Source organism: Colwellia sp. Arc7-D (assembly GCF_003061515.1).
Lineage (GTDB): Bacteria > Pseudomonadota > Gammaproteobacteria > Enterobacterales > Alteromonadaceae > Cognaticolwellia.
Genome location: NZ_CP028924.1, coordinates 3,171,930 through 3,633,302, shown reverse-complemented (window position 1 = coordinate 3,633,302; position 461,373 = coordinate 3,171,930). Strand labels below are relative to the sequence as shown.

Here is a 461,373-nt window from a genome sequence, read left to right as displayed (position 1 = left end):
TTGGCTTATTGGTTTTAATGATCATTTATGTCTTCACATTAGATGGTTCAAAAGAAGGCTTTGCAGCTTACTTAAACCCTGATATTTCACGTGTATTTGAACCAGACCTATTGATTAGTGCATTAGGACAAGCCTTCTTTTCATTATCGCTGGGTACCAGTGTTATGGTGATTTACGGCTCCTACATTTCTAAAAAAGAAAACTTAGTATCACTTGGTGCACAAGTCACTTTAATTGATGTCTCAATCGCTTTTTTAGCCGGCTTATTAATTATTCCTTCAATGTACGTTGCCCAAGCTCAAGGTGTTGCGATTTTCGATGCTGATGGAGGTTTAATCTCAGGTCCAAATTTAGTCTTTGATGTGCTGCCAACCTTGTTTGATGGCATGGGAGCAATAGGTTTATTTGTTGGTTTTGGCTTTTTTGTTTTAATGTCAATTGCGGCGCTAACGTCTAGTATTTCAATGTTAGAAGGGCCGGTTTCTTTTGTGGTAGAGCGTCATAATGTTGAGCGGAAAAAAGCTACCACCTTTATTGGTTTAGGTATCTTTATTTTAAGCGCTTTAATTGTCTTAAATTTTGATGCACTGTTTGGTTTGGCAATATCAATATCCACTGTCTATGGTCAACCGCTCATTGCGATGCTGTGTTGTGTATTTGTTGGTTGGATTTGGTTTAGAAATGATATTTTAACTGAGTTAAAGCAAGGTAATGATATGGTTGAGCATTCATTGTTTTGGAAAATCTGGCCTTGGTATACTAAGTTTGTTTGTCCAACGGCAATTGGTATTGTCTTTTGGCATTCATTGTAAAATTATCAACGAGTAACTTTTAGCGTTGAAAAGTAAAAGGGAGCTAATTAGCTCCCTTTCTTGTTTTATATACCGGTAATTTTTAGTGTAACTTAAAGGCTAGGCCAAGAAAGATGCCAAGGAGATGTGATTTTATTAATAGCTTCTACCGTGTTTTCATGGCTGAAAAACGTCCCCGTACTTGGCGGCAGACAATACTGAAACTGTTGATTATTTAAACTAAACTTTAAAGCAAAGGCGTGCAGGTAACCTCGATCAGACACACTATTGGTGTTGTAAAGTGGATCACCCAGTATTGGCACGCCAACGCTATTCAGTGCGACTCTTATTTGGTGGGTTTTACCCGAGTGCGGTTTGATTAAATAAAGTCGTTGTTTTGGTGCTATTGTAAAAGATAAAAATTGACTAATTGCTGGGTTATTATTTGTGCGCAGCAATTTCCACATACCGCGTCGGCTTTTCTCCATATCGCCCTTGATCAATCCTTGTTTTTTCTTCGGTTTGCCTTCGGCGATAGCAAGGTAATATTTTTCTACTTGATGTTGTTCAAACATCTGTTGAAACGCGCTCGCAGCAGCACTATTTTTGGCAACAATAATCAGCCCTGATGTCATTTTGTCTAATCGATGAACAGGATAAAGTTCTGTAAGCGAAAACTGACTGCTAAGTTGTGCTTTTATTTTTGAAAAAAAACCACTACCGATTTGTTCTTCATCATGAAAACCCATACCTTGTGGCTTATTAATAACGAGAAAGTCAGTTTGGTGATCAACAATCGTTATGGGTTTATCTGTCATTAAAAGCTGAGTCCGATGAGTATATAAATTATTAGCGTTAAAACACCGCCAAACAATGCGTAAGGCAGTTGCGTTTTTACATGTTCAAAATGATCACAACCACTGGCAATAGACGCAACAACGGTAGTGTCTGAAATCGGTGAAGCATGGTCGCCAAATATACCACCGCCGAGTACAGCGGCAACTAAAAACTCAATTGGCAAGCCACTTTGTTGAGCAATAGGCACGGCAATAGGAATAAGTATGGCAAACGTACCCCATGATGTGCCTGTAGCAAATGCCATAATCGCCGCAGCTACAAATAAAATGGGCGCCATTAAATATAAGGGTACTTCAACATTGATTAATTGGCTGACATAAACGCCAGTGCCTAAGGCTTTAATAGCATCACCAAATGCAAAAGATAATACTAAAATTGCAACCGCAGGTGACATGTATTTAATGCCAGTAAGTATAGTTTTAAAGATGACTGCAAGTGACATAAGCTTACGGTGCATAATTAATATCACTAAAAAGACTAGGGCTGTGACCACGGACCAAAATACTGAAAAAGAACCTGAGCCTCGGCGAATATCACCATCACCCGTAAACCACAGTAAAATAAAAGTACCTATCAAGAGTGTTAGCATAGGAAGCCACATAATATAGGCTGGAGCAATATGGTCTACAGTTGTTTTTTGTTTATCTTCTATCACGGATTCAGCGTATTTTAATGGTCCAAAAACTTTGCCACTAAACGCGGTGTAATAGGCAAGTGCTACCGCAATGATCGCGTAAAAATTATAGCCTATTGTGCCAATTAAAATCCCCACAGGGTCATCAAATGAATATCCATCCAACAAACCTAAAACATATGCACCCCAACCATTAACTAAAAATAAAATACTAATTGGCGCACAAGTTGAATCTACTAAGTAAGCAAGCCTAGCTCGGCTAATTCCATGATGATCAAATAATTTTTGACTCGCCATGCCAGCGGTAAACATACTTAAGTTTGTATCGGTGAAAATTGATGTACCAATCACGGTTGGTAATATACTGGCTTGTCGGCTATTTTTAACTAAATTTAACGAAGCAAGGTGATTGATAAAACCATTCACCGCGCCTGATTGGTTCATTAAGGTGACTAATGCGCCAATTAATAAGCTGAAACTGACAATGTAAACGTTACCTAAAGAGGAAAAAACACCACCAATACCAAAAACTGTAGCCGTTAAACCTTCGATAGGGTTGCCATTTACGGTCATTAAATAACAAAGTGCTACACCAGATAGCAGGGCGAAAAGAGCGTTTTTTCGCCATATTGCAATAACAATAGCGACAAGTGGTGGGAGTAAGCTAAAAACGCTGTCTTGCATAGTAAACCTTTATTATTATTTTATGTCGGAGAAGTTTAATCGTTTGGCTATAACTTAAAAGCCCCTAACTTTACCGTAAGCTCAGGCAATAATAAACTTAATGCTTGGCTAACCGAGCGATAAAAAAGCTAAAAAAGAAATATAGATCGATAAAGTCGGGTCAATATCTGAGTCGATAAAGATAAAAGTGGTATTATATCGTATATTTGTCAATGTAATGTGCTGAGTTCAGCGATAGTTATCAACTTTTAACTTCTCGCTTACTTATTTTTTGATTCGTTATTATGCAAATTTAGTTAATAATAAATCACGGTAGCCATTGAAAATTAACATTTCACCCTTAAATAACAGTTACTCGCTGGCGTAACGCATCAGGAACTATTTTGACATTATCACTAAACGAATATATCTCGGCTTTTACCGAACCAAAGCATCAATCTTCTTTAAGCCAATTTGGTCGAGGTATAGAACGTGAAGCACTTCGAGTGCTGCCACAAGGACGTTTGTCTGAACGCGGTCACAGTGAACGATTAGGCGCTGCGCTAACACATCCTAATATTACAACAGACTACTCAGAAACACTGATGGAGTTTATTACGCCTGTTAGCCATAAACCTGAAACAGTTATTGCCCAATTAGAAGATGTACAAAAATTTACCTTAAGTCAGCTTGATGGCGAGTTACTGTGGCCGATGAGCATGCCTTGTTTTGTTGATGATGACGATAAAATACCTTTAGCCCAATTTGGTAAATCTAATGTTGGTAAAATGAAAACCGTATATCGCCAAGGCTTGAAAAATCGCTATGGCAGTATGATGCAGGTTATTTCAGGTATACATTTTAACTTTTCATTCCCAAAAAGCTTTTTCCAATCAATGCAAAAAATTGAACAAAATAGTGATGTACTTGATGATTACATCTCTGATAAATATTTTGCATTACTGAGAAACTACAAACGCTTTTGTTGGCTTATTCCATACTTATACGGAAGTTCTCCCGCTATTTGTGGTTCATTTTTAAAAAATAAACCTACAGATTTACCGTTTAAAAAAACCGGTAAAGGCTATTTGTATCTAGAACATGCAACGTCTTTACGTATGAGCGATTTAGGTTATACCAATAGCGAACAATCTTCGTTGCAAATTTGTTATAACAACCTTTCGGGTTATTTAGATGGGGTAAAAAATGCCATTAATTTACCCTCAAAGAAATTCGAAAAAATTGGCATTAAAGTCGATGGCAAATACCAACAACTTAACAGTAATGTTTTACAAATTGAAAATGAATTGTATGCACCTGTTCGACCTAAGTGTGTTGCGAAACCTGGCGAGAAACCATCTGAAGCCTTGAGAAATAGAGGCGTTGAATATATTGAAGTTAGAGCGCTTGATGTTAATCCATTTTCAGCAACAGGTATTACTACTGAACAAGTGAGATTTTTAGATGTTTTTCTTACTTTTTGTATGCTTGAACCTAGCTCGATACTTGATTGTAAATCACAAGAAATTACCGAAGAAAACATGGACGCTATTGTGATACGCGGACGTGATCCAACGTTATTGCTGCGTGACACCTCGGGTGAAAACGCCATAGAAAAATCTGTTAAACAATGGGGCAATGAAATTTTCGCTAAATTAGCGAGTGTAGCAACGTTGTTAGATGAAGCAAATGACAGTCATTTATACACTCAAGTGCTTGCAAATGAAGCGGCTAAAATTAATGACGCTAGTTTAACGCCTTCAGCTCAAATTTTATCTGCTGTTGTTAACGATAATCAATCTTTAACGCAAATGGCACTTAAAAAGGCAACAGATTATCGCCAACAACTTTTAGGTAATGACTACCAAGCATTTAATGAGGAATACTTTATTAAATCAGTCGCAGACTCACTGAATAAACAAGCTGAAATAGAGCAAAGTGATAACGTTGATTTTGATACTTTCCTACAAAATTATTTTTCCTGATTAAGCTTAATTCTATTCAGGTTTGTGCTGATAAAGCAGGAATATCTATTAGATAAATAGCAGGCAAAAAAAAAGCGCGTTAAGGTAACGCGCTGGAAATAATAAGAAAGCAGTCCAGGGAGGTTTCGCTTTCATGTATTATGACCAACCAAATTGGTCGTAGTTCATTATTTATACGAATAATTTTTTTTCTGTTAATTTTCGATGCAATAAACGCCTCCCCATTAAATACTTATCACTCTTCTTTTATATCTAATTTACTGATTTAAAAATAAAATACTTATTTACATTGCTAGGTGTGTTTTTAAAGCCAGACGCTTCAAATAAAAAACATTATCGGTTTAAAAGGCTAACGATAAAGAAAGTGCGACTCAGGAAAATAAAGTAATTAATTTCCAGTCAATGGTGTAACTAAATACTAAAGTTATTGGTGTTGTTAACTGTCCTAAAAAAGTAAGGTAAAAAATCTTGCGATATAAAAGTTGAATATTTGATGACATTATCATGATAAATAACAAATATTCTGGCATGATATTAACAATTCAACACTAAGTAACCGCGTTCATGACTTTTTTCAAAACTTTCATTATTTCTGCGTTAGCCTGTATAACCTTATCGAGTTGTGCGACAAGTCCACCAAAAAATCCTGAAAACCTCTGCGAAATATTTCGAGAACATAGAGGATGGTACTTTGCTGCAAAAGATATGCGCGAGAGATGGGGAGTACCTATTCATGTTCCTATGAGTATGATGTATCAAGAAAGCTCATTTAAAGCGGGTGCTCTGCCTCCTAGAGATTATTTACTCGGGTTTATTCCATGGGGTCGAGTGAGTACCGCCTATGGCTACTCACAGGCAAAAACTATGACTTGGGAAGATTACACCAGAGAAACAGATAACTCAGGTGCGGATCGTGATGATTTTGACGATGCAATGGACTTTATGGGTTGGTTTATTTATAAAACTCAAAAAATTAATAAAGTATCTAAATGGGACGCTTACAGCCAATATTTAAACTATCATGAGGGCTGGGGTGGTTTTAAGCGTAAAACATATAAGAAAAAAGCTTGGTTAACTAAGGTTGCCCGAAAGGTAGATAGCCGTGCTAAACGTTATTCTAGCCAGCTAAAAAGTTGTGAAAAAGAGCTTGATCATGGCTGGTTATGGCGCTTATTCTTTGAGGACTAGCGCTTTATATTTAGCTTTATGAGAGGCATGCCAGTTAATACCTCTCATTTTATATGCTTTCTTAAGCTCCTTACTTTTTGACACTTCCTCGCTGTTGGCTCTTCCTTACAACCTATAATCAATATCTGCTCTTTGGCTAAGTCTTAATTTTCTATATTCTAAATAACTTATCAGTACCACGCATTTATAAATTAATTACTGCACTTATTACTACTTCTGTTGAACCCCTGTTACATATGACATCCAATATGTATCAGCAAATGCAAACTTCAAAGGCAGGCACTTTGATAATCGTTTGACCCAATGGATGTTTCCAAAATCAGTAATTTCTAATGGTAATTTAAAGCCAGTATTAGAGTAATTATTACTGCATAGTTCTTGCCAAAGTTGATAAAAAAAACATTATTTTTTGGGGAATCAACGTGAATAAGGGCTAGCAAATATGCAACATAAATTTAATAAAAAACTTCCTTTTTTTACTAAAAATTGATTGCAAAATACAAAGTCGCTTTCCAATAGGGCTTGCAATTGTTATCCACAGAAATTGTGGAAACTTAATCCCCTGATCTAAAGCTGTGTATAACTTTGTTATTAACTTCCCATCAAATTATTTCTATCCACAATAAAACATTTACTGTTTGACATTATGCTTTCAGTGCCAAGCTTACGATCAGGCTGTACACTGTTTTGAATGCCTTATTAGAGAATAGAGAACTGATACTTTTTAGGCTGTTTTAAGGCAGGCTGCATCACCTTTCGATTAATCATAGGAGTAGTTATACGAATAACCCTAACAAAGCCGCTGCTTTTGTATTGCTAGCAAAAAATATCAGCTAGCTTTATGACTAATCAGGAGCAGTATTAAAACTGTTAGAGATGCTAAGGAGGTGTTTCTGCTGCAGGTGTGAATAAAAAAAAGACAGCGCTGATACTAAATCAGAACTGTCCTTTATAGAGATAAGTAACGCAATATTATTATGAATTAATACCGTCATAGAAATCGGGTAAAATTCTAACTGTTTTGATCATATTGTCTTTAACTTCGATAATCTCAAGCGGATAACCAGATATTCTTACGCTTAGATTCGCCTCAGGAATATCTTCAAGGTATTCTAATATTAAGCCATTTATAGTTTTTGGCCCGTCAGTAGGAAAGCTCCAGGTCATTTCTTTATTCACGTCGCGTACGGTTGCGCTACCATCAACTAAATAACTGCCATCAGGTTGAATGTTAACTTCGTCACTGGTGGTAGGTGTCATAGTGGTAGTAAAGTCACCCACTATCTCTTCCAGTATATCTTCTAAGGTGACTAAACCTTGAATATCACCATATTCATCTACAACTAAACCAAGACGCTCTTTCGCATGTTGAAACTTTAATAGTTGCACATTAAGTGGTGTACCCTCAGGTATAAAGTAAATTTCTCGCACAGCACGCAGTAAGGTTGCTTTGGTAAATTGTTCTTTCGATACGAGACGTAAAGCATCACGCACATGAACATAACCCACAACATCGTCAATGTTGTCACGATATAGTAATACTCGAGTATGATTTGACTGAGTGAGTTGCTTTTGAATACGTTTCCATTCGTTATTGATATCAATGCCGACGAGTTCATTACGAGGGATCATAATATCTTCAACAGTCACATTTTCTAAATCAAGAATACCGACTAACATATCTTGATCTTTTGACTTTAATAACGCGCCAGACTCATTAACCACTGTACGTAATTCTTCAGAGCTCAAGCTGTGTTGCTCTCTTTGCTCAGAGCTTATGCCTAATATGGCTAATATGCCATTGGTGATCCAATTTACCGCAATAACGAAAGGGTAGAGCAGCTTTAGCAGTATCGTTAGAATAAATGAGCTTGGAAAAGCGACTTTTTCTGGATACAAAGCCGCTAAGGTTTTTGGTGTGATTTCGGCAAATATTAATATAACGAGTGTGAGTAATAACCCAGAGTAAAAAACTCCAGCATCGCCATATAAACGTTGTGCAATAATACCCGTGATAAGGGTCGCAAAGATATTGACCAGATTATTACCAATTAATATCAAGCCAATTAATTTATCAGGTTTAGCAAGTAACTTACTTACCCGTTTTGCGCCACGGTGATGTTGTTTTTCTAAGTGTTTTAATCGATATCGGTTGATCGACATCATGCCCGTTTCAGAGCCTGAGAAATAGGCTGATATAAATATGAGAATGCCGAGCACGACAAACAGCATATCGGTAGAGATGTTATCCAAAAGGGATCCTATATATTAATGATAATAAGTATTACAGCGCCAGAGCGGAAAAGTAATACAAAGTTAACTTATACGCTAAAATTTATAATAAGAGAAATTCTTTCACAAATCGGCTACCAAAATAAGCCAATGTAAGTAAAAAGGTCGCAATGACCGTTAATGTTAGAACGCGCTGACCACGCCAGCCTAATTTAAAATGCCCCATAAGGTGACGAAATAAATTACACAGGCGATTAATGATAAAATTGTTTTATGCGCGTTTTCTTTTGAAATCATACCGTCGAGAAATATAAAACCAATAACTTGGCTCAGTAATAAACAAATACTACCCATTAACAAAATAATAAATAACTGTTGTTCTACTTGCATTAAGGGAGGTAAATGATGAACTGCTTGGAAGTTTTTACTCTTTAATTTGGTATTAATATAAGCAACTTGAAAGGCATATAGTGTCGCTATTACAAGGATACAATACGCAATAAGTGCTAGCGTAATGTGGCTTAGCATGGCGATTTTATCTGAAACAATTTCTAAATTACTCACCGGTGAGATAAAAATCATGCTGAGCTGCCAAAGGCCAGCAAAGCCATAAATACCCGGTAATAATAAATTCACCTTAAAACGCAATGCAACAGCTGAAATAACAAGAGTAATAATTAAACTGACTAAAGAGACGACATTAGGCAATGAGAAGTTAAGGTGGTTGTGAGAATTTAAAAACTGAGAACTGCTTAAAACATGAAAAATAATCGCTAAAGAAGCAAAAATTAAGGTAATAATGATATTCGGGCCTTTCGGGTGAAACAAGCGAGATAAAATTGATATCGTCGCTACGCTGTAACAAACAAAGGCAGTAAATGCAGTGATACTTGAAAATTCCACAAAATGCTCCGAAAAAATGAAAAACTGTTTATCCGCTAGTTTACATAGCGATTCTAGCAGAATAGCTATCAGACACCATAACTATTGTTTATTTTATATCAACAGTTTAAGTCGTTGTGTAATCGTTAAGTAGAACAGGTGATATGTGTTCACCGAACCCATAATAGGTAGCCGGAATATCAGCAGTTTATCATAAAATTTTGCAGTGATATTAACCGATATATCTGTTTTATACTTTCTTTATAGCTTAGTGATTACTTTAAAAGCATAACTTCTACTTTCGCTAATTAATTGTACGGGTATAATAGAGCTAATTTTTTGCGCAAAGTTAATATTTGAGTCCTTTATGTTTGAGAATCTTTCCGATCGTTTAACGAAATCACTAAAAAATATCAGTGGCCGTGGTCGTCTAACTGACGACAATATAAAAGACACTTTACGTGAAGTGCGAATGGCATTGCTAGAAGCTGATGTCGCCTTACCGGTTATTCGCGAGTTTGTTGCTAAAGTCAAAGAGAGTGCTGTAGGGCAAGATGTTTCTAAAAGTTTAACGCCAGGGCAAGTTTTCGTAAAAATAGTTCAAAAAGAACTTGAATCGGCAATGGGTGAAGTGAATGAAGCCCTTAACTTAAAAACTGCACCACCAGCTGTTGTCTTGATGGCGGGTTTACAAGGGGCGGGTAAAACTACCTCTGTTGCTAAACTAGCTAAATTTTTAACCGTGCGTGAAAAGAAAAAAGTATTAGTCGTTAGTGCTGACGTTTATCGTCCAGCAGCAATAAAACAACTTGAAATGTTGGCCACTGAAATTAATGTGGGTTTCTTTCCAAGTGATATTAAGCAAAAGCCCATTGATATTGCCAATGCTGCAATTGACCACGCAAAGAAAAACTTTTTTGATGTGGTAATTGTGGATACCGCCGGTCGTTTGCACATTGACGGCGAAATGATGGCTGAAATTCAGCAATTACATGCCGCTATTAACCCAATCGAAACCCTTTTCACGGTTGACGCCATGACAGGACAAGATGCTGCCAATACTGCTAAAGCATTTAATGATGCCTTACCATTAACGGGTATTATCTTAACCAAAACTGATGGTGATGCTCGCGGTGGCGCAGCATTATCTATTCGCCATATTACTGGCAAGCCAATCAAGTTTATGGGTGTTGGTGAGAAAATTGAAGCCCTAGAGCCTTTTCATCCAGACAGAATAGCTTCACGCATATTAGGGATGGGTGATGTACTGTCTTTAATTGAAGAAGTAGAACAAAAAGTTGATCGTAAGCAAGCCGAAAAGCTAGCTAAAAAAGTTAAGAGTGGTAAAGGTTTTGATTTAGAAGACTTTCGTGACCAACTCGTACAAATGAAAAGTATGGGCGGCATGATGGGTTTAATGGATAAGTTACCTGGTATGGGTAATATGTCAGAACAAGTAAAAGGGCAAATGGATGATAAAGTCACTATCCGCATGGAAGCGATGATTAATTCTATGACCAAAGCTGAACGTCAACGTCCTGAACTGATCAAAGGCTCACGTAAACGTCGTATTGCTGCAGGTTCAGGCACGCAAATACAAGATGTAAATAAGTTATTGAAACAATTTACTCAAATGCAAAAAATGATGAAAAAAATGTCAGGTAAAGGCGGCATGCAAAAAATGATGCGCTCAATGAAGGGCATGATGCCACCAGGTGGCGGAATGGGCGGTGGTATGTTTGGCCGTTAATTTAATCGCCATTGATTTTTTTAACATAAAAAAGGTAGCTAATAGCTACCTTTTTACATTCTGTCGGTTTAATTTAATTATTTGAATGCATGTTTATCGGTTTCAGTGCATACCTAAATAATAGCTGATCTAAACGCAATTATTTTTAAACCCTAAATAGTGTTTCACCATGTTTATATTTTTTCTATTCAGTATTCTGTCACCAAGTGCGGTTAACATTGAGCCACAAACAACCAAACCCGCGCCAATATAAGCGAGTATATTTAGATGCTGTGCTTGGAAAGTGTTTGGCCAAACTTGCTCTGCGATAGAAGCAAAAACAACAGTCAGTAGTGGTGTTATGGCTAAAGTCGCGCTGACTTTTGCCGTTGGCAAATATTCTAATGACTTAGCAAAAGTGCCATAGGCTATTAACGTGTTTGCGCAGCAAAATAATAACAAGAGCAAAGCCGTATTATCTAATGACGTTATTTGTGAAGGACTGGCTAACGGTAAAAAGAACACTGAGCTTAATAAGTAAATGCACCACATAATTTGGTTTGAGCTGTAATATCCCAACATCTGCTTTTGAATGATTGCATAAGCAGCCCAAGTGACTGCCGCGCCAAACATGATCATAAAGCCAAATAAAAAGTCACTATTATCAAGGCCCGTATGATTAATAAACTGCTGATTAAAAAACAGCACCAGACCGGAAATAAGCACCAAAGAACCCACCATTTGGCCACGGCTAAAATGTTCTTTCAAGACAACAACACTGCCAAGTAACATGAAGAAAGGGGCCATTTGAATTAGCATTTGTGCGGTTTCTGCTGGTATATAATGCAATGAAATCAGATATAAAATGTAGTTTAAGCTCAGCAGTATGGCTGCAAATAACAGTTGTTTCATTCTACTAACACTTTTTAGCGCTGAGCTGGGGATCTTATTTTTGGCACATAACAATAAGGTGACGAAAAAGGCGGCGAACACAAAACGATACCAAGTAATGGTATAAGCATCCATCAGTAACAAAACAGATTTTAGCGCCAGCGGTAAAATTCCCCACATAATTGCCGTGATCATGGCTAGCGTTAATCCTTTTGCACTATTATTTACGAGTTGAGTCATCGTTTATCCAGTCAGAAAAGACAAATTACAGCGCAAATGATGTGCGCTTAGTTACTAAAGTGTGGGTGTTGAACTATATAGTTATATTGATTGTTACGGTACTAATTTGCGAAATAATTCATCTAATACTCGCTTTAGGTTGCTTTGTCAGCAGAAAAGCGTAAAATACGCGAGCTTTTCTGTCGCTGAGGCGATGGAAATGTCTGGAAAATTCGTTTTAACACTTAAATTATATAGAGGACGATATGGTTACCATTCGTTTAGCTCGTGGCGGCGCAAAGAAGCGTCCATTCTATCAGGTTGTTGTTGCAGATAGCCGTAACTCTCGCGATGGTCGATTCATCGAGAAAGTTGGTTTCTTCAACCCTACAGCGCAAGGTCAAGCGGAAAAATTACGTTTAGACCTAGACCGTGTCAACCATTGGGTTGGTCAAGGTGCAACTGTATCTGATCGTGTGGCCAAATTAGTTAAAGATGCTCAAAAAGCAGCTTAATTAACTTTGGTAGGTTTTAGGAGTTTGTTGTGGAAGTAATAGGTAAAGATGTCACTTTAGGTAAAGTAGGCGCAGTCTACGGTATCAAAGGTTGGTTGAAAATTCATTCATTCACAGATGACCAAGAAGCCATACTAGACTATTTTCCTTGGTCTTTAAAATTAGGAAATAAAGTTCAATCAGTAGAAATTACCGATTGGCGCAAACATAACAATGGTCTTGTTGTTAAAGTTGCAGGTATTGATGATCGTGATATAGCCCAAAAGCTAGTTGGATCAGAAATATTTGTTAGCGAAGATGCGTTATCAGACTTACCCGAGGGTGAGTTTTATTGGCGTGATCTAATCGGCATGGCAGTAGTTACTGACAAAGGCTACGACCTTGGTCATGTTTCCGACATAATGGAAACAGGCGCTAACGACGTACTGGTTGTTAAAGCTAATCTGAAAGATGGCTTTGGGAAGAAAGAAAGGTTAATCCCTTACTTAATGGACCAAGTTATACTTTCGATCAGCGCTGAAGATAAACAAATTTGTGTTGACTGGGACCCAGGTTTCTAACTTGAGTAATAGTGTATCAACAAACAAGCTTAGCAATAAGAAAATCTGGATTGGGGTGATAAGCCTTTTTCCTGAGATGTTTGACGCAATTACTGAGTATGGGGTGACAGGCCGAGCGATTCGTAATGGCTTAATTGAGTTTCACACGTGGAACCCAAGAGAGTTTACACATGATAAACATCGTACTGTGGACGACCGACCTTACGGCGGCGGACCAGGGATGCTTATGATGGTGCAACCATTACGTGATGCTATTCAAGCTGCAAGAAAAGCTGCAGACGAAGATAGCAGCCCTGAACTTATTAAAGCAAAGGGTAAAGCGAAGGTTATTTATTTGTCGCCGCAAGGACGGAAATTGGACCAAGCTGGTGTACGCGAATTAGCACAGCATGACCGACTGATATTTATAGCAGGACGTTATGAAGGCATAGACGAGCGACTAATTGAGTCAGAAATTGACGAAGAATGGTCGGTTGGAGATTACGTATTAAGTGGTGGGGAATTACCTGCTATGAACGTAATTGATGCCGTAGCACGCTTTGTGCCCGGAGTATTAGGACATCAACAATCAGCTGAGCAGGATTCATTTTCTGACGGTTTATTGGATTGTCCACATTACACTAGGCCAGAGGTTATGGACGTTTCGGATAACGAGGCAAAGTCTGTTCCCAAAGTGTTATTAAGTGGTAATCACGAACATATTAGGCAATGGCGCCAATATCAGTCTTTAGAAAGAACGTGGACTAGAAGACCAGAACTTTTAACTAACCTAGCTCTGACAGCAGAGCAGCAAAAAATGTTAACAGCTATAAAAGCTGATAACAATAATGCTACTGATGACTGTGAAACCTAGGAAGAAGGTATTATGAGTAATATTATTAAGCAGCTTGAAGCTGAGCAAATGAAAAAAGATGTACCAGCATATTGCCCGGGCGATACTGTTGTTGTACAAGTAAAAGTTACAGAAGGTGATAAATCACGTCTTCAAGCATTTGAAGGTGTTGTAATTGCTATTAAAAACCGCGGCATCAATTCTGCATTCACTGTTCGTAAAATCTCGAACGGTGTTGGTGTAGAGCGTGTATTCCAGACACATAGCCCAATCGTTGATTCAATTGAAATCAAACGTCGCGGTGATGTACGTCAAGCTAAGCTTTACTATCTTCGTGAGCGTTCAGGTAAATCTGCACGTATCAAAGAGAAATTGGGCAAAAGATAATTCCTCTTTTATTAGAGCAATATCTGCTAATTTTTTAGTAAAGAAAGATGATGAGAAAAACCTGTTTGGGAAACCAAACAGGTTTTTTTGTGACTTTTTTTTGATAACAGTGACTTATCTGACAATAAATAAACACTAGTACCTCTGGTTTTACCAGATGGTAAATCAATGTAACTTATGACTTTTACTTATAAAAAATAGAATAATAATTGCAAGTGTAACTAAATATGTGTAAGTTTGTAACCGAAATGTTAATGGATTAATTTTTTCTAAAAATAACTTAAAATAATAACTTAGGAAATCCATTAATGCGCAGTTTGCAATTATTTAAAAACATCCTTATTACAACTCTATTGATATCTTCTTGGTCATCTTCCGCATCGATTATACAACGTGATTACATTGAGAAAGGTGATGGTGGAATTACTTATGATGATGTTAGTGGCTACGAATGGCTTGATTTAACGTATACGAGAACATTAAGTTTTGAGAAATACCAAGAGGTTTTAGCTCGCACTACAGAAGGGTGGGAGTTTGCTGACACTCAACATGTCGTCGATTTATTTGCGCAGTTTACACTCACGGATGAAGTTAATGATGAATACGGTACAGCAACTCCTGTTCATATAACGCCTAAATCGGTATCAGATCCGTCATACCTAGCTTATTACTATTATAGCCCTCAAACTTCAGCGTTTAATGATCTTGTTGAAGACCTAACAATATTAGGCGAAACTTTGAGTATCGGTACACAAAAAGATGATGTTAAATTTTATGGTGTTAGAGGCTATGTTGATACTGGTATTAAAGGTGAAACTAGTCAATTTATGGCTTACAAAAATGAAAGAGTTGGTGTAGCTTCCTTAGGTGATTTCAGAGGTAAACCCATTGGTAATAGATATGAATCGTTTTTTACATATCGTTTAGCGCAAGCTGAGAATAATTTCGACGTGCTAGGCATACGTGCTGCCAATGTTGATTTTCCTGCCATACCTGTTTCTGAACCGGCTACATTTGGAATGTTTTCCATGATGCTATCTATATTAGTTTTTCGACGTTCTAAACGATAAATCTATAAAAGAGTTAAGGTCTTAATATGAATACTGAGGCCTTAACTATAATTTAACCTCTATTTTTCAGTCCCTCTATTCCTACCATTGCAATTTCTATATTCTTTAGTCTGTTAAAAATATCTGATAGAAAACTCAACAATATCAGACTTTAGTAGGGTATTCTGACGCATAAACTTACGTTATTATGACTGTAAGAGACCTGACAGTCAGTTGATAGCAACTCTAGTTTTATCTGTCAGCAAGTCATCAGATATTTAGTTCAAAAGGATTAATAATGCAAAAACTTAAAAGCCATTATCCAGTATTAGCACAGGCAAAAGCCCATACTTACATTGATGCAGAAAAATACGATGTAATGTATAAGCAGTCAATTGAACAGCCTGATGTTTTTTGGGCAGAACAAGCTGAAGAGTTTCTTGATTGGTATAAACCTTGGGACAGTGTGTCAGATGTAGACTTGAAAACTGCGGATATTAAATGGTTTTCTGGTGGTAAATTAAATGTTAGCTATAACTGTATTGACCGACACTTAGTCAGTAAAGCTGACGAAACTGCCATTATTTGGGAAGGCGACGACCCGAGTGAAGATAAAAAAATAACTTATCAAGAATTGCATGATCATGTGTGTCGCTTTGCTAATTTACTAAAAGCACGCGGCGTGAAAAAAGGTGATCGTGTGTGTATATATATGCCGATGATCCCCGAAATTGGTTATGCCATGTTAGCCTGTGCGCGCATAGGTGCCGTTCATTCTGTGGTATTTGGTGGTTTTTCAACTGAAGCTATTCGTTCTCGTATTATCGATGCTGACTGTAAGGTTGTTGTTACTTCGGATGAAAGCCTCCGTGGTGGTCGTGTTATTCCGTTGAAAGTAAATGTTGATGCGGCCGTTGCCGACTGTCCAAATGTTCATTCCGTGATTGTAGTACAGCGCACTGGCGGAGACGTGGCTTGGAACAACAAAATTGATGTCAATTATCAAGAAGAAGTCGCCAAGCTACCAGCAGCATGTGAACCCGAAATCATGGATGCTGAAGATCCGCTGTTCATCTTATATACCTCAGGTTCAACAGGGACACCTAAAGGTGTTTTGCATACTTGTGGTGGTTATTTACTTTATGCCGCAATGACTCATAAATATGTTTTCGACTACAAAGAAGGTGAAATATATTGGTGTACGGCAGATGCAGGTTGGATAACTGGTCATTCTTATATTTTTTACGGACCATTAGCTAATGGCGCGACAACCTTAGTATTCGAAGGTGTACCTACTTACCCTGATGCTGGCCGATTTTGGCAAGTGTGTGATAAACATCAAGTTAATATATTTTATACCGCCCCAACAGCTATTCGTGCACTGATGAGTGTTGGTGATAGCTTTGTTGAGAAAGCAGATTTGTCATCGTTACGTTTACTGGGCACTGTTGGCGAACCAATTAACCCTGAAGCATGGCATTGGTATTATGAAGTCGTCGGTAAAAATAATTGTCCTATTGTTGATACGTGGTGGCAAACAGAAACTGGCGGCATTTTAATTACATCACTGCCAGGTGCGGTTGATATGAAACCAGGTGCTGCAGGCAAACCATTTTTTGGTGTTAAACCGGCATTATTTGATAAAGACGGCAATACCTTGGAAGGTGCTAACCAAGGTTTATTAATGGTAACCGGAAGTTGGCCGGGGCAATTACGTAGTGTTTATGGCGATCATGAGCGTTTCTATCAAACATACTTAAGCCAATATCCTGGAAATTACTTTACTGGTGATGGTGCAAGAAGAGATGAAGACGGCTTTTATTGGATCACCGGGCGTGTTGATGATGTTTTAAACGTTTCTGGTCATCGATTAGGTACGGCTGAAATTGAAAGTGCATTAGTGCTGCACCCTGCTGTTGCTGAAGCTGCGGTAGTAGGTTATCCGCACGAAATTAAGGGACAAGGCGTTTACGCTTATGTCACCTTAATGAATAACGCGACAGAGTCTGAAGAGTTATTAAAAGAATTGACAGAATTTGTAGCTAAAGAATTAGGTCGCTTTGCTAAACCGGATTACATTCAATATGCACCGGGATTACCTAAAACACGTTCAGGAAAAATTATGCGACGAATTTTGCGTAAAATTGCCGAAAACGATCTTGATACTTTAGGGGATACTTCAACCTTGGCAGATCCTGCAGTAGTGGAGCACTTGGTCAATAATCGCATTGTACATAGCTAGCCACTAATCTTATTTGAGATAAAAGCGCCGAGAGGCGCTTTTTTTTGTTCTATATTTAACAATAGGGCTGTACCCAGATAAATTATAGTGTAATATAAACGGTACGAATTAAGTAAACTTAAATTTACAGCTGAAAGGGTTTGGAAAGTGCACATTCTGCAAGATCTATATTATTACCTCCCATACTTTATCTAGTCGCTTTTATGCGGCCTAGTTATTAGCAGGCAATAGCTGCTAACCGAAAATTTTACTTAACGATTCAACTTAACAACTTACATTTATTGCTACATATTCAGGAAAGAACCATGTCAAACGTAACCGAAATACCTAAAAGCAGATTGAACGATATTCATGTGAATGCCGAAGACGTCTTGATTACTCCTAATGCTTTACGAGAAGAATTACCTTTACCTGAAGCTGGACGGGTTTTCGTTAAAAACGCTCGAAATATTATTGCTAATATCATTCACAAAAAAGATCATCGATTATTAGTTATTTCTGGTCCATGCTCTGTTCATGACTTAGATGGTGCAAAAGCTTATGCAAGAAAATTAAAAGCCTTGCACGATAAATATCAAGACAGTTTATACATAGTAATGCGCGTGTACTTTGAAAAACCACGTACAACTGTTGGTTGGAAAGGGCTGATTAATGATCCGCATATGGATGGCTCATTTGACGTAGAAAGCGGTTTACGAAAAGCCCGAGAGTTACTCATTTATCTTACTGAGCTAGGCTTGCCTTTAGCAACTGAAGCACTAGATCCTATTAGCCCACAATACTTGGCTGAATTGTTCAGCTGGTCGGCAATTGGCGCTAGAACCACAGAATCACAAACTCATCGTGAGATGGCTAGTGGTCTATCAATGCCAATTGGCTTTAAAAATGGTACGTCTGGCGGCTTAGGTGTTGCAATTAATGCTTTACAGTCTGCAGCATCTTCACATCGTTTTATGGGCATAAATCGTTTGGGACAAGTTGCTTTAATTAAAACATCGGGTAACCCAGATGGTCATGTAATTTTACGTGGCGGAAAAAAACCAAATTACGATGCTGAAAATGTAGCCTTGTGTGAAGCTGAGCTTGCAAAGCAGGATTTAGAGCCTGGTATAGTCGTCGATTGTTCTCATGGAAATTCGAATAAAGATTACCGCCGACAACCTATTGTAGCGGATAATGTTTTTGATCAAATTTGTGCTGGCAACAAAACAATTATTGGTATTATGTTAGAGAGTAATATTAACGAAGGTAATCAAAGTTCAGATTTACCATTTAATGAGCTTAAATATGGTGTTTCGGTAACTGATGCTTGCATTGATTTTGAAACCACTGAGCAGCTTATCGCCTCAGCGAGTGCTAAGCTTGAAACTGCTTTAAAGAATCGTATCGTTTAATTATTATTGTATAGGAATAGTCTTGGTAATGAGCAATGAACTTACATTTGAACAGCAACTAGGTGGGTTGCGTGACGAAATTGATGAAATAGATAGTCAACTCGTTGCGTTGCTAGCTAAACGCCGTGCTGTTACCACGAAAGTTGGATTACTTAAAAGCGCGGTAGGTATGCCAATTTTTGCACCTGAGCGTGAAGCCAATTTATTAAAGATTCGTCGTGAGCAAGCTATAGAAGCTGGATTATCACCCGAGTTAATAGAAGATATTCTTCGTCGCTTAATGCAAGATTCTTATATTAGCCAAGATGCCAGTGGCTATCGTTGTGTAAATCCTGATTGCAAAAAAGTGGTTATTATTGGGGGTGAAGGGCAATTAGGACGAATATTTGTCGATTTATTTAAACGCTCTCATTATCAAGTTGAAACTTTAGAACAAGATGACTGGCCAAACAGTGCTCAAATACTAGCAGATGCAGGCTTAGTCATTGTAGCGGTGCCTATTCGATTAACCGCTTCGGTAATTCAAAAGTTAGGCGCTTTACCTAAATCATGTATTTTGGCCGACGTTACCAGTGTTAAAGAAGCGCCATTGTATGAAATGATGAAAGTGCATACCGGTCCTGTAGTTGGCTTACATCCAATGTTTGGACCCGATGTAACCGGTTTAGTAAAACAAACTATTATCGCTTGTGAAGGACGTTTTGAAGATCAATATCATTGGCTTCTCGAGCAATTTAGAGTCTGGGGAGCTAAAATTCACCCAGTCGAAGCACATACGCATGATCAAGCGATGTCTATGGTGCAAGTTATGCGACATTTTTCGACGATTGCTTATGGTTATCACTTAATGGCTGAAGGCGCAGATATCGCTCAATTGGTAGAAATGAGCTCTCCTATTTATCGCTTAGAGTTGATCATGGTTGGGCGTTTATTTGCCCAAAATCCAATACTTTACACAGATATTATTTTTGCTAATCAGGATAATATTGCTATGATGAAACGCTTCGCTTATCGATTTCTAGAGTTGCTGGAAGATGTGCAACTAAATGATAAAGATGCTTTCACTAAAATGTTCTCACAAGTTGCTGATTGGTTTGGCGATTATGCTGATGTTTTTATGCAGGAAAGCAAAGTGATGTTAACAAAAGCAGATCAGCTTAAAAAACACTAAACAAATTATAGGGATGTAGCTGTGATAATAATTACAGCTAGCGTGAGTGAATAGGGAACATATGAACAAACTTTCAGCGATGTTATTCAGTATTATTATGGTAGTAGTTTCTGCATGTGCTAGTAGTGAGTCGGAAAAGGTTAACTTGGCAATAGGTGAAATAAGCCAACAGCAATTATTGAGTGACTATCCATATTTTCAACAGAGTTATCGAATGTATAACTTATCGGATGAAGAAATTATGGCAATAAAACGTTGGCCAACAGATTTGCACGTTGCCGTTTACTTTGGCACCTGGTGTCACGATAGTCAGCGAGAAGTCCCGAGATTTTTAAAGATTTTAAATGAAAATATGAGCATATCATCTCGCTTAATTGGTCTTGATTATAATAAGTCAGAACCAAACGGTACGGCTAAAAACCGTGGTGTTAAGTACACACCTACTTTTATCATTTACCGAAATAACAAAGAGATTGGTCGAATTATTGAACGGCCTAAAGTATCGATAACTGCCGATATTTCAGCCATGCTATAGCTACACTTAACTGCAGTAAACTACAGTAAAATCGCATAGAATTAACATTTTATGCGATTTTTTTATGCTAATTAAATAGCAGTAACGTTAGTCGCTAAATAAAGTGTTTTAGGCAGGTGTTGTAATATAAAAGGTATGTACTATAAATGATTTGAAGTATCGACTGGCAATAAAGTCGAACAGTTTAATTGAATGGCTGTATATAAATAAACTGTTACTTCGAGCAATGTTAAATATTGTTTAAAGTAACAGTTTGAAAATCAGGTTTTTGCTCAAATTAAGCTAAGCTGCGTTAGGCTGAGTTAAGTTAGAACAAGTTACATTTAACTCAAATGTAACTTGTTATAAGAAAAGTTTAATCAGCATACTGCTTAGTAGATTTATTGTTATGGCATTTAAAACTTAATAGCAATACCAACAGCAATAGAGCTGTCTATCCATAAAGAGTTATCAAAATTTGCACTACAGAAATCTTGTTGACAAAACATGGCATCATCTTCATCAATGAGAGTCGCATAAGCTCGTAATTCTGTTACTAACGCCATTTGCTTAGAAAATTCGTAACGAGTGCCAAAAGCAACACTGGCTGAAGGGTAAACTTCATTATTACCTTGTTCAGCATCGAAATGTGCGCCACCAAAGCCTAAGCTTAATGTTGTAACGTAATTTTGCTGGCGAAATAAAGCGACGCCATTAAAGTGTGCATAAGTGATATCAAGTGAGCTCTGCTCTGCGTTTTCGCCAATAAAATCATGGCTAACACGGTTTAATAGAACTTGGCCTTGACCATTCACATTTTCTTGCCAAGCAATACCAATAGCAATATTGCTTCCTGAGTCAGTATTAATATCGCTGCTATCGCTTGCAACCAAGTCAGAACCATACATTTGCCCAGCCATAACGCTGACCTCAAGTTGATTTGCTTGCACCGCATTTGAAATAGATAAAGAGCATAGCATTGCTAATGGTATTAATTGGCTGTTCACTTTCATTACGACATATCCTATGGTTTTTATTTTTATAAACCTAGCTAAAATCAACGGTTGATTTAGCTAGGGTTTACCACTAAAGCATTAAAATTAACCAAATAAGTCGGTCAATTTCTTTTTAGCTTTTTCTTTAAGCTTTTCTTTGGCGTCATCAGTTAGCTTTTTCTTTTGTGTCTCTTTCGCTTGTTGCCAAATTTTAGATAATGCTTGTTTAACTATTTCACTACCTAGTTGGCTTGCAGGTAAACCGGCGTCACCACCAACATTGCTTAGCGTAATATCAGGCAAAGTTGCACTATGTTCTTTATTACCAAAAGCACTTAAATCAATTGTGAGTGCAGTACCTGCAAGTATAATCTTACTGACTTTAATTTTTGGTTCTGCGCCACCCGCTGTATCTTCAGCGTCAGCACCTGCTTTAGGTGTGTTGCGCTCGATTGCATCTAAAAGATCTTGAATGTTAGAGCCACCAGTTTGAGTAAACTGAACAAAAGCTTGAGGTGACTTGATAACAATTGCATCGATGATAATAGGTGTAGAGGTCAGACTCTCTAAATTAATATCAAGGGTAACTTCATCTAAGGCGAAAGCATTGGGTTGGCTATAGCTTTTAGGGTTAGCTAAATTCACACCTAAAATACTACCTGCACCACTTGAGAGTTTTATATCTACAGCTCTTACTTTTACCGTCTGTTCTGTAACTTGTGTACCAACCGTTTCAATTTGATTTTTAATATACTCGTTAAGTGAGCCATTAGCTAAAAACCAAAGTGCTCCACCACCAAGTAACAACAAAACGACAATAATTGAGGCAATAATTTTCACGAATTCAATCCTTAAATGTAAAATATGAAGCAATGGCAAGTACTGCCTATACATCATCATATGTAGGTATAATTAAATTATATCTTAATAATAACAAAGTTAATTGATTTTTTATGATTTGCGACCAAAGCCTTAAATCCTAGGCTAAGTTGTATCGAGCAATACCAGTATCTAGGTTATAGTAATACTACTGTAATTTCCGTAAATTTAGAGATTTTGATTATGTCTGCCGCTTTTAGTCGTCGTATACCCTTGTTTTTGCTAGTTGGAGTTTTAATCGCTTTAGTTATTTATTTGCAATGGCCGGAGCAGGTAACCAATAAAGTTAAACACCAACGTGTAGTGTCGGTAAAAACAACCAAAATTGCTTTAGCAGAATTTAAAGACGCTGTAGAAGCCGTTGGCACTTCACGAGCGAATGAGCAAGTTTACATCACTAGTAAATACTCAGACGTAGTTGAAGAAGTACTATTTCAAGATGGTGAAGCCGTTAAAAAAGGTGAAGTTTTAATTCGATTAAATAGTCGAGAAGAAGCTGCCAAAGTTAAAGAGTTGCAGGCTAACCTTGCAGAGTCAGTATCGCAACTTAATCGTTTTCAAGATTTATATAAACAGAAAGCAACATCTCAATCGCTAGTAGATCAACAAGAAGCACAAACTAAAGCCATTTCAGCACAGTTATTAAGCGCTCAAATAAAGCTGGCAGAATTAACGATTAAAGCACCATTTTCTGGGGTGTTAGGATTTCGTGAGATCAGCCTAGGTGCTTTAATTAATGTTGGTGATGTTATTACCAGTTTAGATGACCTGAGTCTTATCAAAGTAGACTTCTCTATCCCAGAGCGTTACCTAACTACCGTTTCTATAGGTCAGCGTATTGAAGCTACTAATACGGCTTATAATGAAGATGTATTTATTGGCGAGATTACCTCAATAGATTCTCGTGTTGATAGCATGACAAGAACCTTAAAAGTACGGGCGAAAATTCCCAACTCTGATCGTAAATTGCGTGCAGGCATGTTATTAAATTTACAAGTAGTTCGTAAAGTAGAGCAAGTATTGCAAATTCCAGAAAGTGCGGTTATTCCAATTGAAAATGACCACTTTGTATTTGTTATTGAATCAGATAAAGCCGTTAAAAAACAACTAGAAATTGGCCGTCGTTACCACGGTTTTATTGAAGTGATCAGTGGCCTTGATATGGGTGCGGTGGTCGTTATTGAAGGTGCTCTTAAATTACGAGATGGTGTAGCGGTTAATGCTATGGAGAGTAAGTCGTGATTTTATCTGATCTCTCTGTTAAACGCCCCGTTTTTGCTACCGTAATTAATTTACTCATAATCACCTTTGGTATTGTCGCATTTTTAACTTTACCGCTTCGCGAATATCCAGATATTGACCCACCTGTAGTCAGTATTAATACCACATATCCTGGCGCATCCGCAGCGATAGTTGAGAGCAAAATAACGCAAATTCTTGAAGATAGAATTAGCGGTATTGAAGGTGTTAAATCTATTAACTCTAACAGTCGAGTTGGCCGTTCTAATATTTCCATTGAATTTGAACTTGATCGTGATATTGACGCTGCTACAAACGATGTACGAGATCGAATCTCACGTGCGCTTAATAACTTACCTGACCAGGCCGAACCGCCTGAAGTCTTTAAGGCGAATGATGATGAAAGCACCATAGTTTGGTTTGTTTTACAAAGTGAAGCTATGAGTACATTACAACTTACTGACTATGCACAACGTTATATTGTTGACCGATTCTCCGTGGTAGACGGTGTTGCGCGCGTGCAAGTTGGTGGCGGAAGAACTTATGCTATGAACGTGGTGCTCAATCGAAAAGCCATGGCAGCAAGAGGTGTAACCGTTAATGATATCGAGCAAACTTTACGCGCAGAAAATGTAGAATTACCTGCTGGTAAGGTCGAATCAATTGAACGAGATTTTTCAATCAGAGTTGAACGCAGTTATCTAACCGTTGAAGACTTTGCCACTATGGTGGTGGCACGTAATGACACTAAATCGTTAGTTTACCTTGGTGATGTAGCCAAAATAGCTTTATCGGCAGAAGATGAAGAAAACATGTTTCGCGGTAATGGCAAGAACATGGTTGGTTTAGGCATTATCAAACAGTCAAAAGCTAATACTTTAGAGGTTGTTAAAGCCGCAAGAAAAGAAATGATGTCTATTCGTGGTGGCTTACCTATGGGGACAACCATTACCAACAGTTATGACTCTTCAGTATTTATTCAAGGCTCTATAGATGAAGTTTATAGTACCCTCGGCATAGCAATGCTGATGGTGGTGTTGGTTATCTTCTTGTTTTTAGGCAATGTTAGAGCAACGCTTATTCCTGCTGTTACTGTACCTGTAGCGCTTATTGGTTCTATGATGGTGCTCTCGTGGCTTGGTTTTTCTATCAATTTATTAACCTTACTCGCTATGGTCCTAGCCATCGGTTTAGTGGTTGATGATGCCATTGTGGTATTAGAGAATATTTACCGTCGAATCGAACGTGGGCAAACGCCTTTACTTGCTGCTTACGAAGGGGGCCGAGAAGTCGCCTTTGCGGTTATTGCGACTACTTTAGTGTTAGTGGCTGTATTTGTTCCTTTGATCTTTTTATCCGGAAACGTCGGCCGTTTATTTACTGAATTTGCCATTGCCATTGCAGCTGCGGTCATTTTTTCAAGCTTAACTGCACTATCGTTAACACCGATGATGTGTTCAAAAATGTTAAAGCATAAAAAGCGCAGCTCATCATTTGGTCAAAAATTAGATCAAGGCTTTACTAAGTTAGAAGCCGCTTACGGGCGATCGTTAAAGGCCAGTATTCATCAACCTTTTATGATTTTCATTGTTATTGTTTTGTCTTTATTTGCTGTTTACAGTTTATTTAATCAATTACCTTCTGAATATACCCCCAAAGAAGATAGAGGAAATTTCTTTGTTATGATGCGTGGAGCCGAGGGTGCCAGTTATGAAAATAACGTCAGAAACATGCAGCAAATCGAAGAAAAATTATTAGTACATCAACAAAGTGGTGAACTCGACCGTGTTATTGTGCGTGTGCCGGGTTTTGGTGGCGCTGGAGGTATTGCTATTGTTGGTATGCCGGCATGGAAAGATCGAGTGACTGATACTTTTCAATTTATTAATAAAATGAATGGTGAACTATCTAAAGTCACTGACGTTAGAGCGTTTGCCATGATGCGCCGAGGCTTAGGCGGAGGCGGTGGTTCTTCATCACCAGTTGAGTTTGTACTGCAGGGTAACACTTACGAAGAATTAGCAAAATGGCGCGATATTATCATTGCTAAAGCGCAAGAGAACCCAGATTTAAGTGGAATAGACAGCGATTACAAAGAAACCTACCCGCAACTATTAGTTAAAATTGACCATAGCCGAGCATTTGATCTAGGCGTTTCGGTTGGTGATATCGGCCGCACGCTTGAAACTATGTTAGGGCAGCGGCGAGTAACAAACTTTGTTGAACGTGGCGAAGAATATTATGTTGTTGTTAAAGGCGAGAAAACGGATTTCTCTAACCCCAAAGATATCGATAATATTTTTGTTCGCTCAACGGTGAGTCAACAACTGGTCCCTTTATCTAATTTGATCACTATCGAAGAGAATGCAACCTCTTCACAGTTGAATCGATTTAATCGACTACGAAGTGTCACTATTAGCGCTAATTTAGCTGATGGCTATGCACTGGGAGATGCTTTAAATTATCTAAACAATGCGGTTGCAGAGCACTTACCTGAAGAAGCACAAGTAGCCTACAAAGGTCAGTCGCAGTTATTGCAAGAGTCGGGTAACTCTATTGCCTTTATTTTTATACTTGCACTGGTAATAACCTACTTAGTTTTATCTGCTCAGTTTGAAAGTTTCATTCATCCTTTTGTGATCATGTTGACCGTGCCTTTAGCATTAGTGGGCGCGTTAGCAGGACTAAAACTGATGGGCATGAGTCTTAATATATACAGTCAAATTGGTATTGTTATGTTAATTGGTTTAGCGGCTAAAAATGGTATTTTAATCGTTGAGTTTGCTAACCAATTACGTGACAAAGGTATTGCTTTTGAAGAGGCATTAATTACCGCTGCAACTCAACGTTTAAGACCTATTGTAATGACAACATTTACTACCGTGACAACATCTATTCCATTAGTATTAGCCGTAGGGCCAGGTGCTGAAAGCAGAATGGTAATTGGTGTTGTGATCTTTGCAGGTGTTTCCCTAGCCAGTATTTTTACTTTGTTTATTGTCCCTGGGGCATATTACTGGCTTTGTAGAAATACCGGCTCACCGCAAGTTATTACTCAAGAAATTGAGCGTCAGCAAGCACAAATCGCAGACAAAAGCTTGTAGCTAAATCTCTGAGAAAGAAACCCAATTAGCAGCGATGTTAATTGGGTTTTTTCATATTAGAGCGAAAACGTCGTTTTCAGGGGAATGACTCTTTAATTTTCATACAAAGCTAAGCATAAAATTTCATCATCTTGATTAAAAAGTATACATAGGATATAAAAGAGAAAAATAATAATAATAACTTTGGGAAATAGTGATGTTTAACGTTAATAAAAAGCTCTGGTCATTCAACTTTGGTTGTTTGATTGCGGGTTCATTAGTGTGGTTGGTCCATATCGGAAATTTAGCTCCCGTGCCCAGTGTTCTTCACCCTCATACCGACTTTATTCTTGACTATTATCCTGGCTCAGTTACCGCTTTAAGCGCAAGTATTGTTAGCATACTCATGCTGATTTTTATGCATAAAGGTTTTAAATTATGTGCAAGTGAACATACATTTTGGCTATTATTACCAACCTTATCTTTTATGACATTAACCTTGCTCATTGGTCAGTTTATGTTTGCTTCAATTATGTATGCTGCTGTGCCGATATTAATTGTTTTAACTTTTAGCGCTATTGTCTTTAGGTTAAAAAGCAGAAGTCAGACCGTGAGTTAAAATTATTTGTTGTCGGTTTTTCGGTAAAACTCTAGGCAATAAAAAGGGCAGATTAACTGCCCTTAATTATTTTACAATAACGCGTTATATTATTGCGCTGCTTGGCACATTAGTTGGGCTAATATGTTCGATAGGGTAACAGCCTAAAATTTTAATGAAGTTTGTTTGCTCCGTAATTTGGCTGATCGCTTCTTGTAACGCTAAATTTTTCAAATTTGCTTCTACATCAATGTAAAACATTTCTTCCCAAGGACGTCCTTGAATAGGGCGCGACTCAAGCTTACACATATTAATGCCTTTATTTTTTAAGACTAAAAGGCATTCAACTAAAGCACCAGGTTTTTGTCCTGTTGCAATAACTAAGGTAGTTTTAGCCGGTATTTGCTCTGCAACATCAATAGGCTTGCGAGCGACTAGAATAAAACGGCTATGGTTTTCGGCTTGATTAGCAATTGATTTTTCCAAGGCGTGTAATTGATATAAGTTGCCGCCTTCTTCACTGCCAATAACTGCCACAGTATCATCTTGTAACTCGTAAACTTTAGCCATGGCATCAGCTGTACTCTCACAATATTCAATACGAATGTCGCTTTGTTTATCAAGAAAGTTACTGCATTGAGCGAATGGTTGACCATGTGCATAAATAGTTTTTATTTTATTCAATTTTGTATTTACGGCAGTAAGTAAGCAGTGCTCAATAGGCTGCGTTATTTCACCAACAATCGATAAATTAGTATGTTGGAGTACATCATAAACTTCATTAATGCTTCCAGAACTGGTGTTTTCTATTGGCAACATACCATAGTCTACAGAGCCTGATTCTACCTGCTGCATAATTTCAGCAAAGCTTTGACAGCCGCTTTCAATAATTTTTTCTGCGCGGCGAGAAAAGTAACGATGACTTGCTAGGTAACTGTAAGAGCCTTTATCACCTAAAAAGGCAACACTAACGGTAGGCTCTTGCATGTTTGGGTTAGCCAAAGTTTGCAAGTAAGCTTGTTGATTTAATACCGAATCTTCAATAATAGTTTGAAAAACACTGGTTACGTAATGAGCATCTAAACCTAATAACTTACCTTGTGTAATTAAGCGGATCAGCAACTCTTGCTCTCGTTGTTGATCTCTTACAGGGCGAATGAGATGAGCTTTGCTTTTTGCAACATTTAACGTTAGAGCACGGCGCTCAGCAAACAGGCTAAGTAGCTGCTGATCAAGGGTGGTAATCTTTTCACGTATTTTGGTTAAATCTAATGCTTCGTTCACCGTGTTTTCCTAATAAGTTGATATGAATTTAATAACTGCAATTATGATGTTTTAGTAACGGCTATTATTAATAGTTGTTTGTCACGATTACTAAAATTAAAAAACCTCCAAAAGGAGGTTTTTCTTGAATGCCAAAACCTAAAGCGCGCTCAGTAAACTGAGAAAAAGAAAGTATTAAAGAGAAAAAATGGTTTTGTCATTTGCATAGCTTTACTTTAGCCACCATCACGCAAGAGTACAACCGTTTCTTTATGCCAATTTTCAACTAATTCGGTAAAAAAAGCTTATAGCCTAAATTTAACGGTAAGTATTTCAGTCGCGTTAAACTCAAGCTTGGAGTGTTAAGGGGACTTCTGCCTTTCGTTTAACCTAAATACATAAGTAGATAATAGTAAAAGAGCTAATAATACCTATGGCCCAGAGTAAACTGCGAATCACACCAACATTGATTAAATACGCAACGTGATACAACACACGAGCAACAACATGTGTAATCGCTAGTTGTTCAATAAAAATACCGGTGTTTTGTGTTGCTATGGCTAACAATACCGCAGGAGCAAATATAATCAGGGATTCGAAGGCATTTTGATGAGCGGCGAAAGCTCTTGCTCCACAGCCAGTCAGTTTTGCTTGTTGGGCTCGAGGGTGATTATTGTCGTAGCCACCCAGTTTATTCATAGCAATAGCAACAGGAACTTTAGCTATGTAAGGGAGTAAAGCTGCGATAAATAAACAAATGATTAATGTGGTCATAATGCTTCCTAAGTTAGTGAGTTATTTGTTAATAAGTGAGTAAGGTTAGTGTGTATTTGCTAGCACCTGGCAGAAAAGGCGTAGCTTCTCCTTTTATCCAACTTTCATGACCTAAACCATAATATGGACTCCAAGGGTGACCTGACTGGCTGGTAGGCATATGAAAAATACCTGTTTCTTCATGCCCAGGAGAAACAGCCATGCGTTGTGAGGCACCAAAAGATTGGCCTTGTACTCTTGGCATATAGCTATCACCGGGTAATTCAATTTCGGGCATATCAAGCCATTGACCAATAAAGGGCACAGCAAGGCTTAACGGATGTTGGATTTTACTGATATTTTGTTTACCCCAAGTCGCATTTGCGAGTGTGTTTGATTTTGTCATTTCAGCCAGGGTGGTTTCTAGACTTGCTTCAAATAACGCTTCCCAACTGTCAAAACCACGCCAGAGAAAATTCTCGGGTTGCTGGTTAACTAATTGCCATAAAGGAGTTTCTATTTGGTGACGAATCGTATTAAAACTATAGCTTTTGTCAACATTAGTCATATTTTCATTGAAAATATCAAAAAGTTTATCTCTAAGATTTAATCTAAAACTCCTGACCAAACGATAAGCAACAGAGTCTGTGCTGGCAGATAAGTTTTCAATATCAATAATATCTTTAATCTCATGCCATGCCTGATGCTTGGCTAGCATGGTGTCATTGAGAACTTGTGTTAACAGAAAGTCTTGCCACCGTAATAAAAATATTGCGCTATCATCTAAGGCTATATTGAGTAAAGCCTGTTCATCAAAAGAGGTTTTGGCTTCAAGGTTTTGCTTTATTTGCGAAGATCTCGCGCCAATAGCATAGCCTCCATTACCGATTGTTTTTAGCATATTTGCACCAACCACACGGGAATTAGCCGTCCATAAACGTGAATTATTAGGGTTGATGATTTTGGGGTACTTTGCAGGTGGTAATGGTTCAAGCCATTTGTTTTCTCCACTGGCCCATGACGTTGGTATTTCACCAAACGAAGCGCTGCGCTGCGGTATTGGTCCCATAATGGTCCAAGCAATATTACCTTGCTTGTCACCTACCATTAAGTTTTGAGCTGGCATTCCAGAGCGTGCGGCAATAGCCACGGCTTGATTTACATTTTGGGCGGTTTCGAGTTCTGTTATCACCATATTAACTGCCGCATTGTCATGAGCAATCCATTTATATGCTAATAAATCTCCTTGTTCATTTTCACCGATTACAGGGCCCCAAATAGTATCAGACACTGTAATATCAATGGCATCTTGGTCTTTTACCGCGATAATTTGTTTACGTTTTATAAAGCTTTGGTAGCCATCAGGCGTTAAGTATTGGCTTTTATCTGCATTAGTTTCAAGCACAATAACATCGCTCCAATCACCATAGCTATTGGTAAAACCCCAAGCAATATGGCCATTGCTACCAATAATTATGTTTGGAGTGCCGGGTAATGTAGCACCAGTAACTTTTACTTTAATATCATTAAGATCTTGGTACTCAAAAGAAGCCCTAAACCATGTGTTGGGTACTCGAATGCCTAAGTGCATATCGTTAGCAACAATGGCACTGCCAGTGGTACTAAGTTTACCGCTAACCGCCCAGTTATTTGATCCTGGAAACGTTTCGCTTTGTGTTGAGCTTTCGCTGTTTAGCGGTGATGAAATAGCGACAGAAAAAGCTTCGCCATTCAGTTTTTTGTTTATTTGAGCTATATGTTCGCTAGACGCTGAGGGCCAAGGGGCTTTGGGCAATGGTGACGGCGAAAACATAGTGCCATCTATTGCTGCATCCCATTGGCTGCCTTTTGGGTTAAGAAATGCAAATACTTCAGAACTTAATACAGAGTGCAGTAAACCTAAAGTTCTTTCACGTTTACCATCTTGATATTGTAAGTCGATATACATGCTGAACACACTCAGAATAGTATCTTCTTCTTGCCATTCTACTGGCGCTTGGCGTAGCAATAAATATTCAAAAGGTGCCGCTTTAAGAAATTTCAATCCTTGGTTTACGCCGCGAGTATAAGCTTTTAGTAATGCTGAATCAGAGTCGGATAGTTGATTGACTATAACGCTAGCGCGCTCTCTGAAACGGTGGCGACGAATTTCACTATCATAATCGATAGCAGCTGCGCCAAATAAGCTGGAAAGTTCTCCTGCTGAGTTTCTCCGTAATAAATCCATTTGGAAAAAACGTTCTTGGGCGTGAATAAAACCTGTTGCTAAGGCTATATCTAAACGGTTAGCCGCTTTTATCGTCGCAACTCCCTGAATATCTCGCTCAACGACAGCGCTCGCTGATAAGCCATACAATGTTTGTTTACCGTCTAATTGCGGTAGTGCACTGTCAATCTGGCTATATATCCAGGTACCTGAAGTCGCAAGGACTAAAAGAAGAATAAATAGCATACCGATTAATATGTTTTTTAAATGTTTCATTAAGGTAAAATGCCAAAATATAGATAAGTTAGAGTACCTTAAAACAATTGAAGTTTGAATCTTGAACTTCATCCTTTTTCGGTATTTATATTTTAATTCTGTGCTGCATACTATTTTGTTATTAACCTGAGTTATGGCTTATCATTACTACACTGGTTTTATTCGGTATTACAATTTAGACTGGTTACCAATCAAAGAGTTAAGTTGATGAAAGAGAGTCGTTGACGATGATCAATTGTGAAAATAATAATATTGCTATTATAATGTTAGCTGCAGGGCAGTCTTCTCGCTTAGGGCAAATGAAGCAATTAATCACGATTAAAGATAAAAGCTTGTTAGAATGGCAGTTAGAGCAAGCGTTAACAGTGTCTAACAAGGTTTATTGTGTGTTAGGTTTTAATGCCGAAGAGGTTAAATCTCGCATTGATCATTTACCAATACACACGGTAATTAATAAAGCATTCTCAACTGGCATGGCATCATCAATTGCTGCCGGTGTTGAGGCTTTGGCATTAGATATAAAAGCCGTTATGATCGTGTTAGTTGACCAATGGCAATTAACATCGAATGACTTGATCCACCATATATCGTGTTGGAAAAATAGCTCTCATGCTATTGCTATTGCTGTTGCACAAAGTAAAAATTTGATTGGGGTCGATGATAGAGAAAAAATTGGCCCGCCAGTTATATTTCCACAAATTTATTTCAAAGAGTTAACAAAGTTAACCGGTACGCAAGGCGCAAAGCCCTTATTAGAGAAATATCAACACAACTTATTAAAAGTGCCATTAGCTCAGGCTTTTATTGATTTGGATACACCTGAGCAATTAAGTAATATGTATAAAGAACTCGGAATATAAAAACATTTTAGTCGGCATGATAAAGCACGTATTCTGCCTTTCGCTAATGTAAGTGAAGATAAAAAATTAAAGGAAAAGATTACATGATCACCTTAAATATCAACGGTAAAGAGCATCAGTTTAATGATGATGGCAATATGCCATTGTTGTGGGTATTAAGAGATATTTTAAAATATACCGGCACTAAATATGGTTGCGGTAAAGGCTTGTGTGGCGCATGTACTGTCCACGTAGATGGCCAACCTATTCGCTCTTGTGTTATGCCAGTATCTGCACTTGCTAATCAAAAAATCACCACGATTGAAGGATTGTCAGAGCTGGGAGATCATCCGGTTCAACAAGCTTGGCAAGATTTAAATGTGCCTCAGTGTGGTTATTGTCAATCAGGACAAATAATGTCGGCAGTTGCGTTGTTAGAACGTGAACCTAATCCTAATGATGAAGAAATAGAACTTGCCATGAGTGGTAATATTTGTCGTTGTGGGACTTATCAAAGAATCAAACAAGCTATTCATCTTGCCGCTGATTTAGCCACTGAAGTTAAAGGAAGCTAACCATGAAACATATTGAAAATGTTAGCCGTCGTGGCTTCTTAAAAAAACTGGGTATTAGTTCAACGGCATTAGTGTTGGGCGTGCAATTACCGTCAATGCTTACTATTCCAAAAGCGTTAGCCGCTGTTACTGGTTCAGATACATTCTCACCGAGTGTTTATGTGCAAATCGGTGCTGATAACATTGTTAGTGTTGTCGTGCATAGATCTGAAATGGGACAAGGGATCAGAACAAGTATTCCGATGATTGTTGCCGATGAAATAGGCGCTGATTGGCAACAAATAGCGGTTGTACAAGGTTTAGGTGATAAAAAGTATGGGAGCCAAAATACAGACGGTTCGCGTTCTGTAAGACGTTTCTATCAACCGTTGCGTGAAGCTGGCGCGGCAGCCCGTATGATGTTGCAGCAGGCAGCAGCTCAGCAATGGCAAGTAGATGTTAGTGAAACTACTGCAGAAAACAGTACTATTGTGCATAAAAAATCAGGCCGAGTATTACCATTTGGTAGCTTAGTTTCAGCAGCGAGTAAATTAAAACTACCTGAACAGTCGGCATTGATATTAAAAGCCAAGAAAGATTTCAATCTTATTGGTAAGTCTGATGTGGCACTAGTTGATGGTAAGAAAATAGCTACCGGTGCTACCACCTATGGTTTTGATGTTGAACTCGACAACATGCAATATGCCGTTATTGCTAGGCCACCGGTACTAGGCGCTAAAGTTAAGTCGTTTAATAGCGAAGCTGCAAAAGCGATAGCAGGTGTTATTGATGTAGTGCAAATGCCTGATCTTGAAGAGCCTGCGATATTTAAGCCACTAGGTGGCGTTGCGGTGATCGCAAAAAATACCTGGGCAGCAATAAAAGGTCGTGAAGCATTAGACATTAAATGGCATGAGAGTGAGCATCAAAGTTATAACAGCGAAGAATATAAAAAAGCGCTAGCCAACAGTTGTGATAATCCAGCGAAAACTTTACGCAGTAAAGGTAACGTAGATAAAGCACTTGTTGACGCTAAACAAGTGATTACAGCGTCATATTATGTACCAGAATTAATTCATGTGCCGATGGAACCACCAGCCGCAGCCGCACATTTTCATGATGGCATATTCGATATTTGGGCTTGTACACAAACACCACAATCAGCACAAGGCACTGTGGCTCAAATTCTGGGTGTAGCGCCTGAAAAGGTTAATATTAACGTTACTTTGCTCGGTGGAGGCTTTGGTCGTAAATCTAAGCCTGACTTCGTTGTAGAAGCCGCACTATTGTCAAAACAGTTAAATGTGCCAATTAAAGTTATGTGGACACGTGAAGATGAAGTTAAAAATGGCTACTACCATGCGGTTAGTTATCAAAAGTTAGTTGCTGGCATTGATGAGAATAACCAAGTTACTGCTTGGCAACATCATGTTGCTGAGCCACCAATTGGCTCAACATTTAGTAAAGGTGCCGACTTAATTGGCTCAGAAGCAAGTTTAGGCTTTATTGATATGCCTTATGATATTGCTAATGTAAGTTGTGCTATTGGTAAAGCACCAGCACATACTCGGATCGGTTGGATGCGCTCAGTCACCAATATAAACCACGTATTTGCGATTAGTTCATTTATTGATGAACTAGCACAAGCCAAAGGTGTCGACAGTAAGGACAACTTAATAGCCATGCTAGGTGCTGATCGAAAAATCGATTTTGCTAAAGAGAATGCAGACTATAGCAACTACGGTGAAACGCTAGAGAAGTTTCCTGTAGATACTGCTCGCATGAAAGCCGTGATCGAAAGAGTAAGTAAAATGGCGAAATGGGGCAGAAAATTGCCTAAAGGCCATGGTCTTGGCATTGCAATGCACCGAAGTTTTGTTAGCTACGTTGCTTGTATTGTTGAGGTTTCAGAAAACAGTGATGGAAAAATTAAAGTTAATGATGTGTGGATGGCGGTAGATTGTGGTTTAGCCGTAAATCCTGAGCGTATTCGCTCGCAAATGGAAGGCGCGGCTATTTTTGCTTTATCGTTAACCTTCTTCAGTGAATTAACAGCAAAAAATGGTGTTATCGAACAAAATAATTTCGACAGTTATCAAGTGGCTCGTATTGCAGATGCACCCACTACACATGTTGAAATTATTGAAAGTGATGCGCCTCCGGGTGGTGTAGGTGAGCCTGGCGTTCCGCCTATCGCTCCGGCTATTTGTAATGCTATATTTAATGCCACAGGTAAACGTTATAGAGAATTACCTTTGAAAAAATATGGTATTGTTTAATTAAATAGCTAAAAGTTAAGTCAATATAGTTTGGCTTAAGTTTTATTCAACACTTTAAAAAGCAGCAACTTCGCTGCTTTTTTATTGAATGCTGTTAAATAATCAATGAACTGATAAAATAGCACGCATATAAACATTCAATAAGTATTCTAGCGCAGGAAAATAGATGGCTTCTTTACAAGATCAATTGTTAAAAGCAGGTTTAACAACCAAACAAAAAGCACGACAGGCAAATAGTGATAAACGTAAATCAGGCAAGCAAAAGCGCAGTGGCGTAAAAATTGATGCCAGCTTACAAGAGCAAGTAAAACAAGATCTTGAGTTAGCAAAAAAAGAAAAACTTGCCCGTGATATTGCCTTGAATAATGAGAAAAAGTTAGCTTTAGTTGCAAAAGAGCAACAACTAAGAATTCTACAAATTTTAAAGCACCATCAAGTAACCAATGTGAATGGTGAAGCAGAATACAATTACACTTTTAATAGCAAAATTAAGAAGTTATTTGTAGATAATGTAGCCCACAAAGCCCTCGTTAATGGTCGTTTAGCTTTATGTGGTATTGATGATACTACTTACATTGTAACGGCAGAAACGGCAGAAAAAGTGTCGAGTTTAGACCCTAGCGTAATTTTGGTGCAAAACACTAAAAGCACTGAAGACGTTATTGCTGAAGATGACCCTTATGCAGAATTTCAAATCCCAGATGATATGATGTGGTAATTACAGCATTTCATTTTTTTAGTTTATTTACTTAACTGTGAGCACAACCCTATTATGTTTTTAATTCGTTGGCCGATTGGCCGTTTAATTTTGTTATTAAATTTTATATTTTCACCAAGTGCGCCAAAACGCTCGCCACAATTACAAAAAGAAGTCGATGAAAGTACCGCGCACTTAAGCTTGTATCAACTACCTGCGTGTCCATTTTGTGTTAAAACTCGTCGAGCGATTAAGCGATTAGGCTTAAATATTGAATTACGTAATATTAACCAAAATGAGCAATACCGAGAAGAGTTGATTAAAGAAGGCGGAAAAAGAACCGTACCTTGTTTAAAAATAACTCAGGAAGACCAATCAATTATCTGGATGTATGAATCAAGTGACATTATTGCTTATCTAGAGAAGTACGCTCGCTAAGCCAGTTTTTCTAATTGATTTAATTTTATTAAGAATTTTTTTGCCTGTTTCATGGTCTATGTTTACTGACCGGATTAAATAACTTTCGCTTTGTGATCTATTATTTCGTCCGATTAGTATAATTAGATCTACTAGGGGTAAATATGTTAATCAAATCTAAGAAGAGCTATCAGCTGTCTGAGCAGCAAGTAACTGATGAATCAGTTTATCATTCGAGACGTGATCTTTTAAAAAAACTTGGTTATCTTGGGGCGGGTAGCTTACTTGCCCAATCGGCTGCTAGTCATGCTAGCCCAATTGATTTTTTTAGCAGTAAAAAAGAAGTCGTATTTCAGCGCCAAGCTTTAACATATGCCAAAGCTGATGAATCTGCACAAATATTAACGCCCGAAGCCAAAATTACAACACATAATAATTTTTATGAATTTGGTACCAACAAAGGTGACCCCGTAGAAAACGCGCAAGAATTCAACGTTAACCCTTGGCAATTAACTATCTCAGGTGAAGTCGATAAACCTTATACACTGGGTTACGATGACCTCTTTAAACGCTTCCCTTTAGAAGAACGTATATACCGCTTACGCTGCGTAGAAGCGTGGTCTATGGTTATCCCGTGGGTGGGTTTTAGCTTAGCTGAGTTAATTAAAAAAGCAGCCCCAAATTCAAAAGCCAAATATGTCGCATTTGAAACCTTATATGATCCTAAACAAATGCCAGGACAAGACAGTCGTCGTATTGGCGGTGGTGTGCAATATCCTTATGTAGAAGGCTTACGTATTGATGAAGCCATGAACCCATTAGCCTTTATGAGTGTTGGCTTGTATGGAAAAACCCTACCAGCCCAAAACGGCGCACCTATTCGTTTAGTTGTGCCTTGGAAGTATGGTTTTAAAAGTATTAAGTCAATTGTTGGCATAAAATTGGTTGAACATAAGCCACCAACAACTTGGAATATTCTAGCTAACAATGAATATGGATTTTATGCCAATGTAAATCCAGAAGTAGACCACCCTCGTTGGAGTCAAGCAAGTGAAAGACGTATTACTACCGGTGGTCTATTTGCACGTAACCGTATAGCTACATTACCTTTTAATGGCTATGGCGAAGAAGTTGCACAAATGTATAAAGGCATGGATTTAAGGAAAAACTATTAGTGTCAGCCAGTTCAGACACCATGCGTACAGTGACTTTTAAGTCAGTTTTCCTGCGTAATAGGGTATTGCTACTTAAAATAGCGATTCATTTAATGGCTTTTTTACCGCTATTAGGACTTTATTTTTTGGCATTTACTGAACAGCTTGGCGCGGATCCTGTAGAAGAAGTGATTCACTTTACGGGCATTGGCGCTTTTAATTTACTGCTTATTTCCTTATTGATCACACCGGTTGCAAAGAAATATCGTCAAGGCTATTTAGTTCAAACTAGACGGTTGGTAGGTTTATATAGCTTTACCTATGCGGTGTTTCATTTACTTAATTTTTTAGCTTTTGAAGTGCAATTTGACCTGACATTATTTTTTAATGAAATACTTGAACGGCCTTATATTACTGTGGGAATGGGCGCTTTAATTATTCTTCTTTCTTTGGCTGTAACATCAATCACAGCACTGAGACGAAAAATGGGCCCTAAATGGCAAAAGCTACATAATTGGGTTTATGTTGCTGTTTTACTCATAGCCTTACATTTTTTCTGGTCAGTTAAATCTGATATTGTTGAGCCAATGATTTATTTTTCTATCGCAGTCGTACTTTTAATATTACGCAAAGATAAAATAAAGCGTTGGTTTAGATAAAACCTTAACTGATATAAAGCTTAAGATACAAAAAAGCGAAAGTAATAACTTTCGCTTTTAATACTCAAAGAGCAGTGAAAAAACTATCTATCAAACATTACTCGCTACGAGATGTTACTTCAAGTAAGTGATAACCAAATTGAGTTTTAACCGGGCCTTGTACTTCATTCAATGGTGCTGAAAAAACAACCTCATCAAATTCTTGTACCATTTGGCCACGTCCAAAAGAACCCAAAGCTCCACCTTGAGCTTTAGAAGGGCAATTTGAATGCGCTTGTGCAACGGCGGTGAAATCTTCGCCCGCTGAGATTTGTTGCTTTAATGTTAGACATTGCTCTTCAGTATCAACCAATATATGACGTGCTGACGCTCTTAACATTTTATTACCTCCAGTTTTATATATCTAGCAGGACTTTACCGTATTTTTTTTAAAAATAACACAACCATTACAATTAAATACATTTACCATGGTTCGCTAGATGTTGATAAAATCGCTTTGAATATGGCCTTAAATTAGACATTTATTATATTTTTAACCACTATCGTTTTAATTAATTGAAATTAATCTTATTGATAGGTTAAATTAATGGTGCAGGAGTTAATTTATAAATTTTAACACCAATAACCTAATCATTAATGAGCGAATATGTACTTACCAAATTTAAAACATTTACGCTACTTAGTAGCATTGCATCAACATCAACACTTTCATCAAGCGGCTCAGGCTTGCTTTGTTAGCCAGTCAACATTAAGTAGTGCAATTTTGAAGCTTGAACAGCAACTTAATTGTCAATTAATTGAACGAGACAATAAGTCATTTTTATTTACTAGCCAAGGTAATGAGTTTGTTGAAAAAGCACGTAAGTTGTTGGTTGATGCTAATGATCTTGTTAACAGTGCAAAACAACAAGGTCAAACCGATGGTGGGGTATTTAATATTGGTTGTATACCCACAATTGCCCCTTATTTATTGACTGACTTAGTGCCCGCTTGCCAACATGAATTAAAAAATTTACGTATTTATTTTCGAGAAGATACGACTGATAACTTATTAAATATGCTTAAAAACGGTGAGCTTGATGTTGTTATTCTTGCATTACCTATTGCGCAAAGAGGCTTTGAAAGTGAAGTGGTTGGTAAGGACCATTTCTTTGGGGCAGGTGATCCTAAATTAATGGCTAAATTTAGTGCTGAGCAAGATTATCAATGTTTACCTGAACATAGTGTGTTTTTGTTATCAAATGAGCATTGTTTAACTAAGCATGCTTTATCAGCTTGTAAGTTGGCTGACACCAGTCGAATCAACCCTTTTTCAGCCTCAAGTTTAGCAACCTTAGTACAAATGACCGCTTTTCATCAAGGCTTTACTTTTCTCCCTGAAATGGCGATAAAAAAAGGCTTTTCAAAAGCCGAAGGGCTAACGATAGAAAAACTTTCTGGAAATGTTTATCGAGAAATCGCTTTAATGCGACGGTCAACTAGCGCTGTATCACCTATCTACCAAAAACTATCGGCCATATTAGTAGATTTATTAAAATAATTTGAAAACTTTCAAACTTTTTTACTCCTCATCTCTACCTTTAATATAAGAACGTAAAATAATAGGACAATGCGTGTTTGAACGAAGCGACGAAACGCTAGTAAAACAAGCGCTGAAAGGTAAAAAGTCAGCTTGGGTTACCTTGGTAAAACGGTATGAGAAAAACTTATACAACTACACTCTGCGCATGGTGAGTAATCCTGACGACGCCTTAGATTTGATGCAGGATGTTTTTATGGCTGTTTTTCGAAATTTGGCATCATTTCGTGGAGACAGCCCATTTAAAGGTTGGTTGTTTAAAATTGCTCATTACCGTTGTATTGAATTTTACCGTCGAAAAAAGCCAACACAATCTTTAGATGATGCACCCGAGCAACAAGAACAAAGCGATGATACTTGTCCAGAAGCTCATTTTTTTTCAGGTCAGCAAGCAAGTTTATTAAAAAAAGCGATGCAGACATTACCGGTTAATCAAAAGCTAGTGGTGGAGTTGAAATTTTTTCAACACTGTACTTTTGATGATATTTCAAAGCAATTAGGTGTTTCAGTGAACACGGTTAAATCACGCTTATATAGTGCGTTAGATAAACTAAAAGATCATTTGGAGTTAGACCATGTCAAATAAACGGTCGGAACAAGCGGTTAGTAAAAATACGAATAATGCTGAATCAAATCAAGAGCAAGTCTTTGCAGAGTGGCTTGATGGTAAATCAGATGAATGTTCGTTAGATGAAGCGTCGTTATGGCAACAACGTAAAAATACTGTCAATGCTATTGAGCATCAAGTCGAAATGTATGGTGATGAAAAAGTGCCATCATGGGACAGAGCTAGCGGCTTTGAAAGTGATAAAATACCATTTTGGCAATGGCGAGGCTTGCCTGCATTATCGATGGCTTTTTCCATATTCGCTCTGGCATTCGTGGTGTTCAAAGTCGAGTTAGTGATACAAGATAATAGCGTGTTATTAAGTTTTTCCGGAAATAATAACCAGCTACAAGATCAAAAGTTAACTCAGTTAGTTGATCAACGTTTACAGAGCTTTGCGCAAGAGCAGCAAGTGGTATTAGCTAACTATGCCGCGGATATTAAAGTTAAACAGCAAGATAATAATTTACAGCTTGCCAGTTATATCATGGGGGCTTCTCGTCAGGAGCGTAAAGAAGATATAAGTGACTTTATTCAATACATTAATGCTGAACGAAAAGATGAAATTTTAGAGCAAAAAATTAAGTATCAAGCGCTAGAACAAGCGATTAAATATAACAAAGCTTATCAAAGTGAAAGTATTAAAGGCTTTGGGTTAAAGCAAGGCGATGTAAAAAGTAGCCTTGCTAATTGGACAACCGAGGAATAGAGAATGAATAAATATAAAGTATTATCATCAAGTATAGTGTTGCCTTGTATGCTTATGTCGACTGCATTATTGGCTGCAGAGCAAGGTACAGAGCAGTATTCAGGATTGCATAAACAGCTATCTATCATGAGTGATATTATTAAATCATCAGTGACTGATAAATCGGCCAATCAGTTATCAAAAATTAATAGTATTGAAAGTACCTATTTACGTGGCCAAGGTGTTGTTTTTACTATTAGCTCTGCCGCAAATAATAGCCAGTGGGGTAATTACAGCTTTAATTTTTCAATGCCTGAAATGCCTACCTTGCCAGAAATGCCAGCGGCTCCAATAGCGCCTGAGGTTAATCAAAATTTTCATGAGAAATTTGATATTGATATTAATCAAACGGTTAGTCATGCAATGGAGTCTGCAGCTGTGGGTTATGAAAGAATCGTAGAAATTTTTGAACATAATCGTGATAAAACCAGAGAGCTCAGAGAAGAGCAGCGTGAACTTGCATACAATTTAAGGGATGTAGAGCGTGAAAAACGTGATTTAAATTACCAGCTTGCCAGAGCGAGCGATGAACGCAAAGCCGAGATCATAAAAGACTTAAAAAGCCTTGAGAAACAGGAATCAAAATTAAACGAAGATAAAGTAAAAATTACCGACAAGGCGAATGACTTGGCCAAAAAGCAAAAAGCAGAACAGTCGAAAAGGATAGAACATCGTGCGCAGTATTATCAGCAATTAACGGTGAAACTAACCGAAACGCTTTGTTTATATGGTAATGGTTTAAAAGAGTTACCAAAGCAAGAACATGTCAGTGTTATTTTGAAGTCTGCAGGTGAGCAATCTTCAGGTCGTTATAAAGACAGTATTTTGGTGTTTACTAAGGAAGATATTGCAAGTTGTTCAGCAGATAAAATAAGTGCTGCAAAGTTAATGGAAAAAAGCCAAGCTTATCAATTTTAACCACATTTAGAATAAGCATATTAGATTAAGTAAAAACGAGTTAACGCTACATAATAAAAAACCGCTAATAAGCGGTTTTTTATTTAATGACTTAAATACAAAATAGATGAATGACTTAATTTATATTTTTAACTATAAAATTGACTTTTCTTTTATCAACTTTTTCATTGATATTTTCTTTGCTCTTAGCGCTTTTTGATGAAAAGTTGAAGTAAGCGATGACTTGTTGCAACTTGTCATTGAATTTTGCAGCGAACTCAAAGAAGGAATTTTTTTTATCAAACTTACGTGGCACTAAACTGGAAAAGTCAGCAACTTTAATTCCCTGCATAGGTTGCTGGGAAGTTTGATTAGATGAAACTACATTGCTTTGATGGTATTGAGTGAATATTTCACTGGTAATTGCAGGATACGAGAAGTTATTAATATCATCGATAGCAGATGATTGTATTGTAAAAACTACAATATCTTTGGTTAAGTTAGAGTGCAACTTTTGCTTAGTTCTTTTTTCTGCATAAGCTGTTGAGCAATATAGAAAAAAAAGACTGAAAATAGTAAGCAAAGTGGCAACTAAGTTGGGCTTTAATTGAATTGTCATTTTGTATTCCTCATCACATGTCGACCTTAAATCATTCCTTGATATCCCATCGTACCATTATGTTACAAATTAATATAGATAATGACTTGTGTTTACGCGATAGCGATAAGGTAGACGGTTTACTTTATCAGACCAATAGCCTAATTTTTAATAAGTAGAGTTATAAAAATGAAAGTTAGCATTATCACACATGCTTTAGTTTTATTCGTATTAGGCAGCAGTAAGTGCAAGTTGTTGTAGGAAAATATGAAAGCTAATCTGCAGTTAAAATACCAATAGTGTGGAATTTAATAAGGCGTTGTTATCAGTGAAAAAACTATGTGTAGAATATTTGCTGACAATAGATTGGTAGTCATAAATGCAATTATTTATGACTACCGGCAAGAGCTTACTTAAGACGTAACAACTGCAGAGTGCTTTATTTAACTTGTGCTTTATACACAAGCCTATTTTTATGTAATAAAGGCTCAGTATAACCGTTAGGTTGTTCATGGCCTTGCAGTACTAATGCTAATGCAGTTTGAAAAGCAATACTGTTGTCAAAGTTATTCGACATTGCATGATATTGCGTATCATGCTGATTTTGTTTGTCTACAACGGCCGCCATTTTTTTCAAGCTTGTTAACACTTGCTCTTTAGTGCAAATATTATGTTGTAGCCAATTGGCCATATGTTGACTCGAAATACGCAGTGTTGCTCGATCTTCCATTAAGCCAACATTGTTAATGTCGGGTACTTTTGAGCAACCAACACCTTGATCAATCCAGCGAACAACATAACCTAAAATACCTTGCGAATTATTATCCAACTCATCAGAAATTTCTTGTGCAGTCCACTGAGTATTCTCGGCTAAAGGTATGGTTAATATATCGTCTATGTCGGCCGGCGTACGTTTTTTAAGTGTTTGCTGTAATTGCAGCACATTAACTTTATGATAATGCAAAGCATGCAATGTAGCAGCCGTTGGTGAAGGTACCCAAGCCGTATTTGCACCCGCTTTAACATGGTTGATTTTTGTTGCAAGCATGTTCGCCATTTGATCTGGAATCGGCCACATGCCTTTACCTATTTGTGCTTTACCGCTAAAACCACACGCTAAACCCACATCAACATTGTTATCTTCATACGCAGATATCCATTTTGTTAACTTTATATCTGCTTTTCTTGCCATAACGCCCGCTGCCATAGAGGTATGGATTTCGTCACCTGTTCGGTCAAGAAAGCCAGTATTAATAAATACTACGCGCTCTTTTGCCTGATAAATACAGGCTTTAAGGTTTACACTGGTACGACGCTCTTCATCCATTATGCCCATTTTTAAAGTATTACGTGGCAGTGTTAATAAATCTTCAACACGGTCAAATAATTCATTAGCGAAAGCGACTTCTTCTGGACCATGCATTTTAGGTTTAACAATGTAAACAGAGCCTGTTTCACTGTTGCGTAAAGTATTTTCTTTATTGACGTCATAGCTTGAAATTAATGAGGTAATCACGGCGTCCATAATACCTTCAGGTACTTCATTATTGTGCTGGTCAATAATGGCATTGTTAGTCATTAAGTGGCCAACATTTCGCACGAACATTAAACTACGCGCTTTTAAGCTACTTTGCGTACCATCAAGTTTTTGATAAGTTTTATCTGCATGCATTAAGCGAGTTTGCTGCTTGCCAGACTTTTCAAATGTTTCAGATAACGTACCTTGATTTAAGCCTAACCAGTTTTGATAGGCTATTACTTTGTCAGCAGCATCAACCGCGGCTACAGAGTCTTCACAATCCATAATGGTTGTTATTGCTGACTCCATTGCAATGCCACTAACGCCTGCTATATCGCTTTTTGCAATTGTACTGTCTTGATCAAATTCAATAATAAAATGTAAATCATGATGTTTGAAAACCAACTCACTCGGAGATGCTGGTTCGCCATTAAAACCAATAAATAAACCAGGTTGGCCTAGGTAAGTATTCTCATCATTCTTCAGTGTAACGACTAACTTACCATCAACCACTTTATAACACTGTGCGTTATGGTGTGATCCGCTCTCTAGTGGGATAGTTTGATCTAAAAAGTCGCGAGCAAAGTCAATAACCTTAGCACCGCGAGCTGGATTATAAGATTTTGTTTTTTCTGCACCATTGTCTTCACTTATAACGTCTGAGCCATATAAAGCATCGTATAAACTTCCCCAACGAGCATTTACTGCATTTAAAGCAAAGCGGGCGTTCATTACTGGAACTACTAGCTGTGGACCGGCTATAGTGGCTAATTCTGCATCAACATTTTTTGTTGAAATAGTGAAGTCGTCAACAGGTGCTGCTAGGTAACCTATCTCTGTTAAAAAGCCTTTGTAATCAGAAAAATTAAAGTTATCAGCTTGATGACCTTGATGATAAGCGGTTATTTTTTGTTGTAGCGCATCACGTTTTATCAATAAGTCTTTATTTTTTGGTGCTAGCTCCTCAATAAGGTTGGCAAAGCCTGACCAAAAGGTGTCTTGAGGTAGCTTGGTACCCGGAAGCACTTGTTCATTAACAAAGTTATAAAGTTCTTCTGCTACCTGCAAATTTGCGATTGAAATTCTTTTTGTCATGGGACACCTATTGTTGAAAGTTAAGAAGAAAGTATTCTTACTTTAATACATTTACGAAAAACCAATACCTGCAATGTAGGAATATTGTGTAGCTGATGCAATAGCTGCTGGTTAACCACTGCGTGAGTTTGTGTGGTGTTTTTTATGCTGTATTGTTTTTTATATTTATAACTACTTGTTAAATAATATTAAATATTAATTATTTCATGGTTTTAAATATCATTATTCACACTATTGTTTATTATGATTTTTGTTATTTATTTTATGAATTATCTATTTAGAAGGCATGTTCTCACATTATATTGCTTTAGTACCATGGCAATATAATAACTTTAGCTTAGGTTATTTAAAATTTCCGATCAAAATTTCAATTAAATATTGTCATAAAGCAACGGTAATAAAGCGTAGAATTGCTACGGATATTACTAATAAAACGCTACTAATAAAGCGTTACTAAAAAGTTAATAATAAATGGACTAATAGTAGCGGTAATAACCGCGGACACAATTAAGGCTAATGAACTATAAGCGGCATGTTCGTAACTGATATTACTCACGGTAGCCGTACCTATAGCGTGGCTAGCTGCACCAATGGCTAAGCCTTGCGCTTTCGGTGATTTAACTTTTATAAATCTTAACCAAGGAGGACCGACTATGGCACCAAAAAAGCCAGCAAGAATAATAGCAAAAGCTGTAATTGCTGTATTACCGTCCAATTGACCCGCTATGGCAATAGCAATAGGTGTAGTTACTGATTTTAATGACAGAGCAACCGCAATGGTGTGATCGCCAACCAATAACATAGTAACAACAAAGCTACTAACAATGGCAACAAAAGCCCCTATAAATAATACCCATATGATACTTTTCCATTGATTGGCAATGGTTGCTAGATGTTGATAAAGCGGAAATCCCAGGGCTACAACAGCAGGCTCTAGTAAGGCATTTAATAACCAAGAACTAGCAAAGTAACGTTCAAAGCTAATGTCTTGCCACAATAAAATAGCAATAATAACTAAAATACTCACCAGCATAGGCTGTAACCAAATTGCATTGAGTTTGCGTTGAAAAACCGCCGTGATTTGAAATAGTGCAATAGTAGCAGCTATAGCAAAAATTGAAGATAACAAGTGGCTACTTAATAAATTAGAGATCATTAGCTTACTCGTCATCCGCAGCATGGCGCTGATAATGTAAGCCGACAATAGTCAGTAGCAAGAAGGTTGTTACAAAAGTAATCATGACGATGGTGATACCAAACTGCTTGATTAATTCAAAATGGTTCATGATACCCACACCTGCGGGCACAAAGCATACCCCCATATGTTTCAAGCCCCACACGACACTACTTTTAATACGATCGGCATTAAAAACTCGAAGATGTAATGTCAGCGTAAAAATAATCAAGCCGTATAAACTACCCGGTAAAAAAGGAACAAAAAAGGCACATAGTTTTCCCAAAGCAACACAGCTAAATATTGCAAACATACTATATAATGCATTGAATGCTCTTTGTTTGAACGTGTTCAAAATTACTCATAACCTCCACGTGCTTAAAGCTTAGTTAGCCCTCATTTGCAGCTTCGATTACTAACTGCCTAAACCAAATATGACTAGCATCATGATGCAAGAGTGGGCTCCATATCATTTTTAATTCAATGTCAGGAATATCGAAAGGGGGTTTTAGTACCGTGTAATTTGCATCATTTTTGTGAATTAAGGCGGCCCGTGTGGGTAAAGTTGCCACTAATTCATCTTCAAGTGCCAATTGCATCGCTACATGGTAATTTCGGGTAAATACTTTTATGTCACGCTGTTTACCTAAGCGCGCTAAAGCTTCGTCAACCCAACCCAACTTTTGTACATCTTTTGGATCCATACCAACACCAACACCAAAGCCTGTTTTAGATACCCAAACATGCTTGGCACTCAGGTAGGTGTTGAGATTGAATTTTGACACTACTGGATTATCAGCACTTAACAAACAAGAGAAGGAGTCACGCCATATCGTTTTTTGATGAAATGATTGCGGCAGTTCGTCAAAGCGGTTAATCGCCATGTCAATTTTGCCGGCTTCCACGTCATGAAAGTTAACATCACTTGGGGTCATAATATCAATCGTGACATTAGGCGCTATTTGATTAATACGTTTCAATAATTTTGGTAATAAGGTTGAAGCCGCGTAATCACTTGCCATTAATCGAAAAACTCGCTGGCTGTTAAGTTCGTTGAACTCTTCTTCACCTTGCAGTGCTTCTTCTAATTCTAATAAAATTTTACGAATAGCAGGTCCTAAAGCACGTGCACGTTCTGTTGGCACCATACCATCAGAAGTTCTGACTAATATAGGATCATTAAAAAGTGTGCGCAGCCGTTTTAGACCGTTACTCATGGCAGGTTGTGTAATATTTAACTGACCTGCAGCACGCGTAACATTTTTTTCTCTGAGTAATACATCAAGATAAATCAGTAAATTTAAATCAATTTTTGAGATATTCATAAAATTAATAATCTAATACAAAAATATAAGCTAGATTTATGTCATGGCTCAAGAGGATAATCAAGTAAATTTAGAGAAAGAAATAAATTAATTTTAGTGTTTTTACACATGAAAAGCAGAGATAAATAATCTTAATTATTGAATTCATTGGACTATTTTATAATGTTATTTAGAGTTAATACACCAATATTTCCTTTGTGAATGGTAGGTATGTTAATTATATATTTCATTTATTTTAGTTGGTTGGTTTAGTATTTATGTTGTTCGGTGTGACAGCTTACACAAGCGGTTACATCATAAAGTATTTACATACTGTCAGTTATAACTTTTGGAGAAAGTGATATGTCTAATTATCAAAGTGCAATAGAAGCAGTTCAAGCGATTAAAGAAAAAGCTGGCAGTTCTTGGGATGCCATCAATCCTGAGTCAATAGCTCGTATGCGAGCGCAAAATAAATTTAAAACAGGTTTAGACATTGCCCAATATACAGCAGACATTATGCGCCGCGATATGGCTGCTTATGATGCTGATAGCTCTAAGTACACACAATCATTAGGTTGCTGGCATGGTTTTATTGGCCAACAGAAAATGATTTCTATCAAGAAACATTTTGCTGGTCAAACTGACCGACGCTACTTGTACCTTTCTGGTTGGATGGTTGCTGCACTGCGCAGCGAGTTTGGTCCTCTTCCAGATCAATCAATGCATGAGAAAACCTCAGTAGCTTCTTTAGTAGCAGAGCTATACACCTTTTTACGCCAAGCAGATGCGCGCGAATTAGGCGGTCTTTTCCGCGAATTAGACGCTGCAGCAGAAGGCGACAAAGCCGCAATTCAAGATCAAATTGATAATCATGTAACACACGTTGTTCCAATTATTGCTGATATTGATGCTGGTTTTGGTAATGCTGAAGCAACTTACATCATGGCTAAACAAATGATCGAAGCGGGTGCTTGTGCATTACAAATCGAAAACCAAGTAGCTGATGAAAAACAATGTGGACATCAAGATGGTAAAGTAACAGTACCTCATGCAGATTTTCACTCTAAAATTCGTGCATTACGCCATGCTTTCCTAGAACTAGGTATCGACAACGGCATTATCGTTTCACGTACTGACTCTGAAGGTGCTGGCCTTACAAAAGAAATCGCTGTTGTTAAAGAACCTGGCGACCAAGGCGACATATATAATTCATTCCTAGACGTTGAAGAAATTGACGTAGCTGATATGGCTGAAGGCGATGTATGTTTTAACCGCGATGGCAAGCTTGTTCGTCCTAAGCGTTTGCCTTCTGGTTTATACCAATTCCGCCAAGGTACAGGTGAAGAGCGTTGTGTATTTGATAGCATTGAAGCGATTAAAGCGGGCGCAGATTTACTTTGGATTGAAACAGCAACACCTAACGTAGCCGATATCACAGCGATGATGAACGAAGTACGTAAAGAAATTCCAAATGCGAAGCTTGTTTATAACAATAGCCCATCGTTTAACTGGACACTAAACTTCCGTCAACAAGCATACGACAATATGGTTGAAGCTGGTGAAGATGTATCTAGCTACGTACGTGCTGACTTAATGAGTGTTGAATACGATAATACAGAATTAGCGGCATCAGCTGATGATAAAATCCGTAGCTTCCAATCAGACACAGCGCGTGAAGCGGGTATATTCCATCACTTAATTACATTGCCAACTTACCATACGGCTGCGTTATCTACTGATAACCTTGCCAAAGAATATTTTGGTGATGCAGCTATGTTAGGTTATGTAGAAGGTGTACAACGTAAAGAAATTCGTCAAGGTATTGCCTGTGTTAAACATCAAAACATGTCAGGTTCTGACATGGGTGATGATCACAAAGAATACTTTGCTGGTGAAAACGCTCTTAAAGCAGGTGGCGCTAAAAACACCTCTAACCAGTTTTCATAACATACCAACATTATTGTTGATGTGTAAAACAGACCCAACCGAAGTAAAAGTACTGTGTTAGAGCAGTATGATCGATAAGTTAATAATTTTTAACTTGAAAATCGATTGAAACCAAAGTCCGATGAACATGTTCATCGGACTTTTTTTTATCAAAAATAAGTCACCTAGAAGAATAATAAAACTAGCTGATCTTTATTGCGTACCATCAAAAAGTCCGAAGTTATTCGTAGTAAATATATACTGGTTACATAAGTTTACACTTTTGTTAAAGATTCTAAGTGGTTAACCTGTTAAAACTGGACTTGATTTGCTATAAAAATCAACTGACTTTTCTTATTGGACTTATTTAGCTAAATAGTATTTTAGCAAAAAAATACTATTCAAATATTATAAAAAAACAAGTCATTATAAAACATAAAAAGGAAGATAAAATGAAACTCTCAAACAGACGTAAACATACACTCGCCCTCAGCATAGCCGCTGCCTTATTTGCCTCACAAAGCCATGTTGTGGTCGCTGCTGAAAAAGACAGCGTAGAACGCATAGAAGTTACCGGTTCTCACATCAAAAGAACTGATATGGAAGGACCATCGCCATTAACATCACTTAGTGCAGAAGATATCGCTAATAGTGGTGTTACTGACCTAATCGGCCTTTTTACTAAGTTACCTATGGCGGGACAAGGTACATTTTCAACACAAGGGAACAGTAGTGACAATACCAGTAATGGTGGTTCAAGTGTTTCATTACGTGGCTTGGGTGCAGACTCAACGTTAATACTTGTCAATGGTCGTCGCGTTTCTGTTTCACCTTTTGCTAATAATATTGACACTGCATTTGTTGATATTAACAATATTCCATTAGCAGCAATTAAGCGTGTTGATATTCTAAAAGATGGCGCTTCAGCAACATATGGCTCTGATGCTGTTGCGGGTGTAATCAATATCGTACTTCGTGATGATGTTGAGGGCGCTGAAGTTTCCGCAAAACTCGGTGATACCGCAGATGGCGGTGGTAAAGAAAAAAATATAAGTCTTGTTTGGGGTAACTCAACAGAAAAAAGCAGCCATACGTTTGCGTTAGATTACTTCGAGCGTGAAGAAATTCTTTATGCGGATCGCGACTATTCAAAATCGGCGAATCAAGCAGCATTGAGACCTAACGATCCGTTTGCCACTGACTTTAGAAGTTCATCAGGGTTCCCTGGTACTATAGCTTTAGCGGATGATTCAACTATTCGTATGCCAGATACTTTTGGCAATGACGTTTGTGCACCAGAAGACATCATCGGCAACCTTTGTGGTTATGATTACGCACCGGTAATGACTTCAGTACCTGCTACTGAACGAGCTAGCTTTATTTACTTAGGTAAATATGAAATTAATGACAATTTACGTGGTTTTGCTGAATTGAATGGCCAACATTCAAAAACCACTATTCGCGGTGCAGGTAGTCCGAGTTTTAATGAGCTATTTATGTCGGGCGATAATGTAAATCATCCATTTGCAGATTTGCCAGACCATGCTTTTTATCAGCAAGATTTAACTATGCGTCGACGTATGCTCGATATTGGTAACCGTGAAAAGCGTGTCACTTCTGACTATTACCGTTCAATCATCGGCTTACAAGGTGAGATCGAAGATTGGAGCTGGGAAATTGCTTATAACTACATTAAAAGCACATCAACAGAGCGTGGCGTAAACGGTTTCCCTAACTCTCGTCGAACGCAAGAAGCAATTGATAGTGGTTTATGGAATCCGTTTGAACCATCAAGTAACTCGCAAGAATCATTAGATTTTATTGAAACCACTACTACACGTATTGGTAAATCAACCAGTAAGTCTTTCGATGGTAAAATTAGCGGTTCAATCATGGAAATGGAACATGGTGATCTTGGCTTAGCCGTTGGTGTTGAATACAGAGAAGAAAGCATTAGTGATAATCCTGATGATCAATTCTTACGTGGTGAAGTTTTTGGTACTGAAGCAACTCAAGCGAATGGCAAGCGTGATAATACCTCTGTTTTTGCAGAGTTAGCTATTCCAGTGCTAGACACACTTGAAGTGCAAGTTGCTGTTCGTCATGAAGACTATAGTGATTTTGGCACCACAACCGATCCAAAAGTTGCCTTTATTTGGCAACCTACCGATTCTTTATCATTACGTGGCTCATACGGAACAGCGTTTAGAGCACCTTCATTGCATCAAATCGGCTTAGGTAATACTGATGAATCTCCTACTTTAGTTGATTCGGTGCGCTGTGCAGCTGTCGGCATTGATTGTGATCCGAAAGAGTACACCGCGGTATTATCAGGGAATGACGACTTAGGTCCTGAAGAATCGAAAAGCTATAACTTAGGTTTAATCTATGAAGTAGCTGATAATTTAGACTTCTCAATTGATTATTATGATTATGATATTGAAAACGTAATTACAAAAGATACTCAGTTTAAATTTAGTACTTTAGGTAATGATCCTACTGTTGTAGAACGTTTACCGTCATCTCTTGCTGGCGATCCAGGTGAAGTAGTACGTATTTTTGATCAATATGAAAACATTGGTAATATCACAACCTCTGGTTTAGATATTGAAGCCAACTACGGTTTAGACACTGAAATAGGCGAGTTCAAATTTACCTATGTAGTCAATTATGTTTTATCTTATGAAGATGCGCGTCCAAATGCTGATGGCTCTATGCGTATTGACACTCAAGAAGGTGACTTTGAACAACCTGAAGTACGTTGGACATTCAACACGTCTTGGGTACAAGGTGATTGGAACGCAAGTATGGCGATTAACTATATTGGCGAATTTAAACAAGACGCTGCTGTAGCAACTGAAGGCATGAGTGATGTAGACGCATGGACAACGGTTGATACCACGATAAATTATATTGGTATTGAAAACACCACGTTAAGTCTTGGTGCTACAAACTTATTTAATGAAGAGCCACCGTTTGCTTATCATGACTTTATGGGCTTTGTTAGTGGTACGCACAATAGCCAAGGTCGTTTTGTGTATGTTAAAGCAAGCTATAAGTTTTAAATAATGATTAGTATTTAATATCAGCTTAAATCTTGTTAAAACGCTTACTTAGGTAAGCGTTTTTTTTTGCCAAGAATAGGCTGAAATAAGCCGTAATAATCGTTAAGATAATACTTTTTTTGTGTATTTTAGAGTCGTGTATTTTAAGCTGACTTTGCTGTTAACGTGTTGCCTTGGTGTTTAATCATTTGTCTGAATGCTCGAGGCGTTATGCCATATCGGCGTTTAAAGTGCCGATAAAAGTGACTTAAGTTACTAAACCCGGTGGCGAAAGCCACTTCTGTTATATCGGTACTTGAGCTTGCAAGTAAGTTAGCCGCCGCATCGCAGCGAACCTTTAGCAAGTATTCAATAACGCTAAAGCCGGTATGCTGGCGAAATTGTCGAGCGAAATGGCTTCTTGATATATTCACCTGATTAGCTACTATTTCTAAAGTTATATCAAGGGCATAGTTATCATGTATCCAGTTTTGCGCCTTGTTCATTCGCAATGTGGCTAGCTCACTTGTACTTTCCTCATAACCCGCACCGCTCATATGGGTGAATAATAATCTCAGGTATAAGGCTTCTTTTAAACTCGCATGTAAAGGCGAAGAAGAATTAGGACTATTTACGAGTTCTTCGGCTACAGCTAACATTTTTTTTGTGCTGTTATCTGTACTTTGAAACTCATTATTAATCAAAAATTTTCCTGTTGATAACGTATTTAAGAACAGCCGATTGGTTGGTGTTGATAAAGTATCAAAAGAGGGTGGATCAATGCAGGCGAATAGTAGAATAGTTTCAGCTTGTTTAATAATATGAATTGAGTGCGCGTATTGTGCAGGAATAAAAATAGAATGCCCCGATGATAAACTATACTGTTCATCATTGATTTGAATATTCACACAGCCTGTTAAGCAAACCACCATCTCATGAACGTTGTGCTTGTGCTGTTCGATATTTTGTCTGAATAAAACGCTAGAAGTCCAAAGCATTTATATAGTCCGATAGTACAATTATTAGGTTCAATCCTATGCGACACAAATAAATAAAGATACTAAAATAATATCAACGTAGCACTATTGTACTTTTTGTTTTTATTCTTGCCTTCAGTTAGATGAATGAACAGGTGGGTTTTGGCAAGTTAATGGCGATAGTTCAGTTACATACTTTACTGTATTGGAGAAAACTATGATCGTTGTACATCATTTAAATAATTCGAGATCGCAACGCGTGCTTTGGGCATTAGAAGAGTTAGGCGTTCCTTATGAAATAAAGCATTATAAGCGTGATCTAAAAACTAACTTAGCCCCTGCAAGCCTAAAAAAAGTTCATCCTTTGGGTAAATCTCCAGTGATCACTGATGGCGATATAACGATTGCAGAGTCAGGTGCTATTGTTGAGTATCTCGCGCAAACTTATGGTCAAAATAACTTTTTACCTGAGGCTAAAACCGAAGCGCATCGTCAGTATTTATATTGGTTGCACTTTGCTGAAGGTACGTTGATGCAGCAATTGTTGTTAAAGCTTATTTTAGAGAAAGCAGTTCAACGTTCATTACCTATTCTTGTTAAGCCAATCGCGAAAGGCATAATGAAAAAAGTGATGGCTGGCTATGTAGGACCGAATATTACTGCAAATTTAACATTAATTGAAAATCACTTGAAAAATAATGAATGGTTCGCTGGCGACGCACTTTCAGGAGCAGATATTCAAATGAGTTTCCCACTAGAAGCTTGGGCAGCGAGAAAAACCGCTGACCAAAATTATCCTACAATTATTGCCTTCGTAAAACGTTTTCAGGCGCGAGAAGCATATCAAAAAGCTTTAAAAACTGGCGGTACTTACGACTTTGCGTAATGCTTTAAAATTAAAAATGCTTAGGGAAAGTAAGTAGTATAAAGCCTGCATAAGCTAAAATATCGATTTAACAGAAAAATAAGCTTTGTTTTATTTGCTGTAAATGCTGGCAATATTAAGTCTTTAATTCATCAGAGTAAGCAATTATATTGTGAAACGTAGCGGGTTTATCGGTTAGATTACGGTAGCCGTGAGCTACGTTTGCACAAAACCTTACCGTGTCACCTTTTTGTATTGCGTGCCATTTATTATCTAGAAAGTATTCCATATCACCTTCAATAACCAAAATGTGTTCTATCACACCAGTATTGTGTGGTGATGACATTTGTTGGTGAAGAGGCGATAAAGTTAACGAGAAAACTTCAATTTTTGTTACTTCATCAAAAGGGAACAGTGTAGAGATAGCGATTCCTTTTTCGGTCTTTAGCAACCCTTGCTTTAAATCGCTTTTACCAATGATCCCTAAAAAGTAACTTAACGGTAATTGAAAGCCATTTGCCACCTTCCAAAGTTTTGCAACAGTAGGGCTAGATTCTCCTCGTTCAATCTGTCCTAACATGGCTTTTGAAACGCCAGTGTGTCGGCTTGCTGTATCTAAGCTCCAGGCTTTTTTTGTTCGAGCTAGTTTTAACTGATTACCAATTGCGTTATTTATTTTGTCAGTCATGATTTACCTTGTGCGTTATAACATACGGTGATATGTTGTGCGCTATAACGCACTGAAATTTATTATGGGAGCTTTTACTATGGTAGTCAATCGCATTATTAGTTCGGCGGTTGCCGGATTAGCTGCTGTGGTGATAGGCTTTGCTAGCTCTATAGCATTGATATATCAATTAGTTATTAACCTTGGGGGTGATGCAAGCTTAGCATCAAGTTGGTTGTTATCACTAGGGCTAGCTATAGGTATTACCTCAATTGCTTTATCACTTTATTATCGAATACCGATATTAACAGCTTGGTCAACTCCTGGCGCAGCATTGTTAATTGCCGATGCACAAAACTTTAGTCTCAACGAAGCAGTCGCTGGGTTTATGTTTTCAGCGTTGCTAATCTTCTTATCTGGCATTACAGGTTGGTTTGAAAAGTTAATCAACAAAATACCCTTTCAGCTAGCGTCAGCAATGTTAGCGGGCATTTTGGTAAACTTTGGTATCGACGTTTTTAATCATATGAACCAAGAGCCTATTCTTGTTGGTGTGATGTTTTTAACTTATTTAATTGCGAAACAGCTCGCGCCTAAATTCACAATATTATTTGTATTACTACTCAGCGGCGTAATGGCGTGGCAACTTAACTTGATTGATGTAAGTGATTTTTCATGGGAGATCAGTGAGTTCACTTACATCTCTCCAGAATTTAATTTAAAAGCAATATTGGGTGTGGGTGTACCACTTTTTATTGTCACTATGGCAGCGCAAAATTTACCGGGCATTGCAGTATTAAAAGCACATAATTATAAAACGCCGGTATCTTCAATTCTCAGTGTAACAGGGCTAGTAAACTTAATTGCAGCTCCCTTTGGAGGCTACGGGCTCAACTTAGCAGCAATAACCGCTGCTATTTGCATGACAGAAGATGTAGATAAAAAACCAGAAAATCGTTACTGGTCGGCAATTTCAGGCGGTGTTTTTTATATAGTAATGGCGTTATCAGCAAGCTACTTAATGAATGTATTTTCAATACTGCCAACAGCACTAATTTTCGCCTTGGCCGGTATTGCGTTGTTTACAACCATTACCAATAGCATCAAGCAAGCGTTAACAGACAATAAAGTATCTGAAGCTGCAATGATCACATTCTTAGTCACCGCCTCAAACCTAACATTGTTGAACATAAACTCAGTGCTATTAGGATTAATTGCGGGCTGTTTGGTCATGGCTGTTCAGCGTGCGTTCAAAAAAAATGCGGTAATTAAATAGTTTAATAAGCAATAATTTCATTTATTTACAGTAATCGTTATTTTGGATAATAAGCTGAAATATTGTAAATACAGTGAGGACTTTTTTGGTAACACAGTTGGTACATAAAGTTTATGGTACTAAATAGAGTGCTAAAAATAGGAAAGCTAAAGTGTAGAGTGGCTGTAGATCAGACATAAAAAAAGACGCTACAAGGCGTCTTTAATCGTTGAAATGGTGGCCCCTCCCTGACTTGAACAGGGGACCTGCCGATTATGAGTCGGATGCTCTAACCAACTGAGCTAAGGGGCCATCTTTCTACTTTGCTGCAAAAAACGCGAAAGGTTCTTCAAAGCGGCGGGAAGTATAAGCATTTTTTATTTTGTTGTCACCATTATAAAGTTAAAAAAACTGATAAATAAGTTCGATAGTTCAATAGTTGAGCGATTTGTTGTTTCAGTAATCGCTCAACTGAGTTTTTAAGTTACTTCAGTCGATTTCTACTGAGTACAATAATCATAAATAAGATGAAGTATCCTATTGAACCACTGCCTGAAGATTCATTTTCTATTGGTGGTGGTGGCAGTACCACAGGTGCTGCAACAACAGTTAGGGTTAGGGATTTACTAGAAGATAAGCCTTTTGAGTCTGTAGCAGTGAATGACAGTGTTATATCACCTGCACTCGAAGGTGCTACAAAGCTCGCTGTTAAAGCGGTAGCGTTTGTGAGTGTAATGCTAGTTCCCGCTGTTTGCTGCCATAAATAGGTCATTGGGTCATTTTCATTATCGCTGACGGTAGCTGTTACGTTAACGGTTGCACCTGTATTTACTTCACTATTTTCTGCTAACGTTACCGTAGGGGCTGTATTGCTATCGTCATCTGAAATAGTCACGGTGAATTGGGTATTTGCTCCTAATTTACTGCCTGCAACAGGTGAAAGTGTGATGAAGAAACTCTCATTAGCTTCATTTTCTGTATCATCTATAATGATCACTTGAAGGTTTTTTTCTGCTGAATCGCCGTCTGCCCAATTTATTGTGCCCGAAGCCGATTCTACATCTTCCCCAGTAATCGCGGTATCAGAGCTTAATAAATATGAAACCGATATGGCTCCAGCAGAGCTTCCTTGGCGTGCTAGTGCTATATCAAGCATGCCTTGGTTTTCTGCAACGGTAGTTTCTTCTGTAATAAATGATATTGAACCACTGTCGTCGAGGCCGTCAATATTTACTGTTAAGTAGCTATAGTTACCTAGTGTCGCGCTATTGCTTGGTTGGCTTAAACGCACGAAGAATTTTTCTTGTAACTCTGCACTCGTGCTGTCAGTAGATATCGATATATTGAAGCTTTTATCCGTCGTGTCGTTTGCTGGCCAATTTAAAGTACCTGCTGTAGGTGTATAGTCGCTATCTTCTTTTGCGCTTCCGGGTATGAGTTGGTAATTAACACTTATGGCTTGATCTGGGGCCGTAGCATTATTTCGCTGAACATTAACGGTTAATATCTCTCCCTGGCTGGCGCTGATGCTACTATTTGTAAAAGATACTTTGCCCTGATTAGACTCTAATGTTCGGTCTTTTAAAATATATAATCCACTACCAATATCGCTAACTAAAATATTACCTGAAGGTAGGAAAGGGTAGGCACCCCAAGCGCCATTAAAACCGGCGTTATTTGATGGAGTATAAGTGTCGAAAAAGCCTACATCGATAGGGTTTGCAGGGTCAGTAATATCTAATACAGTTAAGCCACGTTCGTAGTTTGACATGTAATAACGGTTACCCCGAACAAAACCATTATGGTCAATGGCACGCGTAGGACCGGTCCACTGTCCAACTTGAGTTGGGTTATTTAAATCTGCGATAGAAAAAATACGCACGGTTGAGTTTAAGCCGCCATCTTTTTCGTCAAACTCATCATGTAAAAATATATGTTGGTTGTCTTCTGTTCCCCAACCTGAGTGTACGTATTGGTTGCTTTTGGATACATCGTTATATTCACCAGTACCTAGCAGTGTTGTTGCTGAAGTATTTGTGATGTTCCAAAGCTTTACTTCTTTTTCATTGAAGTCGATGAAGACTGTACAGCTATCACCACGGGTATCACATTGGCTTTCTTTTCTGCTATCAGTAATGTTTATTGAAGCACCGTCATGGGTATATCCTGAGCCAAAATAATTATTAGCCAAGCCCGTTAACGTTGAAGGTGTTACTAATGAATAACTATGAAATGCACCGCCAAATCGGTTGCTACCAATAAGCTGTAAACTAGGTGTTAAACCAGGTAGTGTGATGTTAAGCGAGTGATCTACATTACTAATGTAAACGTTATGAGCTTTCGTAACTACGGTGTTTTTCTCAACTAAACTTACTGAGTTTGGCAATTGATTTAGGTTAATAATAGTGACGAAGTCAGAGGCGCCATCAATGGTGGCATATGCATACGCTTGCCAAGCATTTATTGATTCATCGAAATGTTGATAAACCTTTATGTCTCGCCATGTGGAGTTTAGTCCGCGAATGGTGCCAACTTCTTGTGGATCTTCAGGGTTGGTAACATTTACGATGGCAACGCCATTACGCAAACCAATCAGTGCATATTCGTCACCGGTATTCAAATCTACATGGCCCCAAATATCATTAGCACTGCTTGGGCGGCTTGAAAAATCATTTAGAGGCATATGAGCAAGTAAATCGATATTGTTACAAGCAAAACTTCCTGCTGCACCGTTAACACAGTCCACGCCAACTTGCTTTTCACTTAAGGTATAGTAACTTGCTAATTTATTTTGAAGTGCTTTACTCTCTGCACTGTCTTTGGCAAAAAGCGATTTACCATCAGCCATTATAACAAAGCCTTGCTGGCGAAGCGGCTCTGCCATATCTAAGGGAATATTTTTTAGCTCTGTTGGGTTTGTGTCTGGGCTTTGGGTTTGAAAGTGGTCAAAGCGATTGTATCCACCGTAAATAGGGACAAGCGCACTTTTCAAATAGAACAATTCATCGCTTGAATTAATGGTGTATTCACCAAAAGAGACTAATATTTTATCGCCTTTATTCGCTTGTTGAACTGCGTAGGCAATCGACTTACAAGGCCTTAATACTTGATCACACTTTCCGGTATCTTTGCCCGTTTCAGCGACAAATCGTGCTTTATCATGTTCTGAATGTGCCAAGATTGCTTGGCTTTGAAATAAGGCGGCGATAACGACGAATACCAATGATATGCGTAACATCAGATAGTCCTTATGTTAATAAAATGTTATAAATGTACTTTACTTTAACGTATTTAGATTATTTATTAAATCATTGTAATAGTAGTTGTTACTTTTAACTATGATGATAAATTTTATATTAACAGCTGTAATAAATACTATGTGGACCTTATGTTAATAAATAGGCGCTATACACACTTACTTATACTCATGATTTTAATAAGTGTAGGAGGCTGTTTTTATTTGGGCAATTCGTCAAATGAACAGAGGATTGATCTAAGTTTATCATGGCGAGATGCTACGCTTGACTGTCAAACAACTTTTCATGCAGGCAAAAACAATAAAACGTGGTTTATTGAGCAGTTTCAATTTTTTATTAGTGATATTGAAATTGGTTCGACAAACGCGGGGTGGCAAAAAGTTAAATTAGCTAAAACTCCTTTCCAAAATCAAAATACCGCTTTGATAGGCACAAACTGTCAAACTGAAAAGTTGCATGCCAAGGATTTAACCAACGTGGCAAATGATGCTAATTGGTCAATTAAGTACACAACTCCCACAGATATAATATTGGATGAAAACAGCGGTATTCGTTTTACGCTAGGCGTGCCGTTTGAGGTAAACCACTTAAATCCTATCAGCCAACAAAGCCCGTTAAATTTACCGTCAATGTTTTGGATTTGGCAAACAGGCCATAAATTTTTGCGTTTAGAGCTTGCCGCTAATCATGAGAAGTGGCTATTTCACTTGGGCTCTACAGGTTGTAAATCAGTTAGTGCAATGCGAGCACCTAAAAGTAATTGCCTTTACCCTAATAGGTTTAATTTCGAACTTCCCCTTGGTATTAATAGTAAAAATGCTAAAGGTAACCTTGCAATAAATGTAGACTTAGCTGAATTGCTAAAGCATGTTGAATTATCAGCATCATCTAGCTGTCAGTCAGAACAAAATAATAAGAGCTGCCAACAACTATTTGATAATTTATTGTTAAATAATCAAATTAAAAGTGCTGAAACTGAACCTGGTGTTTTTAATGCCGTGAATACCAATCATAAAAGTAAGGGAAGTACGGTTGAATAAGCTTTTAACAATAACCATCTTTTTAGCTCTGAGCAGTTTACTTTTTTCGTGTGATAACGCTAAATCGATAACAAGTAGTTATAAGTGGCCTATTATTGAGGGTTTTCCAAAGCCACAAGTACCTGACAGTAACCCAATGACTGTTGAAAAAGTAGCATTGGGAAAAACTCTTTTTTTTGATAAAAACTTATCTGCTAACCAGCAGCAATCGTGTGAAAGCTGTCATCAACAAAAGTATGCATTTGCCGAGCCTTTGACTATTTCTATTGGTTCAACTGGTGAAGTACATCGAAGAAATGCGCCTGCATTGGTTAATATTGCTTACAATAAAACCTTAACATGGGCGCACGATGGCATCACTTCATTGGAACGACAAATTTTACTACCAATGTTTGATGAGTCTCCAATTGAATTGGGTATAACTGGCCACGAAGATGAAGTCATTGAGCGGTTTAAAAGTGAAGCATATCAGCAGGCTTTTCATTTAGCCTTTCCAAAAGAGCCGATAAGTTTTGAGTTAATAGTAAAAGCTTTAGCTAGTTACGTACGTAGCTTAATCTCATTAAATTCTCCTTTCGATAAATATGCCTATTTAGGTGATGATAACGCAATTTCAGCAGCGGCTATTCGTGGTATGAACTTGTTTTTCTCTGAGCGCTTGGAATGTCATCACTGTCATGGAGGCTTTAACTTTACACAATCAACTACTCATGAACAGCAACTTATCGATCGTCGGCCGTTTCATAATACCGGCTTGTATAATGTGGAAGTAAAACCAAAACAAAATGGTTATCCCGCTACAGATATTGGCCTTGCAGAAGTTTCTACCTTAGCAAAAGATAATGGTCGTTTTCGTGCGCCAACGCTGCGAAATATTAGTCATTCAGCACCTTATATGCATGATGGCAGTGTTGCGACACTTGCTGAAGTTATTGATATTTATGCCGCTGGTGGGCGAAATATTGAAAGTGGTCCACTAAAAGGCGATGGACGCACTAACTCGATGAAAAGCCAGTTTATCAAAGGCTTTGTACTTACCGAGGAAGAAAAAAAGGACTTATTAGCCTTTCTTGAGTCGTTGACTGACATGAATTTTTTAACCTCACCAAAACATAGTAAAGTGGAAACACAATAAGTCAGACTATTTGATTTGAGATGAATGCTAATTATGCTTCTATTTAGCCAGTCGTCTGACACTTTAGTTATTCAGAATAAGTATTATGATGTAAGCCTTTCGCTTCAACCTCTTTGGTAAACATCTGAATATCTTTCATTGCTTTAGTGACTTGTTTTTATTTTCTCGCTTGAAGAGCGAATTTTTCACCACTATGCCTTGTACTATTAAATATCTATAAATTAGGTAAAAATATTCCTTCTGTTTTTGGTAATAGGAATTATTTTTCTCATGCTTAAAATAATATCATTTAGATTCAATTAGTTAATTTAGGCATGACTTGTGCAATATATATTGTGATGGGGAAAGTAAAACGAAAACAAATAATATAATTCTTACAACATTCATCACCCAATTAAATTAAAAGCACAATATAAGGGAATAATATGAATACTAAATTTAACTGCATTTTCAGTGCATTGATAATAGCTGCTACAACAGCCGCACCTGCATCGGCAGAAATTGCTACTGAAGGTGAATGGGGAAAAGTGCAATTCTACGGCAGCTTAAGAGCACTTGTTACTAAAGAAAAAGAACAAGAAAGCGATGTTGCCGATGGTATTTCACGTATAGGCATTAAAGGCTATGTTAATCTTTCTGATGAATGGAAGGGGACTTACCAACTTGAGGGGAGAATTGTTTTAGATGATGGTGTTATTAATAGTGATGCCAGCGATTATCATAAGCGTATTACTTTTGTTGGTTTGAAAAATAAAGAGGTTGGTGAAATCAGGTTAGGTAAACAATATTCACCACACTACTTATGGACTGTGTTGCCTATTGATATTACTTTTCATAATCCTAGACACTACAATATTAGATGGAATGCTAGCGAGAACTCGTCAATTCGCGAAGCCAACTCAGTGGCTTACTTTTCACCATCGTATAACGGGTTAAGTATTGGTGTGCTTGCAGAGATAGATGGTAATGATACTCAAAGCTCTGGTGTAGATAGTTACAACATCGCAGCTAAGTATAAAATCGGTGCATGGCAACTGGGCGTATCTTATTTTGATCGTAGTGATGATCTGCGTATTAACGATGCCATCAAACCAGATGCTGACACTCTTGCGGCAGCACTTCAATATAAAGCTGATAACCATAAGGTTGTTTTACGTTATCAAAATGAAGATGTATCAGATGGTACAGAATTTAATACTATCGGGTTTTATTATTCATACACTCTTGAGTCTGGTATAACGCCACAATTTAGAATTTACAATTTAGATAATGGCATTATTAAAGGCAATCAAATAGCGATTGGCGCTACAAAGAAATTTAACAAATATGGCGAGGTTTTTATTGAATACACCGATTACGATGATGAAGCTGCTCAGCTAAAAAATCGCGATGACGACATAACTGTCGGTGTAAAAATATCTTTCTAAGACCTTATCTAATTACTTATTTTAAGTGCAAATATAAGCACATAAGCTTTAATATTTTGGAGAATGACATGAATAAAATTAAATTAGCAGTCACTTGTATATCATTAATAATATTGCCTTTATTAGGACAAGCCGCTGAGAATAAAACACCCAGATCTTACATTTTATCAACCGCGTCAACCGGCGGAACTTTCTATCCAGTAGGTGTTGCAGTAGCGACTTTAGCAAAAATAAAACTAGCCCCTCAAGAAAAACTATCTCTATCTGCTATTACCTCGGCAGGCTCTGGTGATAACTTAAATTTAATGCGTAAAAACGAAGCACAATTTGGCATATTACAAGGTTTATATGGTGCGTGGGCGTGGAATGGTATTGGCCCCTTTGAAAAACAAGGCGCAAATAAAGAATTTCGTTCGGTGAGCATGTTATGGAAAAATGTTGAGCACTTCACGGTTAAAAAAGATGCCGTTAAGGGCAACAACCTAACTGATATGAATGCACTTTATAATGAGTCGTTTTCGATTGGTAAAAGAAACTCAGGAACCGAAGGTTCAGGCAAGTATATTCTTAGCGCTGTAGGTATTAATACGGATAAACTAAACAATGTTCATATGGGATACGGAGCTAGTGCTGGCGCCATGCAAGATGGTCGTATCAAAGGCATGAACACTCCTGCTGGTGTGCCTGTTAGTGCGGTTACACGTGCTTTTTCTAGTGAAGGTGATAATTTGAAAGTATTGAATATTTCAGATGAATCATTGACAAAAATTAACAAAGATTTCCCATTATGGGTTCGTCAAATAATTCCAGCAGAAACTTACCCTAATCAAAAAGAACCAATTAATACTATTGCTCAACCTAACTTTTTAGCCGTAAAAGCTGATTTGCCCGAGCAAGATGTTTACTTAGTTACCAAAGCTATTTATGAAAACTTACCTTTCTTACACAGTATACATTCGGCAACAAAAGTAATGAGTATTGAGAGTGCAATTAGCGGTTTAACCGTACCACTTCATCCTGGAGCAGTTCGTTATTATCGTGAAGTAGGTGTTGAAATTCCGGCACATTTAATCATTGAATAGATAATTTATACCCATTCTACATTAGGGGTTTAGTGTTTTGTAGAATGGGTTTTAAGTGATATAAAAATGCAATGAACACTTCGTCGAAAACGCCAGTAACCTAAATTATCTCATTCAATAGAGCGATAATTATCTTAAAAAAACATCAATTAAAAATATCAATAGTTGGATAAATTATGAATATTAAAAATATAAAAATCCCCATGATATATTGGCTAGCAGTTTTATCAAGCCTCATACATGTCGGCTTAAATTACTTCGCTATTATTCCTGAAAATTGGGCTGCAGCCACTCATTTTGCGTTATTTGGTTGTCTTGGCTCTCTTATACACTTTAAAAAATTATGGCAACAAATAGCTGTTTCAGTTGGTATTATTGCTAGCTCAACATATCTTATATTTGCCGAAGACAGTCTCTATGAAAGAGGACAAACCTTTATTGGTACAGATTTCTTTTTCAGTGCTTTAGCTATTATCTTGGCTTTAGTCTTAATGTTTAAAGCTATTGGTTGGTTCATTCCAACTTTAATTGTTGTTTTTCTAACGTATATAACCGTTTGGGGCCAATACGTAACGGGTGTGTTTAATTTTCCTGGTCTGTCATGGGAAACTATGCTTTTTCGCAGCTATTTCAGTACTGATGGTATGTTCGGTACTATTGCTCAGCTGTCTTGGACCTTCGTTTTTATGTTCGTTTTGTTTGGTGCTTTTTTACAAGTATCAGGTGCGGGCGATTACTTATTAAAAGTTGCAGGTAAACTTGCATCACGATTCAGAGGCGGTTCAGGCTTAGTGTCGGTTTTAGCCTCTGGATTAATGGGCTCAGTTTCAGGTTCTGCCATTGCTAATACAGCGGCGACTGGTGTTATTACTATTCCATCAATGAAAAAGGCAGGCTATTCAGCTGAGTTCGCGGGTGGCGTTGAAGCGGCAGCATCGACTGGCGGGCAACTTATGCCTCCAGTAATGGGCGCAGGTGCTTTTATTATGGCTTCGTATACTCAATTACCTTATTTAACTATTGTTACTGCAGCCTTACTTCCTGCCTTACTTTATTATATTACAGTAGGTTTTTTTGTTCGAGCGTACGCGATTAAACGGGGTATTGATATCCCGAACAAGTTAGCTACTGACTCATCAGAATGTGATGATAATGTTAAAAACGGCTGGAGACACTTAGTTTCTATTGGTATATTGGTCACGTGCTTAATCATTGGTTTTACTCCACTATATGCTGTAGGCATGGCAATAGTTTCTATTATCCTTTTATCTTGGATATCAGAAAAACCCATGAAACTAAAAGAAATTAGTGATGCCCTTGCTGAAGGCTCCAAAGGCATGGTGGTTACTGCAATCCTATTAATTACAATCGGATTAATGGTAAATGCTATTACTACGACAGGCTTAGGAAGTACTTTTTCATTAATGGCAATTGAGTGGGCAGATGGTAGTTTACTGATACTCATCGTATTAATTGCCGTTGCTTCACTTATCTTAGGTGCAGGATTACCTGTAACTGCTTCTTATATTATAGTGGCAACATTATTAGCCCCTGTGCTTAGTGACCTGATTTCATTACAAGTAACAACAGAAGTTATTAATAATGGTTCGTTATCGGTCTCTAAGGATATGATCGCAACTTTATTACCTGCTTTTGCCGATGGCAGTATGCCATTGTCAGATGCTTTATTAGCAGCACCAAGTGAAATTCGTACTATGTTATATGACATGGTGTTATCACCAGAGATTTTAGCGAGTTCTTTATTAGCGGCTCATTTAGTTATATTTTGGTTATCACAAGACAGTAATGTTACTCCACCAGTATGCTTAGTTGCTTACACTGCAGCGGGTATTGCTAAAGGCGATCATACTAAAACAGCCTTTTGTGCTTGGAAGCTTGCTAAAGGGCTATATATTGTACCTATACTAATGGCGTACACTGGATTAGTGATGGGTGATGCTGAAGAACGTATTCTCATTTTTGTATTTTCTGCTATAGGTCTATTTTGTATTATCGCAGCCTGGGAAGGAGTTGTAATGGACGTTATTAATCGAACTAACAGGTTGGTGCTAGGGGTTGTCGGTACTTTATTACTCTGGCCGTTTGACGGAGTTTTACTAAAAATAGTGTTATCTGTAATATTCTTAGCTTATTTACTTTTTTCATTCATTCAATTTAATAAAAAAACTACCTGTGCCCAACTTGTTTAAACAAAAGTACATACCACTTTTATTTGGGCTAACTTTTGTTAGCCTAGTGATTGTGGTGCTTTTAATTTGGATTAAAGATAGTCAAAACGCATCTTTATTTCGATTGTCTCTCATTGAAAAAACGCTCACTAGTACTTTAGAAAAGTATCAATATCTGCCTAAAATATTATCGCATGATACTCGTTTAAGGTTAGCGGTTGAAGATAATGATTATGGTTCTCAACTCAATGAATTATTAAAATCTATGCAGATTTCTGCTGGTGTCGACATTCTTTATTTAATGAATAATAAAGGTATTGTTATTGCCACCAGTAATTATGATCAACCCACCAGCTTTATGAACAATCAGTATGAGTTTAGGCCTTACTTTGAACAAAGTATGCGCGAAGGCAGTGGCTTGTATTATGGTGTTGGCATTACGAGTAAAATCCCTGGTTATTTTATTTCTTCTCGAATCGAAGGCTTTAATTCAGGATTTGGCGTTATTGTTGCTAAAGTTGAGCCTAATAATATTGAGCGTTCTTGGCAACAATTGACAGGTGATGTGTTAGTGGTTGATGACAATGATGTTGTTATTATGTCGGCACAAAAATCATGGAAATATAATAGCCTTACTGCTCTTTCAGCCAACCAATTAGAGAGCATTAATAAGCATCAACAATTTGCAGGTCAAACTCCTAAATTAATCGTTAATAACTCTTTTTACCTTAATTGGGCCTCATTAACGCTTTGGGAAATTGATGATCAGCACTTCTTAATGGAGTCTACTCAATTAGGGAAAAAAGAAAATACGTTATTAAAAAATTGGCGACTTTATTACGCACTACCTTTGAACACTATTATTGAAAAGACCATTTTTAGCAGTTTAATCATAGCGTTCTTATTGTATGGTCTTTATGTTTTTATTAAGCATCTCCGGTTTATTGAATACACACGTAATTTGAAAGAAAAAACAGATCAAAAGCATCGTGCTGAAATGCAGCTGATCATTGATCAAACGAAAGTTGGAATTTTAACACTTGATCAAAAAGGTAATATTCTCAGTAACAATGCCACTTTCCAAGCCTTGTGTAATTATGATGATAGTGATGAAATTAAAGGAAAAAACATAAATAAATTTGTTGGATTACCGAAAAGGTTTGAAGAAGCTATAAACATCAAAGAAACATTTACTGAAGCTTCGTTAACGGACAAAAGTGGTAGCTCGGCATTGCCAATCATGTACATTATTAGTCCTATCAACATTAACGATAGTCTGTATTTAATGACTATTGTGAATATTACTAAACGTAAAAAAGTAGAGGAAGCATTAAGTTTTGCTAACTCTCGTTTAGAAAAGCTCGTTCAAGAAAGAACCTTAGCGCTTAATGCGGCCCAAAAAGAACTCATGCGCCAAGAAAAAATGGTCGTTCTAGGCCGAATGGCTGCGGCAATAGTACATGAATTAAGCCAGCCTTTAGTTGCCTTTAAAAGTGCATTAGCAAGTATTGCTATTAAACAACAAAGAAGTGATTGGGAAGGGGTAAACACCTCGTTGAATAACCTACTCCCACTTTGTCATAATATGCAGGATATACTTATTCAATTAAAATCATTTGCTTATCAAGGTGGTAGCTCAACTAAAGCAGAAAGTGTTGATCTTAATAAATTAATTACACGCTTATTAAGTACTTACCTTGAAAATAATGCTGCGACTATTGATATCACACTCGATGCGCAAACACCGCTAGTGAGTATGAATTCGACTAAACTCGAAATGGCCATTGGCAACTTAGTTAGGAATGCATTAGATGCTGTTGAAAAATCAGAGCAACCTAAAGTCTTTGTTTCAACTCAAGTGATTGATCAACATGCCTTTGTTATTGTTGAAGACAATGGTGGCTTAATGGATGAAAGTGTCGTTGAACATATCTTCGAACCTTTCTTCACAACAAAATCTATTGGTAAAGGGCTTGGTTTAGGCTTAGCGATTACGAATAATATTATTAAAGAATATGATGGGAATATTGAGGTGAAATGTTTGGAGAACTCTACACGTTTTACCATTTCATTGCCTTTATCCTGAAATAATAAGTGCTTTAAATATAAGATCTAACGGTTTAATTAAGGTTAAAATAAATTACACAAGTTCATATAAATCGCTTTATTTCAATTTAAGCACTTATTGATAAAATATACACTGTACTGAAGGACAACATGACCGATATTGATGATCTAACTGCTGAAACTTGTGAGGTCGTCATCGTTGACGATAATAAAGACTTACTGACGAATGTTTCTGACTATTTATCCCTTCATTTTACAAAAGTTCATTCATTTCTAGATCCCGCCGAAGCCATTAAGTTTATTTATAAAGATTTTCCAGGCATTGTGGTTAGTGACATCAAAATGCCTGAAATTACCGGAGTTGAACTGCTTAATCAGGTACTTAGCTGTGATAAAAATATTCCTGTTATATTAATGACTGCGCACGGTGATATATCTCAAGCAGTTCAAGCGGTACAAGAAGGTTGTTATGATTTCATTGAAAAACCTTTTGAGCCTGAGCGACTCTTAGAAAGCATTAATAGAGCCATTGAGAAACGGGTATTAACTTATAACCAAGCCCGTCTGCGCAATGCTTTAAAAAATAAAGATGCCATAGAAACTCGCTTAATGGGCGTTTCACCTAAAATGGCTAAGTTACGCCGAGATATATTGTCCGTTGCCAATTTAGATGTACCTGTACTGATCCACGGTGAAACAGGTGCAGGTAAAGAGGTCGTTGCTAACTGTTTACATGATTTTAGTGACCGTAAAAAAGCCGAATTCGTAGCTTTAAATTGTGCTGCAATCCCCAAAGACTTATTTGAATCAGAGTTGTTTGGCCATGTAAAAGGTGCATTTAGTGGTGCAGATACTACCCGGATGGGAAAATTTGAATTTGCGAATAAAGGAACCGTATTTTTTGATGAAGTAGAGTCTATCCCTTTAAGTGCTCAAGTAAAAATATTACGTGCATTATCCGAAAATAAGGTTGAAGCTTTAGGCTCCAACCTTGCTAAAGATATCGATATTCGTATTATTTCAGCGACAAAAGAAGATCTAAAAGATAACCCAAACTTTAGACAAGATTTATATTTTCGTATGCAAGTTGCGGAGTTATATATCCCACCGCTACGCGAAAGAAAAGAAGATATATTATTGTTGTTCGAACACTTTTCGAGTCAGTTTATGAATCAAAATAACATTGAATGGTCAGGTGCGGGAGTTAACCTTCAACGTCAGTTACTAGAGTATGACTGGCCGGGTAACATTCGTGAATTGATCAATGTTGCTACTCGTTGTGTTATAAAAAATTGTCATGATCTTAATGAACTGCTGAATCCAAACGAGCAAGACAAGCAAGATAAACTCGTACAGTCGTCTTTGAAAGATCTGGTTAATGATTTTGAAGCCAATATGCTTATTAATTCTCTTCAGCGTCACAAGGGCAGTGTTCAAGCGGTTCTTGAAGAGCTTAATATGGAACGACGCACTTTTAACTTAAAGCTAATTAAATATAATATAGATAGCCAGCTTTATAAAAAATAGTGTTCGATTGATCTAGGTGTGAATAGCCGTTACTGAGTATTAGCAGTGGTTTTATCGGACAAATAAAAAGAGCATATTAGTTAAACTAATATGCTCTTTTTTTATGCTTTAAATTACTTTATGTAAATTTATTCGCCGTCTAAGAAACTTTTAAGTTGCTCAGAACGAGAAGGGTGACGCAATTTACGTAATGCTTTAGCTTCAATTTGACGAATACGTTCACGTGTTACGTCAAACTGTTTACCGACTTCTTCCAAGGTATGATCTGTGTTCATATCGATACCAAAACGCATTCTTAATACTTTAGCTTCACGTGCTGTTAAGCCCGCTAATACTTCGTGTGTTGCATCTTTTAAGTTTTCAGACGTTGCTGAGTCAACTGGCAATTCACCGCTACCATCTTCAATAAAATCACCTAAGTGAGAATCTTCATCATCACCAATAGGGGTTTCCATTGAAATTGGCTCTTTGGCGATTTTTAACACTTTACGAATTTTATCTTCTGGCATAATCATGCGTTCAGCTAATTCTTCAGGTGTTGGCTCGCGACCCATTTCTTGTAGCATTTGACGTGAAATACGATTAAGTTTGTTAATCGTTTCAATCATATGTACTGGAATACGGATAGTACGCGCCTGATCGGCAATTGAACGTGTAATTGCTTGACGTATCCACCATGTTGCATAAGTTGAGAACTTATAACCACGACGGTATTCAAACTTATCAACCGCTTTCATCAAACCAATGTTACCTTCTTGAATTAAATCCAAGAATTGTAAACCACGGTTTGTGTATTTTTTAGCAATTGAGATAACCAAACGTAAGTTAGCTTCTACCATTTCTTTTTTCGCACGACGAGCTTTCGCTTCACCGATTGACATACGACGGTTAATGTCTTTTATGCCATGTACGTTAAGATAAGTTTCTTCTTCTAACATGTTTAGTTTGTAAATGCAGCGTTCAACATCAAGTTCAATGTCAGCCATTCTCTTCGAGTGAGGAAGATCAGCAGCTTTTTGCTCTTCAAACCAACTTTTCGAGGTTTCGTTACCTGGAAAAATTTTGATGAAAGTAGTTTTTGGCATACCAGCACCAACCACACAGTGTTTCATGATTAAGCGTTCTTGAACACGTAAACGGTCCATCACACTGCGCATGTTTTTCACTAAGCGATCAAATACTTTTGGTACGATTCTAAATTCTTTAAAGACTTCAGCTAAAGCGTCAATTGCCGCTTGTGCACTAGCATGACCACGGCCTTTAGTCTTGATGACTTTATTGGCATGTTCGTATGCTTCACGCAAAGCAGTGAATTTTTCACGCGCTTCTTCAGGACAAGGACCGGTATCTTCTTCTTCCTCGTCTTCGTCATCATCAGATTTATCTTCTTCTGCTAACTCTTCTTTAGAAAGCTCAGAACCGATATGCGTTGCTGCAGCAGGAATTTCTTCATCTTCAGCGTCAGGGTCTAAAAAGCCAACGATAATATCGCTCAAGCGAACTTCTTCAGCTTCAAAATTATCCCATTGCTCAAGCAAGTAGTTTATTGCTGGCGGGTATTCTGAAACGCTGCGCTGTACTTCTTTGATGCCTTCTTCGATACGCTTGGCGATTACAATTTCGCCTTTACGTGTCAATAGCTCAACTGTACCCATTTCACGCATATACATACGAACGGGATCAGTAGTACGACCGATTTCACTTTCAACGGTAGCAAGTGCTTGCGCCGCAGCTTCAGCTGCATCTTCATCAGTATTGGCTTCACTCATCATTAACGTGTCGTTATCCGGTGCGTTTTCAAACACCTGAATACCCATGTCGTTAATCATTCGAATGATGTCTTCAACTTGATCTGAATCGATAATATCCTGAGGGAGATGATCGTTAACTTCGGCAAAAGTTAAATAACCTTGCTCTTTACCTTTGGTTATTAACTCTTTAAGTCTAGATTGTGGGGCTTGATCCATTGACGAGTGTCCACCTATTTATGGCTATCAAAATTACAACAGTAAGCCGGAAATTATAGCGAAATGTTTACTAAATTACCAGTCGTAACTGTTTTTTGTTGTTAATTTAATGCTGAAATATATTCAGCACGTTATATTATTTTTGCTCACTTAGTAGGCTATGTAATTCGCCTATTTCAGCTTTGGTTAATCCCTCAGTGCGTTGCTTTTCCATTAATTCATTCGAGCGATTTTCTAAAAATTTATTAAGAAACTTTTCAATAATATCAAGAAAAGTATCTTCAGCATGACCTGTTTCAATGTGATGCTCGATACACATTATTTTCGTTAACTGCTTTCCGGCTTCTTGATCTCTAAAATATTCAATAAGCTGTGCACTGTTAACTTTCGGGTTTTGCTTACATAACCTAAGTAACTCGTTAAGTAACGGAATGCCCGGTAAATTTAAATCTGCCAATATATTTGGATCAGGCAGCTTTTCTACTATATGGGGATGCTCGAGTAATAATGCAATAGCGAGTCTCACTGGAGTTATTTTTGGTCGCTTCGGTTTGACTTTATTTTCAGTCGTATTCGCAAAGTTTTTATGCAGTTTTTTTAACTGTAACTCGTTACTTGCGCCAAATTGATTTGCTAGCTTAGTGACTATAGCGTCTTTAAGATTACTTTCTGGCAGTTTAGCTAAATAAGGTTGAAATGCGCCTACAGCAGCGCCTTTTCCTTCTGGTGAACTCATATCAATTTGCGTTAATAAGTGCTCAAATAAAAATCGAGATAAAGGAATGGCATTGTCTAAGATACTTTCAAAAGCGTCTTGGCCTTGCTCTCTGATCATTGAATCGGGATCTTGCCCATCAGGTAAAAAAACAAATTTAAGGCTATAGCCATCTTGAATCATTGGCAGGGCGTTATCCATAGCTCGCCATGCAGCATCACGGCCAGCTCGGTCACCATCGTAACAACAGATAACTTCTTTCACGGTGCGAAATAATGTTTGTAATTGCTCAGGTGTGGTGGCTGTACCAAGCGAAGCTACTGCGTAGTCAACACCATGTTGTGCAAGGGCAACCACATCCATATAGCCTTCAACAACCACTAAACGGGTTAATTGCTTAACGGCTTGTTTAGCTTCAAATAAGCCATATAACTCTTGGCCTTTATGATAAATACGTGTTTCAGGCGAGTTAAGATATTTAGGCGTGCCGTCACTTAATACTCGTCCACCAAAACCAATAACACGACCACGTTTATCACGAATAGGGAATTGAATACGGCCTCTAAATCGGTCGTAAGGTCTATTTTTATCACCTTGTATTGCCATGCCTAAATCAACAAGTTGCTGATTTATTTGGCCGCTGCGACCAAATGTTTTCATCATGCCGTCCCAGGCATCGCTGATATAGCCGATACCAAAACGTTTTACTATTTCGCCACTTAAACCTCGACCTTTTAAATAATTAATGGCGACATCTTTATCGGTGGCAACTTTTAACTGTTGTTGATAAAAACGGCTTATTTGTGCCATTAATTCATAGTCGTCTTGCTTTTGTATATAAGCTTTTTGATCTTGTTTTTGCTGAGCTGGAGAGCGATTATTTTGTTCTCGAGGCACTTCCATATTGTAATGGGAAGCCAGTTCTTCAACAGCATCTGGAAACTCTAAACGATCAAATTCCATTAAAAACGAGATAGCATTACCGTGTTCGCCACAACCAAAGCAGTGATAAAATTGCTTGTCTTGACTAACACTAAAAGAGGGGGATTTTTCGGTATGAAAAGGGCAGCAAGCTTGGTAATTTTTACCTGCTTTTTTTAAAGGTACGCGAGAATCTATTAATTCGACTATATCGGCACGTGCCAATAGGTCATCAATAAATTGTCGAGGGATCATACCAGCCATAAATACCATTACTTCTATTTAAAATACTATTTTTACACAATTAATATTGGGAGAATAGTAACTTTATGTATGCTAGTTAAAATAAAACCGCGAGGCCAAAGCTGTCGCGGTTTATATTCAGAATGAACAGTGAAGTTCAAAATGGAAGATTAACTAACTGTTTAAAACTTTTCGAATTTGACCGCTAACAGCGCCCATATCCGCTTTGCCTTGCATTTGCGGTTTTAACACCGCCATTACTTTACCCATATCAGCCATTGAGGCTGCACCGGTATCGGCAATCGCTTTTGTAATCAGTTGGTTAATTTCATCTGCAGATAATGGTTGAGGTAGAAAATCTTCTAATGCGACGATTTCAGCAGCTTCTTTAGCTGCTAATTCTTCGCGACCACCTTCAGTAAACATTTTGATAGACTCTTTGCGTTGTTTAACCATTTTAGTTAACAAAACAATGATATTGTCGTCGGTTGCTTCTGTATTGTGATCGATTTCTGCCTGCTTTATTGCAGATAGTGCCATACGAATTACGCCAAGACGAAGTTTGTCTTTGGCACGCATGGCATTTTTCATTTCATCTTTAAGTTGGCTAAGTAGACTCATAGTTAGTATACGCTTAAGTTAACTCAGTTGGCTTAGGATTTACTAAGGTATTCTTAGTACATGCGAACGCGACGAGCGTTCTCACGAGAAACTTTTTTAGCTGCACGTTTTACTGCTGCTGCTTTTTTACGCTTACGTTCCCAAGTTGGCTTTTCGTAAGATTCGCGACGGCGAACTTCTGAAAGGATACCTGCTTTTTCACATGAACGTTTGAAACGACGTAGTGCAACGTCAAATGGTTCGTTTTCTCTTACTTTAATTACTGGCATGTACTGTTTTACCTTAGTTAGAATCTATATTAAATCGGTGTCTGATTTCAGCCACATGGCCTCATCTTCACCCACTCTATTAAAAATTGGTGACGTATTCTAATGCGAAGCATGTGGTAATGTAAAGTAGTAATAAATTTTTCACCTATAAATGCTCCTATTGTTGACTTTATATAACTCGTTTTAGGCGATATTCATTATTAAGGTATCTTTTATACGCTATAAATTGAAAGTTGCTAAGTGCATAGGTAAAATCAGCGGCTATATAACGACTGGTTTTTTAATTAACTTTCAGTCGGCTTCTAATGTTGATGAAACAATTCTAGGTAAAGTAAAACTATGCGAATTTTAGGGATTGAAACCTCTTGTGATGAAACCGGTATTGCAATTTATGATGACGGTGAAGGTAACTTACCTGAGGGTATAGTTGCGCATAGGCTTTATAGTCAAATTGCGGTTCATGCAGATTATGGTGGAGTAGTGCCAGAATTAGCATCACGCGATCACGTTCGCAAAACTATTCCATTAATAAAACAAGTATTGGCAGACGCTAATTTAACGCCAGCTGATTTAGATGGTGTTGCTTATACAGCAGGGCCAGGTTTAGTGGGGGCTTTATTAGTTGGCTGTTCAATAGGTCGCAGTTTGGCTTATGGTTGGGATTTACCTGCTGTTCCTGTTCATCATATGGAAGGGCATTTATTAGCGCCGATGTTGGAAGAAAATGTTCCTGAGTTTCCCTTTGTCGCCTTATTAGTGTCGGGCGGTCACACCATGTTAGTGCGTGTTGACGGTATTGGTCATTATGAGTTACTGGGTGAATCTGTGGATGACGCAGCAGGCGAAGCTTTTGATAAAACAGCTAAATTGCTTGGGCTGGATTATCCAGGAGGCCCTGTATTAGCTAAAATGGCAGAAAGTGGACGCAAAGGTCGTTATAAATTTCCACGACCAATGACTGATAGGCCTGGATTAGATTTTAGCTTCAGCGGATTAAAAACTTCAGCAGCAAATACTATTCGCAAAGAAGAAAAAGAACCGTTAACACCTGAGCAAAAAGCGCAAACCCAAGCTGATATTGCTTATGCCTTTCAAGAAGCTGTAGTTGATACGTTAGCCATTAAGTGTAAACGAGCATTAAAACAATGTGATTTAAATCGCTTAGTTATTGCTGGTGGTGTCAGTGCAAATAGCGCTTTAAGAGAAAAGTTGTCAGAGATAACGAAAAAGTTAGGGGGAGAAGTTTTTTACCCTAGACCAGAGTTTTGTACTGATAATGGTGCGATGATCGCTTACGCAGGTTTACAACGTTTAAAATCGGGTGTTGATACTGACTTAACGTTTAAAGCAACTCCGCGTTGGCCGCTCGATACGTTAAAGCCAATTTAATCGGACTGACAATATTATTTTTTAGTAAAAGATATTTTTGATTCTGAACCCTGTATAAGTCTGATTATATTTTCTTTATGTCGAAATATAATCAGCGCAGATAACATTAAAACAGGAAAGACATAAATAGGTTTTAATAACCAAGTGTATAAGGGTGCCATTGATACGGTCACAATGGCAGCTAAGCTTGAATAACGCGTGGTTTTAGCGACAATTAGCCATGTTAATATAAGCAAGCCACCTAAATCCAAACCAATAGGTAACAACACACCAAAGGCAGTCGCCACCGCTTTACCACCTTCGAAATTAAAAAATATCGGATACATGTGCCCTAAGCAAGCGGCAACAGCAATGATTCCCAAATATACAGGATCTAAGCCTAGAAAGTAGCCGCCCCATACCGGTAAAGTTCCTTTTAGTATGTCAAAAATTAGCACAGAGGCCGCGACATACTTATTGCTAATACGTAAAACGTTAGTAGCGCCAGGGTTTTTGGAACCGGAAGTTCGAGGGTCGGGTAAGCTCAAAAGTTTACAAAGTAAAATGGCACTCGAAATTGAACCTACTAGGTAGGCCATAACAACCATTAAAAATGTAACAAGTAAACTAATGATATTCAGTTCCTTTCAAAGTAAGCGGTAAAAATAGCCAACTCTTTTTATCTTTTTGTCATTGTAGCGTGTTGTTTACTAGTTTTTCTAGACCTGCACAGGTAAACTCGCCATTTATTTTGTAAAGTAAGTTATGGCGATTGTTTGTACTATCTCATGAAACGCCATTAGATAAATAAGGTTTGAGTGTGGATAAAGTCTATATTGAAGGGTTAACCTTTCAAACAACCATTGGTTTTTACGCATGGGAAAAAGAAATTAAACAAACACTTGTTATAGATTTAGCGATGGGTTGGAATACGGCTGAAGCTGCAAAAAATGACGAATTATCTAAAACACTTGATTATGCCGCAATCTCTGAAGCAATAGTCGAGTTCGCGAACGCTAATCCGGTTGATTTAATTGAAACGCTTGCCGAACGAATTGCTGAGTTTCTTATCGCTAATTATCAAATTCCTTGGTTACGATTAAAATTAATGAAACCAAATGCCGTGCATAATGCCACTACAGTAGGTGTTGAGATAGAGCGTGTTTCACAGAAACTTGATCAAATAATGTAATGGCTGAAATTTATATTTCACTTGGCAGTAACATTAACCGCCAACATCATATAGAACAAGGGCTTAATGCTCTAAGCGATACTTTTGGTGTACTTACACTGTCTTCTTTATTTGAAAGTGAAGCTGTTGGTTTTGCCGGAAAAGCATTTTACAATATGGTCGTTGGTGTTGAAACACAGTACAGCTTAGATGAGGTTGCCGCGATATTACGCAAAATAGAGTTTGCTAATGGCCGAAGCCAAGACGCTAAAAAATTTAGTCCGCGTACGTTAGATTTAGACTTATTACTTTATGATAATGTTATTGCTAATGCGCCTGCACAAATACCTCGTGAAGAAATCAATAAAAATGCCTTCGTATTATGGCCACTGGCCGAAATCGCAGGGCAGCTAGTTCACCCTATTATTGGGCAGTCTTATCGTGAGTTATGGCAACAATACGATAAAAGTCTTCAACAGTTAAAAGTAGTGCCTTTAGTTTGGGCCGAAAAAAATAAGGGAATATAAGTTTTATGAGTACAGTAGAAGTTTTTATTTTAGCGTTAATCCAAGGTTTAACAGAGTTTCTCCCTATTTCTAGTTCGGCACACTTAATTTTACCGTCAGCTGTTTTAGGCTGGAAAGATCAAGGCTTAGCATTTGATGTTGCCGTACATGTTGGTACTTTATTAGCGGTAGTGCTTTATTTTCGAAAAGAAGTTGGCAGCATGGCTGTTGCTTGGTTTGGTACGTTGAAAGGCGAACGAGATAATTTTGATGGCAAGTTAGCTTGGTGGATTATATTTGCCACTATTCCAGCAGGCTTGTTTGGGTTATTGGGTAAAGACTTCATTGAAGAACACCTGCGCAGTGCTCTTGTGATTGCGGCTACTACATTATTGTTTGGTTTTTTACTTGGTTTTGCAGACTTTAAAGCTAAACAAAATAAAACCATTGAAAATTTAGGTTTTAAAGGCGCTATGCTTATTGGTTTGGCTCAAGCAATCGCTTTAATTCCAGGTACATCTCGCTCGGGTATCACTATGACTATCGGCTTAATGTTAGGCTTAAGCCGTGAAAATGCTGCGCGCTTTTCTTTTCTATTATCAATTCCTGCGATTGCCATGGCAGGTAGCTATTTAACTCTAAAGCTAATTCTAGAAGCTGGTAGTGTTGATTGGGCAGCTATGGGGTTAGGGAGTGCTTTAGCATTTGTGAGTGCATACGCGTGTATTCATTATTTCCTTATCATGGTAAATAAAATAGGCATGATGCCATTTGTAATCTATCGCTTAGTTTTGGGTGCTGGTCTGCTTTGGTTTGTACTGTAAACGTTGTTACAATATGATAAATAAAAAACGCGCTTTGGCGCGTTTTTGCTATAAATCTATAAAGTAGTGCATTAGAACGAATCTAAACTTTGTAGCTATAGCAAACGTATTATTACATTAGTCTTATTAATATTAACGCTAGCTTTAAAAAGTAGAGTCTAATATTAAACTAATAACAAGTGAGAATTTTGATGGATTTGTCTTTAACTGAAGAACAAATAATGATTCAAGATATGGCAAGAAAGTTTGCCGATAGTGAATTAGCACCTGTAGCAGCAAAGCTTGATGAAACAACGGATCAAGCATTGTTTTTGAAAAACTTAGCTAAACTTAATGAGTTAGGTTTTATGGGGCTAAATATCAAAGCTGAATATGGTGGTGTTGAAGCAGGTACCGTCGCTTTTAGCTTAGCCATTACTGAAATAGCACGTGCTTGTGCCTCAACCGCGGTAACAACATCGGTAACCAATATGGTGGCAGAAGTTATTCAAGCGGTAGGTAATGAAGAACAGAAAAATAAATATTTGCCAAAAATTTGTAGCGGTGAATATCGCGCCGGTGGTTTTTGTTTAACTGAAGCTACGGCAGGATCAGACCCTGCGGGCATGAAAACACAAGCGGTTAAAGATGGCGATGACTATATTATTAATGGCAGTAAGCTTTATATAACCAGTGGTTCGTTTGCTGATGTTTTTGTTGTTTGGGCGGTTACCGATCCTGCCGCTAAAAAAGGTAAAGGTATTTCGTGCTTTATCGTTGAAGCGAGCACCGACGGTATCACCATTGGTAAAGCAGAAGAAAAAATGGGACAAAAAGCATCACCGACCAATGAAGTGCACTTTAATAATTGTCGTGTGCCTGCATCGGCCATGATGGGCGCAGAAAATAAAGGTTTTGGCGTCGCGGTTGGAGAGCTTGCAGGTGGTCGAATTGGTATTGGTTCATTAGCATTAGGTGTGGGACTTGCCGCGCTCGATTATGCAAAAGCGTATATTGTTGATCGTAAGCAATTTGGCCAATCACTTTCAAACTTTCAAGGGTTACAGTGGAAGTTAGCAGAGCGTTATACCGAAATGGAAGCTGCGCGATTATTACTGATGCAAGCGGCATATACTAAAGACCAAGGTCAGCCTTTTGGTATGGCAGCGTCAATGGCGAAATTATTTGCCACAGAAAATGCCAATAAAGCCTGTTACGATGCTTTACAGTTAATGGGTGGTGCAGGTTATGTAAAAGAATACCCACTTGAACGGATGGCGCGTGATGTGCGTGTAACTTCGATATATGAAGGTACCAGTGAAATTCAGAAAGTGATTATAGCTCGCGAATTATTGCAAAACGTTTAAATTATTGTCGCTGCTGAATAAAAGTTAAACGCTCTGAACCTACCTACTAACGCTTGAAAACTAAGCGTGGGAAAGAGCGTTAGCTAAAAACTGAATATAAAAATAAATACCAATCTAGATATAAAACTAATATACAAAACTAAGTGTGTAAAAATTATAAGAGCTAAGCGCCGATTTGAGCAATGAGTCGCTTCGCTTTATTTACAAAGCTTGGATCTTGAAATAATTGGCTAATTTTTTCTAGACCTAGCTGTTCTATATTTGTTTGTACATACATGAAATCTACGCTGCTTAATGCATCGATACCATTGCTTTCACCCTGAAAAATATCTCTAATCCCTCCAAACGCAATTAAATCACCTAGTCGACAAGATAAGTAACAAAGCAAAGTGTTTTGAGCTTCTTCAAGCGGCATAACACTGATGAGTTTGTCATTCACTAAAGGGATTAGGCTGTTACCAATTCCTTCAACAATTGACTTGGGCAGTTGCCATTGCTCTGCTAGAGCCTTACCTATCACCGATGAGTTTACATCTAATGATATCTGCTCATTTTGTACTCTTTCAAACAATGACGTTTGACTCAAATAAGAACTGGCTATTGATGGCTTGTAAGAGAGCATTGTCATATCGCCCAAGCTCATTAGTAGACATAAGGTAGATAATTCAGCGGCATTTTCTTTGTCTAAATGTTTAGCAAGTAAAAATACTAAAGAACTTGCGAGATAACTTGATACCCATATTTTCTTATAAGCAGCCGCTTGCGCTTCGTCTTTGAATGACAAGCTTTGTTGTAAAATAAATTGTATAGCGATATTTCTTACTGCGGTTGCGCCCATAAATACAATGGCATGATGAATACTTTCAATGGGTTGTTGCAAAGAAAAAAGTGACGAGTTAACCGTGTTAAGTATTTTGGCTGTCATTTCGGCATCTGATTTGATCAGAGTGATTAACTCTTTAGCTTCAAGTTCGCTTTTGGTCAAACTTAACAATAAGGGGTTTGGCTGACGGCAGCATTGACTCATCTCATTAATTTTTTGTTGCTGCTTACGATTAAGAATATCAAAAGGCAGTAATGTAAAATTCAAAAAGTCATTTGAATTATTCGCTAAGTTATTTATCCCACTATTTGCCTCTGGAATAAGGCGAACTGGCACCTGAATGGGAGATGATATGCTACGTATGTTAGCTGCTGGTGATTGACTACGTTTAGCGACAATATTTTGAGTTCGGCTAATTCTTCTATTACCTTTCCCTCGTTTTAAATACCATAAAAGAGAGGTAATGATGACGATAACGATAACAAATATTTCTAATGACATTTAACGACTTATCTAATAATAAAATTCCTATAAATTATGAGCTTATTAAGCATTAAGGTCAAATGTAATAGGCTTCACTTGTTTGACTCTGTGCTAACCTCGGTAACATTATTAGCTGAGCTGTTTAAATTGGCTTAAGAGCAAGTGTAGAGGCGTGCGTTTAAAATTTATATCCTTGAACTTTTAACCATTCAGCTGTCACGCGCACTGATTTATAGCCAGTGCTTATAAGAAATATTTAGCACATTTGCTTGTATCTTTAGGGTTTGACCCCACTTAAAAATATATGTCTTTATTATTGGAACTGCATTCATGGCAAATTCTATTGCGATTACCTTAGAAAATTTTCAGCAAGTTATTCTCGAAGAATCAAAAACTAAACTTGTACTGGTTGATTTTTGGGCTCAGCAAATACCAGAAAGTGTTGAATTGCGAGATAAATTAGCTATAGCATTAACCAATGTTGGCGATACTATTTTGTATGCAACGGTTGATTGTGAAACTCAAGGGCAAATTGCTCAACAGTTTGGTATTCAAGGTTTACCCACCGCTATTTTAGTACAAGACGGTCAACCGCTTGATGGGTTGACTGGACCACAAACTGACGAAAGTATCAGTGAATTTTTAGCGAAATATTTACCAAAAGAGCAAGACACTTTATTAACACAAGCAAATGAATTAGTAGCAGAAAATAAAATTGCAGAGGCATTGCCTGTTATTAGCCAAGCTTACCAACTCGACAATGAACGCGCTGATATTAAGTTAGTATTAGCCAATGTTTATATTCAAACGGGTAAAGTCGAAGAAGCTGAAGTGTTGCTCAATAGCATAAAAATGATTGATCAAAATAGCGATTATAAATCGTTAGTGGCGAAGTTGGAGCTTGCGAATCAAGCGGCAGACTCTCCTGAAATTCAAGCACTTGAGCAACAATTACAAAACGATCCAGATAATATTGAATTACAACAAAAACTAGCGGCGCAATACAGCCAAGTTAATCGTAATGATGAAGCGTTATCGATACTGTTTTTATTAGTACAAAAAGATGGCGCAGATATGACCAGTAAGGATTTATTGTTAGATGTGCTGAAATCATTACCAGATGGTGATGCCCTAGCAACAAAATACAGACGTAAGCTATATACCTTAATGTATTAACACTCGGATGTTCATTCGAGTTAGGTAAATAAAGTTAATCATGCTCAAAAAAAACGCATAACAATTTATTGTTATGCGTTTTTTTATTCATCATGTTTGCTCAGCAGTGGTTCGCAATTTGTAAAGTCGTTGTTATTAACTCGCTTGTGCTAATAAGTTTTCATCTTTTAAAAGATAAGAGAACTCATGTAAAAATTTTTGTATCTTTTTCGCAACCACTAACTGGCAGTATTTGTTTTCAGGGTTGTTAGTAAAATAGTCTTGATGATAACTTTCTGCACTATAAAAATTATTGGCGGCTTTTACCGTCGTAACTATGGGTTGATCAAAGGCTTTTTCATCAGTTAACTCAGCGATTCGAGCTAATGCGATTTCTTGCTGGACTTGGTTGTGGAATAAAATTGTTGAGCGATATTGACTACCAATGTCATCACCTTGGCGATTGATCGTTGTAGGATTATGTATGGCAAAAAATACCGTTAAAATTTGCTCTACACTCAATAACTCGGGAGAAAATGCAATTTGCACAACTTCTGCGTGATTAGTTGTACCGCTGCAAACCTGCTCATAGCTTGGGTTGATAATGTCGCCATCGGCATAACCACTTGTGACTGAAGTAACGCCTTTTATGCGAGCAAAAATATTTTCAATACACCAAAAACAGCCTGCGCCTAATGTTATTGTTTCGATGCTCATTTATCTAATCCTCGGAAAACTTTCTGGGTGAAACAAATTATTTTCGTTAATACACGAGACGTTTAGACGTCTATGTATTTAACTTTTGTAAAAGATATCACTCAGACGTTTAGATGTCTATATGTTTTATTCGTTAATTTTAAATACTAGCCGCTAAAAAATAGGATAATTGATAAATTACTTAATAAAGTATTTAAGTGAGAGATATTCATAAAAAAATAAGGAGTAATAAGCTTTATGATTAGCATATTAACTCACAAAGTTTCGTTGCGTGTTTTAAGAGGGAATGTGAAAATACTCGGGCAATTTAATGCCTTCGTCACTGATTAAAAAAAGTCTAATTAAAAAGTAAGTCTGGTTTAAAAAACGAGTCAAAGTAAAGTGCTGTTGAAGTTAGCCTAGTGCTTTTTAATAAACAACAGGCTCATTACATACACCACAAAGGGGCTAATCTGAGGTTAAGTTAAAAGCAACATGTTGATGAAAGCGTAAGGTTAATTCGTCTTTTTCAGTGGGAAGCTCTAATTCTGTAGCTAATAGGCGCATGGCTTGCTCTATTTGATTAACAAATTTCGCATAGTTTTGCTCTTCACCATTCTCAGAATGGGCAACAAAGACAAACTGTACATTATCAACCAATTCAGCTGCTTGCCATCGGCTAACTATACCACAAGGACTTTGGTTTGGGTTGTAGCCTAACATTTGTAATTCTCCAACTTTGGATACTAAATCATGCAAACTGTGTCGCACAATAGGGACTAATCCGTTCGCAATCAGGGCGCCATTATTTAAGTTAAAACGTTTTGCGACTAAAGAAAAAGTATCGGTTAAGTAAGTGTATATTGGGTTGTAGGGATCTTTGGCTGTGGGATCAATATCTACCAATTGAGAAATTCTATGATCGAGTGTTAAGTCGATAATGGCATAAGTGATAGACGCTGTATTTTCAGCTAGAGCAACATTTTCACTTGCATACCTTTGGCCGATAGGCCTGAATTTATGTGCCGTACTTGTATTGCAGCCTTTGTTTTTAGCAAAAATGTCATAGGTTAAGTGTTGGTGGTCGCGCATACGTATTTCTTTGAGCGGGAGTTTTATTTGCTGAGCAAATTTTTTCAGTAAAGCTTTTACGCGTTGATGAAAAGCGGCAGCACCAAGCCTGATATCTGTTCCTGACGCTAAAAATACTAAGGTTATTTTTTTTGTTCTAATATTGGCATCAAAGAAGGAGTTTTGTAATACATGCTGATTTGGATCGTAATAGAAGATGATTTGCTGCTTTGTTTGCCATTGATGCATTTCTTGGCTATAACGCACTCTGACCAATTTATTGTTGGCGACCAGTATGCTGTTTTTAATCTCGCTTTCGTTACTTAGGGTAAATAATATTTTCGCTAGCGTTTGATAACAGTCATAATAATTGCTGCTGCCATCTTTAGCTATTTGTATGGGTAACTCTGCAAGCAGTTGATCTGTTAAAGCAAATTCAGCCAAGATATACTGATTGTCGCGCGAACTTGCCGGTATATAAGCTTTTGCTGCAGCGTTACGTTTCCTAACTATTGACATCACAATTCCTTGTCTCAATTTTAGGTACCACATTGATACCGATTCATTAAATATGAGCTGGATTATAAGCCGCAGATGTGACATTTTTATGTCAATGAATCAGCGAAACTGAAATAGTAAATAACATTTGGAGGCTCGGTTGAGCAGACGAAATATATGTCGATAGAGGATAAAGCAGAGCTAGTTGCTGCAATAAATCAGATCATGCCATTCGGAAAGTACAGCGGCCGAAAGTTGCTACAATTACCTGAGCCATACCTGGTTTGGTTTCATGCTAAGGGGTTACCTGAAGGAAAGCTTGGCGAACAGTTGGCACTTATTTATGAAGTAAAACTTAATGGCTTAGAAGATATGTTAAGGCCCTTATTGCGAAGCTAAGTGATTAAATTACAGTAACTTTAAATACAAAAAAATTCGTGGTATTAATTTTTTGTTGAGCAAACAGGGCATTTTTTCTGTTTTGTTAAGGTAAATTGTTGCCATGAATTATTCAAACCATCGAAAATATTTAATTGATTGGTTGCGACCATATGGCCGGTTAAAAACTTAATGGCTTGCAAGGCTTGCATACCGCCGATAATGGCGAGAATTGGTCCTAATATCCCTAAAGTTTGACAATTATTATCAGGTGCTTTTTTGTCGGCTGGAAATAAGCATTGATAACAAGCACTGTCGGGTATGTTTGGATTTACAAACATATGTTGTCCGTCAAAACCGGTTGCTGCGCCAACAATTAACGGCTTTTTATGTTCAATACATTTTTGATTGATTAAATAACGCGTAGTGATGTTATCAGTACAATCAAGCACTAAGTCGACAAGTGGGAAATAGTAGTCGGCTAACTCAGCATCGAGCATTTCATCGAGCACTTCAATGTTGTTACTGCTATTGAGTTGTTGTAGTTTTTCGGCGGCATTGTCGGCTTTATTTTTGCCAATGTCGTTTTCATTAAACAGTATTTGTCGGTGTAAGTTACTCATGTCAATACTGTCACCATCAGCCAGATAAATATTACCAATGCCTGCAGCGTTTAAATAAACACTTACTGGGTTACCCAAACCGCCAACACCAATAATTAAAACACTGGCATTTTTTAGGGCTTGCTGACCTTGCTCGCCAATACCTTTTAACATAGTTTGACGACTAAAACGTAATTGTTCGTTTGCACTAAGCATGGGGAATTGGCCCTGTATAATGATAACTATGTACAGCATTGGCTTTAAACTGAATGTATACCGCCATTTTTTCCGATAGCGCCATTCGAGTTGCTGACCATAAACTAATTTGCGCATAAAAGGCTTGTTCAGCACATTCTAATGTAATTAACGCATTGGTTTTATTGTGTTGAATAGCGGTAATTGTTGCAGGTAAATGATTAACAATTGAACTGTGCTCAGGCGCTGTTAGGCAGATACTAATATCTCTTGCATAGATGATACAGCGCAGTTGCTGGCCTATTAAGCTTTGCTCATTTTTTTGCTCGATACTTTGCTCGATACTTTGCTCGATACTTTGCGCAAGTAGCGGTAAATATATGCTGTGTTTATCGTTCTGTGTTGCGGGTAGTAAAAGGCGAGTTAGGCCGTAATCAGGCAAATGCTCAGCAATAGCTAACGACAAGCTTGTTTTAGGACTAGATTCACCGCGGCTATTTAAGTCGTGGATTGCTTGATGAATAGGGGCTACTTGGCTAATTTTTCCTGCTGACACTACGACTAATTGCTCGGCAATACTCTGTAATTCACTCAAACTGTGACTGACATATAGCATGGGTAATTGAAGTTGTTGTTGAATGTTTTTTAAAAAAGTCAGCATTTGCGATTTAGTCGTTTTATCTAAGGCACTAAACGGTTCGTCTAATAATAGTAATTTAGGCTCTGCTAATAAAGCTCGAGCAATTGACACTCTTTGTTTTTCACCGCCAGAAAGTTGCGTAACACTGTGGTGTTGTAATTGTGTTAACTGGGTTAATGTCAAAACTTCTTCAATGGTTAATTTACGGTTTTTAAGTCGCTTAGCGCCATAAGCTAAGTTCTCATAAACGTTTAAATGTGGAAATAAACGACTGTCTTGAAATACTAAGCCGATGTGTCTTTTTTCTGCTTTAATAAAACAATGTTCGTCACTATTTTGTAACGTCATATTATTTAACGAAACGTGGCCTTTTGCTTGTTTTTCAAGACCAGCAATTACCCGTAATAAAGTCGATTTTCCAGAGCCTGAATCACCATAGATACCGGTAATATTATCGATACTAATCTTTTGCTTAATCACTGTTTCAAAACTGTTAAATGCCAAAGAAAAGTCTACTGTTAGGGTAGAAGTGCTGATCTTATGTTGAGGCGTTCGCTCAGGCGTTAGTATCTTACTCATGACTTAACGACTCGTTGTTTACTGTTCAAGCTTTTACTTAGGTTATTCCCCAGTAAATAAACTAAAGATAACAGTATCAATGAAGCAACTAATAACCCTGAAGAAAGTATATGGGCATTGGTGTAATTAAATGCTTCTACATGGTCAAATAATGCGATGGATAATACCCTTGTTTCGCCTGGAATATTACCGCCAATCATCAATACAACGCCAAATTCGCCTACCGTATGCGCAAAGCCTAAAACGGTTGCGGTAATAAAACTGGCCTTAGTAAGTGGAAAAACAATACTAAAAAATCTGTCTATTGGCCCAGCGCCTAACATAGCGGCAGCTTCAAGGTGATGATCGCCTAATTGTTCAAAAGCTTTTTGTAATGGCTGTACAACAAATGGCAAGGAATATAGCACCGAGCCGATAACAATCGCACTAAAACTGAAAGCAAGTTGGCTGCCCGTAGCGCTTTGCCATAACTCTCCAGGTAATGATGTAGGAGAAAACGCCAACAGTAAATAAAACCCTAATACAGTTGGTGGCAATACTAGCGGCAGAGCAACAACGGCTTCAAAAAATACTTTAAATCGACTTTGCCATTTTGCCAAATACCATGCGAGTGGCGTACCTAAAAGCAGTAGTATAACGGTAGTAACAGCCGCCATTTTTAAGGTGGTGACAAGGGCGAGAATATCAGCTGAAATATCCGTCATGTTATTGCGTGACCTTATTCATTTTGCTTGATGATTCAAGGGCTAAATAACCCAATTTTTGTAATGTTTGTTGACTACTTGCTTGAAGAATAAAAGCACTTATTTGTGTTGCAAGTTCAACTTGAGGACTAGATTTAATAATCACTAATTGCTGAGCAATAGGTTGGTAATAACTCGCAGGAATAATAATACCTTTGTGATCATTCATCACTAATTGGCTATTGGCTACTATACCTAAAGGCACCGCTTGACTGCGAACCTGTTGAAAAGTTTGATTGATGTTAATACCGGTAATTAAGTTACGGCTAACTTTCGACCACAAAGACAAATGCGTGAGCGCTTGTTGTGCTGCCATGCCATAAGGTGCGGTGTCAGGGTTGGCGATAGCTAACTTACCTGAATAGTGCATTAGTTCACTTAAATCACTTATAGGTTGGGTTGCCGACCATAAAGCAATTTGCCCAAAAGCATAAGTTTTTCGGCTATTTGCTACGATCAAATGTGATTGTTCAAGCAGCTCTGGGCGCGTGGTATCGGCAGATAAAAACAAATCAAAAGGAGCGCCGTGCTTTATTTGCAAATATAGCGTGCCAGTCGCCGCGCTGATAATTTGTAAATCAATCTGCTCTCTATGGGGTAAGTCAGCTAAGAGTATTTCAAGTGCTGGCGCAAAATTAGCAGCAACAGCAATACGAAAAGGCCGAGCTTGCTCTTGTGTTGTTACAGCGAATGTTTGCTGGGCACACAAAGTAAAACAAGCCACCAATAGCAGGCGAGTTTTTATTAAAAGCTTAAACGAAAATCTAGATATGAGCTCGGACATGTGTACTTTCTATAAAAATGCGTTACGTAAACTTTAAATGCGGAACAAAGTTACATGGGCGATGACTGGCGTCTAATTGCTCAACTATTAATTTATCCCAAGCTGTTTTACAGGCATTTGTTGACCCCGGTACAGACAATATAACGGTACTATTTGCCATGCCGCCAAAGGCACGAGATTGCACGGTTGAGGTGCCAATTTCGTCAAGCGATATTGCTCTAAATACTTCACCAAAGCCTTCAATGTTTTTATCAAATAAAGGCAGCAGTGCTTCAGGTGTATTGTCTCGTGCAGTAAAACCTGTGCCGCCTGTGGTTAATATCACTTGTATATCGTCACGGGCAATCCATTGAGAAACAATTGAGCGTAATTGGTATACATCGTCTTTTGAAATTTCTTTCGCTGCTAACTTATGACCTGCACCTTGTAAGCGCTCAACCAATGCTTGGCCTGAGGTGTCGTTGTGTTCTTCTCGGGTATCTGAAACGGTTAACACTGCAATATTTAATGGCACGAAACCATCGCCACAATGGATAGGGGAATTACTAGACATGAGATTTCCTTTGTAAAGATAAAAGTTGCTTTGCCTGTTGCCATTGCTCAGGCGTATTGGTGTTGAATAAACATTGGCTATTTTTAGGCGTTATTTCCCTATGCGGAATTTGCGTGAGTAAACTTCGAACTGAAGGCCCAGATAAATTACGTTTATTATTAGCTGATTTTGATACTACTTGCGACTTACCTTGAGAGTACGTTCGAGACAGTGATTGTTGAAAAAACTGTTCAACAAAAGCATTTACTGGCAAGTATAAGGGCAAGTAATTATCAGTAAAGTAACAAGCGCGTTGGCTTAATTCGCCCGCTTGCTTCAATGCTAAAAGTTCATTTGAGGTCATTAACGGTAAATCAACCGGTAAAATTAACAGTGCTTGAGGTTTAAATTGTTCAATAATACTTTGAATGCCACCTAGAGGTCCCATATCAGCTAGAAGATCGTCAACGCCGTGTTCACCGCCACTAACAACGACCTGCGAACTACCAGCAGCGTTAAGCAGCGATTTACTATAACTGAGCATGTCTTGATTATCGCGCAGCAAACCGGCTTTATTTTGCCCCATGCGGGAAGACTTCCCCCCGCTAAAACGACTCCTAAGCATGATTGGAATAAAGTCATTAACCGCCCAACATCGCAAGGTTTTTTGTCGCACCGGTAAGTTTTTCATGTAAAAAGTGAGTTTGTTTTTTGTCGGTTAGCATCTGGGTAATCGCAGCTTTTAACGGCTCAACATCATCGGTTTGTAAATAGTCTTTTAACGATAAACCTTGCTCGGTAAATAAACATAAATGCAATTTACCTAACGAACTTATGCGTAAACGGTTACAAGTATTACAAAAGTCTTTTGAGTAAGGCATGATCAAGCCTATTTTACCGGCATAATCTGGGTGATAAAACTCTTGCGCTGGTCCTGCGGTTTTATCATTAATAACCGGTAACCAACCGTCTAAGATTAAGTTCTGCTTTATGCGCGAACCTTGAACATGTTGTGCATCGAAAAATTCTTTATTATCACCTGTTTGCATTAATTCAATAAAGCGTAATGTGACCGGTTTATCTTTTAACCAAGCTAAGTAACTTGCAATGTCGTAACCATTATATTCACGCATTAAAACCGTGTTTATTTTGATGGCTACATTGCCAGCATCAATCGCCATATCAATACCTTTGAGGATATGATCAAGCTTGTCGTGGCCAGTAATTGCATGGAATTGTCTAGGGTCTAAACTGTCAATACTGATATTTATGGCATCAATACCTGCATCTAACCAAGCAGGTAAATGCTCAGGCAGTTTGTAGCCATTAGTCGTAATGGCTACTTTCTTAATGCCAGGCGTTTGTTTACATTTTGCAATTATTTCAGGCAGGTCTTTACGCAGTGAGGGTTCACCGCCAGTAATTCGAATTTTTTCTGTGCCCATAGCAGAAAATGCTGAAGCTAAACGTGTTATTTCAGGTAGGGTTAAAAATTGTCTGTCGTGATCGCATTTATAACCATCAGGCAAGCAATAGCTACAACGAAAATTACAAACGTCAGTGATCGATAGGCGCAAGTAATAAAACTTGCGGCCGAAGTTGTCTGTTAACATGTCACCTTTCCAAAGTCGGGAGGTAAACAAGTTTCCTTGTTAACCCTGGCAAACTCAAGTTTAGAACTTGGTTTACGGCTAAAATAGCATGCCTGAATAATAATCAGGTGTAGCTAAGAGAGCTCGGCGAATAATAAATGAATGAATATTTTATATCATACAAAGCTAGCATAGTATGATTCTAATCAATATAACAGATAAAGACCTTGGTTATGCTAAATAGCGTTCACTAATATGATTAATATTGTTAACGTGCCGTATTAAATTAGTTTAGGTTAAATTAGATTTATTCTAGTTCGGTTAGTCCATCGCTCATTTTTGTTCGACTAGAAATCGATTTATAAATATTAATAAAATTAAAGAATTGGAAGAGTTTACTATGGTTGATTGTTGTTCTGCACCCGGATTAATGCCTTTTGAGCAAGCACTAGACACTATGCTTGCGGCTATTAAGCCAATAACCGATGTTGAAAATATCACACTTACTGATGCACTAGGTCGAGTTTTATCAAGCAATATCAGCAGCCCAATTAATGTTCCACCGCATAATAACTCTGCGATGGACGGCTATGCATTTGCCCATAAAAGTTTACTTCATGAGCAATGTTTGAAATTGGTTGGTCGTTCGATGGCCGGTCAACCTTTTGAAGGCAAGTGCGGTACAGGTGAGTGCATTCGCATTATGACCGGCGCTAAAATTCCTGTTGATTGCGATACTGTTGAAATGCAAGAAAACTGTCAGGCAGATGCTGAAAATATACTTTTTCTAGCGCCACGTCATATTGGCGACCATGTTCGATTAATGGGTGAAGATATTGACCAAGGGCAGGTTGTTTTTACCAAAGGACGACGCTTATCGGCAATTGATATTGGCGTATTAGCATCACTTGGCATTAATGAACTTAATGTGTTTCGAAAAATTAATGTTGCACTGATTGCTACTGGCGATGAATTAAAAGCTTTAGGACAACCTCTGCAAAGCGGCGACATATTTGAAAGTAATAGCTATGCGTTAGCGGCAATGCTTAAAAATCTCAATGTTAATGTGATTAATTTTGGTGTGATTGGCGATGATGAAAATGCAATTAGAGAGGCTTTTATGCAAGCTGATGCTCAGGCTGATGCTGTTATTTCCTCCGGTGGTGTTTCGGTAGGCGATGCCGATTACACCAAGCTAGTACTTGAACAAATAGGTGAAATAGCTTTTTGGAAAATAGCCATGAAACCCGGCAAGCCTTTTGCTTTTGGTACATTACCCAACAGTATTTTTTTTGGTTTACCGGGCAACCCAGTGTCTGCCATGGTTACTGCCGATTTACTGGCAATGCCAGCGCTAATGAAGCTCCAAAATTACCATGCGGCACCTGCAATTACCTTATTCGCTAAAACGGTTACTGACTTAAGAAAATCACCAGGGCGAATGGATTTTCAACGTGGTGTTTTATCTTATAACCAGCAAGGTGAATTAATGGTAACAAGCACGGGAAATCAAGGGTCAGGCATATTAACCAGTATTGCTTCTGCAAATTGTTATATTGTTTTACCTGCAGATCAAGGTCGGGTGAAAGCGAATGAAACAGTCAACATCCGTTTGTTTGAGCGTTTTTTTAGCTAAATATATACCGACAATAAATTGAAACTTAAGTAGGGTTTAGGTTTGTCAAAAACCATTTATTTTATTCCAGGCACTATGTGCAATCAACAATTGTGGCTGCCTGTATGGCAGTTGCTGCGAGAACAATGTAATGAGGATCTTCAACTCATCCACTTAGTGATCCCAAACTCAGGCACTATGGATGAGGTAGTTGACGCATTAGCTCATAAAATTATTGAAAAAAACGCGATATTAGTCGGGTTTTCGCTCGGCGGTTATATAGCAAGTGCTATAGCGTTAAAGTTGGCTCACAAACTTCAGCACTTATTAATCGTTTCTAATTGTCCGAAAAATCTGCCAGAAGCTGAAATTAAACAACGTAAGCGCACCGTTGACTGGATTAAGCAACGCGGTTACACAGGCATTCCAAATAAACGCATTGATGATCTGCTGCACCCGAAAATTAAGCAATTAAGTTTGCCGCGTTATCAGCATATCAAACAAACGATTGTCGAGATGGATCAAGCGCTTGGTGTAAATGTCTTATTGCATCAAATCAGTGTCTCGCTGCTAAGACCTAATTTATTGTCTTTATTGGCAAATTTAACCTTACCGATAACATTCCTTGTTGGAGATGAAGATAACTTAGTTGAGCTTGTATCGTTTAGAAAAGAATTAGCACAAGTGTTTAAAATTGAAGAAAATGTATTGATACATGAAATCGCTAATACGGGTCATATGCTACCTTTAGAATCGCCTCAAGTTTTAGCAACAAAAATCATCCATATATTGATGAGTTAATGCTACTTTTCATCGTCTTAAATAGCGCCAATAATTTAATTGCGTAAAGCTGTGCTTGCTTGAGTGAAAGCGTGTAAAATAGCGGCAATTATTTTTAAGTTAGGACTTTTACGTTGAGCGACAGCAAATTTTCATCACTTACCTTGCAATCTGCAATTTTAGAAAACCTTTCATCACTGGGTTACCACGAGATGACAGAGATACAAGCTAAGAGCTTGCCGGCTATTTTAGCGGGGCAAGACGTTATTGCTCAAGGTAAAACGGGTTCAGGTAAAACGGCAGCATTTGGTCTTGGTTTATTGAATAAACTACAAGTTAAAAAGTTTAGAATTCAAACCTTAGTGCTTTGCCCTACGCGTGAATTAGCCGACCAAGTAGCAAAAGAAATTAGAAAATTAGCTCGGGCCGTTCATAACATTAAAGTGTTAACGCTTTGTGGTGGTACACCTTTTGGTCCGCAAGTGGGTTCATTGGAACACGGGGCTCACATTATTGTTGGCACGCCCGGCAGAATTGAAGATCACTTAGGTCGAGGCACTTTATCGTTGGACCATGTTGATACACTGGTTTTAGATGAAGCTGATCGTATGCTCGATATGGGCTTTCAAGCAGCATTAGATAACATTATTGATAAAATTCCTCAGCAACGTCAAACCTTATTATTTAGCGCGACGTTTCCAGATCAAATTCAAAAAATTGCTAATAAATATTTGCAAACACCGGCAGTCATAAAAGTAGAGTCGAATCACGAAAATAGCACTATTTCGCAACACTTTTATCAAGTGGAAAACGATGAAGACCGCTTATTAGCTATTCGGTTATTGTTATTAACACACAAGCCTGAGTCGAGTGTAATATTCTGTAATACCAAAATTGAAACCCAGAATGTTGCAAACAAATTGGCCGCTTACGGTTTTGGTGTGGTTGCATTGCATGGCGATTTAGAGCAAAAAGACAGAGATCAAACCTTAGTACGTTTTGCTAACAAAAGTGCTTCAATATTGGTTGCAACCGATGTAGCTGCGCGCGGCTTAGACATTGAAGCGCTTGACGCGGTATTTAATTATAATCTTGCGCATGACACTGAAGTTCATATTCATCGTATTGGTCGTACAGGTAGAGCAGGCAGTACTGGCTATGCCTTTACTTTGTTTAGTAACAAAGACAGATATAAAATTGGCTTACTAGAAGATTATTTAGAGCGCACCATTGAAGGCGAAGAACTACCGAGCAATGAAGTGCTAGAACACAGCGTTTTCACAGCAAAAATGGCGACGATACAGATAGATGGCGGGAAAAAACAAAAAGTTAGACCTGGCGATATTGTTGGCGCACTCACCAGTGAAAATGGTATTACATTTGAGCAAGTCGGTAAAATTCAATTAGGGCCAAACTGGGCTTACGTTGCTGTTGAAAAAATGGTGGCGAGAAAAGCGTTAAACAAGTTAACCCATGGCAAATTAAAAGGCCGCACATTTAGAGTACGCGAATTAAAGTAATTTGAATGTACGTGCGACTTACCTATATAAAGTTGAATTGTCAGATAACATTATCTGGCAATTTTAGAAAATAAAGGTATGATACTGATGATATGTACAGTTGCTGTTGAAGTGTTTGCGCTTACTGCAAATACATTTTAGCAATAACGTGAGTTTGGTAATAAATAGTTAATTAAGGGATAACAATGGCAGTTGAAAGTCGATTTGTCGTCATAAGACAAGGTGTGGAGGTAGAAACGTTCATGGATAAAAAAGCCGCAGATGAATATGATAAAATGCTTGATATGGCAGACAGTTTATCTGAAATGTTTGAACATGCGCCTGTCGAGCTTTCTGAAAGTATCCGTGAAGAGCTTTGTGTGTATTTAGCACAAAATAGAGATGATGTACTCGTTGCCTTACAAGCTAAGAAAGCTAAAGTAGTGTCTAACAAAGCAGCATCAACTAGCTCGAGTAAGCTAAAAGATGAGCCAGTAGAAGAGGTTGTTGAAGCACAAGCAACTGAGACAGTAAAAAAGGCTAAAGCAACAAGTACCAAAGCAAAAGCCAAAGCTAAAACTGCAGCATAATAGGCAAATGGGCGAGCGTCATTAACTGAAGTAAAAACTTGCTTAACCTATGAAGCTTGTTTATTACCTAGCTAAACTAGACTAATGGTGGTGTTTTGGAATATCAGTTAATACGCAGTGAACGTAGAAAAACAATTGCCTTACAAGTTAGAAATGCTCAAATTATTGTTAGAGCACCCAAATTTGTAAAAACAGCCTATGTTGAAAGCTTGATCCAATCGAAGTTGCAGTGGCTAAATGAAAAAGTGGCTGAGCAACAGCAAAACACCCTATTAAACCCTTCATTTAGTGAACAGTTCAGCCGTGATAATACTGACCAAAAGCCATCAATATATATCGATGGTTTACCGCATAGTATTATTATTACCTATGGACGTTCTGATGTTATTCATGATCCGCATGAGCAAAGTTTAACGGTTGTTATTAATGCGCGTTATGATACTTGCGATATGTATTCAGAAGCAGCCGTGTTGAAAATTAAGTCGCAAATAGAAGCTTGGTTTAAAGCTCGAATAGAGGCATATTTAGCACAAAATATTGTCTTGTTTTCAGAAAAAATGTCACTGCATGCATCATCTTTTAAGGTTAGAAAATATAAAGCGCGCTGGGGCAGTTGCAATAGTCGTAGTGAATTGAGTTTTAATTATTTATTGAAAATGCTACCAACTTGGGTAGTTGACTATGTAATTATTCATGAGCTATGTCACATTAAACATATGAATCATTCGACAAAATTTTGGCAATTAGTTGCCGTGTATTGCCCCGAATATAAAAGTGCCAAAAACTGGATGCAAAAAAATCAACCTCATCTGAAGTGGTTGTAGTTGTTTTAATCTTCTAATAACCCTTGCTAGAATCACATCGCTATAACCCCCTTCATCATTTTATGAACTACCGCTTTTAATTAAATTAGTTGGCACAAGATCTGCTAGTTAAAAAGTGCTTCTGGTGATTTAAAAAAATAATAAAAATAATGATTAATATCCAATTACATCAACGTTTGTAAATAACCATTGATAGTATTGGTAACAAGGGGATGAATATGAAATTAACACACTACAGTTGGAAGGCATTATGCATTTATCTAGTGTCTGCTGTTTTGTCAGTTACGTTTATTGAATTAATAATAAACTTGTAAGGAAATAAGTGAGGTTGTTGTGGTCTCTTTCCTACTTTCTAAAAGTGGATTTTTGCATAAGGAAAGCAGCTAAAGCTATGAAATGAAATGTTTAATCTCAATAATCAAACTTGTATAAAATAAGAGCGACAGTTTATATCAGTAACCAATGCGCTAAATTTGGTGAGATAACTTGAGCTACTATTTTGATTTGTTAGCGGTAGGACAGGTTAAGATATGTAGTGGGCGCATACTTTTCAACAAGCAAGTTGAATAAAAATGTCGCCTTTATTCGCATTTTCAATTAACAGCAGAGTAAATTTAATGTAAATTAGGCGTTAATAAAAAAAATAATTAAGGAATCGCGCCAAATGAGTACAAATGTTCTTATTTGTGATGACTCTAACTTAGCCAGAAAGCAAGTACTTAGAAGCCTTCCAGAAAACCTATCTACAGATGTGCAATTAGCCAAAGACGGGCAAGAAGCGCTTGATATTTTACGTAATCAAAATATTGACATTCTTTTTCTCGATTTGACTATGCCAGTTATTGACGGTCTCGGCGTATTACAGGCAATGAAAGATGAAGGGATTAATTTACCGGTTTTTGTGATTTCGGCTGATGTTCAACCTGAAATGCAAAGCCGCGTATTATCGCTAGGTGCAAAAGCATTTTTGCGTAAACCTATAGAATTAGATACATTAAATGAACATTTAAGTAATCACGGTTTCCTATGAATGCATTTGACTTAACTGAGGATCAACACGACTGTTTACAAGAGTTGATTAATGTCGCCATGGGACAAGCGAGCGATCAACTCGCTCGCTATTTAGATACCTTTGTATATTTAAAAGTACCCAGCATTGAGCAAGTTCGATCAGAACACTTATTCGATAGCCTTAATCATGACTTAAAAGCAACGGCAATTGTTAGCCAAGGTTTTTTTGGCTATGAAGGTATTCGTGGTGAAGCATTGCTGATGTATCAACCGCTTGATTCAAATCGGTTAGCTGACTTACTCGGTTATGAAGCTGATGAACTTTCATTTGATGAGCAAATGATTGATTTAAGTTCTATCTTAACTACTACATTTTTGAATGTATTTGCCAGCCAAATAGATAACCAAATGTCGTATAGCGCACCTAGACTCTTATCGACAAACTTAACTAAAGTAAATGAGCACATTCAACAGCAGTCATTTAACTGGGATTTTGCTCTAAAAGTTAAAATTAGTTATCAAGTAACAGACTACTCATTTAATTGTGACATGGTATTACTTATACCTGAAGAAGCTATTAACAATATTAAAGCTGTTATTGACCGTATATTGGCAGACTTTTAACAATGTTGAATGAACTTTGCGGTGATCTTTCAAATCGCTTAAATACCGGGATTTTAATTTTAGATAATAATTTTAAGATCCTTATGTGGAATCGATTTTTAGAAGTGCATGCCAATAAAAGCGACAAGCAAGTTATTGGTAAAAGTATTTTTACTGTTTTTCCTGAACTACCTAAGAAGTGGTTTGAGCGTAAGCTCTCAAGTGTACTACAGTTAAAAAACCAATCTTTTTGTGGTTGGGAACAACGTCATCATCTATTTGAGCTTTCTCATTCTCGTCCGATAACAACCGATAGTGATTTTATGGCGCAAAACTGCACTTTTTTACCTATAGAGGTTAAAGGAGAGGTTGAGCGTATTTGCATTTTAATTGAAGATGTAACTGATGTTTGTCATTACCAAACTCAATTAAACAAAGTATTACAAGAGTTAGCTTTATCTAATCGCATAGACGGGTTGACCCAAGCTTTTAATCGAAAGCATTGGGAAGAATGTTTAGCCGCCGAATTTTCTCGTGCTCAACGTTACAAACAAGATCTCGCTTTGGTAATGTTAGATTTAGATCAGTTTAAACTGTTAAATGATACTTATGGTCATCAAGGTGGTGATAAAGTGTTAATTGATATCGCTGAAGTGATTAATGGATTATTACGCATGGGCGATCTATTTGGCCGTTATGGCGGTGAAGAGTTTGCGGTTATTCTACCTAACACAGGGCTAACCGGCGCAAATGATGTTGCCGAGCGTATACGTAAAGCCATAGCAAGTAATGCTATTGAGTATCAAGACAAAAACATTAATGCCACTGTTAGTATAGGCGTTGCTGTAATGGATGAATACGACACTCGTTATGAAGACATCATCAGTCGTGCAGATATTGCCTTATATAAAGCGAAAAACTCAGGCAGAAACCAAGTTTGTTTGGCTAAAGAACGCATTATTTCCTGAATATTTCCAGCAAATATTCATTCTTCCTAACTTTTATACATATATTAGTTTTTTTTATTCATAAAAAGCAGTTGACAGAAAAAACCATATCAGGCACTTTATACCCATGAATATTTTACTTAGTCGCGATATTATTATTAACACCATTACCACCCTCACCGGGATGGTGGTCATCGGCTGACGTGTAGAATTTAACAATTTTATAAAGCCCGTGACCATTTAGGTTACGGGCTTTTTTGCTTTTAGGGTTTAAAGGGGTAAAAATGCGTGTATTAAAATTTGGTGGTTCGTCTTTGGCTTCAGGCCAGCGCTTTATTGAAGTAGCGAACATCATCAAAAACAAAAGCCAGTCGTCTCGTCTTGCAATAGTTGTTTCTGCGCCACAAGGTGTAACCAATCACTTAGTGGCAATGGCAGAAAACATTTCTAATGAAGAAAAGTTGAAAAGTGACTTATTGCACTTTAAACACGCAATTGAAAACATTATCCAAGATTTATCCGCAACACTACCTAGCTTTTGCCCGCAACACTGTGAGCAAACACTCGCCACTTGGGAACATCAGTTAAGCCGATACTTACATGGCGCAACATTGTTGTCATTTTGTCCTGAGCATGTTCGTGCTCGTATTATTAGTATTGGTGAGCGTTTAAGTGTTGCATTGTTAGAATCAGTGCTCGCAGTTGATGCCATTGACGTTAGTGTCATAGAACCAGAAAAATTCTTGCGCACCAATGATGTTGCGATGAATGCCGTAGCAGATTTAGTGTTATGTAAAGAGAGATTTCAACATAATTATAGCGATCTCAATGCTATTGCGCTTATGCCAGGTTTTATCGGTGTCGACAGTCTTGGTAATGTTACAACATTAGGTCGTAATGGTTCAGACTATTCTGCTGCTGTTCTCGCTGTCTGTAGTGAAGCCGAGTATTGCGAAATATGGACAGATGTTGATGGTGTATATAATGCTGACCCTCGTTTGATAAAAGAAGCGCAATTATTAGATTATTTATCTTATCAAGAAGCCATGGAGTTATCTTACTTTGGCGCAAGTGTTTTACACCCTAAAACTATCGGTCCTATCGCTCAGCACCATATCCCTTGTTTAATTAAAAACACGGGTAACCCTGAAGCACCAGGTACTTTGATTGCAAATGAAAATGATCAACAAAAACGTGTTAAAGCCATTTCAAACCTAGATGACTTAACCATGGTTAATGTTTCGGGTCCTGGTATGAAAGGCATGGTTGGTATGGCAAGCCGCGTTTTTGCTACCATGAGTCGAGAAAATATCTCATTAATTTTAATCAGCCAATCATCAAGTGAGTATTGTATTAGTTTCTGTATTTATTCAGCTGATTCAGATAAAGCCGAACAAAGCCTTCAAGAAGAATTTGAATTAGAATTGCTAAACGGTTTGTTAGAGCCACTCTCACTTACACATGAATTATCTATTGTTTCGTTAGTTGGCGACGGTATGCATCACCAACAAGGCGTTGCAGCTAAATTTTTCGGTTCATTAGCACAAGCACGTGTGAATGTTGTTGCTATCGCACAAGACTCGTCAGAGCGCAGCATTTCGGTCGTTATTGAAAGCAGAAAATGTACCGATGCAATGAAAGTTAGCCACCAAAACTTCTTTTCTCATAAACCAACAATTGATGTGTTTTTAGTTGGTTGTGGTGTTGTTGGCAGCGAGCTATTAGCTCAAATTGCGCGTCAACAAGAAAAACTGATCGCCGATAATATAGCACTTAAGGTTTACGGTTTAGCTAATAGTAAAGGTATGGTGTTTAATAGTGAAGGCATCGACGTTGCGAATTGGCAAGCAAACTTAGGCGCGAAAGCGGTACCTGTTACGGTTGAAAATCTTAAACAGTTTGTACGAGAAAATCATTTAATAAACCCGGTATTAGTTGATTGTACTTCCAACGAAGCGCTTGCTTTGCAATATGTTGATTATTTAGAAGCAGGCTTTAATGTTGTAACACCAAACAAGAAAGCTAATACAGATTCTTGGGCTTATTATCAGGCACTTCGAACAGCCGCTCAAAAAACTAATCGTCGATTCTTATATGAAACAACAGTCGGTGCAGGCTTACCAGTTATCGACACATTACAAAACTTGTTAAAAGCGGGTGATGAACTTGTGCGTTTTGAGGGGGTTTTATCAGGTTCTTTATCTTATATATTTGGTAAGCTTGATGAAGGCATGACATTATCTCAAGCTACAACGTTAGCCAAAGAACAAGGTTTCACGGAACCCGATCCACGAGATGATCTTAGCGGTATGGATGTTGCTCGCAAACTACTGATCATGGCGCGTGAAGCTGGCATGGCTTTAGAGTTATCTGATATTGAAATAGAACCTGTCCTAGCGTCTTCATTTGATGCTAGTGGCGATGTAGCGACCTTTATGAGTAACTTACCATCGTTAGATAAAGCATTTGCCGAGCGTATTGCTGCAGCTAAAGCAGAAGGGAAGGTACTCAGGTATATTGGTAATATTGTCGATGGGAAATGTCAGGTTTCTATCGAAGCTGTTAGCGCAGACCACCCATTATATAGCATAAAAGATGGTGAGAATGCTTTAGCTGTTCATAGTCGTTATTATCAGCCGCTACCGTTTGTTTTACGTGGTTATGGTGCCGGCGCTGCAGTAACGGCGGCAGGTGTTTTTGGTGATGTATTAAGAACCTTAGCATGGGAGCAACAGCACTAATGAGTGTTTCTGTATTTGCACCCGCATCCATTGGCAACGTAAATGTCGGTTTTGATGTTTTAGGGTTAGCGGTTAAACCTGTTGATGGTACATTACTTGGTGATGTTGTAACGGTTACACATAGTAATGACGGCGATCAAATTGAAGTTATAGGTGCCTTTGCTAATAAACTGCCTAGCGACGTAAAGCAAAATATAGTTTGGCATTGTTTGCTTTTGTTTAACAAAGAATTGTTAGTTAATGAACAAACCATTGCCGAAGTAAAAATTACGTTAGATAAGCGCATGCCTGTAGGTAGCGGGTTAGGCTCTAGTGCATGCTCTGTAGTAGCGGCTATTGCTGGTTTAAATGCCTTTTATGAAAAATACCATCAGTTCAGTTTTTCAGAGCAAGCTTTGTTAAAAATGATGGGTCAAATGGAAGCGCAAATTAGTGGTAGTCTACACTATGACAATGTAGCCCCTTGTTTTTTAGGGGGGATGCAGTTAATGGTGCCAAACCCAGATATAATTACTCGCAACTTACCGCAATTTGATGATTGTTACTTTGTGATGGCATATCCAGGCATTGAAGTTTCAACAAAGGCAGCCAGAGAGATTTTACCCGCATCATACTCTCGTGCCGACTTAATTAGTTTTGGACAGAATTTAGCAACATTTGTTGATGCTTGTCATCGTGGTGATAAAAACCAAGCATTTTCTGTGTTAACTGACATTGTTGCAGAACCTTATCGTAAATCAATTTTGCCAGGCTATAGCGATGCGGCAAGTTATTTAACACAAGAAGGTTGTTTAGCTGTGGGTATTTCTGGTTCAGGCCCAACACTTTTTTGCGTAACTGACGATGAAGAGAAAGCGAAAGAGTTTGCAAACTGGTTAAACGAAAATTATTTACAAACATCAGCATCGGGCAAAAGTGAAGGATTTGTTCATATTTGCCAAGCTGATACTCAAGGTGCAGTGAGTTTACCTGAGTGAGTTATTAGTTCATCTTGTTAGTCATAAACAAGGTGAAGAAACCCGATATAGGAATTTAGTGTGAAATTTTATAATTTAAAAGAGAGTGATGAAAAAGTCAGTTTTGCTGGAGCGGTAAAACAAGGTTTAGGGCGCAATCAAGGCTTGTTTTTTCCAGAAGAAATACCTCGTCTTGATAATATTGAGGCCATACTCGCGTTACCTATGGTAGAGCGCAGTGTTAAGGTACTTTATCCGTTTGTCAGTGAAGATTTAACTGAAGCGCAGCTGACTGAGATTGTAACCGATGCCTTTAACTTTCCAGCGCAAATACAACCTATTAGCGAAAAGCGCGCAATATTAGAGCTTTTCCACGGACCAACGCTAGCTTTTAAAGATTTTGGTGCGCGCTTTATGGCTAAATGTTTACAAGCGTTTAGTGAGAATAAAAAAGTAACAATTTTAACCGCAACTTCTGGCGATACAGGTGCTGCGGTAGCTCATGCATTTCATGGTATTGATAACATTGAAGTCGTTATTCTATACCCAAAAGGTAAAATCAGTTTATTGCAGGAAAAAATGTTCACTACCTTAGGTGGCAACATTCGAACTATTGCTGTTGAGGGCACGTTTGACGATTGTCAGTCACTGGTAAAACAGTCATTTGAAGACAAAGAGCTTAAAGAAACTATCGGGTTAAATTCAGCTAACTCTATTAATATTAGTCGTTTATTGGCTCAAATTTGTTATTACTTTGAAGCCGTAGCACAACTTTATCGTCAAAAAGGAAATGAAGCATTAAAAGATATCGTAGTTTCAATTCCAAGCGGTAATTTTGGTAACCTAACTGCAGGACTTTTTGCTAAAGCTTTAGGTTTACCAATTAAGCGCTTTATAGCAGCAACAAATGCCAACGATACGGTGCCGCGCTATCTTCAAACAGGCGAGTGGACTCCTAATGATACGGTCGCTACTATTTCTAACGCTATGGATGTAAGTAACCCAAATAACTGGCCACGCGTTGAGCATATGTTAAAAGCAGGGCTAGTTGAGCAAGATTGTGTCAGCTCAGTATCAATTGATGAAGAGCAAACTCAAATGGCGATGATCCAGTTAGCCAAACTTGGCTACATTAGCGAACCTCATGCAGCAGTTGCTTATAGAGCATTACAATATAATGCCACTGACACTGAGTTTGGTGTGTTTTTAGGTACTGCTCATCCAGCGAAGTTCAAAGAGATTGTCGAAAGTACTTTAGGTCAGCCTATTGGCTTACCAAAAGAGCTTGCCGATTGTGCGAGTGAAACTATTCTTTCAACAACAAGTTCCACTGATTTCTCAGAACTTAGAGCTTATTTATTAGCATAACTTCATGACGCTTTAGCGTATATCAAGTTTATTAAAGGCAGTGATTACTGCCTTTTTTGTCTCTGGTTGTTTATTTTTAGTGGTGAAAGGGAGTAACTATCTACTAATTTTATACTTTGTAATTAATCCTTTTGCATTTAAAGAAGTAGAACACTTAATTAATCAACTGGGTTATTGATCAGCATACTCTTTGAACAAGCAGCTGGTACTAGCTGCTTGTGCGAACTATCTTCAAATTGAGCTGTCGATCACTGGGAAAAAATAAAACTGCCTATATTTTGATGGTTAGGTAAATCACCATATCTATCATTCATTTTATAGGGCTGATTTTAAGGCACTAAAATAGCTATCAGAAATTGAATATCACTAACTGAGAGTAAATATTCTGACCACTTTAAGTTTTATGACTCGTCAATAGGCAAGGTTTTATCCATCGAAGATTTAGAGCTTATTTGATTGAGGAATAAAGCAGCCAAAATAATCCCGGCACCAATGCTTAATCTCATTATGTTGGCCTCTGTGTTCCATATCAATACGTTAACAACAATACCTGCAGGGATGAGGAGATTATTCATTGCAGCTAACGCACCTACATTGACTAAAGTCGCGCCTTTATTCCAGCCAAAATAGCCTAAGCCCGAAGCAAAGATGCCTAAGTATATGAGTACTCCCCATTGAGTTGGTGTACTGGGTAACTTATCTGCATTGCCAAATAAAACATAACACACACTCGCAACTATTAATGCGCCAATAAAAAACCAACCAAAAACAGTTTTATGATCTAGCTTGCTGTCGCTCATTAAGTGCTTGTACGTAACCTGCCCTGTGGCAAAGCATATATTGGCGGCTTGCACTAATAATAAGCCGATTAAAAAGTTACTATTAATATCTTCATAGCGAATAGCTAATGCACCAAACACGGCAACTATGGCGATAACAAAAAAACGCGGGTTAAAATGCTTTTCAAGCGCATCGTTTAGTAGGGTGATATAAATGGGCGTCATGACCGTAAATAACAATACTTCGGGCACAGTTAAATATAAAAACGAGTGATAGTAAAAGCTGTACATAACGCCAAGCTGTATCGCGCCAATCAACATGAGCTTTATGGCTAGTGGCTTTGGTGTTTTTTTGAACTTTAAAAACGGTAAAAATACTAACGTCGCCAGCGCAATGCGCATTAAAACGCTAAACCATGCATCAACTTGGCCTGCCAAATAAACCCCAATTAAACTAAATGAAAATGCCCATAGCAAGGTCACTGCAAATAAATAGCTCATAAATATAATCGTTAATTAATTAATGGCGCCAGTTTATCTCTTATAACAAATTAAATCTCTTAAGTGAGTGTTGATAAAAATGACTTTATCGACGATTTAAGAAAATTTGTTTCACTCGATGACATACCGACAGTGAATGCCGCATAATAGCGTTATGATATAAAATAACTAATGTGCTAAAAATTATGATCAAGTTAAAACCTCACTGGCAAAAAATAATTGCTAACGAACAGCAACAAGATTACTTTCAAAAATTATCGACAGAAGTTAGTCAACAACGATCAGATGGCGAAGTTATACTGCCGCTTGAAGCCGATGTTTTTTCTGCCTTTTCTAGTATTGATTTGGCTGATGTAAAAGTGGTTATACTTGGGCAAGACCCATATCATGGTTTGGGTAAAAATGGAGAGTCACAAGCACATGGTTTAGCATTTTCAGTACGTAAGGGAATTAAGGTACCGCCATCATTAGTCAATATTTACAAAGAGCTTGCACAAGATATAACTGATTTTAAAACACCGGGTCATGGCTACCTAGTAGAATGGGCTGAACAAGGTGTATTGATGCTTAATACTGTTCTTACCGTTAAGCAAGGGCAGGCGCACTCTCATGCTAAGTTAGGCTGGGAAATATTTACCGATAATATTATTGCTGAACTCAACAAGCACAATGCGGGTTGTGTATTTTTACTTTGGGGTAGCCATGCACAAAAAAAAGGTAAAAATATAGACCAAGACAAGCATTATGTACTTAACGGTCCTCATCCATCACCACTTTCAGCTTATCGAGGATTCTTCGGCTGCCAACACTTCTCAAAAGCTAATCAGTGGCTGAAATCGCAAAATAAAAGCATGATCAACTGGCAAGTTAGTGATTAACAAAACTGTTATTTTTAAGGTGAAATAAGAAAATTATTCTATTTAACTAAGATTCATAAAATTTATTTTCAGATAACACTAAAAAACGAACCTTTTAGGTTAATTAGTTTAGTTTAATCTTATGTTTTAAATTTAATTTGCTACTTTTAGTGTTTGTTTGATTTTTATTGCTCCATTTATCTCTGCTGTTAGTATGTTTATATTAGTGTGGATTTAGAGCAAAGCGAATGTCATTGGAAAATTACTTTTTACCTTTTCGACAACAAGTCATAGGACAAAATTTACAACATAAAATTAATGGTAAAACTCTTGATATCATTTATGCCGATTGGACTGCCAGCGGGCGTTTATATCAACCCATTGAAAACTACCTTACCAACGAATTAGGCCCTTATGTTGCTAACACTCATACTGAAACTAACTTAACTGGCAGTGCTATGACACATGCTTATCATAATGCTCAGCATATTATTAAGCGCCATGTAAATGCCTGTGAGAACGATGTTTTGATCACTGCGGGTGCCGGTATGACAGCCGTGGTAAATAAATTTCAACGCATTTTAGGCTTACGTATACCTGAGCGCATGCAAGCACAAGTGAGTTTTCTAGAAAATGATAGGCCAGTGGTATTCATTACTCATATGGAACATCACTCAAATCAAACATCTTGGTATGAGTGCGATGTAACACTTGAGATTATTGACCCAGATAGCAGTGGGTTACCTTCTATTGAACACCTAACCCAATTGTTAGAGAAATACCAAAATCGCACCGTTAAAATAGGCTCATTTACCGCCTGTTCGAATGTTACCGGTATTAAAACACCTTATTACGCGTTAGCAGAAATAATGCATCAACATGGTGGTTTATGTTTCGTTGATTTTGCCGCCTCTGCACCTTATGTTGATATTGACATGCATCCGAGCAATCCAAAGCAAGCATTAGACGCTATTTATTTTTCGCCGCATAAATTTTTAGGTGGTCCTGGTAGTTCAGGAGTACTGGTGTTTAATAAAGCACTTTATAAAAACAAAGTGCCAGATCACCCCGGTGGTGGAACAGTTACTTGGACTAACCCTTGGGGTAAACATAGCTTTTTTAATAATATTGAAATGCGTGAAGATGGCGGCACACCAGGATTTTTACAATGCATTAAAACCGCGCTAGCGATAAAAGTAAAAGATGCTATGGGCGTTGAAAATATTGCACAACGTGAAGCTGAAATTACCCAATATGTGATGGAAAATTTAGCCAAAAATGAACTTGTAGTGATGCTTGAACCCAATATTCGTGAACGCTTAGCGATTGTTTCTTTTTATATCCCAGGCGCGCATTATAATTTAGTTGTGCGATTACTGAATGATAAATTTGGCGTTCAAACGCGAGGTGGTTGTTCTTGTGCTGGTACTTATGGACATATTTTATTGAATGTTGATCAGGATACATCGTCAAAAATTACTCAGCAAATAGACTTAGGCGACTATGGAGAAAAGCCCGGTTGGATCCGAGCATCATTTCACCCAACAACTTCAGATAAAGAGGTGGCTTTTGTCGTAGAAGCGATTAATCAAGTGTCACAAAATTTAGTTGAGTGGAGTAAAGCGTATCGCTTTAATCCAGCTACAGGTGATTATGAACATTGCACACTAGACGTTGAATTTCCAAATTTATCTAGCTTTAACGCTTTGCCGGTTAAATCGGTAGCGATTAAAGAGCAATTGCCAGAAAGGTCATCCATTTTACATAAAATATTTGGCTAGTTGCTTTTAATCAAAAGTAACCATCATTTCAGCCGCTTCACAATGGCAATTATTATTGCAAATAGGGCATTCGTAACCTGCTAAGCTGAGTTCATGCCATCTATCAGGATGATCTTTAATGAGAATGCCGCCACACTTGGTGAAATACTTTACAGCACTATTACCGGGGCTTTGTTTCCATAAGTGACTTACGCCAGCGGTAGCACCTTGCTGTTTTGCCGCAGCGACTGAGCGCTTTAATAACTCGCCACCAATACCATGGCCGCGATAGCTCTCATCAACGGTGTTACATTTGAAGTAGCACACTTGCTCTACAGGCACAGGCCAAAGCTCAGTAGAGCACCATTTGTCTATCTGCCATTGCTGGGCAGCATAAGTAATTCTAAAGCCAACTAACTTTTGATCATGATAAACAACAAAGCCAGCATTTATGCCATTTTTAAGACCTTTTTCATACCAATCTAGCATACTCTTTTGGTCAAGGTAGCCAGTGCCATGAACCTCAGTTGCCAGTTGAATAATAAGGTCAAAGTCAGCAGGAGTTAAATGTTGATAGTTAAGCGTTATGCTCATAGAATTATTTTAATTTAGTTAGTTATTACAGCATTATACTGTTTTATCTGAGATACTTTAAGCGCACTTGTAGTTAAAAATAATATTAAATTTTGGAAGTGAAAATGTACGATCCATTACATGATTTATCACCGGGCTGTAATGAAGCCTATCCCGCAAGTTATTGGGCGAATGTATCCGGCGTAGCACCAGCGCATGATGGTGCAATAATCGCAGATATTGATGTTGATGTTGCTATTATAGGTGCTGGCTATACTGGTTTGTCTTGCGCATTACACTTGGCACGCGAGCATGGTATTAAAGCGCATGTATTAGAGGCTAACCAAACCGCATGGGGCTGTAGTGGTCGTAATGCAGGCTTTATTTTGAAATCGTCTGGTCGCAAGTCCTATGGTCAAATGGCCAAGCAATGGGGCGAAGAGGTTATGCGTGGTATTTATCAAGAAATGGCCGAGGGTGTAGATACGGTTAATAGCTTAATAGCAGAAGGCATTGACTGCGATAAGCAAAGTGCTGGTTATATAAAAGTTGCGCATAAACCTAACAAATTAAAAGAGTTGGTTGAGCTGGCAAAGCTGCAACAGAATATGTTTGGCTATGACGTAGAAATTCTTTCACAAAACCAATTGCGCGAACAGTACATGGACGATCGTAATGCCTATGGCGCTATTCGTTATCAAGATGGTTTTGGTTTAAATCCGTTAAAGCTCGCATGGGGCTATCAAAAGTTGGCGCGTGAAGCTGGTGCAAAAGTTCACTGTTCATCGCCTGTTATCCACTGGCAAACTCAACAGAATAAACAGCTACTGCATACCCCTAATGGTATTGTTAGCGCACAAAAAGTTGTCATAGCCACCAACGGCTATACCCCGAAAAACTTTCACTCGCTAACAACAGATAGAACCTTACCAGTACTTTCACAAATTATTGTTACTGAGCCTTTAAGTGACGAACAAATTGCTGCTTGTAACTTTTTAACTTCAAATGTAGTGATGGATACTCGAGCCCTTAAATATTATTACCGAAAATTACCCGATAACAGAATATTGTTTGGTGGTCGAGGCGCCATTACCGGTAAAAGTGCTGACGATCCTTATTATGCTCAACGTTTACTTTCAGTGCTTAAAACCAGTTTCCCTGCGCTGGCAAACATAAAATATAGTTACGCTTGGTCTGGCTGGATTTGTATGGCGTTAGACGACTTACCGCATATTTATCAAAATGATGAACAGTCAGTTTTTTACAGTATGGGTTATTGTGGCAGTGGTGTAGCTTTCTCGGTGCAAGCTGGAAAACGCCTAGCTGAGAAAGTGGCTGAAAAACCCGTACCCGATTTGCCTTTATATAATAAAGCGCTACCTAAGTTTCCCTTTGCGCCATTAAGGCGCGTAGGACAGTGGGGCTATTTTCATTACGGTAAAATTAAAGATCAATGGTTTTAAGCTCGCGCTTTGTAGATGCCATTGTCGAGTTAAACGCATTAATCGATACGATTAGTGCGCTTGTTTTGCTGAAAGGCTGAAATATTATCAGCAACTAAGTTAAGTAAGGATTGTTGTGCTTGTTGGCTTGCCCAAGCTATATGGGCGGTAATTTTTAACTTTGGTGATTGTGCCGCTAAAAGTATATGATCTTTTGGTGGCGGCTCTTGTTCTAATACATCTAAAATAGCACACGCTAATTGGTTATCATTTAAAGCACTAAGTAAGTCATGATTATTAATTAACGCACCTCTAGCGGTGTTAATTAATAAGGCACTATTTTTCATTTGTTTAAATGTTTCTGCGTTGAATAAATTTTCAGTTTCAACCGACTGAGGACAGTGCAAGCTTATAATGTCGGCTTGAGCTATAAGTTCTTTAAACGCTATTCTGCCGGTACGTATTGTTGTTGCATTAGGTCGTTCAGCGATTAACACTTGCATATCAAAAGCGCGGGCAATAGTCGCCACTTTACTTCCTAGCGCCCCATAACCAATAATACCGATTGATTTCCCCGCTAATTCATTGCTGCCTTTACCATGCAGACAAAAGGTTTCGCTTTTTTGCCATTGTCCGTTACGTGTGTTGTTATTGTGATCTTCAATTTGGCTGTAATAGGCAAGCAGTTGAGCAAATACATATTGTGCGACAGAGCTTTTTGCATATTCACTTACATTAGTAACCGCAATGCCAAGATCGCGCGCTGCTGCAATATCAACATTATTATAGCCAGTGGCGGTTATGCAAATGAGTTTTAAGTGCGGTAACTGCTGCAGTGTTGAGCTATCAAGAACGACTTTATTGCTCAATATAATTTCGGCGTTTGAACAGTGCTGTAACACTTGTTCAGGTGTCGTTGTTGGGTGTAAGTCGAGTTTACTCACCACTTGATTAAGCGCCGATAAATCTAGCGAAGGACTAAAAGTTTGAGAGTCTAAAAATACCGCGTGCATGTTACGTTCTCAGAATAAAAATTTTGCCAAGTTTATATCACTTTATGCCTTCAAGCGACTCAAGAAGTGATGATATTTTAACTATACAGCTTATCCTGGTCGGCCATCTACACGAGGCTTTAAAAGCATAGGTCCATAAAAAATAACAAATAACGCAAAGCTTACGATCCAAAGTAAACCGCTAATATCAATAAATAGCAGCGTTTTTTCTGGCATCAGCCAAGGGCCAAAACTACGCAATATACTCGCTATAACGAGCGCAGAAAAAGCCAGTGACATCAACTTAGGCGCTTGCAATGCTCGACCTGTATGGCCTAAAGAAACTCGTGAAATCATAGCGAGTATAATGCCGCCGATGCCACCTATAGTGAGTAAGTGCCAACTATGATTAGTTGGGATTTCAGGGAATAAGTAACTCAAGCCAAGTAATATTAAGCCAAACGCTAATGCTTTAATACCAAGGTGTAAAGACCAAAGTAATGGCACGGTAAAAGTGATCCAAGGTCGCCACCTAAGCCAACGGATTGCTTGAAAAGTACCCGCAAAAATAAACATAATGCCGATATAAATATTGTTTATAGAAATAACAGGATGAAGTAGCAGCAAAATTGTGATCAACGCTATTGAGCCGTTGGTTATTTTATCAAGCCAAGGTAATGCCAGAACTTTAGCTGTTTTTGTGCCATTGGCAGTAAACATAGGCACTACGCGACCTGCCATAACAGAAATAAATAAAGTTATTAACATGACACCAGCATAACCTGAGTATTGGGCAGATATGGCGTTTGGATAATATATACTGGCATGCATTTGGGTATTTGCGAGCGTTAAAATAAGCAATAAAGGCACAAAAAATAAATTTCGATATTGTTTAACTGCCAGAATTGGCTTTGCCAACACTAGAGCAACAGCAGGTAAAAAAGCTAAATCTATTAACGTTGATAATGTTGTTCCCAACAAATCAGGAAATATTAAAGCAATTCGAGCGAGTAACCATAAACTAAATAAAGCGCTAAGCTTTTTCCCCTGTAAACCCGACTGTCCAGTCCAAGTTTGCACTGCAGTTAATAAAAACCCCGCAATGATTGCACAACCAAAACCAAAAATAACCTCATGAATATGCCACCAATAACCTCCACCTAGAGGCTGAATATTAATGACACCACTATAGAGTAAAAGCCATAGTGATAACGTGATAACACTAAACACGGCACCACCAAGAAAAAAAGCTCTAAAGCCCAATTGCCAAAGAGGGGCTGCTTTCCGCTCTTGCTCTAGGTCGGTTATTTGCATCATTTTAAAACCTTTAGGGTGTCGTTATCATTGCTACTTTCATTATAATAAAGAAATTAGGGATAATAACTTTGTTGTAAATCAAGTAATTGATATTTTTAAAAAACTACTTGAGAAGCTTTACGATACTGGTAACTCTAATTCAACAATTTGCTCTGAAATTAACTCAAGTTTTTCTGCCATTAATGCTTGAGCGTCAAATAAACCTCGGTTGTAATAAATAGCGCCTAATTCTGTGGTAAAAAAATCGAGTAAAAAATCTGCATCAAATTGTCCTAGTTCTTGATCCAACTCTTTAATAAAATAACGTTGTAGTTTGTCGATTAACAATGATTTTTCAGCGGGCGAGAATTGTATTGGAGACATAAATACTTTACCTATTATAAAGTTTAGTGAAGGGATAAATGTTAATTGCTATTATACTCGTGATACTGAAACTAATTTAAGTAATATGTTGTGAATAAATCAACTTTTAAGCAATGGTGGCAAACTGATTGTCAGTTTTGCAAAAAATCAAGAATGATTGTGTTTTGGCTAATATTGATGTTAGTTGTAGACGGTCTTTGGTTTGGTTTAATTATTCACTAAATCACATAAAAAAAGGTAATATTATGACTTATCGCTGGACAGATTCACTAGAAATCGCACTTGATTTAATAGAAGAGCATCCGGATGTAGATCCGATGAAATTACATTTTCCAGAATTGATGAAATGGGTAATAGCCTTAGAAAATTTTGATGACGACCCAAAACACTGTGGTGAACGTGTGCTTGAGGCAATTCAATTAGCTTGGATATCTGAGAACGATTAAAAGCAAAAATTTTAGCTAAATTATAGAATATTAACTTTTAAATAAGTAATTATAACTTTTTAAAAGTTGATATTTGATTATAATGCACACCAATATTTCCATGATGAATTTTCGTTATTCATCCAAAGCATAAAGAAAGATTCAACTATGACATCTGAAAAAAATCAACGTCCGTTATATATCCCCTATGCAGGTCCAAGCTTATTAGAAACGCCACTGTTGAATAAAGGCAGTGCATTTAGCGAGGAAGAGCGTTCACATTTTAATTTAACCGGGTTATTGCCACCACGATTTGAAAGCATTGATGAACAAGTTGAACGCGCTTATATGCAATATCGTAGCTTTGATACCAACTTAAATAAGCACATCTACTTACGTGCTATTCATGACAATAATGAAACGTTATTCTTTAAGCTAGTTCAAGCGCATTTAGCTGAAATGATGCCTATTATATATACGCCAACAGTTGGCGATGCCTGTGAGCAGTTTTCAGATATATATCGCAGTTCGCGCGGGTTGTTTGTTTCTTATGATCAACGTCATCAACTTGACGACATTTTACGTAATGCTACAAAAAACAAAGTTAAAGTTATTGTGGTTACCGACGGCGAGCGTATTCTTGGTTTAGGTGATCAAGGTATTGGTGGTATGGGTATTCCTATTGGAAAACTGTCACTCTATACCGCCTGTGGTGGTATTAGCCCTGCTTACACGTTACCTGTAATGCTTGACGTGGGTACCAATAATGAAAAACTATTAAACGATCCTATGTATATGGGTTGGCGTCACCCTCGTATTGAGCAAGATAAATACGATGAATTTTTGGATATGTTTATTAATGCAGTAAAACGCCGTTGGCCACATGTATTATTACAATTTGAAGATTTTGCTCAACCTAATGCCACGCCACTGTTAAATCGCTATCGTGACGAAATCTGTTGTTTTAACGACGATATTCAAGGGACCGCATCAGTAACCGTAGGCACCTTGTTAGCCGCATGTAGAACTAAAAACGTTCCACTGTCTGCACAGCGAGTATCTTTTGTTGGGGCAGGCTCGGCAGGTTGTGGTATTGCAGAGCAAATAATCTCGCAAATGGTCAGCGAAGGAATTACAGAGCAACAAGCGCGTAGCCAAATATTTATGGTCGACCGTTTGGGGTTATTAACCGAAGGTATGTTGGGTTTACGCGACTTTCAAGCACAACTAGTTCAACAAAAGTCCGCCATAGCGCCATGGAATATTCAAGGCGACTTTGCATCTTTACTTGATGTAATGCATGGCGCACAACCCACCATTTTAATTGGTGTGTCAGGTGTACCAGGCTTGTTCACTGAAACCGTAATCAAAGCGATGAAATTATATTGTGATTTGCCCGTGATTTTTCCATTGAGCAATCCAAGTCGCCAAGTAGAAGCGACACCTGAGCAAGTGATTAATTGGACTGATGGTGAAGTTATCATCGCTACGGGTAGCCCATTTGACCCGGTCGAATACAAAGGCGAGCTTTACCCTATTGCCCAATGTAACAATAGTTATGTTTTCCCGGGTATTGGTTTAGGTGTTATTTCAGCCAACATTAATCGTATTACTGATGAAATGTTAATGGCAGCCAGTGCGATGTTGGCGCAAGCATCACCATTAGCAAATACCGGTAAAGGTGAGCTATTACCACCGTTAGTCGAAATTGCCGATTTAAGTAAAAAAATTGCTTTCGCCGTTGCTAAAGTAGCTTTTGATCAAGAGTTAGCATTACCGTTGTCTGATGAACAATTGATAGAAAATATAGAGCGTAATTTTTGGACGCCTCAATATCGTCAATATCGACGTGTCAGCATTTAAGGTTTTTTCTCCTTCGTTATTTATCACTGATAATGACAACTGAATCTTATTGAAACAGCGCTCACCAGATGAGCGTTTTTTTTATCTCGAGATAAAGCCAGTAAACTAAAACTAAAGACTCAGCTAATGATGACCTTATGTTAAATAATAGTTGAGCAGAGCGCCAAGACGAAAAATGATAACCCTAGGCATTTGCTTTTAATTCGTCTATAATCGCGCCAAAATTTATACCGTATTTTAATTCTAATTTTATTGAGAGGGCTATCATGGCTATCGAACGTACTTTTTCTATCGTAAAACCAGACGCAGTTGCTAAAAACTTTATTGGTCAAATCTACAACCGTTTTGAAACAGCTGGTTTAAAAATCGTTGCTTCTAAAATGGTACATTTATCACAAGAGAAAGCTGAAGGTTTTTACGCTGAACACAGCGAACGTCCTTTCTTTGGTGCTTTAGTTGCATTCATGACTTCTGGCCCAGTAATGGTTCAAGTTTTAGAAGGCGAAAACGCTGTACTTAAAAACCGTGAAATCATGGGTGCTACTAACCCTGCTGAAGCACTTGCTGGTACTATTCGTGCTGACCTTGCTGATTCAATTGACGAAAATGCTGCTCACGGTTCTGATGCTTTAGAATCAGCTGCACGTGAAATTGCATACTTCTTCTCTGACGAAGAAATTTGTCCACGTACTCGTTAATTTTAAATTTTACATAATTTGCTGAGCTATTTATAGACAGCTTGATGTAGGTTGAAAATTGATTTGAAGGATTTTACTGATGAATCGGTAAAATCCTTTTGTCTATTCTAAGACCATATAAAATTGAATGTTTTTAATCGTGAGTACAACACTGAGAACATTGACTTTTATTTAATTTAAATCCGGTTGAGATTTAAAATAGAACCACAAATTGTTTGTTTTGCACAAAAAGCGTACAATTTAATCTGTAATTTTTGTAGTTTTGAGAAGCTTTTATCATGAGTGATGTAACCGAAGTAGTAACCCCAGTGAAGAAAAAAATTAACTTACTTAATCTTGATCATCAAGGTATGCGAGAGTATTTTGCTTCAATCGGCGAAAAGCCATTTCGTGCTGACCAAATTATGAAGTGGATGTATCATTTCGGCTATGATGATTTTGAGTTAATGACTAACTTAAATAAAAAGCTACGTGAGAAATTACAACGTGATACCGAAATTAAAGCCCCAGAAATATCTGAAAAACAAGTATCAAGCGACGGCACAATAAAGTACGCGTTAAGTCTTGAGGGTGGTCAAGAAATTGAAACCGTTTGGATCCCTGAAAATGGCCGAGCTACACTTTGTGTTTCATCCCAAGTAGGTTGTGCTTTGGAATGTACTTTTTGCTCAACAGCGCAGCAAGGCTTTAACCGTAACCTTTCTATGGCAGAAATTATTGGTCAGGTATGGCGCGTAGCAAATGATATTGGCGCCACACGCATCGCTGGTACACGTCCCATTACTAATATTGTAATGATGGGCATGGGCGAACCATTGCTTAATATGAAAAATTTGATACCCGCTTTAGACACCATGCTTAATGATCTAGGTTACGGGTTGTCAAAACGTCGTGTTACGGTTAGTACTTCAGGCGTAGTACCGGCTTTAGATATGTTAAAAGAAAAAATTGATTGTGCTTTGGCGATATCTATTCATGCGGGCAATAACACCTTGCGTGATGAATTAGTGCCGATTAACAAAAAGTACCCATTGGAAGAATTTATTGCCGCAGCCGGTCGTTATATAGATGGTTCAAAAGCCAATAAACAAGCAACGATAGAATATGTAATGCTTGATCATGTTAATGACAGCACAGATCAAGCACATGAATTAGCACATGCTTTGAAAGATTTACCTAGTAAAATTAATCTTATTCCATTTAATCCTTACCCAGGTTCGCCTTATAAACGTTCAAGTAATTCTCGTATTGATCGCTTCGATAAAGTGCTACAAAGCTATGGTCTGACAGTGATCACGCGTCGAACGCGTGGTGACGATATTGACGCTGCATGTGGGCAATTAGCAGGTGAGGTTTTAGACAGAACTAAGCGAACAGGAAAAAAAGAGGTGAAAGCTGACTCAATTTCAGTAAAGATGGTTTAATTGCTCTTTATTAATACTGACTAAGTGACTTCATTTTTATTATGAAAAAATTATTACCGTTTTTTATCGCGTTGCTATCGACAAGTACTCTTACGGCTTGTGTGACGCAAAATTATGGCAATGATAAAGACACGCCATTAATTGAAAATGAATCCAGTAACAACGAAATAGCGATGACTAGAATCTCGCTGGGCTTAGGCTATTTAAAAATGGGCAATACCCAGCAGGCTAAGCTTAATTTAGAAAAAGCAAAACGTTTCTCACCCAACTTGGTGCAAGTTCATACGGCATTTGCACACTATTACGATACAGTGGGCGAACCTGATTTAGCAACCCAAGCTTATGAGCATGCATTGAGTATTAATAGCCAAGACGCTGATACGCTCAATAATTATGGTGTGTTCTTGTGTAGAAACGAGAAGTACGCAGCTGCCGAAAAACAAATGTTAAAAGCGATATCAATACCTAGCTATATATTAGTCGCGCAAAGTTATGAAAATTTAGCCTTTTGCCAATTAAAAGCTGAGCAATTTGATAAAGCGCAAACATACCTTGAAAAAGCTATTGCTCACAGTCCAAATAGAGCAAGTTCGTTATTACAAATGATGCGTTTACAATACGCTAAAAGCAACTATAAGTTAGCGCAAACTTACCTTTATCGATATGAAAAATCAACACGTCGTTTTAGTGCTGATGCTTTAGCTTTGGCTTTTAAAATTTTTCAAAAGCAAGGGAATAAACGTATTTCATCTAATTACGCCAATATGTTAGTTAAAATGTTTCCAAACTCTTTTGAAGCTAAACAATACATATTAAATGAACTTTATCAGATTGATGCAGACAAACTAGCAGAAGTATATCGCGCTACCCTGATGGAGGGCAGTAGCGAAAAAAGTAAAAAGCGTGTTGTGGTATTGTCACCTAAAAATGACTCAACGGTTACCGACTCGAGTTTAAGTCGATATGGTTTAAAGCCTATTATGGCAAACTCTGTGATGCCAACAACTCAGCAAGAAGCTGAGACGAAGGCAGAAAAAGCAAGCAATACTGAGCAATCGAGTAATTCTGTTCAATCAGAGTCTGTTAATAATAAAAAGGCAGAAGCGAAGACAGAAGAAAAACTAGCAAATAAAACGCTTAAGTCGCAAACTAACGAACAAGTAAATACCCAAGATATAGCGCCAGTAATTGAAGTTAAAGATGAAAAAGTCAGAACGGCTATGGTGTCATTACCCATACATATAGTAAGCAAAGGCGATAGTTTGTTTGCCATTTCTAAGCAATATAATATTGTGATGAAAAGTTTAGAACGTTGGAATAAGCTGCGTCGTCCATATCTTTTAAAAATTGGTGATGTTATCTATCTGGCAGATCCAAAATCAGCGATGAAACGCTAAGAGAAACGCTTGATGAAGCAAGAAGTAAATATATTGAAAAATGAAGATGATAAATCAGTCGACGTTGCTGATGAAGCCAACCTAGCTGTTGGTCCTGGGCATATACTCAAAGAAGCGCGTGAATTACGTGGTTTAAGTGAGCAACAAGTTGCTAATAAACTTAATTTTAGAATACGTTTAGTGCAAGACATTGAGATCAATGTTTTTGATCGTAGTTTGCCAGAAGCTTTTAATCGTGGGTACCTGAAAAATTACGCTCAATTAGTTCATGTTTCAGAAGTCGTTGTACTCAATAGTTATGATCAATTAGCTGAAGCACAAAGTCAGTGTGCAGGAATGCAAAGTTTTTCTAAAGGCACGGAAAAACAGGCTGAGCATAAAATGTTAATGTGGATAACCTATCTCATTTTAGCAATATTGTTTACTGCAACCGTAGTTTGGTGGCTTCAAACACCTTCAGAGCAACCTGAGCCTTTAATAACTGATAGCGTTGAAACAGTGACTGAACAAAATAGTACAGTTCAGAGTGGTACTTTAGTTAATGAAAATAACTTGGCAGATTCAGTTATTGACCAGAATGTTTTAACTTCTCCCCAATTACCTAACGATGTTAATGATGAAATAGATACAGCACCAGAAAATGTTGCTAATAGAGCGCTTGTTAACGCTGAAGTTATGCCATTAATTGCCGATTCAGCTTCGACTAAAGTCAACGAAACGGTTGCGGTCAACGTTGAAAATAAGCTTGATGAAAATGCCACTTCGTTAGTGGCTAATGTCGTTTTTACTTTTTCAGGTGACTGTTGGGTTAACATATATGATGCGACCGGCGAAAGAATTGCTTGGGGTGTTAAAAAGTCTGGCTATGTTATGCAAATTTCTGGTCAAGCTCCTTTTTCTATCACATTAGGTAAACCTGAGTTAGTGCAAATAGATTATAATGACGTACCGGTTGATATGACGGCATTTAATGCAGGAAATATTGCCAAGTTCTCACTCCCTATGGTGCCTTAATTCGGTCATTTTTTGTTTAATTAATATAACAAGATTGAAATTTTATTATGTTTAAAGAATCTCCTATTATTCGTCGAAAGTCCCGCCAAATTATGGTCGGCAATGTGCCCGTTGGTGGTGATGCACCTATTACGGTTCAGTCTATGACCAATACACTGACGACCGACGTTGCAGCAACGGTAGCACAAATCAATGCTCTTGAAGCGGTTGGTGCAGACATTGTCAGAGTTAGTGTACCTACTATGGATGCGGCTGAAGCATTTCGAGAAATTAAGCTACAAACTAATATTCCATTAGTTGCAGATATTCATTTTGACTATCGAATTGCTTTGAAAGTAGCTGAATACGGTGTCGACTGTTTGCGTATCAATCCAGGTAATATTGGTCGAGAAGACAGAGTTCGCTCTGTAGTTGAATGTGCTCGCGACAATAACATTCCAATTCGTATTGGTGTCAATGGCGGCTCGTTAGAAAAAGATATACAAGAAAGATATAAAGAACCAACGCCTGAGGCATTGCTAGAATCGGCTATGCGTCATGTTGACATTCTTGACCGCTTAAATTTTCATGAATTTAAAGTCAGTGTAAAAGCTTCAGACGTTTTTCTTGCCGTAGGTGCGTATCGTTTATTAGCCAAGCAAATTGATAATCCATTACACCTAGGTATTACAGAGGCTGGTGGTTTGCGCTCAGGCTCTGTTAAATCATCAGTAGGACTAGGTTTATTGCTCGCTGAGGGTATCGGCGATACATTGCGAGTATCATTAGCCGCTGATCCTATCGAAGAAATTAAAGTGGGTTTTGATATTTTAAAATCTTTAAAGCTGCGTAGTCGTGGTATCAACTTTATCGCTTGTCCAAGTTGTTCACGCCAAGAGTTTGATGTTATTTCAACGGTAAATGCTTTGGAGCAACGCGTTGAAGATATCATGACACCAATGGATGTTTCGATTATTGGTTGTATTGTTAATGGCCCAGGTGAAGCTTTAGTGTCTGACTTAGGTTTAACCGGCAGTAGCAAGAAGAGTGGATATTACCTTGATGGTATACGACAAAAAGCGCGCTTTGATAACAATAACCTTGTTGACCAGCTTGAACAAAGAATTCGCGCAAAAGCTAAGATGCTGGATGCGAGTAATCAAATAGCAATACAAGAACTAGATTAATTAAGCTTAATTCATTACGCTAGCGGCTGTTATTTACGTTTGATAGCAAACTGCCTATACTATGCACGATAAATAATGGCGCTCGACAAAAGTATAATTTGTATAAGCGAATGAATTAATAACTGAACAAATAAACATTAGCGAGAAAATGATACGTGAGTAAAGCATTACAAGCCATTAGAGGTATGAACGACTGTTTGCCTGCAGAAACAGGTGTTTGGCAAATGGTAGAAACAGTATTACGCCGAGTTGCCAGTAATTACGGCTTTGCAGAAATACGTATGCCTATTGTAGAGTCAACGGCATTATTCAAACGCTCTATTGGTGAAGTTACCGATATTGTTGAGAAAGAAATGTATACCTTTGACGATCGTAATGGCGACAGCTTAACATTGCGACCTGAAGGCACAGCTAGTTGTGTTCGAGCAGCTAATCAACATGGTTTACTGTATAACCAAGAGCAACGCTTATGGTATATGGGGCCGATGTTTCGCCATGAACGTCCACAAAAAGGGCGTTATCGTCAATTTCATCAGTTTGGCCTAGAAGCCTTTGGTATAGCTACACCGGATATTGACGCTGAAATTATTATGTTAACGTCACGATTGTGGCGGGAACTTGGTATCAATGAGTTTGTCACACTAGAGTTAAACTCTTTAGGATCGAACGAAGAGCGTGGCAAATATCGAGATGCACTTGTAGAATTTTTATCTGAAAAAGAACACCTTTTAGATGAAGACAGTAAACGTCGAATGCACACTAATCCATTGCGTGTTTTAGACAGTAAGAACCCAGACGTACAAGCGGCATTAACGGGTGCACCTAAATTAGCCGATTACTTTGGTGAAGAGTCTAGTGCACATTTTGCCTCAGTTTGTCAGCGCTTAGATGCTGCAGGCATCAAGTATGTAATAAATGATCGCTTAGTTCGTGGTTTAGATTATTATAATCGTACTGTTTTTGAGTGGGTTACATCTAGCTTAGGCGCTCAAGGTACTATTTGTGCTGGTGGGCGTTATGACGGTTTAGTAGAACAATTAGGTGGTAAATCGACACCAGGTGTTGGTTTTGCACTAGGTATTGAACGATTAGTACTCATGTTAACCAGTTTAGAAAAAGCGAATAATGTAAGAGCCCAAGTTGACGCTTACGTTATTATGTTAGGCAATGACGCTGAAATAGCAGGTAACGGCTTAGCAGAACAATGGCGAGATCAAGTACCAGATATAAGATTACAATGTCACTGTGGTGGTGGCAATATGAAAAAACAAATGAAGCGTGCGGATAAGTCAGGTGCCCAAATAGCATTGATTCTTGGTGAAGATGAAGTAGCTCAAAAAACGGTAACTGTAAAATATTTGCGCGGACAACAAGAACAACAAAGTTTGTCACTTGAACAAGTGTCAGACCTTTTAACAAATTTACTTTAAGGGTTAGTTTTGGATATACATCAAACAGAAGAACAACAAGTAGAAGCAATCAAAACGTTTTGGAGTGAAAACGGAAACGCAATTATTGCTGGTTTAGTTATTGGTTTTTCAGGATTTATTGGCCTTAATTACTATAACGACTATAAATTACAACAAGAGCTTAATACTTCAGAAGCTTATCAAGCAATGATGGAAGCATCGACTGAAGAGGGTGCCAACTTTGAAGCTGCTGGTAATGCTTTCATTGCTGAAAACGATGCCTCTAGTTATGCCATGCTAACGTCAATTGCTTTAGCTAAAGAAGCAGCTGAAAACCAAAACTGGGAAAAAGCTGAAACATATTTATCGACAGCGATTGAAAAGTCAGTTGATGACGGTATTAAAGCTATTGCTACTGTGCGTTTAGCGCGAGTGCAATTACAGTTAGAAAAATACGAAGCAGCGTTGGCAACATTAGCGCCTGAATTACCTGAGTCATTCGACGCTAGTGTTGAAGAAATCAAAGGTGATATTTACTTTAAACAAGGTAAATCAGAATTAGCACGTACAGCTTACCAAGCGGCTATTGATGGTGCTAGCGATAGCAGCAACCCTGCTTTACAAATGAAATTAGATAACCTAGCGCAAGTTATTAACTTAAACAAATAGAGAGTGATATAAGCATGTTTATGAGTAAACGCTTTAATAAAAACCTCCTTGTTATTTGTTTTCTAGCACTTGGCATTTCTGCGTGTTCTTCAACAGATGATGAAGACGAAGATCTTAAGGTTGCAGAGTTAACAGAAATAAAGGCATTGTTTGAACCTGCTGTAAAGTGGGACACAAGTGTTGGCGATGGTGTTGGTGATTACTTTTCTCGTATTCAACCTGTAGTCGCTTACGGTAAAGTTTTTAGCACAAGTCGTGACGGTGAAGCTTACGCTTTTGATGAAAAAACCGGTAAGCAAGTTTGGTATGCTGACTTAAGTGATATTGAAAACAAACGTGGTTTTTTTGATGATAAAGAACCTGCGCTTATTAGCGGTGGTGTTGTTGCTGGCATAAACAAAGTCTTTTTCGGTAGTGAAAATGGTGAAGTTATTGCGCTTGACGCTGAAAAGGGCAAGCTATCTTGGAAAGGTAAAGTTAAAGGTGAGGTCATAGCAGCACCAGCTTTAGATTCTGGGAAACTTGTGGTAAATACTGCTTCGGGTGTGATGAAAGCATTCAATGCTTCAAATGGTCAAGACGACTGGCAAATTGAACAAGATGTTCCACCATTAACATTGCGTGGCATCAGCGCACCGGTAATTGCGGGTGGTGGTGTAATTGTTGGCTCAGCTGACGGTTCATTATCTGTTTATTTACTTGAGCAAGGTCGCCAAGGTTGGACAGTAGATATTGGTGAAGCGGCAGGCTCAACTGAATTAGAACGTGTAATTGATGTTGACTCAACGCCATTAATATACGGTGATAACATTTATACTGTTTCGTCACGTGGTAATTTAAGTGCAGTAGAGTTACGTTCAGGCCGTGTATTATGGCAACGTCAATACTCTTCTTACCGTGAAGTTTCTATCAGTGGTAACAGCCTATTTTTAACCGACGTTAAAGGTCATGTATATGCCATCGATCGTAATAATGGTTTAGAGCTTTGGAGCCAACTATTATTCACTAATCGCGGCCTCACAGGACCTGTTCCTCAAGGTAACTATGTAGTGGTCGGTGATTTTGAAGGTTATTTGCATTGGTTAGATCAAACTACGGGTGAAGTAGTTGCTCGCCATCATGTTGATGGTAGTGGAATTCATGCAACTCCTACGGTTGAAAATAATGTTTTGTATAGCCAAGCACGTAATGGTGATTTAGAAGCGATTACTATTCCAAAATAAGATATTCATTTAGCCGGTTAAAAAAAATGGGCTAGTTAAATATTTAGGCTAAAATTATAAACGGCTCCAGTGCAAAATGTGCTGGAGCCGTTGTTTATTAATAACACTAATATCAAATTAGTGTAAAAAGAAATTTGAGGTGAACATGCTTCCTGTAGTAGCACTTGTTGGGCGACCTAATGTCGGTAAATCAACACTATTTAATAGATTAACGCGCAGTAGAGATGCTTTAGTTGCCGATTATCCTGGTTTAACTCGCGATCGCCAATACGGAAAAGCGGAAGTTGAAGAACATCCTTTTATCGTTATTGATACCGGTGGTATTGAAGGCAACGAGAAAGGTATCGATGCGCTAATGGCAGAGCAATCATTGATCGCTATTGATGAAGCTGATGCTGTGTTGTTTATGGTTGATGCAAGAGCGGGTTTAACTTCTGCTGACCAAGGTATTGCGAGTCATTTACGTAAGCAAGATAAAAAAGTCTTTTTAGTGGCCAATAAAGTAGACGGTATAGATGCCGACTCTGCCGTTGCTGACTTTTATTCTCTAGGTTTAGGCGATGTAGTTCATCAAATTGCGGCCGCACATGGCCGTGGGGTTACACAGTTATTAACCTTAGCACTAACGCCTCATATCGAAGAACTTGGTAAACCAAAAGCTCAAGAAAATGATGAGTTTGACGGTGAATATGACGAAAATATCGATCATGAAGCACTAGACCAAAAAAATATTGATGATGCGCCTGAAGAAACAGACACCATAAAGTTAGCCATAATTGGTAAGCCTAACGTAGGCAAATCAACATTAACTAACCGTATTTTAGGTGAAGACAGAGTTGTGGTATTTGACATGCCAGGGACAACACGTGATAGCGTGTACATCCCAATGGAGCATAATGGCCGACCGTACACGCTTATAGATACCGCAGGTATTCGTCGCCGTAAAAATGTTACCGATATTGTTGAAAAGTTTTCTGTGATTAAAACCTTACGAGCAATTGAAGATGCGAACGTTTGTTTGTTGATCATCGATGCTCAAGAGGGAATTAGCGACCAAGATTTAAGCTTACTTGGCTTTATTTTAGAAGCGGGTCGTTCATTAGTACTAGCGGTAAATAAATGGGATGGCTTAGATGATCATGTTAAAGATCGTATAAAATCTGAATTAGATCGCCGTTTAGGCTTTATTGATTTTGCCCGTATTCATTTTATTTCAGCACTACATGGTACAGGTGTAGGTCATTTATACGAATCAGTAGAAGAAGCGTTTGTTTCAGCGACTAAACGTATATCTACTTCTATGGTGACTAAGATTTTAGATATGGCAGTGTTTGACCATCAGCCACCTATGCATCAAGGCCGTCGTATAAAACTAAAATATGCTCATGCTGGTGGTTATAACCCACCTATTATTGTCATTCATGGCAATTTAGCAAAAAATTTACCACTTTCTTATAAACGGTATTTAATGAATTACTATCGTAAGTCATTGAAAATTATGGGTACGCCGATTAGAATTGAGTTTAGAGAAACGTCTAATCCGTTTGCAGGTAAGAAAAAACTAACCTACACGGAACAGAAGAAAATGGCACGTGCAACTCAAGGTTATAAAAAAGACTAAGAGTTATTTTTTAGTTATAGAAAACTGACTTATTAAGGTCAGTTTTTTTATCACTAAATTTTGTATAAAATTACAGCAAAGTATATTGCGTTAGCGACTATATTCCGCTAATGTAAACTCTCTAAGCATCTTATTTAACAGTATTATTTTGTTTCATTAAGAATAAAATTTTTGGAAATTTATGCCTGATACTTCAGCGAGAATTGAAACGGTAGCACGGTTAAATAATAATTTAGCTTTATTACATCCCGGCGCTGTTGTGACACTAGATATGTCGACTCCTGCGGGACAACGTGGAAAGTTTCGTTCAACTTTTATTGGTTATTTGCAGAAACACTATGTCTTAGTTCAATACCCTGACAGCTCAAAAATGGGTACTTTCGCTCAATACATTGCTCCTGGCATGGGTGTAACGGTACGCGGTTTAATTGAAGGGCATGAAGGAGCTGTGGTTGCCTTTATTTCTAATTTGAAACAGTCAATTCAAATACCATCACGTATTTTAGTCTTAGAGTTTCCACGCGAAGTAAGTTTACAAAACTTACGGTCTTCTATGCGCATTGAAACCTATATTAAAGCTAAAACTAAAATTAAAGATGAGTATTGGGGATCAATAATTTCTGATATTTCTGTTTCTGGCTGTAAGCTCATGATCACTAATGGAGAAAAGCTTACATTAACTGATGATAAGCCAGTAGAAATTATTATCGAAGATTTTCAGAGCTTAAAAAACCTTAAGCTTGAAGCTGAAATTTGTAATAGTAAAATTCAAGCGGGGGGCGTATTACTCGGTGTTAAATTTAGCGACTCAAGCAAGTCAGAAGTGACTAAACTATTACAAGAAGCGGTAATCTTATCCGGTTAATTTGCTTTCACCGCTATTACTTTAGCGTCTATTACACCATCTGAAACTTCCACTTTAATATTACTTTCAATCGTAATATCTTTGATACTTTTAATCATGTCACCCTGTTCAGTGCGAGTTATGCTGTAACCCCGAGCAATCGTTGCTAGCGGGCTAACAATATGTAGCTGTTCGCATTGATGAGCAAAAGACTCTCTTTTAAGCATTAATAGTCGTTGTTGTGCACTACTAAGTTGTGTTATTAGTTGCTCACAATACAGTAAATTACGTTTTATCTTGTTAGCCGGGCTTGCATTTAAAAGACGTTGCTGGAGATAGCTAGGCTGGTGCTTAACTTGATTAAGTTTTCGAGATATAAACCCTTGCAAACGTAAAGTGAGTTCATCCGATTTTTGTTGTTTATTTTGTAATTGATGTTCAGGGTGAACTTGGCCTAATCGGTGGTTTAAATTTACCACAGAGAATCTTGAACGTTGTAATTGTTGTTTGATCGCTAATTGAGCACGGCTGAGAAGAACCTTAACGCTATTGATCCGTTCATCAACATCAGCAGAAACAAGTTCGGCTGCAGCAGAGGGGGTTGGGGCCCTTAAATCAGCCACATAATCAGATAATGTAGTATCTATTTCATGACCCACGCCACTGATAGTCGGTAATATGGATTGAAAAATAGCACGTGCCACTATTTCTTCATTAAAAGCCCATAAATCTTCTAGAGAACCACCGCCACGTGATATTAATAATACGTCTACCTCGTTGCGTTGATTTGCCAAAGCTATTGCCTGAGCAATATCATATTTAGCCTGCTCGCCTTGCACTAACACGGGGTAAATAATAACTTTTAATAAAGGGTTTCTACGGTTGAGTACTGTGATGATATCTTTTACCGCAGCACCGGTAGGGGAGGTAATTATACCTACCGTTTGAATTAACTTAGGGATGACTTGCTTGTGATGAAGTTCGAATAAGCCTTCGTTATGTAGTTTATCTTTTAATAATTGATATTGTTGTCGTAATAGCCCTTCACCGGCAGACTCCATTTGTTCGATAATAAGTTGGAAGTCGCCTCTAGGTTCGTACAATGATACTTTGGCCCGCACTAAAACCTGCTGACCATTTTGCGGTTGTATTCTTACTCTGCGATTATTGCCTTTAAACATGGCACAACGAACTTGTGACTTTTGATCTTTAAGTGATAAATACCAATGCCCTGAACCGGCGGCAATAAAATTAGAAATTTCACCACATAACCAGACCGTATTTAACTCACTTTCTAGAATAAAACGTACTTTTTTGGTGAGTTCACTTACTTGAAGAATATGCTGTTGAGCCATAAATACGTTACTTTTTTAATATTAAGAGGAAATGAAGGTGTCATTATTAAGTATTATATATTTGTTTAGCCAAGCATCGACAGTTTATTTTCGATTAATTGCAATTATAAGTTTACCTTAGCAGGGAAAGCGGTTAAAATTCTGCCGCAATATTTCCTCCCTAACCACTCATTTTAGAGAGATGTTGCGATGTTAAGAATTGCCCAAGAAGCGTTAACTTTTGACGATGTTTTACTGGTACCTGCTCATTCTACGGTACTGCCTCATACTGCCGATTTAAAAACCAAATTAACTCGAAAGATCAATTTAAATGTTCCTATGATCTCTGCGTCGATGGACACAGTGACCGAAGCGCGTTTAGCCATTACCTTAGCACAAGAAGGTGGCATAGGTTTTATTCATAAAAATATGACCATTGCTGAACAAGCCAAAAATGTTTCTCAAGTAAAGAAATTTGAAAGTGGTATTGTTTCAGATCCAGTAACCGTTAACCCTAGTGCAAGTATCCTAGATACTATGCGTTTAGCGGATGAGCTTGGTTTTTCTGGTTTCCCTGTTGTTGATGAAAAAAATAAATTGGTCGGTATTATTACTGGTCGTGATTTACGTTTTGAAACTGACTTAGAAAAGCCGGTTTCAGCATTGATGACCAAAAAAGATAAATTAGTCACCGTTAAAGAAGGTGCTTCGCGTGAAGAAATTTTATGTTTGATGCATGAGCATCGCATTGAAAAAATTCTCATGATCGATGATGCCTTTACTTTGAAGGGCTTAATTACCGTTAAAGATTACCAAAAAGCTGAAAGCAAACCTAACGCATGTAAAGACGAGTTAGGTCGTTTACGTGTTGGTGCTGCTGTTGGTGTTGGTGCAGGTACAGACGAACGTATTGACGCGCTTGTTGCTGCTGGTGTAGATGTACTATTAATTGATACTTCACACGGTCATTCGCAAGGTGTTATTGACCGCGTTGCTGAAACACGCACTCGTTATCCTGATTTACAAATTATTGCAGGTAACGTTGCTACAGGTGCTGGTGCTAAAGCACTGGCAGATGTTGGTGTTGACGCGGTAAAAGTTGGTATAGGTCCAGGTTCTATTTGTACTACTCGTATCGTTACGGGTGTAGGTGTACCGCAATTAACCGCTATTTCGAATGCTGTTGAAGCCTTAAAAGGTACAGGTATTCCGGTTATTGCTGATGGCGGCATTCGCTTTTCGGGCGATATTGCCAAGGCACTAGTTGCTGGCGCACATTGTGTAATGGTGGGGAGCATGCTTGCAGGTACTGAAGAAGCACCTGGTGAAGTCGAGCTTTATCAAGGTCGTTACTATAAGTCATATCGCGGCATGGGTTCTTTAGGCGCGATGAGCCAAAAAGAAGGTTCAAGTGATCGTTACTTCCAAAAGTCAGATGGTGAAGCAGACAAGTTAGTACCTGAAGGTATTGAAGGTCGTGTTGCTTATAAAGGTCCTGTTGCAGCAATTATTCATCAACAAATGGGTGGCTTGCGTTCATCAATGGGCTTAACTGGTTCAGCAACGATTGAAATTATGCGTACTAAACCAGAATTTATGAAAATCACTTCTGCAGGTATGGGTGAGTCGCACGTGCATGATGTTGCCATAACAAAAGAAGCACCTAACTACAGAACAGGTTAGGCTTTGTTGAATTATTGTCGTCAATTTTAAGGTTGTGAGTACTCAACCAGTAAACTAAGCATCAAGCTACTGACGTTTATATGACGGCAATATTTTCGATTGAATGTTGACAGAAATTATAGAAATAGATGATTGAAAATGTCATCTAAAAATTCAAATAGGCTGAGCGCTAACTCATATTGAGCAAGCTCAGCCTATTCATTTTATTGTTAAATAAAAGTAGGAAAACAACATGAGTAAAGACATTCATGATCACCGCATACTGATATTAGATTTTGGTTCGCAATACACTCAACTTATTGCTCGTCGTGTACGAGAAATAGGCGTTTACTGTGAATTATGGGCTTGGGATGTTACTCAAGAACAAATTGAAGGCTTTAACCCTACAGGTATTATATTAGCTGGCGGACCTGAGTCAGTTACTGAGCACAACTCTCCTCGTGCACCTGAATATGTTTTTAATGCCGGTGTACCTGTATTAGGCATTTGCTATGGCATGCAGACAATGGCTGAGCAATTGGGCGGTGCTGTTGAAGGCTCTGAGCATAAAGAGTTTGGTTATGCCGCTGTTGAAGTTATCGCTAAATCGGCGCTTTTTAATGCTATAGAAGATAACGTCAGTGCAAACGGTAATGCGTTATTAGATGTTTGGATGAGTCACGGCGATAAAGTATCAGCAATTCCTGATGGCTTTGTCACCGTAGCACAAACACCAAGTTGTAAATATGCAGCAATGGCCAATGAAGAAAAGCAATTTTACGGTGTGCAATTTCATCCTGAAGTAACACATACTAAACAAGGTTTGCGTATTTTAGAGCACTTTGTCGTTGATATTTGTCAATGTGAAAAATTGTGGACCCCAGCGTCAATTATTGAAGACGCCATTGAAAAAATGAAAGCACAAATTGGCGATGACGAAGTAATTCTTGGTTTATCAGGTGGTGTTGATTCATCAGTTGTTGCTATGCTTTTACATCGCGCGATTGGTGACAAGTTAACATGTGTGTTTGTTGATAACGGTTTATTACGTTTAAACGAAGGTCAGCAAGTGATGGATATGTTCGGTGACCATTTTGGTCTAAAGATTATTCATGTTAATGCTGAAAACCGTTTCTTAGATCGCTTAGCGACTGAGAGCGAGCCAGAAGCCAAACGTAAAATTATTGGCAATGTTTTTGTTGAAATTTTTGATGAAGAAGCGAATAAACTCAGCAACGCTAAATGGTTAGCGCAAGGCACTATTTACCCTGATGTTATAGAGTCAGCGGCATCTGCTACTGGTAAAGCCCATGTGATTAAATCTCATCATAATGTTGGTGGTTTACCTGATCATATGAAGCTTGGTTTAGTTGAGCCTTTACGTGAATTATTTAAAGATGAAGTACGTAAAATCGGACTCGAGTTAGGGCTACCTTACGATATGTTATATCGTCATCCGTTCCCTGGACCAGGTTTAGGTGTGCGTATTTTAGGTGAAGTGAAAAAAGAATATGCTGACTTATTACGTCGTGCGGATCATATTTTCATTGAAGAATTACACAAGCATGACTTATACAAAAAAGTAAGCCAAGCATTTACCGTGTTTTTACCTGTACGCTCTGTTGGTGTGATGGGTGATGCGCGTAAATATGATTGGGTAGTAAGTTTGCGCTGTGTGGAAACTATCGACTTTATGACGGCTCGTTGGTCACATTTACCTTACGACTTTTTAGGTCTGGTATCTAACCGTATTATCAATGAGATTGATGGTATATCTCGTGTGGTTTATGATATATCAGGCAAGCCACCTGCCACTATCGAGTGGGAATAATTTTTCTTTTATATCTTCATTAACGAAGTAAATGAATCAAATAAATTTAAAAAACCTGCTAAGAAGCAGGTTTTTTTTTGCCTTAAATACAATAGGTAAACTATGTTTTTTGATTCAATTTTGACAGTAAAATCGATAGTAGTGTTTATAGTTAATTATTGAATATGAAGAAAAAAATATGTACATTGTGCTCGTTAACTTTAGTTAACAAAATAATAACAAGTAATAAACAATAATAAATTGAAAGGGATCCTCAGTGAAAATATATATTCAAAGCATTATAGTGCTGCTAGCTCTACTCGTTACAGGCTGTGCGCACCAAATTGAAATAAACCCAGATATGGCAAATATTAACCAAGCAGAAAATAAGAGTGAAAAAATTGTTGGTTATTACATCTCTGATGAAAACAAAAAGAAAAAAGTAACCTCGCCAGGTGGCGGTGGCGATAAAATAACCTATCTACCATATAGTGATTTAGAAAGTGCTTTTTATACTGCTTTATCAAGTAAGTACAAAGATGTTTACTCGGTAAAATCATTAGATGAGAGTGACTTTATCAATGAGAAAGGCATTTCCTTAATTTTTGTACCTGAAATAGAAACTAATTCAAGCTCTGATAGTTTAATGACTTGGCCTGCGACAGACTTTTCAATCAAATTGATATGTAAAGCAATCGATGCGAATGGTGAGTTGGTTTGGGAAAAAACAGTCGAGTCGGCTGGTCATGCAGAGTTCGATGAATTTAAAAGTGACTTTTCACTTTCTGCCCGTCGCGCTTCAGAGCAAGCAATTAATCTACTTGTTGAAGAGCTCAACAACATTACTGAATAACACAGGGAGGTCTATATGAAATATTTAGCGATTTTTACGGTGTTGTTTTTATCTGCATGTACTATGGTTGCACCGCCATACAAAAACTCAATGGATAATTTACAGCACTTGAAACGAAGTTCTCTTGAGTTAATGGCTGTTGGCAACATTGAAGATAATAAAAAGCTTAACTCTATTTCACTTCGTGGTTCTAGTTTAGTTTCTCCTAATAATAAGTCTTTTGGCGATTATTTAGAATCAGCCCTACAAAGTGAATTAACGGCAGCAAAGCTTTATTCAGGTGTTTCTTCCATTGTTATTGCCGGCAAACTTATTGAAAATGATATTGATGTATCGGGTTTTTCAGTAGGTGATGGCAAAATGACTGTTGAGTTTGTTGTTACAAACAAGGATAGCGTTATTTTTACAAAATCAATCTCTGTTACCCATGAGTTTGAGTCATCATTTATAGGGAGCATTGCTATTCCAAATGGCCAATTAAATTACCCTGTTTTGGTACAAAAACTTTGTGGCGCTTTATTTAATGATCCAGATTTTATGAAAGCTACTCAACGTTAATTATTAGTGTTAATCACCACAAGCCCTGTTAACATTTAGCAGGGCTTTTTTATATGTGAATGGAAATTAAATGACTATTGAAAGATTAGAAACTAAACCGCGCATGAGTCGTATTGTTAAACACAAGGGTACGGTTTATTTGTGTGGTCAAGTGTGTGCTGACGCGACGCAAGATATTACTCATCAAACACAAACAATGTTAGATAAAGTTGAAGCATTATTAACACAAGCAGGAAGTTCAAAGCAGCATATGCTTTCAGCGACAATATACTTAAAAACAATGGCTGATTTTGCAGCGATGAATGCCGTATGGGATGCTTGGGTTCCTGATGGCTTCGCACCTGCTCGTGCTTGTGTGCAAGCAGCAATGGCAAGAGATGTATTGTTAGTTGAAATAAGTGTAGTCGCGGCTGAAGTATAGTAAGTTAGCGCGATATTAAGAAAATAGGCTATATATGTCGACTTTACATCAATCCTTAAAAACTACCTTTGGCTTTGACGACTTTAGAATCGGGCAAGAACAAACGATATCGCAATTACTTAATGGTGAATCTTCACTTGCCATATTTCCCACAGGCGCAGGAAAGTCGCTTTGTTATCAGTTAGCGGCAATCAATTTACCGCATTTAACCCTAGTGGTGTCGCCATTGTTGGCTTTGATGAAAGATCAGTTAGCATTTTTACATGCCAAGGGTATTGCTGGTGCTAGCATTGATTCAACGTTATCGTTCGAAGAGAGCCAACAAGTCACGCGTGATGTTCGCGACGGTAAAATCAAAATCTTAATGGTGTCGGTTGAACGCTTTAAAAATGAGCGTTTTCGTCAGTTTATTGAGTCAATTGCCATATCGATGTTAGTCGTTGACGAGGCGCACTGTATATCTGAGTGGGGGCATAATTTTCGACCTGATTACTTAAAATTACCACGTTATCGAGAAGAGCTAAATATTCCTTTAGTGTTATTACTGACCGCAACCGCTACTAAACACGTTAAGCAAGATATGGCGAAAAAGTTTAGTATCGATGACAAGCATATAGTACAAACAGGCTTTTATCGCAGTAACTTAGACTTATCGGTTTTGCCAGTCGCGGAAGTTGCAAAAAATCAAACCTTAGTCGATTTAATTCAACATCATCAAGGTTGCGGTATTATTTATGTTACTTTGCAGCAAAGTGCTGAAAAAGTTGCGAATTATTTGCAACAACAAGGTATATCAGCAAAAGCTTATCATGCGGGCTTTAAAGATGATGTACGTCAGAAAATCCAGCAAGACTTTATGCAAGGTAAAACGCCGGTTATCGTAGCCACCATCGCCTTTGGTATGGGAATTGATAAATCAGATATCCGCTTTGTAATACATTACGACTTACCTAAGTCCATTGAAAACTATAGCCAAGAAATAGGTCGAGCAGGGCGAGATAAAGGCAATGCAGCCTGTTATACCTTAGCTAACCTTGATGGAATTCATACGGTAGAAAACTTTGTTTATGCTGACACCCCCGAAAGAAGCAGTATTGAGTATGTGTTAGAAAATATTCGTAACGAAATGCACAGTGGTCAATGGGAACTGCAAGTACTCAGTTTATCAAATGCGAGTAATATTAAACAATTAGCACTAAAAACGCTGTTGGTTCAATTAGAACTATTGGGCGTTATCAACGCTAAGTTCAGTTATTTTGCTGATTTTAAGTTTAAGTTCGTCACACCAAAAGAAAATATTATTCGTAGCTTTAATGCTGAAAGAAATGAGTTTTTAGCACAGGTTTTTAGCGCGGCAAAAATGAAAAAAATCTGGGGAGAGCCAGACTTTGATTTAATGTATTCTCGCTTTCAAGCACCAAGAAAACGTATTGTTGCTGCACTTGAGTATTTAGCCGAACAACAGCACATTGTGTTAGAAACGAAAAAAGCTACCGAAGTGTTTAGTGTGGATATAGCCGCATTAAGCGATGTTACTTTAGTGGACCGACTGTTTCATTATTTTCATGAAAAAGAGCAGTCAGAAATTCAGCGTATTGATAAGTTAGTGGCATTCTTTCAAAGTCAGCATTGTTTAACCCAAGAGCTTTGCCATTACTTTGATGATCAACAAGCACCTAAAAGCTGCGGGCATTGCTCAGTTTGTCGTGGGCAGGTGGCTAAATTACAATATTCAAATAATCATCTACCGGTGAGCATACAAACTATTGAGCTAGCTATTACGCAATTGAAGCAACATTTTTCAACTATGAAAAGCCCTGCAGGTTCAACACCTGCAGGTTTATCTATTGATACGCTATGCCGTTTTTTGTCAGGTATGACGGTGCCATTATTTACCCGCGCAAAAGTTAGACAGTTAAGTTTTTTCGGTGTTTGTCAGGCCATGCGATATGCAGAAATAAAGGCGCAAGTTATTAACTTATCGAAATAAAGTAATAAAGGCACCTGATTGGTGCCTTTATGTTTTGCATTAATTAAAATTTTTTAATGACTGTGACCACAGCCGCCTTCACTATGCACATGGCCATGAGCTAGCTCTTCTTCAGTTGCATCACGTACTTCTAACACCTCAACATCAAATTTTAAGTCAATACCTGCTAGTGGATGGTTACCATCAACCGTTATTTCATCATCTTGTACGTCGATTACGATAACAGTTTGCTCGCCATCGTCAGTAGTTGCACGCAATTGACTGCCCACGGCTAAATCTTCAATACCACCAAACATTGCTTTTGGTACGGTTTGTACAAAGCCATCCTCACGTTGGCCGTAAGCATTATCTGCGCTTACTTCAACTTCAAATTTATCACCGGCTTGGTGATCAACTAAGGCTTCTTCTAAGCCAGAAATAAGATAGTTTGAGCCTTGAATTACCGCTAATGGGCTGTGATCGTATGAACTATCAATTAAGGTGTCTTCGCTATCAGAAACGGCGTAATGTAGTACAACCACTTTGTTATCGGTAATTTTCATATTAAGTCCTATGCTTAGTCTGTATTTGTTTTATAAGGTAATGGGAGTATGGTTAAATTTGAGCTCTGCTCTTTAATTCTTAATTCGGTAGCATCGTCAATATCGTTAGCTAACACACCTTGAATATACGTTTGATGATTACTTGCTTGATAAGATGCTAACACGTCACCGGCTTTACGCCAGTTATCACCGAGCTTTTTCTCGATAATATCACCCACTTTGGCTTGAGTGTTATCGCCTGTTAGTGCAAAAAGTGCGCGCTTATTTTTACCTAGATACTGCATACGGGCAACTGTTTCTTGACCTAAATAACAGCCTTTAGTGAAGCTAATACCATTAATCGCCTGTAAATTAAGCATTTGCGGTACATATTCGGCAATATATTGCTGTGCAATTTGTGGGAAGCCTTCAACAATCTCAAGAAGGTTCCAAACAGAATCGTTATATACAGTGAAGTCTAATGTTGATGAAAAAGTTGATAACTGCGCCGCATTGCCAATAATAAGGTAGCGATCAATATTACCAGCAATATAAGCTAAGGTAGTATCACCTTCATGAATTACGGGTGTTTTTTCATCAGGAACTTGTTTAAACAACGCGGCCATTTTTATGGCAGCTTGTTGGCCTGCGATGGCTAAGTAAGCTTGTTCAACATCTTCAGTTATTTCAACTTTGGCGAATACACCAAACTTTTTCAATTCTGCTAATGATTGCTTAATTGAGCTGATTGGCTGGATAAGAAAAAATTTACTTTGGCGTTCAAGTAAACGAAATGCAGAAAATACTTTACCTTTAGCATTACAGTGAGCCCCGTTAAGTAACTTTGTTTGTTCTAAGCTCGCAACGTCACAAGTTACTTGGCCTTGTAGGTATTTTATTTGTTCTTCACCCGTAAGGGTAATGGCACCAATACTACTTAGGTTAATGGCAAATACTTCGGGTAATTCGTTATAACTGGGTAAGTTATTATTCATTATGATGTTCATCCTGCAAAAGGCTGAAAAAGTCTATTAACTTCTAAAATGAGGACATTTATTCGAATTACAACCACATGTGCTATTTTTCTGCTACTTTGATAATACAACCTTGTCTAATTTAATGATCAATTCGTGGCTATTTTTACCTTGGATTTGCTAGAATACGTAAAAATATTCCCAATTAGAGTTATGTATGACATTAACAGATAATAAACCTCGATTACGATGGGCTTGTCGACGCGGCATGCTAGAGTTAGATGTACTCTTTATGCCTTTTGTTGAAGATGCATACGATGATCTTACGGCAGAAAATAAAGCAATTTTCGAACGTTTATTAGTTTGCCAAGATCCTGAGCTGTTTGCTTGGTTTATGGGACACGAAACTTGTGAAGACAAAGATCTTAACGCCATGGTCCAACTTATATTACAGCGCGTTAAAGTATAACATTCGTGTGTCGCCCTCTAAACACAGGGCGACTTTTATATTTTCATTTTATACGCTTTTCTTTTATCTAACCCTAACAGTACTTGTAGGTTTTCAACTTTGGCTTGGGATTTTATGTACTGTGTTACTTTTATCACACTATTGTCATCCGCATATCGCTGTAATAACCGAACAACTCTTTAAATTAAAACCCTCAATAAAAACCTGCATAGCTAACAACTTTATTCTATCTGATACGGGTGAATGCCAATTTAATCATAAAAATATTTTGCAGCTATCTGCAAACTCACAGATTAATTTGTGGGGATATTGGTTGGTATTTACAAAAAGTGATGTTGCCTTAAAACAATACTTTATTTTTAAAGACAGCTTATCCAGTGAAGATCAGGCGCGTATTGCTCGCACTATTTTGCGAATGAAAAACTCACCTGAGTTAAAGCTTTAAAATGATCGATATTACTCGGGGTAAGTATGGTTATTTTCGCTTCAGACAATAATTCTGGAAAATCAAGGGTATAATGTAAGCCTCTGCTTTCTTTTCGGTCTAAAGCAGAACGTATGATCAATTCAGCCACTTGCACTAAATTACGTAACTCTAACAAGTTATTGCTCACTCTAAAGTTACAATAATATTCTTCAATTTCACTTTGTAATAACTCAACGCGGTGCAAAGCACGCTCTAAACGTTTTGTTGTTCTTACAATACCAACGAAATCCCACATAAATAGACGCAGTTCGTGCCAGTTATGCTGAATAACAACTTCTTCATCAGAGTTAGTGACTCGACTTTCATCCCATGGAGGTAATGTTATGCATGGCTTGGTCAAATCTAATGTTTGTTCAATATCAATGGCTGCTGCACGCGCAAAAACAAGGCATTCTAATAACGAGTTACTTGCTAAACGGTTTGCACCATGTAAACCAGTATAAGCAACTTCACCTATGGCATATAAATGCTCAATATCGGTTTTACCTTGTTGGTTAATCATCACGCCACCACAAGTATAATGGGCTGCGGGTACAACCGGCATAGGTTGTTTGGTTATATCAATACCTAAGGCTAACGTGCGTTCATAAATAGTTGGGAAATGTTGCTTAATAAAGTCACTTGATTGATGACTAATATCCAAATACATACAATCAGCGCCTAAGCGTTTCATTTCAAAATCAATTGCCCGCGCTACAATATCTCGTGGTGCTAACTCTGCTCGCTCGTCAAAGCTAGGCATAAACCGGCTACCATCTGGGCGAAGAAGTACAGCACCTTCACCTCGTAATGCTTCTGTTAACAAAAATGTACCGGCTTCAGGGTGGAACAAGCAAGTGGGGTGAAACTGATTAAACTCCATATTCGCAACACGGCAACCTGCACGCCATGCCATGGCAATGCCGTCGCCACTTGCCACGTCAGGATTAGAGGTATATTGATAAACCTTGCTGGCGCCACCAGTGGCTAAAATGGTTTTTTTGGCAAAAACACGCTCAACATGTTCGTCATTGCGATTCCATACATAAGCACCAATACATTCACGTTTTGCTATCGCTTTATTTTCTTGATAAACCAAGTCAATGGCATTGTAACGTTCAAATATACGAATTCGGCTATGATTTTTTACTTGAGAAACTAAGGTAGTTTGTATCGCTTGACCCGTCGCATCGGCTGAGTGCAAAATTCGACGATGACTATGACCGCCTTCACGCGTTAAATGATAATTAATTTCACCATTAGCGGCTGGCATTTCTTGGTCAAAATGTACGCCCTTATCAATTAACCATTCCAAACACTTTTTAGCATTTTCAGCCGTATATTGCACCGCTGATTCATCACATAAACCAGCACCTGCTATTAAGGTGTCCGCAACATGAGAAGCAACGCTGTCATTTTCATCGAATACAGCAGCAACCCCACCTTGAGCATAAAAGGTTGAGCCATCATTGATTTGCCCTTTACTTAGGATGATAACATCGGCATTTTTTGCTAAATGAAGTGCCAGAGATAATCCAGCGGCGCCACTACCAATAATTAAAACGTCACAATTGTGTTGTTGATTCATATATTCTTGAAATTGGGGTACAATAATTGATAGCTCAATATTAGCTTTTATTGCAGTTACAAAACAGTACTAAACTATTTTTATAAATAAAAATTAGTTTTTTTTTAATATTTATCGAACTTTTTAACACAAGGCTAGTCCTACTTGTAGCGTTTGCCACGATCCAGATGTAAACCAGTTGTAGATAAGTTAAATAATGGTGAGTAGGAGATACGGCTCAAATGAGCGAACAGAACGTTGACCAGAAGTTGGTTGAGCGGGTGCAACGTGGTGATAAAAACGCATTTAACCTGCTGGTAACTAAGTACCAACATAAAGTATCAAATTTGGTTTCACGCTATGTTAAAAACCATAGTGATGTGCCTGATATAGTACAAGAAGCATTTATCAAAGCTTATCGCGCCTTACCAAATTTTCGAGGCGATAGCGCTTTTTATACTTGGCTATACCGCATAGCTGTTAACTGTGCGAAGAATCATTTAGTAGCCGGTGGGCGTAAACCTCCTGGCTCAGATATTGAAATTGAAGATGCAGAAATGTATGACTCAGGTGAAGCTTTACGGGAAAATGCTTCACCAGAAAAATTATTATTAACCGCTGAAATTAAGAGTGTCGTGTTTAAGACCATTGAGCAATTGCCGGAAGATTTGCGCACTGCAATCAACCTAAGAGAGTTAGAAGGTATGAGCTACGAAGAAATAGCAACGGTTATGGATTGTCCTGTTGGTACCGTACGCTCTAGAATATTTAGAGCACGTGACGCAGTAGATAAAAAAATCAGGCCATTACTGCAGGAATAATTACTGCGGCAATAGCAAATATAGTATTACTTAATGATTTTTGTTGAGTAATAAATGAGAAGTTAGATTTTGAAGGTATATTTATGAGTGAAAATAAGTTTGAGAATGTATCGTCGGTTGTTGATAGCTATCAGCAAGCAGATGAATTATTTGACGAAATACTCAATGACTCACACTTGTCAGCAACATGGCAACGTTACCATTTAATGGGTGATGTCATGCGCGGCGAAACTTCTGATGTTATCAATCTTGACCTATCGTCAAATATAGCTTCAGCTATTGCCAATGAACCTACAATTTTAGCACCTCGTCCAAGTAATAATGTTGTTGGCAAGCTAAAAGCGAAAGTAGTTCAGTTTGCTAAACCGTTTGGTCAAATGGCTATTGCGGCTTCTGCTGCCGGTCTTATGGTTATGGGTGTTCAGCAAAACTCTGCAGACAGTGATGTTTTACTGCCAGCTAGTCAGGTTGTAAAAACTATGCCGTTTGGTGGTATTGCAGAACCGGTAAGTTTAAATTTTCAACAAACTAGCCGTACCAGTGAAAAACAAGCTTTTATTGAACAGCAAAGACGTTTTCAAGCACTGTTGTCTGATCATCATCAACAAGTTAAATTAAGCTCAGTTGATGCCACTTCATCAACTCAACAAGATAAGGCTGAAGAATCAGCTAAATGAAATTAATATCAAGTCTGCTGCTATTGGTTACCATTAGCACATCAGTAGCAGCCAATGAAAATGAACAAGCTGAACCATGGCTTGAACGCCTCGCAACGTCCTTACAAACCCTTAACTTTAGCACTTCTTTTGTTGTGGTTAAAAATAATCAAGCTGAGCCTTATCATTGGTTTCATGGCGTGGATGAAAATGGCAATGAATTAGAAGTCTTGTCACTTTTAAATGGCCCACGTCGAGACGTATTACGTAAACACAATACTGTCAGCTATATTGAGCCAGAATCACCTCCATATTCGGTTTCTTCACAGCAAATAACGGGCCCAATACCTGCTGTTTTACGAGAAGGTGTAACTAAACTTGCTCAAACCTATGATTTTATTTCAGTAGGACGTAGTCGAGTTTTAGGACGACCAGCACAATTAATTCGCATTGTATCTAAAGACGAATATCGCTATGGACACTGGCTTTGGTTGGATCAAAAAACTGGTATGTTGCTTAAATTAGCGTTAGCTAATCGTACCGGGCAGCTATTAGAACAAATACAATTTACCCACTTAGATATAACCGATGATTTAAGTGAAAGCTTGATCCAGTTACAGCAGACTACATTACCGACAGTGATCGAAATACCTGAGGGCTATCAAGAGCAAGTTCTGCAATGGCAAGTAAAATGGTTACCTGAAGGTTTTTCGCGATTGAACGCTAATCGTCATCGCATGTCGGCGACTAAAACACCGGTTGAATTTATGCTTTTTAACGATGGCTTAGTCGATGTTTCAGTTTATGTCAGCCAAAGTGAAGAACGGCAGCGAGCAACAGATTACGTAATGGATGGCGCAACCGTTGTGTTAAATCAAGTGGTTAATAATTTTGAAATAAGCGTTGTGGGTAAAATCCCAGCGAAAACGGCAAAAGCGATTGCTGACTCCGTTGTTTTTACACCAAAAGCTGCACCATGATTGAAGAAAAAGCGACTGTTGTCGACATCGACAATGATAATGTAACTGTCACAAGTTTAATTAAGTCAGCCTGTGGCGGTTGTCAGCAAGTTGACAATTGTGGCAGTGGCCAAGTCGCCAAAGCATTTCCACAAAAAAAACTTACCTTAACCCTAAAGTCACCTTTAGCGTTAGAGCTTGGTGACAATGTTATTTTAGGGTTAAATGAAAGTGCATTATTACAATCGGCTTGGCAAGTTTATTTGTGGCCGCTATTAGGCCTAATTATGGCTTCTTGGTTTGGACAGTGGCTTGTGATTAACGCCATATTACCTCATGAAATCTTCGCCATTATATTCGGTATTATTGGTGGCTTTTCGGGTTTCTTATTAGCCAAAAAACAACAAATAAAAATCGCAATGTGTGAAAAACTTGCCCCAAAAATTCTTCGCCGAGAATTTCAAAACATCGCAATTACAGAAATCACCGATTGATTCGCAACAAAAGATAGCCCCAACGCTCTAAATTCGTTAAAATCTCGCCATTATTGAATTAACTACAAGCTTATTTGACTTCCCATTTATGAAACATATTCGAAATTTTTCTATTATCGCCCATATTGATCACGGTAAATCAACGCTATCAGATCGCCTAATACAACATTGTGGTGGTCTACAAGAACGTGAAATGGAAGCGCAAGTACTTGATTCTATGGATATCGAGCGCGAGCGCGGTATTACCATCAAAGCACAAAGTGTTACTTTGGACTATAAAGCTAAAAACGGTGAAACTTATCAACTTAACTTTATCGACACACCGGGTCACGTTGATTTTTCCTATGAAGTATCACGATCTTTAGCTTCTTGTGAAGGTGCTTTGCTTGTTGTTGATGCTGGTCAAGGTGTTGAAGCTCAAACTGTAGCGAATTGTTATACTGCTCTAGAAATGGAATTAGAAGTCATTCCAATTTTGAATAAAATAGATTTACCACAAGCTGACCCTGAACGCGTTAGTGAAGAAATTGAAGATATTATTGGCATTGACGCTACGGGCGCTGTTACCTGCTCCGCTAAAACAGGTGTAGGTATTGAAGATGTTTTAGAAACAATCGTTGAAAATATCCCTCACCCTGAAGGTGATCCTGATGCGCCATTACAAGCACTTATCATTGATTCATGGTTTGATAACTACCAAGGCGTAGTGTCTTTAGTTCGTATCATGAACGGGCAAGTTAAAAAAGGCGATAAAATGGTGGTCATGTCGACTGGACAAAACCATATTATCGACAAAGTTGGTATTTTTACGCCTAAACAAAAAGATACAGGTATATTAAAAGCTGGCGAAGTAGGTTTTATTATCGCAGGTATTAAAGAAATACATGGTGCTCCTGTTGGCGATACCATTACCATTCTTAAAAAAGAAGCTGACAAAGCTTTACCAGGGTTTAAAAAAGTTCAGCCACAAGTTTACGCGGGCATTTTTCCTATCAGTTCAGACGAATATGAAAATTTCCGTGATGCATTGAACAAATTGAGCTTGAATGACGCATCGTTATTTTTTGAACCTGAAAACTCATCTGCACTAGGCTTTGGCTTTCGCATCGGTTTCTTGGGCATGTTGCACATGGAAATTGTTCAAGAGCGATTAGCTCGTGAATATGATCTTGACTTGATCACTACCGCTCCAACCGTGAATTACGAAATTGCCTGTACTAATGGCGACGTTATTTCTATTGATAATCCAAGCGATTTACCTGCGACTAACAATATCGAAGAAATTCGTGAGCCAATTGTACAAGCCAATATTTTAGTCCCGCAGGAACATTTAGGTAATGTTATTACTTTATGTATTGAAAAGCGTGGCGTGCAAAAAGATATTATCTATCACGGTAATCAAGTTGCGGTAACTTATGAATTACCGATGGCAGAAGTGGTGATGGACTTTTTTGATAAGTTAAAATCAACCAGTCGCGGTTATGCTTCTTTAGATTACCACTTTATCCGCTTTCAATCAGCAGACATGGTACGTGTTGATGTCATGATTAACGGTGATAGAGTTGATGCTTTAGCTATGATCACGCATCGCGCTAATTCAGTTCCTCGTGGCCGTATGTTGGTTGAGAAATTAAAAGAATTAATCCATCGACAAATGTTTGATATCGCTATACAGGCAGCAATTGGCAACAATGTTATTGCCCGTACAACAGTTAAGCAGTTGCGTAAAAACGTAACGGCAAAGTGTTATGGTGGTGATATTTCGCGTAAGAAAAAACTATTGCAGAAACAAAAAGACGGTAAAAAACGTATGAAGCAAGTGGGTAACGTAGAAGTACCTCAAGAAGCGTTTTTAGCTGTACTTAAATTGGATAAATAATTTAAGAATATTCATGACTTACTTGACCATTTTTCAAAATAAAAATGTCAAAGTAAGTCATTTACTGAGTTAGTTTGAACTGAGTTTAAAAACTAAAAGATAGGAATAATATGGCAGTTTACTTTTCAATATTTTTAGTCATAGTTACCGTAATTACCGGTATTGTATGGCTAGCAGATAAATTTTATTTTGCTCCACAAAGACAGCTCAACTTAGTCTCTGCTCAAGCCCAGTGCGATGGTGATTTAAGTGATGACGTAGTAAATAAAATTCTTGAAGCGCCTTATTTTATTGATACCCCAGTGCAAATTTTCCCGGTTATTGCCTTTGTTCTTATTTTGCGTTCATTTATTTATGAACCGTTTCAAATTCCGTCTGGCTCTATGATGCCAACTTTACTTGATGGCGATTTTATTTTGGTGAATAAATTTAACTACGGGTTACGTGATCCTGTAGCGCGTAATAAGTTTATTGAAGTTGGTCTGCCGGATCGTGGCGATGTTGTGGTATTCAAATATCCACAAAATCCACAAATTGATTACATTAAACGTGTCGTTGGTTTGCCGGGTGATCGAATAATTTATAAAAATAAAATTTTATATATCAAGCCTTCTTGTTTAGCGACAGATGATAAATGTCCTGATTTTGAACAAATAGTGCAAACATTTAAAAACAAAACCGATTATAACGATCAAGGTATGCCGTTATCGCGCTACACCTCAACCATGGGTGAAAAAACACATGACTTATTAGTGAATGAGCAGATTTTACCGCGTGTTCAACACTACTTTAGACAAAGTGGCACTCAAAATAATGAATTTGTTGTACCTAAAGGTCAATATTTTGTAATGGGTGATAATCGTGATAACAGCTTAGATGGACGTTTTTGGGGTTTTGTTCCTGAGGAAAACTTAGTTGGAGAAGCTGTAGCTATTTGGATGAGTTTTGATTTTGATCGCCCGGCTGATAGCTTTTTACCAAGTTGGATACCAACCAATGTGCGTTTTTCTCGAATTGGTGGAATTGAATAACTGTGCTACATACTCCTGACGCCATTGCGCGGCTATCAAAAAAAATTGGTTACAGTTTTAAAGAGCCAAAATTACTAGTTCAAGCGTTAACACACAGAAGTGCTAAAGGTGCTCATAATGAGCGATTGGAGTTCTTAGGTGACTCGATTTTAGGTTTTGTTATTGCTGAGTCTTTGTTTCAAAAGTTTCCAAAGCAAGCCGAGGGCGATTTAACACGTATGCGCTCAAGCTTAGTAAAAGGAGTCACTTTAGCTGAAGTTGGACGTGCATTCGATTTAGGTCAATACTTGATATTGGGTCCTGGCGAACTTAAAAGTGGTGGTCATAGACGAGACTCTATACTTGAAGATGCTATTGAAGCTATTTTAGGCGCAGTTTACTTAGATTCAGATTTACCAACTTGTCAGGCACTTATTCTTAGTTGGTTTGAACAGCGCTTAGCCGATATAAAACCCGGCAATGAACAAAAAGACCCAAAAACACGTTTACAAGAATACTTGCAGGGACGAAAAATTCCTTTGCCGCAATATGATGTAATTAATACCACAGGGCAATCACACAATCAGCAATTTACGGTGCGCTGCACAACCAGTGTACTTGAAAATGAAGTGATTACTAAAGGCACTAGCCGACGTAAAGCTGAGCAATCAGCTGCTTTGAAGGTGCTAACATTAATCGAAAAAGCTAAGTAGCTTTTTTGACAATAAAGTTGATAATTTAATCATGACTACAGAACAAACCTATTGCGGTCTTATTGCCATTGTTGGCCGCCCAAATGTTGGTAAATCGACATTACTTAACACTTTACTTGGCCAAAAAGTCAGTATTACTTCGCGTAAGCCGCAAACTACACGTCATCGTATATTAGGTATATTAACTGAAGGTAATAACCAAGCGGTTTTAGTTGATACCCCAGGTCTACATTCAGAAGAAAAACGTGCCATTAACCGTTTGATGAACCGTGCGGCAAGTTCTACCTTAGCAGAAGTTGAAACCGTAGTGTTTTTAGTTGAAGGTACGCATTGGACTTCTGATGATGAAATGGTACTAACAAAAATTAAAAACAGTGGTGCGCCTTGTGTATTAGTGGTCAACAAAATTGATAATATTCAAGACAGAGACACTTTACTGCCTCACCTACAAAAACTAGGTGCCATGCATGACTTTGCTGATATTGTGCCTATTTCAGCCAGTAAAGGTGAGAATGTTGATGCTATTAAGAAGATTTGTTTCAAGGCATTACCTGAAGGCGACTTTTGGTTTCCTGAAGACTATATTACCGATCGATCAAGCCGCTTTATGGCTTCAGAAATTGTTCGTGAAAAGCTGATCCGTTTCACCGGTGATGAACTACCTTATTCAACCACGGTTGAAATTGAACAATTTAAGATTGACGATAAAGGTATTTTGCATATCAATGCGTTAATTCTAGTTGAAAGAACAACGCAAAAACGTATGGTTATTGGTAACAAAGGCGAAAAGCTAAAAGTAATAGGCCAAGAATCAAGACGCGATATGGAAAATTTATTTGAACGTAAAGTTTTTCTAGAAACCTGGGTCAAAGTTAAATCAGGTTGGGCAGATGACGAACGCGCTCTTAGAAGTTTAGGTTACGGTGACGATTACTCAGGATAGCTTTTAAACAATTTGGCTTTATATAGTTTTCATTGTCATGAGTTATTATCAACAAATAATAGTTGCTTAGGTTCATTCAGGTACTAAGCAACTTTTGTTTTCAACCTTAAAATTCTCACTGAGTGCTCAGTTCGATACCATTGAACCAACTTGGAATGTAGATGCAAGAAATTACCCAGTCAGCTTTTGTACTTCATACACGCCCTTATCGAGAAAACCAGCTATTAGTTGATTTGTTAACCGAGCACGATGGTAAGTTAGCGGCGCTGAGTTATGTGGGGCATTCAACTAAATCTAGTCGTAAAGCTTTACTACAACCATTTTTGCCAATTAATGTAACCTTAAAAGGGCAACATAACCTTAAAAATTTAATTCGTGTAGAGCCAATAGGAAAGTCTTATTTGTTGAAAAAAAATGCCTTATTCAGTGCATTTTATATTAACGAGTTATTGGTTAAATTACTGGGAGAAAACATTGCTTGTGATGAGCTTTTTCATCAATATAAAGCTAGCCTGCAGGCTCTAGCCCAATCAAGCAATATTGAAGTTTGTTTACGAGAATTTGAATTGATGCTAATGGAAGAGTTAGGTGTTTCTTTTGATTTCTCATTAGTATTTGAACATAGCGCTAAAGGCTTTTATTATTTGCCTGATGAAGGTTTTATTCCAGCTTACACTGCGTTAAAACAACCTTGTTATGATCGTTTACACTTATTAGCTATTGCTCAAAATGACTTATCAAGTCCTGAAATACTAAGTACATTTAAAGGTTTAATGCGACAGGTTATAAATCATTTACTTAACGGTGTGCCCTTAAATAGTCGAAAATTATTTAGTAAAAAAACTTAACAATATGTAAAGTATAGGCATGAAACATTTAGCAATTTCAAATGCTCAAATATAAACCAGAATATAAGAAGAGATTGAATATGAATGATATTTTATTAGGCGTAAATGTAGACCACATTGCCACATTACGACAAGCGCGTGGCACTAACTATCCTGATCCTGTTTATGCGGCTTCAGTTGCTGAACATGCCGGTGCCGATGGAATTACAGTACACTTACGTGAAGACCGTCGCCATATTCAAGACCGTGATATTTATGTATTAAAGCAAACCCTGCATACTCGTATGAATTTTGAAATGGCAGTTACAGATGAAATGCTGGACATTGCCTGTGACGTAAAACCAGTTTTTTGCTGCTTAGTGCCAGAAAAGCGAGAAGAATTAACCACAGAAGGCGGCTTAGATGTTGCTGGACAACAAGATAAAATAAACGCTGCTGTAGCACGTTTGGCCGACGCAGGTATTCAAACGAGTTTATTTATCGATGCAGACAAAGATCAAATTGATGCAGCGCTGCTCAGTAAGGCAACTTATATTGAGATTCATACAGGACAATATGCAGAAGCCGCGACTGAAGCAGAGCAGCAATTAGAGCTTGCGCGTTTAGTTGAAGGCATTGAATACGCTCATGGTTTAGGCTTAAAAGTGAATGCTGGACATGGCCTGAATTATTTTAATGTTAAGCCTATTGCCGCGATACCTGAAATTATTGAACTTAATATAGGTCACGCCATTATTGCTCGAGCTGTCATTGATGGTTTAGACAAAGCTATTCGAGATATGAAAAAATTAATGCTCGAAGCGCGTGGTTTGTCTTAATGTATTACTGTCGAGGTTATTAAGTTGTCAGTAGTTGGGATTGGAACTGACATTGTTGATATTCGTCGCATCGCTAAAATGTCTGGTAATGCACAGCAACGTTTAGCTAAGCGGATTTTAACTGACAAAGAGTATCAGCATTATTTAACCTTAAAACAGCCTGAACGGTTTCTTGCTAAGCGCTGGGCAGGTAAAGAGGCCGCGGCTAAAGCATTGGGGACTGGCATCGCTAATGGCGTATCGTTTCAACACTTTGAAATAGTGTCGTTAGCATCAGGTCAGCCGACTCTTGAACTTACTTTACAAGCCTTATCGTTAGCCAATAAATTAAAGGCAAGCTCTTGGCATATTTCACTTTCAGATGAAGTTAAATATGCTACTGCCTTTGTTGTGTTATCAAAATAGATACCGACCAGAGAGCAACTTTTCAAAGTATTTACTCTATTTGATAATAAATTTAGTCTTAGCAATCATTAATGTTCTATACTTAAATTACGCAGATTGAATTTTTTGAGCAGTGCTGTAAATTCAGGAGTTAAAATGGAGACGCAAAAGTACCCAATTGTAGATAGACGTGAAGAACCACCTGAGCGATCAGTTTGGTGGTCGAAGCTATCTTTAGCACAAAAATTTTCAGCGAGTAGTCTTGGAAAATTTGGATATGAGTTGTGCTTTGTTCGTAATAATGAAGGTCACAGTTTAGCGGTGCTAATGTGTAATTCTGGCGTTGCTGTTATTACTGAAGATGGTGATATTAATACCTCTCCCGATATAAAAATTAGATAATTTATTTACTGTTTTTTTATGTTTTCATCATTGATATAAGCACTATATTTTTTTGATAAAATCTACAGCATCCTCTAAAACCAAATCTATTTGTTCGAAAAATTCAAAAAATTCTGGCTGTAAATCATCTAAGCCAATACCTCGTTTTAATTCTGTTTCAAGTTCATGTGTGACTTTTCCTAAGCTAGGAACACCCGAATAACAACATGCGCCATTAAGTTTATGTATAAGCACTTTCAATTGTTCAATATCTTGAGATATAAGCGCTTCAGATATATTGAGCTTGCTTTCAGGTAAGCTATTAACCAAACCAACAAACATGTCTTTGGCTAGTATTTGTTTTTGTCCTGCTCTTTGTAAGGCGAGTTTCCAGTCGATAATTTTTGGTCTAGCACTGGAGATAGGTTCAAAGGTTGGTATAACCGGCTTTGGACTATTAGCAAGTAGGGTTGAATCACAATACTCATAAATACTATGATGCAACATGGCTTCATCTATTGGTTTGGTGATAAACGAGTTAAAGCCATTGCTGAGTATTTTATCTTTTTCTTCGCCAAATACATGAGCAGTAACCGCTATTATTGGGGTTTGTTCATTAAGCGTTTGCTGACGAATAATGCCTAATGCGGAAATACCATCAAGTACAGGCATTTGTATATCCATGAAGATGAGAGCAAACTTTTCATTTTGGCATAAGGCGACAGCTTCAGCACCATCAATAGCGGTAGTTACATCACTGACTTGTTCAAGTAATAGTTCTTTTATTAGCTTTAAGTTGGCTTCGTTATCATCTACCGCGAGTACTTTGATCGGTACTTTTTGCTCCGACACTTCAATAAGATTATGACCATGAATAATTGCTGTAGGCACCAATGTTTTACTTAAACGTTGAACTGTTATCGGCTTACTAATACAGGTTTTAGCACCACTTGAAACTAGGGCTTCATATAGGCTTGGTGAATTACTATTTATCGCTAAATGGACTGATGGAATAATATCTTTAAGTGCAAATAATAAGCTTTTCGCTTCATTAAGCGCCGCAGGGGTAACATCGTGACCTATTAATGCAAAGTCAAATGAAGAGAGGGCTGTTTTATCTTTTAGTATTTCCTCCAAGTCACTTCGTTGGCTAATCGATTTTGTTTTCATGTGCCAGTTTGCTAATATTTCGGTAGTTGCTAAACGACTTGCTGTATGTGGCTCGTAATATAATATTGACTTACCGATGAGGCTCTCAGGTGCTGATAATTGCATAGTTGGTATAGTGTTTAGCTCACACTGGAAGGTAAACCAAAAGGTAGAACCCTCACTCTCCATGCTTTCAAAACCAATATTGCCTTGCATTTCTGACACTAAACGCTGTGATATAACTAATCCTAAGCCAGTACCACCATAAATTCTTGTAACACTTTTATCACCTTGACCAAACGCTTCAAAAATTGAGTTTTGTTGAGGGCCAGGAATACCGATACCGGTATCTTGAACTGTTACTCTGATCTTATAAAGGTTGTTATCAGTAACGTTACCTTCTAGGTTGATATCAACCGCGCCCTTGTCAGTAAATTTAATAGCATTACTGGCTAAGTTAACCATGACTTGTTTTATTCGCATGGCGTCGCCAATAAGCGAGTCGGGTATTTGTGGACTGACACGCAACGATAATTCTATGTTCTTTTTATGAGCACTAGGCGCAAGTAAGGTCAGTGTTTCTTCAACAGACTCTCGTATTGAAAAAGGAATGTTTTCAATAATCATCTTGCCAGCATCAAGCTTAGAGAAATCTAAAATATCATTGATAATTGAGAGTAAACTAGCCGCAGAACGTTCTATCGTTTGCAAATGATCACGCTGTGTATCGCTTAGTGGTGTTTTTAATACTTGTCGCGTAAAGCCGATTACGCCATTAAGCGGGGTACGTAATTCATGACTCATATTAGCTAAAAATTCAGATTTAACTTTGTTGGCATCTTGAGCTTTGCGTTTGGCAATATCTAACTCGACGTTTTGAATTTCAAACTGCTCTAAACTTTCACGCAAGTCTATCGTGGCTTGATCAATACTACGCTGCATTTCATCTTGATAATCACCAAGTGATTGAGCCATGGCATTAACACCATTTTTTAAAAAGTTTAGCTCTCCCACAAGTTGACCACTGATACGGCTTTCGATCTTACCTTCTCTTATGCGGTCTATGGCTAAAACCATCGATGAAATCGGGCGGGTAACACTGTTAACGAGTTTTAATGCAAACAGGGTACTTATAATAAAACCTACGAGTAAAATAAAGAACACCGTAATTAACAATTGTTGCTGTGCATATTTAATGGTGCTGGTGTCAATTTGAATTGCGATGTAACCAACAATATTCATGTCGGAAGCAGTGGCAAAGTTTTGAGTGGTGAACTCATCAATAATAGGGGCGCGAAAAATCAGATAATTATCGTGGTCGTCATACTGTATTCGTTTGGGTAAACCTTGTCCTGGCTTTACCCGTAAAGTATGCGTATCTCCGTGATATGCACTGGTAACAAAAACTTGGTTGTCGTTTGTAAATATGGCAATGCTTTTGATAATGTCAGATTGGCTACGATGGCTAAAGCCTATTAAAGTTCTTAGGTTATCTCTTTTTTTCTCTCTTAATGCTTCAGCACTGCTAATAGCAAGTGGAGAAATAATGCTGGTAGCACGTTGGTAAATAAACTGGTCAAGTTCGCTATAGCGACTATAAGACAAGTAGCCAGCAATAATTAAACTGAGTATGACCGTCGGAAAGACTGTAAGTAAAATCACCCACTCTTTCAGGCTTATTTTATGCATATTTTTGCTGAACTTTAGTGTGAAATCTTTAAGTTAATAACGCTATAATGGCACAATTGAGACTAATACCAAATAGATAATCGTTCACTATGACAGCTAAAAGCTAATTTATGCTGTTCTTTAATGGCAAACTAAGATCGCTATGGCAAATTTTTTTAAAGCAAGCCCCAAAAAAACAAATATTAAATCACACATAACCTTGAAAGTAAGTCATTTAGATCATCAAGGTTGTGGCGTTGCTTTTTATGATAAAAAACCTATTTTTATTGAAGGTGCTTTACCTCATGAAACGGTTGAAGTGAAAGTTTTTGAGCAAAAAAGTAAGTTTTCTAAAGCGAAGTTATTGAATGTAATTGCCGCGAGTGCAGTTCGCACTGAAGTTAAATGCCGTCATTACTTCCAATGTGGGGGCTGTAACTTGCAACATATGGTTTATCAGCAGCAACTCGCATATAAACAGGACAAAATAACGCAATTATTTTCACGTCAGACACTGAATGATAATTTACCTTGGCAACCTCCTATTGTTAGCGAACCTTGGCATTATCGCCGCAAAGCAAGAATAGGCGTGCAATACAATAAACGCGGAGAGCCTATTATTGGTTTTCGTCAGCGCGAAAGTAGCCATTTAACCGAAATTAAGTCTTGCCCAGTATTGGTTGAAGCTTTTGCTGATATTTTTGTCGAGCTCAAAGCTGTTTTAACCAAAGTGTCAGGTAAGAATGCTGTGGGTCATGTTGAAGTTATTTCAGCCAATGAGAAGGTAGTAGTTGTTCGACAACTTGTTAACATTACCACGGCAGACAAAAAACACTGGGAGAGCTTTGCTCACAAAAATGGCTGGTTAGTATACTTTGATGACGGTAAAGCCGTTTTGCCATTACTCGAAGATAAAGCTTTAAACTACGCTTTGACAGATACCATAAATATTGGTTTTACTGTGAATGACTTTATTCAGGTAAATCATCTCGTTAATCAAAAAATGGTTGAGCAAGCTCAAGCTTGGTTAGCACTTGATGAAAGCGATGTGGTGCTAGACTTATTTTGTGGCTTAGGAAATTTTAGTTTACCGATAGCACAACAAGTTAATAGCGTTGTTGGTATTGAGGGAGTTGAATCTATGGTTGTAAAGGCGCAAGAAAATGCCTTGAAAAACAACCTAACTAATTGTCAATTTTACCAAGCCGATTTAAATAGCGATTGGCAAAACCAGTCATGGGTAAAACAAAAATATACTAAGGTTTTACTCGACCCAGCTCGTGCAGGAGCCTATCAAGCGTTAGTACAATTACTTACTTTTAAAGTCGATAAGATATTGTATGTTAGCTGCGACCCTGCTTCTTTAGCACGTGATGCAAAATTACTTATTGAACACGGTTATAAAATTGAAAAAATTGCCTTAATGGATATGTTTTCACAAACAAAGCATGTTGAAACTATGGTAATGTTTAGCTTATAACGCAAGTATAAAAATTGAATCAGAGGTAGGGAGTTCCATGGTTTCTGTACGTAAGTCGCATCACATGTCAAAAGCTAGTTTTGAACAATGGCTTGATGCGCTTGAATTAGATAATGACAAGAAAGCAGCATTAGAAAAGTTGTATTTGAAAGTCAACGGTTTATTTGATGATACGACTCCCTGTCAAACGAAATCTTTAGAGATGGTTGAAATACTATCGGCGTTAAACCTTGATACAGACTCGCTCTGTGCCGCTTTTATTTGTCCTTTGTATGAATACAACTGTATTAGTCTTGAGTACATCCAAGAAAATTTTTCCAAAAAAATATACTTGCTTTGCAAAGGTGTAAGCCAAATGGAGGCTATTAAAGCCTTACAGCAATCACAGTCAAGCCAAGTTAGCGCTAACCAAATTGATAATGTTCGCCGCATGTTATTGACTATGGTTGAAGATGTTCGTGCTGTTGTTATTAAGTTGGCAGAGCGCTTATGTCACTTACGTTTAGTGAAAAATAGCGACGAAGAAACCCGTGTGTTAGCGGCGAAAGAAACCAGTAATATCTATGCACCCTTAGCTAATCGTTTGGGTATTGGGCAGTTAAAGTGGGAATTAGAAGATCTCTCGTTTCGCTATTTACACCCAACAGTCTATAAAACAATAGCTAAACAGCTTGATGAGAAGAGGCTCGACAGAGAACAGTACATGACTGACTTTGTTAATAATATCTCTGAGCAGCTTAAATCTTCGGGTATTAAAGGTTGTGTTTATGGGCGACCTAAACACATTTATAGTATCTGGAAAAAAATGCAACAAAAGTCGTTGGATTTTGAACAGCTATTTGATGTGAGAGCGGTGCGCATTATTGTTGATGAACTACAGGGTTGCTATGGCGCATTAGGTTTAGTGCATACTAGCTGGAATCACTTATCGAAAGAGTTTGATGACTATGTAGCTACGCCGAAAAGCAATGGTTACCAGTCGATTCATACCGTAGTAATTGGCCCTGAAGGCAAAGCTATAGAAATACAAATTAGAACCCAACAAATGCATGATGATGCCGAGTTAGGTGTTGCTGCACATTGGCGTTACAAAGAAGGCAATGCTAGCGGTAAAACTTCAGGCTTTGACGAAAAAGTGAGTTGGTTAAGAAAAATTTTACAGTGGCAAGAAGATGTCTCAGAAAGTGGCGAGTTACTCGATGAATTACGTAGCCAAGTGTTCGAAGACCGTATTTATGTTTTTACTCCCAGTGGTGACGTAGTCGATTTACCCAGTGGCTCAACACCATTAGATTTTGCTTACTATATTCATTCTAATGTAGGTCATAGCTGTATTGGCGCCAAAGTATTTGGTCGCATAGTGCCCTTTACTCACACTTTACGTACTGGCGATAAAGTCGAAATACTTCGTAGTAAGTCTTTAAATCCAAGTCGTGATTGGCTAAACCCGAGCTTAAAGTATCTTCATACTTCTAGAGCCCGCGCTAAAGTACAACATTTTTTTCGTTTACTCGACCGAGATAAAAACCTCGCCGCAGGTAAAGAAATGTTAGAAACAGCGTTAGGTAAATTACACTTATCATTAGCAAAAGTAGATTTATCAGTCGCAACTGAGCGCTTTAATTTAACTACTAATGATGATCTATTTGCCGCGATAGGATCCGGAAATACCCGCCTGTTGCAAGTGGTTCATTGCTTACAACAGCAAGATGAAAAGTCAAAACCTGAAGTGGAAATTGATCCACAAAGCTTAATTCGTCAACCGCAACAAACAGATACACAAGCAGGCGATAGCAATGGCATTACTGTGTCAGGTGTTGGTAACTTGTTGACTCACATGGCTAAATGCTGCCAGCCAGTTCCAGGCGATGAAATTTTAGGTTTTATCACCCAAGGTCGAGGTATCTCAGTGCATCGGGTTGATTGTGATCAACTTGCCAACTCGCTTAACCAACAACCTGAGCGTGAAGTTGAAGTGCAGTGGGGCGGAAGCAGCAATAAAAGTTATCAAGTTAGCATTAATATTATTGGTGGTGATCGCCAAGGCTTATTGAGAGATATATCAACGATTATTTCTAATGAAAGAGTCAGTATTATTGGTATTGAAAGTAACACTGATAACGCTAAGCAAAGTATGAGCATGACAATTAAAGTTGAAGTGGCTAATAATGAAGCGTTAATGCGATTATTAGCGAAATTGAATCAGTTAGACGACGTTACTGAAGTTAAACGCTTATAGTCAGTTATTAAACTATGAAATAAATGAACGGCTTAATATCGCCCATCTAACTTTATATAAAAGTAAAGATGGGCATGAACTTACAGTAAATTAATTATTTAATATCAATAGGGTGATAACCTATTACGTGATTGCTCCTTTGGATTAAACTATTAAATTCATCTCTAATTTCTTTTGATTTTTCTTTACCTTCTTGTTTGTTAAAAGCTTGCATCCACTTGATTCCATCTGCAGATATTTCCCATTCCATGGATGAATAACCCTCTTCTAACGTCCATGCTGTAACCATATCCCATTCGCCACTTTGTAGCCTGACAATATAAGGTACTGGAGTTCCAGCTGTTTTAGATGCAGGAAAATAATGTTCTTTGATAATTTCCATCGCTCTATCGGCTTTTCCGGGTTTGAAATCAGTATAAGTGATAGATAGATATTCAACGTTTGCTAACTTTTTAGGTTTTTGTTCTTCTGCATCAGCTATAAACGACAATACAGTTAACAAAAAAGCTAAACTAATAATGATAGCTTTATTCATCTTTATATTCCTTTTGTAAAGTTTATGTTTCTACTGCATGTTTAATCACTCCACAAGCTTAGTACAAAAAATACACAATAACGAATTGCCAATATGTAAACGCTAATGAATGTAATATAGTTGCTTATTATGATGAAGTTGGATGCTACGCTAATTACAAAAAGTAATACGTACATACCTTTTAGGTAAATAATCAGGATATTAAATAATGTTGAACGATAAGCCCTCAATACAAAAACTACGCTGGATCATGTCTGAATTGCGTAATCCTGAAACGGGTTGTCCTTGGGACTTAAAGCAAACTTTCGCCTCTATTATTCCGCATACGCTTGAAGAAGCATACGAAGTAGCTGACGCCATTGAGCAAGAAGAATTTACTGAGTTGGAAAAAGAGCTGGGTGACTTATTGTTTCAAGTGGTGTTTTATAGCCAACTTGGCGCGGAAGAAAAGCGTTTTGATTTTGACAGCGTAGTCAGTGCTATTTGTGAAAAGTTAATTCGCCGTCACCCACATGTTTTTGCCAACAGTGACTTTCAATCAGATGTCGAAGTTAAAGCCAATTGGGAAAATGAGAAAACAAAAGAGCGTCAGCAAAAAAACAAAGACACTAATTTAAGTATATTGGCTGATATTCCACGTAATTTACCGGCGTTATCACAAGCAGCAAAAATTCAAAAACGCTGTGCACATGTCGGTTTTGATTGGGACAATATTGATGATGTTTTTGCTAAAGTAGAAGAAGAAGTTTTAGAGGTTAAAGCTGAACTGCATCGAGATGACAACGCTTTAGCGGAAGAGTTAGGTGACTTAATGTTTGCCGTGGTTAATTTATGTCGTCATGCTAAACAAGACCCAGAGGCGTTATTGCGCCAAGCGAATAATAAATTTACTAAGCGCTTTCATGGTGTTGAAGCACAAGTGAATAATGCCGATAAAAGTATAGAGCAACACACGCTAGATGAACTCGAAACGTTTTGGCAGCAAGTCAAAGTGTCTGAAAAATTATAGTACTACAACCATTTATAAAACTGCATCGTGAGGTAAAAATGAATACACACCCTAACTTGGTCGACTGTAAACTAACACTCAGTAATAAAGTGGTTACCTTGACCTTTAATCGTCACGATGTGCGTAATGCATTAACGGGCACTTCAATAGCAGATGATATTGTTAACACGGTTGAGTGGATTAATAAAACCCCTGACATAGCAGTGCTGATCATCACAGGTGCAGGCTCTGCTTTTTCTTCGGGCGGCAATATAAAAGATATGGCTGAGCGCGCTGGCGATTTTGCTGGCGATGTACAAGCACTAGAAAGACGTTATCGAGAAGGTATTCAACGTATACCTTTAGCACTACATAAACTGGAAGTTCCGGTGATTGCAGCTGTAAACGGCCCTGCAATTGGCGCAGGCTTTGATATTGCCAATATGTGCGATATTAGAATTGCCTCAACCAAAGCCAAGTTTGGTGAAACTTTTGTTAATTTAGGTATTATCCCAGGTGATGGTGGTGCATGGTTTATGCAACGCTTAATTGGATATCAAAAAGCCGCAGAGCTAACCTTTACTGGACGTGTTATTGATGCACAAGAAGCCAAAGAAATAGGTGTTGTTTTAGAGGTTGTCGAGCCAGAAAATCTCATCGAAAAAGTGAACCAACTTGCCAATGAAATGGCCGCTAAGCCAGTCGCCTCATTAAGGTTAACAAAGCGTTTAATGAAATTGGCACAACGCACAGAGTTACCCGATTTTCTTGATATGTGCGCTGTATTTCAGGGTATGTGTCATAACAACCCTGAACATTTAACAGCCGTAAATACCATGATTGAGAAACTGACAAAATAAGGTTATATCGGTGAAATTGCAAAAATTAAAGCTAACGCTAAAATCTTGAACAGAAGCTTTCACCGACATTTTTTAATATAAACTCTATCACTCAAAACCAAATAAAATAAATTGACTTTTTTGAGCTGAAATATCTATGCTAAAGCACTTGTTAATTGCTCAATAAAATTATCTATATCTGCTTTATCAATATCTAAATGTGTAACGAGTCGCATTGGGTTGCCAGTGGTTAGTAATATACCATCCATTTTAAGCTGTGCCACTAGGCCTGTTATATCTATTTCTTGAGCAAAGGTTGCAAAAACCATATTAGTTTCCACGTGCTCAAGGTTAACTGAAACATTAGGTAGCTGATTTAAAGCGTTAGCCAAATATTTTGCATTATCATGATCTTGTTGTAACTTTTGTGGATTTTGTTGTAGTGCTATTTTAGCAGCTGCGGCGATAATACCGGCTTGGCGCATACCTCCACCAACTACTTTCCGCCAGCGTTTAGCACTTTTTATTAACGCTTCAGAGCCTAATAATATTGACCCTATTGGAGCACCAAGTCCCTTTGATAAACATATCGACATTGAATCTACATGTTGGCAAATTTCAATAATATCAACATTTAATGCCGTGGCAGCATTATAAACGCGAGCACCATCTAAATGTAATGCTAAGTTATTTTGTTGCGTAAATGTGCGTGCCTTGGCCATATATTCTAAAGGTAGCACTTTGCCATTAATGGTATTTTCAATGCTCAGTAATGTGGTGCGAGCAAAATGAGAATCATCAGGCTTTATTGCTGCCGCCAGTTTTTTAAAACATAGCGTACCGTCTTTTTCATTAGCAATTGGTTGTGGCTGAATTGAGCCTAAAACCGCCGCACCACCACCTTCAAACATATAGTTATGTGCCTGTTGGCCACAAAGATATTCATCACCACGTTGACAATGTGCCATCAAGGCTAATAAATTTGCTTGTGTACCTGAACTGCAAAACATGGCACTGGCAAAACCGTGGCGCTTAGCCGCCCAAGATTCAAGTTCATTAACGGTAGGATCATCACCGTAAACATCATCACCTACTTCTGCGTTTGCCATCGCAGTACGCATTGCTTTGCTGGGCCTTGTTACCGTGTCAGAACGAAAATCAATCATGGTTAGCCTTTTTAATTAATGTGAAATAAACAGAACTTTAATAGGGTGCTGTAATACCATTTATCCTGAATATAAAAAAGGCATCATGTTGATGCCTTTATTTTAGTTATTTATGTTGTGCTTATTCTTCTGGAAGCTCAGCATTGTGATAAATATTTTGTACGTCATCACAATCTTCAAGCATGTTGATGAATTTTTCGAAATTAGCTAAGTCATCTTCACCAGAAATTTCAGTATAAGTTTGAGGTACCCAGGTAATTTCTTCTACTTCAAGTTCAACATCAGCCATGTTTTCTGCAAACTCAGTTTTTAGTTTAAAAAACTCAGTATGCGGTGCATAAACAGTAATAATGCCGTCTTCAAGCTCGACATCTGTAACGTCGATATCTGCCATCATTAAATTTTCTAATATAACTTCGTCATCTTCACCTTTAAAAGCGAAAACAGCTTGATGATCAAACATGTGAGAAACTGTGCCTGATGAACCAATTTTCGAATAAGTTTTGGTAAAACATTGACGAACATCTTTAATAGTTCGGTTACCGTTATCGGTTAAACAATCAATAATTACCATACAATTGCCCGGACCAAAGCCCTCGTAGCGTGATTCAACATAATCTTCGCCGCCAACACCTGTAGCTTTTTCTAATGCTTTTTCAATAACGTGAGTAGGCACTTGATCTTTTTTCGCTTTTTCAATAGTGCGACGCAAAGAAAGGTTACCATCGGGGTCTACACCACCATTTTTCGCTAATACGTAGATTTCTTTGCCGTATTTTGAATAAACTTTAGTTTTTTGGCCTGCAGTTTTAGCCATTGATAATTTACGGTTTTGGTATGCTCTGCCCATCTGAATTCGTCTCGTAGCTGATGATTAAAATTTCTATGCATTAGATTCTAACGGGTAGCGTCTGCTATTTCTAGTGCTGAGCCCATTTGAGCTTTCAAATTGCAAAATAACATGTAAATATTTAGCTAAATTAATACCAGAACTTATTGGAGAGAGTGTTGAATATAATTTTTGTCGCCGATATTTTTGGCGTTACCGAAGAATTCAACCATTTATGTCGACAGGTTACCGCGAATATTGAAAGGTTATTCGACGAAAATCACTCACTAAATGTAAAATATCACCTAATTGGCCCTTATCAACATGACATGAGCAAATTTCTTTGTGAACAAGAGGCTTATCAGTATTTTATTCAACATGTTAACTTGGACGGTTATGTAAATGTGCTTGAACAGCAAGTTTCAGCTATTTCTGGTCCTAAAATATTGATAGGTTTTAGTGTTGGGGGAGTGCTGTTTGGCAATTATGCTCTCAAAGTAATATTGAGCATTGCTTTGGTGCTTATTGTTTTTATAGTAGTCAAATTCGGCATATGACCCAATTAACACCTAAAATCCCCATGAGATTAATTTTTCCTAGCAAAGAATCACACTTTTCGGTTGAGGAATTGGCTTTGCAGTTGCAGGAAAAGCCAACGATTACTATAGATAAAAGTGATTTTTTACATGGTTTTATGAATAAGTTGTCGGATAACTATCATCCAACGGCTTACCAGTACTATTCACAAAAACTTGCTGAGTTAGTGATTGAATCATGGCTAAACAATATAAATACGCCAATTAATGGTAAATAGACAAACCTAACTCTTGGGCTAAACTCGCCACTAAGTTTGTGCCTATAACCGAGTTACCAAAAGAGTTTAAAGGCGGGCTCCAAGTACAAATAACGCCATAGTTAGGTACTACGGCAATAACCCCGCCACCGACACCACTTTTAGCTGGCAAACCGATAGAGAAAGCAAACTGACCCGATTGATCGTACATACCGCTGGTTGATAATATAGCGTTAACACGATGAGCATCTCTTGGGCTGCAAATAACTTTATTAGTTAGCGGATCAACGCCTTTGTTTGCTAGAAAAAGCAAGCTAGTCGCTAGTTGCTCACAGCTCATGGCCACCGAACATTGGGTAAAGTAATGACTTAATAAATCGGGTATTTCAGCCTGAATATTACCAAAACTTTTCATCAAATAAGCCAATGCCGCGTTTCTATTGCCATGCGCCAATTCAGATTGATAAACATGATTGTCGATAAACACGGTGTCGTCATGTGCTAATTTTCGCATAAAACTTAAAAATGCTAATTTACTTGCAGAGAAATGGCTTGTTAGAACATCAGCAACTAATAATGCGCCGGCGTTTATTACTGGATTTCTAGGAATACCTTTTTCCCATTCTAATTGAATAATAGAATTAAAGGGCTGGCCTGAGGGCTCCATATTCACGCGTGTCCATAAGTCATCGCCAATACGTTTCATTGCCATCACCAAACCGAATACCTTCGAGATACTTTGTATCGAAAAAGGTTCTTGATAGTCACCTGCGCCCGCCGTTTTTCCATCAATAGTGGTGACACAAACCCCCATTTTTTTGGCACTTACTTCTGCCAAGGCAGGAATGTAATCAGCGACTTTTCCCTGAGTATAAAAGCCTTTTTGGCCAGCGATTAAGGTTTGTAATTTTACCTGTAAATTAGAAATGTCTTTTATCATATAGCGGACTTGTTGAGCCTTGAGAAACTTGAAAATAAACCTGAAGGGTGTTCATTATGCACAAAAAGCGTTGAATACCCAATGCTTTGTCAGCTTTGATTTTTTAGGCGGAGATATGAATTACTCTTTATATTATTTACTTGTCTTGCCAAGGTGAGGTTTTTACTGTCTTTCTAGCGCTATCAACGTCAGCTAAGCTATCAATTGTGAATTTTACTTAGCTGCGTTGTTAATGAAAGGGTGACATTATTCATTAAACTGCTGATACGTATAGAAGCTATCATAATGAATAATGTCTTTGTGTTATTCAACGTCCCACTGACTAATTGAGATATGTTTTATTTCAATTAAAAAGTTTATGGTTTCGTTGATTGTGCTTGTTATATTAACAATCATGTAAAACTCCTAGTATTTGAAGTGTGAGTATTAATCAGATAACTCTGTTGCAGACTCAACTTGCTCAAGTGGTAAAAGTTGTTTAATTTTTCGTAAGTTACTTACTGTAATTTCGTTGTTATCAATTTTAACAGCAAGTTCGAAGTCGGTTAATGCCGCATCTAATTGATTTTTTCTATATCGAGCTACACCACGGTTACTGTAGTTTAATGCAGTTAAATAGCGCACTTTATTGCTTTGGCGTTTTACTGACTCTAAGCTAGAAATAGCTTCAGTACAGGCTGATTCTGACTTATTGCTATGTGTAAAATCTGATTGCAAGTAAGCCACACATAAATTCATTTTATTGGCATAAAAGTCTTGGCTTTTTTCACTAGCAGTTAACTTCTTTATTCCTGACTCTACTTTACCTTGTGCTAAGTCTGTAGTGCCTATAGCACCTTTAACAATCGCAACTTGAAATATCGAGTCGCTGGCTAAAGTTGAATGGCTAGTGCTTAATAATAAAGTGGCTAATAGTGCGTTTGTTAAAATAGTCTTTTTCATTGTGCTTTCTCTATATTAGTTGCGTATCAAGTTGATACAGCATAAATATAAAGATCTGTTCCCTTACTGACAAACGATTAGAATACATCTATCAAGTGAATATAATTCACTTGTACTTCAATAGTTTAAAATTACAAGTTGAATTCATTGTTCCGATAAAAAATAAAAATTAATTGAGGTAATGAACAGGGAGGGGGCATGGATGATGAGTGAGTCAATAAGGTTGTACAAAAAACAAACCTTATTGACACTACTTTGGTGATGGGCGTAAATGTTAAATTGAAAAGCTTTCTTTTACCCATTTTGCAAATAACGTTAATTCAGCATGGTTATCCATATTTTCATGTTGAATAAGATAATATTTATCATTGGTATTTAATTCTTCGTCAAATAATTTTACCAATAGTTGTTCGCTGAACCAAGCTTTACTCATTGGCAAAGGCACGAGTGCTATGCCCATGCCTTGTTGTGCCGCTCTTGCAACACCAAACATACTATCAAACTGAATGATCTGCTTAGGATCGAAATCATCAATGCTATTTTTATCAGCCCATTGGTGCCAAGACCAAGGGCGAGATCTATGTAAAATTAACGGTGTAGTTTTTAAGGCGGCAAAGCCAGTGTTCTTTAATTTTTTATACAGCCTTTTATTACATGCAGGGGCATATCGAATAGGGAATAACTCTTCGACTATTTTCGCATTGGGTTTGCCATTAGCAAGTACGATTGATAAATCTGCTGACTGTGATGGCTCACTACCTGATTTAACTGTTTCAAGTTGTAAATTAATCGTAGGGTTGTTTTCAGACCATTGTGAGAGACGAGGAATAAATAATTCACTTGCAAAAAATTCAGGCAAACTAATGACAATAGTTTGATTTTGTTGCTTTTGGGTGAATTCAGTTATGGTCGATTCTAATTGGGTAATGATCGGTTGAATCGATTGGTAAAATTGCTTTCCTGCACTGGTAAGCTCGATAGTTCGGGTACCTCGATTGAACAAAACGATACCTAATTGTGTTTCAAGTTGTTTTATTTGATGGCTAACGGCTGAGGGTGTTAAAAATAATTGTGATGCTGCATGTTTAAAGCTTAAACATTTTGAGGCTACGCAAAATGAGCGTAGGCCCCGTATAGGAGTTTGGATAGGCATAGTTTACATTTTATTTATGAAGACAAAGCTTAACTGCAAAACTCAAGCCGATTTTTAAGTTGTTGTATATAAAGGTTTTATTGTATTTATGAGTCTAAATGATGCTTTTGAGTGCACCATAATAGTGTGCTTGCACCAAAATATTGTCATTAATCAAAGGGTAAAAAAAAGGACATCATAAGATGTCCTTGAAATGAAACAAAATTAACTATGTAAAGTACGTTTTGTAGAATCGGGGGAGATCCAAAAACAAGTTCATCTTAGGGGCATTTTTGACTATCGGCAAACGAGATAAATTCATTTAACAGCTGAATTAATTTCATGCATTAGCCGTGTATATTTATATGAAAGGCAATGTTAAGCGAGTGGTATTTTATCTTTTACTTTATTAACTTTTTAAAATGAAAGTCAGTTTCTATTATTCACGGATAATTTAGACAAAATAAGTTAGCTCTAGGGGTTTTCCCCTGTATTCACTAGGGACTGATCCTCATAGTAAGCCATGTTGAAATCGCGTTAAATGAAGGTGTTCATAAAATATACTTTCAGAGATGGGTGGATACAAAAGATGAAAACACTAATTAAAAATATGGCATTAACCATGTCAATCGCAGGTATCAGTCTAAACGCAACAGCTGCGGCAGTTATTGGCTCTCAATTAGAACAACAATTAAAAAATATGACAGCCACTGACAGTGCAATGGTAGTCGTGTCTTATGACCAACTCGATGCACTAACCACATCGCAGTTACAAAACTTACTAAACATAGGTTTAGCGCAAGGCGTTCAATTTCAATCATTACCTATTATTGGTGTGATGGCAAGTCCCGCTCAAATTAATCAATTAGCTGCTATGCCAGGTGTTCGTTCAGTTTTTGCAAACCGTACACTTGAGTATTTTAACGCAGAAGCACGTGAAATAACGGGCGTGGAAAAGTTACAATCAGACAGTTTTGCCGCTAATAATGGTATTAAATTTACTGGTAAGGGCGTTACAGTTATTGTTAACGATTCAGGCATTGATGCAACGTTAGATGACTTAGAATATGGCACTAAAGTGGTTGAAAACGTACAGGGCGTTACTCATGCACAAGCTATTTCATTAACGGGTGTTGATGGTATGTGGATTGAAGGCCAGCTCAATACCGATTTAAATGTAGGTCACGGAACGCATGTTGCGGGGACTGTTGGTGGTTGGGGTTCACACTCTGACGGTAAATACAAAGGTGCTGCTACCGGTGCCGATATAGTTGGTTACGGTTCTGGTGCTGGCCTTTCTATTTTAGATGCGTTGGGTGGTTATGACTATGCAATTAGCAATGTTTGGGATTTTAATTCTCCTATTCGTGTTATGAGTAACTCTTGGGGCTCAAGTGGTAAATATGAACCCGCAGGTCCTATTTCATTAGCGTCTTATAAAGCTCACAAATTAGGTATGATTTCAGTATTTGCTGCTGGTAACAGTGGTGCAGGCGAAGACACACATAATCCTTATGCACAAATTCCATGGGGTATGTCCGTTGGTGCAGGTACTAAAGCCGGTGACTTGATCGATTTTTCATCACGCGGAAAACGTGGTGAAACAGGTGATTTTACTATGCCTGACGGTTCATCTTGGACTTATATAAACGAAGTAACTATTGTTGCTCCGGGTGTAGATATTATTTCGACCCGTGCTAAAACGAACCTAGCCTCTAATGGCGGTGAGGCGGATGTTGGTGTTATCGAGAATGAATACTTACCTTTCTACACCATGATTTCTGGTACTTCTATGGCAACACCTCATGTTGCTGGCATCATTGCACTTATGCTAGAAGCAAACCCGAACTTAACACCTTTACAAATCAAACAAATTATTAAAGAAACTGCCACCAACATGCCAGGTTATGAATCTTGGGAAGTGGGTGCAGGCCATGTAAATGCTTATGCCGCAGTAGCTGGAGCATTAGGTTATGACGAGCAAAATAGTGCTACGGTAAATAACCTTACCGAATTTAATGCTAATGCTATTATTATCGATGATACTGCACCTGAAGCATTTGAAGTGTTATTTACACCAGTAGGCGAACCTGATGTTTATGTATTTAACGTTGCTGAAGATGCTGCTTGGATCAGTGCCTCTTCTGAAACGCTTGCCAATCTAGTTAAACTTAAATTAGAAGCGCCTGATGGCACCGTTTATTTTGGTAACTTAACCACACCAGTACTAAGCAGCACCATGCGAGTTTCTGCTCCTGCACAAGCTGGCGAGTGGAAATTATCTGCCTTCGGTATAACCTCACTTTCAGGTGTACAAGCAGACCCTACAGGCGCATCCAATGGCCCAGGGATTCCTGAGTATGTTAGCGGTGAAATTTCAATCCTGACCTCTGGTGGCTATGAAGGCTTGAACGATATTGCCGGTCATCCAGCTGAAAAAGCGATAGAGTTTGCTGTAAGTGAGCGTTTAGTTGATAGCAAAAATGACCGTGTTTATCGCCCTGATGCTTACTTAAAGCGTAGAGATTTAGCTAAATTTTTAGTGATGGGTATGTCGATTAGACAGCAACGTGATTTATTGAATGAACAAAAAACAGCATTTACTGATGTAAGCAGTCAATACGCTCCTTTTGTTGATGCAGTAACAACGCTTGGCTCTGCGCTAAAAGATAGAGTACAAAACCAATGGCCAGTTATGTTATCTAATGGTAGTGAATTTGCTCCACGAAAAAATGTGAGTAAACAAGAATTAGCTTACTCATTAGTACAAGGCCTAGGATTAGAAACACAAGCATTAAACTTTTCTGGTGAGATAACGGTTGATTACAACGGTGAGCGCATTGCTGTGATGGACTCAAGTTCTGTAACACCTGTCTTAAAAGGTTATGTACAAGCTGCTATCGATATGTCATTAATCGGTGTACGTTTTGCACTTGAGCAAGGACCTTACGACTTATCACCAACAGTAGTTGCTTACTTTGAACCAGCTAATAACATTAAGCGTGGTGATTATGCCGTTATTATTGGTCGAGCATATGATAGCTACTTACGTTAATTGTTAGCTTTATGAAGAGAAAACCAGCCTGATTGTAGGTTGGTTTTCTCGCTACTAAATGCTTGCTAATTTAGTAAATTCAACGTAGTTTCTGTTAATAGAGTCATAAAACAATCTGAGTTAACTAGCAGATTCGTATCTAGAGGAAAAAAGATGTTGAACAACAAAAATATAACGATTAAATTTATGGCCACAATTGCCATTTTTTTTAGTACCTTATCTTTCGCTTCCCAATCATTATCGGTCGACGTGAAGGGTAATAAAGTAGAAGTTATTGTTCATTTACCCGGTGATATTTCAGCAGACCTTACCTTACAATTTGAAAATGCAGTTGGCCTAACTAAAGATAGTTTAGGGTTAAGTGCAGAATTAATCGATGTTACCTCATTAGACATTCTTGACCGCTTACCTAGTGGGCTAAATATTTCCCCTGCAGCGGCCTTCCCAATGATGATCACCATTGAACCTTCAGCGAATACCGGTTTTTCGTTCTCGGGTGTTGCGTCAATAGATCTACATACTCATAACCTAGAATATACAGCGGGCACACCTTTTCGCTTCTTTAAAGCACCATTAAACGGGGATTTTAAAGATATTACGGAGACCTTAGGCTCTGGAAGTTTGCGTACTCGTGGTTCTACAGGTCGATTTTCTCAATTTATTATTGTGGCTGACTTACGTGCACCTCTAGTAGTTGTTCAACAAAAACTTAATGATTTACAAACTGCGCTAAATGAATTTTCTCCGCAAATAAATGCGGCGGTTTATTCCGAATTATTACAAGATGTTAACGATATTAGTCAGTTGATATCTACACAAGATTACAACACTGCAAGTAATAAAGTTAATGAGTTTAATCGTCGTATTAACGACAACCGTGGTATTAATATTCCAGATGTATGGCGTTCAAGCCGAGATATTCGTAATATTGCCGGTGAGTTGATGGCATTCTCAAAAACCTTGCGATTTAGTTTGCGTTTAATTAAGTAACGCAATCATTTTTTTATGTTGAAGGTGTTATTATGCCAGCTAGAATTACCGTTTGTTATCCTAACCAACCAGCAGTAGAAAGTTTTCTTTACGAAGACAGTGGTTACCGTTTAGGGCGCTCAAATGAATGTGAACTTTTATTAGATCATCCTACGGTTTCTCGCCAACATGCTAAAGTTGCGCATACAAATAAAATTTGGCAACTTAATGATGAGCGCAGCCGCAACGGTACAAAAGTCAATGGTATTGCCATTACTCAGTCCACTTTAAATACTGATGCATTAATTTCGATTGGTGAATTAGACTGCTTATTTGAAACGAAATCATCTGAACAGCTTGATGCTATTATTACACATAATCAATGGCGTTTATCCAATAGTCAATCACCAATATCAACCTCTTTAACAGAACACTTACAAGACAATTTATCGGCACAATTACAAAATATCATTATGTTGACGGGCACACAGCGTGGCATTATTTTATTGGGTGATACTCTGCAAACCTTAAGTGTTAGCATTGCTCATGGCATGCAATTAGCTGATTTTAAATTAGCTAATTTCGAAGGCAGTGTCGGCGCTATTACTCGTTGCTTTGAATCTGGGCAAGCAATAATTGCCATGGATGTTACTCGCCATGAACTGTTAAGATCACGTAAGAGTATAGAAACCAAAAAAATATCCGCATTAGCCTGCATCCCCTTGTTCTATGAAGATAAAGTTGTTGGTGTTGTTTACACTGACAGTAAAATATCTGATAAAGTACTCACTGAATTAGATATCGAAATTTTAAGCACCATGAGTCAGCAAATTCAAGCATCAGTTCAAGCAATATTACTGCAACAATCGATTGATTCGTTGCAAGATATTCTCGAAGGTGACTCAATACGGATATCAGGTATAAAAGACGCTAGTTTGCTTAATTTGTGTCATTAAATTTTATTAATAAATAGGCTGTATGAGCACTCCTGAAAAGCCAAAATTAATTAAGCCTGTTGAAGTATCACAACAGACAACACAAATAATTCAACCTGACAATTCACTGGCAATTGGTGAATGTCTTGTCGGTCGTTTTGTGATTAAAAACCTACAAGGTAGAGGTCGTTATGGCTGTGTTTATAGCGCGTATGACCAGCAACTCGATGCCGTTATTGCCATCAAAGTACTTGATAAATCCCTTAGCCAAAATACAAAAAATTTAGCTGATTTTAAAAATGAACTATTATTAGTTCGTCAACTTAGTCATCCCAATATTATTCGTGTCCATGAATATTATCAGCATCAAGATTTACACTTCTTAACCATGGATTGGATAGAAGGGGGGAGCTTAGAAAAAATTATTACTAATCAAACTTTGTCTATCAAGCAAATTCAAAGTTTTATTGAACAATTACTGAGTGGTCTAGCTTTTGCGCAGCAAGCGGGCGTAACGCATAAAGATATTAAGCCCGAAAATATTATGATAGACACGTCGGGTCGGCTCTATATCGCTGACTTTGGCCTTTCGGTGTTGAATAAAGAAAGTGTTGCGGCCAGTGTGATGGGCACGCCGCACTATGCGCCACCTGAATATCTACAGTCAGGTAAAATTAATACCAGTACAGATTTATATGCTGCTGGTATTGTTATATTCCAACTCTGTTGCCATTGCTTACCGTTTAATGGTGATTCAATAGATGAGCTAATAGAAAGCAAGTTACTCAATAAAGCTAAATTTAACCCAAAGCATGCGGAACTTAATACTCTAAAATCCTGGTTGTTATCGTTAATTTCAGCTCATAGTGCATCACGCCCAGTAAATATCGCACTGGCTGAGCAGCAATACATAGCATTAACAACGGACAAAAAAACATTAAGTAAAACCTCAGTGTTTTATGGTGTTTTTGCATTTTTTCTGGTTGGGGTTTTTATTACAATTTGGTTTTATAATTTACCAAAAGTAATCAAGTCGAGTGCCAAAAATCACTACGCTGTAGCTATCTTGCCAACGTTGACCAAAGATGAAGAATTTGATCAAACATTTGCTAATTATTTAAATTATCAATTAAGTGAAATTACAAACTTACGAGTAATCGAGCAATCGAGGCTGAAGCAATTATTAGTGCAACTTGGCATAAAGTTGCCATTAGATGACAACAAAATTGAGTTAGTTACTGATCTACTACAAGTAGATATGCTGATTAGCCCACAAACTTTTATCGCGGGTACGCAAGCGAAAGAAATACAGTTTGAACTAATCTTTGTTGATGGCTTTAAAATCCATCGTGAAACGATACTTCGACAAGATTTTGATGAAAATAACTGGCAAAGTACATCGGTCAATTTTATTGATAATTTTAAAAATCGCTTAGCTTTAAAATCTAACTCTACTCCTGCCTTGTCATATGATCCTAATCCTCTGATTGACTTGTTTGCTATTAAAGCTTTTATTGCACAAGGTGATTTTAAAAGTGCACAACAAGCGTTAAGCCCAATACTGACTAAGAACCCTGAGTCAGCGCAAACTTGGCTACAACAAGGTGAACTTAATCTAGCACAAAATTTAATCATAGAAGCTGAGCAAGCTTACGGTAAGGCTGCTCAGTTTAGTACGGCGAATTCTTTTACGGCAAAACTAGCAAGTGCTCGATTAAATGATTTAGCAGGTAAAGTTGAGCAAGCGCAATCTGACTACTTAACCTTAGTAAATGCCTTTCCCTATAATACTGAACTGAAAGTGATGTTGGCGGAGTTTTATTTTTTAATTGAGCAGCATAAAAAAATGGAATCTCTATTACTCGATGTAGTGAACATTGATGAAAATCACCCAAAGGCATGGTTTATGCTGGGCAGAGCAGCATTTTTACAAGGAAATTTGGAAAAAGCCCAGAATGAATATTTTGTTAAAGCGCTAATCATCGCAAAAAAACTAAAAAATCATTATAAAGTAGCTGAAGCATTAAATGCTTTTGGTGTGGTGTATAACCAGTTAGGAGAAACCAAATTAGCTTTTGATTATTACCAAGAAGCGTTAGCGACAAGAAAAGTAATCGGTGATTTGGTCGGCTCGGCTACGACGATGACCAACCTTGCAGCGATGCATTTGGCGATTGGTGAGTATCAAGAAACTGAGCAATATTTAAAAGAAAGTTTAGAAATTTATCAGCAGTTAAACGATCAAGAAGGTCTCTCAAATACATACAATGAGCTAGGGAAATTGGCGGAAGAACAAGCCTTGTACCAAATTGCTTTAGAAAACTATCGCCATGCCTTAAATATTCGTATCGATTTAGGTAACTTAATGCTGCAAGCAGAGAGTATGAACAATATAGGGTATAGCTACTTTATGTTGCTTGATCCTGAGAATGCATTGGTTTACTGGCGTCAATCAGAGCAGTTATATCAGCAAATCCAATTTCCAATTGGCATTATTCATGTCAGACAAAACTTAGGTCAGTTGGAATTAGCAAAAGGTAATTGGCGTAATGCCTATCATCTTTTTAACAATACATTAGCAGACGCGAATCAACTGAGTAGTACGGAAGAATCGCTGGTATCGCACAGTTACCTCACTAAACTGGCATTTTTACAAGGTAACTTTCAATCGAGTATTATCGAGTTGACAGCGCTATATTCGGAAGCAGAGCAATTGCATGATGTTAGAGCTACAGCGCAACTCGGGCTTTGGTTGGCTGATTGGTCTCTACAATTAGGTGATGTTAAACAAGCTGAAGAACATCTAGCGAAAATTAGCACAATTGTCTCAACTTATGGCAATAAAGAATACAAAACGACTTACCATTTTTTAATTAGTCAGGACCAAAATAATGTCACAAACACGTCGTTTACTGCTAAGTACGTTGTTACTGATCACGCACACCAAACTATTTATATCCGCCAGTTAATACAGCAAGCGAGAGATATTTTACGTGCCGGAAATCAAGATATTAGTGCTAATTTGACGCTATTGGCTGAAATAGATTTTGGACTCTATCAGTATCAGTATATCGAGTATTTAGAGCTATTAGCTGTGCAACAATATTATTCACAGTCGTGGACTGATTTAAAAAGTACTTTACGCGAAGCAGACCTTTTATTAAGAAAAATGGGCGATTATTGGCGAAGCTTTCAATTTGATCGTTTACGGGCTCAATTAGCGATCGCAGAGCAGCAAGATCCAGAAAAATATCACGAGACTGTCAGTAAAAAACTTAAAAATTTAATGACTAATTTACCTACTGAAATGTCGTCAAACTTCTTGAAAAAACAAGATTACTTTCAATTAAATGACTCGCTACAGGAATTACTGCGTTATGAGCAATAATATGGATATGACTAAGTTGGTTGCACAACTTAATGAAAAGCAAAAGCAAATATCCCAGCAATTATATATTGGTAACGAGCAAATGCGCGGCTTAGCTAAGCGGGTATGGCGAGTACAAGAAGATGAACGTAAACATATTGCCCGAGAATTACACGATGGTGTAGGGCAACTTCTAACCGCTTTGATCAATCAATTACAACAAGTACAAAAGGGCGATCCAGCAATAGCATTAAGTGAAAGTATTGATTTAGCGCGCCAAGCCTTGTCTGATACTCGGGTTATTTCTCGTCTAATGCGACCAAGAATTTTAGACGATCTTGGCCTTATCCCCGCTTTAGAATGGTTAGTGAGAATAATGGGTGAGCCAGAAGAGGCAGAAATTGAATTTCATCATCAGATAAATACCGAGATAGATAGCGATACGCAAACCTTAGCTTTTCGTGTCATACAAGAAGCTCTAACTAATGCGATTAAACATGCTCAAGCTAAAACTATTACCCTAAATGTAATAGCAACAAGTAAACTGTTAATGATCAAAATAGCAGATGATGGTGTTGGTATGCCTCTTGGTACAGAAGATAACCCAGATGGCTTCGGCTTGGGCGCTATGCGAGATAGGGTCAGTGCTTTTGGTGGCCAGTTAACCATTAATTCATCACCTAACCAAGGTTGCGAAATCAAGGTTTTAGTGACAGGAAGAGAAATGTCATGATCAGCGTACTTATTGCCGACGACCACACTATTTTACGCCACGGTCTGGTGAGCTTATTAAGCAAAGATGAAAAAATTCGTGTGGTAGCTGAGGCTGCAGATGGCGTGGAAGCGATTAAAAAAGCACTGGAATTAAAGCCAACGGTTATTGTTATTGATATCAGTATGCCTGAGATGAATGGCATGGAAGCCGTTAAACGCTTACATGAACAATTACCTGAAGCTAAAGTGTTAGTGCTTACTATGCATGAAGAGCAAGAGTATGTAATACATATGGTTAGAGCAGGGGCTTCAGGTTATCTATTAAAAGACAGTGCGAGTGATGAATTAATTGATGCGGTAAAAGCATTGGCTGAAGGAAAAACCTATTTCAGCCAGTATGCCGCTAGCGTTTTAGCTACTCAATACAATAAACCAGCAGAAAGTTGGCAAGACCCTTATAAAAATCTAACTAATCGTGAACGTGAAGTGTTTCACTTGATCATTGAAGGTAAAACCACGAAAGAAATCGCTCGTTCTTTAGATATTAGTGTCAAAACCGCGGAAAATCATCGTGGAAAAGTACTCGATAAACTTGATGTCGCTAATGCCGCAGAGCTAGTGCGCTATGCCGCTAAACACCATCTATTAATGTAATTTCAATAAAAAAATTATAGTTAAGTTTTACTACATTAATTAAGTCTTTATCCATCAGGTGTTTTACCCTAATCCTTCTAGGGGTTTATCCTGATTCTTTAATACCTTGTCGTTTGGCATGCTAGTTGTGTCGAAACTACTTAGGTTACTCCCAATGCTTAAAACTAAACTAAAAAATAAATTGCTAATCGCTGGCCTAATGGGGGCTGGCATACTGTCTTCTAGTCTCTCTGCTAAATCTTTCGGACCTGAATTACAAGGCTTGATGTCAACAGCCGCTGTTCATGATGTCTTCGAAGTTATTGTGACATTTGAAGGTGAGGGTGCAATAAATACTGAACGTTTAAATATTATCGAATCTGCTGGTGTCATTGGCGGTGTTAGCTTTAAGCAATTGCCAATTGTTGGTATTACCGCAACAAAAGCGCAAATCGAACAAATATATACTTCAAATAAAGTGCGTTCTGTTTGGTATAACGCGCCACTTTCATTAGAGAATGATGGCGCGACACAAATTACCGGCGTCGACCGTTTACGTGCTGATTCAACAATGAGAAGCCAAGGTACTCCATTTTCTGGTCGCGGTATCGGTGTTGTTGTTAACGACTCAGGCGTTGACGGTACACACAGCGATATTAAATACCCAAATCACGTTGTACAAAACGTATTGGCGCAAACTAACTTACATTCATTATCAGATATTTTACCGATCACATATCAAGAAGATACAGCCAACACCGATATTGCTGGCGGCCATGGTTCACATGTTGCCGGTATTATTGGTGGTAATGGTGCAATGTCGATAGGTAAATACCAAGGTGTAGCTCCTGGCGCAAAAATTATCGGTTACGGCTCAGGTGCAGGTCTATTCATTTTAGACACAATTGGTGGTTTTGATTATGCATTAACCCATCAATATGATTATAACATTCGTGTTATCTCAAATTCTTTTGGCAGTACTAGTGATACAGGAACTGATTTTAATCCGGATCACCCAACCAACGTTGCCACTAAAACTTTATCAGATAACGGTGTTATTGTAGTTTTCTCTGCGGGTAATTCTGGTAGTGGTGAAGCGACTATTACCGGTAACTTTAAAAAAGCACCATGGGTTATTACTGTTGCAGCAGGCGATAAAGAAGGAAAGTTGGCTGACTTTAGTTCACGTGGTGTTAAAGGCAAAGGTGGCGAAGTGATGGTTGGCAATGAAATTTTTCATTGGGAAGATCGTCCAACAATCACAGGACCTGGTGTTGATATTATTTCTACACGTGCATCATTATCAAGCTTAAGTGCTTTAAGTATTAGCGATGACAGTGAAGTAATGGCGCCAAACCATGTACCTTACTACACATCTATGAGCGGCACGTCTATGTCGGCACCACATGTTGCTGGTATTGTTGCCTTGATGCTAGAAGCTAACCCAAACCTATCATGGCGTGCAGTAAAAGCGATTTTACAAGAAACCGCAACTAATATGCCGGGTCGTGAAACGTGGGAAGCCGGTGCAGGTTATGTGAACGCATATGCTGCAGTAAAATCTGTTGTAGATGAAAGCTTAAATTTTGGTAGTACAACAAAAGTTGAGCGAGACTTTAATGCTAAAGCACTAACGTCGGTTCAAGCAGAGTACGCTGATACTGTTACTTTTAGTCCTGTAGGCGAAAGCGAAGGAACTGTTATACCGGTGAAAGCTGATGCTTCTATGGTAATGGTACGTGCAAACATTGATGATAATACGGTTGGCTTATCATTAACTAGCCCAAGTGGTAAACGTTACGGTTCTAGTATTGCTTTACCTGTTTTAGGACAAAATATTGCAGTAACGGCTCCCGCTGAGGCCGGTGACTGGATATTGAAAGCAAATGGTATTGGTGGTATTTCTGGAGTAGCGCTTGACCCAGCGGGTGTTACTAATGGCTACGCTGTACCAGGTGATATTGCAGTATCAATTAAAATTATTAAAACTGACGGTTATACCGGTCTTGGTGATGTGGAAAACCATCCAGCAAAATCATTTATTGAATATGCAGTAAGTGAAGAGTTAGTTGATGCCAATGCCAACGGGTTTGAGCCTGACGAAACGTTGTCACGTCAAGACCTAGCTGACTTTTTAACCTTAGGTGCAGGCATTCGTCAATCTAACCTAGCAACGACAATTGCTTTTAATGATGTTAGCAGAAAATATAGCGCAGCAATTAATGCGGTAAACTCACAAGGTGCAGCTTTACGTAATACCGCACAAAATCAAGCGCCGGTTTTAACAGGTACTGCAAGTAGTTTTAATCCTGAACAGGCGGTTGATCGTACTCAGGTAGCTTACTCTTTGGTGCAATCATTGGCATTACAACCTTTGGCAGAAAGCTTTAGTGGTGATATAACCGCAATTTTTCAAGACCAACGCGTAGTACTAGCGGATCAAGCGCAAATTCCTGCTGAATTTAAAGGTTATGTACAACTGGCATTAGATTTAGGGATATTAAATGCGCACTTTGATATTCAACAAGGTCCTTATGATTTAGAGCCAACTATTATTGCTAACTTTAACGGTAACAATGGTGTAACTCGTGCGGATTATGCAGTAGCAGCAACGCGATTCTTTAATAACTATTAAGCGATGTAAATTTCTGGAAGCAAAGCCCACCATTTTGTATTAGGTGGGCTTTTTATTAACAGCAATAACGTTAAAAATATTTTAATAAAGATTAAGCATTATTTAATCCGATTGGTTTAACAATTAACTGCCCAAGTTATAGGCAAATAAACAAAAGGTATAATCCGATGAAATTTAAATCTATCAATCGTTTACTCATTGGTTCAGTGTTGTCTTTAAGTTGTTTCGTTAGCTCAGCACAGGCTGGCTTGATCACTATTGGCGCGCTAACCAGTAATAATGATGGCTCTACTATCGTAATTACCGATACGCTTAATAGCCTTGAGTGGTTGAGATGGGACCAATTTGCCGATCTTACCTACGCTGAAACTTTAGTCAAAAGTTCCGCTTTAGGTTGGACGATAGCGGGCGTGAAAGAAGCTAATTTGTTTATAGACGCATTATTAAATCGCACAAATCATGAGTGCGCTGATAACGACACAACTTTTCTTTCTTGTGGAGATAGCGGTACCTTCTCAAGTGCACAATACACTGCGCTGCTAGGTGATTCATTTACCCGTGGCATAAGCAGTGTCGATGCAGCATGGTTTTATGATGATTTAATTACCGATGGCAGTGCTGGCGTTTTAAACCTAGAATTAGGCACTAAAAATGAAAAATATAATACTTTTGGCAATATCGCGCTAACGGATACATATGCAACTACGAGTGATGAATCTATTGGCTGGTTAATGTATAGAACAACCACAGTACCTGAGCCCACCACACTAACTATTTTTGCATTAGGCATTATCGCTTTAGCGTTACGTCGATTTAAGAAGCAAGTGTCACTGCAAGAGTAACAGGCTTTGTTGTCTATAGATTTTTATCTCTGTTGATTAATTCAACGTTAATAGTTATTGAATAGTTTTAGTTAAGTTTGATAAAAAAAAAAGGACATCAAAAGATGTCCTTGAAATGAAACAAATTAACTATGTAAAAACATTGTGTCGAATCGGGGAAGATCCAAAAACAAGTTCATCTTAGAGTTATTTATTTCCAGCGGCAAACGAGATAAATTCATTTAACAGGTGAAAAAAATTCATCCCGTAAAAAAAACAAGTGCTACAGGTAAGCTTTTAATATAAATACACTTTATCTTAATTCTCTTCGTAATAATTTTCCGACAGTAGACTTGGGTATTTCATCAATAAATATTACATGTTTTGGTATTTTATAAGCGGTAAGCCCAGTACGACAATAATCAATAATATCTTGCTCAGTAATACTTTGATCTGCCTTCACTACAAAAAGCTTAACAGCTTCGCCTGTTCTATCGTCAGGCACACCTATACAAGCTGATTCTAATACCCCAGGCATTTTGGCAACTTCTGCTTCAATTTCATTAGGGTAAACATTAAAACCAGAAACATTAATCATGTCTTTTTTACGATCTACAATATGGAAGAAACCGTCATCGTCTAGTAAAGCTACATCGCCAGTTTTAAAATAGCCATCAGATGTCATACATTCATCAGTTGCTGAAGCATTATTCCAGTAGCCTTTCATTACTTGTGGACCTTTTGCACACAATTCACCAGACTCGCCATCGGCGACTATATTACCGTAGTCATCTCGAATTGAAATATCAGTATTGGGCAGAGGAACACCAATACCTGAAATATATTCGCTTTGATCACTATTACCAAAATTTAAGGTTAAAACCGGTGATGTTTCTGATAAACCATAGCCTTCATATAATCTAGCACCAGTAACTTCTTGCCATTTATCTGCTACAGCTTGTTGCACTGCTGCACCACCACCTACGCATACTTTCAGCGCTGAAAAGTCAACTTGATCAAATCCTGGGGTATGTAATAAACCGTTAAATAAGGTATTTACCCCTGTGAATGTTGTTGCGCGCGTGTTTTTCCAAACTTCAACAAAGCTTTCCATATCGCGAGGGTTAGTCACTAATACATTTTTAGCGCCAAAACAGAAGTATGCTAGCGTGTTCGCCATCAATGCGAAGATGTGATACATCGGAATTGCCGTAATAACAATGTCATTACCATAGTCGATATGATTTTTAGTAAACTCTTGGTATTGCAAAATGTTGGCAATTAAATTGCCGTGACTCAACATTGCCCCTTTTGATAAACCTGTTGTACCACCGGTGTATTGTAGAAACAATAAGTCATTATGGCTTAGGGTTGGCTCTGTTAATTCAAGTTGTTCACCTTGTGTTAAAGCGTCAGTGAACTTCGTGATATTTGTTAAACGCTCGTCGATAGGTGGACAAGGCAAGCCTTTACCCACTAAGTCGTCTAAATCTACCGTTATAATGTTTTTAATATGGGTTTTATCAAGTACGTCAGCTAGCATTTTACCTGATTGAGAAAATATAATAATAGTCTCAACTTGAGCGTCGTTAAGTTGATGGGTTAATTCTCTAGCGGTGTACAAAGGGTTTACGTTAACTTGGACCGCACCGACGCGTAATATGCCCCACATAGCGATTGGAAAACATAAGGTATTCGGGCACATTAGAGCGACACGCTCACCTTTAGCAACACCCAATTTATTTTGTAAATAAGCAGCAAAATTACGTGATAGTTCGTCGACTTGCTTGTAGGTAAGCTCAGCACCAAAGTTACTAAAAGCAACGTTCTGATTATACTTAGTGGTTGTTTTATGAAATAAATCTATTAAAGAATTGTAGCGAGTTAAATCGACTTCGTGCGCTACGTTTTCTGGATAATTTTTCATCCAAGGTTTAGTCATGTCATTTCCTTTAGCAACTATCTGCATTTTAGATTGAAAGTAAGTTGAACAAGCAAAGTAAGTTAAAACTTAGCACTGAGTAAATAATTTATTACTCATTAAGTCAATTAACGAATGAAAAATTTAAATAAAATTTGATGAATTTTATTACCAAACGGCGGGAATAGTAATGAGCCTAAGCTAATTCTTCCGCGTGATAAAACGGCCTTTCCATGTGAAAAGGTTTTAAAACCTTCATCGCCGTGATATTGACCCATGCCTGAAGCGCCAATGCCACCAAAAGGTAAGTCGTCAACGGCAACATGGAACGCAGCGTCGTTGATACAAACACCACCTGCATGTGTATTCAATAAAACCTGTTGTTGAAATGACTTGTTAAAACTACAAATATATAACGCAAGTGGGCGTGGTTTACTATTTATGTAAGCAATAGCCTCGTTAATATTTTTATAACCAATAATAGGTAATAACGGACCAAAAATTTCCTGCTGCATTACGGTCATATCATCATTAACATCCGTAATAAGCGTTAAAGGCATTTTCCTACAAGTATTGTCATCACTGCCTTTTGATAAAGGTGTTATGGTTGCCCCTTGCGTTTTAGCATCAGCTAATAAGCTATCTAAGCGTGACTTTTGACCATCATTGATTATACAGCTGTAATCGTCATTTTTTTCAATGCTAGGGTACATACTTTGATAAGCAGTTTGAAAAGCTTGAGTTAGTTCAGCTACTTTATTTTCTGGGCAGAAAATATAATCAGGTGCAACACAGGTTTGTCCGGCGTTAAGGGTTTTTCCTAAAATTAGTCGGCTAACAGCGGTTTTTATATCGATATCGTTATCAATAATAGTGGGAGATTTACCCCCTAATTCTAATGTAACAGGGACTAAATTCTCAGCAGCGGCTTTCATCACTAATTTCCCTACGGATGTAGATCCCGTGAAAAATAGATGATCAAAAGTAATACTTGAAAATGCTGCTGCCATATCAGCGTCGCCACAAACAATCGCTACTTTGTTGCGGGGGAAAATATCAGCAATAAATTGAGCTAACAAGGTATTGGTTTTAGGCGTATATTCACTCATCTTGACCATCGCAGTATTACCTGCGGCTAGTGCTGTTGTTAACGGTCCTAAAGTAAGGAATATCGGGTAATTCCACGGTGCAATAATACCGATAACGCCTTTCGGTTGATAAACTACTTGCCCTTTAGCGGGTTGAAATAAAATCCCGATATGTTTCTTGTCAGGTTTCATCCACTTTTTTAATTTTTTTATCGCATAGTTAATACCCATGACGGTAGTGAGAATATCGCCTATTCTTGAATCCGCTGCACTACGATGGCCGAAGTCTTGGCTCATGGCATCAATAAAAGCTTCTTGGTTATCAATGAGCATCGCCTTTAATTTTACTAAGTCGTTTATACGCTCTTGATAGCTTGGATAAGTATTACTGGCAAAGTATTCTTTTTGTTGTAAAAAAGTATCTGCTAATGCTGTTTTTGTTATTATTTCGGTCATTACTTTTTATCCTTTTTGGATCCTATCTTAAGTAGCCATGCAATCGCTGGAATGAGAGTTAATGCACCTAGCATGTTAAAAATAAACATAAAAGTGAGTAGAATACCCATGTCTGCTTGGAATTTTATCGGTGAAAATACCCAGGTAGCTACACCAATAGCTAACGTTATACCGGTAAAAGCAACGGCTTTACCTGTTTGATTTAATGCGTATCGATAGGTCATGTATAACGACTTACCTTGGGTTAGTGCTTCTTTAACCTTACTGAAAATATAGATACCGTAATCAACACCAATACCAACACCTAAAGCAATTACGGGTAAGGTGGCTACTTTTACGCCAATACCTAAAATGCCCATTAAACCTTGACTCATAATGCTGGTTAAGAGCAGTGGCGTGATGATACAAATAACAATGCGGCCACTTCTAAAAGTGATTAAACAAATAATAATTACGATTGAATATACCCAAACCAGCATTTCAGTTTGCGCATCTTCAATTACCATGTTGGTAGCGGACTCTATACCTGCGTTACCTGCAGCCATGAGAAATTCGATATTATCAACTGGGTTTTCAGCTTTAAATTCTTCGACCGCCTTGACAACATTGTCGAGAGTTTGTGCTTTATGATCATTAAGAAACACCAGAACCGGCACCATAGAACAATCTTTGTTCATCAAGCCTTGCGGTGTTTTTGATAATGAAGCGTTGGTCATTAATTGGTTACGATTTAAGCCGTACCATTTTAGTGAACCTTCATTCATACCAAATAGGCCGAATTTAGATACATCAGCAACAGATTTTACCGCTTGAACACCCGGTACGTTGCGTAAATGCCATTGGAATTGATCAACCCACACTAGGTTTTGATACTGAGCACATTGCTCAACCTCAGTTTTTACCATGATGACAAATAGGTCGGTACTGGTGCTGTAATTATCAACAATATAGGCATTGTCTAAGTTATAGCGTGAATCAGGTCTTAGTTCCGGAGCACCTGCGTCTAAATCCCCTATTTGCATGGCTTGAGAGAAGTAAAGTCCCAACCCAAAAAGGATTACGCCAATCGCTATCGCAATTTTTGCTAATGGAGGCTTGGCAAAGTTTTTAAACAAACGTTCAACAATACCTGTTTTATGCGCAGATTTTTCTGCGTATTTTAAACCGGCAGGTGAAACACCGATGTAACTCATGAGGATAGGTAGTGCGATTAAGTTGGTAACAATAATAATAGCAACACCAATACTCGCCGCGATGGCCAATTCTCGTATTACTTCGATATCAATTACCATTAAAGTGGTAAAACCGATAGCGTCGCTCACTAAAGCGGTAATACCGGCAATGTAGAGTGAACGAAAAGCAAGTTTGGCTGAATCAATTTTATTAGCGCCGGTAACGCTATGGTGAATAATTGAATTGATAATTTGTACGCCATGGCTAACACCAATGGCGAAGACTAAAAAGGGCACCAGCATTGAATATGGATTAATACCAAAGCCAAGTAAGTTTAAGATACCGAGTTGGCAACATACGGCAAAAATTGAAAAAACTAATACCGAAACTGTGCTGCGTATACAGCGAGAATAAAACCACAATAATACAAAGGTAATAACCACGGCTAATACAAAGAAAGCGACAACCTGCAAAGCACCATCGATTAGATCGCCCACCACTTTTGCAAAGCCAACAATACGAATAGTGACAGTATCGCTACTATATTTGTCGCGTATTTTTTCTTCTAAAATTGAAGATAGCTCTCGATAATCAAGTGGCAAGCCTGTTTCAGGGTTAATGTCTTGTAAGGGTGCTAAAATAATCGCTGATTGGAAGTTATTAGCCACCAGAACACCAATTTGACCTGATTTAAAAATATTCGCTTTAACGCGTTCAATCATTTCAGCTGAGCCATCGTAACCATCTGGAATAACAGCGCCGCCGACAAAGCCTTCTTCGGTGACTTCTTGCCAACGCACATTAGGGGTCCATAATGATTTGAGGCCGTCACGACTTACGCCGGGGATATAGAAAACTTCGTCAGTGACTTGCTTTAAGGTTTGTTGAAAGTCAGCATTAAAAATATCACCTTGCTTAGCTTCAACCACAATACGAACAACATTACCTAAATCAGCCAGTTCTTTTCGGTAGGTTAAAAAATTATTAACGAACGGATGGTCGCCGGGGATCATTTTCGTAAAGCTAGCTTCGGGCTTAACTTTAACGGCTTGTATGGTTAACAAAGCAATACAAATGACAACGATTGCCATCACTAATGCGCGATGACCAAAAACAAAGTTTTCTATTAGCTGCTCTAATTTGGTCGGTGAATGCACGGTTTTATTCTCTGACATAAGTTTGCCCTTACTTCTTAAGTAACCAAATTGAAATACCGAATTGTCCGGCGAGAACTAATGAATTTTCTTGTACTAACACACTTGAAAGTGCTGCGCCTGAGGGGTGTTTATTGATACGCAATGTTTGTAGACTTTCAGGTGAAAAATCAACAATTAACCCACCGTGGCCCACTAAATAGGCTTGACCCTGTTTAGAAAAATCGCCACCCAGTAAACTGGCGCTAGTCTGCAGTTTTTTGTGTTGCCAATTTTCGCCACCATCAAGTGAGACCATTAAATTGCCTTGCAAACCAAAAGCAACAAGCTGCTCAGGTATTTCAGGGTTAGCAATAATGCCAAAAAGACTGCCATTGTAGGGCATAGCCATCGTAGACCATGTTTCACCTTGGTTATCAGAGTGAAAGCCCATGCCATTTTCGCCAACAATATAAAGCTGTCCATTAGTTGTGGAGATAACCGAGTTGAGGTGGAAATTATCGGGATTGTCGAGTCGTTTACTGATTAAAGTCCAAGTTTCACCTTGGTCTTTACTGGTCAGTAATGTTCCGTATGCCCCACTAGCAAAAATCACATCATTAGCGGTTCGGGCAACAGATAATAGCGGTTTATTTGGTCCAGACTTTAATTCAATTTGGTTGTCTTCAAGTGCAAAAACAAAGTCTTCAAGTTGGAAGGTTAGTTCTTCTAGTACATCTTCATCTTGTGTTTCGCTTATTACTATCTTTAAAGCTGCTTGCTGTTTAGTGAGTTGCGCTATTTTCAGTTTTGTTAACTCTGCGCCTGTAAAGACCTTACGCCATGCGTTGCTGTTATTTTCAGTTTTTAGAATAACGCCATCATGGCCAACAGCTATTTTACTTCCGTCAGATAGAATGGTTACATTGGTGAGAGAAACGCTAACAGGCGATTGCTGCTGCTGCCAATCGTCTTTATTTTTCCAACTTATAATATGTCCACGCTCGCCAACGGCTAACACGGTACCTTTCTCTGGTGTTATTGCCATTAAAACACTTTTGCTTGCTAACGAACTTTGTTTTGCGGGTAGCTCAAGTAGATCTAAGCTGCTATTTGCTACGGCAAGATTAATATGAGTTAGCAAAAACAAATTTATCACGCCGAACGTAATATGGGATAAGCGCATAAAAATCCTAATAAGTTGAATATGTCTACTTACTAGTATTGATGAAAAAAAAATAATTGAGAGGTGTTAAACGTGCCAAATGATTATCTTTGCAACACAGCTATTTTTATCTGATTATTTTTCGAGCATAATTGTGAAAGGGGGGAGAGTAATAAATTAATTTTAATTTATTACCTTCAATGATTTAGCTGTTAGCGATGTGGTCGCTGAGTTAGTCATTTATTGGGTTTTTAAGGAGAGTTACTACCTTGTCGATAGTCACCAGGTGTTTGAGTTGTCCAACGTTTAAAAGCACGATTAAAATTACCGACACTTGAAAAACCCACTAAATAGCCAATCTCACTTAAGCTTAAATGTTTTTGAATAATGTAATTCATCGCTAACTTTTTACGTGTACTTTCTAAAATTTCTTTATAACTTGTGCCTTGATCATGGAGCTTACGTTGTAAATTTCGCAAACTCATACCAAGGTATTCTGCAATTTCAGTTTGTGATGGTGCACCAAGGGGTAATAACTCAAAAATTTTGTTTTTAATTGTATGGCTTAAATCATTTTTATCGACTCTGGCCATAAACTCGTCAAGCATTTTCTCATGGCTATGCGTTATTAAGGGGTTGCCACAAAGTAATTTTTCTTGGGTTTGCTTTAAATCAAATATGATCGAGGTTTGACTACTATCAAATTCAACTTCACAGTTAAAAAAGTCAGTTAAGTATGTTAAATCGTGGTTTGGGGTTGGATACGAGAAACAAACCTTTAATGGTGCAAAATCTGTCGAAACAAGCTCACGCGCAAAGCGAATAATTGTGGCTAAAAATGTCTCTACAGTTGTTTGAGATAAAATAGGGCGGTTAGTTGACTCATAAGTGAAAACGTCCATTTCGAAAATCAACTGTTCATTGCGCTCATGATTAAATAATTGGCATGTATTTGACACGACTCGCTTATAGTGAGCTATACGTTCTAAGGCATCGTAAAGGGTATTTGACGACATCATAGCGTAACCCAGAGCGTGAAACATCCCTGGATGAAATTGTTCTGCCACTAAAACAGAAAAGTCATGACGGCCAAGCGCTTTATTACAGTATTCAAGTAATTGGGAAAGGTTTTCTGCAGCAATACGAGATTCTTGATCTACCATTACGTCTTGTGAAATGCCACATTCTTTTAGAGCTTTGGCAGTATCGATGCCATGCGCAGCCATAACCCTTGAAATGGGGATCATCCAGCCTGTTAATGTAGAGTAATAATCTTGCACTGCATTGCCTAAGTTTTTGAAGGTATCCCATTCTACGAGATTTGCACGAAATGACAATAGGTTGGCACATTTAGCGAAATATTAATTAAATCATTGGCGTAATGTAATTGTAAGACTACTATTACATTATGTTTTACTAGACAATAAATAGGCGAATAATATGCTCAAAAATAACTATAAAATCAAGCCGATAGCTTTGGTAGTTGCCTTGGTTTTGGGGACATCTTCAGCAAATGCTGTTGATTTTAACCTAGGCGAAAATGAAGATATTTTATTGCAAATAAACTCTCAATTAGATATTGGCTCTAGTTGGCGACTTGGCGATGCAGACCCTCGCTTTATTGGTAAAACCAATGGTGGAACTGGTGGTACATCGACGACCGATGACGGTAATTTAAACTATGAAAAAGGTGATGCATACTCGCAAATTATTAAAGGTGTGCATGATATACAATTAAGTAAAGATAATTTTGGTGCTTTTGTTCGGGTGAAATATTGGTATGACTATGCCCTTAAAGACAAAGACGTACCACACGGTAATTCAAACAATGGCTACACACCTAACACACCGCTAAGCGATGATGGTTTTGAAGATAACACTAAATTTTCAGGTATAACTCTATTAGATGCCTACGTATATGCTTCATTTGATATAGGTGACGCTCCAGTAGATGTTCGTTTAGGTAGACAAGTGGTTAGTTGGGGAGAAAGTACATTTATACAAGGTGGCATGAATTCATCAAACCCATTTGATGTTGCTGCTTTAAGACGCCCAGGTGCTGATTTAAAAGAAGGTATTCTTCCGGTTGGCATGTTGTACGTTAACGCCGGTTTAACCGAAAACCTCAGTGTTGAAGCTTTTTATCAATATGAGTGGGAAAAAACTCAAATTGATGGCTGTGGTACTTATTTTTCAGGAGCAGATTTTGCAGCTACAGGCTGTAACTTTGTTTCAGTTGGCCCATTGGGTGATCAAGCAGGTTTAGCCGCTGGTTTAGCTGCAGAGCGACAAGCCGATGTTGAACCTGATGATGGAGGTCAATATGGTTTAGCTGCACGTTATTATTCAGAAGCCTTAAATGATACTGAATTTGGTTTGTATTATATGAACATTCATTCGCGCTTACCGTTAATTAATGCCATACGAACCAGTGTTCCACTTGCTACTGGTGATACTAGCACCGTTTTTGTCCCTAAAGCATTTGACCCTACCGGTGGAGCATTAGCGGCATTAAACCCAGCCTACAATATTGAGTTCCCTGAAGACTTAAAGTTTTATGGTTTAAGTTTCGCTACTAATGTTTCTGGCGTGGCTTTATCAGGTGAGCTTTCTTACAAGCCAGATACACCAGTGCAAATCAGTGGTCCTGAAATTCTCAACGGAGTGTTATCTGAAGCGCCTTTTTTACGTTACACCTCAAGAGTTACGGGTGTAGGCTATGGTCAAGAAGCAAAAGGTTGGGACGAGTTTGATGTTACCCAATTTCAAATGACCGCAATTCAGTTCTTTGATAATGCTATGGGAGCCTCACGTGTTACTGTTATCGCTGAAGTCGGCGTAATTTTAACCGATGGTGTTGAAGATTCAAACCAAAATTATGGCAGAAATTCAGTGTTTGGCTTAGGTGATTTTGATGCCGGTGGTGGTATCAATTGTACTAATTTAGTTGCTGCAGGTAATTTATCTGGCGATTGTCGTAGTGATGGTTATACCACAAATAGTGCATGGGGATATCGTCTGCGTAGTGTTTGGGAATATTCTGATGTGTTTGCTGGCGTTTCGTTAAAACCTACTTTATCTTGGGCACACGATGTTAGCGGTTATTCACCGGATCCGGGCCAACAATTTCATGAAGGTCGTAAAAACTTAGGCTTTTCTTTACAAGCCGCATACCAACAAAAATATACAGTAACTCTGGGTTATAACAATTACTCAGGTGGTAGCCACAATGTTTTAGAAGATAAAGATTTAATCTCGTTGGCTTTCGGCATTTCATACTAATCTAAGCCTTCTATTTATGAAGGTTTGAGAAAAGTTAATAAAAGAGAATTATAATGAAAAAATATATAACTACAGCAAGTTTACTGATGTTAACCATAGCATCAAGCTCAGTTTTAGCAAAAGTTAGCCCAGAAGAAGCAGCTAAGTTAGGCACAACATTAACACCATTAGGTGCTGTAATGTCAGCAAATGCCGCAGGTACTATTCCTGCATGGACCGGTGGGTTAAATAGTAAAAACTCAACGAAAAGTGAAGACTCAGGACGACCTGCACATCCTTTCTCCGCAGATAAGCCTTTGATGGTCATTACGTCTGCAAATTATAGTGATTACAAAAACAATTTGAGCCCTGGCCAAATCGCTATGTTTGAAAAATATGCTGATTATAAAATGCCTATTTATAAATCAAAACGTACAGCGGCATACTCAGATGATTTATATGGTGTAATAAAGAAAAATGCCACTACAGCTGAGTTAGTGCAATCGGGCAATGGTATTATAAATTTCGATACTGCTATCCCTTTTCCAATTGCTAAAAATGGCTCAGAAGTCATTTGGAACCATATAACTCGTTATCGAGGAGGCACAGCTAAACGCTTTTTAACCACGATTCCTGTGCAATCAAATGGTTCATTTGTGCCCGTAAAAATGAATGATCAACTCGTTTGGCCTGAATTTTTAAAAGAGGGTCGTGATGCCGATAAAGATGACAATATTTTATTCTATTATTTACAAGAAATTACTGCTCCTGCACGTTTAACAGGTACAGCATTATTAGTGCATGAAACTATTGATCAAGTTAAAGAAGCACGTAAAGCTTGGGTTTATAATGCAGGTCAACGTCGTGTGCGTCGTGCTCCTAATGTTGCTTATGATGGTCCAGGCGCAGGTACTGATGGTTTAAGAGCTACCGATAACTACGATATGTATAATGGTGCTCCAGATCGTTATGACTGGAAATTAATTGGCAAAAAAGAGCTTTATATTCCATATAACTCTTATAACTTACTTGATACCAACGCAAAATATGAAGACTTGATAGAAGAAGGTCATTTAAATGCTGACTACTTAAGATATGAGTTGCACCGTGTTTGGCAAGTGGAAGCAACATTAAAAGAAGGCGCACGACATATTTATGCTAAACGTACCTTCTTTATTGACGAAGATACTTGGGGTGCGTCAGTGATCGATCATTACGACGGTCGTGGTGAACTTTGGAAGTTGTCAGAAGCACATAACATTCAGTTTTATGATGTAGATACACCTTGGATGGTTGCTGAAACTTTATATGACTTAAATTCAGGACGTTATTTAGTGACTGGTTTAAGTAATGAAGAGCCAACCTTTATGATTTTTGGCGAAAAAGTTAAACGTACTGACTTCTCAACATCGGCATTGAGACGCTTAGGACGATAAACAAATAAAATCTAGCTGATTCTTACTGTTGAATGTATTTTCAATAGTTTTAATCAGCTTTTTTTTTACTTTTTTTCCACTTTTCATTACTTTTTTAAGAGAAATAGCATGTTAAAACCTCGTTTACCCTTGCTTGGGGTTATATATTGTACTTTGTTAGCCGCAATCAGTACGGCCAATGCCAATACAAATACCGAGCTAAAGCCCGCCAGTAAATATACTGTTGCTCACCAAGCCGAGTTATTAAAAAACTTACCTTTTAGCGATAAACTTGATTTTACTTTGGCTGAAAAAGGCTTAATTAAGCGACCTGAAAAACTCATTATTAAAGACCAAGCCGGAAATGTAGTTTGGGAACTGGGCAACTATAAATTTTTACTCGATAACAAGAACATTGACACAGTAAATCCCAGTTTATTGCGCCAAGCTAAGTTAAATATGGCTTATGGTTTGTATCAAGTGACTGACCGTATTTATCAAGTAAGAGGTTACGACTTAGCCAATATTACTTTTATAAAAGGGGATAGTGGTTGGATTATTTTTGATCCTCTTTTAACGGCAGCGACTTCCAGAGCTGCATTGGCTTTAGTAACGCAAGAGTTAGGCGAATTTCCAGTCAAGGCTGTGGTTTACAGCCATGCCCATGCTGATCATTTTGGTGGTGTAAAAGGCGTGGTTAGCCAAGCACAGGTTGACTCAGGTGAAGTTGAAATTATTGCACCTCGTGGCTTTATGGAGCATGCCATTAAAGAAAATGTACTAGCCGGCAATGCCATGACACGTCGCGCCACTTATCAATATGGTAATGCGCTAGCAAAAGGTGCTAAAGGGCAAGTTGATGCGGCCATTGGTAAGGGTTTATCGACGGGTTACATTGGTTTGATTACGCCAACTCGAGAAATTTTGGCTGATGAAGAAACCCTCGTTGTTGATGGTATTGAAATGGTGATGCAAAACACACCGGGTACTGAATCACCTGCTGAAATGAATACTTATTTTCCGCAATTTAAAACTTTGTGGTTGGCTGAAAACGTCACTGGCACATTACATAATGTTTATACTTTACGGGGGCTGAAGTACGAGATTCGCAAGCGTGGAGTAAATTTATCAATAAAGTTATTTACCGTTTTGCTCATGACAGCGATGTCATGTTTGCTTCACATTCTTGGCCTAGATGGGGTAAAGAGTACATTGTTGAAGTGTTGGAAAAACAACGTGATATGTACGGTTTTTTGCATGATAAAACCTTAAATCTTGCCAATAAAGGTATCACTATTAATGAGATACATAACCAACTAGCGGTACCTGATGTGTTAGCGCATCAGTGGTACAACCGTGGTTATCATGGCACTTATTCTCATAATGTTAGAGGCATTATCAATAAGTACTTAGGTTTTTATGATTCTAACCCCGCTAACCTTAATAAACTGAGCCCAACTGAGTCGTCAGTGAAATATGTTGAGTTAATGGGTGGGGCAGAAAATGTATTAACTCAGGCGAAAAAAGCATTTAAAAAAGGTGAATATCGCTGGGTAGCCGAGTTATTAAATCATTTGGTTTTTGCTCAGCCAGACAATACACAAGCAAAAAACTTACAAGCCGACACCTTAGAACAGTTGGGTTATCAGGCTGAAAATGCGGGCTGGCGTAATAGTTATTTAGCTGCAGCTTTTGAATTACGTCACGGTATTCCTAAAACAGCGAAAGCAACGAAAGCGGGTCCCGACATGATCAAAGCCATGAGCAGCGAGCTTATTTTTGATTATCTTGGTGTCCGTTTAAATAGCGATAAAGCCTTGGCTCATCAATTTAAAATTAATGTTATTTTTCCTGACCGTAATGAAAAATTCTTATTAGAACTTAAGAACGCGCATTTAAATAACATTGAAAACGTACAAGACAAAAAAGCAGACTTAACCGTAACGATTAACCGAAAAGACTTAAACTTTTTATTGCTAAAACAAGTGTCATTTCAGCAACTAGTTGAATCAGGAAAAATGCAGCTTGATGGGAATGGTCAAGTCTTTGGGCAACTGTTAATTATGATGGATGAATTTCCATTCTGGTTTAATGTTGTTACACCTTAAGTCGCTAAATTCAGCTGAATAAATAATAGAGGTATTGTTTTGCAAACTCAAACAAAAAACAGGCATGAATTTGATTACATCATTGTTGGCGCTGGCTCAGCAGGTTGTGTATTAGCTAATAGACTAAGTGAAAATGGTCAACACAGTGTGTGTTTATTAGAAGCAGGTAGTAACAACAACAGCATGTTAGTTAATACCCCAGGTGCTTTTGCTGCCTTTATGTTTTTGAAAAAATTCAATTGGAGCTTTAATGCTAAGCCTAAGCGAGATATTCGTAATGGGACAGCCTTGTTTGTTCCGCGTGGGCGTGGCTTAGGCGGTAGCTCTGCAACCAATGCCATGCTTTATCTTCGAGGTCAGAAACAAGATTACGACCATTGGGCTGAATTAGGTAATGCGGGTTGGTCATTTGATGATATTTTGCCTTATTTTAAGAAGTCTGAAACTAATCAACGTGGAGAAAGCGAATTTCATGGCGATAGCGGGCCGTTGCAAGTTACTGACCGACCGGTTTTCTATGATATTAGTAAGCGTTATATTGAGGCGGGTCAACAAGCTGGTTTTAAGTTTAGCGAAGACTTTAATGGTGCTGATCAAGAAGGTGTTGGTTATTACCAGTGTACAATAAAAGATGGCAAGCGTTGTTCTGCTGCTCATGCCTATTTATTGCCGGTACTTGCGAGAGAAAGTTTGACAGTATTAACCGATGCACAAGTAAGCAAAGTGCTAATTAAAGACAAACGAGCCTATGGCGTTAATGTTTTTATTAAAGGTGAACAACGCATCATAACAGCTAAAAAAGAGGTGATTTTAAGTGGTGGTAGTATCGCTTCGCCTCAGTTATTAATGCTCTCTGGTATTGGTGACAAAAATGAACTTACACAGCATGGTATTGAATGTTTACATGAACTTAAAGGGGTTGGAAAAAACCTAAGAGAACATGTCGATGCTTGTGTATTAGTCAAAAGTAAAAAAACAGACGGCTTTACCACATCGGTTTCAGGTTTACTAAAAATGCTGCCAGACGTGATTAAATATATTACAGGTAAAAAAGGTAAACTCGCCAACAGTATTCTTGAAGCGGGGGGCTTTATTAAGTCGACCGAAGATGCCCCAAGTCCTGATATTCAATTACATATGTTGCCTTTGTTATATGACGATAATGGTCGAGATTTTAAGCTGCTATCTCAGCATGGTTTTTCATGTCATGTTTGTGTGCTTCGCCCAGAAAGCACAGGTACGGTATCGCTAAAATCAGCTAATTACAAAGATGCACCCGAGATCGATTTTAACTTTTTTTCTGATGTCGCAGGAAAAGACCAGGCAGTATTAACTAATGGTATGCGTCAGCTACGTAAAATATTAACCGCTCCAGCATTAGCCCAACATTATGATAACGAAGTGCATCCAGGCAACGCTTTTGAAACCGATGAGCAAATTTTTGCTAAAGCAAAAGAGCGTTTAGGTACGGTTTATCATCCGGTTGGTACCTGTAAAATGGGTAATGATGATATGGCAGTGGTCGATAATCAGTTAAAAGTTCATGGTATTGAAAATCTTCGAGTGGTTGACGCTTCCATTATGCCAACCCTTGTTAGTGGTAACACAAACGCGCCAACGATGGCGATTGCCGAAAAAGCTTCGGATATGATTTTGGCGCATTAATTTAGGAAGTTACAGATGTTAAATGCAGTTATATATAGTCTAAAAACTTTACTGACGGGATTATGGATTTTAGCCATATTAGGTCTATTGTCCTTGTCACCACTACCAACAGAAGTTCAATTTTATGTTTCACTACTAGCTTGTATTACTCTTTTGGTGCACTTTGTTGAGTTTTTTGCCATGAAAACTAAATTTAAAAGCCAAAGTGGGTTAGCAATGAACTTTGGACAAACCATGCTTTGGGGGTTTGGTTATTGGCTGCCTATTTTGAAGAACTCTACTGAACAAGTTGATTAAAAAAAATAATTGCAGATTTAAAAGTCATTAGAAAATAACGACCACATTCAGGAAACTGGCTGTGGTTTTTTATTGATTTGTAAATTGCTATTAAAACGCAAAGCAAATGAGGTTACTTAACATAACCTGTAGCTCGGCTTTAGCCCTTTAAATTTAAGGGGTTAATACCAATCTATGATAGAAAACTGTAGTTTTGTTCTTAAGCTTCATTTAACAATTGTCGGCGTAAACACCGATCTACAAAAAGATATCTCCCTAAAGATGGTTCTTATACCTTGAATTTAAATGCTCATCCTGTCTTACTCTTTGGTCAATTATTTAATCCATTTAGTATTATTTTTTAAGTGTACGAATAGCATAATTAACCCATAAAGAAGGGGTTACATAATGAATGTAACCCCTTCTATCAAGCCTAACTTATGACAATAATTTAGAACTATTCAAAATGTCCAAAAGTGATATTGTCAAAGTAGTTCACGGTATCAGACGCTCTGCCATCCATAAAGTCTGGGAAAACTATCACCGAATCAATGTTAATAGTTTCAGCTAAGCCAATGCGGCTAGTGAAATCAAAAGTAAGCTCTTCCCATTCATTAATCTTAGTATTCGCTACTTTAATTTCTGGTTGTGCCGCTGCGCCCACTGAGAACTTTAAGGCCACGTCGCTGATAACTGACTTATACACCATGATTTTAACAATGCTGTTAGTCGCATCCATAGTGAATGGCGTTGTATTAGCCGCTGTAGTCTCAGTTCCTGCCCATGGTTGACCTGCCATTCTAGCGGTGAACATAGCAACAGTTGCTGAGTTATTCGCTGTTGACGACCCTGGATTAGCAACAAACGCTAATGCAGGGTTATCTACATTTTCAAAAACAGCCCATGTAAAGTCACTACCTAAACCCGCAACCTCAAAATCATAAGGCGTGCCTGATGCGACAAAAGTTTGTACTGGAGCCGCTTCAGCCGCAGGGGTAGTAAAATCATCAAAGTAGAAAGTCCAGTTAGCGGCATCAACTTCAGCGTCACCCATGACGCCATTATCAAAAATTAGGGTAAGTCTGGTTTCACTAGTACTCGTAGCACCTGTAAAGTCAAAACTTAACTCTTCCCAACCTGAGCCAGTATGATTGACTGTTCTTTCTGCATTCACATCATCAAATTTAACTAATACTGGCACGACACGTGACGACCAAACTTTCATGGTAACCATGCTGTTTGCTGGAATTGCTACAGGCGTTGCAAATGTTAAGGTAGAGCCGCCCCAAGTTTCGCCGGCAAATTTTTGCATTTGTCCTACTTGAGCGCTGGTATTGATGCCTGTGGCATCGGGGTTAGCAATAACCATTGCTACGCCGCCATTAAAGTCACCAAATGTATACGTTTCAGGTGCGGCTTCAAAGTCATTTACAACGGTAGGGCCGGGGACGATAACCACTTCTGGAGCAGCAGGAGTGGTGAAATCATCAAAGTAGAAAGTCCAGTTAGCGGCATCCACTTCAGCGTCACCCATGATGCCATTATCAAAAATTAGGGTAAGTCTACTTTCACTGGTACTTGTGGCACCTGTGAAGTCAAAGCTTAATTCTTCCCAACCTGTGCCAGAATGAGTAACTGTTCGCTCGGCGTTCATATCGTCAAATTTAACCAATACATCTACCGTACGCGAAGACCAAACTTTCATGGTAACCATGCTGTCGGCGGGGATTGTTACTGGTGTAGCCAATGTTAGGGTAGAACCGCCCCAAGTTTCACCGGCAAACTTCTGCATTTGTCCAACTTGAACGCTGGTATTGATGCCTGTGGCATCGGGGTTAGCAACAACCATTGCTGCCCCACCATTAAAATCACCAAAGGTGTATGTTTCAGGCGCATTTTCAAATGAAATAATATCAACTGAAGGTGCAACATCACCAACGTTAATGTTAAAGGTTTGTGCAGTCTCGTCAGTTCCATCAGTAACAGTTAACGTGATCGCTGTAGTCGCAATATCACCAGATGCTGGTGTTCCTGACAATATACCTGTTGCAGAATCAAAGGTTAACCATGAAAGTGCACTAGGAACAGTTGTTGACATAGTCAGCGTATCATTGTCAGCATCGGTTGCAGTTAAAGTATAAATATAAGCTTCGCCAACAGTCGCGCTAGTCATTGCTGAACTAGTAATAACAGGGGCATTATTTGCCGCTATCGGCATAGTTACCGTAATAGTAAAAGATTGGGTTACCTCGGCAGTGCCATCACTAACGGTTAATGTTATTGCATGGTCGCCCGAGTCGCTTTCTACCGGTGTACCGCTTAATACGCTAGTTGCGCCGTCAAACGAAAGCCACGCTGGTAAATTAGCCGCTGTGGACGTTAATGCGTCACCGTCGGCATCACTTGATACTAACGTATATGAATATAGAGTGCCCGCGACTACCGTATTCATCGCTGTGCTAGAAATTACCGGTGCTGAGTTTACGACTGGTTCCGGATCTTTTTTTGAATCTGAACCACCACAAGCACTAAGAGTTATGCCCAAGCTTAAGGTGATAATTGTTTTAATAAATTTACTCTTTGATTTATTCATTTGTTTTCCCCAAAAATGAATAGAAGCTTTCCGTTATTAAAAAAGTACACACTATAAAACTGTATTTACATGATTAATATAGAAAATCTTGGCTATTGTTAGTGTTGTTATAATTTTAAATAGCGAGGTCAAGTTATTCTCATTGCAAAATCACAACAGTAAAATACTTTAACTAGTGCCAAAATTTACAGTACAGTAATTAACCACTATAACTATGGATATTCGGTGAAGGGGTATATTTATCTAGATGAAAAGGTGAAGCGTTACATAAATAAGCTGAGTGGATAAGTTAGTGATTATAATCTTGTATTACTTGTCGGATTTTAGCGCCAAAATTTAGAAAAGAAGCTAGATTTCAACTTCATTATCGATTTAAGTAGAAAGGTTAGCCTTTTGATAGAGTGAATGTTAGCTGTAAATAATTGGAGCTAATACACCCGTAAATATGGCTAATAGTTATATTTACACTTATCGTTGTTGATTTTTTATTCGTATCAGTGAAATAACACTAACTAAATTATATGGTTAGATTACTGCTAGATTTAATATAGTGGATTAGCTGATTTAGAGATCCCTTTTTATAGGTTTATTAATTTTGCTATTACTGAAAAAACTGACAGTATTTACAATTTTGTTGATGTTCGCTTTTTATCGTCAAGCGAACATTGAATATGAAAATGTCCACATTGTTACTATAACTTAAAAGCGTTATCCGAATATTTTTACTTAGCAGTGAGCCTTGGCACTGACGAAAATTTAGTAATACAACTCAGAGCTGAATTTCCTATATTAGATTTACCCGTGCAGTAAAACCTATCTATTTATAGTTATAACCGAATGGAGTGAGGCACTTATTTATCAGTTATATACTGAAACCTAGCACTAATATCCATTTTAGTACTAGGTTTGTCGGGGTAATTATTATTTACTTCGAGCAAGCTTATTTCAGTAATGCTAAGGTCGAAGTTATTCAATCTTAGCTCATGCTTTGTTCATTAACCTAAAATTTAGCCCCAACCCAGAGCCAAAATTTATCAGTATCAAGGTTACCTGCGGCTGAATCACCTGCTGAATAAGCCGCATACTTTATACCTGCTCTGTAATTTTGTGCAAATTTTTTCGTGTAAACTGCATTAATTTCATTGCCCAAATCGTCGACAGTATCGGTTGATTCATCAGCACTGTAATCATGAAATGTAACAGTCCAACCACCACCGAATACTTTGCCTGAAATTGAGGCATAAAGATCAACCAAGCCTTCTTTTGGTGTGTTTAAAAATTGATCTGCCCAACCATTGAATTTATGCAGTGTTGCGAGTGGTGTTGAAAATCCGTACGTTGCTTCATCACTGCCCAGTACCTCTGCACCTAATTTAAGGGTTAGAGTATCAAAACTGTATCCACCCTGAATGGCCATATAACTTGCAGAATACTCAGTTGTTCCGTGCTCTGAATCTTGAGCAGCAAACTCGGCTGAATATGAAAACTTGTCTTTTTTACCGTTAAAACTTATACCGAAAGTATCTAAGCTATTAGCCGTACCTTCATCAACTTCTAAAAGGTAGCTGTATGCTGTTAGTTTGCCATAACTTGTTTTATAGGCGATGTTAAGTAAATGATCTTTCGAATCAAAATCCTTTTCATCGGAAAAAATACGATTACGCTTATTTATGTAGCTATAGCTCATTTTTATATTGTCTAATGCCGCATAAGTTATGGTTGCTGCATCAAATGTTTGTCTATCTTGACGCCATCCTACATGCCCAACATAACGATGGTTATCTAAGGTGATGACTTGGCGACCAACTTTAGCGGTAACTCCATCTTTTTTATATTGTACAAAAGCTTGGTCTAATTCAGTGGTTTCTGGGTCGGCAATAACTGAATATTCAGTATTATTACCAACAGTATCGTTATAGTCGTTAACACCGGCTATTTGGCGAGAGTCTTCAAATTCAACTACACCTGAGAAACCATTATAATTTGCACTGGTGTAATTTAATCGCGTGCGTAATGTTAAAGCCGAAGCATTTTTACTTGAGTTATCTTGATCAACTGCTTCATAGCGCAAGTTTAAATCGATACTGGTTTTAGCTTTGTTTTCAAGCTCATTATTTGCGTTGGCGTTTACACAGGTGCTGGCTAATAAAATCAGCGCAATTTGCGTTGAAATTTTTACTGCTGGTTGCATGGTTTATCCCTTTAGTTTTCATTTTCAATTTTAGGTTATTAAATTAAATAAATGGTACATAGCAGTGATAGAGCAGCATTCATGCCATTATATAAAAATTATATTTATCAATTACTTATGGTTTTTATGAAGGAGGTTGATTTGTGAGTTGTAATGTTTTGATGCATGGCTGCCCCAATATAAATGCTGGGTTTACTTAGTTTATTTAGCATTTGAAAGGGAAAGTTGTTGTTGCTTGGTAAGGATAAATAGTGAGGTAGCTTTTTTCATTTACTCATTACGATAAAAAAACCTCAACTTAGTCGCCTAAATTGAGGTTTACAAAACAGAATATTTGTTATCTATTTAACCAAAAATCTCTAACTTTCCATCAGATATACGTGTTTCGTAAGTCTGAATAGCGAAGTCATCGTTATCTAAACAAGCGCCAGAATGTAAAACGAAACGCTGTTTTAATAAGGGTGAAGCCACGTAAATATCACCTTTAGTTTCGCCAATTAAACCGCGATATAACACGTTAGCTTTACCAAAAGGGTCAAAGTTAGAAACGGCAAATACTTTGTCATTTCCAACCTGAAATAAAGCGACTTGTTCTTGGTTTGCTAATAACGCACAAACGCCTGAGTTTTTCACTAAATCGCTTGTTGGGCAGATGGTTTGCCAGGTGCTTTCTGTTGTCATGGTATTTTCCTTTCTTATTCGTAAACTTTTATGCAGGCGTTAAGTCAACTGCTTGGATTTTAACACCGTATTTTTTCTCTTCATCCTTAGCGGGACGAATTTGTTCACGCTCAGTAACGAATTCAATATTGCCATCGATAGCATCTGAGTTAACAAACTGACGAAAACGTTTTAATTGTTCTTCACTTTCAATAGTGGTTTTCCATTCACATTGATAGGTGTCTACAACATTTTGCATTTGTTTTTCTAATTCATCATTAATGCCTAAATGGTCATCTTTAACGATTTTTTCCATATAAGGTAAACCACCTTCTAGGTTGTCTAACCAAACGGAAGTACGGGTTAATCTATCTGCTGTACGAACATAGAACATTAAGTAGCGGTCAATATATTTAATGAGTGTTTCATCGTCTAAATCAGTAGCAAATAAATCACCATGGCGAGGTTTCATACCACCATTGCCACTGACATATAAATTCCAGCCATTTTCTGTAGCAATGATGCCGATGTCTTTACTTTGCGCTTCTGCACACTCACGAGTACAACCCGAAACGGCAAACTTAATTTTGTGTGGTGAACGTAAGCCTTTGTAACGATCTTCTAATCGAATCGCCATGGCCATGCTGTCTTGCTGTCCGTATCTGCACCAAGTGCTACCAACACAAGATTTAACCGTACGTAACGATTTACCATAGGCGTGACCTGTTTCCATGCCAGCATCAATCAAGCGTTTCCATATAGCAGGCAATTGGTCGACACGTGCACCAAATAAATCAATACGTTGGCCGCCAGTAACTTTAGTGTAAAGGTTGTATTCTTTCGCCACCTCACCAATAACAATTAACTTATCTGGTGTTACTTCACCACCAGGCATGCGAGGTACAACAGAGTAAGTGCCATCTTTTTGCATGTTACCTAGGAAGATATCGTTGGTGTCTTGCAGCGAAACATGGTCTGGTTTTAAAATGTAGTCGTTCCATACCGAAGCAAGAATAGATGCCGCGGCCGGTTTACATATTTCACAACCCAAACCTGAACCGTGTTTTTCTACTAGCACGTCAAAGTTTTTAATTTGTTCGGCTTGCACAATGTGAAATAGCTCAACACGGCTATAAGCAAAATGTTCACAAAGATCTGTGCTGATTTCAACTCCACGTTTTTCTAGTTCGTGATCGGTAACTTTTTTCAATAATGCAGCACAACCACCACAACCTGTAGCGGCTTGAGTTGATGATTTAACTTGACCAACATCTACTGCTCCACAATCAATCGCCGCAATAATGTCGGCTTTTGTCACGTTTAAACAAGAACAGATAGTGGCGGTATCCGGTAAAGCATCAACGCCTAATGTTGGTTTTTCGCCTGAGCTCGGTAAAATTAAACCGTCTGGATTTTCAGGTAATTCAATACCATTTAAGGCGTATTGTAATAATGAATCGTATTCGCTGGTATCACCGACTAACACCGCACCTATTAATTCTTTACCGTCTGGGCTAACAACAATTTTTTTATAAATTTGGTCAGGTTGGTTTGAGTAAACATAACTTTTACAACCTTCGGTTCGCGCATGAGCATCGCCAATTGAACCTACGTCCATGCCCATTAATTTTAATTTTGTGCTCATATCAGCACCGGTGAATTGTTGTTCACCACCAATAATGTTATCAACAGCAACTTTTGCCATGGTGTAACCTGGGGCAACTAAACCGAAGATAAAGTTATTCCAAAGTGCACATTCACCAATCGCGTAAATACTTTCATCAGAAGTTTTACAGTTATTATCGACAACAATTCCGCCACGTTCGCCAACAGATAAATCAAATTCACGCGCTAGGTTGTCGTATGGACGAATACCAGCAGAAAATAAAATAACGTCAGTTTCTAAATGCGAACCATCAGCAAAATTCATTCGATGAACACATTCTTCGCCATCAACAATCTCATTGGTTGCTTTTTGAGTATGCACTTGCACGCCAATACCTTCGATCATCGAGCGTAACAATGCGCCGCCGTCGGTATCTAATTGCACGCCCATAAGTTGTGGAGCAAATTCAACTACATGAGTTTGTAAACCTAACTCTTTAAGCGCGTTAGCGGCTTCTAAGCCTAATAAACCGCCGCCAACAACAACACCAACTTTGCCGGCTTTAGCTGATGCTTGAATATCGTCTAAATCTTGAATGGTGCGATAAACTAAACAATGATCACGTTCTTTACCTGGAATAGGGGGAACAAATGGATATGAACCTGTAGCCATAACAAGCTTATCGTATGCGTAGGTTTCACCCGATTCAGTGGTTACCTCTTTCGCTGCTTTGTCAATGTGGGTTACTTTTGCGTTGGTGAAAAAATTAACGCCAATTTCGTTGTAATAGGCTGGCGAAGTCATTGCTAAATCTTCAGCCGTTTTACCAGAAAAATACTCTGATAGGTGAACACGGTCATAAGCTAAACGGTCTTCAGCTGATAATACGGTAATTTCATAGCCTTCATGTTTAGCCATTTCATCAACAAAGTGATGACCTACCATGCCATTACCAACGACGACGATTTTTCGTGGTTGTGTGTTCATATTTTACAATCCTATTTCTTTGAATTACCGCTGTATTTGCGGAACTAAATAATGAATGGGTATTTGCAATAAACGAACCAGTTAACTTTTATTAATTAATTCAAAGGGGTAGGTTTTTAACTAGGTGTCAATTGAGAGAGGTTGCACTATCGTGAAGATATTCACGCACCAAGGATGTGCGTGAAATGTATGAACTATAAATTTATAAATAAAGACATTACTGGTTAATAGAGTAATGCGGCAATTAGCCCAATAAACAATATAGCTGATAATGATTGCCAAAATAAAATCGGGTTACGTTTTAATAAAGGCTGACTTTTATATTCTTCTACTGCGTTTGTTTTTGGGTTACTTAAATCAGCAAAGAATTCTGAAAAGGCTTTGTAGCGTAACTTTGGATCCGCCGCTGTAGCTTTTTGTAAGCTTAAATCTAGCCATAAAGGTAGTTCAGGTCGAAACTGTTTAATGCTGCGATATTGCATGCTGTAATAACCTTTAATTGTTACTTCAGCCCGTTGCATGGGTTTATACGGTAGCTCGCCTGACAGCATTTCATAGCAAATAACGCCTAATGAGAATAAGTCGCTTTGATTATCTGCTTTCATATGTAATAGCGTTTCAGGCGCAATATAGTTTAAAGAACCAAACGGTACTTCTTCTTTTATTGTTTCTTGATTCTCATCCAGTGAAGCAACAAATACGGTGCCGTAATCAATCAATTTAATGTGACCATATTGGTCGATCATGATGTTGTCGGGTTTTAAATCACGATGTACTAAATCTAAACGCTGAAACGCTCGCAATGCGCTAATAACTTGTTTCATTATATCGCGAACTAATGCAATGCTCGGTTTAGGATTGTCATGTAACCACTCGCCTAAGGTTTGGCCTTGCAGGTATTCACAAACATGATATAAAAACTGGCTGTTTTTTCTTCCGGGTAGCACGCGCATTACGTTACCGTGCTTAATACGTTCGCCAACCCAAGCTTCACGCATAAAGCCTTGCAAATAAATGGCATCTTCTGAAAAATTGGCTGAAGGTGCTTTTAAAACATAAGGTTTATCTGTTGCTAAATCGACCACCAAATATAAATGTGAACGGATACTCGCGTGGATAACTTTTTTAACTAAGTAGCCGTCCAGCTTCTGGCCAACTTTTAATGCTGGAGGTATCGCCTTTGCACTCAAATCACGTTGAATTTCAGTGAGTTTACGATTTGGTACTGCCTGCACATATACCAATAAACAGGTAACATTGTCATTACTACCTTGTTCAAGAGCGGTGTTAACAATTTTTAATGCAAGGGCTTCCAAATCAGATTTTTTTGGTGAAAGCGGCAAAGAATCAAACAATGATTGAAAAGTGGGCTTGGTAATATAGTCATGAATACCATCACAACTTAGCATGTATAAATCGCCAGATTGTAAGTCAATTTTATGAACATCAACCTCTAAACGATTATCAGCACCTAATGCTCTTGTTAATAAAGCCTGTTGCCCAATTTGCTTACGATTATGATCACGTGTAATAACCTCTAACTGCTGATTGCGATATTTGGTTATGCGAGTATCACCGACATGAAAAATATAACCAGTGGTAGATTTAGCAATTAAGGCTGAAAAAGTGGTCAACCATTGTGGAGAGTTTTCATCGGCTAAGCCTTCAACAAAGCCACCTTGTGAATATAGCCAGTTATTTAAGCTGGTTAATACTTTGGCTGCCGACTTTTGAGTTGACCATGTTTCAGGGGTTACAAGGTATTCTTGAATAAACTGAGTTACAGCAAGTTGAGAAGCATCCGCAGCTTTGTTTGCGCTCGATAGCCCGTCAGCAATCGCCGCAACAGCACCTTTAGCACGTAATTCGTGACTATCAGGCACAATAGCAGCGAAAGCATCTTCGTTTTCGGCTTTTAAACCTTTAGAAGAAAAACCGCCAATACACAATTGCAAATCTGCAGCTGTGCGTTGGTCTTGTTGGGTTTCATTGCTCATAGTTTGTTAATGGCTGACATTAATTAACTCTACCGTACCATCTTCTCGTACTTCAGTAATAGTGCCTTTGGGCTCTTCCATAAAGAGTAAAGTTGTAAACCCAACCACTGCAGTCGCGGCTATCACCATAAAGAAGGTTGAATAATCAACCATGGTTAATACCGTTAAGTAAACTACAGCACCTACGTTACCATAAGCACCTGTCATACCAGCAATTTGACCCGTTAACCTACGCTTTATTAATGGTACTGCCGCAAATACTGCACCTTCACCTGCTTGCACGAAAAATGAACAAGCCATTGCTGTTACTACGGCTAACGCTAAAGGCCATTCACCAGTGATTTCAGACATAGCAAAATAACCAACAGCTAAACCAGCGGTTAAAATTAATAAGGTTTTTTTACGGCCAAATTTATCTGATAACCAGCCGCCACCTGGGCGAGACATTAAATTCATAAAAGCATAAGTTGACGCTAACATGGCAGCATAAACCATACTTAACTCAAAAGTTTCAGCGAAAAATAACGGTAACATTGATACCACGGCTAACTCTGAACCGAATGTAGCAAAATAAAGAACGTTTAATACAGCGACTTGTCTGAATTTATAACGGTGAATTTCTTCTACTGGCTTTGAAAATAAATGACCGTTTACTTTTATGGTTTGTCTTACTTCAATGGCAAATAAAACCACTAAACTCAGATAAGCCAATATAGCACTTTGTTCCGATAATAAACTTACGCCTGCCGGTGATAATTTCCAAGCAAGTAAGGCTAAAGCTGCGTACATTGGAACTTTCATAATTAATAACAAAAAGAAATCACCAGTGGAGGTAACTTCCATTGCACCGGTTTGTTTAGGCTTAAAGTAGGTTGATCCTTTCGGAGTATCAGTTACGTTTTTATACCAAATAACACTGAAAATTAAACTTAATGCTCCGGTAAAGGCAACCGCATATCTCCAGCCGTCTTCACCACCAAACGCTAATGCAAGTGTTGGTAAAGTCATCGCCGCTGCAGCTGAGCCAAAATTACCCCACCCACCATAAATACCTTCCGCCGTTCCTAATTCATTAGCTGGGAACCACTCAGACACCATACGAATACCGATAACAAAACCTGCACCAATAAAGCCTAATAAGAAGCGAGACAATGCCGCTTGTTCAAAGGAGCTTGCAAAAGCAAACATAAAACAAGGGATACTACATACGGCAAGTAAAACAGCGAAAGTTAAACGAGGGCCGTATTTATCGGTCAACATGCCGATAATTACGCGCGCCGGAATAGTTAATGCGACGTTTAATAGCATTAAGGTTTTTATTTCCGCTTTCGATAACCCTAGCGAATCAGCGATAACTGACACTAATGGCGCGAAATTAAACCAAACTGCAAAGGTAATAAAAAATGCTATCCAGCTCATATGTAAGGCTTTCATCTTTCCTTTGAATGAAAAAATATTAAGACTCTCTTGACCGCTCATGCAACAACTCCTAAAAATTAAAATTTGTGTTATTTATTAACGAGAGATGTATTTTCTCTGATAATAATAAAAATGGGCTTGTTATTTATGTAAGCGGGCAGGCTTACTTTAATGCCAATAACGTTATTAAACACTGAGTAGCAAATGTAATGCCACCCAAAGCATTCTTCTTTATGATGTTGTTTCAATTGATATTGTTTTGTTTTTGATAATGGTTTTAAGTTGTGGTTTGGTTATTTATGCACGATACAATAACGTGCACGCACAGATTGAGTGCAGGAAGGTAATAAAAAACGTATGCACTGTGTATAAAAACTTTACACCATGGCCAGTTGAAAATAGATTAATTAATTAGCTTATCTACAGTGACATAAAGCTATAAATTTACTTATAAAAAAGTCGCATCAACCTCGTAAGAAAAAGTTAATTATATTCAGCGAAAAAACACGCAAAACTCGCTTTAATGTAAGAATTTACGCCTCATTTTGATTGGCGTCATATAGGTTGATATTTGAATGATGAAAGACTAGTTTTTTTATAATTAGAGGAAGCAGGCGTGAATTAGTCATACATAAGATGAATGTCAGCATGCCAGCATGTCGGCATGTTGCAAGGTAAAGGATAATATACTCAAAGTAGCAGCGACCAAGCATTCAATTAAGTATTCAATTAAGCATTCAATTAAGGAGTTAAGTGAGTAGTACCATCGTTGATATAATATTGCATGCAAGCACCATATCGGTGCAAACACTGCTTTAAACTATCTGTTTTTTTTCATTCACTTTATTATACTTAACAATTAAATTCTTTGATAACAATGAAATAAAAGTAAATATCTTGCCTAAAGTCACATGGCACACTAACTGCAGTTATCCGTATAGATAACGTTAAGTAACGAGTTGAGTCACAGATTTATATTCGTTAATAATATAACTAGATATACGAGAGCAGTAAAATGGCTATTACCGAAATCCCAACAGCTGATAAGTTAATAACTAAACATGCTGAACCGGTGACTCAAATTAAACCATCAATGGTGATCATTGGTAACGGTATGGCGACTGGTCGGTTGTTAGACGAAATAATTAAGCGCACGCCTCACAAGTATCAAATTACGGTTATCGGTAAAGAGCACTTTGGTAGCTACAATCGTATTATGTTATCTGCAGTATTAGCCGGTGACGCCACGATTGACAGTATTATGCAAAAACCGCTGGCGTGGTACAAAGCGCATAATATTAATTTTTTAAGTGGTTGTGTTGTTACATATATAAATAAAGAAAAAAAGTACGTAGATTTAGCCTCTGATACGCAAATACATTACGACGAACTCATCATCGCTACAGGCTCACGTACTGCTAAAATCCCAGCTAAAAATCAAGAAATTGCTGGTATCTTCAATTTTCGAAATATTGCTGACACTGAAAAAATTCAAGCCTTTGCTAAACAAGCGGGAACAAGCTCGAAACAAGCTGTTGTGATTGGTGGTGGTTTATTAGGGCTAGAGGCGGCTTATGGCTTAGCGCTGAGTGGTGTGGAAGTAACGTTAATCCATCGTAATAAATGGCTGCTTAACCGACAGTTAGATAAAGTTGCAGGTGTTATGTTGCAAAGCATTATGGAACAAAAGAATATTAAGTTTGCTTTAGGCCATGAAGTGGCTGCTTTTGAAAATATAAAGGGGCAAAGTTCAACAACTCAACCTTTAGCTAATTCAGCTGAACAGGCCGAAGAACTGTCTGGTGTTACGTTAACCAATGGTGAGTTTATTAGCGCGCAAATGGCCGTTATTGCTACGGGTATTACGCCGAACAAAGAATTAGCCGAGATCAGTAATATCGACTTCAATCGTGCCATATTAGTCAACGATTATATGCAAACCAGTGACACTGCAATTAGTGCTTTAGGTGAGTGTTGTGAACATAACCAAGCCACTTTTGGTTTAGTTGACCCTATTTGGGCGCAATGTATTACGCTTGCTGAGCGTTTATGTAACAACGTAGAAAAGCCATTTAAAAACGCACCTGTACCAACCAAATTGAAGGTGTCGGGTGTTCAGTTGTTTTCAGCGGGCGATGTTGAAGTATCAGACGATAGCCAATGTTTTACTTTATTAGATAAAAAAGCCCTTATTTACCGAAAGATTATTGTTAAAAAAGGCCAAGTAAGTGGTGTTGTTTTATTTGGCGATGTCAGTTCTGGTATGGCTTACTTTACGTTAATGCAGCAAAAAGTGATCGTTACTCCTATGTTACCAGAGCTCTTAATTGGCGAAGAATTTGTCACCATTGCAGAAGATGAGAAGAAAGTCTGCATCGCTTAGTAATGCTAAGGCTTTACGCTCATCTGCATAGTTTTGGCTTTAGCTTAAAAATAGCAATCTCGATTTTTAAATCAATAAATAGCTTTTATCACATTTTACCAACTAGCACTTTGCTAACGAAAAATAAGCGTTACAAAGGTTAGTTCAAGTATGAGAATTTCATGACCAACATTATTTTTACCGATAAACAGGCTCCGGCTTCAATAAGTAACCAAACCATCAGTAAAACCAATTGCCCATATTGTGGCGTGGGTTGTGGTATTGAAGCCACCGTTGAAAATAATAAAGTTATTGCGGTAAAAGGTAACGCCCTTCATCCAGCAAACTTAGGGCGATTATGTGTAAAAGGCTCTTCTTTGCATGAAACTCAAGGCATAGAAAATCGCATTTTAAGTCCTCGCGTTAACGGGGAGAATGTTAGTTGGGATGAAGCCACGTCTAAGGTTGCCAAGCACTTTCAAGATACAATAGCGCAATATGGTCCTGACTCTGTCGCTTTCTATTTATCAGGCCAACTGCTTACTGAAGATTATTATGTTGCTAATAAGCTAATGAAAGGCTTTATTGGCTCAGCTAATGTTGATACTAACTCTCGCTTATGTATGGCAACGGCAAGCACTGCTCACAAACGAGCTTTTGGCGAAGATGTTGTTGCTGGTTGTTATGATGATTTAAGCGCTGCTGAAGCTATTTTTATTATTGGTGCTAACCCAGCATACGCACACCCTATAGTTTATCAGCGCATGATTAAAGCAAGGGAAGAAAACCCAACACGCAAAATAGTCGTGATTGATCCACGTAAAACCGCTACAGCTAAAGATGCCGATTTATATTTAGCGATAAAACCTGGCAGCGATGCTTATTATTACAATGGTTTGTTAATGTACTTAGCCGAGCAAGGCAAGTTAGATAAAGATTATATCGCCGAGCATTGTCAAGGTTTCGAGCAAACCTTACAAACGGCAAAAAGCCAGTTTGTAGATATTTCAGCCGTAGCAGTCGCTTGTGATATTGAGCTTTCTCTATTGCTTGAAAGTTATCAAATATTTGCTCAAACCGACAAGGTTGTAACATTTTTTTCGCAAGGAATTAACCAGTCTTCAACGGGTGTTGATAAAGGCAACGCGATTATTAACTGCCATTTAGCAACAGGGAAAATAGGGCGAGAAGGCGCAGCTGCTTTCTCAATTACCGGGCAACCTAATGCTATGGGAGGGCGCGAAGTGGGTGGCTTATCAACTCAACTCGCTGCACATTTACATTTTGAAAACCCAAATGAAATAGACTTAGTAAAACGTTTTTGGCAATCCCCCAATATAGCTAGCAAACAAGGTCTAAAGGCAGTTGATTTATTTGACGCAGTAGATTCAGGGCAGATAAAAGCCATTTGGATCATGGCGACTAACCCAGTCGTCAGCATGCCCAATGCTAACCTTGTTAAGCGAGCATTAAAAAAATGCCCTATGGTAGTCGTGAGTGAATGTTATGAAAATACTGACACGTTAGATTATGCTGATGTAATTTTACCCGCGAGTACATGGGGCGAAAAACATGGCTCTGTAACAAACTCTGATCGCACTATTTCTGTGCATAAAAGCATGTTAAAAGCGCCTGGTGAAGCAAAAAATGATTGGCAAATAATTACAGACGTTGCACACAAACTGGGTTTTAAAGAGGCGTTTAATTATCAACATCCTGTCGATATATTTAGAGAGCATGCGGCATTATCTGGCTTTGAAAATAGTCATCCGTATGATGAAAATCGAGCTAAGAATGATATTTATCGCGTTTTTGATATTTCAGCCTTAGCCAATATTTCAGCACCTGATTATGAAAACTTTTTACCGACTAAGTGGCCGATTAATGCGGCGAACCCAAACGGGGTAAAACGTATATTCACTGATGGTGTTTTTGCGACAAAAAATCAAAAAGCGAATTTTGTTCCAATTATTGCTCAGCTACCTAAAATATTACCAGCTAGCCATCAAGTGGTGATGAATTCGGGTCGAATACGTGACCAATGGCACACTATGAACCGAACAGGTCGTGTCGCTAAATTAATGACCCATTCAAACGAGCCTTACATTGCCGTTAACGCAAATGACGCACAGCGTTTTCAATTGGCAGACAAACAACTTGCGGTACTCGCTAACTTAGGCGCTGAATATATTGGAAGAGTAAACATTACAGATGAACAGCGCACGGGTGAAATTTTTGTGCCTATTCATTGGAACGATAACTTTTCAGCTTCTGCGCGTGTTTCAGCACTCGTGAACCCGATTACAGATGAACTGTGCGGACAGCCTGAATTTAAACATAGCCCGGTTAGTATCAAGCCGTTTAATGCGGTATGGTCAGGCTACTTAATTTCTTCACAAACGGTAAATTGTCCAACCAGTTACTGGAGTAAAATTCAGCTTGAGCAAGGGCATAAATATTTATTGTCTGATAAGCAGGAGTTGGGTAACGATGAGACTTTTTTAGCTAATTTATATCCGAAAATTGATGACTGGCTGGTATTAAAAGACGATCAAAAGAATGTATTACGCATTGCGGGCTTTATCGATAACCAACTGCATTGTTTTTTTGCTGCAAGCACTGATTTAAGCCTAAAATTTAATAGCCGATATATTGAAGGGCAATTACATAAAGCACTACCAATAAAAACTCGCTTTGAGTTAATGTCAGGTATTGATAGTGATGGCAAAGATGACGTGGGTGACATGATTTGTTCTTGTTTTCAGGTGGGTGAAAAAACGATACAAGAAGCAATTAAATCTGGGCATTGTAAATCGGTAACAAGTTTAGGTGAAAAGTTAAAATGTGGCACTAACTGTGGCTCATGCATTCCTGAGTTGAAAACATTTTTATTGAAAAACTGATCTTTCAACATCATTAAAATTAGCAAAGAGTAAGCTAGGATTATCAGCGTATCAGCGTCGTATGGCTTATTCTTATCAAAATTTGAGTGTACGGCTACATATTACTGATAACCACTACAATTTGCGTTTATAACAATAAACATAGCTGCATATACAACCAAACAAAAAAATAATACATTTACTTAATTCTTACGCATTTCTTGCACATTTGTTTCTTATCATTACTTATATCATCATCAAAATAACAAATAGAGTATAAGTATGAATAAAGTAATAACCTTAGGTTTTCCTGTGTTAAGCCTGCTAATTTTTACTGGTTGTGGTGGTAGTAACTCAGCGAGTGAAGTCGTTGATGCTGTTGAAGTTGAAGTAGTAAACGACACGAGTAATTACCCTGTTGATACCACAAAGTTTGACTTATCTTCATCGGGTTCAGTTACCGAAGTTGCTTGTACTTTGTCTAATGGTGAAGCCTCTACTTGTTATTCTATTACCGTGAATGGTTTTCCATCAGATAGAACGACCCTCGGACCATTTTGTCCTGAAACTACCAGTACTGAAGCGGCTAACGCTGGAAAGTGGTTTGATGATGGGGTTTTATATGATCTAACGGGTGAGTTTATTACGAATTTAGATTTATTTTATGGTGATAGCAATTGGCAGTTATACAACGCCGAAACGGGTGAAGTTAACATTACCAATACGCAAATAGCCTGTGAAGCTGCAGCAAGACCAGATGTTGATGCTCAGTACAATAATTTTTGTGTGCAATGTGAAATTAGCTATTACAGTGATACTGAAGGTGAGGGAATATCGTCAACATTTTTAATTCCAACAACACCTGTAGCACGTTCACAAGCTGGTCAAGTTGGGCGAGATAGTGTTGGCGTAGCGTTCAACGGTGTTACTTTAGACGCCGCCGCACCAACAGAAGCTATATTGAGTGCTTATACTATTGCCGCATTTGACGATTGTGTGGGTCATGTTAACCCATTTGCTGGCTACCATTACCACGGAGCAAATCACGGAGAAGGTACTTGTCCTGCGATAGCATTTGAACCTGACGGCCATGGCGGTGCATTTGGTTATGCACTTGACGGTTACGCCATTCATAGCATGTTAGATGAAAACAACGCAGAAGAAGATGATTTAGATTCATGTCGAGGCCATACCGATGACGCGCGTGGCTACCATTATCATTCAGCTGGCCCAGGTGAAAACCTATTTATTGGCTGCTTTAGCGGTGAGACAGCACAATAATGAAGCACAATAAATTTTTAATAATTGCGGCAAGTTTAATGCTGCTGAGTAGCTTTGTTGCCAGCGCTCATGACTCTCATACTCATTCTGCGCCTTGGCAAGCTTGTGAAAGCAAGCAAAAGTCAGCGCAATGTTCATACACTAACGGTGAAAATGACCTATTCAAAGGCTCATGCCAAATGTTTAGTGAAACGCTAATGTGTGTTAGAAATCAACCGATTATTCACGCTGATGCGCAGGGTAAAAAGTCTGACAAGCTGGCTGATAAGTCAGTGTATAGTGAGTAAATTTATCTGCAATTTTATAGCTACTTGTATCTATATAATCCCTAAAGATAATTTTTAATAAAAATAGAACCAAGGTGTGTATCCTAAGTTAATTTAAAACTAGATACTCACTTGGTTCTTTTAGTTTATTTACTTCTCTAGTAAGTCATAGCTAGTAAACCATACCGAGCAAGCCATGCCTAGTCAGTCATATCTAATTCAGATAAGCATTTATATATTCTAAAATTGTTATTTAGAAAACACTTTCTTAAGTAATTCGGTGGTTCTTTTTTCTGGATTTTCACGAATAGCCGCTTCTTCTTTGGCTAAATATTCAAATATGCCTGACAAGGCTTGGGTTTTAACTAACTCAATTAAGTCACTACTTATATCAGGAACAAAAGGTAGCGACTGATATTTTGAGATTATATTGTCGTATAGGGTCAATGCACCTACATCAGCTAGACTTTGCTTAATTATAGGGTCCATTGCGTTGGCAATTGGTGCTGACATTTGCTTTTTGAAATATTGCGTAGCAGCGTCATTTTCACCATTATAAATTGATTGTATATCGACTAGTGTTAAGTTATTTATTGCGTTTGATATTATCGGACCTGCGGCTGGAATGGCTTGCTCTGCCGCCTCATTCAACTTCGCTTCAAGTTCATCAGTCCAATGGCCCATACCGACTTTATCTAATATTTTCCCTGCGCTTGCTAAAGCTGGTGGTAAATCAATATGTAAGTTTGGATTATCGGCAAAGGCACCACTTTTTTGTAAGGTATGTATTACTGATTCAGAGCCAACCGACAATGCCTGTTTAAGTGCTTTGGCTATTTGTTCGTCACTTAACGCTATCTGCGAGACCGTGTTTTCTCCTGAGAGTATTTTTTTTGCTTTTTCCCACCAACTATCTTGTGCTGTTGCTGGTGATATAAACAATATTGAACACAGAGCAATGGCAAAGTATTTAGTGTATTGTTTAATGTGTTTTTTAGTGTTTTTCATTATAAATATTTCCAAGTTAAGTCCTAATATCACAGACGTTAAGTGAATTTATTTCCACTACATTAAAAGCTTAAAAGTTCGCGACTTGTCAGTTGTCTTAAGCAACAGGAGATCAGCGATAACACAACGTAAGTTATCGCTGATTATTTCTAACAAGCTAACTTATTATCCGAACAGTCCTTTTAGTTTATCTTTAACTTTATCTTTTACCTTGTCTTTTAGTTTATCTTTAGCTCCTGAGCTCACATCAGGACGTATTTTAATATCATGAAATGGCCCAGTGATTTTTATCGGTATAACAATACCTGAATCAGTGGCTTCTGCTGCTTGCCCTTGAGTTGACGCGACTACTTTTGATTTAATTTGCAGATTAACTTTTGTTTCAGGTAAATTTATATCACCAGTCCCTGATATTCTGATAAAAGGGTTATTCAAAGATAGGTTATCAGTAGTAGCAACACCATTAGTTAGTGTAAATTTACCCGTTAGGGCTGCAAAATCTGTTTTATCTGCGTTACTAAAATCACTGTCTAAACTAACTGCAGATAAGTTACCTTGCATAATATTGCTAGCGCTCTTGGCAATAGCCGCTAGATTTACCCCTTTAACAGCACCATCGATAAAACTAATATCTAGGTGACCATTAAGTTGTTTAATAAATTCACGTTGGCTTATACCTTGGGTTGAAAGATCCCAAGCTAATTGTCCTTTGCCGATAAGTTTGTCAAAGCCAGCCGCATCGGTAAGTAACGGCTCAGCATTAATATTGGCTAAATCAAATTTAGTGTTTATTTGATAAGGTTTTTTATTGGCGTTAAGTTTAATAACGCCACTGCCATTGCCTTCATAACCCTGAAAGCTTTTTAACTGCACATCAGCCACACCTTTGTTTAACACCAAGGCGAGCTCATTTTTACCAAGCTTAATATCTCTGATCAATAGCTGACTGGACTTAATTGAAATATTGGCATTTAGTGACCTTAATACGGATAAATCAAGCTCGGTATTATCCCAGACTATTGGCTGGCTAGCTTGGTCATCCGTTGATGTTGTTTCAGTTTCTGAGCTAGGTTCAGGTAAATAAGGGTTAAGATCGAGTATGCCCAAGTCGATATTACTCGAAATGTTAAGCGGCTCAGATAAGGTAATTGCAGTAGAGCCTTTAAACTCTAATTCGTCTAAACTCACTATTAATTTATTAAGGGTGAGTTTATTGTTAACAAAGCCCATATTGGTACTCAAGGAGAATTTGTTAAAAGCTTCATCTTTAGCAACCAAAGCAATATTCTGCCAGTTTAATAACGCTTTAACCGAATCTCCTGAAAGTGATAATTTACCATTTAACTCTTCGCCTTGTTGTACCACTTCACCTTGATAATTTAATTTTACTAACGCCGATGTTAAGTTCAACTCGACGGTGAAAGGTTGGTTATTAATGGCTTTTGCCGGCGAGGTTATAATTGATTCAAGCTCAAGGGTTTGCGCCATGTACCTTAAACTGCCTGACAAGTTTAAGGCTTGTCTTAAAGACGGCATAGTTATGGCTAAATCTAGCTGATCAATTATTTTTGTTTCTATACTTTGATGATCAATAAAGGTGAGCTTGCCACCATTAATTTCTACTTGACCCAGACTAATATCAAAACCGTCAGGCAAAGTAACGGACTTATCATTAGTCGGTGATTTTGTTGTATCGTTTTCAGCGTCACCGCTTGTATTAGCCAAGGTTGAAAACTGCCAATTAACTGAACCATCAGCATTTTTTTCTAATAGAATATCGGGATCATTAATAACAAATTTTTCAATGGCTAATTCACCAGAAAACACTGAAAACCAAGGGATATGGATCAGTAATTCGTTAATGCTAGCCATATTTGGTTTAGAGCCACCTGCTACATTTGAAAATTGCACATCGTTTAACACTAAAGTTAGCGAAGGAAATACACTTAAACTTTGTTCACCATTAACGGTTAACACTCTGCCTGTTGACTGTTCAACGTTAGTACTTACTTGGTTAACTATGTCCTCGGTTGATATTAATTGTGTGGCAACGACAATTAATAGAACAATGATTAACATAATGATAGCGAAGGATTTTAAGAATATATTCATAGCTGCTCTTAATTAACAAAAGTTATCTTCTACTATAGTAAATATGGAGATTAAATTCATTGATTTGACAAAAAATATGAATGAATGCTTTTTCTATCGTTAAATAATAAAAGCTATTGTTGATAATGGCGCTAACGTTCGTTTTTATTGATTTTAAAGCGGATAAACCCGCAGACTTTAGTATTGAAATTTAAAAAAACGTACACAAATAAACACAAAAAAAGTATTGATTAAATACTATTTAGACATATTATGTCATTGTTGCGATCAATTACTTGGAGTTAAACATGCAGCGTATAGTCTTATTCTTATTAACTAACTTAGCCATAATGGTTGTGTTAAGTATTACCATGAGCATTCTAATGTCAGTATTTGGCATTGATCGCCAAGGTATGGGCGGCTTGCTTGTTATGGCAAGTGTGTTTGGTTTTGGTGGCTCATTTATTTCATTGCTAATGTCGAAGTGGATGGCAAAGCGTTCAGTGGGGGCTTATGTCATTGAACAGCCGAAAAACAACACTGAAAAATGGTTACTTGAAACTGTTAAACGTTATGCCCAACAAGCTAAAATTGGCATGCCTGAAGTGGCTATTTTTGAATCACCCGATATGAATGCCTTTGCAACTGGCGCTAACAAGAATAATGCCTTAGTTGCCGTTAGCACAGGCTTACTAGCACATATGACACAAGAAGAAGCTGAAGCGGTTATTGGGCACGAAATCAGCCATGTGGCTAACGGTGACATGGTAACGCTTACCTTAGTACAAGGTGTGGTGAATACCTTCGTTATTTTCTTAGCACGCGTAATCGCAGGACTTATTGACAATGCCACTCGGAGCAATAATTCAAATGGTTCAGGCTTAGGAGGTTTTGCTTATTTCGGCATTGTTTTCGTGTTAGAAATGCTATTAGGCGTACTTGCCAGTACGATTGTTGCTTGGTTTTCTCGAAAAAGAGAATTCCGCGCGGATATTGGTGGCGCTAAATTAGCAGGCACTGGCGCAATGATCGGTGCTTTAGAGCGACTTAAACGCAGTCAAGAAAGTCATTTGGAAGGTTCTATGATGGCGTTTGGTATCAATACTAAATCATCATTTAGTCAATTGTTTGCGACACATCCGCCATTAGATGATCGTATAAAAGCGTTGAAAGCTATGTAGAACTGTCGGCCGTAAAAAGTAACTCATTAGTTAAAATGGTTTACTTATATGCTGATTATACAAAAAGCGCTAACTTTGGTTAGGGCTTTTTTTATATCACGGCGATAGGAAAAAAGATCGCTTTACCCTTCGTTATTTCTTTTCAAATTTACATCTTAATGGCTAAAAATTGATGAGATGGTCAATCGCCACATATTTTTTAACGCCCACCTTGCAGCTTACCACTTAATTATTTGTTCTAATATTCCTTTTTTTATTATAAGTGGTTGTAAATGCTATCGATTTGTCTTTGTAGATAACATGATTAAATGCATCAATATTTTTTGTTAAGTTGATTAAAAAATTGATATTGAACTTTGAAAATAAAAGCGCAGAATCAGCCGAATTTTTTACTTTGATGAGAATTTCTCTTGTTGCTAGGTAAGGTAAATAAAGAAAAACTTAAGCAGCAGAACCTATTCTAACAATTGCATTTCTAAGTGAAACAATAAACGTTTCATAAATAAAAGGCTTGAAATTAAAGTTAGTTAGGAATGAAAAGTAGAATGAAAAATAATATAAAGGCAATTAATTGAGACAAGCTAATGTAGCTAGTCTTGAAAAATATTCATACAGTGATAACACCGAAATTTAATGAGTACCCATGGAACAAGTAATGAGAGATAACAACATCGAATTTAGTGATAATAAGTTATCTGTTTACAACTTTGGTGATGATTTTTCATCAGCGAATTCGAATATAAACAAACGTTTTTTTGAAGGTGGAACCCGTTATAGAGATGCAGTGCAAATAGTTGTAGCAACTGGAGAGTATTGGTTGTTTGATTATGGCGTAGTGGTATTTTGGGCGGTAGATAAAACTGCGCGCCAAGCTTTAATCAGCAGCCTAAAAAAAGACAATACAACACATTTTGAACAAATCGAAGAACATTTAAGTTTCACTTTTGCTAACGAATTAATGATAAAAAAAGATGTTATTTCGTTGCCAGACCATGATCCTTTAATGCGTTTAGCAATAAGCCATGCTTTAGCGCAATCGAGCAAGCTTATGGAGTACGAAGTTCAAGCGCAAAATTCGATAAAAAACTATTCACATATTCCAGAAGAGTTAGCTAAGTTTGGCAAAATATCTATCAGTCAGAAAGAAATCGCTAAAATTAGAGGGACGTTACTAAGCACGAAAAGCGACATTATTCTCCATTATGGTTTATTAGATACTCCCGATTTTTTTTGGGAATATCCTGAATATGAAGCCATTTATGAACGTATGGCTCGCTACATGGATATACGCCAGCGCGTAGATTTATTGTCTAAAAAACTTTCAACGATTAATGAGTTATTTGAGGTGCTAGCTGAAGAACAAAAACATCAACACTCTTCATTTTTAGAATGGATTATTATCGTATTGATCGGTATTGAAATTGTTTTCTTTCTTGTACAAGAATTCAAAAATTTAATGGCTTAACTTATCATAATACTAGCTTAGCTTAGCTTAGCTTAAACCGAGCTAGTATTGGTGATACATTGATTTATAACGCCTGAGACACTCCATTGGGCGTTTTATATTTTAGAGCCAAATGAAGATGTTGTTAAGTATATAAGTACCGAACTTTAAACTATTTTTATAGCACTATTTCAATCGGTAGGTTTCATCGATAAACCGGCTAACTTCAGCAGAGTCTGTAGTTTAATTTCTTAGTTTATCTTGAGCTTAGAACGCAGGCCTGTAGTGCTCAGGGTGTTTTATTCTAAAATCATTAATAACATGCTTAAATTCATTATTTGAATAAAGTTCTTGTGATAATTGTGTGAAATCTTTAGCTAAATGGGCAATTTTAGATTTTTTTGATAGAGCGATAAATAAGAATGAAGCATCATCTAAAGTGACTGTGATTTCTCTAATTTCATGATTATTAGGAGGGATATATTTATCTAAATCGTTAAAGTCAGTCGATATGACCACATCAACTTTCCCTGCTACTAAAACCCGAAAGGCAGCCGCCATATCATTAACATACACTTTTTCAAAAAAAGTATCAGGCGCATTGTCAAACTTTTCAAACTGCTTTATTTCTTTTAAAACCGCTATTTTTAAACCTTTAAGGTCAGCAAAGCCACTAATGGTTGGTCCGCCTTCTTTTACATAAAAAGATTTTTTATGTAATGAACTATAAACCAGTAAATGAGCGAAATTTCGGCGCTCAGGTGAGTCTAACAGACCCGACATAATATCCACTTTGCCTGCTTTTAACATACCTAAACAACGCCAAATGGTATTATTCTCAGTAAATAGTACTTTATAACCGAGTTTATTAAATAGATAAGTTGTTGCTGCAATGTTTTCGCCGATAGGTGTTTGGCCTGGCAATACTATTTGGTGAGGTGGAAAATGCGAAACACACATGGTAAGAAATTTATCTTCAGCACCATAAGCTATATCAATTTGTGCAATTGACAATACAAATATCAAAGCTGTGATGTACTTCGTTAACAATAGAGTGCTCATTTTTACATTATAAAAACTGTCAATATTATAAGGTATGTAAAAAGATAAGTACAAGCTAGCGCACATATCAAACCAATCATGTCTTTTACGTTTTTATACAGACTGAACTAATCAAGGTGCAATCAGAGGCTTTTTTATTGAGGCAATAAAAAAGCCTCAACATTGCTGTTGAGGCTTCGTTATGAATGGTGCCGACTGCCGGAGTCGAACTGGCGACCTACTGATTACAAGTCAGTTGCTCTACCAACTGAGCTAAGTCGGCACACGAAAACGTGTGCGATAATTATGTTCTATGAACTAACTATCTTGGCACCGAATCAACATCGGAACTTGTTGATTCTACAGTTAACTTAATTAAAAGCTAAAAGTGTAAATGGTGCCTCGACCCGGAATCGAACCAGGGACACGAGGATTTTCAATCCTCTGCTCTACCGACTGAGCTATCGAGGCACATTAACAATCATAATGATTGCTCTGTACATTGTCTTCTTGGCTGTGCCTTGAAGACGGGGCGTATTAAACTGTTTTTCGTTTACCCCGTCAACCCTTTTTTTTAAATAAATGTTTGTTTGCCGTTTTTTTCTACGTATTGTGCTTTTATGGAGCAATATGGCCAAGTTTTTCTATTTATTCGCTGAAAATTTTTCTATTCACTGTGAAAAAGTCATAAGTGATATGTGGGAATTACTCGCCTAATTATTAATAATTTATTAAATTAAAATAACAAAAATTGCGGTAATTGAGCTTTTTCATTGTTTCTTGTTGATGCGGGCAAAAAAAAACGATAAATAATTTACCGTTTTTTTTGTTTTTGAAATTTGCTATTCGAATTTTATTTTTTCTCTGGTGTATAGCCTTCAATGTCAGGTTCTTTACCTTCGAAAAGATAAGCAACCATGGCTGTTTCTAAAAATGCGCGATCGTCAGGGTTCATCATGTTCATTTTCTTTTCGTTAATCAGCATGGTTTGCTTCTTTTGCCAAAGCCCCCAAGCTTCTTTAGAAATGTTATCAAAAATACGTTTGCCAATTTCGCCCGGATAAAGTTGAAAACCAAGGCCTTCGGCTTCTTTTTGTAAATTTTGGCAAAAAACGGTACGGCTCATAATTAATTCTCTTTTTGGCTAATGTATTTGTATGTATAAGTTAGTTAAACAGGTAATTGTTCAAGCTGTTTAATGAGTTTTTGCGTTGATGCGGCTAAGCCCACTGACGCTACTGTGGCTAAATTGTACCATTGCAAAGTGCTATTTTCGCTAATTTCTTTTACCGGTAGCATTTCACAATCTACAACTATAGCTTCTATGTCGAGATGAAAGTGGCTAAAGGTATGTCGAAATTTGTCTAAAGCGAAGGTGGTGGTTTGCTTTAGGTTTAACTTGGTTAACAAGTCAGGCAATTCGCTAATATCTGATAACTCCAAAAAGCACCATAAACCGCCCCATATACCTGCAGGAGGGCGCTTTTCCATTAAAATTTGTTGCTCAATGCGAGGAATAACCATGATGGTGTGCTTTTCAGGAATGGTTTTTTTCGGTTTTTTTTGTGGATAGCTTGCTTGCTCGTTGCTGGCGTTGGCTAAACAGCTAGTATTAATAGGGCAAATATCACATTTAGGTTTAGAGCGCGTACAAACCATCGCGCCTAAGTCCATCATGGCTTGATTAAATTGCGCCACACCAGTCTTGGGCGTTAGTGTTTCAGTGATTGGCCATAAGGTCTTTTCATATATAGCTTGGCCTGCATGGCCTTGTACTTTATAGCAGCGCGCTAGAACGCGTTTTACATTGCCGTCTAAAATCGCGTGGTGTTTATTTAACGCTAAACTTAATATGGCTCCAGCGGTTGAACGGCCAATACCGGCTAGTGCGATAACGTCGTCAATATTTTCAGGAAATTTTCCGTGATAGTCGTCACGTATTATTTTAGCGGTTTTGTGCAGGTTTCGTGCTCGTGCGTAGTAACCCAAACCTGTCCAATGATGAAGTACAGTATCTTCATCAGCATTGGCTAAATCAATAATATTAGGAAAGCTTTCCATAAATCTTAAATAGTAAGGAATAACCGTTGCTACTTGCGTTTGCTGTAACATAATTTCGGAAATCCATACCCGATAAGGGGTTTTATCTTGCTGCCATGGCAAGTGTTTTCTGCCTTGCAACTGAAACCATGATAATACTTGGTCGCTAAATTGTTGCGCAGATTTGGCTGATATAGTGGTTTTATTTGTCATAATGGCGACAGTGTAGCGAATAAAGCTGAGATTTTCATTGCAAAAATTTCTATTGCCACTATCCTCTCGCACAGAGTAAGTGTTAATAAAAATAAGGTTTGGCTTGAGCCAAGTCGTAAGGAATTAAAAATGAAAATAGATGCAAAAAACCGTAGTAATCGTTTACGTAAAAAATTACGTGTTGATGAGTTTCAAGAATTAGGTTTCGATATTGCTTGGAAACTTGATGATGGCACTGACAATGAGTCAGTTGATGCATTTTTAACGAAATTTTTCGACGAAGCTATTGATCCAAACGGTTTAGGTTTCGGTGGTGAAGGTGATACTTTATGGCATGGTCTTATTTGTACTCAACAATTAGGTAAATGTACTGAAGAACACCGCCAATTAGTTGAGAAATGGTTAACAGATAACGGCGCAAGCTCAGTTACTGTTGGTCCATTATACGACGTTTGGTGGGCAGAGTAGCCTTTAGTAAACTCGTTTAAGCCATAAAATATATACGGGTGTTAAATTAGTTCTTGTGAGGCGTTATGCCGAGATTGAATTTCAGTCAGTAAACAAGGATAATATGCGCCCTAATTTCGATGAAGCAACTAAATAATAGATAGCATTATGATAGATAGAAGCCACAAAACCGTTGAACAAGCAGAGCAAGAAGGCAAGTACATTAGAAAGGTACGCAGCTTCGTTAAACGTGAAGGTCGCCTTACTAATGGTCAAGCAAAAGCTTTAGAGCAATTTTGGGACACCATGGGGTTGAACCATGAAAGTGGTTTAATTGATCCTAGTGCTTTGTTTGGCAATAATAACCCGGTTGTACTCGAAATTGGCTTTGGTATGGGTAAGTCGTTAGTTGAAATGGCTAAAAATGCCCCTGAGCTTAACTTTATTGGTGTTGAAGTTCACCGTCCTGGCGTTGGTGCTTGTATTGGCTTAGCGCAAGAAGAAGGTGTTAATAACCTTAAAGTGTATGAGCACGATGCTATTGAAGTGTTAGCCGATTGTATTCCTGCCGAGTGTTTAACAACGGTTCAGTTGTTTTTCCCTGATCCTTGGCATAAAAAGAAGCATCATAAACGTCGTATCGTGCAAGCTAGTTTTGTTGAAGCTATACGTGAAAAGCTTAAAGTTGGTGGTGTGTTCCACATGGCTACTGACTGGGAAAATTACGCAGAATGTATGTTAGAAGACATGACATCTGCGCCAGGCTTTAACAACTTATCTGAAAACAATGATTATGTGCCGCGCCCTGATTCTCGTCCATTAACTAAGTTTGAAGACCGCGGTCAAAACTTAGGCCATGGCGTTTGGGATCTACAGTTCAGTCGTATCAGCTAAATTAAAAAATAATTTATCTATATCAGTAAGGTGGTAAACGCTATGTTAACGCCACCTTTACTTTAATGCTAAATCTAGCAGTTGTTGCCATTGTTGCTGGCCGTTATCGGTGTAATTTATCGCGCTCAATATGGAACAAGTGCTGACTATTACGTAAATTCCCTGTCTCTTTTAACCATTGCTCATCAATAATCTCACGCATCAAGGCAGCTTGTAACGTTCGTGCAGTGCAAGCACTCCAATAGGTAATTGTGGCTTCCTGATGAACTTGAGTATTAGGGAGCTCATCGCAACGAGTTTGTGCCATTTCTTCAATAATACTATCAATAACTTTGGGTGTTAATTCTCGTTTGATTTGCTGTTTAAATTGGGTGAAATGCTTAGCACGCATTAACTGCCAAATTAGCCAAACTAAGAATAAAACTGCGATTACAACAATGATTTCCAAAACAGCGCTCAAATAATTCATAAAATAACGCGATATCATAGCAGTATTTTTTATTCACAGTTAAGGTTTTTAATGGTGATTATTTCATACTGTTTCTAGCACGTTAAACCCGACCTTGAGGCTTTAGATTAGTTGTTAGCATGTTGTTAAAGGTATAAAAAAAGGAAGCATAAAAGCTTCCTTTTTTAATTACACGTTCTTAAACGAAAACTTGTTAATACTCGATGGGTGCAGCAGTAGTGAGTAAACCTAATCCCGATTGCTGATATTGCTGTTTAAACTCGGCAATATCTTGCGCTAAGAAATGGTTAACTTCGTCTATTCCTTTTTTCAATGCAGCTTTACCTTGCGCTAAGTAAAGTTCAGCTGTGGGTGAAGGTTTACCGTAGCGACTGCCAGCATAGCCCCAAGCGATAAATATTTTAGAGCTTACTTTATAGCTTTCATCAACAATGCCATTGGTTTTAGGAATAGAGCGTAAGCTTTTATCTAGCTCTGCAATTTTTTTAATTAAAGCATCTGCACTGGTGCTAAGCATTTTTTCTGTACTTGTTGCTTTGCTTTTATCATCGGCTAATTTTCCTAACGCTTTATCAGCCATCGCTTTGATTAACTCAACATCTTTTTTACTATCCACTAAGGCATGAGCCGCTTTGGTGAGCGTTGAATACATGTCTACGGCTTGATGCTGTAAATTATAACTCGCAGTTAAATCTTGCGTAGAAACATTAAAGCGTGGATCTTTTAATACCTGTGCTGTGGTTTCAAATTCATGATGGTTTAATTTAACCGTGATGCTATAAGTACCGGGTACAACTTCAGGGCCAGCAGCTAAAATATCTTTGTCTTCTTCAGGTTCGTCGCCAGGCATATCTAACGCGCCATCAGACTCTAAACCCCATGCAATACGATTTATACCTTGTTTGATTTTGCTGACAAATGTTCGGACCACTTCACCTTGACTGTTTTTAACCGTAATACGAGCTTTATCTGAAAGTGCAGGTTTCTTATCATCAGCTTTTTTAGCAGCGGAGTTTTTATCTGCTTTGGCTTTTTCTGCTTTTGCTTTCTCCGCTTTATTTAACTGACGCGCTTTTTCTTTATCTTCATCCGGATGTATTAAATGTTCGCCTGATGTCATGATGGTCAGCGTAGCGCCATAGACTTCGTTTTCGCCAACATAAGCGGCGTCACCCCAGAAACGTGATGATGGTGCACGGTTAGTCACATACTGCTGACCATCAGAAACACTTAAAAGCTTTAATGGTGCTTTGAAAGAATCTTCAGATAAGCCACGCAGTGCACTGTAGTCATCAATAACAATAATCGAGCGACCATGTGTTCCCAGTACTAAATCATTCTCACGTTGTTGAATAGCCATGTCCATTACAGAAACCGTTGGTACACCTTGGTCATATTTAAACCAAGAATCACCGGCATCGGTAGAGGCATATAAGCCTAACTCAGTGCCTAAAAATAATAAGTCTTCATCAACATGATCTTGTTGCACGGATAGGGCATAACCTTTGATGTTTTTAGCGGTTAAATTGGTAAATTTACTACCATACTTTGAGGCTTTAAAAATATAAGGGCTCATGTCGCCACGGCGGTGATTATCAAAAACAATAAAAGCTTCGTCAGCATTATAAAGCGACGGTGTTATATGAGGAATAAATGCATTTTTTGGCGCTTTACGTGCTTTTTTCTCGACACTTTTCCAGGTTTCTCCACCGTCTTGTGTGACATGAATTCTACCGTCATCTGTACCAATCCAAATAACCCCTTGTTTGATTGGGCTTGGCGCTATGGTAATAATTGCGGTGTTGTTTTCAGCGGCAGTAACGTCAGGGGTTAAACCACCTGAATCTTTATAGCGTTGAAAGTCTGGATTGTTGGTTGAAAGATCTTTAGAGATCACTTGCCAAGTTTCACCTCGGTCAGTTGATTTATGAACAAATTGACTACCATAATAAATAGTATCTTTGTTAAATGGGTCTTGTGCTAAGCCGGCATTCCAGTTGAAACGCAGTTCAGTTTCTGGGGTTGGTGGTGGTGGCATGATCAGACTTTGCTCACCGGTATTAAGATCCCAACGATTTAAATAACCCCCTTGTGATTGGCTATAGCCTTTTGTTACGTCATCAGGAAATGGCATGGCATCAAAACCGTCGCCAAAGCCAATTTCTTGCCAATGAACGTTACGAATGCCAGCGCTGTGCCAAACTTCCGCTGGGCCGCGCCAAGAACCGTTATCCTGTAAACCGCCATAAATATTGTAGGGTTGAGCATCATCAACGCGAATATGATAAAACTGAGAAATGGCTAGGTTTTGCACGAAACGCCAGCTGTCACCTTTGTCTTGGGTAATCGATACGCCGCCGTCATTACCTAAAATTAAATGTTTTGAGTCATTAGGATTTATCCATAAAGTGTGATTATCAATATGAATATTATTACCTGCAGCACAGCAATCAACTTTTTCAATCTTGTTAAAGGTTTTACCGCCATCAATTGAACGACGAACAAAGGTTGCTATGTTATAAATTACATCGGGATTATTTGGATCAACTTCAATTTCTGAATAGTAAAATGGACGATCAGCAACACCTATTTCATCATTAACTGTTCGCCAGCTATTGCCGCCATCGTCAGAGCGCATAAGTGCACTTTTTTCAGCTTCTATTAATGCGTAAACAGTATTTGGCTGACTTTCGGCAACATCGAGTGTTATACGGCCTAAATCACCTTCAGGTAAGCCATCTGCAGCGGTTTTTTCTTGCCAGGTTTCACCACCATCAAGTGAGACAAATAAGCCTGAACCTGGCCCACCAGATTCAAAACGGTCTGGCCAACGTCTAAATTGCCACATTGAGGCATAAAGCTTATTTGGGTTACTCGGATCCATTTTAATATCTGTTGCACCTGTGGTGTTATCAACAAATAGAATTTTCTGCCAGCTTTTACCACCGTCGATAGTTTTATAGATACCACGGTCTTTATTTTCAGCCCATAAGGTACCTAAAGCGGCAACATAAGCGATGTCTGGATTTGTTGGATGCAATGCAATGCGATTAATGTGCTCAGTATTTGCTAAGCCCATTTTGTTCCAACTTTTACCAGCATCAATTGATTTATAAATACCGCCACCAATAGATACTGAGTTGCGAACATTACCTTCGCCGGTGCCCAACCAAACAATATCAGGGATTGCCTGATTAATAGCGATAGCGCCGGTTGAGGCATATTCTTCATGTTCAAAAATGGGTGTCCATTTCAATCCAGCATTTTCAGACTTCCATACACCACCTGACGCGGCCGAAGCATAGACAATATTAGGGTTTGAGATGACGGCTTCGATATCAGATATGCGTCCGCTTGTGGCTGCTGGACCAATATTTCTCACTTTGATACCTGACAGTAAATCGGTATCTATGGCGGCGGATGCACTGGTGCTAATAGCAGCAGTGAGCATCAAGGAGGTCAGAGATTTTTTCATCGATTTTCCCTATTATTTATCATTGTATGTTTATCGATAGCGTGTGATGAGATAAGGCTTAGATTAAACTGGTTATTTAGCCTTCTTTAATCATCACCACATCAAGCTTGAATTAGATCACTTTAATTAGAATAGATTAGTTGTTAGATAATGTTTTATCACTTTATGATCTGTAATGATTTAGTGATACGCTAAATTGATTGATTTTTACGATATATGGCGAAACATTGTCACCGTGGCGAATCAATACAAATGCTATGAATCCTTGTAGTAAAAAGCGAGCAGTGTACTTAATTCAATATATTTTTATTTAGCAATGTTAAGGCTTAAACTGCGCACCTTCATGTATTAACAGTTTAGCTTTTAAGCCTAAACCACCCGCATAGCCAGTTAATTTACCGTTACTACCAATAACTCGATGGCATGGCACTATAAGGGCGATAGGGTTGGCACCATTTGCTGTACCCACCGCGCGTACGGCTTTTTCGTTATTAATGCTTTTCGCAATCCAACCATAGCTTTTAGTTTCACCGCACGGGATCTCGGTTAACGCTTGCCAAACTTGTTTTTGAAAGTTAGTGCCTGTTGGCGCCAATGGCAGATCAAAGTGTTTTCTTTCACCGCTAAAGTACTCATCTAATTGCTGAATAACCTGAGTGAATTTGCTGTTGTTTTCAGAAAAGCCAGTAAAGGTAATTGGAGATTTTCCTGCTTGAAAGGCTAGGGCACTTAATCCATGGTCATTTGCCGTTAAGGCAATTTCACCTAAGGGGGATTGATAAATACAGTAATACATTTTGTGGTTCCTCAGAAATATGTCTTTGTGTTCACTATTTTTTTATTGTGTTGCTAACGACTGCCACAAATAAATAGCAGCATAAGCTCGCCAAGGTCGCCAACTTTCTGCCAATGCGAGTATATCTTTATTTCTAGGTTTTATTTCATTAAAAGTTAGGGCTTTAATAATACCTAAATCAGCGCTTGGAAACGCGTCTGGGTCGCTTAAACCTCGCATACCAATATAATTTACGGTCCAAGGGCCAATACCTTTGAGTTTTGTTAATGTTGCTTCTAATTCTTCAATGGTTAAACCTTTAGTAAATATACTCTCGTGCTGCTGAAAATAGCTGACCCAGGTTTGCAGTGTGGCAATACGAGAACGAGTTAAGCCAATGTCTTGATAATCTACATTCAATAATGCTGCAATTTTTGGGAAGTACTTTGTAGCATTAATGTTTTCGGGTTGCTCAATATCAACAAGGTCATCGCCATATTTTTCTGCGATGCGTTGTGCCAAGGTTGTTGCGCCTTTTACCGATATTTGTTGGCCGAGAATTGCTCGGATAGAAAATTCAAAAATATCCCAACACCCCGGTAATCGCAGGCCAGAAAATTGTTCAATAATTTTTGCTAATATCGGATGTGACTTTAAATGTTGATGAATAATTTGCATATCGGCGTCTAAATCAAACATTCGCCTAACACGAGCTATAATTTGATTTAGATAACTATAGTCAGTTAACTTAACCGTGAGGTTTAAGGCACTTTTGCTTGAGTGATGAGTGACTTTTATCCAGCCACGACAACTTTCTAGCTCAATGGTACGAAAATAATGTTCTGTAGTAATATCTTCAATGTTACTCATTTTTCTTGAGCGGAAAAAACTCAGCATTAACGGCCAGTCAAAGGGTGCTTTATAAGGTAATAAGATAGTAACTTGGTTTTCAGATGTCATTGTTTTATTGCCTCTGATCTCACTCGGCGACGTTTTGTAGGTTTGTAGAATGACTTCATTGAATCGACGTATGCTATTAAAGCCGGCAGCGAAAGCAACGTTTGTAATACTTAAGTGTGTTGTAGTGAGTAGTTTGTGCGCTAGCAATAATCGTTGCTGATGAAAAAACTCTGAAGGTGCTAATCCATAATACTGCACAAATAAACGACGAATTTGTCTGTCGCTGATTTCAAGTTGCTCAGCACACTTTTGTAAACTGAAACCGTTTTCGTAATAAGCTTGCGTTATTTGATTGATTTTTCTGGGTAATGGAAGGTTTGGCGCAAGTTGTGGAAAGCAGCGTTTACATGGCCTAAACCCTGATTTTTGTGCTAATTCTGCACTTTCATAATAAGTCACGTTTTCTGGCTTTGGAGGTCTAGCAGGGCAAATAGGACGACAAAAAATACCCGTTGTGATCACGGCGGTAAAAAACTTGCCATCAAAACGAGCATCACGACTTAAGCGGGCATTTTCGCAAACCTCTACACTGAACATACTTTTCCTTATGACGTCTTTTTATTTGATAATAGCTTTATTAAAGATTAATTTTATTTTTGACAGATCATACGTTAGACAATGTAAATAACTAGCGACAATCGGACAAGACCTAAAATATAAAGTTAATTGGTTTGTAATGAGTCGACTTATGAGTTTTAGATTAACATTCATAAGACATGGCGTGCTTTATAGGTTAAATTAAAGTGATAGGAAGTATTAACTTTGGTATACAGGTTTTTTTGCCATATCGTTAATACCTGAAATTAAAAGTTGTTGTTTAGCTAGGTTATTAATTTACTTAACAACATGATCGAAAGTGATAAACAAGGTGTGTATTAAGTAATGAGCAATAAGAGTGCTTTTAATAGTAAATTAAGTCGACGTGTCTTTATTTACATTTTTTTGTGCAGTGCTTTATTGTCAGTTGCCTCTACGTTGATTCAATTGTACGTAGATTTTCAAAACGGTGTTAACACTCTTGATGAACGTTTTGACAATATTGAATCAAGTTATAACCAATCAATTTCTACCAGTTTATGGGATTTTAATGAAGGACTGGTTGAGCAACAAATTGCCGGTATTCAACGTCTGCCTGATATTCGCCATGTTCGGTTAACCACTAGTTTTGGGAAAATATACCAAGTGGGCGATATTCTTACCGAAGCTAAAAAAGTGGAAAGCCATCCTATTTCATTTGAAGGTAATGTTATTGGCACTATGATTATTTCTGCTGACTATCAGGATATATATCAGCATTTGTGGCAAAAAGCCGGTTTTATTATTTTTACTGAATTTATCAAAATATTTATAGTCGCACTCTGTACCTTTTTTATTGTTCATTGGTTTATTACCCGTCATTTATATCGTATTACTCTTTATTCTCAAGCAATGAGTGGGGATAGTTTAGATCGACCGTTAATGCTAGAAAATCGTGGCAAAAAAACTGATGAACTTGATGAGCTGGTTTCGGCCATTAATGACATGCGACTAACACTTCAAAACGATATGATTAAATTAGAAGATGCCGAAAATGCCTTGATTAACCTCAATGGCGACTTAGAAATTAAAGTTTATGAGCGCACATCTAAATTATCTGAAAGTAATCAGCAGTTACAAAACTCGCTTGATGCGCTAACCCTAGCTAAAGATCAACTCGTACAGTCAGAAAAAATGGCATCACTAGGGCAATTGGTTGCAGGTGTTGCACACGAAGTAAATACGCCGTTGGGTATCTGTGTAACATCACTTAGCGCTTTAAAAGAAAAATTTCATGAGCTTGAACAGGCACTGAGTGATGAAACACTAACAAGAAAGCAATTAACTTCAATTTTAGACTTATTTGGTGAGTATGAAAAAATTATTGACCGTAGTTTAAATAAAGCGGTTGATTTAATTCGAGGTTTTAAATCAGTTGCGGTTGAATATCATACCGATCCTAAGATAAAAATTAATTTATCTCAGCATGTTCACGACATTGTTAATACAGTGAAAACTTTATTTAAACAGAAAAATTATACGATTAAAATATTAGTCGATGAAGACCTTAATTTAGTAACTTTTCCAAGTGCTTGGAATCAAATATTAACTAACTTTTTGACTAATTCACATTATCACGGTTTTGAAAATATTATAGAAGGTGACATCTCTATAGAGTTTAAGGTGATTGAACAACACCTTGTACTGACATATCAAGATAACGGTAAAGGTTTAGATGATAAGGTTAAAGATAAGATATTCGACCCTTTTGTGACCACAAAAAGAGGCTCAGGTGGTTCAGGGCTTGGAATGAATATTGTTTATAATTTAGTTAATACCAAACTTAGCGGTAGTATAAAAATTCTAACTACTGATCATGGATGTTGCTTTGTTGTTGAGGCGCCTCTTGAAGATGAGTCTGGCGATAATAGTATTAAAGAAGGGCCTGAATTAACATTAATTCCATAATGTTATCAGGCATATTATTTTTCATCATTGGTAGTATTTAAAATACTCACTATTATGATTTCTATAAGTCGTAAGCTCAATCCAAACTAATCCAACTTCACCCAAAAATATATTTAGGTTTTATGGCTTTATATTTTTTTGGGGGGTAGGTTAAGCAAAAAAATAAGCGGTTAACGTCCATAGTACACCAGCAAGAGAAGCTGCCAGAGCTGCGGGTGCAAGCTGAGATTTTACATGGTCCATTAAGTCACAGCCTGTTGTCATCGCGCTAAGAATCGTGGTATCTGAAATAGGCGAACACTGATCTCCGAAAACACTGCCGTTCAGAACCGTTGCGAAACAAAGCATCATAAACAATTCAGGATTTGTTACCCCTTGGCTTTGACAAATAGCCCATGCTAATGGCATTGCTAAAGGAAAGGCTATCGCATAGGTTCCCCAACTGGTACCAGTGGAAAAAGCAATAATCATAGTGATCAGCTGTAAAATTACCGGTAAACACCAAAATGGGAGTTGCTCTCCAAGTAGAGACACTAAAAATAATCCCCCACCAGTTTCTTTACTGATACTGCCAATAATAACCGCTAGCATTAAAATAACTGATGCGAATACCACGCCTTTTAAGCCGTTACCAAAGCCGTCAACTACATTATTTAAAGACATTCCTTTGATCAAAGCAATAACAGCAGAAAGTAATAATGCAGCGCCAAAAGCCCAATTGATTTTAGGTGATCCGAGCATAATAAAACTACCAATAGCAATGGCGGTTAAAGTAACTAAAGGTAAAATAAATTCAAGCACATGAGGCTTATACCCTTGCGGTATATCTGTGCTTTGTAACTCTTTCGCGCTTAACGGCTTAGCTCCTGGAGCATCGAGCTTACTTGTGGTTTCAGCACGAAGCTTTGCTGCTCGTATGCGCTTACCAGAAAAAGTGGTGATATTAAGGCTCAGTAGTAACGTGCCTGTAACAGCAAACATACTGTAAAAGCTAAACGGAATACTTTGGAAGAAAAAACTGATCCGGTCAGCCTCTGTGGCTAAAAAAGAAACACCGGGAATAAATATCAATGCTTGAACATATGCTGGCCAAGCATTAAAAGCCAAAATTGATGCAATAGGGGAAGCTGTTGAATCTACAATGTAGCTCATTTCTTCGTGACTTACCTTTGCTTTGTCTGCCAAAGGCCGCACTGTGGTGCCAACTAAAACGGTGCTCATTGTGCCGCCTTGGAAAAATAACATCCCTAAAAGCCATGAAACTAACTTTGCTGATTTTCTCCCTTTGACAAAATGTTTAGTCATGTAATTAGCAAAAGCTTGCGCTGCACCTGTTTTAGACCATATACCTAATAAACCACCCAGTAACCATAAATACAGCAACAGCAATGCAGCGGTGCCTTCTTTGGCAAGGTTTGGAATAATCACTTTGTCAGTTAAGTCGTAACGTCCGAGCATAATAGAGCCAACAATAACACCGCCAAGTAATGCGGTAAGGGGCTCTCGTGTTAATAAACACAAAATAATAGTGATTAAGGCAGGTAAAAGTGACCATATACCAAAATGAAAGGCTGGTTTTAATAATTTTAATTGTTGTTTTTCGTCGGTAACCCATTGCTGTTTAAGCTTTGGTGGACTGTTTTTATTATTAAGATTTTGCTGATTAAGTGGAGAATCTTCATAATTGACGACAGAATCAATGATGACTTTTTGTTCTTTATAAATATAGCTAGAAACACCTGCTTCATTGGTACTTACATCGTACACATAGCTTTGTTCTACCCAATGAGGTGCGATAAATTGTTTTATGTAAATTGCCGATAATATGGCAAAAATAAAGGTAACTAAAGCGATTCTATTGCTTTTTATTGGCATAAATGTCTCTTTTTTTTATTTGAGATTTATTTGAGATTTATTTGCTCAGTCTTATTGTGTTATATGCCAAGCATAATTTATATCTTTAACGATAACAGAATATTGAAGCGATGAAAGGGGATTAGATCTGAAGTTATAAGTTTTTAAAATACTCGTTTAGCAAGTTTTTTGAACATCATGTGTTTTTATAGCCTTACAGTACGCTATTGTTTTGTGTTTAGCTCGTGGTTCTTTATAATGGTAATAACATTTTTAGGAAGCCTTGTATGAGCATTGTATATAAAACTAGAACTCAATTAGTTGTTGAAACCCTTAGAGAAAAAATATTAAGTGGTGAGATTAAAGCGGGTCAACCTTTGAGACAGGCCGCACTTGCAAGTGAACTTAATGTTAGCCGAATTCCGGTGCGAGAAGCTTTACTGCAACTTGAAGGTGAGGGCTTAGTGGTTTTTGAACCACATAAAGGGGCAACGGCGACTGAACTTAATGCAGAACTAGTTGATGAGTTATTTGAATTGCGCGCTATGCTAGAAGCTGATTTACTGGCTAATTCTTTGCCAAATATTAGCGACGAAAAGTTAGAGGAAGCCACTCAGTTTCTGTTGAAATTAGATAAAGCCCTTGGTCAAGAGAATGCCGCCAATACATGGAGTGAGCTTAATTCAGGCTATCATAACTGTTTATATTCGGGCGCTAATCGACCACAAACATTAGACTTGGTAAATACACTGAATAAAAGCGCAGATCGTTATATTCGCATGCATTTACTTTGGGCTGGTGGAATATCTAAGGCTGAATCTGAGCACAATGAAATTTTAGCCTTAAGTAAAGCGCGTAATATTGATGCGGCTGTAGCATTGCTCAAGCAACATATTTTAGGATCTCGTGATGAAATTAAAGCCTTTTTAGAAGCACGTGAATCAAAAATGAATAGCTAACCATTTCGAAATAAAACTGAAATAAACTCTCCACACAAGTAGCGATTTTCTTACGAATATTACTTGTTTTTCTTGATATTTACCTTGATGTTAATTTGAACAAATATTGACATTTTACTGATATTTCTATAGTATTCCGGCGCCTTCAAACCCCGAATGATAACGTTTTTCGTTTAACTTACTTGGTATAACTTATCATTAAGTTAATTTTTTGGGGGCTATGCCCAATTTAATTAATTCAAGCTAGTTTTATACTGTGCTTGTTTTTTGATGTTCTAATCAAAGTAGAGAAAATAATGTTTGAATTACACGCCAGTAAAGTGGCAAATTTAAAAAATGATGTTTTGTCAGGTTTCACTGTAGCCTTAGCCTTGGTGCCTGAAGCCGTAGCATTTGCTTTTGTTGCTGGTGTTGAGCCCTTAGTTGGTTTATATGCTGCATTTATGGTGGGTTTAATCACATCTATTTTCGGTGGCCGACCAGGTATGATTTCTGGTGCTACAGGCGCCATGGCGGTTGTAATGGTGAGTTTAGTTGCTATTCACGGTGTCGAATACTTATTTGCCACTGTTGTACTGACCGGGTTACTGCAAATACTAGCGGGGCTGTTCAAGCTCGGTAAGTTTATTCGCTTAGTACCTCATCCAGTTATGCTTGGCTTTGTTAATGGCTTAGCTATTGTTATTTTTCTTGCGCAGTTAGGGCAATTTAAGGTGACTAATGAAGATGGCGTATTAGCGTGGATGCAAGGCAGCCAAATGTTAACTATGGTTGGTCTTATCGTGTTAACTATGGGTATTATTCACTTTTTACCTAAGTTAACTAAAGCTGTTCCGTCATCACTTGTTGCCATTGTCGTTGTAACATTACTTGCGCAAAGCCTTGATTTAGATGCGCGCACAGTCGTCGACTTTGTAAGAGATATGACCAATGACCCTATGGCTTCTATTGCCGGCGGTTTACCACAATTTAGTATTCCAAGCGTGCCATTTAGCTTAGAAACACTGCAAGTTATTTTACCTTTTGCTCTGATTTTAGCGGCTATTGGCTTAATCGAATCATTACTGACGTTAACATTAATTGATGAGTTAACTGGCACACGTGGTCATGGTAACAAAGAATGTGTTGCACAGGGTGCAGCAAATACAGTAACAGGTTTCTTTGGTGGCATGGGTGGTTGTGCCATGATTGGACAGTCAATGATCAATGTAAACTCTGGCGGTCGTGGCCGTATGTCGGGTGTTACTGCAGCACTTGCATTACTAGGTTTTATTTTATTTGGTTCTAACCTAATTGAACAAATACCGCTAGCGGCACTTGTTGGTGTTATGTTTATTGTTGTTATTGGGACCTTTGAATGGTCAAGTATTCGTATTCTAGGTAAAGTGCCAAAAGCAGACGCTTTTGTCATTATATTAGTTTCTGCGGTTACGGTAGCTACTGATTTAGCCATAGCCGTTGTGGTTGGTGTTATTGTATCTGCATTAGTATTTGCTTGGGAGCATGCTAAACATGTTGTTGTTCACCGTTCAGTTAATGCTAACGGTTCAACGGTTTATGATGTAAGTGGCCCGTTATTTTTTGGTTCTGTATCGAGCTTTTTAGAACAGTTTGATATGGAAGGCGATAGTGATGATGTTATCGTTGAGTTTAAAAATTCACGCGTTGCTGACCATTCGGCTATTGAAGCCATAGATACTTTAGCAGAGCGTTATATTAGCCGTGGTAAGCAAATGCATTTAAGACATTTAAGTAAAGAATGTACGCAACTGTTAACTAAAGCTGGCAGCTTAGTCGAAATTAATGTTATCGAAGACCCTGATTACCATATTGCTACTGATAAACTCGGTTAACAAATTCTATAAAATATTAATTGGGTATATACTTTAGCGTATCTACCCAATGGTTTAATTCAATTAATAGTAATTGATAGTACGCGATGAATATGAAATGCAATTAGAATTTTTTGATGTGCCTAGCCCATGTGTTGGAATTTGTCAGTCTGATGACAAAGGCCAATGCTCGGGATGTTTTCGTACACGAGACGAACGCTTAAATTGGGTAGCTTTTGATTCTAATGAACGTCAAAAAGTCATTAAACGTTGTCAGCAACGTGAAAAGCGTAAAACTAAACCTACTGGAGTTAAAGTAGCTGAAGTTATTGTTGAAAATAAACAAGCTTCGTTACTTGACCCTCCAAGTAAAAAACGCCTTGATAATAGTAATGAAATCGACTTTGGTGATTTCGAACTGTAAGGCTTATAGCTCAACTCTACCCTTTTATCGCATATAGTTAGCCATTCAACGCAATTGCTTAACTCCCCTCATTGTCTGACTTGTTGTCAGCGACAATTCATAATATTGTAGCTATTAATACTTTGTTAACATAATGCCGTTAACTTCTAACGTTTACGTTAAATAACTTAACTTGAATAATAAGCGCTTACATATCTGCCTGAAAATCACTTTTCTGCATTGTGTTGAGTAAAACAGGAATAAATTTATGCAAAAATTTCTACCATCATTAGTGACAGCAGCACTCGCTGTTGCTTTAACGGGTTGTTTGCAAAGCGAACAGCAAGACGAAAAAGTCGTTATAAACAAAAATCCATATCCAAGTACCTATAAAGTATTACCGCTGGAAACTACACTGATAAAAAATGCCACGGTATTAACCGGTACTGGTAAACGTTTGGATAATGCTGATGTTTTGATGGTAGATGGTAAAATTAGCCAAATTGGTAAAAACTTAGTTGCTGAAGGTGCGGTTGAAGTTGATGCTAATGGTAAATGGATAACGCCTGGTATTATTGACGTACATTCACACTTAGGTGTTTATCCTAGTCCATCTGTTGAATCTCACTCTGACGGCAATGAAATGAGTTCGCCTAATACTTCTGAAGTATGGGCTGAGCATAGTATATGGCCGCAAGATCCAGGTTTTGAAGCCGCTCGTGCTGGTGGTATTACTACACTACAAATCCTACCTGGTTCAGCAAATTTATTTGGTGGTCGAGGTGTAACTTTGCGCAATGTGCCAAGTCATACCATGCAAGGCATGAAATTCCCAGATGCACCTTACGGTTTAAAAATGGCCTGTGGTGAGAACCCTAAACGTGTGTATGGTAGCCGTAAAGTCTTACCTTCAACACGCATGGGTAATATGGCGGGTTATCGCATGGCTTGGGCTGATGCAACCGAATATAAGCGCGCTTGGGAAAAATATGATGCAGATTTTGAAGCAGGTAAAAACCCATTAGCACCAGAGCGTGATATCGAATTAGATACCTTAAAAGGTGTACTTGATGGTGATATTTTAATTCATAACCATTGCTATAAAGCTGAAGAAATGGCGATGATGATCGATCTTGGTAAAGAGTTTAATTACCATTCAGGTACTTTCCATCACGCCGTTGAAGCATACAAAATTGCAGATACATTGGCTGAAAATGGTAACTGTGCAGCTATGTGGCCAGATTGGTGGGGCTTTAAAATGGAAGCTTATGACATGGTTCATGAAAACGTTGCTATTGTTGATGCGATGAAAAATTCATGTGCGGTAGTGCATTCTGATTCTGCCAGTACAATCCAACGCTTAAACCAAGAAGCAGGCAAAGTTATGTATCGTGCAAACGAAAATGGCTTTGAAATAACGCCTGAACTTGCCATAACTTGGATCACCGCTAATGCAGCAAAATCGATTGGTGTAGCTGAAGAAACCGGTAGTTTAGAAAATGGTAAAAAAGCGGATGTCGTTATTTGGAATCAAAACCCATTTAGTGTTTATGCGCAAGCTGAACAGGTGTTTGTAGATGGTGCAAAAGTGTACGATCGATTTGATGAAAAATACCAAGCGAAAAGCGATTTCTTGTTAGGTCAAAGGTAAGGTGAAGATTATGAAACATATTAAATTATTTAAATCATCGCTAATGGTATTGGCACTTGCAAGTTCGACGGCTAGTTTTGCCCAAAGTATTGCAATCACTAATGCGACAGTGCACACAGTAACCGAACAAGGTGTACTAGAAAACGCGACCGTAGTCTTTGAAGATGGGAAAGTTATTGCCATCAACCCTGAAACACTTAATGCTGAGACCATTATTGATGCCAAAGGGAAAATTTTAACACCAGGTTTAATTGGCTCAATGAACCAATTAGGCTTAGTTGAAGTTAGCGCTGTTTCAAAAAGTCGTGATGCTAGCGATAAAAAAGCTGATATTACCTTTGATGCAAGCTTAGCATTTAATTCGCGTTCTTCCGTTATCCCTTATAGTCGTAAGGGCGGTATTACCAGTAATGTTGTCAGCCCTAAAGGTGGTGACGATATGTTTAAAGGTCAAACTTTTGTAGCAGATCTTTCTGGTGAGTTTGGCAGTGTTCGATCAACACATAATAACGTCGTGATTGATTTAGGCGCTAAAAGTAAAGGCTCGCGAGCACTAAGCTTGCAAAATTTACAATTTAAACTCGAAGATGCTGTTAAGGAATTAGCAAAAGCGAAAAAGAAAACTGATGATGAAAAAGACAAAAAAGAAGCAAAAGAACCAAGTCGTGAAGCGCAAGTTATCAACGCACTCCTTAGTGGCGACAAAGCGCTAGTTGCTTACGTTGATCGCGCTACTGATTTACTCGCTTTGTTAAAAATCAAAGAGCAATTTTCTCTTGATTTAGTGTTTGTTGGTGCTGCAGATGCCGTATTGATTGCAGATAAAATTGCTCAGGCTAACGTGCCTGTTGTAATGACTGCTTTAGATAACTTACCTGGTAGTTTTGATTCTCTGCATTCGTCACTTGATAATGCTGCAAAACTAACTAAAGCTGGCGTTAAAGTAGCTCTATCGATTAGTGGTGATACCCATAACCTTTATCAGCTGCGTTATCATGCCGGTAATGCTATCGCTAACGGTTTATCGCCTGATGCAGCACTTGCAGCCGTAACGGTTAACGTAGCTCAAGCATTTAATCTTGATAGTGGCACTATCGCTGTAGGTAAAACGGCAGATTTAGTGTTGTGGAGTGCTGACCCATTTGAACTTAGCACTAAGGTTAGTCAGATGTGGATTAATGGTAAAGAGTATTCGACCATAAGCCGTCAAGATGCTTTGCGTGACCGTTATACAACGTCGAGCGATATGCCTAAAGCTTACGTGAAGTAATGTAAAAAATATGCGTTATCTACGTTTTTAAAACTTCGTGATAATGTTAATGCCCGTCAGTTAATCACTGACGGGTTTCCTCCCTCATTTATCACTGACGGGTTTCCTCCCTCATTTATCACTTACTAACGCCTAAAACCAAATTAATTACCTACCCATCTTTATTGGTAACATAAAGCTTTCTGCATCATAAATTTCATTTAAAGCATAAATAGCGACATTTCATACTGAGTATTTTACTGATAAAAATAACTATCTCGTTAGTCCAATGGATATTAATCGGAAGCTAAGAACGTAAATACTACGATTAATGAGTAAAGTTTACATACTATTGAATTTTAAATAATAATGGATAACTTTTAAGGTGCTGTTTTTATGAGTATTTAATTGTTTTTTTCGTTGGTCTAATATTTGCAAATCTAATATTTAAAATGATTATTTAATTAATATAACCACTATTAAATGCAATAGGGTTTATATTTGAAATAGCACTTATGATTAAATTTCGGTATCAGCAATAAGTAAATTAGCGCTATTAAAATTACCCTAAGGAATTCACTTGAACCGCGAAGCAAAGCCTAAAATCGCCATCACTGGACCGAATAAATCAGGCACCGTAGCTTGGTTTTTTACTGCTTTGAATATTAGAATTTCTGGAGGAGAGCCCGTTAGAGTAACACCTGAGTCTTTTGACGGAACGCTCGATTATGACGGCGTTATTATTGGTGGTGGTTCAGATATCCATCCTGAACACTTCATTAAAGAAGATTCATCTCCAGTAACACGTTCTTTCTGGACCCAGTTAAAAGAATGTTTATTGTATCCTATGGAGCTAATGAATCATTTTAGTTCCCACCAATACGACAAAGACCGTGACGATATGGAGATACAATTCATTCGTTATGCCTTGAACAATAACCTACCACTTTTAGGTATTTGTCGTGGCCATCAACTACTAAACGCAGAGTTGGGTGGTTCAATGTATGAATCTACTCTACCGCTGCTAAAAGAAAGCGCTAGGATCCGCAGTCCTTTCCCGCGTAAAACTGTGCTTTATACGACTAACGATTCATTAATTTCTAGAATAGCCGGAGATGACCCTTTAAAAGTCAATGCAATACATTCCCAAGCAGTAGCTAAGCCAGCAGACACTCTTAAAGTTACAGCTAAAGAGGAAGCGGGTATTAACCAAGTTGTTGAAAGTAAAAATAGTGACAAAGTATTAGGAGTTCAGTGGCATCCAGAATATTTATTTTATATGAAAGCTCACAGAAAAATTTTCAAGTGGCTTTTACGAGAGGCGATAAAATGAAGAAGGCAAATATTATCAAGTTAGGCATATTTATTTGTGTTGTGACTGGGCTTTTAGCTTTGTATTTTCTTACACCTTTTAACGACTACCTTGAAATAGATAAAATTAGCCAGTTAGCTAGCGATGTACCTGAGAATGCCTTGACGGCTTTAATTTTCTTAGGTGTTTTCTTTATTGGAGGATCACTCCTCATTCCAATTCCGTTGATGGCATTTACGGTTAGCTTGGTATTTAATATCTGGATGAGCGTACTAATTTGCATACCTGGTTTTCTTTTAGCAAGTCTGAGTGGTTATGGAATAGGACGTGCCATAGGTAGGGACTCTTTTGGAGAAGGGCTTAAAAAGCATACGAAGACATTAAAAGACAAAATGGATGATAGAGGCGCTTGGGCTATTTTCGCATTGCGCCTAGCTCCCACTCCACCTTTTACCGTAACAAGCATTTTGGCAGGCTCACTTGAGATAAATATTTTCAAATTTATGCTAGGCTCGACAATAGGCATTGCCCCTTTAGGCTTAAGCGCAATATTTTTTGGTAAAGGTGTGCTAGAACTTATAAAGGAGCCATCGGGTTTGGCTGTAACATCGATTGCAGCGGCTATTATTCTGTTTGTTGTTTTTTGGTTATTAAGGAACAAACAACAAACAGAATAAACATTAGGATAGCTATATGTTAAGGCGGTGATTATAAGCACTTACCCTTATCGTTTTTTATCAAAAAAGCATATTTCCTATCTTAAAAGTAGTTTGATTTTTAGTGATGACGAATGAAAACGGACAATAATTTACCTTATAAAATGCCTGATTAAGGCTAGAAGGAGAGTAATGTGACAGTTTCAAATAAACATATATCGACACTAACAGTACAAGGGAAATCCTATCAGTACTTTGACCTATCAAGTTTGCAAATCGATACAAAGCGCTTACCGCTGACAGCAAAAATATTACTTGAAAACTTGCTTCGCCACAGTGATGAAAAGTATGTGCAACTTGAGGATATTCAAAACCTAGCCAAATGGGACACAGCATCTTCTTCTGATACCGAAATAGCATTTGTGCCTTCTAGAGTTATTTTGCAAGATTTTACCGGCGTGCCTGCGGTTGTTGATTTAGCCGCTATGCGTAACGCGATGTTGGACCTAGGTGGCGACCCAAGTAAAATTAACCCACTTAAACCGGTAGATTTAGTTATTGACCATTCAATAATGGTAGATGAATTCGGTAAAGCAGATTCGTTTAAGCGTAATACTGAAATTGAGGTTGAGCGCAATAAAGAACGCTATCAGTTTTTAAAGTGGGGACAAAGTGCATTCGATAACTTCAAAGTAGTACCGCCAGGAAAAGGTATTGTACACCAAGTCAATTTGGAGTACTTAGCGCGTGTAACGTTTGTCGATGAACAGCAAGACACACCGTTACTTTACCCAGATACCTTAGTCGGTACAGATTCACACACCACAATGATCAATGGCTTAGGTGTGCTTGGTTGGGGGGTAGGCGGTATAGAAGCCGAAGCGGCCATGTTAGGTCAACCTGTCACTATGCTAATACCTGAAGTGATTGGAATGGAATTGAAAGGCAAGTTACCGCCAGGGGCAACGGCGACCGACTTAGTGTTAGCGGTTACAGAACAATTGCGTGCATTTGGTGTAGTAGGCAAATTTGTCGAGTTTTTTGGTGCTGGTGTAAAACACTTAACTGTTGCTGATCGAGCAACACTGGCCAATATGTCGCCTGAGTACGGTGCAACCTGTGGCTTATTTCCTATTGATGAACAAACGACAAAATATCTGGCGTTAACTGGTCGAAGTGAACTACAGATAGAGATTATTGAAGCCTATTCAAAAGCACAGGGCATGTGGGGCAGTGAAGCACAAGAACATGCTGAGTATCATGCAACACTCTCCATGGATTTAGACACTGTTGTTCCAGCTATCGCTGGGCCAAAACGTCCGCAAGACAGAATAAATCTTGACCAAGCATCGACTGCGTTTAAGCGTTGGATAACCGAGCAAAATGAGTTGGCTATCGCGCCTAACGAAAAACAGAAAGCGAACTTTGAAAGTGAAGGTGGTGCAGAAAATATTGGTTCCAAAACCTCTGTATCTTATCGTCATAATGAACAAGATTATGATCTTCATGAAGGCGCGGTTGTAATTGCTGCGATTACCAGTTGTACTAATACTTCGAATCCATCTGTGTTGGTTGCTGCTGCGCTGTTGGCAAAAAAAGCCAATGAATTAGGACTTACCGTTAAACCTTGGGTTAAAACCAGTTTTGCCCCTGGCTCACAAGTAGTGACCGAATATCTCAATAAAGCAGGGTTGTCTAAAGAACTGGATAAAATGGGCTTTAACTTGGTAGGTTACGGTTGTACTACCTGTATTGGTAATTCAGGTCCGTTACCCGAAGCTATTACTAAGGCGATTAGGCAAAGTGATTTAACCGTAACATCGGTATTATCAGGTAATCGCAACTTTGAAGGGCGAATACATTCAGATGTTAAAGCAAACTACTTAGCGTCACCACCGCTAGTGGTCGCCTATGCATTGGCAGGTAATATGAAAGTTGATATTACCAAAGATCCGCTGGGTATGAGCAGTGCTGGCAAGCCAGTTTATTTGAAAGACTTATGGCCAAGCCAACAAGAAATACAAGAAATTGTCACTCGTGTGGTCAATAAGTCGATGTTTTCTGAGAAATATGGTTCGGTTTATGACGGTGGCGATATATGGGAAAATCTGGATACTGTGGACGCCGATATTTATGATTGGCCAGATAGTACTTATGTGAAAAAACCGACATTCTTTGAAAATATGCCACGGGAGCCTGAGCCAACTAAAGCGATTGAAAATGCCCGTTGTTTATTGAAATTGGCCGACAGTGTAACCACGGATCATATTTCACCTGCAGGCTCCATTGGCAAAGATACTCCCGCTGCAGATTACCTTCGAGCTAATCACGTTGAACAAAAAGACTTTAACTCTTATGGCTCTAGACGAGGCAACCATGAAGTTATGATGCGTGGTACTTTTGCAAACGTTCGACTTAAAAACCAACTTGCTCCTGGCACTGAAGGGGGCTTCACACGTAAACAACCTAACGGTGAACAGATGACGGTATTTGAGGCCGCGCATCAATATATTGCTGAGAATACTCCAACGATTGTTATTGCTGGCAAAGAGTACGGTACCGGTAGTTCTCGAGATTGGGCCGCCAAAGGGCCGTTATTACTAGGTGTGAAAGCAGTTATTGCTGAGACCTATGAGCGCATCCATCGCTCTAACCTTATCGGCATGGGTATATTACCACTGCAGTTTAAACAAGGTGAAGGTGCAAGTACTTACGATTTAGACGGTACAGAGCAGTTTTCTATTCAAGCAGTTGATGCTGGCCAGAAACAAGTGCAAGTAGCGGTACTAAAATCTGACGGCACTAATATAAGCTTTGAAGCTGATATACGTATCGATACACCTAATGAGTTCGAATACTTCCGCCATGGCGGGATCCTTCAATACGTGATCAGAACACTGCTTTAGAACTCCAGTTTTCCACGACTGTATATAGTCTGTAGGCTAAGCATAATAAAGTCTACAGACTAGTTTTTTAAACAACTTATCTTGACCCGCAGCGGCCATGTCGTATGAACCCCTTAAAGACCTAACCTACTTATCTACTCACCTACTTCAAGTTCAAGGTGGAACTTACTTAAGTTTAAAATAGCTTAAGCTTAAAATAGCTTAAGCTTAAAATAACTTAAGTAAAACTAGCGGTATTGAAGGTTAAAAATATCGCCATATACCGATTTATTGGGAAGGTAACTCACGTTGAAATTGGTAAACTTTACACAGAGTGTGACCAAGGTACTTAATAGTGTGGTTAACCTCGCTTGTGTTTTTCTATGAAATTACAGCTAATTCCTTATCTATCATAAGGTTGTGTTTTTATTGGCAGTCTGGCTCCTTTATTGCTCTATCAACATCTATAAAGATGTTGAATTTAGCTAAGTCTTAGCTTGGAGAGTAAATATGGTCAATTCAGAATTTTTTAGTGCCGACATTGAAGGAAAATTAAAATCATCATTCACCCACAGTCATTGGGAAAAGCAAACCCTTATGATAGTGGATGATTATAAGAGTAATCTAGAGGCGCTAAATGCCTTATTTAGTTCTCAATATACGGTTATTTTAAAAGATAATGCCAAAGATGCGATTAGCTATGCGACGGAGAAAAACGTTGATTTGATCCTTCTAGATCTCGACATGCCAGTAATGAATGGCTACGAAGCTTGCCGTGTACTGAAGTCTAACCCGATGACTGCAGAAATTCCGATTATATTTGTCACCGCCTCACAAAGTGCTGACGAAGAAGAAAAAGGTTTACTGCTTGGTGCTGTCGATTATGTGGTCAAGCCCGTTAATTTAAGTATTTTACGCGCACGAGTGTTAAATCATATGGAGTTGGTTTATTACCGTAAAAAGTTGGAGGTATTATCCTGTATCGATGGGTTAACCGGCACATCTAATCGTAGGCAACTTGATATTATGCTACAGCAGTATTGTGCATCAACTATCCGCTCCGGAAACTGCCTATCCTTGCTTATGATCGATATTGATGATTTCAAATCTTACAATGATACCTATGGACACATTGAAGGCGATGAATGTCTGAAACTGGTGGCTCAAACTATGATGTCAGTGCGACGAAGAGAGACTGACATCATAGGTAGATACGGCGGTGAAGAGTTTGCTGTTATTCTGCCAGAAACCGATGCGAAAGGAGGATTGCTGATTGCAAACGAAATACTTAACCGAATACGTAAGTTGAATATAGAACACACCCATAGTTCGGCCGAAAGCATAGTAACGGTTAGTATAGGTTTAGCCACTTTCATAGCTGAAAACGATAGCCCTCAGGAAATAAACTTTGAAGATTTCATCCATCAAGCTGATTTACAAATGTATAAGGCCAAAGCTAGTGGAAAGAACTGTATTAGCCACGTTAGTCTCAAAACTGAAGTAGCCAAATCAACTTAGGTAGAAAAATAATGGAAAGTAGAGAACCAACACAATTTAAACAATCCCTTCATAGTGCTAGGAACTCTTTAAATAGCATAGTATTGCATGCTGAACTAGGAAAAATGCTAATGGAAAACAACGCAGATGCGGAGCAAATTAAAAATGCATTTACAGTGATTTTACAGCAATGTAAGGGGTGTGAAAAAATATTAACCAGTATTGGAGATAACAGCTCTGATGATACTTTAGATTAAAATTTATAACCGAGAGCAAACTTTATATCTATTGCCATACACTGACATTAGAAGTTCTTTAGTCCTGCATTTTATATTAAGACTTTCATCCAAATTTTTAATTACTTAGAATAACCGTTAATTAAATGGCAATTATAAATTTGAAAAGGCAAGGTCAAATGTTAAACGTACTATTAGAAAATGAATTTGGACGTATTGAGTTATATGAACTTGCTGATGGCTTGCAAGCGTTTCAGTTTTTTCATCAAAAAGGTCAAGGCTCTATAAGCCTGTATGGTGGACAAGTTCTTAGTTGGCAGCCAGAAGGACAACAACCTGTATTTTGGCTTAGTGATACTAGTCATTACAGCACAGGCAAGGCAATTCGTGCTGGTGTTCCGTTATGCTGGCCTTGGTTTGGTGGTGAGGTAAAGTTACCTAATGGCGCGTTAAGTAAGGTTAGTAACCATGGCTTTGCTAGACAAAGCGAGTGGAAAGTTGATGATATTGAAATATCAGCTTCAACGGTTGAAGTTACCTTGTCTTTGACTGGTAAAGATTGCTCACCATATTGGCCAGCAGCGTTCGAATTGAAACAAACACTGATATTTAATGAGTCATTTCAACAAACCTTAATCATGACAAACTTGTCTGAGCAAACGGTTGAGTATACAGGTGCATTACACAGTTACTTTTGCGTTGGTAATCCACAGAAAACTGATATTCCGATGTTAAACGACGTGCTTTATGATGATAAAATCAATGGGTGTAATGATCAAAAATCAACGCTAAAACATTGTATGGGACCTATTGACCGTATCTATCACAATAATGATAATATGTTTATAGTTGATCATGAATGGCAACGTAAAATTGAAGTTATAAGCCAAGGTTGTCAAGACTGGGTGTTATGGAACCCAGGTAAAGGCGCTGAAGATATGCTTGATGTACATGCCCAAGGCGAGCATGAATTTGTGTGCTTAGAAGCTGCCAATACCAATTGGCAGCAGATAACTAGCCAAAGCAGTGTAAGTATTGGCCAAACCATTAAGTTGCACGCCTTATAAGCTTAAAATAACCAAAGTGTTAATTGAATATTACACTTTGGTTTCTGCCATTATGTTTCGCTTGATAAAGGGCTTTGTCAGCGCCTTTTATATAATCTTCTATGGCTTTACTTTTTATCGGTAATTCACAGATCCCAAAACTAATTGTGGTAGTAAATGAGCCGCTAGTCGTTGAAATAGGAAAAGAAATAGCCGCAATGTTTTTTCTAATACGTTCGACAATTATAAGTGCTTGCTCTGCAGAAGTGTCGGGTAATACCATAACAAACTCTTCACCTCCCCATCTTCCAACGACGTCAATTTTACGTAAAGTTTGTGATAATTGTTCAGAAATAATACGTAAAACATCATCACCCACCAAATGTCCATAAGTGTCATTTATATTTTTGAAGTTATCAATATCTGCTAATACAAGACAAAGATTTTCGTTATTTTTTACGATCTCATCAAAGCGCCAATGAACATGGCTTCGGTTAGGTAACTGCGTAAGATGATCGGTTTCAGCATGTTTAATGAGTCGCGATTTCAAATAATTGATAATAGTTAGCAGTGCCATATAAAAAACAATCACAATAATGAAAAATAACATAAAGCGACCAATAAATATTTTCCAATATGCACTTTGTTCAGAGGCTGGTGGAGAAACAATAAACATACGCCAATTAAGCTCTTGTATCGGCATTTGAGAGATCAACAGCCCTTCATCAGTGGTGTACATAACTTCTGAAGTTAAATTATTATCTGCGGCATTGTTTTTGATAAGTGATTGATACCAAGGCAAATCACTCAAACGTGTGATGAGGTCTGTTCGGTGATGACTTTGAGATTTAATCATTTTATTGGAAGATAAAGTAATAATATTATTACTATCAACAAAGTATAACTCAAAACCAAAACGGTCGTTATATTCTTGAAACTTTCGGGCAAAATAGCTTAGCTCAAGTGCTACACCGGTAAAACCGATAAAGTCACCATCCATATTGTGAATTTTATTGTCAAAATATAAATGTGGAGCTTCAGCATTACCTATATCAGTAAACTGCTCACCAGGTAAGTTTTTAAGACGATGAAACCATTCGACATTTTCGCCATCTAATGAAGTTTTTTTACCTGTGGAGTTTAACATTACATCATGTTTTTCTAAGGCAATAAAAGCAACCATATTGTATGACTTAGCGATTTTTTCTAAATAAGAAACTAAATATCCTTTTTCTATTTCTGCTTGCTCTGCATAATCAATAATAAACTGATTTTTCGCCATGAAATTTGCCACATTTAGTGGTCGTAATATTTCACTTGTGACTAGAGAGAACAATGGTGTGACCGCACTTTGCACTTGTTTGTTATGACTATTAATTACATCTTTTAGGGTAAAGTAAGAGGTTAAAATTACCGTAACGATTGTAACGAAAAAAATAACGGCTATGTATCGATCAAATTTATTACCGAGCTTCATTGCGAGATAAGATTCCCTAAAATTGATATTGTTATAACTTATAACGTGGTTAGTAAGTTTTTACTATGTTTTATTATTATATTTAAATATCCACAATGTTAGTCGTAGATATTTATTAATTTATTCGCAAATACTTATTTAATAGTGCTTGCGTAAAAGCCGTTTTTAAATAAAATCCTCGAGGTAAGGTCATAAATGGTTGTCCATGGCGATTAAAAGCTTGAGTTTTTGCATGGCTATTCGCGGCTTTTGGTCGCAGTTGTAATACTTGCCCATGTCTACCATGAATATTTTCCACATTGCCTAAAACAATCATGTCGGTTAATTCTTGCCAATCTAATGCCAACAGGTGTTCTTCTTCTTGCGAAGGTGACCAAATAAAAGCTGTGCCTACAATACGCTCTGCAACCGCGATACTACGCTCTGAAATTACTGGGATCCATAATACACGCGCGAGTTTATTGCGAATATGACTTGTTTGCCATTGCGCACCAACTAAGCCGGTAAGTGGTGCAACACAAACAAAGGTCGTTTCTAATGGTTTTCCTTGATAATTTATTGGCAATGACTTTAGTTCAATGCCTAAATGAGGAAAGTCTGGTTCTGGTCGGGATCCAGCACTGGCACCTAAAACTTGCTCGAGCAATAAGCCTATCCAGCCTTTTTCACGTTTTAAATCTTTGGGTACTTCAACACTAATCTTTGCAGCAATTTCTCCTAGCGTCATACCGGCTAGGTCTTGTGCACGTGTGAGCAACTCTGCTTCGTTTTTAGGGCTTTGTCCGCTAATCAATGTTGGCTCTACATTAGTTTTTATTGTGCTTATTATCATTCAATTCTAAGTCTATGAGCAAGGTAATTCATATTTGTTACTTTTAAAATACTGAATATTTAAACGCTGACAACAGTAAATACCGACATATTGTGATGATTTTTGATAATAAAAGTTTGCCCAAAAGTGCAGAGTATGGAAGAATCAAAGCATTATTTAATGCTGTCAGGAGTTCCTGTGATAGATGCCGAAGGCTATCGAGCCAACGTCGGCATAGTAATAATCAATGACAGGGGCAAGTATTTTGGGCGAGGCGTTTTGGTCAACATTCTTGGCAATATCCACAAGGTGGAGTTGACGAGGGTGAGTCTGCAGAACAAACCATGTACCGGGAATTAGACGAAGAAGTTGGTTTAAAACCAGAACATGTCAAGATTGTAGCGACCACTAAGCATTGGTTAAGATATAAATTACCTAAAAGATTAATTAGACACGAAAGTTTACCGGTATGTATTGGGCAAAAACAGAAATGGTTTTTACTGCAATTAACGGCACCAGAATCAGCGGTTGATTTACTCCATTCAAGTCATCCTGAGTTTGACGACTGGCGTTGGGTTTCATATTGGTATCCGGTTAGACAAGTTGTGTCATTTAAACGCGAGGTTTATCGCAAGGTAATGAAAGAGTTCGCTTTAGCGGCAATGCCCAGCTATCGCCAAGAGCGTCGACGACGTCGTGCTTAGTTGTTTACCTAAGATTATTATTATGCATTATAAAATAGCTCACTTCGGTGAGCTATTTAGTTTAAAATTATTGAATAATCATAGATAATAACTTTAACATCAGTAAATTGTGCAGAGTTAGCACAGATCAATCCAATCATACTAGCTTGTATGGTATCAACATGAATCACCAAAGAACGAACTAAAAGGGACGGTAATGCTTACTATTTTGCGTCGAATAGTTTTAGAGTTTAGTCAAGCATCAGAGCTTGATCAGGCCTTATTACGCTTAGTTAGTCAGGTTAAGTCCGCTCTGCATACTCAATGTTGTTCAGTTTATTTGGCTGACCATCAAAAACAACACTTTATTTTAATGGCGTCAAATGGATTAGCTGAAAATGCTTTTGGCCGCACAAGTGTCGGTTTTACCGAAGGCTTAGTTGGGCTTGTTGGACAACGTGAAGAGCCAATCAATATTGCCAACGCACAACAGCACCCAGACTTTATCCATGCACCGGAAGTGGAAGAAGAAAGCTTTAAAGCTTTTTTGGGTACGCCGATCATTCATCAGCGCAAAGTGCTAGGCATATTAACCGTACAACAAGAGCAAGCACGTGTTTTTACCGAAACCGAAGAAGCATTTTTAGTCACGCTATCTGCGCAATTGGCTAATGCATTAGCCAGTGTTGAAGCTCAGGGCATGATCGAGCTAAGTAATAACGGTCAAGGTATAGGTAAAAATATTACTGGTATCGGCGGATCGCCAGGTATTGCCATTGGAGAAATGGTAGTTGTGCATCCTAAAGCTGATTTAGCAACTATCGCGATAGAAACAGCCGATAAAGTTGAACCACAACTCGCCACATTTAATGATGCCGTGAGTCGAACGGTTGCCGATCTTACTCAAATGAGTGAAAAACTCAAAGCGATCATCACTGATAACAGCCTTGATATTTTTGATGTTTATAAACACTTACTCGAGAGTGATAGTTTTAAAACAGAGGTTATCGCAAAAATACATAAAGGTTTTAACGCTGAGAGCGCTTTGAAACTGGTTGTAGACAGTTATGTTATGCAATTTGAAGCTCTCGATGATGAGTATTTGCGAGAGCGAGCATATGACATTAAAGACCTAGGTAATCGCTTACTGAATAACATCCAAAATCTCAGTGAAGCGGAGCAACTGTTACCCAAAAAATTTATACTGGTTGCTGAAGATGTTAGTGCAACAATGCTCGCAGAATATCAACACCTCGGTTTATTAGGGATTGTTTCAATTACCGGTTCTAACAATTCTCATACTGCTATTTTAGCGAAAGCTTTAAATATCCCTGCAATAATGGGCGTTGACTATTTTACTATTCGGCAGTTACATAAAAAAAAGGCTATTTTAGACGGCTATGGTTATCAGCTTTATGTAACGCCCAATGATGCGTTAATACAAGAATATCGTCATATTTTATTGGCAGAAAGTGCACTTAACGCGCAAGTAAAAGAAGCAGAACATTTACCCGCAACTACAAAAGATGGCTTTTGCGTTAGCCTGTTAATAAATGCAGGTTTATCAGCAGGATTTGAATATTCTCAAAATGTTGGTGCAGATGGTGTAGGCTTGTATCGCACTGAAATACCCTTTATGAATCGCAGTTGCTTCCCTTCAGAGTCTGAGCAAACAGCTTTATATCGAGATGTTCTTGCATCATTTGAAGGTAAGCCAGTTACCATGCGTACTTTGGATGTAGGCGGCGATAAGTCGTTACCATATTTTCCTATTATTGAAGCTAACCCTTTTTTAGGTTGGCGTGGTATTCGAATTACCTTAGATCACCCTGAAATATTCTTAGTTCAAATACGCGCCATGATGAAAGCGAACCATGGTATTGGTAACTTAGCTATAATGTTACCTATGATCTCAAGTATTACCGAAGTCGATGAAGCTATTCGATTAATTAACCAAGCATACTATGAGCTATCTGCAGAATTGTTTTGTAATGACAATGACCCACTTATCCGACCTAAAGTAGGTGTGATGATAGAGGTGCCAGGTATTATTTTTCAGTTAGAAGATTTAGCTAATAAAGTAGATTTTTTCTCTGTGGGCAGTAATGACTTAACACAATATTTGTTAGCTGTTGACCGTAATAATAGCCGTGTAGCGAGTTTATATGACTTTTACCACCCAGCAGTTTTACGTTCATTACATTATATTGCCCAAAAAAGCCAAGCCCAAAATATGCCAATCAGCATTTGTGGCGAGTTGGCTAATGAACCTACAGGTGCCATTTTACTTATCGCTATGGGTTACAAAAACTTAAGTATGAGCGCACACAGTCTTGCGAAAATAAAGTGGGTTATTCGTCATGTTGAATATCGTGAATTAAATCAAATTTTAGAGCGAGTTTTAACGTTAACCAATACCTCAGAAGTGCACAGTTATATGCATGAGCAATTAGTGCAATTAGGTTTAGGAGAATTTATTCATGCCAGATTACAATAACTTCTTATCAAAAGGCTTAATTTACCCATATAACGCAAGTGATGTTGATGTTTACTAGTGTTTTTATTGCCTGTGCTTTTTTGGGCGCTATTGTTGGATTTTTTGCCGGCTTATTAGGTATCGGTGGCGGACTGATCATTGTACCTGTATTAGTTTACTTATTACCGCTTCTAGGAATTAGTGCAGAACTGTCATTTCCAATGGCACTTGCAACGTCTTTAGCTTCAATTATTTTTACCTCTACCTCTGCCGCTTTTGCCCATCACAAAAATGGTAATATTCCTTGGCCGTTAGCAAAAAGCCTGGTGATAACTGTTGCTATTGGCGCGGTACTTGGTGCTGTTCTAGCTGATTTACTGTCATTAAATGCGTTAACAAACATATTTGGTACTGCGGTACTCATTTTAGCCCTCTACATGCTTCTATCGATTAAAGTTGAACGTAGCGTGCCATTGCCATCGAAATGGTTGTTACAGTGCATTGGGCTTTTCACCGGCGTTTTAGCCAGTTTGATGGGGATCGCAGGTGGTGCCATATTAGTACCTATTTTAATGTATTACTCACTTTCTATGCGACAAGCTATAGGTGTTGCAACAGCTTGCGGCATTATTGTCGCGTTATTTGGCACTTTGGGTTACGTGTTTGTAGGCTTGGGACAAAGTGACCTGCCGCCATGGAGTGTTGGGTATATCTATTTACCTGCTTTATTAGGCATAGTGTTAACCTCATCGTTATTCGCCCCGCTAGGGGTCAAAGCAGGGGCAAAACTGTCCTTACCGTATTTGAAAAAAGGCTTCGCAGTATTTTTAATGTTAGTTGCCATTAAAATGATGTGGTATTAGCGAAAAAATACAGCTTTATATGATAATAATTTGTCGACAAATTTGTGCAAAAAAGTACTAAGTGCTGATAAACTGTCATTATTGCAACGCGGTGTTGAACATTTCATTTTACTCTGCATTTTGGCAGTAAATATCTACTGTTATTAATAACATTTAAGGAAAACCTAGTGAAAGCATATCTTGATTTAATGCGTCATGTCAGAGACGAAGGGGTTGAAAAATCTGATCGTACTGGTACAGGTACAAAAAGTATATTTGGTTATCAAATGCGTTTTGATCTTGCCAAGGGTTTTCCGTTAGTTACAACAAAAAAATGCCACCTTAAATCAATAATTCATGAGTTATTATGGTTTATTAAGGGTGAGTCGAATATCGAATACTTAAAGCAAAATGGTGTTAAAATTTGGGATGCTTGGGCAACAAAAGATGGTGAACTTGGCCCTGTATACGGTGTGCAATGGCGAAACTGGCCAGCGCAAAATGGCGAAACTATCGACCAATTAGCGCAATTAATTGACGATTTGAAAAACAATCCAGACTCACGTCGACACATTATTACGGCTTGGAACCCAGCTTTACTTCCTGACACATCGATAAGCCCTGATGCTAATGCTGAAATAGGCAAACAAGCTTTGCCGCCTTGTCACACCTTGTTCCAGTTTTATGTACTTAATGGCAAGTTAAGCTGTCAGCTATATCAACGCAGCGCTGATATTTTTCTGGGCGTACCATTTAATATTGCAAGCTATGCCTTATTTACGATGATGATCGCACAAGTTTGTGATTTGGAGTTAGGCGATTTTGTGCATACATTTGGTGACGCGCATTTGTACTTAAACCATCTTGAGCAAGTAGACGAACAGTTATCTCGCGAGCCTTTGCCTTTACCTAGTATGTGGATTAACCCTGCAGTAAAAAGTATTTTCGATTTTACATTTGAAGATTTTGAACTACAAAATTATCAGTCTCATGCTCATATTAAAGCGGCGATATCGGTATAGTTGATTTCAACATTGGTTGCAAAAAACATTAGAGAAAGAGTGCATTTAAGCACTCTTTTTTATTTTAATATTCCTATCATTATCATCACAATTCATGATGTACAGAGAAGACGTTAGGTTATTTATATTATCTGTATGACTCTCAATGCCATATTTATGATGGCGAACCCATGGTATTTTCCGCTTAAAGTTAGAGGTTAAAAAATATACTTTTAATTGCTTAGTTTTCAATGTACTGTAAATGTATTGTATCAATAGCTGTATATTAACTTTACTCGTAGGTAACCTTTATGGGCGCAGAAAACGCACTTTATATCATACTCATAGAAAAAATAAGACAAGATGCGTTAGTGCTACCAACTTTACCTGAAGTGGCATTGAAAGTAAGACAAGCAGCAGACGACCCCGATATTAGTCTAATGAAAATGAGTGAAATTATCAGCCATGATGCGGCGCTTTCTTTAGGTGTTTTAAAGGTGGCAAATAGTGCTGCTTTTGGGCGAGAAGTTAAAGTGGAGTCCGTAGCTAAAGCCGTTACTCGTATCGGTTTAAGACAAATTAAAAATATTGCTACAGCTATGGCTATTGAGCAAATGTTTGTTTCCAACAACCATTTTATTTCTGACTATATGCAAAAGTCTTGGCGTAAAACTGTTGATGTTGCTTCGGTTGCTATTGCACTGATGACATTGTATTTACAGAAAAATAAACAATCAGAACTCACTCTTGAAACATTAACTTTAGCAGCACTTATTCATAATATTGGTGTGTTGCCAATATTAACTGAAGCAGAAGGGCACCCTGAAGTATTTGCAAACCCTGCTTTTTTGAACAAAGCGATTATTAAGTTCTCTAATGAAATTGCCGCTGAAATGACAAAAGCTTGGGAGTTTTCTGAAGATTACAGTGAATTAGTGATGACCTGGAATGATTTAAGCGTGCTACCCAAAAACGCGCATTATATTGATTTTATTCGAGCAGGTGCTGTTTATCATTCGATATTTAAAAATGAGTCAACACAAGAGTTTTTGCTTAGAAGCTATGTTGATAAAGGTATTTTACCAAACTTGAACTTTATGGCCTCAGAAGATTTTAGTGATAGGTTAGCAAAAGCTAAGTCAATGTTTTAACAATTATATCTCTGCTATATATATTGAAAAAAGGCGCTATTTAGCGCCTTTTTAGTTTGCAGAGTATATCTTTAAAACGTCGCTAATTATGTTTCTAAATAATCACTGGCTTTAAGTGAAAATTCAGCTAATAAATTATCTATAAAGCGGTTTAATTCGCCTGCCATTAAAGCAAAGTCAGCATCAAGTTTAGCGACAACATCGTCACTATCAATATCATCATTTTGCTCTTGAATAACATCATAAAACTTCAGGCGTTTAATCGCTAAGTCATCACATAAGATAAATGACAATGATTCATCCCACTCTAGTGCAACTTTTACAACATACTTATCGGCATCTAAATGTGCTTTGATTTCTTCTGATGTTAAATCTTGATTTTTAACACGAACCACAGCACCGTCATCACCTAAAGCATTAAACTCAGCTTCCATACCTAATTGAAAGTTAGCGCCTAGGTTACTTTCAACTAACCATTCAGTCATAAGTTCATCAGGTGCTTTTTCAGGTGATGGTGTTGTTACTGGCAATGTACCTAGTGATTTACGTAAAAGTGCTAAAAAGTCTTCAGCTTTACCTCTACTACTGGTGTCAATAACAATAAGGTTGTGAACAGGGTTGATATAAGCACGAGTGTCACTGTAGCGAGAAAAAGCGCGGGGTAGTAACTCAAAGATAATATCTTCTTTAAATTGCTCTTTTTCTTTTTTTGTAGCGCCGCGAGATTGTTCTGCTTCTAATTGTGCTATTTTTTGCTCGATCATGTCTTTAACAACAGGAGCAGGGAGAATTTTTTCTTCTTTGCGAGCACATAATAAGTAATTACCATTTACGGCGTGTACTGTTGTGTCACCATGCTTGCCGAGTGCATTAACCCAGCCAAAATGTGATTGCTCAGTTGATGCGCAAGGAGTAAATAAATGCTCAGATAATTGTTTCTCTAAATCTTCTTCAGAACATTCAAAAGGGCGGGTAAAGGCAAAAAAGTAAAGGTTTTTAAACCACATTAAGATAATCCTTGCCCTATTACAGTGGGCGAATAATTGAAAAACGAGGGCTATATTACCGTACTTATTTCGATCACGCACGCCTTAGATTAATCTTGCTGCTCCCTGAGCATTTAGCGCATATTATTAAACTTAATTTCGTAAGTTAAACCTTTGTCAACGACAGAACTAGCATGAATAATGCCACCCAAAGTGTCGGTAACAAGGTTATGAACTATATGTGTGCCTAAGCCTGTACCGCCTTTGCCAGATTCCGTAGTAAAAAATGGGTCAAACAAATGGGCTAATTGATGCTCAGATAAACCGTGACCGTTGTCTTTGTAAACAATATGAATTTGTTCACCATTAAATTGCACCGTTATAGTGATTTCTCCTCGATTGATATTTTTAAAACCATGGAGTACTGAATTAATGATGAGATTAGTAAATATTTGAGAAATAGCACCTGCATGGCAATATATCTCAGCGTCACTTGGACAATTTACCTTAATCGTGTGATTGGTTTTTTTCAACTTAGGATGCAGTGAGTGAATAATTTCATCGAGGTATTTAGCCAAGTTAATTTGACGAATTTTTTCACTAATTTGATCAACGGCAACTTGTTTATAGCTAGTAACTAAATCAGATGCACGCTCGAGATTGTTGAGCAATAAATTTAGGCCTTGCTGTGAGTTGTCGGTGAAATCGTTAAGCTCACGTTTAGATAGTTTATTATTTTCAATGTCAGCTTTAAGTTTAATCAGTAAATCTGCTAAGTAAGTTGTTGAGGTTATACTGACGCCAATTGGCGTATTAATTTCATGAGTAACTTCTGCCGACATCGTGCCTAGAACGGCCATTTTTTCTGCATCAAGTAATCGTTCTTGGGCTTTTTTTAATTCAATTATTGAGCCTTTTAATTCATGATTTGTTTCTAAGAGTGTTTTTTCGGTGATACTTCTGCGACTGTTTTCAGCTTGCAGTTTTTGTTGTTGATCTAACAATTCACGTTGCTGTATTTCCATTTTTAACATGGTAGTGCTAAGTGAAGATGTTTTGCGAGCTACTTCTTGTTCTAACATTAAGTTTTGTTCATCTAACTTACTGTTAGCTGAAATAACTTTACTTTGCGTAACGGCCAGTTTCTCTTTGTAAATCACAAGTTCATCGATGAGGTTGTTATAGGCATTTTGCAGAATACTTAATTCATTATTCTCATAATTAATGACATGCAATTTAGAGGCTTCAGGATCATCGATATCAAATTGGTTGATTTGCTCAGTTAATTCGTTGAGTGGATTAGTTAACAGGCTTGAAAAGGCTAAAGAAAATAACAATACAAGTGCTGCGGTTTTAACCATTGCATTACCAATGAGAAAATAAATACCAACTTGTATGCGATTAAATATCACTTCATTACTGGATAATAAAGTTACTGAGCCAACTTTAGTGGTGCGACCTGAAAATTCAAAAATCAATGGGAAAGTATGCCCAAATAATCCAGTATTATGAGAACTGACATTAAAATATTTTTGATCGTTATCACTTTCCCCTTCGTTTACCGACTCTATAAAGAGGTTATCTTCTCCTGTTGCAACTCCTAATTGGGCAATAATAGAGTTATTTTCATCGGTAACCGTAATGCCTTTAATCATGGGAATAGCGACTAAACCTTCGGCAATCGATACTGCTTGCTGGGTGTTAAGTTCCCATACCGCACGAGTTAAGCTGCCACTGAAGGTTTTTTCTAACGTAAGTAGCTCACTTGCAATGTGATTTTTAGTATTAATATATTCGGCACCAATTTGTACGCAAGTAACGATAAATGTCAGTACAAAGTAAAATGACAATACGCGTGTAAGGAGCTTTCGTGACAAACTGTTTAATTTCATTAAATAATTCTTTTATTAAGTATTTATTGATTTTAACTGCTTTTAAAAGTGTTGCACCTTTTTCATTCAGCTATGTGGTCAATATATTAGGAAGGAAATATTCCCTAATTCCTTATGCTAGATATTTTAATATACGGTATTAGACAGCATATTTCCTAAGAAATATTACATTTTGTTTTAGTTATACGAGTAGTTATCAATAATTTATAATTTTTTTAACAAATTGATGAGAAAATAATTCCTTGTGTCACAATAGTGTCATAAAGGTTTGGCAATATAGCCGCAATTATTTTTTGGCCATACTTAAATTTATAAAGGTACTAACATGAAACACACTTACAACAAAATCGCTGTCGTTTTATTGTCTACTTTATCTATGTCGGCATTTGCAGCTGATGTTGAAGTCTACGGTAAAGCAAATCTTTCTCTTCAATCTTCTGATGAGGGTGAAGGATCGTTTACTGAAGTAAAAAGTAACGCTTCTCGTATTGGCCTTAAAGGCTCACATGACCTAGGTGATGGTTTAACGGTACTTTATAAAGCTGAGTTTCAAGTTGACTTAGATGGTGATAGTGACTCAGGTGACAGCATTACTGACCGTAACCAGTATGTTGGCCTAGCGGGTAGCTTTGGTGAAGTATTATTGGGTAAAAACGATACAATGCTTAAGCAATCACAAGGTAAAGTTGATTTATTTAGTGATTTAAATGGCGATATTAAAAGCTTATGGAAAGGTGAAAACCGCATGGCTGATACGCTTTCTTATAAATCGCCTAAATTTAGTAACTTTCAAGTAGGTGTTACTTATATTGCTGAAGATGCTGTAGATGCTGATGACGGTGTTTCGATTGCCGTATTTTACGGTGATGCTAAACTGAAAAAAACAAATATATTTGCATCTGTTGCCGTTGATTCAGATGTGAAAGGTTATGACATTACACGCGCGACAGTGCAGGGTAAAGTATCTGGTGTGGTATTAGGTGCAATGTTACAGACTCAAGAAGCAATAGACGGCAGCAATGAAATGGACGGTTTCATGGTGTCAGCAAAATATAAAATGGATAAAGTAACCTTTAAGGGCCAATACCAAGCTGCTGACTTTAAAGACGGCGATGATAAATCAGGTATTACTGTTGGTGCTGATTATTCATTAGCAAAAAGCACAAAGCTATACACTTTTTACACTACCTTTGATATGGACAGTGGCGAAGACCAAAATTATTTAGCTGCCGGCATTGAATATAACTTTTAATCTTGATGGTGACTTTCTCATTAAGTTATTAAGTGAACATACTTTTAACTATGTTTCATTGTGATAAAGCCGCATTTAGCGGCTTTTTTCTTGCCTATTTGTTTTGTATCGTTGATCATGATGCTATCCAATTTATCAATTGGGCTAAGGGATTTTAGCTATATTTTTGCCTTTGTCATGAAACTGTCATATTTATTTATCACAATGTTCATTATACGATTAGGCTATTAGGACGGATGCATGAATAGACAAATATTGGTTGTTGAAGACGAAGCAGCAATAAGGGAAATGATAACTTTTGTGTTAGAGCAAAATGGTTTCAATGCCATAGAAGCTGAGACAATAGAACAAGCACAAGCTAAAATTAAAGAGCCATATCCTGATTTAATCTTACTTGATTGGATGCTACCAGGTGGTACAGGTGTTAAGTTAGCCAAGTCATTAAAGCAAAATGAATACACTCGCTCCATTCCTATTATCATGTTAACGGCAAGAGCCGATGAAGATGATAAAGTTAAAGGCTTTGACGCAGGTATTGATGACTATGTTACTAAGCCATTTTCACCGAAAGAATTAATTGCACGGATTAAAGCGGTAATTCGAAGAGTTGCACCAACAGCATTAGAAGAAACCATCGATTTTCATGGCATTACCTTAGACCCTGTGGCTCATCGTGTATCCATTAATGATACAGCCTCGAACTGGGGCCGACAGAGTTTCGTTTGTTACATTTCTTCTTGACCCACACTGAGCGTGTGTATAGTCGAGAACAGTTATTAGACAATGTATGGGGAACTAATGTGTATGTTGAAGATAGAACGGTTGATGTGCATATACGCCGTTTACGCAAAGCAATTACTGGTCATGGGCACGAAGAATTTATTCAGACAGTTAGAGGCTCGGGATATCGCTTCTCTGGCAAAATTAAAACCTCAGGTTAGTTACTAATATATGTATTTTCGCATTACAGCTCGCGCACTTTTAACCCGTATTATTAGTGGGCTTATTGCCAGTGCTATTGTAGGTTATTTAATTGGCCAAACATTTTTGGTTGTCAGCCTGGTAACCATAGGTTTGCTTGCTTGGCATTACAGTCATTTATTTAAATTAATTCAGTGGTTGTGGCAAGGGAAATCAATATCTCCGCCACAAGCTAATGGCGTATGGGGCAGAATATATGATGGTCTTTACCGACGAATTCGTAAGCAACGTCAAAAGCAAAAACAATTAAATGAGCGTATTCGAAAATTTCGTGATGGTGCAGAAGCATTACCCGATGCTGCATTAGTACTGTCACATGAACTCAATATTTTATGGGGAAATAAAAAAGCTTCCCAGCTTTTGGGTGTTCGCTGGCCGGGTGATGTTGGTCAACGTATTGATAACTTGATTCGATTTCCTGAATTTTCAAAATATTTAGAAGATGGCGACTTCGAAAGTCCCTGTTTGATCATTTCACCGATAAACACTGAACTACAGCTTGAATTGCGAATGATGGCCTATGGTAGTGATCAAATTTTATTATTAGCGCGCGATATCAGTAAAATTCAACGACTTGAAGAAATGCGCCGTGACTTTGTCGCTAATGTGTCTCATGAGCTAAAAACACCATTAACCGTAGTACGAGGTTATGTCGAAATGGTGCAAGCAAGTGATAGTGCATTAGAGCCTCATTGGCAAAAAGCTTTTTCAACGATTGAAACACAAGTATCTCGAATGGATCGGTTGGTTGAACAGCTATTGGTATTATCAAGAGTTGAGAATAATGTTGATTCTGATAATCATCATCAAGTTGATTTGTCACGTTTAATCTTAACGATAGTTGAAGATGCGCAATGGTTAAATCAAGAGAAAAATCATGTTATTCACAGTGATATTGCACCAGATATAAGTCTTGAAGGAAATGAGCACGAATTAAAAAGTGCCTGTTTAAATTTACTTTCTAATGCGATTGCCTATACCCCTGAAAATGGCGTTATTGATGTAACACTGCGAATTGATGGTAATAAAATACGTTTTAGTGTTAAAGACAATGGGCCAGGCATTAAACCAGAGCATGTTAATCGGTTAACTGAACGATTTTTCCGCGTTGATAAATCTCGCTCACGAAATACGGGTGGCTCAGGGTTAGGATTAGCAATAGTTAAGCATGTATTGAATCATCACCATGGTGAGCTTTCTATTGAGAGTGATTGGCAACAAGGTAGTGAATTCATTATTTATTTTAAAACCTTATAACATCGTTAATTTTATTTTAGTGGCTAGTGAATTTTCGCTGCTTTTATCAAATATCCCTCAAGCACATAAAAAATACCCACACTAACCTTATTCAATGTTTTGTTTATTTTCTGTAAATCTGCATGTCTGAAAGTTTCTAACACTTTTACAATAATGCTTGTTGCGATGACAAATTATTAAGGCTTGTCATACAAGTGTCATAAACTTTACTTATTATTGTCATATTCACTTTCTATAGTGTTCTCAAATTAATTATATTTCTCTCGGAGAGTAACATGAGTTTAAAGCGTACATTAAGCGTTATTGGTTTATCTACCCTTATCAATTTTTCTGCATTTGCAGTTGATAGTGATTTACCAATCTATAAAAAAGTAAGTGGTGTTTCAGGCAATGTTTCGTCTGTTGGCTCAGATACATTAGCCAATATGATGACCTTTTGGGCGGAAGAGTTTAAACGTACTTATCCTAATGTTAACGTACAAATTCAAGCTGCTGGGTCTTCAACAGCTCCACCAGCATTAACAGAGGCAACATCTAACCTTGGTCCTATGAGCCGTAAGATGAAGTCGCGTGAAATTGAAGCATTTGAGAAACGTTACGGCTACAAACCTACAGCAGTTCGTGTGGCTATTGATGCCTTAGCGGTTTTTGTTCACAAAGATAACCCAATTAAAGGCCTACGTATTGATCAAGTCGATGCCATTTTTTCAAACAATCGTAAATGTGGCGCTCACAAAGATGTCGACCGTTGGGGTGACTTAGGTCTTACCGGCGAATGGACAGGTAAAGATGTTCAATTGTACGGTCGTAACTCAGTGTCAGGCACTTACGGTTACTTCAAAAAGAAAGCCTTATGTAAAGGTGACTTTAAAAATAGTGTTAATGAACAACCGGGTTCAGCATCTGTTGTTCAATCGGTTTCTGCTTCATTGAACGGTATTGGTTACTCAGGTATTGGATATAAAACATCAGGTGTTCGAGCATTACCATTGTCGAAAAAAGGTGAGAACTTTATTGAAGCTAACATGGAAAATGCTATTTCAAAAACATACCCACTTTCACGCTTTTTATATGTGTATGTAAATAAACACCCTAATAAGCCTTTAGCTCCTATGGAAGCTGAGTTTTTGAAAATGGTGTTGTCAAAATCAGGACAGAGCATTGTAGAAAAAGACGGCTATATTCCTTTACCGGCTTCAGTGGTAGAAAAAGAGTTTAAAAAGTTAGGTTTATAGCGATGTAACGCATAAGCAATAACGAGATTAAAAAAGTCCGCAACCTGCAAAGGTTGCGGACTTTTATGTTCAGACCTTTCTAAAATATCCTGATATTCTAGGAACTAGTGCCTTCATACAGGTTAATGTGTTTCAGTTTTTTTGTTCCAGACAAAACTAAGTACCTGCTGTTATGAAAGTAATAAAAACCACTATTAAAAGTGAGTTCAGTCGGTTATTTTTAGCGAGAAATATCTACCATTAAGTCATCGGCGAGGTTTTCAAGCGCATCTATCATGGTATCTATGGTGTTTTTGTTTACAGATATAGTCACTTTTGCTTTGAATAATTCATGCCCAGCATGTGGTGCTATTTCTTGGGTACTGACTAATTTTAGTAAGTTACCACCATGATGGTGAATCGTTGATGAAATTTCTTGTACTATGCCTGATCTATCATTTGCTGTTAATTCTAAAACGAGTATGGTTTCAGGTGCAGAAACTTCTTGCTGTACATGTTCAATTTGCATTTTAAAGCCAGGCAAAATTGCAAGTTTATCTGCTAATTCTGTTGCGTTTTCAGCAGGAACAGCAATTTCTACCACACCAGCAAAAACACCTGAAATTTGATGTAAGCTTGATTTTTCCCAGTTAGCTTTATGTTCAGAAATTAAGTCAGATAAAACTTTAACTATACCGGGACGATCTGCGGTCATAAAAGAAATAATAAGATGGTTCATGGTAAATCCTTTGAAATTTTTTAAGTGTAAAAATAATTAACTTCGGGTCAGTCTTGAGAGTTCTTTGTGTAATTGTTCATCGTCTGCGAGATTAAGTTCAATTAATCGACGTAACGAACTTACGCTGTCTATATCAATACCATTACATTGCACTCGAATATTATTACTCTCTTGATGGACAACAACAACATTCATCATAATTTTGCTATCAGCTTGATTTAATCTAAATGAGAGTAATCCCAATTTTTTTGAGAAAACTATTCCTTGAGTGTCAGCACAAAGTAATGCGCCGTTTAAAGATATATCTTGAATATTGACACGCAACGACTGCTGGTCGATGGCTAGCTCAGCCTGCATAGAGAAAAGTATTCGCGTAAATTGACGTCTATTTTTCATGAGAGGTATTTATGACAAAGTGATTTATTTAGCATAGCTCGCTTTTAGCAAAAAGGCACCTTAATTAATAGATTAAGGTGCCTTTATCTTGTTGTTAACTAATTAGTTAACCAATTTTTTTATATTTTATACGGTGTGGTTGGGTCGCTTCGGCGCCATAGGTTTTTTTCATCCATTCTTCATATTCAGTATAGTTACCTTCATAGAAGTTGATTTGACCTTCATCACGGTAGTCAAGAATATGCGTAGCAATACGATCAAGGAACCAGCGATCATGTGAAATAACCATTGCACAACCTGGAAACTCTAATAACGCTTCTTCAAGCGCACGTAAGGTTTCAACATCCAAGTCATTGGTTGGCTCATCGAGTAATAATACATTACCGCCTGTTTGCACTAATTTGGCTAAATGCACACGATTTCGCTCACCACCAGATAAGTCACCAATAATTTTTTGCTGATCATTACCTTTAAAGTTAAATCGGCTGACATAAGCACGGCTTGGAATTTCAAAGGTACCAATATTTAAAATTTCATGGCCTTGTGATATCTCTTGGTAAACTGTTTTGCTGTTATCCATGTCATCACGGAACTGATCTACGCTGGCAAGTTTTACTGTATCACCAAGTTCTACATTACCTGAATCTGGTTGTTCAGCACCTGACATTATTTTGAATAAAGTTGATTTACCAGCACCGTTTGGCCCGATAATACCGACGATAGCACCTTTAGGAACGCTAAAGCTTAAATCATCAATCAACACTCTGTCGCCAAAAGATTTAGTTAAGTTATTAACATCTAATACTTTATCGCCTAAGCGAGGACCCGGCGGAATGTATAACTCGTTTGTTTCATTACGTTTTTGATGATCTTGGCTGTTAAGCTCTTCAAAACGTGCCATACGGGCTTTGCTTTTTGATTGACGAGCTTTAGGGTTTGAGCGCACCCATTCAAGTTCTTGCTTAATGGTTTTTTGTAGCGCACTTTCACTTTTACTTTCTTGCTCAAGACGCGCATTTTTTTGCTCTAACCATGAAGAGTAATTACCTTCATAAGGAATACCATGGCCTCTATCAAGTTCTAATATCCAGCCTGCAACATTATCTAGGAAATATCTATCATGGGTAATTGCCACAACAGTGCCAGGGTAATCATGTAAAAATCGTTCTAGCCACGCCACAGATTCTGCATCTAAATGGTTGGTTGGCTCATCAAGCAATAACATGTCAGGCTTTTGTAGTAACAAGCGACAAAGGGCAACACGACGACGTTCACCACCACTAAGCACACCAATTTTTTGTTCCCATTCAGGTAAACGTAAAGCATCGGCAGCACGCTCTAGAACATTGTCAATATTATGTCCGTCTTGGCTATTTATAATATCTTCTAATTGACCTTGCTCTTTTGCTAATGCGTCAAAGTCAGCATCAGGTTCTGCATATTCTGCATAAACTTGATCTAAACGAGCCATGGCATTTTTAACTTCAGAAACCGCTTCTTCTACAATTTCACGGACAGTTTTTGCTTCATCTAATATTGGCTCTTGTGGCAAGTAGCCAATGTTAGTGCCTGCAAGTGCTTTTGCTTCACCTTCAAATTCAGTGTCTAGGCCAGCCATAATGCGAAGTAAAGTTGATTTACCCGAACCATTAAGACCAAGTACACCAATTTTTGCACCAGGAAAGAAGGAAAGTGATATGTCTTTTAATATTGTACGTTTAGGAGGAACCACTTTGGAAACGCGGTTCATCGACATAATGAATTTATCTGGTAATGGTTGTGCCATGGAAAGCCTTTTTAAAACAGGATAAGAATGGTAGCTATTCTAGGTTAATAGCTACCTTGTTGGCAATGAGGTTTTATTGACTCACGCATATAGAGTGATAATTGTGCTGTGCTTTAGAGTGGTATGTTAATCCATTAAATAAACATGATTACGACCATGAGACTTGGCTTTATATAATGCCCTATCAGATCGAGAATAAAGGTCTTGAAAGCAAGTGTCGGCTGCCTTTATTACCGAAACGCCAAGGCTGATTTTTATCGGTAACTCTATATCGTTGATGATAATCGCGTTGTCATCTAATAGTTCACGAAGCCTTTCTGCAGCTTGTAAGCTTTCGGTTTTGGTGATGTTAGGAAGTAAAATTGAAAACTCTTCACCACCAATCCGGGCAAATATATCCTCTGACCTTATCGTTTTAGTGATTATTTGCGCAATTTTCACCAGCACTTGATCACCGACTGGGTGACCGTGGTGATCATTTACTGCTTTAAAATGATCAACATCTAGTGAAATAACAACCAGTTCTTGTTGATGTCTTTTAGCTCGATTAAATTCTCGCTTGGCATTTTCAAAGAAATAACGTCGGTTATAAATACCGGTTAATTCGTCAGTATTAGCGAGTTGTTCAAACTTTTCTTTTAATTGATATAGTTCAGTAACATCAGTAGAGAAGGCGATCATGGTTTGTAGATCTCCTTTCAATTGGAAAGGTACTTTTGTACTAAGGTAATGATGAACTTTATTGTCTGAATCTTCTAATGTTTCACTCATCACTACTTTTTGATTCTGCTCGAAAACAGTTTTGTCATTCGTCCAAAAGTGTTCGGCATATTTAGGCGGAACAACTTCAAAATCGAGTTTGCCAATAATTTCTTCTGCGGGTAATCCGATAAGCTCAGCGACACGACTATTGACATACCGGTAGCGCCTATTGGCATCTTTCATATAAATGTAGGCATCAACATTGTTTAATACAACGTCGAGTAAATGCTTTTGATTTTGGTTATCTGCTTCGAGTGTTTTTTGTATTGTAATGTCTGTCGAAATTCCTGAAAGACCTACAACATTACCTGCTGCGTTATGGAGAGGGGTCTTGATGGTTTGATAGGTATTAATTTTACCAGTAGATTTAATGACATTCTCTTCCTCGATGGACAAGGTGACATTTTCATTAATAACTTTTTTATCACTTTCTAATAAGCCGTCAAGTATATCTAAATCAAAAAAATGAGAGTCGTCTTTACCTATAATATCTTTTGCAGGCGTTTGAAATAAAGCCTCTACGTTAGCATTAACGTAGGTATAATTTCCGTCTAAATCTTTGCTATAAACATATGAGCCGATATTATCGAGCACATTAGACATTATTGAAATTTGCTGCAATAACGTCTCTGTATTATTGTTTTTATACGTCATACGTAATTCCACCACTGTTATTTTTAACCCTTTCGATTTTCCCTTCGACACTTAATTTACAGGCTATTAACAATTAGTGACTTGTCATGAAAAAAACACTTCCCCTGAAGTTTTCAGACAGTTAATTAATATCGACTTAATGGTATTAAATTGCAAATTAAATTTATTAAATAAAGCCAAGTAAAATTAGCAGCTGATATTTCAATTGATATAAATCGTATTTAAATGCACAAATTAAGTTATGTAGGTTTTACTTAGCTATCACACAGTTATTAAGCAGGTATGAGACAAACCAAATAGCAACACCACTAACTTTCACCCATGCTATTAATTAAAATTTATAAACTGTAATTAAGCAAGTATCATTTTTTAAGCTTAGAGTTGAATTTGAGAGGTGTAGGGTCGATACTGTCTACCTTGCTTAATAGAGAGTGTTGATCCCTTTGTCCGTTATTACATTTACCTTAGATAATAAATTTACTGCTACTTTTTCCCCTGATGGCATTATACAAAATTACCCACGACAAGTTACGTCGGCTTATTCTTTTGTTGAGCCTAAAAAAACGGCAATGCCGACTTTAATCGCCTACAGTGAAAGTGTTGCACAGCAAATTGGCTTAAATGAGCAACAAATACATTCAACTGATTTTTTACAGTTATTTTCTGGGAATGGTTTGTTAACAGATATGAAACCGTTTGCTATGTGTTATGGCGGTCATCAATTTGGCCATTGGGCGGGGCAGTTAGGTGATGGACGAGCAATTAATCTTACTGAAGTGTTGACGCCAAATAGTGGTCATAAAACTTTGCAGCTTAAAGGTGCAGGGCCTACACCTTATTCACGTACTGCAGATGGTTTTGCTGTTTTACGTTCGTCGGTTCGAGAGTTTCTTTGTTCGGAAGCTATGTTTCATTTAGGGGTTGCTACCACACGAGCGTTAAGTTTATCACTCACGGGTGACAACGTGGTTAGAGATATGTTTTATGACGGTCATGCTAAGGCAGAGCCTGGTGCCGTGGTTTGTCGTGTATCCTCATCGTTTATTCGATTTGGCAGTTTTCAATTACCTTCATCCAGAAAAGATCTAAGCTTGTTAACACAATTAGTTGATTATGTTATCGAACGAGATTTTCCACACTTAGGTGCACCAAGTGCCGAAACTTATCTGGCATGGTTTAATGAAGTATGTGACAGAACATGCAAACTGATGGTTGATTGGATGCGAGTTGGTTTTGTGCACGGCGTAATGAATACGGATAATATGTCGATTATTGGTGAAACCATTGATTATGGGCCTTACGGGTGGATTGATAATTTTGACTTAAATTGGACCCCCAATACTACCGATGCGAATGGCAAGCGCTATCGCTTTGGTGTACAAGCCGAAATAGCACAATGGAATTTGTTTCAATTAGCTAACGCTATATTCCCATTAATAAATGATGCTGAGCCTTTAGAAAATGCCTTAAATAAGTTTTCTGAAAATTACCAACAACAGTGGCAGCAAATGATGGCAGCCAAATTAGGTATTGAACTGTCTTCGGTGAAACCTAGTGAAGGGGCGAATAAGGAAGAATTAAGTTTATTTTTTGATCTTGAAAAAATATTAATGATGATCGAAACCGATATGACTATTTTTTACCGTCGTTTAGCTGATTTACCTGATGATAATTCTTTATGGTTGAGCCACTTAATGGTGTGCTTTTATAATGAGAATGAAATAACGACGGAATATAAAGCAAGCTTAACTTCTTGGTTAGAACGCTACATTCAACTTCGAAATAACGGCGCAAGAACGCGTGTTGACATTAGCGAAGCCATGAATAAGGTTAATCCTAAGTATGTTCTACGAAATTACTTAGCGCAGCAAGCTATTGAGTTAGCTGAAAAGCAAGATTATTCATTATTGCAGCAATTACAAAAAGTGCTAACAAATCCTTATGATGAACAACCTGCGTTTGAAAAATTTGCGGGAAAGCGGCCTGAATGGGCTAGGCATAAGGCCGGTTGTTCAATGTTGTCTTGCAGTTCGTAGTTTTTCAACGGATTGTACTTACAATAACGATTAACTTAGATTGATGAATCGAAGCTTGTTAAACAAACATTGATTAACAAGTTTGCTGCCTGAACAACACTCAACAATGTTAAGGCAGTTAACTCGATTTTAATTTTTGACGATATTGTAGGGCAATAAGCTTAATAATATCTCGCCAAGAAATAATACCAATTGCTTGCTGCTTTTCATCAACTATTGGGAGGCAAGATATTTTATGATCATGGAATAACAACACGGCTTCAGTAAGGCTGGTATCTTGTGTTGCTGTGATCAAATCTCGAGACATGATCAAGTGCACCTTTTTATTCATTAAAAAACTATCTTGTGCGGTTTCGTTGCGGGTGCCAACAGTTGGACTTAAATTTTTCCATAAATCGCGGTCAGTAATAATGCCAGCTAATGTTGATTTGTTTTGGATCATAATGTGATGCATATTATTTTTTTCAAACAACATTTTAGCTGTTTCTAAAGTGTCATCCATATCTAATGTTATTAAATCTCTCTTCATTATTTGACTAATTATCATGCTTTTATCCTCACCACAAATATACAGTTGGAAAAATCACCTTACTTTTATAAATCATACCATAACAAAAAATAACGATGTGCCTGTTTTATTTCAGGCCGCTACTTTGCCAATGGGTAACTAAAAACGCCTTGTCACAAAACTGTCATGTTGGTGTTTTATAATCGCTTCAGTTATAAAAATCATCATAGTTAAAGGTATTTTTAAGTGGCCATTGCTTCTAAATCAGCAAATTATCGCAAAGTGAAAAATTCATTAGCAAAATGGGTGATCACCTTAGGCGGTATCAGTGTTTTATTTACTTTAGTACTAATATTCATGTATTTACTATACGTAATAAAACCTATTTTTGAATCTGCAAAAGTTGAACCTACGGCTCAATTTGTTATTAGTGACCAAAGTCGTATTCTTGCAACCGGGGTTGATGAGTTAAAAGAGGTGGCCTATAGCATTACAGAACAAGGCTTTATCAACTTTTATCAATTAGTTGATAGTGGCGGGTATAAAGCGGGTGATAAAATATTATCAGAGCAACTCACTGATGACGGTATTAGCATCAAGCAACTGGTCAATATTGGTCAAGAGCAAAAGTTATTACTTGATAGTGCTGGAAATGTTCAGCTTGTTGTACCAAACTTTTTTGCTAACTTTGATAGTGGTGAAAGAGTTATTGTTCCAAGTATTCGTTATCCATTAGGTGAAGACTATTTACCTCTTGATGAACAAGGCGGTTCTTTTAGTAAACTATCGTTTGCTATGGATGATGAAAAGGCTGTTTTCGTTGGCTTTACAGCTGATAATCGTCTGATTAAAACTACTTTACTCGCCGAAGATGACTTCAATTATGACACTGCCTTTGATGCGCAATATGAAGAAATTGATTACACCGCCAAGGTGATTAACGATATTTTAGTCTCACCTGATTTAGCAATGGTATTTGTTCGACAAGGTGACCAAGTTGCCGTGTTTTCATTAGATGACGAAGAAGCTGAGCTAAAAGCAACGATTATTCCTCAGCTGTCGCAAAACAAATCGACTCCAAACCATATTACCGCTATGGCGTTATTATCTGGCGGTAGCTCAATTTTATTAGGTGATGATAATGGTTCAGTAAGCCAATGGTTTGAAGTGGCAACAGATCAAGGGCGCGAATTTAAAGAAATTCGACGATTTAATGTCAGCGACAACGAGCCTGTGAGTGCCATTTATACAGAGCAATTTCGCAAAAGTTTTTATACCGAAACACCCTCGGGTGAAATGGGGATGTTTTATACCACCAGTGAAGCTGATTTATGGCGTGGTCAGCTACATCAAGGAAATGCTCAAGCATTTGCTATTGCCCCCCGTGCTGATGGATTAGTGTTGTTTTATGACAACCAATTAGCACTTTACGCGGTTGAAAATGAACACCCAGAAGTTACATGGCAAGCACTTTGGCAAGAAGTTTGGTATGAAGGTTACCCAGAGCCTGAGTTTATTTGGCAATCAACCTCTGGCTCAGATGATTTTGAAGGTAAATTTTCTTTAGTGCCAATTTCTTTCGGTACCATTAAAGCTGCAACGTATGCAATGCTATTTGCCGTACCTATTGCGTTAACCGCTGCTATATATACCGCATATTTTATGACGCCAGGTATGCGCAGAAAAGTTAAACCAACCATTGAAATGATGGAAGCATTACCTACGGTTATATTAGGCTTTTTGGCTGGTCTTTGGTTAGCACCAATTATTGAAATTTATCTTCCTGCTATATTTTTGTTATTAATATTTATTCCCTCATCCGTATTTATAACCGCTTTCGCATGGCATAAATTACCGCGCGAAACGAAAACGCGTATTCCTGAAACATGGGCACCTATTATACTAATACCCGCTATTCTCATTGCCGCTTATGCTGCATTCGCATTATCTCCGGTACTTGAACTGTATATGTTTGGTGGTGATGTTAGGCAGTTTATTACTAATGATTTGGGCATTGATTTTGATCAACGTAATGCTTTAGTTGTTGGTATTGCTATGGGGTTTGCGGTTATACCAACGATATTCTCTATGGCTGAAGATGCCATATTCAGTGTTCCTAAGCACTTAACCAGTGGTTCATTAGCGTTAGGAGCCACACAATGGCAAACCCTGATTAAAGTTGTGTTACTGACGGCAAGTCCAGGCATATTTTCTGCCGTTATGATGGGATTAGGACGCGCTGTTGGTGAAACCATGATTGTATTAATGGCTACAGGAAACACCCCAATTCTCGACTGGAGTATTTTCCAAGGTATGCGAACACTGGCAGCTAATATTGCTGTTGAAATGCCGGAATCTGAAGTCGGTAGCTCCCATTATCGAATTCTATTCTTGGCAGCATTTGTTTTATTTGTATTTACGTTTGTATTTAACACGCTTGCTGAGTTTATACGTCAGCGTTTGCGTGAAAAATATAGCTCAATGTAGGAAGGCTAGAAAGTATGAATAATTGGTTTAAGTCTGGCTCGCCTTGGGTGTGGTTGTCAGCAGGTGGTGTAAGCATAAGCCTGATATCGGTTTTAGGTTTATTGTGGTTAATTGCATCACGGGGTTTAAGTTATTTCTGGCCAGCAGATATTTATCAGTTTGATATGACTGATGAGCAAGGTCAGCCTTTAACGGTTATTGGTGAAATTTACGATAGAGAAAGCATACCGGTTACACAGTTAGTGCATTTAAATCTTGATATAGATAAATCTGCAGAAACCATCGAGCGACTTTTAATTAAGACCGGTAATCGCGAGCTTGTTAGTTTAGATTTTCGCTGGATATTAGTACCTCAAATTAATAAAACCTCTTTACCTGAAGAGCTTGTGGTAATAGAGCGCAGAACTAATGGTAATTTTTATGGCTATATTGAAGACATTATCCTTGATGGTGCACCTGTTGGTCAGAACAAAATGGCTGAGCTTGTTGAGCTTGTTGAGCGAGTTAGTGATTTTCAAGATGAAATTCAGACTCTACAAACCTCAGACATTGGTGCGATTAACTATCAAATTGAACGCATCCGGTTAAAAGAACGTAAACATAATCTTGATGATACGCTGACTACTGAATTAGAACAGGAGTTCAAAGTTAATGTAGCCGAATTAAAAGCAGATTATCAAGTACTTGAAAAACAGTTAATGTCGTTACGTGAAAAAATATCTCGCGACCAAATTGTTATGCGCGCTATGGATGGTCAAAAAGTTATTATTAATTTTGAAGACATACTACACGTTACCTTTAATAATAAACTGAGCCTTTTTGCAAAAGTTAAAATATTTCTCAGCCAAATCGTTGCTTTTGTTAGTGATGACCCACGCGAGGCGAATACCGAAGGTGGTGTATTCCCAGCAATATTTGGTACGGTGTTAATGGTGTTGTTGATGACAGTCATTGTGTCACCTTTAGGTGTGGTAGCGGCTATTTATTTACATGAATATGCGGGTAATAACGCCTTGACCAAACTCTTACGTATAGCGGTAATTAACCTGGCAGGTGTACCTTCAATTGTATACGGCGTGTTTGGTTTGGGGTTCTTTGTTTATATGGTAGGCGGCAGTTTAGACCAATTATTTTATGCTGAAACATTGCCTAGCCCAACATTTGGTACGCCAGGGGTTATGTGGTCAGCACTTACGTTAGCCATTTTAACTTTACCTGTCGTTATTGTATCAACAGAAGAAGGGCTATCACGTATTCCTTCAGCAATGCGGCACGGCAGTTTGGCGTTAGGCGCTACCAAAGCTGAAACGTTATGGCGTATTATTTTACCAATTGCCAGTCCGGCTATTATGACAGGTATTATTTTAGCTATTGCGCGAGCAGCAGGTGAGGTAGCACCACTTATGCTCGTTGGTGTCGTAAAAATGGCACCTAATTTACCACTTGATGGCAATTTTCCGTTCTTACATTTAGATCGTAAGTTTATGCACTTAGGGTTCCATATCTACGATGTTGGCTTCCAAAGCCCGAACGTTGAAGCAGCAAGACCATTGGTTTATGCCACGGCTCTGTTATTGGTGACAATTATTGTAGCTTTGAATATGACAGCAGTGTCTATTCGAAACCGATTACGAGAAAAATATCGTATGTTAGAGCATTAATATTCATTGAAATAAAAGCAAGATTAAGCAAATTGATATAATTAAAAATGAACGGGCATAAATGCCCCTCTATTGAATAAGATTTAAAGAGAACACTATGATTTCTGTTACGCCAAAAAATTTATCAGATCAAAATGTTAAGCTCGATCTTAATAACCTTTCGCCAGAGCAAGTTGCGTTAGAGATTAAGAACCTAGATTTATATTATGGTAACAAACAGGCATTGCAAGATATTTCAATGTCGATCCCTAAAGGCCAAGTAACGGCATTTATTGGACCGAGTGGTTGTGGCAAGTCAACATTACTGCGCTGCATTAATCGCATGAATGATTTGGTTGATATTTGTAAAATTACCGGTCAAATTAACTTACATGGCGAAAATATTTACGACCGCCATACTGATGTAGCAGCATTGCGTCGTAAAGTAGGTATGGTATTTCAACGTCCTAATCCATTTCCTAAATCGATTTATGAAAATGTGGTTTATGGTCTACGTATTATGGGTGAGAACAACCGCCGGGTATTAGATGAGGCTGCGGAAAATGCATTGCGAAGCGCGGCATTATGGAATGAAGTAAAAGACAGGTTACATGAAAGTGCTTTAGGGCTTTCTGGTGGTCAGCAACAACGTTTGGTGATTGCTCGAGCCATAGCGATTAAACCTGAGGTGTTATTGTTAGATGAACCAACATCTGCATTGGATCCTATTTCAACATTAACGATTGAAGAGTTAATAAACGATTTAAAGAAACAATTTACTGTCGTTATCGTGACGCATAATATGCAACAGGCGGCCCGTGTTTCAGACCAAACGGCGTTTATGTATATGGGTGACTTGATTGAATACAGTGATACAAATACCTTATTTACTACACCAACAAAGAAGAAAACAGAAGATTATATTACTGGCCGTTACGGTTAATAAAATAACCGATAAACAGAGGGTTTTACCGTGGATAAATTAAATGTTGGACGTCATATTTCTGGCCAGTTTAACGAAGATCTAGAACGTATTATTAATCATGTTATGCACATGGGTGGTTTAGTCGAGAAGCAATTAGCTGAAGCATTAACGTCGGTATGTGACGCTGATGAAGCATTAGCAAAAAAAGTGCTAAGTAACGACTACCTTATTAATAATGCTGAAGTTAGTATTGATGATGAGTGTACGCGCATTATCGCTAAACGTCAGCCGGCTGCAGGCGATTTACGCTTGGTGATGGCCATTGTTAAAACAATCACGGATCTTGAACGTATTGGTGATGAAGCTGGAAAAATTGCTAATGTTACTTTAGAGAGCTTTTCAGGTAAGCATAAAGATTTATTGTCAAATTTGGATAACTTAGGTCGCCATGTTTTAACTTTTTTACAAGCGACCTTAGATGCATTTACCCGTATGGATTTTGATGCAGCGGTGAAAGTGCATAAAAGTGATGATAAAATAGATCGTGAATACGAAGCACTGATGCGCCAATTGATGACCTATATGATGGAAGATCCTCGTTCTATTCCTCAAATAATGAGTGTTATATGGTCCGCTCGTGCATTAGAGCGAATTGGTGACCGTTGTCAAAATATTTGTGAATACATTATTTATTTTGTTAAAGGTAAATCGGTTCGTCATACAGCTCGGGAAGATTTTGAATCCTTATCTTAAAACAAAATGTTTTGCTTAATTAGTTATTACTTAGCTAATAAGGTATATACTTTTAAGTGAACTGATAATAACTAATCATTCTATCAACAGTCGCTATCTTGTTATAAAGCCTTTGAATTAATTTTCAAATGCTTTAATATCCGCGGCGAATAAAAATAAAGAGCATAAGCTCCTGGAAATTAATTATGGCCAGAAATTCAATTATTGGTATTTTTGCAAAATCGCCAATTAAACCATTAGAAAAACACATTCGAATAGTACACAAATGTTGTAGTCAACTTGTACCTTTCTTCGCAGCAGTTACTGAAGAAGATTGGAGTGCTGCAGGTAAAATGCGTAATAAAATTTCGAAGTTAGAGCGTGATGCTGATGACTTAAAACGTCAAATTCGATTGGAACTTCCGGGTGGTTTATTTATGCCCGTAGATCGTGCTGATTTACTCGAGTTATTATCTCAACAAGACAAAATTGCCAATCGCGCAAAAGATATTGCCGGACGTATCTTTGGTCGCAAATTAACCATTCCTACCGTATTACAAGAACAGTTCATTGCTTATGTAGCACGCAGCATTGACGCTGCTGAAAAAGCTGCTGACGCAATAAATGAACTGGATGACCTACTAGAAACTGGATTTCGTGGTCGTGAAGTTGAATTAGTCACTAAAATGATCAGTCAACTTGACGAAATTGAAGATGAAACAGATGGTATGCAAATTCAACTACGTAAAGAGCTATTAAATATTGAAAAAGATTTAAATTGCGTAGATGTAATGTTTTTATATCAAATCATCGATTGGGTTGGCGACTTAGCTGATCTTGCCGAACGTGTTGGTGCACGTTTAGAAATTCTTTTGGCTAGAAAATAGGGCTAACTCATGGAAATTTTACTATCACATGGCTCTACGTTAGTCATGATCGCCGCTGTCGTAGGTTTTTTTATGGCATGGGGCATAGGCGCTAACGATGTTGCTAATGCAATGGGAACATCGGTTGGGTCAAAAGCATTAACGATTAAGCAAGCCATCATTATTGCAATGATTTTTGAATTTGCTGGCGCATATTTAGCGGGTGGTGAAGTAACATCAACCATTCGAAAGGGCATTATTGACCCGGGCTATTTGTCGATATTCCTGAACTATTAGTTTTTGGTATGATTTCAGCACTCTTAGCTGCAGCTACCTGGTTATTAGTTGCCTCTGTTTTAGGTTGGCCTGTATCTACAACGCATTCTATTGTTGGTGCTATTATTGGCTTTGCTGCCATAGGCATAAGCCCTGATACTGTAGCGTGGGGCAAAGTCGGTGGTATTGTTGGTAGTTGGGTTATTACACCGTTAATTTCAGGTGTTATTGCTTTTATTATATTTAACAGTGCTCAAAAACTGATATTTGATACTGAAAAACCACTAGAACAAGCGAAACGATATGTACCGTTTTATATGTTTTTAGCGGGTTTTGTTTTATCACTAGTTACGATTAAAAAAGGTTTGAAACACATTGGATTAGATAATATCGATGTGGGTTTCTATAACTTTGAAATTGCTGGCGCTGGTGGATATTATCTTGCCATTATAGTGGCTGTTATTGTGGCTATTGTTGGTAAGTTCTTTGTTTCACGTCTTAAGTTTGACGATAAAGCAGATAAGACTACGCATTACGCCAATGTAGAGAAAGTATTCGCTGTATTAATGGTAGTTACGGCTTGTTGTATGGCCTTTGCTCACGGTTCAAATGATGTAGCCAATGCAATAGGGCCGCTAGCGGCGGTTGTAAGTATTGTTGATAACGGTGGTGAAATAGCTAAAAAAGCTAGCCTTGTATGGTGGATATTACCATTGGGTGGTTTTGGTATCGTTGCTGGTTTAGCATTGTTTGGACATCGTGTTATTGCCACTATTGGTAAAGGCATTACGCACTTAACACCAAGTCGTGGTTTTGCTGCTGAGTTAGCAGCAGCGTGTACAGTCGTTATTGCTTCTGGCGCTGGCTTACCAATTTCAACGACACAAACCTTAGTGGGTGCTGTGTTAGGTGTGGGAATGGCCCGCGGTATTGCAGCGATTAACTTAGGTGTTGTTCGTAACATTGTTATTTCTTGGGTAATTACATTACCTATAGGTGCTGGCCTTTCAATTATCTTCTTCTGGATAATGAAAGCGATATTTAGTTAATACAGCAACTAAGCAAACTTTAAATGAAGCCAGTATTGATACTGGCTTTTTTTATGGCCGCAGTTATTCTAATTTTAGCTATTGATACAGAACTTTCTATTATTAACGTTAGTGCTCATAACCCCTATATCTGTTAGTTTTAGTAGAGGCCATTAGATTATCCCCTAGGATATAAACTGATTGAGTAATCACTTGGTCGTTGGTTTTTTATGCTAACTTTATTCAATATCACCGTGAGTTAAGGTTAACTAACAAAATGGCTTGCGAGTGAGGTTAAATCTCGATATTATGTCGCCTCTTTCGAGATAAATTTATTATTACTTAATATTTATTTCATTAAAGACAGTGCCTTGATAGCTCAGTCGGTAGAGCAGAGGATTGAAAATCCTCGTGTCCCTGGTTCGATTCCGGGTCAAGGCACCATATACTTTTAGTAAAAAAATTAAAGCCTTAACAGTTAAATGTTAAGGCTTTTTCTTTTTACGTGTTCGAAAATTTTTTGAACCGTTTTTTAAACAAAAAAATACCCGCTCATTCAGCAGGTATTTTATTTAACGTTTTTAGATACATTAGACGTTTATTTTTTCTGCGCTTGTTTAATCGCGCTTTTAGTTGCTCTTCGCTCGGCAATAACTTGTTTTATTTCGCCACCAATATGAGCTTCACCACGTGCTTTAGCTAGATTTATTTGTTTCTCACGTTCTTGAAAACTACTTTTTTGTTCATCAGTGTATTTATCGAAACATCGTGGGCAGCTTACTCCTTGAATATAATGTTCACTGGTTTTTTCTTCGTCAGTAATTGGGTAGCGACAAGCAAAGCATTGATCATATTTGCCACGTTCTAAGCTATGGTTGACTGCAACGCGGGCGTCAAAAACAAAGCATTCACCTTGCCACTTAGTTTCTTGCTCGGGCACTTCTTCAAGGTATTTTAAAACTCCGCCTTCTAAATGGTAAACCTCATCAAATCCTTGCTCTTTCAAGTAGGCTGTTGATTTTTCGCAGCGTATACCGCCGGTACAAAACATAGCGACTTTTTTATGTTTGTTTTTATCTAAGTTTTTTGCCACATAATCAGGGAATTCTCGAAACGTTTCGGTGTTTGGATTGATCGCATTTTCAAAAGTACCAATTTCTACTTCATAATCATTACGTGTATCTATTAATAAAACTTCTGGATCAGAAATTAGTGCATTCCAATCTTTAGGTTTTACGTAAGTACCTACCGTTAGAGTTGGGTCTATACCTTCAACACCCATGGTAACAATTTCTTTCTTCAATTTAACTTTTGTACGCTGAAAAGGATTTTCTTGATGAAACGAAGACTTCGTTGATACGCCAGATAAGCGATTGTCGCTATTAATAAAAGCTAATACGGTGTCTATGCCGGCTTGTGTCCCCGCTATAGTGCCATTTATGCCTTCTAACGCTAAAAGTAAAGTGCCTTTAACTGCGTTGTTTTCCATTACTTTTTGTAATTGCGGCTTAATTGCTTCAAAATTTTCTAAACGTACAAATTTATATAATGCACAAACAGTGATGTTATTCATGTTTTATTGACCCATTGAGCGAGCCTGATAGTAAGTCAGGAGCTATAGATTGAAAGTAAATTCACCATGCGAACCCTGCAAGGTGAAGTGTTTGTTTATCGTCTGATGATAAAGCGCGAGCATTCTACCAAATGTGGCTCTGGCCTAAAAGTCTTAAGACTAACTTTATTTATGCACAGCGTAATATGGCTGTAAACTGGTGCCTGCAACATATTGTTGACAGTTGTTTATCAAGTATATTCTCTTGGCATAGCCTTTATCAGATCGCTTGTTATAATATTGCACATTGCCTTTTTAATCGTGTGAAAAGCAAACACGTAATTTACCTATTTTTTGGAGTTGTTTAGCCCATGTCTAACACCAATTTACTGAATGAAACACATAACCCAGCCTTAATCAGTTGGGTAGCATCTGCTAATGTTGAAAGTTGCGATTTTCCAATTCAAAATCTACCTTTTGCTAGTTTTAAAATAAAAGGCGGCAACGACGCATTTCGTGCAGGTGTAGCTATTGGTGATCAAGTAATAGATTTAAAAGCGTTATTTGAATTAGCTATTTTTGATGGTGATGCTCAACTAGCGTTAGAGAAATGTTGTGATTCGCAACTAAATGACTTTATGTCAATGGGTAAGCAATTCTGGAGTGCTTTACGCCAAGCTTTATCACAAGCATTAACACAAGGTTCAGCGCTTGAATCGAAGCTTACTTCATGTTTGATTGCTCAGGCTGATGTTGAGTATGCCTTGCCATGTCAAATTGGGGATTACACCGATTTTTATACTTCAATTCATCATGCTACATCGGTTGGTAAAAAATTCAGACCTGATAACCCGTTGTTACCAAATTATAAATGGGTTCCTATTGGCTACCATGGTCGCTCTTCTTCAATTGAAGTTTCAGGTAATGATTTTAAGCGTCCTAAAGGGCAAACAAAAGCGCCGACAGCAACAGAGCCATCTTTTGGTCCATGTAAACGTTTAGATTATGAAATGGAAGTCGGTATATTTATTGGTAACGGTAATGACTTGGGCGCACCTATAAGTATTGAAAATGCTGAAGATCATGTGTTTGGCATGTGTTTATTCAATGATTGGTCTGCTCGTGATATTCAAGGTTGGGAATATCAGCCTTTAGGGCCATTTCTATCAAAAAGTTTTGCTTCAACGGTTTCTCCATGGATTGTTACCTCAGAAGCATTAGCGCCTTATCGTGCCGCTTGGACACGTGATGAAGCTGATCCTCAACCTATGCCTTACTTGGAGTCACAGAAAAACCGAGATTTTGGCTCTTTAGATTTAAGTCTACAGGTTCTAATTGAAACTGAAGCTATGCGTAACGCTGGACAAAAAGCAGTACAGTTATCGCAATCAAACTTTAAAGATTCATACTGGACTGTAGCGCAGATGGTAGCTCATCATACGGTTAACGGTTGTAATTTACGTGCAGGTGATATGTTTGGTAGCGGAACGCAATCAGGAGCTAAACCTGAAGAAGCTGGCTCAATGCTCGAATTATCTAATGCAGGCTCTGAGCCTATTACTTTACCTAACGGTGAAACGCGTACCTTTTTAGAAGATGGTGATGCGATAATCATGAAAGGTTGGTGTAAAAAAGCAGGAGCAGCACGTATTGGTTTTGGTGAAGTAAGTGCAACAATTTTAGCTGCTGATTAAAAAGTAGTTCCTAATAGGAAAACACTTTAATTTTCTATAAAGCTCCATATGCATGGAGCTTTTTTATTGATGAAACATGAATAAAATACTGACTTTTTATTATTACCTTTACGGTTTGTTAGTTTGTTTTTAACAAGCCATTAACCTTTGTAACCTCTATTTATCGGTACCTTACGTTAAGGTAACTCACCTATTTTCAAAAAGTTCATTTTTTCTTACATTTATTTTCATTTTTATTTATTTATTTTTATTGATTAAATATGCAATCTCAAATGACTTTAATACGAATATTTTCGCACTTTAATTGTTTGAATTTTATTCTTTAACTAAGGCTATATGCAGGTTACAGTTTGATTACATATGTTAATCATGTTCTGCATAATTACTGATTACCGTTGCATATCAAATATATTAATACACACATTGTTAAAACACCTTTAAAAACACTACTTGTAAAGCACTTCTAACTATTTTATAAATAATCATTCCATTTATAGTTGTCACCCTACTATTTATTAAGAAATAATTTTGCTGCAATTAAATTAATGGATAAAAATATAACTATAAAAATAGATAACAGACAAAACATAAACACATATTAGGAAGGAAATATCATGTCTACAACATTTCGCACAGGTACTTTAGCTTTAGCTGTTGGCTTAGCACTAGGAACTGCTCCTAGTTTTGCTGCTGGTTTTGCTGAAGAAGCAGCCAAAAAAGAAAGTGTTGAACGTATCGCCGTTATTGGTTCACGTTCAGCACCTCGTTCAGTAGCAGAATCACCAGTACCTATTGATATTATTGGTGGTGATGAGTTAGGTAAAAATGCTTCAAGTGACATGCTAGACATGTTGGTTGGTGCAATTCCCTCGTTAAATGCTCGCGCACAACCTATTAGTGATGCAGCATCACTAATTCGCCCAGTAAACTTACGTGGTTTACCATCTGATTCAACGTTAGTACTTTTAAACGGTAAACGTCGTCACCGTGCATCAGTTATTGCATTCCAAGGTGGTGGTATTAATGATGGTGCACAAGGTCCTGATATTTCAGTAATACCAAGTGTTGCTATCAAGCAAGTTGAAGTATTACGCGATGGTGCTGCAGCACAATATGGTTCAGATGCTATTGCTGGTGTAATGAACTTTGTATTGAAAGATGATGCAGATGGCGGTTCAATCTCTGTAAAACAAGGTTCTTACTACGAAGGTGATGGTGACCAAACGATCGTAGACGGTAACGTCGGTTTACCATTTACTAAAGATGGCTTTGTAAATTTAAGTTTTCAGTTAAAAAATGCTGATGCAACGAGCCGAAGTGTACAACGTCCTGATGCACAAGGCATTGCAGACGCTGGCAATACTTCAATTCAAGACCCTGCCCAAATTTGGGGTAATCCTGAAGTTAAAGATGACATTACTTTATTCGGTAATGTTGGTTTAGATTTAGGTGATGATAAAGAATTCTACATGTTCGGTAACTACTCTGAGCGTGATGTGACCGGTGGTTTCTACTACCGTAACCCACATAACCGTGGCAATGTTTATTCTGTTGATGGTGGTGAAACACTGCTTGTTGGCGATATCGCACAATCACAAGGCGCAGCGCGCACATGTGCTGTAGTTCCTGCAAACGTTCCAAATGTTCTTGATACTACTGAATACCAAGCAATGGTTGCCGATCCTAACTGTTTCTCAATGAACCAAATATTCCCAGGTGGTTACACACCACAATTTGGTGGCAATATTACTGATACATCATTAACTGTTGGTACTAAAGGTGACATTAACAGTGGCATGCTTGAAGGTTGGTATTTTGACGTAAGTGGTTCAGTAGGTCGTAACGAATCTAAATTTAATTTAAAAAACACTTTAAACCCATCACTTGGTTTAGAAACGCCTGTTGATTTTCAAACAGGTAGTTATATCCAAATGGAAAAAACGTTTAACTTTGATTTAGTTAAAGGTTTTGAAATGGGTCTAGAAGAGCCAGTGAATGTTGCTACAGGTCTTGAATGGCGTGAAGAAAGCTTTGAAATCGTTTCTGGTGAAGAAGCATCATGGAAAGCGGGTGCATTTTCTGACCAAGGCTTCAATATCGGTTCACATGGTTTTAAAGGTTTTGGTCCTGAAACTCAAGGTCGTAATGACCGTCGTAACATTGCCGCTTATGTTGATGTTGAAGCACAGTTAACTGAAGACTTTTTACTTGGCGCTGCTGTACGTTATGAAGATTTCACAACCTTCGGTAATACAACTAACTATAAGCTAACAGCACAATACACGCTTAATGATGAATTTTCATTCAGAGCGTCTCATAGTACAGGTTTTAGAGCACCTACTGTTGGTCAAGCTAACGTTGTTAACACGCAAACATCACTAGTAATGGGCGATTTAATTCAAACATTCTTAGCACCACCAACGAACCCACTTTCTGCGTTTTATGGCGGTAAAGAGTTAGCACCTGAAGAATCACGCAGCTTTGCTGGTGGTATGGTTTATCAAGAAGGTGATTTCTTCTTTACACTTGATTACTACAACATTGAAGTTACTGATCGTTTAGCTCAGTCTAGCCAAATTGATGTTGAACCTGCTGATTATGCTGAACTTGAAGCACTTGGTGTTGTTAACCCTGAGTTGATTTCTGCGGTAACTTATTTTGCTAACGACTTCGATACAACTACTCAAGGTGTTGATATTGTTGCAAACTATTCAATGGAGTTATTAGACGGTGATACATTGTTATCATTAGCTTATAACTGGAATGAAACAACTGTTGATAAGTTTAATCCAGATACAACTGATGAAGGTAAAGTACATCGTTTAGAAGAAGGTATGCCTGATCATCGTGCTACTTTCACTATTTCACAAACTTGGGATAGCGTAACGAGTTTTGTACGTGTTAACTACTTTGGTGAGTACTTTGCAACTCATGCAGATGATACATGTGCCATTGGTTGTTGGAATGAAGTTGCTGACTCAGCAATAACTCTTGATGCCGAAGTAAGTTACTTCGTAAATGACAGTATTACATTGTCTGTTGGCGCGAATAACCTTTTCGACCAAGAAGCTCAAAAGTTACCTGAAGAGTCTTACGGTCAGTTAGGTGCAGAGTACTATGAAAGTGGTCCGTTCGATTACAACGGCGGCTTCTACTACGTGAAAGCTACTTATAACTTTTAATTTTAAAGTAAATTAAGTCTAAAAAACCATATCATTTGATATGGTTTTTTTATGTCTGATGTATTAATAAGTAGGATGTTTTAGTCAGATAAGTAGCTATCCTAAAGATATATAGGGCAGCGAGGTTAACTCAGTGATATCAGCCAAGCTATGTATATTTAATTACGTTAACTCCGCTCTATTGAATCAGTGCTGTTAACTCAGTAACCTTAAGCTAAACAATCTTGTTTTGTTGTATATACTCAAGCTTGAATTGCTTCAACACTGCAAGGCGTTGCTCTGCTATAGCAGCTTTAATTTCAAGGCCCTTTAAACCTTGCTCAACAAAAGGTTTTGCCGTGATAAGAACTAATTTTTCAAATGCATGATAAAGAAAATCTTTTTGTGGGTATTCTCGTTTTTCAAAGCCAAGACGACCGGTGAAGTCGGCTTGACAACAAAGTAGAAAATCATAAAAATCTTCTGGTTTACGCCATGCATCAAGCTGGTTATAAAGCTTTAAAATAGTACTGGCTTTTAATTCAAATACTTTATGTGAGTGCAAGTGAAACTGGCACACTTTCAGCGCTAAAGTTTTGTATGCTGTTGGCACTCTTAAACGAGCGCATAATTCCTCGATTAAAGGCAAGCCAGCGGTTTCATGTCCTGGATGAGATGGCAATGTTTTATCTTCAGTTAACGATTTACCTAGGTCATGGCAAACACTAGCGAATCTTATGGTTGTTTTTGTCGATAGCAGCACTGCTTGTTTTAATACCATCATAGTATGTAAACCCGAACAAATTTCAGGATGCCATTTTGCTGGGTTTGGTATGCCCCATAAATTATGTAAATCAGGCCACAGCGACTTTAATGCTTGGCATTGATATAACACTTGAAAAAAAACTTCAGGGTTAGCATCGGCTAAGCTGCGTTGCATTTCTTGCCATACACGTTCGCCAGAAAGACTTAATAATTCGCTACTTTCACTGAGTTGTGTCATTAACGCAAGTGTTTCGGGGGCGATGGTAAAACCGTACTCATGGTAACGAGCGGCAAAACGGGCGACTCGTAAAACCCGCAAAGGGTCTTCAATAAATGCCATTGAAACATGACGTAGAACTCTATTTTTTAGATCTATTTGGCCGTTGTAAGGGTCAACTATTTTACCATTTTCATCCATTGCCATGGCATTGATGGTTAAATCTCTTCGAAGCAGGTCTTCTTCAAGGGTCACGTTTGGTGATGCATTGCAATTAAAGCCAGTATAGCCTTGGCCTGATTTTTTCTCTGTGCGAGCTAAGGCATATTCTTGCTTACTTTTGGGGTGCAAAAATACCGGAAAGTCTTTGCCAACTTGTATAAATCCAAGTTGGCACATTGCCTCGACACTTGAGCCAACAACTACATAGTCGTTATCAACAACGGCGCGATTAAGTAGCGAGTCACGAACTGCACCACCGACTAAAAACGTGTTAAGTTGTTGGGTTATATCTGCCATTTAAGTGCTTTAAACCTCTGAAAATAAATAAGTAAATAATATAGGGTGATTATACCAATAAACTCTAACACAAATGCAGCTGAATTTTGACATATGAACGCGTTCAGGGTAATTTCACAGGGTCGATTCATTAGTTAAGATTTACTATGTATACAAGTTATTTTGGTTTAGAAGAAAAGCCATTTTCAATTGCACCAAACCCAGATTATTTGTTTATGGGTGAACGCCACCGCGAAGCACTTAACCACTTAACTTATGGTTTAGGTGATACGGGCGGTTTTGTCCTACTTACCGGTGAAGTAGGCACAGGTAAAACTACGCTTAGCCGCCGTTTAATGGAAAATTTACCAGAAAACACCCAAGCCGCTTTTATTCTAAACCCAACGCTTTCCAGCCAAGAATTATTGGCAACGCTGTGTGATGAACTAAAAATTCGCTATCGCAAAACGGGTGCTACGTTAAAAACACTAACTGATAAAATTCAACAAAAATTACTGAAAAATCACAGCGACGATATCAATACTTTGTTGATTATTGATGAAGCCCAGCACTTACAGCCTGAAGTGTTAGAGCAACTAAGATTATTAACCAACCTAGAAACGAACACTAAAAAGCTTCTACAAGTCATTTTGATTGGTCAGCCTGAGCTACAACAATTATTGCAACGCCGTGATTTACGCCAGTTAGCACAGAGAATAACGGCCAGATATCATTTATTACCGCTAAACAAACAAGAAGTCGAACAATACCTTAAACACCGTTTGTCAGTGGCAAAATGTTTTCGTAATATTTTCGATAAAAGTGCGGTGAGTGCAATTCATAAAACCTGTAAAGGCATACCTCGCTTAATGAACCTGTTAGCAGAGCGCTCGTTGATGAATGCTTACAACAGTAACAATGCCGTAGTTAATCGTAAAATAGTGCTACAAGCTGCGCATGATGCGTTAGGCGATGAATTTGAAGTGAAACCTTGGTGGCAAAATAGTTTTGTGAAAGTTGGCGGCTTAGTTTCTGCATTAGGCATAGTGTTAGTTATTGGTATTTGGTGGGGAACATACCATCTTAATGGTATTCAACCTGAGCCTAGCTTGGCCAGTGCTGTTGAAAGTAACGTCGAAAGTAACGCAACGCAAACACTTTCAATCAATAACAATGCTACTTTAGTTAATACTAATACTAATACAAATGAAATAGCTCAAAACGCTGGTGCAGATCCTAAGATTGTCGTTCAAGAAAAAGTCATACCAGAGACGGTAGCGAACCGAAATGATGATATTGATAGCAAAAATGAGGTTGCCGCGCTAAATAACAAATTAGCTGAAACTAACGTTGAGTTTATTGATAAAGAAAAGCCATTAGCTGAGCTACAAACAACACAGCAAACACCTGTACAAAATTTAGCGCCAAAAGTAAAAAAAGTAACACCTAATAATTATGTTGTTGAAGCTGAAGAAGGTGTGTCAGACGCATTACTGGCAAGCTTTCAATCTGCTATTGAAGAAACTAAGCAAAGTGACAATACTGTTGAAAAAGTTAAAGTAGATAACAGCGATGTTTTACCGCTTACGCAAATGCCTGCATGGGTGCAAGATGGTGTACCGTCGTTAGCATTTGAAATGCATATTTATGCCAGTGATGGCCAAGGTTGGATTAGAGTTAATGGTCGCGATCGCTACGAAGGCGATTATATTGGTCGTGAGTTACTCTTGAATGAAATACTACCGCAGAAAGTGGTACTGAGTTTTAGAGGTGAAAAATTTACTATGGATGCTTTAACTTCTTGGAATTAGTGTTACCTATAAACGCAGCTTTGTTAGAAAGTATTTGAGCCACCAGAGGTTTAGTCTGATGGCTCTGGTTACTGACTTATTGCCATACCGGCATTTTTGCTTCGTAACTTTCTATTTTATCAATTTTATTTAACGTCCAACCAACACTATCTACACCGTTCTCTAAACAGTACTTGTGAAATGGTGTTAACGTAAAACTATATTCTGCATCTGCTGTTTTAACTTTACTTGCGGTTAAATCAATCGTTAGGTGCTGCAAATCAGCTTTTGATTGCTTGAATAACTCAGCGATTTCAGCTTCTGTTAATGTAATAGGTAAAACACCGATATTGATACAGTTTGCATAGAAAATATCTGCAAAACTTGAAGCAATAATGACTTTAAAACCATACTCTTGCAGAGCCCAAGGCGCATGTTCTCGACTCGAACCACAACCAAAGTTTTCACCTGTTAGCAAAATACTTGCGCCTTGATATTGCGGCTTATTAAGAATAAATTCAGGGTTATCTACTTTGCCTGCGTTATCTAGATAGCGCCAATCATTAAATAGATGTTGACCAAAACCTGTGCGAGTCGTTTTTTGTAAAAACTGTTTTGGGATAATTTGGTCAGTATCAACATTCGCTGCATCTAATGGCAAAACTAAACCATAATGCTGGGTAAAATTTTCCATGTTATGCTCCTTTAGCTTGTGAGTTAATAGCGGTTAAGTCGACAAAATGTCCTGCAATAGCAGAGGCAGCCGCTAACTCAGGGCTAACTAAATGTGTACGACTACCACGGCCTTGTCGGCCTTCAAAGTTACGATTACTCGTTGAAGCACAACGGTCGCCTTCGGTTAACACGTCATCATTCATGCCTAAACACATTGAACAACCGGGTAAGCGCCATTCAAAACCTGCATCAATAAACGTTTGTGCTAAGCCTTCAGCTTCAGCTTGCGCTTTAACACGGTAAGAACCTGGTACTACAATAGCATCAACCGTTGGAGATACTTTTTTACCTTTGGCAACAGCTGCTGCTGCGCGTAAATCTTCTATTCTAGAGTTCGTACATGAGCCAATAAACACTTTGTTGATGGTGATATCGGTAATTTTTGTACCGGCAGTTAAGCCCATGTATTTTAAAGCAGCAATACAAGAGTCGCGCTCTACAGGGTCAGAAAAGTCTTCAGGTGATGGCACAACATTATCAACTTGGGTTACTTGACCCGGTGTTGTTCCCCAAGTCACTTGGGTTTTAATGTCTTTTGCTTCCAGCGTTAAGTAAGTATCGAAAGTCGCATCGGCGTCTGATTTTAACTGTTTCCAATCATTAACCGCTTGTTCCCATACTTCGCCTTTTGGAGAGTAATCTTTGCCTTTTAAGTATTCAAAAGTGGTTTCGTCTGGCGCGATAAGGCCCGCTTTAGCACCAAATTCAATACTCATATTACAAACTGTCATGCGCTCTTCCATGGTTAAGCGCTCAATCGCATCACCACAGTATTCAACCACATAACCCGTTGCGCCTGCGCTGCCAGTTTTGCCAATAATCGCTAAGATAATATCTTTAGCGCTGATGCCAGGAGCGACTTGGCCTTTTACTTCAATTCGCATGGTTTTAGCTTTAGTTTGACGTAAAGTTTGAGTAGCAAATACATGCTCAACTTCAGAGGTACCAATACCAAATGCTAAAGCGCCAAAAGCACCATGTGTAGCCGTATGTGAGTCACCACAAACAATAACTGTACCGGGTAACGTTAAGCCAAGTTCTGGCCCCATTACATGCACAACACCTTGGTTTTTATGGCCCATGCCAAATAATTCAATACCAAACTCTTTACAGTTTTTCTCAAGAGTTCTTAATTGATTTGCTGCGCCTTCACCGGCGGCATTAATTTCAATTGAGCGGGTAGAAATATTATGATCCATAGTCGCGATAGTACGTTCAGGATGGCGTAATACACGGTTATGAAATTTCAAATTAGCAAAAGCTTGTGGTGATGTCACCTCGTGGATCAAATGACGATCAACAAAGATTAACGGCGTTTCATCAGCTTTTTCTTCGATAATATGATTTTGCCATAATTTTTCGTATAAAGTGCTAGCCATGCTATTTTGCTCCTGAAGTTGTTTTATTATCACGAATGTATTGGCAAATAATATCGCCCATTTCGTTGGTAGACTTAGCTTTGTGGCGCTCTTCTGGGCTAAGTAAGTCGCCGGTAAAGTTACCTGCACTCAGCGTTGCCGCTACCGCGTTTTCTATTGCACTTGCCGCTTCAACTTGATTTAAGCTGTGACGTAGCATTAATGCCGCAGAAAGAATTTGTGCTATTGGGTTTGCAATGCCTTTACCTGCAATATCAGGTGCTGTACCACCGGCAGGTTCATACATACCAAAACCTTGCTCATTTAAGCTCGCTGAAGGTAAAAGTCCCATAGAGCCGGTGATCATGGCGCAAATGTCAGATAAAATATCGCCAAATAAGTTTGAACATAGCATGACGTCGAACTGTGCAGGGTCGCGCACTAATTGCATAGCAGCGTTATCAACATACATATGCTCAAGTTCAACCTTAGGGTAGTCTTTTGAAACCTCTATAACCACTTCTCGCCATAATACAGAAGATGCTAATACATTGGCTTTATCAATAGATATAACCTTGTTACGGCGCTTTTGAGCTGACTGAAAGGCTAGGTGTGCTATTCGGCTTATTTCTTTACGCGAATAAATCATAGTATCAAAAGCCGCTTCGTCTTCTTGGCCTTGATTTTTTCGCCCTTTAGGTTCGCCAAAATAAATGCCACCCGTTAGCTCACGTATCACTAAAATGTCAAAACCAGCTTCTGAAATATCAGCACGTAATGGTGAAAGGTGAGACATAGCACTTTGAAGCTGCGCAGGGCGCATATTACAAAATAGTCCAAAATGACCACGTAAACCTAATAAAGAGGCTCTTTCTGGTTGCTCTGTTGGTGGTAAGTTACTCCACTTTGGACCACCGACTGAACCAAATAAAATAGCATCGGCTTGTTCACAGCCTTTAACAGTGCTTTCTGGTAGTGCTTCACCGTGATTATCGATAGCGCAACCACCTACGTCATAGTGTGCTGTACTAATTTCAAAATCATACTGCTGGGCAACTGTTTGTAAAACTTTTTCTGCTTGTGCCATAACTTCTGGCCCGATGCCGTCACCGGCTAATATTGCAATCTTCGACATAATATTGTTTTTTAACCTATAAAATTTACTTAATAAATGAATCTGATTTACAGCTAACTTCGTTGAAGTTAGCCTTAATTTGTTTAACGTTCGCTTATCTAAATTTGGCTTTGGCCATCAATAGCCGCTTCTTTTTTAAAATCGGTTTTAAGCTCAGTTTTTAATTCGGCAATAGTAATCGCACGATGAATACCGTTAAGCGCATTAACCAATGCATGCCCTGATGCTTTAATTACATCGGTATCTAAGCCATAACCATGGAAATTTCTGCCTTGCCAAGATACAACAATGTCAGCTTTGCCTAGGCCGTCTTCACCTTCACCTTTGTTTGAAATTTTGTAATCGCTTACTTCAAATTCAATATCTATGGCTTTTTTAATAGCGCGATAAAGAGCATCAACAGGACCATTACCGGTTGCTGAAACAATTTTACTATCTTCACCTAAGGCAAGCTTGATACTTGACGTTGCAAACTCACTACCGCCACTTTGTACATTAACGGTTTGTAATTGATAAAAGTCTTGTTGATCTTGTTGCTGAATATTAAAAAGTAAGGCTTCTAAATCGTCATCAAAAACTTGGCCTTTTTTATCCGCTAAGGCTAAGAAGTCAGCGTAAAGGGCTTCAATTTCATAATCTGACTCTTGATAGCCCAAGCTTTCCATACGATGCTTAATAACATGACGGCCGCTGCGAGAAGTTAAGTTCAATTTAGTTTTACTGATGCCGACACTTTCTGGTGTCATAATTTCGTAGGTGTTGCTGGCTTTTAACATACCATCTTGGTGTATGCCCGATGAATGACTAAAAGCGTTACCACCGACAATGGCTTTATTTAATTGCACAGGCATATTACAAAGCTGGCTGACTAATTTTGAGGTACGGGCAATTTCTTGATGATTAATACGTGTATGAACACCTAATAATTCTTGGCGAGTTTTCATGATCATGGCTACTTCTTCAAGCGAACAATTGCCAGCGCGCTCGCCAATGCCGTTAATGGTACATTCGATTTGTCTAGCACCGGCTTGCACGGCTGACATTGAGTTAGCAACAGCTAAGCCTAAATCATTATGACAATGCACAGAAATAACCGCTTGATCGATATTAGGTACACGATTAAATAAGGTTTCGATGATGCCACCAAACTCGTTTGGTAATGTGTAGCCCACAGTATCAGGAATATTAACGGTAGTGGCACCCGCAATAATGGCTTGTTCAACCATGCGACATAAATTGTCAATTGGGGTTCTGCCAGCATCTTCACACGAAAACTCAACATCATCTGTGAAACGGCGGGCATATTTAATTGCATGTACGGCCATGGCTTGTACATCAGCAAAGCTTTTTTTCAATTTTTGCTGAACATGCACATCAGAGGTAGATATAAAAGTATGAATACGAAATTGGTCAGCAGGTTTCAACGCATCAGCACAAGCTTTAATGTCGCCTTCAACGGCTCGGGCAAGGGCACAAACTCGAGAATTTTTCACGGTTCTTGCTATTTCTTGTACGGACTGGAAATCACCCGGTGAAGAAACTGGAAACCCCACTTCCATAATGTCGACACCTAAACGCTCAATAGCGTGCGCTATTTGTAATTTCTCGTGTACCGATAAACTCGCGTTTAATGCCTGTTCGCCATCACGTAATGTGGTGTCAAAAATAATTACTTTATCGTTAGAAGTGCCCATGTTTGTCCCTGATTTTAAAAGTTTTTGCGCTAAATAACGAGCATAAAAAAACCCGCGTTGAATAGCGCGGGTTTAGTGTTTTATTATGTTATCTATTTATTTTTCAAGCAATAAAACCTAGCCGCGCGTTGATAATGCGAGGAGGAGGCTAATACGAATCATGTTAGTGAAATTTTTCATTTATGCTTTTGCTTAGTATTTTGGTTTAATAAATAGTTAGTACGTTATTAATAGCGCATTTATCACTGTGCTGTCAATTGTGATTTTGTTATATATTATAAGTTATAAGGTTTTTATTTTGCATATAACCTTATTTTTAATCTCGATTTATCTGTAGCTGATTTTTAACATATAACTTGCTAATATCTACCACTCTCCTATTGCACTATTTTATGAGTCCAAAATGCAAGCAAAAAAGTTTGTTTTAAATATATCTCAAAACTATAGCTTCGCTATTTTAAGACCATTACAAGAAGCCATTCGCAATAGCAACAGAGATGTTTATTGGTTTGTACAGGGTAGTGCGGTTAATTTATCCTATTTTACTGAAGACGAAAAAATATTAAAGAGTGTTGATGACGTTATTAAATATGATCCTGATGCTGTTATTTTCCCTGCCAATATAGCACCAACATTTTTTCCAGGAATTAATGTTGCGGTTTTCCATGGTTTTGATGCAGGAAAAGTAGATAAAAAAGGACATAATGATCATTATAAAGTGCGTAATTGTTTTGATTTATATTGCACGCAGGGGCCAGATTCGACTGCTCAATTTCAACGTTTAGCTGAAAAGCATCAAACGTTTAAAGTCATTGAAACAGGTTGGTGCGCATTAGATCCTTTATTTACCAATAATAACGTCGATAAAACAGTAAAGTCGACAATATTAATGTGTTCAACATTTTCTAAGCAATTAACCTGTGCACCACACCTTTTTGAAACAATAAAATCTTTAAGTGAGACAGGTAAATGGAATTGGTTAATTCAATTTCATCCTAAAATGGATAGAAGCATAGTTGATAAATATAAATCAATTCAAAATGAACACTTAAGCTTTGTTGAAACTGATGATGTTATCCCACTGCTGAAGCGAGCAGATATTATGGTTTGTGATACCTCTTCTGTACTTATCATGTTTTTATTACAAGGTAAGCCAGTTGTTACTTTCAATAATATATCACCAGGTGATTATTTAATTGATATTAATTCAGCTGATAAACTTGAAGAGTCAATTGAGTATGCACTGCAAAAACCTCAATGTTTAATGGATAATATTCAGAAGTATATTGATTGTACGCATCCATACATGGATGGAAGGTCATCTTATCGCCTGCTAGATGCGATTGATAAGACTATTGAAGAGAAATCAAGTCTTAAACCTAAGCCCTTTGATCTATTTAGACAATTTAAAATGCGTAAAAAATTGAAATACTGGAAGCTTTAATCTCATGCGTTAAAAATAATGTTATTAAGCGATTATAACTCTCCTGATAAGTGCGTTTTCCTTAAGTACCATAAGTGTATTCTGTATTTTATATTACGAATGAAATTGGTGCTTTTAGTACCATGAAACCCACCATTCAATAGTGTTATATCACTAGCGAAGTTCTTGTTTTCACTAATCGGATAAGGGCGTAAACCAAATACAGACAAGTCTAGCTCTTGACAAAACTGCATATCAATATCAACAGGGCGATAGAACTTATCTCTTGCAAGCAGCTTTTTAGCACCAGCTAGATTAAGCGTATAACCTGTTGCACAGTTAGGGATTTTTGTAAAATTGATTAATTCAAACTGTTGATCTAATGAACTAATTTGTTTGGGTTCATGGTTTCTATTATCAGCTAATTTAATCAGATCGTATTTGCTTAATGTCTCGGAAAGTGAGAAGAGTTGAATAAAGTTACTTTCAATATTCATGTCATCTTCTAGTATAACCGCAAAGGCTATATTTTCAGCGACCATTTTACGCCAAACATTTCTGTGGCTAATGTAACAGCCAATTTCACCCATGCTTAAATCTGCTCTAAAATACTTCTTATTCAGTATTTTGGAATATTCTTGGTTAATTTCAGTAGTTGTTAAATTGTTACCTTTAACGGCAGGAATTCTTTCAAAGGCGACATTTATCTCTGAAAGTTGTTTGTCCATATTTAATAATCGTTCAGTTGCACAGTCTAAATTAATGACATATACGGGACAGTTATTGATTATGGACATCTTAATTACCTTTTATTGCTCATGATTTTTAAGTCATGAGCTCGCAGTTTAGAAAAAATTTATTTAAGTAATTATATTTTTACCTGTGTTAAAGATTATATTCAACTTTTAAAAATAAGTTTGCTTGTTTTTTATCTTTAATGTCATTTTCAAATGTAGATCGACTGAGGTCTAAACCCAAGGTATATCGCCAGTTTTTATAACTATGCTGAACCTTAGTCGATACCATGATCAAGTCTTCCGCTACTTCTGTAAGCGGATTTCCAATAATATTATTTCCTGGTGCTTTATCATTGTTATCTGTATTCAATTGTAAGTGACGAATTTTGCTCGTTACATTTGTATTTTGATCAATGGTAGAAATAAAGCCTAAAACCACGCTCGTTGCATCATTATCGTATAAGTTACCTAAGGTTCTTTGCTGGTAACGCATACCTGTTTGATAAATATGATGCTCATAGTAGCAGTTACCAATGTTTCTGTTATCTATATCAGCACAGTCTGCGTAGGTGTCGGTATATTCTAAATAAACCTTTGTATGAGCTGAAAAGATCTTTAAGTTAGTATCAATACCTACTTGCACTTTGGGTTCAGTCAAAAAGCTTAATGATGAGCCACTGTTATCACCATCTTCTGCAAAATATTGGCCATACAAACCAATTGGGGTATTTAGCACGTTGAATGAGTAACGTAAATCGTATCCTGCTTGTTGATTACCAGGTTCATTTTCTTTATTTACGCCGCAATCAAGTCCTGAAGCGCCACAATTGTCTTTACCCACGAGTACATTGAAAAAAGTGCTTAAGCTTTGTGAACGGTCTTTACCGCCAAATTGTGCTAAACGAGTAAGACCGACTTCTAAACCGTCGAATGGCTGAAAATTTAACCTGAAGCCCCACAACAAGGTGTCATCAATAACGCGTTTATCGTCCATAACGCCCATAAATGAAGTTACGGTCCAAGGGATTTCAATTTCGGTGAATGGAATTTCTAAAGGTATTGCCGATCTGCGGGATATTGAAAGCGCAGGAATAGGCCTAGCGTTATTAGTTAAGCTTAAGTTGCTATCCCAGCCAGGGCCCCACCATCTATCTTGCTTACCAAGTGATACCACCCAATTACCAATAAAGCCTGCAACATAACTACCATCAAAACGCGTATTGTCATTATCTTCTGGAGAGAACGTATAACTTGTGGAAAGGCCAAAAGCAAAAGATTCTGTCATATGGCTTGTTTGGATTTTTATATTGTTTTTGTCTCTAAAATCCTCGCCAAAACTTGTGAAACGTTTGTCTTTATTGGCAATATTAAGCTCTAATTTTTTACTGTTATTTTTGGCCATTCGAAATTGATGATTTACATAATCAAAGGCTTGTTTTTCCGCGCTATTTAAAGAAGAGTAATCAACATGCTTTAAGTCACGCCCAATATCGAGCCACATTAATGGAAATGTTGTAACGGGTGTTTTTATGTGGCCTGCATCAGCAAGTTGTTGAATACTTGATCTAAGATAAATATTTGATGTATCAATCCAAGGTTCTGCAGACGTGAAAAAGCAAAACAAAAATAGCGTGTAAGATAATTTATGTAATTTCAAAATAAGATTTTCAGTTCTTTAAGTGATATTTAGCCTAACTTTTAAAATTTAATTTTAAAAGTTAGCCCCAGTTTTCCATACTAGATTTACGTTTTGAAAATAAACGCGGTAAGATCAAACCAAATAATAAACCAACACCTAAGACGATTGCGCCATTAAAAAACCATTGCTTTTTAATACTAGTGTCTTGATTTTTCAATTGTGATTTTGTTTGTGTTAAGTCCATGTTGAGTGCAGAAATGCTATTTTGTAGATCACTGCGTTCAGACTTTAATGCGTCAATTTCTAAAGTGGCGTCATTAAGTTGCTGAGTCATATCACTTTTGCCGGATTGAAAACTAGCGAGTTTTTCATTTAAGTCAGCGATAACATAACGCATGCCTGGTTTGGTTGAAACATGCTTGCTTTCGATCCAGCCTATGCGGTCTTTATCAGTAATTATTTCGCTGTAATCATTATTTGAATTACCAGTTAACTCTACTTTTTCACCAGAGTTAACAGTACCTTGTATGCGATAGTTTTTGCCAGCACCTGTATGCATATAAACAATTAAATCTTCAGAGATATAGCCAGCCGTAGTCGTTGAATCGGCCTCTTCGGCGAAAGAAAATAAAGGAGTTAAAAATAGTAGAGTAACGAATGTTTTTTTTATGTTCATCATGAAATAACCAATAGCGCCATTTTAAACAGAGAATGGCAAAGATAGTAGGACTTTGCAGGAGTGATAGCAAGTGATAGCGCCTAGATTTCTAAGATTTTTGCTATAAAATAACAATCATGTAAGATTGAGACTATTATTTATTGTAAATGTGCAAAAATATTGTAACTGCAGTTAATAAGCTTGATTTATAACTACTATTGGAAAAGTATGACAACCGAAATAGAGCTTAAATATTTAGTTTTAGGCGATAATACCCAAGAAAAGATCAGCCAAACTCTTAACCACGAAAATATTCAATTTAGCTATCAGGAAAAGCAATTGGCTAATTGCTACTTTGATACGCCCGATTTGAACTTACGCCATCATGATATGGGCTTAAGAGTTCGTCGTAATAATAATCATATTGAGCAAACAATTAAAACAGCTGGTCAGGTTGTTGGTGGTTTACATAGCCGACCTGAATATAATGTTGATATAGCAAGCGAACGCCCAATATTGTCGCTTTTTCCAAATGAAATTTGGCACGAAGATCAATCTCCCGAACATATTCAACGAGAGTTAGTCGCTTTATTCGATACTAACTTTAAACGCTGCACTTGGCTCATTACCGATAAAAGTGGCAACGTGGTTGAACTGGCTTACGATCAAGGTGAAATTACTAGCTCAGACAAAAAAGAAAGTATTCATGAACTTGAGTTTGAACTGGTTGAAGGTGAAACATCGGCTTTATTTAATTTAGCTACGCTACTTTTTAATGTGTTAGCACTTCGACCTGGTATTAAAAGCAAAGCCGCACGCGGTTATGCGCTTTGGCGAACAGAACCGGCGTTAAATCAATCTCAACAAGCTGGTTATATTTGTGAAAAGCGCAGTGACTCAATTGCTTCAGCTTTTACACACGGCCTAAGTCAAGGGCTTACGCGTTTGCAAAAGAGTATTGAAAGCTACTTAATGGCTCCAAGCTTACAAACCTTGGTTCAGGTTAAAGCTGAATTAGCCACTTTACGTCACGGTTTTTGGTTGTTTGCAGATTATTTATCAGCAGAAGAATTGCTGATCAGAGATGGATTAAGCCATTTTATACATCTATTAGCTTGGGTTGATAACGCAATACATTTGCAAGAACTAACCAACAAAACAGGCAATTACCGTAAAAAACTCGACTTTAGCCAACAACTTATTGAACAGCTTAAAATAGAGAAACGCCGCTTCCCAAATAACGATGATATTTCTCAACTTTTACACAGTAGTAGGTTTAATCAATTACAACTGTCGATACTGAAACTCTTTTTATCTCGAAGTCAGCAACAACTTACAGATCCTAAAGTGAAGGATGACTCACTGATTAAATTTGCTCAAAATAAAATAAAATTTAGTCTACGTGAGCTAAATGAACAGATGAACAATTTGAGCACTTTGCAATGTCATCAATACATCGCCTTGAGTAAACCTCTTTATCGCAGTTCATTAACAGGCACTTGGCTTGCTGGTTTATTCGATAACGAGCTGCGTGATAAATTTCGCCGCCCATGGCTTGATTTAAAACAAGGCATAACAGAGTTACATTCATTGTGGATTATTCAACTGCAATTAGAGAAGCTTGATAACCCACCGAAAAAAATTGTTCAGTGGCAAAATAGTAAAGTGGAAGGTTTATTAATCGCATTGAACAACACTAAATCTATCGCTATTGCTATGCCGCCATATTGGCATGAATAGCTAATTATTCTTCATAGGTAGCCTGTAAAAACCAGTAGTTTTAGCTAGGGTTTATTACAGGTCAATTTTTAACACGGTTTAAACTCTACTAGTGCTTGTTGTTATTTTATGTCAAATTTATTCTCAAATGTGTTTACATTCAAAAAGTTGATTTGTAGTTTTCTCCTTAGCTTTGTTGTATTTGTAAGTGCTGCTAAAACCTATAATTTACCTCCAGAGGGCTCTCGATTGATTGGTGATATGCAATATCATGAAGTGATCAAAGGAGACTACTTTCAACGCATTGCCGAACATTATAATGTTGGCTTTCTCGCCTTAATGGCAGCTAACCCAGGTGTTGACCCATTTCTCCCTACTTTAGGGCATCAGTTGGTTATACCTAGTCAAATGTTGCTACCTTTTGGTAAACGTGAAGGCATTATTATTAATCTACCCGAATTACGGTTGTATTATTTTCCAGAAAATAGTGACAAGGTTCATGTTTTCCCTGTGGGTATTGGTAGGGAAGGGTTAGCAACACCAAAAACAATAAGCTATATAGGTGAAAAGCGTAAAGATCCAGTTTGGCGGCCAACGACTGAAATGAAGGCGCGATATTTTGCTGAACATGGTCGCAAGTTAGCAGATGAAGTACCCGCGGGAACTAATAATCCGTTCGGAAAATATGCTTTGCGTTTAGGTACTAGTGTGTATTTATTGCATGGTTCGAATCAACGTTTTGGTATCGGTATGCGTGCTAGCTCAGGTTGTATTCGTTTATATGACGATGATATTGAGTGGCTATATCAACATGTTGCGATTAACACACCGGTAAAAATTGTTGACCAGGCAATAAAGCTTTCTTACGAGCCAAACAAAAAGTTGATTGAAGTGCATAGCCCATTAACCGGAGATAACGGTGAAATGAGTAAAACCGATATTACATCTGCTGTTAGGGCGTTTGTCGGCGACTTCCCTGAAAATAAAAGCCTGTTATTAAATCAAGTAACAAACCCTAAAGGTTTGGTTACAGAGTTACACGCGAATTAAATATTTCTTCTTTAAAACAATAAAACACTAAAAAAAGTTTAGTGTTTTATTTATTCAAAAGCATTTTATAAGCTAATTACGGGGTATTACTTTTTGTAACTAGCTACTACATTATCAATGCGTTCATTAGTATCTTTTACTGCTTGGTTAGTTTTTTCTTGCGCCATACCTAATTCGTTGACTTCAGCTGATACTGCTTTAGTTTGAGAAGATAGGCTATTAACTTTATCTGTTAAGCTATCCACTTTTTGATTTAGTTGAGAGATATTTGCTTCTAGAGCAGAGTTATTAGCACAACCACTTATAATGGCAATAGCGGCTACTATGGTTAGTTTTTTTAATAGCATGATGGGATCCCTGTGTTTTTATTAAATTCAAATACTCTACGAGTAATAAGTTTTCAGTATGGCACAAAAATATCATGGTTCAAAATAATCAAAGTGCTAAAAGCATTTGTTTGCTAGTCGTTTCATTGCAGTGAGCGCTAACTTTAATTAACATTATGAGAGGTCTAACCGTATAATACTTAAGCGAAAGTATGCACTTGATTTTACTACTAACTATTATAGTATCTATTTATTGAGGGACTTTGTTAGCGCTTCTAGTTTTTCTTCCAACGCTATAAGTTTTTTAGCTGTTTCTGCATTTTGAGCAATAATTTGTGCGTTTTGCATTCTTAGCTCACGGTTTTTAATATTAGTATCGGCAAAGCCAAATATTTTATTTACAAACACCGCGCCCATGCCGCCCAAAATACCAACACCTAGAATGAACATAACAAAAACGCATGCTCGACCTACAAAAGTGATGGGGTAAACATCGCCAAAACCAATGGTAGTTGCAGACATTACCATTAGCCATAGAGCATCGCTGTAGCTATTAACTGGTGAGGCATCAAGCCCAACTTCTGCTTGATAAGTTAGGTAACCTAACGATATATTTAACGTTATAAATAAGATCAAAGATGCTGCGCCGATAAAACCGTAGTTGTAATTTTTTACCCCGAAACCATCGACGCGGTATAAATTGGTTTTTTCCATGGCTTTTTGTACGACTATCATTGCAATCTCGACATTATTTTATCAAATGGAATTAACTGTTGAGTTCAGTGCAGATTTATTCAATCAGGCTCCCATCAACATAATTGATTAAATCATCCATCAATTTTTTCTTAATTTCAAGTTGTTGTTCAGCAGATAGACCATATTTCTCACCCAGTAATGCATAATCTTCAGCTGACAAACTAACCGTTAGTCTTGGGCGTTTAGGGCGTTTATTGGTTGGCAACCCTAAAATATCTCTAATTTGCTCAGAAGGGCTAATGCCGGCTTCTAATGCTTGCTTTCGAATGGAAAGCTGAATTTTTTCATCCATATCAAAGGCAACTTGTACCGCTTTAACTGCTTTGACTGATGATTGCCACTTCTCGGGGATTTTTCTCGACACGGTTAACTCCCTGGGTACATGTCCACAATGTCTGTGGTAGGTCTAAATAAGGTTAAAAATACTTCCGTATCGCCGTCTTGCCATACTTCAATATCGATTCCTTTGTCTTGGTCTTCGTTAAACAGATCGTAAAGTTCAAATTGCTCGCCGCTGTCTTTTCCTTCATAGGCTGAGAGGGCATCGGTTCGGTAGTCTTTACGATGAAAGTAACCGACTTGGGCGTAACTACTTTGTTGGTATATTTCGCTGCTCCAACCTGAAGTGTTGTTACTGTCAGTTATACGCGTTAATTGTGCTTCGCCGGGTTCATCAAAGACTTCAGCGAACTGTTCAAGATCAAATAATGTTTCAACGTCTTGGTGTAATATTTTAAGGGAAAATTTTAGGTAAGTTTTATCGTCTACATCTAAGGTTAAGTATAGTTCAAGGTCGTTATTACCTTTTAGAACCCACTCTGCTTTAGTTTTATGCTCAAACTCATAACTATTTACAGCACTGACTTGAAATTCTTGTGCTCGCAATGCAGCAGGTAAACCAAAACTGTCTGACATGACAATAATATCACCTAAGGTGAGTTCTTTCACATTATTGAGTTTGCGTTCTTGAGTTGGCTTCTTGAATATGTTTTTAAAAAAACTCACGGTGTGCTCCAAATATTATGGCGAACAGTTAGCCTAAATAAAGCTAAAAAACCGCTTTGCATCAAGGATACAAAGCGGTAACTAAAATTTGTTAGTTATTTTTTCTTAGCTTTTAAACGCTCTAGTACTGAATTAGCGTTGTTGTCGTTTGCGCCAATACCTGCTTCTTTAAGCTTAGCTTCTAGTGACGTATCTGAATTCTCAGATTCTAAAACTTCAGCCGCTTTCATACGATCATCAAACTTTTGTTGCTTGGCTTTAATGCGCTCTAAAGAGTCTTTCGCATTTAATAGTTTAGAGTTACTTGATGAAAAGTTATCAGTAATTGCTGATGTCGCTTTCTGTACGCTTTCTGTGGTTTTTACCATAGATAATTGGCGCTTGTATTCAGCAACTTGGCGTTCACTCTTTTTCACTAACTCTTTTAATCGTTCGGCATTACCTTGAAAGCTATCAAGCGCTTGTTGTTGCGTAGTAAGCTCGTTTTCAAGGGTAGAAATTTTTTCTGCAACGGCTAATGCAAGTTCATCGTCACCTTTATCAAGGGCTTGCACGGCATAACCTTCATGTTCTACCACTTCACGTTTAATACGTTCAACGTCACGGCTAGACGACATTTGTTGTGCCATTACACCAGTTAAGTCACGTTTAGCTCTGGTTAAGTGATTTTCAGCATCACGAATTTCTTGCTCAAAAATACGGGTAGCGTTTGAGTCAATAATTGATTCACCCACTTCAGTTGCACCGCCGCGTATAGCGGTCATAATTTTCTTAAATATACTCATAATAATACTCCTAAGGTGGCTGCTTAAATTAAGTAATCACTCATGTCGTCAATAATTTCTAGTGCATTGTTACTCAATACCGCTAGTTCGTGTTCTATATCATCAAAAGTTGAGCTAATCGCGAGTGCGCCAAAAATGACATACTTTTCACCAATTTTTGAAAATGAAGATAATGGCATTGGAATGTTCATCTCTAACATACTGACGTGCATTTCATTGATCTTATCTGTTTTAACTTCTTCTTCACCCCAGAGGTAGGTGATGCAAAGAATTTGATCATCAGTTACCGAAACAAAAATAGGTAGCTCTTCACGGCCAAAAACTGTTATCTGTAATACATCAACTTCACCTGAAATTGGTTGGCAATCAAAAACCATCCCAGTGTCCGAGTCATCGGCTAAAGCATTTAAGTAGTCAGCTATCTTATGAATATTCATGTTTTTCCTCATGTTCTAATAAGTAGCGTAAAATCAGTTAGACTGTTTTTACTAACGACATATTATGTCGTACTGGGTTAATTTAGCATTGTGACATATTATGTCAAGTGCTAATTCATTTTATTTCTTAACTTATTTTAATCATTTTTACTGTAAATGGGCATTATTTAGCCCTTGTTGATCTTGCCATGCTTGCTGATGTAACTGATAAATAGCATGACTACCGAGATAGTTAATGGGGACTGACTCGCTATCTTGATAAAAGTCTCTAGAGAATTCAAAAGCATTAATGGCCATTGGTAATGTGAGCCAATGATGTGGTGTAGGGAATTCTTCCATACTTTTTAACCTTGTCAGTGGCGCTGCTCCCATTTTGCTGGCAATAGTCCAGCCCCACTCGCCAAAACTAGGCACGTTATCATGATACTGTTGAACCGTTGAGTAGCCTGCAGCTTGTACGGTTTTTCCTATGGCAATAAATGCGTTTTTAGCGTGGTAAGGGCTAGCCGATTGAATACCAATTAAGCCATCGCCAGCCAGTAGCTGTTTTAAACGAGCATAAAAGTTTACGGAATAAAGTTTATTAAGATCTGGATGACTAGGGTCGGGTAAATCAACAATAATTGCATCGAATGTCTGCTGGTTTTGCAATAAGGTATCAATCGCTATAAAGGCATCAGCAGAAATAATGTTCACACGTTCATCACGCAAGCTAGCTTCATTCAAACCTTCAACTTTATTGGCGAGTGAGTAAGGCAATTTCTCATGTGGATTTTTAAATAAATCAATTAACTCGGTATCTAAATCAACGAGGGTGACATTTTTAGGTTGCCATTGCAGAACATCTCGTAAAGCTAAGCCATCACCGCCGCCAATAATTAAAATATTATCATGGCGTGCTGAACCAGCTAAAACTGGGTTAACTAGATAGCTGTGGTAAATAAACTCGTCTGATGATGAGAACTGTAAGCGGCCATTTAAATAGAAGTTAATAATGTTGCCATCGTTCGGCCCCATATTTCGTTGGGTAAATGTTAGCTGTTGAAAGCGTGTTTTATCACTATAAACAACTTTATCGAGATAAAGTAAGTTGCTCATCTGGCTCAACCAACCATTGCCAAATTGATATATAGCTAAAATCATGATTAACAAAACACCATGCGCTGTAATTAAGGTTTTTCGCCAGGTCAGTCTTTGCCAGTAATAGAGGATAAAAACGATACCTGCAGTGAGGTTTAATGCCGCCGTTAATGCACTGGCTTTACTGATGTCTATTGATAAGAGAAATATAACCCATATCGCTGCGCCAATACCTGCGCCGATATAATCTGCACCGTAAATAGTACCTAAGTTATTTTTAAGATGCTTTTGGTGTATTTCTTCTCGAATACGCGCAATCAACGGTATTTCCATGCCGATAAAGAAACCTAAAATAAAACCAAAAAAGTAAGGACTATTAAAGGCAATAAAGCTGAGTTGTTTAAATAGACCACCACGCGGGTATGCGTCTGGCGGTAAGTTGAACATTGAGCCTAAAACTTCAGGAAAGGTTTGCGTTAGTGCTATTAGTCCGCCAATGATCAATATTGAACTGCTACCCAAAAATGCAATAGTAAGCTCTAACCAAACAAAACCATTAAAAGCACATTGAATTTTTCGTGCTGCAAATGCCCCTAACCCCATAGCAACGATCATCAAGCCAATCATAGCGTATATAGTGCTTTCCATTATGCCCAAAACACGGCCGGCATAATGCGATAATAGGTATTCGTATATCAGTCCACAACCTGCTAAAACAGCCATCGTTAGAATCAGGAGTGTATCGTCCCATAGCCGATTTCTTTGGATTGTCATTGATATTCCTAGCTTGAATAAATTACGTTTAATGATTAGAAAGCAATCAAGCGCAAAAGTGCGCTTGATGTGGTGTGCATATTTTCGCTGCTATTAAGACATTAAAGCCGTTAGTATTAGCGCAATTGAGATACTGATCGCCATTTCGACTGAAGCGACACCAATATTATGCTGTTGGTCTACTTCTTCAACTAAATTAATACCCATGAGTACTAAACGTTTAGCAATTGAGGTGAGTAGGGCGACCAATAAAGTCATCACCATGCCAAAGACTAACCAACCCACTAAGTTTACCAATAAAGTATCTGGGCTGTAGGTTAAAAAGTGACTGGCAGCGGTTACGGCTAAAGCGGTACTAATTGCCTGGCCCGCATAGCGAATAGCAAGCGCAACATGACCCTCAGCAAAAGCGGTTTGCATGCTGTGATTTTGGTTGTTTTTCGCATATTGACGTTCTTTAAGGCGAGTAACTAACACTAACATGGCTTGTGAAACAATAAAGCCCGCGACAATAGCCGTAAATGTGCTGATGTCTAAACCGTAAACCCAAAGTAAAACTGCGCGAATAACAATCGCTGTGGCAATAGCGCCTGAAGCGTCGACAATGCCTACTGCAATATTACGAGACTTAATCTCTGCGTTTTTGTCTATGTGGTTCAAGGCAAAGCGATCATGAAAAATTCGGCCAATTTTAATTAAAATTAAACCTAATATTCCGTAACTCGCCATGCCAATGATTTCCATCAAGTAACTATCAGCATTTTCGCCTGTTATGGCACCGGTTAATACAATACCTAAGGCGGCTACACTACCAGCAACGCTAATACCAAAAGCAAAGTTATCTTCTTTGGCAAGTTCGTCTGTTGAGTTGACCTTTGCCGATAAACCACTAATAAAGCGCATTGCGCCAAGTAATATAATGGCAATAGTAATATCAATCGCTAAGAAGATTAATAGCTCTAGATTTAGGCCGGTTATTTCAATAAATGTATTCATATTTATCCCTACTTTCCACGTCTAAAACTACGTGACGTTGTACTCTTACTGTTTCTAAAGCTAGCATTTTTGGCACTTTTACTTGATTTTGCATAAGCGCTTTTATTAGCTGTTTTACTAGCAAATCGATTGGCACTGGTTTGTGCACTTTTACTTTGACTAGAGATACTTGAAGCGCCCGTTCTATTTTTGCTGTAAGCGCTAGTGTACTTTTGCCCACGACTTTGAAAAGATTTTTTGGTGCGAGTATCTAAATCAGTTTGTTTACGCAGTTGATCAGGAGAGCTGTATCGCTTGCGACCATAATCATTGTAATAACTATAATTTCTGCCACGGCCCCAATCACTATAACTGGTGCGTCGCGAGCCAAATAAGTCGCCCATCATAGAGTACATACCATACCAAGCCCAAAACGACATGCCGTTAGAGCCTGTCGTCCAACTGCCATAAGATGGATTGCCAATAAGTTGTTCGCCTGTCCCAAAATCTTGTGCCTTATTTGCCGACATACTTTGTGCTTTTGACAGCGCATTAACGCGTGGCAAAGTACCGTCAGACATATCAGCTAAGACATTGAGTGGGTCGCTTAATGCATCGGAATATAAAACCGGATCAGCAGCTTGATATAAGTTTAATAACTCATCATAGATAGCTTGAGAGCTCTCAAACATTTGAGGTTGATTTTTTACCGTGTTTAATCGATCAGTTAATGCTAAAAACATTGGGCCTTTAGTACCCGTATCTTTTAAAAACTCGTCAATTAACGGCTTATAACTTGGCTTACTTTTGAGTAGCCTTTCTCCGTACTGATTTATTAAATTCGCGTTACGAACTTCGCCATTACTAAGTGCTTGAGCAAGTAATTCAATGCGTTGTTCAGTGAGTGGTATTTGCTGGGTGATTTTCTCTTTTACTGGATCTGTACAAGCAAAGAGTAATAACGTCAGCAAAAGTATCATTAATTTTAGCGGCTGCATTCCTGCCATACTGTCCTCAAAAATGCTATGGTTATCATTCATTAGTACCATTTATGACATATTATGTCTATTTTTTTAGGTATATCAATGAAATTAATTTATTATCCAATTTTAACAAATATTCATTTGTCATTGTAACAATTATCGAGGATAACGTGCCTAATTCATCTCCTTTGTCATTTTCACCATTACTTGAAGAGCAAAAAATTAAAAGCTGGCTGCAGTTTTCTCAACAATTTCCTAACGTTACCGATAGCCTTTCGCCAGAACGATTAACATTATTTAAAAACGCGATTGTGTTAAGTGATTTTATATTACGCAGTGCGATACAGGCTCCAACCTTGATTGTTGCACTGTTTAATAGTGAACAGTTACTTACTCAACAAACACCTGATTATAGAGCTATGCTCCTCGAAAGTGTTGAGCAGTGTCAAACCGAAGAACAACTGCAACATTATTTGAGAATGTTCCGTTTAGAGCAAATGGTTCATATTGCTGTTGGTGATTTTTTGTTGGATATATCGCTTGATGAATCACTTAAAAGACTCTCTGCTTTGGCCGATAACTTAATTATTGCCGCCAATAATTGGTTATCAATATTTTGTCAGGAAAAATGGGGTATGCCAGTTAATTCTGCCGGTGATCCTCAACGTTTACTGGTCTATGGCATGGGGAAGTTAGGCGGTAAAGAACTTAACTTTTCATCTGATATCGATTTAATTTTTGTTTATCCTGAGGCTGGTGAAACACAAGGTGTTAGGCGTTCTATCGACAACCAATTATTTTTTACCCGTTTAGGTCAAAAATTAATTACTGCGCTTCATCAACAAACAGCCGATGGTTTTGTGTATCGAGTTGATATGCGTTTGCGACCCTTTGGTGAAAGCGGACCTTTAGTCTTGTCGTTTACTGCCATGGAAAATTACTATCAAGATCAAGGGCGTGACTGGGAACGTTATGCCATGTTAAAAGCGCGATTAATCGGCGAAAGCGACTATCATGGCCAATTATCAGATATGCTTCGCCCATTTGTTTATCGACGCTACATCGACTTTAGTGTTATTGATAGCCTTCGCCGAATGAAAGCCATGATTGCTCAAGAGGTCAGGCGAAAACAGCTTAACAATAATATTAAGTTGGGCGCTGGCGGTATTCGAGAAGTCGAGTTTATTGTACAAGTTTTTCAGATGATCAGAGGCGGTCGTGATAAGGATTTACAACATCGTAATTTATTAACCGTACTGCCTTTATTGGTCACTCACGGTGAACTTACCCCGCAGAGCGCGCAGGTGTTAACTCATAGTTATCGATTTTTACGTCGAGTTGAGAATATTATTCAAGCGCTTAATGACCAACAAACCCAAACCTTACCTGAATGCGAACTAGACCAACAAAGATTAGTGACTATTCTTGCTGATAGCGATTGTATTGATTGGCCAACTTTTCTTGCTCAACTTACCTTTCATATGCAAGGTGTTCATCAACAATTTGGCGAACTTATTGGTGAAGAAAGTCCTAACCGACAAGCTGTTGACCAATACTGGACAACATTATGGGATAGCCAATGGAGCGATGAGGAGTCTATTGCTTGGATTGAGCAGTCACCTCAACTACTTGATAATACCGACGGTATAAGATTCAAACATAGCGAATCTTTATGGCTGACATTAAGAGACTTTCGCCGTGAAATGATCAAACGCAGTATGGGGAGTCGGGGTAGACAAATTCTGGACAAACTAATCCCTACCGTACTTTGGCATTTGGCTGAATTAAAGTTAACCGACCAGACTTTAGCGAGAGTCTTAGGGGTATTAACAACGGTTGCAACACGAACGGCATATCTAGAGTTACTGTTCGAAAATGAAGGCGCTTTAAAGCAGTTAATTCATTTATGTCGCAACAGCAGTTGGGTAGCAGAGCACATAGCTAAGTTTCCAATATTATTAGATGAACTTATTGACCCTAAGCTTTTTCATCAGCCCCCTCTATTGTCTTCATATGCCGCTGAACTTCGAGAAACTATGCTGCGGGTGCCGGAAGACGATCAAGAAGCGCAAATGATCACTTTACGCCAGTTTAAACAAGCTAAACAATTACGCATTGCCGCAGCAGATATCACGGGTATTTTACCCATTACTAAAGTCAGTGATCACTTAACCGCTTTAGCTGAAGCACTTGTAGAAGAAGTTGCCAATTTAGCATGGCAACAAATGGCGCTGCGTTTTGGTGTGCCTAGCAGTAAGTTAGATGGCCAAGATAAAGGCTTTGCTGTTATTGGTTACGGTAAATTAGGCGGGATTGAGCTCGGTTATAGCTCAGATTTAGATTTAGTCTTTGTTCATGATGCTGATATGGCTGAAATGACTTCTGGCGAAAAGTCGATTTCTGCGGGGCAATTTTATTTAAAACTTGCGCAAAGAATGATGCATTTATTCAATACCCGCATGGCAAATGGCATATTATATGAGCTAGATATGCGTTTGAGACCTTCAGGTAATGCGGGCTTGTTAATGGTGCATATAGACACTTTTGCTCATTATCAAAACAGTGATGCTTGGACATGGGAGCATCAAGCATTAGTGCGAACTCGCATTATATATGGTCATGATGCGCTAGCGCTGAGGTTTAAAGAAATTAAGCGCGAGGTTTTAATGAGGAAGCGCGACAAGGCACTATTACTTGAAGATGTGATAAAAATGCGTGATAAAATGCGCTTACATTTAGATAAATCTACATCGGCAGAAGTTGATATTAAGCAAGGTCTTGGGGGCTTAGTTGACATTGAGTTTCTTGTGCAATACTTAGTGCTCGCTTACTCTGCAGAACACCCTAAATTGAGCGATTACTCCGATAATATTAACTTGCTCGAATACTTAGCCAGTATTGATGTTATTACTGTGCAGCAGCAACAAGCTTTAGTGGATAACTACTGCAAGTTGCGTGACTTTAGTCATCAAGCAACCTTACAAAATAGCCCTGCGATGATATCTGAAGCTGAGTTTTCTGCACAACATAACCAAGTGATGAACATTGTTAAATCGTTATTGCATTAACAACAATATCGTAAGGCTAAGTGGGGTTTATACTTTTACCTTTTAGGTAATCTAAGACACTCTTTAGCTAAGTAAGGAATATCGTTCTCTATCAGCACAATGGCGCGTTGTTGATAACAAAAATAGACAGTAAGGCCATTTTCAAAATGGCCTTCGATGGCTTTGCCTATTTGATATGAGGTAGTGATGATGTTTTGGTTAATTCTAAATGGGCCTTTAACCAAAAAGTCGCGATTTAACCACCAAATCAATTCAATATCATTGTTTTTAGTATATTCAGATAACTTTTGATATAAGGTTTCACCAAGGCGAAATGGATGGTTATCAGTGCTACCCGTCCAGCTTCTTCGCAAGGGGCGAGTGATTAAACGCCTTTCTTCTAATATTTGCGCTAAATCACCTTCAGGATCGGGCAAGTAAACAATATTATTTCGAATTTTTGGACCTTTTCCATCCATCTCACCATGCAAGTTGGCATAATAACGGGAAAGTCCATCGGCCGCTGCATTCGTATTTTTTTTTGCGACTTCAGGTTCGTCGGAGCTTTTTTCTTCTACCGACTCAGTTTTGGGCGCTGCTTTATCTTCGTGATGAATATCTACTTTTGTTTCAGTTGTTAGCTCAGTTGCATCTTGGTTGAGTGAAAATAAGTACGCTTTGTTTAACCAAAGCGCTGTGCCTAAAACAATTAAAATAATACCTATAATAATATTTATAAATAATTTCATAAATCACTTAGCGTAGTTTGCTTTCAGCCCTATACATTAAACAACTAATATTAGTTATACAATGAAGGATCGTCTTCGTTTGGTCGAGTTTTAAAGCGACGGTGTAACCACATATATTGTTCAGGCTTAACTAAAATAGCTTTTTCTAACTCTTGATTCACTCTTAATACGTCTGCTGTGTCATCACCAGTTGGAAAGTTTTCGAGCATAGGTTTTATTTCTAAAGTGTAACCGCTGCCATCGTCATTTCTGGTAGGAATGATCATATGTGTTTGCGTGTTTTTTTGTCGAGCAAATATTAATGTGCCTGTCGTTGATGCGGCTTCTGGTACGGCGAAAAAAGGCACGAAGATACTGCGACTGCGTCCGTAATCTTGATCAGGTAAATAAATACAAGCTTCACCATCTTTCAATGCTCTAAGTAAGCCTTTAACATCACGCTTACCTAACATGTATTTGTTAGATCGGCCACGACCACGAAATTGAAAATATTCCATTAGCTGATTATTGTGCGGTCGGTAAAATACCACCATAGGATGACCTGAGCCAATGCCACGACAGTTTATTTCAACACTTAAGTAATGCATGGCAAGTAATAAAACACCTTTACCTTGCTTTTGTGCTTCTTCAATATGCTCTAGACCAATGATGTTTATTTTGTTTTTTACTCGCCAATTTGGCCACCACCAACCCATACCTGTTTCTAATAAGGCAATCCCGGTATTTTCAAAATTTCGTTTGAGCATTATTTGGCGTTCGGCATCTGTCTTATCCGGAAAGCAAAGTTCTAAATTCCGTAAGGCAACTTTTTTTCGGCTAGAGCCTATTTTGTAAAGTAAACGTCCTATCATTTTTCCAAGAAATAATTGGAATCGGTAAGGTAACCAAGATATTGAGTACAGCACTAATACCGCAATCCACGTTAGCCAATACTTAGGTAATAGGAATGATATTTTAAAATTTGGTTGTAAAACTTTGTTTTTACTCACGGGATGATTTCAACTCATTGAATTGCTTGTGTTACAATATTGCTTATTATATCTGTTATAGGGTACAGGATGAAAGTAGATATTCCCGCTTTTGAAAAAGCGCGTGTTTTAGTGGTTGGTGATATCATGCTAGATCGCTATTGGTCTGGGCCAACTCAACGTATTTCTCCAGAGGCACCTGTGCCAATTGTTAAAATACATCAAGACGAAGATCGACCAGGGGGCGCGGCTAACGTAGCCTTGAACATTGCTTCGCTAAATGGTCAAGTAACTTTGCTTGGTATTACTGGTGCCGATGAAGCGTCTAAAACATTGCAAACACAGTTGTCGGCAATGAATATAAATTGTCAATTTATTCAATCTGTAGATCATCCTACGATCACAAAATTGCGTATTTTAAGTCGAAATCAACAATTATTACGTTTAGATTTTGAAGAATCTTTTGCTGAAATTGATAAAACCCCCTTGATTGAGCAAACCAAAGCTTTAGTGGCTCAACATGATTTATTGTTGTTGTCAGATTATGACAAAGGCACATTGTCAGAGGTTCAAGCACTTATTCAAGCGGCAAAATCACAAAATATTCCTGTGTTAGTTGATCCAAAAGGTACTGACTTTTCACGTTATCGTGGTGCAACATTAATTACGCCTAATCTTGCAGAGTTTGAAGCCGTTGTTGGGCCATGTAAAACTGAAGCTGATATCGTCAAAAAAGGGCAAGCTCTGCTAAATGAATTAGAGTTAATCGCTATGCTGGTCACTCGAAGTGAACAAGGCATGACCTTGCTAATGCATGACCAAGAAGAGTTTCATTTACCTACCCAAGCTAAAGAGGTTTATGACGTAACTGGCGCTGGCGATACGGTAATAGCGACATTGGCACTGTCAATTGCGGCAAAAGCTGATTTTGCTCAAGCGAGCGCATTAGCAAATATAGCGGCTGGCATTGTCGTTGGTAAGTTAGGTACGTCAACGGTTAGCGAAGCTGAATTAGGTGCAGAGTTGTTATCTGGCCAAGAAAGTGGTTTTGGTGTGATGACCGAAGATCAACTTAAAATTGCGGTTGAGTTAGCTCAAGCACGCGGCGAGAAAATCGTGATGACCAACGGCTGTTTTGATATTCTCCATGCTGGTCATGTTTCATATTTATCAACGGCTAATACATTAGGTACTCGCCTCATTGTTGCGGTTAACGATGACGCGTCTGTCACGCGATTAAAAGGGCCTGGTCGCCCGGTTAATCCGGTCGATCGTCGTATGGCTGTACTTGCTGGGTTAGGGGCAGTTGATTGGGTAGTGCCATTTAGTGAAGATACGCCACAGCGTTTAATTGCCAACATATTACCTAATACCTTAGTCAAAGGCGGTGATTATAAAGTAGAGGATATCGCAGGCGGTAAAGAGGTTATTGCTGCAGGTGGTGACGTTAAAGTGCTTAATTTTGAAGATGGTATTTCTACGACTAAAATTATTAATGCCATAAAACAAGAAGATTAGCACATAGACATATATCGACTTGCAGGATTCTGAGAGAAGCCTGAACATAAAAAAAGCAGCATTTAATGCTGCTTTTTTAATACTTATTTTTTGCTAATCAAGCGATTACTTAGCAGCGGTTAAACCTTGGTTTATATCGCTTAAGTCTTGTTCTGTAATCGTTCCGCCTGCTCGCTTTAATGCTAATACATTTTGAATGTAATCATAACGAGTAGAAGATAAGTTTCGTTTAGCGTTGTACAAGTTTCTGGTGCTGTTTAACACATCAACAATCGTACGGGTACCTACTTCAAAGCCGGCTTCAGTCGCTTTCAATGCACTTTGCGCACTGATCACAGATTGCTCTAATGACTTTATCGATGAAACGGCTGCTATTACAGTGTTGTATGCGTTACGCGTGTTTTGCACTACATTTCTGTATGCTTGTTCCATATTTTGGCTTGCCGCAACATAATTGCTTTGCGCTTGGCGAACACTACTTGTTATAGCACCACCTGAATAAATAGGTACATATAAAGAGATGCCGATTGAGTGGCTATCTAATGCTGGATTGTTAAAGTTTATATTGTTCACTTCATTATCTTGATCTTGGCTACCGTAACTGCCCGATAAGCTTAAGGTAGGGTAATGACCCGATCTTGCTATATTGATATTTTCTTTTGCGATATCAATACTTATTCTTTCAGCAATTAATTCTAAGTTCTTTGCTTCAGCCGTTTGTTGCCATTCATTGGCACTGTCAGGCGCTGGGCGAGAAGTACTAAAACGTTCCGTATTTAGTATATATAAATCGCGAGGGTAAACATTGGTGATTACACGTAATGCTTCTTCAGCATTAAATACTTGGTTTTCTGATATAATTTCACTGGTAACAGCATTATCAAATTGCGCTTGAGCTTCATGTACATCAGTAACAGCCGTTAAACCAACTGAAAATCTTTGCTTCGTTTGCTCTAGCTGACGCTCAATAGCCGCTTTTTCTGCTTTTGCAAATTCTAAATCATCTTTGGCACTAAGTACTTGAAAGTAAGCTTGTGTCACACGAACAATTAAGTCTTGTTTAGCTAATTGGTATGAAACATCGCTTTGGTGCGCAAGTTTTTTAGCATTATCAAGTTTTAACCAAGTACTGTGGTTATATAATTCCATGTCCAAGTTAATACCGTAGCTAGTCGTATCGCTTTTATTGGTTAGTATTTGACCTGAAGACTGCCCAGTATCTGAGGTTGGAATAAACTCACTTTTGCTTTCAGTGTAGCTTGCAGAACCGTAAATTTGAGGAAGCAACACAGAACGAGCTTGTTCAATACCTTCTTCAGCTGCAAAAAATTGCGCCTGAGCTCTAAGAACAACCGGATCATTTGCTTGTGCTTGTTGGTATACTGATAATAAGTCTTCGGCATTAGCTAAAGAGCTACTTGCAGTAAAAGCAAGGCCAATAAATAGTGCGGTTATTGTTTTTTTCATGTTGGAACGATTCCTGTAATAATGAACATGTTATTATTTTTCTAATTATAACTATCTTATCGCGAATAATGAATTAGCTAAATAGAATAAGTGTATAAGGAGGTACTCTAGTGTAACAAAATGTTAAATGTTAGGGTATCTAAAAAATGTCTAAAAATATGACTATTCAGATAAAAGGTCACTAATATGAGTATCACCGAAGAACCACTCTTACGCTTTGGTTTAGCTGACGTAGAAGTGCGAAGTCGAGTAAGGAAATACCAAGGTTTTTTCGCACTTGATGAGTACCAGTTTCGCCATAAACTCTATGCTGGTGGTTACAGTAAAGTGTTAACAAGAGAAGTTTTTGAGCGCGGTAATGCTGTAGGGTTACTTCCATATGATCCAAAAAATGACACGGTCGTATTGATTGAACAATTTCGTGCCGGCGCTCTACAAAGTAAAACTGGGCCTTGGCAATTAGAATTAATCGCTGGTATGTTTTCAGAAAATGAAGTGCCACAAGATGTCGCTATTCGTGAAGCAAAAGAAGAAGCCAATATAGATTTAGCGCCAGAAAATGTGATTAAAGTCATGGATTACCTTTCAAGTTCTGGCGGGATGACTGAATGCATTCATCTTTATTGTGCTTGTGTTGATAGTGATAATATTTCTGGCATTTTTGGTTTAGCGTCAGAAGATGAAGATATTTTAGTACATGTTATTTCAAGAAAAAATGCTGAGAAGTTGCTTGCAGAGGGAAAGATACTTAATGCGGCCACTATTATTACGCTACAATGGCTAGCCCTAAATATTGATAAATTTAAGTCAAACTGGAAATAAATGTCTGTTGTAGAAAAAAAATACCGTCCCCATTTACCTACGTTAATGACCTTGTGTGAGGTGAATTATATGCTGTTGCTTCGTATACTTGCTGATAAAGAGCAGGTAGGAGAGCAGCGTTGCTTTTTTATCTCAGACTTTTTAAGTTATCGCGTTAAGGTCAATGAAGTAACAAAATACACGACACTAATGACGATTAACCAAGAAGCGAATATTCATGGCTATAACTTAACCGAGCTTTTTCGACCCAAAATGGTGGTACGCTTGTATCATGATGCTCGAATGGCCGAAGTTATTAGTAATCAAGATGTGCAACAAATTAAACCACGTTACGATTACCCTAACGAAAAAATGCACTTACCCAATGAAAAGCAACAAGTGAATTATTTTTTAAAAGAATGGTTACAACTTTGCTTAAAGTTGGGTCAGGTTCACTTAGATATTTCTAGAAATTCATAAGCCAATGCTTCCAAAAACAGTAACAGACAAATTAATGCCAAACGAATTTACCCTTGCACAGTTGAGCGATAGCCATTTATTTGCAGACAAAAGTGGTACACATCATCAGGCTAATGTTTATCAAAACTTAAAGAGAGTATTACTCTCTATAAAGCAGCAACCTTCGATAGATGCTATTGTTTTTACCGGTGATTTAACTCAAGATCATACCGAAGCGTCTTATCAACTTTTTGCCAATGCTTTTGATGACTTAGAAATTAATATACCGGTTTACTTTGTAGCAGGTAATCATGACGAGCCAGCACTGTTAAAACAGTATTTGTCGAAAGCACCATTTTGCCAAAGTAGTGTAATAGAAAATGATTATTGGCAGGTGCTGTTATTAGAAAGTAAAAGTGAGACCCCCGCAGGCGTTATAACAGCAGAAGAATGTAATAAGGCCAGTAGTATAATTAATCCGGCTAAATCACAATTGCTCTTAACACATCATCATGCGACAGATGCTGGTTTTTTTATTGATCGGCATGGTTTACTTAATAAAGAAGAATTTTATCTATGGTTAACAAAATTCCCTTCCATTAAAGCGCTGGGTTGTGGTCATATTCATCAGGCATTAATTTTACCTATAACGCTGGTTGGTCGAACTATTAATTTATACACCTGTCCTGCTACCTCTATTCAATTTGATATAAACTCTGCAACGGTGACATCAAACGGGCAAGGACCAGGTTATCAAGTATTTACGCTGGCAAGTACCGGCGAAATATCTCGAAAAGTCATTTTTGTCTGAAAATAACGAGAAAAATATTTTTATGATTAACATATTATACATCCATGGATTTAACTCTTCGCCTCAGTCGATGAAAGCTGAACTAACGAGAAAATATATGGCGGCAAACCATCCTGAGGTTATTTTTCATTGTCCGCAGATTATTTCATCGCCAAATGGTGCTATTAAACAACTTGAAGATATTATTGCTCTTGAACCTAGCGCTACTTGGTTAATTATGGGCTCATCTTTAGGGGGGTACTTTAGTACTTACTTAGCTGAAAAATATCAAACAAAAGCGGTGTTAATTAATCCTGCTGTTAGACCATTTGAATTAATGGAAAATTACCTCGGTGAGCAGGTAAATCCTTATACACAAGAACGCTATCAAGTACTTGCACAACATATAGTTGAATTAAAATCACTCGAACAGGTAAATATATCTAAAAATAACTACTTGGTCATGGTACAAACAGGTGATGAAGTGTTAGATTACCAACAAGCTGTTGAAAAATACCGTCATTGCGAGTTAGTTATAGAGCAAGATGGCGATCATAGTTTTATTAACTATGAAAACGCCTTGCCTAACATCGCGTTATTTTTTAACTTACCACTAATATCAGCCTAGTGATCAGAACATATAAATGAGCGAACAATATAATTCCGACTCCATTGAGGTCTTAAGTGGCCTTGACCCAGTACGCCATCGTCCTGGCATGTATACCGATACCACGCGCCCTAACCATTTAGGTCAAGAGGTAATCGATAACTCGGTTGATGAAGCCTTAGCCGGTCATGCACAAAACATTACCGTAATTCTTGATAAAGATCAGTCATTAGAGGTTATTGATGATGGTCGTGGTATGCCTATTGATATTCACCCTGAAGAAGGCGTGTCAGGCGTAGAACTTATCTTTTGTAAGTTACATGCTGGCGGCAAATTTTCTAACAAAAACTACCAGTTTTCTGGTGGTTTGCATGGTGTTGGTATTTCAGTGGTAAATGCGTTATCAACTCGTGTAGATGTGTCAGTTAGGCGTGATGGTAAACTCTACGAAATGGCTTTCGAAAGTGGCTATAAGGTTGAAGAATTAAGAGAAACAGGCACCGTAGGTAGACGAAACACTGGCACCCGCGTGAAGTTTTGGCCTGATGCCAGCTATTTTGACTCGGCCAAGTTTTCAGCGCGCAGATTAGTACATTTATTAAAAGCTAAAGCTGTTCTATGCCCAGGCTTAACGATAAAGTTTCATGATAAAAACGAAGACGCTAAATATCAATGGTGTTATGAAGATGGTTTAGTCGATTATTTAAAAGAATCAGTTAAAGGTTATGAAAGCTTACCAGAAGAACCGTTTGTAGGTAGCTTCTCCTCACAACATGAAGCCGCTGACTGGGCTGTAACTTGGTTACCAGAAGGTGGTGAGTCAGTTGGTGAAAGTTATGTAAACTTAATTCCAACGGTGCAAGGTGGTACGCATGTTAACGGTCTTCGCCAAGGCTTGTTAGAATCGATGCGTGAGTTTTGTGAGTTTAGAAACTTGATCCCACGTGGTGTTAAATTAACGCCAGACGATATTTGGGATAAGTGTTCTTACATTCTCTCGGTTAAAATGGAAGACCCGCAATTTGCAGGTCAAACAAAAGAACGACTTTCTTCTCGCCAGTGTGCGGCATTTGTTACGGGCGTTGTTAAAGACTCTTTTAGTTTATGGCTAAATGAACATACTGAAATAGCCGAGTCGTTAGCTGAATTTTGTATCTCAAACGCTCAACGTCGTTTACGTGCAAGTAAAAAAATAATTCGTAAAAAAGTGACTCAAGGGCCTGCATTACCGGGCAAGTTAACTGACTGTGGTAGCCAAGATATTTTACGCACCGAATTATTTTTGGTGGAAGGTGACTCAGCGGGAGGTAGTGCAAAACAAGCTAGAGACCGTGAAATTCAAGCCATTATGCCGTTACGCGGTAAAATATTGAATACATGGGAAGTCGATTCAGGACAAATATTAGCATCGCAAGAGGTGCATGATATTTCTGTCGCCTTAGGCATTGACCCTGACACCGAGGACTTATCTGGATTACGTTACGGTAAAATTTGTATTCTTGCCGATGCCGACTCTGATGGACTGCACATTGCAACATTACTTTGTGCGTTATTTACTCAACATTTTCTGCCATTAGTACAAGCCGGACATGTTTATGTAGCTATGCCGCCACTTTATCGTGTTGATGTAGGTAAAGAAGTGTTTTACGCGCTAGACGAAGCAGAAAAAGACGGTATTTTAGATCGTATTGAAGCAGAAAAAAAACGCGGTAAAGTAAACGTTCAGAGATTCAAAGGGCTAGGTGAAATGAATCCTCTTCAATTGCGTGAAACAACGATGGATCCCAATACCCGTCGTTTAGTGCAATTAACGGTTGATGAACACGCAGAAACGATGGAACTGATGGATATGTTACTTTCGAAAAAGCGTAGTGGTGATCGTAAAATTTGGCTCCAATCTAAAGGTGATTTAGTTGATCTAGACTAATTGCATTAGCATAAGACGTTTAGTTGTTCGTATTACCAATTCAACAATGACTAACGTATTAGTTTAACGGTAATTAATTAAGGTATAGTTTATTAACTATACCTTTTTGCTTTATTAAGGGAAATTATGATCGAGCATCGATTATTGCGTAGCATCTGCCATGCGTCTATTGGCACTAATGATTTAAAGCGAGCTAAAGCCTTTTATACGCCAGTGCTTGCAACATTGACTATAGCCTTGGTCAGTGAATATGAACAGGCTGTTACGTACGGGAAAGGGTACCCTGAATTTTGGTTGCAACAACCTTATGATAAATTGCCGGCAACACCAGGTAATGGCGTTCATTTTGGCTTTGTCGCATTAAATAAACAACAAGTTGATGACTTTTATCAATGCGCTATCGCTTTGGGTGGACGCTGTAATGGCAAACCCGGCGCAAGGCCAGAATATGGAACACCATATTATGGTTGCTTTATTATCGATTTAGATGGCAATAGAATAGAAGCAAGTTATTGGCAAGTCACTGAAAAATAGCCTTAAAGCTATATAGTCGTTAAGTTTTTTAATAACTTTTTCATCTCTCGAAATAATACTTTATCATTTACACAAATTCGTTTTATACTGTATTTGGTACATTATCGCACAAGCTGTTGGAGCGCGAATTTGTTAAGAAGCTTTGTAAAATTAATCTTTCAAAATTGTGCCCCATTTTCTTTGTTTTCTTGTTAATATCTTGTAAATCTAATGCATTGCAATCGTTAACAGATAACGACTTTAATTCTTTTCTATTACGCGCAGAACAACTGAATAATAGTGATCCTAAAGCGGCTTTAATTCTATTAAATTCATATAAAGAAGCGTTGAACACTCAGCCTATATCCAACCAAGTAAATTTTTATCGTATTCAATCAGCGGCCTATTCTGACCAAGCACTTTATAGTTTAAGCGAGGTATCTGCCGACCAAGGACTAATGCTAGCAAAGCAAATGAACAATCCCAGTATATTTATTGCTGAACTTGCTTACACCAAAGGCTTTTCTCTAGAAAGTTTAGGTGACTTTGATAGCGCACTTCAAATTTATCAAAATGGGCTAGACGTTGCTCGTTCCATGAATAATACGGAGTTAACGGCGCGAGGTTTAATTAATATAGGAGCGATATTATATTTACAAAAAAACTATAAACAGTCGTTAATAACTCTGAACCAAGCCTTAAAACTTGCTAATGCTATTGAAGATGAAGCTCTGTTAGGTGATATAAACAGCGAGTTGGGAATTCTATACGGTTATTTAGGCGAAGAAGAACAAGCAAACGACTACTTTGAGCGGTCTTATCATCATTTTAAAAAGGCAGGAAAACATAATTATGCGCTGAATAGTTTGCATAATGTTGCTAATAACCATTCAAACCAAGAGCGTTATGAGCAAGCCCTTGAAGTTTATCGAATATTAGAAAGCGAAATTCTACCGAATACGAGTAATCATTTTATTGCGGGTATCTATCGAAATATAGCTTGGGCGTTGGTAAATCAGAAAGAGCCTGATACCGAAAGTGCCTATCGTTATATTATACTTGCAGGTGAATATGTTAAAGAGGTTGAACAACACGCGGTCAAATTACAATATATTGTAGATAAAGCCTTTGTTTTAGAAAAAATGGAGCGTTATCAGGATGCGCTCGATAATTTGGCGAAAGCGCAGGCACTATTAGCGCTTAAAGATAGTAATATTTATGATACCAGTGAATTAAATATCCTATTTCTCCGTGCTAAATTAGAATATGTTTTAGGTGATTACAGTCAAGCAATTGAAACTCAGTCTACATTTTTCACTAAATCAATAGCCTACAAAAAAGCACGAGAAACCAATGAAGTTGATGAGTTAATTCTCCAATACGAAAGTGAAACGGCTCAGCGACATAAGCATATTTTAGAAAAAAAACAACGACTACAAGATCTACAGCTGCAACAAATGACAGACAACGCTAATAGTCGAGAAATTTTCGTTATCGTATTAGCTGTGTGTACTTTGCTATTGGCTTGGTTTTTACTTCGTGTGATTACGGGGCAAAAAAACTTAGTAAGGGTGACAAGAATTGATAGCTTAACCGGTGTGATTAATCGACGCAGGCTGCTTGAGTTAGGAGATGATTTGTTTTTGCAGGCAAAAAAGGAGCAACAAGCTTTTAGTGTTTATATGATAGATATTGATTTTTTCAAAAAAATTAATGATCAGTTTGGTCACAGTATCGGTGATAAAGCATTACAAGAAGTTGCCGTGTTAGGTCAGAATTTAATGCGTGCCAGCGATGTATTTGGACGATTTGGCGGTGAAGAGTTTATTGCACTTTTACCTAACACTCAAAATAATGAAGCACTTGAAGTTGCTCAGCGATTACGACAGCATATCGAACAAACAAAGTGGCAAACGCTGCAAATAAACCAGTTAACTATCAGTATCGGTGTTGCGACATTTGAGAACGATAATTATGCCGACTTCTCACTTTTGCTAAAAGCTGCAGACGAACAATTATTAAAAGCAAAGCAAGCTGGTCGAAATAAGGTTAGCTCTGATGCGTAAATATTTAATGTTTAAATTTTTTGTATTATTTTTTTGGGCTATATCGAGCAATATGCAAGCCCATGCTGATGAAGTCATTGGTCAACAACAGGCATTTACATCTGCTGATAGTCCTCAAATTAATCAGGTTAATTTAAAGCAAGAATGGCTAATTAGCGGGGCAGTATACTCACTTAAAGTGTTGAGCGAGCATGACAAGGCAGCCGCACAAGTTAAACTTTTGGAATTACAAGCTACAGGGTTAACTTTAAATATTGCAGAGCAATACCTTTTAAATGTCATTAGGGCTAATATCTCAGATATTAAAGGGCAAGAACACAAAGTTATTAACTGGCTTAATAAAGCAATATTACTTGAGCCATCACTCACCAAAAAGCAACTCGACTCACCATTATTTGCCGATTCTTATTTACTTTTGTCTAATGTATATCAAAGACAGGGTGAAGATAAGCTTGCCTTTGATAGTAAGAAAAAATATATAAAAAAATATTTTGCGCACTTGAAACAACAAAAAGAATTACGCGTTAACCGTTTAAATGAAAAATATAATATTGAGAAGAAGCATGAAGAAAATGAATTGCTTACCCAAAATAATGAAATAAAGCAATATGCACTTACGCGGGCAGAGTCAGAACGCACTCAACAGCAGATTAATATCGTTATTTTTATTGTTGCAGTTAGCGTATTTTTCTTACTGCTTGTTAGACAGTTTAAAATTCGTCGAGCATTAAAGTTATTAGCTAAAACCGATAGTTTAACGCAATTACCAAATCGTCGCGCATTCTTCAATAGTGGCGATGCATACATGCATAAAGCATTATCTTCAGATAAAGAACTGAGTATTTTAATGTTAGATATTGATAACTTTAAAATGATAAACGATAACTTAGGTCATGACGTTGGCGACAGTGTAATTTGTAATGTCGCCGCTTTAGCCGCTGAAACAATGCGTTCAAGAGATTTCTTTGCACGTATAGGCGGCGAAGAGTTTGCTGCTATTCTACCTGACGCAACTATTGAGCAAGCACGTGCCATTGCTGAGCATATACGTGAAAAAATTCAAGACAGCATTCAAGACCATAGCAATAAAAACTCAAAGCTTAATAGCTCTGTTACCGTGAGTATTGGCATTGCGAGCATTAGAGATGTAAAAGAAAATTTTGATAGTTTGTTACATGCTGCAGATTTAGCTATGTATCAAGCAAAAATTAATGGCCGTAACCAAGTTTTTAGCTTCACTAATGAAAAGAAATAAAACTAACAATATTCACTATTGTGAGATATTTATCAGCTAAAAGTATACTTTCCTCCAGTATAATCAGCTAAGCTACCCCTAGAACAATAATAATAGAAGTTACGCTTAATAACTCGGCATTAATCGAACTTTTAAGGAACAATTTCATGTCAGATGCGATCGACTTTAGTTTAGACGGTATTGAGCAACGGCCCTTAAGGCAGTTCACCGAAGAAGCTTATTTAAATTACTCCATGTATGTCATTATGGATCGAGCTTTGCCGCATATTGGCGACGGTTTGAAACCTGTGCAACGTCGTATCGTTTATGCAATGTCAGAGCTTGGTTTGTCTGCGTTGGCAAAATATAAAAAATCAGCCCGTACTGTTGGTGATGTATTAGGTAAGTTTCATCCCCATGGTGATTCAGCTTGTTATGAAGCCATGGTGTTAATGGCTCAGCCATTTTCATACCGATACCCGTTAGTTGACGGACAAGGAAACTGGGGCGCGCCTGACGATCCTAAATCCTTTGCTGCTATGCGTTATACCGAAGCGCGTTTATCTCGTTTTAGTGAAGTGCTACTCGCAGAACTTGGCCAAGGAACCGTTGATTGGACGCCTAATTTCGACGGCACCATGAAAGAGCCTAAAACGTTACCGGCAAGATTACCGCATATATTACTTAATGGTATTACCGGTATAGCAGTGGGCATGGCGACAGATATACCGCCACATAATGTCAGAGAAGTGGCTAGCGCATGTATTCATCTTATTGAGCAACCCAAAGCTGAGTTAAGCGATTTACTCGAGATTATCAAAGGACCTGATTACCCGACTGATGCTGAAATTATAACGCTCAAAGCTGACATCGAAAAAATTTATCAAACGGGTCGTGGTAGCATTAAAATGCGTGCTGTATACGAGATATTACATGGTGAAGTTGTAATTACCGCGCTACCGCATCAAGCCTCAGGTGGTAAAATATTAGAACAAATTGCTAATCAAATGCAAGCTAAGAAACTGCCAATGGTGGTTGATTTACGTGATGAGTCTGATCATGAAAATCCAATCCGTTTAGTCGTTGTTCCACGCTCTAATCGTGTTGATATTGAACAACTTATGCAGCACTTATTTGCAACCACAGATTTAGAAAAAAACTTTCGTGTGAACTTAAACATGATTGGTTTGAACAACAAACCTGCGGTTAAAGATATTAGAACAATTTTAAGCGAATGGTTGGAGTATCGACGTGAAACTGTTCGTCGCCGTTTGCAATATAGATTAGATAAAGTATTAGCACGATTACATATTTTAGATGGCTTACTTATCGCTTATCTAAATATTGATGAAGTTATAGAGATCATCAGAGGCTTTGATAATCCAAAAGCTGAGTTAATGTCTCGTTTTGACTTGTCTGATCGTCAAGCTGAATCAATATTAGAAATTAAATTACGTCAACTTGCTAAGCTTGAAGAAATTAAAATTCGAGCTGAACAAGACGAGTTGAATATTGAACGCGAATATCTTGAAAAAACACTGGGTTCTAAAGCGCGCATGAACACGCTCATGAAAAAAGAAATTTTAGAAGCCGCTGAAAAGTATGGTGATGACCGTCGTTCAGTTATTGTTGAGCGAAGTGAAGCAAAAGCCTTGTCAGAAAAAGATTTGATGCCGAGTGAGTCAGTCACTGTTGTTGTCTCTCAAAAAGGTTGGGCACGTTGTGCTAAAGGTCATGACATTGATGCACATGCGTTAAGTTACAAGTCAGGCGATGAATACTTATGCTCAGCTAAGGGGCGTAGTAATCGCCCTGTGGTGTTTATTGACTCCGCTGGTAGAGCATACGCCACTGATGCACATAGTCTGCCTACAGCACGTAGCCAGGGCGAACCACTGACTGGTCGTTTTAACTTAGCCAGTGGCGAATACTTTGAAAAAGTACTGATGGCAGATGACGAAAGTCGATATTTATTAAGTAGTGATGCCGGTTATGGCTTTGTTGGCAGTTTTGCCGATATGGTTAGTCGTAATAAAAATGGTAAAGCACTGCTTAGCTTATCAGCCGCTGCAAAAGTAATGACACCAAGAGTCATTACTGATCTGGAAACAGAGTTGGTACTTTCAATTACCTCAGAAGGGCGTATGTTAGTATTCCCAATCAAAGACTTACCTATTTTGAGTAAAGGTAAGGGTAATAAAATTATTAATATTCCTACAGCAAGAGCTAAGGCTCGCGAAGAGTATGTAACATTGCTTGAAGTGTTACCGCCAGGTAGTGCGGTTACTTTGCATGCTGGTAAGCGAAAACTAACCCTTAAAGCTAGCGATATTGAACATTACAAAGGTGAGCGTGGTCGCCGTGGTAATAAGTTACCTAGAGGCTTACAGCGTGTTGATAATATCGTTGTAGAGCAGCTAGCTAACGATATAGAGCCTGAGATCCCTGAGAGTTAATATTTCAGTTTGAAGCGCTAAGCCATACTCAAATATAATAAGTTCACTAGATAATTCACTGAATAAGTATTTAACGTGACATTATCAACAAAGCCTTAAGGATATATCCTTGAGGCTTTTTTTATGCTCAGTTGATAGCTTAGCCAATTGATACGTTACAAGGGGGATATTACTGAATATCGTTTTAATACAGACTTTACAAAAGCATAATAATAAGCAGGCTTTGAAGATGCTATACAAGTGGCGGAGCATGCTGCTGAATTAACCCCGCTAACTGTGTTATTTTTATATTTGATAACTGTCGATAATCGAAATATGGGCAGATAATAAGACCTAATTTATGATTAATCGCAAAGTCATGGCTAAGCCAGATACTGTCGCTACAAAGGTTAAGGTGTTCAGCATAACCTTTGCCTAAGACTATGTGCAGTTTTTTACGAGGGTTAGTTGATGTGAAATAGGGTGCTTGAGTTGTACTAGCATCAGAAGTTTGATGTGGAATTGATGCTGAGTTAGCCGTTAAGTTAGTCGTTAAATTAGGCGCTGAAAAAAGTAAGCAATGCTCGCTATGTTTTTGTAAAAGAAGCTCATCTCTTAATTTTTGCCAAGTTGAAAACTCATGAGGCGACAACTCAAAGATTAATTTAGCGTAAACATTAAAAATTTTCCGCCAATGATTGCCGGTTTCCTGACAAATATGACTAATTTCTCCAGGCATTAACGGCTTCACAATATTCAGGTTTTGATAGATATCGAGCGGAGGGCGGTTTTTTATATAGAAAATTATACTGGCGGAGCTATTACCTAGACCTACGGCTTTATTTACCATTTGCTTCTTCTTTATAAAGTGCCAATAAAAAACCCGGTAAGTTCCGGGTTTTATTCGTTTTAAATATTTTATTAGCACTACATTGCTTAGTTAAAACTCTTTCAACATGCTTTCTAAAGAATCATCATATGCTTTCAATTCTTTTTCCAGTTGAAATTTTTCTTTCAGTTGTTCGATTTCACGCCACTTTCTTTTTTTATTATTACTCGGACTTGATTTTGGCTGAGCGCCTATTGAGCCCAATACTTGTTGAAATTTATCCATGGTATGCTCCTTGTTTCTACAACTGCAGCTTTTTAATACCACAGTTGCTTATAAAATAGAAACATTATTTTGCAATCTAGTTACAAAATCATACATTCAACTAAGTTATTAATGAAAAAAGTTTAAAGCATTGCCTTCAATTGTTGCTCAAGTTTAACTTGATCAATAGTGAAATTACGAATGCCTTCGGCTAGCTTTTCAGTTGCCATTGCATCTTCATTCATTTCCCATCTAAATTGTGCTTCGCTAAGTGCTGCTTCTTTCTCTAAAGGTGCTTGGTCACTAAACAATTTTTGTTCAACAGTTTCAGTTGAGTTCGCTAACTCGTCCATTAGGTTAGGGCTAATGGTTAAACGGTCACAACCGGCTAGTTCAAGTATCTCACCAATATTTCGGAAACTCGCACCCATTACAACGGTATTGTGACCTTTTGCTTTGTAGTAATTATAAATGCTAGTGACTGAAACTACGCCAGGATCTTCGCTCGCTGAATAATCAGTGCGGCCAGTATCCTTTTTGTACCAATCTAAAATACGGCCTACAAAAGGAGAAATAAGGTAAATGTTAGCTTCAGCACAAGCTTGTGCTTGAGCAAAACTAAACAATAAGGTTAGGTTACAGTTAATGTCTTCACGCTCTAATTGCTCAGCAGCTTTAATACCTTCCCATGTTGAAGCTATTTTGATCAATATACGATCATTAGTAATACCTGCTTCGTTGTACATAGCAATAAGTTTATGTGCTTTATCAATAGACGCTTTAGTATCAAATGAAAGGCGTGCATCAACTTCTGTTGAAATTCTACCCGGTACTATTTTTAAAATTTCTAAACCAATTAATACTGAAAGTTTGTCTGCAGCATCAATCACTTGTTGATCAGGATCAGAAGATTGAGTTTTTGCCCACTCAACAGCTGTTTTAAGCAATTGTTGATAATTAGGTAATGAAGCCGCTTTTAATAGTAAAGACGGGTTTGTCGTCGCATCTTGTGGTTGAAACTTAGCAATAGCTTCAATGTCGCCAGTGTCTGCAACAACCGTTGTCATTGCTTTTAATTGAGATAATTGATCGGTCATAATATGTCCTTGATATAAATAATGGTACGGGTATAAACGTAAAATTTGATGAAATATTACAACGTTTTTCGAGCAAGATAGGATGACATTGCTAGGTATCTGTTTTATTCGCTTCTATTTGTATCAAATTTTCATAATTTATCAAGTATGAGGACGAAATAAATGATATAAAAACGCTATTGGATAGGGTAATAGCTATTCGCTAGATGATTAATTAATAATGCAGGTAATTATATTCGTTTTTTCCTGTGTTATAGTGGCAAAAACTTTTTAAAGTAGAGTAGATATATAATGTTGCTTGTTGTTTCTCCCGCTAAGAATCTTGATTATGAATCCCCGGTTGCTACTGAAAAATTTACGCAGCCTGAACTGTTAGAACACAGCAAAGTGTTAATGAAAAAGTGTAAAACATTAACGCCAGCGGATATCAGTTCATTAATGGGTATCAGCGATAAATTAGCTGGTTTAAATGCAGCGCGCTTTGGTGAGTGGGCAACCCCTTTTACGCCAGAAAATGCACGCCAAGCGATATTAGCTTTTAATGGAGATGTTTATACCGGTATAGACGCTCCATCGTTCAGCGAGAAAGATTTTGCCTTTGCACAGCAGCATTTGCGAATACTATCTGGCTTATACGGGCTATTAAAGCCGCTAGATTTAATGCAAGCCTATCGCTTAGAAATGGGTAAAAAATTAGATAATGATCGCGGCACTAATTTGTATCAATTTTGGGGTGATATTATTACCGAACATTTAAATACAGCGTTAACTGCTCAAGGCGATAATGTTTTAATTAACTTAGCCTCAAATGAATATTTTAAATCGGTTAACAAGAAAGTATTAAAAGCTGAAATTATTACACCCGCATTTAAAGATTGGAAAAATGGTCAATATAAAATGATCAGTTTTTTTGCTAAAAAAGCCCGCGGATTAATGGCGCGCTATATCATTGAAAATCAAATTACAGATGTTGAAAAGTTAAAAGGCTTTGATGTGGCGGGATATCAATATTCTAGTGATTTAAGTAAAGGAAATGACTGGGTGTTTTTGCGCAAAGAAGCCGATTAAGTTAAATCGATTACCTTAAGCCGATTACCTTGAGTCCATTGAACTGAATATAAAAGCTATAAAAGCTATAAAGGCAAAAGTAGCCCTTTATAGCTTTTAGAGAATAGACCGTTGAACGGTTAATTACACCATACCTACTTCATGTTTTTTTAGTGGAAATAGCTTCTTTCAGGATTTTTATTTAACAAAATCAAACAACTATCAGTGCTTAAGCTAATGCTTGTATTTCGCTTAATGCTTTTTCAATTTCCTGCTCATTGTTTATTAGTGACGGAGCAAATCGCGCGTAGCTATTCCTATAAGGGGTGCTACTCATAATAATTCCTTTGCTGTGTAACTTCTTCACTACATTACCCGCGCTCATGCCTGCAACGTCGAAGCACACTAAGCCTGAAGAAAGTTCACTGGATTGTGGCGTGTATAGCGTTACATGGCGCATTTTTGCCAAGCCTTCTTTTGTTTGAGTATTCAATTGGTGAATGCGTTTTTGCACATTGGCTTTGCCCAGTTGCATATGGAGTTTAAAAGCCTCTGGTAAGGCCCAGCGATGTTCAAAAGAGTGAAACCCACCTGGCGACATATGCTCGCCCATAGGGACTTGCTCTTGAACACTATTGCCTAACCACACATCATATGAGGCACTAAAACTAGGAATAACCGGCTCAGTGTTTGCCCAAGCACGATCGTTTCCCCAAATAACCCCGGTCCCACGTGGTCCAAACAGCCATTTGTGTGTGCCAGCGACAAAAAAATCGCATCCTAAAGTGGTAATATCTTCATTTTCAATGCCAAAACCGTGGACTCCGTCGACACAAAATAGTATCTGTTGATCTTTACTTCGGTCTTGGTTAATTAAATTAATAGCATTTGCCATCGCTCTAATGGGCAGTTTTACACCGGTTGACGAATGCACCCATGTCGCTGCAACCACACGAGTATTTTTGTTAATTCCTTCTTTTAATCGTTTAATTACATCGGCTATGCTAACGGTTGATGGGTTTTCGTAAAGTGCTATCCGACGAACTTTCGCACCAGTGCGCCTTGCACGGTATGCTAATGACATATCTGTTGAGTAGTGATCATGGACTGTTTGTAAAATTTCTGTTCCTGGTGCCAACTTTAAACCACTGTAAATCAAGGCAAGCCCCATGGTTGTGCTGTCTGTTAATGCTATATTTTTAGCTTTACCGCCCATATACTCTGCTGCTACCTCAGCGATATCATTATCAATTGTTTCAAATCGATGGTGCCAATAATCAGCAGGATTTTCATCTAAACCACGTCTGTGCATTTCTATAGCATCAGAAACAGGTTTAGGGTGGGACGTTAATAAAAATGTAGATAACTGAATGTATTTTTTGGTTAATGGAAACAAGTCACGTAATGCTGTCCAATCTGCTGGCGCGATAGCATTGCTTTTATTCACCGGCAATTGGGTTTCTGCCAGTAGTTGTTTTGAAGCCAATAAACTTGCACCAACACTGATCCCTAAACCAGCCAAAAATTTCCGTCTTAGCATGTGATTACCCTCTTGTGAGCCATACCAATATGTTTTTTCAATAAGGCACGCAGTTAGTTAAAGTAGTTGAGGTTAGCCAATTCACAGGAGAGAGCCCAATAATCTGGCTGTTTAAAACGTAGTGCATAAATTGGAGATTTTCCAGTTTGGAATACTAGAGTAGGTACTTAAACTTTAAATAATAAAACTTGTCTATGGTGCAGCTAGGTGACTCTTGCTGCCTGAGCTACTTAACGCTCAGTAAGTTATGAAATTTGCACTTATAAATTTGAAGTTAACGATAGCTTTAATAGGGTAGGGGGATTATCTGAAATTATTTTTCAAAAACGTGAACGTAGGAGTTTATACAAGTTAAATGTAAAGAAAAAAATGAAAAGTAAGTGCTTGGCTAACTAAGCACTTACTATTCATTTGAAGGGGGAATTAAGAGCAATTAAGGACAGGGTTACAGCTTGTTATAATCTAATACCCAATTGACATAAAGCTCAGTACCCGTTTTTAATGATTTTTCGTCTGCATAGAAAAACGGTGAATGATTGCTTGGTGCACTTACCGCATTTTCACCTTCTGGTGTTACGCCCAAAAATACAAAGAGCCCTGGAACTTCAAGAGCGAAAAATGAGAAGTCTTCTGCGCCGGTAACTAAGTCGTTAACATGAACTTTGTCTTTACCTGCAACGCGCTCAATAGTGGGCAGCATGTTTCGTGTCAGATCTATATCATTAATGGTAACAGGGTAGCCTTCGTCAATGTGTACATGTGCTTCAGCGCCGGTTGCTTTAGCAGTCATTTCAGCCGTGGTCTTTAAGTTTTTAAATATTTGCGCACGATTGTCCATATCAAAATTACGAATAGTTCCTTCAAGATAAACTTCATCTGGAATAATATTATTACGTACGCCACCTTCTATAATACCAAAGCTAATAACAGCGGGTGCTTTAGTGATATTGACCTGGCGGCTGACAATTGTTTGTGTGCTACCAATGATTTGTCCTGCTGCAACGATAGGGTCAACACCACCCCATGGACGAGAACCATGAGTTTGGCGACCTTTTACGGTAATTTCAAAACGATCTGAGGAGGCCATAAGCGGCCCTTCGCGATAACCAATATGGCCGGTATTCCCAGCAGACCAAACGTGTATACCAAATACAACTTCTGGCTTATGCTTAGTAAATAAACCTTCTTTTAGCATAAGTTCAGCGCCGCCTTCTTCATCATTGGGTGCGCCTTCTTCGGCAGGCTGGAATATAAATACGATAGTACCTGCAACCTCATCTTTCATTGATGTGAGCTTTTCTGCTGCCCCCATTAGCATTGCCATGTGCAAGTCATGACCGCAAGCATGCATTACACCCACCTCTTTGCCTCTATATTCTGATTTCGCAGTGGATTTAAATGGCAGGTCAGTTTGTTCTATAACAGGTAGCGCGTCCATATCGGCGCGCATTGCTATTGTAGGGCCAGGTTTGCCACCAACTAGCACGCCTACAACGCCAGTATGTGCAATGCCGGTTTGCACTTCTAAACCTAAGTCTTTCAGATGTTTAGCTATAACTTTAGCTGTGCGAAATTCGCGATTACTTAGTTCGGGGTGTTGATGTAAATCACGACGCCATTCTATTACCTTTTGCTCAAGTTGGGCTGAAATGGCGACGGGTTGTTGCGCCTGCGCACTGCTGAAAGTAGCAATACCCAGTAGAAAAGCCAAACTCATTGATGAACACTTCATGTGAAACTCCTTAACAGTAAATAGGATAAACGGACATATATCCGTTTTAAGTCGATTGATTTTTACTCATTTTTGATGGTTAGAATGAAAAAAGACAGTACTATAAAATTTATCGTTAACATCATTACTGCTTAAATTTTATGTCATGGGTTAATCCATTTATCCTCATGAAAAAGTAGAACACTTAATTCTTTAAAATTTATAGTAAAGATTCATCTCACCCTATACAAGTAATTATTTCTGCTGACATTAGTCTTGGAATTTACTCATGAACATAATTGAAAATCTCAACAATACTGAATTGATCTAGTGTTTTAAATACAAAAAAACCTAAACGAATCCGTTTAGGTTTTTGGTGTTTAAAGCGTGGTTTATAAGCGAGCTTTAACTTTTTGTTCGTTTAGCCATTTTTTTCGCTTTCGCTTTCTTTTGTGCCACAGTTCTTTTCACTTTGGTCTTTTTGGTGGCAACACGTGCTTCTTTATATTTCGGTCTTAACGTTTCAATCACTCGTCTAGGTAAGCGCTCTTTAATGTAGCGTTCGATTTTACCTATAACAGTCATATCATGTGCTTCAACTAATGAAATAGCGGTGCCTTTGTTGCCAGCACGACCTGTACGGCCAATGCGATGCAAATATATATCAGCAGTGCGTGGCATATCAAAATTTATTACATGGGTTATATCGTCAATATCTAGACCACGTTCAGCTACATCGGTTGCCACTAAAACATTTACCGTACCATTACGTAAACGTTCTACTGAGGTGTTACGTTTGTCTTGTTGCATTTTGCCTTCAAGCCATACGCAAGGCATGTTTTCAGCATAAAGTTTGCCTGAAAGATACTGTACGGTTTCACGTTTATTAGCAAAAACAAGTACACGTTCAACTTCTTCTTGCTGCAATATGTTCATCAATAAGGCGAATTTATGATCTTTGTCGTCAGCTAAGTGCATCCACTGATGTATTTTTGCTTTTTCTTTACGAGAAGGATTTGCTTCTAAAAATACCGGATCGTTTAAAAGTTCGCGAGAAAAACGCACTACCGCAGCACCTTCGAGTGTTGCAGAAAACAGCATGGTTTGTTTACGCCAGCGTGCTTCGCCAACAATGCGATTAATGGTTTCAGCAAAGCCCATTGCAAGCATGCGGTCAGCTTCATCTAAAATCAAAATTTCAATTTCACGGCTATCAAACTGTTCGCTTTCAATGTATTCCATTAAACGGCCAGGTGTAGCAACTAAAATATCGGTGTTACCTGTTAGCACTTCTTTATGGCTGCCATAATTAACACCACCGGTAATAACTGCAGATTTAATGCTAGTTAGCGCGGTTAATTTCTCACATTGTTCATGAGTTTGTATGGCAAGTTCGCGTGTTGGTGACAAAATGAGTACACGCGGAAAACCTGAACCTCGACGTGGATAGTCGAGCAAGTGTTGAGCAGCGGGTAAAAGGAAAGCCGCTGTTTTTCCGGTTCCTGTTGGGGCTGAAGCTAATACGTCTTTGCCTGTCATAGCGACTGGAAGTACTAATTCTTGGATAGACGTTGGCTTTTTAAAGCCTGCATTTTCAACGCCGCCTAATAATGCGGAATCTAGGTCAAACTGCTCAAACATGTAATAATTTTCTTTGGGGATTAATAACGCGGATTATAATGGCAAAATCAAATTTATCCTAAAGATCTTGCCAAATTTGTCTATTTATTATGATATTTAGCTTAATCCGCTAGAATATCTGCAATTTCAAGGTTAATTTGTTGGCACCAAAGTGTAATACGCTCTTCACTGGCATTGTATTGATTGTCTTCATCTAGAGCTAAACCAACAAACTGTTGTTTGTTTTCGGTTAACGCTTTCGATTCTGCAAATTCATAACCTTCATTTGGCCAATAACCGATAACATAACCGCCTTGAGCCAGTACTTGTTCATGTAACATGCCTAATGCATCTTGAAACCAATCGGTGTAGCCAATTTGATCGCCCATGCCATATAAGGCAATTATTTTACCTTCGAGATCTATATTGGCAATTTCAGGCCAGTGTGACTCCCAATCTTCTTGAATTTCACCATAGTCCCAAGTAGAAATACCTAAAATTAAAATATCGTGATTTTCCATTTCAGCTAATGGCGTATCTTTAATATTAAATAAACTGACAATATCAGCACCGAGTTCTGCTTGAATTTTTTCTGCTGCTATTTCGGTATAACACGTGGTTGAGCCGTAAAATAATGCGATGTTCATTGATAAGTTACCGAGTTTTATACAAACCACTTTCGATGGTTGGTGAGCTAATGCCGAGATTTTAACAAAATCTCAGTAAATAAGAAGCTTTGCATGACCAGAGAATTAAAACCTTTATTGTAAATATTCGTTATCGATGGACTTAGTGTTATTGCAATTATGCTGTTTTCACTGTAATTTTAGCGGCATTAGAGCGGTCTTTGTATTTAACTAAAATTGCAATTGTAATTTTCCGCTAGTTTCCGCTTATTCATTAAGGTATGGATTTACTTATGTATCAGAAATTTTTATTGGTTGCAGCACTTGGTGTGCTGAGTTTAACTCACAATGTGGCTGCTTATGCAGAGCCGGCTTCGCCATCAAATAATAGTGTAATGTTAGCTCAGACACAGTCACCAGAGATTGCAGCGGTTAAAGCAAAGCTTACACAATCTTTAGGCTTTAATGTTGCGAGCATTAAGCCATCAAAGATGGCAGGCATGGTAGAAGTGTTAACAGATCAAGGTTTGTTTTATGCAAGCGCTGATGGTAATTTTTTATTGCATGGTAAAATGTATGGCTTAGGCGATACCGTGAGTAATTTAACTGAAGAAAGCTTAGCGCAAGTTCGTGTTGATGGCATGGTTAAATTTACTGACTCTATGATTGTTTACCCGGCAAAAAACGAAAAGCATGTAGTAACAGTATTTACTGATATCACCTGTGGTTACTGTCGAAAAATGCATGAGCAAATGGATGCTTACAACGATAAAGGCATAACCGTACGTTATTTAGCTTATCCTCGTGCTGGTGTTAAAGATAGAAACGGTGGCTATTCACAAGGTTTTAAAGATTTACGCTCAATTTGGTGTCATGAAGATGCTGGGTCAGCATTAACTAAAGCTAAAAGTGGCTCATCAGTTGCTGCACGTATTTGTGAAATGCCTATTGAAGAAGAGTTTAACTTTGGCCGTCAAGTTGGCGTAACGGGTACACCTGCAATTATACTTGAAAATGGCATGATGGTGCCAGGCTATCAAGACCCAGACAAACTATTTACGTTACTAGAAACCACTCAACAAGGTGGTTAATAGCTAAACGATTAAGCAACTTTTTAGTTTGGTCTAACAGTATTTCTATCAGAAAATGGCAAGTAATCACTTGCCATTTTTGTTTCTAGCGTTTCACATAATAAGGTGCATCATGCATAAAGAGATCATACGTCGAGATCAGGTAAACGATGAGCATTTACCTGCTACCTTGCATCCTATTGTTCGACAACTATATGCACGTCGTGGTGTTACCAGCAAAGACCAACTTGAATTAACCGCGTCTCATTTATGTGCTGTTGATTCTTTAAAAGGTTTGCCAGAGGCTTGTGAGCTTTTATATCAAGCGCTCAAAGATAAAAAGAATATTACCGTAATAGGTGACTTTGATGCCGATGGCGCTACCAGTACCGCGCTAATGATGGAAGCATTACGAATGTTAGGTTCCACAAACCATCATTTTTTAGTACCTAATCGGTTTAAATATGGTTATGGCCTAACCCCTGAAATAGTTGATATTGCGGCTTCACAAGGCGCGCAAGTATTAGTCACTGTTGATAATGGCATTAGTTGTATCGCTGGCGTTAAAAGAGCAAAAGAATTAGGGCTACAAGTTGTGGTTACTGATCACCACTTACCCGGAGCAGAAACACCCCCTGCCGATGCCATTGTTAACCCTAACCAACGCGGTTGTAATTTTGCCAGTAAATCGTTAGCCGGAGTGGGTGTGGCGTTCTACTTTATGTTGGCATTAAGAAAATATTTGCGTGAACAAAACTGGTTTGAGCAACAAGGTATTAAAGAACCTAATATAGCGCAATTACTTGATTTAGTTGCCTTAGGCACAGTCGCTGATGTGGTGTCACTTGATGCTAATAATCGCATTCTAGTTGAACAAGGATTAAAACGAATTCGCGCTGGTGCTACTCGACCAGGCATACAGGCGCTAATTGAAATTGCTGGTAAAAATCAGCAAAAATTAGTAGCGAGTGATTTTGGTTTTGCCTTAGGACCGCGAATAAATGCAGCAGGGCGTTTAGATGATATGGCTTTTGGTATTAATTGTTTACTAGCAAATGACTTGTCTACTGCAAGAGTTATGGCAGCCGATTTGGATGATTTAAATAAAGCGCGCAGAGAAATAGAACAAGGTATGCAAATTGAGGCAGAGCAAGTTTTGGCTAGCCTAAAGTTTAGTGAAGACAATTTACCCAATGGTATAAGTTTGTTTCATAGCGATTGGCATCAGGGTGTCATTGGCATTGTTGCCGGGCGGTTAAAAGAAAAATATCATCGTCCTAGTATTGTTTTTGCTAAGGGTAATGATGACCTTGATAGTAATAGCATTGAAACTAACAATACCGAGATTAAGGGCTCTGCACGATCCATTCCTGGCTTACATATACGTGATTTACTAGAGTACATTGACAGTCAGCACCCCGGAATTATTATAAAGTTTGGCGGGCATGCTATGGCTGCGGGCTTATCGATAGAAGCTGATCAATTTCAACAATTTTCAATTCTATTTGAAAAATATGCTCAGCAATGGCTAAGTGAAGAAGCACTTACAGGAATAATCTCTTCAGATGGTGAGCTATTAACCAACGATATGACCCTAGCCTTTGCAGAAATATTACGTGAAGCTGGCCCCTGGGGGCAAAATTTTCCAGAGCCGGTATTTGATGATGTTTTTAACTTAGTTCAACAACGTATTGTTGGCGAAAAACATTTAAAGTTAGTAGTAGAAAAAGATCAACAAATTTTTGATGCTATTGCGTTCAATGTTGATATCAAACGCTGGCCAGACAATCAAGCAAAGCAAGTTAAGTTAGCGTATCGGTTAGATATAAATGAGTTTCGTGGCAAGCAAACAGTACAATTAATGGTAGAGCAATTAGACTGAATTTTGGGCACACAAAGATCAACAAAACCTTATAGAGCATTAGTGACATTATTTGGACACAATAATATAATAAAAATGATATTTCAAAGCATAAGGAAGCGTTTATTTAGTCGTATAATTAAGCTACAATGCGCGACTGTTTTTTTTGTTATATTTAGCAACTATATTCACCCATTATATTCATCCATGACGGCGTATCAGTAAAAAGTATGTTAGAAGTTAACCCAGTACTCAATAAAGTTAAAGAAATTCGCGAACGCACCAATTTGCTTCGGGGGTACCTTTGACTACGATCAAAAGTCAGAACGTTTGGTTGAAGTTTCACGCGAGTTAGAATCAGCAGATGTATGGAATGATCCAGAGCGTGCACAAGCATTGGGTCGTGAGCGCGCGGCATTAGAAGCCGTTGTTGAAACCATTGACGAGATGGATTCAGGTTGTGAAGATATCGAAGGCTTAGTGGAGCTTGCTGTTGAAGCTGAAGACGAAGAAACTTTTAATGATGCCGAAGCGGAAACAAAAGCGTTAGAAACTAGCCTTGAAAAGTTAGAGTTTCGCCGTATGTTCTCTGGCGAGCACGATGCGAATAACTGCTACTTAGATATTCAGTCAGGCTCAGGCGGTACAGAAGCACAAGATTGGGCTGAAATGCTCATGCGTATGTATTTACGCTGGGGTGAAGCCAACGGTTATAAAACCGAAGCGATTGAAGTGACCGGCGGAGATGTCGCCGGCATTAAAGGTTGTACTATTAAATACACCGGCGAATATGCTTTTGGTTGGCTGCGAACAGAAACCGGCGTACATCGTTTAGTACGCAAATCACCGTTTGACTCTAGTGGCCGTCGACATACTTCGTTTGCTTCTGCTTTTATCTACCCAGAAATTGACGACAATATCGAAATTGATATTAACCCAGCAGATCTTCGCATAGATACCTTTCGTGCTTCTGGTGCCGGTGGTCAACATGTTAACAAAACAGATTCTGCCATACGTATTACCCATGAACCAACAGGTGCAGTAGTGGCTTGTCAGGCGGATCGTTCTCAGCATAAAAACCGTGCAACAGCGATGAAGCTTTTAAAAGCTAAGTTGTATGAAATGGAAATGCAAAAACAGAACGAAGGTAAACAAGAGTTAGAAGACGGAAAGTCTGATATCGGATGGGGCAGCCAAATACGCTCTTATGTATTAGATGACAGTCGCATTAAAGATTTACGTACCGGAGTCGAAAATCGAAATACGCAAGCCGTATTGGATGGTGACTTAAACAAATTTCTAGAAGCTAGTTTAAAATCTGGCTTATAATAATTTCATTAATTTAAATAGCAATATTACGTTAAACACGAGAAATAAAATGACTGATCAAGCAAACCAAGACGAAAACAAGTTGATTGCCGAGCGTCGTGGCAAATTAGTAAAAATTCGAGAAAACTGTCCGGCTAATGGCCACCCTAATAAGTTTGACCGAAAACACTATGCTGCTGATTTACAAGCTGAACACGGTGAAAAAGATAAAGAAACGCTTGAAGCTGAAACTGGTCTTTACAGCATTGCTGGTCGTGTTATGGCTAAACGTGGTCCATTCTTAGTATTGCAAGATATGACAGGTCGCATTCAAGCTTATGCCCACAAAACAGTGCAAAAAGATATTAAAGAGCGTTGGGGCACTTTAGATATTGGCGATATTATCGGTGTTACCGGTACTATGCATATGTCGGGTAAAGGTGACTTGTACGTTAATATGGATAAATACGAGCTGTTAACTAAATCGTTACGTCCATTACCAGAAAAATTTCACGGTTTATCAGACGTTGAAACAAAATATCGTCAACGTTACGTTGATTTGATCATCAACGAAGATACCCGTAATACCTTTAAAATTCGCTCAAAAATTGTTGATGGTATTCGTAAATTTTTAACTGACCGTGATTTTATGGAAGTTGAAACACCTATGCTACAAACTATTCCTGGTGGCGCATCAGCTAAGCCTTTTGAAACTTTTCATAATGCCTTAGACATTCAAATGTATATGCGTATCGCACCAGAGCTTTATTTAAAACGTTTGGTTGTAGGTGGGTTTGAAAAAGTATTTGAGATTAACCGTAACTTCCGTAACGAAGGTTTATCAACACGTCATAACCCAGAATTCACTATGATTGAATTCTATCAAGCTTATGCTGATTACCATGACCTTATGAACCTTACTGAAGACATGCTACGTACACTAGCTGAAGACGTAATGGGGTCTTCTGTTATTCGTAATACGGTTAAAAACGCTGATGGTGAAGTAGTAGAAGAGAAGTTCTATGACTTTGGCCAAAAGTTTACTCGTTTATCAATGGTTGATGCGATTTTATTGCACGGTAATGATTTAGACGAAAATGTTTTACGTAACCCTGAAGCTAACTTTGACGCGCTTAAAGCAATGGCAAAAGCTGTTGGCGTGAAAGAAACTGACGCGTCGAAAGTTTGGGGTGCAGGTAAATATATTTGTGAAATATTTGAAGAAGTTGCGGAGCATATGCTTGACCAACCTACGTTTATCACAGAATATCCGTGGGAAGTTTCTCCATTAGCACGTCGTAATGATGACAACCCATTCATAACTGATCGTTTTGAATTCTTCGTTGGTGGACGCGAATTAGCCAATGGTTTCTCAGAGCTTAACGATGCTGAAGACCAAGCTGCACGTTTCCAAAACCAAGTAGCGGGTAAAGACGCGGGTGATGATGAAGCAATGCATTATGACGCAGATTATATTCAAGCGCTTGAATACGGTTTACCACCAACTGCTGGTGAAGGTATTGGTATTGATCGATTAGTGATGTTATTCACAGATTCACCAACGATTAAAGACGTTATATTGTTCCCTCACATGCGTCCATTAGCTGAGTAAATATATTTTTTAGCCAGTATCTATGTCGGTACTGGTTAAAAATATTATTAACACAACAATATTAACAAAATAATATTAACAAAATAATATTAACAAAATATTTATAGCTGCGTTTTAGACTGAGTTAATAGCTCAACTTGGAATCGCAGCTATATAATTATGTTAACAAATTGCTGAAACCTTATTTTGTAGTGTAATATTTATACCAACTCCAACTCCAACTCCCACTCCAACGCTTCGTATTACCTTCCTTGCTATTAATCTTTAATAATTTATTAAATAAAATCGCTGACCTACTTTGAACATTGCTATAGTACATTTTTTGAAAAATGTAATGATTAACAGTTTCGGTCACTTAGATGTGTTCGATTGTTTATTTTATTTGGTATGAATGAGTTAAAGAGGGTAAGTGAGATGAAAATAAAAGTGTGGGATCTGCCTATTCGGATCTGTCACTGGTTGTTGGTCATCATTATTGCTTTTCAATTTATCAGTGTAAAAGTATTAGATGAAGAAATGCTAGCCAATGCTACGCAGTGGCATTTTTATGGCGGTTACGCCTGCCTTGCTATCGTCATTTTTAGAATTTTATGGGGAGTATTAGGTACTTACTACGCTAAGTTTAGTCAGTTTGTCATATCACCTATAAAGACCTTACATTACTTACGCGGTAAAGGCTCACAAGATTACATTGGGCATAACCCAATGGGCGCTTATTCTGTTATAGCCTTGTTGTCACTAATACTAGCTCAGGCGATTAGCGGCTTATTTACCACAGATGACATTTTTAATGATGCTCCATACTACGGTGTACTGAATAATTTTTGGCAAGCTATAGCTAATTTTATACATCACAATATAGTTTATGTGCTACTCGGCTTTATTGTTCTGCATATAGGCGTAATTTTGTTTTATAAAATTAAGCACAAAAAACATTTAACAAGTGCAATGATCACCGGTAAGAAAACAGTAAATGAAGCTGTACATTCTCAAGGATCGTTTCCGTGGTTAGGCTTTATAGTCTGTATTGCTATGACAGCGATAACTTTATATTTCATTATTGAAATATGGCCGCCAGTACCTGTTGATGACTATTTTGGTTACTAATGCGCTAGTTCAAGTAGTTTGAAGTACAGCTATAATTGTATTATGGAATTGGCTTTAGCAGACTGAATTTTTAGGGGAAAAGTGCTTTCATTGATTTTACTCATTGAGAGCACTTTTTTTTATAAGCGTTTAATCTTTTTTAAAATCATCATGACAAGATTTACAGCTTGCGCCAACGGCACCGATAGCTTTTTTAAAACTATCTTTTTCATTCTTTTCTCCAACCATTTTTAAGCCATTAGCCGCAGTAACTAAGTCATCTATTTTATTGCTAAAATCTTTATGGTTTGACCAAATGCTGTCTTTAGCATCAGTTTTTATATTAAATTTACTGGTATCCAGCGAAAAGTAGTCATGCATCATTGGTGCTAAAAAAGCTATACGCTCAGCGTTTTTTGTAATCACATCAGCATTCATAGGAATATTACCTTTAGCCATAGCGCCTAAGGGGCCCATATTACTGCGAATTAACTGCAGAACAGACTTACGGTAGGTAATTGCCGTATCAGCTTGTTTTTCATTACTTGCTTGTCTTACTTCTGTTGCTTGTGCGCTAGTGGTTAAGGTTAAAAAGCTTGCTGTTGATATAGCCGCTGTTAATAATATTAGGCTTGGTAAAGTTTTCATGAATTTTCCTTATAGATAAAAATTGTATTTATAACATGAGATAATAATCAGGTATTTGGTGAACTAACTAACCCGAAACATTAGGTGTAGACTATTTAAAAACGATGAGTTATTTATTTTAGCCATTAAATATATTCTATTTAACTAATTCGTTATAAATAACATTAATACAAAAAATGCGATAATTGTACCGTTAAAAGCAAAAATATAACCGAAGCCTTTTAATCCTTCTTTTAGGGTGTAGTTATTACTTTTTAAATACCAATACCAAATAGCGCACATTAATATAGGTACAAGAAAAAATAGTTTGATCATAGTTACGCTATCTCCTGCGTTGCTTGTTTAGTTGGTTCACGCCATGGCGCAACTTTTAATAGCATTAGCATACCCGGTATCGCTAACGCGGTGCATATGAAGTAAAAATTAGTCCAACCTATCTGTTCGACAATCATGCCTGTGGTGGCATTCGCAAATGTTCTGGGTAATGCCGTTAATGCTGTAAATAATGCAAATTGCGTTGCAGCAAATGCAGGGTTAGTTGCTCTAGCAATAAAAGCTGTAAAGGCCGCTGTACCCAGGCCTACGCCCAAGTATTCAAAACCCATTGCAAAAGCTAAGGCGTAAGTATTGTGACCAATTTCAGCTAAAGCAGCAAAACCTAAAATACTGATTATTTGCACAAAACCAAATAACCAAAGGGCTCGATTAATACTCAGCTTAATCATTACTATACCACCAACCGCCAAACCTATGGTCATAGCAATTAATGACGCGGTTTTAGCAACAACACCAATTTCAGTTTTTGTGAAGCCCAAATCAATGAAAAAAGGTGTTTGTAATGCTGTCGCCATACTATCGCCTAGCTTATATAAAAATAAAAAAGCGAGTATTAGCAAGGCTGATTTTATGCCTTCTCTGTTGATAAAGTCTTTAAAGGGCAAGACAACCGCATCTTGTAAAGTTTTTGGCGCTTGTGCGCTATTGTTAAGCTCTTTTATTGTCAGGCTAAGAAAAATACCAATAAACATAAAAGCCGCAACAATAAGGAATACGGCTTGCCAACTGATGTGATCAGCTAGAATAAATGCTAATGAACCGGGTACTAAGCCAGAAAGTCGATAAGCTTGTACGTGAATAGAATTACCTAAACCCAATTCATGCTCAGGTAGAAGTTCACGCCGGTAAGCGTCGAGTACTATATCTTGGCTAGCACTAAAAAATGCAACAGAGGCAGCTAAATAAGCAACACTCCAAATGTTCATTACAGGGTCAACAAACCCAAAACCAGCAATGGAGAAGAGTAAAAGTACTTGGGTAAGTAACATCCAACTGCGGCGTCGACCAAGAACAGGTAAAGAGTACCTGTCCATTAAAGGTGACCAAATAAACTTCCAAACGTACGGAATACCAATTAATGAGAATAAGCCTATTTCAGTCAGGCTGACTCCTTCAGAGCGTAACCAACCCGGCACGAGTTGGTATAAAATAAACAAAGGTAGCCCAGAGCTAAAGCCAGTGAATATACAAATTAGCATGCGACGATTAAATATTGCTTGCTTAAAGGTTGGAGATTGCATTGCTCAAAGCCTAATGAATGCGAGAAGGTAAGCTAATAGGCTATCAAAATGTATTAGTAAACAGAAGTTTAATCTTTGGTAACAGGTAATTAGTTGTTTCCTATAACCTGCTTTTGTAGGCTTATTTCTAGAGGTTATGGCAGCGGTCGCCAACCTATGCAGTCAATAGGGTAACTGCCTGTACCTGAGAAAAAATCTAAGCAGGTAGATATTTCACTTTTGAAGTATAAATCTCGTTCAAGATCATTAGCACTATGAAGGCATAGTTCATGCATTATATGCCAAAACACACGTTCTCTCGCATTACTGGGGGTTTCGTCACTAACACTGAGTAAGGTCCATTCTGCCATCGTATTTTCGACGAAATGGTCGAGTTCAGTATAATGGATAGAATGATTGATAACCGCGGTAATATAGGCCCTGATTTGTGTGATTTTTTCATTGATAAACTGCTCAATTATCATGACATTCCTTATGTAATATTTAGCCAATAAATAATTTAGCGAAGGAAATAAGTTAGTAATAATTTCCGTGTCTTGTTGTTTGTCATTGTTTAGTTATCGTAGAGAAAACTAAAATTGTCAAAGTTAAGACGTAGTGAAATTGTAACTCATATGCGATTCACTGAACCCAACGAGTATTTAGTACTCGATATTTAAGGGGATTTTATTGGCTGTTAATTTTATTATTATTGTTGTTTTTATTATTATTTTTTATATTTGAAATGTTTTATATATATCATGATAAAGCATTTTATAACGCTGGCAATAAACTGGCTTTAATTAACATTATTGGTTCTAAAGGAACATCCTCCCAGCCCATTACATCACTATAGTCTGTTGTTACTAGTGCCATAGCATCTACAACCTCCTGGCCTTCAGTTATAGCGCCAAAAACAGTGTATCCCCATTTTCTGCCAGGATCTAAACTGGTATTGTCATTAACATTAAAAAAGAACTGTCTGTTGGCTGAGTGAGGATGACGCTCTTTCGCCATGGCGATTGTGCCTATTTCATTTTTTAAGCCGTTACCAGACTCATTTACTATGTTTTCATTTACTTTTTTAAGTTCAAAATTTTCGTTATAACCGCCACCTTGAACAATGAATTCAGACACCACACGATGAAAGATTGTGTCGTCATACTCGCCTGAAACAACATAAGTTAAAAAATTATCTACCGTCAACGGAGCACGAATTCTATCAAGTTCAACAATAATTACTCCCATTGAGGTTTCAAGTTTTACCTGTGGAAATAGATTGTCAGGGTCTATCGCTAAGTTCTTGGCATTACAGGTAACTGAAAATAAAAATAAAAATATAACCGAAAAACTTCTCATGATGAAATTCTCTATTTAAGCAAAAGCAGGAAAGTTAACACATTGAAAGCTATTGCATAAACTGCTGTAATTCTTCATTTTGTACTATTTGTGTTAATAACTTCGCGAGTTGTTGATTAAAATCACGCTCTAGTACCGCTAAATCCGCCTTTAGAGGCCCTTTACTCGTGCCCGTTATTTTAAATGTTTTTGTTAACGTACCTTTACTATTATTTATAACCACACGAATATTCATTTGATTACTTGCGCTATATTTCATCATTGATTGTTGAACACTTACCAAAGCATTATCGATAATGATTTCAACTTGATTGGCAGCTGGCGCTTTAATTTGCAAGCCATTAGCTTTTAATGCTGAGCTAAGTGATTTTTCTACGGTGTCAATAATAGGCTGTTGCGGTGAATATAATATTGCAGCTTCACCTGTACGTAAAATTTGTACGATGTGGGGTGAGGTGCGTAAATCACGCAAACCTAATTGCGCTTGTTTTTGTTGGTAGGCGTTACTACTACCAATATTAAGTTCTGGGCTGACAATTACCTGTTTGATTGGCGTACTGCAAGCGATTAATAAAGCTGTTGTACCTAAAAGCATAAACTTAAATAGTGTTGATTTCATATGGATTTCTTCAAGGTTAAGTGTGTCAAGTTAGCGCTTAATTGCCGAAATAGTAACAAACTTATCATTACTAGCTATAAGTGTTTCATTACCAAAAATACGTTTTAATTTAATATGATAACCAAGCTGACGATTACCAATAATGCGTAATTCACCGCCTTTTTTCAATACCCGATGACTATCTTTAAACATCTGCCAAGCGATGTGATCTGTGGTAGCTGTTTGTTGATGAAAGGGTGGATTACACAATACTAAATCAACACTGCCGCCTTCAACACTCGTTAAACAGTCATTTACTTGAAATTGGCACTGCTCAATAGCTGAGGGTAAGTTTTCAGTGATATTTAGTTTTGCTGAGGCAATAGCCATGTATGATTCATCAATAAAGTGCACTTGCGCTTTTGGTTGTTTTGACAACACATGCAAACCAATGACTCCGTTACCACAACCAAGATCAATAACCTGTTTTTCTGCGGCAATCACAGGTAAATTTTCCATAAAATAGCGGGCACCAATATCGAGCTTTTCTCTTGCATAAACATTAGCGTGGTTATGTAAGGTAAAGTCGGTTTTTTCTAATGGCCATGATGTGGGGAAATTAGCCGTTGTTGGTTTGTCATTATTAAGTTCACAAAAAACCAGTCGGGCTTTTTTCACCGCTAGTGATGTTTTTGTTGTCCCTAAATACTGTTCAAACAATTTTAGTGTTGAACTATGAATTTCTTTAGCACGATCACTGGCAATAAAAATAACATCTTTACTGAGGTGTTGTTTTATCTGACTAAGTTGCTGGCAGAGTAGTCCTTTGCCTTTAGGTATTTTATAAAGCACGATGTCTATATCACTTGGCAGCTCCTCTAAGCTGGTAAGCAAAGTGACATCCTGATTCGATAAACCATTTTGCTCTAAATTAAGTGCTATGCCTTGATGGCTTAAAAAAGAGTCATTTACACAGAACAGTTGATGCTCTGTTAAATTACAGGTTATAGCGCCAAAATTATCGTTAAAAATTAGAATTTTTTGTTTTGAGTCACTTAAAGATTGTTGCTCTAAATAACTAATAATATATTCATCTGCTGCATCCCATGCTTGCAAGCTTCGGTTTACCTGTCCGGTGGGAAAACGATCGAGAAAAAGATTTTTGTCGTTGATAATAAAAGGGCTGATCATAGCGATAAATACTTGGTTGGCGTAAAGGATATTGTGTCAAAAATTATCCCTGCGAGCTAGTTAATTGCAAAAATTATCGAGATAATAAGGTTAAATATTACAAAATATACCTCATAGATTAATTAGGAAGCATTTCATTTGAAAATTTACTGTCCAGATGCTGATATTGAGTACATTGAAAATTTTTATTCGAAGCATGACGCAGAAATAATTTTTCAAGACTTAAAGCAAAACTTAGCTTGGCGTCATGATGATATTAAAATGTTTGGAAAAGTAATGAAAATACCCAGATTACAGGCTTGGTATGGTGACAATTATTTAAGTTACCGCTATTCCAATATCACCTTAGTTGCTGAGCCTTGGTCGGTCAGTTTGTTAGCAATTAAAGAAAAAGTTAGTCGTTATTGCCAGCATGACTTTAACGCGGTATTGGCAAACTTATATCGTGATCAACAGGATAGTGTAGGTTGGCATAGTGATAATGAACCTGAGCTGGGTGCATTACCAATCATTGCTTCGTTATCTTTTGGTGCTGAACGAGAGTTTCAACTAAAGCATATTATAACTAAAGAAAAAAAGAGTATTAGTCTTGCACCGGGTAGTTTGTTAATTATGCGAGGTAACACCCAAAAATACTGGCAACACAGTTTACCTAAAAGAGCCAAATCAATTACTAGCCGAGTTAACCTAACCTTTCGTCATATTTGTTTATAAAGTGATTTCTTCATAAAAATATGGGTCTTACATTTAAATAACAAATTACGATGTTACTCGATTAGATAGATGGCATAATTACCAGTAGCGACTAAAATTAAATTGATCCATTAACCGATCAACTTCAGGGAAAAAATATGACAATCGAAGCCGTTATCGAAGAAAAACTACTTTCTGCTTTCTCACCTCTTCACCTCGACGTTATAAATGAAAGTCATCAACATAATGTTGCACCGGGCAGCGAGTCTCATTTTAAAGTTATTATAGTTTCAGAAGAGTTTGAAGGAGAGCGTTTAATTAAGCGCCATCGTGCTATAAATTCAATTTTAGCTGAAGAGCTTGCAGATAAAATTCATGCTCTTGCCCTCCATACGTATACTGAAAAAGAGTGGAAGAGTTATTACGCTGAAAATACACCTTTATCGCCAAAATGCTTAGGGGGAAGTAAAAAAAGCAGTTAATATAATTACTCATAACTATGTAAAGTCAGCTTTTATGTTTAATATAAAAATTAGATACTTACATCCATGTAAACAATATCAATAATACATGGATGTTTAGCACTGGTGATGCAATGGGTGTACGTTCAGTTTTGATATTACAGACAAAAATAAAATAGATTTATATAAGCGTGTTGAGTTTATATAAATGTGAACGTGCAATGACTTCAAGATACAATGACCACTTATGGTGAACATTGTGCATCAGCACTTACAGAGGTAACTTTAGGTAAACTTTGGCAATTAATTTTCAAATAATAATAAAATAAATGGAAAGCTATGTTGTTAACGCTCGCGAATAAATTTGTGCAAACGATTGATACTATCACCGAACTACTGGGTAAAGCTGTTGCTTGGTTGACCCTCCTAATGGTACTGCTAACTTTTAGTATTGTGGTATTAAGGTATGGCTTTAATCTTGGGTGGATTGGCATGCAAGAGTCGGTGCTCTACTTCCATGGCATTGTTTTTATGCTAGGTGCTGCTTACACGTTGAAACACGATGGTCATGTGCGTGTTGATATATTTTATCAAAAATATTCACCTAAACAAAAAGCGCTATTAAATTTGTTTGGTAGCGTAATCTTGTTATTACCTGTTTGTATTTTTATTTTTTTCATCAGTTTAGATTACGTACTGTCGTCATGGAATATTATGGAAAGTTCGCCAGAAGCCGGTGGCTTGCCTCTCGTTTACCTTAACAAATCTCTAATATTGTTATTAGCCATAACCTTATCTTTACAAGGCTTAGCTGAAATAGTGCGTAATATATTAATGCTTAGTGATAACCTACGCGATACTGAAAATCGTACAGGGGCTAAATAATGGAATATATAGCCTTATTAATGTTTGTTGTTGTTTGTGGTGTTCTATTACTGGGCTACCCAGTAGCATTATCGCTTGCTGGAACCGCTTTGTTATTTGCCGGTATTGGTATAAGTGTTGATGTATTCGAAAGTTCTTTTTTATATGCATTACCAAATCGACTTTACGGAGTGCTTAATAACCAAACCTTATTGGCAGTACCACTTTTTATTTTTATGGGGGCTATGCTTGAGCGTTCAAAAATAGCTGAGAATTTGCTCAATGCGATGGCGATGCTGTTTGGTCGATTCAATGTTGGCTTAGCTATTTCAGTGACCTTGGTCGGTATGCTATTAGCAGCAAGCACCGGCATTGTGGGTGCAACAGTAGTTACCATGGGGTTATTATCGTTACCTACCATGCTAAAACGTGGTTACAGCCCTGCATTTTCCTCTGGTATTATTTGTGCAACGGGGACGCTAGGGCAAATAATACCCCCTTCAATTGCCTTGGTATTACTGGGTGATGTTCTCTCAAGTGCTTATCAAAAAGCTCAATTGAGTATGGGGGTTTTTAGCCCAAAAACTGTGTCGGTTGGTGATTTATTTGCTGGTGCGGTTATCCCTGGTTTTATACTCGTCATTCTTTACATTTTATACTGTATTGCTGTCGCTATTTTTAGACCTGACGTGATCCCAAAACAAGCACCGAAATTGCATGGCGAAGAACAACAATCGTTATCTTTAATGCTATTTATTTCAGCGTTGTTACCCCCTTTATTGTTGATGTTTGCGGTGTTGGGTTCGATACTTTTTGGTTACGCAACACCAACCGAAGCTGCCGGCGTTGGTGCAATGGGCTCATTTTTATTAGCGCTATGGAAAAAGCAATTAACCCGAGTTAACCTAAATGCTGTGATGCAAACCACTGTTAAAATTACTTCAATGGTATTTTTAATTTTAATCGGTGCTAGTTTATTCTCGCTGGTATTTAGAGGCTTTGGCGGTGAAGAGTTAGTCCATGGGTTATTTCAACAAATGCCCGGTGGGGTTGTTGGTGCAACTTTGATTGTGATGCTGATAATTTTCCTGCTTGGGTTTATCTTGGACTTTATAGAAATAACGTTTGTTGTGGTGCCAATTGTTGCACCTGTGCTAATGGCAATGGGCCTAGACCCTATTTGGTTAGGAATTATGATAGCCGTTAATCTACAAACGTCCTTTTTAACGCCACCCTTTGGTTTTGCACTCTTTTATTTGCGTGGTGTCGCAGACCAAGCGGTATCGACCGCGGCAATTTATAAAGGCGTTATTCCTTTTATTATTATACAGTTAATATTACTGTGTGCACTAGCCTACTGGCCGAGTTTGGTAACTTGGCTACCTAACGTAATTTACGGATAAAACTATGATAAAAAATACAGTTCGTTCATCTATTTTAATCTGCATTGCGCTATTTACATTAGCTTCTTGTGGCGATAAGCAAAGTAAAGCGAGTACTGAACAAAGTGTTCAACCACAAGAAAAGTTTGCCTGGAAGCTAGTAACCTCTTGGCCAAAGAACTTTCCTGGTTTAGGTATGGCGCCAGAAAAATTTGCCAATTACGTTAATGCTATGAGTAATGGCCGTTTAACGGTAAAGGTTTACGGCGCTGGTGAGTTAGTGCCGGGTTTTGAAGTTTTTGATGCAGTATCGCAAGGTACAGTGCAAATGGGCCACAGTGGTTCGTATTACTGGAAAGGTAAAATACCTGCTTCGCCTATTTTTAGTGCAATTCCGTTTGGTATGACAGCAACAGAGTTTAATGCTTGGCTGCACTACGGTGGTGGCATGGAACTTTGGCAAGAGCTTTACAAACCTTTTGGTATTAAGCCAATGCCTGGTGGTAACTCAGGTGCACAATTTGGTGGTTGGTTTAAAAAAGAAATTAATTCGGTGGCCGATCTACAAGGTTTAAAAATGCGAATTCCAGGACTCGCTGGCGAAGTGCTAAAAAATGCAGGCGCTATTCCAGTTACATTAACGGGAGGAGAGATTTTTTCGGCGCTACAAAGTGGAGCTATTGACGCAACAGAATGGGTTGGGCCTTATAACGATTTAGCTTTTGGTTTTTATCAGGCGGCGGATTATTATTACGCCTCGGTTTGGCATGAGCCCGGCACTGGTTTAGAGTTTTTAGTTAACCAAGAAGCATTTGATGCCTTGCCTGCTGATTTACAAAGCATAGTTGAGATAGCTGCGAATGCGGCAAACGAGTCTACTTTGGCAGAGTATAATGCCCGAAATAATGCGGCTTTAAAAACGTTGATAGAAGAGCACAATGTGCAATTACGTAAATTTCCAGCTGAAGTTATGCAAGCACTTAAGTACCATACAGATGAATTGATCAAAGAGCAGGTAAAAGCCGATAAAGACTTTGCTCGCGTGTGGTTATCGTATAGTGAGTTTTTAGCGTCAATGAAAGAGTACAACAAATTAACATTACAGGCATATTACGAAAATCGTTAATTTTATGAAATATTAAAAAAATATCGAATATTGCCACTGGTCGCACCTCATCATGGTGCAAGCCAGAGTAAACTAGTCGGCAATTTCATTTTATAAATCAATTTTTCACTCGATAATCTTAGATGTGAGCAGTAAGTGTTAGCTTCAACCCTAGATTATTAACGTGATATTAAGAAGGTATAGTTATGGTTATTAAGCCAAAAATTCGTGGTTTTATTTGTACTAACGCTCATCCTGCCGGTTGTGCAGCACATGTAAACGAGCAAATTGCTTATGTTAAAAGTCAGCCACAAGCTGATGCGAAGCCTAAAAACGTATTAGTTATTGGTGCTTCAACAGGTTATGGCTTGTCTTCTCGAATTACTGCAGCTTTTGGTAATAATGCTAAAACATTAGGTATTTTCTTCGAAAAACCACCAACAGAAAAGAAAACAGCTTCTGCTGGTTGGTATAATACCGCGGCGTTTCAAGCTGCCGCAGATAGCGCTGGTATTTGGTCAAAAAATATTAATGGCGATGCTTTCTCTCATGAAATTAAAGCCAAAGCTATTGAAACGATAAAAGCTGAATTAGGTGAAATTGATCTAATCGTATACAGCTTGGCGTCACCACGCCGCACCGATCCTGATACCGGTGAAGTCTATTCATCAACGTTGAAACCTATTGGGCAAAGTGTAACGACCAAGAACTTAAATACCTCTAAACGTATTATTGATTCAGTGTCAGTTGATGCAGCGTCAGAAGAAGAAATTCAGGGTACTATTGATGTGATGGGTGGCGCTGATTGGGAACTTTGGATCAAAGCGCTTGGCGAAGCTGGTGTTTTAGCTAATGGTTTTAAAACAGTTGCTTACACCTATATTGGTAAAGAATTAACTTGGCCGATATACGGACATGCCACGATTGGCCGTGCGAAAGAAGATTTAGATCGCGCATCAGCAGCAATCAAAACAACAACCGCTAATATTAAAGGTGAAGCTTACGTTACTTCGCTTAATGCGGTAGTAACTCAAGCGAGTTCAGCGATTCCAATTATGCCGTTGTACATTTCAGCGATGTTTAAAGTCATGAAAGCTGATGGCACGTATGAAGGTTGTATTGAGCAAATACAGGCCTTATTTAGAGAAAATATATACGGTAAAAATCCAACTATTGATGAAGCAGGTCGTTTACGCCAAAACAATAAAGAGCTTGAAGACAGCGTACAACAACGTGTAACCGATATTTGGAATACCGTTGATAGTGATACAATTGATGAATTAACCGATTATGTTGGTTATCATCAAGAGTTTTTAAAATTGTTTGGATTTGATGTCTCAGGTGTTGATTATGATGCAGATATTAGTCCTGAACTCGCTATCAATAACTTGCTATAAGTTAACTATAATTCTTTATTTATTATTCAATTATCGAATGTAAATAGTTATAAAAAAAACCGACAATTTGTCGGTTTTTTTATGCCAGATTAAGTTATAAATAACGAATGTATTCAACTTTCTAACGTAGTATAAATAGTCAAAACTTAGCTTTAATTTAACCTGTTTCGTCAATAAATTGGGTTAAAAAAGTATATTTTGTTCTATATTTGTTCGAAATAGAGATTATTCGACTAAATTGTTATCTTTTGTGCTGCTTAAGATAGAATCAAAATGTGGTTTTGTGTTAGAATCGCGCCAGAAATTTTAACTAGAGCCAGTGAACCTTAATTTATTCAAACTAAATTAAGATTTTGCTGAAATACACTGAAATCGGTCTTTTATGTTATTAGCTTGCCATTCTTGTTGTGAAACTTTGCAATAAGTTATGTGAAAAGATAACCAATTAATTGATTTTGATTACTCCCATCAAAAGTAGTGCAAGTGTTTATGATTACGATAAAAAAAGGTCTGGATGTTCCTGTAGTAGGTGCCCCCCAGCAGGTAATCCATGATGGTCCGTCCATCAAAACTGTTGCAACATTAGGTGAAGAGTTTGTGGGTATGCGCCCAACCATGTTTGTTAAGGTTGGAGATAGCGTTAAAAAAGGTCAGGCACTTTTTGAAGATAAAAAGAATCCTGGCGTTATATTCACAGCTCAAGCTTCAGGTGTTGTTAAAGAAATAAATCGTGGTGAAAAGCGCGTATTGCAATCTGTTGTCATCGAAATTGGCGGCAATGAGCAAGAAACGTTTACGCAATATGCCGCTAACGAACTCAACTCAATTGCACGTGAAGATGTTGTTTCAAACCTTGTTAAGTCAGGTTTGTGGACTGCGATACGCACACGTCCATTTAGTAAAGTTCCTGCTGTAGATGCAACGCCTGTTGCTGTATTTGTTAGTGCATTGGATACTAATCCTTTGGCTGCTGATCCAGCGGTTATTATTGCTGAGCAAAGTGAAGCCTTCGTTAATGGCTTAACTGTTCTTGCACGCTTAACCGAAGGTGAAGTATTTGTAAGTAAAGCACCAGGTAGTGATATTGCTGTTAATTCAACGACTAAGGTTAATGAATTTGCCGGTAAACATCCTGCGGGCTTAGTTGGCACACACATGCATTTTTTAAAGCCTGTAAATGCTGATAACGTTGCATGGCATGCGGGTTACCAAGATGTTATTGCTATCGGTAAATTATTTACTACCGGTGAGCTAGATAGCAGTCGTGTTATTTCTTTAGCTGGTCCTGCGGCAAAAAATCCTCGCTTAATTCGTACTACTTTAGGTGCTAGTTCTGCTGAGATTATTGCTGATGACAAAATTGATGGTGAAGTACGTGTAGTTTCAGGTTCATTATTACTTGGTTCTGTTGCTTCGGGTGTTCACGGCTATTTAGGTCGTTATCACACGCAAATTTCTCTTATCCTAGAAGGTAGAGAAAAAGAATTTATTGGCTACATGTACCCAGGTCCTAATAAATTTTCAGTTACGCGTGCTTACATGGGCCACTTCTTCCCTAAGAAGTTGTTCAACATGACCACAACAACAAATGGTAGTGCACGCGCTATGGTGCCTATTGGTAATTTCGAACGCGTTATGCCGTTAGATATTTTACCAACAATGTTATTGCGTGATTTATGTGCCGGCGATACAGACGGTGCGCAACAACTTGGTGCTTTAGAGCTTGATGAAGAAGATTTAGCCTTGTGTACATTTGTTTGCCCAGGCAAAACAGATTACGGCGTGATCCTTCGTGATTGCCTAACCACAATTGAGAAGGAAGGTTAGTCATGGGCTTGAAAAAGTTTTTTGAAGATATCGAACCGCAATTTGAAAAAGGCGGTAAATATGAAACTTGGTATGCGCTTTATGAAGCGGTTGCAACTGGCTTATTTACGCCAGGACAAGTAAACAAAGGTCGTACTCACGTACGTGACAGTATTGATCTTAAACGTATCATGATCACAGTTTGGTTAGCGGTTTTCCCTGCCATGTTCTGGGGTATGTATAACATAGGTTTTCAAGCAACTGACGCATTAGCGGCTGGTTATGCTTTACCTGATACGTGGCAAGTTGGTTTGTTTGAAATGTTAGGCGGAAGCTTATCTACAGAATCTGGTTGGTTCAGTATGATGCTTTACGGCGCAACTTTTTTCTTACCTATCTATGCAACAGTCTTTATTGTTGGTGGTTTCTGGGAAGTATTGTTTGCCTCTGTACGCAAACATGAAGTTAACGAAGGTTTCTTTGTTAGTTCAATACTATTCGCTTTAATCCTTCCGGCAACTATTCCGTTATGGCAAGCTGCTATCGGTATTACTTTTGGTATTGTTATTGCCAAAGAAGTATTTGGTGGTACAGGTAAAAACTTCTTAAACCCAGCATTAGCGGGTCGAGCGTTTTTATTCTTTGCATACCCAAGTGAAATATCTGGTGATGCTGTTTGGGTTGCTGCTGATGGTTTCTCTGGTGCAACTGCGCTAAGTGCTGCGAACCAAGGTTTGCTTGAATATACCATTAATGCTGACTGGTGGAATGCATTCTGGGGTTATATCCCTGGCTCTGTTGGTGAAGTATCAACAGCGATGATTTTACTCGGTGGTGCATACATCCTTTATAAAGGTATTGCTTCATGGCGTATCGTTTTAGGTGTGTTTGCCGGTATGGTTGTTATGTCAATGCTATTGAACGCTATTGGTTCTGATACTAATGCAATGTTTGCTATGCCTTGGTACTGGCACTTAGTTACGGGTGGTTTTGCCTTTGGTATGATGTTTATGGCAACTGATCCTGTATCAGCGTCATTTACTAATACTGGTAAATACTGGTTTGGTGCTTTAGTGGGTATCATGGTGGTATTGGTTCGTGTTGTTAACCCAGCATTCCCAGAAGGTATGATGTTAGCTATTTTATTCGCTAACTTGTTTGCACCTCTTTTCGACTACTTTGTTGTTCAAGGGAATATCAAACGGAGGCTTGATCGCAATGTCTGATACTAAAAAGAAAGAAACTTTCGGCAGAACAGTCGGGTTTGTATTTATTGTTTGTTTAGTTTGTGCTGCTTTAGTATCAACTTCTGCAGTGGTTTTAAAACCATTACAAACAGCTAATAAATTGCTTGATAAGCAAACTAAAATTCTTGAAACTGCGGGTTTATTAGAACTTGCAGGTGACGATATCGTTGCTGTTTATAACCAACGTGTTGAAGCAAAAATGATAAGTCTTGAAACAGGTAAAGTTGTTGAAGGTGATGTTAACTCGTTTGATGAACGTGCTGATGCGCGTGACCCAGCTAAGAGTTTTAAACCTGAAAATGATATTGCTAGTTTAAACCGTGTTGCTAAAAATGCCGTGGTTTATCTTGTGAAAGATGAGCAAGGTAAAGTAACAACAATCGTTTTACCGATTGTTGGTTCTGGCTTGTGGGATCTTATGTACGGTTTTGTCGGTTTAGAGTCTGACCTTAATACCGTTAAAAGCGTAATCTATTCTGACCTTAAAGAAACTCCAGGTTTAGGTGCTGAAGTACTTAACCCTAATTGGAAAGCTTTATGGCCAGGTAAGAAAATGTTTGATGAGCAAAACAATATAGCCATTCAAATTGTTAAAGGTGGCGCTAAATCTGGTGATGTTCATGGCGTTGATGCTCTTTCTGGCGCAACATTAACCAGTAACGGTGTTGAAACAACTTTACATTTTTGGCTTGGTGAAGAAGGTTATGGTCCATTCATTACTAACTATCGCGCTGGAGGGTTGAACTAATGGCTACTGATACTAAAAAGGTTTTATTTGGACCGGTTGTTGATAATAACCCTATTGCTTTACAAGTACTTGGTGTTTGTTCTGCGCTAGCCGTAACAAGTTCTATGGCAAACGCTATGGTAATGACCATTGCGGTAATGTTCGTAACAGGCTTTTCGAATTTGTTTATATCACTTATTCGTAATCAAATCCCATCAAGTGTACGTATTATTGTGCAAATGGCGATTATTGCCTCGTTGGTAATTTTAGTTGACCAAGTTTTAAAAGCTTTCTCTTATCAACTATCTAAAGAGTTGTCGATGTTCATTGGTTTGATCATTACTAACTGTATTGTTATGGGTCGTGCTGAAGCTTTTGCTATGAAAGAAAAGCCAGGTGTGAGCTTTTTAGACGGTATTGGTAATGGCTTAGGCTACGGTGCTGTATTGATCATTGTTGCTTTCTTCCGCGAATTATTTGGTTTTGGTACGTTATTTGGTATGGAAGTTTTTACTTTGGTACAAAACGGTGGTTGGTATCAAGGTAATGGTCTACTAGTTTTACCATTTAGCTCATTCTTCATTATCGGTTTAATCATTTGGTCAATTCGCCAGTGGAAACCAGCACAAGTAGAGAAGGACTAAGCAATCATGGAACATTATTTAAGTTTATTTGTTAAGACCATATTTATTGAAAATTTGGCATTAACCTTTTTCCTTGGTATGTGTACATTCTTAGCTGTGTCTAAGAAAGTGAGTACAGCCATAGGTCTTGGTGTTGCAGTTGTTGTGGTTCTAGGTATTGCGGTACCTGTTAACCAAATTATCTATCAAGCGATTTTAGCGCCAGGTGCGTTAGATAGCTTAATGGGTGTAACTGAAGCAAAAGATTCTATTGATTTAAGCTTCTTGTCTTTCATTACCTTCATTGGTGTGATTGCGGCATTAGTGCAAATCCTTGAAATGGTTTTAGATAAATACTTCCCAGCACTTTATCAAGCGCTTGGTATTTTCTTACCTTTGATCACCGTTAACTGTGCAATCTTCGGTGGCGTTTCATTTATGGTCGCGAAAAACTTAACCTTAGGCGAAAGTTTCGTTTATGGCATAGGCTCAGGTATTGGTTGGATGCTAGCCATCGTACTGATAGCAGGTATTCGTGAAAAAATGAAATACTCGGATGTACCTGACGGCTTAAAAGGTTTAGGTATTACGTTTATTACTGCAGGATTGATGGCGTTTGGCTTTCTTTCTTTCGGTGGTATTTCACTTTAGGTTTATGTCGGTTTTAGCTCCCACTTGCTTGCAGGTGATTAAACCAGCTAAAACCCTTAGAGAAGATTAAAGGAAAAGTCGATGGAAATTATAATTCTCGGCGTATCGATGTTTACCGTGATAGTACTCGCTTTAGTAATGGTGATTTTATTTGCCAAATCTAAGTTAGTGTCTTCAGGTGACGTTACGATTAGCATTAATGGTGACCCAGAGAAAGCAGTTACAACTGCGGCTGGTGGTAAGCTTTTAGGCGCACTTGCTGACCAAGGTATTTTTATACCTTCAGCTTGTGGCGGCGGCGGTACTTGTGGCCAATGTCGTGTAGAAATACATTCAGGTGGTGGTGATATACTGCCAACTGAGTCAGGTCATATTAATAAGCGTGAAGCCAAAGAAGGTTGTCGTTTAGCTTGTCAAGTGGCAGTTAAACAAGACATGGACATTGTACTTGAAGATGAAATCTTTGGGGTTCAACAATGGGAATGTGAAGTTATCTCTAACGATAACCAAGCAACGTTCATTAAAGAGCTTAAGTTACAAATTCCTAATGGCGAATCTGTACCGTTTAAAGCCGGTGGTTATATTCAAATTGAAGCGCCTGCGCATCATGTGAAATATAGCGATTTCGATATTGATGACCAATACAAAGGTGATTGGAATCATTTTGGCTTTTTTGATGTTGAATCAAAAGTTGATGAGCCTACGTTACGTGCATACTCAATGGCGAACTATCCAGAAGAAGAAGGCATTATTATGCTGAACGTGCGTATTGCTACGCCACCTCCTGGACGTTTACATTTACCTGCAGGTAAAATGTCGTCTTATATATTCAGTCTTAAAGCTGGTGACAAAGTCACTATTTCAGGTCCATTTGGTGAGTTTTTCGCGAAAGAGACTGAAAATGAAATGGTATTCATTGGTGGTGGTGCTGGTATGGCGCCAATGCGTTCACATATCTTTGATCAACTTAAACGTTTGCAATCTAAACGTAAAATGTCGTTCTGGTATGGTGCTCGTTCTAAACGCGAAATGTTCTATGAAGATGATTATAACGGCCTTGCAGCTGAAAATGACAACTTTGAATGGCATGTTGCGTTATCTGATCCACAACCAGAAGATAACTGGGATGGCATGACAGGTTTTATTCATAATGTACTTCATGAAAACTACTTGAAAGACCATGAAGCGCCAGAAGATTGTGAGTACTACATGTGTGGTCCTCCAATGATGAACGCCGCAGTTATACATATGCTAAAAGATTTGGGTGTTGAAGATGAAAACATCATGTTAGATGATTTCGGTGGCTAATTAAGCTGTTAAATTCATCCAATGAAAGGGCGGCTTAGGTCGCCTTTTTAATACCTATTTTTTATACGTTTATCGTGAATTATTGAAAATTCAGATTTTATTTAGCTAAAAGAAAATACTTGTTAATTAAGTCGGTTACTTTAGCTAAATGAAATTTATTAAGGATATTGTGATGCAATATAATTTTATGATTAAAAAACAACTGTTAGTGGTTAAATTACTGCTAGTAGCATGCGCTATTTTAGTGCTTAGTGGCTGCTTTCCCAGTAACGATCTTGGTCGTGCAGAATACCTTCTGCAAGGTCACACAATGGGGACCACTTATAATATTAAATTAGTGGGTGAAAATTTAGATGCAGAAAAAATACAGCAGGGTATTGATGAACAGCTTGTGCAGCTGAATCAGGAAATGTCGACTTATATAAAGGATTCGGAGCTATCAAGATTTAATCAATCTAGCTCACTTGCTCCTATTAAAGTCTCAGTAGGCCTTGTGCGAGTGATTAAAGAAGCGATACGTTTAGGGGAACTCAGTGACGGTGCACTTGATGTTACTGTTGGGCCTTTAGTTAATTTATGGGGCTTTGGCCCAGAATATCGACCTGAAACTGTGCCAAGCGCTGAATTACTGATGAAAACAAAAGCACGTGTGGGTTTAGATAAATTAACCCTAGAAAACGATATGCTTAGTAAAAGTACGCCAGATCTATACGTTGATTTATCAACTATTGCTAAAGGCTACGGTGTTGACTTAGTGACCGAGTTTATCGAAGCAAATGGTATTAATAACTACCTTGTTGAAATTGGTGGTGAAATGCGCGTTAAAGGCTTTAAACATACTGGTGAGCTTTGGCATGTAGCAATCGAAAAACCCTTAAGTGGCGAACGGTCAATACAACAAATTATTATACCCAAAGATAATGCTGTTGCTACTTCAGGAGACTATAGAATTTACTTTGAAGCAGACGGTCAACGTTTTTCGCATATCATAGACCCAAAAAATGGAAAGCCAATCAACCATAAGCTGGTCTCTGTAACTGTGATCCATCCATCCTCAATGACCGCCGATGGTTTATCAACGGCTATGATGGTAATGGGTGAAGAGAAAGCGCTAGCGTTCGCAGAGGCTAATGGCCTTGCTGCATACATTATAGCGAAAACTGATCATGGCTTTGTTGAGCAAAGCACGGTAAAATTCATGCAATACCTCAAGTAGGTTTGCACTCTTAAAATTAACTGTTGAAATGTTATCAAATAGGTAGGCACTTAATATGGCTATATTTTTAATCACCTTAGGCTTTTTTCTCGTTATTGTAATGGCAATGGCTGTTGGATATATTTTTCAAAATAAAACCCTTGCCGGCAGTTGTGGCGGCTTAGCAAGTGTTGGTATCGATAAATCATGTAATTGTGATAACCCTTGTGAAAAACGTCAGGAACGTGACCGTGTCGCAGCGTTAGCGATTGGCGATATCAATGTTAAAAATATTTAAGCTGTTATGAAGGGTTAATCTATTTAACGATTAATCAATATTAACGTTTGTCTACAGTAGACAGATGAAAGGTGAGCTTAGCTCACCTTTTTCATTTCTAACATCCAGTCTTTATTTATTACCAAAGCTTATTTATATAAGGCGCTCAATAAGCCAGTAAGTGGCAATTAGCGCAATGGCGATATTAAGCGCAAACACTAACTTAGTTTGGTACCAGACTTTTTTCCTAAAGGGGTATAGACAAATAAAAGCGAGCGCAATCACGGTTAGCTGTCCAAGCTCTACACCAACATTAAACGAGATTAAGCTCGTTAAATACTGGCTCGCAGGTAATCCAACTTCACTTAATACCGACGCAAACCCTAATCCATGTAACAAGCCAAAGGCAAATATTATCGGCAACCTCGCCTGGCTATTTGTACGTTGATTTGCGCGATAAATATTTTCTAACCCTACATAGACAATGGATAAAGCAATAAGAGGCTCTACAATCGTGCTAGATATCGTAACAAAACCGTAAATGCCTAATGCTAGGGTAATTGTATGCGCGAGCGTAAATGCGGAGATTTGCCATATTAAACTTGAGCGTTTCCTAGCAAACAACAGTAATGCTAAAACGAATAATATATGATCCAACCCTCGCGGCAATATATGCACAAAACCTTGGTAAATATAATCCATGGTGAGTGAAATGTTATTCGGTATATTTACGCTATTTGAGTGCCAAGCATTTGATTGATTAATTTGAAAGCTTTGGCTTAATTCACCGGAACTTATCAAGGTTTGTTCAGGCCGAACCACTTTAAGTACGATATTACCTAAAAGTGGTGCAAAACTAACGGCAACCTCACCCGAGTTTTCAGGTATATCTCCAGTAGCGTGAAGTTCGACTTTATAATCTGTTAACTTTTCGGGTTGCGCTAAAATGCGTTTTAATTGTTGAAGTTGTAGACCCTGAAAGGTCATGTTTTGTTGCTGCTCAATATTGTTTGTTTTATTTGAAAAAAATAAACTAGATTGCTGACTCAAAACAGTTTCAAGATTTTCGAGTAACTTTTTTTGTTCAAAAAATGACTGTTGATTTAATGCTAAGAGTACATTGTTATCATCACCTGAAATGTCTAAATGTTCTTGCAATAAATGTATAAAATCAACAGTAACGATAAGCTGGTATCTTTCATTATTGTCTAGCGATAAAGTTGCCTGATTTAAGTCATCAGTATGTGCAAAACTGGTGATTGAGCATAGAGATGTGGTCAATATTACAATGAATAAATATATCGAAGAAAGTCGTAGGGTAAGCAAAATTAATAACCTTGATTTTAAAATAAAAAGTCTGTGAAGAAATCGACGTTAAGTTAGCGTATTTTCTCTAAAATTAATAGCCTTGATTGCTTGCAAACTATACTTTCGATTTAGGTATTACTTAAGCGATCTGGAGATTGTTTTTATCGGTAATTTATCTTTAGTGTCACTCATCTATTCAAAAGTTCTAGTGTTACGAGTAAATCCTATTATAAGCACTTAATTGGCAAATAAAGCATTTGATACTGAGCTTGTATATTATGAATTCACCCAAAAAATTCCAAAAAAATATAAGCCAGTAAGCTACGTTGAGGATTATAATATCGAGGCAACATTAGTTTAATCCTTGATGTTAAATAGGTGACGAAAAATGGAGCTTAGTCTGCTATTTAGTTGTACTAACGTGATGGTTCGATATAGTCAACTGGAACGAATAACTACAACGAAAAATAACCGGGGATTTGGATAAGCGTTTGCTAAGTAATCGCAATACAACTGCATTAGTTCACTTATCCAAAGTTCAGGATACATAGCAATATAAACATTAAAAATAGCATTAACCAATGTAAATCATTAGTTAGTCATTGGTTAACTGCATTAACCAGAACAAAATATAGTTCATTAGGTCGTTATGTTTAAAAAAATATTATTAATCTTGTCACTTTTTTGTATTTCTACATCGTCTTGGGCAGCAGGCCCAGGCAGTATTGATTTAACCAATTCAATATTTGGTCTTACGGCCATCATTCTTTTTTCAATTGCTTACGTGTTGGTTATTGGTGAGGACGTTATACACTTAAGAAAGTCCAAACCTGTACTCGTCGCTGCGGGTATTATTTGGCTAATTATTGGCTGGGTTTATACCCAGCATGGTGTTCCTATTGAGGCAGAAGAAGCCTTTAACCATAACTTGCTTGAATATGCTCAGCTATTATTATTTCTATTAGTAGCAATGACCTATATTAATGCCATGGAAGAGCGCGGTATTTTTGATGGCTTACGTTTGTGGATGGTGTCAAAAGGCTTAAGTTTACGTTCTTTGTTTTGGCTGACAGGTGTTTTAGCATTCGCCATTTCTTCTTTTGCTAATAACCTAACTACCGCCATGTTGATGTGCGCCATTATATTAAAAGTAGCATCGAATGATAAAAAATTTATCAATATAGCTTGTATTAATATTGTTGTCGCAGCTAACGCCGGTGGTGTTTTTAGTCCGTTTGGTGATATTACTACCTTAATGATTTGGCAATCAGGGCTAGTTAAATTTGAACAATTTATCGTGTTGTTTATTCCATCATTAGTAAACTTTTTAGTGCCAGCAATCATCATGAGCTTTTTCATTTCCAACGAAAAATCGACACCCGATGTGAGTGAAACTTTTAAGATTAAACGCGGAGCAAAAAGGATAGTTGCCTTGTTTATTCTGACCATAGCTACTGCTGTACTATGCCATAGTGTTGTTAACATGCCTCCAGTGTTAGGTATGATGATGGGCTTGGGTTACTTAAAGTTCTTTGGTTTTTATTTACGTATGAGCCTACCACGCTCTTTAGATAAAAAACGTAATAAAGCCGAAGCTGAAAATGACTCTGAAGAGTTGAAAAAGCTAGGCAACATCATACCTTTTGACATTTTTGACAAAATCGCCCGTGCAGAATGGGACACTTTACTGTTTTTCTACGGCGTAGTGATGTGTGTTGGCGGTTTAGGTTTTATGGGCTACTTAAGCTTAGTTTCTGAAGCGCTATACAGTAATTGGAGTCCAACGTATGCCAACATTGCTGTCGGCGTACTATCGGCCATTGTAGATAATATTCCTGTCGTATTTGCCGTGTTGAGTATGAACCCTGCGATGGATCTTCAACAATGGTTATTAGTCACCATGACAGCAGGTGTTGGTGGTAGTTTATTATCAATAGGATCAGCAGCCGGTGTCGCCTTAATGGGACAAACCAAAGGCGTTTATTCCTTTATAGGCCACTTAAAGTGGAGCTGGGCTATCGCTTTAGGTTATGCGGCAAGTATTGCTGTACACTTTTTAATTAATGGCTAATATGGTTTTAGTTTACATAAACTGAATATTTAAAAGCGTTTAACTGTCTATAATGACTATAAAAAAATAGTTATTATAGACAGTGTATTTATTAAATTTTTACTCATCAATTATGTCTGCCGAAAATAGTTACATCAAATAACCTTTCAATTCTTAAATCGTCAGTTCTGATGCTTATCTGACATATTTTACAAAGCTGAATGTTCCAATTTTATTATTGTTTGATACTCGCGTATTGACGTAATTTTTTCATATGGTAAAGTGACTGTGTTTTTATACAGCTATGTGTAATTAAGTTAATATAAATACAGTTTATTATTAAATGGAATGATAAATGATTAGAACTAGCCACTCACAGAAAAAGATAATCCATATCGACATGGACTGCTTTTACGCTGCAGTGGAAATGCGTGATAATCCTGAATGGCGCAATGTTCCCATTGCTGTAGGTGGAAACGGACCGCGCAGTGTACTTTGCACTTGTAATTATAAAGCGCGCGAGTTTGGTGTACGTTCAGCTATGCCAAATGCAAGGGCGAAGGCGCTTTGCCCTGAACTGATTATTGTTAATGGCCGAATGTCAGTTTATCAGCAAGTGTCACAACAAATCAGAGCTATATTCTTACGTTATACTGACTTAATTGAACCTTTGTCACTTGATGAAGCTTATCTTGATGTTACCGACTCTCCTTTGTTTTTTGGCAGTGCTACTTTAATTGCTGAACAAATTCGACGCGATATTTATAATGAGCTAAACCTTACCGCTTCTGCTGGTATTGCCCCTAATAAGTTTTTAGCTAAAATTGCCAGTGATGAAAATAAGCCTAATGGACAATGTGTTGTTGCTCCTGAGGATATTAGTACATTTGTTGAAAACTTATCGTTGAAAAAAATCCCAGGTATAGGGCCAAAAACCAGTGAAAAACTAAAAGCCTATGGTTTTGAAAGTTGCGCGGATGTTAGGGCAAGCTCTGTTGCAAAGCTTCACACTATTGTTGGTAAGTTTGCGAATGCGTTATTCCAACGAAGTTTTGGTATCGACGATAGAGCGCTTGAAACATCACGTGTTAGAAAGTCACTAGCGATAGAAAAAACAATGGCAGAAGATATTGATTCTATCGAACAATGCCAAGTGATACTTTTAAGTTTATTCAGCAAGCTTAAATTACGCTTAGCAAAACATGACGATCGGCAAATCAGTAAACAAACGGTAAAAATTAAATTTGCCGACTTTCAGCAAACCACCGTTGATATGCAATCTAAAGATTGTCTTGAAGCTATTTTTATCGAGCTATTTCAAAAGGCTATGACAAGAGCTAATAATCGAAAAGTTCGATTAATTGGTTTGTCATTGGGTTTTTCTGAGCACAATAGTATTGATAATCAGAGTCAGCTAGACTTGTTCTAGCTCTGCTCTAGCGCTTTTAAGTTAACTCATCCTTAATTTTTACATTACCTTTGTATAGATATCTAAACGGTGCTTTAGAATTATGAGCGAATTATTATTTATACCGACTTAATTAAGTAGTATTAATTTTGTTTGTAAGGGTAATATGTAGGCATAGTTTTATTAATGGCTTTTGCGTTTAATTAATATCAAATTTTCAAGTCCAACATACTAAATACAATAGGGTAATTATGTTTAAAAAATCTCTAGTAGCAATAACAATACTTTTGAGTGCTGTTGTGAGCGTGTCAACCAGTGCTCAAGAAATGGCAGAAGCAGAAATAACGGTACAACCTGCAGCGGGTAACGTTTATATGTTACAAGGTCCGGGAGGTAATATTGGTGTATTAGCTACAGATAAAGGTTTATTGCTGGTTGATGATAAATTTGCTCCATTAGCAGAAAAAATTGAAGCCGCGATGAAGGGCATAGAAGATAAAGAGCTTAAGTATGTTATCAACACCCATTTTCATGGCGATCATACTGGTAGTAACAAATTCTTCTCACATAAAGCGCCGATATTTGCTCATGAAAATGTTCGTAATCGTTTGAGTAATAAAACCGATCATCATACTGAAAGTTTACCTGTGGTAACTTACAAAGACGGTATTACTATTTATTTAGATAATGAAGAAGTTCAGTTAACACATTTACCAAAAGGTCATACTGATGGTGACACTTATGTTTACTTTAAAAAAGCCAATGTATTGCATACGGGGGATTTATTTTTTGAAGTTGGTTTTCCTTATGTCGATTTAAAAAGTGGCGGCAGTGTTAAAGGGTATTTAGCCGGTGTTAAACACATGCTAAAAAATACATCTGATGATGTGGTAATTATTCCAGGGCACGGCAATTTAACCGACAAAAAGAGTTTATTAGCCTTTGCTGAAATGATGGAGTTTAGTATTAATAAAGTTTCTACAGCATTGGCCGCAGGCAAATCTGAGCAGCAAATACTTACCGACGGTATTGGTGAAAAATATAAACATTTGTCTTGGGCATTTATTACTGAAGAAAAATGGCTTAAAACCTTAGTCGCAGATTTGCAGTAAGTAACAATTTTACAAGGCAATATTACAAGGTAATATTAATCAATACCTACTCGAAAAAATGTAAAGTATTGATGAAGCATAAACCTAATATTAAACGCTTTTTAACGCTTAATATTAGGTTTTTTTATTCGACGTTAATAACGACTTCACTTAATTTTTAATGAAGTGAAGATACAAAAGTTAACGATACAAAATAAAACGTATTTTAATGGACTATAAACTTAAAGGACTAACTTTGAAAATATTACTATCGAGCATTTTCTTATTTTTAACACTCAAATGTAATGCTGGTGTAACCGATTGGATTGATTTTAATCTAGAAGGTGGCCACGTTAAAATTCCTGTAAGCATTAAAGGCATTGATACCTTTGCCATCCTAGATACGGGGGCTCAACTCAATGCCGTTAATAAAGCTTTTATTGCTAAACACGATTTAATGTTTGATAAAGGCAGCATGATAAAAGTCAGAGGCGTTTTCGGGGTTGATAAGAAAACTACATATAGAAATGTACCTGTTAGTTTTTTTGGCATCGCGACTGAACTTAACAAAGTTGCAGAAATTAATTTAGGCTATCACACTAATGGCCTGTTACTTGGATCGGGTTTTTTCAATAGTTTTGTCGTTCAATTAGATTATCCTAATGAAAAAATACGTTTGATCACTCAAGATTCTGTTGAAGTGGCTAAATTTAAAAATATTGAGATCCAAAGTCAAAAGGGTACAGGAATGCCAATAGTTAAAATTGGTCTGCCTGATGATAGGCATTTATGGATGATACTTGATACTGGTAATGCTGGCGGAATGGTTGTTGAACGCAAAGTCGCTAGTAAACTGGGTTGGTTATCAGGAGGAGATCGTAAGTCAACAGTATCAAAAGGTGTTAACGCTACAATAGAAACTGAAAGCTTTAGAATTCCACTATTGCAGTTTGGTCCTTTTGAGTTAGAAAATGTACTTGTGACCATTCCTGCTGAAGGGAAAAATTCATATTTAGATAGTCAATACGAAAAAACAGGCTCAAGACTTAAAGGTAAGAAAGTCCAGGGTATAATTGGCTACGACGTGCTTAAACACTTTTTAATTACTGTTGATTATAAAGGTGGACACGCTCATATTGGTTTACCTGAATAATTGCCAATACATTATCAAGTATAAAAAATTTTTAGTTTAGAATAAAATTCAGCAATTTATTGCAAAGGTTCATTCTTATACACCTTCATTTTTAGGTGTTTTAATTACTCTTTCATTTAAGGCAAAGCTATGAAATTTTCTTTTACGTTAAACTTATTCATTACTTTATTACTAATCAGCTTATCAAATACAACGTATGCAAAAGCCGCTAACAATTACCCTGCAAGTACAAAAGAGCTTACTTTTAACGCTGGTGGCGATCGTATGTCAGGCTTTATTTATCAAGCGGCAGGTATAGGGCCGCATCCAACTGTGTTGTTATTACATGGTTATCCGGGTAATGAAAAGAATTTGGATGTTGCTCAGGCACTACGCAGTATCGGTTGGAATGTAGTCTTTTTTCATTATCGTGGAGCGTGGGGGAGTGAAGGCGAGTTTTCATTTTTAAATGCTGAGCAAGATGTACAGACAGTGTTGCAGTTTATTAGCGATGAAGCCAATGCCAAAGCACTTAATATTGATCGCAATTTAATCTCCATTATTGGCCATAGCATGGGCGGGCATTTAGCTATCGCAGGGATATTAGATAATCAATCAGTTAATTGCGCTGTTGCATATGACGGTGCTAACCTCGGAGTGGGTGACGTAGGCATTATAGATGATCCCAACACTACTATTCCTTGGTTAGAATACAGTGACAGCTTATTTATGTTAAATGGTTGGTCAGGCGATAAAGCTAAACAAGAGTTGAAGACACACGCAAAAGCACTCAATTTGGTCAGAAGAGTGAATACCCTTAATGGTCGGTCAGTATTACTTATTGCTGCTGATACCGATGTTATTCCATTAAAGTCACATATAGAACCACTACTAGAGGCTTTAGTTAAAACAAATAACAGTGATGTAACCTATAAACTGATTGATGACGACCATAGCTTTAACTCCTCTCGCACTGAATTAATTAGTACTACACAGAATTTTTTGAACACTAAATGTAAGGCTAAGTAATTAAGGTGATTTATTCATATAAAAAAGCGCTAACCAAAAAATTGGATAGCGCTTTATGTTTTGAGTTCAAGCTTGTTATCAGTATCATCGTCATAAAATTACGTTATGACAACATCCGTTAATGGTAAAAACTCTCCGACTAACGACGATAACTTTTTTATCAAAGATGTGCTTTTAAATATTAGGCATCTTTGTGAATGTGAACATCCATTTGTGGGAAAGGAATGTTTAGCCCTTCGTTTGCAAATGTTTTATAAACTTTTTCATTCATTTGGAAGTATACACCCCAATAATCAGGCGCGTTTACCCAAGCTCTAACAGCAAAATTTACTGAGCTATCAGCTAATGCTGAAACTGCAATAAATACTTCAGGGTCTTTTAAAATACGCTCATCTTCATCACATAATCGCTTAATAACTTCTCTAGCTTTATCTAGATCATCACCGTAACCAACGCCAATTGTCCAATCAACACGTCTCTTCGCTTCTGTTGAATAGTTAACCATTGATGAAGTTGATAGGCCTCCATTAGGGATAATGATGGTTTTATTATCAGGCGTTTTTAAAATGGTATTGAAAATTTGAATCTGAGAAACAGTACCCACATAACCTTGTGCATCTATAACATCACCCACTTTAAATGGTTTGAAAATCAAGATCATTACACCACCAGAAAAATTCTGCAGCGTTCCTGACATAGCCAAACCAACAGCTAAACCTGCAGCACCTAATATAGCGATGAAAGAGGTCATTTCAATGCCTAACATACCTAAGGCTGTTAGCACTAAAAGAACTTTTAAAAGCCCGTTAACAATGCCGGTTAAAAATGGCATTAAAGACGGATCAGTACCTCCTTTTTTTAGGGTGGTTTTAAATACGTTGCCAATGATGCCTATTACCCATCCACCAATGATCCATACTAGGATCGCACCAATCAATTTTGGTCCGTAAAAAACGGCCATTTGAGTCATTTGACTTACAACTTCATCTGTATTCATATTATCTTCCTGAAATTATTACAGTATTTTTAAATTGGACTAAAAAACAAGCTAGAATCGCTTAATTTTAGTTTTATTTATGCTAAGTGATAACTTTACTTGAACAATCGCCTCAAGTTGATAGTCACATTATTAATATAGAATAAAAGCCATGATTATTCTTTAAAAACTTAATGAGTTGTTGATATAAATGATTTGTTTACATAATTAAGTATTGAAAAAATAACATAATTTTTCTCATCCTCAATTAAATGTACTAAGAATTAAGGTTTACTTTTAAAGGTATACATCGCTTTTTAGCTCAACGTTAATTTTGTCTGTAGAGATTTTTTATTTAATAATTTACTTGTTAAATAAAGCGTTAGCTTTACAAGCAGCTTGCTATAATTTCGATATAAAAAAACCGCATATATGCGGTTTTTCAGTTTCTTCAATCAAATAATGCTAATGACTTTTAGCCATAGTTATTGATGAGAGCGCAACTTTAAGGACAATGTACTCGCATCATAGATAAGTACGCGTTGATACTCAGGCATAAAATAATGCTGTCTGGAGCCTTCGGCAATTATTAATTCAGTCCAAAGCTCAACCTGAGCCGCATTATATTTAGTTAATGTCATTCCTTGGGTTGGATCAAAACGATAGAAGTAACTATTGTCATGAGCATCTATGGTTGTGTTAATGGTTTGGATATTAACATTATCGTGCAATAAGCCATTATCAGTATAGGTTGTCCCGTCAAAACCTGCCCACTCAGAAGTGCTATTAGCACTATAAATTGTACTGCCTTCATGATTTATGACAAAGCTTGATAAGCTAACAAAGGCTGTATTGGTGTATGCAGGTTCATCTAATGCTGAAACCATATCACTAGCATAGGCGTTATAACTTAACGCATAACGTTGCAATGAGGTTGTTGATTGCTTGTAGGCCATGAATATATCGGCACTATTGGCTTGAGCAATGGTCGAAACAAAATAAGCATTTTCTTGATCCCAGAACTGGCGAACTAAGTTTAAGTCGGCATACTCAAGTGTTTGTGTTAAGACCAAAGGTACACCTGCAATCATTTTAATCATAATCGGACGATATTCTATGGTGATATTGTCATTGTCTATTTGATTAAACTGGTAACTGTTTAAGTCAAACTGGTAATGATTAACGCGAGTTTGTTCAAGCTCATCTTCATCTACATAGGTTTCACTATTAGATGCCAAAAGCATTGAACCATCAGGGTGAACGACTAAGTTAGTCAGATCAATACCGGCTAAAGGCGAGGTGGTAGAGTTGATCAACGCCCCAGAAATCACGTGATAAGTATTAATTTTATCGCCTGAAGCGATATAAACATAAGGACGCATGGGGTCAAGTACTGTGCCTGAGCTGTTGACGCTAATATTGGCAATATCGACATCAGCACTGTCAATTGTGCCTTTATTGAACGTTATATTGATGCTTCCGGGTAGTGCCGTGCCTTCAGCTGTCGGTGTTAAAGTAATGACGGCATTATGCACACCATCGGAACTCAGGTTAGCTGGTATGCCCGTAATGGTAAGTGTGTTGTTGTTAGCGTCAGAAGATAACGATAACCAGTTAACATCGGTATTTGCTTGCCAAGCAATAGTAGCTTCACTGTTTGTTAAAATATCAACAGTATGCACAAGCGTTTGTTCAGTCGCTAAGCTATTAAAAGCCAGAGCAGGAAAGTTACTACTTAAACGTATGGCATCGATTGCCAGCTCAACAGTGATCACTTTTGTCGTGCCACTAGCAGGATCAAATATTGAAATACTCGCTGACATTAAACCCCAGCCGGTAATTAAGCTGCGATCAATATCAATTAAAATAATATCGCCATTCTCATCAGTTTGCTGCGTTAAAATCAACCATGGGGCACTAGCGGTTGCTTGCCAATCCGCTCCAATATTTGTCAGGGTTAGTGTTTGCTGAGCAATAGCGCTATCACCAAAGTTGGTGGTAAAGGCCAAGCTTTCTAAAGACGATGAAAATTGGCTTAGGTTAATAACATCGATGGTGTTAGCGCTCGATGAGGGTAAAACGGCTCTTTTGTCGCCATTAGCGATCAATATACTTGATGGTTGATTTGAACCAAGCGCAATACTATTAGCAATAACTTGCTGTTCGTTATATACATCAACTTTAAAGCCAGCTTCAGGATCAAATATAACGTAATGAGGACGATCATTAGCGGTATGAGCAAGCGCTAAATTAATCACCGTGCTGTCACTATTTAACACACCATTATCTGTAAATGTTGTGCCGTCAAAACTTATCCATTGACTGGTTGGGCTTATGGCGTAAATGTTTTGCTCATCAGCGGTAACATAGAAGTCGTTAATTTGTTCGTTTTCACCCAATAATTCAGGTCGATAACTGTGGCTAATTGATGTTGTAATAGGGTTGCGAGAAAAATCGTTTACGCTAACGTCAATTCGCTTAATCGACATTGACTCATCACCGGCGCTAACATCTAAAGCAAACAGTGCTTGATTTTTTTCTGCGACATTAAAGGCTCTAGCAAAAAAAGCATTAGGTCCGTCAAACCCTTGTCGGACAAGATTTTCATCAGCAAACTCTAATATAGCTGTTGTTAAAAAATAACGTCCATCAATACGGATAAATTTGACGGGTTCATTGGTGATATCAATGTCAGCTAATTCAATAATGCTCATGTCTGAGAGGTCGATTTGATATCTATGCGTGGTAGTTTCGGTAGTGTTTTCATCGATAACCGTAGTTTCAATCGCTTTTGCTAGTAATTTACTAGCATCTGGGTGAACAATAAGCTGCTCTAACTCAGTATCAACTGGCGAAATAACTGTTGTTGATAATAATTCGTTTGTATAAAGATGGTAACTGCGTAGCTCATTATTAACAGCAACATAATACTGTGGTAATAGCGGATTTGTCGCTATACCATCAGTGTTGGCAACAATACTTAAGGTATTATTTTCAGTATTTATTTCAGATTTATAAAAGCTGACTTGAATAGTATCTGCAATCGCGGTGGTTTCATCGTTTCCGCTAAGCGTTATCTCAGCTGTTGTTATCTCATCTGTTGTTAACAAACTACTATCAGCTGTGATAGTGAGTTGATTGCTATCATTGTTCGGTGTCAATGTTAACCAAGTAGCTTCTGTACTGGCTTGCCATCCCCAAGGTAAAACACTGTTTGAATTTATATTAAGAACAGCTTGAGTGTTGTTGATATTACCTGTTTCAGCTAAAGCAACAGTGGCTTTATCGGCAAATAAATGGATATTGTCTAAGCTCAATTCAACCGGATATTTTGTAGTACCAAGTGGACTCGTAATGTCGATTGTTGCAGGGAAAAAACCTGAACCGGTAAAGTCACTTAAATTAGGTGTTGCTGTGATCGTTGTTACGCCATCAAGAAAACTTTTTTCGACGTTTAACCAAGGTACTGAACTTGCTAATGAAAGGTTATCTTCACTAGCACTTAATTGAATTGTTTTTGCCGCAATTGATTCAACACCATAAGTGTCATCAAAAGTCACCGCTTGCCATACCAGCAATGATACATTGATATCGGCATGGGCAAAGTTAGTGGTTGTTGTATCACCACTAGTGAGTCTTAATGTTGTACCGTATAAATCGGCATTTATTCTATCAGCGTTAACCACATCAATATGTAAAGTTGCTGAGTTATCCGTTAAGTTTTCAATACGATAATTTAACCAGGCTACAGGTTGTGCCGTTGGAGCAAAACCAAGTAATAAGCCTGAACCATCGAATGTTACGTCAACCGCGATAGTATGGGTTTCTGTTTGCAAAAATTCATTAGTAAATGCTACTGATGAAACTGATGAACCAACGGTGAATGTTGGGACCTTTTCGTTTGAGCCGCCACATGCTTGTAAAAATAGTGAGCTAAATAAAATAACTAACATTAAACGCATGTTTTTCATTTGTCCCTTCATACAGGTCCCTGTTTTTATTAATCGCTATAACATAGCTTTTATTGATAACTGAATGTTGCTTTAAATTTGCTAATTCATTATTTCAATGGGTATAAGTTTATTTTGCGCGATTATTAACATAATGTAAAACTTATCATCATTTTTAGAATATTTTTACATTCTAAGTCGTGGCATGTGTTTAATCTCATCTCATATTTTTTCTAAATAACAGTTATGTACCCAGTAACAGCATTAAATAATTAGCGGTAATAAAGCTATAAAAAACCACATTGAATTGCGTTATGCTGTTATCGAAAACGTTCCACTGAGCCTAAGTATTAATAACGAGGCTTTTAGGCATAACGTAGTCATACATTTATATAGCGTGATATTTTTGTAATCTCATAGTTTGAGTCAAATAGGTTCTATAGAGATTAAGGCATAGGTCAATATAGGCTTTAGCGGTTAATTTGCATTAAAAGTACCATTAAATTCCTAAATACATTGGTATATTAAAGCAGAGGTTGCGTATAATATGCGTTTTGGTGCGTCCCTAATAAAGATCCAAAAGCGCAAGCTAATTGAATGCGCTTTATAATAAGGTGGTTTCTCATTAGATGAAATCATGACACTATTAAACGCTTAAACAGATATAATTCTTCGAAAAGTTGGAAATTCAAATGATTGAAACTAGTGCCCAATTGCGTCAGGCATTTTTAGATTTTTATGCATCTAAGCAGCACCAAATTGTTGCGAGTAGCTCACTTATTCCGGGTAACGATGCGACATTATTATTCACTAATGCTGGTATGGTGCCTTTTAAAGATGTTTTTCTTGGCGACGATGTTCGCAGCTATACTCGCGCCACTTCTGCGCAACGCTGTGTGCGTGCTGGTGGTAAGCATAATGATTTAGAAAATGTAGGGTACACTGCTCGTCATCATACTTTTTTCGAAATGCTCGGTAACTTTAGTTTTGGTGATTATTTCAAAGAAGAAGCAATAACATATGCCTGGGAATTTTTAACTAGCGTATTAGCATTACCCAAAGAAAAGCTGCTCGTTACTGTTTATGAAAGCGATGATGAAGCTTATAACTATTGGTTAAATGAAATTGGCATACCAGCAGATAAAATAATACGCATTGGTGATAAGTCAGCCGACAAAAAGTTTGAGTCTGATAACTTTTGGTCGATGGGCGATACTGGCCCATGTGGTCCATGCTCTGAAATATTTTATGATCACGGAGAAAATATTTTCGGTGGTCCTCCAGGTTCTCCTGATGAAGATGGCGATCGCTACATCGAAATTTGGAATATTGTTTTCATGCAATATAACCGTCATGCAGACGGTACTATGGAAAACTTGCCTAAACCATCAGTTGATACCGGTATGGGTTTAGAGCGCATTGCCGCCATAACGCAAGGCGTGCATAGCAATTACGAGATTGATATTTTCCAGTGCTTAATTCGAGATACTGCTAAGTTACTTGAATGCGACGATTTAGAGCACAAATCTTTACGTGTTATCGCTGATCATATTCGTTCATGTAGCTTCTTAATTACTGATGGTGTTATACCGTCGAATGAAGGGCGTGGTTACGTATTACGTCGTATTATTCGCCGCGCTATTCGTCATGGTCATAAACTTGAAGCACAATCATTTTTCTTTCATAAATTAGTCGCCTCACTTGCAGAGCAAATGGGGGATGCATATCCTGAATTGGTTCAGCAACAAGCGACTATTGAGAAAATTTTACGTATCGAAGAAGAACAGTTCGGTAGAACGTTAGACCGAGGTATGGCGTTATTAGAAGATATTTTAGCAGGACTTAAAGGCGATACTATCGCTGGCGATGATGTATTTAAGTTATATGACACCTTCGGCTTTCCGGCTGATTTAACCGCTGATATTGCACGTGAACGTGAGCTAAATATTGACATTGTAGGTTTTGATGCAGCAATGGCTCAACAACGTACTCGCGCACAAAAAGCAAGTCAGTTTGGCACAGACTATAACGACACCCTTAAATCAGAAAACCGTACCACTTTTAAAGGCTACACACGTGATGAAATGTCTTCTACTGTTGTAGAGCTTTTTAACAGCGAGTCGTCAGTTAATACTTTAGAAGCAGGTGAAGCAGGTATTGTGATCCTTGATCAAACACCATTTTATGCTGAATCAGGTGGGCAGGTTGGTGACTCGGGTACACTACAGTTTGATAATGGTACTTTTGAAGTGACCGATACCATTAAGCTTGGACATGCGTTTGCTCATAAAGGTATTGCTCATCAAACCATAGGTTTAAACAGTCTTGTAAAAGCGCAAATTAATAGCGAGCGTCGTGCAGCAATTGTTAAAAACCATACGGCTACGCATATTTTACATGCCACTCTTCGTAAAGTGTTGGGCGATCATGTTACGCAAAAAGGTTCATTGTGCGATGCGGATAAACTCCGATTTGATTTTTCTAACTTTGAAGCGGTAACGCCTGAAGAGATAAACATAATTGAACGTATGGTTAATGAACAAATTCGCAGTAACTTAGCTCGTGAAACTAACTTGATGCAAATTGATGCCGCAAAAGAAAAAGGCGCTATGGCCTTGTTTGGCGAAAAGTACGATGATGAAGTACGCGTAGTTACCTTAGGTGATTTTTCAACAGAGCTTTGTGGTGGCGTACATGTTAACCGTACTGGTGATATTGGCCTATTCAAAATTACTTCTGAATCAGGCATAGCCGCAGGTGTTCGCCGTATTGAAGCGGTAACAGGTGAAGCCGCATTAAATTACTTTGCCACACAAGAGCATACGTTAAACTCCATTGCAGCATTAGTGAAAACTGAACCTGCTAATGTAGCAAGTAAAATTGAACAAGTAATATTGCGTAATAAAGAGTTAGAAAAAGAGCTTGCACAATTTAAACAGAAACTTGCAAGTGCTGCCGGTGCTGACTTAGTAAGCCAAGCTAAAGACTATAATGGTGTCAAAGCGCTTATTGCTAATTTAGAAGGTGTAGAAGCGAAATCACTGCGTGGTATGGTTGATGACCTGAAAAATAAAATGGGTTCAGGCATTATTTTGTTAGCTACTGCTAGCGATAATAAAGTGAGCTTAATTGCTGGCGTGACAAAAGATTTAATTGGTCGAGTTAAATCTGGCGAGTTAGTTAATGTTGCAGCCCAAGAAGTGGGTGGTAAAGGCGGTGGTCGTCCTGATATGGCACAAGCAGGAGGAAGCCAACCAGAGAACATTGAAGCAGCGTTAAACGCAGCACAAAGCTGGTTGAGTGATAAACTGAGCTAATATATAGAGCAGCAAAAAATTAATGTAATATGTACTAAGGTTAATGCCAGTCAGTTAAGCTAACTGGCATTTTCTTTTGGTGGGAGATTTAGATGATTTGGATTTCACTCATCGAAGGTGTTTTATCTCTTCTCTTCTCTTTTCTTTTCTTCAATTCTCATCAAGTAATATAGCTTAAATATGAATAGGGTCTTGAGTCGTTGCTCCTAATGGATTTAAGTATTTTCTGGACTCATGATTTATATCGATATGAAATGTTGAATCACAGCCATCAACTACTAAAGTAACTGAACTGTCCAAATACCCATTTCTTTCGTTGTCATCGTCATAGTTCGTCGTATTAAATTAAAGTTAATTAATTCACTGCATAGTTCCTGACGAACGATGTATGGACGCTAACTTATCAAGTGCTATTAAGCATCGTCGGTTTTATTTTTCTAAAGCCAAGTTCTATCTCCCCGCGATGAAAATATAATTTATCTATTTCATTACTTAGAAAATAGAAAATAGAATATATATTGGTCATTGACGTTAATAAGCGAAAGTTTTTCTCTTTATTGTTTTACTGATTAATCTGGCTTTAATCGTTTTAGGAACATATGGGAAATATTTTGTGCATGTTTTGTTGTTTTTTTATTTAATTTTATTGGGAATTATTTTCTGGAATCCGGGTCTTATTATAGAATACTAGCCGTTTATGTTAATAGAATGTGAAATCGGACCAGTTTGAAAAGTATTTTTAAAAAAGTTTGCTAAAAATGCAAATAATTACGCATAAAGTGTTTATTGTTTCATTAAGGTTGTTAAAATAACCAGTAATTGCTGCAATTGCATTCTACTCTAGATTTATAAGTGTTAATTAAAAGACTAAAAGTTTGATATTGATAAAGGATTTTTCAATGTTTAATAAGTATTTTAGGGACTTATTGTAATCTTTAGTGCACTTTTGCAAAAATTAGACTAAATTTAATTTGTTACTAGCTTATATATATTTAGTGGATCTCGTTTTTAAACATAAAGGAAATTAAGATGTTAATATTAACTCGCCGAGTTGGTGAAACGTTGATGATCGGAGACGACGTCACAGTGACAGTGTTAGGTGTGAAAGGCAATCAAGTACGTATTGGTGTTAATGCACCAAAAGAAGTGTCAGTTCATCGTGAAGAAATATACATGAGAATTCAATCTGAAAAAGGTGAGGGTGAAGCCTCAGGGAATGAAATCTAAATATCTTCTACTTATTAAAGCCGACAATAGTCGGCTTTTTTGATCCAGCAATAAAATTTATCACGGTGATATTGAGCTCTTTTTAGTAACTTAATGTTGGAAAAGTAACCGTGTTGTTTGAATTCTCAACAAACAGTCATAAAATAGAAATAAAAGCTTAAAAAAGTTTGACTTATTTTTATAATCCCTTATTATTCGCACCCATTGGAGAGGTGGCCGAGTGGCCGAAGGCGCTCCCCTGCTAAGGGAGTATCTGGTTTATCCCGGATCGAGGGTTCGAATCCCTCCCTCTCCGCCATTCTTTTAGATTGGCACCGTAGGAACAACGGTATTGTAATAGTTCAATACGAACGTATATAATGTTCACTAGGTCGTTTTACCTAAGTTAATATTGTTAGTTCGTTATCTCTTAAACTAGAGATATAAATAACAGGTTTAAATAAGGACGCGTAGCTCAGCTGGATAGAGTACCTGGCTACGAACCAGGCGGTCGCAGGTTCGACTCCTGCCGCGTCCGCCACTTTTCTTTAAGTGGCTAAATATAAAAGAGTAGCTAGTATTAAAGCTAATTAAAAAATAAATATAAGCTTTATATTAAATTTATTTTTGATATAAAGATATCTTGAATCAAGATATAAAATAATGATTGACCGCGGACGCGTAGCTCAGCTGGATAGAGTACCTGGCTACGAACCAGGCGGTCGCAGGTTCGACTCCTGCCGCGTCCGCCACATTAAAAAAACCAGTCTTATGACTGGTTTTTTTTCGTCTAAAATTCCTTCTTAGTTCATCTATAGTTTATTCATAAAATATCACCAAAAAAGTATTCAGTTTTGAATTATTTGCCAAAACATCTCATTTGTTAGCCTTAACATGTGCCCCTGTGTTTTTAATAAAAAATAGACATTAACCGAAGATGCTTTAAATTTAATGAATCTTATTATTAAAACAAAAAATAGCCATGATTAACGGTTAGCTGCATTTGAAAAACTAATCGCTGAATTTTAGCTATAGAATATATTAAGGATATTAATTAAAGCTATTTGAGCCTGATTTTTAATCAATATGTATTCGATATAGTAGAGCTTAAAAAATAATTGCATATTGTATATTATAGTTGCTTTTCTTTTTATGATAGCCGTTATTCATAAGGTTGATATTGTATACAATCATTCTTATATTCCATATTGTATAAAATTACATTCAAAAAAAACTAATAATAGCTTGTTTTTTAACCTATATTGGCTTGACATCACTTTATTTTATCAATTTGTAAGAATTTGTTTGCTTTTTACACATTGGAGTGATTATTCTAATTATATAAATATTACTTGAGAGTATAAAAATGGAAAATCTTCAGCAGTTATTTATTGAAGCGGGTACTTTAATGTTATCCGGAATGGTCTTTGTATTTGCCTTTTTAGGCTTACTGATTGTTTTTATCAAGGTTGTGCTTGTTAGATTGGCAAATAAATATCCTGATGCCATTGTTGAAAGCAGAAGTTCAAGTAAAAGAAATAATAAAAAACAAGACGGTAAAAATGTTTCACCGGCAGTTGTCGCAGCAATATCTTCTGCTGTTACTCAATATCGTCAACAACATTCAGCACAGAAATAGGAAAAGTCATGACTAAGCCCCTTGGAATTACTGAAGTCGTATTACGCGACGGCCACCAATCATTGCTCGCAACACGTTTGCGTTTGGAAGACATGTTACCCATTGCTGCGAAAATGGATGAAATTGGATATTGGTCAATAGAGTCTTGGGGTGGTGCAACGTTTGATTCTTGTATTCGCTATCTTGGTGAAGATCCTTGGGAACGTATTCGTGCGCTTAAAAAGGCGATGCCGAAAACGAAACAACAAATGCTGTTTCGTGGTCAAAATATCTTAGGTTACCGTCACTATGCTGATGATGTAGTAGAAAAATTTGTTGAGCGTGCACATGTAAATGGTATTGATGTTTTTAGAATATTTGATGCAATGAACGATGTACGTAACTTAGAAACCTCAATTAAAGCCGCTGTTAAAGTTGGTGCTCATGCACAAGGCACATTAAGTTATACCGAAAGCCCAGTTCATACCCTTGAGGGCTGGCTAACGATGGCTAAACAGCTTGAAGATATGGGCGCACACTCTTTGTGTATTAAAGATATGGCTGGCTTATTAAAGCCTTACGATGCTGCTGAGTTGATCGGGCGTTTGAAAGAGACAGTATCTTTGCCTATCGCTTTGCATTGTCATGCCACTACAGGACTAAGTGTCGCTACACACATGAAAGCTATCGATGCGGATATTGACGTAATTGATACTGCTATCTCTTCAATGAGTATGACTTACGGTCACTCGCCGACAGAAACAATTGTTTCTATTGTTGAAGGTACACAACGTGATACTGGCCTAGATATGGTTAAGTTAGCTGAAGTTGCAGCTTATTTTCGTGATGTTCGCGAAAAGTATGCGCAATTTGAAGGTAGTTTACGTGGTGTTGATGCGCGCATTTTGCTCGCACAAGTACCTGGTGGCATGTTAACCAACATGGAAAGCCAATTAAAAGAGCAAGGTGCAGCAGATAAACTTGATGAAGTGTTAACCGAAATTCCAAAAGTGCGTAAAGAACTTGGTTATATTCCTTTAGTAACACCTACTTCTCAAATTGTAGGCACGCAAGCGGTATTGAATGTCCTTACCGGTGAGCGCTATAAGTCAATTACTAAAGAAACTGCCGGGGTATTAAAAGGTGAATATGGTAAGACTGCAGCACCTGTTGATGCCGAGCTACAAGCACGAGTGCTTGATGGCAAAGAAGCTATTACCTGTCGTCCAGCAGACTTACTTGATCCAGAATTAGACAAGCTGTCTGTTGAGCTACAAGAGATTGCGGTTGAGAAGAATATCACCTTAGCTGAAGACACTATTGACGATGTATTAACTTATGCGTTGTTTCCGCAAATAGGGCTTAAATTTTTAGAAAATCGCAATAACCCTGATGCTTTTGAACCTGCTCCTACAAAACCTGTAGCTAAAGATGCATCTACATCCGCTCCTGTGGCTAATTCAGCAAACACAGGTCCTGAAAGTTATGCAGTCAGTGTTGACGGTAAGGTTTATGATGTCGTTGTAGCACCAGGTGGTTCGATAGAGAATATTCAACAAACCAAATCTGCTCCAGCACCAAGCGCTAGCGGTGGAGAAGCTTTAAAGGCTCCATTAGCCGGTAATATATTTAAAGTGTTGGTTAATGAAGGTGACGACGTTGAAGAAGGTGAAGTTGTTCTTATTATGGAAGCCATGAAAATGGAAACTGAAATCAGAGCTACAAAAGCCGGTGAAATATCGTCTATTCATGCCAGAGAAGGTGACTCAGTTGCTGTTGGCGATATATTGTTAAGCTTAGTCTAGGAAACTCGATGGAATCTTTAAAATTATTGTGGATGTCCACAGGCCTAGCAAACTTTGAGTTAGGACAAGTGATCATGATGCTTGTTGGTTGTGGTTTACTTTATTTAGCTATTGCCCGTAACTTTGAGCCGCTTTTATTAGTGCCTATGGGCTTTGGTGCTATTTTAACTAATATTCCCGTAGCTGGCTTTTCTGAGGTTGGTGGTTTGCTGCATTATATTTACTATGCAGGGATCGACACAGGCATATTTCCTTTACTCATTTTTATGGGTGTTGGCGCCATGACCGACTTTGGCGCACTTATAGCTAACCCAAAAACATTGCTATTAGGTGCCGCCGCACAGTTTGGTATTTTCGCGACTTTATTTGGTGCAATAGCGTTAAATTTTGTTGGCTTAGAGTTTTCGATGAAAGATGCTTCTGCTATCGCTATTATTGGTGGAGCAGATGGTCCAACCGCAATATTTTTAGCGTCAAAACTTGCGCCTGAATTACTCGGTGCTATTGCTGTAGCCGCTTATTCTTATATGGCGTTAGTTCCTATTATTCAACCGCCGATTATGCGAGCGTTAACAACTGAAAGTGAACGTAAAATAGAAATGGCGCAGTTACGACATGTCACCAAAGTTGAGAAAATTATATTCCCGCTTGGCGTGTTATTAATGACAATATTTTTCTTACCTGCGGCAACGCCTTTAGTTGGTATGTTCTGTTTAGGTAATTTGATGCGCGAATGTGGTGTGGTCGATCGTCTAAGTTCAACAGCACAGAATGAGCTTATTAATATTGTAACGATATTTTTAGGTCTTGGTGTTGGCTCAAAGTTAAGCGCAGATCAATTTTTGAATGCAAAAACCTTAGGCATTTTAGCATTGGGCGCCGTAGCATTCTCTATTGGTACAGCCGCCGGTGTGTTGATGGCAAAATTAATGAATAAGGTATCAAAAGAAAAAGTTAATCCACTTATTGGTGCCGCAGGTGTGTCAGCGGTGCCTATGGCGGCTCGTGTAGCAAATAAGGTTGGTTTAGAATCTAATCCGCATAACTTCTTGTTAATGCATGCTATGGGACCAAACGTAGCGGGTGTATTAGGCTCAGCGGTAGCGGCAGGTATTTTGTTAGCGCTAGTCGGCTAATCTAAGGTTTAAAAATCATGTACAAAAAAGGGAAGCATTGCTTCCCTTTTTTTTATCTCAACATTTAGCCCTTACGCTGGCTTTGAATCAATTATGGCTGCAACTTGAAGTTATCCCAACCCGTTGTACTTTTCTCAAAACAAACACGGTCATGTAAGCGACTGGCACGGCCTTGCCAAAATTCAATGAAATTGGGCTTTATACGCCAACCACCCCAAAATTCTGGTAATGGCACTTCCTTACCAGCAAACTTTTTCGTGTAGTAATCAACACTCTCAGCTAACGCTGTGTCACTCTGAATTTTGTTACTTTGTTTTGAGGCCCAAGCACCTATTTGGCTGCCACGATCGCGGCTATGAAAATACTTGGCAGATTGTTCTGTACTGACTTTTTCCACACAACCTTCAATACGAATTTGGCGTTGGAGTACATTCCAATGAAACAACAAAGCAATTTTGTCATTTTCATTTAGCTCTTGGCTCTTTCTACTCGCGTAATTTGTATAGAAAACAAACCCGTCTTGATCATATTCTTTAAGCAGTACCATGCGCGAGCTAGGTTGACCGTCTTTACTTACGCTACTAACTGACATTGCTTCAGGCAATAAAATGCCTGATTTATTGGCTTCGTCAAACCAGAGCTTAAATAATGAGAAGGGATCAGCATTATCGTCAATAACGGGTAATGGCAGAGCAACGCCTTGTCCAAAGGTTAGTAAACAGCGCAATTTTTCAAATAAAGTCATGTGGGGGGCCGTTAAGTGGAAAATGTATGAGATTAATAATAGCAGTTTTTTATAACTAACAAACAGTTACCATAAAAATATAACGGCTTTAAAATTAATAATGGTGCTTTAAAGGAATACAGCTAATCATTAGATGCTATTAACGACGGTTAAAAGTCCCAGTCGTCGGCATCATCTAATAAAGCCTTAAGGCGCTTTTGTTCAAGCAACTCTTCAATACGGTTTCTTACTTCTTTATTACTAGCCGATTTTTGTCCTTTAGGTAGGTCTTTATCATATTGCTCTTGTTCTTCCTCTTGAGAAGAGTCATCTGATAAATCGTCTGATAAGTTGTCTGTTAAATCATCGTTCATTTTTATACCTATGGCTTTTGCAGTACTCGCTACAATTACAATAAATAGGGAGCTAAACACAAAGTGTTCACCAAATATTAATATATTAATAGTTCATCGTTGCTACTATGCAAAAGATTTTAATTTGCGATATCTTAAAAATGTCTAGGTTATAATTACAGCGTATTTAACGAAGATTCATTCATATTCGATTGATATTGTGAACATAGGCAACTAAAGTCGAATTTTCAACTAATAATTTTTTCATTTCAACAAAAATTTTCAGTTAAATAGCTTAGTTGTTGATTTTATATGCTGATTTATCTGAGCCAAGCGATTTAGCTGTGGCAGTTGCTCTGATAGACTATAGAGCTTAGTGATAGCCAAAATATTTATTAAGGTTTACTTGAATGCTAAATGAAGACTTTTCTGCTTGGTGTGTTAAATTACAGCAACTTACTCATCTTAAACGCTGGCGCAGCTTGTTGGTTTTAGTGGGAGATAAAGCATGGACTAGTCAGTATGTTGACGTAAGCCTTAAGACCTTTTTATCTGATCACCGCGCTAAGGCAATGCCTAATAAAAATGGGCTTATTTATGGCAATATTGACAATAAGTTTTTAGCTACAGAACTCACTGCAGTTAACCGAAAAACGTTTAATCAATATTTAGGTACAGAACAACAACTGGTTGTTTTTAGTCTAGCAGGCCAACATAAACACGAAAACGATTTTGATGTTGATGCCTTTGCCGCACTTTCAGGGACCATAGTGTCAGGCGGAGTGTTGGTGTTATTAATTTCTCCAAACCAGCTCCAACATGCTCAGAAAAGCGATTACTTTCTCCACCGGTTTATGCAGCAATTAGCTGTTGAACCTAGCTATGTCATCAAGCAAGCAGATACCCTATTACCTAACTTAGATGCCTTAAAAGCCACTTCAGCACTAACTACATCCTCAATCAATGAACTACAGGTAGTAGAGGGAAATTGTATAAGCGCTTTGCCTTACGGTTGTGTTACTCAAGAGCAAGTTTTAGCCGTTGATCTTATGCTTAAAGTACTATCTGGGCATAGAGATAGACCTTTAGTGTTAACGGCTGATAGGGGCCGAGGTAAGTCAACAGCGTTAGCGCTTGCAGCGTGTCAAATGTTGGAAAGTGCTACCCAGCCGTTGAAAATATTGATTAGTGCACCGAGCAAGCAAGCATTAGCGGTATTTTTTCAACAAATAGCACAACACTTACCTGGAGCTGAGATAAACGGAACGTCTGTTGAACATATTAATGGCAGTATTAACTTTTATCCGATTGACGCCCTCCTTAAAGAGCAGCCCGTCGCCAGTATCGTTATGGTTGATGAAGCCGCAGCTATTCCGGTATACCTTTTACAGCAGCTGTTAGGTAGTTATCATCGATTGATATTTGCTAGCACTATTCATGGCTATGAAGGTGCAGGACGGGGCTTTAGTATTAAATTTCGTCAGGTTTTACAACACTTAATGCCTAACTGGCGCAATATACACATTAATGAAGCGATAAGATGGGCTAGCGATGATCCTCTTGAGCAGTTTGTTTTTAATAGTTGTTTGCTTAATGCTCAATTACCAAACTTTGATAAAGCGTGTCAGATAAAAGTAAATACTAACATTACGGTTAATAGCGCGTTACAAATTGAACTGATCAGCGTTGCAGCATTACTTGAAGATGATGCGCTATTACAAGCAGTTTTTTCTGTGTTAGTAACCGCACACTATCAAACATCACCCAGCGATTTAAAATTACTGTTAAATAATCGTGCAATTTCATTACTCGTACTAAAACGTGAAAACATCTTAGTAGGAGTTGCTATGTTGATGCGAGAAGGCTTAGTTGACGAGGATCTTGTAGAAAAAGTACTTGAAAACAAAAGGCGTTTACGGGACCAATTTTTGCCTCAGTCATTAATGATGCATTGTGGTGTAAAAACAAGCTTTAATTATAGCTATCAACGCGTTATGCGTATTGCTATTCATCCTGAAATTCAAGGGCAGGGCTTGGGTCAGTATTTTTTAAAATGTATTGAACAACATAGTGTTATGCAAAACATAGACTTTATCGGAGCAAGCTTTGCTGGAAACTCTGAGTTAGTTAAGTTTTGGCAGCAAGCAGAGTTTAGCTTAGCGCGAGTTGGTTTTAGCAAAGATAAAGCAAGTGGAGAACACTCTTGTTTGGTTACCAAATCATTAACGCCTAGTGCTAAAAATTTACAGCATGCATTTACCGAACAGTTTTATCTGCAACTCAGTTACTGGTTAACTGACGAATTTAAGGATATGCCAGCTAAACTAGTTTGGCAGTTACTTAACGGCAATACTGAACTGAAAAGGTTAGAACTTACGCCTGAATTAGCTGAGACCCTTAATGACTTTACTAGCGGCCAAAGGCAGTTCAGTAGTTGTATTTATGCCTTACATCGTTGGTTAATAAGTCATTTAACAGAAGACTTCGATGCTGGTGTACTGCCATTAATAGCCAGGATCTTACAAAAACATAGCATAGAGCAAGTGTGTAAACAGTATAGCTTTACCGGTAAAAAATCATTGAATCAGCATCTAATTCACTATATTAGTTTGCATTAACTTTAAATAAACCTAGCGTTATCAATGTATTCATACGGCATGATAGCGCCATTGCCAATACATTTTCATTTTATGATAACGACAATGGCAATCTGCTAGTAGATCAAAGTCTTCATGTTCAATAATGGCATTGATGCCAACACATATTGTTTCGAGCGATTTTTTATTAGCTGATGCGTTATAGCGTTGGATAAACACTTGCAACAAAGACTCAAGAGAGTATATATCTGCTGCCTTAAATTTAGTTATCATCCTATAGCCCTACATTATTAAAATTAGTACTTAAGTTAAGTAAAGATTGCCACAACGTTTTCCGAGCGTTGTTATCAAGACATATACAATCATTACCCACTAATGCGCCAGAGCTGATCAACTGAGCTAATAAAGCTGAAGGTATTTCAACTCGCACTTTACCGGCACACCCTTCGGTTACTTGTCTAAATCCCATGATTGTTCCTTACTTATTTCTGACTTGATAGGCTTGGTAAAAACAATAATAGATAAAACAAGTAAATGCAAATGATAATTGTTATCATTTGTGTTGTGTGTGGTTTTTCTAGTATTAATAATCGTAATGTATCGTTAGAATACAGCATAGGTATTATTGAGGTGTGCTATGCAAGAAGTCATTCGCGTTGAAAACTTAACCAAAAGTTATAAAGATGTTGTTGCGGTAGACAATATTAATTTTGCTATTCAAAAAGGCCATTGCTTTGGTTTACTCGGGCCAAATGGTGCCGGTAAAACGACAACAATAGAGATAATGGAAGGCATTATTAAAGCGACTAAAGGTCAAGTTTACTATTACGATAAGCCTATCGATGACTCAATGTCACAACAAATAGGTATTCAATTTCAGCACACCGCTTTACAAGACTTTCTTACCGTTAAAGAAACTTTAAATTTATTTACTTCTTTTTATCAACATACGGTGCCACACGAAGATCTTATTGAATTATGTGATTTAAGTGAGTTTTTAAATCGTGATAACCGCTTATTGTCTGGTGGACAGCGACAACGGTTATTATTGGCGTTGGCTTTAATTAACGATCCAGACATTGTTTTTCTCGATGAACCAACCACAGGGTTAGACCCTCAAGCACGGCGAAATTTTTGGCAATTAATTAAAAATATTAAGGCCAGAGATAAAACCGTGGTGTTAACCACACATTATATGGACGAAGCTCAACAACTATGTGACGACGTGCTTATTATGGATCATGGTCAAGTTATTGCCCGCGGCACACCAAGGCAGTTACTCAATGAACATTTTAATGAAGTGTTTATTTATTTACCTGCAGAGAAAGTACCACAAGAGCTTTGTGTGCAATTTAACTGGCAAGTTAACGAGCAACAGGTTGAAATTACCACAACTGATGTTGAAGCCACTATTGCCTTATTATTAGCACAAAATATTTCACTTTCGGGCTTACATGTTAAGTCGCCTAATTTAGATGACTTATTTTTAAAATTAACTGGCCACTCATTAAGGGATTAATTAGATGAATTTTTCACGTTTCTTTGCCGTATTTAAAGCACGAAATATTGAATTTTTTCGTGATCGCTCTTCATTGGGTTGGAATTTAATATTTCCGGTATTAATGTTAGTTGGTTTGTCATTTATTTTCTCAGGTGACGGCCGTGCAATTTATAAAGTCGGTGTAATAGATTTAGCGCAAAGCCAATCGAGCTTTCTCGAAACCAAATATATTAGTTTTATTGATTATCAAGAGGTGACATCTGCAAAAGTTAAGCTAGAGCAGCATAGTATAGATTTACTGATTGATTTTAATGGACAAAAATATTGGGTAAACCAAGGCGCGCCGAATAGTTATTTAGTTGAAAAAATATTATTGAGTGATCATAAAGATTATCAACGTATAGAAACCCAAGGCAAAAAAATTCGTTACGTAGATTGGGTACTACCGGGTATTTTAGGTATGAACATGATGTTTAGTTGCTTGTTTGGTGTAGGCTATGTCATTGTTCGGTATCGTAAAAATGCAGTTTTAAAACGCTTAAAAGCTACGCCATTGTCTGCGCTTGAATTTGTTTCTGCGCAACTATTTTCACGCTTATTTATTGTTATGTTTTTATCGTCAGTGGTCTATATCGGTTGTAACTTGTTCTTTGATTTTTACATGCTGGGTAGCTATTTTGATTTAATTATTATCGCAATATTAGGCGCATTTAGTTTAATAACCTTAGGATTGTTGGTCGCTAGTCGAAGTAAAAGTGAGGAATTAATCGGCGGATTATTAAATTTAAGTTCTTGGCCAATGATGTTGTTATCTGGGGTTTGGTTTAGCCTAGAAGGTGCCCCTAATGCTGTAAAAGTGTTTGCCGAATTTTTACCTTTAACCCATTTGGTCGCAGGTGCTCGTAAAATAATAACTGAAGGTGCCACATTAGCGGATATTAGTTACCACGTAACAGTTTTGATGATAATGAGTGCAGTATTTCTAAGCTTAGGAGCTTATTTATTTAGCTGGAATACTGAGAGATAGCGTTAGGTGAAGTTAGGTAGTAGTAAGTAATATATGGTTTTGTTAGGATTATTGAGCAAGGGTACTACGTAAGGTTATGCTTTTAAAAATAGTAGGAATACTCTTTGTTGCCTTAGCGTTTATTGGTGTTTTTTTACCTTTACTACCTACGACGCCATTTTTGTTGGTGGCCGCAGCATGTTTTACAAAATCGTCTCCACGACTGCATAGCATGCTGTTATCAAATAAAATTTTTGGACCGATGATTTATCATTGGCAAAAAACGCGCAGTATACCGCGAAGGGCAAAGGTACTTGCTTTGTTGTCTATGGTACTTGCGGTGTTATGGTCTGTTTATATTTTACCTTCAATATGGCTAAAGGGTTTAGTGGTTGCTTTAGTTGCTTGGCCTTTTGTTTTTATCTGTCGCTTACCTAACGCAGAAAAACAAAAGACAGCGTTATTGTTAAGTAAAGCGCCAGACAATAGCGCCTCAAAAATAACCGTTAAAAACCGTAAAAATCTTTAAGCTAAAGCTTTGCCAACCAGTGTTGCTAAATGTGGTGGTAGCGTTAAAGTCAGGGCTATTTCTTGGCCTTGTGCTGACATTTTTCGCCAAGTTAATTGCACAATACGAATGATTTTTTCTTCATTATGTTTGGCAGCAAATTCATCAAAATAAAATTGCAAAAACACTAAGCACGCTACGTCTTCTAATGTTTGGCTTTCACTGTTCGACTTTAAGTTTTCTTTGCGGATGATTGCTGCTGTTATATCAGAAGCTTGCTCACTGTAGCCTTGCTCTAGCATTAGTGACTTAGCTGTCGCTGCATGGAAAATACCTAATTCTTTACGCCAAGTTAAATAGCCTTTCTTACCAATGGCGAAGTCAGTTCGCTTTAAATGCCAGCGCTTTACGTGTTGTGCACGAACAGCAATTTGTAAATGTTCGCTGGCATTAGGCCAGTACTTGTCCAAACAAGCTGACATATATTGACCATACAATAACTCTTTTGGGTGGCTAATGCCGTCAACTAAGGTTGTGTTGGTATCTGCCGAATTTATATTGTCGATAGCGAGTAAGACATTATCTAATTGAGTCATAGTGTGATCTGTTTTAATTAATATGAAGAGGAAAGTATTAGTTTACCCCGTTTTTCAATAGTTACAATAAAGCTTTAGGTGCAATATTGACTATTTTAGTGAAAATTTGTTCAACTAGATGCATTGATCTTATTGTCGTACTCATGCCTTTTCAGTATAATGCTTTCCCGTCCTACTAAATTCATTTGTTTGCCAAAAACCAAATCAATTTAGTGCAAAATTTCTGTTTTTCCTGACTCTGGGTATCGCATGACAACTAGATATATTTTTGTTACTGGCGGCGTTGTATCGTCTCTTGGTAAAGGTATTGCTGCAGCATCACTAGCGGCAATTCTCGAAGCACGTGGTTTAAAAGTTACCATGCTAAAACTTGACCCTTATATTAATGTTGATCCGGGCACTATGAGCCCCATTCAACATGGTGAAGTTTTTGTGACTGAAGATGGTGCAGAGACAGATCTCGATTTGGGTCATTACGAACGTTTTATTCGTACCAAAATGACCAAGCTTAATAACTTTACTACCGGCCGTATCTATCAAGATATTTTGGCACGTGAACGTAAAGGTGAATTTTTAGGTGCTACTATTCAAGTTATTCCTCATATTACTAACGACATTAAACGTCGTGTTATTGAGGGAGCTGAAGGCTACGATATCGCTATGGTCGAAATTGGCGGTACGGTTGGTGATATTGAATCACAACCATTCCTCGAAGCTATTCGCCAACTAGGTGTAGAGTTAGGTCGTGAACGTGCAATGTTTATGCACTTAACGTTAGTACCTTATATTGCTGCAGCTGGCGAAATTAAAACTAAACCAACACAGCATTCTGTTAAAGAGCTTCGTTCAATTGGTATTTTCCCAGATATTTTAGTTTGTCGTAGTGAACGTGCTATTCCTGCGAATGAACGCGCTAAAATATCGCTATTTACTAATGTAGAAGGTAAAGCGGTTATTTCACTGCGTGATGTTGACTCTATATATAAAGTGCCAGCGTTGCTAAAAGCACAAGGTGCTGATGAGCTTGTAGTGAAACGCTTTGGTTTAGATGTGCCAGAAGCTGACTTATCTGATTGGGAACAAGTGCTTTACAAAGAAGCTAATCCGTCAGGCGAAGTTGTTATCGGTATGGTGGGTAAATACACTGAATTACCAGATGCTTACAAATCAGTAAACGAAGCGTTGAAACATGCGGGCATTAAAAACCAAGTAAAAGTTAAAATTCAATATATTGATTCACAAGACGTTGAGTCTAAAGGTGTTGAAGTATTTAAAGATTTAGATGCTATTTTAGTGCCTGGTGGTTTCGGTGAACGTGGTGTTGAAGGTAAAATTTTAACGGCACAATATGCCCGTGAAAACAAAATACCTTATTTAGGTATTTGTTTAGGTATGCAAGTCGCATTGATTGATTTTGCTCGCAACGTGGCTGGCTTAACTGATGCACACAGCACTGAATTTAATGCTGAAACACCGCACCCAGTCGTTGGTTTAATTAACGAATGGTTAGATGAAGAAGGTAAAGTTGAGTACCGCAATGCCCAATCTGACTTAGGCGGCACAATGCGTTTAGGCTCACAATTGTGCCACATTGTGAAAGGTACCAAAGCATATGACGTATATGGTAGTGAAACAATTTATGAGAGACACCGTCATCGTTTTGAGGTAAATAATAACTACCGTGAGCAATTAAGCAAAGCTGGCTTAGTGTTTTCGGGATTATCTACAGATAAAACATTAGTTGAGGTGATAGAAAATCCAAATCATCCTTGGTTTATTGCTGGGCAATTTCATCCTGAGTTTAATTCAACTCCTCGCGATGGTCACCCGCTTTTTGCTGGCTTTATTGCTGCCGCTTTTGAGCATCAAAAGCAGCAATCAAGTTAAACCGAACTAATGAGAACCGTAGCTAATTGCTGCGGTTTTTTTTTATAATATTTAGCTTTAATGCTAAATATTTTTAACAAATTTAATTTAATGTTTATAACCTGCCGTGTGCAGCTAGTAAGGAATAGGGAATATAATGTCGAATATTAATAAAATTATCGCTCGCGAAATCATGGATTCTCGTGGTAACCCAACAATTGAAGCTGATGTTTTTCTAGAATCTGGTGCTTGGGGTCGAGCTGCAGCTCCTTCTGGCGCATCAACAGGCTCTCGTGAGGCTCTTGAATTGCGTGACGGTGATAAATCACGTTATTTAGGTAAAGGGGTTTTAAAAGCCGTTGCTGCTGTTAACAATAACATTGCAAGCGCGCTAATAGGTCAAAGTGCTTTAGATCAAGCTAACATCGATCAAATCATGATTGATTTAGATGGCACAGAAAATAAAGAAACTTTTGGTGCAAATGCGATTCTTGCCGTTTCATTAGCAAATGCAAAAGCAGCCGCAATGGACAAGAAAGTTCAATTATTTGAACATATTGCAGACCTTAACGGTACACCGGGTCAGTACTCATTACCTTTGCCTATGATGAATATCATCAATGGTGGTGAGCACGCAGACAACAACGTAGATATTCAAGAGTTTATGGTGCAACCTGTTGGCGCTAAAAGCTTTTCAGAAGCTCTACGTATGGGCGCTGAAATCTTCCATGCACTTAAAAAAGTATTATCTGCAAAAGGCTTAAATACTGCTGTAGGTGATGAAGGTGGTTTTGCCCCTGATTTAGCGTCTAATGCAGATGCATTAGCAGTAATAAAAGAAGCGGTTGCAGCGGCGGGTTACAAATTAGGTAAAGATGTAACGTTAGCGATGGATTGTGCTGCTTCTGAATTTTATGATGCAGACAAAGGTATTTATGATCTTAAAGGTGAAGGCAAGCAATTCACCGCTAACGAATTTTCCGACTTCTTAGCAACGCTTTGTGAACAATACCCAATTGTTTCAATTGAAGATGGCTTAGACGAGTCAGACTGGGATGGTTTTGCATACCAAACTAAATTATTAGGCGATAAAGTTCAAATCGTTGGTGATGATTTATTCGTAACTAATACTAAAATATTAGCGCGTGGTATTGAACAAGGTATCGGTAACTCAATCTTAATCAAGTTTAACCAAATTGGTACGTTAACAGAAACATTAGCCGCTATTAGAATGGCAAAAGAAGCTGGTTTTACTGCTGTTATTTCTCATCGTTCAGGCGAAACTGAAGATTCAACTATTGCAGATTTAGCCGTAGGTACAGCCGCTGGCCAAATCAAAACTGGTTCACTTTGTCGTTCTGACCGTGTTTCTAAGTACAACCAATTGTTACGTATTGAAGAGTTCCTTGGTGATAAAGCTATATTCAACGGCCTATCAGAAGTTAAAGGCCAATAACCATTATCTTTTGCTAATTAATTCAATAACGGCCTCGGTTATACTCACTGACACATGTCAGCTGCGTGTAACCTCATTGTTCTTGAGTTAATTAACTGCAATCTTGATGGTTATTAATAACGTTAAATTAATTGCGTGTTGACACTATGACGGTGTCAGTTGTACTTAACGACACTTGTCAGTTCCGTGCAACTTCCTTGTCATAGCACATCACGCTGCTAATTTAAGCGTTATTATTCGCTAGTTAAAACCACTCATTTGAGTGGTTTTTTTATAAGATTTTTTTGTATATTGAACAATGCTTAATTAATTGAGTGATGTCACTTTGAAGGCATCGGTGTATTTAACGTCTACATTACAACGTTGCGTGTGGACCAAATACCTCGTAATGAATATTGCTTTCTCCAACTCCTAATTTCAATAATTGCTGTTTCGCAAATTGCATAAAAGCGATAGGACCGCACAAGTAGAAGTTACCTTTTTCAGTGGGTAAATCAATCGCCGCCAAGTCCATCATGCCATTGTTGATATGGCTTTGTTGGGCATCTTCGTTTCTGTACCAAAAATTTTGTTGCCAGTTATTATTTTTTACTAACTCATCTGTGCGCTCAGAAAAGGAATGTTGCTGACTATCTTCGCAAGCATGCAAAAAGTGAACGTCTTGGTTATGTTTATTCTCAGCGAGTGTTTCTAGCATGCTTTGCATGGGTGTAATGCCGACACCTGCAGAAATAAGCACTGTGGGCGTTTGACGATCAACAAAGAAAAAATCACCCGCTGGTGCATACAGTTTTACTTCGTCACCTACTTTAATAGCGTCGTGTAAATAGTTAGACACTTTACCCGGCACACCTTGTTTTTCACGTTTGACCGAAATACGATAGTCTCTGCCATTGGGTTTGTTTGACAATGAGTATTGACGGATCTCTTTATAATCATTTCCCGTTGGTTTAACTTCTAGGCCTAAATATTGACCCGGTGTAAAACCGATAACCGGACCTTGGTCAATTGGAGAAAATACAAAGCTTTTAACCAGTGCAGACTCGATAACAGTATCAATAACTTTAAAGACTCTTACACCTTGCCAGCCGCCAACTTCTGCTGAACGTTGTTGATATAACTCAGCTTCTCTATTAATAAATATACTGGCTAAAAATTGATAAGCGTTTGTCCAGGCATCTTCGACATCAGGTGTAAAAGCTTCTGTGGCTAGCTCACGTAATGTTTCAATTAAGTGGTGTCCGACAATGGCGTAATGATCCGCTTGAATATTAAAACTAGTATGTTTTTGTGCGATACGTTCAACAGCCGAGGTTAACGCGCTCAAGTTCTCTATATTTTTCGCATAAGCTGCTATTGCTTGGAATAAAGCTACTTGTTGTCTACCCGTTTTTTGATTCGCCATATTAAAAATATCTTGTAATTCTGGGTGATGAGAAAACAAGCGTTGGTAGAAGTGTGACGTTAATGCCGATCCTGCATTTTCTAATAATGGAATTGTACTTTTAATTATTTCGATATGTTTATTCGTTAGCATTATGGTTCCTAAATGAATTTGAAGATGATAGTACTTACCAATGTTTTTCTAAAACACTCATAAGATAATTTAATATTGGTTTTGTTATTCAGCTCGATATTCGTATTTATCTAGTTAAAAATTTTTATTACCAAAACCATGTAAGGCTATACAGCGAAAGACATACCCAAGCTTTAGCGCCCCAGCAAATACTATGGTGGCGATATGAGCTAAAATTTGTATCCATATAGCAAAGTCGTTATCAAATACAAAAGTAACGTTAATGCTTAACATAATTACAATAATAGAGATAAGCATCATAGTGTTACCTAACACTAAACATTTTTGAAAGCTGAGTGCGTGCTTAACTTTCGGTAAGTGCTTTGCAATATGAAATTGTGCGTACATCAGTCACTCCTGTTTTTTGCTTAATGTGATAATAAATAATGTTTTTATGCAGTACTTGTAGTTAACAGCTTACGATAACTTTCGAATTACCAATGCTTTTGCAAATTAAGTGCCAGCATATAAATTCACATATTAACAATGGCTTATGTTTTTTCTTGTTACAGTTGGAGTCTAATTGACTCTCTTATTTTGTAGTCTTAATGACTCTTTCGTGGTATTTTTGTTTAAGTGTTTAGTGAGGAGTACATAAGTGAATCAAATATCGTCAACAGCTATTATTGAATTAGCATTAGATTTAGCCAGTAGCCTTAACAGTAAAGATAGATTTGATCGTTTGCTTGATACAGTACGAAAAACCATTAATTGTGATGCTGTCGCTTTATTATCGTTTCATGGCGATATCCTTACACCTATAGCGTTACAGGGCTTAAGTAGAGATACTATTGGCCGACGATTTGTTGTTGCAGAGCACCCTAGGTTTGACGTGCTTTGTCAATCCACACAGCCGGTTCGTTTTGCTGCAGACTCGCCACTCCCTGATCCTTACGACGGTTTGCTTATTGACCGAGAAGATGATTTACCCGTGCACTCATGCATGGGATTACCCTTATATTATGATGACAAGTTGTTAGGCTTATTAACTATTGATAGCTTAACTCCTCATGAATTTGACAATATTGCAGAACGAACGTTAATCGTTATATCAGCCATAGCCGCGGCAACATTAAATACTGCATTTTTGATTGAACAGTTAGAGTCGCGCGCTGTACATTCTCAACAAGTCGTTGCTGAGTTAACAGAAGAAGCTTGGAAGCGAGATGGGGGTGAACTTATTGGTGAAAGCCCGATTATGCAACAACTCAAAGAGGAATTAGACATAGTTGCAAGTTCTGACTTTAACATTTTAATATATGGTGAAACGGGTGTAGGTAAAGAGTTAGTCGCTCGAACCTTACATCACAAGTCATCGCGACAACATGGTCCTTTAGTTTATGTAAACTGTGCTGCTTTACCTGAAAATTTAGTTGAGAGTGAATTGTTTGGCCATGTGAAAGGAGCTTTTACCGGGGCGGAAACAAAACGTGCGGGTAAGTTTGTTTTAGCTAATGGCGGTACTTTGTTTTTAGATGAGATAGGTGAGTTAACGTTAGCAGCACAAAGTAAAATTCTTCGTGCGATTCAAAGTAATGAGATTCAGCCTGTTGGGCAAGACAATGTAGAGCAAGTAAATGTTCGCATCATCGCCGCAACGAATAGAGACTTAAAGCGAGAAGCTCAAAACGGACGTTTTCGTGCTGACTTGTACCACAGATTAAGTGTTTACCCTATTAAAGTGCCTAACCTAAAAGAGCGGGTGGGAGATGTTCAAATACTAAGTGGTTATTTTGTTGAAAAAACAAAACGTAAGCTAGGTGTAGTGCAACTAAAGATAACAAATGAAGCCATTAGGCATCTTGAGCAATATAATTGGCCAGGCAATGTTCGAGAGCTAGAGCATGTTATTAGTCGATCTGCATTAAAAGCACGTGCACGACAAAAAGATAAAGCAATCATCTCGATAGAAAAACAAGATTGCGGAACGTTAATCAATGATCAGCCGTCTATTTTACCAACCAATATAACCAAAATTAATAAAAATACTGAAAGTGCTTCAGTTCAAACTCATATTAATCTTAGAGATGAAACCGAGAGATTTCAACGCCAACTGATTAAACAAGTACTAACACAAGAAAACGGTAACTGGGCGGAAACATCGAGGAGGTTGTCAGTTGATCGGGCCAATTTAAACCGTATTGCGAAAAGATTAAATATTAAAGTAATTAAAAGTATTCTTTAGCTCAATAGTCACGAGTTGGGCTACAGATGTTTTATATACTTGTTATTCATTGTTATTCATTGATATTCTGACTACATTGTTGTTATATGTAAAATTTATAATGATGTTAACTTTGTTTTAAATTCTATTTTAATCGTGTCTTTGAGTTGCCAAAGCAAGCAATTTAGTTCAAGTACTTGTTTGGTAGGCTTTTGTATACTATAGATAAAATTTAAATTTTGGTGTGATTGAAAGAATATATCTTCATATTATTAATATAGATAATTATACAATCTTAGTAAAAATCATTAAATTCAGCACGATGGTAATTGATCATCATGGGATTTAATCAAAATTAAATTATAAATGGCATGCTGTTTAGCGAGTAACAAATGAAAAAGATAACCATTATAGTTGTGCTTTTAATATCAAGCGTCTTATGGTCAGCCCAAGCGGAAGATAAAACTTTATTTGTCTATCTTGACGCCGATCTTTCTAATCATAAAGAATCTTCTCAAGCGATACAAAAAGGTATTGAAGTTGCTTTTAGTGACATTAATAACGAAATAGATGGTTATAAAATAGCGTTTAAATATTTAGATCATCGCGGTAATGTTATTAGAAGTAAACGTAATTACCAGGCTTTTCTTAAAGATCCTAATGCATTAGTTATTTACTCAGGTATTCATTCGCCTCCGTTGATAAAAAATAGAAGTTTTATTAACGAAAATAAAGCTTTAACACTAGTGCCTTGGGCCGCTGCTGGATTTATCACACGTTATCCGTCAAAAGAGAATTGGATATTTAGATTATCGATTGATGATAGCCGGGCGGGTTCAACTATTATTGATTACGCGATGACTCAGCAACAATGTAAAAAGCCACATTTGTTACTCGAAAAAACCCCTTGGGGTGATGCAAATTTAAAAACCATGTCTGCAGCACTAAAAAATCATGGTATTGAAAAACATGGGATATCACGCTTTAGTTGGAGCGTAAAAGCTAAAGGTGCAGCCATAGCAATCGATGAAATTGTTAATGCGAAAAGTGATTGTATCGTTTTAGTCAGTAATGCAGTAGAAGGTGCTGTAATCGTTAACGAGATGCTTAATCTACCTAATGAAAAGCGCTTACCTATTGTTAGTCATTGGGGAGTTACCAGTGGTAACTTTCATGAAATTATTCCATATGAACGCCGTAAAGATTTGGAGTTAAATTTCATTCAATCTTGCTTTTCTTTTACTAACCCTCAACAAAGCCCGTTTGCTAACGCTGTATTCTCGCAATTAGTTGCGCATTCAAAAGGTAAAATAGCTGAACCTGCTGATCTAAAATCTGCTGTTGGCTTTATTCATGCTTACGATCTTACTCGGTTATTAATTCAAGCGATTAAACAAACAGGGCTTACGGGTAATATTGTCACAGACAGAAATGCTATACGTTTAGCACTAGAAAATATCGACAAACCAATCCAAGGCTTGATCAAAACTTATATAAAACCCTTTGCTGAATTTAATCTAGAAGCCAATAAAAATGCTCATGAAGCACTAAACCCAGATTCTTATTGTATGGGGTCATTTGGTACAAAAGATGAAATTTTGATTTCTCATGAGTAATAAATGACTGTAGCTTCTATTAATAAGGACACTAGTAAAAATTCAGCCTTTAAAAGCTTTGCGGTTTTTGCTGTCAGTTTATTTTTATTGATTATATTCGTAAGCGCTTTTTTTGTGATACCTAAATTTAATAGCTTATTAGATAATCAGCATGAGAAGGATGTGGCCAATGAGTTAGCCCTAGAAGCCGCATTATTTAGTCGATTTGTTGTTAGTCAACAATCTATAGTGCAAGATTTAGCTGCGTACCCGATGTTAGCGGGGGCGGTTATGTTGGGAGAAATAAATGAACTTTCAATAACTGAGTTATTTGAAAACTCTGTTATTGGCGGTAAAAAAAGCCGATTAGTTTTGCAAGATATTGCAGGAACTGTGGTCATAGAAACAGATAATAAGCTTTATGGCAATTACTCAGGTGATCAACCATGGGTTGAGCAGATATTGCAAGGTACCATCGCTTATCATTTTCAACTGCTACGGCAAAATAAGGCTGCTTTAACCTTTAAAATATCAGTACCTGTTCTCTATAACGGTTACATTGAGGGGGTATTAAGTAGTGAAATTACAATACCGTTAGAAGACATATTTGTAACACAAAATTATAAGGAAAATGTAGCATTTAGGCTCAGTCAAGGCTCGGTACAGGTTAATACTAGCACTGAGCACATCGAGATTTATCGTGAAAACTCATTAACGTTACCAGATACTGATATTGTCTTTACTTATATTTCTGATGACAGCTTAATTTACGACGGTAAACGTGAACTACAAAACACCATTTTATTAACTTTATTGATTAGTTTTACACTTTCGTTTTTATTGTTTGCGGGACTAAATTACAGAGGTTTAACTCGAAGTGAACGGAATGTTAAAGTTAAGCTAGCGACATGGAAAGTCTACAGTATTCCAATTTTTGTCGGTGTTATTGGTGTTGCGGCAAGCATTTCTGCTTTTATGATCGAATCAAACCTCAAAACATCTGCAATTGAAAAAGAACTCATCTTCGAAAGCAAAGAAAAAGTTAAAACAATTAGTAAAAATATTGATTTAAATTTTCAAATTTTAGATGCCGTTAAAGCGTTTTATAACGCTTCAAATTATGTCAGTCGTCAAGAATTTAATGCCTTTGCAACGCCATTACTGAACAACTATAAAAATATAAAAGCCATAGAATGGGTGCCGTATATTACGCATGAGCAACGTCATGTGTATGAAAAACAAGCCAGAGATGACGGTATCATTGATTTTACGCTTACAGAAATAAGCACTACAGGTGATATGGTGCTTGCTAACGATCGTGAAAGTTATCTACCTGTATATTACGTTGAACCTCTTGAGGGCAATGAAAGAGCGATGGGTTTAGATAATGGCGCCAATAAAGAACGATTAAATACCATTAGTAAGGCGATAAATAGTGCTGATATAGTTGTCACTGGAAAAATAAATTTGGTTCAAGCTGCAGAAGACTCAGCAGATGTACTTGTTTTTAATCCTATTTTTGACCAAAAACTAGAAGGTAATAAGCTCAACTCTACATCAAGTTTTATTGGCCTTGCTGTCTTGGTTCTAAATATAGGTGATATCGTTGCAGATACGGAAGTGGAAGATAAAGGCCGTTTATCTTTGTATGTTGAAGATATCACAGAAGTTGACAACATTGAGCGGCTTTACGGTACTTTGGTAAGTAATAGCTGGTTTACTCACAGTGAAGTTATCAAGGTTGCTGGCAGAAGTTGGCATATTGAAACACATACCAATACGACAAAAACGCCGCTAATGCTTTCAGCTTGGCTTTTACTTATTGCCAGTTTAGCTGTAACTGCTTTGATAACATTTAGTATCACGCACCTTATTCGTCGACGAGAAGTCGTAGAGCAGCTTGTTGTTAGCAGAACACTCAGTTTAATTGAAAGTGAAGAGCAACATCGCGCGGTAGTTGAAAATGCAGTAGACGGTTTGTTAACGATTAATGAGTTTGGCATTATTGAGAAGTACAATCGCGCGGCAGAAAATATTTTTGGTTATACCGCAGATGAAATGATTGGTGAAAACCTGAAAAGACTCCTACCAGTAACCGATCATGGTGATCAAGATGCTTACCTAGAAGATTATCGAGGTTCGGGTATTAAAAAAGATATGGGAATAGAGCGTAAAGTAAAAGGTAGACGCAAAGACGGCACTATTTTCCCAGTAGATTTATCTGTTAGTGAGATGATCATTGGTAATACTAGAAAGCTTTCAGGCATAGTTAGAGATGTAACTGAACGAGTGAAGCTCGAAAAAGAGCGCGAAAAATTTATAGAAAAATTAACAGATTCAAATGAAGAGCTGGCGCGATTTGCTTATGTTTGTTCACATGACTTACAAGAACCTTTAAGAATGGTGCGTAGCTTTTCTGAAATGTTAAAAGAGCATCTTGCTGATAACTTAAAAGATGATGCTAAAGGTCAAAAGTATTTTAACTTTGTTATTGATGGTGCTGCACGCGCACAATTATTGATCACTGATATTTTGTCTTATTCGAGTATTAGTAGTGACACTCAAATGTATGAAAATGTTGATGTAGAAGCGCTTATTTCTGTCATAAAAAAAGACTTGCTTGGTTCATCAAACAACAAAGCTGAGATTACTGCTGATGTTTTGCCTATTTTACAGGGCAATAGAACACAGCTATTTCAACTTTTTCAAAACTTAATCAGTAATGGCTTAAAATATCAAAAACCAGATTCGACACCACATATACATATCAGTGTTGAAAGCAGCGACAAGTACTGGTTGTTTGCTTTCAAAGATAATGGCATTGGTATGCAAGAACGTCATTTAAATAAAATATTTGAGGTTTTTCAACGTTTACATGGTAAAAAACAATATGCAGGCACCGGGGTTGGTCTTGCCATATGCAAAAAAGTGGTAGAGCGCCATGATGGCGCTATTTGGGTAGAGTCTGAAGTAGATGTAGGCTCAACCTTTTATGTTAAATTATTAAAACCAACAGATTTAGAGGAAACATGATGACACAGGATGTTAGAATTGCAGAAATATTACTGGTTGAAGATAATGAAGGTGATATAGAACTAACCCGTGAAGCTTTTGGCGATGCAATATTTCGAAATAATCTGCATATTGCTGAAGATGGTGACATAGCATTAGATTACCTATATAAACGCAATGGTTATGAAACGGCTGTTCTGCCAGATATCATTTTGTTAGATTTAAATCTACCCAGTACTGACGGTAAAGAAGTGCTACAAATAGTAAAATCTGATCCTCTACTCAGAAAAATTCCTGTCATTGTTTTAACCAGTTCAGAAGCTGATAAAGATGTGATGGAAAGTTACGATTTACATGCAAATTGGTATATTGTAAAACCCGTGAACGCCAGTAAATTTATGAAAGTTGTTAAAGATGTAGAAAAATTTTGGAGTGATATTGTTTGTTTACCTTCTAGTCATCGCTAAGCAACACAAGGACGAAAAATGAGCGCTAAGTTAGAGTCTGAATTGGCAAAAGTTAATCAAGAATTAGCCTCACTGAAAGCTGAGTACGAAGATTTTGTTTATATCGTGTCACATGATCTCAGTGCGCCTTTAAGGCAAATACAAAGTTTTAGTGAGATTATTGTTAATAAACATGGTGACTGTTTTGATGATAAAACTAATCGTCATTTTGAACTGATTAATAACGGTTCGACTCAAATAACAATAATGATAGAAGCACTTAAAAGTTATTCACGGTTAAATACAAGAACTAAACCGTTTGAGTTGTTAGATTGTAATAAAAGCGTAGCCCAAGCGTTAGAAAATTTATCTGCATTAATCACCGACACCAAGGCATCGATTACTTGTGATATTTTACCCGAAATTATTGGTGACGAGGCACAAATAACATTTTTATTTCAACATCTAATTAAGAATTCACTGACATACCAAAGTACGGGAAATAAGCCCGTTATTTCAATCTCATTTACTCAAGATAATGACGATTGGAAATTTTGCATTACCGATAACGGTATTGGTATTTCAGATAATTTGACGAAAAAAATATTTAAAGTATTAAGAAGAGGGGTTTCCAGTAAAAAGTATCCTGGTTTAGGCATGGGACTCGCATTCGTTACAAAAATATTACAAAAACATCAGGGTGACATTAGTGTGGCGACAGAAAATGAACATGGGGCCACTTTTACCTTTAAAATAGCCAAGGACTTACCTCATGAATGAGCCGGTAAATATATTATACGTGGAAGACAACGAAGGTGATGTAGAGTTAATGCAAATGTCTATAGAAAGATATTTATCATCTTGGAATATTGTTTTAGATGTGGCTGAGACCGTAGAAGAAGCTAAAGAAATATTTAATCAAGACAAGCATGCAATCGCGCTTATTGACTGGAATTTACCAGATGGAGATGGGGTAGATGTGTTGCAGTTTATTCGTACGAGGAATGAAAACCTGCCTGTTTTTCTCTTAAGTGGTGTAATAACCGAGAATCATATAACGGATACAGAAAAGTATAAACCAACTGCGTGTCTTCAAAAGGGCTACGATAAAAAGTTTTTTGCTCAATTAGAGCAGTGCCTTGCCACTGTAGAATAAACCTTTCATTGATTCTTTATTTTAAAATAAAGGGTAAAGGCTGCATTGTTCAAATCTGATTTTTAGTAAAGGCCTGAGTAAAGTAATGCTCAGGCCTGTTAATTTTTAACTAAAATTAACGTTAAGCTGTTTTAGCTTCCTTCGGTAATATTAAATTTAAGCTAATCGCGACTAAAGCACATAGACTAATACCTTGAATACTAAATCCTCCTAAGTTTAACGCCATACCGCCGATACCAAAAACCAATACTACGGCGAAAATAATAAAGTTTCGTGGTTGATCAAAATCAACTTTAGCTTTAACTAAACTACCTAAACCCACACTGGCAATTAGCCCAAATAACAACATCATAATCCCGCCCATTACGGCACCAGGAATGGTGTGTAACAAAGCGCCAAGTTTACCCACAAAAGCCATTATAATCGCGGTACAAGCGGCCCAAGTCATAATTCTAGGGTTAAATGCTTTGGTTAGCATGACAGCACCAGTAACTTCTGAGTAGGTGGTATTAGGTGGACCACCTAACATTGATGCAGCAGTTGTCGCTATACCGTCACCTAATAATGTTCGATGTAAGCCCGGCTTTTTAATGTAGTCTTTACCGGTGGCAGAGCCTATGGCTAAAATATCACCAATATGTTCAATGGCCGGCGCAATAGCGATAGGTAACATGTAGATGATGGCCTGCCAATTAAACTCAGGTGCGGTAAATTTAGGAACAGCAAACCAAGCCGCATTTTGCACAGGAGTAAAGTCAATAATACCGTGATAAAGCGATAATATATAACCCACAGTTATGCCAGATAGAATGGGCATTAAGCGCATAAAACCTTTGCTAAATGCTGAAACTAAAAGTGTAGTAAGTAACGCGGGCATTGAAATACTTAACGCCAATGACTGCGAAACTAATTGTGTTGAGCCGTCACCTGTGCGACCTAAAGCCATATGAACGGCAACTGGTGCAAGCGATAATCCAATCACCATAATGATAGGACCAGTAACAATGGGCGGTAAATATTTGCTAATAAAACCCACGCCACGCGCTTTAATTAGGCCACTAAAGCAAACATAAACACCACCAACTACAGCCAATGCGCCCATGGTTGCAGGTATCCCCCAAGTTTGTGTGCTGTACATAATAGGGGCAATAAAAACAAATGAAGACGCTAAAAACACCGGCACTTGGCGCTTTGTTACCAATTGAAATAATAAAGTTCCTATCCCTGCAGTACATAGCGCTACGTTAGGATCTAACCCCGTTAATAATGGCATTAATACTAACGCGCCAAAAGCCACAAACAGCATTTGAGTACCCGTAAGTACTTCTTTAAAAAGCGACTGATTATTATGTTCTAGATTATTTATTTGCTTGTTCTGTGCATTCATACTTTGCTCAATAAAACTGCCCGAAGTTTGGCAGTACAGTCAGGTTAAGCCATCACATTTCTTAGTTTCATCAATATCAATAAACTAAGCGTTATTTGGTGCCGAAAATTTTATCTCCAGCATCTCCTAAACCAGGTAAAATATAACCGGCATCATCTAAGCGGTCATCTACAGCGGCAGTATATAAATCAACATCAGGGTGTGCTTTTTCTAATGCAGCAATACCTTCTGGAGCAGCAACTAACACGAGCGCTTTGATGTTTGTAGAGCCGCGTTCTTTTAATAAATCTATCGTAGCTACCATAGAGCCACCGGTAGCCAGCATGGGGTCAATCACCAGGGCTAAGCGTTCTTCAATTTGACCAGCGAGTTTTTCAAAATAAAAAACAGGTTCAAGTGTTTCTTCGTTTCGGTACATGCCAACCACTGAAATACGAGCACTAGGAATAAGCTCTAAAACACCATCCATCATACCTAAACCTGCACGCAGAATAGGCACAACAGTAACTTTCTTACCTTTAATTTGTTCTACTTGAATTTCACCATTCCAACTATTAATCGTGGTTGTTTCTACTTCAAGATTCTTCGTTGCTTCGTAGGTTAATAAACAACCCACTTCAGAGGCAAGCTCACGAAAACGCTTTGTACTAATATCGGCTTCACGCATTAAGCCAAGTTTATGTTTAATTAGGGGGTGGTTTACTTCGACTACGCTCATTATTTACTCCAGAAGCTTGATGGGAAATGTTTTTTGATATTATACCCAAACAACCTAAAAATACTTGTTTGAGTGATGAAAAATATTGATTTATCTGCTGTTTTAAATTTCATGTACTACTTGAGTGCACAAACGTTTAGAAATAAAGCTGTTTTTATACCAATGTCATTCATTATTCAAAAGGCAAAATACCGGTAATGAATAAAGTTTTTCCTGTTGTTCTAAAAATATTTAGCTCTGTTTAGTCGCGTTAGCGTTGAATTACTGAAATTCCAAGTTGAACCATAAAAATTGTTGCGCTATTTTATCTTTACACAACAATCAAGTATGCTTAAATTATCAGCGTTTAGTATAGTAGTATTTTAATTCATGGTGACTCAATCATTATTATGGCAATCGGAACAGCAGTCATCTGACTTTGCTGAACTTTGTAATGCCCTTTATGAGCGAGAATTAATGACCTTAGCGCGTAATGAATATCCTGCGCTAAGTAGTTTGCAAAGCCGAATTAAAAGCTTACCGCATTATGTTAAACGTACTGCATTTGCATTATTGAATGCACAAACACCGCTTGAACTCGATATTCAAAATGCCAGTTGGTCTGCAAAACAGGTCAGTACTCATCCTTCAATAGGGCAATTAATATCCTATGATGAAAACGTTATTGCTTGGTATCGCAGTCAACAATTGGTGCATGGTTTAGTCGTACCAATTGCGTTAAATAGTCACATTGTTCTTGATAGCGTTGATCGAATAGATCGAGAAAAACAACGCTTTCGCACCAACGTTTATGGTTGGTTTGATTTGTCGAATAACGAATCGAATAACGAATCGAAAAATGCTACAGCTGCTGATTCAAGCAGTAGCTCCGCACATAAAGTTAATAATGAACTAAAAACTGACAACAATAACAATGTTATTAGTTTACTCAAACCAACGAAAAAAATAATGACAGCAGCATGTGCAGGCCATTGTTGGCAAAATAGTCGTAAGTCTCAACCCATATTGCCATCGTTACGCGAGTTACTGCTTTCTTGCACAATTAATTGGCGTAATTTCAAACAACCAAGGGTTAATTAGCCTAACAATGGCTTTTAAATCTAGTTGGGTGTTTACAGCAGACGGTACGCATTTATAATAGCGTACTATTAACCTTCTTTTATTTCGACTTTAGATACTTTATGCGGCTGATCACGGCAGTTTTAATACTTTTTCTTGTGCTTTTACAATACCGACTTTGGTTTGGTAAAAACAGTGTGCCTGATTATTTAGCGTTGGAAGAAGAGGTCAGTCGACAATTAGCTAATAATAATAAGCTAAAACAACGTAATAAATTACTTTATGCCGATACCGATGATCTAAAATCTGGTACCGAAGCGATTGAAGAGCGTGCACGCCATGAGTTAGGTATGATCAAACAAGGTGAAACATTTTTTCGTGTTATCCCTAATGATGATGCTGACGAAAAGGAAAAATTGCGATAATGAACAATGCTAATGGGCAATTTACCGTAGTCGTGCCCGCTGCAGGTGTTGGTAAACGTATGCTTTCAGCTTGTCCTAAACAATATTTAACCATTGATAATATTACCATTTTAGAACATACCGTTCAGCGTTTACTTAGCCACCCATCGATTGGTCATGTCATTATTGCCTTGGGTGAAAACGATGATTATTTTCCCAGTACAGGGTTAGCAAATAATCAAAGTGTTACTTGTGTTATTGGTGGTAAAGAACGTGTTGATTCAGTACTTGCTGGTTTAAAGCAGTTAAACGCAGCACAAGCAAAGTGGATTTTGGTGCATGATGCTGCAAGACCTTGTATTCAACACCAAGATTTAACACGGCTAATTACCTATTGTCTTGCCATCGATCACGGTGGCCTTTTAGCCACACCAGTCCGCGACACCATGAAACAAGCAAATGCTTCACAAGTGGTCGCTGCTACATTAGATCGCAGCCAAATGTGGCATGCGCTTACCCCTCAAATGTATAAAACACATGAACTCATCAACGCAATTACTTCGGCATTAGCAAGCAACATAAGTATTACCGATGAATCTTCTGCGATGGAAGCCCTAGGTTATGCTAGCGGCTTGGTTCAGGGGAGTAGCGATAATATAAAAATTACTCAGCCAGAAGATTTAGCTTTAGCTGAGTTTATTCTAAATCAACAAAAAAACAATTTAGCTTCAGAGGCAATATGCGAATAGGTCACGGTTTCGACGTTCATCAATTTGGCGGTTCAGGTCCACTAATCTTAGGCGGTGTTGCTATTCCGTATGAGTTTGGATTTATTGCTCACTCTGATGGTGATGTTGCTATTCATGCGCTATGTGATGCCATTTTAGGGGCATTATGTTTGGCAGATATTGGCAATCATTTTCCTGATACCGATGGTGACTACGAAAATATTTCGAGTCGAATTTTATTACGTCATGTTGTTGGCTTAATGCAAGAAAAAGGGTTTAGCTTAGGTAATGCAGATATTACTATTTGTGCCCAAGCACCAAAAATGGCGCCGCATCTTGTCGCTATGCGTGAATGTTTGGCAGAAGATTTACAAGCCGACATTGAGCAAGTTAATGTCAAAGCAACCACCACTGAAAAACTAGGTTATGTTGGCCGCAAGGAAGGTGTTTCAGTTCATGCTGTCGTGTTGTTAATGAAAACTGACAATAACAACAAAATAAAAACAGCAACTAAACCCGCAATTAAAAATGAAGTGAAACCGGTTGAGCAAAGCCAGTCACCATTACCTGAATTTTCATACTTATATGGTAAACCTAAGTCCACGGGTTTATTGCGACAGCACAGATCAGATTTTAAAGTTTTTGAGCAAATACCCTTTGAACCTTGCGGAGAGGGCGAACACCTTTTTATTCATATTCGAAAAACGGGTGCCAATACCGCATTTGTTGCTAAACAATTAGCACACTATTTTTCAGTGAACGAATCTTTAGTTTCTTATGCCGGCTTAAAAGATCGCTTTGCGGTAACCGAACAGTGGTTTGGTGTGCATGTTCCCGGTAAGCAAATTTTTGACTTAACTGACTTGAATATTGAAGGTGTAGAAGTTTTATCATCAAAGCGACATAACAAAAAACTGCGTATAGGCGGTTTAGACGGTAATCGTTTTGAAATTACCTTACGTGATGTAACAGACATTGATGAACTTGTTAGACGTTGGCACGTAGTGAGCAATTTTGGTGTACCCAATTACTTTGGTGAACAACGTTTTGGTATTAATGGCGGTAACATTGAAAAAGCCATGGGGTTGTTTTCAGGTCAAAAAGTCAAAGATAAGAAAAAACGTGGTATGTATTTATCTGCCGCTCGCTCGTTAATTTTCAACCAAATGATCAGCCAGCGTATTGAACAAAAAACATTCGACAGCATAATTAATGGTGATGTATTAATGTTGGCGGGTACACAGTCTGTATTTCGCGGAGATCTTACTGATGAAAGTTTAACAACACGCCTTGTTGAACATGATCTCGATATAACTGCGCCAATGTGGGGCGCTGGCGAACTCATGACTACTGATGATGCGCGTGCCTTTGAGCAAAGTATTGCTGATGGACAACAAGCTTTTTGTGAAGGGTTACCTCGTTTTGGTTTAAAGCAAGAGCGCCGACGTATTCGGTTAATTATTAAAGACACCGAAATTAAAGTCGATAACGATGTTGTAACCTTGTCATTCTTCTTAAGCTCAGGTGCCTATGCCACCACCATTATGCGAGAACTTATCGATTATACCGATTTAACTGAGCGAGTTGATGTCAGCACAAGAAGCAGTTCAACAGTTGAAATTAAAGCTGAAGTTAAAACAAAAGACCATAATGCGGAGCTAACAAATAGAACATGAGAATATTACTGAGTAATGACGACGGTGTTCATGCAGATGGCATTAAAGTCCTCTTTGATGAATTAGCAAAATTTTTTGATGTCACCGTAGTTGCACCTGATAGAAATTGTAGTGGTGCAAGTAACTCCTTAACATTGCTGAACCCATTACGTGCTCATACTTTAGAAAATGGCTTTATTTCGGTTAATGGTACACCTACTGATGCTGTTCACTTAGGCGCAGCACAATTAATGAAGCCACAACCTGACTTAGTTGTAGCGGGTATTAATCATGGTGCTAATTTAGGTGATGACACTATATATTCTGGTACGGTAGCAGCCGCAACAGAAGGGCGTCACTTAGGTATGCCAGCGATAGCGGTTTCATTAGTCTCTTCAGAGCCTAAGCACTTTCAAACAGCGGCGGTTGTTACGGCCAAATTTATTGAGCGTTTAAAGCTGCATCCGCTGCCTAGCGATCAAATTATTAATATTAATGTACCTGATGTGCCACTTGAACAACTCAAAGGCATTCAAGTAACACGCTTAGGTAACCGCCATAAAGCGGAAACAATGAAAAAGGTGAAAGATCCTTGGCAACGTGATATTTATTGGTACGGTCCATTAGGACAAGAGCTTGACGCTGGTGTAGGCACTGATTTTCATGCGATAGCCAATGGCTATGCTTCGATTACTCCCTTAACGATCGATATGACCGCTTATAAGAGCTTGGCAAAAATGACAGAATGGATTAATGAACTTTCAATATGAGACAAAGTAATATCAATGCCAGAGTGGGCAGTAATATCAGTGGAAAGTCGAGTCGTAGTGGAGAATTACTGGCACAAAAATTACTGGTTGAAGGCATTAAAAATCAACAAGTATTAAGGGCTATTGCAAGCTCTCCTCGACATATATTTGTGCCCGAAATTTTAGCACATAAAGCTTATGACAATACGGCATTGCCTATTGGCCAAGGGCAAACCATATCACAACCTTATATCGTAGCAAAAATGTCAGAATTATTGCTAGCTGATGGTGTACCAGATAGTATCCTCGAAATAGGGACCGGCTCAGGTTACCAAACCTCTATTTTGGCGCAGTTAACATCTAAAGTGTTTACAGTTGAGCGTATTAAGTCATTACAGTGGCAAGCTAAGCGCAGATTGCGCACAATGGACCTGCACAATGTTTCGATGAAACATGGCGACGGTTGGCAAGGTTGGCAAAGCAAAGCGCCATTCCAAGCAATTATCGTCACTGCTGCTCCAACTGAAGTACCGCCAGCCTTGTTGGAACAACTTGCCGATGGTGGTCGTTTAATCATTCCCGTTGGCGAGCAAAGCCAAGTTTTGAAATTAATTACACGTCATGGTGATGAATTTAAAGAACAGCAAATTGAAGCTGTTCGTTTTGTTCCTCTTGTACCTGGCGCTTTAGGATAGTTTGTGAAAATATTTTCTGCATTATATGAATGGACACTTAAATGGGCAGAGCATAAATTTGCCCCTAGAATTTTAGCAGTATTAACTTTTGCAGAGTCGGTGTTTTTTCCGATTCCTCCTGATGTCCTACTAGCGCCTATGGTGATGGCGCAACGCGAAAAAGCATGGCGTTTCGCTACTATCACTACCATTGCTTCAGTGTTAGGCGGTATTGTCGGATATGGTTTAGGCTATTTAATGTTTGACCCTTGGATACAGCCATTGATCACTGAATTTGGCTACCAAGCCAGATTCGATAAAGCCATGTTATGGTTCAGTGAATGGGGTGTTTGGGTGGTATTTATTGCTGGTTTTTCTCCAATACCTTATAAGCTATTTACCGTAAGTGCTGGCTTTTTAAATATGGCATTTTTGCCATTTTTAATTGCATCTGCCGTTGGTCGTGGCATGCGTTTTTTTATGGTTGCCGGTATTATTCGTTGGGGCGGAGCGGCGATGGAGAAAAAGCTTAAGCAGTGGGTTGACGTTTTAGGTTGGCTTGTTGTTATTGCCATTGTTGTTGCCTATATTGCGACACGCTAACAGATGTTAGGTTAATTATGACGAAATGGATGCAGGGTCACTTCTTTAACGCTAATAATATTTTGGTGTTATTGCTGATGTTCGCTATTAATGGCTGTTCAACTCGAAGTAAACCTGCACCTGTTGTTGACGTTCAAGGATCCCTTCCGCTAAGTCAACGGTTAAAAAACAGCGTTAGTGGTAGTGAATATATAGTCAAAAAAGGCGAAACTTTATATTCAATTGCTTGGCGCGCTGATGTTGATGTGCGCACCTTGGCCAGCATTAATAATATTAAAGCGCCATACAATATATATCCGCAACAAAAATTATTTTTAACTAAAACTTCGAGCAAACCAAGTGTTAGTACTACTAAGACTAAAAGCTATAAATCAACAAAACAAAAAGTTATAACAAAACCTATTGCACAGAAGAAAAAGCAGGAGTATGGTGGAAATGTAGTTGAGCGAAAAACAAGCAACAATGCTCAACAACCAAACACTGCATTTTCTCAAAAAATAAGAACATGGCAGTGGCCTGCAAAAGGAAAGGTTATTCGTAAGTTTTCCTCAGCAAAACAAGGTAATAAAGGAATCGACATTGCGGGGCGACGCGGTGATTCGGTAAAAGCAACTGCAGACGGTAAAGTAGTTTATGCCGGCGGTGCGTTACAGGGGTACGGTCAGTTAGTCATCGTTAAACATAACGAAGATTATCTTAGCGCTTATGCCCATAACGATCGTATTCTAGTGAAAGAGCAGCAAGTTGTAAAAGCCGGTCAAGTGATTGCCAAAATGGGAGATACTGACGCTGAAAGAGTTATGCTTCATTTTGAAGTTCGCTTTCGCGGAAAATCAGTTAATCCAATGAAGTATTTGCCGAAATAATAATAAAAATTTATCAAAAATAGATTGGAGTCAACGTGAATAATTAGTCAGTAATTTAGCTTGTGCTAAAAAAGGGAGATATAACATGGGTATAAAAAAAGAAATAGCATGTTCTGATGTTGCGGTTAAGGAAAAGCCAACAAATACAAAGGTAGATATGCCCGAAGAAGCACCTTCCAGTCTAGATGCAACGCAAATATATTTAAGTGAAATCGGATTTTCCCCCCTATTAACCGCCGAAGAAGAAGTCTACTTTTCTCGCCTTGCTCTAAAAGGTGACGAACGCTCACGTAAACGTATGATAGAAAGTAATCTCCGTTTAGTTGTAAAAATAGCACGCCGTTATAATAATCGTGGCTTACCGCTGTTAGATCTTATTGAAGAAGGTAACTTAGGCCTGATTCGCGCGGTTGAAAAATTTGATCCTGAACGTGGTTTTAGATTCTCCACTTATGCTACTTGGTGGATTCGTCAAACCATTGAACGCGCTATTATGAATCAAACTCGTACTATCCGTTTACCTATTCATGTGGTTAAAGAACTTAATATTTATTTACGCACAGCCCGTGAATTAGTGCAAAAACTTGATCATGAACCCACCGCAGAAGATATCGCCTTAGCGCTTGACGTTCCAGTAGAGAGTGTCAGTAAAATGCTACGTCTGAATGAACGTATTGCTTCAGTAGATTCACCCTTTGGTGGTGAAGGTGAAAAAGTTCTGCTTGATGTTATTCCTGATGAAAAAGGTGGCGGTCCAGAAACAAAATTACAAAGTCACGACATTAAACATAGCATTGTTGATTGGCTAAATGAGCTTAACTCTAAACAGCGTGAAGTGTTGGCAAGACGTTTTGGTTTGTTAGGCTATGAACCTGCAACCTTAGAAGATGTTGGTGTTGAAATAGGTTTAACACGTGAACGTGTTCGCCAAATTCAAGTCGAGGCACTTAAACGTTTGCGGGATATATTAAGTCAACAAAACTTATCTATTGAAGCCTTATTTCAAGTATAAAGTTACCCATTTAACTTTTATATTAGTATTAAATAAAAACCAGCAATTGCTGGTTTTTTTAGGTCAAAATTAAACTGAAGATATTACATTTCTCGGCTGCAAAGTTAGGCTATTAACTTGCGGATTCTTACAGTAAGCCTTTTAACTTATACAGTAAATCTAAGGCCATTTTAGGGCTTAAATCGTTAACATCTATTTCACTCAACTCTTCGACTACAGGGTGTTTATTATCCATTAAAGATAACTGTTCAAATGCTTTGGGTTCGTTAGTCATAATAGAAGGAGCTTGCATGCTTTCAAGCTCAGCTAAGCGTTGTTTTGCTCGTTGAATAACACTTCTTGGAACGCCAGCAAGTTGAGCAACTTGTAAGCCAAAGCTTTTGCTTGCAGCGCCTTCTTGTACTGAGTGCATGAAAACAATACTGTCCCCATGTTCAACAGCATCTAGATGAACATTTGCGAGTGTCTCAATTTGATCGGCAAGTAAAGTCAATTCAAAATAGTGGCTAGCAAAAAGCGTAAAGGCCTTAGTTTTGATCGCCAGCATTTCAGCACAAGCCCAAGCGAGTGATAAACCGTCATAGGTGCTGGTTCCTCGGCCAATTTCATCTAATAAGACTAAACTTTTATTGGTGGCATTATGTAAAATATTGGCTGTTTCAGTCATCTCTACCATGAAGGTAGAGCGACCGCTGGCTAAGTCATCAGAAGCACCGATACGGGTGAAAATTCTATCAACCATACCTATAGTTGCAGCACTAGCCGGTACATAACAACCTATGTGTGCCAGTAGAACGATTAATGCAGTTTGGCGCATATAAGTCGATTTACCGCCCATGTTAGGACCTGTAATAATCAACATCTCACGACGGTTATTTAATATCACTGGGTTGGCGATAAAAGGTTCTGTGGTCATTTGTTCAACAACCGCATGTCGACCTGCCTCTATATTAATACCGCTATCTGCTTGTAATATTGGTTTTACATAATTTAAAGTTTCTGCACGTTCGGCAAAAGTATTTAATACATCAATCTCAGACAGCGATTGCGCTAGCAGTTGCAGTTTCTCTAACTCAGGCAGTATTTGATCAAATAAGGCATCATATAGGCGTTTTTCAAGCGCCAGAAACTTACTTTGCGCTGAGAGCACTTTCTCTTCATGCTGTTTTAATTCGTTAGTAATAAAGCGTTCGTTATTCTTTAACGTTTGTCGTCGAATATAATCATCGGGTACATCAATTGCTGAACTGCGACTCATTTCGATATAAAAACCATGTACTTTATTGTAGCCAACTTTTAATGATTGAATACCCGTACGCTCTTTTTCACGTGCTTCTAGTTGTGCTAAAAATTCTGTTGCCCCATCGCTTAAGTCTCGCAATACGTCTAATTCGGCATTATAGCCAGCAGCGATAACGCCGCCGTCACGAATAAGTACAGGCGGATTTTCTACAATGGCACTTTCTAATAATGCTTGTATTGTAGGAATAGGCTGACATTGCTTAATCAATGCAGCTAAGTGTATTTGTGAGCAGCTTGTAGTAAGTGTCTGTAGTTCAGGCAAATGTATTAATGCATTACGCAAACGTGCAAAATCACGAGGGCGAGCAGAGCGCAAAGCGATACGTGCCACGATGCGTTCAATATCACCAAATTGTTTTAAGTTAGTGTTGAGCTCAAACGATAAGTCTTGCTGTAATATATCTTCAATTGCACTCTGGCGATTATTCAAAACTTCAAGTTCGCGTAGAGGAAAATGCAACCATCGCTTTAGTAACCTTGAACCCATAGGTGTAGCTGCTTTATCAAGAATTGCAGCTAAGGTGTTTTCGTTGCCACCTTGTAAGTTTTGCGTTAATTCTAAATTGCGACGAGTCGCAGCGTCGAGGATAACGGCACTTGAGGCGCTTTCACCAATAATTGATCTAATATGTGGCAATGCAATACGCTGGCTATCTTTTACATACTGAAATAAGCAGCCTGCTGCCGCAATACCTAAAGGTTTATCTTCAACACCAAAACCTGACAGTGACTGAGTACCAAATTGTTTATTTAGCAGGGTTTTACTGGTTTCTAAATCAAACTCCCAATCAGGGCGTCGTCGTAAACCTTTGCGACCAGCAATGACACTGTTGGCAGCTAAAGATTCTGGATAGAGTAATTCAGCTGGCGATAATCGCTGAAGTTCTGCTTGCACTTGCTCTTCAGTTCTTGGCTCTACTAATACAAATCGTCCACTAGTCATGTCTAAATAAGCGAGACCAAAACCCTGTGATGTTTGATGAATTGCCACAATTAAATTGTCTTGTCGATCGCTTAACAGGGCTTCATCACTAACCGTACCAGGGGTTACAACACGTACAACTTTACGTTCGACTGGACCTTTACTTGTCGCGGGATCACCTATTTGCTCACAAATAGCGACAGACTCACCTAGCTTGACTAATTTAGCTAAATAACCGTCAACCGCATGATAGGGGACACCAGCCATTGGAATAGCATTGCCACCGGTTTTTCCTCGCGCAGTTAATGAAATATCGATTAAATCAGATGCTTTTTTAGCATCGTCAAAAAACAGCTCATAAAAATCGCCCATACGATAAAAAATTAAAATATTAGGGAATTCGGCTTTAATTGTCAGGTACTGACGCATCATAGGGGTGTGTTTAGAAAGTTCTGATTCATTCATGTTTTATATTTTTATCGGTTGAGTTGTGTACTAAAGCTTTGTATTTAATGTTGATATTTATTCTACTTATTCAATGTTAGCAAAGCGAACAAAGATTAACGATTTACCTATGTTGTCAACGTAGACTAAATAGGGCGCTAATATATGATGAAAACGGTGATTTATTATCAACTATATAGTTTAGGGTAAGTAATTTAATTATTTAAAATGATACTAACAGAAAATGATATTCAGCGCTCTGTGTTAACAAGTATTAAATAAGGAAAGATTGTAAAATAATCAAGTGATGAATATGGTGTTAAAGCTATCATTTGTACTACACAACTTTAGGAAGTTGCTTTAGCCGCTTTGATAAACAAGATTAATAAAGTAAAAGGTTATAACCAAAAGGAAATGTTTTTGGAAAAGGGAAACTTGTTAAAAGTATGTCATGTTTATTGTGGCTAACACTGCAGAAGTTATACGAAATGTTACCAGTAACCGTTGCTTTACATGTAGGTAGCGGTTACTGGTTATTACTTTAACTATTTACCGTTTAATGTGAGCTGTTTATTGTGAACAGTTTAAAGCGACTATTAAATTTATAATTTTCACCGTTATGTGAAAAGCTGTTTAATTGCTTTGCTTTAATTTTATCAGCTGAGTTAAACGCCAACAAATAGTGTTGGTTACCGACAATGCTAATTTCAATTACATCAATATTATTGACTTTTTTATGTGTCAGTTTTTCAATTGAACTAACCGCAGAAATAGTAAATTCTTTGGATGGGTTATATTCACCATGAGGCTCTAACACGCTGACAAAAGTATGATTTTTAGCCTCGGATTTTCGGTTAATAAAAGCATTTTCATTACGTAAGTTAAATAGCGGATCGTTCGCACCAATTTGAGTGAAAATTAAAGATGAATCACCATCCATAACGGCTGAGCTAGTATAGAACCTGCCATTATCGTTTAACCAAGTAATTTGAGATAAACCTGCTTCAGGTTGTGCTTGTGCTTTTAACCATAAATGCTGATAACCATTCTCTTTACCTAGAACAGGCAAGCTCGTTAGCTGTGTGTCTAAATCAAAGTCAGTGCTAATTAAGTGACCTTTATAATGAACCGGTAAATCATATTGATGCGCTTCTTTTGACTTTATATCAAATACATCCACAACTAATGATTGCTCTAATCCTGATTTAAGTTTTAGCGGTAGTTTAATTAACGCCATAGTACGCTTTAAAGCAACGCCTTTGTATGCACTATTAATGGTTGCTGAACTCATAATGACGTGATCATTTTTTTCAAAAAATAATAATTCAGGGTGATTAGCATTACCCATTTTAACATCGGCATTAAAGTGTGACTTTTCGTCAACCACTACGGTATTGTGAGCAACGGTTTGCTTTGCCCAGGTTTGATTTTCAGGTAAGTATCGACCACCAAACTTTGCTTCGACATTTAAAAATCTTGCGGCGCCATAATCTGACACTATTTCAGCGCCTTTATCGTAAAACTGCCACGTAAGTTTATCGAAATGGCCATGACCTAAGCCTTGTCCTGTAGGTTTGAATAAAACCGCTTGCTCGCCGGCAACGTTTTGGCGCATGATCACCAATGCACCTTGTTTTCCGTCGTTACCATCACCAAACGCGACAGATTTAAACTGATAAGGTTTTTCAAGCTGCTTGTCTAATGCTTGTGCTACTTTTAAGCCTTCACCGGTTAATATAATTTCATTTTGCTGTTTAGCAATATCGAGCAGGCCTGCATCACCTGTTAAGCCATAGGCAATAGCTACACCGTTGACTAATTCAATTGTGTCTATGCCTTTGCTTTTAATTGCGTCATTAATTGGGAAGAATAGCTTGTTGTAGCTTAACTGAATGGTGGTATCAATGGCTTTTAATAGAATACCGTCACGGTATTCAAAAATTTTACGTTCAGGCTGGTTTGCTTGAATGACTTTGGCAAAAGTAACGAATGGCATTAACGCATAACGTTGATAATAGGGACCTTCGTTGTAATAGCCTTGCGGAGAAAATAACTCATCTAACTGTTTTAAAAAGCCACCCTTTCCTGATTTATCAAGATCATAAAGCGCTTGTTCTACCCATTCTTGCTCACCTAATACATAGCCTGTCATACCAACAGCAGCGGTTGCCCATGTGCCATGATTATGTACTTTGTTAAAAGTTTGAGGTGACTCTACAGACAAAAATTTAGCAATAGGGCGAAATAAACCTGTTTCAATTTTAGTTTTTTCGTCGGCATTTAATGCAGGTAAAATTAAGTCGTAAGCCTGACTGGTATAAACTAACCACATTGCTTCGTTTAGGCTTTGCCAAAATAATTTACCAGGACTTTGTTTGCCCATTTTTCTTTTCGGGTGAAGCGGTAAAGTAGGGTAGAGGTCGGCATAAACCAGCAGCATATCACGCACATAGTTAGCATATTTTTCATCTTGAGTTAGTTGAAAAATAATACCGGCATCGTACATTAACTTGTAATTTTTCTTATGACGTTCATGCGTATAACCACCACCGCCATCTTTTGGCTGTGGTACGGTAATTTTTTGCGCTATTTGTTCATCTACAGAGGCTTTACTGGCAAGAAAAGTACGTTTAAATTGCCCTTCATCTTTTATAGCCGCGCGCATGTTTTTAACATCTGCAACGGTTATCACTAGATTAGGACTAGTTTTTGCCATCGCCAATTGTGTGTTACCCACTAACGCAAACAAAACGATGCTGATAGCTCCTAGCCATTTTTTTGCTGTAAATGGGAGAGTGAATGAGGTTTGATTTAATAGTTTCATAAATACCCGTTCTTCAAATTAAAATTACTAATTGCTTAAAGTACAATCAAAAGTGCTTTTTAAGCAGACAATTTATCTACAATGTTGCTAATGTTTTTGATATCGCCAATGCGTAACGCTGATAAACTGTCAGCTAATTGGACTTTGAGTTGTGTGTTATCTTTGAATGTTTGACCAAAAATTGACTCAATACTTAAAAAAGATTCAACAACTTCCATTACGTCATTACTGAGTAAGTGAGGCATTTGAGTAAATGTACTCGCGATTGGGTCTATTATTTCGTTACCTGACTTTAAAGCTTGGCAAATAAATTCGAACCAGCAAGCTAATGACAAAGAAAGTAACGTTGTTGAACGACCTAGGAGTAAGTTATCTTCGATGGTTGGTAATATTCTCATTTGTATTTTTTGCGAACCGTCGAAGGCTATTTGTGCTAATAAGTGGCGAATATTAGGGTTTAAGAAACGCTGAATAATATCGTGGCTATAAATCTCGACATTTAATTCTTTGGGAGGTTTAAAAGAACCAATAATTTCTTCTGAGGCAAGTTTGCTAATAAACTGATAAAAGCCTTTATCACTAGTTACGTCAAATACAGTTTCAAAGCCTGCTAAAGAACCCGCGTAAGCTAAAGTTGAATGTAAACAGTTCAGTAATCTTAACTTTGCTTTCTCAAAGCCTTCAACATCGTCGGTGAATATAACACCAACATCTTCCCAATTTGGTCGTTCGCCTTGCCAGTTATTATCAATAACCCATTGGGTAAACTCTTCTCTTTGAATTGGCCAATTGTCTTGTAAGCCGACGGCCTTAGAAACTGACTCAACAGTGTAGTTTTCAGTTTTCGGCGTTATGCTATCAACCATGGCATTTGGAAAGGCAACATTAGTATCTATCCAGTCTTTAAGGTCTGCATCAAATTGTTCAGCGTAATCTAAAACAGCACGTCGTAATTTGTCACCATTACCAGAAACGTTATCACAACTGAGAACATTGAAGGCATTAATGCTATTAAGTTTACGAAGTTTTAGAGCTTCAACAATAAAGCCGATAGCACTCACTGGGGCGCTTGGGTTTGCTAGGTCATGTTTAATATCGCTATGGTCTAAATCTAAAGAACCGTCTGCAGCTAAGCAATAACCTTTTTCTGTAATCGTTAAGGTAATAAGTTTTGTACTCGCTGCAGACATACGCGTAATTACGTCGTTTGTTTGCTCGCTAGCAACAAGTACTTCTTTGATGGCGCCGATGACTTGATAACTAATATTTTTATCTAAAATTGCTAAGGTGTATAAATTATCTTGTTTTGCTAAAACGTCTCGTGCGGTTGCACTGCGAAGCGATACCCCACAAATACCCCAGTTCCCGCCAGATAAATTCATTGCGTTTTCAGTATAAAACGCTTGATGTGCACGGTGAAAAGCCCCAGGACCTAGATGAACAATACCAATTTCAGTGCTTTCTCTATCGTATTGAGGGACAGAAATTTCTTTATTACTGGCGACTTGAGATAAATTTAATTGATTTAGCGCTAAGGTCATATCGTTCTCTTGTTTGTATTACTTTGAGCGGTGTGAAGTGACTCAGTTTCTTCTCATTATTACCACTTGATGATCAAAATATTTATGTACTGAGGTAAAGTTTAGATCGCCTCATAAATATTAACTTCATTTATAATAAACGAAAAGCAATCGGCCTTACCAGTTTATTTTTGTTTTATTTGAGGTTGGTAATTTACTTGATGTCTGTGTTTTATTATTTATCAATATTTTCAGTTATTTGCGGGATTAATCGTGAGGTTTTATTTGGCATTACCAATATGAGTAGTGGAGAAAATAAACTATGTTAATTGGAGGAAAGTCGTAGCTAAGCTTTAGCGCTATTTTTTTATGCTTATCGTTACGTTAACCATCGGGTGTAGATACTAATGTCACACTTGAAAGACTCGCTTAAATTGATAACAGTAATATGCTATGACATATATAAAACTGACGTTATATTCTGTATTATGACTTTTCTATCTAAAAACTGGTCATTTACATTTTTATATTGGTCAGTTAGGTACCTTAAGTTCAAGTGAATAAAATTTTATGAAGTCATCAACAGCAAAAACGCCACGCCTTTACCAACAAGTGGCCGAAAAGTTACTTACTCTCATTGAGTCAGAACAATATACCGTTGGCATGCGTTTACCTGCTGAACGTGATTTAGCGGCAATGTTTACCGTTAGCCGACCAACGATTCGTGAAGCTGTTATAGCACTTGAATTAGAAGGTTATGTTGAAGTTCGTATGGGTTCTGGTGTGTATATTGTTGAGCACAATAAAGGAAAAAGCCGTTTTTCTGATAAAGATGTTGGGCCTTTTGAGTTAACAGAAGCTAGAGCTTTATTCGAAGGTGAGGCCGCCGCATTGGCCGCTACTATGATAACGGATGAAGAGTTAGCCCAACTTTCGCAAACGCTAAATGAGATGGCCTGTGAAAACAATAATGATATAGACAGTCATGAAGCCGCTGATAAAAAATTTCATATGATTATTGCAACAGCGACTAACAACAGTGCAATAAGTGCTGTTATTGAGGGGCTATGGGATGAACGAGACAGTTCTGCCCTTACTAAACGCATGTATCAAACTGTGCGAGATAGTGGTGTTAAACCCTCTGTTGATGAGCATAGAGCAATATACGAAGCACTAAAGTCACGTGATGCTCAAGCTGCACGAGCCTTGATGCGTGAGCACTTAATGCGAGTAATCGATGGCATTTTACAAGCAACCGAAGTTGAGGCTGTAGAGGCTGCTCGTAAACAAGTGATTAAAAGTCGTGAAAGGTTTAGTAAAACCCGTGCGCTTACTTAAACGTGTTAACAAAACACGCTAATCTATAGCGATAATTTATTTATCCTACTATTCGTTTTTATTGACCACTTTACAGCTCTTTAGAATACATCGTTAGATCAAAAACTAGCGGTGTTCATCTCTATTTGACCAAAAGTAAATTGTTCCAAGCAATATCATTTATAAACCATACCACTTCAAAACCATACCACTTCAAAACCATACCACCGCTAAACCATGTCACTTCTAAAACTAAGTTGAATAGTAATGGGTTCATTTTTAATATTTAAAATAAAAGCTACGGTGTTTTAAATTTATAAGACGAATAACGACTTAACAAATTTCATGCTTTGTATTTATTGATTTTTTCTCATAAAAAAAGTCATTAACCAGTACAAAGACTCGTTAATGACTATTTATAATTTCACGTTTTTTTACTGTAAACCTTTGGTGATATATTTCTAAACTTGGCGCTTATATCAAATGATGCAGCGCCATTGTGTTACTTGTTTAGAATCTGTAGCTAGCACCAAAAGTAATACGACGGTCTGTAATGCCTTGAGCACAAAGCATTGCGCCTTCATTAACACAAGATTGTGTAATGTCTGACTCTGTTAAGTTAACAGCTTCAAGGCCAAGGTTTAAGTTTTCATTCACGTCATAACTTACACTCGCGTTAAGTTGACCTCTGTCGTGTGTAACAACAGGGAAACCTAAAGTAGAGTTCAAGCTTGCGCCAGCAGCAGTATCTTCTGTGCGGAACGCATCACGCCATGTGTAACGTAATCTAGCAGAAAGGCCAAACTTCTCGTAGTAAACTGCAACGTTGTATGCATTTTCTGAAAAGTCTAATAGACCACGGTCAGATGTAACATCAACAAATTGTGCACTATCATAAACACCGTTAATGGCATTAAAGATATCTGTTCCACGTGTTGCAGAAGTGTAGAAAGCTGAACCACCGCTATATTCTTGAATCGTGTAGTTAGCAACAACACCAAAACCTGACGCCCAACCTAAGTCATCTTCGAAGCTTGAAAGGTCATACTGAACAGCCATCTCAATACCTTTTTGCGTAGTTGTGGCTGAATCATTTAGCTTAGTTTCAACATCAACACACAAACCAGTAGTATTAGGATCGCCTATCGCATTAGGCTGAACTGCAGGGTTATAAATACCACCACCAGCACATGTAGGACCTGGCTCTCTGAAGCCATTTGCTTGAATAATTGCACTTTCTAATTTATTAACAAATAAGTTAGAACGCTCTTTATTAAAGTAACCGATACTTACTACAGCAGCTTCAGCAAAATACCATTCAGCTGACAGGTCAAATGAAGTTACTTCTTCAGGTTCTAATGCCGCATTACCGATTTCTACTGAAGAGTTTTCGTTAGTGCCAAATGACACTGAGGTATTTAAGTCGCCGAAATTAGGACGAAGAATGTCTTTACCCCAACCTAAACGAAGCACAACATCATCATGCACGTCTGCAACTAAGTTCAAACGAGGTAGAGTGTAGCTATAATCACCGGTGTTTGACGTAGGGATTACAGTACCATTAACAACACTATTAGCTCTAGATTCAATATCTGTAGAGATATGACGTAAACCGATATTACCGCGTATCATTTCATACTCAAAGTTTGCTTGAGCGTATATTGCATGCGTTTTTTCTTCAATCTTAAATGCTGCGGTATCTGAAGGAGTAAGGTCAGAAAAATCTTGTTTACCGCCATGCGCAACAAGAGCAGCTTCTAATGTAGCTAATACACCGTCTGGGTCGTTGAACGCTAAGTTTGGATCTATGATTAAGAAGTTACGTAAGGCTAATTCTCGACCGTCAGCATCACCAAAATGACTAGGACCAGCTACAAGAAGGTCAGCAAATAAAGCACCGTTCGGGCTATCAACCATTTTACTAAAGCCACCAATACGATCAGATATGCTAACTGAATCATGTTTGGTGATGTTATAGCGGTAACCAAAATCAACTGAAGTTACAATATTATCATCGATAAAATAAGTAGAGTCGATACGGAAAGCATCTTCAGAGTTGTCTGTTGTACTACGACTAACATCTACTTGGTCTAGCACTACATTGTTAGGATCTAATAAATTAGCAACGGTTGGTGCAAATGGTGAAGCAAAGTCGATACCAAATGCTAATGAACCACCGGTTAAGTCATAAATAAATGGCACACTGTTATCATTACTAGAACCATCAAGCGGTGTTAGTGGATTAGGGTTAATAAAGTTTAATTGTGTATTCAAAGATGGCGTTACAGTATCAGAACTTGCCGATGAAAGTTCAGCGCTTACAAATAAGTTATCGCCTTGCCATTCACCACCTAATCTAAATACTTGTGTATCTGTTACACGTGCACCCGTATCACTGTTAAAACGTAAGTTTGGATCATCATCATCAACCGAGTTTATTGGCTGAATTGTGCCTCTACTTGCTGCTCTAATACTACCTAGGTCTACACCATCAAGTGAGCCAAAGTCTATAGTTTCAAATTCGTCAGGAACCGTGTAGTTAAGTACACTACTAACACCAGATGCTTGAACGCGAGTACTTTCTTGACGACGTTCTTGTGAAGTAATGATAGCGTCGAAGAAAAACTTCATATTGTCGTTAGGTGCAAACTCAAACGTTGTTGCAAGGTTTGTAGTTTCATATTCAAAGTTTTCTAATTCCTGATTCAAGAATTGAATACCAAGAAAATCGAAATCTTGCGCTGCAGGTCTTTTTGTAACCTGATTCTCTATAACCGGGTCACCGTCACTGTTGTATCGAGTAACATCAGCATTTTTGTTTTCAACAAGGCTACCGTCGCGGTCAACACGAGGACGGAATGAAGTGGCTTCTTGTTTAGCATAGCTACCACTAATAACAAAACCGAATTTACCTGAGTCTAATTCCCAGTTATCACCATAAGCACCAGATACTCGTGGTTGAACGCCGTCGGTAGTTAAACTACTATCTTCACCTTGTACACGAAGTGAGCCTAATGTTTCAGATAACTCAAGAGGACGAATAGTACGTAAATTTACCGTACCACCCACTGAGCCTTCAGTGGTTTTAGCTTCAGGGGATTTAGTTATTTCAACACCAGCTATAATAGCAGCAGAAAGATCTTCGAAATTCATACCACTGCGACCAGCACCTGAACCTACTGTAGATGCGCCGTTAATTTCAACGCGGTTTGAATTACTACCACGGATTTGAACACCAGTACCAATACCAGCTGTTCTAGTAATTTGTACACCTGTTACGTTCTCAAGAACTTCTGCAAGGTTTTGATCAGGTAGTTTACCGATATCAGTTGCCATGATTATTTCGACTAGGTTAGCCGTATCACGTTTTTCTGCAAGTGCACTTGTCAGTGAGCTGCGCATGCCAGTCACTTGAATTACTTCAACTGATTTTTTAGCTTGTGCTTCAGTTTCTGCTTCTTGTGCAGCAACTGATGCTGCAAAAGTCAGCGAAGTAGCTGAAAGAACCGCTAAGGTTATTTTGGATAATTGTTGTCTCATAGATTTCCCCTGTGTAGTTTTTTTGAAAATTATTTTTGCAAACATCTCAAAAGCCACATCTTTAGTTTAATTAAAGTCGTCCCTAGAATTGCAAACTCCCTGAAAGTAAAAAATATCAAGTACTCAAAAAGAATTACCGTAGATAGTTACAATAAAAGTAGCAAAGGTCAATCTTTTGGTTATACAAAAAAGTTAACAAAACCCCTGTTTGGACTTACCAGTTGGTCTGTTTATTATTACCGCTTGGTTAGCTTGTAGTTTCTGTGTTATTTAAGTTTATGTATTTATTACTTTTTATATAACCATTAGGTTTATTGTAAATAGAGTATATATTTTTTTATAATATCTTTTTATTCCATTGTTATACGAGTTATTCTTGTTAATATACTTTATTAGTCTAAAAAAAAACCAAAGATGGTTTTTTGTTTAACCAACAAGATAAATTGGTTGACCAAATGGACATATACCAATAGTCTTTAATGATAAGTATTTAAGAAGAGTTAGAGATTCGTGCTTCAGCTCTTTGTTTTTAGGCATTGTAAGCGTAATGTTTTGTTGAGGTGGGTCTGTTGATATGTATCTCGCTGTCATTACGAGTTTATATGGAGACACTATTCATATAATTAAGCAAAAGTATTAACTCAATATAAAACGTACTAAAAGTAAAAAAATACAGCTTTTTTGTACTGATAGTTTGTAATAAATGAATATGTCCGTTTTATTCACTTTAACTCTAGGTAAATAATCACCATGAATAATATGAAAACTTTTTTTAAGTCCTTACTGCCTGGCATATTTTTGTTTGGTTTTACGGTTGGTACTGGCAGCGTTACAGCTATGGCTAAAGCAGGTGCAGATTATGGCATGTCACTGTTGTGGACTATCTTTATTTCTTGTGCGATTACTTACTTTTTAATTAACTTATTCGGTAGATTTACTTTAGTCACAGGCATGACAGCGTTACAGTCTTTTAAGAAGCACATTCACCCTGGCGTTGCTATATTCTTTATCGTCGCTCTTACAACGCAAATTTGCGGCAGCGTTATTGGTGTCATGGGAATATTAGCTGATGTTTGCTATGAGTGGTCAAAAAACTTTGTTGACGGTGGTATATCAGCGGTATATTTCGCATTATTCTTTATTGCCTTTGTTTATATTATTTTCCTAATTGGTAAGACAGAGGTATTTGAAAAAGTTTTGGCGATTTTTGTCGCTATAATGTCGGTATGCTTTTTAATAAATTTTGTAATTTTGATGCCACCTGCGATTGAAATATTAAATGGCATGGTACCCAATATTCCTGAAACTGGTGAAAATAAAAGTTCCTTTCTAGTTATTGCATCAATGGTAGGTACGACTGTTTTTTCAGGCTTGTTTATATTAAGAACCATCTTAGTGAAAGAGGCTGGCTGGACGATGGCCGATTTAAAAACTCAGAATAGAGACGCATTGTTTTCCGCCTTCCTTATGTTCATTGTAAGTACGTCAATCATGGCGGCTGCGGCAGGCTCTTTATTTGTAAAAGGCATTACTTTAACGAACGTTACACAAATGATTTATTTGCTAGAGCCTTTAGCGGGTGCAGCTGCTGTGGCCATATTTACTATAGGGCTTATAGCTGCAGGCGTATCTTCTCAGTTTCCTAATGTGGCACTACTACCATGGTTATTAGATGATTTTCACCAGCGTAAGCCCAATCTTAAACGTACCAGCTATCGTGTTATTGCCTTAGTCATTTCTTCATTGGGTTTAATTGTCCCTATTTTTAGCGTTAAGCCGATTGCCGTTATGGTGAGCTCACAAGCTTTTGGTGCATTATTACTGCCAGCAACTGTCGGTTGTATCTTTTATATTGGTAATAAGAAGTCACTCATGGGAACCTATAAATTTTCGACTGTTACCAATATTATACTTTCAATGATATTTGTCTTTGCCATAGTCATGAGTTACATGAGCTACAACGGCATTATCTCTACGTTACAAGCACTTTAGTGTGTAAATGGGCTGACCATTGAGCGTTAGCCACTTAGGTATAAATCTTCAGCACTTATTTTTATCTTCATCAATACGTGCATCAACAATTAATTTATGTAAAAAAATTTAATGGAATATGATCAATGAATAAAATAATTAAATTTAATGCTAATCGAGTATGGCGTACTTACCAAGGTGGTAAACTACTTGATACGATTGAAGGGAAAGCATCGCCACAAGATACAAGCTTTCCTGAAGACTGGATAGGTTCTACCGTTGAAGCACGTAACGTGGGACGTGAACATATCTCAGAAGGTTTAGCGATGGTAAATAACGAAGCGGGGCAGTCGATTGCTTTTCGTGATTTATTACAAGAAAATCAAGCCTATTTCTTAGGTAGTCATGACGATACTATGCGTACGCTAGACGATATTCCACTTGTTAAATATCTTGATAGTTCCACACGCTTGCATTTTCAAGCACACCCAACACGAGAGTTTGCTCAAGAACGGTTAGGTATGCCACGCGGTAAAACTGAAGCGTATGTCATCCTTGAAACGCGAAAAGATATCGCTGATCCATACATATATGCTGGGTTTCAGCGCTCGCCAAGTCGTGAACAATTAAAAACATGGATTGAAACTCAAGATATTGCTTCTATAGAGAGTTGTTTTGATCGCATTCCAGTCAAACCTGGTGACGTATTTTTATTACCAGGAGGTCGCCCTCACGCTTTAGGCGAGGGGATACTTATGCTAGAAATTATGGAGCCTTCGGATCTCGCTGTAAGATTTGAATTTGAGCGTTGTGGCTATGTGATCCCAGAACAAGCAAGGTTTATGGGCAGGGATATTGAAACCGCTTTAGACGTATTTAATTTCGATCCGGTTCCGCCTGAAAAAATAGATGCAGAGTTTCGTTGTACCCCTAAAATTCTTATTTCTGATGAGCAAAAAAATAGCCTTGAAGAGCTTATAGGTGCTGACGATACAACATGCTTTGTTGTTAAGCGTGCATCGGTTGCACAAAGCTTTAAACGCAAAGAGAACGGCTTTTTTTATGGCATTGTGACAGAGGGCTCAGGCACATTCATTATTAACGGTGAGGTTACCGAGCTTAAACGCTGGGATCGATTCTTCTGTCCAGCAGGTGTTACTGAATTTGAATATCAAACCGATTCAGGTATGTCTGTACTCGAATGTTACCCAGGTAACAGCTAAACGAACCCAACATGTATTACCTGCTTAACTGACCATTAGCGAATATGTATATCATGCTATTCGTTAATGGTTAACGGCAGTGCTTAACATTATTTACTGTAAACTTATCAATGTTAATGTTGTTATTATATCTACTTCGTAACCGATAATATTATTAACGTTAAATGATCAAAAGCATTTAGAAAATACCTTTACTGACTCACCTATATTCGATTGAACCTTCTACAACATTGATTACAATTGAAGTTATCCTACTTTATTACTCTGCCTGAGAAGGCTATCTCTATCTCTATGTTTATAAGTTATGCCTATATTTGTTTTACCCATTGCAATTAAAATTGGACTTACCAATATATGTTATGTAATATCCTACGTTAATACTTTTTATGTATTTAATGGGCTTCTGGCCTTTATATTGGTCAGGCCTGTTGCGGTTTTTTACAGAGATATGTGAAGTTTTATCGATAGCAGTTGAAATTAAAATAACGGTTAAAGTAAATTTAAGTGTTTATTAACCTTAATAAATCGAATAAATAACAAGCCGGCTTTTAACCTTACATTTACTTAAATCGTAGTGAGTTATGCATATAACGCTAGTGAAGTTTTACCTGCAATTCTGATATCACTAGGAAACGATATTATTAACTTTAGACCTTAATTGAGCGTCTGAAAAATTACAAAATCATCATGAATAATGATGTGGAGATACTATAATGCGTGAAGCTTGGCGATGGTTTGGTCCTAATGATCCCGTGTCTATTAATGATGTAAGGCAAACGGGTGCTACCGATATTGTTAGTGCTTTACATGCTATTCCTACTGGAGAAGTGTGGCCGTTAGATCAAATTCAGGCCTATAAAGCGTTAGTTGAACAAGGTAATAATGAACAATCTGAACTTGTTTGGTCTGTTGTTGAAAGTATACCTGTACATGAAGATATTAAGTTAGGTCGTGATAATAGTCAGCGCTATGTTGATGCTTGGATAGCATCAATGGAAAACTTAGCACAATGTGGTATTAAAACTATATGCTATAACTTTATGCCTGTGATCGACTGGACTCGAACTGATTTAAAATTTCAGTTACCTAACGGTGGCTTTGCGTTGAGATTTGATCAGCAAAAGTTTGCAGCGTTTGATTTGTACATATTAAAGCGAGAAAATGCAGAAGCCGATTATTCAATTGAAGAGTTAGAACAAGCTAAAACCGTGTTCTTAGCTATGTCTGAAGACGATAAAATATTATTAACCAATAATATTATTGCGGGTTTGCCAGGCAAAATGACTGACGCTTACAACATCGATAATTTTCGAAGTATGTTGGCTAATTATAAAGACATCACTAAAGACATTTTAAGAAAAAATTTATTCGCTTTTCTATCTCAAGTGTTACCTAAAGCAGAGCAGTTAGGTGTTAAATTAGCCATACACCCTGATGATCCACCAAGAGACATGTTGGGCTTACCTCGTATTATTTGTACATCTGAAGATTTAGATATTCTATTTTCTGCACTGCCAAGTTCAGCGAATGGCATTACATTATGTGCTGGCACCTATGGTAGCCGTCCAGATAACGATCTACCTGTTATGGCTAAGCAATATGGCGATCGTATTCATTTTGCTCATTTGCGCGGTGTCAGTAGAGATAAAGCTGAACAACGTTCGTTTTATGAAGCCGAACATTTATCAAGTGATGTTGATATGGTGGGAATAATTTCTGCATTATTAAGTGAAGAAAAGTCACGTGCTGAAAATAACAATAATAGCCCGATATTTATTAGACCTGATCATGGTCATCAGATCTTAGATGACATTAATAAGCCAGGAAACCCAGGTTACTCATGCATTGGGCGCTTGAAAGGCCTAGCTGAAATTAGAGGTGTTATTAAGGCGCTTAGTAGCATCGCTTAGTTAATATTTGCACTTTAGATGCCATAGCGCATTAAACAAATGAACATTAAAATCAAAGTAGTATTAACGCTACTTTGATTTTTTTTGTTTGAGATTTTTGAACCTAAGCTAGTTTATAACAAACACTGCCTACAACTTGTGTAACATACAAATGCTGATTGAATTTATAGCATTTCAATTATGAGCCAACATAACTAAATAGTTATAGGTTTTAGTCCCTTTATAAGTCATTACGTAAATGTATTTATATAAAAACGTTTATAGTGATAATTGAACATACTCGTCTTTGTAAAAAATTCTAAGCTCAACAATCATAAAAGTATTATCACTGTGTTTTTTCAGGATTATATTTAGTAGTAACTTTTTACAACAAAATAATAAAAAGTTATGTTGCTCTATAAAATCATTTGATATCAATAAATTAAAAGTATCGGTTGGTTGTTTTTTGTTTATGAAAAAAATAATTCAATAAAAAACTTGATACTGTACGACTATACAGTATACTTTGCTCAATTAAACGAATTAAGCACCTAAATCATTCTGGAGCAACAAATGAACGATAACAAAGAAAAAGCATTATCAGCTGCCTTAAGCCAAATAGAACGCCAATTTGGTAAAGGTTCAATTATGAAGTTAGGTGATAATCGCAGCATGGACGTTGAAACAATTTCAACGGGTTCATTAGGATTAGATATCGCACTAGGTGCTGGCGGTTTGCCGCTTGGACGTGTTGTAGAAATTTACGGTCCAGAATCAAGTGGTAAAACAACATTAACACTTGAAGTTATTGCTGAGGCACAACGTAATGGTAAAATTTGTGCTTTTGTTGATGCTGAGCATGCACTTGACCCTATCTATGCTGAAAAGCTTGGTGTTAATATTAATGAGTTATTAGTTTCTCAACCGGATACCGGTGAGCAAGCACTTGAAATATGTGACATGTTAACGCGATCTGGTGCGATTGACATTATCGTAGTTGACTCGGTTGCTGCGTTAACACCAAAAGCCGAAATTGAAGGCGATATGGGTGATTCACATATGGGTCTACAAGCACGTATGCTTTCACAAGCTATGCGTAAGCTTACTGGTAACTTGAAACAGTCAAATACCATGATTATTTTCATTAACCAAATTCGTATGAAAATTGGTGTTATGTTTGGTAGCCCAGAAACCACAACAGGTGGTAATGCATTAAAATTCTATGCCTCAGTTCGTTTAGACATACGCCGCATTGGCGCTGTTAAAAATGGTGATGAAATTGTTGGTAACGAAACGCGTGTTAAAGTGGTTAAAAACAAAATTGCTCCACCATTTAAACAAGTTGAATTTCAAATTTTATATGGCGAAGGTATTAACAGTTTAGGCGAGCTAGTGGACTTAGGCGTTAAAAATGAAATGGTTGAGAAAGCGGGTGCTTGGTATAGTTATAAAGGTGATAAAATTGGTCAAGGTAAAGCAAACGCAGCTAAATACCTAAAAGAGAACCCTAAAGTAGCAAAAGAAATTGATACACGTTTACGTGAGTTGCTGTTGCCGAAAACAAAACCTGCTGAAGCTGAAGAAAAGGTTGCAGCTGTAGCAAAATAAAAAATTAAGTAATACTCGATTAAAAAGCCACTGTAAAGTGGCTTTTTGGGTTATAAGTTCGGGATAACTTTTTGCAATACCTTGATCCTAATTGGTTTATAGGGCAATTTAAATATTTAAAATATGACCATATAATAAGGACGCTAATATCTATATTACCAATAATTAGTTGATTTACTGAGTGAAATTGGATTTATAGTGAGTGAGGCGAGCATCGTAAGCTATAGAGTTTTGGGATAGACGAGTAAATTTAATCTATAGAAAACAATAATGTGAGTATTATCTGTTAAGTTTGTTTAGCTGAGAGTGATAATATTTAGCAGCTTTAATTTAGCTGTCATAATGACTCATAAAACCAATTGATAAGAATGGTAAAAAATAAGGTTATTACCAATAGCTATTGATTGGTTGACACTTATTATTGTTTTGGTTAGTATCTAAATGTTCCTTATTGTTTCTAGTGTATTTAAACAATAAGCTTGTATAACTACAGTCATGCCGTATGTATTTATACCAAAATTATTACTGGGTTGAATTTAATATTAGTCTGTTGATTTAAATATCAAAGATTAACTTAAGGCTTGATTGATTTAGCCTGATTTACTCAAAAAATTAGCATGCCGCCTAGATATAAGGTGAGTAATGTTCGCACTTAGATAAACAAATACTAATATTTTAGGAGTTAGATATGACAAAACCTACTATAGGTTTCATCGGCCTTGGTCTTATGGGCGGCAACATGGTTGAAAACCTACAAACTCGTGGTTTTCAAGTAAACGTAATGGATCTTAATAAAGATGCTGTTGCAAAAGTTATAGCTCGTGGTAATGCTACTGAAGTTAAATCAGGTAAAGAATTAGCAGAGAAAAGTGACATCGTTATGCTTGCGCTAACTACTTCTAAAGTAGTTGAGTTAGTTGTATATGCTGAAGATGGTATTTTAGCGGGTATGAGTGAAGGCAAAACACTCGTTGATTTTGGTACTTCTATTCCAGATTCAACTCGTAAAATTGGTGCTGATCTTGCGAAAAAAGGTGCTGGCATGATTGATGCCCCACTGGGTCGTACTCCTGCTCATGCTAAAGATGGTTTACTTAACATTATGGCCGCTGGTGATATAGAAACTTTTAATAAAGTTAAACCAGTTTTAGAGCAACAAGGCGAAAACGTATTTTACCTAGGCGCTTTAGGTGCAGGTCATACAACTAAGCTAATTAACAACTTCATTGGTATGACGACTGTTACTGCTATGTCACAAGCTTTCGCAGTAGCTAAAGCTGCAGGTGTTGATGGACAGCAGTTATTTGACATTATGTCTGCAGGACCATCTAACTCACCATTTATGCAGTTTACAAAGTTTTATGCTGTAGACGGTGAAGAAAAATTAGGTTTCTCTGTTGCGAATGCAAACAAAGATCTTGGTTATTTCAATCAAATGGTTTCAGATTTAGGTGGCGAGTCATTAATCGCTCAAGGTACTTCTGCTAACCTTCAAGCTGCTGTTGATGCTGGTCTTGGCCAAAGCGATGTGCCAGTTATATTTGATTACTTTAATACTAAACTAGCTAAGTAATTAGAAATAATTAAATACTAAAGTGCTTTAATAGGCTTTTTAGTATTCTAAAAATACCAAAGATCTTTAATCGGGTCTTTGGTATTTTTTTAATTAAAATACGCATATTGCGAGATAACGTTGATATAACTTGAGGTTGTTTTGATGTGATAGTGATGATGAAAAGCGTTAAGTATCTGCGGTAATTACTGTTAGTTAGTTAGTTAGTTAGTTAGTTAGTTAGTTAGTTAGTTAGTTAGTTAGTTAGTTAGTTAGTTAGTTAGTTAGGTAGTTAATTAATTAGTTAGATAAACAAAAGGCCTCTTATAAAGAGGCCTTTTGTTTTGTAAAGCGTTAGCTCTTACTGATTAAATTTCGGTAGAGGTAGGAATCGAATAAAGCCCACGTTTTTCGCTGTTTTTTTGTTTTATTTCTTCTAGGGCTCTTAACTCTACGGCGTCAAATAAGGCATTAATTAAACGATTAAAATGGCCATGCATAGCAAACCTTGCCTGCGTCGAGTCACCTGATTTCAGCGCTTGATAGATTGCTGTATGTTCAGCTAAAGTTTTTGAATTATCTTTACTACAAACACTGTCATAGTCTTTAATAATTTCAGGTGTTGAAGAACGTAACTTCCAGAGGTTTTGTACTGATAAAATCATTGCGCTATTGCGAGTAGCGTTAGCAATAATTTGATGGAATTCTTTATCAGCCGCTGCAATAAATTGGCCTTTTTCCATATCAACTAAGGTTTGGTGTAAGCGATTAAGTTCGTCTTCAGTAATGGTAGTCGCAGCAATTGCAGCTACTTCACCTTCAATTAATGCTCTTGCTTGAGTAACTTCAAATGCATTTACTTGCTTGTGTGAGCCATTTAATTGGTTAACCGGCTTTAAAACGTAAACGCCTGAGCCAGTTTTTACTTCAATTTTTTCACGAACTTCTAACGCAATTATAGCTTCACGAATAGTAGGTCTACTCACTTTAAAGGTTTCTGCTAATTCTCTTTCTGGTGGTAAGCGACTTCCAGGGGAGTATATACCAGAATCTATTAAAGCTTCTATTTTGTCTACAATACCCCAAAACAGCCTGCGGTTGCTGCCCATATTCTTTTCCTTAGCTAACTTCATTAAAGTAAAAACATATATCATTCATGATATCGTTTTCTCTCGCTTATGGCAAAACTAAAAAGCGGTGGTTTTTTAGTTATATACCATTTTGGTCTAGAGGTAAATATAATTTAGGTAACCATTTCTTGCAATAAACTTTATTTTTATTATTACCAATTGTTGTTTATCTGGTAATGTGATTTGGTTGACAATCGCTAGTGATATCAGTTAAATTAAATCGATTGTTATTTAGAAGTATTGCGTGACCTATTTTTTTGCATGGAAAATGGTGCTTAACAGCCGATTTATGCTTAATGTGGTAAGCCACTTATTTAGGAAAGCTCAGTTTAATTAATAAAATATGTTGGCGGGATTTAACATTTATCGATAAATCGTCAAATTTTACACTTTAATTTTATAGGTCATTTTATGCAACAAACAAAATTATCATCCTACTTACTGTGCTGTTTCACTATAGCATTATGCTTAGCATTATCAGCAAGCCCATTGGTTGCTAAAGAATGGTTGGTTGATAGCCAAACCGCATATAAAAAGGCGCTTAAAAAAGTTAAAGCGGGTGACAACATTGTATTAGCCAATGGTACTTATAATAATTTTGAAATTTTGTTTGAAGGTAAGGGCACAAAAGAACAGCCTATTACGTTAAAAGCTGAAACTAAAGGTAAGGTTTTTTTGACGGGCCAATCTAACTTGCGTTTAGCAGGGAAACATTTAGTTGTTTCAGGTCTTGTATTTAAAGATGGCTTTACACCAAGTAGCGCTGTTGTTGCTTTTAGAAGTAATAAAGACAATTTAGCCTTTCATTCACGTGTGACAGAAGTGGTTATTGATAACTTCACTAATCCCGATAAGCGAGAGTCTGATTACTGGGTTGCTATTTATGGCCAATATAATCGTCTAGATCACAATTACCTTTCGGGTAAACGAAATAAAGGTGTCACTGTAGCCGTTCGTCTTAATACCAAAGAGAGTCAAGAAAATCATCATCAAATAGATCACAATTATTTTGGTCCACGTCCAATCCTAGGCTCTAATGGTGGAGAAACACTGCGTATTGGCACGAGCCATTACTCTTTATCAAACTCTTTCACTGTGGTTGAAAATAATTACTTCGACCGTTGTGACGGTGAAGTTGAAATTATTTCAGTTAAGTCAGGTAAAAATGAAATTCGTAACAATGTTTTCTTTGAATCAAGAGGAACACTTACTTTGCGCCACGGTAATGGCAACTTAATCGAAGAAAATGTTTTTATTGGTAATGGTGTTGATCATACTGGTGGTATTCGTGTTATTAACAAAGACCAAATTATTCGTAACAATTACCTAGAAGGTTTAACAGGTTATCGATTTGGTAGTGGCTTCACCGTAATGAATGGTGTGCCTAACTCATCCATTAACCGTTATCATCAAGTTGAAAACGCATTAATCGAAAACAATACTTTAGTAAATGTAAAACATATTCAACTTGCCGCTGGTAGTGATGCAGAAAGAAGTGCGGTACCTATTAATTCAACGATTAAAAATAATTTAATTATTAATGAAGATGGTCAACAACCATTTACTTTATTTGATGATGTTAGTGGTATTAAGTTTAAAGGTAATGTGGCGAATACGTCTGCGTTGGAGTCGCTTGCATCAGGCATTGAAAAGCAAAATGTTGAACTTAAGAGAGCTGAAAACGGCTTACTATACCCAGTATCTTCAAAATTTGCTGATAAAGGAGCTAAAAAGAATTTAACTCCGACTTTAAAGTCAGCAACAGGTCCAAGCTGGTATTCAAAAGTTGATAGCTTAGTGGCTTTTGAATCAGGTAAAACTATCCAAGTTAAAGCCGAAGATGATGCTTTATTCGATGCGGTAGTTGCAGCAAATGACGGCGATATCCTTATATTGGCTGATGGCGAATATGAAGCCAGAAAAATGATCGATATTAATAAAACGCTAACGATTAAAGCGCAACATAAAGGTAAAGCGGTTATAACTTTTCAACGCTCTACTTTATTTCAAATTTCTGATGGCGGTAGCTTAACGCTCGATGGTTTAGCTATAACAGGTAACAGCAGTCCTGATGCATCAGGTAACACATTAGTACGCTCTCAAAAATGGGGCATGGTTGAGAATTATCGTTTTGTTATGCGTAATAGCTCGGTAAGTGCACTTGATATTAATCATTCTTTTCATTTCTTTGATGCTGGTAATGGTTCGTTTGCCGACTATATTGAATTAACCAATAATCATTTTACAAATATTACCGGTGATTTCCTGCGCTTAAATAAAGAGATTGAAGATTTAGGCATTTATAACGCTGAATATGTCATTCTTAAAAATAATATTTTTGATAATGTGCAAGGGACCTTAGTTAACTTATATCGTGGTGGTACTGATGAAAGTACGTTTGGGCCACATTTAGCTATGTTTGATAATACGATTATAAATAGTAGTAACGGCAAACGTAACAAAACATCGTCAAGCTTATATTTACATGGTGTGCAAGTTACTAATGTTGAAAGTAATACCTTTAACAACACAGCTGATATTGTCATTGAACATACAGTGGGTGAACCCATCACTGCAGTTAAAAATAATATTTTAAATAAAACAGCATCACCGAGCGTAAAAGAGTTGCATGCCAAAGGCCCGCACACTGCTGTGCTATCAAACAATAAACAAACGAATTAAGAGCTGCTATGAAATTTTTTAATCAAACGCCACATTCTTTATCAAGATTGCATGGCTTAAATGGTAGCTTGATAGCTGTAGTTATGATGGTCATGACTTTAATCGCAAGTACCAGTACTTTTGCTAGAACTAGCCCTAACCTTGTTATTACACCTGCTGATGTAAAAGACATGCGTGGTGCGATTAAACAAGATGGTCAATTTACCAAAGCTTTTGCTGCACGTAAGTCATCTGTTGATAAACAAATGGCGCAAGTGATAACCGTACCTTTACCAAAAGATGGCGGCGGTGGTTATACGCATGAACGTCATAAGAAAAACTATAAATTAATGTATGACGCTGGTGTTGTTTATCAATTAACACAAGATGAAAAATATGCTCGCTATGTTCGTGATATGTTACTTGAGTATGCCCAGCTTTATCCTACATTGCCTTTGCATCCGCAAAGAAAAATGGGTAAACAAAACCCTGGTAAGCTATTTTGGCAAAGTTTAAATGAAGCCGTTTGGTTAGTGTATACCAGCCAAGCCTACGACTTAATTTTAAGCTCATTATCTAGCACTGAAAAAACACAGATAGAAAATGGTTTATTTCGTCCAGTAGTAAAGTTTTTATCAGTAGATTCACCTGAAACATTTAATAAAGTACATAACCATGGCACCTGGACAACAGCAGCTGTTGGTATGACAGGTTACGTTCTTGGTGAGCAAGAGTGGGTTGAACAAGCGCTTTATGGTTTAGATAAATCAGGTACAGGTGGTTTTTTAAGACAACTTGATGAACTGTTCTCACCACAAGGTTATTACAACGAGGGTCCTTATTATCAACGTTATGCGCTAATGCCATTCGTTACCTTCGCGAAAGCAATTCATTCGAACCAGCCGGAACGTAAAATTTTTGAATATCGTGATGGCATAGTATTGAAGGCGATTGATACCACAATACAGTTAAGTTACAACATGCTTTTCTTCCCTATTAACGATGCAATAAAAAGTAAAGGTATTGATACTATCGAGTTAGTTAATGGTGTCACTATTGCTTATGGATTAACTCAAGATTCATCGCTACTTGATATTGCCCGTCAACAAGACCAAGTTATTTTAACGGGTGACGGATTAAAAGTAGCGAACGCGCTAGATAAAAATCTAGACACACCTTATAAATTTAAGTCAGTGGCTTTCGGTGACGGTAATGACGGCAAACAAGGTGCACTGGTTGTTATGCGTCAAAATGTTGGTGGCGAGCAAGCGGTATTATTTAAACCTGCCGCGCAAGGTTTAGGCCATGGACATTTTGATAAGCTAACTTGGCAGTTTTACGATAAAGGTGCTGAAATAGTTTCAGACTATGGCGCTGCTCGTTTCTTAAATGTTGAGGCAAAGTTTGGTGGTCGTTATTTACCAGAAAACAAAACATGGGCAAAACAAACGATTGCACATAACACCGTTGTTGTAGATGAAAAAACTCATTTCAATGCCAGTGTGAAAAAAGGTAATGCCAATCACCCTGAGTTATTGTTCTTTGCAAAAAATGATGACGTTACTATCAGTTCAGCACGTATTAATAGCACCTATGAAGGTGTATCTCTAAAACGTACGATGGCATTAATTAATTTACCTATGCTTAACAGTAAAGATGCTGAACAGTCATTGGTGGTTGATATTTTTGATGTTAACTCTAACGAAGAACATCAGTACGATTTACCTGTTCACTACAAAGGTCACTTAATTAGCACAAACTTTGAGTTAGCGACTAACTTAACCAGTTTACCTGTACTTGGAAAAGACAATGGCTATCAACATTTATGGTTGAAAGCACAAGCTCAACCGAATGCCGGCTTATCACAAATAACATGGTTAAATGATAACGGTAGGTTCTACACAAGCTCAACGATTATGGATGGCGATGCTTCAATCATCTTTACTCAAATTGGTGCTAACGATCCGCTGTTTAATTTACGTAATGAAAATGCCTTTATTAATCGTAAAGCAAAAGCTAGCAACCATACTTTTGTTAGCGTATTAGAACCTCATGGTGAATATAACCCGTCAAAAGAATTTACCGTATCAGCAGTAAGTAAAGTACAACAGTTATCACATAAAAAAATTAATAATATAGATTTAGTGGAAATTATTCTTAGTGGCAATAAACATTATTTATTAGCGTTTAATGCAACAGATAAAATCAAAAATAATCAACTAAACACATTTTCATTTAATGGCTCTAAATATCAATTTGATGGCCGTTTTAAATTGTTCAACATTAAAGAATAGGGGTTAGTCATGAGTCAGAGTGCACATTTTACATTAGGTAATGAAGAAAAAATTGAAGACATAGGCGGCGGATTAAAGCGTCAAATGTTAGGTTACAACCATGAGTTGATGGCCGTTAAAATTTGGTTTGAAAAAGGTGCTATTGGATACAATCATGCACACAGACATTCACAAGTTACTTATGTGGTTGAAGGTGAGTTTCACTTTAATATTGATGGCGTAACCACAATTTTAAAAGCAGGTGATAGTTGCTTTATGCCTCCTCATGCCGACCATGGTGCTACCTGTCCTACTGGTGGTATTTTAATTGATACATTTAGCCCTGCACGTGAAGATTTTGTTGAAGAAGGTGCTTTTGACCATATTCATAATAAGGAAACTAGCGCATGAAAATGAAAAATTTGCGCTGGTGGGTTATTGCCCTTATTGCGTTAGCTACTGTTATTAATTACATTGACCGTTCCGCTCTGAGCGTACTGTGGCCTGATATTGTTGAAGATCTTTTTCCAGATGAATCAGCTTTAGAGCGTAAGCAAATATATGCGAATATTTCTATCGTATTTATCTTGTCGTATGCTTTTGGTCAAGCCATCTTTGGTAAGATATTTGACTGGATAGGCACACGTCTAGGTTTTGTGTTGTCTATCGGTGTTTGGTCACTGGCTACAGCGGCTCATGCTTTTGCACAAGGTGTACTTAGTTTTAGTATCTTCCGCGCTATTTTAGGTGTTGCAGAGGCTGGTAACTGGCCTGGCGCAGCTAAGAGTAATGCTGACTGGTTCCCAACTAAAGAACGTGCTTTAGCGCAAGGTATTTTTAACTCAGGTGCGGCTATTGGCGGCATTATCGCTATTCCATTAATTGCATACTTAACCGTATACTTTAACTGGCAGATGGTCTTTATTGTTATCGGTTTAGTTGGTTTACTATGGCTAATTCCTTGGATCATATTGGTTAAAGCTCCGCCTAAGTCTCACCCTTGGATCACGGATGAAGAACGCGAATATATTTTAACCGGTCAACGTAATCCTGATGCTGATTGTACTTTAGACGAAAAAGAATATAACCCTTCGACTAAAGAATTACTTTCTCGTAAAGAAAGCTGGGGGGTCATTATTGCCTCTGCTGCGATTGACCCTATTTGGTGGTTATTTGTCTTTTGGATCCCTATTTATTTAAATGAAGTTTATGGGATGGATGTTAAGTCTATTGGTATTTACGGTTGGGTTCCTTATGTTGGTGCTATGTTTGGCGCTTGGTTTGGCGGCTTACTTGCTCAAAACCGTATTAAAGCAGGTTGGAACACCGATAAAACGCGTAAGCTGACTATTACCTTAGGTTGTTTGATCATGTTACCTGCATTATTAGCTATGGCTAACCCGGGTGGACCAACGACTGCTGTAATTATCATGGCCGTTATTCTATTTGGTTTCCAAACCGCTATTGGTAATGTTCAAACCCTACCAAGTGATTTATTTGGTAAAAAAGCTGTGGGTACCTTAGCTGGTTTTTCTGGTATGGCAGCGAAATTTGGCGCGCTAGGATTAACGGCATTAGTGCCTATTTTGACTGCTGACGGTAATTATACTCCGGCATTTGTTATTGGTGCGTCTTTAGCTGTAATTGCAATAGCTGCTATTTGGATATTAATTCCAAAAGTTGAGCCATTGAAAGCTAAAAGCTAGAAGCGATAAGCATAAATTCTCGGGATTCTAATGCCGAGAATTTTATTATTTTTAAGTAAAGTTATTAAGGTTTTGTAAATGAAAAACATTTTTTTATTCGGTGAATGTATGATTGAATTGATGGCCGCTTCTAAAGAGCAGCCAGCTAACACAATGAAGCAATCGTTTGCTGGAGATGTTTTTAACACTGCAGTTTATCTAAAACGTACTTTTGCTGATTTGAAAGTACATTTGGTTACCGCTGTAGGTAAAGATCAATTCAGCCTTGATATGATCCAATATTTTGAAAGTGAAAACATTGGTACCGATTTTGTGTACCAATCAGAAACTAAAATTCCCGGTTTATATTCTATTCAACTTGATGACGAAGGTGAGCGTAGCTTCACTTATTGGCGTGAAAATTCTGCTGCTCGTCAAGTTATGCAACATATAACGAATGATGCTATTAGTCGATTATCTATCGGTGATATGTTTTTCTTTTCGGGAATCTCTTTAGCAGTACTTGAGCCGTCGGCGCGAGCTTCTTTCTGGTCTTTAATTGATAAACTAAAAGCTGCAGGGGTAAAAATAGTATTTGATCCTAACTATCGTCCTCGTTTATGGAGCAGCCCTGAAGAAGCACAAGATCAATTCGAATTAGCATTACAAAAATCTGATTTGTCACTACCTGGTGTTGATGACTTTGAACAGTTGTTTGGTATGAAAACAGCTGAAGAAGTTAATGAATATTGTCAACAATTTGGTTTAAATGAATTGGTCATCAAAAACGGTGAACAGGGTATTTTAGTGGTTGTTAATGGTGAGGTTACTCACTTCTCAATTACCCCGGTTAAGAACGTTGTTGATACAACGTCAGCGGGTGATTCATTTAATGGTGTTTATCTTGGTGCGCGCATTGAAGGGCACTCGGTTGCTGAGTCAATCGCTTCAGCTTCTAAGGCCGCAGGTTTTGTTATACAGCACAAAGGTGCAATTGTAGATAAAGACGCTTATCAAGAGTTTATGGCGAATTAGTTATTAAATCTTATTGGCCAGTATTTTTTCGTTTAGTTTAACTATTTTATAAAATTGTTCAAAAGGAACACTCATGACATTATTCTCTACTTTAATGGGAAAGCAAAAGTTGCTCCCTATTATACAGGCAGACTCAGTTAATCAAGGATTAGAAATAGCGAAGGCTATGTCTGCTGCCGGTATTGGCTTAGTAGAAGTTGTATTAAGAACAGAAGCATCACTTGATGTGATTAAAGCTATTAAGCAAGAGCTTCCAGCCTTAAAAGTTGGCGCGGGTACTATTATAGATGCTGATATTTTAAAACAAGCAATTGATGCCGGTAGTGATTTTATTATTACGCCTACCATTACAAATAGCCTGTTAACACATTTAGCAAAATGTACCGTTCCCGTGCTTCCAGGTGTATCTAATACTTCTGATATTCTGTTAGCTAAAGAGTTTGGTTATAGTGAAGTGAAGTTATTTCCTGCTTCGTTGTCTGGTGGCGCTCCTTTTTTGAAGGCGATGGGATCAGTTTTTAAAGATATTTCGTTTTGTCCTACAGGCGGAATTAACCAAGCCAATCAACATGAATTTTTAGCGTTGAATAATGTTTTTGCGGTTGGTGGTACTTGGATCGCTAATCCAGAATGGGTTGCTAATGAACAATGGTCTAAAATTACTGACGCATGCAAAGCGGCGTTAAATAATTAATAAAGCCTCTATTATTGATGATTAATCTAAGCCAGTGAACTCTATTGTGTTCATTGGCTTTTTTGTTTCTAACCTGAAGATTTGTGAGTGAATTTCAATAGGCACTAACGTGTTCTTAGTGACTTATATAGCGTTGATAACCCACTTTTTATTATCCCATACCCGAATGTATTTACGTTAAATAACAAATATCTCGCCAAATTTATCTATCAAAGCATTCAATTCAATTTTTCTTATTGCCCTAACAATAATTATGAATAGTCGAAGCAGTAAACTTCATCAAGTTTTAGCGTTTATATGGTGTTGATAATCATCAATTTAGGCATTATTTAATTGCTTTTCTACGGTTTATAAGTTTGAATGAAGTAATAATAATATTTATAAAAAGGATGGTCGAGTGAAGAACGTTTTATTAGTTACTTTCTTGTTGTTATTCACCAGTAACGCTATTGATGCGAAAACGTTTCGAGACAACAGTGCCTATGTTGAATTAAGACAAAAAATTAAAGAGAATGATGCTAACAGTGCATGGCAACTGGCAACCAACCTTGAAGATGAACACTTAGGTGATGTCGACTTTGATTTTCTTTATGGTCTTACCGCGCTTCAAGTAAAAGAGAATGAGCGTGCGGTGTATGCTTTTGAACGTGTCGTTGCTAATAAACCGCAGTGGTTAGATGCACAGCTTTATCTCGCTCGTACTTATCATCTGATGAAAAATTATCATGCTTCCAATGATATTACTCAATCGTTAATTAATATCGATGCCATATCTCCTAAACTTAAAGCGTCAGCCGAGAACTTAAACCGTCAGTCACACGCAGCGCTAAATAAGCAATCATTATTCATTCAGCAATCTGTTAATGTCAGTTTGGGCTATGACTCCAATATAAATGCCGGTACTAGCGAAGATAATATTTATTTACCGTTTTTAGATCAAGAAATCATCCTATCGGAAAATAGTAAAGAGAACAGTGATAGTTATCTGGGACTTGGTTATCAGTTAATAGGTAGCAAGGCGTTAACGCAATCATCTAAATTAACTTTTTTTGGTAGCGGTAAATTACATAATTTTAATAATGACTCAGAATTCAACCGATTTACGCTACGAACTAACATGCAATATCATAAAGATTTTGAAGCCTTTAGTACTAATGTTGGTGTTAGGGCAGTACCTCTTTGGTTGGATGGTGAATATTACCGTACACAATATGGTGCCACGTTAGGTTTAAGTAAGACTATTGATCAACAATGGATGGTTTCAACACAGGCTTTTGTTGGACAATCTAAAAATGACATTAATAAACTTTTAAACACCGATGATGCTTCAATTCAAATATCTACTCAGTATCTAATGCAAAAATGGCGACATGTTATCTCACTAATCTACTCTCAAGAAGAGAGTGAATTTGTCGAAAGTCAGCATAACAGTAAAGATACCAACACCATTAATTACATGGTTAACTTTGCTATTAATCAACAATGGCTAGCAACGGCTAATATTAGTTATCAACACCAAGCTTATCAGTATGATCATCCTTTCTTCTTAGAAAAGCAGAAGGATGACCTGTGGTTGTTTAGTTCGTCAATTCAATATAAAGATTCTGCGAATTGGACATATCAATTAAGTGCTAATATGCAAGACAAAGACAGTAATCTTGCACTTTTTTCATATCAACGCGCTGAGATTAATTTATCTGCTCGTATGAGCTTCTAGGGGTAAACGATGAACAAATTAAAGTATCTAACCAGCAGCAAAGTATTTAGCACTCGTTTATTATGCACTATTTTTATTTGTGTCTTGGGTTCTCAAAATACCGTTTTAGCAAGTGATGTAGCGGGTAAAACCATTTTAGCTAAGGGCACCGTAGAGTCGTTTGATTTAAACAGTAATGAAACGCGCAAACTTAAGCGTCGCTCGCAAATATTCAGTGCTGATAAAATTATTACTGGCAATAAAAGTAAAGCTCAGTTCAGCATGTCTGATGGTGGTTTAATTACCTTAAAAGAAAATACAGAAATTTTAATCACCAATTATAAATATAACCCAGAAGCAGGTGAGGCCTCGGCAACTCTCGAAGTTGTTAACGGTGGTTTTCGCTCAATCAGTGGCCTCATTAAAAAGTCTGGTGGTGATTATCAAGTTAAAACGCCGGTAGGAAGTATTGGTATTCGTGGTACTCACTTTGCTGTTGAAGTGGTTGGAGAAGAAACTTTTTTAGCTGTATACAGCGGCAATATTGATGTTGAATTAAACGATCAAAGTATTTTATCACTTGGTAGCTCAGAAGATTTCGCATTTGCCTCTGTTAACGCTCAAGGTCAAATTACACGTATGACTCAAGCCCCTGCTGCCATTTCTTTAGGCTTTTCAGATGTTTCACCTGATGCTACAGATGAAGAAAACGATACAAATGAATCACTCCAAACAGCCATTGCAGACTCAGGTGTAAGCCCTGTCGATTCCGATACACTTGATAATGAAAACCTTACTGACAGCGATGTTTATAATGAATCTGAATGGCTAGGAATTAATGGTTCATCTGTCGCAGAGTTGTTAGCAGAGCGCACAGGTACTATTGATTATAACAATGTAACCCAAAGTACGGTGATATCGAGCGCAGGTCCAATAAGTGATTTTTCTATGAACATGACCATAGATTTTGATAATGCTTCTGTACCGGGTGGCTCGTTAAGTTTTACAGACAGCCAAGGTGAATGGTTTGCGGCTTACTCAGGTTTGATAAATATCGACCAACTTGATTTAGGCATTAATTTCGCTTCACACGGTGATAATAAAGCGGAAGGTATTATATTTGCTGCTTTTACCAACGGTTTAGATGAAATTATTGGTGGTTTTAACTTACAAGAAATTAATAACCCATCAGTAAATGCTGACGGCTCATTTAATATTCGCCCATAAACATTAGGATTATAAAAATGTATATTAATAGATGTATATATATTATTACTTTATTGGGCATTACAGCTTGTGGTGGCGGTGAGTCAGCACCTGCAAAAGAAACTATTGATTCCGTCCCTGTCATAAGTTTACCACAACCCTCTAATACTCAAACGTTTGATTTAACAGGAAAGTCAGGTATAGCGCTAGCTGTACCCAAAAAAGTTGCAGGTACGCAAAGCGAAAGTAACAGCACGGTTAGTACTAGCTTTTCAAATGCTATAGGCACACTCAGACTTGCAAGCTCAACGAGTAATGTTGAAGGTAATTTAACTTTTGGGATAACAGCATCAGATACTGATGTAATGAATAAAGTATCGCTATATTTGCCGAATGCTGCTCGTAGCTTTGTTTTATGTTCGAATAATTGTACTCCAGATTTTCAAGCAACAATCACAGGTTTTAACCCACAATTTGCCAATGAAGTCGCCGGTTCATTACGTATAGAACTTATCGTAGAAGACAATTTAGGCAATAGTGCAGTAGTCGATGCGCTTAGTGTTAACTGGCAACCGATTCAAATTTCAGCGATTAGTGCAAGTCGAGAAAATGGAACTGTTACCGTTTCTTGGTCAGGTAACTCAGCGCTTGAACGTTATAATTTATATGCAGCTACTGAAGTTGGAATAACTTCTGAAAATGCGATTGAACTTGAAAACGGTATCCAACAACTCGCCATTAATGGCACAACGGCACAATTTACGGATGTGGATGAAAGCAAGAATTATCATTTGCTTGTTACTGGTATCGATAATGGTGGTGAAAGTGGGAAGTCAGTGCCTTATAGCCTAGCTAAACTTGGCGGTGTGACTAACTTGCCTCCTGTGGCAAATAATGACAATTATCAAGTTAATGAAGACGAACCCCTAACTGTTAATGTTCTGGATAATGACTTTGATCCGGAAGGCTTAGCATTAATAATCGACAGTATTTTATTACCGCCTTTTAATGGCACATTAACGCAAGATGACGCCGGTAACTTTACCTATGTACCGAGGTTAAATTTCCATGGTAGTGATAGTGCCAGTTACCGAGTTATCGATGCTGAAGGTGCAACGGCAGAAGCCACTGTTTTTTTTGAAGTGTTATCTGTTAATGACAACCCTATTGCTGTAGATGATACCTATGGCGTTGATGTAAATGGCAACATTGTTGCCGATAACACCAATTTATTAAACAACGATTCAGATATAGATGGTGATGATTTAACTGTATCAACTACACCTATTACGCCTGCACAGTTTGGTACTGTATCAATCAATGCGGATGGCAGTTTTTCTTATCAATCTTCTGGTGTTTTAACTGAAAATGACCAGTTTGTTTATCAAGTTACCGATGGTCAAGGTGGCACAGCTACCGCAACCGTGACTATATTACCTAACGGTAATGTTTTACCACCTATCGCGCTGAATGATGATTATATCGTCAATGAGGACAACACACTGGTGATAACCTCAGTTAGTTTAGGTGTTTTAGCTAATGATAGTGATCCGAATGATTTACCATTTGAATTACAAGAAACGCTACTTATTCAGCCACAACACGGACAATTAAATTTAGCACTAGATGGCACATTTACTTATATCCCTAATAGTAACTTTTTTGGTGTTGATCAATTTCAATACCAAATAAGAAATTCGGCTGATTTAGTTGCACAGGCTTTTGTCACAATAAAGGTTAATCCTACCGCCGATATACCGGTCGCCTTAGATGATAATTATCAAACTCAAGAAGATATTCAGTTGAATGTTGACAGTTCAAATGGCTTATTAATTAATGATGTAAATTTTGACGACTCAAATTTAACTGTCAACACAACCCCTGTAAGTGCTCCGCAAAATGGTAGTTTAGTGTTAGCTGCTGATGGCGGTTTTAGTTACTTACCCAACACTGACTTTAATGGGGTTGATAGTTTTACTTATCAGGTGATCAGTGGCACAGGGCTGACCAATACTGCTAATGTTAATATCTCGGTAATACCTTTAAATGATGCCCCTGTAGCGGTTAATGACATAGCTACAACGAATGAAGATACTCAAATCACCGTTGATGTTTTGGCAAACGATATTGATACAGAAAGCGATGTGCTTGCTATCATTTCAGTCAACTTAGAAAATGGCACAGCAGCGATTGTAAATGGCAAACTTGATATCACGCCAGCGCTAAACTTTTTTGGTGACATTACGGTCACCTATACCATAACTGATAGCATTAATGCGCCTAGTTCAGGCACACTCATGCTAACTGTTTTACCTATAAATGATGCACCAATAGCTGTTGATGACAGATATAGTCTAGGTGAAGATGCTGTGCTAAGGGTTTTAGCTAGTAGTGATAACCACTTGTTAAGTAACGATAGTGATATTGAGGGTGATACATTAACGGTTAATACCACTCCAGTAGTCAATGTTAATACCAATAACTTTACCGTAAATACTAAGGCATTGTCGGACGTTACTAATGGTAGTTTAACGCTTAATAGTGATGGTTCGTTTACTTATATTCCTAATCTGAATTTCAATGGCATCGATAGCTTTACTTACCAAATAACAGACGGTAATGGTGGCACAGCACAAGCGAGTGTTACATTAGCCGTTGCTGCACTGAATGATGTACCTGAAATAATAGTAAATAAAATATTCACGATACTTGAAGATGCAAATTTAACTAAGTTAGTGGGTGATATCGATAATTTACTGAGTGGTGCGAGTGATGCAGACGGAGACAGTTTATCAATCAATACAACTCCCGCTTTAAATGTTAATAATGGCAGCTTAACCCTAAGCGCCAATGGTGCTTTTAGTTATATCCCAAGCCTCAACTTTAATGGCACAGACAGTTTTACCTATGAAGTTTTAGATGGCAATGGTGGTAAGGCGCAAGGTAATGTTACGTTAACCGTTAGTGCAGTTAACGACCTTCCTATAGCCGTTTCAGATGCCTTCAGTATTAACGAAGATATTGTGTTGAGTATCTTAGCCACAGATGCCAATAACATATTAAATAATGATAGCGATGCTGATAGCGATACCTTAACGGTTTCTCTAGTGTCAGGGACGAGTAACGGCACGTTATCATTAAATAGTGATGGCGCTTTTAATTACACGCCTAATCTTAATTTTAATAGCACGGACAGCTTTATTTATCAGATAAGCGACGGTAATGGTGGCACGGCACAAGCAAGTGTTACCTTAACGGTTAATGCGGTTAATGATTTGCCTGTTGCTCTGGATGATAGTTATAGTTTTGCTGAAGATTTTACATGGGTTAGAGCTGTTACTGATGGTGATCAGTTATTGAGTAATGATACCGATGCTGATAGCGACGTGTTAACCGTTAATACCATGCCAATTTCGGGGGTTAGTAATGGTACATTAACCTTGAATAGCGATGGTTCATTCACTTATATACCTGATGCAGATTTTTTCAGTCAAGACAGTTTTACTTATGAGATTAGTGATGGCAAAGGCGGTACTGCACAGGCGAGTGTAACGTTAATCGTTAATGCTGTTAATGATATTCCTGTAGTTGTTAGTAATACGAAGAGTTTCACCTTCGATGAAGATATGACTTTGACCAAGTTAGCCACTGATGATAATAACCTGTTAACTGGTGCCAGCGATGTTGACGGCGATAGTTTAACGGTAACGTTAGATTCAGGTGTTACTAATAATGGCCTTCTAACGGTCAATGGTGATGGTTCGTTCCAATATATTCCTAACCTTAATATTAATGGAATTGACGCGGACACTTTTACTTATCAAGTGATTGATGGTAAAGGCGGCGTAAGCGAAACTGTTACTGTCTCGCTCAATATTCAAGCGGTAAACGATGCACCTACTCCAGATTTAGACTCTTATACTTTTAGCATTAGTGAAGGAGCAACTGACGGTGACGTAGTTGGCACAATTAGCGCGAGCGATATAGAGAGTGACCCACTGGTATATTCACTTACCTCTGGCGACATTAGCCTATTTCAAATCGACCCATCAAGCGGAGTTATCACAGTAAAAGGTACTAATCCTTTAGATTTTGAAACTAGTATCCAACATGCCTTAACTGTAACTATTACTGACAATGGCACCCCAATTGCCGAATCTAGCAATGTTACAGTTACCATTGATATCATTGATATACTTGGAGATGCAGCAATAACCGAAGAAGCAAGCTTTGGTCGCACGGTTTTTGGCTCGTTAGAATTAACTGGATTTAAAACCCAGCCTCAACTTAACAAGTCAGTAAGTGTAGGCAGTAAAGTTTACTTTATTGGCAGTATCGATAATGTAGATAAAGATGCTTATGTAGTAGCCTATAACGACGATAGCACTCTGGATACAACTTTTGGCACAAATGGTAAAAAATCATTTGATTTAGGTGCTCAGGATTACGGTAAAGCCATTGTCGAAATTGAAGGGGTTTATACCTTGTAATTGATCGGGATGATGGTATTTATACTGAAATTTGCTTTTTGAAAGTTGATAGTGCAGGTGATGTAGTTACAGCCTTCGCTGATAACGGTTTACGCTGTACTACCGAGAATAAAGTGCTAACCATAAATGATGCAGTTGATATTGTGTTACCTATCGATCAGTCTGATGAATTTACTACAATTGAAACAGTAGTTGCAGTTGGTAAAGTTAAGGGTTAACTGACGACGATTTATTGATCATTCGCATGGGTAAAGATGGTAACTTTCAAACCTCTATTATGTATGACGCCATTGCAATGGCACCCGTCGTATATTCGCCACATGTTATGTTAGATGTCACTGGTGACAATCTAGACGATGAAGGCATCGCGTTATATAACCCGCATAATTTGGAAATTATGGTTGCAGGTAATGTTTTAACGGCTGATGGCGATTATGATATTTTTGCTTGGATATTCAACCCTAAAAATGCTGATGGTAATTATCTGAAATTTAATAACAGTACTCCAGTGACTTATGATGTAGGTGGGATCGGTGCAGATGACAAAGTGGGTGGTATTGATGGTGAAAATGACACACTCACAGATCACACCGCACATATCGCAGGTTCAACAGTTTTAGCTAATGGTGAGCAAGATGCTTTTATTGTTGAAATAGATAGTTACGCCGCTTATGTGCCGGGTTTTGGTACTAACGGAATTGCCATATTTGATGTTGATGGCGTTGCGAGTACTGGCAGTAGTGAATTTACTGACTACGAATATGATTATATCAGTGGTAACTTGTATTTAACCGGTAACTTATTTGATGGTAAGTCTAAACCATTTTCTACTCGTGTTTTTGCTGCTGACGGCACTGTCGATGTAGCTAATTATGGAATTAATGGCTACAAAAAATTCAACTACGCAACGGGTAACGCTTATGCCCTTGGAATGAGCTTAGACAGTATACAAACGTTGTGGATACCTGGTTATGTTGAATCAGGTGCTGATAAAGTCATGACTATCAGCTCAGTTGATAATATCGGTCAGCCCAATGAAACTGAATTTGAAAGTGGTAAAAAGAAACTTACTCATACAAGCACTGCGTCAGACGACAGTGCTGTTGAAATTATCCAAATACAAAGTGGCGTGCAAGTTGGTAAATACTTAACTGCTTCAATTGCGGATGATGCAACCAATCAACATATCATTTTAACTAGGCTAACTAGTGCAGGGCAATTAGACACTACGTTTGATATTGACGGACATAAGCAATTAAAAATAGGCACTAGTGCCACGGTTAAAGGTCTATTTGAACTAACTAGCGGCAACTTTATTGTTTATGGCAATGTCACTGAAGGTATCGCAACTAATGGCTTTGTTGCCCGTATTGATCAAAACGGCCTGTTAGATCTTAGCTTTGCTAGTAATGGCATTTATACCACCTCGGCAATAAGTGCAACCAATATTCAATTTAATCAAGTAAAAGCCGATAGCCAAGGCAGACTTATTGCCGTAGGTAATTTTGAAAGCGGCAGTACCAGTGCTTTTGTTTTACGCTTAACCGCTACAGGTTTACTTGATACTACGCTATTTAATACTCTAGGTACGCCTGGCTATGTTATTGGTGCTAATACTGATGATTACATAACCGTTGTTATTGATGCTATCGACAATATTTATGCTGGTGGGAATCGCCTTAGTGGCGACAAAGATCTGTTAATGGCTAAATACTTAACAACAGGAGCACTTGATAATGCTGTAACCGTTGATACAAATTCGGGTATTGATGAAAGTGTTGAGCAATTGCTTTTTGATAGTAACAATGACTTGTACTGGATCGGTAATGATTTAGGCTCATCAGCCGAAATTGTGATAGTTAAATCAAACACTTCAGGCGTACTTGATGGTAGCTTTTCTGCAGACGGCAAAGCGTTTTTTGATATGAGAGCACTACTAGAGTTTGGGGCTGAGGCAGGAGTGACCAATGCCGTTATCGATAGTAATAATAATATTGTTGTGATTGGCTATAGTGACAATAGTTTATTGAAACAAAAGAAAATGATCGGGCGCATTAAACCCAATGGCAGTTTAGATTATGCATTTGATTATAATGGTCACTTTAAATCTTCGACTTGTCCAAATGCAGCAAAGCTAGAGTCTATTGTCTTACTCAACAATAGTTCATTTGTTGTTGCAGGTCAGTGTTACACAGACGCAACAGAAAAGAACAATATTGATATTAGCAATTACACATTAAAATAACCTTTTTCTATAGCGGTAACTGATTTTATGAAAATAGAATTCTACGGTGTTAGGGGCTCTACCCCTACACCGGGTAAGAATACCCTGATCTTTGGCGGCAACACCTCCTGTGTTTATATTTGTCTAGAGAATGGCCACGATGTGATTCTAGATTCTGGCACCGGCATTATTGAACTCGGCGATAGGTTGGAAAAAACTCAACACCCCATCAATATATTGTTAACACATAATCACTGGGACCATATTCAAGGCTTTCCTTATTTTAAGCCGATTTTTCAAATTAATAGGAAAATTGATATTGTGTCGGGTGAAATTGATGGTGATGACAAACGTGCCGTACTCACACAAATGTCAGGGTCGACTCACCCGGTAAAGTTTCAACAACTACCCGCCGATATTTCGGTGCATGTTGAGCAGTCAAAAAAACCTAACTTTGAAATCCCCGGCTTTAAAATTAATACCCAACGATTAAACCATCCTGATGGTGGCACTGCCTATTGTTTAATGGCAGAAGGTAAGAAAGTTGCCTATGTTACCGACAATGAATTAAATTCACCCGATGTAAAGAATACCTCGTGGCAGCAATGGCTTGAGTTTATTGCTGACGCCGATATGTTAATTCATGACGCTCAATATATCGAAGCCGATCTACCTTTAAAGCTCGGTTGGGGGCACAGTACCTTTACCGAGGTCGCCAGATTAGCGTGCGAAGCAAAAGTGAAAAGCTTATATATTATTAGTCACGACCCCGCTCGTACTGACAATGAGTTATTACACGAAGAAAAAATGCTGCAAACAGAGTACAAAGGCAAACTAAATATTTTTTGCGCACGAGAAGGTACGATTGTTGATTTATCAAAGCAAGATAATAACCAGCCATTAGAAGTTAATCGATAAATGATCACAAGCTTGCGCTCAAAAGGTTTTTTAGTCGGTTTAGTTATTACCTTTTTGGTCATTGGTTTGAATTTTATCCGCGTTGATAATGTTCAAAAGCTACTACAGCGTATTGAAGGGATTTTATATGATGCTCGTTTAGTAGCAACGCTGTCAGAGAAACCACGGCAATTTGATGAGCAAGTCATCATTATCGATATTGACGAAAAGAGTATGCGCGAACAAGGTAGATACCCTTGGAGTCGCAGTAAAGTCAGTGATCTAGTTACAAAATTAATGGATGCTGGTGTTGTTGTAGTCGCATTCGATATTTTTTTTGCTGAGCCTGAAAGAAATGCCATTGAAGTCGTGTTGAGTAAAAACCAGCACCTCGATTCGCAATCCAAAGCGCAGCTCAAGCAGTTGATAGGCTCAGTTAATTTTGATCAAGAATTTGCAGAAACGCTCGGAAACTCAGAAGTTGTATTAGGTTTTTTATTTGATGATAGTGCACAAAACTCAGGGCAACTGCCAGATGCGGTTATTGACTGGTCTCATGAACAAGACCAATTATCTGAAATAGCAACTTTTGAACATGTACTTGGAAATATATCAATACTGCAGTCTGCAGCAACAGGTGCTGGGTTTATAAACTCGGTACCTGAAAGCGATGGTTTTATCCGCAAGGCTTCACTGGTACTAAATTACCAAGGTCAGTTGTATCCATCATTGGCATTAGAGGCGGCACGTGTTTACACCTTAGCTGATAATATAGAAGCCAAAAGTAAGGTCTCGGGTGACGCCACTTGGCTGCAAGGACTAAGCTTTGGAAGTCACTTTATTCCTACCAATGAAAAAGGCCAAATATTTATCCCTTATAAAGGGCGAGAACGCAGCTTCCAATATATTTCAGCTACAGATGTATTAAATGACCGTGTAGAACATGATTTATTAGACGGATCAGTCGCATTTATTGGGACGTCGGCAGTTGGGTTAGCCGACTTGCGAACCACCTCAGTAGGCGTGCAATACCCTGGAGTTGAAGTACATGCCAATGTATTCGAAGGACTTATTCACCCAGAAATACTGCCGGTAGAGCTCGATATTACCGTAGCGCTTGTTTTTACTTTATTACTGCTTACTGGGTTTATTCTGGCAATGCTAATGACCAATCAAGGGCCAATGAGAATTTTAATCATTAGTCTCGTAAGCTTTGCTTTGCATATCAGTTTTAATTGGTATTGCTGGTGGGCATTGAAAATTAGCTTGCCACTGTTTCAAGTTATTTTACTGATAACACTATTGACCATTTATTATGGTGCTGCTGGTTTTGTCTCAGAAAATGCTAATCGTAAAAAAATAAAAAACATGTTTGATCAATATGTACCACCGGCATATATCGAAAAAATGATCCGCTCAGCAAAAGGCGTAGAACTTAAAACTGAGCGCAAAGAAATGTCGGTATTGTTTGCTGATATTAGAGATTTTACTACCTTGTCAGAACAGTTTACGCCGGAAGAATTAAGTGACTTTCTAAAAGAATACTTATCTGAAGCCACCGCGATAATATTCAACAACAAAGGCACCATTGATAAATATGTTGGCGATATGATCATGGCGCTTTGGAATGCACCGCTAGAAGATGAAAACCATGCAGTAAACGCGGTTATCAGTGCCATGCAATTAATTTCATTAACAGAAGTATTAAGCGAGCAATTTAAAGAAAAAAACTGGCCAGCTATTCGTGTCGGTATTGGCATAAGCTCTGGTGAAATGGTTGTTGGCGATATGGGCTCCACCTATCGTAAAGCTTATACGGTACTTGGCGATGCGGTGAATTTGGGGGCTAGAATCGAGTCGTTAACTAAATATTATGGCGTCGATATTTTAGTGTCAAGCAACACTTTTGAGGATATTACTCAACATAATGTCATCTGTAGAAAAATGGATAGAATTAAAGTAAAAGGTAAAAATACGGCGGTTGAAATTTATCAGCCTATAGGTTTTGATGCTGATTTAACTGATGTAATAAAAGACGATGTTTTATTACATGAAGTCGCTATTGAGCATTATCTCACGGGAAATTTTATCGAAGCTCAAGAAATGTTTACGCAATTAAAACAAAATGCTAATTTACCAATAACAATTTATAGTATATTGATAGAACGAATAGCTAACCTTATCGATAATGTCGATGCCACGAACTGGGATGGGGTATATACCCATGAAAGTAAGTAATTCATTATGACAAAAAAATCATCACAACAAGCTGCCTTTGAGCATTTATTAAATATTAGTATCCAATTAAGTAAAGAAGAAAATACCGACTTACTGATGGAGAAAATTTTGTTTGCGGCAGTAGAAGTTTCAAATTCAGATGCCGGTTCTATCTATTTGGTTAATGGCTTAAAAGAGTTAGAGTTTCGCACCATATACAATCAAAGTATGAATCTTCACCTAGGTGGCAGTTCTGATTCGCCTATCAACTTTCCTGGTATTCCATTATTTATTGATAACCAGCCAAATCGTTCAGCCATTGTTGCACATGCTGCAAACACCGGTGAAGTCATTAACATTGAAGATGTTTATGATGCGCTGCCATTCGACTTTAGTGCTGCAAGGAAAATGGATAGCACAACGGGTTACCGAACAAAATCAATGCTGACTTTTCCGCTACAAGATCACACAGGTGATATTATTGGCGTTATTCAATTAATAAATGCGATGGAAGGTTCAGATATAATTAGCTTTTCAACTGAAGTTGAGCAACAAATTTTATCCTTTGCATCATTAGGTGCTATTGCTTTAACAAATCGTGCACTTATTTTAAACATGCAGCAATTGTTTGAGTCATTTGCTAAAACCATTGCTGTGGCAATTGATGCTAAATCTTCTCATACCGGAGGGCACTGCAAGCGAGTGCCTGAACTTACGTTAATGATTGCTGACGCAGTAAGTGATTATGATGAGGGGCCCTTAGCATCGTTTAAACTTTCAGCACAAGATAGACATCAGTTAAGTATTGCAGGTTGGCTGCATGATTGTGGCAAAATTGCGACACCTGATCATGTGATGGAAAAATCAAGAAAGTTAGAAACTATATTTGATCGTATACATTATGTTACTGCTAAGCTAGAAATTGCCCGTCGAGATATTGATCTAAAATTTCAAGAACAAATGATCACGGCATTAAAAGCAGGTAAAACAGTTAGGGTAGAACAATTAGAGCGTGAAAGAGATTTAGCGCGAAAACAATTAACATTAGATACCGCATTTTTACAAAAAGTTAATGTTGGTGGCGAATTCCTAACTGACGATCAAGAGCAAAACATACACGCTATTTCAGCGAGATATGAAGTTACTATTGATAAAGTAAAACAACCCATTTTATCTGAAGATGAAATAATCAATTTAAGTATCAAGCGCGGTACATTGAATAATGACGAAAGAAAAATTATTCAAAAGCACATGGATGTTACTTTAGATATTCTCGAAGCATTACCATTTCCTAAGCACCTTTCGAATGTAGCTGAATATGCTTTAGGCCATCATGAAACAATGGACGGTAAAGGTTATCCTCGAGGTCTGGTCAAAGAGCAAATGTCGGTGCCTGCAAGATTAATGGCATTAGCTGATATTTTTGAAGCGTTATCCGCCGCCGATAGACCTTATAAAAGTGCAAAGCCGGTAAGTGAGTGTTTAAAAATAATGAGCAACATGGCAAAAAACAATCATCTAGACTCTGATTTATTTGCTATATTTGTGCGCTCTAAAGTTTATGAGCAATACATTATAAACTTTGCTGACCCTAAACAACTTGATGAATTTGATATTGAAGCTTTACTCAGTTAAATATTAATTTAAAATATGTCTAGTCGATATAATTATGTAAATATTGGCTAGACATCATAAATTCCAACTCTTAAATACTCAGTTACCTTTCTTTTACTTATAAACTGAATTACCCGAACACTAAGGATTTTCCTTGCTTAACAATCACTCTCATTTTTCCTTACTCGAATATTACCTTAATCATAGTGAAAAACTTAACTGGGTACTTGCCACTATAGTCAGTAAAGAAGGTTCAAGTTATCGCTCTCCAGGCGCTATTATGCTGGTGAATAACTTAGGGCAATCCCATGGTTTAGTCAGTGGTGGTTGTTTAGAAGCTAATATTGTACTGCATGCTAAGAAGGTGTTTGATAACGAACAGGCTCATTTTGTTGAATACGATATGCTTGAAGAAGATGGTTACGCCGCAGAGCTAGGTGTAGGTTGTAAAGGCAAAATAGGGGTATTACTGCAATATATCACTACAGCACATCATGATTTATTAGCGCTGCTTTTTAAATGCATGCAAGCTGGCAAAACAAGTTATTTACAGCAAACATTTCTCACAAAAAATTCAGCCCAACAAGCGTTAAATGAATTAACTTTGTTTAACGATGTAGGGCAATTATTGTTAACGACAACACAGCATAGTAACTCGACTTTAAATGATGCCGTGGTGCAAATGGTCGAGCACGACAAGGTTCATTGCAATGTTGTTATAGACGGAGCTGAGCACTCGGTGACTAAAGTTTCTGCCCCAATTAATTTTTGGATTTTTGGTGGAGGCTCTGATGCTATTGCATTAGTAACAATGGCTGCACAAATGGGTTGGCGAGTAACGGTTGTTGATCATCGTTCTAGCTACGCACGAAGCAGCAACTTTAAGCATGCCGCCGAAATTGTGAGAATTCATCCAGATGACTTTTCGCTATCACCACAGTTTCAACAAATTGATGCGGCGGTGTTAATGACACACAACTTAAATTTAGACGCTGCATGGTTACGTTTATTGCATAAAAGCAACGTTGCGAAATATATTGGCTTATTAGGCCCTCTTGAACGTCGAGGTAATGTTGAAGCGTTGTCGAATATAGAGGATAAAGCTTGGTTAATGCGGCAGGTTAATGGTCCTGTAGGTTTAGATATTGGTGGAGAGCTTCCTGAGTCGATTGCTTTATCGATATTAGCGCAATGTCATAGCATTTTGCATAATCGTAATGGTTTAGCGTTATCAGGTAAGTTTATTAATAGCGAGCTAACTTAACCTAACTTATGCTTAGTTCAAGTCGTGAGGCGAATATTCATTTTCATGTTTATTCTGCCATATCTATTTTATGCACATAAAAGACACAAGGTGGCTATGTATTTATCTACACCAACAGATACTCAATTAGTTGAGCTTATGACTTGGTTTTCGACTCAGGCAGAGTTGGATATTTGGTCAGGGCCAGAATTTAGGTTTCCATTTGATTTAGAACAGTTTAAATGTGACTTGAAATTGTCTACATTAGCGTCATTTTCATTACTTTCGGCGCAATCAGAATTGTTAGGTTTTGGGCAATATTATTTACGTTCGGGTAGATGCCATCTTGCAAGATTAGTTATTAATCCTCATCTTCGTGGCCAAGGGGTTGCAAGGCATTTAATAGCACAACTCATGGCTAAAGGAACGGCCGATTTAAAAACTAACGCCTGTTCATTATTTGTTTTAGAACATAACCACAGTGCGATTAAAAGTTATCAAAAACTTGGTTTTAGTTTTGCGTGTTATCCTGAAAATATCCCCTTAGAAAACGTGTTGTACATGATACTTAATAAATCATCTGTTTCAGACACATTAAAGGACAATAAATAATGCGTAAAACTAAGGGCGTTTTATTTTTCTAGCCTTGCTAAAAATATTCAAATAGCGATAATAGCCTCGCCTTACTTCATAACCTTTTTTACGATATTACTGACTATGCGTCTTGATAAATTTATTTGCAAAAGTACCGAACTCACCCGCACCGAAGCTAAAAAATTGCTCAAAATGAGTAAAGTTACGGTAAACGATGTTGTGATTAAAGATCCCGCGACACAGGTTCATGAAAATAATGATGTTTGTATAGAAGGTCAATCGCTAACTGCGCGTAGTTCTCGTTATATTATTCTTCACAAACCACTCGATACCATTTGTTCAAATGTTGATGAAATCTACCCCTCGTTATTACATCTCATTGATGTAGATAGGGCATTCGATATGCATATTGCGGGTCGCTTAGATGCTGACACAACAGGATTAGTGTTAATCACTGACGACGGGCGTTGGTCACATAATATTATCTCTCCTAAAAAACACTGTGAAAAGGTTTACCGTGTATGGTTGAGAAGCCCCTTAAAAGACGATACGGCCGATAAATTCACCGTTGGTGTGCAACTTCAAGGTGAAACCGATTTAACTCGTCCTGCGAAGTTAGAGCAAGTAGAAGAGCGCGAAGTATTGCTGACTATTACTGAAGGTAAGTATCATCAAGTTAAACGAATGTTTGCCGCTGTTGGTAATAAAGTTGTTGGTTTGCATCGCGAGCAAATAGGCCCTGTAAAGCTTGCAGATTTGCCTTTAGGTGAGTGGCGATATTTAACGCCAGAAGAGGTCAGTGCTTTTCAGTGAGTGGTCTTTTATAAATAAATTAATTGTTGTTGGGTAAATAGGTATTAATACACTTTTGAAAATTTACTCGGTAGATAGCGTTTAACCATCAAATATAGCATTTCTTAGGCTTCACCCATTTTAGCCAATGCAGGCTGTAGTGGCTAACTTAACCTTACTTTTAGATAAAGAATCAAAAAGTGTGGATCATATTTTTTTGTTATTTAATTAGGACTTACTTTTATTTGTGCACCTTGATTAAAAATTAGACCGTATTTTGTAATAAAAATAGTAAACTTTTTCTGTAAATTGCCGATTATATAATTATAAGCATAATGCTTAACTTAAATTATAAAAGGCAATCACGAGTCAAAATGGAAGTATTTACTGATCTACTACCTGATAGCTATACAGCTAAGCCCGAGCCTTCGGCAAAGGATAGTAAACAAAAGAAAGAGAAAAATAAAAAGGTAAAATATAAACAAGAACGTACTTTGCTTCCTGTAGTCGTTGAAAATAACCCGCCAAAGAAAAAAATCGTTGAAGATGATCGCCGTACCGGGGAAGAGCGCAGAGAAAAAGTACTTAACAGAGGTCGTTGGTTAGAGTCCCGTGATCGAAAAGATCGCCGAGCCAATGAAACTGCAATTAATGTGAAAATTTAATAATAAAATTTTATAAATTTACTATTCGCTATAGTCTTGAGCCGTTTGAAGTTGTGAGCCTGGTACTTTTTTGTATCTTTCTAAAATAGTCTCAATTTCACCAGATTCTTTTAGAGTTCCAATGGCCGTATTAATATTATTTATGGTTTCCTTGTTTAAACTCGGTGATAGCGCACAATGTATTTCGTTGTCATTCATATGCACCACGGAATCTTCTATTTTTCTATAAAAATAAGATGCCTCAATAGATGCACTTACAAAACCTGATATTTTATTTTTACGATATTTCTCATAACTTTCTGAAGGTGTCACGCTAATAACAGGGAGTATATTTTTATTCTCAATGTAGCTAGATAATTCAGGGTATATGTAACCTAATGTTGTACCAATTTTAAGTTTTTTGTAATCCGACAATACCGTCAAAGTATTTATGCCTAGGCGGTTAATCAAAAGATCTGGATTGTTATAAATAACATCACTCCACTTCAAATAAATTGATTTATACCATTTAGGGTTAGCCACACAATGTAAATCAATAACATTTGTTTCTAACGATTGCTCTATTCTTTTTCGTGGAATAGGCAGCATTTCTAGTTCCATGCTTAACTGTTCTGCAATCGCATGAGTGATATCAAAAAGAATGCCACTGATGGGTCTACCCATATCATCAAAAAATAACTGTGGTGCAACATTTTGACTGTAGTAAGACGTGCGAAGTAAGTGACTTGAATGAGTAAAGCTTGAAGTCAGCATTAACGTTAGCAGAATTAAAGAGCGGTTAAATCTCATGAATTTTAATACCTTGCTAACGTCAATAACTTAAATAGGAATTTTAATCATAGCAATGGAAGTCAATATTGCCCAAATTTTTAGTCATTATTTTTTCGGGTTTAGCTGATTAAATTTTTCAAGTTGTTCGTCAGTTGCAGGTAATTGATGTTTGTCTTTCCATTCACTGTAAGGCATGCCATAAACCTGTTCACGGGCGGTATCAATGTCAACATTAACACCTAACTTTTCAGCCTCTGCGACTGTCCATTTAGAAAAACAGTTACGACAAAAGCCTGCAAGGTTCATTAATTCAATATTTTGTACATCTTTGCGATTATCTAAATGCGCGAGTAAACGACGAAATACTGCCGCTTGAATTTCAATTTCTTTATCCATAGTGTCCTCTAAAGTATAGTAATGTAAGTCGTTAAAATGTGGTTAATTGGCTTCTGGCTCTGGTTTTGTATATGGCCGTATTTGCACTATCATTCCCATGTAAGGGTGGTCAAAGTAATGTACTTCACCACTGATAACACGACGGTCTTGTTTAAATCTAATAGACTTTGCTTGAATTGGCTTTGACGTTTTTCCCTTTGTCGGTAAAACATCTGGAGCGTTTTCGGTCAATCGAGCGGTGGCAAGTTCACTTAAATTTTTATCTAAAATATTAAAGTCAGCGGTAATAAATAAATAGTGCTGTAAATGGATATTGAAAAAACCGTCGATATACCAAGGTTGAACTGGCGCTACTGGCGGTACTGAAACTAATGGATTTTGGCTAGCTGCTTTTAGCGATAACTCTTGTACTTCAAGTTCAGTTAAAAGCGCCTCTGTATTCTCATTTACCTGCGAAAGTTGTTTAATCACTTCCTGAATACGTATCTTTTGCGCCGCTTGTATTTGCTCTTCTTGGTGGTTACTCGCCTGATTTTCGATTGTAGCTATGCTTATTGGATCTTGCTCGTTACTGGTTTCTTTAGCTTGGGCAATGTACAAGTTTTTTTGCTTATTATAGTAGGCCAATTGTTTTTTGTGATCTGCTGAGAAATTATCACCTGCATATACTTTGACTGGCACAGATTCTTTTTCAGGTCTAGCAACTTGACGCCAGCCCATGTGTAATAGAGGGCGAAAGTTTTTGCTGTATCTTAAGTCTTGTATAATATCATCAAGCTGTAACGAATCTTTACTCAGTAAATGGGTTTTGTCATTGTCGATATCTTCTTTGCCATCAATTAACAATGGCATTTTATCGACGGTAAAATCATCGTAATCAAAATTCGGATGCTCAGCTTGGTAATCACTAAAGAATGCTTCATCTATTTTACATAGTATTTTAGGCTCAGTGATCCTTGTATAGTTGAATTTAAGTACTTGAAACTCATTTTCAGCCGCTAATACTAGCTGTTGTATTTTTTCACGTTCAGCAGCAGATAACTCAGGTAAAGCCATTGTTGTCTGACTATTTAATAAATCATTTTGTGCATTTTCTTGTGCATTACTGAGCAGAGAGTCGTTATTTATCGGCACGTTTTCGCTTGTTGTACGGGTATGGTCAGAAAAACTCGAACTGTCGCCTGTATCACTTGCTGCTAAGGTAGGCGAAGTTAAAGTATCTGTTGTGTTAGCTGTCGTAGGTTCAGCAATAATGTTAGCTTCAGTTAATTGGCCATTATTTAACGATGTTGCTTGGTTTTCGTCATTAAAATCGGCTGTTTTTGCCAGTTCATCTAATGATTTTTGATTAAAAATAGCGGGTAACTTAGCGTTTTGTTCTACTAAGCTTTTACCATATTGTGGCGAGTCACAGCTAGGCAGTAATTGCTTTAAGCTACGAATATTCGGGTTAATATAGTGTCTTAGCAAATCTTCAGCGCGTGGATAATTAGGCAGTTCACTGGTATCTGGAAAGTTTTCTTTTGACTGACTTTTATCATCTAATTGACTAAAAATAATAATTTCGACATCAAACCATCTGTCATTACTTTTTTGCGTTGCTGCATGTAGCGTTAGCGGCAATGCTAACGAGGCAGAACATAAAAATAGTTGTGTTAATTTCATTCAGTATCCAGTTAATGGTTATGTACCAAGATATAATAGCAAAAGTACTCAATACTTACATTATCAATCAGTTATCTGTTAGCTAGTAGAGAGCTAAAATGAATAGTCATTTTAGCTCTTAAGCACGTAAGTGATTCGCCAATTCGTTCAGCATAGTCGTGATTAAAATAAAGCGCGATTTAGCATCTTCGCTCACCAGTGCAAACTTAAGTTTGTTATTGCCATCCATTTTATAGATTTTCGGTTGTTGCTGAATTAAACCAAAAATGAACATATGATCGACTTTGGTATCAACACTAAATTCAATTGATCCTCCTGCAGGCCCTGCATCAATGCGTGTAATACCAATTTTTTCAGCTTTCAGTTTCAATTTAGCGATATGCACTAAGTTTTTCGCTGCCTGAGGTAATAGGCCAAAACGGTCAATAAGTTCAACTTGTACATCGTCAAGTGCTTGCTTGTTTTTGCAACTGGCAATTCGTTTATACAAGCTTAGTCTTAAGCTAACATCGAATATGTAGTCATCTGGCAGTAGAGCAGGAACACGCAAGTCTACTTCAGTTTGTGTTTTAGTGACTTGGTCAAGTGATAATGACTTACCGTCTTTTAGCGCAGCAACCGCGGCATCAAGCATTTCCATATAAAGAGTAAAGCCAACTTGGCTCATAGAGCCACTTTGATCTTCGCCAAGTAACTCACCCGCGCCACGAATTTCTAAATCGTGGGTAGCTAACGTAAAGCCAGCACCTAAGTCTTCTAATGA

372 protein-coding genes, 7 tRNA genes, 4 pseudogenes and 1 riboswitch (2 of these 384 running past the window's edge) are annotated in these 461,373 nt (G+C 37.8%); of the genes and pseudogenes, 245 read left to right on the top strand and 138 right to left on the bottom strand.

The window, feature by feature from the left end; genetic code table 11:
* A protein-coding gene (locus tag DBO93_RS15650; RefSeq protein WP_108457176.1) for a sodium-dependent transporter crosses the window boundary here: on the top strand, nt 1-812 show its 3' portion. 535 nt of this gene lie to the left of the window's left edge; 812 of the gene's 1,347 nt are visible here — the last part of the coding sequence; its start codon lies off the left edge, out of view; its stop codon occupies nt 810-812.
* A 92-nt stretch (nt 813-904) separates the two neighbouring features.
* Here the strand turns inward: DBO93_RS15650 and DBO93_RS15645 are convergent, their stop codons facing one another.
* Complete coding sequence (locus DBO93_RS15645) at nt 905-1,609, bottom strand: TIGR01621 family pseudouridine synthase (protein ID WP_108457175.1); 705 nt, start codon at nt 1,607-1,609, stop codon at nt 905-907.
* Nucleotides 1,609-2,967 carry a Na+/H+ antiporter NhaC family protein gene (locus DBO93_RS15640; protein ID WP_108457174.1) on the bottom strand — a complete coding sequence of 453 codons (1,359 nt, stop codon included), beginning with the start codon at nt 2,965-2,967 and terminating at the stop codon, nt 1,609-1,611. Before DBO93_RS15640 ends, DBO93_RS15645 begins: the two co-directional genes overlap by 1 nt.
* 383 nt (nt 2,968-3,350) lie before the next feature.
* Here DBO93_RS15640 and gshA point away from each other — a divergent pair, with 383 nt between their 5' ends.
* Nucleotides 3,351-4,931: a glutamate--cysteine ligase gene (gene gshA / locus DBO93_RS15635; protein WP_108457173.1), complete on the top strand. Its 1,581-nt coding sequence runs from the start codon at nt 3,351-3,353 to the stop codon at nt 4,929-4,931.
* A 564-nt stretch (nt 4,932-5,495) separates the two neighbouring features.
* A complete protein-coding gene (locus tag DBO93_RS15630; RefSeq protein WP_108457172.1) occupies nt 5,496-6,119 on the top strand; it encodes a hypothetical protein in 624 nt (207 codons plus the stop codon).
* A 975-nt stretch (nt 6,120-7,094) separates the two neighbouring features.
* On the opposite strand, the gene DBO93_RS15625 is transcribed toward DBO93_RS15630, so the two are convergent.
* Complete coding sequence (locus DBO93_RS15625) at nt 7,095-8,372, bottom strand: HlyC/CorC family transporter (protein WP_108457171.1); 1,278 nt, start codon at nt 8,370-8,372, stop codon at nt 7,095-7,097.
* Between the two features lie 186 nt (nt 8,373-8,558).
* A complete protein-coding gene (gene ccsA, locus DBO93_RS15620) occupies nt 8,559-9,254 on the bottom strand; it encodes a cytochrome c biogenesis protein CcsA (RefSeq protein ID WP_239059016.1) in 696 nt (231 codons plus the stop codon).
* Between the two features lie 346 nt (nt 9,255-9,600).
* Between ccsA and ffh the strand changes: the two genes are divergently transcribed.
* The gene (gene ffh, locus DBO93_RS15615) at nt 9,601-10,983 is read left to right on the top strand and encodes a signal recognition particle protein (RefSeq protein ID WP_108457170.1); all 1,383 of its coding nucleotides are present in this window, start codon (nt 9,601-9,603) and stop codon (nt 10,981-10,983) included.
* A gap of 129 nt (nt 10,984-11,112) precedes the next feature.
* Here the strand turns inward: ffh and DBO93_RS15610 are convergent, their stop codons facing one another.
* Entirely contained in the window at nt 11,113-12,093 is a 981-nt protein-coding gene (locus tag DBO93_RS15610) for a DMT family transporter (protein ID WP_108457169.1), read from the bottom strand.
* Between the two features lie 245 nt (nt 12,094-12,338).
* On the opposite strand from DBO93_RS15610, the gene rpsP reads away from it, so the two are divergent.
* The 9 genes from rpsP to DBO93_RS15565 all read left to right on the top strand — a co-directional run bounded on the left by rpsP (nt 12,339) and on the right by DBO93_RS15565 (nt 20,757).
* The gene (rpsP, locus tag DBO93_RS15605; RefSeq protein WP_077286254.1) at nt 12,339-12,587 is read left to right on the top strand and encodes a 30S ribosomal protein S16; all 249 of its coding nucleotides are present in this window, start codon (nt 12,339-12,341) and stop codon (nt 12,585-12,587) included.
* A 38-nt stretch (nt 12,588-12,625) separates the two neighbouring features.
* Nucleotides 12,626-13,147 carry a ribosome maturation factor RimM gene (rimM, locus tag DBO93_RS15600; RefSeq protein WP_108457882.1) on the top strand — a complete coding sequence of 174 codons (522 nt, stop codon included), beginning with the start codon at nt 12,626-12,628 and terminating at the stop codon, nt 13,145-13,147.
* 43 nt (nt 13,148-13,190) lie between these two features.
* Nucleotides 13,191-14,000: a tRNA (guanosine(37)-N1)-methyltransferase TrmD gene (trmD, locus tag DBO93_RS15595; RefSeq protein WP_108457881.1), complete on the top strand. Its 810-nt coding sequence runs from the start codon at nt 13,191-13,193 to the stop codon at nt 13,998-14,000.
* A 9-nt stretch (nt 14,001-14,009) separates the two neighbouring features.
* The gene (gene rplS, locus DBO93_RS15590) at nt 14,010-14,366 is read left to right on the top strand and encodes a 50S ribosomal protein L19 (protein ID WP_239059215.1); all 357 of its coding nucleotides are present in this window, start codon (nt 14,010-14,012) and stop codon (nt 14,364-14,366) included.
* 308 nt (nt 14,367-14,674) lie between these two features.
* Nucleotides 14,675-15,436: a hypothetical protein gene (locus DBO93_RS15585; RefSeq protein ID WP_108457168.1), complete on the top strand. Its 762-nt coding sequence runs from the start codon at nt 14,675-14,677 to the stop codon at nt 15,434-15,436.
* A 277-nt stretch (nt 15,437-15,713) separates the two neighbouring features.
* Nucleotides 15,714-17,657, top strand: a complete 1,944-nt coding sequence (gene acs, locus DBO93_RS15580; protein WP_108457167.1) for an acetate--CoA ligase — start codon at nt 15,714-15,716, stop codon at nt 17,655-17,657.
* A 323-nt stretch (nt 17,658-17,980) separates the two neighbouring features.
* Nucleotides 17,981-19,051, top strand: a complete 1,071-nt coding sequence (locus tag DBO93_RS15575) for a 3-deoxy-7-phosphoheptulonate synthase (protein ID WP_108457880.1) — start codon at nt 17,981-17,983, stop codon at nt 19,049-19,051.
* A gap of 28 nt (nt 19,052-19,079) precedes the next feature.
* The gene (gene tyrA / locus DBO93_RS15570; RefSeq protein ID WP_108457166.1) at nt 19,080-20,222 is read left to right on the top strand and encodes a bifunctional chorismate mutase/prephenate dehydrogenase; all 1,143 of its coding nucleotides are present in this window, start codon (nt 19,080-19,082) and stop codon (nt 20,220-20,222) included.
* Between the two features lie 61 nt (nt 20,223-20,283).
* Nucleotides 20,284-20,757, top strand: coding sequence for a thioredoxin family protein (locus DBO93_RS15565; RefSeq protein WP_108457165.1), 474 nt, complete (start codon nt 20,284-20,286; stop codon nt 20,755-20,757).
* Between the two features lie 395 nt (nt 20,758-21,152).
* Here DBO93_RS15565 and DBO93_RS15560 read toward each other — a convergent pair whose 3' ends face one another.
* Together DBO93_RS15560 and DBO93_RS15555 are read right to left on the bottom strand one after the other, a co-directional pair.
* Complete coding sequence (locus DBO93_RS15560) at nt 21,153-21,749, bottom strand: outer membrane beta-barrel protein (RefSeq protein ID WP_108457164.1); 597 nt, start codon at nt 21,747-21,749, stop codon at nt 21,153-21,155.
* 87 nt (nt 21,750-21,836) lie between these two features.
* Nucleotides 21,837-22,571, bottom strand: a complete 735-nt coding sequence (locus tag DBO93_RS15555) for a hypothetical protein (protein WP_108457163.1) — start codon at nt 22,569-22,571, stop codon at nt 21,837-21,839.
* Between the two features lie 222 nt (nt 22,572-22,793).
* On the opposite strand from DBO93_RS15555, the gene DBO93_RS15550 reads away from it, so the two are divergent.
* The 3 genes from DBO93_RS15550 to DBO93_RS15540 all read left to right on the top strand — a co-directional run bounded on the left by DBO93_RS15550 (nt 22,794) and on the right by DBO93_RS15540 (nt 27,551).
* Nucleotides 22,794-23,852 carry an efflux RND transporter periplasmic adaptor subunit gene (locus DBO93_RS15550; protein ID WP_108457162.1) on the top strand — a complete coding sequence of 353 codons (1,059 nt, stop codon included), beginning with the start codon at nt 22,794-22,796 and terminating at the stop codon, nt 23,850-23,852.
* Complete coding sequence (locus DBO93_RS15545; RefSeq protein WP_108457161.1) at nt 23,849-26,953, top strand: efflux RND transporter permease subunit; 3,105 nt, start codon at nt 23,849-23,851, stop codon at nt 26,951-26,953. The genes DBO93_RS15550 and DBO93_RS15545 overlap by 4 nt, the downstream gene beginning before the upstream one ends.
* Before the next feature lie 196 nt (nt 26,954-27,149).
* Nucleotides 27,150-27,551: a hypothetical protein gene (locus tag DBO93_RS15540; RefSeq protein ID WP_108457160.1), complete on the top strand. Its 402-nt coding sequence runs from the start codon at nt 27,150-27,152 to the stop codon at nt 27,549-27,551.
* A gap of 84 nt (nt 27,552-27,635) precedes the next feature.
* Here the strand turns inward: DBO93_RS15540 and pheA are convergent, their stop codons facing one another.
* The 3 genes from pheA to DBO93_RS15525 form a co-directional block, all read right to left on the bottom strand.
* On the bottom strand, nt 27,636-28,814 hold the full coding sequence (gene pheA / locus DBO93_RS15535; protein ID WP_108457159.1) for a prephenate dehydratase: 1,179 nt from the start codon (nt 28,812-28,814) through the stop codon (nt 27,636-27,638).
* A gap of 369 nt (nt 28,815-29,183) precedes the next feature.
* Nucleotides 29,184-29,567 carry an MAPEG family protein gene (locus DBO93_RS15530; protein WP_108457158.1) on the bottom strand — a complete coding sequence of 128 codons (384 nt, stop codon included), beginning with the start codon at nt 29,565-29,567 and terminating at the stop codon, nt 29,184-29,186.
* A 28-nt stretch (nt 29,568-29,595) separates the two neighbouring features.
* Nucleotides 29,596-32,028 (bottom strand): penicillin acylase family protein, encoded by a 2,433-nt coding sequence (locus DBO93_RS15525; RefSeq protein WP_108457157.1) that lies wholly within the window; start codon nt 32,026-32,028, stop codon nt 29,596-29,598.
* A 227-nt stretch (nt 32,029-32,255) separates the two neighbouring features.
* Here DBO93_RS15525 and DBO93_RS15520 point away from each other — a divergent pair, with 227 nt between their 5' ends.
* From DBO93_RS15520 to msrQ, 7 genes are all read left to right on the top strand, one after another.
* The gene (locus tag DBO93_RS15520) at nt 32,256-32,888 is read left to right on the top strand and encodes a nucleotidyltransferase family protein (protein WP_108457156.1); all 633 of its coding nucleotides are present in this window, start codon (nt 32,256-32,258) and stop codon (nt 32,886-32,888) included.
* Nucleotides 32,889-32,971: 83 nt separating this feature from the next.
* On the top strand, nt 32,972-33,442 hold the full coding sequence (locus DBO93_RS15515) for a (2Fe-2S)-binding protein (RefSeq protein WP_108457155.1): 471 nt from the start codon (nt 32,972-32,974) through the stop codon (nt 33,440-33,442).
* 2 nt (nt 33,443-33,444) lie between these two features.
* On the top strand, nt 33,445-35,700 hold the full coding sequence (locus tag DBO93_RS15510) for a molybdopterin cofactor-binding domain-containing protein (protein WP_108457154.1): 2,256 nt from the start codon (nt 33,445-33,447) through the stop codon (nt 35,698-35,700).
* 166 nt (nt 35,701-35,866) lie between these two features.
* Entirely contained in the window at nt 35,867-36,418 is a 552-nt protein-coding gene (locus DBO93_RS15505; protein WP_108457153.1) for a DUF2058 domain-containing protein, read from the top strand.
* 54 nt (nt 36,419-36,472) lie between these two features.
* Nucleotides 36,473-36,835, top strand: a complete 363-nt coding sequence (locus DBO93_RS15500) for a glutaredoxin (RefSeq protein ID WP_108457152.1) — start codon at nt 36,473-36,475, stop codon at nt 36,833-36,835.
* Between the two features lie 143 nt (nt 36,836-36,978).
* A complete protein-coding gene (msrP, locus tag DBO93_RS15495; RefSeq protein WP_108457151.1) occupies nt 36,979-37,989 on the top strand; it encodes a protein-methionine-sulfoxide reductase catalytic subunit MsrP in 1,011 nt (336 codons plus the stop codon).
* Nucleotides 37,989-38,627 (top strand): protein-methionine-sulfoxide reductase heme-binding subunit MsrQ, encoded by a 639-nt coding sequence (gene msrQ, locus DBO93_RS15490; protein WP_239059015.1) that lies wholly within the window; start codon nt 37,989-37,991, stop codon nt 38,625-38,627. Before msrP ends, msrQ begins: the two co-directional genes overlap by 1 nt.
* A 97-nt stretch (nt 38,628-38,724) precedes the next feature.
* On the opposite strand, the gene DBO93_RS15485 is transcribed toward msrQ, so the two are convergent.
* Nucleotides 38,725-39,006, bottom strand: coding sequence for a peptidylprolyl isomerase (locus DBO93_RS15485; RefSeq protein ID WP_108457150.1), 282 nt, complete (start codon nt 39,004-39,006; stop codon nt 38,725-38,727).
* A gap of 267 nt (nt 39,007-39,273) precedes the next feature.
* On the opposite strand from DBO93_RS15485, the gene DBO93_RS15480 reads away from it, so the two are divergent.
* From DBO93_RS15480 to DBO93_RS15465, 4 genes are all read left to right on the top strand, one after another.
* Nucleotides 39,274-40,167 (top strand): hydrogen peroxide-inducible genes activator, encoded by an 894-nt coding sequence (locus tag DBO93_RS15480; RefSeq protein ID WP_108457149.1) that lies wholly within the window; start codon nt 39,274-39,276, stop codon nt 40,165-40,167.
* Between the two features lie 73 nt (nt 40,168-40,240).
* Nucleotides 40,241-40,792, top strand: coding sequence for a sigma-70 family RNA polymerase sigma factor (locus tag DBO93_RS15475; protein ID WP_108457148.1), 552 nt, complete (start codon nt 40,241-40,243; stop codon nt 40,790-40,792).
* Nucleotides 40,782-41,522: a hypothetical protein gene (locus tag DBO93_RS15470; protein ID WP_108457147.1), complete on the top strand. Its 741-nt coding sequence runs from the start codon at nt 40,782-40,784 to the stop codon at nt 41,520-41,522. Before DBO93_RS15475 ends, DBO93_RS15470 begins: the two co-directional genes overlap by 11 nt.
* Nucleotides 41,523-41,525: 3 nt before the next feature.
* Nucleotides 41,526-42,479 carry a hypothetical protein gene (locus DBO93_RS15465; RefSeq protein ID WP_108457146.1) on the top strand — a complete coding sequence of 318 codons (954 nt, stop codon included), beginning with the start codon at nt 41,526-41,528 and terminating at the stop codon, nt 42,477-42,479.
* 115 nt (nt 42,480-42,594) lie between these two features.
* On the opposite strand, the gene DBO93_RS15460 is transcribed toward DBO93_RS15465, so the two are convergent.
* From DBO93_RS15460 to DBO93_RS15440, 5 genes are all read right to left on the bottom strand, one after another.
* Nucleotides 42,595-43,077 (bottom strand): hypothetical protein, encoded by a 483-nt coding sequence (locus DBO93_RS15460; RefSeq protein ID WP_108457145.1) that lies wholly within the window; start codon nt 43,075-43,077, stop codon nt 42,595-42,597.
* A 418-nt stretch (nt 43,078-43,495) separates the two neighbouring features.
* Nucleotides 43,496-45,670 (bottom strand): malate synthase G, encoded by a 2,175-nt coding sequence (locus DBO93_RS15455; protein ID WP_108457144.1) that lies wholly within the window; start codon nt 45,668-45,670, stop codon nt 43,496-43,498.
* 439 nt (nt 45,671-46,109) lie between these two features.
* A complete protein-coding gene (locus DBO93_RS15450; protein WP_108457878.1) occupies nt 46,110-46,826 on the bottom strand; it encodes an LrgB family protein in 717 nt (238 codons plus the stop codon).
* Nucleotides 46,827-46,830: 4 nt separating this feature from the next.
* Nucleotides 46,831-47,157 (bottom strand): CidA/LrgA family protein, encoded by a 327-nt coding sequence (locus DBO93_RS15445; RefSeq protein ID WP_108457143.1) that lies wholly within the window; start codon nt 47,155-47,157, stop codon nt 46,831-46,833.
* 76 nt (nt 47,158-47,233) lie between these two features.
* Nucleotides 47,234-48,169: a LysR family transcriptional regulator gene (locus tag DBO93_RS15440; RefSeq protein ID WP_108457142.1), complete on the bottom strand. Its 936-nt coding sequence runs from the start codon at nt 48,167-48,169 to the stop codon at nt 47,234-47,236.
* Between the two features lie 342 nt (nt 48,170-48,511).
* On the opposite strand from DBO93_RS15440, the gene DBO93_RS15435 reads away from it, so the two are divergent.
* Together DBO93_RS15435 and DBO93_RS15430 are read left to right on the top strand one after the other, a co-directional pair.
* On the top strand, nt 48,512-50,098 hold the full coding sequence (locus DBO93_RS15435) for an isocitrate lyase (protein WP_108457141.1): 1,587 nt from the start codon (nt 48,512-48,514) through the stop codon (nt 50,096-50,098).
* Nucleotides 50,099-50,529: 431 nt separating this feature from the next.
* Nucleotides 50,530-53,142, top strand: a complete 2,613-nt coding sequence (locus tag DBO93_RS15430) for a TonB-dependent receptor (RefSeq protein WP_108457140.1) — start codon at nt 50,530-50,532, stop codon at nt 53,140-53,142.
* A 143-nt stretch (nt 53,143-53,285) separates the two neighbouring features.
* Here DBO93_RS15430 and DBO93_RS15425 read toward each other — a convergent pair whose 3' ends face one another.
* Nucleotides 53,286-54,119: an AraC family transcriptional regulator gene (locus tag DBO93_RS15425; RefSeq protein ID WP_108457139.1), complete on the bottom strand. Its 834-nt coding sequence runs from the start codon at nt 54,117-54,119 to the stop codon at nt 53,286-53,288.
* A gap of 196 nt (nt 54,120-54,315) precedes the next feature.
* Here DBO93_RS15425 and DBO93_RS15420 point away from each other — a divergent pair, with 196 nt between their 5' ends.
* Entirely contained in the window at nt 54,316-54,984 is a 669-nt protein-coding gene (locus DBO93_RS15420) for a glutathione S-transferase (RefSeq protein ID WP_108457138.1), read from the top strand.
* Between the two features lie 115 nt (nt 54,985-55,099).
* Here DBO93_RS15420 and DBO93_RS15415 read toward each other — a convergent pair whose 3' ends face one another.
* A complete protein-coding gene (locus DBO93_RS15415) occupies nt 55,100-55,651 on the bottom strand; it encodes an XRE family transcriptional regulator (protein ID WP_108457137.1) in 552 nt (183 codons plus the stop codon).
* A 64-nt stretch (nt 55,652-55,715) separates the two neighbouring features.
* Between DBO93_RS15415 and DBO93_RS15410 the strand changes: the two genes are divergently transcribed.
* Complete coding sequence (locus tag DBO93_RS15410; protein WP_108457877.1) at nt 55,716-56,906, top strand: benzoate/H(+) symporter BenE family transporter; 1,191 nt, start codon at nt 55,716-55,718, stop codon at nt 56,904-56,906.
* A gap of 214 nt (nt 56,907-57,120) precedes the next feature.
* Here the strand turns inward: DBO93_RS15410 and DBO93_RS15405 are convergent.
* Both DBO93_RS15405 and DBO93_RS15400 read right to left on the bottom strand, forming a co-directional pair.
* A tRNA-Ile gene (locus tag DBO93_RS15405) sits at nt 57,121-57,197 on the bottom strand.
* 172 nt (nt 57,198-57,369) lie between these two features.
* Nucleotides 57,370-60,123, bottom strand: a complete 2,754-nt coding sequence (locus DBO93_RS15400; protein WP_108457136.1) for a choice-of-anchor B family protein — start codon at nt 60,121-60,123, stop codon at nt 57,370-57,372.
* 222 nt (nt 60,124-60,345) lie between these two features.
* On the opposite strand from DBO93_RS15400, the gene DBO93_RS15395 reads away from it, so the two are divergent.
* From DBO93_RS15395 to DBO93_RS15365, 7 genes are all read left to right on the top strand, one after another.
* Nucleotides 60,346-61,182 (top strand): MbnP family copper-binding protein, encoded by an 837-nt coding sequence (locus tag DBO93_RS15395; protein ID WP_162533803.1) that lies wholly within the window; start codon nt 60,346-60,348, stop codon nt 61,180-61,182.
* Nucleotides 61,175-62,317 (top strand): MbnH family di-heme enzyme, encoded by a 1,143-nt coding sequence (locus DBO93_RS15390; protein WP_108457134.1) that lies wholly within the window; start codon nt 61,175-61,177, stop codon nt 62,315-62,317. The genes DBO93_RS15395 and DBO93_RS15390 overlap by 8 nt, the downstream gene beginning before the upstream one ends.
* 425 nt (nt 62,318-62,742) lie before the next feature.
* A complete protein-coding gene (locus DBO93_RS15385; protein WP_108457133.1) occupies nt 62,743-63,744 on the top strand; it encodes a porin in 1,002 nt (333 codons plus the stop codon).
* A 68-nt stretch (nt 63,745-63,812) separates the two neighbouring features.
* Entirely contained in the window at nt 63,813-64,826 is a 1,014-nt protein-coding gene (locus tag DBO93_RS15380; RefSeq protein WP_108457132.1) for a TAXI family TRAP transporter solute-binding subunit, read from the top strand.
* A 176-nt stretch (nt 64,827-65,002) separates the two neighbouring features.
* Entirely contained in the window at nt 65,003-67,036 is a 2,034-nt protein-coding gene (locus DBO93_RS15375) for a TRAP transporter fused permease subunit (protein ID WP_108457131.1), read from the top strand.
* A gap of 55 nt (nt 67,037-67,091) precedes the next feature.
* Entirely contained in the window at nt 67,092-69,101 is a 2,010-nt protein-coding gene (locus DBO93_RS15370) for an ATP-binding protein (RefSeq protein WP_162533802.1), read from the top strand.
* 131 nt (nt 69,102-69,232) lie between these two features.
* Nucleotides 69,233-70,609, top strand: a complete 1,377-nt coding sequence (locus tag DBO93_RS15365) for a sigma-54 dependent transcriptional regulator (protein WP_108457129.1) — start codon at nt 69,233-69,235, stop codon at nt 70,607-70,609.
* A gap of 128 nt (nt 70,610-70,737) precedes the next feature.
* On the opposite strand, the gene rpoD is transcribed toward DBO93_RS15365, so the two are convergent.
* From rpoD to rpsU, 4 genes are all read right to left on the bottom strand, one after another.
* Complete coding sequence (gene rpoD, locus DBO93_RS15360; protein ID WP_108457128.1) at nt 70,738-72,576, bottom strand: RNA polymerase sigma factor RpoD; 1,839 nt, start codon at nt 72,574-72,576, stop codon at nt 70,738-70,740.
* A gap of 136 nt (nt 72,577-72,712) precedes the next feature.
* Complete coding sequence (dnaG, locus tag DBO93_RS15355; RefSeq protein WP_108457127.1) at nt 72,713-74,476, bottom strand: DNA primase; 1,764 nt, start codon at nt 74,474-74,476, stop codon at nt 72,713-72,715.
* Between the two features lie 153 nt (nt 74,477-74,629).
* On the bottom strand, nt 74,630-75,076 hold the full coding sequence (locus DBO93_RS15350; protein ID WP_108457126.1) for a GatB/YqeY domain-containing protein: 447 nt from the start codon (nt 75,074-75,076) through the stop codon (nt 74,630-74,632).
* A gap of 53 nt (nt 75,077-75,129) precedes the next feature.
* Nucleotides 75,130-75,345 (bottom strand): 30S ribosomal protein S21, encoded by a 216-nt coding sequence (gene rpsU, locus DBO93_RS15345; RefSeq protein ID WP_011045067.1) that lies wholly within the window; start codon nt 75,343-75,345, stop codon nt 75,130-75,132.
* Nucleotides 75,346-75,684: 339 nt separating this feature from the next.
* On the opposite strand from rpsU, the gene tsaD reads away from it, so the two are divergent.
* Nucleotides 75,685-76,734, top strand: coding sequence for a tRNA (adenosine(37)-N6)-threonylcarbamoyltransferase complex transferase subunit TsaD (gene tsaD, locus DBO93_RS15340; RefSeq protein WP_108457125.1), 1,050 nt, complete (start codon nt 75,685-75,687; stop codon nt 76,732-76,734).
* A 14-nt stretch (nt 76,735-76,748) separates the two neighbouring features.
* Here tsaD and plsY read toward each other — a convergent pair whose 3' ends face one another.
* Nucleotides 76,749-77,345, bottom strand: coding sequence for a glycerol-3-phosphate 1-O-acyltransferase PlsY (gene plsY, locus DBO93_RS15335; protein ID WP_275403670.1), 597 nt, complete (start codon nt 77,343-77,345; stop codon nt 76,749-76,751).
* A gap of 188 nt (nt 77,346-77,533) precedes the next feature.
* Here plsY and folB point away from each other — a divergent pair, with 188 nt between their 5' ends.
* From folB to DBO93_RS15315, 4 genes are all read left to right on the top strand, one after another.
* Nucleotides 77,534-77,905: a dihydroneopterin aldolase gene (gene folB / locus DBO93_RS15330; RefSeq protein ID WP_108457123.1), complete on the top strand. Its 372-nt coding sequence runs from the start codon at nt 77,534-77,536 to the stop codon at nt 77,903-77,905.
* The gene (gene folK, locus DBO93_RS15325) at nt 77,905-78,411 is read left to right on the top strand and encodes a 2-amino-4-hydroxy-6-hydroxymethyldihydropteridine diphosphokinase (RefSeq protein WP_108457122.1); all 507 of its coding nucleotides are present in this window, start codon (nt 77,905-77,907) and stop codon (nt 78,409-78,411) included. Before folB ends, folK begins: the two co-directional genes overlap by 1 nt.
* 5 nt (nt 78,412-78,416) lie before the next feature.
* Nucleotides 78,417-79,214 (top strand): undecaprenyl-diphosphate phosphatase, encoded by a 798-nt coding sequence (locus DBO93_RS15320; protein WP_108457121.1) that lies wholly within the window; start codon nt 78,417-78,419, stop codon nt 79,212-79,214.
* Between the two features lie 191 nt (nt 79,215-79,405).
* Nucleotides 79,406-80,560 carry an acyl-CoA dehydrogenase family protein gene (locus DBO93_RS15315; RefSeq protein WP_108457120.1) on the top strand — a complete coding sequence of 385 codons (1,155 nt, stop codon included), beginning with the start codon at nt 79,406-79,408 and terminating at the stop codon, nt 80,558-80,560.
* A 163-nt stretch (nt 80,561-80,723) separates the two neighbouring features.
* Here the strand turns inward: DBO93_RS15315 and DBO93_RS15310 are convergent, their stop codons facing one another.
* Nucleotides 80,724-81,884: an HDOD domain-containing protein gene (locus DBO93_RS15310; RefSeq protein ID WP_108457119.1), complete on the bottom strand. Its 1,161-nt coding sequence runs from the start codon at nt 81,882-81,884 to the stop codon at nt 80,724-80,726.
* A gap of 312 nt (nt 81,885-82,196) precedes the next feature.
* On the opposite strand from DBO93_RS15310, the gene DBO93_RS15305 reads away from it, so the two are divergent.
* The gene (locus DBO93_RS15305) at nt 82,197-83,042 is read left to right on the top strand and encodes a tetratricopeptide repeat protein (RefSeq protein ID WP_108457118.1); all 846 of its coding nucleotides are present in this window, start codon (nt 82,197-82,199) and stop codon (nt 83,040-83,042) included.
* A 135-nt stretch (nt 83,043-83,177) separates the two neighbouring features.
* On the opposite strand, the gene msrA is transcribed toward DBO93_RS15305, so the two are convergent.
* Together msrA and DBO93_RS15295 are read right to left on the bottom strand one after the other, a co-directional pair.
* The gene (gene msrA / locus DBO93_RS15300) at nt 83,178-83,738 is read right to left on the bottom strand and encodes a peptide-methionine (S)-S-oxide reductase MsrA (RefSeq protein ID WP_108457117.1); all 561 of its coding nucleotides are present in this window, start codon (nt 83,736-83,738) and stop codon (nt 83,178-83,180) included.
* Nucleotides 83,739-84,185: 447 nt separating this feature from the next.
* Nucleotides 84,186-85,307, bottom strand: a complete 1,122-nt coding sequence (locus DBO93_RS15295) for a DUF3083 family protein (protein WP_108457116.1) — start codon at nt 85,305-85,307, stop codon at nt 84,186-84,188.
* 156 nt (nt 85,308-85,463) lie between these two features.
* Between DBO93_RS15295 and DBO93_RS15290 the strand changes: the two genes are divergently transcribed.
* Entirely contained in the window at nt 85,464-85,685 is a 222-nt protein-coding gene (locus tag DBO93_RS15290; protein ID WP_108457115.1) for a DUF3820 family protein, read from the top strand.
* 44 nt (nt 85,686-85,729) lie between these two features.
* Here DBO93_RS15290 and DBO93_RS15285 read toward each other — a convergent pair whose 3' ends face one another.
* The 7 genes from DBO93_RS15285 to moaA all read right to left on the bottom strand — a co-directional run bounded on the left by DBO93_RS15285 (nt 85,730) and on the right by moaA (nt 91,352).
* Nucleotides 85,730-86,482 (bottom strand): HesA/MoeB/ThiF family protein, encoded by a 753-nt coding sequence (locus tag DBO93_RS15285; RefSeq protein WP_108457114.1) that lies wholly within the window; start codon nt 86,480-86,482, stop codon nt 85,730-85,732.
* A complete protein-coding gene (gene modC / locus DBO93_RS15280; protein WP_108457113.1) occupies nt 86,475-87,680 on the bottom strand; it encodes a molybdenum ABC transporter ATP-binding protein in 1,206 nt (401 codons plus the stop codon). Before modC ends, DBO93_RS15285 begins: the two co-directional genes overlap by 8 nt.
* Nucleotides 87,677-88,384, bottom strand: a complete 708-nt coding sequence (gene modB, locus DBO93_RS15275; protein ID WP_108457112.1) for a molybdate ABC transporter permease subunit — start codon at nt 88,382-88,384, stop codon at nt 87,677-87,679. Before modB ends, modC begins: the two co-directional genes overlap by 4 nt.
* Nucleotide 88,385: 1 nt before the next feature.
* Nucleotides 88,386-89,207: a molybdate ABC transporter substrate-binding protein gene (gene modA, locus DBO93_RS15270; RefSeq protein ID WP_108457111.1), complete on the bottom strand. Its 822-nt coding sequence runs from the start codon at nt 89,205-89,207 to the stop codon at nt 88,386-88,388.
* Nucleotides 89,208-89,229: 22 nt separating this feature from the next.
* Complete coding sequence (moaB, locus tag DBO93_RS15265) at nt 89,230-89,760, bottom strand: molybdenum cofactor biosynthesis protein B (RefSeq protein ID WP_108457110.1); 531 nt, start codon at nt 89,758-89,760, stop codon at nt 89,230-89,232.
* The gene (locus DBO93_RS15260) at nt 89,753-90,325 is read right to left on the bottom strand and encodes an NTP transferase domain-containing protein (RefSeq protein WP_239059013.1); all 573 of its coding nucleotides are present in this window, start codon (nt 90,323-90,325) and stop codon (nt 89,753-89,755) included. Before DBO93_RS15260 ends, moaB begins: the two co-directional genes overlap by 8 nt.
* A 55-nt stretch (nt 90,326-90,380) precedes the next feature.
* Entirely contained in the window at nt 90,381-91,352 is a 972-nt protein-coding gene (gene moaA, locus DBO93_RS15255) for a GTP 3',8-cyclase MoaA (RefSeq protein ID WP_108457109.1), read from the bottom strand.
* Nucleotides 91,339-91,493, bottom strand: a riboswitch (molybdenum cofactor riboswitch). (Overlaps the previous gene by 14 nt.)
* Before the next feature lie 238 nt (nt 91,494-91,731).
* Between moaA and moeA the strand changes: the two genes are divergently transcribed.
* From moeA to thrC, 11 genes are all read left to right on the top strand, one after another.
* Entirely contained in the window at nt 91,732-92,967 is a 1,236-nt protein-coding gene (gene moeA / locus DBO93_RS15250) for a molybdopterin molybdotransferase MoeA (RefSeq protein ID WP_108457108.1), read from the top strand.
* A 42-nt stretch (nt 92,968-93,009) separates the two neighbouring features.
* Complete coding sequence (locus DBO93_RS15245) at nt 93,010-93,747, top strand: alpha/beta hydrolase (protein WP_108457107.1); 738 nt, start codon at nt 93,010-93,012, stop codon at nt 93,745-93,747.
* 113 nt (nt 93,748-93,860) lie between these two features.
* Nucleotides 93,861-95,246, top strand: coding sequence for an ATP-dependent RNA helicase DbpA (gene dbpA, locus DBO93_RS15240; protein ID WP_108457106.1), 1,386 nt, complete (start codon nt 93,861-93,863; stop codon nt 95,244-95,246).
* Between the two features lie 185 nt (nt 95,247-95,431).
* Nucleotides 95,432-95,815 (top strand): YebG family protein, encoded by a 384-nt coding sequence (locus tag DBO93_RS15235; protein WP_108457105.1) that lies wholly within the window; start codon nt 95,432-95,434, stop codon nt 95,813-95,815.
* A gap of 95 nt (nt 95,816-95,910) precedes the next feature.
* Nucleotides 95,911-96,639, top strand: a complete 729-nt coding sequence (locus tag DBO93_RS15230; protein ID WP_108457104.1) for a SprT family zinc-dependent metalloprotease — start codon at nt 95,911-95,913, stop codon at nt 96,637-96,639.
* Nucleotides 96,640-97,303: 664 nt separating this feature from the next.
* Nucleotides 97,304-97,669: a response regulator gene (locus DBO93_RS15225; RefSeq protein ID WP_108457103.1), complete on the top strand. Its 366-nt coding sequence runs from the start codon at nt 97,304-97,306 to the stop codon at nt 97,667-97,669.
* Nucleotides 97,666-98,274 (top strand): chemotaxis protein, encoded by a 609-nt coding sequence (locus DBO93_RS15220; protein ID WP_108457102.1) that lies wholly within the window; start codon nt 97,666-97,668, stop codon nt 98,272-98,274. The genes DBO93_RS15225 and DBO93_RS15220 overlap by 4 nt, the downstream gene beginning before the upstream one ends.
* A gap of 2 nt (nt 98,275-98,276) precedes the next feature.
* Nucleotides 98,277-99,221 carry a diguanylate cyclase gene (locus DBO93_RS15215; protein WP_204100629.1) on the top strand — a complete coding sequence of 315 codons (945 nt, stop codon included), beginning with the start codon at nt 98,277-98,279 and terminating at the stop codon, nt 99,219-99,221.
* A gap of 263 nt (nt 99,222-99,484) precedes the next feature.
* Nucleotides 99,485-101,941 (top strand): bifunctional aspartate kinase/homoserine dehydrogenase I, encoded by a 2,457-nt coding sequence (gene thrA, locus DBO93_RS15210; protein ID WP_108457101.1) that lies wholly within the window; start codon nt 99,485-99,487, stop codon nt 101,939-101,941.
* Complete coding sequence (gene thrB / locus DBO93_RS15205; RefSeq protein ID WP_239059012.1) at nt 101,923-102,918, top strand: homoserine kinase; 996 nt, start codon at nt 101,923-101,925, stop codon at nt 102,916-102,918. The genes thrA and thrB overlap by 19 nt, the downstream gene beginning before the upstream one ends.
* Before the next feature lie 60 nt (nt 102,919-102,978).
* Entirely contained in the window at nt 102,979-104,265 is a 1,287-nt protein-coding gene (gene thrC, locus DBO93_RS15200; RefSeq protein ID WP_108457100.1) for a threonine synthase, read from the top strand.
* Nucleotides 104,266-104,666: 401 nt separating this feature from the next.
* Here the strand turns inward: thrC and DBO93_RS15195 are convergent, their stop codons facing one another.
* Nucleotides 104,667-105,545, bottom strand: a complete 879-nt coding sequence (locus DBO93_RS15195; RefSeq protein WP_108457099.1) for a carboxylate/amino acid/amine transporter — start codon at nt 105,543-105,545, stop codon at nt 104,667-104,669.
* A 185-nt stretch (nt 105,546-105,730) separates the two neighbouring features.
* On the opposite strand from DBO93_RS15195, the gene ung reads away from it, so the two are divergent.
* Together ung and DBO93_RS15185 are read left to right on the top strand one after the other, a co-directional pair.
* Complete coding sequence (gene ung, locus DBO93_RS15190) at nt 105,731-106,423, top strand: uracil-DNA glycosylase (RefSeq protein ID WP_108457098.1); 693 nt, start codon at nt 105,731-105,733, stop codon at nt 106,421-106,423.
* A gap of 227 nt (nt 106,424-106,650) precedes the next feature.
* Nucleotides 106,651-108,183: an aminotransferase class V-fold PLP-dependent enzyme gene (locus tag DBO93_RS15185; protein ID WP_108457097.1), complete on the top strand. Its 1,533-nt coding sequence runs from the start codon at nt 106,651-106,653 to the stop codon at nt 108,181-108,183.
* A gap of 6 nt (nt 108,184-108,189) precedes the next feature.
* Here the strand turns inward: DBO93_RS15185 and DBO93_RS15180 are convergent, their stop codons facing one another.
* Entirely contained in the window at nt 108,190-108,756 is a 567-nt protein-coding gene (locus DBO93_RS15180; protein WP_108457096.1) for a GNAT family N-acetyltransferase, read from the bottom strand.
* Between the two features lie 104 nt (nt 108,757-108,860).
* On the opposite strand from DBO93_RS15180, the gene DBO93_RS15175 reads away from it, so the two are divergent.
* The gene (locus DBO93_RS15175; protein WP_108457095.1) at nt 108,861-110,198 is read left to right on the top strand and encodes an FAD-binding oxidoreductase; all 1,338 of its coding nucleotides are present in this window, start codon (nt 108,861-108,863) and stop codon (nt 110,196-110,198) included.
* A 38-nt stretch (nt 110,199-110,236) separates the two neighbouring features.
* On the opposite strand, the gene DBO93_RS15170 is transcribed toward DBO93_RS15175, so the two are convergent.
* The 3 genes from DBO93_RS15170 to DBO93_RS15160 form a co-directional block, all read right to left on the bottom strand.
* Nucleotides 110,237-111,190 (bottom strand): D-2-hydroxyacid dehydrogenase, encoded by a 954-nt coding sequence (locus DBO93_RS15170; RefSeq protein WP_108457094.1) that lies wholly within the window; start codon nt 111,188-111,190, stop codon nt 110,237-110,239.
* Nucleotides 111,191-111,280: 90 nt separating this feature from the next.
* The gene (locus DBO93_RS15165; RefSeq protein WP_108457093.1) at nt 111,281-112,486 is read right to left on the bottom strand and encodes an NnrS family protein; all 1,206 of its coding nucleotides are present in this window, start codon (nt 112,484-112,486) and stop codon (nt 111,281-111,283) included.
* 117 nt (nt 112,487-112,603) lie between these two features.
* Complete coding sequence (locus DBO93_RS15160) at nt 112,604-112,849, bottom strand: DUF2164 domain-containing protein (RefSeq protein ID WP_108457092.1); 246 nt, start codon at nt 112,847-112,849, stop codon at nt 112,604-112,606.
* A gap of 90 nt (nt 112,850-112,939) precedes the next feature.
* Between DBO93_RS15160 and DBO93_RS19130 the strand changes: the two genes are divergently transcribed.
* The 13 genes from DBO93_RS19130 to DBO93_RS15100 all read left to right on the top strand — a co-directional run bounded on the left by DBO93_RS19130 (nt 112,940) and on the right by DBO93_RS15100 (nt 126,623).
* Nucleotides 112,940-113,071, top strand: a complete 132-nt coding sequence (locus DBO93_RS19130; protein WP_275403653.1) for a hypothetical protein — start codon at nt 112,940-112,942, stop codon at nt 113,069-113,071.
* 23 nt (nt 113,072-113,094) lie between these two features.
* Nucleotides 113,095-113,295, top strand: a complete 201-nt coding sequence (gene iscX / locus DBO93_RS15155; protein ID WP_108457091.1) for a Fe-S cluster assembly protein IscX — start codon at nt 113,095-113,097, stop codon at nt 113,293-113,295.
* Between the two features lie 147 nt (nt 113,296-113,442).
* Nucleotides 113,443-115,137 carry an NAD-dependent malic enzyme gene (locus tag DBO93_RS15150; protein WP_108457090.1) on the top strand — a complete coding sequence of 565 codons (1,695 nt, stop codon included), beginning with the start codon at nt 113,443-113,445 and terminating at the stop codon, nt 115,135-115,137.
* Nucleotides 115,138-115,403: 266 nt separating this feature from the next.
* The gene (ndk, locus tag DBO93_RS15145) at nt 115,404-115,835 is read left to right on the top strand and encodes a nucleoside-diphosphate kinase (RefSeq protein WP_108457089.1); all 432 of its coding nucleotides are present in this window, start codon (nt 115,404-115,406) and stop codon (nt 115,833-115,835) included.
* 278 nt (nt 115,836-116,113) lie between these two features.
* On the top strand, nt 116,114-117,259 hold the full coding sequence (locus tag DBO93_RS15140; protein ID WP_108457088.1) for a bifunctional tRNA (adenosine(37)-C2)-methyltransferase TrmG/ribosomal RNA large subunit methyltransferase RlmN: 1,146 nt from the start codon (nt 116,114-116,116) through the stop codon (nt 117,257-117,259).
* 41 nt (nt 117,260-117,300) lie between these two features.
* A complete protein-coding gene (gene pilW, locus DBO93_RS15135) occupies nt 117,301-118,656 on the top strand; it encodes a type IV pilus biogenesis/stability protein PilW (RefSeq protein ID WP_108457087.1) in 1,356 nt (451 codons plus the stop codon).
* Nucleotides 118,657-118,668: 12 nt separating this feature from the next.
* Nucleotides 118,669-119,670, top strand: a complete 1,002-nt coding sequence (locus DBO93_RS15130) for a RodZ domain-containing protein (protein WP_108457086.1) — start codon at nt 118,669-118,671, stop codon at nt 119,668-119,670.
* Nucleotides 119,671-119,717: 47 nt separating this feature from the next.
* Nucleotides 119,718-120,836: a flavodoxin-dependent (E)-4-hydroxy-3-methylbut-2-enyl-diphosphate synthase gene (gene ispG, locus DBO93_RS15125; RefSeq protein ID WP_108457085.1), complete on the top strand. Its 1,119-nt coding sequence runs from the start codon at nt 119,718-119,720 to the stop codon at nt 120,834-120,836.
* A 155-nt stretch (nt 120,837-120,991) separates the two neighbouring features.
* Nucleotides 120,992-122,266, top strand: a complete 1,275-nt coding sequence (gene hisS / locus DBO93_RS15120; protein ID WP_108457084.1) for a histidine--tRNA ligase — start codon at nt 120,992-120,994, stop codon at nt 122,264-122,266.
* Between the two features lie 9 nt (nt 122,267-122,275).
* Complete coding sequence (locus DBO93_RS15115; protein WP_108457083.1) at nt 122,276-122,914, top strand: tetratricopeptide repeat protein; 639 nt, start codon at nt 122,276-122,278, stop codon at nt 122,912-122,914.
* Nucleotides 122,915-122,934: 20 nt separating this feature from the next.
* A complete protein-coding gene (bamB, locus tag DBO93_RS15110) occupies nt 122,935-124,137 on the top strand; it encodes an outer membrane protein assembly factor BamB (RefSeq protein ID WP_239059011.1) in 1,203 nt (400 codons plus the stop codon).
* Nucleotides 124,138-124,282: 145 nt separating this feature from the next.
* The gene (gene der, locus DBO93_RS15105) at nt 124,283-125,758 is read left to right on the top strand and encodes a ribosome biogenesis GTPase Der (protein ID WP_108457081.1); all 1,476 of its coding nucleotides are present in this window, start codon (nt 124,283-124,285) and stop codon (nt 125,756-125,758) included.
* A gap of 181 nt (nt 125,759-125,939) precedes the next feature.
* A complete protein-coding gene (locus DBO93_RS15100) occupies nt 125,940-126,623 on the top strand; it encodes a PilZ domain-containing protein (RefSeq protein WP_108457080.1) in 684 nt (227 codons plus the stop codon).
* Here the strand turns inward: DBO93_RS15100 and xseA are convergent.
* Nucleotides 126,620-127,957, bottom strand: a complete 1,338-nt coding sequence (xseA, locus tag DBO93_RS15095; RefSeq protein ID WP_108457079.1) for an exodeoxyribonuclease VII large subunit — start codon at nt 127,955-127,957, stop codon at nt 126,620-126,622. The two genes, DBO93_RS15100 and xseA, sit on opposite strands and share 4 nt — an antisense overlap.
* A 189-nt stretch (nt 127,958-128,146) precedes the next feature.
* On the opposite strand from xseA, the gene guaB reads away from it, so the two are divergent.
* The 6 genes from guaB (at nt 128,147) to DBO93_RS15065 (ending at nt 135,230) form a co-directional block, all read left to right on the top strand.
* On the top strand, nt 128,147-129,619 hold the full coding sequence (gene guaB / locus DBO93_RS15090) for an IMP dehydrogenase (protein ID WP_108457078.1): 1,473 nt from the start codon (nt 128,147-128,149) through the stop codon (nt 129,617-129,619).
* 232 nt (nt 129,620-129,851) lie between these two features.
* The gene (gene guaA, locus DBO93_RS15085; protein ID WP_108457077.1) at nt 129,852-131,429 is read left to right on the top strand and encodes a glutamine-hydrolyzing GMP synthase; all 1,578 of its coding nucleotides are present in this window, start codon (nt 129,852-129,854) and stop codon (nt 131,427-131,429) included.
* Nucleotides 131,430-131,685: 256 nt separating this feature from the next.
* The gene (locus tag DBO93_RS15080; protein ID WP_108457076.1) at nt 131,686-132,261 is read left to right on the top strand and encodes a hypothetical protein; all 576 of its coding nucleotides are present in this window, start codon (nt 131,686-131,688) and stop codon (nt 132,259-132,261) included.
* A 15-nt stretch (nt 132,262-132,276) separates the two neighbouring features.
* Nucleotides 132,277-132,819, top strand: a complete 543-nt coding sequence (locus DBO93_RS15075) for a hypothetical protein (RefSeq protein ID WP_108457075.1) — start codon at nt 132,277-132,279, stop codon at nt 132,817-132,819.
* A gap of 70 nt (nt 132,820-132,889) precedes the next feature.
* Nucleotides 132,890-133,240 (top strand): RidA family protein, encoded by a 351-nt coding sequence (locus DBO93_RS15070; RefSeq protein ID WP_108457074.1) that lies wholly within the window; start codon nt 132,890-132,892, stop codon nt 133,238-133,240.
* Between the two features lie 34 nt (nt 133,241-133,274).
* Nucleotides 133,275-135,230 carry a RecQ family ATP-dependent DNA helicase gene (locus tag DBO93_RS15065; protein WP_108457073.1) on the top strand — a complete coding sequence of 652 codons (1,956 nt, stop codon included), beginning with the start codon at nt 133,275-133,277 and terminating at the stop codon, nt 135,228-135,230.
* Nucleotides 135,231-135,283: 53 nt separating this feature from the next.
* Here DBO93_RS15065 and DBO93_RS15060 read toward each other — a convergent pair whose 3' ends face one another.
* Both DBO93_RS15060 and ygfZ read right to left on the bottom strand, forming a co-directional pair.
* Nucleotides 135,284-135,772: a peptidylprolyl isomerase gene (locus tag DBO93_RS15060; protein WP_108457072.1), complete on the bottom strand. Its 489-nt coding sequence runs from the start codon at nt 135,770-135,772 to the stop codon at nt 135,284-135,286.
* A gap of 14 nt (nt 135,773-135,786) precedes the next feature.
* Entirely contained in the window at nt 135,787-136,746 is a 960-nt protein-coding gene (gene ygfZ, locus DBO93_RS15055) for a tRNA-modifying protein YgfZ (protein WP_239059010.1), read from the bottom strand.
* A gap of 196 nt (nt 136,747-136,942) precedes the next feature.
* On the opposite strand from ygfZ, the gene DBO93_RS15050 reads away from it, so the two are divergent.
* Both DBO93_RS15050 and DBO93_RS15045 read left to right on the top strand, forming a co-directional pair.
* Nucleotides 136,943-137,194 carry a succinate dehydrogenase assembly factor 2 gene (locus DBO93_RS15050; RefSeq protein WP_108457070.1) on the top strand — a complete coding sequence of 84 codons (252 nt, stop codon included), beginning with the start codon at nt 136,943-136,945 and terminating at the stop codon, nt 137,192-137,194.
* Between the two features lie 121 nt (nt 137,195-137,315).
* Nucleotides 137,316-137,639 carry a hypothetical protein gene (locus DBO93_RS15045; RefSeq protein WP_108457069.1) on the top strand — a complete coding sequence of 108 codons (324 nt, stop codon included), beginning with the start codon at nt 137,316-137,318 and terminating at the stop codon, nt 137,637-137,639.
* Here the strand turns inward: DBO93_RS15045 and nadB are convergent.
* The gene (nadB, locus tag DBO93_RS15040) at nt 137,599-139,248 is read right to left on the bottom strand and encodes an L-aspartate oxidase (RefSeq protein ID WP_108457068.1); all 1,650 of its coding nucleotides are present in this window, start codon (nt 139,246-139,248) and stop codon (nt 137,599-137,601) included. The two genes, DBO93_RS15045 and nadB, sit on opposite strands and share 41 nt — an antisense overlap.
* Before the next feature lie 221 nt (nt 139,249-139,469).
* Between nadB and rpoE the strand changes: the two genes are divergently transcribed.
* The 12 genes from rpoE to DBO93_RS14980 all read left to right on the top strand — a co-directional run bounded on the left by rpoE (nt 139,470) and on the right by DBO93_RS14980 (nt 149,154).
* Nucleotides 139,470-140,048, top strand: coding sequence for an RNA polymerase sigma factor RpoE (rpoE, locus tag DBO93_RS15035; RefSeq protein WP_108457067.1), 579 nt, complete (start codon nt 139,470-139,472; stop codon nt 140,046-140,048).
* An 83-nt stretch (nt 140,049-140,131) separates the two neighbouring features.
* Nucleotides 140,132-140,725, top strand: a complete 594-nt coding sequence (locus tag DBO93_RS15030) for an RseA family anti-sigma factor (RefSeq protein WP_108457066.1) — start codon at nt 140,132-140,134, stop codon at nt 140,723-140,725.
* Nucleotides 140,722-141,684 carry a MucB/RseB C-terminal domain-containing protein gene (locus DBO93_RS15025; protein WP_108457065.1) on the top strand — a complete coding sequence of 321 codons (963 nt, stop codon included), beginning with the start codon at nt 140,722-140,724 and terminating at the stop codon, nt 141,682-141,684. The genes DBO93_RS15030 and DBO93_RS15025 overlap by 4 nt, the downstream gene beginning before the upstream one ends.
* Entirely contained in the window at nt 141,681-142,157 is a 477-nt protein-coding gene (locus DBO93_RS15020) for a SoxR reducing system RseC family protein (RefSeq protein ID WP_108457064.1), read from the top strand. The genes DBO93_RS15025 and DBO93_RS15020 overlap by 4 nt, the downstream gene beginning before the upstream one ends.
* 88 nt (nt 142,158-142,245) lie before the next feature.
* A complete protein-coding gene (gene lepA / locus DBO93_RS15015; RefSeq protein ID WP_108457063.1) occupies nt 142,246-144,036 on the top strand; it encodes a translation elongation factor 4 in 1,791 nt (596 codons plus the stop codon).
* A gap of 110 nt (nt 144,037-144,146) precedes the next feature.
* Nucleotides 144,147-145,067: a signal peptidase I gene (lepB, locus tag DBO93_RS15010; protein ID WP_108457062.1), complete on the top strand. Its 921-nt coding sequence runs from the start codon at nt 144,147-144,149 to the stop codon at nt 145,065-145,067.
* 2 nt (nt 145,068-145,069) lie between these two features.
* Nucleotides 145,070-145,759: a ribonuclease III gene (rnc, locus tag DBO93_RS15005; protein ID WP_204100628.1), complete on the top strand. Its 690-nt coding sequence runs from the start codon at nt 145,070-145,072 to the stop codon at nt 145,757-145,759.
* Between the two features lie 31 nt (nt 145,760-145,790).
* Complete coding sequence (era, locus tag DBO93_RS15000) at nt 145,791-146,702, top strand: GTPase Era (RefSeq protein ID WP_108457061.1); 912 nt, start codon at nt 145,791-145,793, stop codon at nt 146,700-146,702.
* Nucleotides 146,703-146,863: 161 nt separating this feature from the next.
* Nucleotides 146,864-147,550, top strand: a complete 687-nt coding sequence (gene recO, locus DBO93_RS14995) for a DNA repair protein RecO (protein WP_108457060.1) — start codon at nt 146,864-146,866, stop codon at nt 147,548-147,550.
* 80 nt (nt 147,551-147,630) lie between these two features.
* On the top strand, nt 147,631-148,368 hold the full coding sequence (pdxJ, locus tag DBO93_RS14990) for a pyridoxine 5'-phosphate synthase (protein WP_108457059.1): 738 nt from the start codon (nt 147,631-147,633) through the stop codon (nt 148,366-148,368).
* 24 nt (nt 148,369-148,392) lie between these two features.
* The gene (acpS, locus tag DBO93_RS14985; protein WP_108457058.1) at nt 148,393-148,773 is read left to right on the top strand and encodes a holo-ACP synthase; all 381 of its coding nucleotides are present in this window, start codon (nt 148,393-148,395) and stop codon (nt 148,771-148,773) included.
* 135 nt (nt 148,774-148,908) lie between these two features.
* Entirely contained in the window at nt 148,909-149,154 is a 246-nt protein-coding gene (locus DBO93_RS14980) for a hypothetical protein (RefSeq protein WP_108457057.1), read from the top strand.
* 42 nt (nt 149,155-149,196) lie between these two features.
* Here DBO93_RS14980 and barA read toward each other — a convergent pair whose 3' ends face one another.
* Entirely contained in the window at nt 149,197-151,971 is a 2,775-nt protein-coding gene (gene barA / locus DBO93_RS14975) for a two-component sensor histidine kinase BarA (RefSeq protein ID WP_108457056.1), read from the bottom strand.
* Between the two features lie 142 nt (nt 151,972-152,113).
* Between barA and rlmD the strand changes: the two genes are divergently transcribed.
* On the top strand, nt 152,114-153,430 hold the full coding sequence (gene rlmD / locus DBO93_RS14970; protein WP_108457055.1) for a 23S rRNA (uracil(1939)-C(5))-methyltransferase RlmD: 1,317 nt from the start codon (nt 152,114-152,116) through the stop codon (nt 153,428-153,430).
* A gap of 37 nt (nt 153,431-153,467) precedes the next feature.
* Entirely contained in the window at nt 153,468-155,669 is a 2,202-nt protein-coding gene (gene relA / locus DBO93_RS14965; RefSeq protein WP_108457054.1) for a GTP diphosphokinase, read from the top strand.
* A gap of 94 nt (nt 155,670-155,763) precedes the next feature.
* On the opposite strand, the gene DBO93_RS14960 is transcribed toward relA, so the two are convergent.
* On the bottom strand, nt 155,764-156,204 hold the full coding sequence (locus DBO93_RS14960) for a hypothetical protein (protein WP_108457053.1): 441 nt from the start codon (nt 156,202-156,204) through the stop codon (nt 155,764-155,766).
* Between the two features lie 208 nt (nt 156,205-156,412).
* Between DBO93_RS14960 and mazG the strand changes: the two genes are divergently transcribed.
* A complete protein-coding gene (mazG, locus tag DBO93_RS14955; RefSeq protein ID WP_108457052.1) occupies nt 156,413-157,213 on the top strand; it encodes a nucleoside triphosphate pyrophosphohydrolase in 801 nt (266 codons plus the stop codon).
* 38 nt (nt 157,214-157,251) lie between these two features.
* Complete coding sequence (locus DBO93_RS14950) at nt 157,252-158,052, top strand: enoyl-CoA hydratase-related protein (protein WP_108457051.1); 801 nt, start codon at nt 157,252-157,254, stop codon at nt 158,050-158,052.
* Nucleotides 158,053-158,186: 134 nt separating this feature from the next.
* Here DBO93_RS14950 and ltaE read toward each other — a convergent pair whose 3' ends face one another.
* Nucleotides 158,187-159,197 (bottom strand): low-specificity L-threonine aldolase, encoded by a 1,011-nt coding sequence (gene ltaE / locus DBO93_RS14945; protein ID WP_108457050.1) that lies wholly within the window; start codon nt 159,195-159,197, stop codon nt 158,187-158,189.
* A gap of 121 nt (nt 159,198-159,318) precedes the next feature.
* Nucleotides 159,319-160,047, bottom strand: a complete 729-nt coding sequence (locus DBO93_RS14940; RefSeq protein WP_108457049.1) for a YebC/PmpR family DNA-binding transcriptional regulator — start codon at nt 160,045-160,047, stop codon at nt 159,319-159,321.
* Nucleotides 160,048-160,205: 158 nt separating this feature from the next.
* Here DBO93_RS14940 and DBO93_RS14935 point away from each other — a divergent pair, with 158 nt between their 5' ends.
* Together DBO93_RS14935 and DBO93_RS14930 are read left to right on the top strand one after the other, a co-directional pair.
* Nucleotides 160,206-160,583 (top strand): hypothetical protein, encoded by a 378-nt coding sequence (locus DBO93_RS14935; protein ID WP_108457048.1) that lies wholly within the window; start codon nt 160,206-160,208, stop codon nt 160,581-160,583.
* Nucleotides 160,580-160,840, top strand: coding sequence for a hypothetical protein (locus DBO93_RS14930; protein ID WP_108457047.1), 261 nt, complete (start codon nt 160,580-160,582; stop codon nt 160,838-160,840). The genes DBO93_RS14935 and DBO93_RS14930 overlap by 4 nt, the downstream gene beginning before the upstream one ends.
* On the opposite strand, the gene glsB is transcribed toward DBO93_RS14930, so the two are convergent.
* The 3 genes from glsB to DBO93_RS14915 all read right to left on the bottom strand — a co-directional run bounded on the left by glsB (nt 160,827) and on the right by DBO93_RS14915 (nt 163,848).
* Entirely contained in the window at nt 160,827-161,759 is a 933-nt protein-coding gene (gene glsB / locus DBO93_RS14925; protein ID WP_108457046.1) for a glutaminase B, read from the bottom strand. The two genes, DBO93_RS14930 and glsB, sit on opposite strands and share 14 nt — an antisense overlap.
* Nucleotides 161,760-162,185: 426 nt before the next feature.
* On the bottom strand, nt 162,186-162,701 hold the full coding sequence (locus DBO93_RS14920; RefSeq protein WP_108457045.1) for a hypothetical protein: 516 nt from the start codon (nt 162,699-162,701) through the stop codon (nt 162,186-162,188).
* A 274-nt stretch (nt 162,702-162,975) separates the two neighbouring features.
* Nucleotides 162,976-163,848, bottom strand: coding sequence for a LysR family transcriptional regulator (locus DBO93_RS14915; RefSeq protein ID WP_108457873.1), 873 nt, complete (start codon nt 163,846-163,848; stop codon nt 162,976-162,978).
* Between the two features lie 574 nt (nt 163,849-164,422).
* Between DBO93_RS14915 and DBO93_RS14910 the strand changes: the two genes are divergently transcribed.
* The 8 genes from DBO93_RS14910 to DBO93_RS14875 all read left to right on the top strand — a co-directional run bounded on the left by DBO93_RS14910 (nt 164,423) and on the right by DBO93_RS14875 (nt 176,983).
* The gene (locus tag DBO93_RS14910) at nt 164,423-166,888 is read left to right on the top strand and encodes a S8 family serine peptidase (RefSeq protein WP_108457044.1); all 2,466 of its coding nucleotides are present in this window, start codon (nt 164,423-164,425) and stop codon (nt 166,886-166,888) included.
* 153 nt (nt 166,889-167,041) lie between these two features.
* Entirely contained in the window at nt 167,042-167,878 is an 837-nt protein-coding gene (locus DBO93_RS14905; protein ID WP_204100627.1) for a DUF6689 family protein, read from the top strand.
* A 32-nt stretch (nt 167,879-167,910) separates the two neighbouring features.
* Nucleotides 167,911-168,813: an FHA domain-containing protein gene (locus tag DBO93_RS14900; RefSeq protein WP_108457043.1), complete on the top strand. Its 903-nt coding sequence runs from the start codon at nt 167,911-167,913 to the stop codon at nt 168,811-168,813.
* Nucleotides 168,814-168,835: 22 nt separating this feature from the next.
* Nucleotides 168,836-172,180: a serine/threonine-protein kinase gene (locus DBO93_RS14895; protein WP_108457042.1), complete on the top strand. Its 3,345-nt coding sequence runs from the start codon at nt 168,836-168,838 to the stop codon at nt 172,178-172,180.
* Nucleotides 172,170-172,892 carry a sensor histidine kinase gene (locus tag DBO93_RS14890; RefSeq protein ID WP_108457041.1) on the top strand — a complete coding sequence of 241 codons (723 nt, stop codon included), beginning with the start codon at nt 172,170-172,172 and terminating at the stop codon, nt 172,890-172,892. The genes DBO93_RS14895 and DBO93_RS14890 overlap by 11 nt, the downstream gene beginning before the upstream one ends.
* Complete coding sequence (locus tag DBO93_RS14885; RefSeq protein WP_108457040.1) at nt 172,889-173,527, top strand: response regulator transcription factor; 639 nt, start codon at nt 172,889-172,891, stop codon at nt 173,525-173,527. Before DBO93_RS14890 ends, DBO93_RS14885 begins: the two co-directional genes overlap by 4 nt.
* A gap of 154 nt (nt 173,528-173,681) precedes the next feature.
* A complete protein-coding gene (locus DBO93_RS14880) occupies nt 173,682-176,141 on the top strand; it encodes a S8 family serine peptidase (protein ID WP_108457039.1) in 2,460 nt (819 codons plus the stop codon).
* Between the two features lie 167 nt (nt 176,142-176,308).
* A complete protein-coding gene (locus DBO93_RS14875; protein WP_108457038.1) occupies nt 176,309-176,983 on the top strand; it encodes a PEP-CTERM sorting domain-containing protein in 675 nt (224 codons plus the stop codon).
* 292 nt (nt 176,984-177,275) lie between these two features.
* Here DBO93_RS14875 and DBO93_RS14870 read toward each other — a convergent pair whose 3' ends face one another.
* The 5 genes from DBO93_RS14870 to DBO93_RS14850 form a co-directional block, all read right to left on the bottom strand.
* Nucleotides 177,276-178,904: an AMP-binding protein gene (locus DBO93_RS14870; RefSeq protein WP_108457037.1), complete on the bottom strand. Its 1,629-nt coding sequence runs from the start codon at nt 178,902-178,904 to the stop codon at nt 177,276-177,278.
* 107 nt (nt 178,905-179,011) lie between these two features.
* Complete coding sequence (locus DBO93_RS14865) at nt 179,012-180,427, bottom strand: coniferyl aldehyde dehydrogenase (RefSeq protein ID WP_108457036.1); 1,416 nt, start codon at nt 180,425-180,427, stop codon at nt 179,012-179,014.
* Nucleotides 180,427-182,775: an MMPL family transporter gene (locus DBO93_RS14860; protein ID WP_108457035.1), complete on the bottom strand. Its 2,349-nt coding sequence runs from the start codon at nt 182,773-182,775 to the stop codon at nt 180,427-180,429. The genes DBO93_RS14865 and DBO93_RS14860 overlap by 1 nt, the downstream gene beginning before the upstream one ends.
* A 10-nt stretch (nt 182,776-182,785) precedes the next feature.
* Nucleotides 182,786-183,919, bottom strand: coding sequence for a YCF48-related protein (locus DBO93_RS14855; RefSeq protein ID WP_108457034.1), 1,134 nt, complete (start codon nt 183,917-183,919; stop codon nt 182,786-182,788).
* A 230-nt stretch (nt 183,920-184,149) separates the two neighbouring features.
* The gene (locus DBO93_RS14850; RefSeq protein ID WP_239059009.1) at nt 184,150-185,235 is read right to left on the bottom strand and encodes an AraC family transcriptional regulator; all 1,086 of its coding nucleotides are present in this window, start codon (nt 185,233-185,235) and stop codon (nt 184,150-184,152) included.
* A 103-nt stretch (nt 185,236-185,338) separates the two neighbouring features.
* Here DBO93_RS14850 and DBO93_RS14845 point away from each other — a divergent pair, with 103 nt between their 5' ends.
* The 6 genes from DBO93_RS14845 to DBO93_RS14825 all read left to right on the top strand — a co-directional run bounded on the left by DBO93_RS14845 (nt 185,339) and on the right by DBO93_RS14825 (nt 192,644).
* Entirely contained in the window at nt 185,339-187,180 is a 1,842-nt protein-coding gene (locus DBO93_RS14845; RefSeq protein WP_108457032.1) for a DUF1302 domain-containing protein, read from the top strand.
* A gap of 53 nt (nt 187,181-187,233) precedes the next feature.
* On the top strand, nt 187,234-188,595 hold the full coding sequence (locus DBO93_RS14840; RefSeq protein ID WP_108457031.1) for a DUF1329 domain-containing protein: 1,362 nt from the start codon (nt 187,234-187,236) through the stop codon (nt 188,593-188,595).
* 108 nt (nt 188,596-188,703) lie between these two features.
* Nucleotides 188,704-189,846 carry an MBL fold metallo-hydrolase gene (locus DBO93_RS19020; protein WP_239059008.1) on the top strand — a complete coding sequence of 381 codons (1,143 nt, stop codon included), beginning with the start codon at nt 188,704-188,706 and terminating at the stop codon, nt 189,844-189,846.
* Entirely contained in the window at nt 189,744-190,682 is a 939-nt protein-coding gene (locus DBO93_RS19015) for an alkyl sulfatase dimerization domain-containing protein (RefSeq protein WP_239059007.1), read from the top strand. Before DBO93_RS19020 ends, DBO93_RS19015 begins: the two co-directional genes overlap by 103 nt.
* 39 nt (nt 190,683-190,721) lie before the next feature.
* Nucleotides 190,722-192,347: a choline dehydrogenase gene (locus tag DBO93_RS14830; protein ID WP_108457030.1), complete on the top strand. Its 1,626-nt coding sequence runs from the start codon at nt 190,722-190,724 to the stop codon at nt 192,345-192,347.
* Nucleotides 192,348-192,362: 15 nt separating this feature from the next.
* Entirely contained in the window at nt 192,363-192,644 is a 282-nt protein-coding gene (locus tag DBO93_RS14825; protein WP_108457029.1) for a DUF1145 domain-containing protein, read from the top strand.
* A gap of 436 nt (nt 192,645-193,080) precedes the next feature.
* Here DBO93_RS14825 and DBO93_RS14820 read toward each other — a convergent pair whose 3' ends face one another.
* The 6 genes from DBO93_RS14820 to DBO93_RS14795 all read right to left on the bottom strand — a co-directional run bounded on the left by DBO93_RS14820 (nt 193,081) and on the right by DBO93_RS14795 (nt 204,136).
* A complete protein-coding gene (locus DBO93_RS14820) occupies nt 193,081-195,216 on the bottom strand; it encodes a putative Ig domain-containing protein (RefSeq protein WP_108457028.1) in 2,136 nt (711 codons plus the stop codon).
* A gap of 1,000 nt (nt 195,217-196,216) precedes the next feature.
* A complete protein-coding gene (locus DBO93_RS14815; RefSeq protein ID WP_108457027.1) occupies nt 196,217-197,407 on the bottom strand; it encodes an alginate export family protein in 1,191 nt (396 codons plus the stop codon).
* A gap of 345 nt (nt 197,408-197,752) precedes the next feature.
* Nucleotides 197,753-198,088, bottom strand: a complete 336-nt coding sequence (gene nirD, locus DBO93_RS14810) for a nitrite reductase small subunit NirD (RefSeq protein WP_108457026.1) — start codon at nt 198,086-198,088, stop codon at nt 197,753-197,755.
* Nucleotides 198,089-198,116: 28 nt separating this feature from the next.
* Nucleotides 198,117-200,660, bottom strand: coding sequence for a nitrite reductase large subunit NirB (gene nirB / locus DBO93_RS14805; RefSeq protein ID WP_108457025.1), 2,544 nt, complete (start codon nt 200,658-200,660; stop codon nt 198,117-198,119).
* Nucleotides 200,661-200,884: 224 nt separating this feature from the next.
* Complete coding sequence (locus DBO93_RS14800) at nt 200,885-202,657, bottom strand: bifunctional protein-serine/threonine kinase/phosphatase (RefSeq protein ID WP_108457024.1); 1,773 nt, start codon at nt 202,655-202,657, stop codon at nt 200,885-200,887.
* Between the two features lie 6 nt (nt 202,658-202,663).
* Nucleotides 202,664-204,136 carry a NarK family nitrate/nitrite MFS transporter gene (locus tag DBO93_RS14795; RefSeq protein ID WP_108457023.1) on the bottom strand — a complete coding sequence of 491 codons (1,473 nt, stop codon included), beginning with the start codon at nt 204,134-204,136 and terminating at the stop codon, nt 202,664-202,666.
* A gap of 955 nt (nt 204,137-205,091) precedes the next feature.
* Here DBO93_RS14795 and DBO93_RS14790 point away from each other — a divergent pair.
* The 4 genes from DBO93_RS14790 to DBO93_RS14775 all read left to right on the top strand — a co-directional run bounded on the left by DBO93_RS14790 (nt 205,092) and on the right by DBO93_RS14775 (nt 210,888).
* A complete protein-coding gene (locus tag DBO93_RS14790; RefSeq protein ID WP_108457022.1) occupies nt 205,092-206,459 on the top strand; it encodes an FAD-dependent oxidoreductase in 1,368 nt (455 codons plus the stop codon).
* A gap of 161 nt (nt 206,460-206,620) precedes the next feature.
* Nucleotides 206,621-209,341, top strand: a complete 2,721-nt coding sequence (locus DBO93_RS14785) for a nitrate reductase (protein ID WP_108457021.1) — start codon at nt 206,621-206,623, stop codon at nt 209,339-209,341.
* A gap of 261 nt (nt 209,342-209,602) precedes the next feature.
* Nucleotides 209,603-210,601 (top strand): YHYH protein, encoded by a 999-nt coding sequence (locus DBO93_RS14780; RefSeq protein ID WP_108457020.1) that lies wholly within the window; start codon nt 209,603-209,605, stop codon nt 210,599-210,601.
* Nucleotides 210,601-210,888, top strand: coding sequence for a hypothetical protein (locus tag DBO93_RS14775; protein WP_108457019.1), 288 nt, complete (start codon nt 210,601-210,603; stop codon nt 210,886-210,888). Before DBO93_RS14780 ends, DBO93_RS14775 begins: the two co-directional genes overlap by 1 nt.
* A gap of 228 nt (nt 210,889-211,116) precedes the next feature.
* Here the strand turns inward: DBO93_RS14775 and DBO93_RS14770 are convergent, their stop codons facing one another.
* Together DBO93_RS14770 and DBO93_RS14765 are read right to left on the bottom strand one after the other, a co-directional pair.
* A complete protein-coding gene (locus DBO93_RS14770; RefSeq protein WP_108457018.1) occupies nt 211,117-211,875 on the bottom strand; it encodes a DUF4197 domain-containing protein in 759 nt (252 codons plus the stop codon).
* A 165-nt stretch (nt 211,876-212,040) separates the two neighbouring features.
* Nucleotides 212,041-213,987: an AsmA family protein gene (locus tag DBO93_RS14765; protein WP_108457017.1), complete on the bottom strand. Its 1,947-nt coding sequence runs from the start codon at nt 213,985-213,987 to the stop codon at nt 212,041-212,043.
* Between the two features lie 287 nt (nt 213,988-214,274).
* Here DBO93_RS14765 and htpX point away from each other — a divergent pair, with 287 nt between their 5' ends.
* Both htpX and DBO93_RS14755 read left to right on the top strand, forming a co-directional pair.
* Nucleotides 214,275-215,147, top strand: coding sequence for a protease HtpX (htpX, locus tag DBO93_RS14760; RefSeq protein WP_108457016.1), 873 nt, complete (start codon nt 214,275-214,277; stop codon nt 215,145-215,147).
* Between the two features lie 655 nt (nt 215,148-215,802).
* Nucleotides 215,803-216,612: an RMD1 family protein gene (locus tag DBO93_RS14755; protein WP_220466187.1), complete on the top strand. Its 810-nt coding sequence runs from the start codon at nt 215,803-215,805 to the stop codon at nt 216,610-216,612.
* Nucleotides 216,613-216,858: 246 nt separating this feature from the next.
* On the opposite strand, the gene DBO93_RS14750 is transcribed toward DBO93_RS14755, so the two are convergent.
* From DBO93_RS14750 to mutY, 5 genes are all read right to left on the bottom strand, one after another.
* Entirely contained in the window at nt 216,859-217,653 is a 795-nt protein-coding gene (locus tag DBO93_RS14750; RefSeq protein ID WP_162533801.1) for a transporter substrate-binding domain-containing protein, read from the bottom strand.
* 186 nt (nt 217,654-217,839) lie between these two features.
* Nucleotides 217,840-217,915: transfer RNA gene (locus tag DBO93_RS14745), tRNA-Thr, on the bottom strand.
* Between the two features lie 112 nt (nt 217,916-218,027).
* Nucleotides 218,028-218,103 (bottom strand) — tRNA-Phe (locus tag DBO93_RS14740).
* A gap of 382 nt (nt 218,104-218,485) precedes the next feature.
* Entirely contained in the window at nt 218,486-218,758 is a 273-nt protein-coding gene (locus tag DBO93_RS14735; protein ID WP_081151890.1) for an oxidative damage protection protein, read from the bottom strand.
* Nucleotides 218,759-218,802: 44 nt separating this feature from the next.
* Nucleotides 218,803-219,885: an A/G-specific adenine glycosylase gene (mutY, locus tag DBO93_RS14730; RefSeq protein ID WP_108457014.1), complete on the bottom strand. Its 1,083-nt coding sequence runs from the start codon at nt 219,883-219,885 to the stop codon at nt 218,803-218,805.
* A gap of 129 nt (nt 219,886-220,014) precedes the next feature.
* Between mutY and DBO93_RS14725 the strand changes: the two genes are divergently transcribed.
* Nucleotides 220,015-220,353 carry a YggL family protein gene (locus DBO93_RS14725; protein ID WP_108457013.1) on the top strand — a complete coding sequence of 113 codons (339 nt, stop codon included), beginning with the start codon at nt 220,015-220,017 and terminating at the stop codon, nt 220,351-220,353.
* A 147-nt stretch (nt 220,354-220,500) separates the two neighbouring features.
* A complete protein-coding gene (gene trmB / locus DBO93_RS14720) occupies nt 220,501-221,226 on the top strand; it encodes a tRNA (guanosine(46)-N7)-methyltransferase TrmB (RefSeq protein WP_108457012.1) in 726 nt (241 codons plus the stop codon).
* Between the two features lie 103 nt (nt 221,227-221,329).
* Here trmB and DBO93_RS14715 read toward each other — a convergent pair whose 3' ends face one another.
* From DBO93_RS14715 to DBO93_RS14700, 4 genes are all read right to left on the bottom strand, one after another.
* On the bottom strand, nt 221,330-221,695 hold the full coding sequence (locus tag DBO93_RS14715) for a hypothetical protein (RefSeq protein ID WP_239059006.1): 366 nt from the start codon (nt 221,693-221,695) through the stop codon (nt 221,330-221,332).
* Between the two features lie 193 nt (nt 221,696-221,888).
* Nucleotides 221,889-225,170 carry a hypothetical protein gene (locus DBO93_RS14710; RefSeq protein WP_108457011.1) on the bottom strand — a complete coding sequence of 1,094 codons (3,282 nt, stop codon included), beginning with the start codon at nt 225,168-225,170 and terminating at the stop codon, nt 221,889-221,891.
* Between the two features lie 319 nt (nt 225,171-225,489).
* Nucleotides 225,490-225,966: a methylated-DNA--[protein]-cysteine S-methyltransferase gene (locus DBO93_RS14705; protein WP_108457010.1), complete on the bottom strand. Its 477-nt coding sequence runs from the start codon at nt 225,964-225,966 to the stop codon at nt 225,490-225,492.
* A gap of 42 nt (nt 225,967-226,008) precedes the next feature.
* Nucleotides 226,009-227,442, bottom strand: a complete 1,434-nt coding sequence (locus DBO93_RS14700) for a DNA-3-methyladenine glycosylase 2 (RefSeq protein WP_108457009.1) — start codon at nt 227,440-227,442, stop codon at nt 226,009-226,011.
* A gap of 345 nt (nt 227,443-227,787) precedes the next feature.
* Here DBO93_RS14700 and DBO93_RS14695 point away from each other — a divergent pair, with 345 nt between their 5' ends.
* On the top strand, nt 227,788-229,389 hold the full coding sequence (locus DBO93_RS14695) for an ATP-binding protein (protein ID WP_108457008.1): 1,602 nt from the start codon (nt 227,788-227,790) through the stop codon (nt 229,387-229,389).
* Nucleotides 229,390-229,539: 150 nt separating this feature from the next.
* On the opposite strand, the gene DBO93_RS14690 is transcribed toward DBO93_RS14695, so the two are convergent.
* Nucleotides 229,540-231,264 carry a Na+/H+ antiporter NhaC family protein gene (locus DBO93_RS14690; protein WP_108457007.1) on the bottom strand — a complete coding sequence of 575 codons (1,725 nt, stop codon included), beginning with the start codon at nt 231,262-231,264 and terminating at the stop codon, nt 229,540-229,542.
* Nucleotides 231,265-231,530: 266 nt separating this feature from the next.
* On the opposite strand from DBO93_RS14690, the gene DBO93_RS14685 reads away from it, so the two are divergent.
* From DBO93_RS14685 to DBO93_RS14635, 11 genes are all read left to right on the top strand, one after another.
* Nucleotides 231,531-232,202: a GntR family transcriptional regulator gene (locus DBO93_RS14685; RefSeq protein ID WP_108457006.1), complete on the top strand. Its 672-nt coding sequence runs from the start codon at nt 231,531-231,533 to the stop codon at nt 232,200-232,202.
* A gap of 296 nt (nt 232,203-232,498) precedes the next feature.
* Nucleotides 232,499-234,055 carry a SulP family inorganic anion transporter gene (locus tag DBO93_RS14680; RefSeq protein WP_108457005.1) on the top strand — a complete coding sequence of 519 codons (1,557 nt, stop codon included), beginning with the start codon at nt 232,499-232,501 and terminating at the stop codon, nt 234,053-234,055.
* 97 nt (nt 234,056-234,152) lie between these two features.
* The gene (locus tag DBO93_RS14675; RefSeq protein ID WP_108457004.1) at nt 234,153-234,458 is read left to right on the top strand and encodes a DUF1289 domain-containing protein; all 306 of its coding nucleotides are present in this window, start codon (nt 234,153-234,155) and stop codon (nt 234,456-234,458) included.
* A 247-nt stretch (nt 234,459-234,705) separates the two neighbouring features.
* Nucleotides 234,706-236,088 (top strand): amidohydrolase, encoded by a 1,383-nt coding sequence (locus DBO93_RS14670; RefSeq protein ID WP_108457003.1) that lies wholly within the window; start codon nt 234,706-234,708, stop codon nt 236,086-236,088.
* Nucleotides 236,089-236,098: 10 nt separating this feature from the next.
* Complete coding sequence (locus tag DBO93_RS14665; protein WP_204100626.1) at nt 236,099-237,358, top strand: amidohydrolase family protein; 1,260 nt, start codon at nt 236,099-236,101, stop codon at nt 237,356-237,358.
* Between the two features lie 559 nt (nt 237,359-237,917).
* On the top strand, nt 237,918-238,670 hold the full coding sequence (locus DBO93_RS14660) for a gamma-glutamyl-gamma-aminobutyrate hydrolase family protein (RefSeq protein ID WP_108457002.1): 753 nt from the start codon (nt 237,918-237,920) through the stop codon (nt 238,668-238,670).
* Nucleotides 238,667-239,326, top strand: coding sequence for a VTT domain-containing protein (locus DBO93_RS14655; RefSeq protein ID WP_108457001.1), 660 nt, complete (start codon nt 238,667-238,669; stop codon nt 239,324-239,326). The genes DBO93_RS14660 and DBO93_RS14655 overlap by 4 nt, the downstream gene beginning before the upstream one ends.
* Nucleotides 239,327-239,499: 173 nt before the next feature.
* Nucleotides 239,500-242,211 (top strand): aconitate hydratase AcnA, encoded by a 2,712-nt coding sequence (acnA, locus tag DBO93_RS14650; protein ID WP_108457000.1) that lies wholly within the window; start codon nt 239,500-239,502, stop codon nt 242,209-242,211.
* Nucleotides 242,212-242,700: 489 nt separating this feature from the next.
* Nucleotides 242,701-243,708, top strand: coding sequence for a diguanylate cyclase (locus DBO93_RS14645; RefSeq protein ID WP_108456999.1), 1,008 nt, complete (start codon nt 242,701-242,703; stop codon nt 243,706-243,708).
* Between the two features lie 11 nt (nt 243,709-243,719).
* Complete coding sequence (locus DBO93_RS14640; protein WP_108456998.1) at nt 243,720-243,944, top strand: histidine kinase; 225 nt, start codon at nt 243,720-243,722, stop codon at nt 243,942-243,944.
* A gap of 158 nt (nt 243,945-244,102) precedes the next feature.
* Nucleotides 244,103-244,990 (top strand): D-hexose-6-phosphate mutarotase, encoded by an 888-nt coding sequence (locus DBO93_RS14635; protein ID WP_162533800.1) that lies wholly within the window; start codon nt 244,103-244,105, stop codon nt 244,988-244,990.
* A gap of 19 nt (nt 244,991-245,009) precedes the next feature.
* On the opposite strand, the gene DBO93_RS14630 is transcribed toward DBO93_RS14635, so the two are convergent.
* The gene (locus DBO93_RS14630; RefSeq protein ID WP_108456996.1) at nt 245,010-246,446 is read right to left on the bottom strand and encodes a sensor domain-containing diguanylate cyclase; all 1,437 of its coding nucleotides are present in this window, start codon (nt 246,444-246,446) and stop codon (nt 245,010-245,012) included.
* A gap of 115 nt (nt 246,447-246,561) precedes the next feature.
* Nucleotides 246,562-247,278 (bottom strand): DNA mismatch repair endonuclease MutH, encoded by a 717-nt coding sequence (gene mutH, locus DBO93_RS14625; protein WP_108456995.1) that lies wholly within the window; start codon nt 247,276-247,278, stop codon nt 246,562-246,564.
* 177 nt (nt 247,279-247,455) lie between these two features.
* Here mutH and rppH point away from each other — a divergent pair.
* The 5 genes and pseudogenes from rppH (at nt 247,456) to DBO93_RS14600 (ending at nt 253,410) form a co-directional block, all read left to right on the top strand.
* Nucleotides 247,456-247,961: pseudogene (rppH, locus tag DBO93_RS14620) on the top strand (RNA pyrophosphohydrolase).
* Between the two features lie 196 nt (nt 247,962-248,157).
* Nucleotides 248,158-250,437: a phosphoenolpyruvate--protein phosphotransferase gene (ptsP, locus tag DBO93_RS14615; RefSeq protein ID WP_108456994.1), complete on the top strand. Its 2,280-nt coding sequence runs from the start codon at nt 248,158-248,160 to the stop codon at nt 250,435-250,437.
* 47 nt (nt 250,438-250,484) lie between these two features.
* Nucleotides 250,485-251,279 carry a sulfite exporter TauE/SafE family protein gene (locus DBO93_RS14610; RefSeq protein ID WP_108456993.1) on the top strand — a complete coding sequence of 265 codons (795 nt, stop codon included), beginning with the start codon at nt 250,485-250,487 and terminating at the stop codon, nt 251,277-251,279.
* A gap of 167 nt (nt 251,280-251,446) precedes the next feature.
* Complete coding sequence (locus tag DBO93_RS14605) at nt 251,447-252,280, top strand: thymidylate synthase (RefSeq protein ID WP_108456992.1); 834 nt, start codon at nt 251,447-251,449, stop codon at nt 252,278-252,280.
* A 290-nt stretch (nt 252,281-252,570) separates the two neighbouring features.
* Nucleotides 252,571-253,410 (top strand): HDOD domain-containing protein, encoded by an 840-nt coding sequence (locus DBO93_RS14600; RefSeq protein WP_108456991.1) that lies wholly within the window; start codon nt 252,571-252,573, stop codon nt 253,408-253,410.
* A gap of 86 nt (nt 253,411-253,496) precedes the next feature.
* On the opposite strand, the gene rdgC is transcribed toward DBO93_RS14600, so the two are convergent.
* Nucleotides 253,497-254,417, bottom strand: coding sequence for a recombination-associated protein RdgC (gene rdgC / locus DBO93_RS14595; RefSeq protein ID WP_108456990.1), 921 nt, complete (start codon nt 254,415-254,417; stop codon nt 253,497-253,499).
* A 113-nt stretch (nt 254,418-254,530) separates the two neighbouring features.
* The gene (locus tag DBO93_RS14590; RefSeq protein WP_108456989.1) at nt 254,531-256,288 is read right to left on the bottom strand and encodes a HAMP domain-containing sensor histidine kinase; all 1,758 of its coding nucleotides are present in this window, start codon (nt 256,286-256,288) and stop codon (nt 254,531-254,533) included.
* A gap of 325 nt (nt 256,289-256,613) precedes the next feature.
* Here DBO93_RS14590 and DBO93_RS14585 point away from each other — a divergent pair, with 325 nt between their 5' ends.
* The 4 genes and pseudogenes from DBO93_RS14585 (at nt 256,614) to DBO93_RS14570 (ending at nt 261,013) form a co-directional block, all read left to right on the top strand.
* Nucleotides 256,614-257,540, top strand: coding sequence for a porin (locus DBO93_RS14585; RefSeq protein WP_108456988.1), 927 nt, complete (start codon nt 256,614-256,616; stop codon nt 257,538-257,540).
* A 240-nt stretch (nt 257,541-257,780) separates the two neighbouring features.
* Nucleotides 257,781-258,481 (top strand): annotated as a pseudogene (phoB, locus tag DBO93_RS14580) (phosphate regulon transcriptional regulator PhoB).
* A gap of 10 nt (nt 258,482-258,491) precedes the next feature.
* Nucleotides 258,492-259,778, top strand: coding sequence for a phosphate regulon sensor histidine kinase PhoR (phoR, locus tag DBO93_RS14575; RefSeq protein WP_108456987.1), 1,287 nt, complete (start codon nt 258,492-258,494; stop codon nt 259,776-259,778).
* Between the two features lie 275 nt (nt 259,779-260,053).
* Nucleotides 260,054-261,013 (top strand): phosphate ABC transporter substrate-binding protein PstS family protein, encoded by a 960-nt coding sequence (locus DBO93_RS14570; protein WP_108456986.1) that lies wholly within the window; start codon nt 260,054-260,056, stop codon nt 261,011-261,013.
* Between the two features lie 220 nt (nt 261,014-261,233).
* Here the strand turns inward: DBO93_RS14570 and DBO93_RS14565 are convergent, their stop codons facing one another.
* The 4 genes from DBO93_RS14565 to DBO93_RS14550 all read right to left on the bottom strand — a co-directional run bounded on the left by DBO93_RS14565 (nt 261,234) and on the right by DBO93_RS14550 (nt 265,329).
* A complete protein-coding gene (locus DBO93_RS14565; protein ID WP_108456985.1) occupies nt 261,234-261,731 on the bottom strand; it encodes an ACT domain-containing protein in 498 nt (165 codons plus the stop codon).
* A gap of 36 nt (nt 261,732-261,767) precedes the next feature.
* Nucleotides 261,768-262,127 (bottom strand): PilZ domain-containing protein, encoded by a 360-nt coding sequence (locus DBO93_RS14560; protein ID WP_108456984.1) that lies wholly within the window; start codon nt 262,125-262,127, stop codon nt 261,768-261,770.
* A gap of 106 nt (nt 262,128-262,233) precedes the next feature.
* Nucleotides 262,234-263,913 (bottom strand): energy-dependent translational throttle protein EttA, encoded by a 1,680-nt coding sequence (gene ettA, locus DBO93_RS14555; protein WP_108456983.1) that lies wholly within the window; start codon nt 263,911-263,913, stop codon nt 262,234-262,236.
* A 126-nt stretch (nt 263,914-264,039) separates the two neighbouring features.
* Nucleotides 264,040-265,329: a GGDEF domain-containing protein gene (locus tag DBO93_RS14550; RefSeq protein WP_108456982.1), complete on the bottom strand. Its 1,290-nt coding sequence runs from the start codon at nt 265,327-265,329 to the stop codon at nt 264,040-264,042.
* A 443-nt stretch (nt 265,330-265,772) separates the two neighbouring features.
* Here DBO93_RS14550 and DBO93_RS14545 point away from each other — a divergent pair, with 443 nt between their 5' ends.
* Nucleotides 265,773-267,365: a YdiU family protein gene (locus DBO93_RS14545; RefSeq protein ID WP_239059005.1), complete on the top strand. Its 1,593-nt coding sequence runs from the start codon at nt 265,773-265,775 to the stop codon at nt 267,363-267,365.
* A gap of 118 nt (nt 267,366-267,483) precedes the next feature.
* Here the strand turns inward: DBO93_RS14545 and DBO93_RS14540 are convergent, their stop codons facing one another.
* Nucleotides 267,484-267,912 (bottom strand): CBS domain-containing protein, encoded by a 429-nt coding sequence (locus DBO93_RS14540; protein WP_108456981.1) that lies wholly within the window; start codon nt 267,910-267,912, stop codon nt 267,484-267,486.
* Between the two features lie 318 nt (nt 267,913-268,230).
* Between DBO93_RS14540 and DBO93_RS14535 the strand changes: the two genes are divergently transcribed.
* The 7 genes and pseudogenes from DBO93_RS14535 to DBO93_RS14505 all read left to right on the top strand — a co-directional run bounded on the left by DBO93_RS14535 (nt 268,231) and on the right by DBO93_RS14505 (nt 276,271).
* A complete protein-coding gene (locus DBO93_RS14535; RefSeq protein WP_108457867.1) occupies nt 268,231-270,360 on the top strand; it encodes an ABC transporter permease subunit in 2,130 nt (709 codons plus the stop codon).
* Between the two features lie 14 nt (nt 270,361-270,374).
* Nucleotides 270,375-272,021 carry a phosphate ABC transporter permease PstA gene (gene pstA / locus DBO93_RS14530; RefSeq protein WP_108456980.1) on the top strand — a complete coding sequence of 549 codons (1,647 nt, stop codon included), beginning with the start codon at nt 270,375-270,377 and terminating at the stop codon, nt 272,019-272,021.
* A 97-nt stretch (nt 272,022-272,118) separates the two neighbouring features.
* Complete coding sequence (gene pstB, locus DBO93_RS14525; protein ID WP_108456979.1) at nt 272,119-272,943, top strand: phosphate ABC transporter ATP-binding protein PstB; 825 nt, start codon at nt 272,119-272,121, stop codon at nt 272,941-272,943.
* 30 nt (nt 272,944-272,973) lie between these two features.
* A complete protein-coding gene (gene phoU / locus DBO93_RS14520; RefSeq protein WP_108456978.1) occupies nt 272,974-273,678 on the top strand; it encodes a phosphate signaling complex protein PhoU in 705 nt (234 codons plus the stop codon).
* A gap of 185 nt (nt 273,679-273,863) precedes the next feature.
* Nucleotides 273,864-274,544: a TIGR00153 family protein gene (locus tag DBO93_RS14515; protein ID WP_108456977.1), complete on the top strand. Its 681-nt coding sequence runs from the start codon at nt 273,864-273,866 to the stop codon at nt 274,542-274,544.
* A gap of 9 nt (nt 274,545-274,553) precedes the next feature.
* Nucleotides 274,554-275,848, top strand: a pseudogene (locus tag DBO93_RS14510) (inorganic phosphate transporter).
* Between the two features lie 347 nt (nt 275,849-276,195).
* Nucleotides 276,196-276,271: transfer RNA gene (locus DBO93_RS14505), tRNA-Phe, on the top strand.
* A gap of 154 nt (nt 276,272-276,425) precedes the next feature.
* Here DBO93_RS14505 and DBO93_RS14500 read toward each other — a convergent pair.
* The gene (locus DBO93_RS14500; RefSeq protein WP_108456976.1) at nt 276,426-277,400 is read right to left on the bottom strand and encodes a rhodanese-related sulfurtransferase; all 975 of its coding nucleotides are present in this window, start codon (nt 277,398-277,400) and stop codon (nt 276,426-276,428) included.
* A gap of 350 nt (nt 277,401-277,750) precedes the next feature.
* Here DBO93_RS14500 and fahA point away from each other — a divergent pair, with 350 nt between their 5' ends.
* On the top strand, nt 277,751-279,073 hold the full coding sequence (gene fahA / locus DBO93_RS14495; protein ID WP_108456975.1) for a fumarylacetoacetase: 1,323 nt from the start codon (nt 277,751-277,753) through the stop codon (nt 279,071-279,073).
* 614 nt (nt 279,074-279,687) lie between these two features.
* Entirely contained in the window at nt 279,688-282,255 is a 2,568-nt protein-coding gene (locus DBO93_RS14490) for a TonB-dependent receptor (protein ID WP_108456974.1), read from the top strand.
* Between the two features lie 214 nt (nt 282,256-282,469).
* On the opposite strand, the gene DBO93_RS14485 is transcribed toward DBO93_RS14490, so the two are convergent.
* Nucleotides 282,470-283,735 (bottom strand): multifunctional CCA addition/repair protein, encoded by a 1,266-nt coding sequence (locus tag DBO93_RS14485; protein ID WP_108456973.1) that lies wholly within the window; start codon nt 283,733-283,735, stop codon nt 282,470-282,472.
* A gap of 146 nt (nt 283,736-283,881) precedes the next feature.
* Here DBO93_RS14485 and DBO93_RS14480 point away from each other — a divergent pair, with 146 nt between their 5' ends.
* A complete protein-coding gene (locus DBO93_RS14480) occupies nt 283,882-285,525 on the top strand; it encodes an AAA family ATPase (protein WP_108456972.1) in 1,644 nt (547 codons plus the stop codon).
* A gap of 76 nt (nt 285,526-285,601) precedes the next feature.
* Here the strand turns inward: DBO93_RS14480 and leuD are convergent, their stop codons facing one another.
* The 4 genes from leuD to leuA form a co-directional block, all read right to left on the bottom strand.
* On the bottom strand, nt 285,602-286,198 hold the full coding sequence (gene leuD / locus DBO93_RS14475) for a 3-isopropylmalate dehydratase small subunit (protein ID WP_108456971.1): 597 nt from the start codon (nt 286,196-286,198) through the stop codon (nt 285,602-285,604).
* Between the two features lies 1 nt (nt 286,199).
* Nucleotides 286,200-287,618: a 3-isopropylmalate dehydratase large subunit gene (gene leuC / locus DBO93_RS14470; RefSeq protein WP_108456970.1), complete on the bottom strand. Its 1,419-nt coding sequence runs from the start codon at nt 287,616-287,618 to the stop codon at nt 286,200-286,202.
* A gap of 1 nt (nt 287,619) precedes the next feature.
* Complete coding sequence (leuB, locus tag DBO93_RS14465) at nt 287,620-288,735, bottom strand: 3-isopropylmalate dehydrogenase (protein WP_162533844.1); 1,116 nt, start codon at nt 288,733-288,735, stop codon at nt 287,620-287,622.
* Nucleotides 288,736-288,830: 95 nt separating this feature from the next.
* Nucleotides 288,831-290,426: a 2-isopropylmalate synthase gene (gene leuA, locus DBO93_RS14460; RefSeq protein WP_108456968.1), complete on the bottom strand. Its 1,596-nt coding sequence runs from the start codon at nt 290,424-290,426 to the stop codon at nt 288,831-288,833.
* Between the two features lie 403 nt (nt 290,427-290,829).
* Here leuA and DBO93_RS14455 point away from each other — a divergent pair, with 403 nt between their 5' ends.
* Nucleotides 290,830-291,870 (top strand): CDP-glycerol glycerophosphotransferase family protein, encoded by a 1,041-nt coding sequence (locus tag DBO93_RS14455; RefSeq protein WP_108456967.1) that lies wholly within the window; start codon nt 290,830-290,832, stop codon nt 291,868-291,870.
* Between the two features lie 32 nt (nt 291,871-291,902).
* On the opposite strand, the gene DBO93_RS14450 is transcribed toward DBO93_RS14455, so the two are convergent.
* From DBO93_RS14450 to DBO93_RS14440, 3 genes are all read right to left on the bottom strand, one after another.
* Nucleotides 291,903-292,646: a glycosyltransferase family 25 protein gene (locus DBO93_RS14450; protein WP_085304057.1), complete on the bottom strand. Its 744-nt coding sequence runs from the start codon at nt 292,644-292,646 to the stop codon at nt 291,903-291,905.
* A gap of 88 nt (nt 292,647-292,734) precedes the next feature.
* The gene (locus DBO93_RS14445) at nt 292,735-294,243 is read right to left on the bottom strand and encodes a capsule assembly Wzi family protein (RefSeq protein ID WP_162533799.1); all 1,509 of its coding nucleotides are present in this window, start codon (nt 294,241-294,243) and stop codon (nt 292,735-292,737) included.
* Between the two features lie 61 nt (nt 294,244-294,304).
* The gene (locus DBO93_RS14440; protein WP_108456965.1) at nt 294,305-294,904 is read right to left on the bottom strand and encodes a TIGR04211 family SH3 domain-containing protein; all 600 of its coding nucleotides are present in this window, start codon (nt 294,902-294,904) and stop codon (nt 294,305-294,307) included.
* A gap of 207 nt (nt 294,905-295,111) precedes the next feature.
* Here DBO93_RS14440 and DBO93_RS14435 point away from each other — a divergent pair, with 207 nt between their 5' ends.
* Nucleotides 295,112-296,623 (top strand): CYTH and CHAD domain-containing protein, encoded by a 1,512-nt coding sequence (locus DBO93_RS14435; RefSeq protein ID WP_108456964.1) that lies wholly within the window; start codon nt 295,112-295,114, stop codon nt 296,621-296,623.
* A 108-nt stretch (nt 296,624-296,731) separates the two neighbouring features.
* Nucleotides 296,732-297,652, top strand: a complete 921-nt coding sequence (locus DBO93_RS14430; protein WP_108456963.1) for a L,D-transpeptidase family protein — start codon at nt 296,732-296,734, stop codon at nt 297,650-297,652.
* An 86-nt stretch (nt 297,653-297,738) separates the two neighbouring features.
* On the opposite strand, the gene DBO93_RS14425 is transcribed toward DBO93_RS14430, so the two are convergent.
* From DBO93_RS14425 to DBO93_RS14385, 9 genes are all read right to left on the bottom strand, one after another.
* On the bottom strand, nt 297,739-297,999 hold the full coding sequence (locus tag DBO93_RS14425) for an Lpp/OprI family alanine-zipper lipoprotein (RefSeq protein ID WP_108456962.1): 261 nt from the start codon (nt 297,997-297,999) through the stop codon (nt 297,739-297,741).
* Between the two features lie 225 nt (nt 298,000-298,224).
* Nucleotides 298,225-298,713, bottom strand: coding sequence for a potassium channel family protein (locus DBO93_RS14420; protein WP_239059004.1), 489 nt, complete (start codon nt 298,711-298,713; stop codon nt 298,225-298,227).
* Nucleotides 298,714-298,768: 55 nt separating this feature from the next.
* On the bottom strand, nt 298,769-299,098 hold the full coding sequence (locus DBO93_RS14415; protein WP_108456961.1) for a hypothetical protein: 330 nt from the start codon (nt 299,096-299,098) through the stop codon (nt 298,769-298,771).
* A gap of 2 nt (nt 299,099-299,100) precedes the next feature.
* Nucleotides 299,101-299,739 (bottom strand): hypothetical protein, encoded by a 639-nt coding sequence (locus DBO93_RS14410; RefSeq protein WP_108456960.1) that lies wholly within the window; start codon nt 299,737-299,739, stop codon nt 299,101-299,103.
* Between the two features lie 95 nt (nt 299,740-299,834).
* Nucleotides 299,835-300,524, bottom strand: a complete 690-nt coding sequence (locus tag DBO93_RS14405; RefSeq protein WP_108456959.1) for a PspA/IM30 family protein — start codon at nt 300,522-300,524, stop codon at nt 299,835-299,837.
* A gap of 23 nt (nt 300,525-300,547) precedes the next feature.
* Entirely contained in the window at nt 300,548-300,961 is a 414-nt protein-coding gene (locus DBO93_RS14400) for a DUF2170 family protein (protein ID WP_108456958.1), read from the bottom strand.
* Between the two features lie 147 nt (nt 300,962-301,108).
* On the bottom strand, nt 301,109-302,815 hold the full coding sequence (locus tag DBO93_RS14395) for a polyamine aminopropyltransferase (protein ID WP_108456957.1): 1,707 nt from the start codon (nt 302,813-302,815) through the stop codon (nt 301,109-301,111).
* A gap of 93 nt (nt 302,816-302,908) precedes the next feature.
* Complete coding sequence (locus tag DBO93_RS14390; RefSeq protein WP_108456956.1) at nt 302,909-303,811, bottom strand: DUF350 domain-containing protein; 903 nt, start codon at nt 303,809-303,811, stop codon at nt 302,909-302,911.
* An 8-nt stretch (nt 303,812-303,819) separates the two neighbouring features.
* A complete protein-coding gene (locus tag DBO93_RS14385) occupies nt 303,820-304,830 on the bottom strand; it encodes a hypothetical protein (RefSeq protein WP_239059003.1) in 1,011 nt (336 codons plus the stop codon).
* 113 nt (nt 304,831-304,943) lie between these two features.
* On the opposite strand from DBO93_RS14385, the gene glnE reads away from it, so the two are divergent.
* Nucleotides 304,944-307,841, top strand: a complete 2,898-nt coding sequence (gene glnE / locus DBO93_RS14380; RefSeq protein WP_239059002.1) for a bifunctional [glutamate--ammonia ligase]-adenylyl-L-tyrosine phosphorylase/[glutamate--ammonia-ligase] adenylyltransferase — start codon at nt 304,944-304,946, stop codon at nt 307,839-307,841.
* A gap of 35 nt (nt 307,842-307,876) precedes the next feature.
* On the opposite strand, the gene DBO93_RS14375 is transcribed toward glnE, so the two are convergent.
* A complete protein-coding gene (locus DBO93_RS14375) occupies nt 307,877-308,569 on the bottom strand; it encodes a TcpQ domain-containing protein (RefSeq protein ID WP_108456954.1) in 693 nt (230 codons plus the stop codon).
* A 50-nt stretch (nt 308,570-308,619) separates the two neighbouring features.
* Entirely contained in the window at nt 308,620-309,558 is a 939-nt protein-coding gene (gene lpxL, locus DBO93_RS14370; RefSeq protein ID WP_108456953.1) for an LpxL/LpxP family Kdo(2)-lipid IV(A) lauroyl/palmitoleoyl acyltransferase, read from the bottom strand.
* 69 nt (nt 309,559-309,627) lie between these two features.
* On the opposite strand from lpxL, the gene hldE reads away from it, so the two are divergent.
* A complete protein-coding gene (gene hldE / locus DBO93_RS14365) occupies nt 309,628-311,055 on the top strand; it encodes a bifunctional D-glycero-beta-D-manno-heptose-7-phosphate kinase/D-glycero-beta-D-manno-heptose 1-phosphate adenylyltransferase HldE (RefSeq protein WP_108456952.1) in 1,428 nt (475 codons plus the stop codon).
* Nucleotides 311,056-311,160: 105 nt separating this feature from the next.
* On the opposite strand, the gene tolC is transcribed toward hldE, so the two are convergent.
* Nucleotides 311,161-312,522 (bottom strand): outer membrane channel protein TolC, encoded by a 1,362-nt coding sequence (gene tolC / locus DBO93_RS14360; RefSeq protein ID WP_108456951.1) that lies wholly within the window; start codon nt 312,520-312,522, stop codon nt 311,161-311,163.
* 186 nt (nt 312,523-312,708) lie between these two features.
* Here tolC and DBO93_RS14355 point away from each other — a divergent pair, with 186 nt between their 5' ends.
* From DBO93_RS14355 to parC, 9 genes are all read left to right on the top strand, one after another.
* The gene (locus tag DBO93_RS14355; protein ID WP_108456950.1) at nt 312,709-313,344 is read left to right on the top strand and encodes an NUDIX domain-containing protein; all 636 of its coding nucleotides are present in this window, start codon (nt 312,709-312,711) and stop codon (nt 313,342-313,344) included.
* Nucleotides 313,345-313,803 (top strand): DUF1249 domain-containing protein, encoded by a 459-nt coding sequence (locus tag DBO93_RS14350; RefSeq protein ID WP_108456949.1) that lies wholly within the window; start codon nt 313,345-313,347, stop codon nt 313,801-313,803.
* A gap of 4 nt (nt 313,804-313,807) precedes the next feature.
* On the top strand, nt 313,808-314,593 hold the full coding sequence (locus DBO93_RS14345; RefSeq protein WP_239059001.1) for a metallophosphoesterase: 786 nt from the start codon (nt 313,808-313,810) through the stop codon (nt 314,591-314,593).
* A 22-nt stretch (nt 314,594-314,615) separates the two neighbouring features.
* Entirely contained in the window at nt 314,616-315,200 is a 585-nt protein-coding gene (locus DBO93_RS14340; RefSeq protein WP_108457863.1) for a YqiA/YcfP family alpha/beta fold hydrolase, read from the top strand.
* A gap of 16 nt (nt 315,201-315,216) precedes the next feature.
* On the top strand, nt 315,217-317,106 hold the full coding sequence (gene parE / locus DBO93_RS14335; protein ID WP_108456948.1) for a DNA topoisomerase IV subunit B: 1,890 nt from the start codon (nt 315,217-315,219) through the stop codon (nt 317,104-317,106).
* A 126-nt stretch (nt 317,107-317,232) separates the two neighbouring features.
* Complete coding sequence (locus DBO93_RS14330) at nt 317,233-317,640, top strand: VOC family protein (RefSeq protein ID WP_108456947.1); 408 nt, start codon at nt 317,233-317,235, stop codon at nt 317,638-317,640.
* A 215-nt stretch (nt 317,641-317,855) separates the two neighbouring features.
* A complete protein-coding gene (locus tag DBO93_RS14325) occupies nt 317,856-319,685 on the top strand; it encodes a tetratricopeptide repeat-containing diguanylate cyclase (RefSeq protein WP_162533798.1) in 1,830 nt (609 codons plus the stop codon).
* Complete coding sequence (locus tag DBO93_RS14320) at nt 319,678-320,940, top strand: GGDEF domain-containing protein (protein WP_108456945.1); 1,263 nt, start codon at nt 319,678-319,680, stop codon at nt 320,938-320,940. The genes DBO93_RS14325 and DBO93_RS14320 overlap by 8 nt, the downstream gene beginning before the upstream one ends.
* A gap of 146 nt (nt 320,941-321,086) precedes the next feature.
* The gene (parC, locus tag DBO93_RS14315) at nt 321,087-323,375 is read left to right on the top strand and encodes a DNA topoisomerase IV subunit A (protein ID WP_108456944.1); all 2,289 of its coding nucleotides are present in this window, start codon (nt 321,087-321,089) and stop codon (nt 323,373-323,375) included.
* A gap of 232 nt (nt 323,376-323,607) precedes the next feature.
* On the opposite strand, the gene DBO93_RS14310 is transcribed toward parC, so the two are convergent.
* From DBO93_RS14310 to tal, 3 genes are all read right to left on the bottom strand, one after another.
* The gene (locus DBO93_RS14310; protein WP_108456943.1) at nt 323,608-324,204 is read right to left on the bottom strand and encodes a hypothetical protein; all 597 of its coding nucleotides are present in this window, start codon (nt 324,202-324,204) and stop codon (nt 323,608-323,610) included.
* A gap of 90 nt (nt 324,205-324,294) precedes the next feature.
* On the bottom strand, nt 324,295-324,468 hold the full coding sequence (locus DBO93_RS14305) for a DUF3545 family protein (RefSeq protein WP_108456942.1): 174 nt from the start codon (nt 324,466-324,468) through the stop codon (nt 324,295-324,297).
* Nucleotides 324,469-324,590: 122 nt separating this feature from the next.
* Nucleotides 324,591-325,544, bottom strand: coding sequence for a transaldolase (gene tal, locus DBO93_RS14300; protein WP_108456941.1), 954 nt, complete (start codon nt 325,542-325,544; stop codon nt 324,591-324,593).
* Nucleotides 325,545-325,835: 291 nt separating this feature from the next.
* Between tal and yaaA the strand changes: the two genes are divergently transcribed.
* A complete protein-coding gene (yaaA, locus tag DBO93_RS14295) occupies nt 325,836-326,612 on the top strand; it encodes a peroxide stress protein YaaA (protein WP_108456940.1) in 777 nt (258 codons plus the stop codon).
* 208 nt (nt 326,613-326,820) lie between these two features.
* On the opposite strand, the gene DBO93_RS14290 is transcribed toward yaaA, so the two are convergent.
* From DBO93_RS14290 to fldB, 4 genes are all read right to left on the bottom strand, one after another.
* Nucleotides 326,821-328,131: an aminotransferase class V-fold PLP-dependent enzyme gene (locus tag DBO93_RS14290; protein ID WP_108456939.1), complete on the bottom strand. Its 1,311-nt coding sequence runs from the start codon at nt 328,129-328,131 to the stop codon at nt 326,821-326,823.
* A gap of 445 nt (nt 328,132-328,576) precedes the next feature.
* Entirely contained in the window at nt 328,577-329,863 is a 1,287-nt protein-coding gene (locus DBO93_RS14285) for an amidohydrolase (protein ID WP_108456938.1), read from the bottom strand.
* Between the two features lie 384 nt (nt 329,864-330,247).
* Nucleotides 330,248-331,483 (bottom strand): ATP-dependent RNA helicase SrmB, encoded by a 1,236-nt coding sequence (gene srmB / locus DBO93_RS14280; protein WP_108456937.1) that lies wholly within the window; start codon nt 331,481-331,483, stop codon nt 330,248-330,250.
* 101 nt (nt 331,484-331,584) lie between these two features.
* Nucleotides 331,585-332,109, bottom strand: coding sequence for a flavodoxin FldB (gene fldB / locus DBO93_RS14275; protein ID WP_108456936.1), 525 nt, complete (start codon nt 332,107-332,109; stop codon nt 331,585-331,587).
* A 272-nt stretch (nt 332,110-332,381) separates the two neighbouring features.
* Here fldB and dsbC point away from each other — a divergent pair, with 272 nt between their 5' ends.
* From dsbC to DBO93_RS14250, 5 genes are all read left to right on the top strand, one after another.
* Nucleotides 332,382-333,179: a bifunctional protein-disulfide isomerase/oxidoreductase DsbC gene (dsbC, locus tag DBO93_RS14270; protein WP_108456935.1), complete on the top strand. Its 798-nt coding sequence runs from the start codon at nt 332,382-332,384 to the stop codon at nt 333,177-333,179.
* A gap of 109 nt (nt 333,180-333,288) precedes the next feature.
* On the top strand, nt 333,289-335,040 hold the full coding sequence (recJ, locus tag DBO93_RS14265) for a single-stranded-DNA-specific exonuclease RecJ (protein ID WP_204100690.1): 1,752 nt from the start codon (nt 333,289-333,291) through the stop codon (nt 335,038-335,040).
* 209 nt (nt 335,041-335,249) lie between these two features.
* A protein-coding gene (prfB, locus tag DBO93_RS14260) for a peptide chain release factor 2 (RefSeq protein ID WP_162533797.1) occupies nt 335,250-336,348 on the top strand; the annotation gives its coding sequence in 2 pieces (ribosomal slippage) (nt 335,250-335,324 and nt 335,326-336,348; 1,098 coding nt in all).
* A 49-nt stretch (nt 336,349-336,397) separates the two neighbouring features.
* Nucleotides 336,398-337,939: a lysine--tRNA ligase gene (lysS, locus tag DBO93_RS14255; protein WP_108456932.1), complete on the top strand. Its 1,542-nt coding sequence runs from the start codon at nt 336,398-336,400 to the stop codon at nt 337,937-337,939.
* Nucleotides 337,940-338,353: 414 nt separating this feature from the next.
* Nucleotides 338,354-339,046: a cytochrome b/b6 domain-containing protein gene (locus DBO93_RS14250; protein ID WP_162533796.1), complete on the top strand. Its 693-nt coding sequence runs from the start codon at nt 338,354-338,356 to the stop codon at nt 339,044-339,046.
* A gap of 129 nt (nt 339,047-339,175) precedes the next feature.
* Here DBO93_RS14250 and DBO93_RS14245 read toward each other — a convergent pair whose 3' ends face one another.
* The 6 genes from DBO93_RS14245 to DBO93_RS14220 all read right to left on the bottom strand — a co-directional run bounded on the left by DBO93_RS14245 (nt 339,176) and on the right by DBO93_RS14220 (nt 344,377).
* Nucleotides 339,176-339,673 (bottom strand): cytochrome c, encoded by a 498-nt coding sequence (locus DBO93_RS14245; RefSeq protein ID WP_108456930.1) that lies wholly within the window; start codon nt 339,671-339,673, stop codon nt 339,176-339,178.
* A 317-nt stretch (nt 339,674-339,990) separates the two neighbouring features.
* Nucleotides 339,991-341,250 (bottom strand): AmpG family muropeptide MFS transporter, encoded by a 1,260-nt coding sequence (locus DBO93_RS14240; protein WP_108456929.1) that lies wholly within the window; start codon nt 341,248-341,250, stop codon nt 339,991-339,993.
* A gap of 134 nt (nt 341,251-341,384) precedes the next feature.
* A complete protein-coding gene (locus tag DBO93_RS14235) occupies nt 341,385-341,714 on the bottom strand; it encodes a hypothetical protein (RefSeq protein WP_108456928.1) in 330 nt (109 codons plus the stop codon).
* Nucleotides 341,715-342,003: 289 nt separating this feature from the next.
* Nucleotides 342,004-342,591, bottom strand: coding sequence for a peptidylprolyl isomerase (locus DBO93_RS14230; RefSeq protein WP_239059214.1), 588 nt, complete (start codon nt 342,589-342,591; stop codon nt 342,004-342,006).
* A 46-nt stretch (nt 342,592-342,637) separates the two neighbouring features.
* On the bottom strand, nt 342,638-343,207 hold the full coding sequence (locus tag DBO93_RS14225) for a YajG family lipoprotein (protein WP_108456926.1): 570 nt from the start codon (nt 343,205-343,207) through the stop codon (nt 342,638-342,640).
* A gap of 30 nt (nt 343,208-343,237) precedes the next feature.
* Nucleotides 343,238-344,377: a methyltransferase gene (locus DBO93_RS14220; protein ID WP_108456925.1), complete on the bottom strand. Its 1,140-nt coding sequence runs from the start codon at nt 344,375-344,377 to the stop codon at nt 343,238-343,240.
* Nucleotides 344,378-344,515: 138 nt separating this feature from the next.
* On the opposite strand from DBO93_RS14220, the gene DBO93_RS14215 reads away from it, so the two are divergent.
* The 14 genes from DBO93_RS14215 to nqrM all read left to right on the top strand — a co-directional run bounded on the left by DBO93_RS14215 (nt 344,516) and on the right by nqrM (nt 358,134).
* On the top strand, nt 344,516-345,091 hold the full coding sequence (locus DBO93_RS14215; protein ID WP_108456924.1) for an alpha-ketoglutarate-dependent dioxygenase AlkB: 576 nt from the start codon (nt 344,516-344,518) through the stop codon (nt 345,089-345,091).
* A 137-nt stretch (nt 345,092-345,228) separates the two neighbouring features.
* Nucleotides 345,229-345,552 (top strand): transcriptional regulator BolA, encoded by a 324-nt coding sequence (bolA, locus tag DBO93_RS14210; RefSeq protein ID WP_108456923.1) that lies wholly within the window; start codon nt 345,229-345,231, stop codon nt 345,550-345,552.
* 318 nt (nt 345,553-345,870) lie between these two features.
* A complete protein-coding gene (locus DBO93_RS14205) occupies nt 345,871-346,416 on the top strand; it encodes a TRAP transporter small permease subunit (RefSeq protein ID WP_108456922.1) in 546 nt (181 codons plus the stop codon).
* Nucleotides 346,416-347,798 (top strand): TRAP transporter large permease subunit, encoded by a 1,383-nt coding sequence (locus DBO93_RS14200; protein ID WP_108456921.1) that lies wholly within the window; start codon nt 346,416-346,418, stop codon nt 347,796-347,798. The genes DBO93_RS14205 and DBO93_RS14200 overlap by 1 nt, the downstream gene beginning before the upstream one ends.
* A gap of 4 nt (nt 347,799-347,802) precedes the next feature.
* Entirely contained in the window at nt 347,803-348,903 is a 1,101-nt protein-coding gene (locus DBO93_RS14195; protein ID WP_108456920.1) for a TRAP transporter substrate-binding protein, read from the top strand.
* Between the two features lie 185 nt (nt 348,904-349,088).
* Nucleotides 349,089-350,279, top strand: coding sequence for an enoyl-ACP reductase FabV (fabV, locus tag DBO93_RS14190; protein WP_108456919.1), 1,191 nt, complete (start codon nt 349,089-349,091; stop codon nt 350,277-350,279).
* Nucleotides 350,280-350,768: 489 nt separating this feature from the next.
* Nucleotides 350,769-352,106 carry a Na(+)-translocating NADH-quinone reductase subunit A gene (locus tag DBO93_RS14185; RefSeq protein ID WP_108457862.1) on the top strand — a complete coding sequence of 446 codons (1,338 nt, stop codon included), beginning with the start codon at nt 350,769-350,771 and terminating at the stop codon, nt 352,104-352,106.
* Nucleotides 352,107-352,108: 2 nt separating this feature from the next.
* Nucleotides 352,109-353,311, top strand: coding sequence for an NADH:ubiquinone reductase (Na(+)-transporting) subunit B (locus DBO93_RS14180; protein ID WP_108456918.1), 1,203 nt, complete (start codon nt 352,109-352,111; stop codon nt 353,309-353,311).
* Nucleotides 353,304-354,080, top strand: a complete 777-nt coding sequence (locus DBO93_RS14175) for a Na(+)-translocating NADH-quinone reductase subunit C (RefSeq protein ID WP_108456917.1) — start codon at nt 353,304-353,306, stop codon at nt 354,078-354,080. The genes DBO93_RS14180 and DBO93_RS14175 overlap by 8 nt, the downstream gene beginning before the upstream one ends.
* Nucleotides 354,080-354,703, top strand: coding sequence for an NADH:ubiquinone reductase (Na(+)-transporting) subunit D (locus tag DBO93_RS14170; protein WP_108456916.1), 624 nt, complete (start codon nt 354,080-354,082; stop codon nt 354,701-354,703). The genes DBO93_RS14175 and DBO93_RS14170 overlap by 1 nt, the downstream gene beginning before the upstream one ends.
* A 6-nt stretch (nt 354,704-354,709) precedes the next feature.
* A complete protein-coding gene (gene nqrE, locus DBO93_RS14165; protein ID WP_081149060.1) occupies nt 354,710-355,333 on the top strand; it encodes an NADH:ubiquinone reductase (Na(+)-transporting) subunit E in 624 nt (207 codons plus the stop codon).
* Nucleotides 355,334-355,414: 81 nt separating this feature from the next.
* Complete coding sequence (nqrF, locus tag DBO93_RS14160; protein WP_108456915.1) at nt 355,415-356,641, top strand: NADH:ubiquinone reductase (Na(+)-transporting) subunit F; 1,227 nt, start codon at nt 355,415-355,417, stop codon at nt 356,639-356,641.
* Between the two features lie 172 nt (nt 356,642-356,813).
* On the top strand, nt 356,814-357,857 hold the full coding sequence (locus DBO93_RS14155; RefSeq protein ID WP_239059000.1) for an FAD:protein FMN transferase: 1,044 nt from the start codon (nt 356,814-356,816) through the stop codon (nt 357,855-357,857).
* Nucleotides 357,858-357,912: 55 nt separating this feature from the next.
* Nucleotides 357,913-358,134: a (Na+)-NQR maturation NqrM gene (gene nqrM / locus DBO93_RS14150; protein ID WP_108456914.1), complete on the top strand. Its 222-nt coding sequence runs from the start codon at nt 357,913-357,915 to the stop codon at nt 358,132-358,134.
* Between the two features lie 132 nt (nt 358,135-358,266).
* Here the strand turns inward: nqrM and DBO93_RS14145 are convergent, their stop codons facing one another.
* A complete protein-coding gene (locus DBO93_RS14145) occupies nt 358,267-359,394 on the bottom strand; it encodes a HupE/UreJ family protein (protein WP_204100625.1) in 1,128 nt (375 codons plus the stop codon).
* 676 nt (nt 359,395-360,070) lie between these two features.
* Between DBO93_RS14145 and nhaD the strand changes: the two genes are divergently transcribed.
* From nhaD to DBO93_RS14120, 5 genes are all read left to right on the top strand, one after another.
* On the top strand, nt 360,071-361,492 hold the full coding sequence (nhaD, locus tag DBO93_RS14140) for a sodium:proton antiporter NhaD (protein ID WP_108456913.1): 1,422 nt from the start codon (nt 360,071-360,073) through the stop codon (nt 361,490-361,492).
* Nucleotides 361,493-361,826: 334 nt separating this feature from the next.
* Nucleotides 361,827-362,900: a DNA polymerase IV gene (dinB, locus tag DBO93_RS14135; protein ID WP_108456912.1), complete on the top strand. Its 1,074-nt coding sequence runs from the start codon at nt 361,827-361,829 to the stop codon at nt 362,898-362,900.
* Between the two features lie 230 nt (nt 362,901-363,130).
* Complete coding sequence (locus DBO93_RS14130; protein WP_108456911.1) at nt 363,131-363,991, top strand: MBL fold metallo-hydrolase; 861 nt, start codon at nt 363,131-363,133, stop codon at nt 363,989-363,991.
* Between the two features lie 235 nt (nt 363,992-364,226).
* Nucleotides 364,227-365,123: a pepsin/retropepsin-like aspartic protease family protein gene (locus DBO93_RS14125; protein WP_108457859.1), complete on the top strand. Its 897-nt coding sequence runs from the start codon at nt 364,227-364,229 to the stop codon at nt 365,121-365,123.
* A gap of 129 nt (nt 365,124-365,252) precedes the next feature.
* Nucleotides 365,253-366,131: an alpha/beta fold hydrolase gene (locus tag DBO93_RS14120; RefSeq protein ID WP_108456910.1), complete on the top strand. Its 879-nt coding sequence runs from the start codon at nt 365,253-365,255 to the stop codon at nt 366,129-366,131.
* A 181-nt stretch (nt 366,132-366,312) separates the two neighbouring features.
* On the opposite strand, the gene DBO93_RS14115 is transcribed toward DBO93_RS14120, so the two are convergent.
* Both DBO93_RS14115 and DBO93_RS14110 read right to left on the bottom strand, forming a co-directional pair.
* Nucleotides 366,313-367,128, bottom strand: coding sequence for a mechanosensitive ion channel domain-containing protein (locus DBO93_RS14115; protein ID WP_108456909.1), 816 nt, complete (start codon nt 367,126-367,128; stop codon nt 366,313-366,315).
* 464 nt (nt 367,129-367,592) lie between these two features.
* Nucleotides 367,593-371,090, bottom strand: a complete 3,498-nt coding sequence (locus DBO93_RS14110) for a BACON domain-containing protein (RefSeq protein WP_162533795.1) — start codon at nt 371,088-371,090, stop codon at nt 367,593-367,595.
* Between the two features lie 659 nt (nt 371,091-371,749).
* Here DBO93_RS14110 and alaS point away from each other — a divergent pair.
* The 8 genes from alaS to DBO93_RS14070 all read left to right on the top strand — a co-directional run bounded on the left by alaS (nt 371,750) and on the right by DBO93_RS14070 (nt 380,139).
* A complete protein-coding gene (gene alaS / locus DBO93_RS14105; protein ID WP_108456907.1) occupies nt 371,750-374,374 on the top strand; it encodes an alanine--tRNA ligase in 2,625 nt (874 codons plus the stop codon).
* A 1,029-nt stretch (nt 374,375-375,403) separates the two neighbouring features.
* The gene (gene csrA, locus DBO93_RS14100) at nt 375,404-375,601 is read left to right on the top strand and encodes a carbon storage regulator CsrA (RefSeq protein WP_085304221.1); all 198 of its coding nucleotides are present in this window, start codon (nt 375,404-375,406) and stop codon (nt 375,599-375,601) included.
* A 206-nt stretch (nt 375,602-375,807) separates the two neighbouring features.
* Nucleotides 375,808-375,899: transfer RNA gene (locus DBO93_RS14095), tRNA-Ser, on the top strand.
* Between the two features lie 145 nt (nt 375,900-376,044).
* Nucleotides 376,045-376,121, top strand: a tRNA-Arg gene (locus DBO93_RS14090).
* 134 nt (nt 376,122-376,255) lie between these two features.
* Nucleotides 376,256-376,332 (top strand) — tRNA-Arg (locus DBO93_RS14085).
* Nucleotides 376,333-376,946: 614 nt separating this feature from the next.
* The gene (locus tag DBO93_RS14080) at nt 376,947-377,219 is read left to right on the top strand and encodes an OadG family transporter subunit (protein WP_108456906.1); all 273 of its coding nucleotides are present in this window, start codon (nt 376,947-376,949) and stop codon (nt 377,217-377,219) included.
* An 8-nt stretch (nt 377,220-377,227) separates the two neighbouring features.
* Complete coding sequence (oadA, locus tag DBO93_RS14075) at nt 377,228-379,003, top strand: sodium-extruding oxaloacetate decarboxylase subunit alpha (protein WP_108456905.1); 1,776 nt, start codon at nt 377,228-377,230, stop codon at nt 379,001-379,003.
* 8 nt (nt 379,004-379,011) lie between these two features.
* Nucleotides 379,012-380,139: a sodium ion-translocating decarboxylase subunit beta gene (locus DBO93_RS14070; protein ID WP_108456904.1), complete on the top strand. Its 1,128-nt coding sequence runs from the start codon at nt 379,012-379,014 to the stop codon at nt 380,137-380,139.
* A 91-nt stretch (nt 380,140-380,230) separates the two neighbouring features.
* On the opposite strand, the gene pdxH is transcribed toward DBO93_RS14070, so the two are convergent.
* Nucleotides 380,231-380,884 carry a pyridoxamine 5'-phosphate oxidase gene (gene pdxH / locus DBO93_RS14065; RefSeq protein ID WP_108456903.1) on the bottom strand — a complete coding sequence of 218 codons (654 nt, stop codon included), beginning with the start codon at nt 380,882-380,884 and terminating at the stop codon, nt 380,231-380,233.
* Between the two features lie 149 nt (nt 380,885-381,033).
* Entirely contained in the window at nt 381,034-381,237 is a 204-nt protein-coding gene (locus DBO93_RS14060; RefSeq protein WP_108456902.1) for a hypothetical protein, read from the bottom strand.
* Nucleotides 381,238-381,626: 389 nt separating this feature from the next.
* Here DBO93_RS14060 and DBO93_RS14055 point away from each other — a divergent pair, with 389 nt between their 5' ends.
* Nucleotides 381,627-383,834: a GNAT family N-acetyltransferase gene (locus tag DBO93_RS14055; RefSeq protein WP_108456901.1), complete on the top strand. Its 2,208-nt coding sequence runs from the start codon at nt 381,627-381,629 to the stop codon at nt 383,832-383,834.
* 30 nt (nt 383,835-383,864) lie between these two features.
* On the opposite strand, the gene DBO93_RS14050 is transcribed toward DBO93_RS14055, so the two are convergent.
* Both DBO93_RS14050 and DBO93_RS14045 read right to left on the bottom strand, forming a co-directional pair.
* Nucleotides 383,865-384,086 (bottom strand): hypothetical protein, encoded by a 222-nt coding sequence (locus DBO93_RS14050; protein WP_108456900.1) that lies wholly within the window; start codon nt 384,084-384,086, stop codon nt 383,865-383,867.
* A gap of 1 nt (nt 384,087) precedes the next feature.
* Complete coding sequence (locus tag DBO93_RS14045) at nt 384,088-384,282, bottom strand: hypothetical protein (RefSeq protein WP_108456899.1); 195 nt, start codon at nt 384,280-384,282, stop codon at nt 384,088-384,090.
* 168 nt (nt 384,283-384,450) lie between these two features.
* Here DBO93_RS14045 and DBO93_RS14040 point away from each other — a divergent pair, with 168 nt between their 5' ends.
* The 3 genes from DBO93_RS14040 (at nt 384,451) to DBO93_RS14030 (ending at nt 386,849) form a co-directional block, all read left to right on the top strand.
* Nucleotides 384,451-385,332, top strand: coding sequence for an ABC transporter ATP-binding protein (locus DBO93_RS14040; protein WP_108456898.1), 882 nt, complete (start codon nt 384,451-384,453; stop codon nt 385,330-385,332).
* Between the two features lie 4 nt (nt 385,333-385,336).
* A complete protein-coding gene (locus DBO93_RS14035; protein WP_108456897.1) occupies nt 385,337-386,341 on the top strand; it encodes an ABC transporter permease in 1,005 nt (334 codons plus the stop codon).
* Between the two features lie 76 nt (nt 386,342-386,417).
* Complete coding sequence (locus DBO93_RS14030; RefSeq protein ID WP_108456896.1) at nt 386,418-386,849, top strand: YbaN family protein; 432 nt, start codon at nt 386,418-386,420, stop codon at nt 386,847-386,849.
* Here DBO93_RS14030 and DBO93_RS14025 read toward each other — a convergent pair.
* Entirely contained in the window at nt 386,846-387,424 is a 579-nt protein-coding gene (locus DBO93_RS14025; RefSeq protein ID WP_108456895.1) for a DUF4202 domain-containing protein, read from the bottom strand. The genes DBO93_RS14030 and DBO93_RS14025 overlap by 4 nt on opposite strands.
* A gap of 249 nt (nt 387,425-387,673) precedes the next feature.
* Between DBO93_RS14025 and DBO93_RS14020 the strand changes: the two genes are divergently transcribed.
* Both DBO93_RS14020 and eno read left to right on the top strand, forming a co-directional pair.
* Complete coding sequence (locus DBO93_RS14020; protein WP_108456894.1) at nt 387,674-389,311, top strand: CTP synthase; 1,638 nt, start codon at nt 387,674-387,676, stop codon at nt 389,309-389,311.
* Between the two features lie 136 nt (nt 389,312-389,447).
* A complete protein-coding gene (gene eno, locus DBO93_RS14015; RefSeq protein ID WP_108456893.1) occupies nt 389,448-390,746 on the top strand; it encodes a phosphopyruvate hydratase in 1,299 nt (432 codons plus the stop codon).
* 355 nt (nt 390,747-391,101) lie between these two features.
* Here eno and hmpA read toward each other — a convergent pair whose 3' ends face one another.
* Both hmpA and DBO93_RS14005 read right to left on the bottom strand, forming a co-directional pair.
* Nucleotides 391,102-392,283 (bottom strand): NO-inducible flavohemoprotein, encoded by a 1,182-nt coding sequence (gene hmpA / locus DBO93_RS14010; RefSeq protein ID WP_108456892.1) that lies wholly within the window; start codon nt 392,281-392,283, stop codon nt 391,102-391,104.
* A 114-nt stretch (nt 392,284-392,397) separates the two neighbouring features.
* Nucleotides 392,398-392,670 (bottom strand): hypothetical protein, encoded by a 273-nt coding sequence (locus DBO93_RS14005; protein WP_108456891.1) that lies wholly within the window; start codon nt 392,668-392,670, stop codon nt 392,398-392,400.
* 250 nt (nt 392,671-392,920) lie between these two features.
* Between DBO93_RS14005 and norR the strand changes: the two genes are divergently transcribed.
* From norR to DBO93_RS13975, 6 genes are all read left to right on the top strand, one after another.
* Nucleotides 392,921-394,507, top strand: coding sequence for a nitric oxide reductase transcriptional regulator NorR (gene norR / locus DBO93_RS14000; protein ID WP_108456890.1), 1,587 nt, complete (start codon nt 392,921-392,923; stop codon nt 394,505-394,507).
* 371 nt (nt 394,508-394,878) lie between these two features.
* Nucleotides 394,879-396,102 carry an ABC transporter substrate-binding protein gene (locus DBO93_RS13995; protein ID WP_108456889.1) on the top strand — a complete coding sequence of 408 codons (1,224 nt, stop codon included), beginning with the start codon at nt 394,879-394,881 and terminating at the stop codon, nt 396,100-396,102.
* A gap of 3 nt (nt 396,103-396,105) precedes the next feature.
* A complete protein-coding gene (locus DBO93_RS13990; RefSeq protein ID WP_108456888.1) occupies nt 396,106-399,114 on the top strand; it encodes a CHASE domain-containing protein in 3,009 nt (1,002 codons plus the stop codon).
* Nucleotides 399,111-399,560 (top strand): response regulator, encoded by a 450-nt coding sequence (locus tag DBO93_RS13985; RefSeq protein ID WP_108456887.1) that lies wholly within the window; start codon nt 399,111-399,113, stop codon nt 399,558-399,560. The genes DBO93_RS13990 and DBO93_RS13985 overlap by 4 nt, the downstream gene beginning before the upstream one ends.
* Nucleotides 399,561-399,578: 18 nt before the next feature.
* Complete coding sequence (locus DBO93_RS13980) at nt 399,579-400,319, top strand: ATP-binding protein (RefSeq protein ID WP_108456886.1); 741 nt, start codon at nt 399,579-399,581, stop codon at nt 400,317-400,319.
* Nucleotides 400,312-400,695 carry a response regulator gene (locus DBO93_RS13975; RefSeq protein WP_108456885.1) on the top strand — a complete coding sequence of 128 codons (384 nt, stop codon included), beginning with the start codon at nt 400,312-400,314 and terminating at the stop codon, nt 400,693-400,695. Before DBO93_RS13980 ends, DBO93_RS13975 begins: the two co-directional genes overlap by 8 nt.
* 121 nt (nt 400,696-400,816) lie before the next feature.
* On the opposite strand, the gene DBO93_RS13970 is transcribed toward DBO93_RS13975, so the two are convergent.
* Complete coding sequence (locus tag DBO93_RS13970; RefSeq protein ID WP_108456884.1) at nt 400,817-402,082, bottom strand: uracil-xanthine permease family protein; 1,266 nt, start codon at nt 402,080-402,082, stop codon at nt 400,817-400,819.
* 91 nt (nt 402,083-402,173) lie between these two features.
* Nucleotides 402,174-402,800, bottom strand: coding sequence for a uracil phosphoribosyltransferase (upp, locus tag DBO93_RS13965; RefSeq protein ID WP_108456883.1), 627 nt, complete (start codon nt 402,798-402,800; stop codon nt 402,174-402,176).
* A gap of 369 nt (nt 402,801-403,169) precedes the next feature.
* Here upp and DBO93_RS13960 point away from each other — a divergent pair, with 369 nt between their 5' ends.
* The 10 genes and pseudogenes from DBO93_RS13960 (at nt 403,170) to rpoS (ending at nt 410,550) form a co-directional block, all read left to right on the top strand.
* Nucleotides 403,170-403,880 (top strand): hypothetical protein, encoded by a 711-nt coding sequence (locus DBO93_RS13960; protein ID WP_239058999.1) that lies wholly within the window; start codon nt 403,170-403,172, stop codon nt 403,878-403,880.
* A 101-nt stretch (nt 403,881-403,981) separates the two neighbouring features.
* A complete protein-coding gene (ftsB, locus tag DBO93_RS13955) occupies nt 403,982-404,284 on the top strand; it encodes a cell division protein FtsB (RefSeq protein ID WP_108456882.1) in 303 nt (100 codons plus the stop codon).
* Entirely contained in the window at nt 404,284-405,012 is a 729-nt protein-coding gene (gene ispD / locus DBO93_RS13950) for a 2-C-methyl-D-erythritol 4-phosphate cytidylyltransferase (RefSeq protein WP_108456881.1), read from the top strand. Before ftsB ends, ispD begins: the two co-directional genes overlap by 1 nt.
* A pseudogene (ispF, locus tag DBO93_RS18795) lies at nt 405,003-405,467 on the top strand (2-C-methyl-D-erythritol 2,4-cyclodiphosphate synthase); the annotation flags it as partial. The gene ispD and the pseudogene ispF, both read left to right, overlap by 10 nt.
* The gene (gene truD / locus DBO93_RS13945) at nt 405,465-406,667 is read left to right on the top strand and encodes a tRNA pseudouridine(13) synthase TruD (RefSeq protein WP_108457857.1); all 1,203 of its coding nucleotides are present in this window, start codon (nt 405,465-405,467) and stop codon (nt 406,665-406,667) included. The pseudogene ispF and the gene truD, both read left to right, overlap by 3 nt.
* Complete coding sequence (surE, locus tag DBO93_RS13940) at nt 406,664-407,416, top strand: 5'/3'-nucleotidase SurE (protein WP_108456880.1); 753 nt, start codon at nt 406,664-406,666, stop codon at nt 407,414-407,416. The genes truD and surE overlap by 4 nt, the downstream gene beginning before the upstream one ends.
* Entirely contained in the window at nt 407,413-408,090 is a 678-nt protein-coding gene (locus DBO93_RS13935) for a protein-L-isoaspartate(D-aspartate) O-methyltransferase (RefSeq protein ID WP_108456879.1), read from the top strand. Before surE ends, DBO93_RS13935 begins: the two co-directional genes overlap by 4 nt.
* A gap of 3 nt (nt 408,091-408,093) precedes the next feature.
* Entirely contained in the window at nt 408,094-408,672 is a 579-nt protein-coding gene (locus DBO93_RS13930) for a YqaA family protein (RefSeq protein WP_108456878.1), read from the top strand.
* A 17-nt stretch (nt 408,673-408,689) separates the two neighbouring features.
* Nucleotides 408,690-409,538 (top strand): peptidoglycan DD-metalloendopeptidase family protein, encoded by an 849-nt coding sequence (locus tag DBO93_RS13925; protein WP_239058998.1) that lies wholly within the window; start codon nt 408,690-408,692, stop codon nt 409,536-409,538.
* Nucleotides 409,539-409,623: 85 nt separating this feature from the next.
* Nucleotides 409,624-410,550, top strand: a complete 927-nt coding sequence (rpoS, locus tag DBO93_RS13920; protein ID WP_108456877.1) for an RNA polymerase sigma factor RpoS — start codon at nt 409,624-409,626, stop codon at nt 410,548-410,550.
* Nucleotides 410,551-410,677: 127 nt separating this feature from the next.
* Here rpoS and mutS read toward each other — a convergent pair whose 3' ends face one another.
* From mutS to DBO93_RS13905, 3 genes are all read right to left on the bottom strand, one after another.
* On the bottom strand, nt 410,678-413,239 hold the full coding sequence (gene mutS, locus DBO93_RS13915) for a DNA mismatch repair protein MutS (RefSeq protein WP_108456876.1): 2,562 nt from the start codon (nt 413,237-413,239) through the stop codon (nt 410,678-410,680).
* 535 nt (nt 413,240-413,774) lie between these two features.
* Nucleotides 413,775-416,042 (bottom strand): heparinase II/III family protein, encoded by a 2,268-nt coding sequence (locus DBO93_RS13910; RefSeq protein ID WP_108456875.1) that lies wholly within the window; start codon nt 416,040-416,042, stop codon nt 413,775-413,777.
* A gap of 59 nt (nt 416,043-416,101) precedes the next feature.
* On the bottom strand, nt 416,102-417,583 hold the full coding sequence (locus tag DBO93_RS13905) for a mannitol dehydrogenase family protein (protein ID WP_108456874.1): 1,482 nt from the start codon (nt 417,581-417,583) through the stop codon (nt 416,102-416,104).
* 549 nt (nt 417,584-418,132) lie between these two features.
* Between DBO93_RS13905 and DBO93_RS13900 the strand changes: the two genes are divergently transcribed.
* Entirely contained in the window at nt 418,133-418,900 is a 768-nt protein-coding gene (locus DBO93_RS13900) for a FadR/GntR family transcriptional regulator (RefSeq protein WP_108456873.1), read from the top strand.
* 489 nt (nt 418,901-419,389) lie between these two features.
* Here the strand turns inward: DBO93_RS13900 and DBO93_RS13895 are convergent, their stop codons facing one another.
* On the bottom strand, nt 419,390-422,419 hold the full coding sequence (locus tag DBO93_RS13895) for a TonB-dependent receptor (protein ID WP_108456872.1): 3,030 nt from the start codon (nt 422,417-422,419) through the stop codon (nt 419,390-419,392).
* 750 nt (nt 422,420-423,169) lie between these two features.
* On the opposite strand from DBO93_RS13895, the gene DBO93_RS13890 reads away from it, so the two are divergent.
* The 5 genes from DBO93_RS13890 (at nt 423,170) to DBO93_RS13870 (ending at nt 430,683) form a co-directional block, all read left to right on the top strand.
* Complete coding sequence (locus tag DBO93_RS13890; protein WP_108456871.1) at nt 423,170-424,411, top strand: Nramp family divalent metal transporter; 1,242 nt, start codon at nt 423,170-423,172, stop codon at nt 424,409-424,411.
* Nucleotides 424,412-424,536: 125 nt separating this feature from the next.
* Nucleotides 424,537-425,613 (top strand): class I mannose-6-phosphate isomerase, encoded by a 1,077-nt coding sequence (locus DBO93_RS13885; RefSeq protein WP_108456870.1) that lies wholly within the window; start codon nt 424,537-424,539, stop codon nt 425,611-425,613.
* A gap of 713 nt (nt 425,614-426,326) precedes the next feature.
* The gene (gene uxuA / locus DBO93_RS13880; RefSeq protein ID WP_108456869.1) at nt 426,327-427,523 is read left to right on the top strand and encodes a mannonate dehydratase; all 1,197 of its coding nucleotides are present in this window, start codon (nt 426,327-426,329) and stop codon (nt 427,521-427,523) included.
* A gap of 552 nt (nt 427,524-428,075) precedes the next feature.
* Nucleotides 428,076-429,110: a recombinase RecA gene (gene recA, locus DBO93_RS13875; RefSeq protein ID WP_108456868.1), complete on the top strand. Its 1,035-nt coding sequence runs from the start codon at nt 428,076-428,078 to the stop codon at nt 429,108-429,110.
* Nucleotides 429,111-429,798: 688 nt separating this feature from the next.
* A complete protein-coding gene (locus DBO93_RS13870; RefSeq protein WP_108456867.1) occupies nt 429,799-430,683 on the top strand; it encodes an NAD(P)-dependent oxidoreductase in 885 nt (294 codons plus the stop codon).
* Between the two features lie 347 nt (nt 430,684-431,030).
* Here DBO93_RS13870 and DBO93_RS13865 read toward each other — a convergent pair whose 3' ends face one another.
* Nucleotides 431,031-431,771: a FadR/GntR family transcriptional regulator gene (locus DBO93_RS13865; RefSeq protein ID WP_108456866.1), complete on the bottom strand. Its 741-nt coding sequence runs from the start codon at nt 431,769-431,771 to the stop codon at nt 431,031-431,033.
* A 432-nt stretch (nt 431,772-432,203) separates the two neighbouring features.
* On the opposite strand from DBO93_RS13865, the gene DBO93_RS13860 reads away from it, so the two are divergent.
* The 18 genes from DBO93_RS13860 to DBO93_RS13775 all read left to right on the top strand — a co-directional run bounded on the left by DBO93_RS13860 (nt 432,204) and on the right by DBO93_RS13775 (nt 457,778).
* Nucleotides 432,204-434,474, top strand: a complete 2,271-nt coding sequence (locus DBO93_RS13860; protein WP_108456865.1) for a polysaccharide lyase 6 family protein — start codon at nt 432,204-432,206, stop codon at nt 434,472-434,474.
* Between the two features lie 83 nt (nt 434,475-434,557).
* Nucleotides 434,558-436,747, top strand: a complete 2,190-nt coding sequence (locus tag DBO93_RS13855) for a heparinase II/III family protein (RefSeq protein WP_108457855.1) — start codon at nt 434,558-434,560, stop codon at nt 436,745-436,747.
* Between the two features lie 9 nt (nt 436,748-436,756).
* Nucleotides 436,757-437,137, top strand: coding sequence for a cupin domain-containing protein (locus DBO93_RS13850; protein WP_108456864.1), 381 nt, complete (start codon nt 436,757-436,759; stop codon nt 437,135-437,137).
* On the top strand, nt 437,134-438,432 hold the full coding sequence (locus DBO93_RS13845; protein WP_108456863.1) for an MFS transporter: 1,299 nt from the start codon (nt 437,134-437,136) through the stop codon (nt 438,430-438,432). The genes DBO93_RS13850 and DBO93_RS13845 overlap by 4 nt, the downstream gene beginning before the upstream one ends.
* A gap of 78 nt (nt 438,433-438,510) precedes the next feature.
* Entirely contained in the window at nt 438,511-439,446 is a 936-nt protein-coding gene (locus DBO93_RS13840; RefSeq protein ID WP_108456862.1) for a sugar kinase, read from the top strand.
* A 73-nt stretch (nt 439,447-439,519) separates the two neighbouring features.
* Nucleotides 439,520-440,140 carry a bifunctional 4-hydroxy-2-oxoglutarate aldolase/2-dehydro-3-deoxy-phosphogluconate aldolase gene (gene eda / locus DBO93_RS13835; RefSeq protein ID WP_108456861.1) on the top strand — a complete coding sequence of 207 codons (621 nt, stop codon included), beginning with the start codon at nt 439,520-439,522 and terminating at the stop codon, nt 440,138-440,140.
* A 397-nt stretch (nt 440,141-440,537) separates the two neighbouring features.
* Nucleotides 440,538-441,857 carry a surface lipoprotein assembly modifier gene (locus DBO93_RS13830; RefSeq protein ID WP_108456860.1) on the top strand — a complete coding sequence of 440 codons (1,320 nt, stop codon included), beginning with the start codon at nt 440,538-440,540 and terminating at the stop codon, nt 441,855-441,857.
* A gap of 9 nt (nt 441,858-441,866) precedes the next feature.
* A complete protein-coding gene (locus tag DBO93_RS13825) occupies nt 441,867-443,063 on the top strand; it encodes a FecR family protein (protein ID WP_108456859.1) in 1,197 nt (398 codons plus the stop codon).
* A 17-nt stretch (nt 443,064-443,080) separates the two neighbouring features.
* The gene (locus DBO93_RS13820; protein WP_108456858.1) at nt 443,081-447,532 is read left to right on the top strand and encodes a tandem-95 repeat protein; all 4,452 of its coding nucleotides are present in this window, start codon (nt 443,081-443,083) and stop codon (nt 447,530-447,532) included.
* A 38-nt stretch (nt 447,533-447,570) separates the two neighbouring features.
* Nucleotides 447,571-447,750, top strand: a complete 180-nt coding sequence (locus tag DBO93_RS13815) for a hypothetical protein (RefSeq protein WP_108456857.1) — start codon at nt 447,571-447,573, stop codon at nt 447,748-447,750.
* Between the two features lie 14 nt (nt 447,751-447,764).
* Nucleotides 447,765-449,777, top strand: coding sequence for a hypothetical protein (locus DBO93_RS13810; RefSeq protein ID WP_162533794.1), 2,013 nt, complete (start codon nt 447,765-447,767; stop codon nt 449,775-449,777).
* A gap of 27 nt (nt 449,778-449,804) precedes the next feature.
* A complete protein-coding gene (locus DBO93_RS13805) occupies nt 449,805-450,674 on the top strand; it encodes an MBL fold metallo-hydrolase (RefSeq protein WP_108456855.1) in 870 nt (289 codons plus the stop codon).
* Nucleotides 450,675-452,891 carry an adenylate/guanylate cyclase domain-containing protein gene (locus DBO93_RS13800; RefSeq protein ID WP_108456854.1) on the top strand — a complete coding sequence of 739 codons (2,217 nt, stop codon included), beginning with the start codon at nt 450,675-450,677 and terminating at the stop codon, nt 452,889-452,891.
* Nucleotides 452,892-452,897: 6 nt separating this feature from the next.
* A complete protein-coding gene (locus DBO93_RS13795; RefSeq protein WP_108456853.1) occupies nt 452,898-454,505 on the top strand; it encodes an HD domain-containing phosphohydrolase in 1,608 nt (535 codons plus the stop codon).
* Nucleotides 454,506-454,638: 133 nt separating this feature from the next.
* Nucleotides 454,639-455,748 (top strand): XdhC/CoxI family protein, encoded by a 1,110-nt coding sequence (locus tag DBO93_RS13790; RefSeq protein ID WP_108456852.1) that lies wholly within the window; start codon nt 454,639-454,641, stop codon nt 455,746-455,748.
* A 96-nt stretch (nt 455,749-455,844) separates the two neighbouring features.
* A complete protein-coding gene (locus DBO93_RS13785; RefSeq protein WP_108456851.1) occupies nt 455,845-456,339 on the top strand; it encodes a GNAT family N-acetyltransferase in 495 nt (164 codons plus the stop codon).
* A 105-nt stretch (nt 456,340-456,444) separates the two neighbouring features.
* Complete coding sequence (rsuA, locus tag DBO93_RS13780; RefSeq protein ID WP_108456850.1) at nt 456,445-457,134, top strand: 16S rRNA pseudouridine(516) synthase RsuA; 690 nt, start codon at nt 456,445-456,447, stop codon at nt 457,132-457,134.
* 353 nt (nt 457,135-457,487) lie between these two features.
* A complete protein-coding gene (locus DBO93_RS13775) occupies nt 457,488-457,778 on the top strand; it encodes a hypothetical protein (protein WP_108456849.1) in 291 nt (96 codons plus the stop codon).
* A gap of 21 nt (nt 457,779-457,799) precedes the next feature.
* Here DBO93_RS13775 and DBO93_RS13770 read toward each other — a convergent pair whose 3' ends face one another.
* The 4 genes from DBO93_RS13770 to mfd form a co-directional block, all read right to left on the bottom strand.
* The gene (locus tag DBO93_RS13770) at nt 457,800-458,567 is read right to left on the bottom strand and encodes an ABC transporter substrate-binding protein (protein ID WP_108456848.1); all 768 of its coding nucleotides are present in this window, start codon (nt 458,565-458,567) and stop codon (nt 457,800-457,802) included.
* An 87-nt stretch (nt 458,568-458,654) separates the two neighbouring features.
* Entirely contained in the window at nt 458,655-458,945 is a 291-nt protein-coding gene (locus DBO93_RS13765) for a DUF1244 domain-containing protein (protein WP_108456847.1), read from the bottom strand.
* A 42-nt stretch (nt 458,946-458,987) separates the two neighbouring features.
* Nucleotides 458,988-460,610, bottom strand: a complete 1,623-nt coding sequence (locus DBO93_RS13760; protein WP_108456846.1) for a CsiV family protein — start codon at nt 460,608-460,610, stop codon at nt 458,988-458,990.
* A gap of 118 nt (nt 460,611-460,728) precedes the next feature.
* Nucleotides 460,729-461,373: the 3' end of a transcription-repair coupling factor gene (gene mfd / locus DBO93_RS13755; RefSeq protein ID WP_108456845.1), read on the bottom strand. The gene runs 2,865 nt beyond the window's last position; the window shows 645 of its 3,510 coding nt (coding positions 2,866-3,510); its start codon lies beyond the right edge, outside the window; the stop codon is at nt 460,729-460,731.

Bases quoted from the DNA above. Each gene is read 5' to 3' on its own strand.
- DBO93_RS14200 (WP_108456921.1), top strand. From the start codon at position 346,416: ATGGAATATATAGCCTTATTAATGTTTGTTGTTGTTTGTGGTGTTCTA.
- DBO93_RS14030 (WP_108456896.1), top strand. From the start codon at position 386,418: ATGCTTTTAAAAATAGTAGGAATACTCTTTGTTGCCTTAGCGTTTATT.
- ung (WP_108457098.1), top strand. From the start codon at position 105,731: ATGATCAAGTTAAAACCTCACTGGCAAAAAATAATTGCTAACGAACAG.
- DBO93_RS15020 (WP_108457064.1), top strand. From the start codon at position 141,681: ATGATTGAAGAAAAAGCGACTGTTGTCGACATCGACAATGATAATGTA.
- DBO93_RS14585 (WP_108456988.1), top strand. From the start codon at position 256,614: ATGAAACACACTTACAACAAAATCGCTGTCGTTTTATTGTCTACTTTA.
- DBO93_RS14425 (WP_108456962.1), bottom strand. From the start codon at position 297,999: ATGCTATTAAAAAAACTAACCATAGTAGCCGCTATTGCCATTATAAGT.
- DBO93_RS14700 (WP_108457009.1), bottom strand. From the start codon at position 227,442: ATGTTCAGTGTAGAGGTTTGCGAAAATGCCCGCTTAAGTCGTGATGCT.
- nirB (WP_108457025.1), bottom strand. From the start codon at position 200,660: ATGAACACACAACCACGAAAAATCGTCGTCGTTGGTAATGGCATGGTA.
- DBO93_RS14880 (WP_108457039.1), top strand. From the start codon at position 173,682: ATGCTTAAAACTAAACTAAAAAATAAATTGCTAATCGCTGGCCTAATG.
- DBO93_RS14900 (WP_108457043.1), top strand. From the start codon at position 167,911: ATGCCAGCTAGAATTACCGTTTGTTATCCTAACCAACCAGCAGTAGAA.
- DBO93_RS14245 (WP_108456930.1), bottom strand. From the start codon at position 339,673: ATGAAAACTTTACCAAGCCTAATATTATTAACAGCGGCTATATCAACA.
- DBO93_RS14665 (WP_204100626.1), top strand. From the start codon at position 236,099: ATGAAACATATTAAATTATTTAAATCATCGCTAATGGTATTGGCACTT.
- htpX (WP_108457016.1), top strand. From the start codon at position 214,275: ATGCAGCGTATAGTCTTATTCTTATTAACTAACTTAGCCATAATGGTT.
- DBO93_RS14910 (WP_108457044.1), top strand. From the start codon at position 164,423: ATGAAAACACTAATTAAAAATATGGCATTAACCATGTCAATCGCAGGT.
- DBO93_RS14535 (WP_108457867.1), top strand. From the start codon at position 268,231: ATGTATTTACTATACGTAATAAAACCTATTTTTGAATCTGCAAAAGTT.
- DBO93_RS14340 (WP_108457863.1), top strand. From the start codon at position 314,616: ATGATTAACATATTATACATCCATGGATTTAACTCTTCGCCTCAGTCG.
- DBO93_RS15455 (WP_108457144.1), bottom strand. From the start codon at position 45,670: ATGACAAAAAGAATTTCAATCGCAAATTTGCAGGTAGCAGAAGAACTT.
- leuC (WP_108456970.1), bottom strand. From the start codon at position 287,618: ATGGCTAGCACTTTATACGAAAAATTATGGCAAAATCATATTATCGAA.
- DBO93_RS14790 (WP_108457022.1), top strand. From the start codon at position 205,092: ATGGCTATTACCGAAATCCCAACAGCTGATAAGTTAATAACTAAACAT.
- msrA (WP_108457117.1), bottom strand. From the start codon at position 83,738: ATGAGCATCGAAACAATAACATTAGGCGCAGGCTGTTTTTGGTGTATT.
- DBO93_RS14130 (WP_108456911.1), top strand. From the start codon at position 363,131: ATGTTTAAAAAATCTCTAGTAGCAATAACAATACTTTTGAGTGCTGTT.
- recO (WP_108457060.1), top strand. From the start codon at position 146,864: ATGCAAGAAATTACCCAGTCAGCTTTTGTACTTCATACACGCCCTTAT.
- DBO93_RS14250 (WP_162533796.1), top strand. From the start codon at position 338,354: ATGAAAATAAAAGTGTGGGATCTGCCTATTCGGATCTGTCACTGGTTG.
- DBO93_RS14540 (WP_108456981.1), bottom strand. From the start codon at position 267,912: ATGATAATTAGTCAAATAATGAAGAGAGATTTAATAACATTAGATATG.
- lysS (WP_108456932.1), top strand. From the start codon at position 336,398: ATGACTGATCAAGCAAACCAAGACGAAAACAAGTTGATTGCCGAGCGT.
- DBO93_RS15525 (WP_108457157.1), bottom strand. From the start codon at position 32,028: ATGAAACATTTAAAAAACATATTAATCGGTATGCTATTTATTCTTCTT.
- DBO93_RS13895 (WP_108456872.1), bottom strand. From the start codon at position 422,419: ATGAGACAACAATTATCCAAAATAACCTTAGCGGTTCTTTCAGCTACT.
- pdxJ (WP_108457059.1), top strand. From the start codon at position 147,631: ATGAATGATATTTTATTAGGCGTAAATGTAGACCACATTGCCACATTA.
- ptsP (WP_108456994.1), top strand. From the start codon at position 248,158: ATGCTTACTATTTTGCGTCGAATAGTTTTAGAGTTTAGTCAAGCATCA.
- DBO93_RS13820 (WP_108456858.1), top strand. From the start codon at position 443,081: ATGTATATTAATAGATGTATATATATTATTACTTTATTGGGCATTACA.
- DBO93_RS15530 (WP_108457158.1), bottom strand. From the start codon at position 29,567: ATGACCACATTAATCATTTGTTTATTTATCGCAGCTTTACTCCCTTAC.
- DBO93_RS14115 (WP_108456909.1), bottom strand. From the start codon at position 367,128: ATGAATACAGATGAAGTTGTAAGTCAAATGACTCAAATGGCCGTTTTT.
- DBO93_RS14765 (WP_108457017.1), bottom strand. From the start codon at position 213,987: ATGAATATATTCTTAAAATCCTTCGCTATCATTATGTTAATCATTGTT.
- DBO93_RS13805 (WP_108456855.1), top strand. From the start codon at position 449,805: ATGAAAATAGAATTCTACGGTGTTAGGGGCTCTACCCCTACACCGGGT.
- DBO93_RS14355 (WP_108456950.1), top strand. From the start codon at position 312,709: ATGAGTATCACCGAAGAACCACTCTTACGCTTTGGTTTAGCTGACGTA.
- der (WP_108457081.1), top strand. From the start codon at position 124,283: ATGCTTCCTGTAGTAGCACTTGTTGGGCGACCTAATGTCGGTAAATCA.
- DBO93_RS15305 (WP_108457118.1), top strand. From the start codon at position 82,197: ATGGCAAATTCTATTGCGATTACCTTAGAAAATTTTCAGCAAGTTATT.
- DBO93_RS14940 (WP_108457049.1), bottom strand. From the start codon at position 160,047: ATGGGCAGAGCATACCAAAACCGTAAATTATCAATGGCTAAAACTGCA.
- nadB (WP_108457068.1), bottom strand. From the start codon at position 139,248: ATGAATCAACAACACAATTGTGACGTTTTAATTATTGGTAGTGGCGCC.
- DBO93_RS13850 (WP_108456864.1), top strand. From the start codon at position 436,757: ATGAGTCAGAGTGCACATTTTACATTAGGTAATGAAGAAAAAATTGAA.
- DBO93_RS14980 (WP_108457057.1), top strand. From the start codon at position 148,909: ATGGAGACGCAAAAGTACCCAATTGTAGATAGACGTGAAGAACCACCT.
- DBO93_RS14035 (WP_108456897.1), top strand. From the start codon at position 385,337: ATGAATTTTTCACGTTTCTTTGCCGTATTTAAAGCACGAAATATTGAA.
- DBO93_RS14715 (WP_239059006.1), bottom strand. From the start codon at position 221,695: ATGAATTATTTGAGCGCTGTTTTGGAAATCATTGTTGTAATCGCAGTT.
- DBO93_RS15030 (WP_108457066.1), top strand. From the start codon at position 140,132: ATGAGTGAAAATAAGTTTGAGAATGTATCGTCGGTTGTTGATAGCTAT.
- DBO93_RS14395 (WP_108456957.1), bottom strand. From the start codon at position 302,815: ATGACAATCCAAAGAAATCGGCTATGGGACGATACACTCCTGATTCTA.
- DBO93_RS14930 (WP_108457047.1), top strand. From the start codon at position 160,580: ATGACCCAATTAACACCTAAAATCCCCATGAGATTAATTTTTCCTAGC.
- uxuA (WP_108456869.1), top strand. From the start codon at position 426,327: ATGCGTGAAGCTTGGCGATGGTTTGGTCCTAATGATCCCGTGTCTATT.
- DBO93_RS15375 (WP_108457131.1), top strand. From the start codon at position 65,003: ATGAATATTAAAAATATAAAAATCCCCATGATATATTGGCTAGCAGTT.
- ettA (WP_108456983.1), bottom strand. From the start codon at position 263,913: ATGGCACAACCATTACCAGATAAATTCATTATGTCGATGAACCGCGTT.
- DBO93_RS15310 (WP_108457119.1), bottom strand. From the start codon at position 81,884: ATGTCATTAGAAATATTTGTTATCGTTATCGTCATCATTACCTCTCTT.
- DBO93_RS14205 (WP_108456922.1), top strand. From the start codon at position 345,871: ATGTTGTTAACGCTCGCGAATAAATTTGTGCAAACGATTGATACTATC.
- DBO93_RS13905 (WP_108456874.1), bottom strand. From the start codon at position 417,583: ATGACCTTAGCGCTAAATCAATTAAATTTATCTCAAGTCGCCAGTAAT.
- DBO93_RS14180 (WP_108456918.1), top strand. From the start codon at position 352,109: ATGGGCTTGAAAAAGTTTTTTGAAGATATCGAACCGCAATTTGAAAAA.
- DBO93_RS13785 (WP_108456851.1), top strand. From the start codon at position 455,845: ATGTATTTATCTACACCAACAGATACTCAATTAGTTGAGCTTATGACT.
- DBO93_RS13765 (WP_108456847.1), bottom strand. From the start codon at position 458,945: ATGGATAAAGAAATTGAAATTCAAGCGGCAGTATTTCGTCGTTTACTC.
- DBO93_RS15505 (WP_108457153.1), top strand. From the start codon at position 35,867: ATGGCTTCTTTACAAGATCAATTGTTAAAAGCAGGTTTAACAACCAAA.
- msrP (WP_108457151.1), top strand. From the start codon at position 36,979: ATGTTAATCAAATCTAAGAAGAGCTATCAGCTGTCTGAGCAGCAAGTA.
- nirD (WP_108457026.1), bottom strand. From the start codon at position 198,088: ATGACAACAGAAAGCACCTGGCAAACCATCTGCCCAACAAGCGATTTA.
- DBO93_RS14875 (WP_108457038.1), top strand. From the start codon at position 176,309: ATGAAATTTAAATCTATCAATCGTTTACTCATTGGTTCAGTGTTGTCT.
- DBO93_RS14960 (WP_108457053.1), bottom strand. From the start codon at position 156,204: ATGAATAAAGCTATCATTATTAGTTTAGCTTTTTTGTTAACTGTATTG.
- DBO93_RS15130 (WP_108457086.1), top strand. From the start codon at position 118,669: ATGAAGCAAGAAGTAAATATATTGAAAAATGAAGATGATAAATCAGTC.
- tolC (WP_108456951.1), bottom strand. From the start codon at position 312,522: ATGAAAAAAACAATAACCGCACTATTTATTGGCCTTGCTTTTACTGCA.
- dnaG (WP_108457127.1), bottom strand. From the start codon at position 74,476: ATGGCTGGTATGATCCCTCGACAATTTATTGATGACCTATTGGCACGT.
- DBO93_RS14185 (WP_108457862.1), top strand. From the start codon at position 350,769: ATGATTACGATAAAAAAAGGTCTGGATGTTCCTGTAGTAGGTGCCCCC.
- DBO93_RS14330 (WP_108456947.1), top strand. From the start codon at position 317,233: ATGATCGAGCATCGATTATTGCGTAGCATCTGCCATGCGTCTATTGGC.
- DBO93_RS14005 (WP_108456891.1), bottom strand. From the start codon at position 392,670: ATGTACGCACAATTTCATATTGCAAAGCACTTACCGAAAGTTAAGCAC.
- era (WP_108457061.1), top strand. From the start codon at position 145,791: ATGACTACAGAACAAACCTATTGCGGTCTTATTGCCATTGTTGGCCGC.
- DBO93_RS14440 (WP_108456965.1), bottom strand. From the start codon at position 294,904: ATGATGAACATAAAAAAAACATTCGTTACTCTACTATTTTTAACTCCT.
- DBO93_RS14610 (WP_108456993.1), top strand. From the start codon at position 250,485: ATGTTTACTAGTGTTTTTATTGCCTGTGCTTTTTTGGGCGCTATTGTT.
- ygfZ (WP_239059010.1), bottom strand. From the start codon at position 136,746: ATGAATAATAACTTACCCAGTTATAACGAATTACCCGAAGTATTTGCC.
- DBO93_RS13845 (WP_108456863.1), top strand. From the start codon at position 437,134: ATGAAAATGAAAAATTTGCGCTGGTGGGTTATTGCCCTTATTGCGTTA.
- DBO93_RS14815 (WP_108457027.1), bottom strand. From the start codon at position 197,407: ATGCAACCAGCAGTAAAAATTTCAACGCAAATTGCGCTGATTTTATTA.
- DBO93_RS15425 (WP_108457139.1), bottom strand. From the start codon at position 54,119: ATGCTTTGGACTTCTAGCGTTTTATTCAGACAAAATATCGAACAGCAC.
- DBO93_RS14895 (WP_108457042.1), top strand. From the start codon at position 168,836: ATGAGCACTCCTGAAAAGCCAAAATTAATTAAGCCTGTTGAAGTATCA.
- DBO93_RS15565 (WP_108457165.1), top strand. From the start codon at position 20,284: ATGAACAAACTTTCAGCGATGTTATTCAGTATTATTATGGTAGTAGTT.
- DBO93_RS13935 (WP_108456879.1), top strand. From the start codon at position 407,413: ATGAGACAAAGTAATATCAATGCCAGAGTGGGCAGTAATATCAGTGGA.
- DBO93_RS15260 (WP_239059013.1), bottom strand. From the start codon at position 90,325: ATGGGGCAAAATAAAGCCGGTTTGCTGCGCGATAATCAAGACATGCTC.
- DBO93_RS14950 (WP_108457051.1), top strand. From the start codon at position 157,252: ATGAATACACACCCTAACTTGGTCGACTGTAAACTAACACTCAGTAAT.
- csrA (WP_085304221.1), top strand. From the start codon at position 375,404: ATGTTAATATTAACTCGCCGAGTTGGTGAAACGTTGATGATCGGAGAC.
- DBO93_RS13990 (WP_108456888.1), top strand. From the start codon at position 396,106: ATGACTGTAGCTTCTATTAATAAGGACACTAGTAAAAATTCAGCCTTT.
- leuD (WP_108456971.1), bottom strand. From the start codon at position 286,198: ATGGAAAATTTTACCCAGCATTATGGTTTAGTTTTGCCATTAGATGCA.
- thrB (WP_239059012.1), top strand. From the start codon at position 101,923: ATGGGAGCAACAGCACTAATGAGTGTTTCTGTATTTGCACCCGCATCC.
- DBO93_RS14560 (WP_108456984.1), bottom strand. From the start codon at position 262,127: ATGAAAAATAGACGTCAATTTACGCGAATACTTTTCTCTATGCAGGCT.
- leuA (WP_108456968.1), bottom strand. From the start codon at position 290,426: ATGGGCACTTCTAACGATAAAGTAATTATTTTTGACACCACATTACGT.
- DBO93_RS14195 (WP_108456920.1), top strand. From the start codon at position 347,803: ATGATAAAAAATACAGTTCGTTCATCTATTTTAATCTGCATTGCGCTA.
- DBO93_RS14820 (WP_108457028.1), bottom strand. From the start codon at position 195,216: ATGAATAAATCAAAGAGTAAATTTATTAAAACAATTATCACCTTAAGC.
- DBO93_RS13910 (WP_108456875.1), bottom strand. From the start codon at position 416,042: ATGAAACTATTAAATCAAACCTCATTCACTCTCCCATTTACAGCAAAA.
- rpoE (WP_108457067.1), top strand. From the start codon at position 139,470: ATGAGCGAACAGAACGTTGACCAGAAGTTGGTTGAGCGGGTGCAACGT.
- DBO93_RS14800 (WP_108457024.1), bottom strand. From the start codon at position 202,657: ATGAGCAATGAAACCCAACAAGACCAACGCACAGCTGCAGATTTGCAA.
- DBO93_RS14235 (WP_108456928.1), bottom strand. From the start codon at position 341,714: ATGATAATTGAGCAGTTTATCAATGAAAAAATCACACAAATCAGGGCC.
- mutH (WP_108456995.1), bottom strand. From the start codon at position 247,278: ATGATAATAAGCACAATAAAAACTAATGTAGAGCCAACATTGATTAGC.
- DBO93_RS15540 (WP_108457160.1), top strand. From the start codon at position 27,150: ATGTTTAACGTTAATAAAAAGCTCTGGTCATTCAACTTTGGTTGTTTG.
- DBO93_RS13995 (WP_108456889.1), top strand. From the start codon at position 394,879: ATGAAAAAGATAACCATTATAGTTGTGCTTTTAATATCAAGCGTCTTA.
- ispD (WP_108456881.1), top strand. From the start codon at position 404,284: ATGAACAATGCTAATGGGCAATTTACCGTAGTCGTGCCCGCTGCAGGT.
- DBO93_RS14550 (WP_108456982.1), bottom strand. From the start codon at position 265,329: ATGACGTATAAAAACAATAATACAGAGACGTTATTGCAGCAAATTTCA.
- DBO93_RS15025 (WP_108457065.1), top strand. From the start codon at position 140,722: ATGAAATTAATATCAAGTCTGCTGCTATTGGTTACCATTAGCACATCA.
- DBO93_RS15285 (WP_108457114.1), bottom strand. From the start codon at position 86,482: ATGCTTAGTGCAAACGAACAATTACGTTTTAGTCGTCAAACTATGTTA.
- DBO93_RS15435 (WP_108457141.1), top strand. From the start codon at position 48,512: ATGTCTAATTATCAAAGTGCAATAGAAGCAGTTCAAGCGATTAAAGAA.
- DBO93_RS14705 (WP_108457010.1), bottom strand. From the start codon at position 225,966: ATGTATTACTGTATTTATCAATCCCCCTTAGGTGAAATTGCCTTAACG.
- ispG (WP_108457085.1), top strand. From the start codon at position 119,718: ATGTTTAAAGAATCTCCTATTATTCGTCGAAAGTCCCGCCAAATTATG.
- DBO93_RS15640 (WP_108457174.1), bottom strand. From the start codon at position 2,967: ATGCAAGACAGCGTTTTTAGCTTACTCCCACCACTTGTCGCTATTGTT.
- DBO93_RS14110 (WP_162533795.1), bottom strand. From the start codon at position 371,090: ATGAAGGGACAAATGAAAAACATGCGTTTAATGTTAGTTATTTTATTT.
- DBO93_RS14390 (WP_108456956.1), bottom strand. From the start codon at position 303,811: ATGAATACATTTATTGAAATAACCGGCCTAAATCTAGAGCTATTAATC.
- DBO93_RS14570 (WP_108456986.1), top strand. From the start codon at position 260,054: ATGAGTTTAAAGCGTACATTAAGCGTTATTGGTTTATCTACCCTTATC.
- DBO93_RS14225 (WP_108456926.1), bottom strand. From the start codon at position 343,207: ATGAAATCAACACTATTTAAGTTTATGCTTTTAGGTACAACAGCTTTA.
- pstA (WP_108456980.1), top strand. From the start codon at position 270,375: ATGAATAATTGGTTTAAGTCTGGCTCGCCTTGGGTGTGGTTGTCAGCA.
- DBO93_RS15630 (WP_108457172.1), top strand. From the start codon at position 5,496: ATGACTTTTTTCAAAACTTTCATTATTTCTGCGTTAGCCTGTATAACC.
- lepA (WP_108457063.1), top strand. From the start codon at position 142,246: ATGAAACATATTCGAAATTTTTCTATTATCGCCCATATTGATCACGGT.
- DBO93_RS14690 (WP_108457007.1), bottom strand. From the start codon at position 231,264: ATGCCAATAAAAAGCAATAGAATCGCTTTAGTTACCTTTATTTTTGCC.
- DBO93_RS13825 (WP_108456859.1), top strand. From the start codon at position 441,867: ATGAACAAATTAAAGTATCTAACCAGCAGCAAAGTATTTAGCACTCGT.
- DBO93_RS14685 (WP_108457006.1), top strand. From the start codon at position 231,531: ATGAGCATTGTATATAAAACTAGAACTCAATTAGTTGTTGAAACCCTT.
- mutY (WP_108457014.1), bottom strand. From the start codon at position 219,885: ATGACAAATAAAACCACTATATCAGCCAAATCTGCGCAACAATTTAGC.
- DBO93_RS14845 (WP_108457032.1), top strand. From the start codon at position 185,339: ATGCTCAAAAATAACTATAAAATCAAGCCGATAGCTTTGGTAGTTGCC.
- fldB (WP_108456936.1), bottom strand. From the start codon at position 332,109: ATGAACATCGCATTATTTTACGGCTCAACCACGTGTTATACCGAAATA.
- DBO93_RS15610 (WP_108457169.1), bottom strand. From the start codon at position 12,093: ATGACTCAACTCGTAAATAATAGTGCAAAAGGATTAACGCTAGCCATG.
- DBO93_RS14725 (WP_108457013.1), top strand. From the start codon at position 220,015: ATGAAAATAGATGCAAAAAACCGTAGTAATCGTTTACGTAAAAAATTA.
- DBO93_RS14755 (WP_220466187.1), top strand. From the start codon at position 215,803: ATGAGAGATAACAACATCGAATTTAGTGATAATAAGTTATCTGTTTAC.
- bolA (WP_108456923.1), top strand. From the start codon at position 345,229: ATGACAATCGAAGCCGTTATCGAAGAAAAACTACTTTCTGCTTTCTCA.
- DBO93_RS15185 (WP_108457097.1), top strand. From the start codon at position 106,651: ATGTCATTGGAAAATTACTTTTTACCTTTTCGACAACAAGTCATAGGA.
- DBO93_RS14750 (WP_162533801.1), bottom strand. From the start codon at position 217,653: ATGAGCACTCTATTGTTAACGAAGTACATCACAGCTTTGATATTTGTA.
- rpoD (WP_108457128.1), bottom strand. From the start codon at position 72,576: ATGGATCAAGCCCCACAATCTAGACTTAAAGAGTTAATAACCAAAGGT.
- DBO93_RS15165 (WP_108457093.1), bottom strand. From the start codon at position 112,486: ATGATGCAAATAACCGACCTAGAGCAAGAGCGGAAAGCAGCCCCTCTT.
- DBO93_RS15315 (WP_108457120.1), top strand. From the start codon at position 79,406: ATGGATTTGTCTTTAACTGAAGAACAAATAATGATTCAAGATATGGCA.
- nqrE (WP_081149060.1), top strand. From the start codon at position 354,710: ATGGAACATTATTTAAGTTTATTTGTTAAGACCATATTTATTGAAAAT.
- DBO93_RS15480 (WP_108457149.1), top strand. From the start codon at position 39,274: ATGTACTTACCAAATTTAAAACATTTACGCTACTTAGTAGCATTGCAT.
- DBO93_RS19020 (WP_239059008.1), top strand. From the start codon at position 188,704: ATGTTAAAACCTCGTTTACCCTTGCTTGGGGTTATATATTGTACTTTG.
- DBO93_RS15180 (WP_108457096.1), bottom strand. From the start codon at position 108,756: ATGAGCATAACGCTTAACTATCAACATTTAACTCCTGCTGACTTTGAC.
- DBO93_RS14385 (WP_239059003.1), bottom strand. From the start codon at position 304,830: ATGAATGATAACCATAGCATTTTTGAGGACAGTATGGCAGGAATGCAG.
- DBO93_RS14490 (WP_108456974.1), top strand. From the start codon at position 279,688: ATGTCTACAACATTTCGCACAGGTACTTTAGCTTTAGCTGTTGGCTTA.
- DBO93_RS14405 (WP_108456959.1), bottom strand. From the start codon at position 300,524: ATGAGTATATTTAAGAAAATTATGACCGCTATACGCGGCGGTGCAACT.
- recA (WP_108456868.1), top strand. From the start codon at position 428,076: ATGAACGATAACAAAGAAAAAGCATTATCAGCTGCCTTAAGCCAAATA.
- DBO93_RS14450 (WP_085304057.1), bottom strand. From the start codon at position 292,646: ATGTCCATAATCAATAACTGTCCCGTATATGTCATTAATTTAGACTGT.
- DBO93_RS15365 (WP_108457129.1), top strand. From the start codon at position 69,233: ATGACCGATATTGATGATCTAACTGCTGAAACTTGTGAGGTCGTCATC.
- folK (WP_108457122.1), top strand. From the start codon at position 77,905: ATGGCTGAAATTTATATTTCACTTGGCAGTAACATTAACCGCCAACAT.
- DBO93_RS15350 (WP_108457126.1), bottom strand. From the start codon at position 75,076: ATGAGTCTACTTAGCCAACTTAAAGATGAAATGAAAAATGCCATGCGT.
- dinB (WP_108456912.1), top strand. From the start codon at position 361,827: ATGATTAGAACTAGCCACTCACAGAAAAAGATAATCCATATCGACATG.
- DBO93_RS14025 (WP_108456895.1), bottom strand. From the start codon at position 387,424: ATGACTCAATTAGATAATGTCTTACTCGCTATCGACAATATAAATTCG.
- upp (WP_108456883.1), bottom strand. From the start codon at position 402,800: ATGAGCGTAGTCGAAGTAAACCACCCCCTAATTAAACATAAACTTGGC.
- ndk (WP_108457089.1), top strand. From the start codon at position 115,404: ATGGCTATCGAACGTACTTTTTCTATCGTAAAACCAGACGCAGTTGCT.
- modA (WP_108457111.1), bottom strand. From the start codon at position 89,207: ATGTCCGAGCTCATATCTAGATTTTCGTTTAAGCTTTTAATAAAAACT.
- DBO93_RS14345 (WP_239059001.1), top strand. From the start codon at position 313,808: ATGCTTCCAAAAACAGTAACAGACAAATTAATGCCAAACGAATTTACC.
- DBO93_RS14590 (WP_108456989.1), bottom strand. From the start codon at position 256,288: ATGAAATTAAACAGTTTGTCACGAAAGCTCCTTACACGCGTATTGTCA.
- DBO93_RS15070 (WP_108457074.1), top strand. From the start codon at position 132,890: ATGACTATTGAAAGATTAGAAACTAAACCGCGCATGAGTCGTATTGTT.
- DBO93_RS14480 (WP_108456972.1), top strand. From the start codon at position 283,882: ATGTATACAAGTTATTTTGGTTTAGAAGAAAAGCCATTTTCAATTGCA.
- DBO93_RS15415 (WP_108457137.1), bottom strand. From the start codon at position 55,651: ATGACTGACAAAATAAATAACGCAATTGGTAATCAGTTAAAACTAGCT.
- DBO93_RS14795 (WP_108457023.1), bottom strand. From the start codon at position 204,136: ATGAGCGGTCAAGAGAGTCTTAATATTTTTTCATTCAAAGGAAAGATG.
- parE (WP_108456948.1), top strand. From the start codon at position 315,217: ATGAGCGAACAATATAATTCCGACTCCATTGAGGTCTTAAGTGGCCTT.
- truD (WP_108457857.1), top strand. From the start codon at position 405,465: ATGAAAACTGACAATAACAACAAAATAAAAACAGCAACTAAACCCGCA.
- guaB (WP_108457078.1), top strand. From the start codon at position 128,147: ATGTTAAGAATTGCCCAAGAAGCGTTAACTTTTGACGATGTTTTACTG.
- DBO93_RS14290 (WP_108456939.1), bottom strand. From the start codon at position 328,131: ATGCTAAGACGGAAATTTTTGGCTGGTTTAGGGATCAGTGTTGGTGCA.
- DBO93_RS13890 (WP_108456871.1), top strand. From the start codon at position 423,170: ATGAATAATATGAAAACTTTTTTTAAGTCCTTACTGCCTGGCATATTT.
- fabV (WP_108456919.1), top strand. From the start codon at position 349,089: ATGGTTATTAAGCCAAAAATTCGTGGTTTTATTTGTACTAACGCTCAT.
- DBO93_RS14220 (WP_108456925.1), bottom strand. From the start codon at position 344,377: ATGATCAGCCCTTTTATTATCAACGACAAAAATCTTTTTCTCGATCGT.
- mazG (WP_108457052.1), top strand. From the start codon at position 156,413: ATGTTGAACGATAAGCCCTCAATACAAAAACTACGCTGGATCATGTCT.
- ltaE (WP_108457050.1), bottom strand. From the start codon at position 159,197: ATGATTGATTTTCGTTCTGACACGGTAACAAGGCCCAGCAAAGCAATG.
- DBO93_RS15645 (WP_108457175.1), bottom strand. From the start codon at position 1,609: ATGACAGATAAACCCATAACGATTGTTGATCACCAAACTGACTTTCTC.
- DBO93_RS14645 (WP_108456999.1), top strand. From the start codon at position 242,701: ATGGTCAATTCAGAATTTTTTAGTGCCGACATTGAAGGAAAATTAAAA.
- DBO93_RS14785 (WP_108457021.1), top strand. From the start codon at position 206,621: ATGACCAACATTATTTTTACCGATAAACAGGCTCCGGCTTCAATAAGT.
- DBO93_RS14680 (WP_108457005.1), top strand. From the start codon at position 232,499: ATGTTTGAATTACACGCCAGTAAAGTGGCAAATTTAAAAAATGATGTT.
- DBO93_RS15460 (WP_108457145.1), bottom strand. From the start codon at position 43,077: ATGACAATTCAATTAAAGCCCAACTTAGTTGCCACTTTGCTTACTATT.
- DBO93_RS15430 (WP_108457140.1), top strand. From the start codon at position 50,530: ATGAAACTCTCAAACAGACGTAAACATACACTCGCCCTCAGCATAGCC.
- DBO93_RS13855 (WP_108457855.1), top strand. From the start codon at position 434,558: ATGATGGTCATGACTTTAATCGCAAGTACCAGTACTTTTGCTAGAACT.
- DBO93_RS15235 (WP_108457105.1), top strand. From the start codon at position 95,432: ATGGCAGTTGAAAGTCGATTTGTCGTCATAAGACAAGGTGTGGAGGTA.
- DBO93_RS15470 (WP_108457147.1), top strand. From the start codon at position 40,782: ATGTCAAATAAACGGTCGGAACAAGCGGTTAGTAAAAATACGAATAAT.
- parC (WP_108456944.1), top strand. From the start codon at position 321,087: ATGTCAGATGCGATCGACTTTAGTTTAGACGGTATTGAGCAACGGCCC.
- DBO93_RS14400 (WP_108456958.1), bottom strand. From the start codon at position 300,961: ATGAATATTCATAAGATAGCTGACTACTTAAATGCTTTAGCCGATGAC.
- DBO93_RS14455 (WP_108456967.1), top strand. From the start codon at position 290,830: ATGCAAGCAAAAAAGTTTGTTTTAAATATATCTCAAAACTATAGCTTC.
- relA (WP_108457054.1), top strand. From the start codon at position 153,468: ATGGTTTCTGTACGTAAGTCGCATCACATGTCAAAAGCTAGTTTTGAA.
- DBO93_RS13975 (WP_108456885.1), top strand. From the start codon at position 400,312: ATGAATGAGCCGGTAAATATATTATACGTGGAAGACAACGAAGGTGAT.
- DBO93_RS19015 (WP_239059007.1), top strand. From the start codon at position 189,744: ATGTTTGCTTCACATTCTTGGCCTAGATGGGGTAAAGAGTACATTGTT.
- DBO93_RS14375 (WP_108456954.1), bottom strand. From the start codon at position 308,569: ATGAAATTATTTATAAATATTATTATAGGTATTATTTTAATTGTTTTA.
- DBO93_RS14175 (WP_108456917.1), top strand. From the start codon at position 353,304: ATGTCTGATACTAAAAAGAAAGAAACTTTCGGCAGAACAGTCGGGTTT.
- DBO93_RS15140 (WP_108457088.1), top strand. From the start codon at position 116,114: ATGAGTGATGTAACCGAAGTAGTAACCCCAGTGAAGAAAAAAATTAAC.
- DBO93_RS14825 (WP_108457029.1), top strand. From the start codon at position 192,363: ATGTTAAATGCAGTTATATATAGTCTAAAAACTTTACTGACGGGATTA.
- DBO93_RS15465 (WP_108457146.1), top strand. From the start codon at position 41,526: ATGAATAAATATAAAGTATTATCATCAAGTATAGTGTTGCCTTGTATG.
- DBO93_RS14670 (WP_108457003.1), top strand. From the start codon at position 234,706: ATGCAAAAATTTCTACCATCATTAGTGACAGCAGCACTCGCTGTTGCT.
- dsbC (WP_108456935.1), top strand. From the start codon at position 332,382: ATGTATCAGAAATTTTTATTGGTTGCAGCACTTGGTGTGCTGAGTTTA.
- DBO93_RS15170 (WP_108457094.1), bottom strand. From the start codon at position 111,190: ATGCACGCGGTATTTTTAGACTCTCAAACTTTTAGTCCTTCGCTAGAT.
- xseA (WP_108457079.1), bottom strand. From the start codon at position 127,957: ATGGCTCAACAGCATATTCTTCAAGTAAGTGAACTCACCAAAAAAGTA.
- DBO93_RS14855 (WP_108457034.1), bottom strand. From the start codon at position 183,919: ATGCGCTTATCCCATATTACGTTCGGCGTGATAAATTTGTTTTTGCTA.
- DBO93_RS14695 (WP_108457008.1), top strand. From the start codon at position 227,788: ATGAGCAATAAGAGTGCTTTTAATAGTAAATTAAGTCGACGTGTCTTT.
- rpsU (WP_011045067.1), bottom strand. From the start codon at position 75,345: ATGCCAGTAATTAAAGTAAGAGAAAACGAACCATTTGACGTTGCACTA.
- lepB (WP_108457062.1), top strand. From the start codon at position 144,147: ATGGCAGTTTACTTTTCAATATTTTTAGTCATAGTTACCGTAATTACC.
- DBO93_RS15560 (WP_108457164.1), bottom strand. From the start codon at position 21,749: ATGAAAGTGAACAGCCAATTAATACCATTAGCAATGCTATGCTCTTTA.
- ftsB (WP_108456882.1), top strand. From the start codon at position 403,982: ATGCGGCTGATCACGGCAGTTTTAATACTTTTTCTTGTGCTTTTACAA.
- thrA (WP_108457101.1), top strand. From the start codon at position 99,485: ATGCGTGTATTAAAATTTGGTGGTTCGTCTTTGGCTTCAGGCCAGCGC.
- DBO93_RS15075 (WP_108457075.1), top strand. From the start codon at position 132,277: ATGAAATATTTAGCGATTTTTACGGTGTTGTTTTTATCTGCATGTACT.
- DBO93_RS15550 (WP_108457162.1), top strand. From the start codon at position 22,794: ATGTCTGCCGCTTTTAGTCGTCGTATACCCTTGTTTTTGCTAGTTGGA.
- DBO93_RS14170 (WP_108456916.1), top strand. From the start codon at position 354,080: ATGGCTACTGATACTAAAAAGGTTTTATTTGGACCGGTTGTTGATAAT.
- yaaA (WP_108456940.1), top strand. From the start codon at position 325,836: ATGTTGCTTGTTGTTTCTCCCGCTAAGAATCTTGATTATGAATCCCCG.
- DBO93_RS14240 (WP_108456929.1), bottom strand. From the start codon at position 341,250: ATGCAATCTCCAACCTTTAAGCAAGCAATATTTAATCGTCGCATGCTA.
- DBO93_RS13885 (WP_108456870.1), top strand. From the start codon at position 424,537: ATGAATAAAATAATTAAATTTAATGCTAATCGAGTATGGCGTACTTAC.
- DBO93_RS14320 (WP_108456945.1), top strand. From the start codon at position 319,678: ATGCGTAAATATTTAATGTTTAAATTTTTTGTATTATTTTTTTGGGCT.
- barA (WP_108457056.1), bottom strand. From the start codon at position 151,971: ATGCATAAAATAAGCCTGAAAGAGTGGGTGATTTTACTTACAGTCTTT.
- DBO93_RS15215 (WP_204100629.1), top strand. From the start codon at position 98,277: ATGTTGAATGAACTTTGCGGTGATCTTTCAAATCGCTTAAATACCGGG.
- DBO93_RS14045 (WP_108456899.1), bottom strand. From the start codon at position 384,282: ATGGGATTTAGACAAGTAACCGAAGGGTGTGCCGGTAAAGTGCGAGTT.
- DBO93_RS13900 (WP_108456873.1), top strand. From the start codon at position 418,133: ATGAAGTCATCAACAGCAAAAACGCCACGCCTTTACCAACAAGTGGCC.
- DBO93_RS14885 (WP_108457040.1), top strand. From the start codon at position 172,889: ATGATCAGCGTACTTATTGCCGACGACCACACTATTTTACGCCACGGT.
- eda (WP_108456861.1), top strand. From the start codon at position 439,520: ATGACATTATTCTCTACTTTAATGGGAAAGCAAAAGTTGCTCCCTATT.
- trmB (WP_108457012.1), top strand. From the start codon at position 220,501: ATGATAGATAGAAGCCACAAAACCGTTGAACAAGCAGAGCAAGAAGGC.
- DBO93_RS15440 (WP_108457142.1), bottom strand. From the start codon at position 48,169: ATGAATATCTCAAAAATTGATTTAAATTTACTGATTTATCTTGATGTA.
- DBO93_RS15320 (WP_108457121.1), top strand. From the start codon at position 78,417: ATGAGTACAGTAGAAGTTTTTATTTTAGCGTTAATCCAAGGTTTAACA.
- DBO93_RS14770 (WP_108457018.1), bottom strand. From the start codon at position 211,875: ATGAAAAACACTAAAAAACACATTAAACAATACACTAAATACTTTGCC.
- DBO93_RS13775 (WP_108456849.1), top strand. From the start codon at position 457,488: ATGGAAGTATTTACTGATCTACTACCTGATAGCTATACAGCTAAGCCC.
- DBO93_RS14675 (WP_108457004.1), top strand. From the start codon at position 234,153: ATGCAATTAGAATTTTTTGATGTGCCTAGCCCATGTGTTGGAATTTGT.
- DBO93_RS14515 (WP_108456977.1), top strand. From the start codon at position 273,864: ATGGCCAGAAATTCAATTATTGGTATTTTTGCAAAATCGCCAATTAAA.
- DBO93_RS14155 (WP_239059000.1), top strand. From the start codon at position 356,814: ATGCAATATAATTTTATGATTAAAAAACAACTGTTAGTGGTTAAATTA.
- DBO93_RS15585 (WP_108457168.1), top strand. From the start codon at position 14,675: ATGCGCAGTTTGCAATTATTTAAAAACATCCTTATTACAACTCTATTG.
- DBO93_RS14310 (WP_108456943.1), bottom strand. From the start codon at position 324,204: ATGGTAAATAAAGCCGTAGGTCTAGGTAATAGCTCCGCCAGTATAATT.
- acs (WP_108457167.1), top strand. From the start codon at position 15,714: ATGCAAAAACTTAAAAGCCATTATCCAGTATTAGCACAGGCAAAAGCC.
- DBO93_RS14640 (WP_108456998.1), top strand. From the start codon at position 243,720: ATGGAAAGTAGAGAACCAACACAATTTAAACAATCCCTTCATAGTGCT.
- DBO93_RS14305 (WP_108456942.1), bottom strand. From the start codon at position 324,468: ATGGATAAATTTCAACAAGTATTGGGCTCAATAGGCGCTCAGCCAAAA.
- DBO93_RS15195 (WP_108457099.1), bottom strand. From the start codon at position 105,545: ATGAGCTATTTATTTGCAGTGACCTTGCTATGGGCATTTTCATTTAGT.
- DBO93_RS14055 (WP_108456901.1), top strand. From the start codon at position 381,627: ATGCTAAATGAAGACTTTTCTGCTTGGTGTGTTAAATTACAGCAACTT.
- nhaD (WP_108456913.1), top strand. From the start codon at position 360,071: ATGTTTAAAAAAATATTATTAATCTTGTCACTTTTTTGTATTTCTACA.
- DBO93_RS15050 (WP_108457070.1), top strand. From the start codon at position 136,943: ATGACATTAACAGATAATAAACCTCGATTACGATGGGCTTGTCGACGC.
- DBO93_RS15410 (WP_108457877.1), top strand. From the start codon at position 55,716: ATGGGAGCTTTTACTATGGTAGTCAATCGCATTATTAGTTCGGCGGTT.
- iscX (WP_108457091.1), top strand. From the start codon at position 113,095: ATGACTTATCGCTGGACAGATTCACTAGAAATCGCACTTGATTTAATA.
- mutS (WP_108456876.1), bottom strand. From the start codon at position 413,239: ATGAATGAATCAGAACTTTCTAAACACACCCCTATGATGCGTCAGTAC.
- DBO93_RS13795 (WP_108456853.1), top strand. From the start codon at position 452,898: ATGACAAAAAAATCATCACAACAAGCTGCCTTTGAGCATTTATTAAAT.
- pdxH (WP_108456903.1), bottom strand. From the start codon at position 380,884: ATGACTTTATTTGAAAAATTGCGCTGTTTACTAACCTTTGGACAAGGC.
- hmpA (WP_108456892.1), bottom strand. From the start codon at position 392,283: ATGCTAACGAATAAACATATCGAAATAATTAAAAGTACAATTCCATTA.
- DBO93_RS14600 (WP_108456991.1), top strand. From the start codon at position 252,571: ATGGGCGCAGAAAACGCACTTTATATCATACTCATAGAAAAAATAAGA.
- DBO93_RS13985 (WP_108456887.1), top strand. From the start codon at position 399,111: ATGATGACACAGGATGTTAGAATTGCAGAAATATTACTGGTTGAAGAT.
- tyrA (WP_108457166.1), top strand. From the start codon at position 19,080: ATGAGCAATGAACTTACATTTGAACAGCAACTAGGTGGGTTGCGTGAC.
- DBO93_RS14865 (WP_108457036.1), bottom strand. From the start codon at position 180,427: ATGACCGAAATAATAACAAAAACAGCATTAGCAGATACTTTTTTACAA.
- DBO93_RS15520 (WP_108457156.1), top strand. From the start codon at position 32,256: ATGATCAATTGTGAAAATAATAATATTGCTATTATAATGTTAGCTGCA.
- DBO93_RS13860 (WP_108456865.1), top strand. From the start codon at position 432,204: ATGCAACAAACAAAATTATCATCCTACTTACTGTGCTGTTTCACTATA.
- DBO93_RS13970 (WP_108456884.1), bottom strand. From the start codon at position 402,082: ATGAATGCACAGAACAAGCAAATAAATAATCTAGAACATAATAATCAG.
- rpoS (WP_108456877.1), top strand. From the start codon at position 409,624: ATGGGTATAAAAAAAGAAATAGCATGTTCTGATGTTGCGGTTAAGGAA.
- DBO93_RS15295 (WP_108457116.1), bottom strand. From the start codon at position 85,307: ATGTCAATAGTTAGGAAACGTAACGCTGCAGCAAAAGCTTATATACCG.
- DBO93_RS14870 (WP_108457037.1), bottom strand. From the start codon at position 178,904: ATGACTAAACCTTGGATGAAAAATTATCCAGAAAACGTAGCGCACGAA.
- DBO93_RS13840 (WP_108456862.1), top strand. From the start codon at position 438,511: ATGAAAAACATTTTTTTATTCGGTGAATGTATGATTGAATTGATGGCC.
- DBO93_RS14120 (WP_108456910.1), top strand. From the start codon at position 365,253: ATGAAATTTTCTTTTACGTTAAACTTATTCATTACTTTATTACTAATC.
- DBO93_RS14630 (WP_108456996.1), bottom strand. From the start codon at position 246,446: ATGAAGCTCGGTAATAAATTTGATCGATACATAGCCGTTATTTTTTTC.
- modC (WP_108457113.1), bottom strand. From the start codon at position 87,680: ATGAGTAAGATACTAACGCCTGAGCGAACGCCTCAACATAAGATCAGC.
- eno (WP_108456893.1), top strand. From the start codon at position 389,448: ATGTCGAATATTAATAAAATTATCGCTCGCGAAATCATGGATTCTCGT.
- DBO93_RS15100 (WP_108457080.1), top strand. From the start codon at position 125,940: ATGCCTGATACTTCAGCGAGAATTGAAACGGTAGCACGGTTAAATAAT.
- hldE (WP_108456952.1), top strand. From the start codon at position 309,628: ATGAAAGTAGATATTCCCGCTTTTGAAAAAGCGCGTGTTTTAGTGGTT.
- DBO93_RS15290 (WP_108457115.1), top strand. From the start codon at position 85,464: ATGTCGATAGAGGATAAAGCAGAGCTAGTTGCTGCAATAAATCAGATC.
- DBO93_RS14635 (WP_162533800.1), top strand. From the start codon at position 244,103: ATGTTAAACGTACTATTAGAAAATGAATTTGGACGTATTGAGTTATAT.
- DBO93_RS14840 (WP_108457031.1), top strand. From the start codon at position 187,234: ATGAAAAAATATATAACTACAGCAAGTTTACTGATGTTAACCATAGCA.
- DBO93_RS15500 (WP_108457152.1), top strand. From the start codon at position 36,473: ATGTTTTTAATTCGTTGGCCGATTGGCCGTTTAATTTTGTTATTAAAT.
- DBO93_RS15220 (WP_108457102.1), top strand. From the start codon at position 97,666: ATGAATGCATTTGACTTAACTGAGGATCAACACGACTGTTTACAAGAG.
- glsB (WP_108457046.1), bottom strand. From the start codon at position 161,759: ATGATAAAAGACATTTCTAATTTACAGGTAAAATTACAAACCTTAATC.
- DBO93_RS14780 (WP_108457020.1), top strand. From the start codon at position 209,603: ATGAATAAAGTAATAACCTTAGGTTTTCCTGTGTTAAGCCTGCTAATT.
- DBO93_RS14920 (WP_108457045.1), bottom strand. From the start codon at position 162,701: ATGAAAAAGACTATTTTAACAAACGCACTATTAGCCACTTTATTATTA.
- srmB (WP_108456937.1), bottom strand. From the start codon at position 331,483: ATGTTTGAGCAGTTTGACCTAGATTCCGCATTATTAGGCGGCGTTGAA.
- DBO93_RS15380 (WP_108457132.1), top strand. From the start codon at position 63,813: ATGAATAAAATTAAATTAGCAGTCACTTGTATATCATTAATAATATTG.
- moaB (WP_108457110.1), bottom strand. From the start codon at position 89,760: ATGTCTAGTAATTCCCCTATCCATTGTGGCGATGGTTTCGTGCCATTA.
- phoR (WP_108456987.1), top strand. From the start codon at position 258,492: ATGTATTTTCGCATTACAGCTCGCGCACTTTTAACCCGTATTATTAGT.
- DBO93_RS15060 (WP_108457072.1), bottom strand. From the start codon at position 135,772: ATGAAAATTACCGATAACAAAGTGGTTGTACTACATTACGCCGTTTCT.
- DBO93_RS15065 (WP_108457073.1), top strand. From the start codon at position 133,275: ATGTCGACTTTACATCAATCCTTAAAAACTACCTTTGGCTTTGACGAC.
- rsuA (WP_108456850.1), top strand. From the start codon at position 456,445: ATGCGTCTTGATAAATTTATTTGCAAAAGTACCGAACTCACCCGCACC.
- DBO93_RS14565 (WP_108456985.1), bottom strand. From the start codon at position 261,731: ATGAACCATCTTATTATTTCTTTTATGACCGCAGATCGTCCCGGTATA.
- moeA (WP_108457108.1), top strand. From the start codon at position 91,732: ATGGTTGATTGTTGTTCTGCACCCGGATTAATGCCTTTTGAGCAAGCA.
- DBO93_RS13770 (WP_108456848.1), bottom strand. From the start codon at position 458,567: ATGAGATTTAACCGCTCTTTAATTCTGCTAACGTTAATGCTGACTTCA.
- DBO93_RS13760 (WP_108456846.1), bottom strand. From the start codon at position 460,610: ATGAAATTAACACAACTATTTTTATGTTCTGCCTCGTTAGCATTGCCG.
- DBO93_RS14430 (WP_108456963.1), top strand. From the start codon at position 296,732: ATGTCAAATTTATTCTCAAATGTGTTTACATTCAAAAAGTTGATTTGT.
- DBO93_RS13980 (WP_108456886.1), top strand. From the start codon at position 399,579: ATGAGCGCTAAGTTAGAGTCTGAATTGGCAAAAGTTAATCAAGAATTA.
- DBO93_RS15400 (WP_108457136.1), bottom strand. From the start codon at position 60,123: ATGTTACGCATATCATTGGTATTCGTCGTTATCGCCGCCTTATTTCAA.
- DBO93_RS14040 (WP_108456898.1), top strand. From the start codon at position 384,451: ATGCAAGAAGTCATTCGCGTTGAAAACTTAACCAAAAGTTATAAAGAT.
- ffh (WP_108457170.1), top strand. From the start codon at position 9,601: ATGTTTGAGAATCTTTCCGATCGTTTAACGAAATCACTAAAAAATATC.
- DBO93_RS15150 (WP_108457090.1), top strand. From the start codon at position 113,443: ATGACATCTGAAAAAAATCAACGTCCGTTATATATCCCCTATGCAGGT.
- DBO93_RS15225 (WP_108457103.1), top strand. From the start codon at position 97,304: ATGAGTACAAATGTTCTTATTTGTGATGACTCTAACTTAGCCAGAAAG.
- DBO93_RS14905 (WP_204100627.1), top strand. From the start codon at position 167,042: ATGTTGAACAACAAAAATATAACGATTAAATTTATGGCCACAATTGCC.
- DBO93_RS14080 (WP_108456906.1), top strand. From the start codon at position 376,947: ATGGAAAATCTTCAGCAGTTATTTATTGAAGCGGGTACTTTAATGTTA.
- rpsP (WP_077286254.1), top strand. From the start codon at position 12,339: ATGGTTACCATTCGTTTAGCTCGTGGCGGCGCAAAGAAGCGTCCATTC.
- DBO93_RS14485 (WP_108456973.1), bottom strand. From the start codon at position 283,735: ATGGCAGATATAACCCAACAACTTAACACGTTTTTAGTCGGTGGTGCA.
- DBO93_RS15510 (WP_108457154.1), top strand. From the start codon at position 33,445: ATGAAACATATTGAAAATGTTAGCCGTCGTGGCTTCTTAAAAAAACTG.
- DBO93_RS13870 (WP_108456867.1), top strand. From the start codon at position 429,799: ATGACAAAACCTACTATAGGTTTCATCGGCCTTGGTCTTATGGGCGGC.
- DBO93_RS14435 (WP_108456964.1), top strand. From the start codon at position 295,112: ATGACAACCGAAATAGAGCTTAAATATTTAGTTTTAGGCGATAATACC.
- DBO93_RS14735 (WP_081151890.1), bottom strand. From the start codon at position 218,758: ATGAGCCGTACCGTTTTTTGCCAAAATTTACAAAAAGAAGCCGAAGGC.
- oadA (WP_108456905.1), top strand. From the start codon at position 377,228: ATGACTAAGCCCCTTGGAATTACTGAAGTCGTATTACGCGACGGCCAC.
- DBO93_RS15160 (WP_108457092.1), bottom strand. From the start codon at position 112,849: ATGTCTCCAATACAATTCTCGCCCGCTGAAAAATCATTGTTAATCGAC.
- DBO93_RS15515 (WP_108457155.1), top strand. From the start codon at position 32,972: ATGATCACCTTAAATATCAACGGTAAAGAGCATCAGTTTAATGATGAT.
- fahA (WP_108456975.1), top strand. From the start codon at position 277,751: ATGTCTAACACCAATTTACTGAATGAAACACATAACCCAGCCTTAATC.
- DBO93_RS15445 (WP_108457143.1), bottom strand. From the start codon at position 47,157: ATGTTTGCAATATTTAGCTGTGTTGCTTTGGGAAAACTATGTGCCTTT.
- DBO93_RS14860 (WP_108457035.1), bottom strand. From the start codon at position 182,775: ATGTCAGAGAATAAAACCGTGCATTCACCGACCAAATTAGAGCAGCTA.
- rlmD (WP_108457055.1), top strand. From the start codon at position 152,114: ATGGCAAATTTTTTTAAAGCAAGCCCCAAAAAAACAAATATTAAATCA.
- pstB (WP_108456979.1), top strand. From the start codon at position 272,119: ATGATTTCTGTTACGCCAAAAAATTTATCAGATCAAAATGTTAAGCTC.
- DBO93_RS14655 (WP_108457001.1), top strand. From the start codon at position 238,667: ATGAAGAAGGCAAATATTATCAAGTTAGGCATATTTATTTGTGTTGTG.
- surE (WP_108456880.1), top strand. From the start codon at position 406,664: ATGAGAATATTACTGAGTAATGACGACGGTGTTCATGCAGATGGCATT.
- DBO93_RS14020 (WP_108456894.1), top strand. From the start codon at position 387,674: ATGACAACTAGATATATTTTTGTTACTGGCGGCGTTGTATCGTCTCTT.
- DBO93_RS13800 (WP_108456854.1), top strand. From the start codon at position 450,675: ATGATCACAAGCTTGCGCTCAAAAGGTTTTTTAGTCGGTTTAGTTATT.
- bamB (WP_239059011.1), top strand. From the start codon at position 122,935: ATGAGTAAACGCTTTAATAAAAACCTCCTTGTTATTTGTTTTCTAGCA.
- DBO93_RS15420 (WP_108457138.1), top strand. From the start codon at position 54,316: ATGATCGTTGTACATCATTTAAATAATTCGAGATCGCAACGCGTGCTT.
- moaA (WP_108457109.1), bottom strand. From the start codon at position 91,352: ATGTTAACAGACAACTTCGGCCGCAAGTTTTATTACTTGCGCCTATCG.
- rdgC (WP_108456990.1), bottom strand. From the start codon at position 254,417: ATGTGGTTTAAAAACCTTTACTTTTTTGCCTTTACCCGCCCTTTTGAA.
- tsaD (WP_108457125.1), top strand. From the start codon at position 75,685: ATGCGAATTTTAGGGATTGAAACCTCTTGTGATGAAACCGGTATTGCA.
- DBO93_RS14890 (WP_108457041.1), top strand. From the start codon at position 172,170: ATGAGCAATAATATGGATATGACTAAGTTGGTTGCACAACTTAATGAA.
- DBO93_RS13960 (WP_239058999.1), top strand. From the start codon at position 403,170: ATGGTGACTCAATCATTATTATGGCAATCGGAACAGCAGTCATCTGAC.
- DBO93_RS14050 (WP_108456900.1), bottom strand. From the start codon at position 384,086: ATGATAACTAAATTTAAGGCAGCAGATATATACTCTCTTGAGTCTTTG.
- DBO93_RS14420 (WP_239059004.1), bottom strand. From the start codon at position 298,713: ATGATAGTCGTACAAAAAGCCATGGAAAAAACCAATTTATACCGCGTC.
- DBO93_RS15175 (WP_108457095.1), top strand. From the start codon at position 108,861: ATGTACGATCCATTACATGATTTATCACCGGGCTGTAATGAAGCCTAT.
- DBO93_RS15450 (WP_108457878.1), bottom strand. From the start codon at position 46,826: ATGATCTCTAATTTATTAAGTAGCCACTTGTTATCTTCAATTTTTGCT.
- DBO93_RS13865 (WP_108456866.1), bottom strand. From the start codon at position 431,771: ATGGGCAGCAACCGCAGGCTGTTTTGGGGTATTGTAGACAAAATAGAA.
- DBO93_RS14285 (WP_108456938.1), bottom strand. From the start codon at position 329,863: ATGAAGTGTTCATCAATGAGTTTGGCTTTTCTACTGGGTATTGCTACT.
- DBO93_RS15385 (WP_108457133.1), top strand. From the start codon at position 62,743: ATGAATACTAAATTTAACTGCATTTTCAGTGCATTGATAATAGCTGCT.
- DBO93_RS14070 (WP_108456904.1), top strand. From the start codon at position 379,012: ATGGAATCTTTAAAATTATTGTGGATGTCCACAGGCCTAGCAAACTTT.
- DBO93_RS14350 (WP_108456949.1), top strand. From the start codon at position 313,345: ATGTCTGTTGTAGAAAAAAAATACCGTCCCCATTTACCTACGTTAATG.
- alaS (WP_108456907.1), top strand. From the start codon at position 371,750: ATGATTGAAACTAGTGCCCAATTGCGTCAGGCATTTTTAGATTTTTAT.
- DBO93_RS14710 (WP_108457011.1), bottom strand. From the start codon at position 225,170: ATGAAAAAATCTCTGACCTCCTTGATGCTCACTGCTGCTATTAGCACC.
- DBO93_RS15485 (WP_108457150.1), bottom strand. From the start codon at position 39,006: ATGTTAAGAGCGTCAGCACGTCATATATTGGTTGATACTGAAGAGCAA.
- pilW (WP_108457087.1), top strand. From the start codon at position 117,301: ATGAAAAAATTATTACCGTTTTTTATCGCGTTGCTATCGACAAGTACT.
- nqrF (WP_108456915.1), top strand. From the start codon at position 355,415: ATGGAAATTATAATTCTCGGCGTATCGATGTTTACCGTGATAGTACTC.
- DBO93_RS14060 (WP_108456902.1), bottom strand. From the start codon at position 381,237: ATGAACGATGATTTAACAGACAACTTATCAGACGATTTATCAGATGAC.
- DBO93_RS13925 (WP_239058998.1), top strand. From the start codon at position 408,690: ATGACGAAATGGATGCAGGGTCACTTCTTTAACGCTAATAATATTTTG.
- DBO93_RS14775 (WP_108457019.1), top strand. From the start codon at position 210,601: ATGAAGCACAATAAATTTTTAATAATTGCGGCAAGTTTAATGCTGCTG.
- modB (WP_108457112.1), bottom strand. From the start codon at position 88,384: ATGACGGATATTTCAGCTGATATTCTCGCCCTTGTCACCACCTTAAAA.
- DBO93_RS14500 (WP_108456976.1), bottom strand. From the start codon at position 277,400: ATGAATAACATCACTGTTTGTGCATTATATAAATTTGTACGTTTAGAA.
- tal (WP_108456941.1), bottom strand. From the start codon at position 325,544: ATGACCGATCAATTATCTCAATTAAAAGCAATGACAACGGTTGTTGCA.
- nqrM (WP_108456914.1), top strand. From the start codon at position 357,913: ATGGCTATATTTTTAATCACCTTAGGCTTTTTTCTCGTTATTGTAATG.
- guaA (WP_108457077.1), top strand. From the start codon at position 129,852: ATGAGTAAAGACATTCATGATCACCGCATACTGATATTAGATTTTGGT.